The following is a 461,373-nucleotide window of genomic DNA, read 5'->3' as shown; positions in this document are numbered from 1 at the left end:
ATGGCGCAGGCCGTCGACGAAGATCGCGCGATACGCCGCCTTGTCGCGTGTCGCCGGGGCCGGCAGGTAGACCAGCCGCTCGATGCCCGCCGGCAGCCCGTGCAGGCTGGCCGGATCGGTCAGGTCGCCGCGCAGCCAGTGCATGCCCTGTCTGCCGCGCGCCGGCGGCTGACGCCGCAGTGCCCAGACCTCGTCGCCGCGCGCACGCAGGCGTTGCGCCGCGCGTTCCCCCAGATCGCCGCATCCGGCCAACAGGATACGTTCGCCCACTACCATCCTCCCGTTGCTCTGCCCAGGCGCATCTGCCCTGCTAGCATCTGGCCATGAACCCATCGTCCAACCTGTTTCTCATCGGCCCCACCGGTGCCGGCAAGACCTCGATCGGCCGACGGCTTGCTGCGCATTATGGCCTGAGCTTCGTCGATCTCGACCAGGAGATCGAGCAGCACTGCGGCGTGGACGTGAACACGGTGTTCGAGATCGAGGGCGAGGCCGGCTTCCGCCAGCGCGAAAGCGCGCTGCTGGACGAATGCAGCCGGCGCTCCGACGTGCTGCTGGCCACCGGCGCCGGCGCGGTGCTGGCCGAAGCCAACCGCAGGCAGCTGGGCGAGCGCGGTTACGTGGTGTGGCTGCAGGCCACCATCGAGCAGCAACTGGAGCGGCTGGAGCGCGACCAACGCCGCCCGCTGCTGGCCGTGCCCGATCGTCACGCACGGCTGCAGGCGATGGCGCAGGCGCGCGAACCGCTCTACCGCGAACTGGCCGATCTTGCGGTGCCCGGCGAACGCGGCAGCGTCGCCGCCGCCAGCGAGCGCTGCATCGCGCTGATCGACCTCCATTGGCAGCGCTCCGGCGCGCGGCCCAGGCAGACCGCATGAACGTTCCCGCAGCGCAGACCATCACCGTCGCCCTCGGCCAGCGCAGCTATCCGGTGTGGATCGGCGCCGGCCTGCTCGCCGACCACGCGCGCTGGCGCGCCATGCTGCGCGGCCGGCACGCATTGGTGGTCAGCAACACCACGGTGGCGCCGCTGTACCTGCCGCGCATCGAGAGGGGGTTGGCCGGACTGCACTGGTCGTCGTTCCTGCTCGACGACGGCGAGGCGCACAAGACCTTCGCCAACGTCGGCCGCGCGCTGGAGGCACTGGGCCAGCTCGGCGCCACCCGCGACGCCTGCGTGATCGCGCTGGGCGGCGGCGTGGTCGGCGACCTGGCCGGTTTCAGCGCGGCATGCTGGATGCGCGGCATCGACTTCATCCAGATGCCGACCACGCTGCTGGCGATGGTCGACTCCTCGGTCGGCGGCAAGACCGGGGTCAACCTGCCGGTCGGCAAGAACCTCGCCGGCGCGTTCCACCAGCCGCGCGCGGTGCTCGCCGACATCGACACCCTGGCCAGCTTGCCCGGGCGCGAATACCGCGCCGGCCTGGCCGAGGTGATCAAGGGCGCGGCGATCGGCGACGAACCTTTCTTTGCCTGGCTGGAACGACACGCCGACGCGCTGGCCGTGCGCGACCCTGCCGCCGTGCTCGAAGCGATTGCGCGCAAGGTTCAGTACAAGGCCGGCGTGGTCGCCCGCGACGAAACCGAGCAGGGCGAACGCGCCCTGCTCAACTTCGGCCATACGTTCGGCCATGCGCTGGAGACCGCCGGCCACTACACCACCCTGCTGCACGGCGAAGGCGTGGCGGTCGGGATGCTGCTCGCTGCACGGTTGTCCGAACGCCTGGACATGAGCGAAGCGGCCGCTACCGCCCGCCTGCAGCGCCTGCTGGAAGCCGTCGGCCTGCCCGTGGCGATCCCGTCCGGCATGGATCCGCAGCAGCTGTTGGCGCTGATGCGGCTGGACAAGAAGAACGCCGCCGGCATGCTGCGGCTGATCCTGTGGCGCGGCATCGGGCGGGCCGAGATCGTCGGCGGGGTGGACGAGGCCGCCGTGCTGGCCGTGCTGCAAGCCGCGGGATGAACCATCGGGTGTGACGACATGGCCCAGACCGCGCCGCGGGTGTACCTGCGCAAATCCTATAAACTGTGTCGTCCGGCTACGCGCCCGTTCGTGCTGTACCCCTGGAACCCATGCGCCTCTATCTGCAAACCGTGCCCGGCAGTACCGACGCACCCCGCTACGTCCAGATCACGCTGGAGCAGGACCTGCTCGGCGGCTGGACGCTGTACCGTGAATCCGGTACCCAGGGCGGCCGCGCCACGATGAAGCGCGAGCAGTTCCTGGAACGCGACGAGGCGGTCGCCGCCTTCGAGAAAGCCCGCGACGCCCAGCTCAAGCGCGGTTTCCGCCTGATGTTTGCCCAGGGGCTGGAAGGCCCGTACGGACGCTGATTGAAATGACCGAAGTGCTGAAGAACGACCGCTTCCTGCGCGCACTGCGCCGCGAGCCCACCGACACCACGCCGATCTGGGTGATGCGCCAGGCCGGCCGCTACCTGCCCGAATATCGCGCCACCCGCGCACGCGCCGGCAGCTTCATGGGCCTGGCGCAGAACCCCGAGTTCGCCTGCGAAGTGACCCTGCAGCCGCTGGAGCGCTTCGAGTTGGACGCGGCGATCCTGTTCTCCGACATCCTCACCATCCCCGACGCGATGGGCCTTGGCCTGTCGTTCGCCCACGGCGAGGGCCCGCAGTTCGCGCGCCCCGTGCGCAATGCCGCTGACGTCGCGAAACTCGCCGTGCCCGACATGGACGGCGAACTGCGCTACGTGATGGACGCGGTGCGGCTGATCCGCAAGGAACTGCACGGCCGCGTGCCGCTGATCGGTTTCTCCGGCAGCCCGTGGACGCTGGCCTGCTACATGGTCGAAGGCCGCGGCTCGCGCGATTTCGCCACACTGAAGTCGATGTGCTGGAACGACCCGCAGCTCGCCCACCAGTTGCTCGACACGCTGGCGCAGTCCGTCGCCGCCTACCTGATCGCCCAGGCCGCCGCCGGCGCGCAGGCGCTGATGATCTTCGACACCTGGGGCGGCCTGCTCGGCCCTGCCCCGTTCCGCGAATTCTCGCTGCGCTACATGGCGCAAATCGTCGCCGCACTGAAGGCCGACATGCACGCACGCGAGCTGCCGGTGATCCTGTTCTCCAAGGGTGCCGGCGCGCACCTGGCCGAGATGGCCGACACCGGCTGCGCCGCCCTCGGCGTCGACTGGACCATGGACCTGGCTGACGCCCGCCGCGCGGTCGCCGGCAAGGTCGCCCTGCAGGGCAACCTTGATCCGGCCGTAATGCGCGCCAACCCCGAGGTGATCCGCCGCGAGGCCCGCGCCGTGCTCGACAGTTACGGCAACCACCCCGGCCACGTGTTCAATCTCGGCCACGGCATCACCCCGGAAGTCGACCCGGAAAACGTGAAGGCCCTGGTGGATGAAGTGCACGCTTACGGACGCATGCTGCGCGGCGCCTGACAAGAGCGCGTCGCGCGCACGTTGTACCGGGAAATGGCCGCTGCAGGGCCGCCATCGGCGTCGACAGCGTGCCCGCAGGCACGCCCGGGTCAATCAGTCAGCTGATTCCACAGAAAGGTGTACGCCAACGCATTCATGTAAGCGGCCTGCCGGTTGTTGGCCGAGCCGCCGTGGCCGCCCTCGGTGTTCTCGTAGTAGCGCACGTTTTTTCCGGCGGCCAGCATTCTGGCCATCATCTTTCGCGCGTGGGCGGGATGGACGCGGTCGTCGCGGGTGGAGGTGGTGAACAGGGTCGGCGGGTAGTCCTTGCCCGGGTCGAACAGGTGATAAGGGGAGAAGGTCTTGATGTAGTCCCATTCCGCCGGCTGGTCCGGGTCACCGTACTCGGCCATCCACGACGCGCCGGCCAGCAGCTTGTGGTAGCGCCGCATGTCCAGCAGGGGCACCTGCACCACCACCGCGCCGAACAGCTGCGGGTACTGGGTCAGCATGTTGCCCATCAGCAGGCCGCCGTTGCTGCCGCCCTGGATGCCGAGATGCCTGGGCGAGGTGATCCTGCGCGCCACCAGATCCTGCGCGACGGCGGCGAAATCTTCGTATGCCTTGTGCCGGTTGGCCTTCAATGCGGCCTGGTGCCAGCGCGGGCCGTACTCGCCGCCACCGCGGATATTGGCCATCACGTAGGCGCCGCCTTTCTCCAGCCAGCCTCTGCCGACGGCGCCGGAGTACCTGGGCAGGCGCGAGACGCCGAAGCCGCCGTAGCCGGTCATCAGCGTCGGGGTGCTGCCATCGAACGCCAGATCCTTCGCGCGAACCACGAAGTACGGCACCTGGGTGCCGTCTTTCGAGGTGGCGAAATGCTGCTCGACGATGGCCCTGGTATCGTCAAAGAATGCCGGCGTGGCCTTGAGCACTTCCGGCGGGCGACCGACCTCGACCAGCGACAGGGTCGTGGGTGTCAGGAAACCGGTGGTGGTCATCCACACTGCCGTGCTGTCGGTGCTGTCCACCGCCTCGACGGAAACATGGTCCATCGCCGGCGCCCCGGCAAACGCGGTCTCGGTCCAGCCATCCTTGCCGGGGGTGAGCACGCTGAGCCGGCTCCTGACGTCTTCGAGCACGTTGAGGATCAGTTGCGAGCGGGTCCAGGTGATCTCGCTCAGGGAAGCGCGGTCGGTCGGCTCGAACAACACGTCGAACTGGCGTTTGCCGGCCATGAAGTCGTCGAACTTCGTGGCGAGCAGCGTGCCGGCGGCATGGGTCTTGCCATCCACCTGCCACGGTTCGCGCAGCTGGATGGTCAGCCATTCGCGATGCACCAGCTTGGTGGCCGTATCGGGGGCGTCGACCTTGCGCAAGGCATCACCTTGGCGCAGGTACAGTGCCGTGTCGCGGCTGGTGAGGTAGTGCAGGATGAAATCGCGCACGAAACCCGGGGTATGGTCGCGCCGGGCATACAGGCCATAGCCGATGTTGTCGGCCGGACCTTCGAACACGGTGGTGGCCGACGCCATCGGCGTGCCGCGCTTCCACTGCTTGACGAAGCGCGAATAGCCGGCCTTGTTGGACGAGCCCGGGCCGAAGTCGGTGATCACGTAGACCGTGTCGATGTCGATCCAGCTCAGCCTTCCCTTGGCCTGCGGACGGAAGAAACCGTCCTGCACGAAGGTCTTGCTGGTCAGATCGAACTCGCGCGTGACCTCGGCATCGGAACCGCCCGGTGAAAGGCCGATCAGGCAGCGGCGGTATTCCGGCGCCAGGCACTCCACCCGCTTCCACACCCACGCCGTGCCTTCGGCCTTGTTCAAGGCATCCAGGTCGAGCACGGTTTCCCACTGCGGCTTGTCCTTGCGGAACTCCTCCAGCGTGGTGCGACGCCACAGGCCGCGCACGTGTTGCGCGTCCTTCCAGAAATTGTAGTAATGCCCGCCGATCTTGCTGACGGTCGGAATCTTCACGTCCGAATCCAGCACGGCGAGGATCTGCGCCTGCAACTGCTCGAACGCCGGCGTGGAAGCCAGCTCGGCCTGCGTGGCGGCATTGCGGGCCTTGACCCATGCCAGCGCCTGCTCGCCCTCGACACTTTCCAGCCACGCATGGGGATCAGCTGCGTCGACCGGCTGCCGCGCATGCACGGCGCCCGTCGCGATGGCGATGCCGCCGACGGCACCGAGGATGACGGCTCGAACGGACCTGGAAACAGAGCGCATGAAGCCTCCCGCGTGTGAATTCCGACAAACTCGAAGATGGCACATCCGCGCAAGGCGCGGCTCGAACCCGTTCCGGTGAACGGACAGTCACCCGCCGTGACGGGCGGCTGTCCGAGCATGTTCAAAATCACGCTCCTGCCGACCCGTGCCGCATTCCCGTCCGGGTAACGCGGCGCGGGCTCGGCACCGGAGCGGATCAGAACTTCTGGGTGTAACGCACGTACAGGAAACGCCCCTGGTCGAAGCCGCCGTAGTACGGCGAGCCCGAGGAGGGGAACGAGTACATGATCGGGCCCTGCTTCTTGAAGACGTTGTTGACGCCGGCCGTGACCCGCGCGTTCCACGGCGTCTCGTAGCGCAGCTGCACGTCGTGGAACGTGGTGGCGCCCACCTTGCGGCGACGGGAGAGCTGGCTTTCCGGAGTACCGTCGGCCCGCAGCACGCCGGTCGGCGCCCACACGATCTCGTTGCACTCCAGGTGCGGTTCGGTGACCGGCGGCACGCCGACCGGGCTCGGAGTGAAGAACACGCAGTTCTCGCGCATCGAGGAGAAGTAGCGGGTCGTGAAGGTGGCGCCGAAGCGGCCCTTCTCCCAACCGACATTGAGGTTGGAGCGCAGGCGGAAGTCCGCACCCCAGCCAATACGCGACAGCGGCAGCTGCGGCTGGTTCGAACTGGTATTCAGGTCGTGCACCACGTAGGTCGAGCTGGACTGGACGCGGAAATCGCCCAGGTTGCCGGCGTTGTAACGGTAGGACAGATCCAGGTCGTAGCCTTCCACGTCGCGGAAGCCGGCGTTGGTGCCGCCGAAGTACATGCTGGTCACCGTGCCGGTGGCCGGATCACGGGCGAAACCGTTGCCCGGGCGCATGCCGCAGCGATCAGCCAGTCCGAGCACGTAGCAGTCCTCGAGCATGGCCTTGGGCGTGTCGCCGACGATGATGTCGGTGATGCGGATGTTCCACTTGTCCACCGCCACGTTGAAGCCCTCCAGGAAGGACGGGCTCCACACCACACCCAGCGTTCTGGAGCGCGAGGACTCCGGATCCAACGACGGATTGGAGCCGGAGTAGAACGGCGTGGGCGCGTTGGAGTTGGGTGAAGTGACCGGCAGGCCCGCCGAGTTGAGCTGACGGAAGGTGTCCGCCGCCGCGCCCAGGTCGCGACGGCAGTTAGCGCGCGTGGTGGCGTTGGTCGCCGAACTGCCGTACACGACATCGCAAGGGTCGGTGAACACCGAGGCGGTTTCCGAGGTGCCGGCGAACATGTCCGAGATCGTCGGCGCACGGAAGCCGTCGGCGAAGGTGGCGCGCAACAGCAGCGTGTCGAGCGGCTTCCACTTCACGCCGAACTTGTGGTTGCTGGTGCTGCCGAAGGTGTCGTAGTCCGAGTAGCGCGTGGCCAGGTTGAGCGTCAACTCCCTGGCAAACGGCAGATCGGCCAGCACCGGGACCTGGAATTCGGCGTAGAGCTCTCTTACCGAGTATTCGCCGCGGGTCGGATTGTCGCCCTGGTTGGTGGACAACCCGGACACCGACATCGCATCGGGAATGAACGACCCGCGTTCCTTGCGTTGCTCGGCACCGACCGCAAAGCCCAGCTCACCGGCGGGCAGCCGCAGCACGCTGCCGGACAGGTTGGCAGCCAGCACCGAAGTGGCGGTCATGCCGCGATCCTGCTCGACGTGGAACAGATAGTCCTGCAGCGGCTTGTTGCCGGTCAGCCCGCCCTCGGCGACGGTGCCGTAGGGGACGAACGGGCTCCACGGCACGCAGCCGGCGATCGGCTTGGCCGCGGTACCGCAGACCAGCTTGCCGCTGGCGTCGCGGAACGACGGACCGACGGCGGCGGCGATACGGTCCAGACCCATGTCCGAACCGCTGGACATGTCGAGGTTGTTCTTGTTGTAGACGTAGGACACGTCCCAGTCGAACCAGCGCTCGCCGACCTCGAAATGGCCTTCCAGAGCGGTGGCGAAACGCAGGGTGCTCAGATCGTTGCGCGTCTCGCGCGGCACTTCCTGGGTACGGCGCCACCAGTTGGTGATGTCCGCGCCGGTGGGATTGAAGTAGCTGTCTTTCGATACCGCGATGCCGTAGGTGTTGCCCTGCAGCGGACGCCCGGCCGTGATGCGCGTGCTGGAGCGCCTGGTGTACAGCAGGTTGGTCGACAGGCTCAGGTTCTCGCTGAGGTTCAGGCGGCCATCGGCGTACATCGAGTGCCAGTCGCGCGGGATCAGCGTGTCGGCCAGTTCCTGCGAGTTGTGCTTGCCGGCGGTCGAGCCCGGCGTACAGGTGCCCGGGCCCGGGTTGGCCAACGAGGCCGGCGTGCAGCGGCCGGTGTCTGTGTTCTGGTTGATGTAGTCGGCGCGATTGCGCGGGTCGCCGCCCGGACGCAGCATCACGCGGGTATTGCCGGCGTAGACGACGTTCGGCAGCGCATCGGCCGGGCGACTGACGAAACCACCCTGGTCGCTGTTGGTGCTCCAGTCGCGCTCCGGATGCAGGTACGAGCGCGGGTAGCGGCTCCACGGGCGATCGGCGGCGGCGACGCGGTCCTCCTGCGCCAGCTCGGCAGCCAGGGTCAGCGAGCCGCGCTCGCTCTTGAAACCGGTAACGAACTCGACTTTCTTGACCGCGCCGTCGCCTTCGTCGTACTGGCCGTAATAGGCGCTGATGGAACTGCCGTCGAAATTGCTGCGGGTGATGATGTTGACGACGCCGGCGATCGCGTCGGAGCCGTAGGTCGACGAGGCGCCGTCCTTGAGCACTTCGATGCTTTCCACCGCCGCAGCGGGAATCAGCGACAGGTCGGCGCGGCCGTTGATGCCCACGCCCATGCGCTTGCCGTTGATCAGGACCAGGGTGCGCTCGGCGCCCAGGTCGCGCAGGCTGATGTAGGTGCCGCCGGCGTTCGGGCCGGAGCTGCTGGGGCTGGCGCGGCTGAGCGGCGGATTGCCGGTGGCGGTGATGTTCTGGAGGATGTCGCCGATGCTCTGGAAACCCTGCTTCTCGATGTCGTTGCGGGTGATGATCTGGATCGGCTGCGCGGTCTCGATGTCCGCCTGGCGGATACGTGAGCCGGTGACCTGGACGCCATCCAGGTAGGTCACGTCCGACTTGGCGGCTTGCGCTGGAGCCGCGCTCTGCGCCTGCGGGCCTGCCAGGGCGACGGATGGCACCCCCGCACCAATGATCAGCGCAACGGAAATGGCTTCGAACAGCTTCGTGGTCTTGCGTCGCATACTCCCCTCCAGTTGTGTTTTCAATGACTTGCAGGGCCTTGGTGGCGATGCCACAGAGGCGGGGATTCGTCGTCCCGAGCAAATGTATACAATTATACAAGGTAAATGTATACAAGTATTCCGAACGAAGGGCTTCGTGGAGAAGCGACTTCGCGGGGTGTTTCGTCAAGCGGGGTGACGTGGGTTCTCCGCGGGTCCTGCCAGACCGATGTCTCGGGCGAGCTCGACACCGGGACGCCAAGGGCACTCCGGTGGTGACGAGGCCGCCCTGCCGCCGCCCTCGTCACTTCATGCGTCGAACGCCTCGCGTGCGCCCGTCACGCTTCCCCGGGCACACTCAGCTCGCTGGCTGCCCCACCACGGCGCGCACGTCCACGACGTACAGCTGACGCTGGTGCTCGTGCACCGAATCGATGCAGACCTTCGTGCCGCATCGGCTCCAGCGCGGATGCAGGTCGCAACGGTTGATCTTGCCCAGCGCCGGGTCGGTGTAGAAACGGCCGATGTCGATACGCTGCCCGGTCTGCGTGTCGAACAGGATCAGCAGGCGGTGGTCCTCATCGTCCGGGTAGGTGTCGGACAGGATCCAGCGCTTGTCCGGCGAGTAGGTCATGTGCCCGTTCTCGGTGAGCACGCCGCGCCCGACCACCTCGACCTGCCCGCTGCGTTCGTCGTAGAGGTGGTAGTTGGCTTGGGCCTGATGCGGACCCCAGACCATCACGTGGCCATCGTCGCGCCAGGTCGGGTGCGACAACTGCCAGATCGCCTTCTCGTAGTCGAAGATGCCGCTCGGCGGTGCGCCCAGCGGCGGCAGCGGATGGTCGCCGCATTCCAGCAAGCGCAGGTCGCTGCCGTCGGCATTGACGGTGAACAGCCGGTGCAGCCAGCGCGTCTCGTCGTCGACGCACTCGGTCCAGCGATGCAGGAACAGGAAGCGTGCCGAGCCCGGCGCGATCTCCAGGTGCGTCACCCAATGGAATGCCCGCTCCATCGATGCGACCGGCTGCAGCTGGCGCAGCTGTGCCATCGTCACGATGAGCGAGTGCTTGCCGGTAGCCAGGTCCATGCGGCGAATGCCCTCGTCGGCCGGGGCCAGCGGCAACGGCTGGCGCGGCGTGTGAGGGAAGTAGCCGATGGTCGGATGCGCCAGTTGCAGGCGGTCATAGTCGATGCACAGCGCGTACTCGCCGCTGGGCGCGACCACGTACACGGGCAGCGGCAGCGTGCGCGTGGCGCCGGTATCCAGATCCACGATGGTCGAACCGAAATCCGCGTAAGTGTCCTTGGCGGCGAAGCTGCGGGTGTTGAAAATCACGCTGGATGGCGTGTTCTCAAGCCACTGCAACTGGCAGCCCATCTGGAAGTTCCAGGTGGTGGTTTCGCCGATGGCGTGGAAACGTTCGCCATCGGCCATGTCGAAATAGCCGACCTGCGCGGCGAAGTGCGGGCCCAGCTCGCCCTGCATGACGTTCACGCGATTGGCCAGCATGCGGCGGCCGTCGGCGCTCCATACCGGCTTGTTGTAGTAGCCGAAGAAGTGATGCGCGCTGCCGTCGCCGACCCGCGATACCGGGCATGTCACCGTGCGCGCGGATTCCGCCGTTACCGGCATGGTGTTGTCGTGTTGCAATGCTCTTGCTCCGTTGATGCCGTCGTTGATCAGGGTGGCGGTTGCCCAGGGTGGCCGGCTGGCGGATCGCCGGCGATGTCCTTCAGCAGGACGTCCCAGAAGTCGAGTTCACGCGCGAAGGAATCGAGCCGGACGCGCTCGTCGATGCCGTGGGCCCGGTCATCGTCCGGACGCACCTGCACCAGGCTGCCCACGCCGTAGGTGGGAATGCCGGCAAGGCGGAAATAGCGGCCGTCGGTGCCGCCCGATGACATCTGCGGCGTGAGCGTGGCTCCGCGATAGTTCGCGTCGACCGCCTTGCGGACCGCAGCGAACAAGCCGGGGTGGATCGGCGACGCCGGGCTGGAGGCGCGCGCCGCGTCGATGCTGACCCGTGCATTTGCCGGGGCGACCGCCGCGGCCAGCGTGTCGCGCACCGACTCCGGCGACACGCCGGGAAAGATCCGGCAATGCACCGTGAGGCTGACGTTCTGCGGCAGCGCGTTGCGTGCATTGCCGCCCTCCACCATCGTCGGCACGCAAGTCGTCCACAGCACATGGGCGTCCTCCGGCGACTGCTCCACGACCGCGCGCGCCGCGGCGTCCCCGGGATGGTCGAGCAAGGTCTGGAACGCCTTGCCCAACGCGCCGCCGCGCTTGGCCGCCAATTCGGCCACCATCGCCCGGTTGATGTCGTTGAACTGCACCGGAAAGCGCAGCTCGCGCAGCGCCTGGAGCGCGGCGGCCATGTCGTAGAGCGCATTGTCCGGGCGCGGCACCGAGCTGTGGCCGCCGCTGTTGCGCGTCTCCACCTTGTAGCTCACGGAGGTCTTTTCCGCCGCCTGGATGAAGAAGGCCTTGTTCGAGCCATCCGCACTCATGTCGCCCGTGCCCGAATCCGCGTTCAGCGCAAACTCGGCGCCTTTGATCCAGGGGTGCCGCGTCAGCAGCTGCGTGGTCCGGCTGCCCGATTCCTCGTCACCGGAAAGCGCCAGCACCAGATCCCGCGAAGGCTTCCAGCCGGCGCGCTTGAGGCGGATGAAGCTGGTCGTGACCAAGGCGACCTGGGCCTTGTTGTCGACGCTGCCGCGGCCGTACAGGTAGCCGTCCTTCTCGACCGGCACGAACGGATCGACGCTCCAGTTGGACGCCACCGCGCCAACCACGTCCATGTGGCCGAGTATCGCCACCGGCAAGCGGGGAGAGCCCGCTGGGCCGCGATAGCGCACGACCAGCGCGGCGGTGGTGTCGCCATCGCTTTGCGATGGGATGATCTGGATATCGTCAGCGGCAAAGCCGGCGTCGCGGAAGCGCTGCGCCAGCGCAGCCGCGAGCACCGGCACCTGGCCGTTGCCCTTGACCGTGGGGATGCGGATCAACTGCTCGATCACCTCACGCGCCAGGGCACGATCGGCCTCCGTCGGCGCGCCGACCGGTGGAGCTGCGGACGACGCCCATGCGGCGGGCATGACGGCGGCCAGTGCCGTGGCCAGCGCCCACCGTTTCACGCGACGGGGCGCGAGGGCGCGGATCATCTTGCCGCTGCCTCGTCGGCCAATCGCATCGCGATCATGGCGCGCGCGCGCTCGAGCACGGTGTCGGTCGCACCGAACCAGTCGGTCGGCGCCGGCTCGACGACGATGTCGGGGCGGATGCCGGCGGTGTCGTAACGCTCACCGGTTTTCTGGAACGAGGCCATGGTCGAGAGATTCACGCCGAGCTTGCTGTGCGGCAGCGGAAACACCACGCTCTGCCCGCTGCGGCCCATCGTCGGCGTGCCCAGCGTGATGACGTTGCGCCAGCCCTTGAACGCCGAAGCGAAGATATCGCCGGCGCTGCCCATGCCCCAGTCGACCAGCATGTACACCGGCTTGCCATAGTACGGCTTGTCCGCACGCGGACGCTGGGTCATGAAGTACCAGTCGGTGAACTTGTCCGCCGGCGGATTCCAGACCGGGCGGAAGGTCTTGGCAAACTCGCGGTAAGCCTCGGCCTCGTTCGCCGGATTGGCCGGGTTGGGCGCGTACAGGAAACGCTTGGCGTCGTCATCGAACACCGCCAACGGGCCGAAGTCGGGGTCGTTCTCGGGCAGGCGCAGCTTGACCACATTGAAGATGTACGGCTTGTCGTCGGCCTTCATCAGGTACGGGAACAGCGAATTGAGCACGCGACGCGCACCGCCGCCGCTCATGCGCGCGTCGATGATCAGCGCGTCGGTGTTGCGGAATTCGGCCATGGTCTGGTCGACTGTGGCGATGAACCGCTTGGCCTTGTCGCCCATGTGCGCGGGTACGCGCAGGTAGCCGACATTGCCTTCCAGCAGGCGGCTTTCGTCGGGCAGACGGAACGTGCTCAGCTCGCGCTTCACCGGTGCCGCGGAGACGGGAACCGTCATGCGGGTGGACTCGCGCCCATTCTCCGACACCATTTCCAGCACGGCGTCGGGTTTGATCGGCAGGCCCATTTCGCCACGCAGGTAGTCGACGAAGGGCAGCAGGCCATAGCCCTTCGACTCGCGCGCGGCGGTCGAACTGTAAGGCCCCTGGGCGATGTCGCCGGCCACCCGCACCCATTCGTCGATCAGCACACCGTCGATCGAGCGCACGTACGGGAAATCCTTGTTGACGAAGCCAGCCGGAGCCAGGGTGAAAATGAAATAGCGCGTGTCGGACTTGCCGAACTGGAACGGCAGGCTGCCCTGCGGAATGCGCTTGGTCCAGTCGACCACCTGCGCATGATCGTCGCCGAACAGGCGCACGAACTTGTTGACCTGGGTCGACAGACCGTTGACCGAAACCTTTGCCGGCAACCGCGTCTTGATCTGCTCGATCATGTCGCGATAGGGAAAGGTGGTCGACCAGATATAGGAACTGTTGCCCGCGATGGCATCGCCCAAGGCATCCAGATCCTCCATCGCCTGCTTGCGGGTGATGAAGGTGTCGCCGGTCCTGGCGCCCAGGTCATTGCGGCTCAGGTCGTGCATCTTGAACTGCGACACCACCATCGGGCTGTGCGCCGCCAGCGCCGTACCGGCAGTGGCGACAGCCAGCAAGGTGGCCGTCAGCACCCCCAGCGAGCCCCGGGTGATCCTCCGCAGCATGGAACAACTCATCGCGTCAACTCCTCCTGGGCACGGCCAGGAACGTGGCGGACTGCCCGCCGGATCAAAACAAACCATGCTTCGCCAGCTGTGCGCGATACGACTCGCGCGCGTTGGCGACGTGTTCCCGGGCCGCCCTGGCGGCGCCCGCCGAATCGCCGGCGCGGATCGCATCGATGATCTGGCCGTGTTCGTGGACGATGTGGCCGGAGCGGTCGTCCAGTGCGCGGATGCACTGGCGATACCGCTCCAGCCGCAACATCAATTGCTGCAGCAAGCCCGCCGCCACCTCGTTGCCGGAGTTCTCCCGCATGTACTCGTGGAAATCCAGGCCTGCCCCAAGCAGTACGCCGGTATCACCGATCGTGGCCAGCGCGCTCATGCGCTGGTTGAGCTTCTCCAGTCCGTCGATGGACACCTCGCCGGCGGCTATGCGTTCGGACACCTGGAAGGTGATCAGGCCTTCCAGTTCTTCGCGCGTGCGCGAGAGCTGAAACATGTCGGCGCCCGACAACGGCGGAATCTCGATCGAGCGGCTGCGTTGGCGTCGGATCAGGCCGATCGCGCTGGCGAAGTTGAGTGCCTCGCGAAGCGGCGTGCGGCTGACACCGAAGATCGCGGCCAATTCGTTTTCCGTGATCGAGACGCCGTGCACCTGCTCCGGCTGTGCGATCCAGCTCGACAGCCGCGACACCAGTGAAACGGACTGATCCTTGGGACCTTTGTCGAGCATGGTGAACCCTCCTTCGTTCAATGACTGATGATTTTCGAGAGAAAGCGCTGTGCGCGCTCCGAGCATTGCGCAGTGCCACCGAAGAACGTGTCGCGGTGGCAGTCGTCGACGATGCGGCCTTCGTCCATGAAGATGACCCGGTCGGCCACCTTGCTGGCAAAACCCATTTCGTGCGTGACGCACACCATGGTCATCCCTTCGGCGGCCAGTTCGGTCATCACTTCAAGCACTTCGTTGACCATTTCCGGGTCGAGCGCCGAGGTCGGCTCGTCGAAAAGCATGCACGCCGGGTCCATGCACAGCGCTCGCGCGATCGCCACCCGCTGCTGCTGGCCGCCCGACAACTGGCCCGGATGCTTCGCCTCGAAACTGGCCAGGCCGACGCGCTTCAGGTAGCCCACCGCGCGCGCGTGCGCCTCCTCGCGCGAGCGCTTGAGCACCTTGACCTGGGCGAACACGAGGTTCTGCAGCACGGTCATGTGCGGAAACAACTCGAAGTGCTGGAACACCATGCCCACGCGGGCGCGGATCGCGCTCAGCTTCGAGGCGGGCGCCGGTATCACGTCGTCGCCGATGACGATGCGGCCCTTCTGGATCGGCTCCAGCGCGTTGATGCACTTGACGAGGGTGGACTTGCCCGAGCCCGACGGCCCGCACACCACCACCACTTCACCGGCCGCGATGCGGGTGCTGCAGTCGTGCAGGACCTGCGTCTGACCGTACCACTTGGACACGTTCTCGATGCTGATCATGTCGCCACTTTCCTGTGCGTCCGGGCCTCGACGAATTTCGATGCGGCGAAGCAGAGGATGAAATAGACCGCGCCGGCGAACAGGTACAGCTCGATCAGGCGGCTGTCACGCTGCCCTATCCTGGTTGCCGCGCCGAGGAAGTCGCTGACGCTGATCACGTAGACCAGCGAGGTGTCCTGGAAAATGATGATCGACTTGGTCAGGATCAGCGGCATCATCGTGCGCACTGCCTGCGGCAGGATGACGTAGCGCATGGTCTGCGCGCGGGTCAGGCCCAGCGCCAGCGATGCGCTGGTCTGGTCCCGCCGAACGCTGAGGATGCCGGCACGGATCACCTCGCAGAAGTACGCCGCCTCGAACAGCACATATGCGATGAACGCCGAGTACATCGGGCCGATCGGCGTATGCACGCCGCGCACCGCCTCGACGACCATCGGCACCAGCAGGTAGCACCAGAAGATCGCCAGGACCAGCGGAATCGAGCGGAAGATGCTGACGTAGGCCGCAGCGAACGACGACACCAGCACGTTCGAGGAAAGGCGCATCAGCGCCAGTCCCGTTCCCAGCACCAGTCCGCCGAGCAGCGACACCGCCAGCAGCGCGATCGAGAAACCCATGCCCTGCAACAGGAACGGAAGTGCCGCGGGCAGGACGCTCCAGTCCAGCGAGAGGTTCATCGGCCACCTCCGGATTCGCCAGGAATCGTCAGGCGCCGCTCCAGCCGGCCCATCAGGCGCGACACGGTCTGCGCGACAAGGAAATACAGCAGTGTCGCGACGATGAAGGCCTCGAAGATGTGCCCGGTGAACTCGCCCACCTGGCGACTCTGCGCCGTGAGCTCGAGCAGGCCGATGGTCAGCACGACCGCCGTGTTCTTGAACACATTGAGAAACTCGGAGGTGAGCGGCGGGATGATCACGCGCAACGCCATCGGCAGGATCACGTAGCGGTAGACCTGATGCCGCTTCAGCCCCAGCGCCAAGGCCGCGCTGAACTGATCCTTCGGCTGCGCCTCGATGCCGGCGCGGACCTGTTCGCAGACCCGGGCGGCGGTGAACAGGCCCAGACAGAGCACGGCCGTCATCGTCTGCACGAGCACCGGATGGGCCGCATTGATTGCGTTCTGCAGCGACAGCGGCAGGAACGCCGGCACGATGTAGTACCAGAAGAAAAGCTGCACCAACAGCGGGATGTTGCGGAATACCTCGACGTAGATGCCGACGGCGGTGCGCGCCGGGCGGAACGGCACGGTGCGTGCGATGCCGAGCAGGACGCCCAGCGCCAGGGCGAGCACCCACGCCAGCATGGCAATCAGCACGGTCAGCGCCAGTCCCGAAAGCAGCCATTCCCAATAGCGGTCCACGGTGTTGATCGTGAGCTGCCTGAATACGCTCCAGTCCCAGTGGTAGTTCATGACGCCACCTCTGCCTGGGCACGGGCGGGCATCGTTGCGGAGAGGCCGTTCATTGCAGCGGGAGATCGTTGGGGTGGGCGAACAGCGCGCTCAACTTGGGGTCGAGCGGCACCTGCAGGTTCACTTCGCGCGGCGGGATCGGCGCCTGGAACCAGCGCGCGTAGAGCCTGCGCATGTCGCCGTCGCGCATCATCCGCTGGATGGCGCGATCGGCCACCGCCTTGAACTCGGCGTCCCCTTTGCGCATGGCGCAGGCATAGACCTCCTCGGTCATCGGCGTGCCGACGACGTGCCAGTCATCGGGCCGCTTCGCCTTGGAGATCTCGCCATACAGGATGGCCGCGTCGCTCATGAAGGCCATCGCCTTGCCGAATTCCAGCGCCACGAAGGCATCACCGTGGTCGCGCGCCGCGATGATGCGTATGCCGAGCTTGCGCTGTGCATTGATCCTGCGAAGAACGATTTCCGACGTCGTGCCCGCCGACACCACGACATTGCGCCCCGCCAGATCGTCGAGGTCGTGGATGCCGCTGCCCTTGCGAGTCAGGAAACGCGTGCCGGAGATGAAATAGTTCGTGGAGAATCCCACCTGGCGCCCACGCACCTGGTTGTTCGTGGTGGTGCCGCACTCCAGGTCGATGGTGTTGTTGATCAGCAGGGGAATGCGGGTCTGCGATGTGACCGGGACCAGCTTCAAGGTGAGGCCGGACATGCCGAGCTCCCGCTGCACTTCGCGCGCGATCGCCACCGAGATGTCGTGGGCGTAGCCCACCACCTGCTGCTGGTCGTCAAAATAGGAAAACGGAATGCTGTTTTCGCGATGCCCCAGCGTGATGACCCCGCTTCGCTGGATCTTTTCCAGCGTGGTCCGGCGGCCAGCGCTGTCGTCCGGCTTGGCGCTGCCAAAGCGCAGGGTGGCCACGGCAATGACCAAGACCAGTGCCCCCAGCAAGGCCAGCCTCACGCCCGGTCGACTCATCCCGCGCACTCCGTGTCCATGGCGGCAGCCCCGGCCCCGGCGCCGTCAACGCAGATCGCGGAACGGCGAATTCCTTTGCTGGCGTTGTTATGGGGCAAGGACTATCGTCTCCTCAAGGCGGACAGCCAGTCGCGCAGACAGCACTCCGGGTCAGTTCGCTCACCGCAGTCATCGTATTGTATACAATAATACTGGCATACAATACGCCGCTTAGCTACCCGGTTCATCCGGCGCCGACCGATCCAGGACGTCCGTTGCGAGGAAAGCCATCTCGCGCCAAGATGCGCGGTCGAGGCATGCGCCTTCCCACCCCGTCAAGCCTTGCGCCCATGTAGCCGGCTTCGACTGCGTAGGGATCAGCCCACAGAGGCTTCGCGCACTGCCTGGCCAGAGATCCCGCGAGGTCCATCCCGCCGGCTCACAGCAAGTCGACGCTGGCCACATGACTCCGGCCATCCGGCATACGCCGCGCACGCGTCACGCCGCAGTCCCGGCCCGCGCCCACATCGTCGCACCCGGCTCCGCTCCATTGCCGCCGCAGTGACCGCGCTTTTGGCGCCCCTCTCCGCTCCCGTACAATGGCGGTCTTGCCCATTCTGAACCGCGCGCCCGTTGCGCGTGATCGAGCGTATCCGATGGAAAAAAGTTTCGAGCCTGCCCAGATCGAATCGACGTGGTACGAGCGCTGGGAAGCCAGCGGCGCGTTCAAGCCGTCGGGTCAGGGCGAGCCGTATTGCATCCTGCTGCCGCCGCCGAACGTCACCGGCACGCTGCACATGGGGCATGCGTTCCAGCAGACGGTGATGGACATGCTGGTGCGTTACCAGCGCATGCGCGGCATGAATACGCTGTGGCAGGTCGGCACCGACCACGCCGGTATCGCCACGCAGAAGATCGTGGAGAACCAGCTGGCGGCCGAGCAGAAGAGCCGGCACGATCTGGGCCGCGACGCCTTCGTCGAACGCGTATGGAAATGGAAGGAAGAGTCCGGCTCCACCATCACCAACCAGATGCGCCGCATCGGCGCCGCCGCGGACTGGTCGCGCGAACGCTTCACCATGGACGAGGGTCTCTCGGCCGCGGTGCGCAAGGTGTTCATCGACTGGTATCGTGCCGGGCTGATCTATCGCGGCAACCGGCTGGTGAACTGGGACCCGCTGCTGGGCACTGCGGTGTCCGATCTGGAAGTGAACAACGTCGAGCGCGACGGCCACCTGTGGTCGATCCGCTACCCGGTCATCGGCAGCGACGAGAGCGTGGTCGTGGCTACCACCCGTCCGGAGACGATGCTGGGCGACGTTGCTGTGGCGGTGCATCCGGAAGACGGGCGCTACGCGCATCTGGTCGGCAACACGCTGAAGCTGCCGTTGACCGGTCGTGAGATTCCGGTGATCGCCGACGACTACGTCGACAAGGACTTCGGCACCGGTTGCGTGAAGATCACCCCGGCGCACGACTTCAACGACTACGCGATCGGCCAGCGGCACAACCTGGCGCCGATCAACATCTTCACGCTCGACGCCAAGGTCAACGAGAACGCGCCGGAAAGATACCGCGGCATGGACCGCTACGAGGCGCGCAAGGCCGTGCTGGCCGATCTCGAGGCGCTTGGCCTTCTGGTCGAGACGAAGTCGCACAAGCTGCAGGTGCCGGTGAGCCAGCGCTCGGACGCGGTGATCGAGCCGATGCTGACCGATCAGTGGTTCGTCGACCTGACCTCGGACGTCCAGAAGGATGGACGTCCCGGCGGCCGCAAGGCGATCACCGAGCCGGCACTCGATGCCGTGCGCTCCGGCGAGATCAAGTTCGTGCCGGAGAACTGGAGCACCACCTACACGCAGTGGCTGGACAACATCCAGGACTGGTGCATCAGCCGCCAGCTGTGGTGGGGCCATCGCATTCCGGCGTGGTACGACGAGGCGGGCAACATCTTCGTCGGCGAGGACGAGGCCGACGCGCGCGCCCACGCCAGTGTCGCGCCGGTGGGCGCGTTGCGCCAGGACGAGGACGTGCTCGACACCTGGTTCTCCTCGGCACTGTGGCCGTTCTCCACGCTGGGCTGGCCGGCCGACGGCCCGGTGAAGAACGAGCGCGGCGAAGTCGTGGCGAACTGGGAGCACGACCAGGTCTTCCTGCCCAGCGCGGTGCTGGTCACCGGTTTCGACATCATCTTCTTCTGGGTCGCGCGCATGGTGATGGCGACCAAGTACTTCACCGGCCGCGCGCCGTTCCGCGAGGTGTACATCAACGCCATCGTGCGCGACGCCGAAGGCCAGAAAATGTCCAAGTCCAAGGGCAACACGCTGGACCCGCTGGACCTGATCGACGGCATCGAACTGGAGCCGCTGGTGGAAAAATCCACCCGCTCGCTGTTGATCCCGCAGGTACGCGAGAAGGTGGAAAAGCGCATCCGCAAGGAATACCCCGAAGGTATCAAGGCGATCGGCACCGACGCACTGCGCTTCACCTTCGCCGCACTGGCCAGCTACAGCCGCACCATCAACTTCGACCTGAAGCGCGCCGAGGGCTACAAGGCGTTCTGCAACAAGCTGTGGAACGCGGCACGCTTCGTGCTGATGAACCTGCCCGAGAGCGAGATCGCCGCGCCGGCCGGCGCGCCGGCGACCGAAGCCGAGCGCTGGATCCTCACCCGCCTCAAGCAGACACTGGGCGAAGTGGAGCAGCATTTCGTCAGCTACCGCTTCGACCTGCTGGCGCAGGCGTTGTACGAATTTGTCTGGAACGAATATTGCGACTGGTTCCTGGAGCTGGCCAAACCGGCCTTGAACGGTGACGACGCCGCAGCCGCCGCTTCGACCCGGCACACCTTGCTGGTGGTGCTGGAGTCGGTGCTGCGCGCGCTGCATCCGATCATCCCGTTCATCACCGAGGAAATCTGGCAGTCGGTGGCGCCGAAACTTGGCCTGACCGAAGACAGCCTGATGCAGCGGCCTTGGCCGCGTGCCGACCAGACCGTTGCCGACGATGCGGCCACGGCCGAGATCGAGTGGTTCAAGCACGTGCTCTCCGGCATCCGCCGGATCCGCTCGGAGATGAACATCTCGCCCGGCAAGACGATACCGCTGCTGCTGGCCGACGGTGACACCGTCGACCGTGACCGGGTGGCGAAGTTCGCTGCCCAGATCGCCTTCCTCGCCCACACCGAGACACCGCAATGGATCGCGGCCGGCGCCGACGAACCGGCGGCGGCCGCCGCCGTGGTCGGCACGCTGCGCGTGCTGATCCCGCTCGCCGGGCTGATCGACCTCGACGCCGAGAAGGCACGCCTGGCCAAGGAGATCGCCCGCATCGAGAGCGAGATCAGGAAGTGCGAAGGCAAGCTCGGCAACGCCAGCTTCGTGGCGAACGCGCCGGCCGAGGTGGTGGCGCAGGAACGCCAGCGCGTCGTGGACTGGAACACCACGCTGGGCGCACTGCGCGAACAGGCGGGCAAGCTACCGCAGTGAACCGCGGGGCGGGATGAGGTTCTTCGAAGAGCCAGAGCCCTTGCCTACTTCTCGATATGGCCTTCGGCCATATCGAGCGCCATCACGATCGCATCCTCGCGACCGTGGCGTGCGGGGTAATAGCGCGGGCGGCGGCCGATCTCGCGAAAACCCATCGACTCGTACAGCGTCCTGGCCAGCGGATTCGACGGACGCACCTCGAGGAACACCCGTTCGGCACCGTTCCAGCGCGCGACGTCCAGCAGGCGGCCCAGCAGGTGCCGGCCCAGCCCGCGGCCGCGCCAGTCCGGGCCGATGCACAGGTTCAGCACGTGCGCTTCGCCGGCGCCCGTCGACAGGATGCCGTAGCCGGCGACCGCCTCGCCCACGCACAGCACCCAGCACGGGTGCCCGGCTTTCAGGCAGTCGCCGAAAATGCCCGGCGACCACGGGAACTCGTAGGAGGCGTTTTCCAGCGCGCTGACCATATCCAGGTCCTCGACGCGCATGCTGCGCACCTGGATCGCCGGCTTGATCACCGCGACCATGGCGCTCAGCCGTCCGCGGCTGCCAGTGCGCGGCGCACGCTGCGCAGCGCGTTCCACAGCCGCCGCTTGGCACCGGCACTGGTCAGCACCAGCGCCGGCTCGTCGGCCAGCACGATCTGCGCCCGGTGCACTACCGCTGCCGGCAGCGCGCGGCCCAACGCATGCGCCTGCGCTTCGCCGAACACCAGGTAGGCCCGCGCCTCGGGCACGCCAGCGGCCAGCTGACCACCATCCACCGTGACCCGCGCGGCGCGCGCCAGCGAGGCGCCGCACGCAGCCAGGGCGCGGCCGATCAGGTCGAGCTCACGCGCACTGCAGCCCTGCGGCAGCACCACCACGCAGGCCGCGTCCGCCGCCTCGGCAGCGAATGCGGCGGGTTCCGGCTCGGCTGCCTTCGCGGGCACGGCCGGCGCCACCCGGCGCTGCCACGGCGTCACGCCCAGCGCGCGCAACACGCGGGCGCGATGCCCGGCGTCGACAAACTGGCGCGCCGGAGCGTTCATGCCGCATTGCGCCGCGCCCGGCGCCGATGCGTGGCCAGGCCCCAGATCGTCCACACCGGGCCAGACAACAGGTAGATCGTGAAGCCGGCGAACAGCACGCGCGGCGTGTCCAGGATCAGCAGGGCCAGCAGCAGCACCGCGACCACCATCCACACGAACGGCACCCGCTGGCGGTCGCCCATCGGCAGCGACTTGAAACTGAAATAGCGGAAACGGCTGACCATCAGCAGGCCGACCACCACCGCCAGCACGGCCGTGACGAAACTGAAGTCGCTGCCGGCCAGGCCGAACTTGTCCACGCTCCACACGAACGACATGCACACCGCCGCCGCGGCCGGGCTGGCCAGCCCCTGGAAATAACGCTTGTCGGCCACGCCGACCTGGGTGTTGAAGCGCGCCAGCCGCAACGCGGCGCAGGCGGCGTAGATGAAGGCGGCGGCCCAGCCCAGCTTGCCCCACAGCGGGCCGAAATCGCGCAGCGTCGACAGCGACCACGTATACATCACCAGCGCCGGCGCCAGACCGAAGCTGACCAGGTCGGACAACGAGTCGTACTGCACGCCGAATTCGCTCTGGGTACCGGTCATGCGCGCCACGCGGCCGTCCATGCCGTCCAGCAGCGCGGCGATGAACACCGCGACCGCCGCCTCGGTGTAGCGACCGCCGATGCTGGCGATGATCGCGTAGAAACCCGCGAACATCGCCCCCGTGGTGAACAGGTTCGGCAGCAGGTAGATGCCCCGGTGACGGGGCCGGCGGACGGGCAATGGCTCGCTCATGGATCAATCCGTGACGGGATGCGCGCAGTGTAAACCATCGGCTGCTTGAGTCCGGCACGTCGGAGTGTTAACAAGGTGAACCGAAATCTTCCTGCGGAATGGAGAACACCATGCACCGTTCGCTGATCGCCGTGGCGCTGCTGTTGCTGGCCCCGCTGGCCGCCGCCCAGGTCTACAAGTGGACGGATGCCGGCGGCACCGTGCACTACTCCGAAGCGCCGCCGGCACAGGGCACGAAGTACGTGAAGGTGACCACCACCGGCAGGGTGGAGCCGCTGGTCGCGCCGGCGCCCAGCGTAGCGGCGGAAAACCGCGAAACCGCGGCGGCCGAACCGGCCCAACCGATGGCCGACACGCCCGAAAACCGCGGCAAGCTGTGCGAGTCGCTGAAGTCCAACCTCGCCGCCCTGCAGGGCAGCGGCCCGGTGGTGATGCAGCAGAACGGCAAGGCCGTCGCGCTCGACGACGCCCAGCGCAAGCAGCAGGTTGCCTCGGCACAGGCGCAATACGACCAGTTCTGCCAGCAAGGCCGGTAAGCCGTCGCGATAGCGCAGGCATGCGCCGGATGATGCCGGCCATGCTCGGCGACGACGCCGGCAGGCCGCTACACTAGGCGTCTTTACCACGCCGGAACCACCCGCATGCGCCTCAGCCAATTCCACCTGGCCACCGTCAAGGAAGTGCCCGCCGACGCCGAGATCGCCAGCCACCGCCTGATGCTGCGCGCCGGCATGATCCGCAAGCTCGCCGCCGGTCTGTACACCTGGAGCCCGCTGGGGCTGCGCGTGCTGCGCAAGGTGGAAAACGTGGTGCGCCAGGAAATGGATCGCGCCGGCGCGATCGAAATGCTGATGCCCACGATCCAGCCCCGGGAACTGTGGGAGGAAACCGGCCGCTGGGAGAAATTCGGCGGCCAGCTGCTGAAAATCCGGGACCGCAAGGAACAGGAATTCTGTTACGCGCCCACCGCGGAGGAAGTGATTACCGACTACGCGCGCAACGAGCTGAACAGCTACAAGCAGCTGCCGGTGAATTTCTACCAGATCCAGACCAAGTTCCGCGACGAGATCCGTCCGCGCTTCGGCGTGATGCGCGCGCGCGAATTCCTGATGAAGGACGCTTATTCCTTCCACCTCGGCCAGGAGTCGCTGGCACAAACCTACCAGGCGATGTACGACGCCTATGCGCGCATTTTCACCCGGCTCGGCCTGAAGTTCCGCGCAGTGCAGGCCGACACCGGCGCCATCGGCGGCAATGCCAGCCACGAATTCCAGGTGCTGGCCGATTCGGGCGAGGACGCCATCGCGTTTTCCGACGCTTCCGATTACGCGGCCAATGTCGAAAAAGCCGAAGCGCTGGCGCCGACGGCTGCCCGTCCTGTCCCGGCCGCCACCTTGCAGCGCGTGGACACGCCGCGACAGAAAACCATCGCCGAGGTCAGCGCCTTCCTCAAGGTATCGCCTGCGCAATGCGTGAAGACCCTCATGGTGCGCGGCAAGGACGGCCTGGTGGCGCTGTGCCTGCGCGGCGACCATGAACTCAACGAGGTCAAGGCCGGCAAGCTGGCCGAACTGCCGGATGAATTCGCGCTCGCCGGCGAAGCGGACATCCTCGCCGCCACCGGTGCCCGTCCGGGCTCCATCGGGCCGGTCGGCCTGCCCGCCTCGATCCCGCTGATCGTGGACCGCAGCGCCGCGGTGCTGGCCGACTTCGTCTGCGGCGGCAACCAGGACGACACCCACTACACCGGCGCCAACTGGGAGCGCGACGCGCGCATCACCCGCGTCGAGGACCTGCGCCAGGTGGTCGAGGGCGACCCCTCGCCGGACGGCAAGGGCACGCTGCACCTGGCCCGCGGCATCGAGGTGGGCCACGTGTTCCAGCTCGGTGGAAAATACGCCGAGGCGCTGGGTGCCACCGTGCTCGACGATCAGGGCAAGGCCCAGGTGATGCTGATGGGCTGTTACGGCATCGGCATCAGCCGCATCGTGGCGGCCGCCATCGAACAGTGCCACGACGAGGCCGGCATCCTGTGGCCTGAGGCGATGGCGCCATGGCGGGTGGCCGTGTGCGTGATCAACCCGAAGCACTCGCCCGAGGTCGCCGCGGCCGGCGAAGCGCTGTACCAGGCGTTGCTGCAGCGCGGCGTCGAGGCGGTGCTGGACGACCGCGGCCTGCGCGCCGGCAGCATGTTCGCCGACATGGAGCTGATCGGCATTCCGCACCGTGTGGTGGTCAGCGAACGCGGCCTGGCCGCCGGCACGCTGGAATACCGGGCCCGCGGGGACAGCGAAAACCGCTCGCTGAACGAGGACGAATTGTTTGCCTTGCTCGACTGAGCCGGCCAAATCCGCATTAACCGAAACGGCCGCCGAGTGCGGCCGTTTTTTTTCGCATGCCGTACCGAAATCGCCGACCGGAGCTAATTCGGAGTACCGCGCCATTAATCATTCTTAATGTGAAACCATCGTTCACGCGCGGCGTCGCGCTTTACAGGAATTCTGCATATCGGCGAGAATGTGCATCACGACAACCGCCATCGCGTCCGGCGTTGTCGCCGATAATCGCCAGACCATCGCCAGAACCTTTTAATTGCCGATACATACCGGGAGTCCATCATGGCCGTCGACATCAAGAACTTGAATCACAATCAGCTCACCGATCTGATCAGCAAGGCCCAGATGCGCCAGAACGAGCTGCGCAAGGAAAAGGTCGTCAAGCTGCGCGAGAAGGTGCATGCGATGATCAAGGCCGAGGGCTATACCTTCGAGGACGTCTTCGGCAGCACGCGCGGCAAGGCCAAGCGCGGCACCGGCACGGTGGCACCGAAATACCGCAATCCGGCCAATCCCGCCCAGACCTGGTCCGGGCGGGGCAAGCGCCCGCACTGGTTCAACGACGCGTTGAAAGCCGGCAAGAAGGAAAAGGACCTGGCGATCTGATTGCCACCTGTTCCGCCGACCCAATGAAAAACGCCGGCCCTGTGCCGGCGTTTTTTTGTCGATTCCAAGGCAATGTCGCGTTCATTCGAGCGGGCAGGCGCACGCTTGATTCCTCCCCCTGCAACGCAGGGGAAAGCCAGGAGGGGGTGGCTTTTGATCTTGCCTTGGCCAAAAGCAACCCTCACCTGCTTTGCAGGGAAGGGGCAAACGTGCCGGGCGGGTTCGTCGTCTTGATGGACAAGAGGACGGGAAGAATACGTCTTCGGCTATTTTTGCTTTACAGGGAGCGGCGGGGCGAAACCATCAGGTCGCCGAACATCAGCCCTGCCACCAGCGACACCAGCAGGGTCAGCAGCAGCAGGCCGGTGTCCAGGCCCAGCGTCGTATCGCGCTCGAGCAGGAACGACACGCTGCGGAAACCCACGCTGCCCGGCACCAGCAGCAGGATGCCCGGCTCGCGGATAACCGCGCCCGGCCGGTGTGCGAAGCGCGCGTAGACGTTGGCCAGCGCGCCCAGCAGCAGTCCGCCGAGGAACACGCCCACGGGGGCGCCCGACAACGAGCCGAAGATCGCACCGCCCCAGCGCGTGGCGAGGTAGCCCACCACTACTGCCATGATCACCACCGGCCAGTCGCGCCGGGCCGCGCGGAACAGGATGGCGAACGCCGCCGCCGCGATCAGCAGGGCCGGGTAATCGGTCCAGGCCGGCAGCGCCGGCAGCGCGAAGTCGCGCGCCGTGATGCCCAGCGCGGCGCACAACTGAGTCGCCGCGAGGGTGCCGAAGGTGAGCTTGAGCAGGGTCGACATCGCACCGCCCATGCGCGCCATGCCGGACACCAGGTGCCCGCTGGAAATCTCGCGCACGGCGTTGGTCAGCGACATGCCCGGCACCAGGATGATCAGGCCGGCCAGCACCACCGACTTGATCGCCAGCGGCACCACGAACGCGCTCACCCCGATCGCCACCGTGGTCGCCACCAGCGCACAGATCGCATCGCTGGCCACTGCCAGTCGCGGCCGGCTGGCCGACAGCAGGGTGATCCAGCCGATCATCACGCCGACTGCCCCGGCCACCACCAGATCCACCCAGGAACTGTGCAGGAACAGCGCCGCGATGCTGGCCGCGGACAGCCCGTAGCTGGCGATCGAGCCGAGCTGCTCGCGCCGCGTGTCGGGCCGACCCAGCTCGCGCAGCCGGCGGAAACCGTCGCGCAGGCCCAGCTCGCCGGCGATCGCGCGATCGGCGATGTCGTCGGCCTGGCACAGCCGCTCCAGATTCACCTCGCCCGGCGCCAGCCGCATCACCTGGGTGATCGGCGCCACGCCTTCCTCGTTCTGGGCCAGGTCGACGAAGGAAATGATGATCGCGGTGGGGCTGGACCAGACATCGGCACCCAGCCCCAACCGCTGCGCCGCGCCGGCGATCGCCATCTCCAGCCGCGGCGCCGAGGTGCCGTACTGATGCAGCCTTCGCGCCAGCTCCAGCACGAAGGCGATGCGCGTGGTCAGCGCGGTGGCGGCGAATTGCTGCTGGCTGATGGCGTCGCCCGCACTCATGCCGCGGCGCGCACCTGCAGCGTGGTGCCTTCCACCGCGACCACCTCCACCGTGGCACCCAGCGGCAGGTCCGGCCCGCTGACCAGCCACTGGCTGTCGCCCACGCGGGCCTTGCCGCGACCGTTGACGATCGGCTCGACCAACTCGTAGCGCTGGCCGATCATCTGCTCGGCGCGCCGGTTCAGCCGCTCGTCGCCGGGTGCGCGGCGCTCCAGCCGCGGCCGCAGCCAGCGTGCGTAGCCGACGCACGAGGCGAACGCGAGCAGACCGAACAGGATCGCCTGCGCCAGCAGGCCCAGCCCCGGATCGAGCCACAGCACCACGCCCATCGCCGCGGCGGCCAGGCCGATCCACAACAGGAAATACCCCGGCAGCAGCAGCTCCCCGGCGATCAGCAGCAGCGCCAGGATCCACCACAGGTAATGCGTCGAAAGCTCTCCCATCATGGCGCCCTCAACGCAGCTGCGGCGGCTGGCTTGCGGCGGCCTTCTGCTGCTGGCCGAGCGATTCCTTCGCCAGTTCGCCGATGCCGGCCAGCGCGCCGATCACGCCGGTGGCCTCGATCGGCAGCAGCAGCATCTTCTGGTTCGGCGAGGCGGCCATCGCCTTCAGCGCCTCGACGTAGTTGTTGGCGACGAAGTAGTTCAGCGCGTTGACGTTGCCGCTGGCGATCGCGTCGGACACCATGGTGGTGGCCTTGGCCTCGGCCTCGGCCGAACGCTCGCGCGCCTCGGCCGTACGGAACGCGGCTTCCTTCTCGCCCTCGGCGGCCAGGATCACCGACTGCTTCTCGCCCTCCGCCTTGAGGATCGCCGCCTGGCGGAAGCCTTCGGCGTCGAGGATGTTGGCGCGCTTCTCGCGTTCGGCCTTCATCTGCCGCGCCATCGCGTCGACCAGGTCGCGCGGCGGCGAGATGTCCTTGATCTCGATGCGGTTGACCTTGACGCCCCACGGGTGGGTGGCCTCGTCCACCACGCGCAGCAGCTTGGCGTTGATCGCGTCGCGCTGGCTCAAGGATTCGTCCAGGTCCAGCGAGCCGAGCACGGTGCGGATGTTGGTCATCACCAGCGCCAGCGCGGCCTGCTCCAGTTGAGCCACCTCATAGGCCGCCTTGGCCGCATCCAGCACCTGGTAGAACATCACGCCGTCCACGCGCACCACCGCGTTGTCCTTGGTGATCACGTCCTGCGAAGGCACGTCGAGCACCTGTTCCATCATGTTCATCTTGCGCCCGACCGCCTGGTAGATCGGGATCAGGAAATGCAGACCCGGGGTCAGCGTGCGGGTGTACTTGCCGAACGTCTCCACCGTCCACTCGTAACCCTGCGGCACGATGCGCACCAGCTTGACCACGCCGATGACGACGACGGCCACGATCACCAACGCAAGAAGCTGTCCCATTGCCTGCCCCCATTTCCTGAAGAAGGCCTTGAGTATAGGCGAGGCCGTGCCGCTGCGAATGTCAGCGCACCGCCGCCTGCGGCAGGCGCAGGCTCACCCGCAGGCCGCCGCCTTCGCGGTTGGCCAGCAGCACGCGGCCGCCGTGCGCCTCGGTAATCTCGCGCGCCAGTGCCAGGCCCAGCCCGGTGCCGGAACGCTTGGTCGAATAGAACGGCAGCAGCGCCTGGGCCAGCACCGTCTCGCTCATGCCGGGGCCGCGATCGGCCACCTCGATGCGCAGTTCGTTGCCGACATCCAGGATCGACAACGTGACCTCGTCGTCCGGCCCGCCCGACTCGTGCGCGTTCTTGATCAGGTTGATCAGCACCTGCTCGATCTGCACCGCATCGAAATGCCCCGGCCGATCCGGCATCGGCGTGGCCAGACGGTACTGGCAATGCAGCGCCAGCCCGTCGAGGAACGGCTTCCACGCGATGTCCGCCGGCTGCGGTGCAGGCAGCTTGGCGAAGCTGGCGTAGCCGGCGATGAAGCGGTGCAGGTGCAGCGCGCGCTCGCCGATGGTGGCGAACACGCCGGGCAGCCGATCGAGCTGGCCACGGCGGGCCAGCTCCGCGCCGGAGTGCGCCAGCGAGGTGATTGGCGCCAGCGAATTGTTGAGCTCGTGGCTGATCACCCGGATCACCCGCTTCCAGGTCGCCACTTCCTGCCGCGACAGCTCGCGCGTCATGCGCCGGAACAAGTGCAGCCGGTGCGGCCGACCCTGCAGGCGGAACGCGCGCTGCGACAGGTGGAAGGTTTCCTCGCTGCCGTCCATCTCCACGCTGAGCAGGGCGTCCTCGCCGCTTTCCACCGCCTTGCGCAGCGCCTCGGGCGCTTCGGCCAGCAATTCGGCGAAGTCCAGCCCGACCGGGTTGCGGCCTTCGTTGAACAGGTGCCGCGAGGCGATGTTGGCGTAGGCCACCCGGCCGGCCGCATCGGTCAGCACCAGCGCCACCGGGGTGTTCTGCACCACCGTGTCGAGCAGCAGCTCGCGCTGCACCAGGTGCTGGCGCTGCTCGCGCAGGGTCTGGCCCAACGCGTTGTGCATGCGAATCAACTCGCCGAGTTCGTCGCGCCGGCTGATCGCGATCGAGAAGCTGAAGTCGCCATCGCGGTAGCTGGCCACCGCACCCTCCAGCGCGCGCAGCAGCCGGCTCACCGGCGCCATCACCCGGCCGGCCAGCCAGAACGCGAGCGGCAGCAGCACGACCACGCTGGCCAGCAGGCCGCCGTAGATGCCCAGTTGCATCGGCGCGCGGATCGACAGCGCCAGGTCCTTGCGCAGCCACAGCAGCAGTTGCGGCAGCGGCCACTGGGTGACGCCGGCATAGATCAGCGCGCCGGCCAGACCGGCCACGGCCAGCAAGAGGGTCAGGCGCCCCTGCAGCGAATTCAGGCGACGCCACATCGGCTGTTCTCCTCGGCGGGAAAAAGTCGATTCAATGGCACCTGGCGTCGAGCGGGGTGATCGCGCAATCCAGCGGTGGCCGCCCGCCCACCCAGGCGCGCTCGGTGCCCAGCACCGCAGCCCGGTCCATCGGCCGCGGCGGCGGCTTGTTCAGCACGTCGCCCTCGCGGCCGTCGCTGAACCGGAACGGGCTGCGCTGCGCTTTGGCCAGTACCGCGGGCGGGCCAAGCCGGTATTCGACCGCGCCGGCCAGCGCGGGACGCAGCGTCCAGTTGCCGCCGGAATCCGACGGGGCCTGCGCCAACGCCGGCCCGGCACTCAGCCAGGCGGCGACAAGCATGATCCGGCGATATCGCATGGCACTCCCCCTGCTGGATGCATGCGGTCATCTTTCTACGCCTTCGGGGTCGAGGACAAGCATCGCCGTCACAGATCGCTCAAGCCGTGCTCGCCAGGCCGTAGCGCTCCATCCGCCGGTACAGCGCCTGGCGCGACAGGCCCAGGCTCTGCGCGGCGCGGCTGACCACGCCGTCGGCCTTGTGCAAGGCACTCTCCACCGCCTCGCGGCTGGGCTCGTCGAGATTGCGCGCCGCCGACGCGGTCGGCGCATGCTGCGGCAGGTTCAGCAGCTCGGGCGTGACCGGCTGGCCGCCGGCCAGCAGTGCAGCGCGTTCGATCGCGTTCTTCAGCTCGCGCACGTTGCCCGGCCACGAATAACTCAGCAGGGCATCGCGCGCGGCGTCGCCCAGCTCGGCGCGACCGCCCAGGAAGAACTCGGCCAGCGGCAGGATGTCGTCGCTGCGTTCGCTCAGCGGCGGCAGGTTCACCTCGATCACGTTGAGCCGGTAATACAGGTCCTCGCGGAACGTGCCGGCCTGGATCATCGCCTTCAAGTCGGCGTTCGTCGCCGACAGCACGCGCACTTTTGCGTGCCGTGTCTTGCCGGAACCCAGCCGCTCGAACTGGCCGGTCTCGAGCACGCGCAGCAGCTTCATCTGGCCGGGCAGCGGCAGGTTGCCGATCTCGTCCAGGAACAGCGTGCCGCCGTCGGCCAGCTCGAAGCGGCCTTCGCGCGCCTTGTTCGCGCCGGTATACGCGCCGGCCTCGGCGCCGAACAGCTCGGCCTCGATCAGTTCGCCCGGCAGCGCGCCGCAGTTCACCGCCACGAACGGGCCGCGCTTCACCGCCGAGTTCGCGTGCATGATCGCGGCGATGCGTTCCTTGCCGCTGCCGTTCGGGCCGGTGATCAGCACCGAGACATCCGAACGCGCCACCTGGCAGGCCAGGTTGAGCGTGCGCCCCATCGCTTCGGAGGCGAACACCAGCCCGTCCAGATCGTATTTGCTCTGCAGCAGGTCGCGGCGCTGGCGCCGCTCGCGCCGGCTGCGGGTGAGCTCGCGGGTGGACTCGGACAACTCCAGCAGGTTTTCCACCGTGGCCAGCAGCTTGTTGTCGTCCCACGGCTTGGCCAGGTAGTCGGCGGCGCCGGCCTTGACCAGCTCCACCGCGGTCTCCAGGTGCGTCCACGCGGTCAGCAGGATCACCGGCAGGTCCGGATGGCGCTCGCGGATCGCCCGGAACAGCGCCACGCCCTCCTCGCCCGAGGTAGTGTCGGCGGTGAAGTTCATGTCCTGGATCACCACGTCCACCGCCTCGCGCTGCAGCAACGCCAGGCCCTCGTCGGGGGTCAGCGCGGTGAGCGGGCGGATCTCGTTGAGCGAAAGCGCCAGCGACAGTGCCTCGCCCACGGCCGGGTTGTCGTCGATGATCAGGACGGTACGCATCTTTCTTCTGCACATGCGGACATGGATGCCGCTCGAACCACAAAGGTTGCCATGACTATCGTCACGCGTATACCACCGGACGCCCTGCTCACGCCGACCGCGTCGCCACCACCGGCGGCACCGCCGCGGCGCGCAGCGCCGGCCCCAGCACGGCCAGTTGGCCCAGCACCCACAGCGCCAACGCGCCCACCGGCAGGTAGTAACCCGGCAGGCGGCCCAGCTCGTAATGCCGCATCAGCAGCAGGTTGAGGCCGTAGGCCAGCACCATGCCGAGCACGATGCCCAGCGTGGCGATCAGGAAGTTCTCGGTCTGGAAGTAGCGCAGGATGTCGCCGCGGGTGGCGCCGATGGCACGGCGGATGCCGATCTGCCGGCGCCGCTGCGCCACCCAGAAGCTGGTCAGGCCCACGATGCCCACCGCGGTGACCACGAGCAGCAACAGGCACACGCCCACCAGCATCCACGCCATGGCGCGGTCGTTGCGGTAGTACTTGGCGCGCTGCGACTCCAGCGTGAAGGCATACTTCGGCGAGATCAGTCGCGGCAGGCCGTCGGCTTTCAGCGCGCGCAATGCGGCCTGGATCACCGCGTCCCGCTGCGATGCGTCCTTGACCCGGATCACGTAGGCGCCTTCCGTGTACGGCAGGTTCACCGGGAGCAGCATGGCGTAGCCGTAGTGCTCCGCAGGACCGTAGTCGCGCGGCTGCACCAGCCGATCCAGCACTCCCACCACGCGATTGGTGCCGAAGGCATGGATGGTCTTGCCGACCGCCGACTGGCCCGGAAAGAAATGGTCCGCCAGTGCCCTGCTGATGATGACGGGCAGACCGGAGCTGCCATTTTCGAGCTGCGCCTTGGTGATGAACTCGTCCGGCTTGAACCATTGGCCATCCACCAGCTTCAGGCCCAGCGTGTCGGCCAGTTGCGCATCGCCCATGTACTGCGTGACCGGGGTGCTCGGCGCCTCCGCCTCGTCGCTGAGGCTGACGCCACTGGAACTGAACGAGTTGCCGAACAGCGTCTGGTTGACGACGGATACGTTGGCGACCCCGGGGATGGCCCGCAGTGCGGCGAGATCGGTGCGCGTCTGCGCCATGACCGCGCCCGCCGTGCCGGGCGTGACGCTGCCGATGAACATCTCGACCACGTGCGCCTCGTCCACGCCGGTGGGCCGCTGCATGCGCTCCAGCCGCTCGCCGATCAGGAACAACGCATTGCAGACCACCGCACAGGAAAAGGCGATCTCCAGCACGAGCAGGCCAACGGCGATCCGGTGGCGTCCCAGGGCGCTAAGGATGTGACGGAAATGCATCGGGAATGTCCTCTCGCCTGACGGCCTAGTTCGACTTGAGCGCCACGGCGGGCGCCACATGCATGGCCCGCCACGCCGGCAGCAGGCCGGCCAGCAGGCTGCTCGTCAGGGCCAGCACGAAGGTGGCCAGCAGCATGCGCAGATCCATGTGGATGTACGCGGCGTAGTCGGTCGGCTGGTGCCGCACCAGTACCAGACCCAGGGCCGCCAGCGCCAGGCCGAGCACGCCGCCGGCCAGCCCCACCACGCCGGCCTCGACCAGGCACTGCAGGAAGATCGCGCGACGCGAGGCGCCCAGCGCGCGGCGCACGCCGATCTCGCCGCTGCGGCGCAGGAACTTCGCCAGCAGCAGGCCCACGGTGTTGAGCAGGCAGATGCCCAGGAAGCCCAGTGCCAGCCACGTCTGCAGGCGCACGTCGGAAGGCACCACGCCCTTGGCGTCCAGCCATTGCATCACGTCCAGCAGTTCGAGTTGGCCGGCATGGGTGAAGCGCCCGGCCTGCTGCTGCAGGGCGACGTAGTTCTGCAGGTACTGCCGGTAGGCGGCGGCCTTCGCCGGCGTGTCCAGTTCCGCCCAGTACTGCAGCCATATGCAAGGCGCATCGGCGGCGCGGGAGTCGGGCGCACTGCCCCAGCAACTCGTCGAGCCGCTGGTGGACAGCTTCAGGTCCAGCGCCGTGGACAGGGGCACGAACATCTGCTCGCTGTCGCCGAACTGGCCGTTGCTGAGATCGTAGAAGCGCGGATTCATGCTCCAGTCGCCCAGCACGCCGACGATGCGCAGGGACTGGTCGCCCACCTGCAGCGTCTTGCCCACGCTGTCCACGCCGCCGAAGAGCTGTTCGTTCAGCACCCCCGAAATCACCGCGACGCGCGCACGGCCGGCGTCGTCCTCCCGGCGCCAGGCCTGGCCGTAGCGCATCGGCACGTCGAACATGGAGAAGAAGTCCGCGCCGGTGTAACGCGTCGCCACGCGCAGCGGCTCGCCCTGCGCAGACACGACCACCGTCGCGCCTGCCGACATCGCCGCCTGGCGGTCCGCACGCGCATCGCGCAGCAGCGCCTCGGCATCGCGCCGGGTCAGGTTGTCCGGGACCTTGTCGCCCGGCCGGAAACTGTCGTCCGCAATCACGTTCATGCGCACGCGGAACAACTGCGCGCTCTTTTGCGGAATCGGATCGCCGGACAGCACATGCATCACCGTCAAGGTGGTCATGCTGGTACCGATGCCCAGCGCGATCGCCAGCACCATCAGCGCGGTGAGCACCTTGTGGCGCCCAAGGCTGCGCAGCGCCAGATCCAGGTAGTAACCGAACATCCCGTTTCTCCCCACTCTCCACTCGCGAAGGGTGTCATCTCCATATCCTTCCCTGCATGCAGGGAAGGAGCCAAGCCGTCACACGCTCCTCGTCGCCACCACCGGTGGCACCGCCGCCGCGCGCAGCGCCGGCCCCAGCACGGCCAGTTGGCCCAGCGCCCACAGCGCCAACGCACCCACCGGCAGGTAGTACAGCGGCAACCGCGGCAGCTCGTAGTGCTGCATCAGCAGCAGGTTCAGCGCGTAGGCCAGCACCATGCCCAGCGCGATGCCGAAGCTGACGATCAGGAAGTTTTCGGTCTGGAAGTAATGCAGGATGTCGGCACGAGTGGCGCCGATCGCGCGGCGGATGCCGATCTGCCGGCGCCGCTGCGCCACCCAGAAACTGGCCAGGCCGACGATGCCCAGCGCGGTGACGCCGAGCAGCGCCACGATCACGCCCACCAGCATGCCGGCCATCGCGCGGTCGGTCTGGAAGTACGTGCTGCGCAGATCGCCCAGGGTCTGGCTGTTCTCGTGGTCGAGCACCACGTCCGGGGCGATCTTCGCGACCGCCGCCTTCGCGTCGCGCAGCACGCGCGGCAGGTCCTTCGGATCGGCGCGCAACAGGTACGTGCCGGAAAGGAACCTGCCGGGCTGCGCCGGTGCAAACACCGACCACTGCGCTGCATTCGCGCCACGACTCGCAGGACGGGCCCGCGCCAGATGCTCGACCACGCCGATCACGCGGAAGTGGAGCTTGTCGCACCAGAACTCCCTGCCCAGCGGATCGACGCCCGGCCACAAGTGCTCGGCCAACGAACGGGTGATCAGCACGCGCGCATCCGTCGGGAAGTCGCCTTGCAACGCCTGGTAATCGTCGGCCTGCGGCCATTGCCCGGCCACCAGCTGCAGGCCCAGCGCCTGCGTGCTGCCGGGGCCGCCGTTGTAGATGTCCACCACGGCGCCGTAGTGCTGGCCGGCCGCATCCGTGGTGATGCCTACCGTACCGGCCTGCTGGCCGAACGGCACCGTGTTGATCACGCTGACCGATTGCATGCCATGGATCGCACGCAGGCCGGCGAGCATGCGCGCGTTGACGTCGACATCCGCGCTGCCGTCGTAGCCGGTGAGACTGAGCACGGCGAGCGAGGATTCGTCCACGCCGCTGTGGATCTTCATCATGCCGAGCCGGTTGGCGATCAGGAAACAGGCGTTGCACAGCACCGCGCAAGCCAGCGCGATCTCCAGCGCGATCAGCAAGGTGGCGAGGCGATGCTTGCGCAGCGCGGAGAGGACGGGGCGTATCTGCATGACGGGCATCCTCACAATGTCTTCAGTTGCAGCGCGGGCGCGATGCGGCTTGCGCGCAGGGCGGGCAGCGCGCCGGCGAGCAGGCTTACCGCGATCGCCAGCGCGAAGGTGATCAGGAACATCGGGGCGTCCAGATGCACCAGGTCCGCGTACGCCGTGGGCTGCCGCCGCACCAGCCACAGGCCGACCAGCGTCAGCAGCCAGCCGCCGACGCCGCCCAGCAAGCCGATCAGGCCCGCCTCGACCAGGCATTGCGCGAATACCGTCGCACGGCTCGCACCGAGCGCGCGGCGTACGCCGATCTCGCCGCCGCGGCGCAGGAACTTCGCCAGCAACAGGCCCACCGTGTTGAACAGGCAGATCGCAAGGAAGGCGAATGCCAGCCAGGTCTGCAGGCGCACGTCTCCGGGCACTACGCCGTTGAAGTCCAGCCACTGCATCAGGTTGCGCAAGCGCGTGTTGTCGGCATGGATGAAGCGGCCCAGTGCCTTCTGCTGCGCGGCATAGCCGGCCAGGAAGTCACGGTAACCGGCCACCTTCGCCGCACTGCCCAGCTCCACCCACAGACCGATCCAGACACACGGCGCGTTCACCAGGTAGCCGGGCTTGTCGGGGATACGCCAGCAATTGAACTGGCGAAAGTTGCCGTCGTTGATTTCGAGGCCGCTGGTGAACGGCACGAACACGTCCTCCGGCTTGGCGTAATAGTCCGCGGTGTTGCCGTGCGAGAAACGGCCGCCGGCCACCGTGTAGAACTGCGGCGATGGCCGCCACGGCTTCAGCACGCCGACGATGCGCACCTCGGTGTCGCGCAGGCGCAGCGTGCGGCCCACGCTGTCGGCGCCGCCGAACAGCTTGTCGTTGAGATCGGCCGAGATCACCGCCACGCGCGCGTGCTTCGCGTCATCGTCCGCGCTCCAGCCGTTGCCGTAGCGGAACGGGACCTCGAACATCGGGAAGAAATCCGCCGTGGTCGACAGCATCGTTTTCATCTGCGGCGGCAGGTCCACGCCGGGCGCGTGCACTTTCAGCTGGCTGTCCACGATCAGCGCCTGCCGGTCCGCACGCTGTGCGCTCCACAGATCCATCGCTGACCGGTAGTCCAGCATGTCCTGCGGTTCGGCGTGGTTGTAGCTGGTGTCCGGGACGGCATCCACCTGTGCGTAGAACAGCCTGCCGCTCTTGCCCGGCAGCGGATCGCCCGACAGCAGGTGCATCACCGTCAGCGTGGTCATGCTGGCGCCGATGCCGACCGCGATGGCCAGCACCATCAGCGCGGTGAGCACCTTGTTGCGCTTGAGGCTGCGCAGCGCCAAGTCGAGGTAGTAGCCGAACATCGCATCACTCCATGGTCATGTCTCCCTCTGCCAGGCAGAGGGAGGGCGGGAGGGGGCGCTTTTCCTCCAGGGGCAAGAGCACCCCGCCCCAACCCTCCCCTGCCAAGCAGGGGAGGGAGCAAAAGTGCGTTTCACACTGCCCGCGTCGCCACTACCGGCGGCACGTTGGACGCGCGCCGCGCCGGCACGAACACTGCCGCCTGGCCGATCGCCAGCATCGCCAGCACGCCGGCCAGCACGTATGGCAGCGGGATGCGGGTCATCTCGTAGTGGCTCATCAGCCACAGGTTCAGGCCCACCGCCAGCAGCACGCCGATCACCACGCCGGTGCCGGCGATCAGCAGGTTCTCGATCTGGAAGTAGCGCAGGATGTCCACCTTGCGCGCGCCCAGCGCGCGGCGCACGCCGATCTGCCGGTGACGCTGGCCGACCCAGAAGCTGGTCAGCCCGACAATGCCGGCGGCGGTGACGCAGAGCAGGATCAGGCATACCACGCCCATCAGGATCGCCATGCCGCGGTCGGCTCGATAGGCCTTGTCGCGGATCTCGGCGAACGAACGCACGCTGTCGTCGTCGAGCACGCGCATCGGATTGACCTTGTACAGCGCCGGCGTCACCGCACGCATCGCGGCATCCAGTCGACCGGGCTTGGCACGCACCACGTAGCGCGAGAAGTTGGCGTTCAGCCGGGTCGGCACCAGGGTGGCGTTCCAGGTGAAGCTGTTGACCCAACTGCCGGTGGACGGCACCTGCAGGCGTTCCACCACGCCCACGATGGCGGTGGGCGAGCTGCTGCCGTCGATGTACACCGTTTTGCCCACCGCACCGCCCTGCGGGAACAGTTTGTCGGCGAGTTCCCTGGTCACGATCACGATGGCCGGGCTGGTCGTGTCGCGGAAGCCACGGTGCTGCACGTCGCCGGCGTTGAAGCCGCGGCCGGCCACCAGACGCAGCCCCAGCGTGGACAGCATCTGCTCGTCGCCGAAGTAATAGGTCGTGCGCGCCTGGCCCTGCCGCAGCTCCTGCCCGGGCTGCAGCGCCATCGAGCCATTCCAGGACGAATTGAGCAGCGGCAACGTGTTGATCGGCGCCACCGAGGCCACGTCGGGCAGGTTGCGCAACGCGGCGAGATCTTCCAGCTGCATGGTGTCGAGCTTGTCCACGCCGCCCGGCTCGTCGCCGCTGGGTGCGCCCACCCATTGCTGGGTCACCAGGAACAGGTCGTTCTCGACCAGACCGGTCGGCCGGTTCACCCGTTCGATGCGCTGGCCGATGATGAACACGGCGTTGCAGACGATCGCCAGGGTCAGCGCGATCTGCAGCGCGATCAGCACCACGCCTGCCTTGTGCTTGCGCAATGCCGCGAGGATGGGATGCAGGGTCATGGACATAATCCTCAATTGCTCTTCAATTGCCACGCGGGCTGCACGCGCGAGGCCCGGAAGGTGGGGTAGATGCCGGCCAGCACGGTGGCCAGCACGGCCACCAGCAGGGTGATGACGAGCAGGGACAGGTCGAGCCGCGCCAGGTCGGAAATGCTCTTCGGCAGCACCAGGCCCACGCTGGCCACGCCGACGCCGGTCAGCAGCAGGCCCATCACGCCGCCGGCCAGGCCGACCATGCCGGCCTCGGTGAGGAACTGCAGGTAGATCGCCTTGCGCGGCGCGCCCAGCGCGCGACGCACGCCGATCTCGCTGCTGCGGCGCAGGAACTTCGCCAGCAACAGGCCCACCGTGTTCACCAGGCACACCATCAGCAGGCCGAGCGCCACCAGCAACGACACCTTGGTATCGCTGGGCACCACTTCCTCGTGGTCGAGAAAGGCCGGCAGGTCGCGCAGGCGGTTGTTCGGCGCCCAGTTGAAGCGGCCGGCCTTCTGCTGGTCGCTTGCGTAACCATCCAGGTACTGGCGATAGGCGGTGACCGCGGCGGCGTCTTCCAGCAAGGCCATGTAGGCGATCCAGACGCAACTGGAATGTTGCAGGCCGACGAAACCCGACTCCTTCGGGGTCTCGTTGCAATTGGTGTTGCCGTCGTTGGGAATGCCCGAGGCGATCGCACGCTCGAATGGCAGGAACACGTCCTCCACCCCTTCGCTGAAACCGCCCGTGTTGACCACGTCGTAGAAGCGCGGCTGCGGGTTCCAGTCGCCCAACACGCCGACCACGCGGTAATCGCTGCCCTCGATGTTCACCGTCTTGCCCACGCTGTTGCCGCCGCCGAACAGCTTCTCGTTGAGCTTGGTGCTGATCACCGCCACCGCGGCGCGCTGCGCGTCGTCGTCGGCGCTCCAACCGCTGCCGTAGCGGAACGGCACGTCGAGCATCGGGAAGAACTCGCTGTACACCGCATGGCCGCTGACGTTGAGCGGGTGCTTGCCGGCCTGCGCCGGCACCACCGACGGCGAGATCTGGTACATCGCCGACTGCAGCTTCGCGCGCCGGTCGCGCATCAGCGCCATCGCATCGGTGTAGTTCAGCGCGTCCGACGGTTCGTTGCGGCCGTCGTTGCTGCGCCCGCTCGGCCCCCAGGCGTCGATCTGCGGCACGAACAGCTTCGACGACTTCCACGGGATCGGATCGCCCGACACCGCGCGAAACACCGACCAGGAGGTCATCGACGCGGCCACGCCGAAGCCGATCGCCAGCACCATCAGCGCGGTGAGACCGGGACTGCGCTTGAGGCTGCGCAAGGCCAATTCGAGGTAGTAGCTGAACATTCCGAGTGCTCCATGGAGTTGGACCCCTCCCCCTGCAAAGCAGGGGGAGGTCGGGAGGGGGTAAAGCTTTTGACGTCTAGATCAAAAGCACCCCTCCCCAGCCCTCCCCTGTGACCAAAGGGAATCCCTTTGGGACGAGCAGGGGAGGGAGAAAAACGTCACACCGAACGTGTCGCCTCCACCGGCGACACGCGTGAAGCGCGCAGCGCCGGCGCGAGCACCGCGCCTTGGCCGAGCAACAGCAGCACCACTACGCCAATGCCCACGTAGGCCATCGACATGTGGCTCATCTCGAAACGGGTCACCGTCCACAGATTGAAGGCGATCGCCAGCACGGCGCCCAGCACCACGCCCGTCGTGCTGATCAGCAAATTCTCGGTGAGGAAATAGGCGAGGATGTCGCGCTGCCGCGCGCCCAATGCGCGGCGCACGCCGATCTGCTTGCGCCGCTGGCCAACCCAGAAGCTGGTGAGTCCCACGATGCCCGCGGCGGTGATGGCCAACAGCACGGTGCAGATGATGCCCATCAGGATCGCCATGCCGCGGTCGCGGTCGTACACCTTGTGGCGGATCGTGGCGTAGTCCTGGACGCCGTCTTTCGGATCGATGATGCGCAGGCGGCTTTGCGCAAACAGGGCCTTGGGCGCCTCGCGCATCGCGTCGGCCAGCTGGCCGGGCCTGGCGCGCACGACGTAGTAGATGCCGCGCGAATCATCTGCCCGCATCGGCCAGATCAGCGCCTGCCCGGCATAGGTGTTGCTCCATTGATCCACGCCCTGGCGGTGCAGCGGATCGACGATGCCGACAATCGTGCTCGGCGTGGCGCCCATCGCGTAGAAGCTCTTGCCCAGCGCGTTGCCGTCGGGGAACAACCGGTCGGCCAGCGCCCTGCTCACGATCGCCGTCGGCGGGGTGATGGCCTGCTGGGTGCCCATCACCATCACCTCGTCGGGACGGAAATTGCGCCCCGCGACGAGCTTCAGACCCAGCGCATCGATGAAATGTTCGTCGCCGGTGTACACCGCCGCGTCGGTGGTCGGCGTGGTCTGGTCGGGCGTCATGGTGACGAAGTTGTCCCAGCCGCCGCCCCTCAGCGGATAGCCGCTGGCCGGCGTGGCCTCGCGCACGGCGGGCAGCTGCCGCAGCGCGAGCAGGTCGGCGCGCACCTGCGCATCGATCTGCTCGGTCGACTGGCCGAGGTCGGCCCACATGTTGGCGATGACGAACACATTGGCCTCGTCCACGCCGCTGGCAGCGGACAGGTTGGCCAGTCGCTGCTGGATGATGAACAGCGCGTTGCACACGATGGCCAGCGTCAACGCGATCTGCAGCGCGATCAGCAAGGTGCCCGCCTTGTGCCGGCGCAGTGCGGAGAGGATGGGCCTGATCTGGATATGCATGGCGTTCTCCTCAGCTCGACTTCAACTGCCAGGCCGGCTGCACGTGTGCCGCGCGCCACGCCGGGTAGAACGCCGCCAGCACGGTGGCGATGATCGCGACGACGAGCGTCAGGCCCACCAGCGAGACATCGAGCTGCGCCAGCTTGGCGATCTCCGGCTGGAACAGGATGCCCACGCCGGACACGCCCAGCGCAGTGAGCAGCAGGCCCAGCACGCCGCCCGCGAGGCCCACCGTGCCGGCCTCGACCAGGTATTGCGTGTAGATCTCGCCCCGCGTCGCGCCCAGCGCACGGCGCACGCCGATCTCGCCGGCGCGGCGCATGAACTTCGCCAGCAGCAGGCCGATAGTGTTGACCAGGCAGATCAGGAAGAAGCCCAGCGCCACCACCAGCGAGATGCGGCTTTCCGGCGGCACCACGTGCTCGTAATCGAGCCACTGCGTCACGTCGCGCAGGCGCACGTTGGCGGCCCAGCCGAAGCGACCCGCGCGCTGCTGGTCGGCGGCGTAGTTGGCGAGGAAGCGGCGGTAGCCGGCGACTTCGGTGGGGCTGTCCAGTTCCACCCAGGGCGTGACCCATACGCAGTTGCTTTGCAGATAGCCTTGCCAGGTCGTGTAGGCGAGCGACCCGCGGCAACTGTTGCGGCCGCCCGTGCGCATCCGCAAATCCAGCGCACGGTTGAACACCATGTAGATATCCGGCTCGTCGGCAAAGCCGCTGGTGCTGAACAGGTCGTAGAAACGCGGCCGCGGGTTCCACTGGCTGGCGACGCCCACCACGCGGTAATCATGACCGCCGAGGCTGAGCGCGCGCCCCACACTGTCGGCGCCGCCGAACAGCTTCTGGTTGAGCTCGCTGCTGATGACCACGTCGCTGGCTCGCGCGTCATCGTCCTGCGCGCCCCAGCCGCTGCCGTAGCGGAACGGCACTTCGAACATGGTGAAGAAATCGGCGGTGACGGCGTAGCCATTGGCATTCAAGGGGAGATCGCGATTGCCGCCCGGCATCACCGACAGCTGCACCGGATACAGCAGGGTCTGGCGCTTCGCCGCGCGCGCGCGCATCAGTGCCATCGCGTCGGTGTAACCCAGCGCTTCGGCCGGCTCGCCCTTCAGGTTCTGCTGCGGCCCCCAGCCGTCGATCTGCGGCGTGAACAGCCGCGCGGACTTGTCCGGTATCGGGTTGCCCGACACGGCCCGGAACACGGAATACGTGATCATCGACGCGGCCACGCCGAAGCCGATCGCCATCACCATCAACGCGGTGAGCGCCGGGTTGCGGCGCAAGCTGAGCAGACCAAGCTGGAAGTAATGACCAAACATCCTCAAGTCCCGTCGGTTGTCTCCCCGCTGGCGGGGAGCCTCGTTCATTCGCCTGCCTGCCTGCCGGGGAGGCCGGCGAAGCGCCATTCCTGCGACCGGCGCTCCGTTCCCGTCCTCTCCTGCCACCGCTGGTGGCAGCAACGGCGGCCGGCCTGGCGTCAGCCGTGCGCCTCGTCCGCCTTGACCGCGTGCAGGGTGTGGAAGCGCGGATCCTCGCTGAGGTCCACCACCTGGCCGTCGATGATGTGCACGTTGCGCTGGGCGCGCGCAGCCAGTTCCGGGTCGTGCGTGACCATCACGATGGTGGCGCCTTCGCGGTGGATGTCCTCCAGCAGCTCCATCACGCCGCGCGCCATCTGGGTGTCCAGGTTGCCGGTCGGTTCGTCCGCCAGCAGCAGGCGCGGCGAGCCGGCCAGCGCGCGGGCGATCGCCACGCGCTGCTGCTGGCCGCCGGAGAGTTCGGCCGGGTAGTGCTTGGCGCGCGAGGCCAGGCCGACGCGCTCCAGCGAGTCCATGATGCGCTGCTTGCGCTCGGCCGCCTTCATGCCGCGGTAGCGCAGCGGCACCTCGATGTTGTCGAACACGTTGAGGTCGGGGATCAGGTTGAATGCCTGGAAGATGAAGCCGATCTTCTCGTTGCGGATCTTCGAGCGCGCGTTGTCGTTGAGGTTGCTCACCTCGATGCCGTCCAGGTGGTACTCGCCGCCCGAGAAGGTCTCCAGCAGGCCGGCGATGGTCAGGAAGGTGGTCTTGCCCGAACCGGACGGGCCGGTGACGGCGACGAACTCGCCCTCCTTCACGTCGATGTTGAAATCGCGCAGCGCGTAGGTCTCCACCACTTCGGTGCGGTAGACCTTGGACAGGTGGGTCATCTTCAGCATGGTTGTTCCTCGGTGGTGGTGATGGCTTTTGCTCCTCCCCCTGCGTGCAGGGGGAGGCTGGGAGGGGGTGACGCTTTTGATCTTGCGTAACGAAGAGCTACCCCACCCCAGCCCTCCCCTGCGCGCAGGGGAGGGAGAAAATCGTCAGTTGCTGATCGCGACCGTGGCCGCGCCCTTGAAGCTGTCGGTACCGGAGATCACGATGCGGTCGCCTTCCTTCAGGCCGTCGAGGATCTCCACCTTGTCGATGCTGGAGGCGCCGACGCGGATCGGGGTTTTCTTGGCGATGCCGTCCTTCACCAGGTAGGCATAGCTGCCGCCGGATTCGTCCACGAACGAGCCGCGCTGCACGGTCAGCACGTTGTCGCGCTTGTCCAGCAGCACGCGCACCGACAGGCGCTGGTTCTGCCGCAGCTGCTTCGGCGTGTCGCCGTCGAAGCGCAGCCGCGCGGCGACCTGGCCGTTGACCACTTCCGGCGAGATCGCGCTGACCAGGCCCTTCCAGGTGTGGCCGTTGCCGCTGATCTCGCCGGCCATGCCGATGCCGAGGTCGCGCGCGAAGCTTTCCGGCACCTGCATCTCCACCTGCAGCGCGGACAGGTCGATCACGCTGAGCAGCTGCGCGTCCTTGGCCACGGTGGCGCGCTCGGCGATGAACAGCTGGCCGACCTGGCCGTCCACCGGCGATTTCACGTTAAGGTCGTCGACTTGGCGCTGCAAGTCCTTGACCAGCAGCAGCTGGCGCTCGTGCGCGAGCTTCTTCGACTGGATGTCGAAATTGAGGCTGTCGTTGTCGAGGCCGAGATTGGCCTTGGCATGCGCGGTGGCGATCTTCGCCTTGTCCAGCGCGTCCTTGGCCTTGTCCACGTCCATGTTGGACACCGCGCCCTTGGCATACGCCTTCTGGTAGCGATCGAGGTTGCGCTCGGCGGTGGTCTGGTCGATGACGGCGTTGTCGTAGGTTTCCTGCAGCGCGGAACGCTGCTTGCGCGCGTCGATCTGCGCGCGCCGGTAATCCACTTCCATCGCATCGGCGTTGCTCTGCTCCTGCGCCAGCTTGTTGCGCAGCTCGGGGCTGTCGATGGTGGCCAGCACCTGGCCCACCTTCACCGCGTCGCCGGCATGCACCTTCAGCGTCACCGCGCCGCCGGAAGTGGCGTACAGGGTGGGGCTGACCGCGGCCACCACCTTGCCCTCGGCGGCGATGTCGCGCACGAACGGGCCACGCTCGACGGTGCCGAAGGCCAGCCGCGAACTGCTGACTGACTCGGACGCCGAGAACAGCCGGCCCACGCCCGGTGCCAGCCAGGCCAGCAGCGCCAGCACGAGCACGCCGGCGCCCAGCAGGATCAGTCGGCGCTTGTGGTTGGGTTTGACCTCGACCAGTCGGTCTTGTGCGGAAGTGTCGCGGATCATCAATGCCGTTCCTGACCGCGTACAGCGCGGTTGCACGGCAGTCTTTGCAATCCGCATGCCACTCGGCAGCGACGTTATAACCCAGTGCCTTTCAATGACTTGGCGCGCACGAGCGCCATCGGCAAAGTGTCCGCGGACACCGCTCGGACAACCGGACGAACACGCCGCAGCCAGTCGCGGCGGCCTCCCCCGGAACGCCAAAGGCCCCGGTTCGCACCGGGGCCTTTGGCAGCCTCCATGTCGGACAGGCGAGCGATTCTTCTGCCTAGAACTCCTGCTTGAAACGGATGCCGAACGTGCGCGGCTGACTGAAGCCGGTGTAGACCTGCCCGTTCGGATACTGCGCAGCGACACCGTGCGCTGCACAGACATCGACGCCGCACTCGGTATATTTGTACTGTGCCGCGCGTTTATCGAACGCATTGGTGACGTAGACGTCGGCCGACCAGCTGCCCTTTTGCACGCCGGCAGACAGATCAAGCGAGTTGTAGGCAGGAAGGTTGCCGAGCAGTGCACGCTCGCTCAACCGCAAGTCGGTCGTGCGACTGCCGACATGGACAAGCGCCGCCTGGACGAAGGCGTCGTTGCCGCCAAGGCTGAAGGTGTAGCGCGCAATGAGGTTGCCCTTGAACTTGGGCGTGATCGGCAGCTGCGTACCCTTCGGAGCGAGCGGCCCGGCCACGACACTGCCGTCCTGCGGGTTGATCGAGCCGGCCGGGCAATCCGTGATCGGACGACCGTTGGCGTCGGTGAACCCGCAGTAGTTGGCGGTCAGTCGGGCGCGATACGCCGCGATCCCCGCCGTCAGCTGCAGGTTGTACGTGGCCTGCCAGTTCAGTTGCGACTCGAGACCGTCGATGCGGGCGGAGTTCGCGTTCTTGATTTCGGTGAGGCCGTTCGCACCGAGGATCGGGAACTGGAAGTCGTTCCATGTCTCACGGAACACCGCGCCGTTGAACGACACCCGATTGTCCAACCACGAAGTCTTCCAGCCCAGCTCTTCGTTGATCAGGAAATCGGCCTGGTACGGCAACAAGGTGCCGCGCCGATTGACACCACCAGGGCGGAAGCCCTCGGACCGGGTGGCATAGATCATCTTGGTGTCGTTGATGTTCCAGGTCAGGTTGTACTTGGTGAGATTGCCGCTTTCCTTCACGCCCTTGTTGAAGTCGGAGCATGGCGCATCCAGGAACGGCTCGGGCGACACGCAGGCAGCCTCGCCCTGGCTCGATGAAAAACCTGCGGCGTAGCCGAAGTAACCGTACAGTCGATTGCTGGTGCGGTAATAGCGCTCGCCAACCGTGCCGGTGAGCACGTCGGGAATGAAGTCCCAGGACAGTTCGCCGAACACGGCCTTGTCGCGGTCGTAGCGCATTTGCCGGGTCAGCCAGATCGTGTCTTTCCAGCCCGTGACGGACAGCGCGTCGGCCAGGCCATCGACCTGGTAATCCTGCATGATGTCGTGCTTCTGTTTCTGCCAGAACAGGCCCGCGACGAGGCGCAGCCGTTCGTCGGCAGGCGAGACAAGACGCAGTTCGTGACTGTTCTTGGTGTAGCGATCCCGGTCGCTGATGTGCTGCGAGGGATTGATCAGTGCGCCGTTGTTGTCATAGAAGGATGCCCCGGAGCCGTACAAGGAGTCGTACCAGAACCCGTAATCGCTGTAATCGGTCTGCTCTTCCTGATTGCGCTTGAGATGCGCATAGGCATAGGTCAAGTCGAAATTGCCGATCTTGCCTTGTACGGTCAGCGCGCCTTGCCACCAGCGGTCATTGACGCGCTCGGGATAGAAGTGGGTAACGGCCAGATCGCCAACGACTGGATCGCTGGCAAAGTTGCCATGCGAGATCGTCTGCTGCCCCATCAGCATCGGGCTGATTGACCAGTTGTCGTTGAGGTCGACTTTCAGCGCCGCCCGTGCACCGCTGGTATTGGCATCGTTGTAATTGTCCCTGGCATGTCCAACGCACTGGAACGCCGAGGACGGCGAGGTTCCGCTCGGCGAGCAATTCGGTGCATTGCTGATGGTGATGCCCGAAGTGGGGAACGTGCGCGAGCCGGCCTTGTTGTCGATGTAGCCGGCATCGTGCTCGCGCCAGCCGACGATGCGTACCGCCGCATTCTTGCCGATCGGGATATTGAGCATGCCTTCGGCCGTATAGCCGATGCCGCCGTGCGCGACCGAGTCGATGCCGGCACTGTAACTGGCGGCGAAACCGCTGGCATCGGGCTTGTTGGTGATGATGCGCAAGGCGCCGGCTTGGGCGCTGGCGCCATACAACGTGCCCTGCGGCCCGGCCAGCACCTCGATGCGGGCGATGTCGTACATGTGGATGTCGAGCGGGCCCTGGATCGTGGTGACCGGCTGGTCGTCCAGGTAGACACCCACGCTCGGTTGCGAACCGGAGTGGTTGGTGTTGCCGCCGCTGGCCACGCCGCGCATGTAGATGGTGGCGAAGCCGGGGCCGGTGGCGATGCCGCCACCGCCCTGCTGGAAAGTGACGCTGGGCAGATACTTCACGTAGTCGTTGAAGTTCTGCACGTGCAGCGCCTCGAGCTGGTCGGTCTCCAGCACGCCGATGCTGATCGGCACCTTCTGCAGGTTCTCGACGCGCTTCTGCGCGGTCACGTTCACCACGCTCAGCGTCGTGGTCTTCGGCTTTGCCGCCGGTGTCGCGGTCGACGCCTCGGCCTGCCCCGCATCCTGGGCGAAGGCCGGCGTGGCCATGGCCAGACAGATCGCCGCCGCGAGCGGCAACCTGACCAGCCTGGCCCGTTGCACCCCCGTGATCTGTTTGAATCTACTCGTGTGCATAAGCTCTCCCCTCGCAAAGTCCACGACAATCCCTCGGATTCAAGCCATTACTCCATTACCGGTACTTCCGGATAACTCCCCAGCAGCGGCCCCAGCGCCGAAGCGAGCGGCCCCAGCCATGCCGCGTAGTGCCGCCAGTGATCCACCCCCTCGCGGTAGATCGGCTGGCGTACCTGTTCCGAACTGGCCGTGCGCACCGGCCGCGGGTTCTGGAAGAACTGCAGGCACGACGCCTCGAACGGCAGGCCGCAATAATCCAGCAGGCGACGGACTTCGCCCTCGGTGTCCTCGACCATGCGCTCGTACACGACGCGGTGGATGCGTCCGGGCAGTACGGCGTCGAAATGCGCCATCAGTGCGACGTAGTCGCGGTAGTAGCGCCCCACGTCCTCAAGGTCGTAGCTGAAGCCCTGCCCGCGTGCGAAGTGCTGCTTGAAGGCCGAGAAGCAGCAAGCCAGCGGATGCCTGCGCGCATCGATGATCTTCGCGTTCGGCAGCATCAGGTGGATCAGGCCGATGTGCATGAAGTTGTTCGGCATCTTGTCGATGAACAGCGGTGCCGATGTCTTGCGCTGGATCCGGGTCTGCGCAAGGTAGCGCTCGCCGAGCGCACGCAAGGCGTCGGCATCGAGTGCCGCCAATGCACCGTGGTAGGGCATCGCGCCGTCAGCGTCGCCCTGCATGCGCAGCAGGCGCGTGATCGAGATAATCTCGGGCAGCTCCATCGTGCCTTCGACCTGGCTGTGGCTGGACAGGATCTGCTCGATCAGGGTGGAACCGGCCCGCGGCAGGCCGACCACGAAGATCGGATCGGGCGCCGCGCTGCCGGCACCTGCGCGCGCGGCGAAGAAGTCGCGCGTGTAGTGCTCGCGGATGTAGCGCACCCGCGCACTGATGTCGTCGGCGCTGTAGTGCAGCTGCGTGCGGCGAATCGCATTGCCCTGCGCATAATGCCGGAAGGACGACTCGTACTCGCCGGCGTCCTCCAGCGCCTTGCCCACGGCGAACTCCAGGTGCAGGCGATCGTCCTCGGCGAGATCCGTGCGCGCCAGCTGCCGGCGCATCGCAGCCAGTTCGTCGGCGCTGAAACGGAAAGTCTTCAGGTTGGCCAGGCTCCACCAGACCTCGCCGAAGGACGGTTCGAGCTCCAGGCTGCGACGATACGCGGCGATGGCGCGTTCCGTATGGCCGGCGGTTTTCAGCGCATGGCCGTAGCTCACCCATACCTTCGCATGGCGCGGGTAGTGTTCCAGCAGGTCGGCATAGATGCGGATGGCCGGCTCGTAGTCGCCGATCCGGCACAGCACCACCGCCTTCAGATTGCGATTTCCGAGATGCTCCGGGTCGGCCGCCAGCAGGTGCTCGAGCTGAGCCAGCGCCTGCTCCGGCTGGTTGCTGCGATGCAGGACCAACGCGTAGTTCTGGCGCGCTTCCTGGAAGCTGGGAGCCAGCTCCAGACAGCGCTCGAGCAAGTTCAGTGCGTCTTCGTTGCGACCCAGCCGGGCAGCGACTTCGGCGAACATGCGGATCGCCGCCACGTCGGTCGGCGCCTGCTTCAGGTGCTCGCGCAGCAGGGCCTCGGCCTCGGGAATGCGGTTCTCGACCAGGGCGACGGCGGCCGTCAGCAGGCGCGGATCATTGGTGGAATGACGCACGTGGCTGGCGTACGCCGCGTCGGCGGCATCCTGCTCGCCCGCCGCCATCAGATGGTCGCCAAGCGCGCGCCAGGCCTGCGGCAGATCCGGCTTCAGCGCCACCGCACGGCGCAACGCCTGGATCGCTTCCTGTCCGCGCCCGCAGCGGCCCAGGGCCAGCCCCAGGTCGACATGGACCGCGGCCCAGTTCGGCTGGGCTTGCGCCAGGGGAAGCAGGATGTCGAGCGCACCCTGCAGGTCTCCCTGCAGCGAGCGCGCGGCGGCCAGCAACTGCAGCGCGACCGGATGATCCGCAGCCACCTGCAGAATCTCGTCAAGCTGCTCGATTGCCAGCGCCGGGTCCCGCTCCAGCAGGCGTGCCGCGTGGGCCAACGCCTGTTCCAGCGTACCTGTGGCCGGCGCACCCGTCACGGCCGACCCCGCCGTGACGATGCACCCTGCCCGCGCGGGTCGAGTCTCGAGCGGCGACACAGCCGGGGTACGGCGCATTGCATGGACGGCAGCGGCTCCTCGCGGGTATCGCCGCAATCTACAACCGAACCCGGCCGGGAGATAGTAGGCGCCGACGAACACGCCAGGCGCCGGCATCCCCTGCCGGGGCAAGCCGGAACCGGTTGCCCCCGGTTCGACGGAGGCGCTAGGCTGGATCGGACAAACATCACGGCGGGCGCGGGACGGCATGCGGGGCATGGAAAACCCGGAAGACGGCTGCCCGCCGCGCCCATCCACCGGGGGACCAAACCTGCTCATGCCTGCCGATACCATGGTCGAGGAACTCAACCGCGCGCACGCGCTGCCCGCCCGCTACTACGCCGGCGACGCGATGCTGGCGATGGAACAGCGCGCGGTATTCGCGCGCAGCTGGCAGTTGGTGGCCCATCAGGGGCAACTGGCCGAAGCGGGCGACCATGCCGTCGGGCAGATCGCCGGGGTGCCCATCCTGCTGGTCCGCGGCGCGGACGGCGTACTGCGTGCCTTTCCCAACGTGTGTCGCCACCGTGCGGGGCCGCTGGCGCTGTGCGACGGCAAGGGCGCCAAGGCACTGCACTGCAAGTACCACGGCTGGACCTACACGCTCGAAGGCCAGCTGCGCAGTGCGCCGGAGATGCAGGACGCCTGCGATTTCAAGGTCGAGGACATCCGCCTGCCGCCGCTGCGCGTGCACGAATGGCAGGGCCTGGTGTTCGTCGCACTGAGCGACGACGTGCCGGCGTTCGCCGAAGTCTACGGCGGCATCGCCGAGCGCATCGCGCCGATCGACCTGTCGGCAATGCGTTACCTGCGCCGCGACAACTACGACATCGACTGCAACTGGAAGGTCTACGTCGACAACTTCCTCGAGGGCTACCACCTGCCGCACGTGCATCCGGGTCTGTCCCGCGTGCTCGACTACCGCGTTTACGACACCGAGTTGTTCCCGTGGCATTCGCTGCAATCCTCGCCGCTGCGCAACAGCGCCGACATCTACGGCGACGGCCAGGCGTTCTACTACTTCATCTACCCCAACGTGATGCTCAACATCATGCCCGGACGGCTGCAGACCAACCGCATCCTGCCGCTGGGACCGGACCGCTGCCGCATCGTGTTCGACTACTACTACGCGCAGGACGCCGGCGCCCAGGCACGCATCGCCGCCGACCAGGCCTTCAGCGACGAAGTGCAGAACGAGGACATCGCGATCTGCGAAGCGGTGCAGCAGGGACTCGCATCCGGGTTCTACCTCCCCGGCCGGCTGAACCCGAAACGCGAGAGTGGTGTCTGGCATTTCCAGAACCTGCTGCGCGCAGCCTATGCCGGCCCCGCCGGGGAGTCCGCATGAGCGTGCCCCGACCCGGCCGCTCCCTCTCCGAACCGAAACCCGCGGAAGCCGACATGCACGACGGCAACAAGATCGGCTTCTGGACCTGCACCGCGCTGGTCGTGGGCAACGTCATCGGCATGGGCATCTTCGTGCTGCCGGCGTCGCTGGCACCGTTCGGATTCAATGCGCTGATCGGCTGGGTCATCGTGCTGGCCGGCTGCCTGGTGCTGGCCCGCGTGTTCTCGCACCTGGCCCACGCGCTGCCCGACGCCGGCGGGCCGTACGGCTACATCCGCCAGACCCTGGGCGAGCCGCTGGCGTACCTGGCGCTGTGGGCGTACTGGGTGTCGCTGTGGCTCACCAACGCCGCGCTGGCGACCGGCGTGGTCGGCTACATGACGGTGGTGTTCCCGCCGCTGGGCGCGATCCAGCCGGCGCTGTTCGCGCTGGGCCTGTTGTGGGCGGTGGTGGTGATCAACCTGTTCGGCGTGCGCACCGGCGGCGGCGTGCAGGTCGTCACCACCGCCCTGAAACTGTTGCCGATGCTGGCGATCGCGTTGCTCGGCGGTTGGCTGCTGCTGACCTCGCCGGCGAGCTACGCCGCGCACCCGCCGACGACGCCGGTCACCCTGGGCGGCGTGATGGCGGCCTCGACCATCGCCCTGTTCGCGATGCTCGGCATCGAGTCGGCCAGCGTGCCGGCGGCGCGGGTCGACGACCCGGGGCGCACCATCCCGCGCTCGACGATGACCGGCACCGTGCTGACCGTGATCATCTACATCATCGTCTCCACCGTGCCGCTGCTGCTGATCCGGCAGCAGGAACTGGCCGAGGCAAGCGCACCGTTCGCCCTGCTGATGGAGCGCTTCGCCGCCGCCGGTTCCGGGCGCTGGCTGGCGCTGTTCGTGGTGATCAGCGGGCTGGGGGCGCTCAACGGCTGGACCCTGCTGGCCGGCGAACTGACCCGCACGATGGCCGGCAACGGCGTGCTGCCGGCGGTGCTGGCGCGCGACAACCGACACGGTGCGCCGGCGATGGCGCTGCTGGTGATCGGCATACTCGGCTCGGCGATGGTGGGGATGAGTTACAGCGATTCGCTGGTGGCGGCGTTCACCTTCCTCACCCGCGTGGTGACCGCCGCCACCCTGCCGCTCTACCTGTGCTGCGCACTCGCGCTGATCGTGCTGTGGTGGCGGAACCACGCAATGCGCGCCTCGCGCAGGGTGCTGCTGGTCGCCGTCACCTGCGTACTGTTCGTGGTGTTCGCCTTTGTCGGCATCGGCCGCGAGCCGTTCCTGTACGCGCTGGGGCTGGGCGCGGCGGGCCTGCCGCTGTATGTGTTCATGCGCCTGCGCCGCAGGAGCGCCCCCACCGTCCAGGTCATTCGGGAATGAGAGATCCGCGCTACGACATCCTGTTCACCCCGCTCAAGATCGGCCCGGTCACGGCGAAGAACCGCTTCTTCCAGGTGCCGCACTGCAACGGCATGGGCCACGCGATGCCGCTGGCGCACGCGGCCATGCGCGAGATGAAGGCCGAGGGTGGCTGGGCGGTGGTGTCCACCGAGGAATGCGAGATCCACCCCAGCGGCGACCTCACGCCCTACGTCGAGGCGCGGCTGTGGGACGACCGCGACATCCCCGCGCTGGCGCTGATGTGCGACCAGGTGCACGCGCACGGCGCGCTGGCGGCGCTGGAGCTGTCGCACAACGGTCCGACCGCCTCCAACCTGTATTCGCGCGAGGTGCTGATCGCGCCGTCGGCGCAGCCGACCAAGTACGGCTACCCGCACCAGGCGCGGGCGATGACGAAGCACGACATCCGCGAGTACCGGCGCTGGCACCGCGAGGCGGCAGTCCGCGGCAAGCGCGCCGGCATGGACATCATCTACGTCTACGCCGCGCACGACCTGTCGCTGGCGATGCACTTCCTGCAGCGCCGGCGCAACCAGCGCAGCGACGAATACGGCGGCTCGCTGGAGAACCGCGTGCGGTTGCTGCGCGAGGTGCTGCAGGACACGAAGGAGGCGGTCGGCGACACCTGCGCGGTGGCACTGCGCTTTGCGGTCGAGGAAGGGCTCGGCCCCGGCGGCGTGGAGCTGGCCGAGGCGCAGGACATCGTCGGCATGCTGGCCGAGCTGCCGGATCTGTGGGACGTGAACCTCGCCGCCTGGTACAACGACTCGGTGCCCTCGCGTTTCGCCCGCGAAGGCGCGCAGGAACCGTTCATCGACTTCGTCAAGAAATCCACCAGCAAGCCGGTGGTGGGCGTGGGCCGCTTCACCTCGCCGGACACGATGGTGTCGCAGCTCAAGCGCGGCGTGCTGGACATGATCGGCTGCGCACGCCCGTCGATCGCCGACCCGTTCCTGCCGAAGAAGATCGAGGAAGGTCGCATCGACGACATCCGCGAATGCATCGGCTGCAACATCTGCGTCTCCGGCGACATGACCATCTCGCCGATCCGCTGCACGCAGAACCCGACCATGGGCGAGGAGTGGCGCAAGGGCTGGCACCCGGAACGCATACAACCGAAGCGCTCGGCCAGCCGCGTGCTGGTGGTCGGCGGCGGGCCGGCCGGGCTGGAGGCCGCCCGCGCGCTGGGTCAGCGCGGTTACGAAGTGAGCCTGGCGGAGGCGCGCAAGGAGCTCGGCGGCCGCGTCACCCGCGAGTCGCGCCTGCCCGGCCTGGCTGAATGGGCGCGCGTGCGCGACTGGCGCGTCGGCCAGATCAATAAGCTATCGAATATAGCCGTCTATCTCGACTCGGCCCTGACCGCGCAAGACGTGCTCGACTTCGGCGCCGAACACGTGGTGCTGGCCACCGGCTGCCACTGGCGCCACGACGGCTGCGGCCGCAGCCACGGCTTTGCCCTGCCCGGCTTCGCGGGCAACCCGCGCGTGTTCACCGTGGACGACCTGATCGACGGCCGCCTGCCGGAAGGCAAGGTGGTGGTGTACGACGACGACGGCTACTACCACGCCAGCGTCGCCGCCGAGCTGCTGCGCCGGCGCGGCTGCGAGGTGATCCATCTCACGCCCGAGGACAGTCTCGCGCCGTGGACGCTGAACACGCTGGACTACCGGCATGTGCGCAAGCGGATGGCCGAGCTCGGCATCGAGGCAGTGGTGTCGCACGACATCGTCGGCTACCACGGCGACACGCTCACCATCGAGGACGTGTGGACCCATCGCCAGCGCGAGCTGGCCTGCGACGCCGTGGTCACCGTCACCGCGCGCCTGCCCGACGATGCGCTGTACCAGGAACTGCAGCAGCGCGAGGCAGCATGGACGGATGCCGGCATCCGCAGCGTGCGCTGCATCGGCGACGCCGAGGCGCCGGGCCTGATCGCCCACGCCGTCTACGCCGGCCACCGCTACGCGCGCGAGCTGGAGGAGCCGGTTTCCGGCGAGGTCGCGTTCCAGCGGCACTTCCACACGGCGCAGGCCGACGACCTGTTGCGCGAGACGCCGACACGGGAAGCCCCGTGAAGATCGACGGCTAGCGGAGCTGCCGCTCGCGTTGCCCGGTGTGCGCGCGGGCGATCTGCCCAGCCAGTTGCCGACCCAGCGGCGACAGCGCGCCGACCGCTTCGCCGCAGAGCACGTCGAGGCCGGCCAGCCGGCGCCGACGGAAACGTAGCGGATAGGCATCGAGTGCCGGCAAGTGCGGGGTATCCGGCATCGCCGGCGCCGGCGCGCCACCGGCCAGCAGCCGGTCCCAGCCCAGGTAGTCGGTGTCCGGCAGCAGATGCAGGCGCAAGCAGGGGCGGCCGGCTCGATCCAGGCCATCGACCCATTCGCGCGGCCCGTCCGGCGCGATCACGCTGACCGCCATCAACCAGCGCACCCGCAGCAACACGGCCAGCGGCGGCGTTTCCACCAGCAGGCCGCGCGGCAGCGCCGGCGGCTCCGGCCCGCACGCAGTCAGCGGCATGTACAGCACGCTGTCGAGCGACGGCAGCGCCACCAGAAACGATGCCGGCGCGATCCGCCGCCAGCGCCGGGACAGGCCGCTGTCGGCAGCCTGCCGACAGCACGCCTGCCGTTGTCGCCACCATGGAGTGAACATCGCCTGCCTCCAGCGACACGCACGAGGGCCATCGGCCCGACGAAGGCACATGGGCCGCCGCCCGCCGCGCCACGAAGAAGCGTCGTCGCTACTTGGTCAGGATCAGCTTGCCGTTGCGGGTCAGACGCAGGTGGTACTCGCTGCCCTGATGCTGGATCACCAGCTCGCGCTCACCGGCCAGCAGCGCATGACTGGAGACATGCCGGGCCGGGGTCGGCATCGGCGGCGGCGGGGCCGGCCGCGGGATCGAACGGGGCGACAGCGGTTGGTGCAGGGACAGGACAGGCATCGGGACATCCAGCGGAAGCGGTGACATCTTTGATGATAATGATTCTCATTTGACTGTCAACCGCCGCCGGCTCAACCCGCCTCGACGACCCGCCGGATCCGTTGCGCCACGGATGCATCCAGCCGCGGCAACAGCTCCAGCGCGTCCAGGTTCTGCGCCAGCTGCTCGCGCTTGCTGGCGCCGAGCATCACGGTGGAAACGTGCGGGTTGAGCAGGCACCAGGCGATCGCCAGCTGCGCCAGGCTGGTGCCCAGCTCGGCGGCGATCGGCTGCAAGGCGCGCACCTTGCCGAGGCGTTCGTCGCCGTGGCCCAGCACGCTCTCGCGCAGCCACTCGTAGCCGGGCTGGGCCAGCCGCGAATCGGCCGGCACACCGTCGTTGTACTTGCCGCTGAGCAACCCGGACGCCAGCGGCGACCAGATCGTGGTGCCCATGCCATAGGCCTCGTACAGCGGCGCGTACTCCACCTCCACCCGTTCGCGGTGCAGCAGGTTGTACTGCGGCTGCTCCATCACCGGTGCGTAAAGATGATTCTCGCGGGCGACCCGGTGCGCCTCGTGGATCGCCTCGGCCGGCCATTCGCTGGTGCCCCAGTACAGCACCTTGCCCTGGCGCACCAGCGTATCCATCGCCGCCACGGTTTCGGCGATCGGCGCATCCGGATCGGGGCGATGGCAGAAGTAGAGATCGAGGTAGTCCACGCGCAGGCGCTGCAGCGCCTGGTGGCAGGCTTCCATCACGTGCTTGCGCGACAGTCCGCGCTGGGTCGGCAGCGGCTTGTCGACGGCGCCGAAGAACACCTTGCTGGACACGCAATAACTGTCGCGCGGAAAGCGCAGGTCGGCCAGCACGTCGCCCATCAGCTGCTCGGCCACGCCGTTGTTGTAGGTCTCGGCGTTGTCGAAGAAGTTGACCCCGCGGTCGTGCGCCAGCGCCAGCAGGTCGCGCGCCTCGCCGCGCCCGACCTGGCGGCCGAAGGTGACCCAGGCGCCGAACGACAGCGCGGAAAGTTGCAGGCCGGAGGTGCCGAGGCGGCGGTAAAGCATGGGGATGCTCCTGTGACGGGAAAGATCGCCAGCATGGCCAATCCACGCACGCGACACAACGGCGTAATCTTGGGTCTTCCCCACCCACTACAGGAGTTCGCCATGTCCTCGATCACGGGCTGGGCCGCCAGCACGGCCGGTCAACCGCTGAAGCTGACCACGTTCGACGTGGGCGAACTGGGCGCCGACGAAGTCGAGGTGGCGGTCGACTACTGCGGCATCTGCCATTCCGACCTGTCGATGATCAACAACGAATGGAGCAATGCGCGCTACCCGTTCATTCCCGGGCACGAAGTGGTCGGCCGGGTCGTCGCGCTGGGCGCGCAGGCGAAGGGTTTGTCGATCGGCCAGCGCGTGGGCATCGGCTGGACCGCGGAAAGCTGCATGCACTGCCGTCAGTGCCTGTCCGGCGATCACAACCTGTGCGCGCAATCGGTGGCGACCATCGGCGGCCATCACGGCGGCTTCGCCGACAGGGTGCGCGCGCACTGGGCCTGGGCGATTCCGCTGCCCGAGGGCATCGACCTGGCCAGCGCCGGCCCGCTGCTGTGCGGCGGCATCACCGTGCTGAAGCCGTTTCTCGCCTACGACATCAAGCCCACCGCACGCGTCGGCGTGGTCGGCATCGGCGGGCTCGGCCACATGGCGGTGAAATTCGCCGCGGCATGGGGCTGCGAGGTCACCGCGTTCACCTCCACCGCGGCCAAGGCCGACGAGGCGCGCAGCTTCGGCTCCCATCATGTGGTCGCCAGCCGCGACGGCGCCGCGATCAAGGCGGTCGCCGGCTCGCTCGACCTGCTGTTGGTCACCGTCAACGTGGCGATGGACTGGAACGCGCTGCTCGGCACGCTCGCGCCGAAAGGCCGCATGCACGTGGTCGGCGCGGTGCTGGAGCCGATCCCGGTGCCGGCGTTCAGCCTGATCGGCAGGCAGCGCGACGTCTCCGGCTCGCCCACCGGATCGCCGGTCGACATTGCCCGCATGCTGGACTTCGCCGCCCGCCACGACATCCGCCCGCAGGTGGAGATGTTCCCGCTGGCGCAGGTCAACGAGGCACTGCAACACCTCGCCGACGGCAAGGCACGCTACCGCATCGTGCTGAAGGCGTAGCCGGTCGCCCCCTTCCCGCGACGAGCGGCGCCCGCCGATCGTCGGTGGCCACGCGTTCCTGCAGGAAAAGCGCAACCATCGCGGATTATCCTTCGTGCCCGGGGCACTCATGCCGGGTCACTTTCAAGGAGCACGCGATGAACACGGCACGCAAGGCCCTGGTACTGGGCGCCACCGGCGGTGCCGGCGGCGAGATCGCGGCGGCGCTGCTACGCCGCGGCTGGCAGGTGCGCGCCCTGGTCCGCGACGCGTCCCGGCCGGGGCTGCCGGTGGAGATCGAATGGCACGCCGGCGACGCCATGCACGCTGCCGACGTGGCGCAGGCGGCGCATGGCGTCGAGGTGATCGTCCACGCGGTCAACCCGCCGGGCTACCGCAACTGGCACAAGCTGTCCCTGCCGATGCTCGAGCACACCCTCGCTGCCGCACGCGCCGCCGGTGCGCGCATCGTGCTGCCCGGCAACGTCTACAACTTCGGGCCGGACGCACTGCCGCTGCTGCACGAGGATTCGCCGCAGCAGCCGCTGACCCGCAAGGGCGCGATCCGGGTGGCGATGGAACGCCGCCTGCAGCAGGCGGCAGCCGAGGCCGTGCGCACGCTGATTCTGCGCTGCGGCGATTTCTTCGGCCCCCGCGCCAGCAGCAACTGGTTCGCGGCAATGGTGAAACCGGGACGGCCGGTGCGTGCGGTGAATTATCCGGGCGAACGCGAGCTGCGCCATGCCTGGGCCTACCTGCCCGATGTCGGCGAGACCGTGGCGCGCCTGCTGGAACGGGAGAACGAACTGGCCGCGTTCGAGTGCTTCCATTTCGGCGGCCACTGGGTCGACGGCCATGCCATGGCCGACGCGATCCGGCGTGCGACCGGCCATCCGGAGCTGCCGTTGCGGGCTTTCCCGTGGTGGCTGGTCACGCTGGCCGCACCGTTTGTCGCACTGTTCCGCGAGCTGCGCGAGATGCGTTATCTGTGGCAACTGCCGCTGCAATTGGACAACCGCAAGCTGGTGGCGCTGCTCGGAACGGAACCCCATACGGACCTGGACCAGGCGGTCGAGGCGACGCTGCGCGGACTGGGTTGCCTGGACCCAGCCGCAGCCAGGCCGCCCCGCCCTGGACACTGACGCGACCGTCAGCGCTGCAAGTACAGCCCCAGCGCCAGCACGATCGCGGCGAACGCGCCGGCTACCACGTCGTCGACCATCACGCCCATGCCGCCCTTCACGCGCCGGTCCAGCCAGCGGATCGGCCACGGCTTCCACACGTCGAACAGGCGGAACAGCGCGAAACCGGCGGCGATCGTCCACCACGGCGCGGGCAGCACCAGCAGCGGCAGCAGGGCGATCCACTGGCCGATGAATTCGTCCCACACGAGGCTGCGGTGGTCGGCCACGCCGAGTGCTCGACTGGCCACGTTGCACGCCCACACGCCCGCGCCAAAACCGAGCAGCAACAGCGCCAGGTAGATCGGCAACGACAACTCGCGCAGCAGCAGCCATGGCAGCAGCGCGGCCAGCGAACCGAACGTGCCCTGCGCTACCGGCGCCAAGCCCGAGCCGAAGCCGCAGGCCAGCCAGCCGGCCGGCGTGGCCAGCAACGCGCGTCGCTGCTCTGCGCTCAAGCTCTTCTTTGCGCTCACGCGAAGTGCTCCCAGCCGGGCCGGTCCGTCGCCAGCGATGCGCCGTCGGCGACACGCACGCGCACGCCGTCGCCTTCCACGATGCGGCCGATCTTGGTGGCGCCGCCGCCGAGCCGGGCCAGGCCGGCCTGCAGCTCGGCCACGCGCGCGGCCGGCACGGTGAAGCACAATTCGTAGTCGTCGCCGCCGCTCAGCGCGAAGTGCAGCGCGGTGGTGTCGTCGTGCAGTTCCAGCAGCGCCGACGAGCGTGGCAGCCAGGCCGCCTCGATCTCCGCGCCGACACCGCTGGCGGTGCAGATGTGGCCGAGATCGGCGAGCAGGCCGTCGGAGACGTCGACGCAGGCCGTGGCCTGCGCGCGCAGCGCCGTACCGACCGCCAGTCGCGGCGTCGGCCGGTTGAGCCGCTCGATCAGGAAGCCGCGCAGACCGGTGCGGCCGTCGTCGTCGCGCGGCGGATGCTGCAAGGCATGCAGGCCGGCGGCCGCATCGCCCAGCGTGCCGGTCACCAGCACCACATCGCCGACCCGTGCGCCGGCGCGGGTGAGCGCCTGGCCCGGCGGCACGAAGCCGTGCACGGCCACGCTGATCGTCAACGGCCCGCGCGTGGTGTCGCCGCCGACCAGCGCCAGCCGGTGCTGCTGTGCCAGCCGGGCGAAACCTTCGGCGAAACCATCGACGAAAGCTGCGTCCGCGCCGGGCATGGTCAGCGCCAGCAGTGCCCAGGCTGGGCTGGCGCCCATCGCCGCGAGGTCGGAGAGATTCACCGCCAGCGCCTTCCAGCCGAGGTCGGCCGGCGCGGTGCCGCGCGGGAAATGCACACCTTCGACCAGGGTGTCGATCGCCACCGCCAGCTCTTGCCCTGGCGGCGGCGCCAGCACCGCGGCGTCGTCGCCGATGCCCAGGCGCACGTCGTCGCGCGCCTGGGCGGTAAGTTCGCGAATGCGTTCGATCAGGCGGAATTCCATCGGCTGCGACCGCCGTCAGCGGCCGTGCTGCTTCTCGACCGCGCGCAGCTCGCCGGCCAGCTTGTCCAGCACGCCGTTGACGTAGCTGTGGCCGTGGTCGGCGCCGAAGCGCTTGGTCACTTCGATCGCCTCGTTGATCACCACGCGGTACGGCACGTCCGGGCGGAACTTCAGCTCATACGCCGCCAGCCGCAGCGCGGCACGTTCGATCGGGTCGACCTGCGCCACCTCGCGGTCGAGGTGCGGGCGCAGCGCGGCGTCCAGCGCATCGAGGTTCTTTTCCACGCCGTGCAGCAGGTCTTCGAAGTAGTCGAGGTCAGCGACCTCCATGTCCTGCTCGTGGCGGAACTGCTCGATCACCGCGTTCATGTGACTGCCGGAGAGCTGCCACGCGTACAGCGCCTGCAGCGCACGGCGGCGCGCGCGAGAGCGTGCGGCCAGGTCGATCCCTTCGGGACGCGGGTGCATCACAGCTTCCCGTACAGGTTGACCATCTCGAGCGCGGCCATGGCGGCGTCGGCGCCCTTGTTGCCGGCCTTGGTGCCGGCACGCTCGATCGCCTGCTCGATGCTGTCGGTGGTCAGCACGCCGAACGCCACCGGCACGCCGGAGTCCAGCGCCGCCTTGGCCAGACCCTTGGCGCATTCGCCGGCGACGAAATCGAAGTGCGGGGTGGCGCCGCGGATCACCGCGCCCAGCGCGATCACCGCGGCGTACTTGCCGGAGCCGGCCAGCTTGTGCGCGGCCAGCGCGATCTCCCACGCGCCCGGCACGCGCACCAGCTCGATCGCGTCGTCCTTCACGCCGTGGCGCATCAGCGCGTCGCGCGCACCGGCCACCAGCGGCTCGACGACGAAGCCGTTGAAGCGGCCGGCAACGATGGCGAAACGGCCTTTCGGGGTGGCGAAATCGCCTTCGATGGTCTTCATTGCGGGTTTCCTTGGGTGGACGCGCGGCCCATGCGAAGCGGCCATTTTACGGGTTTGACCAGATTCCTGCCCGCCCGAGCCCCCTCCCCTGCTGGTAGGGGAGGGTTGGGGTGGGGTCGCTCTTGATCTTCGGCAAGAGCATTACCCCCTCCCAACCTCCCCCTGCGCGCAGGGGGAGGAGCAGCACTCAGACGACTGGCGGCAAATGCGGATAGCCACTGAAAGACAGTTGCGCCTTGCCACCGGCGACCTGCAGCCGCGCCGGCGCGCCGAACGGCAGGGTGCACTTGTCCGGCTCGTGGCCGATCGGCAGGCCGCCGAGCACCGGCACGCCACTGGCGCGGCGGATCTGCGCGAAGCTGTCGGCCAGGTCGTAACCGTTGTCGTAGGCGCTGGGCCGGCACTGGCTGAAATCGCCCAGCAGCAGCGCACGCTGGCGCCCCAGCACGCCGGAAAGATGCAGCTGGTACAGCAGCCGCTCGATCCGGAACGGCGGCTCGCCGACATCCTCGACGAACAGGATGCCGCCGTCGATCGCCGGAAAATACGGGGTACCGATCAGACTGCACAGCACCGCCAGGTTGCCGCCCCACAGCGGCCCTTTGACATCGAGTTCGAGCTCGGGCGCGGTAGTCCACTCGACTTGCGTCGAGGGGGAACGCACGGTGTCCCAGAAATGCCGCCAGGTGAATTCGCTGAGCGCTTCGGCGCCGAAGTCGGCACCCAGCATCGGGCCGCTGAATGTGCACAGACCGCTCTGCGCGTGCAGCGCCAGTTGCAGGGCGGTGAAGTCGCTGTGGCCGACCAGAACGGTGCTGCTGCCGTCCAGCCGTTCGCGCAAGGCGTCGTAATGCAGTTGCGCCAGCAGGCGCGTGGCGCCGTAGCCGCCGCGGATCGCCAGCACGATGTCCGGCAGCTCGTCCGCCATGGCCAGCGCGTTGAGGTCGGCGGCCCGCTCCGCGTCGCTGCCGGCGTAGCGCTGCTCGCTGCGCTCGAGCACCTCCAGGCCGCTCAACGTGCACCCGGCCTCGCGCAGTCGTGCCACGCCGCGCGCCATCGCGGCGCGGTCGTGCGGGTAGCCCGAAGGGGCAATCAGGCGGATGGCGGTATCGGACATGCGCGTCGTGATCGGGAAAGCTCAAGTATGGTTTGCAGGACATGGCGGCGGCATGGCGCGTTCATGTCCTGCGCGAGATTACACGTACTCCACCACTTCCAGTCCGAAGCCGCCCAGGCCGACCATCTTGCGCGGCGTGCCCAGCACGCGCAGGCGGTGCACGCCCAGATCGGCCAGGATCTGCGCGCCGAGACCGAGCTGGCGCCACTCCTGCTGCTGCGCCTCTTCCGGCGCCTGCTTGCCGGGTTGGCGGTTGAGCCGGGCCAGCAGCGCCTCGGGAGTGTCCTCGCCGGACAGCACCAGCAGCACGCCGCGATCCTCGTCGGCGATCCGGCGCAGCGCCGCGGTGACGGTGAGGCCGAGGTCGTCGCGCTTCAGGTGCAGCACGTCGGACAGCGTGTTGCGCACGTGCACGCGGGTGAGCACCGGCGCACCGTCGTTGACCTTGCCGCGCACCAGCGCGTAATGCAGGCCGCGGCGGATCGCGTCGCGGTAGGCGACCAGTCGGAACGGGCCGAACTCGGTGTCCACGTCTTCCTCGTGCGCGCGCTGCACGGTCTTCTCGGTTTCCAGACGGTAGCGGATCAGGTCGGCGATGGTGCCGATCTTCAGACCGTGCTTCTGCGCGAAGATCTCCAGTTCCGGCCGGCGCGCCATCGAGCCGTCCTCGTGCAGGATCTCGATCAGCACCGCCGACGGCTCCAGCCCGGCCAGTGCGGCCAGGTCGCAGCCGGCCTCGGTGTGCCCGGCGCGGGTCAGCACGCCGCCAGGTTGCGCGGTGAGCGGGAAGATGTGGCCCGGCTGCGACAGGTCCTGCGGTTTCGCGTCGGACTTCACCGCCACCTGGATCGTGCGTGCGCGGTCGTGTGCCGAGATGCCGGTGGTGACGCCTTCGGCCGCCTCGATCGAGACGGTGAAGTTGGTGTGGTAGGCCGAAGTGTTGTCGCTGACCATCGGGCGCAGGCCGAGCTGGCGCGTGCGCTGCTCGGTGAGCGTGAGGCACAGCAGGCCGCGCGCCTCGCGCACCATGAAGTTGACGTCTTCCGGCCGCACCATCTGCGCGGCCATGATCAGGTCGCCTTCGTTCTCGCGGTCCTCGTCGTCGAGGATGACGACCATGCGGCCGGCGCGGATGTCGTCGAGGATTTCGGGAATGGTGTTGAAGGCCATGGAGGTTCCTTGGGTGGGCGGTTCTCCCTCCCCTGCTTGCAGGGGAGGGTTGGGGTGGGGTCCCCCTCCCAGCCTCCCCCTGCTTCGCAGGGGGAGGGGCAAAGGGTCAGGCGAAGCCGTGCTGTTTCAGGAACGCCTCGTCCAGCCGCGGCGTCTCGCCGCTGGACAGCAGCCGCTCGATGTAGCGCGCCACCACATCCACCTCGATGTTCACCGCGTCACCCACGCGGCGCGCGCGGAACGCGGTGTGTTCGACCGTGTGCGGGATCAGGTTGACGCCGAAGCGGTTGCCGGCGACTTCATTGACGGTGAGGCTGGTGCCGTCGATGCAGACCGAGCCTTTCGCCGCGATGTAGCGCGCCAGATTCGCCGGCACCTCGAAGGTCCAGCGCTGCGAGCGCCCGTCCGGCACGATCGAGACCACCTTGCCGAGGCCGTCGACGTGGCCGGAGACCAGATGGCCGCCCAAGCGGTCGGCCAGGCGCAGCGCCTTCTCCAGGTTCACCGGGTCGCCGGCCTTCAGCTGTCCCAGCGAGGTCAGCGACAGCGTCTCGTTGGAGACGTCGGCACTGAAACCGCGCGGCTCCAGCGTGATCGCGGTGAGGCACACGCCGGACACGGCGATCGAGTCGCCCAACTGTACGTCGGCAAGGTCGAGGTCGGCAGTATCGACATGCAGGCGCACGTCGCCGCCGCGCGGTTCGAGCCGCACGACGCGGCCCACGGACTGGATGATGCCGGTGAACATCAGCGCACCTCCGGCCGGAGGGCGAGCAACTGCATGGATGCCATGGATTTCATGAAACGTATCCCGCGTGTGGTGAGCGAGTACGCCTCAAGGCATGAGGCCCGGCGCACGCCGCGAAGCGCCCGCCTGCCGTCTTCTCTTCATCCGGACTGTGAGGAAGCGGTCGCCCGCTGCCAACCGTCGGCTCCGGCATTCGACCGGATCTGCTGACCTTCCGGCCTGGCCGGAAGCGCTCGCGGGCTCGCCTCGAAAGGCCTACCGCCGGTGGGGAATTTCGCCCCGCCCTGAAGACGCTATGTGGTATCCGCCGGCACAGCCGGCTGGCGAAGTCTAGCACCGCCGCCAAGCCGGCTCGCTACCGCCATGGCGAATGCAGCGTTCGCCGGGGCGCACGCCAAACCGGTCATGCCGGGCGCAATTGCAGCCGCCAGTCGGCGCCGAGCATGCGCTGGTCGACCACCTGCAGCTGCCAGCGCCGCGCCATCTCGCCGAGCGTGGGCAGTTGCAGCAGCGGGCGCGCGCCGTCGCCCAGCAGCAACGGCGCCACGTAGAGCAGCAGCTCGTCGACCAGGCCGGCGGCGAACAAGGCGCCGCACAGGGTCGGGCCGGCCTCTACATGGATTTCATTGCAGCCACGCCCGGCCAGCAAGGCCAGGGCGGCGCGCAGGTCGAGCGTGCCGCCTGGTGTAGCCAACGCAATCCGCTCGACCCGCGCGAAGCGCTCATCGCTGCAGGAGGCCACTGCCCCGTGCAGCAGCAGGGTCGGCACCGAACCGTCCAGCACGTGGCTGCCAGCCGGCGTACGCAGCTGGCGGTCGAGGATCACCCGCAGCGGCGGCATGAACTCCTCGCCTTCGGGCAGGCGTACGGTCAGCCGCGGGTCGTCGGCCAGCACCGTGCCGCTGCCGCTGAGGATCGCCGAGCTGCGCGCGCGCCAGCGCTGCACGTCGGCGCGTGCGGCCGCGCCGGTGATCCATTTCGATTCGCCGTTGGCCAGCGCGGTGCGGCCGTCCAGGCTCATCGCCAGCTTCACCCGCACGAACGGGCGGCCGCGTTCGATCCGACTGAAGAAACCGCAGTTCAGCGCGCGTGCCGCCTCGCACATCAGGCCCGATTCGACCGTGATACCGGCGGCGCGCAGCTTGCCGATGCCGCGGCCGTCGACCTGCGGGAACGGGTCCTCGGCTGCGACGACCACCCGCCCGACGCCGGCGGTGACCAGCGCATCGGCGCACGGCGGCGTACGGCCGTGGTGCGCGCACGGCTCCAGCGTCACGTAGGCGGTGGCGCCGCGCGCCCGTTCGCCCGCCTCGCGCAGCGCGTATACCTCGGCATGCGGTTCGCCGGCACGCCGGTGGAAACCCGTGCCGACCACCGCGTCGCCGTGCGCGATCACGCAACCCACCCGCGGGTTCGGCTGCGTGGTGTACAGGCCGCACTCGGCCAGGCGCAGCGCGTGCGCCATGTGAGTGTGATCAACAGCCGAGAAAGATTCGGTCACGACGTCGCGCCTTTGTAGGAGCGCACCTTGTGCGCGAAAAACTTGCGATGCGGTGACATCATTCGCGCACAGGGTGCGCTCCTACGGTGAGCTCACTTGCCTTCACGCTTGCCGCCGCCGAGCAGCGGCAACTGCAGGTCGGCAAGCCCAGGCAGGTCGCGCTCCAGCTTCTCGATCTCCTCGCGAAACGCCTGCACGTCCTCGAACTTGCGGTAGACCGAGGCGAAGCGCACGTAGGCGACCTGGTCGAGGTTCTTCAACTCGCGCATCACCAGTTCGCCGAGCTGGCGCGAGGGCACCTCGCGCTCGCCGCTGCGGCGCAGGTCGTTGACGATCGCGCGCACCGCCGTATCCACCGCGTCGCTGGCCACCGGGCGCTTCTGCAGCGCCCGTTCGAAACTCACCCGCAATTTGCGCTCGTCGAACATCTCGCGCCGCTCGCCGCTCTTCACGATCGCCGGCAGCTTCAAATCGGCCGTCTCGAACGTGTTGAAGCGCTCGCCGCACTGTTCGCATTCACGCCGACGGCGCACACTGGCACCGTCCTCGGTCAGTCGCGAGTCGATCACGCGGGTGTCTTCGTGCTGGCAGAAGGGGCAATGCATGGGTCAATTCACTGCCTTGTCGTTTTCACGCAACCCAAGACCGGGCCTTTCGCGTCTACCGGATCGCCCCAGAATACCCAAGGCATCTGTTGGGGCGACTTTGTATAACGCGGATAAACTTGCCCTTCGGCACTCCTCCAGGCAGTTCCGGCCGCCCGCACCACTTCGAGTAACTGCGCATCGACCACTGTATCGCCCGTGGACGTCAGTAGACGCGCCTTGGCGGGATCTTCGTCGCTAACCTCCACGCTGGCGCATATCCGGGCAATGCCATGCGCGTGCATCCATGACCTTACGTTTCCAGCTACCCCCGATGGTGCCAATGCCCCACAGATCGCCGGCGAGGCCATGAATGCCACCAGGCAAGCCGCCATTGACATGCGCCAGGGCAAAAGCACGCTCAGCCGTACACCGGAAACTTCTTGCACTGCGCCGTCACCGCCTCACGCACGCGGGCGATCACCGCCTCGTCGCCTGGCGCGTCCAGCACGTCGCAGATCCAGTTGGTCAGTTCGGTCACGTCCGCCTCCTTGTAGCCGCGGGTGGTGACGGCCGGAGTGCCGACGCGCAGGCCGGAGGTGACGAAGGGTTTGCGCGGGTCGTTCGGCACGGCATTCTTGTTGACCGTGATGTGCGCCTTGCCCAACGCTTCCTCGGCGGCCTTGCCGGTGACCTCGCGGCCGATCAGGTCGACCAGCATCAGGTGGTTTTCGGTGCCGCCGGAGACGATCTTGTAGCCGCGCGCGATGAAAGTCTTCGCCATGGCCTTGGCGTTCTTCACCACCTGGGCCTGATACTCCTTGAACGCCGGCTCCAGCGCTTCCTTGAAGGCCACCGCCTTGGCCGCGATCACGTGCATCAGCGGGCCGCCCTGGATGCCGGGGAACACTATCGACTGCAGCTTCTTCTCGATCTCCTCGCCGGCCCCCTTCGCGACGATGATGCCGCCGCGCGGGCCGCGCAGGGTCTTGTGGGTGGTGGAGGTGACCACGTGCGCGTGCGGCAGCGGGCTCGGGTACACGCCGGCGGCGACCAGGCCGGCGACGTGGGCCATGTCCACGAACAGGTAGGCGCCGACCTTGTCGGCGATGGCGCGGAAGCGCGCCCAGTCCATCACCTGCGAATAGGCGGAAAAACCGGCCACGATCATCTTCGGCTGGTGCTCGACGGCGAGGCGCTCGACCTCGTCGTAGTCGACCAGGCCGTTCTCGTCCACGCCGTACTGCACCGCGTCGAGGATCTTGCCGGAAAGGTTGACCTTGGCACCATGGGTGAGATGGCCGCCGTGGGCCAGGCTCATGCCGAGGATCTTGTCGCCCGGCTGCAGCAGCGCGAAGTACACCGCCTGGTTCGCCTGCGAGCCGGAGTGCGGCTGCACGTTGGCGTAGTCGCAGTCGAACAGCTGCTTCAGGCGCTCGATCGCCAGCTTCTCGGCGACGTCCACGTACTCGCAGCCGCCGTAATAGCGTTTGCCCGGATAACCCTCGGCGTACTTGTTGGTGAGCTTGGAACCCTGCGCTTCCATCACCCGCGGGCTGGCGTAGTTCTCCGAGGCGATCAGCTCGACGTGATCTTCCTGGCGCCGGCCTTCGTCGGCGATGGCCCTGGCCAGTTCGTCGTCGTAACCGGCAATCGTGCAGTCCTTGGGGAACATTCTGGCCTCGGCAGGTGGTAGCGGGATTAGCCGGAAAGTGTAGCGCTGCCGGGCGTTTGCAGCCACCTGTCGGGCGGGTCCGGGCGGCAGCATCGGCGCGACGCCACAAGCGGCTATACTGTGCGGTTTGACGAATTCCCTTTCCGTGCCGCCCCAAAAGCAGGCGGTGCGGCGCACGCCTTCGGAGGTTGCATGAGCTCGCAGTACATCTACACCATGAACGGGGTCAGCAAGATCGTCCCGCCGAAGCGCCAGATCATCAAGGACATCTCGCTGTCGTTTTTCCCGGGTGCCAAGATCGGCCTGCTCGGCGTCAACGGCGCGGGCAAGTCCACGGTGCTGAAGATCATGGCCGGCGTGGATACGGACTTCCAGGGCGAGGCGCGCGCACAGCCGGGCACCAAGATCGGCTATCTGGCGCAGGAGCCGAACCTGGACCCGCAAAAGACCGTGCGCGAAGTGGTCGAGGAAGGCGTCAGCGAAATCCTCGACGCGCAGAAGCGGCTGGAGGAGGTGTACGCCGCCTACGCCGAGGAGGGCGCCGACTTCGACGCCCTGGCCAAGGAACAGGAAAAGCTGGAAAACATCCTGGCCGCGAACGACGCGCACGCGCTGGAGCGCCAGCTGGAAGTGGCCGCCGACGCGCTGCGCCTGCCGCCGTGGGACGCGCTCATCGGCCCGCTGTCCGGCGGCGAGAAGCGTCGCGTGGCGCTGTGCCGCCTGCTGCTGTCCAAGCCGGACATGCTGCTGCTGGACGAACCCACCAACCATCTGGACGCCGAATCGGTGGACTGGCTGGAGAAGTTCCTGCACGACTATCCCGGCACCGTGGTGGCGGTCACCCATGACCGCTACTTCCTCGACAACGCCGCCGAGTGGATCCTCGAACTGGACCGCGGCCGCGGCATCCCGTGGAAGGGCAACTACACCGAATGGCTGGAGCAGAAGGACGCCCGCCTGAAGCAGGAAGCGAACCAGGAGAAGTCGCGCCAGAAGGCGATCGCGAAAGAGCTGGAATGGGTTCGTTCGGCCGCCAAGGGCCGCCAGTCCAAGGGCAAGGCCCGCCTGGCCCGCTTCGAGGAGCTGAACTCGGTCGACTACCAGCGCCGCAACGAGACCAACGAGATCTTCATCCCGCCAGGCGAGCGCCTGGGCCAGGAGGTGATCGAGTTCAAGAACGTCACCAAGTCGTTCGGCGACCGCGTGCTGATCGAGGACCTGTCGTTCAAGGTGCCGCCGGGCGCGATCATCGGCGTGATCGGCCCGAACGGCGCCGGCAAGTCCACCCTGATGAAGATGATCATGGGCAAGGAGACGCCGGACTCGGGCGAAGTGAAGCTGGGCCACACCACCAAGCTCGCCTATGTCGACCAGTCGCGCGACGCGCTCGATCCGAAGAACAACGTGTGGCAGGAAGTGTCCGGCGGTTCGGACATCCTCACCATCGGCAACTTCGAGATCCAGTCGCGCGCCTACATCGGTCGCTTCAACTTCAAGGGCACCGACCAGCAGAAGATCGTCGGCAGCCTGTCCGGCGGCGAGCGCGGCCGCCTGCACATGGCCAAGACCCTGCTGCAGGGCGGCAACGTGCTGCTGCTCGACGAGCCGTCCAACGACCTCGACGTGGAAACCCTGCGCGCGCTGGAAGATGCGCTGCTGGAATTCCCCGGCTCGGCGATCGTGATCTCGCATGACCGCTGGTTCCTCGACCGCATCGCCACCCACATCATCGCGTTCGAGGGCGACTCGCACGTGGAGTTCTTCCCCGGCAACTACAACGAGTACGAGGCCGACAAGAAGCGCCGCCTCGGCGACGAAGGCGCGCGGCCGCACCGGGTGAAGTACAAGAAACTCGCCTGACGCCCTGCTCCCTCCCCTGCTTGCCCCAAAGGGACTTCCTTCGGTCGCAGGGGGGGCTGGGGTGGGGGCCTGCTCCCTCCCCTGCTTGCAGGGGAGGGCTGGGGTGGGGTCCTACTCCCTCCCCTGCTTGCAGGGGAGGGTTGGGGTGGGGTCAAGCTCTTCGTCACGCTAGATCAAAAGCTTCACCCCCTCCCGACCTCCCCCTGCGCGCAGGGGGAGGAGCAAAGCTACGGAGATCCCGATGCACTTCATGCAGTCCCTGCAGCAGGCTTGGAAAGACCACGACTCGCTGGTCTGCGTCGGCCTCGACCCGGAGCCGGCGAAGTTCCCCGCACACCTGCGTGATGCGCCGGACGCGGTGTTCGCGTTCTGCCGCGACATCGTCGACGCCACCGCCGACCTGGTCTGCGCGTTCAAGCCGCAGATCGCGCACTTCGCCGCGCTGCGTGCCGAAGACACGCTGGAGCGACTGATCGCGCACATCCACGCAAAACATGCCGGCGTGCCGGTGATCCTCGACGCGAAGCGCGGCGACATCGGCAGCACGGCGCAGCACTACGCCAGCGAGGCGTTCGAGCGCTACCGCGCCGACGCGGTGACGCTGAACCCGTACCTCGGCCGCGACTCGATCCAGCCGTTCCTCGATCATGCCGACAAGGGCGTGATCCTGCTCTGCCGCACCTCCAACCCCGGCGGCGCGGATTTCCAGGCGCTGGACTGCGGCGGCATGCCGCTCTACCTGCGCGTGGCCGAAACCGTCGCCCGCGACTGGAATACGAACGGCAACTGCGCGCTGGTCACCGGTGCCACCTGGCCGGAAGAACTGGGCAAGGTGCGTGCTGCGGTCGGCGAGATGCCGCTGCTGGTACCCGGTATCGGCGCCCAGGGCGGCGACGTGGAAGCGGTGCTGCGCCACGGCCGCAATGCCGACGGCACCGGCCTGCTGATCAGCTCGTCGCGCGCGATCCTGTACGCCGGCCACGGCGAGGATTTCGCCGCGGCTGCGCGTGCCGCCGCCAGCGAACTGCGCGACACCATCAACCGCTGCCGGCGCGGCTGAGCGGGTCGCTCGCCGGCGCCACGGTCAGCCCGTCGCCGTCTTCGCTGCCTGCAACGCCTTCGTCTTCAGGTCCAACGTATCGGCCGCGTCCAGCAGTGCGCGTGCAAAGCTGCGCACCTCGGCCGGACGCAAGGCATACCAGTTGCCATTCTTGCCGGCCTCGTCCACCTTGCGCCCCGCACGGGACACGCAGTGCGGCCGGAAGATCACCATGCCGGTCAACGCTTCCGAGCTGATGTCCGCCGAGACGATCTGCAGGCGCGTTTCATCTTCTTTCTTCACCGAAGTTCTCCCGGGCAGGAATCCGCCCCATCGCAGCTTACGCTACGGGGAGTTCAGCGGGTGTTGCCGCGCGGCACCGACCGGCTTCGACAGGCGCCGTCGCAGCCGGCGCTCGCACGGTTGGAAACAGGGGGCAGCGTGCACTTTTCCGCAACTGGCTTTCCTGAAAGTCGACTCTGCCCCCTGTTTCTCCGCTCGAAGATGATACTGCGCGCCACGTCGCCGCTGCTCCGGTACAGCGTCGCCAGGTTGAACAGCGCGCCGACGTGGGTCGGGTCGAGTGCCAGCGCTTTCAGGTACCAGAGAACTCTGCCATCGCCCATCTACCGTCGCCCCAACCAAGGCAACCTGGGTGGGCAGCAGAGCTAGTCGGCGAGCCGGCTCCACAAGAACTGGTACGCCAGCGCATCCATGTAGGCCGCTTGACGGTTGTCAGCCGCGCCACCATGACCGCCCTCGATGTTCTCGTAGTAGCGCACATGCTTACCAGCGTCATGCATCTTGGCGAACATTTTGCGAGCGTGCCCCGGATGCACGCGGTCGTCGCGAGTTGACGTCAACAGCAGAGTCGGCGGGTAGTCCTTTTTCGGATTGAACAGATGGTAAGGCGAGAACTTACGAATAAATGCCCACTCCTCGGGGATATCCGGATTTCCGTACTCGGCCATCCATGACGCCCCAGCCAGCAGCTTGTTGTAGCGCTTCATGTCCAGCAGCGGCACCTGGCTGATCACCGCGCCGAACAAGTCGGGGTATTGCACAAGCATGTTGCCCGTCAGCAGGCCACCGTTGCTGATACCCCGGATACCCAAGTGCTTTGGCGACGTGATTTTCTGTTCAAACAGGTCCTGCGCAACGGCGCTGAAGTCCTCATAAGCCTTGTGCCGGTTCTGCTTCAATGCTGCGCGATGCCAGCTTGGACCATACTCGCCGCCGCCACGAATGTTGGCGAGCACGTAGACGCCGCCGTCCTCAAGCCAGGCCTTGCCCATGCTTCCGTCGTAAAACGGATAACTGGAGATCTGGAATCCGCCGTAGCCGGAGAGCAAGGTCGGGGCCTTTCCGTCGTACGCAAGCGAAATTGGCCGAACAAGGAAGTATGGAACCCGGGTCCCGTCCCCCGACGTCGCGAACCGCTGCTCGACCACGTGCTTGGAAGCGTCGAACATGGCCGGCTCTCCCCTTATCCGTGTGGGCGTCTTAGCCGGGGCACTCGCATCTGCCAGCAACAAGGTCTTGGGCGTGAGGAGGCCCTCGACGCTCACCCAGATCAGGTCGGACTCGTCTGGCTCGTCGGCGTTCGCGAAGGCTATGCCGTTCTCGGGCACACCCTGCAGCATCGTGTGCTTCCATCCATCGGGCTCATGCGTCAGCACCTCGATCCGCGACTTGACGTCGTCCAGGAGGGTCAGCACCAGGTGGTTGCGCGTTAGCGTCGCGGTCAGCAGCGAACGGCTTTGCGTCGGCTCGAACAGCACATCGAATTCGCGCTTGCCGGCCATGTAGTCGTCGAACTTCGCGGCGAGGTACGCACCCGCCGGGTAAGTCCGTCCGCCAACCTGCCACGGCTCGCGTGGGGTCAAGAAGATCCATTCGCGCTGCACGTTTGCCCCGACGAAGCCGGGCACATCAATTTCGGTCAGCCGACCGTCGGCGCGAAGGTAGAGCTTGGAGGTGAAAAAATCGACACTGCGAACGATGAAATGCCGCTCGAATCCGGTGGTGAGAGAGCGCATCGCGGAAACCCGAGTATCTTTTGGCTCTCCCTCGAACACCACCGCTGCCGACTCCAGTGGCGTGCCGCGCTTCCATTCCTTGACAATGCGCGGGTACCCGGACTCGGTCAACGAACCTTCACCGAAGTCGGTGGTCGCGTACACGGTGTCCCGATCGATCCAGGTGAGTTCCCCCTTGGCTTCCGGCAGCGAGAAACCGCCCTTCACCCATTCCTTGCGCTCGATATCGAACTCCCGGGTCACGGTGGCGTCACTGCCACCGCGGGACAGCTGCACCAGGCAGCGCCGGTATTCGGGCTTGAGGCACTCAGTCCGGTGATGCCACACCCAATTTTCGCCCTCGGCTTCGTTCAACGCGTCGAGATCGATCAGCTTCTGCCATGCCGGCTCTGCCTTGCGGTACTCGGCCAGTGTCGTGCGCCGCCATATCCCGCGAGGGTGCTGCTTGTCCGTCCAGAAGTTGTAGTACCAATCACCTTGCCTGAAGGCGGTCGGAATGCGCTGGTCGGAGCCGAGGACATCCAGCAAGTCAGTTTCAAGTTTCTGGAACCGCGGCGATGAAGCAAGCTCGGACGTGGTGGCCGCATTGTGCTTACGGACCCACTCCAAGGCCCTCGGTGCCTCCACTTCCTCCAGCCAGAGGTAGCTGTCGGTATCTGACTGGCCACCGGCGACCTCGGCCTGTGGTTTGGCCGAGTCGCAGCCAGCCAAGGACATCGCTCCGAGCAACGCGAGCGCGAAGCACGTCATTTTCATAATCATTTGTTGGATCCCAAGGATGAATAGGTTGCCGAACACCACTGCTTTCGACGTGCAGCGGATGGGCAGCGTGTAATCGCGGATCGTGCGTTGCGGCTCGCCGGGTAGTCGCCCCCGCACGCGGGGGGCGGATCAGGCTTAACGGGCGAGGTGCGAATCGAACCATTCCAGGCGCGCGCGGATGTTGTGTTCCTGATTCGCCGGACTGCTCATCGCATGTCCTTCCGCCCAATAGAAGAGATATCTGGCTTCCTTGCCCCTCCGCCACAGGGCCGTGTAGAGATTCTCGAAGCCCACGGGGGAGAAGCCGTCCATCTCTCCAATCCACATCAGAAGTGGCGTATGAATGCGGTCGGCTGCAAAGGCAGGGTCGGCGGCGACATATCTATCAGTCTGGTCCATCGGCGTCCCGCCGAGCCAGGTGGGGTAGTAGGTCGGCTCAAACCTCGAGAACGCGCCGTACACCCCACTGCCCAGATACTCCACAGGGTAGGCGCCGCTCCAGAGATGGCGATAGTCGTTGTCGAAGCCGCCGACCGCGGCGGCCCGGTACCCGCGCCGGTCTTTCAGGGCGGCCAGTGCCGTGATCGTGGCCTGGCTGTACCCGTCGACAAAGATGTTCTCCATGTCGATCGGAACGGCAGCGGACACCTGCTTAAGTATCTCGTCGTAGGTGGCGGCGAGGTCGAGCGCCTTGTCCGTTTTGGGGTCACGGAAAACATAAGGCACCGCCCCATAGATGTAGGCGTAGCCCTTGGAGACGAACACGTCTTCATCCGCCCATGTCGCCAACGCTTGCCCGTTCCGTCTCGGGCAACCGAAGCGCGTGCCACCGGTGGGATACGTCCAGATGATCGCCGGAACCTTGCCGTTGGACAGCAACCTGGGAGCATTCTTCGGCGGCAACACCACGCAGACGCTTCCCGACCATCCGTCCGGGGACGTGAACGCCACATCCATCGTGTCGGGCACCACCACATCCGCAAGCCCGGCATTGATCCGCATGACCGCTCCGGCATCCGACGCGGTAGCGTAGTAAAGCGAAGTGTCCTGCGCCTCGCTCGAGGCCAGCCCCAGGATGCGGTGATTCACTGCCGACAGCACATTTGCGACCTTTCCAGCCGGGACCTGCGCAGTTCCAGCGATCCGGCGGTTGCGCACGTCGAACCAGTGCAGGCTGGTTCCATTCTTGCCGGGTACATCGAGGCGCACATACGGATTGCGGCGCCAGCCAGCCTGCGTCGGTGCGCCTTCGCCCACCACGTCTTCCGCGAAGGGCAACAGCATCGCGCCTGCGGGACAGGCAGCTCCACACCATGCGGCGAATGTTTTCGCCTTGTTCGTCTTCAGATCGACGATCCACGGCTGCGCGGGCGAACCGACCATGAGTTTGCCTTCCGCGGCATGGAGGTATCCCCTCTCCTCATTGATGCCAGCGGTCAGATTGACAGCGCGGTGCTTCGCCAGTCGGTACCAGTCCCATCTTTCTCCCGGACCCTCCTGGCGTGCGTAAATGAACGGTGTACCGTCATGCACCACGATCGGCGAGGTGTAGTTATGGTCGAGGGTGTTGTCGAGGTCGAACGCAATCAGGCCACGCAACCGATAGTCCTGCTGCGTTTGCTTGTCGAGGTCATGGACGACAACCGTGGCAGCATCCGGATTGGAGCGGCCGTTGTGCTCGAAGTACGCAACGAAGCGACCGTCGCCCGAAAGATGCAGGGGCCGACTCGCGCCGAGCCGCGGCGTGCATTGCTCGCACAGGAACCGGAAAGGTTCCGCACCGTCGTCCAGATCCAGCAACGCCGGCAGGCTGCGCACCCGCAGCGAGCGGGAGCCGAACTCGGCCCCCAGGGGGACCTTGCCGCACTCGACATAGCCCACCAGACGCCGCGATCCGGGAACTACCTGGAGTCCGTCGACGGCATAATCCGTAAGCTGCCGCGAGTCCTTGCGCAAGACGTTGTATGCATGTACGGAAGACGAGCGATCGCACGATTCGGTCCCGCCAGCCGGCTTGCCTGTCGATTCCATCACGGTGACTGACGCTTCTCGTCCCGAGATCGCGCGCGTCCACTTGCGGTCGTACGCGCGGATGTAGGTCTGCGCGAGCTGCGTGTTCGGATTACCGTCCCAAACCAAATCCCTGCCGTTTTCAACCGAATAGACGATGGTGTCGTCGTCGATCCATTTTGCATCGATGGCCGTTCGCCCCGATGCCTCGATCCAGCTCAACTGGCGCGTACCGACGTCGTAGATTCCGATACGGTTCTCCGAAGGATTTTCGCCAGCGTGGGCGTAGTGGAACGCCAGCCGCTTGCCCGATGGCGAGAAGCCGATCGGACCGGCGACATCGTCGGGGCCTTGTCCCGGAACCACCTCTCTTACACGCGATCCTTCAGGCGCTTCTGCAGAGAACAGCAGCAGCTGCGCCTTCGGTGCTTCGGCCGGCGTCCGGTTCGCCAGACGGAACGGTCCCGAATGAACGAAGGCGATGAGCTCCCGGTCCGGCGACACCACCGTGTTCTTGATGCTTTCCAGGTCCAGCAGGTCCTCGACCTGAAGCAACCGGCCGTCGCGCCCGGGACGGTGCTCGTTCGCGGCGATGGCCTGACCAAAAAACCATGCCCCGCACGTGACTGCTACGAGCAGCGCCCAGCGCCGGCCGCCGCCGGCGCCGTGTTTGTCGTTACGCATGTTGGATCTCCTAAAGGCTGTTTCGACCGCGCCTGCCGTTGGCGGCGCGGAAGCTATTGATGACGCCGTCCCGCGTCACCATTTCTTGGTGAAGGTCAGCAGCAGGCTGCGTCCGTCCGGATCAGCGTTGGCACTGTCGTATTGCACGCTGGCGCTGCCGACCGCCACAGCCGCCAGTCGCGGCGGATCGCGATCCAGCAGGTTCCGGACCGCCACATTCACCGATGCCCCTTCCAGCAAGCCGGACCAACGCCCGCTGTCGAACCGGTATCCGAAGAAGGCGTTCCAGGTGAGCCAGGCTCCCACCCTTGTGCTGGCGCCAAGCGAACGATCGTCAACCACGGAAGACACGTAGTTCGACGAGATACCCCAAGTCGCCGCGCTCCCAGCCCAGGAAAGCCCCACATTTCCCTTCACCCGTGCCGGCTGAGCCACGCGGCCTACCACGCGGCTCCCTCCGATGCCGGCCGCGAACTGGTCGTAGGCCTTGTCGATGTAAGCGGCGTCCAGGGACACCTGCAGCTGCGACGCATTCAGCGGGATTGCGTACTTCACGGCCAGGTCCAGACCCGTGCGCCTGGACTGGGCGGTATTCATCGCGATGCCCCTGAGCAGCATCGTGACATCTGCCAGCGAGGACTGAGAGCCGGTCGGAAAGTAGGTGGTGTAGTTGAAAAAGCTGTCAGCCCGATCGTAGTAGCTCATGATCGTGGCCGGATCGCGGATGATCTCGCCGTTGTAGCTGTGAAATGCGAAGGTCTCCGGATCGATCAGCGCATACGGTTCGGCGATGCGCGAGCCGTAGTCGATATCGAACCAGGTCAGGCGCGTTGACAGGTTCGGGATGCCGGCTGGCACCAGGTCGATGCCGACGGTCCAGCTCGTCGATTCCTCCGGCTGCAGCGTGGGCTCGGTACCTAGCGCATATCCGGCGGCCGAGCTGCCGCCGGGCGCTTCCGAATCGACGTAATCGACGATCCAGAAGCCGGTGATGTGATCGACCATCTGCTGCAGGCGCGGTGCGCGATACGACGTGCCCCAGGTTCCGCGGAGCGTCACGCCAGGGGCAGGCGACCAGGCCAGGCCGAGCTTCGGGTTGAAGGTGCTGCCGAAATCGCTGTATCGCTCGTAGCGCGCGGCCAGGCTCAGGTCCAGGGATTGAGCAAACGCGGTGGCGTTGCCGTCACCGATCAACGGGAAATAGATTTCGCTGTACAGGGCCTGGACGTGACGGGAGTTCACCCCGTCGAACTGCTTGCCGTCGATCAAGCCGCCCGGCAAGTAGTAGGCCTGATAGCCATCGTGCTTCTCTTCCCGATATTGCCCGCCGAAGACCGCGCGCGCCTGGCCCGCCGAGGTTGTCAGCAACGGCCCTTCGAACTTCGCTTCCGCGCCCCGGATCGCGTCGCGGCTGCGAAACAACATCGACATGGCGTCCGGGCTCAAGTATCCGTACGCGGTACGGCCGTCGAAGCGGTTGTCCGATTGGAACAGGCTCGCTTCGGCCACCCACTCCGCGCCGACGTCTTGTATCAAGCCGATCGCAGCGGACGTCGAAGTGACATCCGTGATGTTCTCCATCAGCAAGCCGCTGTTGGTGATATGCGATGCCTGGCGGTCGGAATAGGTCAGGTCCGCGAACAGTTCGAGCCGCTCGTTGACGTTGAACCCTCCCGTCAGCAATGCGGAACGCTTTTCCGTCTCGGGCAGCAAGTAGGCGACATCGCCGAGGCCTGTCGCAAAGCGGCGGTCACGCGCGTAGAGCGGGTTCTCTCTGCTGTAATCGACCGCGATCAGCGCGTGGGTGCGCTCACTGGATAAGCCCAAAGTATGTCCGGCACTGTAGCTTCCCGCATCGCCATCCTTGCTGCCGTATTGAAGGCGCGATTGGGAGCCGACATAGTCCCGGTCCAGGATGATGTTCACCACTCCCGCGATGGCATCCGACCCGTAAACCGCCGACGCACCATCCGTCAGGACCTCGACCCGATCCAATGCCGCGCCAGAGATGGAAGAAAGATCGACGAAATCCCCCGTCGTCCCAGAGGGTGCTATACGACGGCCGTTGAGAAGAACCAGAGACGCTTCGGCCCCGGTATTCCTGAGGTTGATCGCTGCACCACCTGCCCCGCTTCCGCCGGTACCTGCGCGGTCAGGCGACACGGTGCCGCCGAAGTTCTGCGGCAATTGCTGGATGTACTCGACGATGGTCGGGAAACCCTGTTGATCCAACTGTTCCCGAGTGACGCTCGTTATCGGCGAGAACTTCTGTGGAATATTGCGCAGGTTGCTGCCCGTAGCTGTGACAATGACTTTCTGCAATTCCACTGGATCAGCGTCATTCCCCCTTTGGGACGACGTCGGTTGATCTTCTCGTTTCCCGGTTTGTTGCGTACGCGGCGGCAGCGCTTTCAGCACAAATGTTTTGCCATTCGCGCGTTCCAAACCAATGCCCGAGCCTTCCAGCAATCGCGCCAGCGCTGCCGACGGGGCGAGTGCGCCGCTGAGCGTACGCACTTGCTTCCCTGCCACCAGTTCCTGCCGATACAGCACCTGCACACCGCTTTGCGTGCTGAACTTCTCCAGCGCGGCGCCCAGATCGCCCGCTGCAATATTGAAATTGACGACGGTTTCGCTCGATGTCTCTGCTTCTGCGGCGACGGCGTAGACCGGCAGACAGGCCGCGATGGCAACGGCCAGTGCCAGGGCTTTGCAGGAACTGCGGCTGACACTTGCAGCGCGCTTGTGACGGTAAAGCATGAAGGTTTCTCCCCATAGGGTGCGGGCGCCATGCCCGCACTCTCCCCTATGGAAAGTTGATGCCGGGAAACCCAAACCCCCTACCTGCTTGTACGAAACTCGTGCTGCGGCAGAGTCACTTCGGCTGCAACACCAGCTCGTCGCCGCTGCGAGCCACGCGCACCGGCAGGATCAAGCTTGCCGCATCTGCGATCGAAGCACTGTCCCCGGCACGGAAGGTACCGCTGAGTTGCACATTGGCGAGGCGCGGGTCGCCCAGGCGCAGCTTTCTGGGCGAATAACGATTGGCTTCGGCGATGACTTCGGCCAGCGGCGTGCCACGGAACCGCAGCCAGCCATCGAGCCAGGCCTCGGCCGACGCGGGATCGATCGACGCGATGGCGACACCGGTGCGGCTCGAGATCACCGCCCGTTCGTCCGGCCGCAGGCGGTAGCGCTCGTCACCGTGCGCGATTTCCACGCTGCCTTGCAGCAGCGTGACGCTGGTGCTGTCCCGTTCGCGGCGCACCTGGAAACGCGTACCCAGCGCGGTCACCGTGTCGTGGCCAACGCTGACCACGAACGGCCTTGCGGCATCGTGCGCCACCTCGAACTGGGCCTCGCCCCGGCGAAGCGCCACCGCCCGGCGATGATTCGAGTAGCTGACCTGCACGACGGAGTCCGTATTGAGCACGATTTCCGTGCCGTCGGCCATGGTTTCCGTGCGCTGCTCTCCCAGCGCCGTCGCATACGCCACCGGCGGCGGCGTCACCACGAGCCGGCTGAAGAAAAATCCCGCGCCGACCAGTGCCACCAGCGACGCGGCTAGGGCCATCAGCCGTCGCGGCGGCAACCAGCGTCGACGATTCAGTGCCGCGAGATCCGCCGTCTTCAGCGCCTGCAGTTCGGGATCGTCAGCCAGGTCACCGGCACGGTCCCACAGACGCTGCTGATCGGCATAGGCCCGGGCATGACCGGGATCGGCATCGAGCCAGGCATTGCGGCTGCGGCGCTCGGCCAGCGACGCAACGTGCCGCCTGACGAAATACTCGGCAGCCTGTTCCGCGATGGGGTTTCTGTTCTTGTCCATATGCGTATCGATGCCTAGAAATCCCTGTCCCCTACCGCGGCGCGGCAGGCAACCAACGCTTTCGTGATGTGCTTCTCCACCATCTTCACCGAGATATCCATCTGCGCCGCGATCTGGGCGTAGTTCAGTCCGTCGAACCGGCTCAGCATGAAGGCCAGCCGGCATCTGGGCGGGAGTTCGACGAGGGTGCGCTTGAGCAGCCTGTCGATCGCCTGGCGGGCATCCACCGTGACCTCGACCGGAGGTTCCGGCGCCCGCAAGTGCATGGTGTCTTCCAGCGACACGTGATGGTTTGCGTGGTGTCGCCGGCGGACGCGGTGGTGCTCGAAAATCAGGTTGTTGGCGATGCGGAACAGCATCGACTTGCGGTCTTCGATGTCCTCGGCGTCCCGATAATGCATCATCCGGGTCAACGTCTCCTGCGCCAGGTCCGCAGCCGCCTCGCCGTCGCGCAACCGCCTGCGCAGGTACTGCAGGAGTTCGTCACGATGTTCGGCCACAGCGGCATCGAAAGCGTCCCGGGCACTCGCAGCGCCCGGGGTCGGCTGCTGGTCGACGGCGGTGTCAGACTGGCTCATTCGCGCTCGGGCTCGCTCGCTGAAAGACGCAACGCCCACATCCCGGGTGAGCGCGTCGGGCGGACAGAGAACAGGAACGGTCCCAGCATTCACCACGCACCCCCTTCCGTGCAAGCGTAAAAAGGGCATGCGTGCGCGGTACTTCGATTGGCTTCGCCATTTGCCAAGACCGTCTCCGCCCAGGGAACCGGGGCCACCGACGCGGTACCCCTGAACTGTCTGATGACAAGCGGGGGAAACCCCCTACCTCCGATATCTCGCGTCGATCCCGGTATCCGGCTGGCCGGATCCGCGCCTTCCGGCGCGCTTCAGCCCGGCCGGCAGGCCGCTTCCGCTGCGCCGGGCGCCGTGTGCAGCCAGCGCCGGCGCAGCCAGCGCTCGCAGGGGAGCGACAGCCAGCGTGCGACGAGCGCACCCAATCCCCAGCTCAGCACGAACGCCGGCAAGTACCAGAGAAAGGCGCTGCGCGGCTCGGCGCCGCTGAAGCGGTACAGCCCCACGATGGCGAACACCACGAACATGTGGCTCAGGTAGATCTCGTAGCTCAGCCGACCCCAGCTGCACAGCCAGCGCGCTGCGCGCGGGACCCGCGGCGGCGCGCTGCGCAGCGCAACCAACAGCGCCAGCGTGGAACCGGTCAGCAGCAGCATCACGCCCTGGTGCAGCAGCGGCCACAGCCAGTGGCCGCCGAGCGTGGCAGCGAGCAGGCCGAACGTGCCGCCCCAGCGCAACGCACGGCATGCGCGCGGTGTCGGCCGTGGTCGGTGCCCCAGCCACAGCGCGCCGAGGATGCCGGTGGCGATCGCCGCCATGCCGGGCAGATAGGCCTTCTCCTGCCAGATCTCGTTGCCTTCCAGCGCGGCACGCGTCCACGGCAGCGACAGCGCGAGCACCAGCAGCAGCGGCGCCAGCACCCGCGTGCGCCGGGTCAGCAGGCAGGCCAGCGGAAAGCCGAGGTAGAACACTTCCTCGATGGACAGCGACCACAGCACGTCCCAGTTGCCCGGCAGGTAGCCGGTCCGGCCTTCGTACCAGTTCAGGTGCAGGCCCAGCGCGGCCAGCGTCGCCCCGCCCAGCGACTGGCCGGGCCGATCGATGACGTAGCCCTCCATGCCCAGTCCATGCAGCACGGCCAGCACCACGACCAGCGCGAGCAGGCAGGGCACGATGCGGGCGAAGCGGCGCGCATAGAAGGCGCGCAGATCGATCTGCGCCAGCGTGCCCCAGCGCTCCAGCGCGTTGCCGGCGATCAGGAAGCCGGAGATCACGAAGAACACGAACACCGCTTCGTAGCCGTTGTAGTTGAGCGCCTGCAGCAGGCGCACCGGCAGCACGTCCGCCAGGGCCGAGGCCTTCAGCGGCATGCGCATCGGCAGGCCCAGGTGGTTGAGCAGCACGAACACGATCGCCAGGCCGCGCAGCAGATCGATGCCGGGGTTGCGGGCCAGCGCGTCGTCGCGCGCACCCGATCGGGTTGGTTCCGCTGGCAGCATCCGGGTCACTCGCGTCAGGGGTGCCGCATCATCCGCGATGCACTACGCCATGGACAAGCGATCGCGGCAGCCGGTGCGCGTCACTCGTCCTGCACGTCCATCCCCGGAAACAGCACGTCGGTGTAGCCGAACTTGCCGAAGTCGGTGATGCGCGACGGATACAGCCGGCCGATCAGGTGGTCGCATTCGTGCTGTACCACGCGTGCATGGAAGCCTTCGGCGCGGCGGTCGATCGGCGCGCCCTGCGGATCGATGCCCTGATAGCGGATCAGCGTGTAGCGGTTCACCGCACCGCGCAGGCCGGGCACCGACAGGCAGCCTTCCCAGCCTTCCTCCATGTCCTGCGACAACGGCGTGATCGCCGGATTGAGCAGGATCGTGCGCGGCACTTCCGGAGCATCGGGATAGCGCTCGGAATGCTCGAAGCCGAAGATCACCAGCTGCAGATCGACACCGATCTGCGGTGCGGCCAGGCCGACCCCGCCGGCGGCCTGCATGGTCTCGAACATGTCGGCGACCAGCGCGTCGAGTTCGGCGCTGCCGACCATCGCATCGGGCACCGGCGGCGCGATGCGCAGCAGGCGCGGGTCGCCCATCTTCAGGATTTCACGGATCATGCGCCGCCTCGTCGTCGGTCCGGGATCTTGAGGGTTGAGGGTGTCACCGCGCGAATGAACGCCGGCCATGTCAGCGGCCGCCGAACACCTTCTTCAACAGGTCGGTGGTGCGCGCGGCGGGGTTCTGGCGGATCGACTGCTCCTGCTCGGCGATGGTGGCGAACAGGCCGTCCAGCGTCTTCGCGGTCACGTAGTCGTCGAGGTCCAGCGGGCTGCCGCCCTTGCTCGACTTGCCCGACTTACCGCCGAGCGCATCCAGCGCACTGCCCAGTTCACCGCCCATGCCGCCGGCGGTGAACGCCTTGTACTTCTGGGTGACGCCCACGCTGTCGGTGGCCTTGGCCACGATCGGACGGATGCGCGCGGTCAGCGCATCGCCGGCCACGCGGCGGAAGAAATCGGTGGCCGCGTGGTCGCCGCCGGTGAGGATGCCGCGCGCGTCATCGAGCGTCATCTGGCGGATCGCGTCGCCGAAGATGCCGGCCACCTGCGGCACCGCCTTCTCCGCGGCGCGGTTCATGCTCAGCTCGAACGCGTCGACCTTGGCGCCCTGCCCCAGCTGGCGCGCCAGCTTGCCGGCCTGCTCGAGCTTGCCCGGCAGCGGGATGCGCACCTTGCTGTTGTTCCAGAAGCCGCCGTCGCGGCCCAGGCTGTTGATCGCGTTGGTGGTGCTCTTGGCCAGCGCCTCCTTCAGCCCGGCGGCGATGTCGCTGGTCGGCAGGTTGCTGCCCGGTTGTGACGGATTCGATGCGTGCGTCGACTGCTTGACCTTGTTCAGCAGGTCCTTGAACTGGCCCGAGCCGACAGCCGCAACCGGCAGGGCGGCGACAGCGAGAACGATGCCCGGCAAGGCGCGGCGGATCGCAATGCGCATGACGAATTCCTTGTGGTCGGCGGGCGGCCAGTGTAGCGCCGCCGCCTCGTCACGGCGTGACGACGCCGGCCGCGCTATTCGACCAATGGCTAATGCCGCCCGACCGATTTTGGGATTGACCGCCGCCGCCGGCGGGATGACTCTTGCGGCATCGTCGAGGAGGGTCCGCCCATGCAAGCCGCCGTCATGCCCCAACCCAGCCCGGCCAGCAAGATATTGTGGGTCGCCATCGCCATCGTCGGCGCGTTTTGCCTGGGCGTGGTCGCCCTGCGCCGCGGCGAGCCGATCAACGCGATCTGGCTGGTCGCCGCTGCGATCGCGATCTTCGTGATCGGCTACCGCTTCTACGGCAAGTTCGTCGAACACTCCGTGCTGAAACTGGATCCCACCCGCGCGCCGCCCTCGGTGCTGCGCAACGACGGCCTCGACTACGTGCCGACCGACAAGTGGGTGGTGTTCGGCCACCACTTCGCCGCGATCGCTGGCGCCGGCCCGCTGGTGGGCCCGGTGCTGGCCGCGCAGATGGGCTACCTGCCCGGCACGCTGTGGATCCTGTTCGGCGTGGTGTTCGCCGGCGCGGTGCAGGACTTCATGATCCTCGGCCTCTCGCTGCGCCGCGACGCCCGTTCGCTCGGCCACATGCTGCGCGAGGAGCTGGGCCCGCTGCCCGGCATCGTGGCGATGATCGGCGTGCTGGTGCTGATGATGATCGTGCTGGCCGTGCTGGCGCTGGTGGTGGTCAAGGCGCTCACGCACAGTCCGTGGGGCACCTTCACCGTGGCCGCCACCATCCCGATCGCGCTGCTGATGGGCGGCTACATGCGCTGGTTCCGGCCGGGGCGGATCCTGGAGGTGTCGCTGATCGGCCTGGTGCTGCTGCTGGCCTCGATCTGGGCCGGCAAGCACGTGGCCGACTCCGCCACGCTGGCGCCGCTGTTCGACTTCGACGCCAAGGCGCTGGCCTGGCTGCTGATCGCCTATGGCTCCTGCGCCTCGGTGCTGCCGGTGTGGCTGCTGCTGGCACCGCGCGATTACCTCAGCACCTTCCTCAAGATCGGCACCATCGCGCTGCTGGCGCTGGCGATCTTCCTGGCCGCGCCGATGCTGCAGCTGCCGGCGGTGACCAAGTTCATCGACGGCACCGGCCCGGTGTTCGCCGGCAACCTGTTCCCGTTCCTGTTCATCACCATCGCCTGCGGTGCGGTATCGGGCTGGCATTCGATCATCGCCTCCGGCACCACGCCCAAACTGCTGGCCAACGAGGGCCAGGCGCGCATGGTCGGCTACGGCGGCATGCTGATGGAGGCGTTCGTGGCGATCATGGCGCTGGTCGCCGCGGCCTCGCTGCACCCGGGCGTGTACTTCGCGATGAACTCGCCGGGCGCGATCGTCGGCACCACCGTGCAGGAAGCGGCCACCGCGATCAGCCAGTGGGGCTTCGTGGTGACCCCGGACGAACTGCTGCAGACCGCGAAGGACATCGGCGAAAGCAGCATCCTCGGCCGTGCCGGCGGCGCGCCGACGCTGGCGGTGGGCATGGCCCAGCTGCTGCACAACATCATCCCCGGCGAAGGCATGGTGGCGTTCTGGTACCACTACGCGATCCTGTTCGAGGCGCTGTTCATCCTTACCACCGTGGACGCCGGCACCCGCGTGGGCCGCTTCATGATCCAGGAGATCGCCGGCCTGATCCACAAGCCGCTGCAGGAAACCGAATCGTGGACCGGCAATCTGCTGGCCACTGCAGTCTGCGTGGCGCTGTGGGGCTACTTCCTGTACCAGGGTGCGGTCGACCCGCTGGGCGGCATCAACACCCTGTGGCCGCTGTTCGGCATCGCCAACCAGATGCTGGCCGCGATCGCGCTGATGCTGGCCACCGTGGTGGTGGTGAAGCTCAAGCGCGAGCGCTACGTGTGGGTGCCGGGCATTCCTGCGCTGTGGCTGATCGTCTGCACGCTCACCGCCGGCTACGAGAAGCTGGTCGGCCCGATCAGCTTCACCGCCGCCGCCAACAAGTACGCGGCTGCGATGCAGCAGGGCCAGCTGCTGGCGCCGGCCAAGTCGGCGGCGGAGATGCAGCGGATCGTCACCAACAACTACGTGGACATGGTGATGACCGGCCTGTTCATGGCGCTGGTGGTGGCGATGGTGATCTTCTGCCTGCGCGTGCTGGTCAAGGCCTGGCAGACCAACCATCCGACCGCGCACGAGGAACCGTACGTGGCGCTGAGCAGCGTAGCCGGCTGAGGGCAACGCCATGAACGCGAGCTTCCAATCGGTGCGCAAGTGGGCGGTGCAAACCGCCCGCCTGTGCTGCGGCGTGCCCGACTACGACGTCTACGTGAAGCACCTGCGCGAGCACCACCCCGAGCGTCAGGTGCCCAGCTACGCGGAGTTCTTCCGCGAACGCCAGGAAGCGCGCTACAAGGGCGGCGGCGGGCGCTGCTGCTGAAAGACCGCCGCGACGTTGCACGAACCTGCCGGCAGGCCATGCTCTCGACGGCCACCGATCCCCGTCAAGGAGCATCGCCCGCCGGCAGGTTCCTGCGCCCGCGCGCTTGCGGCGACCGTGCCGGTGCGCACTGGTCAACCGCGCGCAAGTGAGGACAATGGACGGCTTGCCCGTCCCTGTCCCGTCATGCCCGAGAACACGAACCCCCCACTTTCCCCGCACGAGGCTGGTCCGGTGCCGCATCACCCCGGCCTGCGCGTCATCGCGGTCTACGAGATCATCAAGACTGCCTGCCTGGTGCTGGTGGCGATGGCGGCGTTCCATCTCGATCGCCAGCAGAGCTTCGAGCAGCTGGTGCACTGGCTGGAACACCTTTCGCTGAGCGACAGCAATGGCCTGCGCTGGAAGCTGGTCGGCCTGCTGCAGGATTTCGGGCCCAGCCGCTTCGTGGCGGTCGGCGCCGTCGCGCTCGGCTACGCCGTGCTGTTCGGCATCGAAGGCGTCGGCCTGTGGCTGGGCAAGTACTGGGCCGAATGGTTCACCGTGATCGCCACCGGCTCGCTGGTCCCACTGGAGTTGTACGAGACGCTGCACCGCTTTGGCTGGCTCAAGCTGGCCACGCTGACCGGCAACGCCGCAATCGTGGTGTATCTGGTGCGCATCGCCCTGCAGACGCGGACCATGCGGCAAGCGCTGAGGCATCACACCCCGTGATGCACGACCTCGGCGGATAGCGTTGCCCGCCGCGGCATCAGCTCGACCAGATACATCGCGGCCAGGATCAGACCGCCGCCGAGTACCATGCGCCAACTCAGTACGTCGCTGCCGAGCAGCACCGCGAATGCGGCGGCGAACACCGGCTCGGTGGTCATCACGATCGCCGCGCGGGCAGCCGGCAGGTGCGACTGCGCCCAGGTCTGCATCAGCATAGCGCCGGCGCCGGCGATCAGCGCCATGTACAGCACGGCGAACCAGGCGCTGCGGTCGGGCGGCAGCACCGGCCCGTGCGGCGCGGTGGCAAGCAGGCAGACCGCGGCGATCGCCACCATCTGCACCGCCGACAGGCCGAACGCCTCGCCTTGCCGCGACCACTGGCCGAGCAGCACGATGTGCAACGCATACAGCGCGGCCGAGGCCAGGGTCAGCCACACGCCCAGGTCGACCGAGACGCCGTTGAGCGAGAGCAGCGCCAGCCCGGCGGTGGACAGCGCCACCGCCAGCCACACCACGCCGGCCATGTGCTGACCGAGCAGCAGCAGCGCCAGGATCGGCGTGAACACCACATACATGCCTGTGGCGAAGCCGCTGACGCTGGGCGCGATCAAGGACAGCCCCCAGGTCTGCAGCAACTGGCCGGTGCCGTAGATCACGCCGAGCACCAAGCCATGCAGCACCTGCTGGCGGCCGAGCCGCCACACCGGCCGCGCGAACAGCACCAGCATCGCCACGGCGGCGATCATGAAGCGCACGGCCAGGAAATCCGCCACCGGCATGCGCCCGACCACGTCCTTGATCAGCACGAAGGTGGAGCCCCATACGGCGGTCATCGCCAACAGACCGAGGGTGGCGAGGGTGGTGACGGTGCGGGAATTCATCAAAGAAGAGCGGAGCGCGAGAAAAGGCCAGTGTGCCGCAACCCCGACGGCGGGTACATGCGTGAATCGTGGTCAACGAAGTACGGGACGAGACGCACCCGCCCCTCGCCGATCACCCGGTGTCCGCTTTTTTCACCCGCAACAACCGCCACAACTGGCCCGGAATCTGCAGCAGGAAATGCCCCCAGATGCCCAGCCACACCACGCCGGCGGTCAGCGGATTGCGCGCGGCCGGATCGTGCTTGCGGAACCAGCGCCACATGCCGCGGTGCTTGTGGCGGCTGACGAACACCGGGCGGTGCCGGCTGGAACTGCCCTTGCCGTGCTGCACGCGCACGTCGCCGGCCAGCAGCACCTGGTAGCCGAGATTGCGCACGCGGCGGCACAGGTCCAGGTCTTCGCAATGCAGGAAGTAGTCTTCGTCGAAACCGCCCAGGCGCTGGAACATCGCGCGCGGCATCAGCATCACCGCGCCCGACACCGCCTCGGCCTCGACCACTTCGGCCGGGATCTCCCGCTCGATGTTGATCTTCTCGCCGGGGCGGTCGAACAGGCTGTTGAGCGAACGCCGCAGCAGCGGGTCGCGGCGCCACGACGCGGGGTCAGGGCGGCCGTCGGCATCGCACACCACCGCGCCGATCAGGCCGGCCTCGGGCTGCTCGGAGAGCAGGTCCAGCAGGCGCTGCAGATCGTCCTGTCGCAACAGGCAGTCGGGGTTGAGGATCAGCAATGCCTGGCCCTGCGCCTGCTTCGCGGCGAGATTCGCCGCCGGGCCGAAGCCGAGGTTGCGGTAGTTGTAGATCACCTTGAGCCGCGTGTCGTGCGCATGCGCACGTTCGATCGCCTCGGGAATGCCGTCGTGCGAATCGTTGTCGACCAGGATCAGTTCCAGCGGCAGCGTGCTGGCCAGCACGCTGCGCACGCACTCGCGCAGCGTCGGGCCACTGTCGGCAGACACCACGACCACGCTGAGTGCGAGCGTGAACGGCGAGCGGTGGGAAGCAGGTATATCCACGCGGCAAGTATGCGCGGAGACGCGCGAGGGGAGAACTGTCCGCGACATCATGACCCGGAATTCATGGCTCGCCGCGGCTTCACGTTCCTTCCACCTCGTCCTCGCCGAGCACCGCCGACAACGCCAGCGGCATGTCGTCGTCGCGGCGGGCCAGCCACGGCTCCCCGCGATACCAGCCGCCCAGTTGCCAGCCGCGCAGGCGATGTTGCCGCTGGCGCTGGCGGTCCCACAGCAGCACGCCGCGGTCGCCGCCGAGGCGAGCGGCGAACCAGCGTCCGCAGGGGCTGAAGGCAGCCTGCGCGTCGACGCCATCGATGCGCGGGCCCGCTTCGAAGGAGTACCCGCCACCGTGGTAGACCACGCGACCGTCAAGCGGGTCGGCCAGTTCGCCTGCGACGATCCATGCCGGCGGTTGCAGTTCGATGATTTCCGCCGCCGGACCGATCGGCGCCATCGCCAGCTCGGGCCACTCGGCGGACGGCACCGCCGGTGCGCGGCGCAGCTCGCGGTCGAGCCACGCGTCCAGGCCGGCCAGCAGCGTGTAGCCGGCCAGCGCGCCCAGCAGGGCCGCGCCCCAGGCAAGCACGTCGCCGCCCAGTGCCCGTTGCAGCGCGAACAGCACCCCGGGCAGGCCCCAGCGCAAGGCGCGCCGGATCAAGGCAGCCTGTTCCCCGGCAAGCCGGTACTGCAGCAGGGTCACCGCGGCCGCCAGCGACAGCAGCAACGGCAGGCCCAGCCACCACGGCAGCAGCGCCAGCAGGATCGGCCAGGCCGCCAGCGACAGCACGGCGCGCCATGCCGGCCGGCGCCAGGCCATCTTCAGTGCCTCGCGGCGCGGCGGGCGATCAGCCGCACCACACGCGGGCATTGCGGAACATGCGCATCCATGGCGAATCCTCGCCCCACGATTCCGGATGCCAGCTCAGCTGCACGCTGCGGAACACGCGCTCGGGGTGCGGCATCATGATCGTCACGCGGCCGTCGGCGGCGGTGAAGCCAGCCAGGCCACCGGGCGAGCCGTTGGTGTTGAGCGGGAAGCTCTCGGTCGGCTTGCCGCGGTTGTCGACGAAGCGCACCGCACCGTTCGACTTCGACGGACTGCAGGCGTGCGGGAAACTTACCCGGCCTTCGCCGTGCGCCACCGCCACCGGAATCCGCGAGCCGGCCATGCCCTTGAAGAAGATGCTCGACGTGTCGAGGATCTCCAGCGTGGCCAGGCGCGCCTCGTACTGTTCGGACGCGTTGCGCAGGAACTTCGGCCAGTGCTGCGCGCCGGGAATGATCTCCTTCAGCTGCGCCAGCATCTGGCAGCCGTTGCACACGCCCAGTGCGAACTTCGTCGGATCGGCGAAGAACGCGGCAAACTGCGCGCGCAGCATGTCGTTGTACAGGATCGAGGTGGCCCAGCCGCGGCCGGCACCGAGCACGTCGCCGTAGGAGAAGCCGCCGCAGGCCGCAAAGCCGCGGAAGTCCGCCAGCCTGATCCGGCCGCTGGCCAGATCGGACATGTGCACGTCGACCGCGTCGAAACCGGCGCGGGTGAACGCGGCGGACATCTCGACCTGGCCGTTGACACCCTGCTCGCGCAAAATCGCGATGCGCGGGCGCTCGCCCTTGCCGAGGAACGGTGCGGCAACGTCCTGCGCCGGATCGAAGGTGAGCTTCGGGCTGATGCCCGGATCGGCGTCGTCGAGCCGCCACTCCGACTCCGCGTCGGCGGTGAGCGGGTTGTCGCGCAGGCGCTGCATCGCGTGGCTGGTCTCGTTCCACGCCTTGAACAGCGTGCTCCAGTGCCACTTGAACAAGGTCTCGTCGCCGAGGAACAGCTTGATCCCCAGCTTCTCCTTCGGGCGGCCGATGCGGTGGCTGATGCCGGCCAGCTCGTACTTGATCAACAGCGCTTCGAACGCCTCGCGGTTGGCTTCGGCCACCTGCACCACCGCGCCGAGTTCCTCGTTGAACAGCGCGCGCAAGGTCGCCTCGGCCCAGCCGTCCAGATGGATTTCCAGGCCGCAGTGGCCGGCGAACGCCATCTCCAGCAAGGTGGTGATGACGCCGCCGTCGGAGCGGTCGTGATAGGCCAGCAGCAGGCCGCCCGCGTTCGCTTCCTGGATCAGCTGGAACATCGCCTTCAGCCGCTTCGCGTCGTCCAGGTTCGGCGGCACGCCACCGGAACGGTTGAACACCTGGGTCAGCGCGGAACAGCCGAGGCGGTCGCGTCCGGCGCCCAGGTCGATCAGCCACAACGCGGAGTCGCCCCGATCGAGCTTGAGCTGCGGCGTGAGCGTGCGGCGCACGTCGGCCACCCGGGCGAAACCGGTAACCACCAGCGACACCGGCGATACCGTGCGCTGCGCGGTGCCGCCGTCCTGCCACACGGTCTGCATCGACAGCGAGTCCTTGCCGACCGGGATCGAGATCTCCAGTTCGGGGCACAGCTCCATGCCGATCGCCTTGACCGCATCGAACAGCGCGGCGTCCTCGCCAGGATGATTCACCGCGGCCATCCAGTTCGCCGACAGGCGGATCTCGCCCAGGGACCCGATCGGCGCCGCGGCCAGGTTGGTGATCGCCTCGCCGACCGTCAGCCGCGCCGCGTCGGCACTGGAGAGCAGGGCCACCGGCGCACGTTCGGCCATCGCCATCGCCTCGCCGGCGTAGCCGTCGAAGTCGGCGAGGGTCACCGCGCAATCGGCCACCGGCACCTGCCACGGGCCGACCATCGGGTCGCGCGCGTTCAGGCCGCCGACGGTGCGGTCGCCGATGGTGATCAGGAAACTCTTGCTGCCCACGGTGGGCAGACGCAACACGCGCAGCAGCGCCTCGTCCATGCCGATGCCGGTGAGGTCAGGCACCAGGTTGACGCGCGGCTTGCCGCGCTGCGCGTCGCGATGCATCCGCGGCGGCTTGCCGAACAGCACGTCCATCGGCAGGTCGATCACGGTCAACTCGCGGCGCGGGTCAGTCAGCAGCAGCCGGCGCTCCGCCGTGGCGTCGCCGACCACCGCGTACGGGCAGCGTTCGCGGACGCACATCGCCTCGAACTCGACCAGGTTTTCCGGCGCGATCGCCAGCACGTAGCGCTCCTGCGATTCGTTGCTCCACACCTGCATCGGCGACAGCGAGGGATCGTCGCAGGGAATCTTCGACAGGTCGATCACGCCGCCGACGCCGGCGTCGTTGAGCAGTTCGGGAATCGCGTTGGACAGGCCGCCGGCGCCGACGTCGTGCACGCTGACGATCGGGTTGTGCTCGCCGCGCGCCCAGCAGGCGTCGATCACTTCCTGGCAGCGCCGCTCCATCTCGGCGTTGTCGCGCTGCACCGAGGCGAAATCCAGTTCCGCGCTCGACGCACCGCCGGCGACCGACGAGGCCGCGCCGCCGCCCAGCCCGATCAGCATCGCCGGGCCGCCCAGCACGATCACCTTGTGGCCCGGCTGCACCGCATGCTTCAGCACGTGGCCGGGGCGCAGGTTGGCCAGCCCGCCGGCGAGCATGATCGGCTTGTCGTAGCCGCGGCGCAGGCCGGGTTCGGCGGTCTCGTGCTCGTAGCTGCGGAAATAGCCGCCCAGGCAGGCGCGGCCGAATTCGTTGTTGAACGCGGCGGCGCCGAGCGGGCCGTCGCGCATGATCTCGAACGCGCTGGCCATGCGCGGCGGCAGCGGGCGATCCACTTCCCACGGCCGCGGCAGGCCGGGAATGCGCAGGTCGGACACCGAGAAACCGGTGAGTCCGGCCTTCGGCTTGCCGCCGCGGCCGGTCGCGCCCTCATCGCGGATCTCGCCGCCGGCGCCGGTGGCGGCGCCCGGCCACGGCGCGATCGCGGTGGGATGGTTGTGCGTCTCCACCTTGATCGCGTAGTCGATGCGTTCCTCGTGGCCGCGCCACACGCCGTCGGCCGGGTCGGCGAAGAAGCGCTTGCCTGCGCTGCCTTCGATCACGGCCGCGTTGTCCGAGTACGCGGACAAGGTATGCGCGGGCGACTGCTGGTGAGTGTGCTTGATCATGCCGAACAGGCTCTTGTCCTGCTCCGCGCCGTCGACCGTCCAACTGGCGTTGAACACCTTGTGCCGGCAATGCTCGGAATTCGCCTGGGCGAACATGAAAAGCTCGGCATCGGTGGGATCGCGGCCGAGTTCGGCGTAGCGATCGGCCAGGTAGTCGATCTCGTCGTCGGCCAGCGCCAGGCCCAGCCGTACGTTTGCCGCGGCCAGCGCGGCCTGCGGCTCGGCGCCGAGCGCCACGTGCACCAGGTCGCCGGGCGAGCCGGCCAGGAACAGGCCTTGCGCATCCTCGATCCGCTGCAGCACCGACTGCGTCATCGCATCGTGCAGCACCGCCATGATCGCGGCATGGTCCGGCGCCTCGGCCGGCGGCAGGCCGGCCACCTGCCAGGCCAGCCCGCGCTCGACTCGGCGTACGTCGAAACCGGCGCCATGCAGGATGTCGGTGGCCTTGCTCGACCACGGCGAGATCGTGCCCAGCCGCGGCACCACCCACAATGTGGCCGGCTCCGGTGCGGCGTCCTTCGCCTCCAGCACGGCCAGCAGGCGCTGGCGCAGCTCGCCCGCGGGCTCCACCGCGGCGTCGATGAAGTAGACGAACCACGTGGCCTGCACCCGCACACCCCGGTGCAGCGCGTCGAGGCGGGCGTTGAGGCGTTCGAGTCGGAACGGCGAAAGGGCGCTCTGCCCGTCGAGGACGATCATGCGGGGAACGGGACCGTGGCGAGAGAAACGCCCATTCTACCCTATGCTGCAATACGGCATGGCTTCCCGTACGCTCGACTGCGGCCGCGGCTTTTACCCCTCCCGCTGCTTGCAGGGGGAGGCCGGGAGGGGGTAAGGCCTTTGACTTTTCGCTGTGGCAAGACCGAAGAGCACCCCACCCCAGCCCTCCCCTGCCTTGCAGGGGAGGGAGCAAGACGCGCAGCTTCGAGACCGGTCCCTCCCCCTGCGCAGCAGGGGGAGGTCAGGAGGGGGTGCGCTTATGATCTTGGCTTGACCGAAGAGCGACCCCACCCCAGCCCTCCCCTGCTACACAGGGGAGGGAGGCAGCAGGCCTCAGCCGCCCTGCTTCAGCGCTTGCAACAGCTGCTCCGGCGTGACGTAGCCGCCCAGCACGCGCCCATCCGGGCCGTAGATCGCCGGGGTGCCGTTGACGCCGAGCTTCACGCCCAGCTCGAACTGGTCCTTGACCGGGTTGGCGCAGGTCGCCGGCGCCGGGGCACGGCCTTCCTTCGCCGCGGTGAACGCGGCCTTGCGATCCTTCGCGCACCACACCGAGACCATCTCGGTATAGGTCGGCGTGGGCCGCCCGGCGGTGGTCACCAGCCCTTCGCGCGGCCACGCCAGGTATTCCACCGCGATGCCTTCCTTGTTGAACGCGGCGATGTGCTCGTGCAGCGCGCGGCAGAAGCCGCAGTTGACGTCGGTGAACACGCTGATCGTGTACTTCGGGTTCGGCGGCGCGAACACGATGCGCTCGGACGCCGGCACCTTGGCCAGTTCGGCCTTGCGGAAGCGCGCCCAGGCGGCGTCGCCGAGGTTGCGCTTGCTCTGCAGGTCGAGCAGGTCGCCGTGCATCACGTAGCGGCCGTCGCTGCTGACGTACAGCATCTGGCCCGCCGCGATCACCTGGTAAAACCCCGGCATCGGCGCCGGCTCGATCGAATCGACCTGCACGTTCGCCGCCAGGCTCCTGATCGCCTGCCGCACCACCTGCTGCGCCGCCGGCGTCACCGCCGCCGGGCTGGCTGCCGGCGCGACATCGTTTTCGGCCGCACAGGCGGCCAGGGGGAGTCCGCCGATGCACAGCGCCAGCAACAGTTTCTTCAGCATCACCATCAACCTCATTCGATCCGGGCCACGCGGGGGAGCGGCGGCAGCAGCGCATTCTCGCACAGGCAGCTGAACGCCCCTCACCCCCGCGGGTGATGCTGCGCATGCAGCCGCTTCAGCCCTTCCTTCGCCACCAGCGTGTAGATCTGCGTGGTGCTGAGCGAGCTGTGGCCGAGCAGCATCTGCAGCGCGCGCAGGTCGGCGCCGTGGTTGAGCAGGTGGGTGGCGAAGGAGTGGCGCAGCACGTGCGGCGAGATGCGTTTCGGGTTGATGCCGACCTTCAGCGCGTAGCGCTTCACCAGGGTCCAGAACATCTGCCGGGTCATGCCTTCGCCGCGCTTGCTCAGGAACAGCGCCGCCGGCTGGCGGCCCTTCGCCAGCGCCGGCCGCGCGTCGGCCAGGTAGGCGCCGATGCGCGCCAGCGCTTCCTCGCCGACCGGCACCAACCGGTCCTTGCCGCCCTTGCCGGTGACGCGCAGCACGCCCTGGCGCGGGTTCAGCGCAGCCAGCGGCAGCTCCACCAGCTCGGACACGCGCAGGCCGGAGGCGTACATCAGCTCCAGCATCGCGCGATCGCGCAGGCCCAGCGTGGTGGTGGTATCAGGCGCATTGAGCAGGCCCTCGATCTCGCGTTCGGCCAGCGCCTTGGGCAGGCTGCGCGGCAGCTTCGGGCGTTCGATCAGCAGGGTCGGGTCGGCAAAACCGGGCTCGTTGCGGGCAAGGAACGCGTAGTAGCGGCGGAACGCCGACTGCCGCCGCGCGATCGAGCGCACCGCTGCCGGCCGCGCGCCGTGGTAGGCGGAAATATCCTCGCGCCGCGCCGTGCGCAGCTCGCGGCCGCGCGCGGCGAGCCAGAGCGCCAGCGCTTCGAGGTCGCGCCGATACGCCTCCAGCGTGCGGTCGGCCAAGCCGTCCTCCGACCACACCCGCTCCACGAACATGCTTATGCTCAGCCGGTCGGCTTCGGCGATACTGGCGCGGCTTTCTTCCTTCTTCATGCGTCCGCATGCTGGGCATTGCGCGCGCACTACGCAAGCGATCGACCCCATGCCGCCAAGTCTCGCCGCCACCGACATTCCCTGCCCGCCGTGGCGCCGCCTGCTGGCGCTGGTCTACGACCTCCTGATCGTGCTGGCGATCGTGATGGTGGTGGGCCTGCTGTGCCAGCTGGTTACCGGCGGCCAGCTGATCCGCACCGGTGCGGCGGTGGTCGTGCCGGCCTGGTACCAGGCGCTGCAGGGCGCGGTGGTGGCGGCGTACTTCATCGGCTCGTGGCGACGCGGCGGGCAGACGCTGGGCATGCGGCCGTGGCGCATCCAGGTCACCCGCGACGACGGCGGCGCACCGACGCTGCAGCAGGCGTTGATTCGTGTGCTGGTGGCGGCCGCGCCGCTGGTGTTGCTGCTGCTGGAACCGGTGATCGGATTGCGTGCGACGCTGTGGACGCTGCTGGCGGTGTGGGCCGGCTGGTTCGCCGTGGCCTTGTTCGATCCGCGCCGGCGCGCGCTGCACGACATCGCCGCCGGCACCGAGATCCGTCGGCTGGACTGAACTTCACGCTTCGCTCAGCGCCCGCGCGATTCAATCCGCCGATGCCCGCGCCGCGCCCCGCCGAAAGCCACAGCCACACCGCACTGATCCGTACCAACCGCGGCTTCTACGAAATGCTGTGGGCCGAGGCGAAGCTGATCGGGCCGGAGCGCTTCAACACCTGGCCGCTGCTGCGCGAGCTGGCCGACGCTGCGCCGCGGCGGCTGGAGGTGGCGCCGGGCCTGCGCCCGCGCCTGCCGCTGCACGGCACCTGCTTCGTCGACCTCAGCCATGCCGCACTGCGCCGGCTGCGCGCCGCCGGCGCCCACGCGGTGCACGGGATGATCGACGCGCTGCCCTGCCACGAGGCCAGCTTCGATCTGGTCTGCGCGCTCGACATCCTCGAACACGTCGCCGACGACGCCGGCGCGCTGACCGAACTGGCGCGCGTGGCCGCACCCGGCGCCAGTGTGCTGCTGTCGGTGCCACTGCACCCAGCGGCGTGGACGGCGTTCGACGACTTCGTCGGCCACTGCCGTCGCTACGAGCCGGAACGGATCGTGGCGCTGCTCGGGCGGCACGGCTTCACCATCGAATACAGCGCGGTGTACGGCATGCAGCCGAAGTCCCCGCGCCTGCTCGACCTCGGCCGGTGGTACCTCAGCCACCGGCGAGAGCGCGCGATGTGGTGGTACAACCGGGTGCTCATGCCGCTAGGCCTGCACTTCCAGAAGCCGCTGCACTGGCGCAGCGGACTCGTCGACACCGGCGGCGTCGACGAGCTGCTGCTGCGCTGCCGCTACCACCCGGACCCTGCGCCAACCTGCTGATTGGATTGGAAGTCACGTCTGCGGCGTCGCAACACACGCAGGGGAAACGGCGCTAAGATGATTGTTTTAGCCTGCAGTCGACCCACTCCGATGCTCTACCAGATCCACGAATGGCAACGTGCGTTCCTCGGCCCACTGAGCCATTTCGCCCAGGCCGGCGCGCACATGCTCAACGACACGGGCAGCCCGTTCGCGCAGCTGCCCATCGTGCAGCGGATGGCCGCCGGCTACGAGCTGTTCCATCGCCTGGGCAAGGATTACGAGAAGCCCGAGTTCGGCATCCACACCGCCACCGCGCACGAGCACGAGATCGCGGTGATCGAACGCGTCGCGCTGGACAAGCCGTTCTGCCGGCTGAAGCGCTTCAAGCGCTTCAGCGACGACCCGGCCACCATCGAGAAGATGAAGAACGATCCGATCGTGCTGGTGGTGGCACCGCTGTCCGGCCATCACGCCACGCTGCTGCGCGATACCGTGCGCACGCTGCTGCGCGACCACAAGGTCTACATCACCGACTGGGTCGACGCGCGCATGGTGCCGGCCGCGGCCGGCCCGTTCGGGCTGGACGACTATGTCGCCTACGTCGAGGACTTCATCCGCCACATCGGCGCGTCCACGCTGCACGTGATCTCGGTCTGCCAGCCGACCGTGCCGGTGCTGGCGGCGGTGTCGCTGATGGCCGCGCGCGGCGAGGAAACGCCGCGCAGCCTGACCATGATGGGCGGCCCGATCGACCCGCGGCGCAGCCCCACCAGCGTCGACAACCTGGCCACCCACCAGCCGCTGTCGTGGTTCAGGGGCAACGTGATCCACACCGTGCCGCCGAACTACCCCGGCCGCGGCCGCGAGGTCTATCCGGGCTTCCTGCAGCACGCCGGCTTCATCGCGATGAACCCCGGCCGCCACCTCGGCTCGCACTGGGATTTCTACCAGGACCTGCTGCGCGGCGACCTCGACGACGCCGAGGCGCACCGCAAGTTCTACGACGAATACAACGCGGTGCTCGACATGCCGGCCGAGTTCTACCTCGACACGATCGACAAGGTGTTCCAGCAATTCCTGCTGCCGCGCGGGCTGTGGGACGTGGCCGGCGAACGGGTCGATCCCGCTGCGATCACGCGCAGCGCCCTGCTCACCATCGAGGGCGAACTGGACGACATCTCCGGCCTGGGCCAGACCGAGGCCGCGCACGACCTGTGCAGCAGCATCCCGGCCAGGCGCCGCGCGCACAAGGTGATCGAGGGCGCCGGCCACTACGGCATCTTCAGCGGCCGCCGCTGGCGCGAGACGGTCTACCCGCAGGTGCGCGACTTCATCCGCAAGTTCGACCAGGCCGGCAAGTAGCCGCCCGCCCTACTCCCGTCCGCAGGCGGTCCCGGCGCAACTCAGCGTGTTGAAGTCGTACAGGGTCGAGTGGCCCATTGGGCCAGTGGGGCGCGGCACACCCTTGGGCACGAAGAAGGTGGCCGAGTTCGCGCCGTACAGGCCGGCCGGCAAGGTGTAGGCCTTCAGCACCACGTAGGCGCGGAACATCGAGGGCATCCGCGGCGGCGGCGTGCCGCCAGCGATGGGTGGAGCGTCCCCCCGCGCAGCGGGCCGGGCCTGCCTGGCCGCGACCCACGCCGCGCCGTCGGACGCATCCGCCTCGCGCAGGAAACCGTCGCGCACCGCCTGCTCCAGGCCGGCCGGACCCGCCAGTTGCGAGTTCGGCAGGCGGAAGGCCGACGGTGCCTTGGCGGCGCCGTCGGTGACCAGTGCGGTACCGGTGGCCAGCGGCATGCCGATGGCCACCTTGCCGTCGCGGGCGGGGTAGAGCATGTCGACCGGGCGCCCGAACACCCGCCGCGCGATCGGATTGAGCGTGCCGGCCTTTTCCGGCGTGACGTAGAAATAACCGCAGCCGCCGCGGTTCTCGTATGTGCTCACCTGCACCGGCACGCTGGCCGGCAAGCCGGTGACCACCTGGTGGTGATAGCCGCCGACCAGCACCGCCAGGATGCGCGTGCCCGGCGCCCAGCCGATGTTCCACACCGTGGGCTCGTAGTTACCCAGCATCAGCACCACCGGCACGTCCGGCTGGTTGACCGCCACGTCCATCCGGGTCGCTTCGTGTCCGCTCTGGTCGATCTGGAAATCCTGCCGGCTGCCACCGTAGGCACCGGCCGCATAGACCCTGGCCGAAGGCGGCAGCTGCAGCCCGTCGAATCCGCAGGCCATCGTTGCCGATGCCGCTTCGGCGGCAAACGCAAACGGCTTGGTCGGCGCCGATCCCGGCGTGGCCGGCGCTGGAGCCGGAGCCGGTTCGATCGGCGCGGGCATGACCGGCACCCCGGTGGACACGGCGGTGACCGGAGCATCCGACTGCGCAGGCGGCGGCGCCGGCTCGCAGCCGGCCAGGGCAAGACAGGCCAGCGTCGGCAGCCAGGGAGAAATTTTCGTCATCACGGAAGTCCTTGTGGTGGGTTGTCCATGCCGGCCATGCGGGCGATGGCCCGTGCCGACGCTCAGTGCCTGCGGAAAAACGCGGCGAAAGCGGCCGCCGTGCGCTCGATGCCGGCGTCGTCGACGTCCAGGTGCGTCACCAGGCGCAGCGTGGGCAGGTAGCCGATGCTGATGCGGATGCCGGCCTCGCGCAGATGGACGTCCAATTCGCGCAGGCGCTCGGCCGGCACGTCGATGAACACCATGTTGGTGAACTGCCCGAGCAGGTCGACGCCGGCGATCTCGCGCAGGCGACCGGCCAGGTAGGCCGCGCGACGGTGATCGTCGGCCAGCCGCGCCACATGGTGATCCAACGCATGCATCCCCGCCGCGGCAAGGATGCCGGCCTGGCGCCAGCCGCCGCCAGCGACCTTGCGCCAGCGCCGCGCCTTGTCGATCAGCGCGTGCGAGCCCAGCAGCACCGAGCCGACCGGCGCGCCGAGCCCCTTGGACAGGCACACCGACACCGTGTCGAAATGCCGCGCGATCTCGCGCGCCGGCACGCCACCGGCGACCGCGGCGTTGAACAGGCGCGCGCCGTCCAGATGCAGGCCAAGTCCGTGCGCGCGCGCCACGTCGTGGGCAGCCTGGAGGTAGTCCAGCGGCAGCACGCGGCCGTGCCAGGTGTTCTCCAGCGCCAGCACGCGGGTGCGCGCGAAGTGCGGGTCGACCGGCTTGATCGCCGCCTCGATGCGCTCCAGCGGCAGCGTGCCGTCGGCCGCCTGCACGATCGGCTGCGGCTGGATCGAGCCGAGCACCGCGGCGCCGCCGCCTTCGAACTTGTAGGTGTGCGCGTCCGCGCCGACCAGGTATTCGTCGCCGCGCTCGCAATGGCTCATCAGCGCCAGCAGGTTGGACTGGGTGCCACTGGGCACGAACAGCCCGGCGTCGAAGCCGAGTTCGTCGGCCAGCCGCTGCTGCAACGCGTTGACCGTGGGGTCCTCGCCATAGACGTCGTCGCCGACCTCAGCCGCCAGCATCGCCTCGCGCATCGCAGCCGTGGGGCGCGTCACCGTATCGCTGCGCAGGTCAACCCATTCCACTGTCGTTCTCGCTCGCCGGAAAACACGCAGCTTGAACGCAAGAAGGCCGGGCTGCAAGGCGATCCGGTCGCTGCCTCACCGGGCGGCTTTTCCCCGGGCGGTTCCGGCCTGGCGAACGGCCTGCGCGTCGCGCATCGCTCTCCAATGCGCGTACTGCTCGGCCTTCTGCGGGTCGGGATCCTCGACGCGCTGAAGCCAGTAGCGGAACCAGTCGACGTTGCGCTCGTACACCGCCAGCTTGTGCCTCGGCTGGAACTTGATGTGGGCCTCCTCCGGGAAGGCGTAGATATCCGCCTGCTGCCTGCGCACCAGCGGTAACGCGTAGTCCAGGGCCATCCGGTATTCCTGCTCGGGCACCTGGAACAGGATCGGCGCCTTGATCGCATCGAGGTGATACACGGGCGAGATCTCCCTCCAGCGCTCGGGCGTTTCCTCCGGCGCGCCAAGCTGCCACAGCTGCCGCAGGTTGGCGCGGAAGGCATCGCGCAGGCTGTTGAACAGGTAGTAGGTCGGCGTCGGCGAGATGCTGCTGACGGAAGCGGCGCTCACCACGTCCGAGTGCATCAGCGTCCACAGCGTCGCCTCGCTGCCGTAGCTGAGCCCGCCCATCCCGACGTGGCTCCGGTCGACGCGTCCTTCGCCGGACAGCAGCTCGACGACGCTCTCGACGGCCGCGCGTGCCTGGTCGTGGCGGGCGACGTAATCGACGCTGTATCCCGGCGCCGTGTTGATGCACAGCGCCGAGATGCCCTGCCCGGCCAGCGAGCCAAGCGGCCACTCGTCGCCCATGCCGCCGCGCAGGAATCCGTAGCAGTTGTAGAACGTCACGAACAACGGCGGCGGCTTGCCTGCGCCCGCTGCGCGCGCCCCGAAGAACTGGCCGGTGAACTCCCGCCCCTGCTCGTCCTGCCAGCGGAGCAGCTCTGCCGGCGCCGTGGCCGCGATATCCGCCTCCAAGCCCTGGTTCGGCTCGAACAGGATCCGTCGCCGCCCGCTGGCCACGTCGATGGCTTCGAGGCGTGGCGGGCGATCGGCCTCGGCCGCCACGCACACCAGCGTGGCGGAAGACAGCGCGCAGGGAATGTCCCAGTGGCGCTGGCTTCCGCTGACCAGCCCGTCGGAGAGCACGACCGGCCGCACCGCGCCGGTCGCGACGTTCCATGCGTGGATCGACTGCGCGCGCCCCTTGGCGTACTCGGTGACCGTGAACAGCACTTCGTCGCTGCCGGGCCGCCACTGGATGTCGCTGATGGGCTCGTGGCGGCACGGGTCCGCCGTGCAGCGGATCGGGCGCGAAGCGCGCGGGTCCGGCAGCATCGCCAGTTCGACGTTGAGGCTCTGCAACTGGCCCTTGTCCTTGTTTTCCTCGGGCATCAGCAGCGCGATGCGTCCATCGCCCGGATGCCGGGCAAGCTTGGCCGGCTCCGGCAGGCCGGGGGCGAGATCGACCTTCGCCGCCGGGCGTGCCGGCGGTAACGAGGTGGGCAGGTCCCGAGTCGTCATCGCGGCCAGGTCGACGGCTTTCCAGCGATCCGGCGCTTTCGCCAGCAACGGCCCGGTCGAGAACCAGTCGCCCAGGAACCGCTGCGTGGCCGGCCGGCCGCCGAGCCTGTTCGACCGGAACAGCCCGGCGGCGATCACCACGCTGTCGTCGATGCGCACGCCGCGATCGTATTCGGACGTTTCCGCGGCGGCGACCTCTTCCCGCGTGGCGCCGACGCTGTACTGCAGCGTCCGGCCATCGTCGCTCAGCACGAAGTCCCGCACGTCCGCCGCATCCGACGTCACCTCGCGGGCGCCGGCGCCGTCCGCGGCCGCGCGCCAGACGGAAACACGGTCGTCGTGCCTGGCGCGGTAATAGATCCACTTTCCGTCGGACGACCAGAGGGCCGGCGAGGGCAGCACGATTCCGGTGACGTACTCGCGCAGAGGCACGCCGCCGTCCGCTATGCGGAGCGGCGGGGATGACCCGTCCAGGGCCTGCACGTACCACGTGGTGTCGTAGGTGTTGCGTTCGATCGACGCCTGCTCGGCGCGGAACGCCACATACCGCCCGTCGGGCGAAATCGCCGGGTTGCCCAGGTCGGTCACCTCCAGCAGGCGCCGCGGCGAGACCGTCTCCGCGCGCGACGGCGCGCCGACAGCCACGCCCAGCGCCACGACCGCAAGCGCCGGAGCCCAGCGCACGCGGCGCTTCACCGCCGGGAAATCCGCACACCTGCGCGCCGCTGCCATCGTCCGCAGGAGCCATGAATGAAAGAACTTCACGGCCCTCTCCTACCAGCGCTTGGAAACCGAGACGCTGACGAAGCGTCCGATCGCCGAGTAGTTGGTGGCATCGTAGGGCACATACGTCGCCGCAGCCGCGGTATAGAGCGGAGGCGCGCGATCCAGCAGGTTCTGCACCGACAACCCGAACGCCAACCGCGAGAAAGCGCCGGCGCGCTCACCGACGTCGTAGTTGATCGTGGTGTCCAGCGTGGTGAACGACGCGGTCTTCTCCGGCACCGGCGCGAAGCGGTTGAGCACGCCGCTGGTGTAGTTGACGAAGCCCGACGCGCTGAAGCCGCCCGAGGTCCACACCGCACCGGCGCGGCCGTTCAGCCTGGCCGGATTGAAGACGGTGCCGGCAAGTGTCTGCCTGGGCTGGGCGGCGCTGGTCTTCTGCGTACTGTCGAGCCAACTGGTCGATCCGCGCAGCGTCAGCTGGCTACCGCCGAGATCGATGCGGTACGAGCCCGACAGGTCGAGACCCTTGATCCGCTGCCGCGCCGCGTTCACGTACTGGTCGCGGATGATCGCCACCACCTTGCCGGGGTCGTAAGGGGCGCCGGACAGGTTGTAGAAGGCGTTGTTGTAGACCGCAAGCAGGCGCTGGATCTGCTCGGGCGTCGGCGACCGGTCCACGAACTCCGCGTAGGCCGGGTTGCTCAGCGCCTGCTGGTAGTTGACCGGTTCGACCACCCGATCGGTGTAGTCGATGTCGAACCAGGTCAGCTCGGCGTCGAGTCCCGGCAGCGCTTCCGGATGCAGGGCCAGCGAGGCCGTCCAGGTGCGCGCCCGCTCGGCACGCAGGTCGGTGTTGCCGCCATAGGACATCAGGGCGGTGGCGCCGGCGGGGCTGCCGCTGGCGCCTACCGCAGCGGCGCTCCACAGGTAGGCATCCCCGCTCAGGTAGCGTTGCACCAGCGTCGGCGCCTTGAACGATTTCCCCCAGGAAGCCTTCAGCGTAACGTCAGCGCCGGGGTCGTAGATCACGCCGAACTTCGGTGTGGTCACCTGGCCGAAGCTGGCGTAGTCCTCGGTGCGCATCGCGGCGCTGAATTCCAGGCGATGGACGCCCGGGATGCCCGAGGAAGGCGAGACGAACGGCAAGCCCAGTTCGGCGTAGGCGAAGCGCGCGCGCTCGCCGCCCCCGTAGGGGTTGCCGGAAACCTCCGGCCGGTACAGGAACACGTCCTTTCGCGTGCCGGCGCCGACCGCCAGGCGCGCGTCTCCACCCCCGATCGCGAACAGCGGCCCCTCGGCGCCGATCTCGTAGGAGCGGCTCTCGTTGCAATAGCAGTTGCGAATGATCAAGCGGCTCCCTGCCGCCGACACCAGGTGGCGCACGTGGATGTTCTCGTCCTCGCCATGCGCTCCGCCCAGGGTGAGGGACCAGTCGCCGGGAAGGTAGAACGCCATGCTGGGCGACACCAGCGTGATCGAGGTCTCCGGGCTGTAGTGGTAGTAGGAGCCCGGCTGGGTGGCGACGTAGCTCACCATGTCGCGCTTGATCTTCAGTGCGTCGAGCTTCAGTTCGGCCACGTCGCCCATCGACTGGTGGAGGCTGACCAGGCCATTGCGCGAATCGCTGCCGCCGTAGATCGTGTACGGCTCCACCAGGTAGTTGGCGTAGCTGCGCTGGCGCGCATAGATGGGATCGGCATCGACGTTCTTGAACGTGGCGATCAAGCCGCCGCCCGCCCAGGTGGCGCCGGCGGTCGCGGTGTACTCCCGCGTCGTCAACCCGCCGTCCGTCGCGCTGCCGTAGCGCGCCCCGAGGGCCACGCCGTCGAAGTCGGACTTCAGGATCACGTTCGCCACGCCGCCCACCGCATCCGATCCGTAGATGGCCGAGGCGCCGTCCGGGATGATTTCCAGGCGCTCGACCGCCTCCACCGGGATGGCGCTGATGTCCACCGCCTGGGAAAACCCGTCGTAGGCCAGGCGGCGTCCGTTGAGCAGAGTCAACGATGCGTCCGCGCCCAGACCGCGCAGGTTCAAGGCGGAGCCGCCGGTCAGGTTCTGGTTGCCGACGCCGCTGGCGGCGCCGATCACGCCCGGGTTCTGCCCTCCGTTGAAGTTCTGCGGGATGCTGCGGATGACCTCGCCCAGGTCGACAAACCCTTCTTCACGAATCTGCACCGCGCTGAGCGCGATCACCGGCGAAGGCGTGGTGCCACCCCGAAGGCGGGTGCCGGTGACCGAAACGGTCTCCAGGATCGTCGGTGCGGGTTCGCTGTCCTCGGTACTGGCCACCGGCTTCCTCGCCGGCTTGCTTCCGGCAGCCTGCGGCTCGGTCGGCGCATAGATCGTCACCGTCTTCGCATTGAGAAACCGGTACTCCAGCCCGGTGCCTTCCAGCAGCGCCTGCAGCGTCTTCTCCGCAGACAGGCCGGCCGGTGCGCCGCGGGTGCGCACGCCATCGGCGATCTTCGAGACGTAGACCAGCTGCAGGTGCTCGCGCTGCGCGAAGGCGTCGAGCGCCCGGTTCAACGGCATCGGCGCAATGGCCGCCTCGGATCCGGACTGCTGGAACGGCGCCGCCGTGGATGGACCTGCCAGGCCGACGCCGGACAACGAGACCAGGCAACACATGGCCAGAACGCGCATACGCATGAATCGATTCCCCCGATGGATGTGGCGATGGTGCGCATGCCGCAGTCTCCGACTGCATCGATGCATGCGCTTCCCTGGTTACGAGGTGCCGCACCGGAAATCGGGTACCGCTTTTTGTCTCCCGCCGTTCCCTCCGCTTGCGCGAAGTGTGGCTTGCGCAGGCAAACGGAGCCGAAGCGCCTGAGGCGACGAAACCCCTCGACTTCGGCGCTGCGCGCCTGCGCGCAGGACGAACGATGGGAAAGCGGATCAGGGTCCAGCGCCGAACCAGGTTTCTGTTTGGCCGTCCATTCGTGTTCGCCAGATACTACCTGCGTCGCGGCCGCGCGGCTGCAACGACCCGGACGCGACTGCGGCTGGCTTCCACGCGCACGCCCGGCAGGCTTTCGAGGAAGGCCACGAAGGCGGGCACGTCGTGGGCGTCGAAGGTGCCGCTGATCGGCAGCGCGCCGATGCGCGGGTCTTCCACGCTGACCTGCTGGTTGTTGTAGCGGTTGAACTCGGCCGCCACGGCGGCAATGGGCTGGTTCTCGAAAGCGATGTTGCCCTCGATCCATGCCGTGGCCCGCTGCACGTCGGCCGCACCTTGCGACTCCACGGCGCCGGAAGCGGCGATGCGCGCCTGGCGGCCGGCCGCCAGATCGAGGATGGGCGTGCGGCCCGCGGGCGTCGGCAGGCGGCGATCCAGGCCGAACCAGCGGCGGGGCGAGGGCGGCGCGCGCCACACCTGCACGCTGCCTTCCGCCACGGTGACGGTGGTGTCGGCGCCCTGCCGGTAGACGTCGAACTCGGTGCCGATGTCCTTGATGAGCAGGCCGCCGACCTGCACGCCAAAGGCTCGCGCCGGGTCCTTCGCCACCTTGAAGTAGGCCTGGCCCCGGGTGACTTCGACGCGCCGCTGGCGCCGGTCGAAACTGACCGCGATGGCGGAATCCGAATTGAGGTGCACGATGGTGTCGTCGCGCAGTTGCAGGCTGCGCTGTTCGCCATGCCGGGTGGCGTAGCTTTGAATCTGCGGCCCGGAGGCGAACCGCCACAGACTGCCGGCCAGGACGACCGCCAGTAGAGCCGATGCAGCCAGACCCACGCCCCAGCGGGCCCGCGACCGGCGTGAAGCACGGCGCTCGCGGGCAACCCGGCCCCGGGAGCCTTTCGGCACCGGCAGGCCGGACGCGTGCGCGGCGCCCTCGAACGGCACCACGCGATCCGGCAAGCCAGCCTCGCGCAGCAACGGCTGCAGCGGCGTGACGTCCTGCCGTGCGGCGTCGCCGACGTCCCTGGCAACGCCGGCGACGGACAGGTACTCGGCCACATGCACGGGCGAGGCACGCAGCCAGCGCATGAAGGCCTGCTGCTGCGCCGGGGCCAGCGCGCCATCCCGCTGCGCCACGTACCATTCGGCGGCCTGTTCGGTGATGAGCGCGTGCAGTCGGTCGTCGGTACGCATGGCGGCTACTCGTACCGCGCCAGGCCGCGACGGCACAACGCCAGCGCCTTGACGACGTATTTCTTGACCATGTGCGTGGACACTCCCAACTGCCCGGCGATCTCTTCGTAGCTCATGCCGTCGCGGTACTGCATCAGCATCACCGCCTTGCAGCGGGGCGGCAGGCGGTCGAGCATGGCGGCCAGCCGCTGCCGGCGGAAATCGCGCTCGGCCTCGTCCTCGGCCGATCCTTGCGGGGCTTCCAGCTCGGGCAGCAGCTGCGCGATGTCCACGCCCAGCGCATGCCGGCGCTGCAGCACGGCATGCTCCTTGGCGAGGTTGGAGGCGACGGTGAACAGGTAGGCCTCGGGGTTGGCTATGTGGCTCCCCTCACCGCCATCGGCACGCAGCAGCCGCAGGTAGACCTCCTGGGCCAGATCCTGCGCATCCCAGGCATGCGCCGCGCGGCGCCGGAAGAAACCGGCGAGCGCGGCCTGGTGCGTGACGAACATCCGCGCCCAGAATGTACGTTTGTCGGGCCTCACGTCCCCTCTCAGATCGGCAGCCGTACAGCGACGCCTACTCTAGACAAAGAGGGTCGGGACGGAACATCGGGTACCGTTATTTCAGCGCCAGGCTCTCACGACTTCAGATGCGCCTCCTGAAATACAGCCAGGCTGCCGCCACCAGGATCAGCGCCGGCAGCAGGTTCGCCAGCAGCGGCGGCATGCCGTACACGGTGCCGAAATTCACCATCGCCTGCTGCAGGAAGTACCAGCCCAGCGCGAGCAGGATGCCGATGAACATGCGCTTGCCCAGGCCGCCGGAGCGCAGCGAACCGAACGCGAACGGCATCGCGCACAACACCAGCACCAGCACGTTGAGCGGATACAGCGCACGCCCCCAGAACGCCACCGCATAGGTGCCGGGACTCTGCCCGTTGCCTTCCAGGTAGTCCATGTTGCGGCGCAGGTCGCGCATGGAGAGGTATTGCGGTTGGATCACCGACTGCGCCAGCACCTGCGGGTCGAGGCTGGACTGCCACGGCAGCGCGGCCACGGTGCTGGCATGGGTGCCCTGCGCATCCAGCGTGGTGATGCGCGCGTCGTGCAGCATCCACTGACGGCCGTTGTGCTCGGCGGTCGCGGCCCACACGAAGCGGCTGAGCTTGCCGTCCGCGGTGAAGGTGAACACGCGCACGTCGCTGAGCTGCACCGTGCCGACGCCGTCACGTCGCTTCAGCGAGGTGCCGCGGGCGTTGATCACGTCGGCGCCGTCGCGCGCCCACAGCCCGCTGCTGGTCGTCATGCCGAGGTTGCCGGATTTCATCCTCGCCTGCATCGCCTGCGCCTGCTGGTCGCCCCACGGCGCCAGCGTCTCGCCCATGACCACCACGCCGACGATCAGCACCGCCACCACGCCGACCGCCGAGCCGGCGATGCGCAGCCGCGACATGCCGGCCGCGCGCAGCGCGGTGAGCTCGCCGGTACCGGCCAGCCCGCCCAGACCGAGCAGGCCGCCGATCAGCGCGGCATTGCCGAACATCTCGTAGGCACGGCGCGGGAACGTCACCAGCACGTAGGCCACCGCGTTGCTCAGCGTGTAACCGTGCTTGCCGACGTTGCCGAGCTGGCGCAGCAGCTGGGTCACCGCGTCGAAGCCGGTCAGCACCAGCCAGACCATCAGCATCGAGCCGAGCACGCTCAGCGCGACCAGCCGGTCGACCCGCTTGATGTTGAAGGCCATCATGTCGGCACGCCCGACTGCGATGCGCGCAGCTTGCGCGGGGCGTACTGCTTCCACAGCATCCAGCCGGCCAGCGCCAGCACCAGCGCGTGCAGCGCCCACAGCGGCGCCTCGCTGTGCCAGTGGCCCTTGCCGATCTGCGCACGGCCCAGCGCCAACAGCGTGTAGTAGAGATAGAACGTGAGCACCGCCAGCAGCAGCCGGCCGTACTTCGGCTCGCGCGGGCTCTGCCGCGACAGCGGCAACGCCAGCAACAGCAGCACCAGGGTCAGCGGCGGCGCGTTGGCGCGCCAGGCGAACTCGGCGCGGTCGTCCGGATCGTCCGACTGGAACAGCGCCCAGCTGCCCTTCGAATGTGCCGGATCGTTGTCCTCGTCGGCCTGCACGTTGGACAGCGAGGTGTCGTTGCGTCGGTACTGCATCTGCCGCCAGTTGTTCGTGCCCAGCGGGATGTCGTACTGCCAGCCGTCCTTGAACGCGATGAAGCGGCCATCGCCGTTGCTCTCCTGGTACAGCTCGCCGCTGGCCGCGCTGACCACCTTCAGGTGCGGCGGACCGTCCTTGCCCTCGCTCTGGGTCGCCACGAAGGTGCGCCCCAGCCGACTGCCGTCGCGACTCAGGCTGTCGACGAAAATGATGCCGCCCTTGCCCGGCAGCTCGGTGAAGCGCCCCGCATCAAGACCCGCCGCGATCACCGAACGGTTCGCCGCCGCCACCAGCGCGTCGCTGGTGCGCACTGCCCACGGCCCCAGCCACAGCGAGACCAGCGCGGTGAGCGCCACCAGCGCCGCAGCGAGCACTGCCACCGGTCGCAGCAGCCCGCGCGGCCCCATGCCGGAGGAGGACAGCACGTGCATCTCGCTCTCGCGGTACATCCGCCCCAGCCCCAGCAGCACGCCGACGAAGCTGGCCAGCGGCAGCATGTTGGTGAGGCCGTCGAGCGTGCGCAGGCCCAGCACCTGGAACATCACGCTGGCCGGGAAGCTGCCGTTGGCGACCTGCTGCAGCACCTTGGCGAACGCGCTGCCGGCCACGATCACCAGCAGCACCACCACGGTGGCGGCCACGGTCTGCGCCAGCTCGCGCAGGAAGTAGCGGTCGAGGATGCTCAGCATGCGATAGACTGGTCCGCTTTAACGGCCCGGCCCGATCGGCCGGCAAACCTCAAGTCTAGCTTGTCCGGCCCCGCGCCGGACCCACGCAGGAACCACCCCGATGACGCTCCAGTTCAGCCTCGGCACCGCCGCACCCGCCACCGTCGACAGCGCCTGCGTGCTGGTCGGCGTGTACGAACAGGGCGTGCTGACCAGCGCCGCCGCCCAGCTGGACAGTGCCGCCGGCGGCGCGATCAAGCGCCAGGTGGAGAGCGGCGACATCAGCGGCAAGGCCGGCTCCGTCACCGTGCTGTTCGCGCCGGCCGGCGTCACCGCGCAACGCGTGCTGGTGGTCGGCCTGGGCGCACAGAAATCGTTCGACACCGCGCGCTACCAGAAGGTGAACATCGAGGCGGCGCGCGCGCTCGGCCGCCTGCCGGTGGCGAACGCGGTGTCCTACCTCACCGAGGTGGACGTACCCGGCCGCGACAGCGCCTGGCGCGTGCGCATCGCCGCGCTGGCCAGCGACTACGCCGCCTATCGCTACACCGCCACGTTCAAGCCGCGCGACAAGAACAAGCAGACCGAGCTGGCCGCGCTCACCTTCGCCGCCGGCGCCGATGCGCAGGGCGGGCTCGACCAGGCCGTGGCGATCGCCGAGGGCGTGCGCTTCGCCCGCGAGCTGGCCAACCTGCCGCCGAACATCTGCAACCCGGCCTACATCGCCGCGCAGGCGCAGGCCTTCGCCGACGCGCAGGACAAGGTCGGCTGCACCGTGCTCGACGAAGCCGGCATGGCGAAGCTCGGCTTCGGCTCGCTGCTGGCGGTGGCGCGCGGCTCGGTCAACAAGCCGCGCCTGATCGCACTCGAATACAAGGGCGGCAACGACGGCGACAAGCCGTATGCGTTCGTCGGCAAGGGCGTCACCTTCGACTCCGGCGGCATCAGCCTGAAGCCCGGCGCCGGCATGGAAGAGATGAAGTTCGACATGGGCGGCGCCGCCGGCGTGCTCGGCGCGTTCGTCGCCGCGGTGAAGATGGGTCTGAAGCTCAACCTGGTCTGCGTGGTGCCGGCGGTGGAAAACATGCCCGACGGCGACAGCTACCGTCCCAGCGACGTGCTGACCAGCCTGTCCGGGCTCACCATCGAAGTGCTCAACACCGACGCCGAAGGCCGGCTGATCCTTTGCGACGCGCTGACGTACACCGCGCAGACGTACCAGCCGCAGGCGCTGATCGACGCCGCCACGCTCACCGGCGCCTGCGTGATCGCGCTGGGCAAGCACGCCAGCGGCCTGATGAGCAAGCACGACGACCTCGCCGCCGAGCTGCTCGCCGCCGGCGAGGAAACCCTCGACCGCGCCTGGCGCCTGCCGCTGTGGGACGACTACCAGACACAGCTTGAATCGGGCTTCGCCGACGTCGCCAACATCGGCGGCAAGAGCGCCGGCGCGATCACTGCCGCCTGCTTCCTGTCGCGCTTCACCGACGGCCAGCGCTGGGCCCACCTGGACATCGCCGGCACCGCCTGGGAGGAAGGCCGCAAGGGCCTCGCCACCGGCCGCCCGGTGGCGCTGCTGGCGCAATGGCTGCTGGATCGCGCTGGCTGAGCACACCCCGGAGCCGACCCGCCATGCCCCGCGCCGACTTCTACCTGATCGACAAGCCGCGCTTTCGCGAACAGCCGCTGCTGCTGGTCTGCGAGCTGGCGAAGAAGGCGTTTGCGGGACAGCAGCCGACGCTGATCCTGACCCGCGACCACGACCAGGCGCATGCGCTGGACGAACTGCTGTGGGCGTTCGACGACGACGCGATGATCCCGCACCAGCTGGCCGGCGACGATGACGACGACGAGGTCGCGGTGCTGATCGTGCCGCCCGGCGTCGACAGCGCCGACCGCCCGCTGCTGATCAACCTGCGCGAGACCTGCCCCGCCGGCCGCTACCAGCGCGTGCTGGAAGTGGTGGCCGCCGATCCGGCCGAGCGCGACGGCTCGCGCACGCGCTGGCGCGAATACCAGCGGCTGGGTTTCGAGCTGCACAAATACGACATGTGAGCAGGCGCCGGCTCAGCCCCGGGTATCCCCGCGCTCCTCACGCCGGAGCGACCGCGCCATCCACCACCTGCGCCAGCGCGCCGGCCAGCTGTTCGCCGCTGAGCGGCTTGCGCAGGAAGCCGTCCATGCCTGCCGCGCGCGCCTTCGCCTCGCTCTCGCTGCCCTGGCGCGCGGTCACCGCCACGATCGGCAGGTGCTGCCCCGCATGCTCGCGCTGGCGGATCAGCCGCGCCACCTGGAAGCCGTCCACGCCCGGCAGGTCCAGGTCCAGCAGCACCGCGTCGAAGTCCGCCTGCGCCAGCTCCGCCAGCGCCGCCAGCCCGTTCACCACGTGCACCACCACGTGCCCCTCGCGCTCCAGCAGGCCGCGGATCACCGCCGCCACGATGGTATCGTCCTCCACCAGCAGCAGCCGCCAGTGGCGCCCGCTCGGGATTTCCATCGGCGGCACCACCACCGGCGCGGCCAGCGGCAAGCGCACCTGGAACGTGCTGCCGTAACCCAGCCGCGACTCCAGCTCGATGCTGCCGCCCATCATGTCCACCAGCTCGCGGCAGATCGCCAGACCCAGCCCGCTGCCGGCACGCCGCTGCGGGCTGTCGGCCTGCTCGAAGCGCTGGAACAGCCGCGCCTGGCTGGCCTCGGGAATGCCCGGCCCGGTGTCGCTGATGCTGAACAGCACCCCGTCCGCCACCGGCTGCGCACGCAGCGTGACACTGCCGCGCTCGGTGAACTTCAACGCGTTGTTCGCCAGGTTCAGCAGGATCTGCTTGATCCGCAGCGCATCGCCCAGCAGCTGCGCCGGCAGCTCGTCGGCCACCTCCAGCACGAAGCGGATGCCCTTCGCGTGCGCCAGGCCCTGCTCCAGCTGCGCCACGTCGTCGAGCAGCTGACGCGGCTCGAACGGCGCCGGCTCCAGCTCCAGCTTGCCCGCCTCGATCCGCGCCAGGTCCAGCGCATCGTTGAGCAGCTTCAGCAGCATCCCGCCGGAGCGCTGCATCGCCTGCGTGTAGTCGTGCTGCTGCGGGTTCAGCGGCGTGCTCAGCAGCAGCTCGGCCATGCCCATCACGCCGGTCATCGGCGTGCGGATCTCGTGGCTCAGCGTGGCCAGGAACTGCGTCTTCGCCGCGCTCGCCGCCTCCGCCAGCTGCCGCTGCTGCTCCACCAGCTGCATGCGGTGGCGTTGCGCCAGGCGGCGGCGCCAGCCGCGCAGGATCAGGCCGACCGCCGCGGCCAGCAGCAGCACGTAGATCGCCCAGGCCCACCAGCGCAGCCACGGCGGCGCCTGCACGTGGATGAGCAGCGGCGTGGCCAGGTGCACCCACTGCCCGCCCGCGCCCGCCGCCATCACTTCGAGCGTGTAGTCGCCGGCGCCCAGCCCGCTGAAGTCGCGCTCGCCGTGGCTGCCGGTGTCGACCCAGTCGCCGTCGAAACCGCGCAGGCGGAAGCGATAGCGGTTGGCGGAGGGGGCGATGTAGGAGAACACCCGCGCCTCGATCGCGAGCTGGCTGTCGCGCCAGTCGATCTGCAACGGCTGCGTGCCGATCGCCAGCTCCCGGGTGGCGCCGTGGCGGCGAACCCGGGCCTGGGTGAGCGCCATTTGCGGCACGCTGGTCTGCTGCTGGCTCCGATCCGGGTTGAACGCCACCACGCCGCCCAGGGTGGCGGCGTAGATGTAGCCGCTCGGCATCCGCGCGTAGCCACGGAAGAATTCGCCGTTGGTCAGGCCGTCCTGCAGGCCGAACGAACGGAACGTGCCGGCGGCCGGGTCGAACCGCCACAGGCCGTCGTGGCCGAACACCCAGACCCGGCCCGCAGCATCGACGCGCAAGTCGGTGACGCTGACCGACGGCCAGCCATGCGCCGCGTCGACCCGGCGGTCGGCCACGATGCCGCCCTCGCGCCGGCGATAGTGGGTCAGCCCGTCGGCATTGGCCATCCACAGCCCGTCGGCGGTGAAGTCGAAGGCGTCGACGGCGTGCCCGGCCGGCCCGCCCGGCACCATCACGAAACGGTCCCGTGCCGCGTCCAGCCACATCATGCCGCCGTCGCTGGCGTACCAGAAGATGCCGTCGTGCAGGGTCATCTGGCTGCCCCAGCGCACCATGTCGTTGAAGCCGTCCATTGGCACCGGATGGAGCGCCAGTGTCTCCGGGTCGATGCGGAACACGCCCTGGCCGAAAGTGCGCGCGTACATCTGGCCGTCCGGGCCGGGCTCCACCTCCAGCGGGCGCTGCATCATCGTGCCGGTCGGATCGGCACGGTCGAGCCGGCCGGCGGTGTCGCGATACAGCGCACCCTGCACCACCACCCACAGGCGCTGTTTCGCGTCCTCGGTCAGGCCGACCACGTCGCCGCGCAACCCCGACAGCGCATGCTCGACCGCACCGGTCACCGGATCGAGCCGATCGACCTGGCCGCCGCGCTGGCCCACCCACACGTGACGGCCGTCCCTGCCGCGCGCCATGGTGGTGGCGATCGCGTCGCGCAGGCTGGACGGATCGTCCGGCGTGTGGGTGAAGCGGCTGAAGCGATTCCAGCCCGGCCCCAGGTACGCCACGCCGCCGTCGTACAGCGCCACCCACAGGCCGCCTTCGCGATCGGTCATCAGCTGCCACACCCAGGTGCCCGGCAGGTTGCCGTAGAGCACCGGCTGGTTGGTCACCGCCGTCACCGGGCCGCCGCCCCGCGCCTGCAGGAACAGCCCTTTCTGCGTGCCGACCCACAGGCGGCCTTCGCGATCGCGCACGCTGCCCATCACGTTGGTGTCGGGAATCACGCCGACGCCGAAACGGCGCGCCACGCCGTCCGCGCCGACGATCCACAGGCCGTCGGTGGCGGCGATGCGTACCTCGTCGCCGCTGCCGTCGATCCGCCACGCGTCGATGGTCCGCTGCGGTTCGGCCGACGGCACGCGGCGGATGGTGCCGTCGGCCTCGCGCACGAACACGCCGTGGCTGCTGCCGATCCACAGTCGCCCGTGCCCATCCGCGTACAGAGCGGCCACGGTGCCGACCGCGGCCGGCGTCGCGCCGAGCACCGGATCGGCCACGTGCTCGAAGCCGCTTTCGTCCGCACGCATCCGGTCGAGCCCGTCGGTGCTGCCCACCCACAGCGTACCGTCGGCGGTCTGCGCGATTGTCCAGACCCGGTCGCTGGCCACGCTGTCGGGCCGCTTCGGGTCATGCCTCCAGTGCCGGAACGTCCCGCTGGCTTCGTCATAGCGGTTCAAGCCCGCGTTCAGGCCGGCGGCCCACAGACGCCCCTGCCGGTCGACCATCAGCGTGGCGATGCTGTTGCCGGGCAGCGAACCGGGGTCATTCTCGGCATGCCGGAACACCTTGAAGCCGACACCGTCGAAGCGTGCCAGGCCGCCCTTGGTGCCGAACCAGATCGCGCCGTCGCGATCCTGCGCCACGGCGTAGACATTGGTGCTGGGCAGCCCGTCCGCGGTGTTGTAGCGGCGGAACTGCGGGGTCGGCAGTGGCTCGGCCTGAAGCGCGGCAGCCGGGACCGCCGGCGCGCTCGGCACGGGCGCGGCCAGGCCCAGGGCCATGGCCAGCAAGACTGCTGAAAGCATAAGGCTGTCCCCTTTGGGCTTCCCATCCCGCCTGCGCCATGCCGTGCACGAACCTGTCGTTCGCGAACGAGGCGCCGTGCCGGCTCCTGTCCCGTGCCGCCATGATGCCAAAACCCTCATACCGGCGCGAGCACGCGCCGACAGGCGCACGCGCTTCAGACGGACGTGTCGGCCAGCGGCGCGGCGAGCACCACCTGCGCCAGCGCGCCGGCCAGCTGTTCGCCGCTGAGCGGCTTGCGCAGGAAGCCGTCCATGCCTGCCGCGCGCGCCTTCGCCTCGCTCTCGCTGCCCTGGCGCGCGGTCACCGCCACGATCGGCAGGTGCTGCCCCGCATGCTCGCGCTGGCGGATCAGCCGCGCCACCTGGAAGCCGTCCACGCCCGGCAGGTCCAGGTCCAGCAGCACCGCGTCGAAGTCCGCCTGCGCCAGCTCCGCCAGCGCCGCCAGCCCGTTCACCACGTGCACCACCACGTGCCCCTCGCGCTCCAGCAGGCCGCGGATCACCGCCGCCACGATGGTGTCGTCCTCCACCAGCAGCAGCCGCCAGTGGCGCCCGCTCGGAATTTCCATCGGCGGCACCACCACCGGCGCGGCCAGCGGCAAGCGCACCTGGAACGTGCTGCCGTAACCCAGTCGCGACTCCAGCTCGATGCTGCCGCCCATCATGTCCACCAGCTCGCGGCAGATCGCCAGACCCAGCCCGCTGCCGGCACGCCGCTGCGGGCTGTCGGCCTGCTCGAAGCGCTGGAACAGCCGCGCCTGGCTGGCCTCGGGAATGCCCGGCCCGGTGTCGCTGATGCTGAACAGCACCCCGTCCGCCACCGGCTGCGCACGCAGCGTGACGCTGCCGCGCTCGGTGAACTTCAACGCGTTGTTCGCCAGGTTCAGCAGGATCTGCTTGATCCGCAGCGCATCGCCCAGCAGCTGCGCCGGCAGCTCGTCGGCCACCTCCAGCACGAAGCGGATGCCCTTCGCGTGCGCCAGGCCCTGCTCCAGCTGCGCCACATCGTCGAGCAGTTGGCGCGGCTCGAACGGCGCCGGCTCCAGCTCCAACTTGCCCGCCTCGATCCGCGCCAGGTCCAGCGCGTCGTTGAGCAGCTTCAGCAGCATCCCGCCGGAGCGCTGCATCGCCTGCGTGTAGTCGTGCTGCTGCGGGTTCAGCGGCGTGCTCAGCAGCAGCTCGGCCATGCCCATCACGCCGGTCATCGGCGTGCGGATCTCGTGGCTCAGCGTGGCCAGGAACTGCGTCTTCGCCGCGCTCGCCGCCTCCGCCAGCTGCCGCTGCTGCTCCACCAGCTGCATGCGGTGGCGTTGCGCCAGGCGGCGGCGCCAGCCGCGCAGGATCAGGCCGACCGCCGCGGCCAGCAGCAGCACGTAGATCGCCCAGGCCCACCAGCGCAGCCACGGCGGCGCCTGCACGTGGATGAGCAGCGGCGTGGCCAAGTGCACCCACTGCCCGCCCGCGCCCGCCGCCATCACTTCGAGCGTGTAGTCGCCGGCGCCCAGCCCGCTGAAGTCGCGCTCGCCGTGGCTGCCAACATTCACCCAGTCGTTGTCGAAACCGCGCAGGCGGAAGCGGTAGCGGTTGGCAGACGGGTCGACGAACGACGCCACCCGGGCCTCGACGTGCAGGTCACGGTCACGCCAGTTCAGTCGCATCGGCCGATCCGGCGCCAGCGGCTGGATGTGGTTGTCGCGCCGCACCGTGATCCCGGTCAGGGTCAACCTTGGCGGCGCGCCGTGCGGCACCGGTTGCGCCAGCCGTTCCGGCCGGAACGCCACCACGCCGCCGCTGCTGGCGGCCAGCAACATGCCGTCCACCGCCGTCTCGACCGAGCCGTTGGTGAACTCGCTGCCGGTCAGTCCCTGCGATGGGCCGAATGCGGTGAACTGCCTCGTCTTCGGCTCGAATCGCCACAACCCCGGATTGGCGAACAGCCACAACCGGCCCTGACGGTCGACCTGCATGGCCATCAGATCGGCGGCGAACGGCATACGGCTGATGTCGACGCTGGCATTGCGTTCGGCGTGACCATCGACCTGGCGGTAGTGCTCGAGCGCCTGCTCGGTGGCGGTCCAGAAACCGTCGGCATCGAACGCGAAGGCGAGGATTTCCCGGCGCGGCACGCCGGGCACGAAGGCCAGCCGCTGTTCCGGCCCGTCGCCGCGCAGCAGGCCGCCGGCGCTGGCATACCACAAATGGCCCGCGTGGAAGCTCAGCTGGTCGTGGAAGCGGGTTTCTCCCGGTGCATCCGCCGGCATCACCGAGGTCGCAAGCATGCGGTCGGGATCGATCGCGAACACGCCCTCGCCCCACGAAGACGCGTAGACGCGCCCGTCGTCGCCGGCGACCAGCGCAGTGGGCCGGCTGATGCGGCTGCGCGCCGCTTCGAGAGCGGTCAGCCTGCCTTGGTCATAGCGGTAGATCCTGCCCGGTGCGGTGATCCACAGCCGACCACGGGTGTCTTCCGCCAGCGAGGCGAGGTTGCCGCGCAGGCCCTTCACCACGTGCTCGACTTCGCCGGTGACCGGATCCAGCTTGTCGACCCAGCCGTTGAAGCCGCCGACCCACAGCTGGTTGTCGCGGCTGCGGCGCACCGACAAGGCGGCAATGTTCGACAGGCTGGATGCATCGTCAGGCACGTGGGTAAAGCGGGTGAAGCCATTCCAGCCCGGCGGCAGGTAGGCGACGCTGGACTGGTCGAAGGTGAACCAGAGCCCGCCCTCGCGATCGCGCAACAGCTGCCACAGGCGGTCGCCCGGCAGGCCGCCGGGCAGCAGCGGCTGGCCGACGATGTGCTGCAGGCGGCCACTGCCGTCATCCAGCCACACGCCGTTCAGGCTGCCTATCCACAGGCGGCCCTGCGCATCGCGGGCGCTGCTGAGGATGCGCAGCGACGACAACTGCCGGTGCGCCAGTGGACGCGCCACCCCGTCGGGGCCGATCACCAGCAGGCCGCCTTCCAGCGCCACCCGCACCTCATCTCCACCGCCGTCGATGTGCCAGACCTTGCCGATCTCGCCGCGGAAGGCCGGGTCGACCGGCACGCGCCGGATCGTGCCGTCGCTCTGGCGCAGGTACAGGCCGCTGTGCGCGCCGATCCACAAGCGCCCGTCGGCCTCCGCCAGCAGGGCACGGGCGGCGCCGGACGGCCCGGCCCCGCTGCCGTCGACGTCCAGCGGCACGTGATCGAAGCCGCTGCCATCCGCGCGCAGGCAGTCCAGCCCGTCCTGGGTGGCGACCCAGATCCGGCCGTCGGCCGTCTGCGCGATGCTCCACACTTCGTTGCTGGCGAGGCTGTCCGGCTTGCCGTCGTCGTGCGCCCAGTGCCGGAAGCGGCCGCTGTCCTGGTCGTAGACGGCGAGCCCGGTGGAGACGCCGCCAGCCCAGACCCGGTTGTCGCGATCGACGAACAGCGAATAGGTCTGGTTCGCCGGCAGCGACTGCGGATCGCCCACCACGTGCCGGAACACCGTGAAATCGACACCGTCGAAACGCACCAGGCCGCCGGCCGAACCGAACCACATCAGGCCGTTGCGATCTTGCGCCACGGCGTAGACCGCGCCGCTGGGCAGGCCATTGGCCGTCTCGTAGCGCCGAAACTGCGGCGTCGGCAACGGGCCCGCCGCGGACGCGCCCGGAGCCTCGGGTTCCGCCGGAACCGCAGGCATCGATGCCAGCGCACCCAAGACCGTGCCCAGCAGCCAAGCGGACAACCTCGATCCCTTCCTCATCCGTCCCCCGCGAAGCGGTGTCGCGAAACCCGCATCGGCTTCGATCGCAACGTGCCCCTAAAGATGCCCTGACCCACGATAGTGCCAAAACCCCATCCCCGGAGCGAGCCGGGCCGACCGCGCGAAGCTGGCTAGAATGCGCGGATGTCCCGACGCCTGCGACTGCTGTTCTCCGCGCTGGCCATCGCCGCGCTGCTGTGGCTGCTGTTCGCCGCCGCCGAACGCGCACTGGCGCTGGCGCAGCGTTTCCTGGACTTGCCGGCATGGCTGCAGTGGACGCTCGGCGGCGTGCTGCTGATCTTCGCCGCGGCCGGGCTCGCCGTGCTGTGGTGGTTGCTGCGCCCACGCCGCCGGCAGCGGCCGCTGCCGGTACCCGATCGCGGCAGCCTGGAGCAGCGCATCGGCCAGTTGCGCGAACGCGGCGCCGATACCGGCGCGCTGGCGGCCGAACTCGGCGAGCTCGATCGCCGCCGCGCCAGTTCGCGCATCTACGTGGCGCTGTTCGGCGAAATCTCCACCGGCAAGTCCAGCCTGATCCGCGCGCTGGCGCCGCAGGCGCAGGTCGCCAGCGACGTGCGCGGCGGCACCACCCGCGGCGTCGGCCACTACGACGGCAAGCTGCCGGACGGCCGCACGCTGGTGCTGGCCGACGTGCCCGGCAGTCGCGAGGCCGGCGGCGAAGCGCACGAAGCGCTGGCGCGCGAGGAAGCGCTGCGCGCGCACGCGGTGATCTACCTGTGCGCCGGCGACCTCAACCGCAGCCAGGCCGACGAACTGCGTTGGCTGGCCGACTTCGGCAAGCCGCTGCTGCTGGTGCTGAACAAGGCCGACCAATGGCGCAGCGACGAACTCGATCAGCTGCTGGCGCGCCTGCGCCGGCACGCGCGCGGCCTCGCCGGCGCGGTGCTGGCGATCAGCGCCGGCGGCAGCGAGCGCTACCGGCGCGAGCTGGCCGACGGCAGCAGCGAGTCGGTCGAGCGCCAACGCAAGCCGGCGATCGAGCCGCTGCTGCAGGCGCTCGCGCGGCTCACCGCCAACGGCCCCGAAGACCTCGAACCGCAACGCGAGAACGCCGTGCTGGCCGCCCTGCACCAGCGCACCGGCGCACTGGAAGCGCAGACCCGCGCCGAGGAAGCCGAGCGCATCGTGCGCAGGTACGCGCGTCGCGCGATCGTCGGCGCGCTGGCCGCAGTGGCGCCGGGCAGCGACCTGGTGATCCAGGGCGTGCTCGCCACCGGCCTCACCCGCGCGCTGGCCGAACTGTATGGCGTGAAGGTCAGCGAGGTGCAGGTCGAGGATTTCGTGCAGCAGGCCAAGCTCACCCTGCGCACCGGCAGCTCGATCGTGCTGGCCGTCGCCGGCAACGCGCTGAAGGCGTTCCCCGGCCTCGGCACGCTGGGCGGCGGCGTGCTGCACGCGTTCGCCTACGCGCTGATCTTCGACTCGATGGGCCGCGCGCTGGCCGCCTCGCTGGCCGAACGCCGCACACTCGACCAGCGCGACGCCGGCGAGCGCCTGCAGCAACTGCTCGCCGACACCGGCGGCAACCGCCTGCGCCAGCTGGCCGCGCTGACCATGGACGCGGTGCGCGAGGACAACGACGGCGACTGATCAACTGCAACCCAGGGACGGCCCATGCCCAGACCACTTCCGCCGGAAATGGCCCATGTTTTCCATGCTTACCAGATTGCCCTGGACACCGACCGGCTGCCTGTCTGGGTGATGCTTGTCATCGGCGTCGCCACCATAGGCTCAGGCCTGGCCCTCGAATGGGGCCGCTACCGGCGAATGCGCAAGGTGATGGTCGGCTTTCGCAGCGGCGCCCTGATGGGGTTGCTCGCCTCATCGCTGACCGCCAGTTTGTTGGCATACGTGTCATACCGAACGTTGACGTGCGGTGCCGTGAAATGCATGGGGAGGCGCTGTCACGGCTACGACTTCACCGATCTCCTCGACCACAGGCACTTCAGCTCCCAGCATTTTGTCTCCATGACGTTCCAACCGGTCGCTTTCTGGATCAACTACGCCTATATCGCCCTGTTCACCGTTGTCTCGCTCTACGTGCTGTTCGGTTGTATCCGCTCCGTGGCGCACTGGCGCGAACTGGATTGATCCAGCAGCAGCGTCATGCGCGCTGGCGCGCGTCACGCTTCTTCTCGACCGACGTCGCCGCGAAATGCCGCCACTTGCGCGGCGCCACGAGGCCGGGGTCGCCGAAAGCGGTCAGCAGACGAAGCACCGCCTTGGGTTGTTTGGCGTCGTGCGCGAGTAAAAGCCGTTGTAGGCCAGATCGAAGGCCTTGCGATCCGACGTCATGTCGTCGGCCGCGAAGGTGGCGCGCGCCGCGCTGTGCACGTGCGCAACGGGAACCCGCAGGCCGGACTTGTCGGGCTCCATCCTCGCCGCTCCCGCCGAGACGACGTCGGTGCAGGCGCCGAACCATCCCGGCAGAACCGGTGCCACCCATCACGAATGAATGAGGTAACGGGAGGCGGGCCTGCTGTTGGCAAAGTTCGGGCGCATCGCCAGGCGGGCGCTCTCGAAGGCGTGCCACTGTCCGTCATCCGGCAACGAGGGGAGGGCTACCGGTTCTTGTCGGTCGAAACCGGCCAAAGCCGCATCCACCAGATCGCCGACTTCCATCAGGCCGTCGAGCCTGCTCACGTCATGACCCGAGTGGCGCCAGATGTCGGTGCGGGTAGCGCCCGGCAGCACCGCCTGCACGTAGATCCCGGACGGCCCGAACTCATGGGCGAGGGATTGGGAAAAAGTCAGCAGGTAGGCCTTGGTCGCGCCATAGATGCCCGGAACGAGCTCGGTGGCCAGGCCGACCACCGAACCGATATTCACGATCGCACCCGCGCCGCGCGCCGCCATGCCGGCCACGGCGGCGTGGGCCAGGAGCGTGGGGGCGGTCATGTTCAGCCCGATCAATCCCTCCAGTTCCGCATCGGCGGCGTCGGCGAAGCCGGAGGCGGTATTCGTGCCGGCGTTGTTGATCAGGATATCGATGGGCGTGCCCGTGCGGATGCGGTCCGCCACGCCACGAACCTGGGCGGGATCGGAGAGATCCGCGGTGATCGTTTCGGCCTGGATGCCGTATCGGGTGCGCAGGTCGTGCGCGAGTGCATCGAGCTTGCCGGTGCTGCGCGCGACAAGGACGAGGTGGTGGCCGCGGGCGGCAAGGCGGTCGGCGTAGACGGCGCCGATGCCGCCGGAGGCGCCGGTAATGAGAGCAGTCGACATCAGGGTTCTCCTTGGGGGTGGGTGCGATTGGGGAATTAAATGGATGATAGTTGACATCCATTTAGAGTACGACTATCATCAATTCAACCCGTCAAGCCAGGAGCACGAACCCATGCGAAACAGCCAGGCCGTGAAGGAAGAAAACCGTCGCCGCATCCTGCAGGCTGCCGCGCCGCTTTTCCGCGAGCGCGGGGTACAGGGCGTGTCTGTGGCCGATGTCATGCAAGAGGCGGGCATGACACATGGCGGCTTCTACCGGCACTTCGCCGACAAGGATCAGCTCGTTGCCGAAGCTTTGGCCAGCAGCGCGGAACAGCGCGCACACCAGCGGAAGGAAACCGGGCTCGACCAGCTTGCCGCCTACGCCGAGGCCTATCTCTCGCCGGCGCACCGCGAACGGCGGGCCGAGGGCTGCATGTTCGCCGCGCTGGGTTCGGAGATCGTGCGGGGCTCGGACGGCGCGCGGCACGCCATGACCGAGGCGATGCGCAAGCTGGTCGACGCCCTTTCCGAAACGGCGGCCGGGCGCAGTGCACAGGAGCGTCGCCGGGCCGCGCTGGCCAGCTGGTCGGCCATGGTCGGCGCGCTGACCCTGTCGCGGCTCAGCGACGATCCCGAGCTTGCCGACGAGATCCTCGACGCCACGCTCCAGTCGATCCTCACCCGCCAGGTCCGCAAGGCACCGCCGACCGGTTCGGCGGCTGCCCATGCCTCGTCACCGACACCGGCGAACTCGCCGCGCTGACGCTCACGCGCCCGGTCTCGGCTCTCCTTCCAAGAGGCCTCCAGGATGAATACCTCTGCATTGTTCCGCCCCTTCCGCCGCGGCTCACTCCAACTGCCGAACCGGATCGTCATGGCACCGATGACACGTCGCTCCAGCCCGGGCGGGATTCCGAACGAGGCCGTGGCGGATTACTACCGCCGCCGGGCGGAGGGTGGCGTCGGACTGATCATCAGCGAAGGCGCCACGATCGACAGCCCCGCGGCTTCGAACAACACCAGCATTCCCAACTTCCATGCCGCGGAGAGCCTCGCCGGCTGGGCCCGCGTACTGGCCGGCGTCCACGCCGCCGGCGCCCGAATGGCGCCGCAACTCTGGCATCAAGGCCTGTCCCGGGCAGAAGGAACCGGGCCCTGCCCCAACGCGCCATCCGAAGGCCCTTCCCCGATCGACGGGCGCGGCCATGCGATGAGCGACACCGACATCGCCAGGGCGATCGACGCCTACGCGAGCGCAGCCGGGGCCGCGCAACGACTGGGCTTCGACGCGGTGGAACTGCACGGGGCCCACGGCTATCTCATCGACCAGTTCCTGTGGGGACAGACCAATCGGCGATCCGACCGCTACGGCGGCGACGCCGACGAACGCACCCGCTTTGCGGTGGAGGTCATCCAGGCCGTGCGGCGCGCCGTGGGCCCGGATTTCCCGGTGATCTTCCGCTTCTCGCAATGGAAGACCCAGGACTACACCGCGCGTCTTGCCGGAACCCCCGAGGAACTCGAGCACATCCTCACTCCGCTGGCTGACGCCGGCGTCGACATCTTCCACGCCTCGACCCGCCGCTTCTGGCAGCCGGAATTCGAAGGCTCCCACCTCACCCTCGCCGGATGGAGCCGCAAGTTGACCGGGCGCCCGACGATCTGCGTCGGGTCGGTGGGGCTCGCCGGACCGGACTTCATGGAAGCCCTCACCGGGCGTTCCTCCGCTGCCGGCGTGGGCAGCATCGACGAGCTTCTCGAGCGGATGGCGGCTGATGAATTCGACCTCGTTGCGGTGGGCCGCGCGCTGATCAGCAATCCCGATTGGCCGTCCAAAGTGCACGAGGCGCGCTTTGCCGAACTGAAGTCTTTCGATAAAGCGCAGCTTGCCACCCTGGCCTGAGGCGTCGAACACCCCGCCACGATTTGCCGGGCGTTCCCGATCCGGCCTGCACCTCAAGACCCGTCATGCGAGCGCACGACGGCAGCCGATCCAACCCATCCCCGACAGTCCGCGCGGTGCGGAGCGACTGCCGGACCACCACGGAGTCGCTTGCATGAAAACCTACCTGATCAACCATCTTCGCATTCCGGGCGATGTGCCCAATCTTTCGGCCCTCGATTACCTGGACCAGGTCGAGGCCACGGTGGCGCCCTACGGCGGCAAGTGGCTGGCGATGGGCCCGGCCACGGTCACCGAAGGCAGCTGGCCGGGCGCGGTCGTGTTGATGGAGTTCCCCAGCCGGGAACAGGCCGACAACTGGTACGCGTCGGACGCCTACCGGAAGATCCTTCCGCTGCGCACCAACAACGCCATCTCCGACATCGTGCTGATCGACGCGTTGCCTGAGGGCTTCACCGTCAAGGCCTGGGCGGCGGATGTCCGGCGCCAGGTCACCGCTGGCTGAGCGGCAGAAAACCGCTTCCGATGCCAATCGGCGGGGTGCGTTCGAGGCGGCCCACCTGACCCCGGCTTTCCAACCCAGGAATGGCCTCTGCGCGGAGCGTTGCAGCACCGCCGCGTGAAGCGAAGAGGCGGCCGGACAACAGCGGAGTGTCGCGAGGCATCCGGCCGTCCAGATCAGCGCCTGCCACGCGCGACAACATCGAAGTGGCCATCGTGTCGTTCGTATCCCGCGTCCGGTCAACCGGCGCTTCCTCATCCTCATTGGAGAAAGATCATGAAAAGTTCATCCAGGCGTTTTGTCCCCACACTCATCAGTGGCCTGGTGGCGAGCGTGCTCGCACTGGCCATGCCGCTGGCGGCCTCGGCGCAGACCTCCGCGCCGACGAAACCCACGGTGGTGCTGGTTCACGGCGCCTTCGCCGATTCGTCGAGCTGGAACGGCGTCATCGAACGCCTGCAGGCCAAGGGTTACACCGTCGTGGCGGCACCCAACGAGCTGCGCAGTGTCGCCAGCGATGCGGCCACGGTTCACAGCCTGGTCCAGAGCATCCACGGTCCGGTGGTACTGGCGGGCCATTCGTACGGTGGTTCGGTGATCAGCACAGCAGCCAGCGGGCTCGACAACGTGAAAGCCCTGGTCTACGTCGCCGCTTTTGCTCCCGACGTGGGCGAGAGTGCCGGTGAACTTGCCGGACGCTTCCCGGGCGGCACGCTAGGTCCGGCGCTGGCACCTGCAGTGCCGCTTGCCGATGGCGGCAAGGATCTGTACATCCAGCAGGACAAGTTCCGTGCGCAGTTCGCCGCCGACGTGCCGGCAGCGCAAGCGGCCCTGATGGCGGCCGGCCAGCGCCCGATCACCGAAGCGGCGCTCAACGAAGCGAGTACTTCGGCCGCCTGGAAAAACATTCCATCCTGGTTCGTCTATGGCAAGGCCGATCTCAACATTCCGGCCGCAGCGCAGGCGTTCATGGCCGAACGCGCCCATTCGCGCAAGACCGTGGTGATCAATGGCGCATCGCACGTCGTGATGGTGTCCCATCCCGCGGCGGTGGCGAAGCTGATCGAAGAAGCCGCCGACAGCACGCAACAGTAGGTTCGCAGCGGAATGGTCGGGCAAGAGAGGGGGTAATTGGATGCAGCCAATTACCCCTCTCGTTGCAACAGGCACCTGTTCCGCCAAGCCAAGGTCAGGCGGCCATCCGCTTCATGCGGAAACGCCCGCCACTTGCACGAAACTAGGCATTCCCCAGCAACTCCACCAGCCGTTCCTCGCACGCCGACAGATCATGCCCCCGCCGTCGTGAGATCACGAAGGTGAGCGGCCCCATATGCCACGCACGGCGCTCGAGTTCGACGAGCTGCCCATTGGCCAGATCCTCCGCGACGAGGTGCCGGGGCAGATGGCCCCAACCCAGGCCGGCCTTGAGCAAATCACGCTTGGCACCGAGGTCGTTGACCAGCCATTGCCGCTTGCCGGCGACGCCCTGCTGGGTTTTTTCCGCACCGGGCTGGTTGTCGGTGACGACGATCTGGGTGTGGCGGCCGAACTCGTCCACGGGGATGGGTTGGGGTGTCGAAGCGAGCGGATGGGACGGCGCGCATACCGTCACCATGGCTTCCTCGCGCAGCCAGTGGCGTTCGATGGCGTCCGGGTTCACCTCCGGCACGTTCTCGATGGTGACGGCCAAGGCGCAGACCTTTTCCAGCACGAGCTTCTCGCCGCCCTGCATGGTCGTGATGCGCAGGTTGATCGCGGCGGTCGGGAACTCCTGCTGCAGCGTGCGCAGGCAGTCGATCAGGTGGGTGCGCGGAAAGTAGGCATCGACCGCCACTGACACCTGCGGCACGCCGGCCTTGGCGATCGCGCCGGCGCGGTTCTTCATTTCCTCGGTGCGCGAGATCACTGCCCGCGCATCCGGCAGCAGGCTGCGGCCCGCCGCGGTCAGCTGCGCCTTGCGCGTGTTGCGCTCGAACAGCTCGACGTCGAACGCACTTTCCAGCGCCTTGATCGCGTGGCTGATGGCCGACTGCGCGCGCGCGAGTTTCCGCGCCGCACCCGAGAAGCTGCCCTGGTCGCACACCGCAACGAACGCACGCAGCTGGTTGATGGTGACGTTGTCGAGCAAGGTCATCCAGAAAATAGATCGTATTGAGCAATTTTTCGTCAATTGTGTTGATGCGTCAAGCAACCCAAATGGGATGGGCAACCGGCTCGAATGGGGCCGGCCCGCTCTATCCCCCGCATTGAAAAGGATCATCTCCATGAGCTACGCCATCATCGGTTTCGGCGCCATCGGGCAGGCCCTCGCCCGCGCTTTCGCCCGCAACAACATCGAAGTCTCCGTCGCCAGCCGGCGCGCGCCCGAAACCCTGCAACCGCAGGCGCAGGCGATCGGACCCACGGTCGTTCCGCGGACGCTGCAGGAAGCACTCAAGGCGGACGTGATTTTCCTGGCCGTGCTCTTCGAGGGTCATCGCGAGGTCGCCAAGGCGCTGTCGAGCTGGAAAGGCAAGACAGTGGTTGACGCGATGAACAGCTTCGAGGGCCTGTCGAGCGACGACGTCGCCAAGGCTTTCCCCGGCGCGCGCTTCGTGAAGGGCTTCAATCACCTTCCCGCGCGGACGCTGGCCGCCGACCCGAACGTCAATGGCAGCCGCCGTGTGGTGTTCCTGTCGAGCGACGACGAGGCCGCCGCCACGCAGGTGGCGGAACTCGCCAACCGGCTGGGCTTCGCCCCCGTGAATCTCGGCAAGCTCGCTGAAGGTGGTGAGCTGGTGCAGGTGCGCGACAAGAGCTGGGCACCGCTGATCTTCCAGGACCTGTTCAAGAGCGAGGCCGCGTGACCGCGCCGCAGCGCAATCATTTGTTTGCGCCACCACCAAGGATCAAAGACATGAGCAGATTGAATGGAAAAACCGCCGTGATCACCGGCGGCGCCACCGGCATCGGCCGCGCGGCGGCAAAACGCTTCATCGAGGAAGGCGCGTTCGTCTTCATCTTCGGCCGCCGGCAGGACGTGCTCGACACCGCGGTAGCCGAGCTCGGCCCCAACGCTCGCGCGGTGAGGGGCTCGGTTTCCGACCTGGCCGACCTGGACCGTCTCTACGCGGCGGTGAAGACCGAGCGCGGCACCCTCGACATCGTCTTCGCCAATGCCGGGACGGGAAGCCTGCTTGCGCTCGGCGAGATCACCGCCGAGCACATCGACGAAACCTTCGACACCAACGTGAAGGGCACGATCTTCACGGTGCAGAAGGCGCTGCCGCTGATGGGTGCGGGCGGCTCGATCATCCTCACCGGGTCGAGCGCCGGCAGCACCGGGGCCCCGGCATTCGGCATCTACAGCGCGAGCAAGGCGGCGGTGCGCAACCTCGCGCGGACCTGGGCGGAGGACCTGAAAGGCACCGGCATCCGGGTCAACGTGCTGTCGCCCGGCCCGACGGCGACCGAACTGGCGAAGGCCGCGGTGGGCGAGGAAGGCATGAAGGTGTTCGCCTCGATGAATCCGCTGCAGCGCATGGCCGAGCCGGCGGAAATCGGCGCGGCGGCGGCATTCCTCGCGTCGTCGGACAGCAGCTTCATGACCGCCAGCGAGCTCGCCGTCGACGGCGGACTGGCGCAGATCTGACGCGCCACACCCGGCAGTCGAATGACTGCTGCGGAACCATCAATCCTCTACGTAGGAACATCCCATGTCCAACAAAGCCGATCTCTCGAAAGAACTCAGCGGCCGCCGTGCCCTGATCACCGGAGGCACGCGCGGTATCGGCGCGGCCGTCGCGCAGCGCCTGCTCGACGCCGGCGCCAAGGTCGTGGTCGCTGCGCGCAAGCCTGACGACGCCATGCCCGCCGGGGCAACCTTCGTCGCCGGCGACGTCGCCAGGAGCGAAGGCGTGCAGGCCATCGCGACACAGGCGCTCGCGGCGCTCGGCGGCCTCGACATCCTGGTGAACAACGCTGGCGGTGCGCGCGCGTTCCTGGAAGGGGCCTCGACGATTCCCGACGAGGCATGGCACGACAGCTTCGCGCTCAACCTCTTCGCCGCGATCCGCCTCACCAACACGGTCCTTCCCGCGCTGCGGGCCTCGAAGGCCGCAGCCGTGGTGAACATTTCTTCGGCAGCGGCGACGATGCCGTTCGGCCCCTTCGCGCACTACGGCGCCGCCAAGGCGGCGCTCGAGTACTACTCGCGCACGCTCGCACTGGAAGTCGCGCCGGGCATCCGCGTGAACGTCGTGTCGCCCGGCGTCATCGCGACGCCCGGTTCCGACGAGTTCGCCCGGACCACGCCGGGATTCTCGACCGAGGCCTGGCTTCAGCACCTGCCGCTGGGCCGCATCGGCGCCACCGAAGACATCGCCGAGGTCGTCGCACTGCTCGTGTCCGATCGCGGCAAGTTCCTCACCGGCGCGAACTACCGCGTCGATGGCGGCATGACGGCGCGCTGACGCATGGGATGAGGGAACGTGCCCGAGTAGCACTCACCCAAGTCGTCATCCCCGCGAGACGCTTTTCAACAGCCGCATGGCTGGTCAAGCGGGGATCCCGTGTCTCTCGCACGGCCAACAACCTTGAAGGCAGCGGACCCCAAAGGTGACACCATTGTTCACGCAGCTGCGTCAGCTGGCCACGCTGGCCATGGAAGCGGCACGCAACGTGCGGACTGATCCGTGTGCACCGATTCTCGCGAACAGGGCCGTCGCCCGCGTATCGCTATGGCGTGCCGGCGAACGCCGCACGCAGCCAGTCGTGCATCAGGCGGTAACTGCGGGCGGCGGCACGCTCGTCGTAGCGGCAACCGGGCGAGTTCTCGCCAACTTCGGTGAAGCAGTGCACCGCGTGGCCGATCACCACGAACTGCCAGTCGGCGGGGCTCATGCGCATCTCGTCCATGAACTTGTCCGCGTCCGGCATGGTGCCTTTGTCGTCGGCGCCGTTCATCGCCAGCACGCGCGCCTTGATGTGTTTCGCCAGCATCGGGTCATCGGTGTCGAGGCCGCCGTGGAACGACACCACCGCGGCCACGTCGGCGCCGCTGCGGGCCAGGTCGAGCACGGCCGAGCCGCCGAAGCAGAAGCCGATCGCCGCCAGCTTCGTCGCGTCGAGCGGCGCGTTCGCGGCCTGCGCCTTCAGCTGCGCCAGCGCCGCGTTGATCCGCTTGCGCATCAGCGCGCGGTTACCGTACAGCGGCTTCACCGCCGCCTGCGCCTGGTCGGCATGGCCCGGCTGCGGGCGCACGTCGGCGCCGTACATGTCGGTGAGCAGGATCACGTAGTCCTTGCCGGCGATCGTCTCGGCCTTCTTCACGGCCCCGTCGTTGATGCCGTACCAGTTCGGCACCATCACCAGGCCTGGGCGCTTCGCGGTCGAGGCGTCGTCGTAGACCAGCACGCTGTGGAAACGGGTGCCGTCCTGGGTCCATTCGACCGGGCGATGCACCATCTTCGCCTGGGCGGCAAGGCTTGAACCGGCAAGCAACAGCAGACAGCAGAGTCGGGCGATGCGCATGGTCGATCCTCCGTCAGGGGTGACTCCCCTCCCCTGCTTGCAGGGGAGGGTTGGGGTGGGGTTGCTCTCGATCTTCAAGCCAGAAGCTTCACCTCCTCCCGGCCTCCCCCTGCGACCGAAGGAGGTTCCTTCGGGACAAGCAGGGGGAGGAGCAAAGATCACAGTCCAGCCGCGTGCTCCGACAGCCGCCGCTTAAGCGGCGCGAGGCGATCGAGCAGACGCACCCCGACGCCGCGTACGGCCACCAGCGCCGGCGCCTGCCACGCATAGATGCGCGCCAGCGCGTCGAAGCCCAGTGCATCCAGCGTGTCGGCGCTGCGCCGGCGCCGCGCATAGCGACGCAGCACGTGCGCGGCGCCGATGTCGCGGCCGGCGGCGCGGGCGTCGAGCAGGGTGTCGCGCAACTCGGCCACGTCGCGCAGGCCCAGGTTGACGCCCTGCCCGGCCAGCGGATGCACCGCATGCGCGGCGTCGCCCAGCAGCACGAAACGATCGGTCTGGTAGCGCTCGGCCAGCTGCAGTTTCAGCGGGAAGGCGGCGCGCCGGGTGGTGGAGAGGATACGTCCCAGGCGGAAGTCGCTGGCCACGCCCAGCTCGTCGAGGAAGGCGCGATCATCCAGCGCCAGCACGCGTTGCGCCTCGGCTTCGGGCAGCGACCACACGATCGAGCTGCGCCCGTCGGCCAGCGGCAGCAGCGCCAGCGGGCCGCCTGGCAGGAAGCGCTGCCACGCGGTGCCTGCGTGCGGGCGTTCGGTGGCGACGTGCGCCACCACCGCGCGCTGCGCGTAGTCGCGCCCGCGCGTGCCGATGCCGGCCAGCGCGCGCAGCGGCGAGGCGGCGCCGTCGGCGGCCACCAGCAGGCTGGCAGCCAGCGTCTCGCCGCCGGCCAGCTCCAGCTGGATGCGATCCTCGCGCGCCTCGAACGCCTTCACCTCGGCGGGACACAGCACGTGCACGCCGGCCGTCTGCAGCGCCTGCCACAGCGTCCACTGCACCAGGCTGTTTTCGACGATGTAGCCGAGTCGGTCGCGTCCCTCGCTGGCGGCGTCGAAGTCGATCGCCGCGCCGCTTTCGGCGTCCCACACATGCATGTGCGTGTACGATCCGGCGCGGGCTGCGCGAATGGACGTCCAGACACCTACTTCATCGAGCAAGGCGATCGACGACGGCGCCAGGCCGACCACGCGCAGGTCCACTTCGGCGTTCGCATCCCACGCCACGGGCGCGCGGGCTTCCAGCAAGGCGACGTTGAAGCCGGACCGCGCCAGCGCCAGCGCCGCGGCGGCGCCGACCATGCCGCCGCCGACCACCGCCACGTCCAGCGCGGGCGCGCGGCGGCGCGAAGGGGCGTCCTGTGCCGATGTGTTCATGGCAGGCGCTCCAGCACCGCCAGCGGCGGCTCGCCGCGGAAACCCATGCCGCGCCGTGCCAGCGCGCGCTGCAGCGGCGGCAACCGCTCGCAGGCGAGCAGGGCCAGCGAGCGCAGCGGCGCCAGCAGCGGTTGCGGCAGGCAGGCCAGTTGCACCAGACCGTGGCTCATCGCCATGGTGCCTTCGCGATCCGGTGCGCGGCGCGCGGCGTAACGCGCCAGCAGCTCGGCTGCGCCCGGGTCGGGCGCGGCGGCGACCAGTTCGGCCAGGGTCAGCGCGTCGCGCAGGCCGAGGTTGAAACCCTGCGCGCCGATCGGGTGCACGGTCTGCGCGGCATTGCCCACCAGCACCGCGCGCGGCGCGGTCAGCTGCATCGCGGCGACGCGATGGATCGCATACGGATGCCGCCTGCCCGGGCGACTCAGCCGGCCCAGCCGCCAGCCGAAGCGGCGCTGCGCCAGCTCGATGAAACCGGCGTCGTCCAGCGCGGCGACCGCATCGGCCACGTCGGCGGCCACGGTGAGCACCAGCCCGCAACGCCGTTCGGCCAGCGGCAGCAGCGCGACCGGGCCGTCGTCGGAAAAACGCTCCCATGCGCGGTTGGCGTGGTCGCGCTCCGGGGTGACCGTGCACACGAACAAGGTCTGCCGGTAGTCGTGCTTCTCGACGTCGATGCCCAGCTGCGCGCGCACGAATGACGGCGTGCCGTCGGCGCCGACCAGCAGCGGGGTATCGAGCCGGCACGCGCCGTCGGCGGTCTCGACCTGGGCGCACCAGCCGTCAGGCAACGGTTGCAGTGCGCGCAGCGTTGCCGGCGCCAGCCGGGTCAGCCGAGTGCATTCGTCCAGCCGGCACAGCAGCGCCGCGCCGAGTTCGCGCGCCGGCAGGGTCCAGCCCAGTGCCTCGACACCCTGCTGCTGCGCGTCGAGGCGCGCGCTGCCGAACTCGCCGGCGCGGCTGACGTGGATGTGCCGGATCGGCGTGGCGCGCGCGGCCGCGTGGCGCCACACGCCGATCGCGTCCAGGCCGTTGACGGTGGCGCGGGCCAGCGCCAGGTTGCGCTCGTCGTAGCTGGGCTGCGCGTCGGCGCGCGGCGCGGCGGACTCGACCAGGGTGGCGGCGATACCGGCCGCGTCCAGCGCGATGGCGAGGCTGGCGCCGACCAGGCCGCCGCCGACGATCAGCACGCCGGTCTTGTCGCTGCGGGAGGAGCGGGAAGCATTCATGCGCCGATGATACGCGCTGGCGCTGTCGGCGTTGCAGCCCGTTGGGCTAGACTAGCGGTCTGTCCAGTCGCCCGCACGGAGTACTCCACATGGCCAAGTCGCAGACCCAACGCATCGGCATCTTCCTGCTGTTGGCCCTGATGATGGCGGCGACCCGCCTGCATCATTTCGGCGCCCTGCCGGATGCCTCGTGGGGCGTGTTCTTCCTCGCCGGCTTCTGGCTGCGCGGCTCCGCACGCTGGGCGTTCCCGCTACTGATCGCCGAGGCGGTGCTGGTCGATTTCTTCGCGATCACGGCCGCCGGGCTCGACTTCTGGAGCCACTACTGCGTCTCGCCGGCGTACTGGACGATGCCGGTGTACTTCGGCGCGCTGTGGTTCGGCGGCAGCTGGCTGGCCCGTCACCAGTCCGGCCTGCGCCTGCCCACGCTGGGCCTGGCCGCAGTGGCCCTGGTGGTCAGCGAGGCGGTCTGCTACCTGATCTCCAACGGCAGTTTCTATTGGCTCGGCGCCAGTGTGCCGCTGCCGCGCAGCACGGCCAACTGGTTCGCCAACCTGGGCGACTGGTACCTGCCGTTCCTGGGCACCACCGCGCTGTACGTGGGCATCGGCGCCGTGCTGCACGTGGGCGTGACGCTGCTGACGCGGGCCTTGCGCGGCGCGGGCCAACCCGGCCTGAACCACTAAGCCGGCACGATGGGCAACCGCCTCTCGAAGATCTACACGCGCACCGGCGACGACGGCAGCACCGGCCTCGGCGACGGCTCGCGGGTGGGCAAGGATTCGCCGCGGGTCAACGCCTACGGCACGGTGGACGAGCTCAACAGCACGATCGGCATGCTGCTGGCCGCCGACGGCGTCGGCGACGAGATACGCGAGGCGTTGACCCAGGTGCAACACGATCTTTTCGACCTCGGCGGCGAGTTGTGCATTCCCGGCATGGCGATGGTCGAGGACGCCGACATCGAACGGCTGGAACACATCCTCGACACGCTCAACGAACCGCTGCCGCCACTGAAGGAATTCATCCTGCCCGGCGGCGGCATGGCCGCGGCTTGCGGCCACCTGGCGCGCACCGTGTGCCGCCGCGCCGAGCGCGAGGTGATCGCGCTGGCGCGGGTGGAGCAGATCCGCAGCCAGCCGCAGCGCTATCTCAACCGCCTCTCCGACCTGCTGTTCGTGATCTCGCGCGTGCTGGCGCGCGCCAGCGGCCACGGCGAGGTGCTGTGGCAGCACGAGCGCCGGCGCAAGCCCAAGCCTTCCGCCTGAGCGACGCCGTCGTGTTGCGGCTGTACACCCATCCCGCCTGCCTGCAGCACGATCCCGGCCCGGGCCACGTCGAGCGTCCGGCGCGGCTGCACGCGGTGCTGCGGGCGCTGGACCACGACCGTTTCGCCGCACTGGACCGCATCGAGGCGCCGCCGGCCACCCGCGACCAGCTGCTGCGGGTGCACGGCGAGGCCCATGTCAGGGAGGTCCTGCTCGGCGCGCCTCCCGGCGACGTGCTTGCGCTGGATCCGGACACCGTGATGGGCCCCGGCTCGACCGAGGCTGCACTGCGTGCGGCCGGTGCCGCGGCGGCCGCGGTCGACGCGGTGCTCGGCGGCAGCGCTCGGCGCGCCTTCTGCGCAGTACGCCCGCCCGGCCACCACGCCACGCGCGAACAGGCGATGGGCTTTTGCCTGCTCAACAACGTCGCCGTGGCGGCCGCCCATGCGCTGGCCGCGCACGGGCTGAAGCGGGTGGCGATCGCCGACTTCGACGTGCACCACGGCAACGGCACCCAGGACATCTTCGAGCGCGAACCGCGCGTGCTGTTCGTCTCCAGCCACCAGTCGCCGCTGTACCCGGACAGCGGCGGCGAGGACGAACGCGGCTGCGGCAACGTCGTCAACGGCGTGCTGTCGCCCGGCGCCGGCTCGCACGAGTTCCGCGAACTGTGGGACGCCGTGCTGCTGCCGCGATTGCACGCCTTCAAGCCGCAACTGCTGCTGATCTCGGCCGGCTTCGACGCCCACCGCAACGACCCGCTGGCCGACATCCGGCTGGGCAACGAAGACTACGCGTGGATCACCCAGCGCCTGGTGGCGCTGGCCGACACGCATGCCAACGGGCGGCTGGTCTCCACCCTGGAAGGCGGTTACGACCTGGCCGCGCTGGCCGCCAGCGTCAGCGCGCACGTCGGCGCCCTCCTGGAATAACTCCCGCGCGTGGCGCATGCCCGCGCTGAATCCCGGCGTGCGGCGGGAAACGTTCATCTGCCGTCCGGGGGGTCTTTCTGCTAGCTTAACGAGCCTTCGAAGCCGGCAGATTCCCCGTGACACCCAAGCTACCCCCACGCCGCCTGCTGGCGGTCGCTGCCGCCCTCGCCTTGATCGGTGGCCAAGCCGACGCCAGCAACGCCCAGTCCTCCCCCACAAGCCCCGTGACCCCGGTCGACCAAGCCTGCCCGCTGGGTTCGTTCCACTGCGCGCCGCGCCCGCTCAACTACGCGATGTGCCGGCCCAATGCCTTGCTGGAGTTCTACGATCCCAGCCTGGGCAAGGACGCCAGCCTGCGCGAGACCAGTCCGACCCTGGTGCAAGCTCAGCACGTGGACAGCTCCAACCAGTCCGTCTACCACCTGTCCGGCGATGTGAAGCTGCAACGTGCCGACCAGCAGTTACAGGCCGACCGCATTGACTACAACGACGAAAGCACCGACTACGATGCCCGCGGCAACGTGCGCTACCAGGAGGCCGGCCAGCTGCTGGCTGCCTCGAGCATGCGCGGCAACACCGAGGCCAGTCGCGGCATCGCCAACGATGTGCGTTACCAGATGCTCGACGCGCGCGGCAACGGTACGGCCGGCCAGGGCCAGATGCTGGACGCGCAGCACACACGCTACTCGCAAGCCACCTACTCCACTTGCGACGTCGGCCACCACCTGTGGGAGTTCCGCGCCAAGTCGATCACCATCGACAAGGAAACCGGCGTCGGCGTGGCGCGCAACGCCACCATGCGCCTCGGCAATGTGCCGTTCCTGTATCTGCCGTATTTCAGTTTCCCGGTCGACGACCGCCGCAAGAGCGGCTTCCTCTACCCGACCGTCGGCCACACCGGCCGCTCGGGCTACGAGATCAGCACGCCGTACTACCTGAACCTGGCGCCGAACTACGACGCTACGCTGGACCCGCGCATCTACAGTGAGCGCGGCGCGATGCTGGCCGGCGAATTCCGTTACCTGACACCGGGCAGCAACGGCCAGCTCAACGTCGAATATGTGCCGAATGACCACGGCAAGAGCGACGGCCTCGCCGACACCCAGGGCGATTCCCGCTACCTGGTCCAGTTCTCCGATCGCACGCAGTTGTGGAAAGGCTGGCAGTTCGTAGGTTCGTACAACCATGCCTCGGACAGCAGCTACCTGTACGACTATGGCGACGCCCTGTCCCACGCGGCGGTCTACACGCTGGGCTCGAATGCCGCGATCGTGGGCGGCGGCAAGTGGTGGAATGCCTCCTTCGGCGGCACCATCTACCAGAACGTGAACCCGTTCGTGACCGACAGCGGACTGCCGTACAAGCAGCTGCCCTACGCGAAGTTCAGCATGAACGTGCCGCTGTCGCGCTGGCTGGAATTCGGCATGGACACCTCGGCCGTGGCGTTCCGCAAGACCAGCTTCGTCGATGGCCATCGCGAGGATCTCTACCCCTATCTGGCCGCCGATTTCGGCACCTCCGCCTGGTTCGTGCGGCCGCGGCTGGCCTACCGTTACACCGCCTACCAACTGGGCAGCGACTATCAGAATTACGGCTATTACGGGCTGCTCGGCAGCGGCGCGACCACGCCGTTCAACCGGAAGTCGCCGAGTCGCTCGCTGCCGATCGTCAGCCTCGACAGCGGGCTGGTGTTCGATCGCAGCACCACGCTGTTCGGCAACAGCTACACGCAGACCCTGGAGCCGCGGCTGTACTACCTGTACGTGCCGTACCGCAACCAGAACAACCTGCCGCTGTTCGACACCAACGTGATGTCGTTCGACTACTGGCAACTGTTCTCGACCAACCGGTTCTCCGGCGCCGACCGCCAGATGGACGCGAACAACCTCACCGCGGCGCTCACCACCCGCCTGCTCGATGACGGCGGCGTCGAGCGGGTGTCGGCCAGCATCGGCCAGATCCACTATTTCAGCCCGCAGAAAGTGCTGGCCACCGACTGGGTCCGTTCGGCCTACGTGGCCCAGCTCGACGTGCAGCTCAGCGACCGCTGGCGCCTGAACAGCGCCTACCAGTGGAGCCCGAACACCCGCCTCACCGACATGGCCGCAGTGCAGCTGCAGCGGCGCCTGCGCACCGACGGCGTCTTCAACTTCTCCTACCGCTATCGCCGCGGCCTGCTGGAACAATACAGCGCCTCCGTGGTCTACCCGGTGTCCGAGCGCTGGCGGCTGGTGGGCGCGTGGACCTATTCGGTCAAGGATCGCGAGAGCGTCGATGCGCTGGCCGGCGTGGAATACGACAGTTGTTGCGTGTCGCTGCGGCTGGTCGGGCGCAGCTACGTGAACCAGAGTTACTACGGCATCGGCCCGGCGCCGGTCGGCAGCAACCTCAACCATCGCGACAACGCCGTCATGTTCGAGGTGGTTTTCAAGGGGCTCGGTTCCACCGGCGGTCAAATCGATCCACTGCTGCGCCGTGATATTCTCGGCTATCAATAAACGCATTCGCCCCGGCGAAATCAGGCTTTTCATCGATGAAGCGATCCCTTGCATCCCTCCTGCTCGCGCTTGCGGCCGCGCTCCCCGTCCACGCCCAGCTGCTGACGCCGACCGCGCCGGCCGACCAGCCGCTGGACCGCATCGTGGCGGTGGTCAATGACGACGTGATCCTGCAGAGCGAACTGAACGATGCCGTGCTCTCGGTGCAACAGCAGTACGCCGGCCACGCCGACCAGTTGCCGCCGATGAACGTGCTGCAGCAGCAGGTGCTCAACCGGCTGGTGCTGATGCGCCTGCAGATCCAGAAGGCGCAGGACCAGGGCATCCACGTGTCCGACGCCGACGTCGACCAGGCGATCCAGGGCGTGGCCCAGCAGAACAAGCTCAGCCCCGAGCAGCTGCGCGCCGAGGTGGAACGCAGCGGCTCCAGCTTCGCCGCGTTCCGCGAGCAGATCGCCGACCAGATCACCGTGCAGCGGCTGCACCAGAGCGTGGTGCAGGACTCGGTTTCGGTCACCGACAGCGAGATCGACAACCTGCTCAGCAGTCCGACCTACAAGGCTGGCGAAGTGCACCTGGCGCATATCCAGATCAGCATTCCCGGCGGTGCCGACGCCGCCGCGATCCAGGCCAGCCAGGCCAAGGCCGCGCAGGCGCTGGCCGCGATCAAGGGCGGCATGGATTTCAACGCCGCCGCGATCCGCTACTCCGATGCTCCCGATGCGCTCGACGGCGGCGACCTCGGCTGGCGCCGGCTGGACGAGATTCCGCCCGCCTTCGCCGACACCATCGCCTCGATGAAGCCCGGCGACGTCAGCGCGGCGCTGCGCGGCCCGACCGGTTTCCACATCCTCAAGCTGGTCGACCAGCGCCAGAGCAGCCGCAAGCTGGTCACCGAGGTGCATGCGCGGCAGATCCTGATCAAGCCGAGCGAGCTGGTCACGCCGGCCCAGGCCGAGCAGAAGGCGCGGGACCTGTATCACCGCATCGTCGACAAGCACGAGGACTTCGCCACCCTGGCCAAGGAAAATTCCAAGGACGACACCACCGCGAACCTCGGCGGCGACATGGGCTGGTTCCCGCCGCAGGCATGGGGCCAGGCGATCGCCGTGCAACTGGGTCAGCTGAAGGACAACCAGGTGTCGCAGCCGTTCCAGAGCGCCGCCGGCTGGCACATCCTGCAGCGCCTCGGCGAACGCCAGAGCGACCAGACCGTGCAGATCGAGCGTGACCAGGCGCGCCAGGCCATTGGCACGCGCAAGTCCGAGCAGGCTTACGACGACTACCTGCGCGACCTGCGCTCCAACGCCTACATCGACATCCTGGTACCCGGGCTGCGCGAAGCGGACAGCCAGGCTGCCGCCAACTCGCCGTAAGGGCGGTTGGACGCCATGCCACTGCCCCGGCTCGCGCTGACCGCGGGCGAGCCGGCGGGCGTCGGCCCCGAACTGCTGATCCGGCTGGCCGCCACGCCGCTGGCGGCCAGCCTGGTGGCGGTCGCCGATCGCGACCTGCTGCAGCGCGCCGCCTCGCGCTGTGGCCTGAACATCGAACTGGCCGATGACGACGGCGACCGCGAAGCGGTGCGTCGCCCCGGCACGCTGCGCGTGCACCACCTTCCACTGACCGTCGACGAAGTCCCCGGCCGGCCCGATCCGCGCAACGCCCGGCACGTGCTGGATACGCTGGCCGAGGCCGCCGACGGCTGCATGGCCTGCCGCTACGACGCGGTGGTCACCGCGCCGCTGCAGAAATCCTCGATCAACGACGCCGGCATCCGTTTCAGCGGGCACACCGAATTCTTCGCCGAACGCGCGCACGCCGAGGTGGTGATGATGCTGGCCAGCCCGGAACTGCGGGTGGCGCTGGCCACCACCCACCTGCCGCTGGCGGCGGTGCCGGCGGCGATCACGCCGGCGGCGCTGGGCCGCACGCTGCGCATCGTGCACGCCGAACTGCGACGCAAGTTCGGCATCGCCGAGCCGCGCATCGCGGTGCTCGGCCTCAACCCGCACGCCGGCGAAGGTGGCCACCTTGGCCACGAGGAGATCGACACGCTGATCCCGGTACTCGACGCCTTGCGTGGCGAAGGCATGCACCTGCTCGGCCCGCTGCCCGCCGACACCGCGTTCGTGCCGGCGCAGCGCGCACGCTACGACGCGGTGCTGGCGATGTACCACGACCAGGCCCTTCCGGTGCTGAAGAGCGAGGCGTTTGACCGCACCGTGAACCTCACCCTCGGCCTGCCGTTCATCCGCACCTCGGTCGACCATGGCACCGCACTGGACCTCGCCGGTACCGGTGCCGCCGATCCGGCCAGCCTGATCGCCGCGGCGAACATGGCGCTCGCGCTGGTGCAGCGCAGAAACGAGCGCAGGGGAGTGAGCCATGATTGAAGGCAAGGCTGCCCTGCTCGTTTTCCACTCCCCTCCACTCGCTCCTGCCTCATGAACGCGCGCCCCAAGAAAAGCTTCGGCCAGCACTTCCTGCACGACCGGCGCTACATCGACCGCATCGTCAGCGCGATCGCGCCGCGGGCGGAGGACTTCGTGGTCGAAATCGGCCCCGGCGAAGGTGCGCTGACCCTCCCGCTGCTGGCGGCGGCGCGCAGGCTCACCGCCATCGAGCTGGACACCGACCTGATCCCCGGCCTGCAGGCGCGCGCCGCTGCCGCGGGCGAACTGCATGTCATCCATGCCGACGTGCTGAAGGTGGACTTCACCGCTCTGGCGCACAGCCATGGCGTGCCGAAGCTGCGCATCGCCGGCAACCTGCCGTACTACATCTCCAGCCCGATCCTGTTCCACTGCGTCGAGCATGCTGCAGCGATCCAGGACATGCACTTCATGCTGCAGAAGGAGGTGGTCGAACGCATGGCCGCCGAACCCGGCAGCAAGGTATACGGCCGACTGTCGGTGATGCTGCAGCTGGCGTGTCGGGTCGAGCCGTTGTTCGAGGTTCCGCCCGAAGCGTTCCGCCCGCCGCCGAAGGTGGAGTCCGCAGTGGTGCGGCTGCTGCCGTTGCCGGCCCACGAACTGCACGACGCGCAGCCCGAACACGTCTACGCCGTGGTCAAGGCCGCGTTCGGGCAACGCCGCAAGACGCTGGCCAATGCGCTGCGGCAATGGCTCGACGCCGACGCGATCCGCCGCGCCGACGTCGACCCGAAGGCGCGCGCCGAAACCCTCGCCCCGGCCGATTTCGTGCGCCTGGCCAGGATCTACGGCGAGTCCTGACGCCGGAAACGGCCTCCCGGTCGCGGCCGCCGCCCCATTCGCGGCGACAGGCCTTACAATCCGGGCATGACTGAAAAATCCTCCTACACGATCGACGTGCAGGTCGAAACCCGCTTCGTCCCCGACCAATCGAAGCCCGGCGACAATCGCTATGTTTTCGCCTACACCGTTACCCTGCGCAACGCCGGCAAGATGCCCGCGCGCCTGCTCGCCCGCCGCTGGATGATCACCGACGCCAACGGCAAGGTCGAGGAAGTGACCGGCGAAGGCGTGGTCGGCGAACAACCGTGGATGCGGCCCGGCGACGATTTCGAATACACCTCCGGCGCGGTGCTGGAAACTCCGGTCGGCATCATGGGCGGCAGCTACCGGATGCTGGCCGACGACGGCACGGAGTTCGAGGCCCCCATCCCGACCTTCACCCTGTCCATTCCGCGTACGCTGCACTGATGGCCCTGCGCTGACATGGCTACGTACGCGATCGGCGACGTGCAGGGCTGCTATCCCGAACTGCAACGCCTGCTCGACAAGCTGCGCTTCGACCCGACGCAGGACCGGCTGTGGTTCTGCGGCGACCTGGTGAACCGCGGCGGCCAGTCGCTGGCCACGTTGCGACTGATCCACGGCCTGCGCGAACTCAGCGTGGTTACCCTGGGCAACCATGACCTCAGCCTGCTGGCGATCGCCCAGCGCCGGCCCGATGCGCAGGCACGGGTAAACCCCGAGCTGCGCGAGGTGCTGTTCGCCGACGACGCACCGGTGCTGTTCGAGTGGCTGCGCTCGCAGAAGCTGCTGCACCACGACGAGCAGCTCAACTGGACCATGGTGCACGCCGGCCTGGCGCCGATGTGGACGTTGCGCCAGGCGCAGCGCGCCGCACAGGACGTAGAGCGCGAGCTGTCCAGCCCGCGCCATCCGCGATTGCTGCACAACCTGTTCGGCAACCGGCCGGCGATGTGGTCGAGCCGGCTGCAGGGACTGGACCGCCAGCGCGCCACCATCAACACGATGACCCGGATGCGCTACTGCGACGTCAACGGCCGCATCGACTTCGAGGCGAAAGGCATCCCCGGCACGCAGAAAGCCGGATTGTATCCGTGGTTCGAGGTCCCCGGCATGCGCCGGCGCGACACCCGCATCGTCTGCGGCCATTGGTCGGCGCTGGGCCGCTTCGCCGGCCTCGGCGTGCACGCGATCGACACCGGCTGCGTCTGGGGCGGCCAACTCACCGCCCTGCAACTGGACGGGGAGGAGCCGCGCTATTTCACCGTCAATGCCGAGCCGCACCGCAAGCGGCCGCCGGGCGGCGAGGACTGAAGCGCGGAGAACGCGTGAAAAGATGCAGGCGGAGAAAGCAGGCCGAGCGGCTTTTTCCCGCTCCCCGCTCCCCCTCACTCACTCCTTAGGGCTTTCCGCTCAGGTCAGCTGGCCGTGGCAATGCTTGTACTTCTTGCCCGAGCCGCACGGGCACGGATCGTTGCGGCCGACCTTGGGGCCGGCATGCTGCGCCGGCTGGGCCAGGCGCACGCCGGCGCCGGCGGCGGGCTGCGCCTCGCCGCCGAACGCGCCTTCCGCCGGCGCGCCGCCGCCGCTGGCCAGCATCTGCTTCTGCAGGCGATCGGCCAGGCGCCGCTGCTCGGCCTCCATCGCGGCGACTTCCTCCTCGCTGCGGATGCGGATCCGCGCCAGCATCTGTATCACTTCGGCCTTGATCCGCTCGAGCATGCCGGAAAACAGCTTGAACGACTCGCGCTTGAACGCCTGTTTCGGGTCCTGCTGCGCGTAGCCGACCAGGTAGATACCCTGGCGCAGGTAATCCATGCTGGCCAGGTGATCCTTCCAGGCGTTGTCGACCACGGTCAACATGATGTGCTTTTCCAGCTGGCGCATGGTTTCGGCGCCGATCTGCGCCTCCTTCGCCTGGAACAGCTCGTCCACCGCGCCGCGCACGTGCTCGAGGATCATCTTCGCGTCGATCTCCTGCTGCTGCTCGACCCAGTGCTTGAGGTCGAGCGACAGGCCAAGCTCGCTTTCCAGCTCGCGGTCGAGGCCGGGCAGATCCCACTGCTCGTCGATGCTGTCGTCCGGCACATACGCGCGCACCATGCTCTGCACCACATCGTCGCGGATGTCGGCGACAGTGGCCTGCACATCGTCGCCATCGAGCAGCTCGTCGCGCTGGCGATAGATCACCTTGCGCTGGTCGTTGGCGACGTTGTCGAACTCCAGCAGGTGCTTGCGGATGTCGAAGTTGTGCTGCTCGACCTTGCGCTGCGCCTTCTCGATCTGCCGGCTGATCATGCGGTCTTCCAGCGCGTCGTCGTCCTTCATGCCGAAGCGCTTCATCCAGCGCACCAGGCCCTCGCCGCCGAAGATGCGCAGCAGGTTGTCTTCCAGCGACAGGTAGAAGCGCGAGGAACCCGGGTCGCCCTGGCGGCCGGAACGGCCGCGCAACTGGTTGTCGATGCGCCGCGACTCGTGCCGCTCGGTGCCGATGATGTGCAGGCCGCCGGCGGCGACCACCTGGTCGTGCAATTTCTTCCACTCGGCCTTGACGCGGGCGCGGTCGACCTCGCTGGCATCCGCCGGCAGCGCCGCCAGCGCCGCCTCCAGGCTGCCGCCGAGCACGATGTCGGTGCCGCGGCCGGCCATGTTGGTGGCGATGGTGACCTGGCCGGGCGCACCGGCCTGGGCCACGATGTGCGCCTCGCGCTCATGCTGCTTGGCGTTCAGCACCTCATGCGCCACGCCGGCCTTCTTCAGCAGACCGGACAGCAGTTCGGACACCTCGATCGAGGTGGTGCCCACCAGCACCGGCTGGCCGCGCTTGTGGCAATCTTTGATGTCCTCGATCACCGAGTTGTACTTCGGCGTCTGCGACAGGAAGATCATGTCCGGGTTGTCCTTGCGGATCATCGGCTTGTGGGTGGGGATCACCACCACCTCCAGGCCGTAGATGCTCTGGAACTCGAACGCCTCGGTGTCGGCCGTGCCGGTCATGCCGGCCAGCTTCTTGTACATGCGGAACAGGTTCTGGAACGTCACCGTGGCCAGCGTCTGGTTCTCGCGCTGGATCGGCACGCCCTCCTTCGCCTCCACCGCCTGATGCAGGCCGTCCGACCAGCGGCGGCCCGGCAGCGTGCGGCCGGTGAACTCGTCGACGATGATCACCTCGCCGTCGCGCACGATGTAGTCCACGTCGCGCTGGTAGATGCCGTTGGCGCGCAGCGCGGCGTTGAGGTGATGCACCACCGCCAGGTTCTTGGAGTCGTACAGGCCGCTGTCCGCGTCGATCACGCCGGCCTCGCGCAGCAGCTCGTCGGCGTGCTGCATGCCCGCCTCGGACAGGTGCACCTGCTTCTGCTTCTCGTCGACCCAGTAGTCGCCCTCGCCGTTCTCCTCGGCCTGGCGCAGCATGTGCGGCACGATCTTGTTCACCGCGATGTACAGCTGCGGGGAATCCTCGGCCGGGCCGGAGATGATCAGCGGCGTGCGTGCCTCGTCGATCAGGATCGAGTCGACTTCGTCGACGATCGCGTAGTGCAGGCCGCGCTGGTAGCGCTGCTCCTTGCTGAGCGCCATGTTGTCGCGCAGGTAGTCGAAGCCGAATTCGTTGTTGGTGCCGTAGGTGATGTCGGCGGCGTAGGCGGCGTGCTTGTCGGCGTGGTCCATGCCCGGATACACCACGCCCACGCTCAGGCCGAGGAAGTTGTACAGCTTGCCCATCTGGGCCGAGTCGCGCCGCGCCAGGTAGTCGTTCACGGTGACCACGTGCACGCCCTTGCCGGCCAGCGCATTCAGGTAGACCGGCAGCGTGCCGACCAGGGTCTTGCCCTCGCCGGTGCGCATCTCGGCGATCTTGCCTTGATGCAGCACCATGCCGCCGATCATCTGCACGTCGTAATGGCGCATGCCCAGGGTGCGCTTGGCCGCCTCGCGCACCACCGCGAATGCCTCCGGCAGCAGCTTGTCCAGCGATTCGCCGGCGGCGACACGCTGCTTGAACGCATCGGTCTTGCCGCGCAGTTCGTCATCGCTCAGCTTTTCGAATTCGGGCTCCAGCGCATTGATGCGGTTGACACTCTTGGAAAGCTGGCGCAATACGCGTTCGTTGCGGCTGCCAAACAGGCTCGTCAGGGCACGATTGAACATCGATTTTCCGGGTTGGGAGTGAAATGCCTGCGGCGGACGCGGGCCAATCGGGCATGTTACTACATGCCAACCGGGCGCCGCCCGCGGGCCGGTTACGCCGCGCGCGGTTGGCCGGTCAAGCCGCAGCGCCACTCTGAATGGCGCCGGCCGGGGCGGGATTCAAGGGATGGCAAGGCGGGGGAGGCGGCGTCAACGGTGATTGCGCACGAACGCCAGCGGATTGACCACGCGCCCGCCGTACCAGACCTCGAAATGCACGTGCGACCCGGTGGAACGGCCGGTGGAGCCGGCCCGGGCCACCACGTCGCCCACCTGCACATGCTGGCCGGGGCGCGCCACCAGCGCGCTGTTGTGCGCGTAGCGGGTCATGTAGCCGTTGCCGTGGTCGATCTCGACCACGTTGCCATAGCCCTTGCGCACGCCGGCGAAGGTCACCATGCCTTCGGCCACGGTGTGCACTGCCGTGCCGTAGGGGGTCGAGATATCGATGCCGGTGTGCCGCGCCGAGCGACCGTCGAACGGATCCGCGCGCACGCCGAAATAGGAAGAGATATAGCCAGCCACCGGCATCCCGGTCGGCTTCAGGTTGGACTCGATCCGGGCATCCAGCAGCAGGCTCTGCAACGCCGACAGCTGCGCCTGCTGCCGATCGAACTGGCTGGCCAGCTGGTTGATGCTGTCATCCAGCGCAGGCGGCAGGGCATAGGCGCTGCTGCCGGCGTCCTCGGCGCCGCCGACCGCCGGCTGCTGGTCGAAATCGAATTCGCCGTCGTCGAGCTTGCCCACCTCGGCCAGACGTTCACCAAGCGCGTTCAGGCGGGTCGACTGGGCTTGCAGCTGACCCAGCTTCACGGCCAACGCATCGAGCCCGCGCTGGGCCTCCTGGCGTACACCGGTCAAATCGGCGTCCTGCTGCCGGATCTGCCGCTGCAGGTCGCGGATCTCGGCCAGCGCCCGGTCACGCGGACTGGCCACCAGCACGGCCAGCGCCACACCCATTCCCATGCACCCGAGTACCGCCAGCGCGGCTGCCGAGAACAGCTTCCAGCGCAGGCGACGGTCCGCCAGGTCGAGAGTCTTCGGCAGTTTGCGGGCGCGCGATACGAGTATGATCTGCATGTCTTTCCAGGGTCGAATTCCGGCATGCAACGCGCCACCCCGGCCACTTCCCGCCGCATCGGCAACGGACCGAAGCCCCTCGCCGACTGCGGCTCCTTCGCGACGCTGGCCCGAAAGGCCGACGCGCTGGAAGCGCTGGACCGCGCACTGCGCCAGACGTTGCCATCGCCGTTGCGCGAGCAGGTGAGATTCGCCAACCTGCGCAACGACCGCCTCGTCTTCCTGGCTTCCTCACCGGGCTGGGCATCGCGCCTGCGCTTGATGCAGACGCAAATCCTTGCCGCCGCACATGCCATCGGCACCTGCGCCAGTTCAGTCACCGTGAAAGTGGTCCCCCCACCGCCGGCAGTTGAAGCGCCGGACCGGTCGAAACCGCTTTCGCCTGCTGCCGCCGCCCACCTCAGGGCCGCCGCCGCGTCATTCACAGACCCCGAATTGCGGGCGCTGTTCGTTGAGCTGGCGTCCTTCGCCGAAACCGCTGATTCCCCCTCGCCCGGCACGGACTGAACGGTGCGCCCTGCATGCCGGTGGCGGTTTTATAGCATGCAATTTGTTAAGAAATGATCCGGCATGTCATGGAGGCGTGAACCGCGACGCGACCGAAACGCGGTTGCCATCACAAAAAAAGGCCGTGTCGCGCGACACGGCCTTTTTTTGTGATGGCTTTGTGGAAAAGCGGCTTCTTCAGATCGCCTGCGCCGGGTGGGCGTAGGAGATCGGCGAGGTGGCCGGGTCGTCCTGGTAGCTGACCTCTTCCCACGCCGAGGCGTCGGCCATAAGCGTGCGCAGCAGCTTGTTGTTCAGCTCGTGGCCGGACTTGTGCGCGTGGTACGCGCCGATCAGGCTGTGGCCGAGCAGGTACAGATCACCGATCGCGTCGAGGATCTTGTGCTTGACGAACTCGTCCTCGTAACGCAGGCCGTCTTCGTTCAGCACGCGGTAGTCGTCGAGCACCACCGCGTTGTCCATCGAGCCGCCCAGCGCCAGGTTGTGTTCGCGCAGCATCTCGATGTCGCGCATGAAGCCGAAGGTGCGGGCGCGGCTAACTTCCTTCACGAAGGAAGTGGTGGAGAAGTCGATCTCGGCGCGTGAGGTGCGCTGGCTGATGATCGGATGGTTGAAGTCGATCGAGAAGCCGACCTTGAAGCCCTCGAACGGCTCGAAACTGGCCCACTTGTCGCCTTCCTGCACTTTCACCGACTTCTTGATCCGGATGAAGCGCTTGGCCACGTTCTGCTCTTCGATGCCGGCGGACTGCAGCAGGAACACGAACGGGCCGGCGCTGCCGTCCATGATCGGCACTTCCGGCGCGGAGAGGTCGACATAGGCGTTGTCGATGCCCAGGCCTGCCATCGCCGAGAGCAGATGCTCGACCGTGGAGACGCGCACGTCGCCGTCGACCAGCGTGGTCGACAACCGGGTATCGCCGACGTTGTCCTGGCGGGCGCGAATATCGACCGGCGGATCGAGGTCGGTGCGGCGGAACACGATGCCGGTATTTGGCGCGGCGGGGCGCAAGGTCATGTACACCTTGTCACCCGTGTGCAAGCCGACGCCGGTCGCCCGGATAATGTTCTTGAGCGTACGCTGCTTGATCATTGTAGTTGGTACCCGTGTAGGCAGCAGCCAATCAGGAGCGGATGCTAACACAGTTTTAACCTGCGATAAAAGCAAACCGTACCGTACAGTCTGATTAAGCCTTCATGTTTCTTTCATCCTTGAAAGCTGGCGCGCGTCCACCGTGGTTTCCCGATGAAGCGACGGTTCGACACGACGCCCCGTGCCTGGGACGGGAATCCGGCACGGGGCATCGGACCGGCCGCGACGGCAAGCCGCGGCGACTGGCCGTGCGCCATCCAGACGCACAGTCTTTGTTGCTGCATGGCCGCGAACGGCCGGCCTGTCGGCCAATCCCGACCTGCCCCGCATGCCGCGCGATCCGGCCAATGGCCGCCGGTGCGGCACGATGGGAGTAGTGACCTGCCCAACGGGCGTTCGTTCAATACTTTCGCATCTCCTTAACCAGTGCAAGCTGCCGGAAGGCTACCTGCGGTCAATCGGCTTGGCGGCGCAGGAAGGCCGGGATATCCAGGTAGTCGAAGCCAGGCTCGGTACTCTTCGCCGGCGCCGCAGGTTCCGCACGACCGTGGCCCACCGCCATCTCCGGCTGTGCATAATCGACCACCTCGTTGCCGGTGCCGGTACGCAGCACCACCGGCCGCGGCCGCATCTGCACCTGCTGGGTCTCGACCATGCGGATCGGCGGCTGCTGGCGCGAGGCCATGGCCCGGTTGAGGCCGGTGGCGACCACGGTGACGCGCACGTCGTCCTTCATTTCCGGGTCGAGCGAGGTGCCCATCACCACGGTGGCGTCCTCGCTGGCGAAGTCGTGGATGATCCGCCCGATTTCGTCAAATTCGCGCATGGTCAGGTTCGGGCCGGCGGTGACGTTGACCAGGATGCCGCAGGCGCCGTTGAGGTTGACGTCCTCCAGCAGCGGGTTCTTGATCGCCGCCTCGGCCGCCGCCTGGGCGCGGTCGTCACCGCGGGCGGTGCCCGAGCCCATCATGGCCAGGCCCATTTCCGACATCACGGTGCGCACGTCGGCGAAGTCGACGTTGATCAGGCCGGGCGCGGTGATCAGGTCGGCGATGCCCTGCACGGCGCCCTGCAGCACGTCGTTGGCGGCCTTGAACGCGTTGAGCAGGGTCACTTCACGGCCGAGCACGCTGAGCAGCTTCTCGTTGGGCACGGTGATCAGCGAATCGACGTGCTGGGACAGATCCTCGATGCCCTTCAGCGCGACCTGCATGCGCCGGCGGCCCTCGAACGGGAACGGCTTGGTCACCACCGCCACGGTGAGGATGCCCTTCTCCTTGGCCAGCTGCGCCACCACCGGCGCCGCGCCGGTACCGGTGCCGCCGCCCATGCCGGCGGTGATGAACACCATGTCGGCACCTTCGAGCATCGCCTCGATCCGTTCGCGATCCTCCAGCGCGGCCTGGCGGCCGACCTCGGGGTTCGCGCCGGCGCCGAGACCCTTGGTCACGTTCGCACCCAGCTGCAGGTGGGTACGCGAACCACAGTTGGACATCGCCTGCGCGTCGGTGTTGGCGACGACGAATTCCACGCCTTCGATGTTGGCATTGAGCATGTGCGCCACGGCATTGCCGCCGCCGCCGCCCACGCCGATCACCTTGATGACTGCATTGGGTGCGAGTTTATCGATCAGTTCAAACATTTCCCGTCCTCCGTAGAGTTGTTGTCGTTTTAACCATGGATGGCGACTCCTGTCGGTCCATGGTGGTGGGCGGATCTCCCTCCGCCCGTGGCGACGCCTCCTGCGTCGCCGGAATCGTGTTGCTCAGAAATTTCTGGTGAGCCAGCCGCGCAACTTGCCGACCAGGCCGCCGACGCTGCCGCCGCCCGCGCCGCCCACGCGCATGCCGCCGGCGCGCGCGCCATGCAGCAGCAGGCCCACGCCGGTGGCGTGCAGCGGGCTGGACACCACTTCGCCGAGGCCCTCGATCTGCTGCGGCACGCCGATGCGCACCATCTTGTGGAAGATCTCCTCGGCCAGCTCGAGCGCGCCTTCCATCTTCGAGGCGCCGCCGGTCAGCACCACGCCGGCGGCCACCATGCTTTCGTAGCCGGAGCGGCGCAGTTCGTTCTGCACCATCTCGAAGATTTCCTCGTAGCGCGCCTGCACGCTCTGCGCCAGCGACTGCCGGGCGAGCCGGCGCGGCGGGCGGTCGCCCACGCTCGGTACCTGGATGGTTTCCTCGGCATGCGCCAACCCGGTCTGCGCGCAGGCGTACTTGATCTTGATTTCCTCCGCGTGCGCGGTCGGTGTGTGCACGCCGTAGGCGATGTCGCTGGTGACCTGGTCGCCGCCGACCGGCAGCGAGACGGTGTAGCGGATCGAACCCTGGGTGTAGATCGCGATGTCGGTCGTGCCGGCGCCGATGTCGACCAGGCACACGCCCAGCTCGCGCTCGTCGTCGGTCAGCACTGCCTTGGCGCTGGCCACCGCCGACGGCACCAGCTCGTCCACGGTGAGGCCGCAGCGCTGGATGCACTTGGTGACGTTCTGCACCGCCGCCGCCGCGCCGGTGACCAGGTGCACGTTCGCCTCCAGCCGCACGCCGCTCATGCCGATCGGCGCGCGGATGCCGTCCTGGCCGTCGATGCGGTATTCCTGCGACTCCTTGTAGAGCACCTTGCGGTCGGCCGGGATCGCCACCGCGCTGGCCGCCTCCAGCACCTGCTCCAGGTCGCTGGCGGTGACTTCGCGGTCGCGGATCGCTGCGTTGCCGTGCGAGTTGCGGGTTTCCAGGTGGCTGCCGGAGATCGAGGCGTAGACCGAGCGGATGTCGCAGCCGGCCATCAGTTCGGCCTCTTCCACCGCGCGCTGGATCGAGTGCACGGTCGATTCGATGTCGACCACCGAACCGCGCTTCATGCCGCGCGACACGTGGGTGCCGATGCCGATCACGGTGATCGGTTCGCCCGGCTCGTACTCGCCGACGATCGCCACCACCTTCGAGGTGCCGATGTCGAGCCCGACTACCAGTTGCTTGTCGTTGCGCGGCTTCATGAGCGGGGCGAACCTCCTGCGTTGACGGCGGCCGTCTGCGGCCAGCGCACGGCGAATCCATTGGTGTAGCGAAGATCGGCGTAGACGAAGCCGTCGCTGCGGCCGGCGATCAGCTGCGGGTAGACGTCGAGGAAGCGGCGCAGCCGGCGCCCGGCGTACTCGCGGTCGCCGATCACGATCTGCGCGCCGTCCGCCATGCTCACGCTCCAGCTGCCGCGTTCGGTCAGCGCCACGCCGGTGATCTGCAGGTGGGTGCCGGCAAACGCCTTGCGGGTTTCCGCATAGAAGCTGACCACTTCGGCCAGCCGCGCATCCGGGCCATGCAGGCTCGGCAGCGCGCCGACGTCGTCCATGCCCGGCGCCTCGAACACCAGACCCTGCCGACTGATCAGCTGCCTGTCGTTCCAGCGGGCGAACGGCTGGCGCTCGTAGATGCGCAACTGCAGAGTGTCCGGCCAGCGCTTGCGCGCCTCGACCGATTCCACCCACGGCAACGCGGCCACCGCCTTCTGCACTGCGTCGAGATCCAGCGCGAAGAAGCCCTTGCCCAGCCGCGGCCGCACCGCGGCGCGGATGTCGTCCGCGCTGACATGCTTGAACTCGGCCTGCACGGTCAGCTGGGTCACCGGCCAGCGCCCGGCGGCGAACCATCCGCGCAGCACGCCGACGATCGGCAGCGCGACCAGCGCAATGGCCAGACACCAGGCGACGAGGCGGACGGTTCCCTTCACGTGCCCTCCCGGAAACTGGTTTCCAGCACGCGCCAGCACAGTTCCTGGTAGTCGACGCCGGCGGCCCTGGCGGCCTTCGGCACCAGCGAGTGCGAGGTCATGCCCGGCGCGGTGTTCACTTCCAGCAGCCAGTTGCGGCCGCTGCGGTCGCGCATCACGTCGACGCGGCCCCAGCCGTCACAACCCAGTGCATCGAACGCGGCCAGCGCCAGCGCGCGCAGCTCCGCCTCGGCGGCGCCTTCGAGGCCGGGGCACAGGTACTGCGTGTCCTCGGCGATGTACTTCGCGTTGTAGTCGTAGAAAGCGCCCTTCGGCACGATGTGGATGGACGGCAGTACCTGGCGGCCGAGGATGGCGACGGTCAGCTCGCCGCCTTCGATCAGGGCTTCCATCAGCAGGTCGCCGGGATACTTCGCGGCCAGTTCGACCGCCTGGTCCAGCTGCGCTTCCTCGAACACGCGGGTGACGCCCACGCTGGAGCCTTCGCAGGCCGGTTTCACGATCAGCGGAAAGCCCACCTGCTTCGCCGCCGCGTGCACCGCCTGCGCATCGGCGCCGCGCGGCAGCGCCACGAATTCCGGCGTCGGCAGGCCGAGCGACTGCCACACGCGCTTCGAACGCGGCTTGTCCATCGACAGCGCCGAGCCGAGCACGCCCGAGCCGGTGTACGGCACGCCCAGCGCCTCCAGCGCACCCTGCAGCACGCCGTCCTCGCCACCGCCGTGCTGGCCGTGCAGGATGTTGAACACGCGCGCGAAGCCGCCGCTGCGCAGCGCGTCGAGCAGCGCGGGGATGCCGTCGACCGCATGCGCGTCCACGCCGCGTGCCCTGAGCGCTTCCAGCACGTTGCGGCCGGAGTCCAGCGAGACTTCACGCTCGGCCGAGCTGCCGCCCATCACCACGGCGACGCGACCGAACCGGGCAGGGTCTGTCACCTTCATGCTCACTTGTGCGTCCTCAAGTTGCCGAGCTGGGCCAGCTCCACCGCCGCCGCGCCGATATCGCCGGCGCCGAGCAGCAGCAACAGGTCGCCGTCACGCAGCAGCGACGGCAGGGTTTCCTTCAGGTCGCGCGGATGCTCGACCAGCACCGGATCGACCTTGCCGCGCGCGCGCACCGCCCGCGCCAGCGCGCGGCCATCGGCGCCGGCGATCGGCGCCTCGCCGGCCGGGTAGACGTCGGTCAGCACCAGCACGTCGACCTCCGCCAGCACCTTGGCGAAGTCGTCGAGCAGGTCGCGGGTACGGCTGTAGCGGTGCGGCTGGAAACCGACCACCAGGCGGCGCCCGGGCCAACCGCCGCGGGCGGCGGCGAACACCGCGGCCAGCTCGCGCGGATGATGGCCGTAGTCGTCGACCAGCAGCACGCTGCCCTGGTCCAGCGCGATCTCGCCGCGGCGGTGGAAGCGCCGGCCGACGCCCTGGAAGTTCGCCAGCGCACGCGCCAGCGCCTCGGCTTCGACGCCGAGCTGCCAGCCGATTGCGGCCGCCGCCAGCGCGTTCAGCACGTTGTGCCGGCCCGGCAGGTTCAGCTTCACCGGCAGCGCCTCGTCCCGGCCCGGCAGCAGCAATTCGAAATGCATCTCGAAGCCGTGCTGGCTGACGTTGCGCGCGCGCACGTCGGCATCGATGGTGTCGATGCCATAGGTCATCACGCGGCGCGTGGTGGACTTCGCCAGCACGGCCACTTCAGGGTCGTCCACGCACAGCACGGCCAGGCCGTAGAACGGCAGCCGATGCAGGAAATCGGCGAACGCCTTCTTCACCTCGGCGAAATCGCCGTGGTAGTTCTCCAGATGGTCCGCGTCGATGTTGGTGACCGCGGCGATCACCGGCGACAGCAGCAGGAACGAGCCGTCGGATTCGTCGGCTTCGGCGACCAGGTACTGGCCGGTGCCGAGCCGTGCATTCGCGCCGGCCGCATTGAGCTGGCCGCCGATCACGAAAGTCGGGTCGTAGCCGGCCTCGGCCAGCACGCTGGCGGTGAGGCTGGTGGTGGTGGTCTTGCCGTGGGTACCGGCGATCGCCACGCCGCGACGGAAGCGCATCAGCTCGCCCAGCATTTCCGCGCGCGGGATCACCGGAATGCGCGCCTCGCGGGCGGCAACCAGTTCCGGGTTGTCCGGCCTGATCGCGCTGGAGGTCACCACCACGTCGGCGTGATCGATGTTTTCCACGGCATGGCCGACGTGCACCTCGATGCCCAGCTGACGCAGCCGCTGCGCGGTCGGCGAGTTGGCGCGGTCGGAGCCGGACACCGCGTAGCCGAGGTTGTGCAGCACCTCGGCGATGCCGCTCATGCCGACGCCACCGATGCCGATGAAGTGCACCCGGCGGAAGGTGCTCATCGGGTCTTCGTGCGCATGCAGTCGACGCGGCGTCATGCAGCCACCTCCAGGCAGGCGCGCGCGATGGCCTGCGCCGCGTCGGGCTTGGCCAGCGTGCGCGCGGCTTCGGCCATCGCCAGCAGGCGGCTGCGATCGCCCAGCAACGACTCCAGTCGCTGCGCCAGAATCTGTACGTCCAGTTCGCTCTCCTGCATCAGTTCGGCGGCTCCCGCCGCCATCAGTACTTCGCCGTTGCGGGTCTGGTGGTCGTCCACCGCATGCGGGAACGGCACCAGCACCGCACCCAGCCCGGCCGCGGCCAGCTCGGCCAGGGTCAGCGCACCGGCGCGGCAGACGGCCAAATCGGCCCAGCCATAGCTGCCGGCCATGTCGTCGATGAAAGCCACCACCTGCGCCTCGACGCCGGCCTTCGCATACGCCTCGCGCGCCTCGTCGAGACCACGGCTGCCGCACTGGTGCAGCACCTCGGGGCGCTGCGCCGGCGCCAATTGCGCCAACGCCTGCGGCAGCGCCAGGTTCAGCGCGCGGGCGCCGAGGCTGCCGCCGAGCACCAGCAGGCGCGGCTTGCCGTCGCGCCCGGCCATGCGCTCGGCCGGCGGCGGCAACGCCGCGATCGCCTCGCGCACCGGGTTGCCGACCCACTCGGCCCGCGGCAACGCGCCGGCGAAACCGGCCAGCACACGTCTGGCCAGCCCGGCCAGCCGGCGGTTGGTGAAGCCGGCCACGCGGTTCTGCTCGTGCACCAGCAGCGGCCGGCGCAACAGCCATGCGGCGAGGCCGCCTGGGCCGGCCACGTAGCCGCCCATCGACAGCACGCTGCGCGGGCGCACCCGGCGCAGCACCGCCAGCGAGGCGAACAGCGCGCGCAGCAGCATCAGCGGCGCCAGCAGGCGGGTCCTGATGCCCTTGCCGCGCAGGCCGCCGACCGCGACCGTGTGCAGCTCGATCCGCTGCGCCGGCACTACCTTCGTCTCCATCCCGCCGACCGCGCCCAGCCACACCACCGGCACGCCCTGCGCACGCAGGCGTTCGGCCACCGCCAGGCCGGGGAAGATGTGCCCGCCGGTACCGCCGGCCATGATCAGCACGGGTGCCTGCGCGTTCATGCGGTCACCGCCTCGCGCGGCTTCACCGCCACGTTCGCATCAGGCGCGGCCACCGCCGCCGGCATCCGCGTGGCCATCTGCCGCGCGTCCAGCGCGCGGTTGATCTCGAAGGTGGCGCGCAGCAGCACGCCGGCCATCGCGCAGGTCAGCACCATCGACGAGCCGCCGTAGCTGATCAGCGGCAAGGTCAGGCCCTTGGTCGGCAGTGCGCCCAGGTTCACGCCGACCGACACGAACGCCTGCATCGCCAGCATCAGCGAGACGCCGAACGCGACGTAGCCGGCGAAGCGCTGGCCCACCTCGACGCCCTTCAGCCCCAGGTACAGGCCGCGCCCCACTGCCAGGCCGAACAGGCCGATCACCAGCAGCACGCCGGCCAGACCCAGCTCCTCGCCGATCACCGCGAAGATGAAGTCGGTATGCGCCTCGGGCAGGTAGGACAGCTTCAGCACGCTGGAACCCAGGCCCACTCCGGTCCACTCGCCGCGGCCGATCGCCATCAGCGACTGGGTCAGCTGGAAGCCGTCGTTGAACGGGTCCTTCCACGGATCCATGAACGACGTCAGCCGCTTCATGCGGTAGCTCTCGCCGGTGGCCGCCACGTACAGCAGCGGCATCAGCGGCAAGCCCATCAGGAACAGGAAGATCGGCCGCGCGCCGCCCAGCCAGACCATCGCGATGGTCACCGCGATCACCAGCGTGGCCGAACCGAAGTCCGGCTGCGCCAGCAGCAGCAGCACGATCATGCCGGCCACCAGCAGCGGCTTGAACAGGCCGAGGAATTTCGTCTCCACGTTCTCGCGGTGGCGCACCAGGTAGCTGGCCACGTAGACCACCAGGATGAGTTTTACCGCCTCCACCGGCTGGAACGTGGTAACCAGCAGGTTCAGCCAGCGCCGCGCGCCGTTGATGCGCATGCCGAAGTGCGGCACGAACACCGCCAGCAGCATCAGGAAGGCCAGCGCCAGCAGCGGGAACGCGAACTTCTCCAGCAGCTTCAGCTCGGTGCGCATCGCCATGCCGGCCGCGAACAGGCCCAGGCCGAGGAACAGCAGGTGCCTCTTCAGGAAGTAGAACGCGCCGAGGTGCTGGCTGTCGGCCACCGCGATCGAGCTGGACGTCACCATCACCACGCCTACGCTGGCCAGCCCGACCAGCGCGACCAGCAGCCACAGGTCGAAGCTGCCGCGCGGTCCGCTGCGGCGTTTGGCCTGGGTGGTGGCGTCAAAGATCGGCATCAGCGCACCTTCAACGTGGCCAGACCGACCAGCACCAGCACCACGGAGATGATCCAGAAGCGCACGATCACCCGCGGCTCGGGCCAGCCCTTCAATTCGAAGTGGTGGTGGATCGGTGCCATGCGGAACACGCGCTTGCCGGTGAGCTTGAAGCTCGCCACCTGGATCATCACCGAGGCGGTTTCCATCACGAACACGCCGCCCATCACCAGCAGCACGACCTCCTGGCGCACGATCACCGCCACGCAGCCGAGCGCCGCGCCCATCGCCAGCGCGCCGACGTCGCCCATGAACACCTGCGCCGGATACGTGTTGAACCACAGGAAGCCGAGCCCCGCACCGGCCAGCGCGCCGGTGAAAATCGCCAGCTCGCCCGCACCGGGAATCGAGGGGATGCCCAGGTACTCGGAGAAAACCTTGTTGCCGGCGAGATACGCGAACACGCCGAGCGCACCGGAGACCAGCACGGTGGGCATGATCGCCAGGCCGTCGAGCCCGTCGGTGAGGTTCACCGCGTTGGAGAAACCCACGATCATGAAATAGGTCACCACCACGAAGAACAGCCCCAGCGGCAGCACCACGTGCTTGAACAACGGCACGTACAGCGCGGTCTCCGCCACCGGCAGGCCGGTGACGCCGGCGTGTGGCGCGCTGTAGTACAGGAACAGCGCCGCGCCGAGGCCGAACACCGACTGCCAGAAGTACTTCCAGCGGCTGGCCAGGCCGCGGCTGTCCCTCAGCACCAGCTTGCGGTAGTCGTCGTAGAAGCCGATCGCGCCGAAGCTCAGCAGCACCGCCAGCACCACCCACACGTAGCGGTTGTGCAGGTCGGCCCACAGCAAGGTGGCGACGGTCACCGAGAGCAGGATCATCACGCCGCCCATGGTCGGCGTGCCGGCCTTGACCAGGTGCGTCTGCGGGCCGTCGCTGCGCACTACCTGGCCGGCCTTCAGCGCGGCCAGCCGGTTGATCAGCCACGGCCCGCACAGCAGCGACATGGCCAGCGCGGTCAGCGCGGCCATGATGGTGCGGAAGGTGATGTACTGGAACAGGTGCAGCGCGGTGAAGTGCCGTGCCATCCAGTCGGCCAGTTCAAGCAGCATCGGAGGCACCCCCTTCATTCTTGTCCGCCGCGCCCGGATGACCGCCGAGCGCCGCCACCACCTGCTCCATGCCGGCCGAACGCGAGCCCTTCACCAGGCAGGTGACGCCGGCGTGCAGCTGTGCCTGCAGCGCCGCGATCAGCGCGGACTTGTCGTCGAAATGCATGCCGCCCGGGCCGAACGCCTCGACCGTGGCCGCGCCGAGCGGGCCGACCGCGAACAGCCGGTCGACCCCGCGCTCGCGCGCTCGCGTGCCGATACCGGCATGCAACGCACGCGCATCCGCGCCCAGTTCGGCCATGTCGCCCAGCACCAGCCAGCGCTCGCCGCCGGCCAGCAGCAGGGTGTCGATCGCCGCCGCCATCGAGCTGGGGTTCGCGTTGTAGCTGTCGTCGATCAGGGTCCAGCCGCCGGCCATCGTTTCACGGCGCAGCCGGCCGGCCACGCCGGACACCTGCTCCAGCCCGGCCACGATGGTGGCCAGCGGCACCTCGAGCGCCAGCGCCACCGCCGTCGCGGCCAGCGCGTTGGCGATGTTGTGGCGGCCGGGCAGCGGCAGCGCCACTTCGGCGTCGCCTTGCGGCGTGCTCAGCACGAAGCGCGAACCATCCACACGCTGCTCGATGACGTCGGCGCCGACGTCGGCTGGCTGGTCCAGGCCGAAGCGCAGCACCTTGCGCGCGCCGGCCAGCCCGGCAAAGAAGCTGGCGAACGCGTCGTCGGCGTTGATGATCGCGATGCCGTCGGCCGGCAAGGCCTGGTACAGCGCGCCCTTGGTCTCCGCCACGCCCTCGATGCTGCCCATGCGCTCAAGGTGCGCCGGCGCGATGAGCGTGATGAGGCCGATATCGGGCCGCGCGATGGCGGCGAGGTAGGCGATGTCGCCCGGCTTGCCCGCCCCCATCTCGAACACCGCGTACTCGGTGTCCGGCGGCATCGAGAGCACGCTCAGCGGCAGGCCCAGCTCGTTGTTGAAGTTGCCCGCGCTGACGTGGGTGCGGCCGTGGCGCGACAGGATCGAGGCGATCAGCGTCTTCGCCGTGGTCTTGCCGTTGGAGCCGGTGATGCCGACCACGCGCACGTTGCGCTGCGCGCGCACCGCGCTGGCCAGGTCGCCCAGCGCCAGCGCGGCGTCGTTCACCAGCACCTGCGACAGCGCGCTGTCGACCTTGCGCGTGACCAGTGCGGCGACCGCACCGCGTGCGGCGGCCTCGGCCAGGTAGTCGTGGCCGTCCGCGCGTTCGCCCTTGATCGCCACGAACAGGTCGCCGGGCTTGAGCCTGCGCGTGTCGATGGCGACGCCGGTGACCTCGACGTCGCCGTCGAGCAGGCGGCCATGGGTCCACACGGCGATGGCGCTCAGCGGCATCATGCGCGCGACTCCCGGCTGATCCGTTCCAGTGCGGCACGCGCCACCGCCAGGTCGTCGAACGGACGCTTGCCGGTGGCGCCGTCCTGGTAGGTCTCGTGGCCCTTGCCGGCAATCAGCACCGCATCGCCGGCGCGCGCCAGCTGCAGCGCGTCGGCGATCGCCACCGCGCGATCGCGCTCGACCGCCATCGCGCGCGCCGCCGCCATGCCGGCCACGATCTGCGCCACGATCGCGTCGCCGTCCTCGCCGCGCGGGTTGTCGTCGGTGACGATCGCCACGTCGGCCAGCCGCGCGGCGATCTCGCCCATCAACGGACGCTTGCCGGCGTCGCGCTCGCCGCCGCAGCCGAACACGCAGATCAGCCTGCCGGCGCAATGCGCGCGCACCGCGGTCAGCGCCTGTTCCAGCGCGTCCGGCGTGTGCGCGTAGTCGACCACCACCAGCGGCTGGCCATGCAGGCCGCCGAGCCGGCTCATTCGCCCGTTGACCGGCCGCAACTGCTCGACCACCTCGACGATGCGCGCGAACGGCTCGTCAAGCGCGCCAAGGCAGGCCACCACGGCCAGCAGGTTGGCCACGTTGAAGCGGCCGATCAGCTGGCTGCGCAGCGCCCGCGTGCCCCACGGCGTGCGCAGCAGGAACGCCAGCCCCTCGGCCGAGGTGGCGATCGCGCTGGCGGCGACTTCCGCCACGCCGTCGCCGGCCATGCTGAAGCGCAGGCGCTGTACGCCGTCGGGCAGCCGCCCGGCCAGTTCGCGGCCGAACGCGTCGTCCACGTTGATCGCCGCGCTGCGCAGGCCCGGCCAGGCGAACAGCTTCGCCTTCGCCGCGCCGTAGGCCTCCATGCTGCCGTGGTAATCCAGATGGTCGCGGGTGAGGTTGGTGAACGCCGCCACCTCGAAATCCACCGCCGCCACGCGGCCCTGCTCCAGTGCATGCGACGAGACTTCCATCGCCACGTGGCTGGCGCCGGCATCGCGGAACTCCGCCAGCAGACCCTGCACCGTCACCGCGTCGGGCGTGGTGCGCTCGCCTTCGTGCAGATCGCCGTGCACGCCGGCGCCGAGCGTGCCGATCGAGGCCGCGCGGTGGCCGAGCAGGGTCAGCGCCTGCGCCAGCAGCTGCACGCACGAGGTCTTGCCGTTGGTGCCGGTGACGCCGACCATGCGCAGCGATTCGCTGGGGCGCTCGTAGAAGCGCGCGGCGATCTCGCTGACCTGGTCGTGCAGGCCGTCGATCCACAGCACGGGAGCCTCCAGCGGCTCGACCTTGTCCGGCGCGGGCGCTTCGGCCAGCACCACCCGGGCACCGCGCTGCACGGCGCCGGCAGCAAACGTGATGCCATGGGCCTGGCTGCCGCGCAGGGCGAAGAACGCATCGCCGCGCTGCACGTGGCGCGAATCGAGGGTCAGGCCGGAGACCACGATGCGGCCGACGTCCGGCGCCGCGGCGATCGGCGCGTCGGCGATACCCAGCAGCAATTGGTCGAGGTGGCCGGTGCTCATGGCGTGTCCTCGTCGACCGGGGCGTCGTCGATCGGCGCATCGACCGGCGGCTTGCTGCCGACCAGGCCGTCGACGTTCTGCAACGGGCCACCGACATACCAGCGGCCGATGTTGTCCGGCGGCACGTCGAGCAGGCGCAGCGCGCCCTCCATCACCTTCGCGAACACCGGCCCGGACACGGTGCCGCCGTAGTAGCTGCCCCGCTGCGGGTTGTCGACCACCACCACTGCGGCCAGGCGCGGGTTCGACGCCGGCACGATGCCGGCGAATGCCGACGTGTAGTTGCTCTTGGCGTAGCCGCCGACGCTGGCCTTGTGCGCGGTGCCGGTCTTGCCGGCCACGCTGTAATTGGCGATGCGCGCCAACGTGCCGGTGCTGCCGGGTCCGGTCACTGTTTCCATCATGCGCAGCAACTGGCCCGCCACTTCCGGCGAGATGATCTGCTTGGAGATGGTGTCGCCGCCCTTGATGAAGCTCGGGCTGTGCATCACGCCACCATCGGCGATGGTGGCGTAGGCGTTGGCCAGCTGCAGCACGGTGACGTTGAGGCCGTAGCCGTAACCGAGGATGGCCTTCTCCAGCGGGCGCCAGCTGCGGCCGATGCGCAGCGAGCCGGCGGCCTCGCCGGGGAAGCCGCTCTCGGTGCTGTTGCCGAAGCCGAACGCGCGGTAGGTGTCGTACATCAGCGTGGTGTCGAGCGCCATCGCGATGCGCGCCGCGCCCACGTTGCTCGACTTGGTGATCACGCCGGTCGGCGTGAGCAGCCCGTAGTTGTGCGTGTCGTGGATGTCGTGACCCTGGAAGTACCAGTGCCCGCCGGTGGTATCGATGATCGGGCTGGTCGGCGTGTACTTGCCGCTGGACAGCGCCGCCGCCATCAGGATCGGCTTGATCGTGGAGCCCGGTTCGAGCACGTCGGTCATCGCCCGGTTGCGTCGCTGACCCGGCTTGCTGCCGCCGAGCGCGTTCGGGTTGTAGGTCGGCAGGTTGGCCATCGCCAGCACTTCGCCGGTCTTCACGTCGAGCACCACGATCGAGCCGGAGTCGGCCTGCGACTTCTCCAGCGCGTTCTTCAGCTCGCTGTAGGCGAGGAACTGGATGCGCCGGTCGATGCTGAGCGTGAGGTTCTGCCCCGGCTTGGGCGCGCGCACCTGCTCGATGTCCTCGACCACGTGACCCATGCGGTCGCGGATCACGCGCTTGGCACCGGGCTTGCCGGCCAGCCAGTCGTCGTAGGCCAGCTCCAGGCCTTCCTGGCCGCGGTCGTCGATGTTGGTGAAGCCGAGCACGTGCGCGGTCACTTCGCCGGACGGGTAGTAGCGCTTGAACTCGCGCTGGCCGTTGATGCCGGGAATGCCCAGGTCCAGCACGGCCTGCGCCGCAGCCGGTGCCATCTGCCGGCGCAGATAGACGAACTCACGGTCGGAACGCTGCGCCAGCTGCGCCTTCAGGCCGTCCGCATCCACGCCCAGCGCCTGCGCCAGCGCGGGAATGCGCTCGTCATTGTCCAGCACCTCGGACGGATTCGCCCAGATCGACATCATCGGGGTCGACACCGCCAGCGGCTCGCCGTTGCGGTCGAAGATGGTGCCGCGCGACACCGGGATCGGCATCTCGCGCAGGAAGCGCGCATCGCCCTGGCGCTGGTAGAACTGCTTGCGCACCACTTGCAGGTCGAATGCGCGCGCCACCAGTCCGACCGAGACCAGACCGAGCAGGCCGACCACCACCACCATGCGCCGACGCGCGCTGGGCCCGGCGCCACGGCGGCGGCCGGGCTGGGCGGGCGCGATGTGGTTGCGCCAGCTCATCGCAGCAACCGGATGTCTTGCGGGCGCGGCGCGACCATGCCCAGCTTCTGCCGGGCCTCGTCGTCGATGCGCCGCGGTTCGGCGTAGGTGGCCTGCTCCAGTTCGAGCTTGCCGTATTCGATGTTCAGCTCGTCGCGCTGGTTCTGCAGTGCGGTCAGCTTGACGAACAGCACGCGGCTCTCGTGGCGCGTCCACACCACGCCGAGCGCGCTGGCCAGCACCGCCACCAGCAGCATCAACAGGCACAGGGCGCCGATCGCCTTCATGACAGCTTCTCCGCCACGCGCAGCACCGCCGAACGCGAACGCGGGTTCGCCGCCTGCTCGGCGTCGGACGGGAACTGCGCCTTGCCGACTGCCGCCAACCGCGCCGGCGCGGCCTGCACCGGTGGCCCGCGGCGGCTGTTCTGCACGCGACCGGAGTGGTCGCGGATGAACAGCTTCACCGCGCGGTCTTCCAGCGAATGGAAGCTGATCACCGCCAGCCGGCCGCCGGGCTTGAGCCGCTCCAGCGCTGCATCGAGCCCGCGCTGCAGCGCATCCAGTTCGCCGTTCACGCGGATGCGCAGCGCCTGGAAGCTGCGTGTGGCCGGGTGTTTGCCCGGCTCGCGCCGCCCGACCACGCGTTCGATCAGCGCGGCCAGCTGGCCGGTGCGGACGAACGGCGTGGCATCGCGGTCGGCCACGATGGCGCGGGCGATGCGCCGGCTGTGGCGCTCCTCGCCGTAGTGCCACAGCACGTCGGCGATCTCGCGCTCGTCGGCATGGGCGAGGAAATCCGCGGCGCTCTCGCCCTGGCTGGGGTCCATGCGCATGTCCAGCGGCGCATCGGCCATGAAGCTGAAGCCGCGCGCGGCTTCGTCCAGCTGCGGCGAGGACACGCCGAGGTCGAGCAGCACGCCGTCGAGACCGGCGGCGGTCTCGCCCCACTCGGCCAAGCTGGAGAAGTTCGCGTGACGGATGGACACGCGCGGGTCGCCGGCGAATTCGGCGCGGGCGGCGGCGATCGCGGCGGGGTCGCGGTCCATCAGCAGCAGGCGGCCGTCGGGGCCGAGGCGCGACAACACCGCGCGGGCGTGTCCGCCGCGACCGAAGGTCCCATCGAGATAACGCCCGCCTGCCTGCACGGCGAGTCCCTCCACTGCTTCACCCAGCATCACCGGGATGTGCCGCAACTGCTGCTCGGCCATGCCGCACTCCCGCTCCCGTCCCACGTGTATCGCCGCGCCCGCTTACAGGCGCAGTTCGGCCATTTCGTCAGTGATGTCGTCTTCGCCGATGGTCTGGCGGATCTTGGCCAGGTGGGCCTGTTCGCTCCACAGCTCGAACTTGTTGCCCATGCCCAGCAGCACCGCCCTCTTCTCGATGCCCGTGGTGGCACGCTGGCTCGCCGGCAGCAGGATGCGTGCCGCGCCATCGGGCTCGACCACAGCCGCCGCGCCGACCAGCTTCATCTGCATGTCGCGATGGGCCATCTTGACCTTGGACATCCCGTTCACCTGGTCACGCACCTTTTCCCACTCCGCATGCGGAAACAGCCACAGGCAGCCCGGCTCGAACGGGTTGTAGGTGACCACCAGACGATTGGCGCACTCGCCCGCCACCTGCTCCCGATAGGCGGTCGGGATGGTCAGGCGACCTTTGTCGTCGATGGTGATGGCGGTTTCGCCCTGGAACACGGCCAATAGACTCCACGAAAACCCACGATTTCACACTGGAGCCCACGATAATCTCGCCTCGTGAGACTGTCAAGGGAATTTCGCTTGTGAATCAAGGAGTAAAGGCAGAATGCTGACCATACATCCAGCATATTCTGAGGAACACCGGCAAGGTGTTTGAAAGCAGGGATTTTTTTATAAATCCCGATAGCCTCGATTTGGACCGAACCGAAACGGATCGGCACCTCTCGGGCCAAGTCGCAGATGAATCGACATTCACCCACGTGACCGCCCCGGCGCGGACGCTGCCGCGCCGGGGTGGAACGTGTCGAAGGAGGTGGAGTCGGCCTGTAAGCCGGGTTCTGTACGCCTCGCGGCGCGACAGTCATTCCTCTCGGCCAGGCGTCGCCACCTGGCTCCAGCAACCTACCCGGGGACGACGCGGGCCGCGCCAATGTCCCCCTATTTGGTCTTGCTCCGAGTGGGGTTTACCGTGCCGTACGGCGTTGGCCCCGTACGCGGTGCGCTCTTGCCGCACCCTTTCACCCTTGCCTGATCCCCGAAGGGCCATCGGCGGTCTGCTCTCTGTTGCACTGGCCGTCAGCTCGCGCTGCCCAGGCGTTACCTGGCACTCTGCCCTGTGGAGCCCGGACTTTCCTCGACGCGCTCGCGCGCGACGCGACTGTCCGGCCGACTCCACCCGCAAGTCTAGTAGGAGCGCACCCTGCGCGCGATGCTTTTCGTCACGTTACGCAAGAGCATCGCGCACAGGGTGCGCTCCTACCCTTCGTACAAGGTCTTGCGCGGCGCGCCACTGATCGCCGCCGCCAGCTTCGCCGCCTTCGCCGGCGGCAGTTCCTCGCGCAGGATGGCGAACACGCGCCGGCCCTCGGCCAGCTTCGCATCGGCTTCCTCGCCGCGGCCGGCGACCAGGATCACGCACTCGCCGCGCTGCTGGTCGGGGTCGCTCGCCACGCGTTCGGCCAATGCCGCCAGCGGCTCGCCGAGCACCGTCTCGAACAGCTTGGTGAGTTCGCGCGCCAGCACCGCCTCGCGCCCGGCGCCGAACACGTCGCGCATGTCGGCCAGACTCTCGACGATCCGGTGCGACGACTCGTAGAAGATGAGCGTGCGCGCGTCGCTCGCCAGCTCCTGCAGCCGGCTGCGCCGCGCCGCCGCCTTCGGCGGCAGGAAACCCTCGAACACGAAGCGGTCGCTGGGCAGGCCGGCCACCGACAGCGCCGCGATCGCCGCACAGGCGCCCGGCACCGGGATGCAGCGGATGCCGGCGGCACGCGCGGCGCGCACCAGCCGGAAGCCCGGGTCGCTGATCAGCGGCGTGCCTGCATCGGAGATCAGCGCCACCGCCTCGCCCCCCAGCAGCCGGCGCACGATCGCCTCCACCGCGTCGCGTTCGTTGTGTTCGTGCAGCGCGAGCAGCGGCGTGTCGATCTTGTGATGCAGCAGCAGCGGCCGGCTGTGGCGAGTGTCCTCGGCGGCGATCACCGACACCGCGCGCAAGGTTCCGATCGCGCGCGCGGACAGGTCGTCGCGGTGGCCGATCGGCGTGGCGACCACCCACAGGCAGCCTAATGGTGCTGACATTTGCAAACTCCTGCGCCGTAAGCCGGCAAGTCGATCCGCTATGATCGCGCATTGACGACCCTGACGAACAAGGGATTTCCCATGCGCTTCATGCGCCTCCCGCGCATCGCCGCGATCACTCTGCTGCTTTCTCTGCTGCTGGCCGCCTGCGTACCGGCGAACACGCCACGCTCGCCGGCCGAAATCGCCGCTGCACAAAACGCCGAGGCGCTGTCCCGGCAGGGCCAGTTCGACCAGGCCGCCCAGGCCTGGCTGGCGCTCGCCGCGCAATCGCGCGGTCACGCCGACAGCTACCGCCTGCTGGCCGCCGAGGCGTGGCGCGAGGAAGGCCAGCTGGGACGTGCCGCCCCGGTACTGGCCGGCATCAAGCGCCAACACCTGAGCGGGGACGAGCCGCTGCGCTTCGACCTGCTGCTGGCCGAACTGGCGCTCGACCGGCACGACGCCGCTACCGCGCTGCGGCTCACCACCCAGCCGAACGCCGCCGTGCCGCCTGCGCTGCAACTGCGTCTGCTGGAATGGCGGGCCCGTGCGATGGCCGCCAGCGGCGACCGCTGGGGCGCCGCGCGCACCCGCGTGCAGATGGACCGCCAGCTGAGCGGCTACGACCACAGTCAGAACCGCCAGCAGATCCTCGACCTGCTCGGCCAGGTCGGTGTCGACTCGCTCAAGCAGCGCGCGGCCGCGATGCAGCGCGGCGACCGCATGCTGCCGTGGGTGAACGAGGCGCTGAGCCAGCTCGGCGTGACCGTGGCGCAGCCGCCGCCGGACCTGCAGCAGCCGGTCGGCACCCTGCTGCCCGGCGCCGACGCCAACGTGCGCGAAGGCTACAAGGTGCCCAGCCAGGTCGCCCTGCTGCTGCCCAACGACGGCAGTTACGCGGCGGCCAGCACGGCCATCCGCGAAGGCTTCTTCGCGGCCTACCTCGACGCCGGCCGCAACCACGCACCGCGCCCATCAGTGCGCGTCTACGACAGCCAGGGCACCGCCGACGGCGCGGTCAAGGCGTACCAGCAGGCGGTCGGCGACGGCGCCCGGCTGGTGGTCGGCCCGTTGACCCGCGGTGAAGTCGCCGCCGTGTTCAGCCAGGCGCAACTGCCGGTGCCGGTGCTGGCGCTGAACCATCCCGACGACAAGCAACTGCCCGCCGGCGACGCCAGCGAATTCGGCCTGCTGCCGGAAACCGAGGGCGCCCAGGCCGCCGACCGCATGGTCGAGCGTGGCCTGCGCCGGGTCTATGTGCTGGTCTCCACCGACGACTTCGCGCAGCGCGCGGCCGACGCCTTCAAGGCCGAACTGGCGGCGCGCGGCGGCGAACTGGCCGGCATGATCACCCTGCCGCCGGGCGTCACCAGCTACGCCAGCCTCATCGCCGGACTGAAGTTTCCCGCCGCGCCGGCCGTTGCCGCCCCCGCTGCCGGCGGCAGCGCCGCCGTGGCCGAAGGCGCCGCGACGGGCGACGCCGGCATCTTCATCAGCATGCGCCCGGAGCAGGCGCGCCTGCTGATGCCGCAGTTGCGCATCGCACAGGTGAACCTGCCGGTGTTCGCCACCTCGCACGTCTACGAAGGCAGCGACGACGTCGCCGCGAACCGCGACCTGGACGGCGTGGAGTTCTGCGATGCGCCGTGGCTGTTCGACGCCCAGCCGGGCCTGCCGAGCCGCGACGGCATCGCCGCACGCCTGCCGGCGGCCCGCGGCGGTGCGGCGCGGCTGTTCGCGTTCGGCATGGACGCATGGAACCTGGTGCCCTACCTGGAATGGCTGCGCGCCCACCCGGGCAGCTACGTGCCCGGCGCCAGCGGCCAGCTTGCCGCCGACCAGTTCGGGCGGGTGCGCCGCGTGCTGATCTGGGCGCAGTTCCAGAACGGCCTGGCCCGCCCGCTGGGCGGCAGCCTGCAGCTGGACGACGTGCCCTCGAACACGCCGCCGACCACGCCCGGGACTGCGCCGACCGGCACCGCGTCGGGCGGACTCTTCCAGCCTGCGGCGAATTGATGCGCACCGCCGGCGACGACTTCGAGCAGCGCGCCTGCACCGAACTGCAACGCGCCGGCCTGAAACTGCTGGCGCGCAACTACAGCACCCGCCATGGCGAGCTGGACCTGGTGATGGGCGACGGCGACAGCGTGGTGTTCGTCGAAGTGCGCTACCGCAGGAGCGCCAGCCACGGCGACGCCGCCGCCTCGGTCACCGCGGCCAAGCAGGCGAAACTGATCCTCGCCGCGCAGCACTGGCTGGCCGCGCATCCGCAACACGCGCGACGCAGCTGTCGCTTCGACGTGGTCAGCTACGACGGCCCACCCGACGCGATCCGCTGCGCATGGCTGCGCGGCGCGTTCGAGGCCGGCTGATGCGGCCCGGCTGATCTGGCGCTGCAACTTCTTCCCGTGAGTGGATTACGCTTCGCCGATGCCCCTGCCCGACGCACTGCTCGCCCGCCTGCGCGAGATCTTCCCCGGCGACGCACTCGTCACCGACGAGGCCGAGCGTCGCGCGTTCGCGCGCGACAACTCCCGCCACGAACAGCTGCCCGCGGCGGTAGCGTTCCCCACCACGCATGAACAAGTGGAAGCGCTGGTGCGCGCCTGCCGCGAGCACGCGGTGCCGATCACCGCACGCGGCGGCGGTACCAGTTCCACCGGCGCCGCGGTGCCGGCGGCGGGCGGCGTGGTGGCGTGTTTCGCGCGGATGAACCGCATCCTGCGCATCGCACCCGGCGATCGCCTCGCGGTGGTCGAGCCCGGCGTGACCAACGAAATGCTGCAACAGGCGCTGGCCCCGCACGGCTTCTTCTGGGCGCCCGACCCGGGCTCGGCAGCGTGGTGCGCAGTGGGCGGCAACCTCGCCTGCAACGCCGGCGGGCCGCGCGCGGTGAAGTACGGCGCCACCCGCGACAACGTGCTCGGCCTGCGCGCCGTGGCCGGCACCGGCGCGGGCTTCCGCGCCGGTACGCACACCACCAAGGATTCGACCGGCTACGACCTCACCCGCCTGCTGATCGGCTCGGAGGGCACGCTGGCGCTGATCACCGAAGCCACGCTCAAGCTCACGCCCCGGCCTGGCGCGGTACGCACGCTGCGCGCCAGCTATGCCGACACGGGCGCGGCAGCGCAGGCGGTGGCGCGGATCATGGCGCAGCCGGTGACGCCCTCGGCGCTGGAGTTCATGGACGCGCTGGCGCTGAAACTGGCGCGCGACTTCCACCCCGAAGCCGGCGTGCCCGAAGCCGGCGCGCTGCTGATGATCGAAGTGGACGGCGAACCGGAAACGCTGGACGTCGCGGCAGCGGCGGTGGCGCGCGCGGCACGCGGCGCCGGTCTGGTGGAACTCGCGGTGGCCACCGACGCGCAGGAAACCGCCGCGCTGTGGGCGGCGCGCAAGGCGCTCTCGCTGGCGCAGCGCGCGGTGACGCAACACAAGATCAACGAGGACGTGGTGGTGCCGGTCTCGCGCCTGCCCGCACTGGTGGACGGCGTACGCGTCCTGGCGGACAGGCACGCCGTGCCGATCGTGAGTTTCGGCCATGCCGGCAACGGCAACCTGCACGTGAACCTGCTGCCGCGCGACGTGGACGAGATCGAGCGCGCCTACGCGGCGCTGCCCGAGCTGTTCGCGCTGGTGCTGGCGCTGGGCGGCACGCTGTCGGGCGAACACGGCATCGGCCTGGTCAAGCGCGACTACCTGCCGCTGGCCCTTGGCGCGGAAACCGTCACGCTGATGCGCGCGGTGAAGGCGGCGTTCGACCCGGACGGCATCCTGAATCCGGGCAAGTTGCTGCCTTGAACAGGAGTCGGGATCCGCTCATGGGAAATCGGAAAGGTGCAGGAGCCACGCGGGCATCGCGGGCGGTGGACCAGTTGCTGAGCGAAATCCGCGCCTGCCGCCTGTGCGAGAAGCACCTGCCGCTGGGGCCGCGACCGGTGCTGCAGGCGTCGGCGACGTCGCGGCTGCTGATCGTCAGCCAGGCACCGGGGCGCAAGGTGCACGAGACCGGCATTCCGTTCAACGACCCCAGCGGCGACCGCCTGCGCGACTGGCTGGGGATCGACAAGCCCACCTTCTACGACGCCGGCCGCGTGGCGATCGTGCCGATGGGTTTCTGCTTTCCCGGTACCGGCAAGGGCGGTGACCTGCCGCCGCGGCCCGAATGCGCCCCGGCCTGGCACCCGCGCCTGCTGCCGCTGCTGAAGCAGGTGCAACTGACCCTGGTGATCGGCCAGTACGCGCAGGCCGGCCTGCTCGGCGTGGCGCGCGGCACGCGCCTCACCGACACCGTGCAGGCCTGGCGCGACCATCTCGCCCACGGCCGCCTGCCGCTGCCGCACCCCAGCCCGCGCAACCGGCTGTGGCTCAAGCGCAACCCGTGGTTCGAGACCGAACTGCTGCCGATGCTGCGCGAACGCGTGGCCGCGGCGCTGCACGCAGCCGACTGAGCGCACGCCGCGGCGCGCCTTGCCGCCCGCCCGCCGATTCATCTAACCTGCCCGGGCTTCATGGCCACGGGGCTTTCCCTCGGCCTTTCCCGGGGAACCCGATATGCCGGATACCGCTCGATGAGCATCAAGCTCCGCCTCGTGGCAATGAATTTTCTGCAGTTTTTCGTCTGGGGCGCGTGGCTGATCACCATCGGCGCGTACTGGTTCCAATACCGGCACTGGTCCGGCGCACAGTTCGGCGCGATCTTCTCGACCATGGGCATTGCCTCGCTGTTCATGCCCTCGCTGATGGGCGTGATCGCCGACAAGTGGCTCAACGCGGAGAAGCTCTACGGCCTGCTGCACATCGGTGGCGCGATCGTGCTGTTCATCGTGCCCTCGATCGACAACCCGAACACGCTGTTCTGGGTGATGCTGCTCAACATGATGTGCTACATGCCGACGATCTCGCTGGCGATCGCGGTGGCCTACAACGCGCTGAAGACCGACGGCGCGGACGTGGTGCTGGTGTTCCCGCCGATCCGCGTGTGGGGCACGGTGGGTTTCATCGCCGCGATGTGGACGGTGAGCCTGCTGCACCTGGAAACCTCCGGCGGCCAGTTCTATGTCGCCTCCGGCGCGGCGCTGCTGCTTGGCCTGTACGCGTTCACCCTGCCGAAGTGCCCGCCACGCCTGCGCGGCCAGGCGCACACCTCGTGGCTGGACACGCTGGGGCTGACCTCGTTCGCGCTGTTCAGGAACAGCAAGATGGCGATCTTCTTCATCTTCGCGATGCTGCTGGGCGCGGCGCTGCAGCTGACCAACGCCTACGGCGACACCTTCCTGCACGACTTCGCCAAGGTCGACGCGTACAAGGGCATGCTGGCCGTGCGTTACCCGGCGATCATCATGTCGATCTCGCAGGTTTCCGAAACGCTGTTCATCCTGGCCATCCCGTTCTTCTTCAAGCGCTTCGGCATCAAGACGGTAATGCTGATCAGCATGGTCGCCTGGGTGTTGCGCTTCGGCCTGTTCGCCTACGGCGACCCGGGCCCGGGGCTGTGGATGATCGTGCTGTCGTGCATCGTCTACGGCATGGCGTTCGACTTCTTCAACATCTCCGGTTCGCTGTTCGTCGAAGAGCAGAGCGACCCGGCGATCCGCGCCAGCGCACAGGGCCTGTTCATGCTGATGACCAACGGCATCGGCGCGATCCTCGGCAGTTCGATCAGCGGCGTGATCATCGACGCCTGGTTCACCCACGCCGACGGCAGCAAGGACTGGCACGGCATCTGGATCAGCTTTGCGGCCTACTCGCTGGTAGTGGCGGTGCTGTTCGCGGTGCTGTTCCGGCACAAGCACGTGCGCGGCGCGATGACGGTGCCGCTGCACGCGTGAGCTGCGGCAATCCGGCCGGGCGGCAGGATTGTTATTGCGAATCATTTTCATCTAACATGCGCCTCCTCAAACAGGAGGCCCCATGTCGTTCCACGCCCGCCCGCTCGTTCTCGCCGTTGCGCTCGCCCTCGGCGGCGTCGCCCATGCCGCCGACCAGAAGGATGCTGTCGCCCTCGGCCGCATCGAGGTTTCCGAAAGCACCCTGCGCATGCCGCAGAGCCAGGGCGCGCTGCCGACCACGATCACCGTGATCACCGCCGAGGACCTGCGCCAGCAGCTGGCGATCAACCCGGACCTCTCCGACGCCATCGGCAACCTGCTGCCCTCGTTCGCGCCCTCGACGCAGAAGCTCAGCTCGCGCGGGCAGACCCTGCGCGGGCGCAACCCGCTGTACATGATCGACGGCGTGCCGCAATCCAGCCCGCTGCGCAACGGCTCGCGCGACGCCTACACGATCGACCCGGCGATGATCGAGCGCATCGAGATCGTCGAAGGCTCCAACGCGATGCAGGGCCTCGGCGCCGCCGGCGGCATCATCAACATCATCACCAGGCAGGCGCCGAAGCAGGACGGCGTGCGCCAGGAAGTCAGCGCCAATGCCAGCGCACCGACCCGCGGCAGCGACGGTCCGGGCTACGGCGCCTCCTACCTGCTCGCCGCGCGAAGCGGCGCGTTCGACCTGGTCGCCGGCATCGCGGGACGTGCGCGCGGCATGTACTCCGACGCGAAAGGCCGCTTGATCGGCGTCGACGGTACCCAGGGCGACCTGATGGATTCACGCAGCACCGACGGCTTTCTCAAGCTCGGCTACGACTTCGCCGGCGCGCGCCATCTGCGGCTCACCGTCAACCGCTTCGACCTGCAAGGCAACGGCGACTACACCGCGGTCAGCGGCAATCGCGCCAGCGACCTGCCGACCACCTCGGTGCGCGGCAAGCAGCCCGGCGACGCGCCGCGCAACCGCGTGCTGACCAGCAGCCTCGACTACCGCGACCCGCAACTGGCCGGCGGCGAACTGCGCGCGCAGCTGTACCACCAGAAGAACCGCGAGCTGTTCGGCGGCGGCACCTTCGGCACCTTCCAGGATCCCGCCTACGGCGCGGGCCTGCTGTTCGACCAGTCGCAGAACGTGTCGACCAAGGACGGCGCGCGATTGTCGTGGGCGCGGCACGGCCTGCTCGACGACACGCTCACCGTGCTGGCCGGCGCCGACGGCTACCGCGACCGCACTTTCCAGGAGCTGACCCACACCGGCCGCCACTGGGTACCGGACAGCACCTACACCGGCTGGGCACCGTTCCTGCAGGCCGAGTACTGGCCGCTGCAGTCGCTGTCGCTGTCCGGCGGCCTGCGCCGCGAGCACGGCACGCTGGAGGTGCCGACCTTCCGCACCCTGGCCGCCTACAACGGCGTCACCGTGCAGGGCGGCTCGCCCAGCTTCAGCAAGACCCTGCCGAACCTGGGCGCGGTCTGGTACCTCGGTGACCGGCTCAACCTGTTCGCCAGCTACGCCGAGGGCTACACCCTGCCGGACGTGGGCCGCGTGCTGCGTGCGATCAACCGGCCCGGCCAGAGCGTGGCCGACTTCCTCGACCTGAAGCCGGTGGTCTCGGACAACCGCGAGGCGGGCGCCGAGTACGCCGGCGAGCGCGTCGGCGCGCGGGTGAGCTACTACGTCTCGCGCTCGCGGCTGGGTTCGGTGCTGGTGTTCGACGCGCCCAACCAGGTCTACAACGTGATGCGCCAGCGCGTGGCGATCAGCGGCTGGGAAGCGCGCGCGCACTGGCAGCCGCTGGAGGGCAGCCGCCTCGACGCCTCCTTCGCGATCAACCGCGGCCGTTCCGACCGCAACGGCGACGGCAAGCTCGACTCCGATCTCGACGGCGCCAACATCGCGCCGAACCGGCTCAACCTGTCGTGGACGCAGCGCTGGAACGACGCCTGGTCGAGCTACCTGCAGCTTAGCCGCCTGTACAGCCGCGACTTCGCCACCCTGGGGCGGCGCACGGCGCACTTCGACGGCTACGCCACCGCCGATGCCTACGTGAAATGGCACGGCGGCCGCGCCGGCGACTGGACCCTGGGCGTGCAGAACCTCGCCAACGAGCAGTACATCAACTACGTCTCGCAGACCGTCGGCGACAACGACTCGTACTTCGCCGGCCGCGGCCGCGTGGTCTCGCTGACCTGGCAGCAGGCCTTCTGAGATGGCGGTATCCACGACCGCGACCGGCGCGACCGCCCGCCGCACCGGCGCCATGCGGCACTGGCTCAAGCGCCTGCACCTGTGGGTCGGCCTCAGCGTGGGGCTGGCCTACGCCCTGATCGCGCTCAGCGGCAGCGTGCTGGTGCTGCAAGGTCCGCTGCTGCGCCTGATGCATCCGTCATTGGCCGCCCATGCGCTGCCCGACGCTACCGCGCGCGCGGCGGTGCTGGCGCGCCTCGCGCGCGAATGGTCGCCCGAGGGGCTGCGCAGCGCCGACCTGCCGACCGCCGAGCTGCCGGTATGGCAGCTGTACTTTCCCGGCGGCACGCGACGTTATCTCGATCCGTCCGATGGCAGCCTGCTGCTGACCCGCACGCCCGGCAGCGACCCGCTGCTGACCCTGCGCGAATGGCACACCCACCTGCTGGCCGGGAAAACCGGCGAGGCCGTGCTGGGCGTACTCGGCTGGCTCACGCTGGGACTGCTGCTTTCCGGCGTGTGGCTGTGGTGGCCGGGCCGACGCAACCTGCGCAACAGCCTGCGTATCCACGCACAGCCGCCGGCGCGGCGTTGGTTCAGCTGGCACCGCAGCATGGGCGTGCTCAGCCTGCCGTTGCTGCTGCTGGTGACCTTGACCGGCACGCTGATGGTCTACGGCGCCGGCGCCCGGCACGCCCTGCAGGTACTGTTCGCGGATGCGCCGGCGCCGACGCCGGACCGCATCGCGCCGCGCCCGCAGCCGATCGACTGGGCGGCGGTGCTCGGCGCCGCGCAACGTGCGCTGCCGGGCGCCGAACTGCGTCGCATCGCACTGCCTTCGCTCGACGACGGGCGGGTGGTGATCCGTGCGCGGGCACCGGGCGAATGGCATCCGGTCGGGCGCAGCCAAGTATGGATCGACCCTCGCGGCGCCCAGGTGCTGGGCGCCGTCGACGCCACCTCCGAGGGTACCGGCACGCGCGTCAGCAACGCGATCTATCCGCTGCACGCCGGCAGCGTGGGCGGCTTGGCCGGAAAACTGCTGGTGCTGTTGAGCGGCCTGCTGCCGCCGTTCTTCCTGGTGACCGGATTCCTGTCCTGGCGGGCACGCCAACGGCGCAGGCACCCCTGAGCGCAGCGCCCGCCGATCCGTTCACCAAGCCACGGCAATGTCCCCGCATATACCGGCGCCGTACCGGGCGAGGCCCGGTGCCGGCACGTCGTATTTTCTTTCGGCGCGGAACCCTTTTGCGTACGGCTTTGCTTTCGATTTGTGCAATGGCTAGGATGCCCATATCGCAAGAAATTACGGTTTTGAACACGATTTTTTAACGCGGAGCCCGGATGGCACCACAGGCGCCCGTGGCACATCAGGGGTCGCAAGTCAAAACGTAGGGGTACGGGTACGGTGCCACATCGCTGGGGAGCGACGCCACCGTGCACCACGATCCACCACGGGGGGAGAAAACCATGCATAACCGCAGTCACCGCCAGCAAAAACTGGCGTTCTCGATCATTGCCATACTCGCCGCCCAGCTGCCCCTGGCGCACGCACAAGACACCGCGGCACCTGCCAGCACCAAGCAGGAGGCCGACAAGCAGGTCACCACGCTCAGCCAGATCACGGTACACGCACAAAAGCGCGAGGAACTGTTGCAGGACGTACCGATCACCATGGTGACGCTGCCTGAACAGCTGCTGCAGGACACCGGCGTACGCGACATCAAGGACCTGCAGACCCTGGTGCCGACCCTGTTCGTCACCAGTACCACCTCGGAGACGCAAACCACCGCGCGCATCCGCGGCGTTGGCACGGTCGGCGACAACCCCGGCCTGGAATCCTCGGTCGGCATCGTGATCGACGGCGTGCCGCGCGCACGCAACGGCGTGGCGTTCGGCGATCTCGGCGAACTGGAACAAGTGGAAGTGCTGAAGGGCCCGCAGGGCACCGTGTTCGGCAAGAACACCTCGGCCGGCCTGATCAACGTGACCACCAAGCGGCCCAGCTTCAAGGAAGAAGGCAATCTCGAATTCACCGCGGGCAATTACGGCGCGGCGGGCGTGTCCGGCTCGTACAACAACAAGCTGAGCGACTACGCCGCGTTCCGCGTCTACGCAGCGAACCGCAAGCGCGACGGCTTCAATGACGTGAACACCGGCGTGGGTCCGCGCACGCTCAAGAGCGACGGCGACCAGGACTTCCATTCGGTGCGCGCGCAACTGCTGCTCACGCCGAGCGACAGTCTGGCCATCAACATCATTGGCGACTACACCCAGCGCAATGAAAACTGCTGTGTCGGCGTTACCGTGGTGAGCGGCCCCACCGCGGCGATCGTCAATGCGCTGGCCGGCGGCAATGGCCTGATCCCGGCCGTGGACATCGACAAGCGGCTCGCCTACAGCAACCGTGACACCACGCAGAACATCACCGACAAGGGCCTGTCGACCGAGGTGAACTGGAACACCTCGTGGTTCGGCAACGCCACGCTCACCTCGATCACCGCGCTGCGCAAGTGGGATGCCATCGTCGGCACCGACCTCGACTTCAGCGGCGCCGACATCTGGTACCGCCCGTATGGCGCCAACGACAACTCGGTGCGCTTCAAGACCCTCAGCCAGGAACTGCGCCTGTCCGGCAACACGGACCGCGTCGACTGGATGGTCGGCCTGTACTACGACAACGAGAATCTGCAGCGCCACGATGCAGTCACCCTGGGCACAGCGTACGAACCCTATCTGTCCACCGCCTTGCTGAACGACATCGCCAAGTCGTTCCCGGCCGGCATGGTCAACACCGCCGGGGCCGCCACGTTCCTGTCTCAGGCCACCGGCAGGGCTTACGGCACCTCGTTCGTCGGCGCCGCATCGCACGACCGCTGGAACCAGGATGCGAAGAGCACGGCTGCGTTCGGCAACGTCACCTTCCATGCGACCGACAAGCTGGCCCTGACCCTGGGCCTGCGCTACACCCACGAGAACAAGTCGGTCGACTCGTACTACACCAACCCGAATGGCAGCCTGGGTTGCGCCGCCGGGCTGGCCAGCCCGGCGCAGGTCGGCGGTGCGCTGGCCGCGCGGGGCGTGCCGGCGCCGTATATCGCGGCGATCGTGCCCACGGTGATCGGCTACATGTGCCTGCCCTGGGCCAACCCGATGTTCAACGGCCGCGCCACATCACAGGACTTCACCGCGAATGAGTGGTCAGGCACGCTGAAGGCCGCGTACCGCTGGGACGACAACGTGATGACCTATGCCTCGGCTGCGCGCGGCTACAAGGCCGGCGGCTTCAATCTGGATCGGGTGCAATCGAGCAACGGGCGCAGCGACGGCCCGCAGGGCATCGTTCCGGTCACCGACACCTCGTTCCCGGGCGAGTTCGTGGACAGCTACGAGCTGGGCACCAAGACCAGCTGGCGGGACGGCAACCTGTTGCTGAACGCCGCGCTGTTCCATTCGAAGTACACCGATTTCCAGCTCAACAGCTTCCTCGGTACCAGCTATGTGGTGCGCTCGGTGCCCGAACTGACCACCAAGGGCCTGGACGCCGACATGCTGTGGCAGACCCGGATTCCGGGACTGTCGTTGCAGGCCGGCGCCACCTACACCGATGCGAAGTACGGCAACGATCCGCTGCCCGACCCCGCCCTGGTGCTGGTGCCCGGCAACACCGCGGGGTTCGCACCGAAGTGGGCGCTCACCGGCGGAGTCACCTACCAGTGGAACTTCAGTGACTCCCTGATGGGGCGCTTCAACGTCGGTGCCAAGCACATGACCGAGTACAACACCGGGTCCGACCTGAACCCGGCCAAGCTGCAGCTCGCCTACACGCTGCTGAATGCCCGCCTGATCGTCGGCGCCGTCAGCAAACGCTGGCAGGTCGAGCTGTGGGGCAACAACCTGACGGACCGCACCTACAAGCAGGTGGGCTTCGACGCGCCGATCCAGCCCGGCTCGTACAACGCCTTCCTCGGTGCCCCCCGCACGTTCGGCCTGACCGTGCGCGGCTCGCTGTAACCGCAATCGCGGAAACCGCCGGCACGGCGGTTTCCGCGATTCACTACAATGGCCGGATGCAAATCGGCCCCTACCTCATCGACCCGCCGCTGGTGCTCGCCCCGATGGCGGGCGTCACCGACAAGCCGTTCCGCCTGCTGTGCAAGCGGCTGGGCGCAGGGCTGGCCGTGTCGGAGATGACCACTGCCGACCCGAGCCTGTGGCACACGCGCAAATCGTTGCGGCGGATGGACCACGCCGGCGAACCCGAGCCGGTCAGCGTGCAGATCGCCGGCTACGACCCGGCGATGCTGGCCGAGGCGGCGCGCTTCAACGTCGCCAACGGCGCGCAGATCATCGACATCAACATGGGCTGCCCGGCGAAGAAGGTGTGCAACGTGTGGTCCGGCTCCGCACTGCTGCAGGACGAGCCACTGGTGGCGCGCATCGTCAAGGCGGTGGTGGACGCGGTGGAGGTGCCGGTGACGCTGAAGATCCGCACCGGCTGGGACCGCCAGCACCGCAACGCGCTGAACATCGCGCGCATCGCCGAGGACGCCGGCATCGCCGCACTGGCCGTGCACGGCCGCACCCGCGCCGACAAGTACGAGGGCGAGGCCGAGTACGCCACCATCGCCGCGGTGAAGGCCGCCGTGCGCATCCCGGTGCTGGCCAACGGCGACGTGTGCACGCCGCGGCAGGCGAAGCACGTGCTCGCCGTCACCGGTGCCGACGCGCTGATGATCGGCCGTGGCGCGCAGGGCCGACCGTGGATCTTCCGCGAGATCGCCCACTACCTCGCCACCGGCGAACTGCTGCCCGAGCCGGCACCGGCCGAGGTCGCCGCGATCCTGCTCGGCCACCTGGAGCACCTGCACGCGTTCTACGGCGAGCCGGCCGGCGTGCGCATCGCGCGCAAGCACCTGGGCTGGTACGCGAAGGACCGCCCGGAGAATGCCGCGTTCCGGCAAGTGGTCAACCGTGCGGAAACCGCCGGCGAGCAGCTGCGCCTGACCCGCGACTACTTTGCCGCGCTGCAGGACGAGGCACGCCTGGCCGCCTGAGCGCACGCTCCGCAGAAAAGCATCGGTCGCACGCTCCGGCATCATGACGGAGGAGTACCGTGGGCAGGCAGGGGCGGTTCCCACGAATCCCCAGCCACGACCATGAACAGCACCACCACGGGCGAATTTCCCTATATCCACGGATTTTCCGCGGCGGAGCAATCACGGCTGGTGCGGCAGGCGCGCATGTTCGAAACCAGCCTGTTCAACCACATCGACTACAGCGACGCGACCCGCCTGCTGGAGGTCGGCTGCGGCGTCGGCGCACAGACCGAGATCCTGTTGCGACGGTTTCCGCAACTGCACGTCACCGGCATCGACCGCTCCGCGGCGCAACTGGCCGCCGCCGAACGCAAGCTGGCCGAAACCACCTGGTGCGCCACGCGCTACACCCTGCAGCAGGCCGACGCCACGGACCTTCCCTTCGCCGAGCGCAGCTTCGACGCCGCCTACCTGTGCTGGGTGCTGGAGCACATGCCCAGCCCGGCGCGCGTGCTCAGCGAGGTACGCCGCGTGCTCAGCCCCGGCGCCGTCGTCTACGTCACCGAGGTGCTCAACTCCTCCTTCTTCCTCGATCCCTACTCGCCAAACCTGCTGCGCTACTGGATGGCCTTCAACGATTACCAGTACGACACCGGCGGCGATCCGTTCATCGGCGCCAAGCTGGGCAACCTGCTGCTGGCCGGTGGCTACCGCGACGTGCAGACGGAAGTGAAAAGCGTCCATCTGGACAACCGCCAGCCGGCGCGGCGCAAGCGCATGATCGAATTCTGGGAAGAACTGCTGCTGTCGGCAGCCGAGCAGCTGGTGCTGGCCGGAAAGGTCGATGCCGTCACGGTCGAGGGCATGCGTACGGAGCTGCAGGCGGTCCGCAACGACCCCGATGCGGTGTTCTTCTTCGCGTTCGTGCAGGCACGCGCCAGCCCCTACTGAGCCGCGCGCGAGCCGCCCCGCCACGAGTCACGCCCGACCGAGGCCGTCGCGGCAGGCCGTAAAGCCGTCCAAACGACTGAACACGCGTCTAACCCCGCAACCACCAGAATCGTCCCGGGCTGCAAAACGGGGGGCGGCGATGTATCATGCGCGACCTCTTTTATCTTTCTATCCGCACGAAGGGATATAAACCGCGATGTCCAACTACCTGTTCACTTCCGAATCGGTCTCCGAAGGCCATCCGGACAAGGTCGCCGACCAGATCTCCGACGCCGTGCTGGACGCGATCGTCGCGCAGGACCCGCGTGCCCGCGTGGCCTGCGAAACCATGGTCAAGACCGGCGTGGCGATCGTCGCCGGCGAAATCACCACCAATGCGTGGATCGACCTCGAGGCGATCACCCGCAAGGTGATCCTCGACATCGGCTACGACTCCAGCGACGTCGGCTTCGACGGCGCCACCTGCGGCGTGATCAACCTGATCGGCAAACAGTCGCCGGACATCAACCAGGGCGTGGACCGCAAGAAGCCGGAAGAACAGGGCGCCGGCGACCAGGGCCTGATGTTCGGCTACGCGACGAACGAGACGAAGGACTTCATGCCGGCGGCGATCTACTACTCGCACCGGCTGGTCGAGCAGCAGGCGAAAGTCCGCAAGCGGAAGAACTCGCCGCTGCCGTGGCTGCGCCCGGACGCCAAGAGCCAGGTCACCCTGCGCTACGAGAACGGCGTGGCCACCGCGATCGACGCCGTGGTGCTGTCCACCCAGCACGACCCCTCGGTCAAGCACAAGGACCTGGTCGAGGCCGTGCGCGAACACATCCTCAAGCCGGTGCTGCCGGCCAAGCTGCTGCACAAGGCCACCAAGATCCACATCAACCCGACCGGCAAGTTCGTCATCGGTGGCCCAGTGGGCGACTGCGGCCTGACCGGCCGCAAGATCATCGTCGACACCTACGGCGGCTGGGCCCGCCACGGTGGCGGCGCGTTCTCCGGCAAGGACCCGTCCAAGGTCGACCGTTCGGCCGCCTACGCCGCGCGCTACGTGGCCAAGAACATCGTGGCCGCCGGCATCGCCGACCGCTGCGAGGTGCAGGTCAGCTACGCGATCGGCGTGGCGCATCCCACCTCGATCTCGGTCACCACCTTCGGCACCGGCAAGATCAGCGACGAGAAGATCGAGAAGCTGATCCGCCAGCACTTCGACCTGCGCCCGTACGGCATTCTGCAGATGCTCGACCTGATTCACCCGATGTACCAGCAGACCGCCAGCTACGGCCACTTCGGCCGCACCCCGCACCAGATGAAGGGCCCGGACGGCAAGGCCTTCACCGCGTTCTCGTGGGAAAAGACCGACCGCGCCGAGGCGCTGCGCAAGGATGCCAAGCTGAAGTAAGCCGCCGGCGCATTCGCTGCACGACAAGAACCCCGTGGCCCGCCGCGGGGTTTTTTCTTGATGCCCCTCCTTTTCGCCTCATTGCGCTGCGCCGTGAGGAAGAGTCGCCTTCGCGTCCCGGTACAATGGCGGAATGTCTCTTATCCAACTGCAACGCGTCGACTTCAGCATCGGCGGTCCGCTCCTGCTCGAACACGTCGATCTGTCGATCGAGGCGAACGAGCGGGTGTGCATCGTCGGCCGCAATGGCGAAGGCAAGTCCACCCTGATGAAGCTGATCGCCGGCGAACTGCAGGCCGACGACGGCGAGGTGCGCATCCAGAACGGCATCGTGGTGGCGCGGATGGCGCAGGAGGTGCCGCAGGGCACCGCCGGCAGCGTGTTCGACGTGGTCGCCGAAGGGTTGGGCGACCTGGGCCGGCTGCTGGCGCGTTATCACCACCTGCTCGACCAGGGCGACTTCGACGCGCTCGGCGACGTGCAGCAGCAGATCGAGGCGCAGCATGGGTGGGACCTGGACCGCCGGGTCAGCGACGTGCTGACCCAGCTCGAATTGCCCGGCGAGACCGACTTCGCCGCGCTGTCCGGCGGCATGAAGCGCCGCGTGCTGCTGGCCCAGGCGCTGGTGCGCAAGCCCGACGTGCTGCTGCTGGACGAGCCGACCAACCACCTCGACATCGAGGCGATCGGCTGGCTGGAAAGCTTCCTCAGGCAGTTCGCCGGCAGCATCGTGTTCGTCACCCATGACCGCGCCTTCCTGCGCGCGCTGGCCACGCGCATCGTCGAGATCGACCGCGGACAGCTCACCGACTGGCCCGGCGACTACGACAACTACCTGCGCCGTCGCGAGGAACGCCTGCACGCCGAGGCGCAGGCCAACGCGCTGTTCGACAAGAAACTGGCGCAGGAAGAAGTGTGGATCCGCCAGGGCATCAAGGCCCGGCGCACCCGCAACGAGGGCCGCGTGCGCGCGCTGAAGGCGCTGCGTGCGGAGCGCGCGCAACGTCGCGAGCTGGGCGGCAACGTGAAGATGACCGCGGCCAACGCGCAGGCCTCGGGCAAGAAGGTGATCGACCTCGAGCACGTGCACCAGGCCTACGACGGCCGCGTGCTGATCGACGACCTCACCACCACGGTGATGCGCGGCGACCGCATCGGCATCATCGGCCCGAACGGCGCCGGCAAGAGCACCCTGCTGAAGATCATGCTGGGCGAGCTGAAGCCGCAACGCGGCAGCGCGGAGTTGGGCACCGGCATCCAAATTGCCTACTTCGACCAGCACCGGCTGCAGCTCAACGACCAGCTCAACGCACTGGACAATGTGGCCGAAGGCCGCGAGTACATCGAACTCAACGGCCAACGCAAGCACATCATCGGCTACCTGCAGGACTTCCTGTTCTCGCCCGAACGCGCCCGCGCGCCGATCACCCGCCTGTCCGGCGGCGAGCGGAACCGCCTGCTGCTGGCGAAACTCTTCGCGCAGCCGTCCAACCTGTTGGTGATGGACGAGCCGACCAACGACCTCGACGTCGAGACGCTGGAACTGCTCGAAGAACTGCTGACCGACTATCAGGGCACCCTGCTGCTGGTCTCGCACGACCGCGCCTTCCTCGACAACGTCGTGTCCAGCACCCTGGTGCTGGAAGGCGACGGCCGGGTCGGCGAATACGTGGGCGGCTACAGCGACTGGCTGCGCCAGCGGCCGGTGCCGCGCAGCACGGCCGCCAGCAGCAAGACGACCGCCGTTGCGCCGCCGGCAGCACCGTCCGTGCCGGCAGCACCGAAACGCAAGCGCAGCTTCAAGGAACAGCACGAGCTGGAACAGTTGCCGCAGCGCATCGAGCAACTGGAAGGCGACATCGCCGCACGCACTGCCGCGATGAACGACCCGGCCTTCTTCCAGCAGGACAGCGCCGCCATCGTCAAGGCGAACGAGGCGCTGGTGACGCTGCAGGCGGAGCTGGACGCGGCGTATGCGCGCTGGAGCGAACTGGACGGCTGAGTGCGTGAACGCGGCGGCGTATCATTCATGGATTGCCACGCACGGATGATCACCATGTACACGCTCTACTACGCCCCCGGTTCCGCCAACCTCGTCGTCCATCTCGCGCTGCTGGAGATCGGCGCGCCGCACGAACTCAGGCGCGTCGACCTCGAGAAGGGCGAGCAGCGCAGCGCCGAGTACCTGGCGATCAACCCGAACGGCGTGGTGCCGACCCTGCTGGTCGATGGCGTACCGCACGGCGAAGCCGCGGCGCTGGCGATACTGCTGGCCGAACGGCATCCGGAAGCCGCGCTGGCGCCCAGCCCCGGCAGCGCGCAGCGTGCGGACTTCCTGCAGTGGATGCTGTACCTGGCCAACAACCTGCAGCCGCTGTTCCGCCAGTGGTTCTACCCCGGCGACCACCTGCCCGAGGGCACCGACACGGTCAAGCAGGCGGCCCGCGCCGGCATCGAGAAATGCTGGTCGAAGATCGACGCGCACCTCGCCGCGCACGGCCCGTACATGCTCGGCGACGAGTTCAGCCTGGTCGACCTGTACGCGCTGATGCTGATGCGCTGGTCGCGCAACATGCCGCGCCCGGCGACGGCCTGGCCGCAGCTGGCCGCGCTGGCCACGCGCCTGAAGGCGCGGCCGTCGTGGAAGCAGGTGTGCGAGGCCGAGGGCCTGGTCGAGTGGGCCTGAGCGCATGAGCGACGGCGCCGACGCCTGGGCCGTCTACCTGCTCGAATGCGCCGACGGCCGCGTCTATACCGGCATCGCGCGCGACCCCGAACAACGCTACGCCAAGCACCTCGCCGGCAAGGGCGCGCGTTTCACCCGTTCCAACCCGCCGCAGCGGTTGCTGGGCTGGGTGTGGGTTGCCAGCCGCAGCGAGGCGCTCAGACTGGAGATCGCGTGGAAGCGCTTGCCGCGCGAGGCCCGCATCGCCGCCCTGCTCGAAAGCAAGCATTCCACGACACCTCCGTAGGGTGGGCACTGCCTGCCCTGCGCGGCCGGATCAGCTGGGTAGGGCGGGCACTGCCCGCCGGCTCCGCGTTGAGCCGTGGCCGGAAGCGGCGGGCCGTGCCCGCCCTACGAAATGCCGCAGTCAGCCGGTGTTCTGCAGTCCCTGCGCCACGCCGTTGACGCAGGCGACCAGCGCCTGCAGTACGGCGTCGTCCTGGCGGTCGCTCTCGCGCCAACGCTGCAGCAGGTCGACCTGCAGCAGGCTCATCGGATCGACGTACGGATTGCGCAGATGGATCGAGGCGGCCAGACGCGGCTCGTCGCGCAGCAGTGCGTCGCTGCCCTTGAGCCGCAACAACCAGTGGCGGGTGCGCGCGAACTCGTCGCGGATCAGGCCGAAGAATTCGTCGTGCAGCGGGCCGGACAGTTTCGAGAACGCTTCGGCGATGTCCAGGTCGCACTTGGCCAGCACCATCTCCACGTCGTCCAGCAGGTTGCAGAAGAACGGCCAGTCGCGCGCCATCTCGGCCAGCGCGGCCTCGCCGAACTGCAGCGCACCCTGCTCCAGCGCGCTGCCCAGGCCGTACCAGCCGGGCAGGATCGAGCGGCACTGGGTCCAGGCGAACACCCACGGGATCGCGCGCAAATCCTGCACGCCGCGCATGCTGCGGCGGCTGGCCGGACGCGAGCCCAGGGTCATCCGCTCGATCACGTCGACCGGCGTGGCGCTGCGGAAATAGTCCACGAAGTGTTCGCGTTCGACGAAGGCGCGATAGTGCCTCCGGCTGATCGCCGACAGCGCGTCCATCCGCTCGCTCCAGCGTTCCACGCGCGGCTCGCTCCCGGGCGGGCGCAGCGACGCGCGCAGCACCGCGCCCACGGTCTGCTCCAGGTTGCGCAGCGCCAGTGCGCGGATGCCGTACTTGCGATGGATCACCTCGCCCTGCTCGGTCACCCGCAGCACGCCGGCCACCGCGCCGCGCGGCGAGGACATCAGCGCGGGCGTGATGCGTGCGCCGCCACGGCTGGCCGAGCCGCCGCGACCGTGGAAGAACGCCAGATGGATGTTGGCGGCGTTCGCCATTTCCAGCAACTCCGCCTGGGCGCGCTGCAGGCCCCAGCGCGAGGCCAACGTGCCGCCATCCTTGCCGCTGTCGGAGTAGCCCAGCATCACCCACTGCTGGTCGCCGCGCGCGGCAAGGTGGCGGCGGTAGACCGGGTCGTCGAGCAGCGCGCGCAAGGTGGCCGGCGCGTTCTTCAGGTCGTCGACGGTCTCGAACAGCGGCGCGATGTTGAGCGGCACGTCGTTCGACGCATCGACCAACCCGCCACGTCGCGCCAGCGCCAGCACCGCCAGCACGTCGGCGGCCGAGCGCGCCATGCTGATGATGTACAGGCCGGTGGCGTCGTGGCCATGGCTGCGGCGGCTGTCGCGCAAGGTGGTGAACACCGCCTGCAGGGATTCGGCATCCGTGTCGTCGCACGGCGCGAACGCGGCTTCGCCGCTGGCATAGGGGCGCAGCCGGTCGGCGCGCGCGACGCCGTCGCGACCGGCCCAGTCCGGATCGGCCAGCAGTGCGGCCAGCGCGTCGTCGTGCACGCGCGAATCCTGCCGCACGTCGAGCCGCGCCAGGTGGAAGCCGAAGCTGCGCACGCGGCACAGTAGCCGTTCCACCGCGTAGGCGCCGGCGTGCACGCCGCGGTGCTGGAACAGGCTGTCGGCGATCAGCTGCAGGTCGTCGAGCAGTTCGGCGCTGGACGGATAACCATCCGCGGCGGTGTCGGCGGTCAGCGCCAGCCGCGCGTCGACCAGCTGCAGCAGGCAGCGGTACGGCATGTCGGCGTGGCGTGGGCGGATCCGCGCCGCGGCCGCGGGAAAGCGCGCGCGGTAGTCGGCCAGCCGCGCGCGCAACGCGTCGGACACCGCCACGCGGCCCTCGGTCTGGCTGAGCAGGCGCGCCAGCGCGGCGACGTCCTCGCGGTAGCGCTCCAGCACCAGCGCGCGCTGTGAGGCCAGGCAGTCGGCGATGGTGTCGGCGCCCACATTGGGGTTGCCGTCCATGTCGCCGCCGACCCAGCTGGCGAAGCGCAGCAGCCGCGGCAGCCGGATCGCCACGCCGTAGGTCTGCTGCAGCGCCTGCGCCAGCGCCTCGTACAGCGCCGGCACGATCCGGTACAGCGGGTTGGCCAGGTAGAAATCCACGTGCTCGCGCTCGTCCTGCACGCTGGGCCGCACCGGCGAGGCCTCGGCGGTCTGCCAGCCGGCGGACAGCGCCATGTAGATGCGGTCGTCGTCCTCCCGGCGCTCCTGCGGCGTGCGTTCGCGATCGAAACCGTCGATCAGCGAGCGCACGATCGCCTGTTCCTTCTCCAGCAGCGAACGGCGCATCGCCTCGGTCGGGTGCGCGGTGAACACCGGTTCGATCCACAGCCGGTCGAGCCAGCCGACCAGTTCGTCGGCGCCCACGCCGGCGGCCTTCAGCCGACCCAGCACGTCGAGCAGCGATTCGGGCTGCGGCGCGCTGCCCTCGCGCTGGTAGTCGCGGCGACGGCGGATACGGTGCACCCGCTCGGCCGTGTTGACCGCCTGGAAGTAGGTGGCGAACGCGCGCGCCAGCGCCTCGGCGTCGCGCGCATCGAGGCCGGCCAGCGAAGCGGCCAGCTCGCCCACCGCGGCGCCTTCGCGGCGGCGGCGGATGGCGGCGAGGCGCACCTGCTCGACCCGCGCGTAGAACGCGTCGCCGCCCTGCTCGGCCAGCATCCGCCCCACCATCGCGCCGAGCCGGCCGACGTCCTCGCGCAACGGGCCGTCGGGGGGCAGGAACTCGGGCTCGCGATTTGCTTCCACGCCGTGCTCCAGGTTGCGACCAGGCGTCCAGCCTACCGAATCGGCGCGGCCGCGGCACCACGCCGGCAGGCACAAGCTTATGCCGCTACAATGGCGTGCTTGCACTGCCCGCCGAGGGGCGCTGCGACCGTTGGCGTGAATGCGGTTCCATCCGCATGGTCCCGCACTTCCCTGTGCGGACCCTTCACAAAATCGGCCAGGCTCGGCGCGGCACGTTCCACAACGGCGCCCGGTTGTTTGTACGCGAGTCCCTTCGCGAAGCAAGACCGGCCATCCACGGCCGGACGCTTCACGGGAGCCTCGCACTAACCGGAGATTACCGATGAACGCCGCACTCAAAGAAAACACCCACGACTACAAGATCCGCGACATCAGCCTGGCCGACTTCGGCCGCAAGGAGCTGGACATCGCCGAGCACGAGATGCCGGGCCTGATGTCGATCCGCCGCAAGTACGCGCCGCAGCAGCCGCTGAAGGGCGTGCGCGTGACCGGTTCCCTGCACATGACGATCCAGACCGCGGTGCTGATCGAGACGCTGAAGGACATCGGCGCCGACGTGCGCTGGGCCTCGTGCAACATCTTCTCGACCCAGGACCACGCCGCCGCCGCGATCGCCAAGAGCGGCACGCCGGTGTTCGCCTGGAAGGGCGAGACGCTGGAGGAATACTGGGACTGCACGCTGGACGCGCTGTCCTTCCCCGACGGCAAGGGCGGCTTCCTTGGGCCCCAGCTGGTGGTCGACGACGGCGGCGACGTCACGTTGCTGATCCACAAGGGCTACGAGCTGGAGAAGGGCTCGAACTGGGTCAACGAGAAGGCCTCCTCGCACGAGGAACAGGTAATCAAGAACCTGCTCAAGCGCGTGCACGCCGAGCGCCCGGGCTACTGGCACACCGTGGTGAAGGACTGGAAGGGCGTCTCCGAAGAGACCACCACCGGCGTGCACCGGCTGTACCAGCTGGCCGAGGCGAAGTCGCTGCTGGTGCCGGCGATCAACGTCAACGACTCGGTCACCAAGAGCAAGTTCGACAACCTGTACGGCTGCCGCGAGTCGCTGGCCGACGGCCTGAAGCGCGCGATGGACGTGATGCTGGCCGGCAAGCTGGCCGTGGTCTGCGGCTACGGCGACGTCGGCAAGGGCTGCGCGCACTCGCTGCGTGCCTACGGCGCGCGCGTGGTGGTCACCGAGATCGACCCGATCAACGCGCTGCAGGCGGCGATGGAAGGCTTCGAGGTCAACACCGTCGAGAGCACGCTGGGCCGCGGCGACATCTACGTCACCACCACCGGCAACAAGGACGTGATCCGCCTGGAGCACATGCAGGCGATGAAGGACCAGGCCATCGTCTGCAACATCGGCCACTTCGACAATGAGATCCAGGTCGACGCACTGAACGCCGTGCCCGGCGTGAGCAAGCTCAACATCAAGCCGCAGGTGGACAAGTACACCTTCAAGGACGGCCGCGCGATCTTCCTGCTTGCCGAGGGCCGCCTGGTGAACCTGGGCTGCGCCACCGGCCACCCGAGCTTTGTGATGAGCAACAGCTTCTCCAACCAGACGCTGGCGCAGATCGACCTGTGGGCGCACAAGGACAGCTACGAGGCCAAGGTCTACATCCTGCCGAAGAAGCTCGACGAGGAAGTCGCGCGCCTGCATCTGGAAAAGATCGGCGTGAAGCTCACCACGCTCAGCGCCGAACAGGCCGCCTACCTCGGCGTGCCAGTGGAAGGCCCGTACAAGCCGGATCACTACCGCTACTGAGCGGGGCTCCGCTGCATGCATGAAACGGGCGCCTCACGGCGCCCGTTTCATTTAGGCGGAGTCATCTCGCCACGCCCGGATGGGTCACGGCCGCCAGTTCGCGTTGGCCTCCCAGAACGCCACGCTGCGCCGGTAGGCCTCGCGGTCCAGCGACACGCCGGAGCCGCCTTCGTCCACGCCCAGCGCGTTGCGCATCATGGTGATCGGCGCCATCGGGATTTCCTCCGGCTCCAGGGTGTACAGGCAGCCCACGATGCCCCATTCGGCGGCTATGGGCTCGCCTTCCTTCGCCAGCTGCTCGCGGCTGTAGAGGATGGCGATGAGGTAATTCGCCACCGGCGGCTCCATGCCCTCGAACCAGCGCACCAGTACCGGCAGTTCGGCCTTGGTGCGCGCCTCGTAGGCCGAGCGCAGCAGGTGGCGGTTGGCCTCGGTGACCGGCACGGTGAGGCAACGCGTGGAGGTCCAGTTACGGTGCACGTGCAGCTTGCAGAACGGCGCGTAACCGTCCAGCACGCGCAGCGGCGGCTCGTCGTTCAGGCGACGCTCGAAGGCCTCGGGCGTGCAGTCTCGGATCGTGTTTCCACGCGCCTCGCGGGGAAACAGGCGGGCGCGGGCGAAGGGGGTGAGGACGATGGACATGGCATGGCCGGCAGGGAAAGGCGCCCAGCCTAGCGCATGGGCCGGCGAGCCCTCGCCGCCCGGTACGCAGCTCGTCTCCGGCATCTATCCTTTCATCGCGATGAATGTATAGAATTACCGGGAACCACCGCCAGGGACGTCCATGCCTGCCATCAGCTTCGAATTCTTCCCGCCCAAGACCGACGAGCAGCGCGCCCAGCTGGATCGCGCAGCGCAATTGCTGAAGGCCTGGCAGCCGGAGTACGCCTCGGTGACCTTCGGCGCCGGCGGCTCCACACTCAGCTACACCGGCGACACGGTGGCGCGACTGCATGCGCAGCACGGCCTTCCCGTGGCGCCGCACCTGTCGTGCATGGGTGGCACCCGGACCGAGATCGCCGCACTGCTGGATGGCTACCGCGCCGCCGGCTACCGGCGCATCGTGGCGCTGCGCGGCGACATGCCCTCGGGCATGGCCAGCGCCGGCGACTTCCGCTACGCCGCCGAGCTGGTGCGCTTCATCCGCGAACACTGCGGCGACCATTTCCACATCGAGGTGGCGGCCTACCCGGAAACCCACCCGCAGGCCGACGACGCACTGCGCGACCTGCAGCACTTCAAGGCGAAGATCGACGCCGGCGCGAACGGCGCGATCACCCAGTACTTCTTCAACCCCGACGCCTATTTCCGTTTCGTCGACGACGTGCGCCGGCTCGGCGTCGAGGTGCCGATCGTGCCCGGCATCATGCCGATCGCCAACTTCAGCCAGCTGAAGCGCTTCTCCGACCTGTGCGGCGCCGAGATCCCGCGCTGGATCGCCAAGCGCATGCAGGCGCACGGCGACGACGCCGACGCGATCCGCGCGCTCGGCGCCGAGGTGGTGGCGCAGCTGTGCCGGCGCCTGCTCGAGGGCGGCGCGCCGGGATTGCATTTCTACACGCTGAACCGGGCGAAGGCGACGCAAGCAGTACTGCAGCAACTTTCCTGATCCGCGGGAAGGCTATGCTGGCGCGATGCACCGCCTGACCGCCCCGCTCCTGCTGACCGTACTGGCCTGCGCCGTACCGGCCGCGGCGCAGACGCCGATCCATCGCTGCATCGGCGCGAACGGCGGCGCGGTATTCACCGACCAGCCCTGTACCGCGCTGCAGGCCATACCGGTCAGCCCGAACGTGTCGTCCGCGCAAGCCACGCCGCTGGCCGCGCCGCCGCCGGTCCTGTGCGCCACGAGCCCCGGCGAGCTGCGCCGGAGCGTGATCGACGCGTTTGCCAGCCGCGACGCCAACCGCCTGGCCGGCCTGATGCTGTGGGACGGCTACGGCCGCGGCGCAGTGATCGCGGACATCCGTTCGCTGGCCGAGCTGATGAAGCAGCCGCTGCTGGACGCGGACCTCCCGGGCGACAGCCCGCCACCCGCAGCCGCCGGCACTGCCCCCGCGGCGCCATCGCCCGGCCAGCGGTTGCTGCTGCAGGTCGCCGGCAACGACGGCAGCGGCACCCCGCGCGAGCTGCATTTCGACATCGTGCGCCAGGCCGGCTGCCTGTGGCTGCGCAGCGCGGATTGACGCCGTCCCGACGGCCAACCGCTATCATGGGCGGTCCCCAATGGAGAACCGACATGGCCCAGCAATACCCCGAGTGGATCTGGCAGAACGGCCGCATCAAGCCTTGGGCCGAGGCAACCACCCACGTGATGTCGCATGCGCTGCACTACGGCTCGTCGGTGTTCGAGGGCATCCGCAGCTACGCCACGCCCGACGGCGCGGCGATCTTCCGTCTCACCGACCACCTGAACCGGCTGTACATGTCCGCCAAGATCTACGACATGGCGCTGCCGTACACGGCCGACGAACTGGCCGCGGCCTGCCGTGAAGTGATCCGCCGCAACGGCCTGGGCGCTTCCTACCTGCGTCCGGTGGCATGGCGTGGCCTGGGCGGCTTCGGCCTGTCCGCCGAGACCCCGGTCGACATGGCCGTGGCCGCGTGGCCAATGGGCCCGTACCTCGGACCGGAGGCGCTGCAGAACGGCATCGACGCCTGCGTGTCGAGCTGGCAGCGCTTCGCGCCGAACACCATCCCGGCCGGCGCCAAGGCCGGCGGTAATTATCTGTCCGGCCAGCTGATCGCGCGCGAGGCGCGCCGGCTCGGCTTCGGCGAGGGCATCGCGCTGGCCTCCACCGGCCTGCTCAGCGAAGGCGCCGGCGAGAACCTGTTCCTGGTCTTCGACGGCGTGCTGCACACGCCGCCGGCCAGCGCCTCGCTGCTCACCGGCATCACCCGCAACACGCTGATGACGCTGGCGCGCGAAGACGGCATCGAAGTGGTCGAGCGCGACATCCCGCGCGAATACCTCTACCTCGCCGACGAACTGCTGATGTGCGGCACCGCCGCCGAGATCACCCCGATCCGCTCGGTCGACGGCAAGCAGGTCGGCGCCGGCAAGGCCGGCCGCGTCACGTTGCGCCTGCAGGAACTGTTCTTCGGCTTGTTCGACGGCCGCACCCACGACAAGTGGGGCTGGCTGGAACAGGTCTGAGACCCGACTCCCTCCCCTGCTTTGCATGGGAGGGAGCAGAGCGTGCGGCTTCGGGCCCGGTCCCTCCCCCTGCGCAGCAGGGGGAGGTCAGGAGGGGGTGCGCTTTTGATCTTGGCGCGAGAGCAAAGAGCGACCCCAACCTCCCAAAAGGGATTCCCTTCGGTCACGGCCCTCCCCTGCTTTGCAGGGGAGGGAGCAGAGCGTGCAGCCCCGGGCTAGGTCCCTCCCCCTGCGCAGCAGGGGGAGGTCAGGAGGGGGTGCGCTCTTGATCCTGGCGCGAGAGGCGAAGAGCGACCCCACCCCAGCCCTCCCCTGCTTTGCAGGGGAGGGAGCAGAGCGTGCAGCCCCGGGCTAGGTCCCTCCCCCTGCGCAGCAGGGGGAGGTCAGGAGGGGGTGCGCTTTTGATCCTGGCTCTAGAGCGAAGAGCGACCCCACCCTCCCAAAAGGGATTCCCTTCGGTCACGGCCCTGCCCTGCTTTGCAGGGGAGGGAGCAGAGCGTGCGGCCCCGGGCTAGGTCCCTCCCCCTGCGCAGCAGGGGGAGGTCAGGAGGGGGTGCGCTTTTGATCTTGGCGCGAGAGCAAAGAGCGACCCCACCCTCCCAAAAGGGATTCCCTTCGGTCACGGCCCTCCCCTGCTTTGCACGGGAGGGAGCAGAGCGTGCGGCTTCGGGGCGGTCCCTCCTTGCGCACCAGGATGGGCTTGCTCAGTTGAACTTGATGCTGGCGATCGCGCCGTTGGCGTCGCTGCGCGGACGCATCGAGACGTCCCAACCGTAGAGTTCGCACAGGCGACGCACGATGGCCAGGCCGAGGCCGGCGCCGCTGCCGCCGGCGCCCTCGCCGCGCACGCCGCGCTGGAACAATCGCTCGGCGTCCTCCGGCTTGATCCCGGGGCCGGTGTCGATCACCTCGATGCGGCCGTCGCCCACTTCGACGCGCACGCTGCCCTCCAGCGTGTACTTGATCGCGTTGCCGACCAGGTTGGTCAGCGCCACCGACAGCACCGAGGCCGGCGCGTTGACACTGACCGGCGCGTTGACGGCCAGCTCGATGGTCAGCGGCTTGCCGCGCATCTGCGGGCGCTGGCTCTCGATCACGTCGGCGGCGACCTTGCCGACCTCGGTGGTCTCGCCGCGGGTGGGCCCGCGCCGTTCGGCGCGCGACAGCAGCAGCAGCGCCTCGATCAGCTCGGTGGCCTGGCGCGAGGCGCGCTCGATGCGCTTGAGCCGTTCGGCGAGCTTGGGCGTGAGATCGGGCGAGCCCTGCAGCAGCTCGGTGGTGGAGGCGATCACCGCCAGCGGCGTGCGCAGCTCGTGGCTGACGTCGGAATTGAACTCGCGGTCGCGCTCGACCATCGCGGTGAGCCGCGCCGAATATTCGTCCAGCGCGTGCGCCAGCTCGCCCACCTCGTCGTCGGCGAAATGCGGCGCCAGCGGTTCGGCCTTGCCGGCCTTGCGGAAGTCGCGCAGGCGATTGGCCAGCTCGCTGACCGGCTTGAGCACCTTGCGCGACAGCCACAAGCCCAGTGCCAGCGACAGCAGGCCGAACAGGAATACCGCACCGACCACGCTGATCAGCAACTGCTGCTTGCCGAGATCGTCGCGACTGACGTCGTACTTGACGAAGGCAATCAGGCCGTACTTGCGGCTGACCGCCAGTTTGTAGTGCCGCGCATGACCGTCCTCGCCGGTCTCGTAGATGTCGTGCACGCCCGTGGGCAATTGCTGCCAGGACAGCGGTGCCTTGTAGAGGGTGCGGTCGCTCCAGCCCCAGCCGGTCATCAGCTTGGAATAGAACGGTTGCCCCGGCGACTCGTGCATCTGTTGCACGTAGCTGTCTGCGTCCTGCTGCAGCGAGGACACCACCAGTTGGTCCTCCACCTTGGCGCGCACGTACAGCGCGGCCACGGCGAACAGCGCGCTGAGGCCGAAGCCGAACAGCGCGAACGAGACGATCAGGCGGAACCGCAGCTTACGCCTGGACCGCATCCGGCTCGACCATCCGATAGCCAATGCCGTGCCGCGTGTGGATCAGCGGCTTGTCGAAGGGCTTGTCGATCGCCGCGCGCAGGCCGTGGATGTGCACGCGCAGGCTGTCGCTGTCCGGCAGTTCCTCGCCCCACACGCGCTGCTCCAGGTCCTGCCGGGTGACCACCGAGGGGCTCGCTTCCATCAGCGCCTGCAGCAGCTTCAGGCCGATCGGGTTCAGCTGGATCGACTTGCCCTCGCGGTTCACCGTCAGCGTGTCCAGGTTGAAGGTGAGGTCGGCCACTTTCAGCACGCGGCTCTGCGGACCCTTGCCGCGGCGCGCCAGCACTTCCAGTCGCGCGGACAGTTCCTGCAGCGCGAACGGCTTGGTCATGTAGTCGTCGGCGCCGGATTCGAAACCGGTCAGCTTCTGCTCCAGCGCGTCGCGCGCGGTCAGCATCAGGATCGGGGTCTGCTTGTGCGCCTCGTGGCGCAGCTTGCGCGCGACTTCCAGACCGTCCATGCCGGGCAGGGTGAGGTCGAGCACGATCACGTCGAAATCGTGCACCACCGCCAGGTGCAGGCCGGTCACGCCGTCGCCGGCGAAATCCACCACGTGGCCGCGGTCTTCCAGATAATCGCCGATGTTGGTCGCGATATCGCTGTTGTCTTCGATTACCAGTACGCGCATGGGTCACTCCTGCACAGCCGGCGCACGGGCAGGCTGGGGTTGCAAGCTTAACAATCTTGGGTGAAGCCGGCGCGCCGGCCGCGCCATGAAACTGAATGGGGTGCCGCGCAGACAAGAAAAAGGCCCAGATGCGCGACTCGCCGTCGCCCATCTGGGCCGAAGCTACTGCCCCGATACCATCGTCTGCTGCCGCCGGGCCGTTCAGGCCACCGTGCCGCAAAAAACAGTGAGTGCTTTATAGGGGGTTTGTGGTTACGGTGCGGTTAACCCGTTCTCATCCGATCGTGACGCCGCGCCGCGCGAAGGCTGCCTGCCCCCAGCACGGGCAGCGCCGTTCAGGCCTTGACCGGCTTGCGAGGCGGGCGGGTTTCGGCCGGCACGTCGCGGGCCTGCGCTTCCAGCAGGTCCATGATCGCGCCGGCCACGTCGACGCCGGTGGCGGCCTCGATGCCCTCCAGCCCGGGCGAGGCATTCACTTCCAGCAGCAGCGGGCCACGGTTGGAGCGCAGCAGGTCGACGCCGGCGATGCCCAGCCCCAGCGCACCGGCCGCGCGCACGGCGATGCGTTTCTCTTCGGCGCTCAGCGTGGCCGCCAGCGCAGTGCCGCCGCGATGCAGGTTGGCGCGGAAATCGCCGGGGCTGGAGTCGCGCTGCATCGCCGCCACCACTTTCTTGCCGACCACGAAGCAGCGCAGGTCGCTGCCCTTCGCCTCGGCCACGAACTCCTGCACCAGGAAGTTCGCGTACAGCCCGCGGAACGCCTCGATCACGCTCTGCGAGGCAGCGCGCTTCTCGGCCAGCACCACGCCGGTGCCCTGGCTGCCCTCGTTGAGCTTGATCACGTGCGGCGGGTCGCCGAGCAGGGCCAGCACGTCGTCGGCGTCGTCCGGGTTGTCGCCGAACACGGTCACCGGCATGTCGATGCCCTGCGCGGCGAGGATCTGCAGGCAGCGCAGCTTGTCGCGCGCGCGCAGCACCGCGTCGGACGAGTTGGGCGTGTACACGCCCGCCATCTCCAGCTGGCGCAACACCGCGGTGCCGTAGAAGGTGCTGGTGGTGCCGATGCGCGGGATCACCGCGTCGATGTCGCGCACCTCCCTGCCCTTGTAGCGGATCGACGAGGCTCCCGGCGCCACGCGCACGTAGCAGCGCAGCGGATCGAACACGCGCACCACGTGGCCGCGCACGCGTGCGGCCTCGACCAGGCGTTTGGTCGAATAGAGTCGGGTATTGCGCGACAGGATCGCGATCTTCATGGGTCGGCCGTCATCGAAGGCCCGTGGCCGCGGTCAGCGGCCGCGGCTGGGTATAGGAGCGCGCCGGGTCCACCGCAAAGCGCCCGTCCAGCGCACTGCGGCCCAGCAGCATCGGAAACAGCATATGCCGGCGATCGGTCAGGTTGATGTCGACGCTGAACCGTTGCCCGGCCAGTTGCACATCGCTGCGGATGAACCAGCGTTCGGTACGCCGACCGCCGGTATCGGTCACCGCGCGGCGATCCAGCACCGGCGCCTCGCAGCGGATCTCCACCGGCTGGCGCCGCCCGGCATGGATGGTGAAACGCAGCCAGGTCGCGCCGTCGCGCCGAAAGGTCTCGAGGGTGTCCACATGTAGCGAGCTGCTGCGCGCGCCGGTGTCGAGCTTGGCCTTGAGCACGTCGATACCCAGCTGCGGCAACGCCAACCGCTCCCGCCAGCCGAGTGTGATCAGATCCGCCATGAGGATTCGGGGGCTGTTCGGGAGACCGGGGAGTGGAGCGGGTGAAGGGAATCGAACCCTCGTCAGTAGCTTGGGAAGCTACAGCTCTACCATTGAGCTACACCCGCCTGCGCCGGCGGATGGTAACCCGGGATTCGCGTGATTGAAAAGCTCGCCCCCGCCAGTTCCCGCTGACGACGCTTGAGCGAAGAGCGACCCCACCCCGACCCTCCCCTGCTTTGCAGGGGAGGGAGCAGAGCGTGCGGCTTCGGGCTTGGTCCCTCCCCCTGCGCAGCAGGGAGAGGTCAGGAGGGCTGCAGAGCCGCGGCGACCCAACGCGTGCTGAACAAGCGCCTGCGCATACTCTGGCGGCGGTCATCGCCAGCCTGACAATGCACGTTGAGGCGAGGGTATCGAACGAAAGCTTCCCGCTGCCTGCAGCGCGCACTCCCGAGGAGAGCAGCATGTCCAGCTTTGCCGAGTTGTCCACCCGGTGCCGCCGCTGGCGGGCGTTGGCCATCATGCTGTTGTGCATGGCGGCGGGATTGGCCCAGGCACAAACCGACGCCGACGACAGCGCCGATCCGCCGAGCCGGGTGGCGCGGCTGTCGTACATCGCCGGCGACCTCGGCTTCCTGCCATCCGGCGCGAAGGACTGGAGCGACGCCAACATCAACCGCCCGCTGACCCGCGGCGACAAGCTGTCCACCGCCGCCGGCGCGCGCGCCGAACTGGAATTCGGCGGCGGCACGCTGCGCATCGACGGGCGCACCGACCTCGGTCTGCTCGACCTCGACGACACGCTGGCCCAGATCGAGCTGACCCAGGGCACGCTCAGCCTCACCGTGCGCCGACTCGACGACGGCCAGAGCTACGAGATCGACACCCCGGCGGTGGCGCTGGTGGTCGACCAGCCCGGCACGTTCCGCGTCGACGTCGACGACCGCGACGGCAGCACCCGCGTCACCGCCTTCGACGGCGGCGCCACCGTGTTCGGCGAGAACAGCGCACAGCGCACGATCAACCCCGGCCGCAGCTACCGCTTCACCGACGCCAGCCTGGCCATGGTGACGATCACCGACATCGACGGCGGCGACGCATTCGACGACTGGGCCAGCCAGCGCGACCGCCGCTACGCGCAGTCCGACAGCGTCCGCTATGTCTCCGACGAGGTGGTCGGCTACCAGGACCTGGACCAGTACGGCGTCTGGCAGGACACCAGCGAGTACGGCGCGGTGTGGTTCCCGCGCGACGTCGGCCCCGGTTGGGCGCCGTACCGCACCGGCCATTGGGCCTACATCGCACCATGGGGCTGGACCTGGGTGGATGACGCGCCATGGGGCTTCGCGCCGTACCACTACGGCCGCTGGGCATACGTGCGCGGTGGCTGGGGCTGGATCCCGGGGCCACGCGGCGTGCGTCCGATCTATGCGCCGGCGCTGGTCGCCTTCGTCGGTGGCGGCGGCTGGTCGGTCGGCATCGGCAGCGCGCCGGTGGGCTGGTTCCCGCTCGGCCCGGGCGAGTTCTACAACCCGTGGTACCGCTGCGGCCGCAGCTATTACGCCAACGTCAACATCCGCAATATCCGCGGTCGCCACGGCTACGATCCGCGCCGCGACATCGACGACCACTACAACCGCTACCGCCGCGGCGAGCCCGGCCGCGGCGACCGCTACGCCAACCGCAACGCGCCGCGCGGCTTCACCGCCGTGCCCGGCCGCAGCTTCGCCAGCGGCGGCCGCGTGCAGCGCGACCTGCTCAAGGTCGACCCGCGCAAGCTGGCCAGCGCGCCGGTGCCGGCACGCGGCATCGACCGGCTGCGCCCGGACCGCGACGCCAGCCGACCGCCGCGCAGCACCCACGCGCGCAACCTGCCGGCCGGCGGCTTCGAGCGCCAGGTAGTGGCGCGCCGCACGCCGCCCGTGGTCCGTGACGACGCCCTGCCCGGCCGCTTCACCGCCACGCCGCGCAGCAACGTGCGCGTGCTCGACGACCAGGGCCGCCCCGACCGCAGCCGGCGCCCGGTCACGGCAGAGCGCAACGATGCCGCCCCGCGCCGGCCGGCCGCCGCAACCGGGCAGCTGCCCGCCGTTCCGCGCATCACCCCGGCCACGCCCGGCCGGCCGAACATGGCGCGCGACGACGGCGAGCTGCGTTCGGCCCGCTTCGCCCACCCGCGCGGCCGCGACGACGCGAACCGTCGCGAGGCGACGCCGCGCCCAGGCGTCAGCTACATCGCTCCGGCTGCCGAAGACCGGGCACGGGAACGCGCGCGCTCCGACAGCCGCCCGCTGCCCACGGAGATGCCACCACTCGAGCAGCGCACCGACACCCGCCGCCTGCCGGCCAGCGACAACCGCTTCCAGCGCTACCAGGCCGATCGCACCATGCCGCGGGAACAGCCGCCGCCGACCGCGCCGATGCGCGAGCCGGCCCCAGCGCGTTTCCATCGGCCCGAACCCGCACCGCGCGCCTACGTACGCGAGCAGCCGCCGCGTCCGATGCCCAGCCAGGGTCGCAGCGAACCGGCGCCACAGCGCTACCAGCCAGCGCCCCGCTCGATGCCGGCGCCACGCGCCGCGCCGCCGCGCGCCGAAACACCGCGGCCGCAACGCAGCGAAGCACAGCCGTCCAACCGCAAGCGGCAGGTGCGCGAAGACCAGGCGCAGCACTGAAGCAAGAGCCTGACCCCACCCTCCCAAAAGGGATGCCCTTCGGTCACGGCCCTCCCCTGCTTTGCAGGGGAGGGAGCAGAGCGCGCAGCTCCGGGATCGGTCCCTCCCCCTGCACAGCAGGGGGAGGTCAGGAGGGGGTGCGCTTTTGATCCTGGCTTGAGCGAAGAGCGACCCCACCCCGGCCCTCCCCTGCTTCGCAGGGGAGGGAGCAGAGCGCGCAGCTCCGGGATCGGTCCCTCCCCCTGCGCAGCAGGGGGAGGTCAGGTGGGGGTGCGCTCTTGATCTTGGCGCGAGAGCGAAGAGCGACCCCACCCCGGCCCTCCCCTGCTTCGCAGGGGAGGGAGCAGAGCGTGCAGCTGCGGGCTCGGTCCCTCCCCCTGCGCAGCAGGGGGAGGTCAGGTGGGGGTGCGCTTTTGATCTTGGCTCTAGAGCGAAGAGCGACCCCACCCCGGCCCTCCCCTGCTTCGCAGGGGAGGGAGCAGAGCGTGCAGCCTTCGGGCCCGGTCCCTCCCCCTGCGCAGCAGGGGGAGGTCAGGAGGGGGTGCGCTTTTGATCGTGGCTCTAGAGCGAAGAGCGACCCCACCCCGGCCCTCCCCTGCTTCGCAGGGGAGGGAGCAGGGCGTGCAACTGCGGGCTCGGTCCCTCCCCCTGCGCAGCAGGGGGAGGTCAGGAGGGGGTCCGCTTTTGATCCTGGCTTGAGCGAAGAGCGACCCCACCCCGGCCCTCCCCTGCTTCGCAGGGGAGGGAGCAGAGCGCGCAGCTCCGGGATCGGTCCCTCCCCCTGCGCAGCAGGGGGAGGTCAGGAGGGGGTGCGCTCTTGATCTTGGCGCGAGAGCGAAGAGCGACCCCACCCCGGCCCTCCCCTGCTTCGCAGGGGAGGGAGCAGGGCACGAGGCGACCGGCCGCTCTCCCTCCACTGCTTGCCGGGGAGGGCCGTGACCGAAGGGCATCCCTCTTGGGAGGGTGGGGTAAAGCTCTACAATGTGCGGATGCCCACGACCGACGCCACCACCCCCGACCACCTGCGCCGCATCCGCAGCTTCGTGCTGCGCGAAGGGCGCATGACGCCGGCGCAGCAGCGCGCGTTCGACACGCTGTGGTCGCGCTTCGGCATCGACTACCAGGGCAGCGTGCACGACTTCGCCGCCAGCTTCGGCCGCAGCGCGCCACTGGTGCTGGAGATCGGCTTCGGCAACGGCGAGGCGCTGGCCTGGGCCAGCGAGCATGACCTGGCGCGCGATTTCATCGGGGTGGAGGTGCATGGTCCCGGCGTGGGCCGACTGATGAACGCGCTGGCCGCGCGCGACGCACGCAACGTGCGGCTGTACAAGCACGATGCGGTGGAAGTGCTGCAGCACGAGATCGCACCGGGCACGCTGGCCGAGGCACGCATCTGGTTTCCCGACCCGTGGCACAAGAAGCGCCACCACAAGCGCCGCCTGATCCAGCCCGAGTTCGTCGCCCTGCTCGCCACGCGCATGGCTCCGAACGGCTTGTTGCACCTGGCCACCGATTGGCAGCCTTACGCCGAGCACATGCTGGAGGTGATGGAAGCCGCGCCCGCGTGGCGCAACGCGGTCGGCCCGGGGCAGCACGCCGAGAAGCCGGAGTGGCGCATCGAGACGCACTTCGAGCGGCGCGGGCTGAAGCTTGGGCATGGGGTGTGGGATCTGCTTTATCGCAGGGTCTGAGCGAAGAGCCTTACCCCCTCCCGGCCTCCCCCTGCAAGCAGGGGGAGGAGAAAAGCGTCGTGTGCAAGCAGCGAACGAACAAGGCGCACCCCAGGCCCTCCCCTGCGATTCAGGGGAGAGGGCAAAGCGGCTTCGCTCCCTCCCCTACGGAGTAGGGGAGGGCTGGGGTGGGGTCGCTTTTGACCTTTCCTCCAGCACCTGAAAAACCTCCGCCAGCACAGCCTCCGTGCGCAGCAGCACGTCGTGATTCCAGAATCGCAGCACGCGGTAGCCTTCGCGTTCGAGCATCGCCGTGCGTCGCTCGTCGTACGCCAGTGCATCGAGGTGCTGTCCGCCGTCCAGCTCGACCACCAGCCGCGCCGGCACGCAGACGAAATCGACGATGTAGCCGGCCAGCGGATACTGGCGACGGAATTTGTGGCCGGCCAGCTGCTGGTGGCGCAGGAAGTGCCACAGGTGGCGCTCGGCGTCGGTGCTGTCGTTGCGCAGGCGGCGGGCGCGGATCCATTTGAGATGCATGGCGAATCCTTTCGCTGGGCTTGAGCGAAGAGCGTAACCCCCTCCCGGCCTCCCCCTGCAAGCAGGGGGAGGAGCAATGCGCTGTGCGGCTTTCCCTGCAAACAAGGGGGAGGAGCAATGCACTGTGCGGCTTTTCCTGCAAGCAGGGGGAGGAGCAGAAACAAGCACTCCTGCTCCAGCACTCCGTACTCCCTCCCCTGCGTCGCAGGAGAGAGCTGTGACCGAAGGGAATCCCTTTGGGGAGAGTGGGGTCGCTCCTGGCCCTTGGTTCACCAGCAACCGCGCCGCCCCGCTTATACTCGTGCTCATCCACCCAGGGACGAATCGTCGCAGCGTGAAGCTTCCACTGCCCCGCCGTATCCACCGTAATTGGCTGCCCCGCAGGGACGTCGGCTAGTGGCACTCTCGCTCACCCCCGAAATGATCCTGGTGCTCGGGCTGGTGGGCTTCACCATGCTGATGCTGGTGCTGGAGTGGATCCGCGCCGACATGGTGGCGCTGCTGGTGGTGGTGGTGATCGGGCTGACCGGGCTGATCCCGTCCGACCGCGTGTTCAACGGCTTCGCCGGCAACGCGGTGATCGCGATCATCGCGATCATGATCATGGGCGAGGGGCTGGACCGCGCCGGCGTGCTCAACCTCACCGCGAACTTCGTGATGCGCATGGCGCGCGGCATGGAATCGCGGCTGGGCGTGGTGATCAACCTGGTGGCCAGCCTGTTCAGCGCGGTGATCCCCAGCCAGGCGCTGGCGGCGCTGATGATCCCGGTGTCGAGCCGGCTGGCCGCGCGCACCGGCGTGCCGTTGTCGCGGCTGCTGCTGCCGATGGCGTTCTGCATCCTCACCGCCACCAACACCACGCTGATCGCCAACTCGCCGCTGATCGTGCTGAACGACCTGATCGCCAGTGCCAACGTGAACCTGCCGCCGGGCGCGCACACCATCCCGAAGTTCGGCCTGTTCAGCGTCACCCCGGTCGGCCTGACCCTGGCGCTGCTGGGCGTGGCGTATTTCTACTTCTTCGGCCGCAAGCTGCTGCCCGGGCACGAGGACGAGCGGCTGAAGGTGACGCCCGGGCGCACCGAGAGCTACTTCGCCGAGACCTACGGCATCGTCGGCGAGACCGCCGAGCTCACCGTCACCGCGGAGAGCCCGCTGGTCGGCATGAGCATCGGCGAGGTCGAGCAGCTGTATGGCGCGCCGCTGATCCTGGCGATCAAGAGCGGCAACGACGCCCGCATGGCGCCGCCGGCCGACCACGTGATCTGGGTCGGCTCGGTGCTCGGCGTGCTCGGCCCACGCGAGCAGCTCAACCAGTTCGCCAACAACCAGCTGTGCCGGCTGTCCACCCGCATGCGCCAGTTGGGCGAGCTGTTCAATCCCACCCGCGCCGGTATTTCCGAGGTGGTGATCCCGCCGGTGTCGCGCTTCATCAAGCACACCATCGGCGAGCTGCGCCTGCGCAAGCGCTTCGGCATCTCGGTGCTGGCGGTGAACCGCGGCGACCAGGTGCTGCGCGACGACGTGCGCTCGATCAGCCTGCGTGCCGGCGACACCGTGGTGCTGCACAGCAACTGGCGCGATCTCTCGCTCGCCGCGGAAGAGCGCGACCTGGTGGTGGTCACCGACATCCCGAAGGAACAGCAGCGCCCGGGCAAGATCTGGCAGGCGGTGGGCTTCTTCGTGCTGGCCAAGTGCCTGGCGCTGTTCACCAACCTCGACCTGTCGGTGGCGATGATGACCGGCGCGATCGGCATGCTGCTGTCTGGTGTGCTGAACATGGACGAGGCGTACAAGGCGATCAACTGGAAGACCATCTTCGTCACCGCCTGCCTGATCCCGCTGGGCTGGTCGATGGACGCCACCGGCACCGCCTCGTGGATCGCCCAGGTGGTGCTGGACCACCTCGGCAGCGCCTCGCCGTGGCTGCTGCAGCTGTGCCTGGCCATCCTCACCCTGCTGTTCTCGCAGGTGATGTCCAACGTGGGCGCCACCGTGATGATGGTGCCGATCGCGATCAGCGTGGCAGTGGCCACCGGCGGCAACCCGTCGGCCTACGCGCTGATCGTGGCGGTGTCCTCCTCCAACACCTTCCTGCTCAGCTCCGGTCACCCCGCGCTGATGATGGTCACCGGCCCCGGCGGCTACAAGGGCAAGGATTTCCTGCGCGTGGGCCTGCCACTGACCTTCCTGGTGCTGATCGTCACCCTGCTGGCGATCAACCTGCTGTTCCATTGAGCGGGCAGCCACCCCGCATCCGGCAACCTCCTCGATCACCCGGCTCTCTCCTGCCACGCAGGAAGGCAGCGACGCGCAGCTCCGGGATCGATCCCTCCCCCTGCGCAGCAGGGGGAGGTCAGGAGGGGGTGCGCTTTTGATCTTGGCTCGAAAGCGAAGAGCGACCCCACCCCGGCCCTCCCCTGCTTCGCAGAGGAGGGAGCAGAGCCGTGCGGCTTCGGGCTTGATCCCTCCCCCTGCGCAGCAGGGGGAGGTCAGGAGGGGGTGCGCTTTTGATCTTGGCTCGAAAGCGAAGAGCGACCCCACCCCTGCCCTCCCCTGCTTCGCAGGGGAGGGAGCAGAGCGTGCAGCTTCGGGCTCGGTCCCTCCCCCTGCGCAGCAGGGGGAGGTCAGGAGGGGGTGCGCTTTTGATCTTGGCTCTAGAGCGAAGAGCAACCCCACCCCGGCCCTCCCCTGCTTCGCAGGGGAGGGAGCAGAAGCGTGCAGCTTCGGGCTCGGTCCCTCCCCCTGCGCAGCAGGGGGAGGTCAGGAGGGGGTGCGCTTTTGATCTTGGCTCGAAAGCGAAGAGCGACCCCACCCCAACCCTCCCCTGCTTCGCAGGGGAGGGAGCAGAAGCATGCGGCCGCGGGCTCGGTCCCTCCCCCTGCGCAGCAGGGGGAGGTCAGGAGGGGGTGCGCTTTTGATCTTGGCTCTAGAGCGAAGAGCGACCCCACCCCGGCCCTCCCCTGCTTCGCAGGGGAGGGAGCAGGGCGCGCAGCTCCGGGATCGGTCCCTCCCCCTGCGCAGCAGGGGGAGGTCAGGTGGGGGTGCTTTTGATCCTGGCTTATCATTCACGGTTCAGCGTACAAACCAGGACCGTCCGATGCCCCCACTTCCCTGCTTCAAGGCCTACGACATCCGCGGCCGCGTGCCCGATGAACTCAACGAGGAGCTGGCGCGCAGGATCGGGCTGGCGACGGCGGCGCAACTGGGGCCGGGACCGGTGGTGCTGGGCCGCGACGTGCGCCTGAGCAGCCCATCGCTGCAGGCTGCACTGGCCGACGGCTTCCACGCAGCCGGGCGCGAGGTGATCGACATCGGCGTGGGCGGTACCGAAGAGGTCTACTTCCAGACCGACCACCTCGGTGCGGCCGGCGGAGTGATGGTCACGGCCAGCCACAACCCGATGGACTACAACGGCATGAAGCTGGTGCGCGAAGGCTCGCGGCCGATCAGCGGCGACAGCGGGCTGTTCGCGATCCGCGACTTCGCCGCCGGCCATCGCGCACCGATTCCCGCCGGCACCGCCACGCCGCGCGCAATGACCGACAAGTCCGCCTACGTCGAGCACCTGCTCGGCTACATCTGGCGCGACCGGCTGAAGCCGCTGAAGATCGTGGTCAACGCCGGCAACGGCGGCGCCGGCCTGGTGGTCGACCAGCTCGCGCCGCGACTGCCGTTCGACTTCATCCGCATCCAGCACGAGCCGGACGGCCGCTTCCCCAACGGCATCCCCAACCCGCTGCTGCCCGAATGCCGCGATGCCACCGCCCATGCGGTGCGCGCGCACGGCGCCGACTTCGGCGTGGCCTGGGACGGCGACTTCGACCGCTGCTTCTTCTTCGACGCCGACGGCCGCTTCATCGAGGGCTACTACCTGGTCGGCCTGCTGGCCAAGGCGCTGCTGGCGCGCCACCCCGGCGGCAGGATCATCCACGACCCGCGACTCACCTGGAACACCATCGAGATGGTGCACGCCGCCGGCGGCATCCCGGTACAGAGCAAGACCGGCCACGCCTTCATCAAGGAACGCATGCGCGCCGAGAACGCCGTCTACGGCGGCGAGATGAGCGCCCACCACTACTTCCGCGACTTCGCCTACTGCGACTCCGGCATGATCCCGTGGCTGCTGATCGCCGAGCTGGTCAGCACCAGCGGCCTGTCGCTGGCCGAACTGGTGGAAGACCGCATGCGCGCCTTCCCGTGCAGCGGCGAAATCAACTTCAAGGTCGCCGACGCAGCCGCCGCCACCGCGCGGGTAATGGCGCACTTCGCCAGCCACGCTCCCGCGCTCGACCACACCGACGGCATCGGCGCCGATTTCGGCCAGTGGCGCTTCAACCTGCGCAGTTCCAACACCGAACCGCTGCTGCGGCTCAACGTGGAGTCGCGCGGCGACGAGGCACTGATGCGGGAGCGCACGGCCGAGATCGCGGCGCTGATCGACGGCTGAGGGGAGCGAAGAGCGACCCCACCCCCGCCCTCCCCTGCTTTGCAGGGGAGGGAGCAGAGCGTGCGGCTTCTGGTTCGGTCCCTCCCCCTGCGCAGCAGGGGGAGGTCAGGAGGGGGTGCGCTTTTGATCCTGGCTCGAAAGCGAAGAGCAACCCCACCCCGGCCCTCCCCTGCTTCGCAGGGGAGGGAGCAAGGCGTGCAGCCTCGGGTTCGATCCCTCCCCCTGCGCAGCAGGGGGAGGGAGTAGAGCGTGCGGCTCCGGGGGCGGTCACTTCCCTGTCCGACGGAAAAGAGCGCGAGAGCAAGCACGCTGTATGCAAGCGGCGCCGGCCCATTAAACTGGCGACTGCCCGCGGGAAGTCAGACAGGCTCATGCAGATCCCAACATTGCCCTCCGCCCGGATCGCCATCGTCGGCCTCGGCTACGTCGGCCTGCCGTTGGCGGTGGAATTCGGCAGGCAGTTCGACACCGTCGGTTTCGACATCAGCAGCGACCGGGTCGACGCATTGCGCACGGGGCGCGACCACACGCTCGAAACCTCCGCCGAGGAACTCGCCGCGGCCACCCGCCTGCGCTTCACCACCGACGTCGGCGAGCTCGCCAGCTGCAACGTGTTCATCGTCACCGTGCCCACTCCGGTCGACGAGGCGAACCGGCCGGACATGCGGCCGCTGGAAAGCGCCAGCGCCAGCGTCGGCAGCGTGCTCAAGCGCGGCGACGTGGTGATCTACGAATCCACCGTCTACCCCGGCACCACCGAGGAGATCTGCGTGCCGGTGCTGGAGCGGGTCTCCGGGCTGCGCTTCAACCACGACTTCAGCTGCGGCTACAGCCCGGAGCGAATCAACCCCGGCGACAAGCTGCACCGGCTGCCCACGATCACCAAGATCACCTCCGGCTCCACCGCGGAAACCGCCGACTTCGTCGACGCGCTGTACCGGCGCATCATCGCCGCCGGCACGCACAAGGCGGCCAGCATCAAGGTGGCCGAGGCAGCCAAGGTGATCGAGAACACCCAGCGCGACGTCAACATCGCGCTGGTCAACGAGCTGGCGATGATCTTCAACGCCATGGGCATCGACACCCAGGCCGTGCTGGACGCCGCCGGCACCAAGTGGAACTTCCTGCCGTTCAAGCCCGGCCTGGTCGGCGGCCACTGCATCGGCGTGGACCCGTACTACCTCACGCACAAGGCCACCATCCTCGGCTACCACCCCGAACTGATCCTCGCCGCGCGGCGCATCAACAGCCGCATGGGGCTGTACGTGGCGCACCAGGTGATGCGCCTGCTGGCGAACAAGCGCATCCACGTAGTCGACTCGCGCATCCTGGTGCTGGGCCTGACCTTCAAGGAAAACTGCCCCGACCTGCGCAATACCCGCGTGGTGGAGATCGTGCGCGAGCTCGAAGCCACGCACGCACAGGTGGACGTGCACGACCCGTGGGCCGATCCCGCCGAAGCCGAGGAAAAACTCGGCATCCGCCCGATCGCCGCGCCTGCCGAAGGCAGCTACGACGCGATCGTGCTGGCCGTCGCCCACCAGGCCTTCCTCGACGACGGCAGCACCGGCATCCGCCGCTACGGCCGCGAGAACTGCGCCGTGTTCGACATCAAGAGCCTGCTGCCGGCAGATGCCGTAGACGGGCGACTGTAGAACAGGCAGCGCCGGGCTCGGTCCCTCCCCCTGCGCAGCAGGGGGAGGTCAGGAGGGGGTGCGCTTTTGATCTTGGCCCGAGAGCGAAGAGCGACCCCACCCCAACCCTCCCCTGCTTTGCAGGGGAGGGAGCAGAGCGTGCGGCTTCGGGTTCGGTCCCTCCCCCTGCGATGCAGAGGAGGGAGCACAGCGTGCAGCCGCGGGCCCGGTCCCTCCCCCTGCGCAGCAGGGGGAGGTCAGGAGGGGGTGTGCTCTTGATCCTGGCCCGAGAGCAAAGAGCGACCCCACCCCGGCCCTCCCCTGCTTTGCAGGGGAGGGGGCAGAGCGTGCGGCTGCGGGTTCGGTCCCTCCCCCTGCGATGCAGAGGAGGGAGCAGAGCGTGCAGCCCCGGGCTCGGTCCCTCCCCCTGCGCAGCAGGGGGAGGTCAGGAGGGGGTGCGCTCTTGATCTTGGCGCGAGAGGCGAAGAGCGACCCCACCCCAACCCTCCCCTGCTTTGCAGGGGAGGGAGCAGAGCGTGCGGCTGCGGGTTCGGTCCCTCCCCCTGCGATGCAGAGGAGGGAGCAGAGCGTGCGGCTTCGGGTTCGGTCCCTCCCCCTGCGCAGCAGGGGGAGGTCAGGAGGGGGTGCGCTTTTGATCTTGGCGCGAGAGGCGAAGAGCGACCCCACCCCAGCCCTCCCCTGCTTTGCAGGGGAGGGGCAGAGCGTGCGGCTTCGGGTTCGGTCCCTCCCCCTGCGCAGCAGGGGGAGGTCAGGAGGGGGTGCGCTCTTGATCTTGGCGCGAGAGGCGAAGAGCGACCCCACCCCGGCCCTCCCCTGCTTTGCAGGGGAGGGAGCAAGGCGTGCCCCCGGGATCGGTCCCTCCCCCTGCGATGCACGGGAGGGAGCAGAGCGTGCGGCTGCGGGCTCGGTCCCTCCCCCTGCGCAGCAGGGGGAGGTCAGGAGGGGGTGCGCTCTTGATCTTGGCCGGCCGTCAGCGCCCATGCAGTTCTTGCCGCACGTGCAGCGGCCCATCCGCCATATGCCGGGCGGCCGTCACCAGCAGGTCCTGCGTGGGAAAGTGGCGGCCGTAGACGAAGGGCAGCACCAGCAGCAGCGGCAGCAAGGCGAAAAACGCAGGCCAGGCCAGCCGCCACTCGTGCCCGTGCCGCCACAGCAGCGCCAGTGCGAACGCCGCGCCCAGCGCACAGCCCAGCACCACTTCGGACACCGAGTGCGCATGCAAGGCCACGCGCGAGCACGCCACCGCGACGGCCAGCAGCGCACCCAGCAGGGCGCCGCACAGGCGCCATGCCCCGCCGCCCCGCCCCGCCAGCAGCGCGAGCAAGGCCGGCCACACCAGGGCGGACATCGCGGCGTGCCCGCTCAGGCCGGTGAAATCCAGCCCGGGCAAGCTCAGCCCCCACACCATGAAAGCCAGCTTGCTGGCGGTTACCACGGCCGCCACGCCGGCCACCGGCAGCAGCCAGCGCCAGGCCAGCCCGCGCGTCGGTGCCGCCCATGCCAGCCACAGCGCGATCAAGCCGATGCACGGCAGCGTCACCGCGCTGTCGCCCAGCGCGGTGACGTGCATCCACACCTGACGATCGAACTGCATCAGCACGGCAAGCCTGCCGCGCAGCGGCCTTCACCATCCGACCAGTGCATCAGAAGCGCGGCTTGCAGTGCCATCGCCATGCGCTCTCGATGATGGACGCCAGCTCGGTGTACTTCGGCTGCCAGCCCAACCCGGCACGCGCCCTGTCGCTGGACGCGACCAGTACCGCCGGATCGCCCGCACGACGCGACGCGATCTCGTGCGCAACAACCCTGCCACTGACCTGCTCCGCCGCGCCGATCACCTCGCGCACCGAGAAACCGCGGCCATTGCCCAGGTTGAACGCGTGTGCTCCGTCATGGCTGTCCATGTACGCCAGCGCCAGCAGGTGCGCCTGCGCCAGGTCGTCCACGTGCACGTAGTCGCGCACGCAGGTGCCGTCCGCCGTGGGGTAGTCGTCGCCGAACACCTTGAGCGCGGGGCCGCTGCCCAGGGCCGCGCGCAACACGTTGGGAACCAGGTGCGTCTCCGGCGTGTGCGCTTCGCCGATGTCGCCGTCCGGGCTGGCGCCGGCGGCGTTGAAATAGCGCAGCGCGACCGAGCGCAGGCCATGGGCCGCATGCGCATCGGCCAGCATGCGCTCCACCATCAGCTTGCTGGCGCCGTAGGGGTTGATCGGCGCCTTCGGATGATCCTCGTCGATGCGCTCGCCGAGCGGCTGGCCGAACACCGCCGCCGTCGAGGAAAACACCAGCCGCTCCACCCCGTGCCGCTGCATCGCCTGCAGCAGGTTCAGGGTGCCGCCGACGTTGTTCGCGTAGTAGTCGTACGGCCGGGTCATCGACTCGCCCACCAGCGAACGCGCGCAGAAATGCATCACCGCGTCGAAGCGGCGCCCGGCGAACGCGCGCTCCAGCGACGCCGGGTCCAGCAGGTCCGCCTGCACCAGCTCGCCCCACTGCACCGCCTCGCGATGCCCGGTGGAAAGGTTGTCCAGCACCGTCACCGCCACGCCGCGCGCGGCCAGCCATTTCGCCATGTGGCTGCCGATGTAATGGCGCCACCGCAAACCAGCACCTTCATGCACAGGCCTCCAAATGCCCTGAGCCCACCATCATCCATCCGCTCGACCCTGCCGGCAGCATGCGTTCCACCCACCTGATGCAGCGCATCGACTTGCACAAGCCGGTCAGCAGCAACTGCCAAATCCGGCACATCTTAGCGACCGCGGCCATTATCATGGGCGGTCTGCTGCCGTTGCTCTCGCCTTGTGAAGGATTACTCATGCATCTCAACGCCCGCATCTTCGTCGCCGGTCACCGTGGCCTGGTCGGCAGCGCCATCGTCAGGCGCCTGCAGGCCGAGGGCTACGACAACCTGCTGCTGGCCGGGCGTGACACGCTGGACCTGCGCGACCGCGAGTCGGTCGAGGCGTTCTTCGCCGCGCACAAGCCCGAGTACGTGTTCCTGGCCGCCGCCAAGGTCGGCGGCATCCACGCCAACGAAACCTACCCAGCCGAGTTCCTGCTGCAGAACCTGCAGATCCAGAACAACGTGATCGACGCGGCCTACCGCCACGGCGCCAGCAAGCTCACCTTCCTCGGCTCGTCGTGCATCTATCCCAAGCTGGCGCCGCAGCCGCTCAAGGAGGAGTACCTGCTGACCGGCCCGCTGGAGCCCACCAACGAGTGGTACGCCATCGCCAAGATCGCCGGCATCAAGCTGTGCCAGGCCTACCGCCGGCAGTACGGTTTCAATGCGATCAGCCTGATGCCGACCAACCTGTACGGCCCCGGCGACAACTTCGACCTGGCCAACTCGCACGTGCTGCCCGCGCTGATCCGCAAGTTCCACGAAGCGAAGCTCAACGGCAATCAGCAGGTGGTGATGTGGGGCACCGGCACCCCGCGCCGCGAGTTCCTGCACGTGGACGACCTGGCCGATGCCTGCGTGCAGCTGACCAGGACCTACGAGGGCGAAGAAATCATCAACGTCGGCGTGGGCGAGGACATCAGCATCCGCGAGCTGGCCGAACTGGTGAAGGAGATCACCGGCTACCAGGGCGAGATCGTCAACGACACCAGCAAACCCGACGGCACGCCGCGCAAGCTGCTGGACGTGAGCCGGCTGCATGCGCTTGGGTGGCAGGCCACCATCTCGCTGAGTGACGGTGTAGAGCAGACCTACCGCTGGTTCGTCGACAACCAGGCCCAAGTGCGCGCAGCGTAAGTTTGACGGCACACGCATTCCCTGCGCCAACGAACCGAGCCTGAGCCGCATTCAATGAACCCGACCACTTTTTGAGGGCAGCGCATCGAATTCCGTGCGGCACTGTAATCTCAGTCTCCGATCCTCGTGTCAGGTCGCCCAAACAAAAAGTCCGCCTGCACCGCTCGACCTTGGTCGTCGTAGACCATGTGATACACACCGCGCAATGCGAACCCGCGCTGGCGCAGCCAATCGATGATCTCGTCGGCAAAGGCCTGTCCGGCGTACAACTCTACGAAGGAGCACTCGGCATAGACCCAGGCGAATTCCTCGAGAAGATCCTCACACCCGATCAGCGCCTGCAATTCGAAGCCCTGCACGTCGAGCTTCAACAACGCTGGTGCCGCGATTGTCCCGACCTGGACATGCTCGGTCAGGCGCTCAACCCGAATGGTTGTCGTGCCGACCTCGGCCGTACCTGAAAACAGTGCGTTTTGCGCAGCGGTGATCGACAGCAGCGAAGACGAATCGTCGCGGGCCGACAGATGAATCATTGCCTCACCAGACTGTGGGCCAAGCGCTGCCTCTACGAGCGTCGTGCGCGCGTCGCCGGCGAACACCGCTCGATATACCGCCGCCGGCCCGGCGAGCGGCTCGAAGGAAACGATTTTTGCCTGGGGAAAGAAATGCCGCGCCGCCAGCGCGAACTGGCCACGGTTGGCGCCCACGTCCACCACCATGCGCAGCGCGCCTAGGTGGCGTAACACGCCGGCGTGTTCTACGCCCGCGGCCACGTGCTGGCGCAATAACGCCCGGCGCCAAGAGGGCACGGGCAGGATGCCGGCAAGCTTGCCGACCTTGGCGATCAGATGCTTCATTGGGCTGCCTTGGAAGCAATGGGAAGCGGCCGACCGGGTTTAGACGCGCCGCGCTGCCGGTCAATCACGGTCCGATATTCCTGCGACAACGCTTCCACGATAGCGGGCCACGTATAGCGATCCCGCACGAGTCGCCGCCCGCCCTCACCCATGGAGCGACGACGCTCGGGGTCGCGCAGCAGCATCTCAAGCGCACCGGCCACCTCGTCAGTGTCGCAACGCGTCACGAGGCCCGCGCCGGCGCCGGTCACCGCATCGTGAATATTCACCTGATCGGAGATCACGACTGGCAGCGCGCAGGCCATGGCCTCGGCGACCGTCATGCCGAAGTTCTCGGTGTAGGACGGCAGCGCGAACACGTCAGCGTCCACGTAGGCCTGTACTACGTCGGCGCCATGTAGCGACCCAACGAAATGGACCGCCGCCTCCAGCCCGCGCTCGTGCACCCATGTGCGCACCTTTTGTCCGTAGTCGTCGTTCTCGGGACCGGCTATCACCAGTTGCGCGCGTGGCACGCGGCGCAGTAGCGCTTCGAAAGCAGGGATCAACAGGTCAAGGCCCTTCTTGAAATGCAGGCGGCCCAGAAACAAGACCATAGGCTCTTCGCCAAGACCCCAGCGCGCCCGAAGTGCCCCGCGTCCCGGAAGCGTGTGGTAGCGCGCCCAGTCCAAGCCGTTGGGCACGACAAAAGATGGCGCCTTGATGCCAAGAAATGCCGCGCGCTCGCGCTCCTCCGCGGCGGTGTAATGTATGGCGCCAGCCGCATGCAGGTTAGGCAAGTCGAACCAACGCTCGTAGAGGCGCTTGAGGCGGGCGCTGCCTACGGAGCTCTTGTCGTACAGGTAAGGGTCGATGGAGCCGTGCGGCCGAATGACGTAGGGTACGCCTTGCCTGCGCGCCTGCCAGGCGGCGTAGGTGGGAGGGAAGCGATAGAGCCCGTGGACGTGGACAATGTCGTAACTGATGATGTGCTGATCGATATAACGTTTGAAATCGAGCGAGAAAAGGAGAGGCCTGAACTCGACCGAACAATGCCGTAATCGGGCGCCATGGTAATCGATGAACCGGTTTGGCACGACGGGCAACAAACCGCGCGGTGCATCAACGTTCGTCGACACCACGTCCACCTCAAATCCAGCCTCACATTGAGCGGCTATAAGATCATGCAGAACGGCTTGCGGGCCACCGAAGTTGCGCGAAAGCGCTTGCAAAACATGCAGTACCCTCATAGCCTCACCGCATCCACTTGTAAACGGGTCGCGCGATACCATTCGAGGCTCTTCGCTATTCCCTCCTCCAGTGATACAAACTCCTCTGCCTCCTGGGGCACAATCAGTTCTTCGGGTACGCTCTCGTTGACGGTCAGCCGGAAAAGGCGATCCCCATTCACGGGAAAGCCCAGTCCCAGCCATTCGAGAAAATCACCGATCAATGCCCCGACCCGCCATAAAGGCAACGGTACGCGCCGAACCGGCTTTCCGCTCAAACCAATCGAAAACCCGTTCATCCACTCGGCGTTGTCTATGGCGCCATCCGTAATATACCAAACCTTTCCGTTGACGTCGGCCGGGTGCTCGGCCAAGGCGACGTACAGGATTTGCCTCACTGCATTTTCAACGTAGCCGTAATATTTGCGGACGGGCTTGAGCCCCGGATGCACGTAGTACCTGAGTTCAAGATATCGCCATAGCTCATAAGGAAAGAACGCGTGCCGCGGGCCCCATATATTAGTGGGACGTATAATTGACCAAGGCCGCTTGCAATCGGACCGAACCGTACGCTCGGCGACTGCCTTGCTTTCACCATAAGCGGTGTAAGGTTCGAGATAACTGGCGTCAGGCGGCCGAACGCCAGGCATTACGACATACTGGGTCGACGTGTTGACGAACAGCTCCACACTGCTGGCAGCATTCACGCATCGAACGACGTTTTCGGTGCCTAGCGTATTGTCTGGAAAGTCGGCGACTGTATTGCCATTGAGGTTCGCTTTAGCTGCCAGATGGATGACACGCGTCGGGCGGAAATCATTGAATGCGGCGGTTAGTGCCTGTGCATTCTTGATGTCACACGGAGCCCACTGCTCTTTCTGCGCCGCGGCTGAGGGGGCCTTAATATCTAGGTTCACTACCGCATGGCCGCGAGCTGAAATTGCAGCCATCAGATGCGAGCCGATGAAGCCCGAACCGCCAGTCACTAAGACTCGCTCTGTCATACATATCTACCTGTATTTCGTGTCATCAGTTTTTACGAAACCATGGCTGTATCCACCAGCTAACCAAATAAGTCGCGTTCACGCCTCATCCTCAAAAACTGGTTGAGTCGCGGCGACGGTTTGTCCGGCGTGCCGGTACAATTTCAAGTAGCCCTTTAACATCGCAGACATCGAAAACCGTACCGCGTTTTCTAGCCCTTTCCTGCGCCAGCGCTCGCACTCGGCGAGATCCGATGCGATCTTGCCTGCTGCATCCACTGGGTTGGCCGGGTCGATGTATATGGCGGCGGGCCCGCCGACGTCATTCATCGGTGGGCGGTTGGTGGTTACGACTGGACAGCCACATGCCTGTGCCTCGACTACAGGCCAACCAAAACCTTCCTGCAACGATGGGAATAACAATGCCTCGGCGCTGGAATAAAGCGCGCGCAGTTGTTCGTTGGACACTTCCACCCGTTCAACCACGCGGCCGTCCAGCTTCAGGCTGGCGACGAGCAAGCGCATTTCTTCGGTCCAAGGCTTTCCAGCCATTACCAGGCGGTGGCTTCGGTAGGCAGGATGCTGCACTAACTCAGCGAACAGACGCAGCACGCCGGGGCGATTTTTGTACCACTGGTTGCCGCCGACGTGGAGGAAGAACGCTTGGTTCGGCTCCAGCCCGAGCGCGTCCAGATACGGCTTGACCTCGGCTGCGGGCATCGACCGGTACGGGTAGTTAAGCGCGTTTGGGACGACCGTAAGCCGATCCTCTGACAAGCCGGCCACGCGCTGCAGTTCCTTGGCCGTCTGCATCGAGACACAGGCCACCGCCTGCGCCTTGCGCAGGCTACGCAGGATCCAGCGTTGGTAGATCCGTCCTGACCACCCTGTTGGCGACTCCGGAATTTCACCCAGCGCGGCGCGGATGGCGAGCATGTCGTGGCAAGTCACCACGTGCGGCTTGCCACCCAGGTGCGGGACGTATACCGCGTTGGCGTGGTCGCAGATGTGCACCACGTCGGCCCAGTGCAGCTGCCGGCGCAGTAGCGGCGGGTAGAGCAGGAAGCGGTCCAGGTAGCCGATCCACTTGGCAAGACCCATCTCACCACGCCGCAGACGGCCCAGCCATACCGGCGGACGCACCAGTCGCACTTGGTGACCGGCCGCCGCCAGGCCGTCCCGCAGCATCACGGCGAAGCGCTGCATGCTCTGCTGGCGGAGGTTTTCGTAGTTGCCGATCAGCAGCACTTTCATCTGGCGGACCTCATTTGGTCGCGACCGCGAGTAGATTCCGCGAGAAGATGTGCGCCTTGCTCGTATCGCCCGTTTCGGCCGCGTTATAGAGGCGTAACACGCCGCGGAAGCTTCTCCAGAGCAGCCAGCGCAGCGCGCTCTTGGCGCCGCGCACCACTGGAGCGTCTTCAAAGCAGCGCACTTCGCCGAACCCCGAGGACAACAGGAGTTGGTTAAGCGAGGTGCGGGTGAAGGCCAACTCGTGCGTCAGGTCGCCGTAACGGACGGCACCAAAGAAAGGCGATTCGCCGTTGGGGACGTGGATGATCCAGCGTCCGCCGGGCTTGAGTGCGCGCCGCACTTGGTCCACAAAGGGCAGGAGCTCATCGCGGGTGAAGTGTTCGATCACGTCGAAGGCCACGACAATATCTAGCGAGGCGTCGGCCTGTGCCGCGAGTGTCTCGCGCAGATCGCCCTCCTCCACGCCTTCTATGCCAAGCTGCTTCGCTGCCACAACTTGCTCTGGCGAACCATCGACGCCACGCAGATTGGTGTAGCCCGCCTCGCGGGCGAAGTGCAGCAGCGCGCCGTGGCCGCAGCCCACGTCCAACACGGCGGCGTGACGGTCGGCTGGAAAATGTGCTGCCACCAATCGCCGTAAGGACGGCGCTCGCGGCGCCAGCTCGGCCAACGTGGGCGGCGCGAGCGACTGCGCACGGGCCTGGACGTAACGATTGTAAATACGGGTGCGATAGGTATCGGCGGTCACAAATCGTGCTTTCCATGTTGAATCCCAGGGGCCTGCAGGCCCTTGGGTGGATGTAATACAGCCTGCCGGAGGTCGCGCCTTCGCAGTCGGATTTGATAGCTCTTGCCGATCGACCAAAACACTACTGCAAACGCCGGAAATCCGCGGAGAGCAGCACCGGCGTATTGGCCAAAGTCACCTTGGCCTACGTAAACGACCACAAAGTTACAAAAGAAAAAAATGGCGTAGATATTGCGATGAAGCTGCCAACCCAGCTTCTTCATCACCAGCAGAACCCCCAGGAAGGTGATGAATGGAATCGTCAGCAGGCCCGAGACGCCGTAACCGGCATAGGCCTGCCCAGCCAGCGGTAGCGTTGGGAATTTGCCGCCTTCAGGATCGACCAACCCATAGTGGACCAGCGTGTTGTAGGCCTCAGTGTACTCGGGCTTGTTGGGGTAGATGAAGCTCGGCACCAGCCGCGCAAATGCGGGCCAGATGGCATCCCCGCCCCACGGATGAGAGCCATTGACCACGGCAATGACGGGGTCGACTTGTTGCACCGAAACATAGCGGCCGAGCAGCATTTGACCGGTGCCACTTTTGCCGAAATAGTTGTAATAGCCGCCAGCAAATTGGCCGGCTGCCAGCCGCTCAAAGCGATCGAACTGTTTCGGATCGTCCAGCAGCGCCGTGAAGTTGGACTCTACAAATCCAATTCGTTCGCTAAGGCTCATTTTCTGTTGACCCATAGCTCGTAGCGCATGGACCATCGGCGCGATGACTGCACCAAAAAGCAACACGCCGGCGGCCAGGACAATTATCGAGCGGAGAGGAAGTCCGCGCCGGTAAAATAGCACCGTGACGAAATGACTTAAAACAGCCAGCGCCGCCAGTGTTTTGGAATTGTCGATCAAACCCAGAAAGGCCGCGGCTGCGATAATGGATGCTAACCGACCATCGAACGCACGGCGGTTCCCGCTTTTCTCCAGCAAGGCCCCGGTGCGCGCAATTACTGCCATGAACAGCAGGTCGCGAAACAGCGCCACTCCTCCAAACCCGCTGCCCTCTGGATCCTGGAAAAGGCTGTTCAGAAACCAAAACAGCACGCCTAGAGCAAAGCAAGCCCAAGAAAAGTAAGCAAGGAAATGTGGATCTCGCACCGGCTTGAAGATAGGCCGACCCACGCCGAGCCGTCGGACCAGCAGTAGCGCAGCGAACAGTGCGCCACTCGTTGTCGCCAGCGCAAGGAAGGAATCTAGCGGCGAGTAAAGGTTGCTGTCGAGCGGCTGGCCCAGAAGGGTCTTTGCGTAAAGCGCGATCAGCACGTTGCCAAGGGCGTAAAGCAGGCCGACCCAGGAGCCGAGGTTGTAGGCGCCCAGCACCGCAAAGCCCAACAGCCCGAACAAGGCTGCAAGAAGAGCAAATGTCACAACTGCCAAGGAGGCGCCGAGCACCAGTTGCGCCAGCGCCGCAGTGACCGCGGCTAGCCCCAGATAGCATGCTAAGCGCCCTCCCTTCAGCGAAAGCAGCGGTCCTCTCCCGGCATGCGCGCTGCGCGGATGAATCATCACGAAGTACCACTCGCATTGCCGATGTAGGCGATACGTAAGGCACGCGACTGCTGGCTATTCGGCCTGTTTGAATTAAGGTCGGAGGGAGGCGTTCCGGAGATGGAACATCCCGCCTTCGATTCGTCAGCGAACAAGGGCTTTGCCTCTAATAAGATTCAACAAAGGAAGAGGATTGGCGGCCGAAGCAACGCTGGCCAGCGGGCGTGCTTGGAGCAGGGGTGCGGTTGCGCCCAAGGTGAATAGAACCATGATTGTGTCCATCGCCAGCAGCGCCATGCCGGCGCCGGCGAGGGAGCCGGTTCCGTGGAGCAGCATCGCCGCCAGTCCCACGGCGGCGGCGGAAGCAAACACATAGATCGACGCCGCCCGCAGGTGACGATTGGCGGCTTTGAGCACGATAAGCGCGCCATACCAGAGCACGCTGGCAAGGGCGGACCCGAGCAGGCAGGCAAACAGTGCGGGGTGCATCGAAACGTTGCCATGGGTCCAGACGTCAAGAATGACTCCTCCAAATACTGCCAAACCGATGGCGGTTGCCAAGGCCAACCACAGCGCGCCGCGCAGTGCCTGCACAAATAGGTCCCGCATCAGGACGTGGTTGCCCACTCCGTAGGCGACCGCCAGCTCGGGCTCCGCCGCGTTCGCCACCGCCAATACGAGTTGCAAAGCGAGTCGTGTCAGCGTGCGCAAGGTCGAAAAGACCACTACTGCCAGCGGGCCCAAGACGGCACCAACCACTAGAACCATGCCTTGAACATTCAGTGCTTGGGCTAGTGGAATAGCCATGTTGGCCAGGGCTGGCCGCGCGAGACGTTGCAGTTCGGCGCGCCGCGCGTGGATCATTCCGAAGTGCAGCCAACGGTGTCGCTGAACTAACAGCAGGGCAAAGGCTACTCCGGCGATGGCGCGTACCACAAAAAAGGCGGTTGCCGCAGCCACTGGGCCGCCTCCGCCCAAGGCTACGATCCAAATGCTACTGTATTGGAACAGGCGCATTGTGCTGTTCAGACCCATATGAAGCGCATAGTCACCACAGGCACGAAAGCCGGCGTGGTTCACCCCATCTGGCAATGCAACGAATACTTGGGCACATAGCAACCACAACACCCAATGCGCGGCTTGCGCGTTCATCGCCTCAAAATGGAGACCGGCCAGCGGCAGGCGCCAGACCAGCACAGCGCTCAGCACCAGCCCAACTCCGGCGATCGCGTAGACCGCCACGCCCAAGCTTTGGAACACCGCCAGCGCGCCCGCGCGGTCGCCGCGGGCAACCCGGGCACTCATGTCGTTGCCGGCGGACTGCGAAAAGCCCAGGTCGGTCATCGACAGGTAGGCTGGGATAGCGAACAAGATCAGCCATTCACCATAGAGCTGTGTGCCCCAGGCATGCAGCAAGATGGGCACGCCGACCAGTTGCACGATGACTGTGACGAGCTGGCCGTAAGCATTGGCGCCCAGCCCATGCAGCAGGCGACGGGCTACCGTGGCATCCATGCGGAGCGTCTGGACGGCGGCCGCGCCGATCGACAAACCCGGTGGTTTTTCTTTAATCACGTGAAACGAACTCGCGGCGGAGTGACCGCCAGTCATGGTTTTGAAGAACAGGGGTGCATTCGCAAGGCGGATCGTAAGGCGGGTTACATCACACAATGCGTTCCTAGGTCAACAACCGAATGCTTCATGTCATTCATGTGCGAAAGCTCCGTTGAAACCCAAGGCAGTCAAGGCCAACGTTCGCTCGCCACGGGGGTTGTATAGCCATTGGTTTTCATGAATGCATGCCGCCCTGCTACCTCCAGATCATTGCCAATCATCTCCTCAATCATCTCCTGCAGCGCAATCTGCGGCACCCAGCCCATATCCGCCTTCGCCTTTGACGGATCTCCCAGCAGTGTCTCCACCTCCGCCGGGCGGAAATACCGCGGATCCACCGCCACGATCACGTCGCCCACCTTCACCGCGGGCGCCTTGTCCCCGTTTACGGACTGAACTATTGCCCTCTCTTCGACACCTTCGCCCTCGAACGCCAAGGTGATCCCCAGTTCCTTCGCCGCCATGTCGATGAACTGACGCACGCTGTACTGCACGCCAGTAGCAATCACGTAATCCTTGGCCACATCCTGCTGCAGCATCATCCACTGCATACGTACGTAGTCCTTCGCGTGGCCCCAGTCGCGCAGCGCATCCAGGTTGCCCATGTACAGGCACTTCTCCAGCCCCTGGGCGATATTGGCCAGGCCACGGGTGATCTTGCGGGTCACGAAAGTCTCGCCGCGGCGCGGGCTCTCGTGGTTGAACAGGATGCCGTTGCAGGCGTACATGCCGTAGCTCTCGCGGTAGTTCACGGTGATCCAGTACGCGTACAGCTTAGCCACGCCGTAGGGGCTGCGTGGATGGAACGGGGTGGTTTCCTTCTGCGGCACTTCCTGCACCAGCCCATACAACTCGGAGGTGCTGGCCTGGTAGAAGCGGGTCTTGTCGGTGAGCTTCAGGAAACGGATCGCCTCGAGCAGGCGCAAGGTGCCCAGGCCGTCGACGTCGGCGGTGTATTCCGGCATTTCGAAACTCACAGCCACGTGGCTCTGCGCGCCCAGGTTGTAGACCTCGTCCGGCTGCACTTCGGCCATGATGCGGGTGAGGTTGCTGCTGTCGGTGAGGTCGCCGTAATGCAGGAAGAAACGGCTGTCGGCCTCATGCGGGTCCCGGTACAGGTGGTCCACGCGCTGGGTGTTGAGCGAGGAGGCGCGGCGCTTGATGCCGTGCACTTCGTAGCCCTTCTCCAGCAGCAGCTCGGCCAGATAGGAACCATCCTGGCCGGTGATGCCGGTGATGAGTGCGCGTTTGGTCATGGGTCGTTCCGCAAGTCAGAAGATGAGTGGTGCTTGCCGGGCTCGGCGCATGCCGTACCCAGCAACAGCTGCAGTTGGTGTTCGAATGCGCCCAGTACCGCATCACGCGACAAGGTGGACAATGCCTGTTGGCGAGCCGCCCGGCCGAGGTTCGTGCGCAGGTCGGTATCCGTGGCCAACCGGCGCAGCGCGTCGACAAACGCGTCCACTTTACGCGGTGGCGTGACGAGTCCACACGATGCCACGGCCTGCGCCACGCCGGTGCCCGGCAAGGCAGTGGCCAGGATGGCGCGGCCGCTGGCGAGCATGCCGGTGAGCTTGGACGGCATCACCAGGTCGGCCACGTCGGCGCGCTGCGGCAGCAGGTGGATGTCGGCCAGCCCCAGCCAGTCGCGCAGGCGTTCGGTGGGCTGCAGATCGAGGAAGCGCACGTTGGGCAGGCCGCTGCAGGCTTGTTCAAGCATGGCGCGGGCCGGGCCTTCGCCGCCGAAGACGAAGTAGAGGCTGGGGGTGGAGCAAGAGCTCACCCCATCCGCCCTGCGGGCACCTTCCCCTGCAAGCAGGGGAAGGGAGGAGAGACGCTTGGCACCTTCTCCTGCAAGCAGGGGAAGGGAGGACAGTGCCTGGGCGGCTTCGCCGAGCAGTTCCAGGCCCTGCTTGAGGCCCATGTTGCCGGAGTACAGCGCCACCACGGCATCGGCGGGAATGCCGAGTTCGGCCCGGTACGGGCTGGGCTCGGTCAAGGGGCGGATGGCATCGGTGTCGACCCAGTTCGGGAAGAACACCCGGCGCTCCGGCGGCACGCCCTTGCTGGCGAGCCTGTCGAGCATGCGGCTGGAGATGGTGGAGACCCGGTCGAACCGGCGCAGCAGCCAGCGTTCCGCCGCGAGGGCGAAACGGCGCAGCCGGCCGGCGTGGACGATGCCCATGTCCATCGCCGCGTCCACTTCGAAATCCTGGATGTGCAGCCAGCATTTCGCGCGCACCAGACGCGCCAGTGCCCAGGCGCCCGGAGCACTGGCCAGGGTGGGCGCGATATTGATCACCAGTTGCGGCCGCCACGCCAGCGAATACGCCATCGCCAGCAACGAAGTGAATGCGAAGCTCGCGAGGTGGAGCATGCGGGTAAGACCTCGCGGCTGGGCGGGTACCCAGATCGGGCAGCGGATTACTTCGACATTGGCCACGCGTTCGCGACGGAACCAGCGTGTGCGATGCCCCGGCCATACCTTCCACGCCGGGTAATACGGTGGCGTCGAAATTACCCTCACGTGATGGCCACGCGCGGCCAGCCACTCGGCGAATTCGCCCGTGTACTTGCCGGTGCCGATGTTCTCCGGGGCGTAGTTGATGCCCATGAGGACGATGCGGCTCACGCGAACACCGCAGATCGGGAATCGCCCATCCTGGCCAGGCGAGCGCCTGCAGCCGGTTCCACGCAACCAGCGCCTGAAATCATGCCTTTCAAAACTGCAAATACCCTGAAAATACTTCTGCCGCGCCAGTAAGCCGCGAAGCACCGGCCCGGATCATTCCGCACGCCGCAGCCCAGTCGCCCAGCCCCTTCATATCACTCAGTAGGCGTTGGTGCGTTTCAACAATACCCGCGGTGTGCGCAGGATGATCTTGAGATCAAGCCAGATCGACCAGCTTTTGATGTACTCGATGTCGCATTCGACCCGCCTCGCCATCTTCTCGATGGTATCGGTTTCGCCACGGAAGCCGCTGATCTGGGCCAACCCGGTCAGGCCCGGTTTGACGCCATACCTCTGCATGTAGCCATCAAGGCGTTCGCGGAAGTAGTGGTTGTGCGCAACGGCGTGGGGCCGCGGCCCCACGATCGACATCTGCCCCTGCAGCACGTTGATGAATTGCGGCAACTCGTCGAGGCTGCTGGCGCGCAGGAAGCGGCCAAACCGCGTGACCCGCGGGTCGTTGGCCGTGGCCTGGGTTACCTGGCCGCCGGGCTCGACATGCATGCGCATGGAGCGGAATTTCCAGACGTCGATCTCCTTGCCGCCCAGGCCGTTGCGCTTCTGGCGATAGAGCACGGGGCCGGGCGAACTCAGCTTCACGCCGATCGCGATCAGTACCATCAGCGGAGCCAGCAATAGAAGGATCACCAGCGCGAGCAGGCGGTCCTCGACGGCCTTGGCGATCCGGGCGTGGCCCTCGACCCTGGTGCCACGCAGCGTGATCACCGGCACCCCGGCGATCATGGAGGCCTGATGGTTGAGCAGCTCGTAGCCGAACAGGTCCGGCACCAGCCGGATCGTGGTGGGCAGCTCGCTGGTCGCATCCAGCAGGCGCTTGATTTCGGCCTCGGCGCGCATCGGCAGCGCCACCCAGACCTGGTCCGGCGCGTCCTGCTGCAGGCTGGCAATGAAGGCATCGAGATCGCCGGCGCACGGAACATCCGCGATGGTCTGCTGGTCGTATGGGGTCTGCACGTAACCGATCACGTCCAGGCCCATCCAGGGGCTTTGGCGTGCGGCGGCCACGATCCGGCGGCCGGCGTGGGTGGCGCCCACCAGCACCACCTTGCGCGCGTCGATGCCGCGGGCGCGGATGCTGCCCAGCAGGCGGCGGCCCACCCAGCGGTGCAGGCCCAGCAGGGCCAGGGCCGCCACGAACCAGGTGCCCAGCCACAGCCGCGAATAGTCCTCTACGCTCTTGACCGCCCATTCCGACAGCAGCAGGGTCACCATGACGGTGCTCCACGCCAGCGCCATGCGCGCCACTTCCCCGCCCAGGCTCTCGCCACGCCAGCTGCGGTAGAGGCCGAACAGCGGGAATACCAGCAGGGTCAGCAGCAGCACGCGAAGCACCGCGGAATTGCTGGGTGCGGCCGGCAACAGGCTGTCGAACCGGGCCCAATGGGCCAGGCAGGCGGTGAGCACCACGATCGCCACGTCACCCATCCGCACCAGGATGTGCAAAAGCGCGGCGTACTTCGAAAAGAACATCGTCTCCGAACTGCGGGTTCGGAAATCCCCTGAGGTCAGCAGCAACATCACACGTCCTTGATAGCTCGTTACGCGGTCCGACAACACATGCAACAACGTCAAGCAACTACCGGGCCACCCATCCCTGTATCCGCAGGGACTGCGTCGCCACCGGTTCCGGTCGAATATCACACGGTTCGCGTGGACCAAGCCAGGCCCCGCGTTTGTGATCAACGTCACATTGTGCACCGAATGCCGACAAAAATCGTCACCCGCCCCGCTCAGGACGCTGCACCGCGATATTCGTAGTAACCATAGGAGTAGTAGCCCGCCGCGCGCCGCTCCACCGCGTTGAAGATGGCGCCCTTGACCTCCACGCCGTTCTGCTGGAAGCGCTGCCGGGCCAGTGCGATCTCGCGCGCCTGGTTGAGGCCGAAGCGCACCACCAGCAGGCTGGTGCCGGCCTGCTGGCCGATCACGGCGGCATCGGTCACCGCCAGGATCGGTGGGGTGTCGAGGATGATCAGGTCGTACAGCGGCATCAGCTTGTGCAGCAGGGCCGTGAAGTTGGCATGCATCAGCAGTTCGGACGGGTTTGGCGGCACCTTGCCGCGGGCGATGAAGTGCATGCCCTCGACGCTCTCCACCTTGCGGATGGCCGCGGCGGTGTCGATCTGCCCGGCGATGAGTTCGGACAGGCCACCCTCGGCCTTGCCGCCCAGCACCTTGTGCTGCCCGCCCTTGCGCATGTCGGCGTCGATCAGCAGCACGCGCTGGCCGGCCTGGGCGATCACCGCGCCCAGGTTGGACGAGACGAAGGTCTTGCCGGCGCCGGGGCTGGAACCGGAGATCATCAGCAGGTTGTTCTTCGCCTCCAGCCGGGCGAAGTGCAGGCTGGTGCGCAGGCTGCGCAGCGCCTCGGTGGCCAGGTCGGCCGGCGAGGTCACCGCCAGCAGGTGCTGCCGGCCGTCGCCACGGCGGCGGGTTTCCCGCAACGAGATGCTGCGCTCCTGCTCGCTCAGCGGGATCGAGGCGTATACCGGCAGCCCCAGCTGCTCGATGGCGGCGGGGTCTTCCACGCCACGGCTCAGCATCTGGCGCAGGAAGACGAAGGCCACCGCCAGGAAGCCGCCGAGGAAGCTGCCGCCCAGCACCACGACGGCCTTCTTCGGCTTCACCGGCTGGGTGACGTCTACCGCGGCCTTGTCGATGACGCGCACGTTGCCGACGGTGCCGGCACGGGCGATATCCAGCTGCTGCGCCTGGTTGAGCAGGCTGGTATAGGTTTCGTTGCTGACCTGCACGTCGCGGGTCAGCCGCAGCAGTTCCTGCTGGGTGTCGGGCAAGGTGCCGACCTGCTTTTCCATCGCCTCCTTCTGCGCCTGCAGCTGGCCGATCTGCTGCATCAGCGCCTTGTACGCCGGGTGCTCGGGGGTGAAGCGGCGCTCGATGTCGGCCTGCTGCATGCGCAGCTGCTGGATGCTGGTTTCGATGGCGACGGTCTGGTCCAGCAGGCCCTTGGTCTGCATGGTGATGTCGACCGAGTGCGCGCGGGTCTGGAACGCGTTCAGCGCGGCGGTGGCCTTTTCCAGGTCGCGGCGCACGTTGGGCAGCTGTTCCTTGACGAACTTCAGGCTGTTGGCGGCTTCGGCGGAGTTGCGCTCCACGTTCTGGCGCACGTAGAGCTCGCTGACCTGGTCGAGCAGGTCGGTGGCCAGCACCGGGTCGGCGTTGTCGTAGGTCAGCGCGATGATGCCGGAGTCCTTGCCCTGCTCGCTGGCGCTGATGTCCTGCTGCAGTTGGGTGATCACGGCCAGGTCGCGGTGGCGGATCAGCTCGAAGCGGGTGCCGGGGTTGGCGGCCAGCGCCTTCACCTGGATGGTCACGCCGTGGCCGCTGGCCGGCTGCCCGACCTGGCCGGCGAACAGGGTGTCGCCGTCGTCGTCGCGCAGGGTGTAGGCGCCATGCCGGCCGGCCACCAGGGTCAGCGACTTGTCCAGCAGGCGGGCCGGCACGTCGAGCTGGAAAACGTCCAGTGCGGCGCCGCCCCAGTCGTAGCTGTTCATGCCCAGCAGCGGCGGAGCCACCGTGCCGGCCTGGTCCGCCGTGTAGCGGCGGGCGATGAAAGCGCCGACCAGCGGGAAGTGCCGCGGCTTGACTTCGATGGCGAGCTTGAGGTTGTCGGCGGCCGCGCCGACCACGGTGCGCGAGGTGATCAGCGCGATCTCGGTGGTGGCCTGCGAGGTGGAGGAGCCCAGCGTGCTGGCGATGTCGCTGAGGCCCGGCAGGCTGGGCACCTTCTGCTCGACCTGCACGACCGCGTTGGCCCGGTAGATCGGCGTGGCCAGCAGGGCATAGGCCACGCTGATCACGAAGAACGCGCCGGTGACCAGGATGATCAGCCACTTGTGGTCGACCAGGGTGCCGAGCAGCTCGCCCAGGTCGATTTCGTCGTCGGCTGGCGCCGGGGTTTGCGTAACGGTCATGCGGGATCGTCTCTGGAAAGGGGAATGCGGGCTACAGGTAGCGCAACCAGCTTTCTACGCCCTGCTCGATCAGGCCGTAGACGTGCTCGAACGCGGGGCGCTGCTGGCGGTACGGGTCGGGGATGTCGCGCCCCTGCAACCACTTGTCGAATACGAAGATCTTGCCGCTGGCTTCCGGGGCCATGCGGATCATCGCGTCCGCGTGGCTTTTTTCCATGCCCAGCACCAGGTCGGCCTCGCGCAGCATGCCGACGTCGAGCTGGCGCGCGCAGTGGGCCGTGCCGTCGATGCCGTGTTCGGCCAGCAGCTGCAGTGCGGTGGCGTCCATCGGGTGCCCCGTCATCGCGCCCAGCCCGGCGCTGGCCACCCGGATATCGCGGGACGCCAGCCGCGCGCGCAACAGGTATTCGGCCGTCGGGCTGCGACAGATGTTGCCGATGCAGACGGTCAAGATCCGTTTGAACACGGTGCTGGATCACTCCTCGAATACGGGGCGGGGACGGATCGGGCCATCCGGCGCTCGCCACGACACGCCCTCGCTCCCCGCGGAAGGACCGCGGCAACAGGCGTCCTGTTCTTCTACCTTCCCCGCTGGCGTTTCATGCCGGCGGGCCGGGCTGGCGGGGCGTCCACGGCGGACGCACCGGCTCCGGCAAGCTCGGCATGATAGCCGAAGCCGCCCATTCGGCGACCGCCCGCCGCGCGTACCCCCACCGGTCCGAATGTGGCTATACTCGGCGGTGACGTGCCTGCCCTCCATGGTCGGAGGGGGCCAACCGGGGGATCATCCATGAAGAATCTGATCGTTGCACTGCTGGCCACGGGCCTGATGGGTTCAGCGCTGGCCCAGTCCGCCCCGCCGGCCGACCAGCCGCAGCCGCAGGCTGCGCCGGCGCCGTCCGTGCCGGGTGCGAAGGGCGCCACCGCGCAGTCGCTGGGCGAGATGACCCCGTTCTACGTGATCGGCGGCGTGGCCGTACTCGGCGCCGTGATCGCCGCTGGCGGTGGCGGCAACGACCACAAGACCAGCACGCCGCCCCCGACCGGCACCACCGGTACGAACTGAGCGGTTGCGTTGGTTCGAAAAGCCGCGCCGGGCTCGCTTGCCCGGCGCGGCTTTTTTGTGGGCGAAGATCAAGAGCGACCCCACCCCAGCCCTCCCCTGCTTTGCAGGGGAGGGAGCAAGGCCGCTTTTCGCTCCTTCCTCCTGCTTGCAGAGGAGGGACAACGCCGCTTTCGCTCCTCCCCCTGCTTGGCAGGGGGAGGTTGGGAGGGGGTGGCTCCGGGTGGCGGGAAGATCAAGAGCGACCCCACCCCGGCCCTCCCCTGCTTTGCAGGGGAGGGAGCAAGGCCGCTTTTCGCTCCTTCCTCCTGCTTGCAGAGAAGGGACAGCGCCGCTTTTCGCTCCTCCCCCTGCTTGGCAGGGGGAGGCTGGGAGGGGGTGGCTCCGGGTGGCGGGGAAGATCAAGAGCGACCCCACCCCGGCCCTCCCCTGCTTTGCAGGGGAGGGAGCAAGGCCGCTTTTCGCTCCTTCCTCCTGCTTGCAGAGAAGGGACAGCGCCGCTTTTCGCTCCTCCCCCTGCTTGGCAGGGGGAGGTTGGGAGGGGGTGGCTCCGGGTGGCGGGGAAGATCAAGAGCGACCCCACCCCAGCCCTCCCCTGCAAGCAGGGGAGGGAGCAAAAGCTGCTAGCTCGGCGCCTACTGGGCAGAGGAGTGGCAAGGCCGCTTTCGCTCCTGCCCCGGCGCAAGCCGCCCGAACGGCGCTTGCGGAAACCAGCCCATCGCCCGGCATGCCTAGCGCCCATCCTTCGACAGGCTCAAGACGAACGGGAGGTGGGGTGGCTCAGCTTCGCAGGGCAGCGCGACACATGGTGCTTTCATCGGTGGCAGCTATACTTTTCAGCCGCATGCTTCCCGGATCCCGGTACTACGGTACCCACAGCTTCCGCGACCCGCATAGATCACAACGTGCCGAGCCCGCCCGGCGTTTCAGCGTGTCCATCGTTTTCCCACGAACCCATGGGGCCCTTTGATCGTGAAAATACTCCCTGCCCTGACCCTGATGGCCTGCGCAGCCCTGTTGCATGGCTGCGCGCTGGCACCGGGGCAGCACCTGTCCACCAGCAGCCTGTCTCGTGGTGATTCGGCGGACAACAGCCAGGTCGAACTGATCCCGATCACCCCGAAACTGCTGGCGATGGATCGCGCCAGCGCGCAGGCCGCGGCGGTGCCGCCGGCGCTGCTGGCGTACCAGCCGGAACCGTACCGGATCGGTGCCGGCGACACGCTGTACATCACGGTGTGGGAACACCCGGAGCTGACCTCGCCGGCCGGCCCGCAGCAGCAGACGCTGGCCAACGGCCGCCTGGTGCGCTCGGACGGCACGCTGTTCTATCCGTACGTGGGCACGCTGAAAGTCGCCGGCATGACCATCGAGCAACTGCGCGAGGCGATCAGCGACAAGCTGGCCGCCTACGTCGAGAAGCCGCAGGTCGACGTCAGCGTGATCGGCTACCAGAGCCAGCGCGTACTGCTGCAGGGCGCGTTCGTGAAAACCGATCCGCAGCCGATCACCGCGGTGCCGCTGACCTTGGCTCAGGCGCTGGGCACGGCCACCATCAATACCGCTCAGGCGAACCTGTCCAGCCTGGTGCTGAGCCGCGACGGCCATGACTACCGCCTGGACCTGGATGCGCTGAACGATGGCGAGAACGTGGCGCAGGACATCTACCTGAAGCCGGGCGACCGCCTGTTCCTGCCGTACAACGACCGCCAGGAAGCCTACGTGGTGGGTGAGGTGATCAGGCCGCTGGCGATCAGCTTCAAGACTTCCGACCTCACCCTGACCCAGGCGCTGGGCCGCGCCGGCGGGCTCAACCCGCTCAGCGCCAAGGGCAAGGCGGTGTACGTGATCCGTGGCGTGAAGGACCTCGAGCAGGCGCCGGCACAGGTGTTCCAGCTGGACGCCAAGTCGCCGGCCGCGTTTGCGCTGGCCGACCAGTTCAAGGTGAAGCCGGGCGACGTGGTGTTCGTGGGCGCGGCCGGCATCACCCGCTGGAACCGCTTCGTCAGCCAGCTGTTGCCGTTCTCCGGCCTGATCAGCAACGCGGCCAACGTGAACAAGGATCTCTGAACGCTGTTGCCGGAGCCGCGCGCCCATCCCGTAGGGCGGGCACTGCCCGCCACAAGTGCGCAGCCCATGGGAATTTGTCGAAAAGACGGCGGGCCGTGCCCGCCCTACGAAGTTACGCTGTACCCGATTTCAAGAAAGGGGAACCAGGCTTGCCACCGGATCAGCTGACCCACACCGTGCGCACCACGGCGCCGAAGGCATGTTCGGCTGCCGGACGCACGATGCCGGCCTGGCGCCGCCTGCTGTTCGCGTGGCCGCTGTTGCTGCTGGGCGTGCACGGCTGCAGCGACCTGTCGCGTTCGTCGATCAGCACCATGAAGCTGGCCATGCACGGCCGACCGCAGGTGCAGCCCGGCGCCGCCGAGGTCGCGGCCAGGCCGTACTACCAGTTGCTGGCGACCAGTCCGCAGGGCAGCGCAGTGCTGATCCTGGGCAACCTGGATGGACGACGCCAGGCCTGGTACGGCAGCCATGGCGTGGTGGTGTTCCTCGAACACGGCCGCGTGGTGCAGACCGGCGGCCTCGGCCAGAACCTCGACGGCCTGCAGCTGCCCGCGGACGATCCGTTCGCGCGCGGCCTGCACACGCTCACCGCACCGGTGACGTACCGCGTGGACACGGACTGGTCGCCTGGCTACCGCTACGGCGTGCCGGTGGACGCCACGCTGACCCCGGCCGGCCACGAACGGATCAGCATCCTCGGCACCACCCGCGACGTGCTGCGCGTGGACGAACAACTCAGCGCACCGGCCCTGCATTACCGCACCCGCAATCATTACTGGGTGGATCCGCGCGACGGCTTCATCTGGAAGAGCGAGCAGCAGGTGGCGCCGGGACTGACCCTGCAACTGGTGCAATTGCGCCCGTACCGGGAGCCGTCGCCGTGAACCGCGTACTGTGCGTACTGCTGATGCTGGCCTGCCCGGGCATCGCCGCCACCGTGCAGGTGCAGGCCGGCGGCGCGGTGGCGCATGCCGGTCGCCTCGAACTGGCCGACGGCGCCCGGCTCAGCGACGCGGCGCTCGCCGCCCGCCCGCTGCCACAGGCCTACCTGCTGGGCGCGGCATGGCTGCGGCCAGGCCTGCTGGCCGCGCAGCAGCGGCTGAAGGCCGGCGTGCTGTTCGACCTTGCCAGCCTGCAGCGGCAGGCACGTGCCGATGGCCGGCAGGAACTGGCCGCGACCGCCGGCGCGATGGCGGGCTGGATCGATTCCCTGCCGGTCACTGGCCGCCAGGCGCCCGCCCTGCTCGACCCGCGCGTGGTGGAAGTGAATGCTGCGGAGAATCGCCCGCTCGCCAGCGGCGACCGGCTGTACTACCCGCGGCGCCCCGCCACCGTCCGCGTGGTCGGCGCCGTGCGGCAGCCGTGCACGCTGCCGCTGGTGCCGTTGCAGGATGCGCGGCTGTACCTCGCTTCGTGCAAGGTCGGCGACGACGCGGACGCAGACAGCCTCTACGTGATCGAACCGGACGGCCGGGTGTTCGTGCAGGGGATCGCGCTGTGGAATCGCAGTGCGCCGCTGGCGCTGGCGCCGGGCGCGGTCATCTACGTGCCTTTGCGCGAGCGCGCGGCGGGCAAGGTCGACGCGAGGTTGAATGACGACATCGCGGCTTTCCTCGCCACGCAGGTGTTGCCGGGGGCGGGCGCGGAATGATGGTGGGTCGCGAAGAGCGTCACCCCCTCCCGGCCTCCCCCTGCACGCAGGGGGAGGAGCAGAGCCGCTCCCTCCCTCAGAGTCGCTCCCTCCCTCAGAGCCACTCCCTCCCTCAGAGCCGCTCCCTCCCTCAGAACCACTCCCTCCCCTGCGCAGCAGGGGAGGGCCGGGGTGGGGTCGCTCTTGATGTCTTCGCCCGCTCCGCGCAACGACAGCACGGGAATCCGCACCGTTGAACACCCTCCAGCACCTCCGCCGCCACTGCACCTGCCTGCTGCCACTGGCCGGGTGGCTGGTGACGTGCGCGGTGCATGCGCAAAGCGCACCGACGCAGAGCGACTTCGGCGGCGCCGGCTTGTTGCAGACGCCGACCGCGCGGATGGCCGACGAGGGCGAGGTGGCGTTCACCGCCAGCCGCACCTCGCCGTACACGCGCTACAACTTCACGCTGCAGCCGCTGCCGTGGCTGGAAGGCAGCTTCCGCTACATCAGCATCGGCAATCGCCTGTATGGCCGCATCGCGGGCAACCAGAGCTACAAGGACAAGTCGATCGACGCCAAGGTCCGGCTGTGGCGCGAGAGCCATTGGCTGCCGGCGCTGTCGGTGGGCGTGCGCGATCTTGGCGGGACGGGCCTGTTCTCCGGCGAGTACGTGGTGGCCAGCAAGCGCTTCGGGCCGATCGACGCCAGTCTCGGGTTGGCGTGGGGTTACCTGGGCAACCGCGGCGACATCCGCAACCCGCTGTCGCTCATCAGCGACCGGTTCGATACGCGGCCGGGACGAACGAGCGGGGAAGTCGTCGGCAACCTCAACAGTCACGACTATTTCCGCGGGCGCGCCGCGTTCTTCGGCGGCATCAGTTACCAGACGCCGTGGCAGCCGCTGCTGCTGAAGCTGGAGTACGAGGGCAACGACTACCGGCACGAACCGCAGGGCAACAACCAGCCGCAGCGCACGCCGATCAATCTGGGCGCGGTGTACCGGCTCAACCGCAACGTCGACCTGAGCCTGGCGCTGGAGCGCGGCCGCGTGGCGGCGTTCGGCTTCACCCTGCACACCAATCTGGCGCAAAGTGCCGGGCCGGCCAAGCTGCTCGACCCGCCGCCGCCGGCACGCGCGGCCAAGCCGCCCACGCAGTCGCCGCAACAGGTCGACTGGCCGTCAGTGAGCAAACAGTTGCGCGACAACGCCGGCATCGAGGTCGCGGCGATCACCCGCCGCGGCAGCGAAGTGCGGGTGACCGGCGAGCAGCAGCGCTATTTCTACCCGGCCAAGGCGCTGGGACGCACCGCCCGCATACTGGACAACCAGCTGGCGCCGGGCACCGACTGGTACACCGTGGTAGCCACCGGTGCGGGCATGCCGGTCGTGGCCACCAGCGTGCACCGGCAACGCTTCGACGAACTGCTCGACCACCGCATCGACCTGCCGGCGTTCCGCCGCAGCGTCGAGCAGGGCGTGCCGCTGCCGCAACGCGAGGAAGTGCTGTACCGGGCCACCCCGAAGAAATTCGACGGCAATCTCTCGCTGGGTTACGCGCAGTCGCTGGGCGGTCCGGACGCGTTCATCCTGTACCAGATCTATGCGAACTACGACGCGAACTTCCACTTCACCCCCAACCTGTGGTGGAGCGGCAGCTTCAACGCGAACCTGCTGAACAACTACGACCGCTTCAAGTACGACGCGCCAAGCAACCTGCCGCGCGTGCGCACCTACGTGCGCGAGTACCTGACCGGCGCGCGCGTCACCATGCCGGTGTTCCAGCTCACCGCCAGCCGTCGCTTGGGCGCCGACCTGTACGGCCTGCTCTACGGCGGCATGCTGGAAAGCATGTACGGCGGCGTGGGCGGCGAGGTGCTGTACCGCCCGCTGGGCGAGCGCTGGGCGATCGGCGCCGACGCGAACTGGGTGAGGCAGCGCGGCTTCGACCAGGACTTCTCGTTCCGCCGCTACCACGTCGCCACCGGCCACGTGACCGGCTATTTCGACCTCGGCTACAAGGACGTGACCCTGGCGCTCAGCTACGGCCGCTACCTGGCCGGCGACTGGGGCAGCACCATCGACGTCTCGCGCAGCTTCCGCAACGGCGTGCGGATGGGCGCCTACGCCACCTTCACCGACGTCTCGTCCCGGCAATTCGGCGAAGGCAGTTTCGACAAGGGCATCTACCTCTCGATCCCGTTCGACCTGATGCTGCCCCGCTCGCACGCCGGCAGCGCCAACATCCTGTGGCAACCGCTGCTTCGCGACGGCGGCGCCCGCCTGGGCAAGCGCTACAACCTGTACGACCTGACCAGCGAGCGCGCCGGCGACCTGCTCGAGGACAACCTGCAGAAGATCACCGAATAGCAAGGCCCTGCTCTCTCCCCCTGCTGCGCAGGGGGAGGGACCGGGCCCGCAGCTGCGCGCCCTGCTCCCTCCCCTGCATCGCAGGGGAGGGCCGGGGTGGGGTCGCTCTTCGCCCGAGCCAGGATCAAAAGCGCACCCCCTCCTGACCTCCCCCTGCTGCGCAGGGGGAGGGACCGGGCCCGCAGCCGCACGCTCTGCTCCCTCCCCTGCATCGCAGGGGAGGGCCGGGGTGGGGTCGCTCTTCGCCCTGGCCAGCTCTCAGCCCAACCGCACCTCGCCTGCTTCCACCTGCACCGCCACCGCGCGCAGATGCTCGCCGCGGCAGGGGCCGGCGATGCACAGGCCGTCGCCCTGGTTGAAGGTGGCGCCGTGCACGGCGCAGGTCAGGGTGTCGTTTTTCAGCAGGAACTTGCCGGGGGCGTAGTCGAGGCGGCGGCCGGCATGGGGGCAGACGTTGAGGTAACCGCGCACTTCGCCGCCCCGGCGCAGCAGGATCAGGCTTTCCTCGCCGTCGGGCAGGTGGGCGTCGACGGCGGTGGCGCCGCCGTCGGGGATCTCGTCCAACCGGCACAGCGCCTGCCGGTCCAGCGATTCGATGGGAGTGAATGTATCCATCGGCACTTGCCTCGCGGGGCGGATGGCCCCATGGTTGCACGCATAAGTCGTTGATTTTACCACACGGATTTTTAACACATGTACTTCGCCCTGCCTTCCCTGCGTCGCCCCCGTCATCCGCTGGCCCGTGCCCTGTCGCTGCTGCTCGGCGTGGCGGTGCTGGGCGTGCTGCTGGTGTTCGGCCTGGTAGTGGCCGGCGTGTTGCTGGTCGGCGGTGTCGTGCTGCTGGCCGTGCGCCAGTGGAAGCAGGGCCGCGCGCCGGCGAAGCCGGTGGCGTCCAACGCACAGCCGGCCGTGCTGGAAGGCGAGTTCGTGGTGGTTCGGCAGGGTCGCCCCGTCGCGCATTGAGCAGTCCGCGCGGATAATGCGCGATCCCCACACGATCCGCCCCCATGTCCGATACCCCTGCCTCCGTCGCGGCCGAAACGCCGCGCAGCCTGACTGATCCCCGCATCCTGATTCCGCTGGCGCTGCTCGCGCTGTACGTGATCTGGGGCTCGACCTACCTGGGTATCCGTTTCGCGCTGGAAAGCTGGCCGCCGTTCCTGCTCGCCGGCGTGCGCTTCCTGGGCGCCGGCGTGGCGCTGTACGGCTTCCTGCGCTGGCGCGGCATGCCCCCGCCGACGCGTGAGCAGTGGCGCAACGCGGCGGTCACCGGCCTGCTGCTGCTCGGCCTGGGCAACGGTTTGGTGTGTTTCGCCGAGCAGCGGGTGAGCTCGGGGATCGCCGCCGTGGCGGTGGCCAGCATGCCGCTGTTCGCTGCGCTGTTTTCCGGCCTGTACGGCGAGTGGCCGCGCCGGCGCGAGAGTATCGGCCTGGCGATCGGATTCGCCGGCGTGATCGTGCTGAACCTGGGCAGCAGCCTGGCCGGTTCGACGATCGGCGCGGCGGCCCTGCTGGTGGCCGCGGCGGCGTGGGCGTTCGGCTCGGTGTGGAGCCGGCGCAAGGTGATGCCGCCGGGCCCGATGAACACTGCCGCGCAGATGATCTGCGGCAGCGTCGCGCTGCTCGGCTTCGCTCTGCTCAGCGGCGAACGGCTGCCGGTGCATCCGAGCCTGCGCTCCACCCTGGCGATCGCCTACCTGGCGGTGTTCGGCTCGATCGTCGCGTTCAGCGCCTACCTGTACGTGCTCAAGCACGCGCGCCCGGCGCTGGCCACCAGCTACGCCTACGTGAACCCGCCGGTGGCGGTGCTGTTCGGCGTGCTGCTGGCCGGCGAGCACGTGGGGCCGTTCGACCTGACCGGCATGGCGATCATCCTGGCCGGCGTGGCAGTGATCACGCTGGCAAAGCAGAAGCGGTAGATCAGGGGCGCACCCCCTCCTGACCTCCCCCTGCTGCGCAGGGGGAGGGACCGATCCCGAAGCTGCACGCCCTGCTCCCTCCCCTGCTTCGCAGGGGGAGGGACCGAGCCCGCGGCCGCATGCTTCTGCTCCCTCCCCTGCGAAGCAGGGGAGGGTCGGGGTGGGGTGGCTCTTCGCTCTAGAGCCAAGATCAAAAGCGCACCCCCTCCTGACCTCCCCCTGCTGCGCAGGGGGAGGGACCGAGCCCGGAGCTGCGCGCCCTGCTCCCTCCCCTGCTGCGCAGGGGAGGGGCCGAGCCCGAGGCTGCATGCTTCTGCTCCCTCCCCTGCGAAGCAGGGGAGGGTCGGGGTGGGGTGGCTCTTCGCCGGGAGCGTTGCCCCCTTCCAACTTCCCCCTGCCTTGCAGGGGGAAGGGCGAACGAGGCGTCGCCGGTGGCGACGCCGCTTTGCTTCATTGAAGCGGGGGGTGACCATCGTCGGCTTGCCTGCCCATCCGCAGCGGCGCGACGATGGCGCGATTCACCGGCGGAGAACGGCATGAACACATCACAGGACGGCTGGATGGCGCGCGCGGCATTGCGCAGCGCGGCGTGGGCGGAGCGCTGGTTTCCCGACGCGTGGGTGTTCGCCGCGCTGGGCGTGCTGGTGGTGGCGCTGGCGGCATTCGCCTTCGGCGCCACGCCGATGGCGACGGTCACCGCGTTCGGCGACGGTTTCTGGAGCCTGATCCCATTCACCATGCAGATGGCCTTCGTGGTGATCGGTGGCTACGTGCTGGCCACCGCGCCGGTGGTGGCGCGCTTCATCGACGTGCTGGCGCGGGCGCCACGCAGCGGGCGCGGGGCGATCGTGTACATCGCGCTGGTCAGCATGCTGGCCTCGCTGCTCTCCTGGGGTTTCTCGCTGGTGTTCGGCGGGTTGCTGGTACGCGCGCTGGCGCGGCGCAACGACCTGCGCATGGATTACCGTGCGGCCGGCGCGGCCGCGTATCTCGGCCTGGGCGCGATCTGGGCGATGGGCCTGTCCTCCTCGGCCGCGCAGCTGCAGGCGAATCCGGCCAGCATGCCCCCGGGGCTGCTGGCGATCACCGGCGTGCTGCCGTTCAGCCAGACCATCTTCCTGTGGCAGTCGATCGTGCTGACCGCGGTGCTCATCGTGGTGTCGCTGCTGATCTGCTGGACTACGGCGCCGTCGGATGCGAACGCGCGCACTTCGAAAGATTTCGACGTGGGCGAAACCTCGACCCCGATGCTGCCGCCGCGCACGCGCCCGGGCGAGTGGCTGGAATACAGCCCGCTGCTGTCGCTGGCGATCGGTTTGCTGGGGCTGGGCTGGCTCGGCCACGAGTTCGCCAGCAAGCCGGCGGTCACCGCGATCGCGAACCTCAACACCTACAACTTCCTGTTCCTCACCCTGGGCATCCTGCTGCACTGGCGTCCGCGCAGCTTTCTCGACGCGGTGAGCCGCGCGGTGCCGAGCACGTCCGGCGTGCTGATCCAGTTCCCGCTGTACGGCGGCATCGCCGCGCTGCTCACCCACGTGCCCGGCGCCGATGGCGCCACCCTGGCGCATCGGTTGTCGCACCTGTTCGTGCAGGTGGCCGGCCAGGAGAGCTTTCCGGCGGTGATGGGCGCGTACTCGGCGGTGCTGGGTTTCTTCGTGCCCTCCGGTGGCGGCAAGTGGCTGGTCGAGGCGCCGTACGTGATGCAGGCAGCGAACGACCTGCACGTGCACCTGGGCTGGGCCGTGCAGGTGTACAACGCCGCCGAGGCGCTGCCGAACCTGATCAACCCGTTCTGGATGCTGCCGCTGCTCGGCGTGCTGGGGCTGAAGGCGCGCGACGTGGTCGGCTACACCTTCGTGCAACTGGTCGTGCACGTGCCGCTGGTGCTGGGCTTGCTGTGGCTGCTGGGCTTGACGCTGAGCTACGTGCCGCCGGTGATGCCCTAGAACAGACGTAGGGCGGGCAATGCCCGCCAGCTTCTGCATCCCATTGATGAAGAGCGGCGGGCGGTGCCCGCCCTACGAAGCCGGACGCCCCGAACCACCTCGCCGCCGGCGTTACGACTCACGCAGCGCGGTGGTCACCGGCAGTCGCGCGGCGCGCACGGCGGGAAACAGGCCGCCGACGAAGCCGATCGCCATAGCCCACTTGATGCCCAGCCACAGCAGTTCCGGCGAGACCTTGAACTGGAACACCACCTGGCTGAAGTTCGCGCCGAGGGTGGACGCGGTGTAGCCGTTGAAGATCAGCCAGCTGACCAGCCCGCCGAGCACGCCGCCGAGCAGCGCCAGCAGCATGGTCTCGATCAACACCGAGACCACCACCGGCAGACCGCGGAAACCGATCGCGCGCAAGGTAGCGATCTCGCGGGCGCGCGCGGCGATCGCGGCGAACATGGTGTTGAGTGCGCCGAAGATCGCGCCGATCGCCATGATCACGCCTACGGTGATGCCGACGACGCGGATCACCTTGGTCAGGTTTTCGGACTGCTTGCTGAAGTACTCGCGGGTGGTGCTGACGTCGACCTTCAGGCGCGGGTCGCTGGACAGCGCGGCCTTGAATGCATCGAACGCCTGCGGCGAGGTCAGCCGCACGGTCACGGATTGCACGCTGCTGCCGCGGCGATAGGCCGAGGCCACCGTCTGCGCATCGCCCCACAGTTCCGAGTCGTGCGAATCGCCGGAAACGAACTCGCCCACGATGGACCATTCCTGCCCGGCCAGGCGCAGTTTCCGGCCCACGTCCAGTCCGGCGAACTGCTGCATCGCGCCCTGTCCCACCACCAGCTCACGCAGGCCGGGCTGGAAGCGGCGACCCTGCACGATCTTCACGTTCGGCCGCAAGGTCCACGCCTCGTCGCCGACACCGCGGATCGGCACGTTCGCCTCCACGCTGGGATCGTTGCGCTTGGGCAGGTTGGCGACCACCGACTGTTCGGCCGAGGCCACCGGCTTGCCGTCGGCACTACGCGCCACGCCGGGCGCCTGGATGACCACGTTGACGCTGTCGCGATCGAGCACCGAGTTGAGCTCGGCGTTGGAGCCGCCGCGCAGCACGATCGCGGTGTCGTCCGAGCCGGTCTGCTGCAGGGTGCTCTGGAAGCCCTCGCCCATCGCCAGCATCGCCACCAGCACGCCGACCACGCCGGCAATGCCGACCACCACCACCAGCGAGGCGCCGATGCGCTGGCGCAATGTGCTGATGCCCACGCTGGTGATCGAGAGCGTCTGCCGGCCACGCCGGGTCAGTACCAGCCACAGCGCCAGCAGCAGCACCAGCAGCAGCACGGCGGGCCACGGCAACCGGGACCAGATCCACAGGCCCGCGATCACGATCGCGACCAGGCCGAGGCCGCGCAGGAATGACTTGAATTTGCGCATGTCCGATTCTCCTCAGCGGCCAGCCAGCGCATCGACGATGTTCAGCCGCATCGCCCGCCACGCCGGCAACGCGCCCACCACCAGGCCGATCAGCATCATCAGACCGACGCCCATCGCCCAGCTGCCGGCGCCCACCGGCGGCAGGTTGATCATGCCGCCGCTGCCCTTGCCGATGGCCGGCGCCAGCACGGCGGCCAGGCCCAGTCCGACCACGCCACCGATCAGCAGCAACAGCACCGATTCGGCCAACACCAGTCCCAGTACGCTGGTGCTGGAGAAACCGATCGTCTTGAGTACCGCCAGCTCGCCGGTGCGTTCGCGCACCGCCTGCGCCATGGTGTTGGCGGTCAGCAGGATCAGGGTGAAGAACACCGCGCCCATGATCGAGCCGACGATCAGGCCGATGTCGCCCAGCTGCTTGGCGAACGAGGCGCCAAAGGCCTGCTCGGTCTGGGTCTTGGTTTCATGGTCGGAGTTGGCCGACAGCGCGTCGATCGCCTGCGCCACGCGATCGCCCAGTGCCGGGTCGGTCAGCCGGTCGACGTACCAGCCGACCGTGCCGTTGCCGAACGCATTGGCCTCGTCGAAATATTTCCAGTGCAGCAGGAACAGCTGGTCGAGCCCGTTGGCGGCGCCCTTCTCGACGGTGAAGATGCCCTCGATGTCGAACGTCCAGGTCTTGGAGCCGTTCTTCTGCGGGAAGATGGTCGACTGCAGCGGAACCTTGTCGCCGACCTTCCAGCCGTACTTCTGCGCCAGCTTGTCGCCGATCACCGCGCCGGTACGGTTGTCGTCGAAGGCCTTGCGCTGCCCGGCCGGCAGGTGGATTTCCGGGTACAGGTCGAGGTAGTTCGGGCTTACCGCATAGCTGAACACGAAGTTCTTCGGGTCCTGGTAGATGCCGCCGAACCAGTTCGCGTGGCCGACGTCGCGCACGCCGGGGATCGCGGCGATGCGCAAGCCCAGTGATTCCGGCAGCGGCTGGATGATCGAGTAGCGCGACGAGGTGATCAGCCGGTTCACGCCGGCGATGCTCTGGCTGCCGGAGTCGAACGCGGTGCGCACCGCGTCGAGCATGCCGAACAACAGGAACGCGGCGACGATCGACACCAGGGTGAGGAAGGTGCGCGTCTTGCGCCGGAACAGCGCGGCCCAGATCAGGTGGAGGTATTTCATGACGGAATCCTCTGGGGATTACGGTGCTTCGGCGCAAAATCAAAAGCTTGACCCCCTCCCGACCTCCCCCTGCGCTGCAGGGGGAGGAGCAAAGCCGCGGTGCCCCCTCCCCTGCTTGCAGGGGAGGGCTGTGACCGAAGGGAATCCCCTGCGGAGGGTGGGGTCGCTCTTCGCCGTGCGCCGATCACGCCAGCGCCTGCTCGACGAGGGTGCCCTTGTCCAGGTGCAGCGTATGGCGGGCGTACTCGGCGGCCTTGGGGTCATGCGTGACCATTACGATGGTCTTGCCCTGTTCGCGGTTGAGCTCCTGCAGCAGGCCAAGCACATCCTCGGCGGACTGGCGGTCGAGGTCGCCGGTGGGTTCGTCGCAGACCAGCAGCGCGGGGTCGGAGACGATCGCGCGGGCGATCGCCACGCGCTGCTGCTGGCCGCCGGACAGTTCGCCCGGCTTGTGGCTGGCACGGTCGGCCAGGCCCACCAGCTGCAGCGCGATGGCTGCGTTCTTCTTGCGCTGCGCTGCCGACAATTTGGTCAGCAGCAGCGGCAATTCCACGTTGCGCTGCGCGGAGAGCATCGGCATCAGGTTGTAGAACTGGAAGATGAAGCCCACGTTCGACGCGCGCCACTTCGCCAGCGCGCCGCCACCAAGCTGGTCGATGCGCTGGCCGCCCACGCTGATGCTGCCGGCACTGGGCGTATCGAGGCCGCCAATCAGGTTGAGCAAGGTGGTCTTGCCCGAGCCGGACGGTCCCATCAGCGCCAGGAAATCGCCTTCGGCGATGTCCAGGTTGACGTGGTGCAGCACTTCGACTTTCTGCTTGCCGCGCTCGTAGGTCTTGGCAAGGTCCCTGATTTCGATCAGCGTGGACATGCGTGGTTCTCCGAAGAACATGGATTCCGTAGGAGCCAGCTCGCGGGCGATGCCCTGCTTTCGCGAGCCCCGGCTCCAAAAGCATCGCCCGCGAGCGGGCTCCTACACGGGGTGGAGCGAACTACGGTTGCCTGATCTGGACGTCCGAACCATCTTCCAGCCCGGCCGGCGGCGACACCACCACGCTGTCGCCCGGCTGCACTCCGGCCGGCAGCAGGCGCAAGTCGCCGTAGGCCTGCTCGGCCGGCGTCACTGCGCGCTGGCGCACGCGCTTGCCGTCGAGCACGAACACCACGCTGCGGCCGTCGCGCTGCACGATCGCCGCGGCCGGCACCAGCACGCCTTGCGGCACGCTGGCGGTCGCCTTCGGCTTTTCTTCGAGGAACGACACCCGCGCGCCCATGTCCGGCACCACGCGGGCGTCCTTCTTTTCCAGCGCCACGCGCACCTTGATGGTGGCCTTGCCGCGGTCGGCGGTCGGCACGATGGCGACCACGTGGGCAGGGATCTTCCAGTCCGGGTAGGCGTCCAGCACCGCCTCGGCCGGCATGTCGGGCTTGATCCGGCCGATGTAGGCCTCGTTGACGTCGACGTCGATTTCCAGCGAATCCATGTCGACGATGGTGCCCACGCCGGTGCGGGTGAAGCCGCCGCCGGCGGACAGCGGCGAGATGATCTCGCCGACCTGGGCGTCCTTGGTGGTGACCACGCCGCTGAACGGCGCGCGCACCACGCAATAATCGAAATTGACCTGCGCCACCGTGGCCTGGGCGTCGGCGGCCCTGGCCTGCTGCTGCTGCGCGTCGAGCTGCGCGCGCAGGCTGTCGACCTGGGTGCGCGCCTGCTCGGCGGCCTGCTTCGATACCAGTCCGCGGGCGGCCAGCGACTCCAGCCGCGTGGCGTCGTGCATGCCCTGCGTCAATTGCGCCCGGGTCTGCGCCACCTGCGCATGCGCCGCGTCGGCTTGCGCCCTCGCCGCGGCCAGGCTGGCCTTGAAGCCGCTGTCGTCCAGCCGCGCCAGCACCTGGCCCTTGGTGACGCGGTCGCCCTCCTCGATCAGCACCGCGGTCAGCGTGCCGGTGATCTGCGCCGACACCGTGGCCTGCCGCCGCGCGGTGATGTATCCGGTCGCCTGCAGCACCGCGCCCGCCTCGCTGCCGGCGCCGGGCGCCACCGCGGTGGCGGTCTGCACGGTCACCGCGCGATGGCCGAAGAACAACTGCGCGGCGCCACCGAGCAGCAACAGCAGCACGACGGCCGCGCCGCCGATCCACAGCCAGCGCCCCGGGTTGCGCCCCTGGTCGTCGCGCTGGTGGCGCTCGATGCGCAGTTCCTTCAACAGTTCGGCGTTGTCCACATCCACTCCTGCTCAAACGGTCATGTTCCAGCCGACGGGGTGCATCATGGCCGCCAGACCGGGGTGCTGCCAGAGCATGGCATCAACCGTCGGCGGTGACAGCTGTCATCCGCGCCACGCCGCCTGGTGGACGACGAACGGGAAGGCGCGGGGTCGACACGCCGCGGCAACCGCCTGCTTGCGGCCATGCCCGGCCAAGCTTTGCTACGCTTGCGGACATGAACTATGCCATCGCCCCGCCCGCCATCCCCAGCCTGCCGATCGTCGGCTCCGACCGGCGCTTCCCGGTCCGCCGGGTGTTCTGCATCGGCCGCAACTATGCCGAACATGCGCGTGAAATGGGCGCCACGGTGGACAAGTCCGCGCCGATGTTCTTCTGCAAGCCGGCCGACGCGGTGGTCGCCGACGGCGCCGACGTGCCGTACCCGCAGGCCACGGCCGAGCTGCACCACGAAGTGGAGATGGTGGTGGCACTGGGCGCCGGCGGCCGCGACCTGGCCCCGGACCAGGCCGCCGGCCTGGTCTGGGGCTACGGCGTGGGGCTGGACCTGACCCGCCGCGACCTGCAGGCGCAGGCCAAGGCCAAGGGCCACCCGTGGGATGTGGCCAAGGGCTTCGACCACTCCGCACCGGTGTCCGCGCTGCGTCCGGTCGGCGCGGCGACGGTGGACGCGCAGACCGTGCTGCGGCTCGACGTGAACGGCGAGCCGCGCCAGCGGGCCACGCTGGGCGAGATGGTGCACGACGTGCCGCACATCCTGGCCGCGCTGTCCACGCTGTTCGAGCTGAAGGCCGGCGACCTGGTCTTCACCGGCACCCCCGCCGGGGTCGCCGCACTGCAGCGCGGCGACCGCTTCCATGCCGAACTGGTCGGCGTGGCGGAGCTGCAGGGCCGGATGGTCTGAGCTTCCACGAAGCCTTCATCTGTTCGCGCATACCTTGCCTCGTCGCGCTACATTCGGCGTGCCATACGGCACATCCAAGGGGAGTACCAGCAGCATGAGCATGCTCAGCGAATTCAAGGCCTTCGCCATGCGCGGCAATGTCATCGACCTGGCGGTCGGTGTAGTCATTGGCGGTGCCTTCGGCAAGATCGTCACTTCCCTGGTCGACCAGATCATCATGCCGCCGATCGGCTGGCTCACCGGCGGCATCGACTTCTCCGCCCTGAAGTGGGTGCTCAAGCCCGGCGACGACAGCGACCCGAAACACAAGGTCGCCGAGGTGGCGATCCAGTACGGCGCCTTCATCAACACGCTGATCCAGTTCCTGATCATCGCGTTCGCGATCTTCATGGTGATCAAGGCGATCAACAAGCTCAGCCGCAAGCAGGAAGAGGCGCCCGCCGCCCCGCCGGCCGACGTGGCCCTGCTCACCGAAATCCGCGACTTGCTGAAGAACAAGCCGTAATCCCTGCAGGATGCATGCGGCCACCCGTGACTTCTGGCCTAAGCGGCGCCGGCTCGTGACGCCATAATCGGGGTTTCCTCCGCGGAGTCCCCCGATGCGCCGTCTTCCCCTCACCCTGCTCGTCGCCGGCCTGCTGGCCAGCGGCATCGCCAGCGCCGCCACCACCACGATTCCCGCCGCGGCCGTAAAGACGGCCGAACAGCTGCGCGACCAGGCGCTGCACGACGACACCGCGTACCAGGTCACCGCCTCGCTGACCACCGAGGTCGGCGCGCGCCTGGCCGGCAGCGAAGCCGACCGCCGTGCGGTCGATTGGGCCGTGGCGAAGTTCAAGGAACTGGGTTACGACAAGGTCTATACCGAGCCGGTCACCTACCCGCAGTGGGTGCGCCGCAGCGAACACGCCGCCATCGTGGCGCCGTTCCCGCAGCCGCTGGCGGTCACCGCGCTGGGCTATTCGGCCGGCACGCCGAAGGGCGGGCTGAGTGCCGAGGTGGTGAGGTTCGACAGCCTCGACGCGCTGAAAGCGGCCGACCCGGCCGGCATCAAGGGCAGGATCGTCTACGTCGACTACCGCATGGAGCGCGCGAAGGACGGCCACGGCTACGGCATGGGCTCGGCGGTACGCGTGGCCGGCCCGGTGATCGCCGCGGAAAAGGGCGCCGCCGGCTACCTGCTGCGTTCGGCCGGCACTGACGCGCACGAGCGCGCGCCGCACACCGGCGTCACCGGCTTCCGCGACCCGGCCATGGCGATTCCCGCCGCCGCGCTGTCCAACCCCGACGCCGACCAGCTCACCCGCGTGCTCGCCTACGGCAAGCCGGTCACGCTGAAGCTCGACCTCGACTGCGGCGTGGTCGGCGAATACACCGGCGCCAACGTGATCGGCGAGATCACCGGTCGCAGGCACCCGGACCAGGTCGTCGCCATCGGCGGCCACCTCGACTCGTGGGACCTGGGCACCGGCGCGATCGACGACGCGGCCGGCGTGGCCATCGCGATGGCCGCCGGCAAGCTGATCCGCGAGCTGCCGCGGCGCCCCGACCGCACCATCCGCGTGATCGCCTTCGCCAACGAGGAGATGGGCCTGTGGGGCGGCCGCGCCTACGCCGAGAAGCACGCGAAGGACGTGGCCAAGTTCCAGCTCGGCACCGAGTCGGACTTCGGCGCCGGCCCGATCTGGCGCATGAGCGCCAGCGTGAAGCCCGAGGCGCGCGCGGCGATCGGCCAGATCGCCAAGGTGCTGGAACCGCTCGGCGTGGCCTACGACGCCACCCGCCCCGGCGGCGGCGGCTCGGACCTGTCGCAGATGCACGCCAAGGGCATGGCCGCGCTGTCGCTGACCCAGGACGGCACCAAGTACTTCGACTGGCACCACACCCCGAACGACACGCTGGACAAGATCGACCCGAAGGAGCTGGCGCAGAACGTGGCGGTGTACGCGGCGTTCTCCTACATGGCCGCCCAGGCCAAGGGCGACTTCGGCTCCGCGCCGGGTGCTTTCGCCCAGGACAGCGCCGGCGAGTAAGTCGGAACTTGCTCCCTCCCCTGCCTGCAGGGGAGGGCTGTGACCGAAGGGAATCCCTCTTGGGAGGGTGGGGTCGCTCTTAGCCGCAAGTCAAAAGCGAACCCCCTCCTGCCTCCCCCTGCAAGCAGGGGGAGGAGCAAACTCTCCTCACCTCGCGTAGTACGACCCCGACGCCACCAGCGGTTCGGGCACGCAGAACGTCTTCGGCCGCACGGTGATCGCGATCGGCACCAGCACCTGCTTCTCGACGCCGCCCACGCCGGCGCAGGAAGTGTCCGGCGGCAGCCGGTAGTGGATGATGCGCACGGTGTACTGCGGGCAGACGTCCGAACAGGGGTGATCGGCCACCACCGGCACGCCGCGGTAGCGGCCCACTTCCACTGTGGTATGCATCACGCTGGCCTTGTCCCAGGGCCTGGCGGCCCAGGCCTGCAGCGCGGCGGCGTCCATCGGCGCGGGTGTGCCGGCATGGGCGCAGGCGGCCACGCCGGCGATGGCGAATACGGTGGCGATCGCGGTCAGGCGGCGCATGTCCGCTCCTGCTATGACGGAGCGGCCAGCCTAGCCGCCGGCCGCCCGGCGCCGCAAGCTACTGCGCCGGCAACGCCTTGCCCGGGCGCTGGAAGCGCCGTTGCAACTCATCCATCCACAGGTAGATCACCGGCGTCAGGTACAGCGTGAGCACCTGCGAGAAGAGCAGGCCGCCGACCACGGCAAGGCCCAGCGAGCGGCGCACCTCGGCGCCGGCGCCGATGCCGAGCGCGATCGGCAAGGTGCCGGCCATCGCCGCCATGGTGGTCATCATGATCGGGCGGAAGCGCACGCGGCAGGCCTCGAAGATGGCCTGCGCCGGCACCATGCCTTCCTCGCGCTGCCGTTCCAGCGCGAAGTCGATCAGCATGATCGCGTTCTTCTTGACGATGCCGATCAGCATCACGATGCCGACGAAGGCGAACAGGTCCAGCGAGGCGTGGAAGATCACCAGGGTCAGCAGTGCGCCCACCGCCGCGGCCGGCAGGCCGGACAGGATGGTCAGTGGGTGGATGAAGCTCTCGTACAGGATGCCCAGCACCAGGTAGATCACGAACACCGCCAGCAGCAACAGCATGCCCATGCCCTGCAGGGATTCCTGGAACGCCTGCGCGGTGCCCTGCACACTGCCGCTGATGGTCGCCGGCAGGCCGAGCTTGCCCATCGCGCCGTCGATGCTGGCCACCGCGTCGCTGAGTGACACGCCGGGCGCCAGGTTGAACGACACCGTCACCGCCGGCAGCTGGCCCTGGTGGTTCACGGTCAGCGCCTGCGGCTCGCGGCTGAAGCTGGCTACCGCGCTGAGCGGCACCAGGTTGCCGTTGCTCGAGGTGACGTACAGCCGCGACAGCACCGCCGGGTCGTCCTGCAGCTTGCGCTCGACCTGCAGGATCACCCAGTACTGGGTGGCCGCACCGTAGATGGTGGAGACCTGGTTCTGGCCGAAGCCGATGCCCAGCGCAGTCTGCACCTGCGCCATGGTCAAGCCCAGCGGCGCCAGCCTGGCGCGGTCGACCTTGACCACGATCGAGGGACTGTTGAGGTCGAGGTCGTTGGTGACGTCCTCGAAGCCCGGCAGCGCGGCGAACGCGCGGGTCACCTTGCCGCTCCACTCGTACAGCTGGTCGAGGTTCACCGACTGCAGCGTGTACTGGTACTGCGCCTTGGACTGCCGCCCGCCGATCTGGATCGCCGGCGCGTTCTGGATATAGCTGCGGATGCCGGCCACCGTCGCCAGCTTCGGCCGCAGCTCCTGGATGATGCCGTCCGGACCGAGCTTGCGCTCGTGCGCCGGCTTCAGCAGCAGCAGGATCGAGCCGTTGTTGATGGTGGAGCGCGGGCCGCCGGCGCCCACGGTGGACATGTAGCCGGCGATGTTCGGGTCCTTCGCCACGATGTCGACCAGCTGCTGCTGGCGCGCCAGCATGCCCTCGAACGACACGTCCTCCGGCCCTTCCGTGTTGACGCGCAACTGGCCGTTGTCGCCGGCCGGGATGAAATCCTTCGGCGTCACGTAGAACAGCAGTGCGGTAGCCAGCAGGCTCGCGCCGAAGGCGGCCAGCACCAGCCGCGGGCGCTGCATGCACCAGCGCAGGCTGTCCGCGTAGCCGCGCTGCACGGCGGCGAAGCCGCGGTCGAAGCCGGCGACCAGCCAGTTCTTTCTCTGGTGGTCGTGCGCCTTGACGAAACGGCTGCACAGCATCGGCGTCAGCGTGATCGCGACGATGCCGGAGATCAGGATCGCCACGCTGATCACCACCGCGAACTCGTGGAACAGCCGGCCCACGATGCCGCCCATGAACATCACCGGGATGAACACCGCGATCAGCGACAGCGTCATCGAGAAGATGGTGAAGCCGACCTCGCCGGCGCCCTTCAGCGCCGCCTCGTACGGCGGCACGCCCGCTTCCATGTGGCGCACGATGTTCTCCAGCATCACGATCGCGTCGTCCACCACGAAGCCGACCGCCAGGGTCAGCGCCAGCAGCGAGAGGTTGTCCAGGCTGTAACCCAGCGCGTACATCACGCCGAACGTGCCCAGCACCGAGATCGGCAGCGCCACCGCCGGGATCAGCGTGGCGGACAGGTTGCCGAGGAACAGGTAGATCACGAACACCACCAGCGCGCCGGCCAGCAGCAGGGTGAATTGCACGTCGTCGACCGAATCGCGGATCGACTGCGAGCGGTCGTACAACGTGTCCAGCGTGATCGACGGCGGCAGTCCGGCGCGGAAGCCGGGCAGTACCGCCTTGATCCGGTCCACCGTGGCCACCGTGTTCGCGCCCGGCTGGCGCTGGATCGCCAGCACGATCGCCTGCTTGCCGTTGTACGAGCTGACGCGCTGGTCGTCCTGCACGCTGTCGCGCGCCTGGCCGATGTCGCCCACGTGCACCGGCGCGCCATTGCGGTACGCCACCACCACGTCGTTGTAGGCGGCCGCGCGCAGCAGCTGGCCATCGCTGCGGATCGGCAGCTGCTGGCGCCTGCCGTAGAGCGAGCCGGTGGACTGGTTGACGTTGGCATCGGCGATCGCGTTCTGCACCTGGTCGATGCCGATGCCGGCGGCGGCCAGCCGGTCCGGGTCCACGCTGATCCGCACCGCGTACTTCTGCGAGCCGTACACGTTCACCTGCGCCACGCCGTCGATCATCGACAGCTGCTGCGCCAGTTCGGTTTCCGCATACTCGCTGACCTGGGTCAGCGGCAGCGTGCTCGAGCCCATCGCCAGGAAAAGGATCGGCGCGTCGGCCGGGTTGACCTTGCGGAACGTGGGCGGCGTGGTCATTTCCCTCGGCAACTGGCGCAGCGCCGAGGAAATCGCCGACTGCACGTCCTGCGCCGCCGCGTCGATGTTGCGATCCAGTCCGAAGGTGAGCGTGATCGAGGTGGAGCCGAGCGCGCTGGTCGAGCTCATCGAGCTGATCCCGGCGATGGTCGACAGCCGGCCTTCCAGCGGTGTGGCCACCGCCGAGGCCATCGTCTCCGGCGAGGCGCCGGGCAGGCTGGCGCTGATGCTGATGGTGGGGAAGTCGACGTTCGGCAACTCGTTCACCGGCAGCCGCGGATAGGCGACGATGCCGAACACCAGCAACGCCGTCATCAGCAGCGTGGTCATCACCGGGCGGCGGATGCAGAGCTCGGGGATGTTCATGCGGTCAGCGCCTGACCGTGACGGCGCTGCCGTCGACCAGCAGCATCTGGCCTTCGGTGACCACCTGCTCGCCGGCCGCAAGGCCCTTGTCGATCACCGTGCGCCCGCTGCTGGTCGGACCGGGCGTGACATAGCGCTGGCGCACCTTGCCGTCGGCACCGAGCACGAACACGAAACTGCCGCTGCTGGAACTCTGCAGCGCCTGCACCGGCACGCTGACCACGCCGGCCAGGCGCGTGGTGGGCAGCGTCACCTGCACGAACTGGCCGGGGGTGAGCCGATGCTCGGCATTGTCGAAGCGCGCCTTCAGCACGATGGTGCCGGTGGCGGCGTCGACCGCGTTGTCGATGAATTCCAGCGTGCCGGACAGCGGCGCCGCCTGGTCGCCGGCGACGATCACCTGCACGGCGAGCGCGCCATGCTTCTGCGCATCGCGCACGGCCGGCAGGCTGTCCTCGGGAATGTTGAACGCCACGCGCACCGGCTCGACCTGGTTGAGCACCACGATGTCGGTACTGTCGGCGCTGATCTGCGCGCCCGGCCACACCAGCGGCGCGCCGGCGATGCCGTCGAACGGGGCGACGATGCGTGCGTAGTCGAGCTGGGTCTGCGCCAGTTCCTGCGCGGCCCGGTCGCTCTGCAGGGTGGCGCGGGCCACCGCCAGGTTGGCCTGGTACAGGTCGTAGTCCGCCTTGGAGACGAAGCCCCTGGCCAGCATGTCGGCGTAGCGGCGCTGGTCGGCCTGCGCCTTCTGCAGCAGCGCCTGATCACGTGCCACGTTGCCGCGCGCCTGGTCCAGCTGTGCCTGCAGCAGGCGCGGGTCGAGCTGCGCCAGCACGCTGCCCTTGCGCACCAGCGCGCCGGGCGTGAACGACAGCGACTGCAGCTGGCCGGAGACCCGCGCGCGCAGGCTCACCGTCGACCACGCCTCGACCCGGCCGACCAGCTTCAATGAAAGTTCGACGTCGCCGCGGGTGGCACTGGCCACCTCGACCGGCACCGCTGCCGGCGCCCTGGCGGCCTTGCTGTTGTCGCCGCTGCCGCGTCCGAAGTGCATGGCCAGGGCAATCGCCAGCAGGACGGCCAGCACAAGGACGATTTTTTTCCAGGACATGCGCGGGGGCTTCTCGATCTTCGCGCCACGCGTGGTGGCGGGGCAGGTTGTGCGCGGCCGGGGAAGCGCAAGGCCGATGACTATGCACCAAGCTTGTGACAACGCATGCGCGGACTTCAGGTTGACCCGCCCATGCCACGCCGGATTCACACTATGCCGCGGATCGCGCCGCGGATAGCCCCGACCAATGGCACTGGCCGGCGCCGCGGACGCGCATCAGGGCGTGCCGCCGTCGCCCTGCTCCAGCGCCTGCAGGTTGTCCTTGATCCGGCCGATCACCGCCAGCGCCTGCTGCAGCTCGTCGTGGTCGATGCCGCGGGTGGCATCCTTGCGCAGTTCGCGCGCGATGATCTCCATGTCACCCACGATCACCCGCGCCTGGTCGGTGACGTACAGCCGCCAGGCGCGGCGGTCCTTCGGATCGGCCCGGCGCTCGACGAAGCCGGCCGCCTGCAGCCGGTCGATCACCCGGCCCACCGCGATCGGCTCCATTTCCAGGAACTCGGCCAGCTCGGTTTGCCGCAGCCCCTCGCGGTGGTACAACACCTTGGTCGCACGCCATTGCGCGCGGGTCAGGCCGAATTTCACCGCGCGCCGGTCGAAGTGCTTGCGGAACAGCAAGGTCACGTCGCTGAGCAGATAGCCGAAGGAAATGTCTTCCGTTTTCGCCATGATCCGTTGCCACCCCGCCGCGCCCGAATGCCTGTCCGAAGCATAAGGTAAGCCGCCGACCCATGCCCATCCAGGTCATCAGCGCCGACATCACCCGCCTGACGGTGGACGCCATCGTCAACGCGGCCAACCCCGGCCTGCTCGGCGGCGGCGGGGTGGACGGCGCGATCCACCGCGCCGCCGGGCCGAGCCTGTTGCGAGCCTGCCGCGCGCTGCCGGAAACCGCCCCCGGCGTGCGCTGCCCCACCGGCGAAGCGCGTATCACGCCCGGCTTCGCGCTGCCCGCACGCTGGGTGATCCACACGGTGGGGCCGGTGTGGCATGGCGGCGACGACGGCGAAGCCGAACTGCTGGCGCGCTGCCATCGCAACGCGCTGCGCCTGCTGCGCGAGCAGGAACTGCACACGATCGCATTCCCGGCGATCAGCTGCGGCGTCTACGGCTACCCGGCCGCACAGGCCGCCGCGGTGGCGGTGGCCACGCTGCGCGACATGCTGGCCGACGCGGACGACATCGAGGTGACGCTGTGCTGTTTCAGCGACGCCATGCGCGCGGTGTTCCAGCAGGCACTGGTGGCGTAGGGCGGGCACGGCCCGCCGTCCCCGATCGCGCCGGAAACAAGCCGGCGGGCATTGCCCGCCCTACAGCGTGAGCCGCTCAGTGCAGCTTGAACGGATACAGCGGCGCCAGCCCGGAATTTTCATCAGCCGCATCCGCGGCACGCCAGGCGAAGCCGCGCTTGAACGCTTCGGCCAGGTTCGCGCCGGCATCGTGTGACGGCGCGGCCGCGTAGTGGCGTTGCTGCAGGACGTCGATCGCCGCGCGCTGCGCCGCGTCGTCCAGCGCCGCCGACAGCTCGCCCAGGTGCTGGATCGTCGGCCGCTCCGCGCGCGCCCAGGCCAGCAAGGTGCGCACCTGCGCGGCCGGATCGCTGCCGCGCGCCGCCGCCAGAAAGGCCAGTTGGCTGCTGCGCGCCGAGGTGCGCGCCGCGGCCGGCGGCGTCACCGACGACGCGCGCCGGCGCCGTTGCCACAGCCACCAGGCCAGCACGCTGAGCAGCCACAGGCCGAGGCTGGCCAGCGCGATCCAGCGCCACGGCACGACCGACCGTGCGACGGCCGCCCCCCCCGGCGCGGCAGCCTCGCCCGGCGCAGCCGCCGTTGCGGCGGGCGGTGGCGCGGTCGCAGCACCGATCGCCGGCAGCACGGTGACGCTGTGCGCGGGGATCTGCGCCACTTCCATGCTGTCGGTCAGCACGTTCCACCACTTCAGCGTGGTGGCGGGAAGGGTCAGCGTGCCGGCGCGCTCAGGCACGATCGCGAACGACTGCTGGCGCCGGCCGATGATCCACTGGCCGTCCTGGCGGTTGCCGGTGACCGGCTTGTCCGGGTACACCGTGGCGCCGTCCAGCGGCGGCAGGCTCAGCGCCGGCAGCGCCTCGTACGAGAGGCCGCTGGCCTGCAGGTTCATGGTCAGGTTGAGCGGCTGGCCGACCCGCGGCGGCGTGTCCTGCGCAGTGGGCCAGCCGTCCAGGCTCAGGCTCAGCTGGCGCGCCGGCAGCCACGCGCTGCCGCCCCAGTCGGCAGGCGCCGGCTTCACCTCGATGCTCTGCGCCGGCGCGCTGGCGCTGACCGGCACGGTGGCGCCGAAGAAGCTGTTGGGGTCGCGCGGGTCGGCCGCCTCGCCCTGGAAATCCACCGGAGGGATCTCGATCCGGCCGGCGTGCTGCGGGATCAGCGCGTAACGCTGCTCCAGCACGTGGTAGGTGCGGCCGCCGCGTTCGGCGTCGTAGTTCAGGCCCTTGCCCAACGCACTGATTTCCGCGCCGTCGACCTGCGGCGGCGGCGGCGCGTCGCCGCCGATGCGGTTGGCGTAGTACAGGCGCACCACGTAGGTCAGCTGCTGGCCGACGTAGCCATGTGCGGGTTCGACCTGCGATTCCATGAAGACGTCGCGCTGGGTGGCGGCGGCCGCGGCCGGGTCCGGTGCGGTTACGGTGAGCTGCAGCGGCGCGGTGCGGCCTCCGGCCACGCTCAGCGCGGGGATCTGCAGCACACCGACATGGCGCGGCCGCAACGCCACGCCAAAGGTCAGCTCGGAACTGGCCTGGCCGTTGACCACGCTGAGGCTGCTGTTCTGCGAGGTGCCGAGCAACTGGAAATCCTGGTTCAGCGCGCGCAGGTCGGGCGCCGCGACGCCGCCGGTGCTGTCTGCCACGCGCACGTTGAGCGTCACCGTTTCGCCCAGTTGCACGTGGTCGCGGTCCAGCGTGGCGGTCACCTCGGCGGCGCCGGCCAGCGCCGGCACCAGCGCCAGCATCAGCAAACACCTGCTCATGACATGTCGGAACATCACGGCTGTTGCTCCTCGCTCGGCGCGCCGCCGTGGCGCTGCTGGTATTCCAGTGCGAACTTGCGCCGCAGCAGCGCGCCGGGATCGTCCGGCACGCGCTGCAGGGCGTGGCGCAGGTCGGCCGGCAGTTTCGCCTGCGGGTCGTCCTTGCCCAGCGTGCCGAGCTGGTGCTCGGCCTGGCGATCACCCGGTTTGGCCAGCGCCGCGTCCATCTGCTGCTTCAGTGCCTGTTGCGCCTGCGCGGCCTGCTCCTTCTGTTCGGCTTGCTGCTGCGCGGTTTGCGGCTGGGACTGGTCGGCACCGCCCTGCTCGGACTTGCCTTGCGGCGACTCGTTTTTGCCGGATGGCTCCTGCGCCTGCGACTTGCCATCCCGGCCCTGCTGGCCGGATGGCTTGGCGTCGTCCGCCGCGGACGACTGATCCTTCGCCTCCTGCCTGCCGCTCTTGCCCTGCTCGCCCTGCGACGACTGGTTCTGTTTGCCGCCGTGGCCCTCGTGTTCCTTCTGGTCCGACGGCTGCTGTTGCTGCCGGCGCAACCAGTCCTCCACCGCCTGGCGGTTCGCCTTCGCGTCGGCGTTGGCCGGGTCGAGTTGCAGTGCACGATCGTAGGCCGCGAGCGCCTGCTGGTATTCGCCCTGCTTCGCCAGCGCGTTGCCGAGGTTGTACGCCGCTTCGCCGCCGGGCGCCTGCTGCAAGGCCTGCGCCGCGGCCGCGTAGTCGCCGGCGCGATACGCCGCGGCGCCACGCCAGGCCGGATCGCGCGCGAGCTGCTGCGCCTGCTTCGCGTCGCCCGCCTGCAAGGCCTGCGCGGCCTGCTGGTCGCGACGCTGCCACAGGTCCTGCCACGTCGTCGCCGCGACCGTGCCCGGCCACAGCGGCAACACGACCAGCGGCAGCAACAGCAGCCAGCCGCGGCGGAACGCCAGTGCCACGATCGGCAGCAGCGGCAGCAGCAGCCACGCACCGCGATCCTGCCAGGCGTCGCCGCGCTCCCCGTCGGCCAGCGTGGCCTTCGTGCGGCGCAGTTGCGCATGCAGCGCCTCGACGTCGCGCTGGTCCGCGCTCATCGCCACGTAGCGGCCACCGCCGGCCGCGGCCAGCGCCGCCAGCGCGGCGTCGTCGCGACGGGCCAGCAGCATGTCGCCTTGCGCATCGCGCAGGAAGCCGCCGTCGGGCAACGGTACCGGACCGCCCTGCGGCGTGCCCACGCCAAGCACCGAGACATGCACGCCGTCGGCGTCAGCCTTGCGCGCGGCGGCCTCGGCGGCCGCGTCGACCTGGTCGGTGATCAGCACCAGCGAACCGCCGCCGGCCTTGCCGCCCTGGATCAGCGCCACGCCGCGCTCGATCGCCGCCGCCGCGTTGTCGCCGTCGACCGGCATGGTGTCCGGCGCCATCGCCGCGAGCAGGTCGTCGAGGCTGTGCGCATCGGAAGTCAGCGGCGCCACCACGAACGCCTCGCCGGCGTAGCCGATCAGCGCGTTGAGGCCGTCCTGGTTGGCGTGCAGCAGGTCGCGCGCCTTGTAGCGCGCGCGGTCGAGCCGGCTCGGCGCCACGTCGCGCGCCAGCATGCGCTGCGACAGCGAGATCGCCACCACCTGCGCCGCGCGGCTGGCGTACAACGGCTGCTCGACCCGGCTCCAGGTCGGCCCGGCCAGGGCCAGCGCGCACAGCGTCCAGCCCAGCGCGAACAGCCACAGCGGCAGGCGGCGATGGCCGGCGCGCCCGTGCAGCAGGTGCGGCAGCAGTTCGGCGTCGACCAGCCGCGACAGTTCGACCTGCGCGAGATCGCGGCGCGCGCCCAGCCAGCCCAGCAACGGCAGCCCCAGCAGGGCCAGCAGCCACCACGGCCGCAGGAAATGGAATTGCTGCAGCAGCTCGCTCATGCCGGCAGCTCCCGCCTGCGCGCGAAGCGGCGCGGCACGATCACCAGCAACAGCAGCGCGATCGCGGCCAGCAACGGCCAGCGGAACAGTTCGTGCCGCGGCCGCAGGCTGGGGCCGCGTTGCGGCATCGGTTCGAGTGCATCGATCGCGCGATACGCGTCGGCCAGCTCGCCGCTGTCGGTGGCGCGGAAGAAGCGCCCGCCGGTCTCGCTGGCGATGTCGGTGAGCATGTCCGCATCGAGGTCGGCCGAGGGATTGACCAGCTGGCTGCCGAAGAAACCGGGGATGCGCATGCGTGTGGCGCCGATGCCGATGGTGTAGATGCGCACGCCGGCCGCCTTCGCCGCGCGCGCCGCGTCGCGCGGCGCGATGCTGCCGGCGTTGTTGACGCCGTCGGTGAGCAGCACCAGCACGCGCGCCTGCTCGGGCAGCGCGGCCAGCCGCTTCACCGCCACCGCGATGGCGTCGCCGATCGCCGTCTCGGTGCCGGCCAGGCCCACCACGGCGCCCCGCAGTTGCGCGCGCACCGCGCTCAGGTCGTAGGTCAGCGGCGTCACCAGGAAGGCCTGGCTGCCGAACAGGATCAGCCCCATCTCGTCGCCGCTGCGGCGGCTGATGAAGTCGCCGGCGATCGCCTCGACCGCGCCGAAACGGCTGACGTCCCGGCCGGCCAGCTGCATGTCGTCGGTGCGCATGCTGCCGGACAGGTCCACCGCCAGCATCAGCGCGCGTCCGCTGCGCTGCTGCGCCTGCGGTGGCCCGACCCACTGCGGTCGCGCCGCCGCCGCCAGCAGGCACAGCCAGGCCAGCGCCAGCAGCCACGACGTGGCGCCGCGAGCGCGGGTGCCGGCGACGGTGGCCAGCCGCACACCCGGCTGCGGCAAATGCAGCGCCTGCCCTGGCGCAGCCGGACGCAGCCAGCGGCGCAGCAGCCACGGCAGCGGCAGCAGCACGATCACCCACGGCCAGGCGAATTCAGGCATCGGCGTGCTCCGTCGCTACCGACTTCCAGCTTGCCGGCTTCAGCGCCAACTGCAGCCAGCAGCGCACGGCGGCGACCGCGGCGGCGTGATCGAGCGCAGCGGGCGGGCGGTAGATCTGCTGCTCCAGCGCCAGCAGCTGTTCCAGCGTGGCGGCATCGACCGGCATTCGCGCCAGTGTCTGCCGCCAGGCGTCGCCGCGCTGCCGCACGGCCGCCGCATCGTGCCGACGCGCCACCCGGCGCAGCAACTGGTGCAGCGCGCTCGCCAACGCAACTCCATTGCCGTCGTGCTGATGCTGCCGTGCGAGCCGATCGAGTTCGCCGAGCACCAGTCGGCGTTGGTGGAGCGCGCGGCGATGCCGTCGCCACCACCAGATGCCGGCCAGCACTGCCGCCAACAGCAGCACGGCGAGCAGCCACCAGCCCGGCGCCGGCGGCCACCAGGACGGCTCGGGCGGCAAGTGTATGTCGCGCAGCTGCGGGCCGGGCGACGGCGCGGGCCGAGCAGACATCATCGCGCCGACCTCCGTGCGCCGAGCAGGCCGCTGACCGCATCGAACGCATCGGCGGCGGTGTCGATGCTGTTCCAGCGCAGGCCGAGCGACTGCGCCAGCTCGCCCAGCCGGGCCGGACCGGCACCCAGCGCACGCTGAAAATCGCTGCGCTGGCGCTCGGACTGCAGCAGCACTTCGCAGCGTTCGCCGGCATGCTCAAGCGGATAGCGGCCCGGCGGCGCCGGCGCCAGTTCCAGCGCATCGGCCACGACCAGCACGCTGATCCCGGCATGCCTGCCGAGGTCGAGCAAGCGCTGTCGCGCCGCGGCGTCGCAGCTGAAGCCGTCGCTGACCAGCAGCACGCGGCTGGCGCCGTGCAGCACGCGGCCGGCGCGGACCAGCGCGTCGGACAGCGGCTCGATCCGGTCGGATACCGGTTGTGCATCCCATTCGGCCAGCGCGCCGCACACCGCCAGCGCGCCGCGCGGGCCGGCCTGCGGCCGCAGCAGCTGCTCGGCTTGGCCGAACGCCATCACCCCGACCCGCTCGCCGGCCCGCACGGCATACCACGCGGCGGCGGCAGCAGCACGCGCCGCCTGCACCGACTTGAAGCGCACGCGAGTGCCGAAACGCATGCTGGCGTGCGTGTCGAGCAGGATCAGCAGGCAGCCTTCGCGATCTTCCTGGAACAGCTTGGTGTGCAGCTTGCCGCTGCGCGCGGTGAGCCGCCAGTCGAGCCGGCGCACGTCATCGCCGGCCTGGTACACGCGCGACTCGGCGTAATCCATGCCGCGGCCGTATAGACGGCTGGACTGCTGGCCGCTGCGTGCGGCACGGCTGAGCAGCGGCGCCAGGCGCACGCGACCGACCCGCGCGCGCAGCGCGATCAGCTCGGCCAGCGCGACCCGGCTGCGGCCGTCGCCGTCGGCGCGAAATGACACGGCGGCGTTCACGGCAGCGGCACGAGATCCAGCAGGCGGTCGATCACCTGGTCGGGCCGCACGCCCTCGGCTTCCGCCTCGTAGCTGAGCAGCACGCGGTGGCGCAGCACTTCGTGGGCGATCGCGTGCACGTCTTCCGGCAACACGTAATCGCGGCCGGCCAGCCACGCCTGCGCGCGCGAGCAGCGGTCCAGCGCGATGGTGGCGCGCGGACTGCCGCCCCAGGCGATCCAGCGTTTCAGCTCGGCTCCATAGCGACCGGCGTCGCGGGTGGCCAGCACCAGCTGGGTCAGGTATTCCTCCAGCGCCGGCGCCATGTGCACCGCCATCGCCGCATCGCGCGCGGCGAACACGTCGGCCTGGCTGAGCAAGGCCGGCGATGTCGCGACCGGATGCGCGCGGCGGCTGGCCTGTTCGCGCGCCAGCTTGAGGATCGCCAGCTCGGCGGCGGCGTCCGGATAGCCGATCGTCACGTGCATCAGGAAGCGGTCGAGCTGGGCCTCCGGCAGGGTGAAGGTGCCTTCCTGCTCGATCGGGTTCTGCGTCGCCATCACCATGAACAGCTCGGGCAGCGGCCAGGTGCGGCGGCCGACGGTGATCTGCTGCTCGGCCATCGCCTCCAGCAGCGCGGACTGCACCTTGGCCGGCGCGCGGTTGATCTCGTCGGCCAGGACGATGTTGTGGAACAGCGGGCCACGCTCGAACTCGAAACTGCCCGACTGCGGGCGGAACACGTCGGTGCCGGTGAGGTCGGCCGGCAGCAGGTCGGGGGTGAACTGCACGCGGTGGAAGTCCGCCTCGATGCGCGCCGCCAGCGCCTTCACCGCGGTGGTCTTGGCCAGGCCGGGCGCGCCCTCGACCAGCAGGTGGCCATCGGCGAGCAGGGCCACCAGCAGGCAGTCGATCAGGTGCGGCTGGCCGATGATGCACTGCTGCAGGTCGCCGCGCAGTTGCGCGAAGGATTGCTGCAGGCGGCTCGGTGACGCGGTTTCGGGCATGTCCATGGGCGGGTTCCGTTCTTGGCGTGACAGCGGCGCGACCCGGGCGCAACAGGGCCGGATGGCGTGCTTCAGACCATCGACGGCCCGGGAAGTTTAATCGGCTGCGGCAGCTTGCCGGCATCCATGAAAAAAGAGGCGGCCGAAGCCGCCTCTTTCATCTTGCCGTCAGTCGCGATTACTGCAACGTATCACTGAGGATGCGCGGCGTCACGAAGATCAGCAGCTCGGCCTTGGTGTTGACCCGCGAGTTGCTGCGGAACAACGCGCCGATGCCGGGGATGTCGCCCAGGCCGGGCACCTTGGTCATGGTGTTGGACTTGTTGATCTCGTAGATGCCGCCCAGCACCACGGTCTGCCCGTTGTCGACCAGCACCGAGGTGTTGATCTCGCGGGTGTCGATGGTCGGGATCTTGCCGCTTCCCGGCGCATCCACGTAACCGGCCAGCGCGTCCTTCTTGACGTTGATCATCAGGTAGACGCGGTTGTCGGCGGTGATCGTCGGAGTCACCTTCAGTTCCAGCACGGCGTCCTTGAACTGCACCGTGGCGGTACCGCTGCCGGCACCGCTGCCGGCGCTGTTCTGGAACGTGACGTAGCCGATTTCCTGGCCCTGGCGGATCACCGCTTCCTGCTGGTTCGCGGTGATCACGCGCGGACTGGAGATCACCTCGCCACGGCCTTCGGTCTGCGCGGCGGACAGTTCCAGGTCGATCGCGTAGTTGGCGCCGAGGATGGCCAGGCCGAAGCTGCCACCCTTCAAGGTCGTGGGCAGGTTCACGTTGAGACCGCCGGAGCCCACGGTCGAGGGTGCCGTGTTGCTGCCGATGGTGTTGCCCAATGCACCGCCAAGCTGCAGCACCTGTCCGCTGGGATTGGTCTGCTTGCCGCTGACGCCGAACTTCGCGCCCAGCTCGCGGGTGAAGTCGTCGGTGGCAACCACGATGCGCGACTCGATCAGCACCTGCTGCACCGGCTTGTCCAGCACCGCGATCAGGTCGCGCAGTTGCCTGATCTTCTCCGGCGTGTCGTTGAGCAGCAGCGTGTTGGTGCGCTCGTCGAACGACACGCTGCCGCGCGGCGACAGGAAGCCGCGCTGCTGGTTGGCACCGCCGCTGCCGCCGCCGCCCTGCATGCTGCCGGTGGTCAGCAGCTTGGCGATGTCGGACGCCTTGCCGTAGCTGATCGGCACGTAGTCGGTGACCAGCTCGGCGGTGTCCTGCGCCTTCAGCTTGGCATCGGCGAGGTCCTGTTCGTACTTGGCCAGCTCGGCCTGCGGCGCCACCCACACCACGTTGCCGTTGCGGCGCTTGTCCAAGCTCTTCGCGCGCAGGATCACGTCCAGCGCCTGATCCCACGGCACGTTGACCAGGCGCAGAGTGACGCTGCCGCCGACGCTGTCGGAGGCGACCAGGTTGAGGCCGGAAATGTCGGCGATCAGCTGCAGCGCCGAGCGCACCGGAATGTCCTGGAAGTTGAAGGTGACGCGCTTGCCGTTGTAGCTCGGTTCCTGGCCCAGCCTGGCCAGCTTGGCGTCCCTGGTGGCGTCGGCCTTCTTCGGCGCAACCTCGACCACGTACTGGTCGGCGGTCTGGTAGGCCGAGGTCTCGACGTCGCCCTTGACCGCGATTTCCATGCGCGCACCGCCGCCGTTGCCGGCACGGGTGACGATGGACTGCACCGGCGTGGCGAAGTCCAGCGTATCCAGGCGCTGGGCGAGGTTGGCCGGCAGGTTCGCGTGATCGATGGTGACCAGCACCTTGTCGCCCTTGCGGGTCATCTCGGCGTTCGCGCCGCTGCCGCTGAAGTTGATCAGCACGCGGCCTTCGCCGTTCGGACCGCGGCGGAAGTCGATGTTGGAGATGGCCGGGCCGTTCGACGACGACGGCAGCGCCTTGGTCGGGTCGATCGTGGCCGCGGTGGTCACCGACTGGTCCGTGCTGCCGTTGTTGACGGTCAGCACCAGGCTGTTGCCCTCGACGCGCGAGCGGTAGCTCGACTCGCGCATCAGCTCGACCACCACGCGGGTGCGGCCGCCGGCCGATACCGCGGACACGCCGGAGGTCGAACCCTTGCCGACGTCCAGGTGGCGCGGAGCCGCGTTGGCGGTATCGGCGAAGTCGACCGCGATGCGCGGCGGGTTGCCGGTGGTGAAGATCTTCGGCTGCGGCACCGGACCGTCGCCGAAGTCCATGTGCAGCTCGACGCTGCCGCCGGGCAAGGCGTCGTAGCTGATGTTCTTCAGCGTGGTGGTGGCCGCCATCGCGGCGCTGGCCCAGGCGGTACCGGCGATCAGCAGGCCCATCAGCATGTAACGGCTCGCATGGCGCATGACACGGCCCCGGACGGATTGGATTTGGTTGGTCATTGCATCAGCCCCTGTATTTCCTATTTCGCATCGAGCGCGATGCTGGCGGGACGTTCCATCCAGCCACCATTACCGTTGGACACCAGCTCGACCAGGTCGATGTGGTCCTCGCTGATGGCGGTGACATGCCCGTAGTTCTGTCCCATGTACTCGTTGACATGGACGCGATGGATCACGCCGCCCGGGTCCTTGACCAGCACTTCCATGCCCGCACCGGTACCGACCGTGCCGACCATCTTCAGGCTGTCCAGCGCAAACAGCTCCAGCGGCTGCTTGGCGCGGTTGGCGTCCGGCCGCGGACCGCTGGTGGCGGCGCTGTTCTCCAGCTCGGCCGTGCTCGGGCTGAACGGATCGCGCCGGTCCTGGTCGTCGTACTTGAATGTCTCGAACGTCTTGATCACCGGCAGCGGCTGGATCGGCGCGCCCTTCTTGGCCTTCTCCTGGGCAACCCAGGTGCGCAGGTCGGACATGCCGCGGGTGCAGCCGGCCAGCACCAGCGCGGCGGCGAGTATCAGCAGCAGGCGCATCACATGGGCCGGCCTGGTGGCAGTCAGCTTGTTCATCATTTTGCTCCCCCCGCCTTCTTGCCGGCGCCAGTGGCGGAGCTCTCTTCGTCGTCAAGGTAACGGTAGGTCTTCACCGTGCCCTGCAGCACCAGCTGGCCATTGGCGGGACCGTCCTTGCCCGCCGCCTTCGGCGTCAGCGAGACGTCGTGCAGGGTCAGGATGACGACTCGCGGCAACGAGGCCACGCCGCTGATGAAGGTGCCGAACTGGTGGTAGGTGCCGGTGAAGCGCAACGCGATCGGCTTTTCCGCGTAGAAGTCCTTGGGCGTTTCCGGGCCGGGCTGGAACAGGTCGCTCTCCAGGCCGGCCGCCTGCGCGGTCTGCGAGATGTCGACCAGCAGCTCGGGCATCTCGGTCTTGCTGGGCAGCTGGCGCAGCAGCTGGCGCAGCATGTCCTGCATCTCGTCGAGCTGCTGTTGCAGCGCTTCCAGGTTGACCGACTTGGCCTGCTTCTGGGAGAACTCCTGCTTGAGCTGGTTCTCCTTGCCGGCCAGCGTGTTCAGGCTGTCCTGCTGGTCGCTGACGAAGAAGTACCAGCCGAACAGCAACACGAAGCCGAACAGCAGCACGGTGAAGAAGATCTTGACCGTCTGCGGCCAGCCGCCGACGTTGTTGCGGTCGAGGTTCTGGAGGTCGTTGAAGAAGCTCATGATCCGACGCCTCCCTTGGCAGCTGGCGCACTCGCCGGCTTGGCTTCCACGGCGGCTGCCGCCGCAGGCGGGGTGGCCACCGCCTGGGCTGCCGTACCGGGTGCCGCCGGAACCGCCGCGGCAGGAGCGGCGCTGGAGCCGGCGGCGGACGGCAGTACCGGCGTCTTGCCGTCGACCTCGTCCGTCTTCGGCTTGCTCAGCAGCACGTTCAAGCCGAACTGGTAGGGCATGCGGGTGGCGTTATGGGTGTTCTCGGTCTTGCGCAGGTCGGCATGCCCCATCCACGGCGAGCGCTCGATGTTGCGCATGTACTCGGCGACGCTGGCGTTGGACTGCGCCACGCCGTCGAGCGACATCGACTGGCCGCCCTGCTTCAGCGCGGTCAGTCGCGCGCTGGTGGGAATCGTCTTCACCAGTTCGTCGAACAGATGCACCATCTGCGAACGATCGGCCTGCAACTGCTCGATGATCTGCTTGCGTGCCAGCAGGTGCTCGCGCACCTTCTCCAGGTCCTTGATCTTGGCGATGCGCACGTCGAGCTGCTTGATCTCGGTCTGCAGGTAGGCGTTGCGCTCGTTCTGGTTGTCGATGCGCTGGTCCATCCAGAACACCCACAGCAGCAATACGCCCAACCCCGCCACGAAGGCGGCGACGAGCTGCATGTAGAACTCGCGCTCGCGTTGCTTGCGCCGTTCGGCGCGCCACGGAAGTAGGTTGACGTGTGCCATCAGTCGAAGCTCCTCAGGGCGAGGCCGACCGCAATCATCAACGCGGGGGCGTCCTGCGCCAGCGACTGTGCCTGCACCCGCGGCGACAACGCCATGCGGGCCAGCGGATTGGCGATGACGCACGGCACGCCGAGCTGCTCCTCCAGCATCGGACCGAGCCCCTCGATCGAGGCGCAGCCGCCGGCCAGCACCACCTGGTCGACCTTGCTGTATTCGCTGCCGGCAAAGAAGAACTGCAGCAAGCGGCTGATCTGCTGGATCAGCGACTCCTTGAACGGCTCCAGCGCCTCGGTCTCGTAGGATTCGGGCAGGCCGCCCTTGCGCTTGGCGCGGCCGGCTTCCTCGTAGGAAAGCCCGAAGCGGCGCATGATCTCGTCGGTGAGCTGCTTGCCGCCGAAGACCTGCTCGCGCGAGTAGATCGTGCGCTGGTTGCGCAGCACCGACAGCGTGGTCATGGTGGCACCGATGTCGACCACCGCCACCAGCGCGTCGCGGCTCACGTTGAGCTGGTCGGCGATCATCGCGAAGGCGTTTTCCATGGCGAACGCCTCGACGTCGATCACCGCAGCGGTGAGCCCGCCGAGGTCCAGCGCGGCCACGCGCATGTCGACGTTCTCGGTGCGCGACGCGGCGAGCAGCACGTTGTTCATGTCGGGGTTGTCGCGCACCGGGCCGAGCACCTCGTAGTCGAGGCTGACTTCGTCGATCGGATACGGGATGTACTGGTTCGCCTCGACCTGGATCTGGCCTTCCAGGTCGTCATCGGAAAGATCGGCGTTCATCGGAATGATGCGCGTGATCACGGCCGACCCGGCCACCGCGGCGGCGGCGTGCTTGAGCTTGGAGCCCGAGCGCGCCAGCGCGCGACGGATCGCGTCACCCACCGCCTCGACCTCGACGATGTTCTTTTCGACCACGGCGTTCGGCGGCAACGGCTCGACCGCGTAATGTTCCACGCGATAACGCCCGCCCGCCTGACTGAGCTGCAGCAGCTTGACGGCAGTCGAACTGATGTCGACACCAATCAGCGCCGGCTTCTTCGGTGTAAAGAGCCCCACGGTGTTTCCCCCTTGCCGCTGACGCCCGTAGCCAGAATCCTGGCGGGGTACGCGATGGCATTAAATCGAAAAAATAACGCAATGGCAACGGTCTACGGGAACTTTCTCAAGTAATTGGCGTGATGCCCACCACATTTATTACGGAAACCCCATTGGCCTGACCCTTGCTTTGCGGGCCGGCTTTTGCATTCGGTCGACCGCTCCTCATGTCAGGAATACTCCTACATCTATACTCTGTCATGTTTTGACTCAGGTCTCGCTATCCCCCCACCATGCAAATTTTCAAACGCTTGCTGCGCTGGGCGCTGGTCCTGGCCTTTTCCGGTTTGCTCCTGGCAGTTGTCGCGGTGGGTGTGGCGTACTGGCTGATCGCCCCGAGACTTCCCTCGGTGGCCGAACTGAAGAACTATCCGATGCAGGTGCCGCTGCGCGTGCTGAGCGCCGACGGCAAGCTGATCGCGAGTTTCGGCGAGACCCGGCGCATCCCGGTGGACATCGGGAGAGTGCCGGACCGGCTCAAGCATGCCGTGCTGTCGGCCGAGGATGCGGACTTCTACCACCACCCCGGGGTGGACTGGCACGGCATCGCGCGCGCCGGCTGGCATGTGCTGGTGACCGGCGGCGACAAGGGCCCGGGCGGCTCCACCATCACCCAGCAGGTGGCCCGCAACTTCTTCCTCAGCCCCGAGAAGCTCTATTCGCGCAAGCTCACCGAGATCTTCATCGCGCTGCGCATCGAGCACGAACTGACCAAGGACCAGATCCTCGAGCTTTACCTCAACAAGATGTTCCTCGGCCACCGCTCGTACGGCGTGGCTGCGGCCGCCGAGTACTACTACGGCAAGACGCTGGACCAGCTGACCGTGGCCGAATGCGCGCTGATCGCCTCCACCTTCCAGCTGCCGTCGGTAGTCAACCCGATCAACGGGCAGAAACGCGCGATCGCCCGGCGCAACTGGGTGCTGGGCGAGATGCTGCGGCACGGCTACATCAACAAGGCCGTGTACGAGCAGGCGATCGCCGAGCCGAACCGGGCCTACCCGCACGAGCAGCCGATCGAGGTGGACGCACCCTACCTGGCCGAGATGGTGCGCCGGCAGGTGCTCGACCGCTTCGGCAACGACGCGCTGACCGAGGGCTACGTGGTCAGGACCACGCTGCAGAGCAGCCGCCAGCAGGCCGCCGTGGAAGCGCTGCGCGACGGGCTGGTCGCCTATGACCGCCGGCATGGCTGGCGCGGACCGGAAGCGCACCAGGACCTGCCGGCCAACGCCGGCGACGCGGACCTCGATGCCCTGCTGTCCGCCTACACCAGCGTTTCCGGCATGCAACCGGGCGTCGTCACCGCCAGCAACGCAACGCAGGCCACGGTCTACCTGTCCAGCCGCGAAAGCGTGATCCTCGATCTGGCCGCGGTCAGCTGGGCGCGCCCGCACATCAACGACGACCGTGTCGGCGCGGCGCCGACCCGCGTCGACGGCGTGCTCAAGCGCGGCGACATCATCCGGCTGGCACGCGACGACAAGGGCGAGTGGCAGCTGGCACAGATCCCTGCCGCGCAGGCCGCACTGGCCTCGATCGCGCCGGAGGACGGCTCGATCCAGGCGCTGGTCGGTGGCTTCAACTTCGTGCGCAGCAAGTTCAACCGGGCCGTGATGGCGGCGCGCCAGCCCGGCTCCGCCTTCAAGCCGTATCTGTATTCGGCAGCGTTCGAGCGCGGCTTCACCCCGGCCTCGATCATCAACGACGCGCCGCTCGCCCTGCCCGATCCGTCGCGTCCGAACGGCATCTGGACGCCCTCCAACGACGATGACAAGTTCGCCGGGCCGATGCGCCTGCGCGAAGCGCTGGTGCAGTCGAAGAACCTGGTCTCGGTGCGCCTGCTGGACGCCATCGGCGTGCGCTACATGCGCGAATACGCCACCCGCTTCGGCTTCTCGCAGGATGCGATCCCGGCCAACCTGTCGATGGCACTGGGCACCGCCTCGGTGTCGCCGATGGGCATGGCCCGCGGCTTCGCGGTGTTCGCCAACGGCGGCTACCTGGTCACGCCGTACTTCATCCACGAGATCGACGACCGCAACGGCAAGCCGGTGTACGTGGCCAACCCCGCGCGCGCCTGCCGCAACTGCCAGGAGCGCCTGCTCGACACGCGGCCGCCCGGGCCGCCGCCGCCCGAGATGAACCCTGCGCCCGCCAACCGCCTGGCCGGCGCCTCGTCCAGCGCACCCGCCGAACCCAGCAGCGTCGACGGTATCGGCGACGCGGTGCTGCCGGCCGACGCGCACGGCGAAGGCACGCACCCGCCGGTACTCGCGCCGCGCGTGATCGAGGCGCGCAACGACTATCTGGTGACCTCGCTGATGAAGGACGTGATCCTGCGCGGCACCGGCTCGGCCGCGCGAGCCCTCGGGCGTGACGACCTGGCCGGCAAGACCGGCTCCACCAACGACCACCGCGACGCCTGGTTCGCCGGCTTCGACGGCGAGCTGTCGACCGCCGTGTGGGTGGGCTTCGACGACTACAGCTCGCTCGGCCGCGGCGAGTTCGGCGCCAAGGCCGCGCTGCCGATCTGGATGTCCTACATGGGCAGCGCGCTGAAGGGCCAGCCGTCGAGCACGTTGCCGATGCCGCCGGGAATCAGTACGGTATGGATCGACCGCAACAGCGGCCTGCCCGCGTCGTCTGACGACCCGGACGGCATCAACGAGATATTGAAGGTGGAAGACGTCGACCGGCTGCGCAGCCAGGCCGCCCAGCAGAAGGAGCAGGACCAGCAGCACGCCTACGACATCTTCTGAGGTGCTGCCGGCTACCGATCGTTGAGGAGCGTGCCATGTCCCGAGGCGAACACCACCGCATCCATGCGCACGACCGCCTGCGGCGCAACCGCCTGCGGGTTGCCCAGGAAGCCGCGCGGCTGATGAGCGAGCACGGCATCCGCGATTTCCATCATGCCAAGCTGAAGGCGGCCGAACGGCTCGGCATCCTCGACACGCAGGCGCTGCCGCGCAACCTGGAGATCGAGCAGGCCCTGCGCGAGCACCAGCGCCTGTTCCTCGCCGACAGTCAGCCGCAGCTGCTGCGCCAGCGGCGCGAGGCGGCGGTCGAAGCGATGCGTTTCCTCGCTCCGTTCGAGCCGCGCCTGGTCGGCGCCGTGCTCGAAGGCACCGCCGATACGCACTCGGCGGTGTGCCTGCACGTCTACTGCGACGACCCGGAAGCGGTCATGTTGTACCTGCGCGAGCGCGGCGTGCCGATCGAGACGCAGGTGCGCCGGCTGCGCTACGGTCGCGACGAACAGCCCGAGTACCCGGTGCTGCTGTTCGCCGCCGACGAGTTGCCGTTCGACCTCACCGTGCTGCCGCGCGACGCGCTGCGCCGGGCCCCGCTGGACCGCACCGACGACCGGCCGATGCGCCGTGCTCCGCTGGCCCAGGTGGAAATGCTGCTCGACGAGGGCGACGACGAAACCTTCGAGCAGCGGCTGGGCGCGGCGTTGCGCTGAGCCCGGCTCATCCAGCCGCATAAAAAGAAGCCCCGGCCTCGGCCGGGGCTTTTTCGCCCATGCGATGCGGCGATCAGCGCTTCGCGGTCGGCACGTAGTCACGCATGTCGGCGCCGGTATAGACCTGGCGCGGACGGCCGATGCGCGATCCGGGCGTTTCGTGCTGCTCGATCCAGTGCGCGATCCAGCCGGCGGTGCGCGCGATGGCGAACATCACGGTGAACATCTCGGTGGGGATGCCCAGCGCCTTGTAGATGATGCCGGAGTAGAAGTCGACGTTCGGGTACAGCTTGCGCTCGACGAAGTACTCGTCCTTCAGCGCCGCCTCTTCCAGCTTCATCGCCACGTCCAGCAGCGGGTCGTTGACGCCCAGCTCGGCCAGCACCTTGTGGCACATCTCGCGGATGATCTTCGCGCGCGGGTCGAAATTCTTGTAGACGCGATGGCCGAAGCCCATCAGCCGGAAGCTGTCGTTCTTGTCCTTCGCGCGCAGCACCGCTGACTCGACGTTGTCCGGCGTGCCGATTTCCTGCAGCTGCTTGAGCACCGCCTCGTTGGCGCCACCATGCGCGGGGCCCCACAGCGCGGTGATGCCGGCAGCGATCGACGCGTACGGATTGGCGCCGGTGGAACCGACCAGGCGCACGGTCGAGGTGGACGCGTTCTGCTCGTGGTCGGCGTGCAGGATGAACAGCAGGTCGAGCGCCTTGGCCGCCACCGGGTTCATCTGCAGCGGCTCGCTCGGCACCTCGAACATCATGTGCAGGAAGCGGTCGACATACTCCAGGTTGTTGCGCGGATAGCGCATCGGCCAGCCGATCGAATAGCGGTAGCAGGCGGCGGCGATGGTCGGCATCTTGGCGATCAGGCGGATCGCGGCAAGCTTGCGGTCGGCCGGATCGTCGACGTTGAGGTCGTCGTGGTAGAACGCCGACAGCGAGGCCACCGCGGCGGCCAGCATCGCCATCGGATGGGCATCGTGGTGGAAGCCCTGGAAGAAGTTCTTCAGCGACTCGTGCAGCATCGTGTGGTGCGCGACGTCGTGCTCGAAGGTGGCGAATTCGGCCGGCTTCGGCAGCTCGCCGTTGAGCAGCAGGTAGGCCACCTCCAGGAAGCTGGAGTGCTCCGCCAGCTGCTCGATCGGGTAGCCACGGTACAGCAGCACGCCCTGATCGCCGTCGATGTAGGTGATCGCGCTCTTGGTGCTGGCGGTCGAGCCATAGCCGGGGTCGTAGGTGAAGTGACCGGTGTCCTTGTACAGCGTGGCGATGTCGATGCACGCCGGGCCGAGCGTGCCGCTGACCAGCGGCAGTTCGCTGCTGCGCTTGCTCGATTCATCCACCAGCTTGACGGTCTTGGGATCGGACACGGAAACCTCCTTACATGTGGGTCGTCGCCGTCGGCGACCGCGGGGCGGCCGGCCGGCGAGGGAATGCGGCACCACGCGCCGGGGAAAGCGCGCGGCGCTACGGACGCAATGGCGTCAGCGCACCGGCCATTATCGCACAAGCTTCTGCCTGCATTCGATGGCGAATGGTCGAATGGCGGACGCAAAAAGACACGGGGCAGGCCTGTGGCCTGCCCCGTGCCCTGAACCGGATTCGTGCGGTCGGCGCCAGGCGCCGGCCCGCCGCGTCGCTTATTCCTTGACGGCACCCGCATAGCGGCGACGGAACTTGTCGACGCGACCGCCGACGTCCAGCGTCTTCTGCTTGCCGGTGTAGAACGGGTGCGAATGGCTGGAGATATCCACCTTGATCAGCGGGTACTCGTTGCCGTCCTCCCACTTGATGGTTTCCTTGCTGGACATGGTCGACTTGGTCAGGAACGCGAAGTCGGACGACAGGTCCTGGAACACCACCGGGACGTAGTTCGGATGGATGTCAGGCTTCATGGCTGGCTCTAAAGCGGTGGTGAAAAGAGCGGCATTGTAACGGGGAGGCGGCACCGGCCGCAAGTCCGCTCAGCCCGGCGCACCCAGCGCGCGCCGCACCATCGCGGCAAAGCGGGCCTGATCCACCTCGAGCACGATGCGGGCCTGGGCCGGGCGGCCCAGCCGTCCCTTCCAGTCCACCACGGTGGCGCCGCGGGTCAGGCGGCCGTCCAGCTCCACCGCCACGGCACGGGTTTCGCTGCGGGTGACGATGCCGGAGTCCAGCGCCACCGCCATTGCGAGTGCGTCGGCGGCGACCAGGCCGTGGCGGTCGTGCTTCGCGTTGTAGCGGCGGGCGGTGGCCACGATGCGGCTGAAGAAGTCCGCGCGCCGGTCGCCGGCGGCCAGCCAGGCGTCGAATTCGGCATCGTCGAAGGCATGCCGCAAGGTGGCTTCCCAGTCGACCAGGTCGAATGCAGGGAACGCCTCGAACACCACGTGGGCCGCCTCCGGGTCGAAGCCGATGTTGAACTCGGCGGGTACCTTGCCGGTGTTGCCGTGCCCGGTCACCGCGCCGCCCATCACCACCAGCCGCTTCACCCGCGCGGGCAGCGTGGGGTCGAGCCGCAACGCCAGCGCCAGGTTGGTCAACGGACCCAGCGCCACCAGGGTCAGCTCGCCCGAGCGCTCTCGGGTCAGCCGCAGCAGCGCCAGCGCGGCCGGTTCGTCGGCCAGCGCGGCCACGGGCTCGGGGAAGCCGACGTCGCCGAAGCCGTCCTGGCCATGCACGAACGCGGCGTCCTCCTCCGGCGCGCGTACCAGCGGCACCGCGCAACCGGCGAACACCGGGATAGCCGTGCCGGCCAGGTCGACCAGGGTACGCGCGTTGCGCACGGTATGACCAAGGCCCACGTTGCCGGCGGCGATGCTGAGGCCGGCGATGTCGGCGTGCGCGCAGGCCATCAGGATGGCCAGCGCGTCGTCCACGCCGGGGTCGGTGTCGATCAGGAGTTGCGGCTTGCTCATGGGCGGATGACTTGAAGAATTGAAAAGTGCGGCGAGGGATGATCGCAAAAATCACGCATGCGCGTAGCGCGCGGCACCACCGACCCAGCGTTCGATCAGCCGGGTGGTCTGCTGCGGGTGTTCGGCCAGCATGTGTTCGCCGACCTGCTGCACGGCCGGCAACAGGTGCGCATCGCGGGTAAGGTCGGCGATGCGGAAACTGAGCTGACCGGTCTGGCGGGTGCCCAGCACCTCGCCCGGGCCGCGCAGTTCCAGATCCTTTTCGGCGATGCGGAAGCCGTCGTTGGTGTCGCGCATCACCTGCAGCCGTTCGCGCGCCAGCTGGCCCAGCGGCGGCTGGTACAGCAGCACGCAATTGGAGGCCACCGCGCCGCGGCCGACCCGGCCGCGCAACTGGTGCAGCTGGGCCAGTCCCAGCCGCTCGCTGTTCTCGATCACCATCAGGCTGGCGTTGGGCACGTCCACGCCAACCTCGATCACCGTGGTCGCCACCAGCACGGCCAGCGCGCCGGACTTGAACGCGTCCATCACCGCCTGTTTTTCCTTCGGCTTCATGCGGCCGTGGATCAGGCCGACCTTGAATTCGGCCAAGGCCACGGAGAGTTCGGCGTGTGCCACTTCGGCCGCCTGCGCGCGCAGTTGCTCGGACTCCTCGATCAGGGTGCATACCCAGTACACCTGGCGCCCCTCGCCGCAGGCGGCGTGGATGCGCTCGATCACCTCGCTCCGTCGTGCGTTCGAGATCGCGATGGTCTGCACCGGGGTGCGCCCGGGCGGCAGTTCGTCGATGGAGGAAACGTCGAGGTCGGCATAGGCGCTCATCGCCAGCGTGCGCGGGATCGGCGTGGCGGTCAGCACCAGCTGGTGCGGCACCAGCTCGCCATCCTTGCCCTTGTCGCGCAGGGCCAGCCGCTGCTGCACGCCGAAGCGGTGCTGCTCATCGACGATCACCAGGCCGAGCCGCGCGAACGCCACGCCTTCCTGCATCAGCGCATGCGTGCCGACCACCACCGGCGCGCCTGCCGCGACCCGCGCCAGCGCACGCTGGCGCGCCTTGCCGGCCACCTTGCCGGCCAGCCACTCCACCTCGATGCCGAGCGGCTGCAGCCAGTGGCGGAAGTTGCGCAGGTGCTGTTCGGCCAGCAGCTCGGTCGGCGCCATCAGCGCGACCTGGTGGCCCGACTCCACCGCCGCCAACGCCGCCAGCGCCGCGACCACGGTCTTGCCGCTGCCGACGTCGCCCTGCACCAGCCGCAGCATCGGCCGCGGCCGAGCCAGGTCGCTCGCCACCTCCTTGCCGACGCGCTGCTGCGCCGCGGTCAGGCGGAACGGCAACGCAGCCAGCAGTTGTCGACGCAATTCGCCTGCGCCACCCAGCTTCGGCGCACGCCGCTGCCGCACCGCCGCGCGCAGGCGCTTCAGGCTGAGATGCTGGGTCAGCAGTTCTTCGAACGCCAGCCGCTGCTGCGCCGGATGCCGGCCGAGCAGCAACTGGTCCAGGCGCGCGTCCGGCGGCGGCCGGTGCACGTACAGCAGCGCATCGCGCAATGAAGTGAGGCCGTGCCTGGCGCACAGCTCCGGCGGGATCAGCTCCAGTTGCGCGGCCGGCGGCAGCAGCGCCAGTGCCTTGCCGATCACTCCGGCCAGCCGTTTCGGACCGAGTCCCTCGGTGGTCGGGTAGACCGGGCTGAGCAACTCGTCGACCGTGGCCGCCGCTTCCCCGCTCAGGCGCTGGTAGTTCGGGTGCACCATCTCCAGACCCTGCGCGCCATGGCGCACCTCGCCGTAGCAGAGTAGCCGCGTGCCCGGCTGCAACTGCTCGGCCTGCGCGCGGTTGAAATGGAAGAATCGCAGCAGCAGCGTCTGCCGGCTGTCGTCGCCGATCGCCACCTTCATTTGCGGGCGATAGCGGAAGCCGCGCTCGACCGCCTCGACCACACCCTCGACCTGCGCCCGCTCGCCCACCCGCAAGTCGGCGATCGCGGTGATCCGGGTCTTGTCCTCGTAGCGCAGCGGCAGGTGGAACCACAGGTCCTGCACCCGCTCCAGCCCGAGTTTGTGCAGCGACGCGGCCAGCGCCGGGCCCACGCCCGGCAGCGCGCCGACCGGGGTGAGGCCGGGGTCGGCGTCGGTGGCGGCAGCGGAGCGGACAGTGCGGGCAGGCATGGCCCGGCAAGCCTAACCGAGCACCGCCTCCTGTCGTAAGCCGGACGCCGACAGTCGGTGTCGGCGCGCGGCGCCGGCGACACTCAGTCCAGCACCATCACCGCGTCGACTTCGACCTGCGCCGCCTTCGGCAGGCCGGACACCTCGATGGTGGAGCGCGCCGGGTACGGCTGCTGGAAGTACTCGGCCATCACCGCGTTGACTGCGGCGAAGTTCGCCAGGTCGGTGACGTAGATGCCCACGCGCACGATCTGCGCCAGCGAGCCGCCGGCCGCTGCGGCCACCGCGGTGAGGTTGTCGAACACCCGCCGCGTCTGCGCGGTGATGTCGCCGTCGACCAGCGCGCCGGTGGCCGGGTCCAGCGGAATCTGGCCGGAGAAGTACACCGTATTGCCGGCACGCACGGCCTGCGAGTACGGGCCGATCGCGGCGGGGGCTTTCTCGGTGGAGATGATGCTGCGGGACATGGCTTGCCTCGGGTGGTGAGGAGTGGGAAAGCCATGGATGTTAGCAGCACTCGTTTCCGGCTCCCTCGCCCTCTCCTACAGGGGGTAGCGATAGGCGCCGCTGACCACGCCGGTGCGGCGCACGCGGCGGATCACGTCGGCCAGGTGCTTGCGGTTCTTCACTTCCAGCGCGAACAGCAGCGTCGCGGCAGCGGCATCGCGTTCGACGTACTCCACGTTCTCGATGTTCGAGTCGGCGGCGGCGATCGCGGCGGCCACGGTGGCCAGCACGCCAGGACGGTTGATCACCTCGATGCGCAGCTCGGCGCGGTAGTCGCCCTGCACGTCGCGGTCCCATTCGATCGCCACGCAGCGCTCCGGCGACTTGCGCAGCTCGACCACGTTCGGGCATTCCTCGCGGTGCACCACGATGCCCTTGCCCGAGGACAGGTAACCGATGATGTCGTCGCCCGGCAGCGGGTGGCAGCAGTTGGCGAAACTGAGCACGCCGCGTTCGGCGCCGGTGATGCGGATCTTCTCGCGTGCATGCGCCGGCGACGGCGGCTTGCCGGCCTTCTTGCCGCGCGAGGCGAGCAGCTGGCTGGCGACCACGTCGGGCATGCGGTTGCCCAGCGCGATGTCGGACAGCAGCTCCTCCAGCCGCTTCAGCTTGGAAGTTTCCAGGAAGCGGTCCAGTACCGCCGGCGGGATGCCGTCCAGGCTGCTGCCCTGCGCGTCCAGCGCGCGGTCGAGCATGCGATGGCCGAAGTCCACCGCGTCCTCGTGCTGCAGGTGTTTCAGGTACTGGCGGATTGCGGTGCGCGCCTTGCCGGTGACCACCACTTCCAGCCAGGCCGGGTTCGGCACCGCCGACGGCGCGGTGATGATCTCCACCAGCTGGCCCGATTCCAGCTTCGTGCGCAGCGGCAGCAGCTTCTTGTCGACCCGCGCGGCCACCGCGTGGTCGCCCACGTCGGTGTGCACCGCATAGGCGAAGTCCAGCGCGGTGGCGTTGCGCGGCAGCGACAGGATGTCGCCGCGCGGGGTGAACAGGTAGACCTCGTCGGGGAACAGGTCGATCTTGACGTTCTCGATGAACTCCGACGACGACACCGTATTCGCCGAGCTGTCGACCAGCGACGACAACCACTCGCGCGCGCGAACCTGTGCGCTGTTGGCCGGGCCCGAGTCGGTCTTGTAGGCCCAGTGCGCGGCGACGCCGCGCTCGGCGACCGAATCCATCTCGGCGGTGCGGATCTGCACCTCGATCGGCGCACCGAACGGACCCAGCAGCACGGTGTGCAACGACTGGTAGCCGTTCGCCTTGGGAATCGCGATGAAGTCCTTGAAGCGGCGATCGACCGGCTTGTACAGCGCGTGCACCACGCCGAGCGCCATGTAGCAGCTCATCGCGCTGTCGACCACCACGCGGAAACCGTAGACGTCCATCAGCTGGGCGAAGCTCTTGTGGTCCCCGCGCATCTTCGAATAGATGCTCCACGGCGACTTGATCCGGCCCACCACGCGCGCCGGCAGATGATCGGCGGCCAGCCGCGCGGACAGCGCCGCCTCGATCTTGCCCATCGCCTCGCGGCGGTTGCCCAGCGCCGCGCGGATGCGCTCGCTGATCACCCGGTAGCGGTCGGGATACAACGCGCGGAAGCCCAGGTCCTGCAGCTCCGCCTTGAACTTGTTCATGCCCAGGCGCTGCGCGATCGGCGCATAGATCTCCAGCGTCTCGCGCGCGATGCGGCGGCGCGAGGGCGCATCCTTGGCGCCGAGCGTGCGCATGTTGTGCAGGCGGTCGGCCAGCTTGATCAGGATCACGCGGATGTCGCGCGCCATCGCCAGCAGCATCTTGCGGAAGCTTTCCGCGTCCGCCTCCTGGCGGCTGCCGAAGCGCATCTTGTCCAGCTTGGTGACGCCATCGACCAGCTCGGCCACCACTTCGCCGAACTCGGCGGCCAGCGCCTCGCGGCCGAGTTCGGTGTCTTCCAGGGTGTCGTGCAGGATCGCCGCGATGATCGTCTCGGCGTCCAGCCCCAACTCGGCCAGGATGCCGGCCACCGCCACCGGGTGGGTGATGTACGGCTCGCCGCTCATGCGCTCCTGACCGGCATGCGCCTGCGCGCCGACCTGGAACGCGCGCAACACGCGACCGATCTGCGCCTCGGGCAGGTAGGCAATGCGTTCTTTCAGCGCCAGCGCATACGGCGGCAGCGCGGACAGGTCGACCGTAGCGGAGTGGGTGGCCGCAGTCATCGGTGCCGACGCCTGCTCAGGCGCCCACCCTGCGGCGGGAACAGACAGCAGCTGCCGGACGCACGCGGACCGCCACACCGGCCGTGCCGGTGCAGCGGAGACGCGTACTACAGCAGCCGCCGTCCATCAGTCGTCGCCGCCCTTGGACAGGTCGTCGTCGACCTCGGCGGCAGCCCATTCCAGCGCCTCGCGCTCGGCGCGCTCGCGCTCGGCCTTGTCGATCTGGTCGATGGTGGCCTGGTCGATGCGGCGGGCGGCGATCTCGCGCAGCGCCAGTACGGTCGGCTTGTCGTGATCGGGGTTGACCGCCGGCTCGGCGCCCTTTTCCAGCTGGCGTGCGCGCTTGGTCGCCATCAATACCAGCTCGAAACGGTTGTCGACCACCTCGAGGCAGTCTTCCACGGTAATGCGTGCCATGCGAATTCCTTGGGGAATAGTGACTTATATGGTCTGTCAGTGTAGATGAGCGGGGGCTTTGCTGGCAATGCGCACGACGCGTATCATGGCGGGCTGGCCACGGACCGGCGGCTCGGCCGGTGGAAGCAAGCCGAAAGCCGTGCGTGATACAAAACCAGACAGTACACTTACTGTCTCCCCCGACGCGAGCCCCCGCATTGATGCCCCCATCGCCTCGATTTTCCCTGCTGCGCCGCTGGTTGCCCGTGCTCGCGATCGCGTTGCTGGCCGGTTGCACCATCGCCAAGCCACGCACCGACGATCCGCTGGAGAAATACAACCGCGGCACCTACAAATTCAATGACGCGGTGGACAAGGCCGTGATCCGCCCGGTCGCATTGGGCTACCGCAAGGTGACCAACCCGCCGGTACGCCGCTCGTTCAGCGACTTCTTCACCAACATCCGGATGCCGATCACGGTTGCCAACGACCTGCTGCAGGCGCGCCCGAAGCAGGCGTTGCAGAGCACCGGCCGATTCCTGGTGAACCTGACCCTGGGCGTCGGCGGCTTCTTCGACCCGGCCAGCCAACTCGGCCTGCCGCTGGAAGACAACGATTTCGGCATCACCCTGGCGCGCTGGGGCACGCCGGAAGGCGACTACCTGGTGTTGCCGCTGCTGGGCCCGAGCACCGCGCGCGACATCTGGCAGCGGCCGGTGGACAGCTACTTCTTCGACCCGCTGACGCTGTACGCCGGCAACCATCACTACAACGGGCTGCAGTACCTGCCGACGGCGATGTACCTGGTGACGATCCGCGCGCGCGCGATCGACGCCGAAGGCTTCCTGCAGTCCGCCTACGACCCTTACGTGTTCATGCGCGATGCGTACCGGCAGCAGCGCCTGTACAAGATCTACGACGGCAACCCGCCGCTGGAGATCATCCAGCAGATGCAGGGTCTGGACGATCAGAACTTCGACCCCGAGGAACTGCTGGAGCAGCAGCACCAGTGGGAAAAGCAGCACCCGGGCCAGGGCGCACCGTCGGAACCGGAATCGCCCTAGAGACATCCGCAGAATCGAAAAGGGGCCGCACGGCCCCTTTTCGTTTCCCGCCTCGCCGGGTGCTCAGCCGATCAGGCCATCGACCTCGCAGACCTGGGCCAGGGCACGCATCCCGGCCGGCAGGTTGACGACCTGCAGGGCCTGCCCACGCCGCGCCGCGTCGGCCGCCACCGCCAGCACGCAGGCAAGACCGGCGCTGTCGCTGCGTTGCACGCCAGCCAGGTCCAGCCGCGCCACCGCACCACCCGCCAGCGCGGACCGGATCACCTGCCACGCCGCGGTCGCCGTGTCGAAGCTCAATTCGCCATGCACGCCCAGTACGGCCGGCGTATCGGTGTCGAGCCGGAAGGCGGCCATGGAGGACTGCCCGCTCACGACGCGTCCTTGTTGTCCTTGGCCATCGTCTCCAGCGCCTTGGAGCCCTGGGTCTCGAGGTTGGTGATCAGCTTATCGAGGCCGACCTTGCGGATCTCCGCGTCGACCTGGTTGCGGTAGTTGGTGACGTAGGAGATGCCCTCGATAATCACGTCGTAGGCCTTCCAGCCGCCGTCACGGCCCTTGCGGAACGCGTAATCGATCGACACCAGCTTGCCGTCGTCCAGCACGACCTGGGTGCGCACCACGGTGCGCTTGTCGTTGAGGTCGCCCTTGAACGGCAGCACCTTGACCCGGCCGCGGGTGTAATTGAGCAGGCCCTCGGCGTAACGGTGGGTGATCGAGTTGTAGAACGCCCGGGCGAAGCGCTCGCGCTGCACCGGGCTGGCTTCGCGGGCGTGCTGGCCGAGCACCAGGATCGAGGCGTAGTCGATGTCGAAGTGCGGCAGGAAGACGTCGTCGATGACGCCGATCAGCTTCTCCTGGTTCTTCTTCAACTCGTCCTGATGGCCCTCGATCGCCGTGGCCAGTTGGTCGGCAATGGTCTGCACGACCTCCACTGGAGCCTGCTGGGTGGCGACCGTGGCGGTCGCCTGGGCGGACACGGGGGCGGAAGCGGTGGCGACGACGCCGAACGCGATGGCGGTGGCAAGGGCCAGTCTGCGCAACATGGATAACTCCTTCAGCGAAACCGGCGCGCGGGCCGGCGTGGAATGGCGGGCTTACTTGCTGCCGTTGCCGGCGTCCTTCTTGTCGCCGGGCGAACCGTTGACCAGGAACTTGCCGATCAGGTCCTCCAGCTGCAACGCGGACTGGGTCAGGATCATCTCGTCGCCGTCCTTGAGCACCTCGGGGGAGCCGCCGGGCTGGATCGCAACATACTGGCTGCCGATCAAACCGCTGGTGAACACCGCAGCGGACGAATCGTCGGGAATCGCGTCGTAGCGCTTGTCGATCGACAGCACCACCTCGGCGTTCAGCTTGACCGGATCGGCGCGCACCGACTGCACGCTGCCGATCACCACGCCGGCCATCTTCACCGGCGCACCGGCCGAAAGCGTACCGACGTTGGTGAAACTGGCCTTCACCGCATAGCTGCCGCCGACGTTGTCGACCACGCCACCGGCGCCGAAGAACTTGCCGAGCATCTCTTCCAGCGGTTGGGTCGACTTGGTCCGTGCCAGCGTGCCGCCAGCGGCCACCGCCTGCTTCGAGCTGCCGTATTCGATGCCCACGTACTGGTCGCCGAGCAGGCCGCTGGTGAAGATCGTCGCCACCGAATCGAGCGGAATACGGTCGTAGTTCTTGTCGATCGACAGCTTCACGTCGGCCACGTCGTGGCCTGCCTTGAGCGTGACCGACTGCACCTGGCCGACCCGCACGCCGGCGATCTTCACCGGCGCGCGCTCCTTCAGCTGGCCGATGTTGGTGAACTGCGTGTCGATGGTGTAGCTGTCGCCCTGGCGCACGTTCGCCACCGAACTGGTCTGGGTGGCCAGGTAGGCCAGCGCGGCGAAGCCCAGCACGATGAACAGGCCGGTGCCGACGGCATAGGAACTTCTCGGTTGGCTCACGGCAGAATCCTCGGAAAACGATAGGTCATGGCAGTCACATCAGGAAGGCGGTGAGGACAAAGTCCAGCGCGAGGATCGCGATCGACGAGGCGACCACGGTGCGGGTGGTGGCGTAGGCCACGCCCTCGCTGGTCGGCGGCGTGGTGAAGCCCTGGAACACCGCGATCAGCGAGACCACCGCGCCGAATGCCAGGCTCTTCAGCAGCACGCCGTTGACGATGTCGGTGTGCACGTCGACCTGGGCGGTCATGTTCGACCAGAACGTGCCGTTGTCGATGCCGAGCCAGGTCACGCCGACCAGGTGGCCGCCGAAGATGGCCATGGCGCAGAACACGCAGCACAGCAGCGGCATCGCGATCAGCCCGGCGAGGAAACGCGGCGTGGCCACGTAGGCGACCGGGTCGACCGCCATCATCTCCATCGCCGAGATCTGGTCGGTGGCACGCATCAGGCCGATCTCGGCGGTGACCGCGGTGCCGGCGCGACCGGCGAACAGCAGCGCGGTGACCACCGGGCCCAGCTCGCGGTACACCGACAGCGCGACCACCATGCCGCTGGCCGAGGTGCCGCCGAAGATCGATAGCACGTGGTACAGCTGCAGCATCAGCACCATGCCGACGAACAGGCCGCAGACCATGATGATGGTCAGGCTCATCGCGCCGACGAACCACAGCTGGCGGACCGTTTCGCGCAGGTAGCGGAAGCTGCGCGGGATCGCCCCCAGCAGGGTCAGCAGGAACAGGCCGCACAGGCCGATCTGCGCCAGCGACTGGGTCACCACGTTGTTGGGCCGAGGAGCGCGCGCGTTCATTTCGTCGCTCCGGCAAAGCCCAGCTCGGTGGCGTAGTCGCCGGCCGGGTAGCGGAACGGAATCGGGCCGTCCGCCTCGCCGCCGAAGAACTGCCGCGTCCATGGTGAGCCGTCGTCGGCGATGGTTTTCGGGTCGCCTTGCGCCACCACCTTGCCCTTGGCCAGCAGCACCACATGGTCGGCGATCTGCTGCACCGCGGCCAGTTCGTGCGAGACCAGCACGCTGGTGATGCCGAGCGTCTGGTTCAGGGTCAGGATCAGCTTCAGCACCTGGTTCAGCGCCACCGGGTCGAGCCCCACGAACGGCTCGTCGTAGAGGATCAGCTGCGGGTCGAACACGATCGCCCGCGCCAGCGCCACCCGCCGCGCCATGCCGCCGGACAGTTCGTTCGGCATCAGCCGCGCGGCACCGCGCAGGCCCACCGCCTGCAGCTTCATCAGCACCAGGTTGCGGATCAGCGCCTCGGGCAGCTTCGTATGCTGGCGCAGCGGGAACGCCACGTTCTCGAACACGTCGAAATCGGTCAGCAGAGCGGAATTCTGGAACAGATAGCCCACGCCTTCGCGCAGCTTGTACAGCTCCTCGCGCGACAGCTCGGCCACGTTGCGGCCATCCACGTGGATGCTGCCTTCGTCGGCGTGCATCTGCCCGGTGATGTGCTTGAGCAGGGTGGTCTTGCCGGTGCCGCTGGGGCCCATGATCGAGGTGATCCTGCCGCGCGGGATGTCCAGGTCCAGCGCGTCGAAGATGGTCTTGCCATTGAGCACCGTGGTCAGCCCGCGGATGCGCACCAGGGTGGCGTCGTCGGGCGGCGATCGGACAGGTTGAGTCATGAAGGCTGCGACCACAAAAGAAAACAAAGGTAATGGAACCACATCCGCAACGCCACGCGACACCCGCCCCCGCAGGAGCCCGCCGGCGGGCGATGCCTTTGCGCCGTGACTCTGGATTCGGACAGGGCATCGCCCGCCGGCGGCCGCTCAGGGAGCCAGCAGCTCGGCGATCAGCGCCTCGTGCCGCTGCCACTGCAGCGCGTTGCGCAGGCGCACAGCACGCACGATCGCCTGCAGGTCGGCCAGCGCCTCGTCGAATACGTCGTTGACCAGGATGTAGTCGAACTCGTGCGCGTGGGCGATCTCGCCGCGCGAATTGCGCAAGCGGCGTTCGATCACCTCGGGCGCGTCCGAGCCACGACCACGCAGGCGCCGCTCGAGTTCCGCCCGCGACGGCGGCAGGATGAACACGCTGACGCAGTCGGGCTTGCTCGCGCGGATCTGCCGGGCGCCCTGCCAGTCGATCTCCAGCAGCACGTCGCGCCCCTGTCCGAGCAGTTCCTGCACCATGGCGCGCGAGGTGCCGTACAGGTTGCCGTGCACCTCGGCGTGCTCGAGGAAGATGCCCTCGGCGATCTCGCGCTCGAACTCGGCCCGCTCGACGAAGTAATAATGCCGCCCGTACTGCTCGCCCGGCCGCGGCGGCCGCGTGGTGTGCGACACCGACAGCGAGATCGCGCTGTCGCGCTCCAGCAGCGCGTTGACCAGGGTGGACTTGCCGGCGCCCGAGGGCGCGGCGATCACGAACAGGGTGCCTTCGAGCGGGGCGTTCATTCGATGTTCTGTACCTGCTCGCGCATCTGCTCGATCAGCACCTTCAGCTCCACCGCGGCGTTGGTGCTGCGCGCGTCGACCGACTTGGAGCCGAGCGTGTTCGCCTCGCGGTTGAATTCCTGCATCAGGAAGTCCAGGCGCCGGCCGACCGGCTCGGCCAGGCCCAGCACACGACGTGTCTCGGCGATGTGGGTGTCGAGCCGGTCCAGTTCCTCGTCCACGTCGCTGCGGGTGATCTGCAGCACCAGTTCCTGTTCCAGCCGCCCCGGCTCGACCGGCTGCTTCAGGTCGGCCAGGCGCGTTTCCAGGCGGGTGCGCAGCGCGGCACGGATCTCCGGCATCCAGCCGCGCACGTCGGCGACCACGCGCTCGATCGCATCGAGCTTGTCGCGCAGGACCTGGCCCAGCTTCGCGCCCTCGCGCTCGCGGGTGGCGGCGAGCGCGTCCAGCGCGCGGTCGAGCACGTCGAACAGCGCCGCCTGCTGCACCTCGGGATCGGCCTCGGCCTGCTGCAGCACGCCGGGGAAACGCAACAGCTCGGTGAGCTGCACCTGCAGGCCGGGAAACAGCGCGGCCAGGTCAAGGTTCAGTTCGGACAGGCGCGACAGCAGTGCCCGATCGACCTGCAGCGAGCCGTTGCGCGCCTCGCTGGCACGGCGCACGGTGAGGTCGAGCTTGCCGCGCGAAAGCTTCGCCGCGACGCGCTCGCGCAGCTGCGACTCGAAACCGCGCAGGTCGTCCGGCAGGCGCGGGCTCAGCTCCAGGTAACGGTGGTTGACCGTGCGCAGTTCGCAACTGAGCGTACCGGCAGGGCCGGTGGCTTCGGCGCTGGCGTAGGCCGTCATGCTGCGGATCATCGGCGCCTTCCGGGCGGAGGGAAAGGACGCAATGGTAAACTCTATGGTCCCGCCTTGCCCAATCCGGCCAAGCGTCCCCAGGATCCGCCCCATGAATTCCGCCACCCGCCCCAGTGGTCGCACCAGCGACCAGTTGCGCCCGGTCCGCCTTGAACGCCATTACACCCGCTACGCCGAAGGCTCGGTGCTGGTGAGCTTCGGCGACACCCGCGTGCTGTGCACCGCCAGCATCGAGGATCGCGCACCGGCCTGGCTGCGCGGCAAGGGCGAGGGCTGGATCACCGCCGAATACGGCATGCTGCCGCGCGCCACCAATACGCGCACCCAGCGCGAAGCGGCGCGCGGCGGCCAGGGCGGCCGCACCATGGAGATCCAGCGGCTGATCGGCCGCAGCCTGCGCGCCTGCGTCAACCGGCAGGCACTGGGCGAGCGCGTGATCACGCTGGACTGCGACGTGCTGCAGGCCGACGGCGGCACCCGCACCGCCGCAATCACCGGCGCCTACGTGGCCCTGGTCGACGCGGTGAACCTGCTGATGAAGCGCGAGAACCTCAAGCGCAACCCGATCGTGGGTGCGGTCGCCGCCGTCTCGGTGGGCATCTACAAGGGCGTGCCGGTGCTCGACCTCGACTACGCCGAGGACTCCGACTGCGACACCGACATGAACGTGGTGATGAACGACGGCGGCGGCTTCATCGAAGTGCAGGGCACCGCCGAGGGCCACGCGTTCCGCCGCGGGGAAATGGACGCGATGCTGGCCCTGGCCGAGAAAGGCATCGGCGAGCTGGTCGCGGCGCAGCGCGCGGCGCTGGCGCCGTAAGCCGGGAATCGGCAGATGACGCAACGAGTGGTCCTGGCCAGCAGCAACCGCGGCAAGCTCGCGGAGTTCAACGCGCTGCTCGCCGACAGCGGTTTCGAGGTGGTGGCGCAATCGAGCCTGGGCATCGCGGACGCCGAGGAAACCGGGCTCAGTTTCGTCGAGAACGCGCTGCTCAAGGCGCGCCATGCCGCCCGCGCCAGCGGTCTGCCGGCGCTGGCCGACGACTCCGGCCTGTGCGTGGCGCACCTGCGTGGCGCCCCCGGCCTGTACTCGGCGCGTTACGCCGGCGGCCACGGCGACAGTGCGACGAACAACGCCAAGCTGCTGCGCGCGCTGGACGGCGTGGCGGCGGCGCAGCGCGGCGCGTTCTTCATCTGCGCGCTGGCGTTGCTGGCCGACGCCGACGACCCCGCTCCGCTGATCGCCGAAGGCCGCTGGCACGGCCGCGTGCTCGACGCCCCGCGCGGCGAGCAGGGCTTCGGCTACGACCCGCTGTTCCTGCCGCACGGCCAGGCGCTCAGCGCCGCCGAACTCGATCCCGCGCTGAAGAACACGCTCAGCCACCGCGGCCAGGCGCTGGCGCAGTTGCGCGCGAGGCTGGCCGAGCGGCACGCATGAGCCTGACCGCGCCACCGCTGTCGCTGTACGTGCACATGCCGTGGTGCGTGAAGAAGTGCCCGTACTGCGACTTCAACTCGCACGGCCTGCGCAGCGAGCCGCCGCCGTACGCCGACTACATCGGCCACCTGCTGGCCGATCTCGACGCCGACCGCGCCGACTTCGCCACCGCACTCGAAGGCCGTCCCGTCATCAGCATCTTCTTCGGCGGCGGCACGCCCAGCCTGTTCGCGCCGGAACTGATCGCACGCCTGCTCGACGGCGTGCGCGAGCGGCTGGCGCTGGCCGACGACGCCGAGATCACTCTGGAAACCAACCCCGGCACGGTCGAGCACGGTCGCTTCGACGGCTACCTGGCCGCCGGCGTCAACCGCATCTCGTTCGGCGTGCAGAGCTTCGACGACGACAAGCTGAAACGGCTCGGTCGCATCCACTCGGCGGCCGAGGCGGAAGCCGCGGTGAAATCCGCACAGGACGCGGGCTACGAAAACATCAACCTCGACCTGATGTACGCGCTGCCGCAGCAGACGCTGGACGGCGCACTGGCCGACGTCGAGCACGCGGTCGCGTTGGCGCCCACCCACGTCTCGCACTACCAGCTCACCCTGGAACCGAACACGGTGTTCGCCGCCAACCCGCCGCCGCTGCCCGACGACGACCACGCCTGGGCCATGCAGGAGGCCTGCGAGGCGCGCCTCGCCGCCGCCGGTTACGGCCAGTACGAAATCTCCGCCTACGCCCGGCCCGGCCGCCGTTGCGCGCACAACCTCAACTACTGGCAATTCGGCGACTACCTCGGCATCGGTGCCGGCGCCCACGGCAAGCTCAGCGACGCGCATGCCGGCCAGGTGCACCGGCGCTGGAAGACCCGCGGCCCGCGCGCCTACATGGACGCCGCCGGCGGCCCGGGCCGGATCGGCGGCGACGGCGCGGTCGCCCCCCGCGAGCTGCCGTTCGAGTACATGCTCAACGCGCTGCGCCTGGTCGACGGCGTGCCGATGGCCGCCTTCGCCGAGCGCACCGGCCTGCCGCCGGAGCACATCGCCGCCGCGCTGGCTGCGGCGCGTCGTCGCGGCTGGCTGCGCGACGACCCGCAGCGGCTGCAGACCACCGCGCTGGGCCAGCGCTTCCTCAACGACGTGATCGGCAGCTTCCTCGACTGTGCGTGCCTGGCCACCGGGCGCTCCCCGGATGGCATCGCCGCCACGACCGGCATAGACTGGCCGCCCTAGGGGAATCAACGGGTTCATGCATGGATGTCGGGCACGATCGACGTCACTCGTCCGCGTCACACCACGGCGGCCGCATCGGCGGCGCACGCTGGCCGGTGCGCGCGCAACGCCTGCTGGAAACCAGCCACACGCTGTGCGTGGAAGGGCTGCAGGAACCCCTGCGTCGTTGCCTGAGCGAATTCGAGAAGCAGCTTTTCGCGCTGGCCGAGCGCGCGCACCACGCCGGCGAGCAGCAGGACTGCTTCGCCAGCCGGCAACGCGTGCTGCAGGGCCGCACCGCCTTCACCCGGCGTTTCACGGAGCAGCTCGGCCACGCGTTCGACGGGATCGACGAGGCCGACAGGACCGCGCCGGCCGTGGCCGATGCCAAGCCGTGGCAGACGCTGGCACTGGTCGACCCCGGCGAGCAGGAAGTGTCGATGGCCCTGGAGCAGTTGGGTGCCCGCGGCGAAGTCCGCCACAGCAGCGTGTTGCACGAACTGGGCTATCGGCTGGCGGTGCTGGTCGGTGCCCCGCCGCTGGAAGGCCAGGCGCTGCCGCTGGGCCCCTACGCCATGGCCAGGGCGTGCCATGAGGCCAGCGCCGAGCTGGAATTGCCGCTGAAGCACCAGTTGTTGCTGCTGCAGCACTTCGACCAGTGGGTGATCCAGGCGCTGGCGCCGTTGTACGACATCGTCAACGCCCACCTGCAGGGCGACGGCATCCTGCCGCAGTTGCGCAGCATCCCGATCCCGCGGCACATCGGCAAACGATCGCGCCCCGCCACCAGCGGCAATTCCGCGGCGGCCGGCGAACCGGCCACTGCCGAAGCCGGCACCGAGCACGCCGCGGGCTCCGGCCATGGCGGCGGCAGCGGCGAGCCCATCGAAGTGCTGGAATCCCTGCGCGATCTGTTGGCGCGGCAGCGTGCCGGCCGGGGCGGCGGCAGCGACCAGCCGGTCGGCCGCGCCGCCAGCGAACAGGAGCTGCAATCCGCGCTGGGCGCGCTGCAACAGCACCTGGCCCAGGTGACCGACCGCGCCGGCCGCGAGCTGCGCAGCGCGGCACGCCTGCGCGAGGAGCTGCTGGCCCAGCTCAACTTCGGCAAGCCCGCCGACGCACCGCGCACCCAGCTCACCGACGAACAGGGCGACACGGTGGAACTGGTCGCACGGCTGTTCGAACAGCTCGGCCAGCAACTGCAGCGCGGCGGCAACGCCAGCAACCTGCTCAGCAGCCTGCAACTGCCGGTGCTGCGCATGGCGGTGGCCGACCACGGTTTCTTCGAGAAGCGCGAGCACCCGGCGCGCCGGCTGCTCGACACCGTGACCGCCACGGCCAACGACTGGCTCGACGGCAGCGACGATGAAAGCAACCGCCCGCTGGCGGCCAAGCTCGAACAACTGGTCAACCGCGCCAGCCAGGAGCCGCCCAGCGCCGGCCTGTACACCACGCTGCTGGCCGACATCGAACACCACCTGGCCCTGCTCACGCGCAAGGCGCAGGCCGCCGAGCGCCGTCACGTGGAAGCGGCACAGGGCCGCGAACGGCTGGACCAGGCCCGCCACCGCGCCGGCGAGCTGATGGCCGAACGCTTTGCGCAATCGCCGCCGCGCGGCCTGCTGCGCGCCCTGCTCGACCGCGCCTGGTCCGACGTGCTGGCGCTGACCCTGCTGCGCCACGGCGAGGACAGCGAGACGTTCCGCGCGCAACTGGCGATCACCGACCAGTTGCTCGGCCGCCTGCCGGTGGACGACCGGCTGCAGTTGCAGGTAGAGGTGGAGTCCGGCCTGCAGCAGATCGGCATGCACGTCGAGGAAGCGGTGCAGGTGGCGCAGCGCCTGCTTGGCGCGGGCAAGCCCGACCCTGCCGTGGAACTGCCCAGCGCCACCGACCTCGCCCTGCGCCTGAAACAGCACCAACGCCTGGGTGAACAGCACGGCGGCGCGCAGGAAGCCGGCGCCGCGCCGAACGCTCCCTCGGTCCGGCAAGCGGCGACGGCGCCCGAGCCCAGCCCGCGCGAGCGGCGCATCGAGGAACACCTGCGCAACCTGCCGTTCGGCAGCTGGTTCGAGTTCGTCGACCCGGCCACCGGGCAGATCGCCCGGCGCAAGCTGGCCTGGTACTCGCCGATGTCCGGACGCTGCCTGCTGGTCAGCCGCCGCGGCCAGCGCGGCGAGGAGATGAGCCTGCTGCAGCTGGCCCGCGAAGTGGCCAGCGGCCGCGCCTGCGAGGTGCTGGTGCAGCCGGAGAGCCTGCTCGACCGCGCCTGGCGCAGCCTTACCGGCAGCCTGCGCCAGACGGCCGGCGTGCGCCGCCCGCCCTCCACGCCGGAGCCTCCGCGCCCATGAACACCCCCAACCAGCGTCGTGCCCAGCGCAAGCGTGCACCCGTCAACGCCATCGTCACGGACGTCATCACCAACCTGCCGATCGGGCACCTGGGCAACCTCTCCAGCACCGGCATGATGCTGATCTGCGCGCAAGCGCCGCGCAGCGAGGCGATCTATCAGGTCAGCCTTACCCTGCCCGGCACGGGCCGGATGCTGGCCCAGTCGCAGCCGATCGAGATCGGCATCCAGGAGCAATGGCACGAACCTGCCGCCAGTTCGGGGCAGATCTGGGCCGGTTATCGCATCGTGGCAGTCAGCGACGCCGACGCTGCCCGGATCGGGAGCTGGCTGGCGCAGGACTGAGCCCGCCGCGCACGGCCCAACGCGACTGGCGGTCGCAGCGTGCAGGCGTCATCATGACGCCCTGCCTTCCCTTCCCCCAGTTCAGGCACGGGCCGCGCCGGCCCTGCGCGCCGCCGCGGCAGGCGCAAGCGATCCGGTCGCCGCACGCTCCGCTGCCGAGGAGTCACCATGCACGACCCGCTCGCCTCGCTGTATCCGCACCACCTGGCCACCGTGTGCGAACGCGCCGACAAGGCGCTCGCGCTGGGCGGCTTCGACCATCTGCTGGTCGCCGCCGGCACGCCGCTGCGCAAGTTCCTCGACGACCAGGACTATCCGTTCGTCGCCAACCCGCACTTCAGGCACTGGCTGCCGCTGGATGGCGCGCCGGGCAGCTGGATCGCGTACACCCCTGGAGCGAAGCCGAAACTGGTGTTCGTGCAGCCGCGCGATTACTGGCACGTGGTGCCGGAGGCGCCGCGCGGCTACTGGGTCGAGCACTTCGACATCGTCATCGTGCGCAGCGCGGCGGAAGCCATCGCGCAATTGCCGGCGGGCAAGCGCGCGGTGATCGCAGCGGCCTGCCCCGGCATCGACGGCGTGGAGGTCAACAACCCGCAGCCGGTGCTCGACTGCCTGCACTGGCACCGCTCGTACAAGACCCCGTACGAGTTGGCGCTGATGCGCGAAGCCAGCCGCATCGGCACGCGCGCGCACCGCGCTGCCGAGGCCGCCTTCCGCGCCGGGCGCAGCGAGTTCGGCATCCACCTGACCTACCTTGCCGCCGCGCGCCAGACCGATGCCGAGCTGCCCTACGCGAGCATCGTCGGCCTCAACGAGCACGGCGCGGTGCTGCACTACACGCACTTCGACCGCCTGCCGCCGCGCGAAAGCCGTTCGTTCCTGATCGACGCCGGCGCCAGCGCCGCCGGCTACGCCAGCGACATCACGCGCACCTACGCCGCGCCGCAGGCGGGCGAGTTCCAGGCGCTGATCGACAGCGTCGACGCCGCCCAGCAGGGCTTCGTGGCGAAAGTGCGCGCCGGGCAAAGCTACCCGGAGCTGCACATCCACGCCCACCACGTCATCGCCGGCGTGCTGCGCGAGCACGGCTTCATCCGCATGAGCGCGGAGAGCGCCGTCGAGTCCGGCGTCAGCAGCGCGTTTTTCCCGCACGGCCTGGGCCACCCGATCGGCCTGCAGGTGCACGACGTCGCCGGCTTCCAGGCCAGCGAACGCGGCGGCAGCATCCCGCGTCCGGAAGGCCACCCGTACCTGCGCATGACCCGCGTGCTGGAACCCGGGATGGTGGTGACGATCGAGCCGGGCCTGTACTTCATCGACATGCTGCTGGCCGAACTGCGCGACAAGCCGGTCGCCGGCGACGTCGACTGGGCGAAGGTGGACCATTTCCGCCAGTACGGCGGCATCCGCATCGAGGACGACGTGGCCTGCACCGACGGCGCCCCGGAAAATCTCACCCGCGACGCGTTCGCCACGCCGGCGTAGCAGGTCGCCATGCCTCCGCCCGGCCTGCCGACCCGGTCCCCGCCCCGCAACGGCCTGCCCGCCTGGGCCTGGCTGCTGATCAGCGGCATGCTGGCCCTGGTGCTGGCCGTCGGCAGCCTGGTCGTGTGGGGTTGGTCGATTTTTGTCGGCCAGGCACGCACGGCCCTCGCGGAGCACCCTGCCGTCATCGAACACATCGGCCGCATCGACGGCATCTCCGCCGACTTCGTCGCCATGGGCGCCATCGACGACGACGACACCTTCGTGTTCCGCCTGCGCGGCAGCCGCGGCAACGGCACCGCGGTGGCCCGCTTCGTCTCGACCAACGCCGACCAGGAGCGCATCGCCGGCGGCACGCTGCGCCTGCCCGACGGCTCCAGCGTGCCGCTGGACCCGCCGCCGGCCGCTGACGACGACGAGCTCGACTGACGGCCCGCCGGGTCCGCTGCGACATTCGTCCACACCGGGACGACATCCGCGCGGCGTATGCTGCTCGCCAGGCAATGCACGAATCCGTCGCATGTCCAGTCCAACCGCCACCGATGCCCCGCCCGAAGGCTTCAGTCCGCTGCGCCGATTGACGCTGGAGCTGTTCGTCGTCGTCGCGCTGAAGATCGCGGCGCTCGCGCTGATCTGGTGGGTGGCGTTCGCGCCACAACCGAAACCCGATGCCAGCCCGGGCGCCGTCGCGCAGCGGCTGGCCCCTGCCGCCGCGCCGCCGGAAGCCAAACCATGATCCTGATCGACGCCGATGTCGTCACGCTGTCGCGCCTGCAGTTCGCGCTGACCGCGCTGTACCACTTCCTGTTCGTGCCGCTGACGCTGGGGCTGGTGTGGATGCTGGCGATCATGGAGAGCGTCTACGTGATGACCGGGCGCGAGGTGTGGAAGCGCATGGTGCAGTTCTGGGGCGTGCTGTTCGGCATCAACTTCGCGATGGGCGTGGCCACCGGGGTGACCATGGAGTTCCAGTTCGGCATGAACTGGGCGTACTACTCGCATTACGTCGGCGACATCTTCGGCGCGCCGCTGGCGATCGAGGGGCTGATGGCGTTCTTCCTCGAAGCCACCCTGGTCGGCGTGTTCTTCATGGGCTGGGAGCGCATCTCGCCGATCAAGCACCTGCTGGTGACCTGGTTCCTGGCGCTGGGCACCAGCCTGTCGGCGCTGTGGATCCTGATCGCGAATGCGTGGATGCAGCATCCGGTGGGCTCCGCCTTCAACGCCGAGACGATGCGGATGGAAGTGACTTCGTTTTCCGAGGTGTTCTTCAACCCGGTGGCGCAGGAGAAATTCGTGCACACGGTGAGTGCCGGCTACGTGCTGGGCGCGATGTTCGTGCTGTCGATCAGCGCGTGGTACCTGCTGCGTGGGCGCAATGTGGATTTCGCCAAGCGCTCGATGACGGTGGCGGCCAGCTTCGGGCTGGCGGCGGCGCTGTCGGTGGTGGTGCTGGGTGACGCGTCCGGCTACACCGTGTCGCTCAACCAGAAGATGAAGATGGCCGCGATCGAGGCGATGTGGCATACCGAGCCGGCGCCAGCCGCGTTCACCCTGTTCGGCCTGCCCGACATGCAGCAGCGCACCACGCATTACGCGGTACGGATTCCGTGGGTGATGGGCCTGATCGGCACCCGCTCGCTCGACGAAACGATGCCCGGCATCGCCGAACTGGTGGACGCCGCCAAGGGCCGCATCGACAACGGCATCCAGGCCTACGACGCGATGCTGATGCTGCGCCAGGACCGGGACAACGCGCAGGCGAAGGCCACGCTGGCCGCGCATGACAAGGACCTGGGCTACGCGCTGCTGCTGAAGAAATACGTCGACGATCCGCGCCGGGCCACGCCGGCGGACATCCAGAAAGCCGCCGATTCGACCATCCCGAACGTGCCGGTGCTGTTCTGGGCGTTCCGCATCATGGTCGCCTGCGGCTTCTATTTCATCGCGCTGTTCGCGCTCTCGTTCTGGAAGGCCAGCAAGCGCACGCTGGACCGTCAGCGCTGGTACCTGCGCCTGGCGCTGTGGAGCCTGCCGCTGCCGTGGCTTGCTGCCGAGCTGGGCTGGGTCGTGGCCGAGTACGGCCGCCAGCCGTGGGCGATCGAGGGCGTGCTACCCACCGCGCTGGGCGTGTCGTCGGTCAGCGCAGGCCAGGTGCTGACTTCGCTGGGCGGCTTCGTGTTGTTCTACACCGCGCTGGCCATCGTCGACGTGTTCCTGATGCTGAAGTTCGTGCGCAAGGGGCCGGACGGCCTGGGCATCTGGCCGCGGGGAGAGCGCCATGTTTGATTACGCCACGCTGCGGGTGATCTGGTGGGCCCTGTTGGGCACGCTGCTGATCGGTTTCGCGATCATGGACGGCTTCGACTTCGGCGTCGCCGGCCTGCTGAAGGTGCTGGGCCGCGACAACGAGGAACGGCAAGTGCTGCTGGAGGGCATCGAACCGACCTGGGAAGGCAACCAGGTGTGGTTCATCCTGGCCGGCGGCGCCGCCTTCGCGGCGTGGCCGATGCTCTACGCAGTGTCGTTCTCCGGCATGTATTTCGCCATCGCACTGGTGCTGCTGGCGCTGATCCTGCGCCCGGTCGGCTTCAATTTCCGCGGCAAGATCCGCGACCCGCGCTGGGCCTCGCTGTGGGACTGGGTGCTGACCGTCTCGGGCCTGGTGGTGATGCTGGTGGCCGGCGTCGCCTTCGGCAACCTGTTCCTCGGCCTGCCGTTCCGTTTCGACGGCGACCTGCGCATGAGCTGGCATGGCGGCTTCTTCGACCTGCTGCACCCGTTCGCGCTGCTGTGCGGGCTGGTCTCGCTGGGCATGCTGCTGGCGCACGGTGCCTGTTTCGCCGCATTGAAAGCCGATCATGCGATCGCCGCGCGCGCGGTGACGATCGCGCGCTGGACCACGCTGTGCTTCGCCGCACTGTACGTGCTGGCCGGCGCGTGGCTAGCCTATGGCATCCCCGGCTACGCGGTCGTCGGCCCGGCCGCGACCGCGGGCGTTTCCAACCCGCTGCTCAAGCAGGTCGCGACCGGCGGCAGCTGGTTCGCCGGCTACCTGCAGTACCCGTGGTTCTGGGCCGCGCCGCTGCTGGCGCTGGCCGCGGCGGTCGGCGTGCAGGTGCTGGTCGGGCGGCGCAACGTGGCCGGCTTCGTCGCCAGCAGCCTGATGGTGGGCGGCACGATCGCCTCGGCCGGCTTCGCGCTGTTCCCGTTCCTGCTGCCCTCCAGCCTCGACCCGCATTCCAGCCTCACCGTGTGGGATGCCTCGTCGAGCCGCGGCACGCTGCAGCTGATGCTGCTGGCCACCCTGGTGCTGCTGCCGGTGGTGATCCTCTACACCGGCTGGGTGTACCGGGTGATGCGCGGGCGGGTCACGCTGGAGCAGGTGCGCCGTGCGCACGGCGGCTATTGAAGGGAGGACGGAACGATGTGGTATTTCGCGTGGATCCTCGGGCTGGGCCTGGCCTGCGCCTTCGCCATCCTCAACGCCATGTGGTACGAAGTGCATGCCACCGACGAGGCGCATCGCCTGCAGGAAGACTCGCAGATGCCGGACGAGCTGACCTGACGACGCTCTGACCCCGCTCGTCCCGGGCGCAGTGCAGCGGAGTCGAGGCGCCATCGGTCCGTGCGGAGCACCGCATGTCGAGGCAATGCACTTCGACTTCGATCCTGCCGGTGCGCGCTCAGGACGAACGGGACAAGGCAACCCGCGCGGCCAGCAACGCCTCGATCGCCTCGGCCTCTTTCGGCACCGCGGCGGTCAGTACTTCGTTGCCGTCGCGGGTCACCGCCACGTCGTCCTCGATGCGGATGCCGATGCCGCGCCAGCGCTCGGCCACCGAGTGGTCGTCCGGCGGCACGTACAGGCCCGGTTCCACCGTCAGCACCATGTCCGCTTCGAGCAGGCGCGACTCGCCGCCGACCCGGTAGTCGCCGACGTCGTGCACGTCCAGCCCCAGCCAGTGGCCGGTCCTGGCGGGGAAGTAGCGCCGGTAGCTGCCGTCGGCAATCACCGCGTCGGCAGCGCCCCTGAGCAGGCCCAGCTCGCACAGGCCCTCGGCCAGCACGCGCACTGCCGTCGTGTGCGCGGCGCCGAACGGCCGCCCCGGGCGCACCTCGTCGATCGCCGCCAGCTGCGCGGCCAGCACCACTTCGTACAGCGCGCGCTGCTCGCGGCTGTAGCGGCCGCCGACCGGGAACGTGCGGCTGATGTCGGATGCGTAGCAGTCCAGCTCCGCGCCAGCGTCGATCAGCAGCAGCTCGCCATCGCGCAACGCCGCGCGGTTGCTCTGGTAGTGCATCACGCAGGCGTTCGCGCCGCCGGCGACGATCGGCGGGAACGCCGGCACCGCGCCGCGGCTGCGCATCACGCGCAGCAATTCGGCTTCCACCTCGTACTCGTGGCGCCCCGGCGCGGCGACCTGCATCGCGGCCAGGTGTGCCTCCACCGCGATCGCGGCGGAGGCACGCATCAGCTTCAACTCGGCGCGCGACTTGTACAGGCGCAGGTCGTGCAGCAGGTGGCCGAGCGCCACGAACTCCTTCGGCACCACGCCGCCGCCGCGCAGCTGGCGCAGGCGGCGCATCCAGCCGAGCAGTTGCGCATCGAACGCCGGCTCGCGGCCGAAATGGCAGTACACGCGGCCGCGGCCCTCGATCATGCCGGGCAGGATGTCGTCGATGTCCTCGATCGGGAAGGCGTCGTCCATGCCGTAATCGGCCACTGCCCGTTCGGTGCCGATCGACTGGCCATGCCAGCGCTCGCGCGCCGGATCGTGCTCGCGGCAGAACAGCACCGCCTCGCCGTGCCGGCGCCCCGGCAGCAGCGCCAGCACCGCATCGGACTCGGGGAAGCCGGCCAGGTAATGGAAGTCCGAATCCTGCCGGTACGGCCACGCCGCATCGGCGTTGCGCATGCGTTCGGGCGCGGCGGCCACCAGCAGCACCGCGTCCTCGCCGGCCATTTGCATCAGCTGGCGCCGGCGGCGCGCGAATTCGTCCGGGCCGATCGCCAACGCGGCCAGTGTCGGGGCGCTCGGAATCAATGCACGCTGCCGCTGGCGGACGGACCGGGCGCGGCGCACTCGGCAAACAGCAGCATCGCGGCGACGCGCACGAACTCCTGCACTTCCACCAGCGCGTCCTCGTCCTCGTCTTCATCGCTGAAATCGAACGACGAAGCGGCGATCGTGCCGAGATCGCGCAACACTTCCTGCGCCTCGTCCGACAATTGCGCGTGCGCCGCCGCGCCGGCCAGGCCGAAACCGCCGAGGAAACCGCGGCACCAGTCGACCGTCGCCTCGGCGCGCTCTTCCAGCGGGCGGTCATCCTCAGGCAGCAACGGCTCGAAGCCGAGCTCGGGATCGGCCAGCTCGGCTTCGCTCTGCCGGGCCAAGCGGTCGAGCAGGGCCAGGTCGTCCGCGGTGACGTCGGTCGCCTCGCCGTCAAGCTGCAGCGCGGCCAGCACCGGGGTGCCGCGCAACGAGCCGCCGCCGGCCAGGTAGCCGCACAGCGAGCCATGCAATTCGCTGGCTTCAGTGCCAAGGCGCAGGCGCACGATCAGCGCGTCGATGTCGTCATGGCCTACCAGCCCGGGTGCCGTCATGGCGATGCTCCTTCGAGGGAATGGCCGCCAGTTTAATGCAGCCGCCGCGCCCGCCATCGCTCCTGCCGCCAGGCGGGCTGACTTCCGCCGGGGTCCTGTTATAGTTTCGTGCATGAGCACGCCTGAGCCCCTTCAGCCCGATCCGGTCCATCAGGAGTTGGCCGCGCTGACCCAGCAGCTTGACCGGCTGCTCGACACAGTGCGCCGGCTCGCCGAGGAAAACCGCAGCCTGCGCCAGAGCCAGGAGCAACTGTCCGGCGAGCGCGCGGGCCTGCTGGCGCGCAACGAGCAGGCCCGCAGCCGCGTCGAGGCGATGATCCAGCGGCTCAAATCGCTTGAAAGCAACGGTTGACAGAACCCATGTCCAGCAGTGAACCGGTCGCGCTGCGACTGATCGATCGCGAATTCCTGATCGCCTGCGCGCCGGAAGAGCGCGAGGGCCTGCTCGAGGCCGCCGGCTTCCTCGACCGCAAGATGCGCGAACTGCGCGCCAACGCGAAGGCGCCCAGCTTCGAACGGCTGGCGGTGCTGACCGCGATCAGCGTGGCGCACGAATTCCTCAGCCTGCGCAAGCAGCACGACAACCAGGAGCAGCGCCTCAGCGACGGTCTTGCCGCGCTGCGAAGCAAGCTCAATGCCGTCCTCGACAGCGAGTCGCTCAGGCGCTGATCCGGCAGCGCGCGAGCTGCGGCCGACCATTCCCGGCAGTGGCACATTCCCGGGCAAGCGCCTAGAATCGTTCGTGGCGTTTTCTGCGATGTGCGCCAGCACACTGTTACATTTGCCTTGTTCCTACATACGGCCCCGGGTCGGCTTCACATCGGCTGTTGTGCATGTCCGCCACGTGCGGAAAGCCTTGAGGCCATGTAGCTCTCCCACCTGATCCATCGTGGATCAAGGTCGTTCGGTGGGCAGCGGCATCGCGGTTGACGCCACTCATTCCCCCACCCCGTCCGTCCCGCGACGAACGGGGCGAACTACGACGGAGCTGCGCGAAACGTGGACGCCCTCGCCCGACGACGCGAACTTCGCCAACGCCTCGCCGAACAACGTCGCGCCCTGTCGCCGACCGAGCGTATCGCCGCCGCGCAGGGCCTGCGCCGCAGCCTCGAACGGCTGCCCGAATACCTCACCGACGCGCGCGTGGCCGGCTACTGGGCCAGCCACGGCGAGCTGCCGTTGAACCTGGCGATCGCGCCGCTGGCCGGCCGCGGCCAGCAGTTCCTGCTGCCGGTGATCGACCACGGCAAGCAGCTGCGTTTCGCACCATGGCAGGCCGGCGACGCGGTGCGGCCGAACCGCTACGGCATTCCCGAACCCGTCGCGCCGACCGGGCTGCTGGAACCGTTCCAGCTCGATCTGGTGTTCGTGCCGCTGCTCGGCTTCGACCGTCGCGGCCACCGCCTCGGCCACGGCGGCGGCTACTACGACCGCAGCTTCGCCTTCCTCAACGAGCAGGTACGCCCGACCGAGCCGCTGCTGGTCGGCATCGCCTACTCCTTCCAGGAATTGCCCGCGATCGACGAGGAAGACTGGGACGTCCCGCTCGATTTCGTCGCCACCGAGCGTGAACTGATCGACTGCCACACGCCTGCCCCAGCACCGGAGACCGCCGCGTGAACCACTGGCTGATGAAGTCCGAGCCCGAGGCATTCTCGATCGACGACCTCAAGCGCAAGAAGCGCGAGGCATGGGACGGCGTGCGCAACTACCAGGCGCGCAACTACATGCGCGACGGCATGCGCGTGGGCGACAAGGTATTTTTTTACCACTCCAACTGCGCCGAGCCCGGCATCGTCGGCGTCGCCGAAGTCGCTACCGATGCCTACCCCGACCCCAGCCAGTTCGACCCGAAGAGCAAGTACTTCGACCCCGGCAGTTCGCGCGACAACCCGCGCTGGATGCTGGTCGACGTGAAGTTCGTGAAGAAGCTCAAGCGCACGATCACGCTCAAGGAGCTGCAAGCCGACCCCGCGCTGGACGGCATGGTGCTGCTGCGCAAGGGCAGCCGGCTGTCGGTGCAACCGGTGGAGGCGGCGCACTGGAACCACATACTGACGCTGGAATGAGCGCCATCCGATTTCTCTTCACCGGAACCCATCCATGAGCAACGCCAACGAAAAACGTCAGGCCGGCGAGGCCGCGATCCGCTATGTCGAGGACGGCGCCATCGTCGGCGTCGGCACCGGCTCCACCGTGGCGTTCTTCATCGACGCGCTGGCCGACCTGAAGGATCGCATCCAGGGCGCGGTGTCCAGCTCGGAACAGTCCACCGCGCAGTTGAAGAAGCTGGGCATTCCGGTGCTCGACCTCAACGCCACCGGCCCGTTGACGCTCTACGTCGACGGCGCCGACGAGTGCGACCCGTACAAGCGGCTGATCAAGGGCGGCGGCGCCGCGTTGACCCGCGAGAAGATAGTGGCGGCGGCCAGCGAGAAATTCGTCTGCATCATCGACTCCAGCAAGCGGGTCGAGCTGCTCGGCAAGTTCCCGGTGCCGATCGAGGTGATCCCGATGGCGCGCAGCCTGATCGGCCGCGAGATCGTCAAGCGCGGCGGCCAGCCGGTATGGCGCGACGGCGTCATCACCGACAACGGCAACTGGATCATCGACGTGCACGGCTGGCAGATCGTCGATCCGGCGGCACTGGAGAGCGAGCTGAACCAGCTGCCCGGCATCGTCACCGTCGGTCTGTTCGCGCGGCGGCCGGCTGACGTGGTGCTGATCGGCGACCACGAGATGTAAGGCGCTGGCGGCCCGGCGCAGCGGGCCGCCCACACTGGCTCCCTCAGGGCTTCTTCGAGCCGCGGGCGTGCCCGTAACCTTCCATCAGGTCGCCGGCGGCCGGGCGCGGCTTCAGGCCGTCGCGGAAACGCAAGTGGCGCGAGGATTCGCGCGCCTCGCGCAGGCGCCGCGCATGGGCAGCGAGGATGTCGCCGCGGGTGAGGATGCCCACCAGCCGGCGCGAGTCGCCCTTGCCCACCACGATCAGCCGCCCGACCTTCTCCGCCACCATGTGGTCGGCCGCCTCGCGCAGCGAGTGGCTTTCGGTCACCGCGATGGGCTGGCGCGTCACCAGTTCGCCGAGGGTCTGGGTGTAGTGCCACTGCGGATCGAGCAGGGTGCGCCGGGTCAGCACGCCGTACACCCGGCCGCTCCCGTCCACCACCGGGAAACCCTGGTGGCGCGTCTCCGGCGCGCCGTCGTTGAGCCAGGGGCGCACCTCGGCCAGGGTCTGGCTGGCCCGGAGCGTCACCACCTCGCGCGAACACACGTCGCCCACCGCCACCTGTTCGAGGTAGTCCGCCGCGTACTCGGAGGGCACGCGCACGCCGCGGCGGGCGATCTTCTCGGTCATGATGGTGTTGCGCATGAGCAGCGCCGAGATCAGGTAGGCCGCGGTGCAGCCGCCCAGCAGCGGCAGCAGCGCCGCCGGCTGGCGCGTGGTCTCGAAGGCGAACACCACCGCCGTCAGCAGCGCCCGGGACGAGCCGGCGAAGATCGCCGCCATGCCCACCAGCGCGGCAATGCGCAGGTCGATGTGGAAGCCGGGCAGCACGTGGTTGAGGCCGATGGCCAGCACCGCCCCCAGCGAACCGCCGATCATGAACAGCGGCGCCAGCGTGCCGCCGGAGGTGCCGCTGCCCAGCGAGATCACCCAGGAGACGAATTTCAGCGCGCCGAAGCTGAGCAGCACGGCGAGGCCGAAATGCCCCTGCACCAACGCGTCGATGTTGTCGTAGCCCACGCCCAGGGTGCGCGGGTCGATCCAGCCCACGAAGCCGGCGACCAGCGCCCCGATGACGGGCCACCACATCCAGTGGATCGGCAGTTTCTCGAACAGATCCTCGACGCCGTACACCGCGCGGGTCACCCAGATCGAGGCGTAGCCGACCAGGCCGCCGATCAGTACGAAACCGGCCAGCGCCAGGCTGCCGGGCTCGGGCACCTCAGGCATCGGGAACACCGGCCCCGCGCCGTAGCTGGCGTAGCGCACGCCCACCGCGGTCACCGTGGCCAACGCCACCGGAATCAGCGATCGCGGGCGCAGTTCGAACAACAGCAGTTCCACCGCCAGCACCAGCGAGGCCACCGGCGCGCCGAACACCGCCGCCATGCCCGCCGCCGCGCCGGCCGCCAGCAGCACCTTGCGCTCGTTGGCGGTCACCCGCAGCAGCTGGCCGATCAGCGAACCCAGCGCGCCGCCGGTGGAGATGATCGGGCCTTCGGCACCGAACGGGCCGCCGGTGCCGATGGCGAAGGCGGAGGACACCGGCTTGAGCCAGGTCATCCGCGCGGGGATGTTCGATTCGTTGGTGAGGATCTGCTCCATCGCCTCGGGAATGCCATGGCCCTGGATCGCGCGCGAGCCCCAACGCGCCATGATGCCGGCGGCCAGGCCGCCGATGGCCGGCATCAGGATCACCCAGGCGCCGATGGAGGTGCCAGCCGGCGACAGCACGAACGAACCCGGTTTCGCATTCGGTCCGATCACATCCGAGATGCGGCCGTAGTAGCACAGGTCGGTGATGAGGTTGATCAGCAGCATCAGCAGCTGGGCGACATAGGCCGCCGCCACGCCCAGGATCACCGCCAGCACGCTGATCAGAAGGATCCGGTGGGTGACCAGGGTGGATTTGCGCGGCATGCGCGCCGCATCCAGCGACAACCCCAGCGCGGGGGCAACCGGCAGGGCGTCGGTGCTGCCGGTGGTGCGCACGTCGGCATGGCCGGTGGGGGCGTCAGAGCTGGGCGTCATCCGGGTTTCGCTGCGTAAAACGGAAATTTTACGCTGCTGCGGTGCAGAAAAGAAGAAGGAAAATCGCGCAATTGTGCGTAATTTCCTGCGATTTCTCGCATTTACCGCGAACGTGACCACCCCTCCGCCCCACCGTCAGCGCGCGGCCAGACGCGGTACCGCCCACACGAAAATGCCCGCCGGAGGGCGGGCATTCGGCCGGGTCGTCACGCATCGCTGCGTGCGCCGGCATCTGGATTTGGCAGCCCCGGATGGATTCGAACCACCGAATGCCTGAGTCAGAGTCAGGTGCCTTACCGCTTGGCGACGGGGCTGTGGAGCTAGTTTAGCGCTTCGAGAACTGCGTGGCGCGACGTGCCTTGTGCAGACCGACCTTCTTGCGCTCGACCTCGCGGGCGTCGCGGGTCACGAAGCCGGCCTTGCGCAGCGGCGACTTCAGGCTTTCGTCGTACTCGATCAGCGCGCGGGCGATACCCAGGCGGATCGCGCCGGCCTGGCCGGTGATGCCGCCGCCGGCAACCGTCACCTTGATGTCGAACTTGTCGGTGTTCTGGGTCAGTTCGAGCGGCTGGCGCACGATCATGCACGAAGTCTCGCGGCCGAAGAACTGCTCGAGCGACTTGCCGTTGACCTCGATCGCGCCCTTGCCCTTGCGCAGGAACACGCGGGCGGCGGAGGTCTTGCGGCGACCGGTGCCGTAATTCTGCTGGGTTGCCATGCTCATTTCCTTAAATCTCCAGCGCCTGCGGCTGCTGTGCGGTATGCGGGTGCTCGGCACCGCCGTAGACCTTGAGCTTGCGGTACATCTCGCGGCCCAGCGGGTTCTTCGGCAGCATGCCCTTGACGGCGATCTCGATCACGCGCTCCGGGTAGGTCGCCAGCAGATCCTTCAGGCTGATGGTCTTCAGGTTGCCGACGTAACCGGTGAAGCGGTGGTACATCTTGTCGTCCAGCTTGGCGCCGGTGACCGCCACCTTCTGCGCGTTGATCACCACGATATAATCGCCGGTGTCGCAGTGCGGGGTGTATTCCGGCTTGTGCTTGCCGCGCAGACGACGGGCAATTTCGGTCGACAGGCGACCGAGCGTCTTGTTCGTGGCATCGACCACGAACCAGTCGCGCTTGACGTTGTCGGCATTGGCGCTAAACGTTTTCATTTCAGAATACCTGTCTGCCGCCGTGAGGCGGTACGCATGATTCAGGAAAGCATGCTTCGGTGGAACAAAGGCGCGAGATGATAACGGAGCCGTCATCTACGGCGCAAGCCCACCGGCCGGCGAGCTGTGAGCTGGCGATGATAGCATGGGCACCGGGCCGCTTGAAAAGCCCCCGGCGCGACGCGGACGGCAAGGTCGCACCTGAAGCGCTGCGGTAGACCCCTTTCCCCGCAGCCCTGCCGGCCGAACAACTGCAACGGGAATCCCATGAACGTGCGTACGCTGAGCCCCCTCGACCGCCTGCTCGCCGGCTGCGAGCGCGCACTGGAAGCGATTGCCGGCACGCCCGCGGCGCACCGCCGCTCGCCCGCCGCCGGGCTGGACGAGGCCACGCTGGACGAGGCCGAGCGGCGGCACGCCGCCGGCCTGATGCGCGTCAACCATACCGGCGAGGTCTGCGCGCAGGCGCTGTACTTCGGCCAGGCCGCGCTGGCGCGCCATACCGACAACCGCCTGCACCTGCTGCATGCCGCCACCGAGGAAACCGACCACCTGGCCTGGTGCGCCGAGCGCCTGCGCGAGCTGGACAGCCGCCCCAGCCTGCTCAATCCGTTGTGGTACGCCGGCAGCTACGCGATCGGCGCCGCTGTGGCACTGGCCGGCGACCCGCTCAGCCTGGGCTTCGTGGTGGAAACCGAGCATCAGGTGGAGGCCCACCTGGCCGAGCACCTGGAAAAACTGCCCGCACAGGACGAACGCTCGCGCGCCGTGCTGGCGCAGATGCAGGCCGATGAAATCCGTCATGCGCAAAACGCGCAGGCGCGCGGCGGCATCGAGCTGCCGTTTCCGCTGCCACAGTTGATGCACCTGAGCTCGATGGTGATGAAGACGGTGGCGTATCGCGTGTAGGGGCCCGCTCGCGGGCTCCTACCCAGCCAGGGAAAGAAAACCCGCCTTTCGGCGGGTTTTTCGTCACATCAGATTGCGGCCGTGGAACAGCTCCTCGATCTCGCGGCGCAGCAGCGACTCGATGCGCTGGCGCTCCTTGAACGAAAGGTCGTCGGCGTGCGACTCAAACAGGTAGGTATCGAGGTCGAAGTCCTTGATGTGCATCTTCGTGTGGAACATGTTCTCCTGGTACACGTTGACGTCGAACATCTCGTACTTCTGGCGGATGTGCTTGGCCAGGTAGTCCTGCACCGAATTGATCTTGTGGTCGATGAAGTGCTTCTTGCCCTTCACGTCGCGGGTGAAGCCGCGCACGCGGTAATCACACACCACGATGTCGGACTCGAAGCTGTCGATCAGGTAGTTCAGGGCCTTCAGCGGCGAGATCACCCCGCAGGTGGCCACGTCGATGTCCGCGCGGAACGTCGCGATGCCGTTGTGCGGATGCGTTTCCGGGTAGGTATGGACGGTGATGTGGCTCTTGTCCATGTGCGCCACCACGGCGCCGGCGATCGCATCGCGGCCCAGCTTCTCCACCACCGGCTCCTCGGAGATCAGAATGGTCACCGAGGCACCCTGCGGGTCGTAGTCCTGGCGGGCCACGTTGAGGATGTTCGCGCCGATGATCTCGGCCACGTCGGTGAGGATCTGGGTCAGGCGGTCGGCGTCGTACTGCTCGTCGATGTACTCGATGTAGCGGCGGCGCTGGTCCTCGGACACCGCGTAGCAGATGTCGTAGATGTTGAAACTCAGCGCCTTGGTCAGGTTGTTGAAACCCTGCAGACGCAGACGAGGAAGTGGCTTGACCACGGGCGGCTCTCCATGACCGGATGTCCGGCCAGCAGCAGAGGCGGGTTAGCGACAAGGGTCCCCGCGGTATGGTGTGAAGCGCTGGCGATGGCCCGCGCGACCCTTGTGAACCGCATGCGGCAACCTCGCCGCATCCGGAAGACCGCGAAGTATGAGGCAAAAAGAAAAGAAATTGAACCTGCGACTGGCGCCCAGGTTTGCCATAATGCCAAGCTTGCAGGGAAGATCCATCGGCACGAACGTCGTGCGGCAACGGTTGCCACTGTTTAATGACAACCTTCGGTAGGGGATGATCGTGGCGCAACTCAAGTACCAGCTCCAACAGGCTTTTGAACGCTCACAGGCACCGCTCGGCTTCGCGCCGGACCCGGCTGCGATGGAGCGCTTCCTGGCCCTTTGCCACCGCCGGCGCTACCCGGGCAAGACCGCCATCATCCGCCCCGGCGATCCGGCCAACACCCTGTACTACGTGGTCGAAGGCTCGCTGGCGGTATGCACCGAAGACGAGCAGGGGCGTGAACTGATCCTCGCCTACATCAGCCGCGGCCAGTTCATCGGCGAGATGGGCCTGTTCGTGGAGCAGGCGCAGCGCGAATCCATGGTGCGCACGCGCACCCCGTGCGAAATGGCCGAAGTCAGCTACGAGCGCCTGTTCCAGCTGATGGAAGGACCGCTGCGCGAGGAATGCCCGAAGATCCTGTTCGCGATCGGCTCGCAGCTGACCAACCGCCTGCTGCGTACCTCGCGCCAGGTCAGCCGGATGGCGTTCATGGACGTCACCAACCGCATCTCGCGCACCCTGCTCGACCTGTGCCAGGAGCCGGATGCAATGACCCATCCCGACGGCACCCAGATCCGCATCTCGCGCCAGGAAGTGAGCCGCATCGTCGGCTGCTCGCGCGAGATGGTCGGCCGCGTGCTCAAGCAGTTGGAGGAACAGCGCATGATCGACGTCTCCGGCAAGACCATCGTGGTGCGCGGCACGCGCTGATCCCTCACGGGATCCGCCACGCCTGCCGTCCGAACCGTTTTTTTACGGAAACCGGTCGAGGATGGCGCTCCGCCACCGGTTGCGAGACAGCGCTTGGATTACGGACAGTTCTTCGTCTTTGCCGGTGTCGGCCTGCTCGCCCAGATCGTCGACGGAGCCTTGGGCATGGCCTATGGCCTGGTGTCCAACTCGATCCTGCTGGCGCTGGGCCTGCCACCGGCGGTAGCCAGCGCCACCGTGCACACCGCCGAGGTGTTCACCACCGGCGTCTCCGGCGCCTCGCACGCCTGGTTCGGCAACGTGCGCTGGAAACTGTTCTGGCAACTGGCCATTCCCGGCGCGATCGGCGGCATCCTGGGCGCGACCTTCCTGGCCAACGTACCGGGCGAGGCAATCCGGCCCTGGGTCAACGCCTACCTGCTGATCCTCGGCACGATGGTGCTGCTGCGTGCGTTCGGCCGGCGGCTGAGCCGCCATCGGGTGCAGCACAGCGGCACGCTGGGCTTCTTCGCCGGCCTGCTCGACGCGATCGGCGGCGGCGGCTGGGGTCCGCTGGCCACCAGCACCCTGATCGCGCGCGGCGGCGGCGTGCGCAGCACGATCGGTTCGGTCAACGCCGCCGAGTTCGTGGTGACGATCTGCATCTCCGCCACGCTGGTCTGGCACGTCGGTGCCGGCCACTGGCCGATCGTGCTGGGCCTGCTCACCGGCGGCGTGATCGCCGCGCCGTTCGCGGCGTGGCTGGTGCGGCACCTGCCCGAGCGCGCCGTGATGGCGGCGGTGGGCAGCCTGATCGTGCTGATCAGCCTGGGCCAGCTGGCGCGGCTGGCCGTCGCCTGACGCGCCTCAGAACCACTCGACGCGGCCGATGGTGCGGCCGAGCGCCTTCTCCATCTTCTTGCACAGCGCGGGCGTGCCGTTGACCAGCACGGCCTCGGCGGCCTGCTTCAGCATCGCCGCGTCGTACATCGAATCGCCATAGGCGACCTGCCAGGCATCGATGCCGTGCTCGGCCAGCGACTGCACCTTGCGCCGGCCCACGTTGTGCCGCCGCAGCCGCATGCCGAACCAACCGGGCCGCAGCTGCGAGGCAAGCACCTCCAGGCCGTCCAGGCCCAGCTGCTGCAGGATGCCGCAGGCCAGGGTCTGCTCGCAGCCGGTGACCACGATCACGCGGTCGCCCGCCAACTGGTGCCGGCGCAGCGCCTGCAGGCCACCGCGGCAGAACTGCCGCGGTCGCCGCGCCAAGACGGCGGCGAACGCGGTCGCGGCGGTCTGGTAACGCCGCTCGCCCAGCCCGAGCAGGCCGATGCCCGCCAGCACGCGCAGCGGCCAGCGGCGCGAGAACGGCCGCAGCAACAGCAGCAGCGGCGCGGCCAGCAGCGCCAGCACGTAGCGCCACGGCGCACGGCGATAGCGCTCGCGCACAAACAGGTAGAACGAATCGCCGTGGATCAGCACGCCGTCGAAATCGAACAGCACCACCCGCGGCGCTGCCACCGCCATCTCCCCCTGCGGCATGGCGGTCACGGCAGCGCGAACAGTCGCTTCAGCTCGCTGCCCGGATCCTCCGCGCGCATGAACGCCTCGCCGACCAGGAACGCCTGGATGCCGCCTTCGCGCAGGCGTTTCACGTCTTCCGGGGTGTGGATGCCGGATTCGGCCACCAGCACGCGGTCGTACTCGATCATCGCCTGCAGCGTCAGCGAGGTCTCCAGCGAGGTCTCGAACGTGCGCAGGTTGCGGTTGTTCACGCCGATCAGCGGCACCGGCAACGCCATCGCGCGCTCCAGTTCCTCCTCGTCGTGCACCTCGCACAGCACGTCCAGGTCGAGCTCCGCCGCCAGCAGCGACAGCTGCAGCAGCACGTCGTCGTCCAGCGCCGAGACGATCAGCAGCACGCAGTCGGCACCGATCGCGCGGGCCTCGTACACCTGGTACGCGTCGATGATGAAGTCCTTGCGCAGCACCGGCAGCGAGCATGCCGCGCGCGCCTGCTGCAGGAACGCCTCGCTGCCCTGGAAGAAGTCGCTGTCGGTCAGCACCGACAGGCAGGCCGCGCCGGCGGCCGCGTAGCTCCTGGCGATCGCGGCCGGGTCGAAATCCGTGCGGATCAGCCCCTTGCTCGGGCTGGCCTTCTTCACCTCGGCGATCACCGCCGGCAGGCCGGCGTCGATCTTCGCCTCGATGGCCGCGGCAAAACCGCGGGTGCCGGGCAGCTCCGCGATGCGCGCGGCCAGTTCGGTTTCCGGCAGCCGGGCCCGGCGTTCGGCGACCTCTTCCGCCTTGCGGGCAAGAATGCGATTGAGGATGTCAGTCATGGCATCTCACTGATGGTGTGGGAGCGCATCCCGTGCGCGACAGGAACCCCGGCGCAGCGGGCAACTGCAGCTTCGCACACCGCGGTTGTCCTAGCGTGAACCGGCAAGCCGCCGGGTGGCCGCCACGAAGGCCTGCATTCTCGCATGCGCGGCGCCGCTGGCAATCGTGGCGCGGGCCAGCTCGATGCCTTCGCCGATCGAAGCGGCCACGTCGGCGGTGTACAGCGCCGCGCCGGCGTTCAGGCAGACGATGTCATGCGCCACGCCGTGGCGACCCTGCAGCACGTCCAGCAGCATCGTCTTCGACTCGTCCGCATTCTCCACGCGCAGGTTGCGGCTGGACGCCATCGCCAGGCCGAAATCCTCCGGTTCCACCTCGTACTCGCGCACCACGCCGTCGCGCAATTCGCCGACCAGGGTCGCCGCGCCCAGCGAGATCTCGTCCAGCCCGTCGCGGCCCCACACCACCAGCGCGTGCTGCGCGCCGAGCTGCTGCAGCGCGCGCACCTGGATGCCGACCAGGTCGGGATGGAACACGCCCATCAGGATGTTCGGCGCACCGGCCGGGTTGGTCAGCGGCCCCAGGATGTTGAACAGCGTGCGCACGCCCATTTCCTTGCGCACCGGCGCCACCACCTTCATCGCCGGATGATGGTTCGGCGCGAACATGAAGCCGATGTCGGTCTCGGCCATGCACGCGGCCACCTGCGCCGGCGCCAGCTCGATCGCCGCGCCCAGCGCTTCCAGCACGTCGGCACTGCCGGACTTCGACGACACGCTGCGCCCGCCGTGCTTGGCGATGCGCGCGCCGGCCGCCGCCGCCACGAACATCGCCGTGGTGGAAATGTTGAAGCTGGAAGCGCCGTCGCCGCCGGTGCCGACGATGTCGACGAAGTGCTCGTGCGGCGGCGCCTCCACCTTCGCCGACAGCTCGCGCATCACCCGCGCAGCGCCGGTGATCTCGCCCACGGTTTCCTTCTTCACGCGCAGGCCGGTGATGATCGCCGCGGTCATCAGCGGGCTCACCTCGCCGTTCATGATCTGGCGCATCAGCGCGATCATCTCGTCGTGGAAGATCTCGCGATGCTCGATGGTGCGCTGCAGGGCCTCCTGCGGCGTGATGGTGATGGCGCGCAGATGGTCGTTCATGCCGCCGCCCTCAGCGGCTGGCCCAGAAAATTGCGCAGCAGGTCATGGCCGTGCTGGGTCAGGATCGATTCGGGATGGAACTGCACGCCCTCGACCGCCAGCGTCCTGTGGCGCAGGCCCATGATCTCGTCGATCGAGCCGTCCGGGTTTTCCGTCCACGCGGTGACTTCCAGGCAATCGGGCAGCGACGACTGCTCCACCACCAGCGAGTGGTAGCGCGTGGCCTCGAACGGATTCGGCAGGCCGGCAAACACGCCCTGCCCGCGATGGATCACCGGCGAGGTCTTGCCATGCATGATCTGCCTGGCGCGGATCACCTTGCCGCCGAACACCTGGCCGATCGCCTGGTGGCCCAGGCACACGCCGAACACCGGGATCTCGCCGGCCAGTTCGCGCAGCACGTCCAGCGACACGCCCGAATCGTCCGGCGTGCCCGGCCCCGGCGAAATCATGATGTGCGAGGGCTTCAGCGCGCGGATGCCGGCCACGTCCAGCGCATCGTTGCGCACCACCTTGACCGCCTGCCCCAACTCGCCCAGGTACTGCACGAGGTTGTAGGTGAAGCTGTCGTAGTTGTCGATCATCAGCAGCATGGCGCGCCTTGCGGGACATGGCGGCGCAGCGCGCCGGGCACGGCATTATAGCCGTGCCGTCCGCTCCGGTTCCGCCAGCGGCGCAAGCCGCACCCGCCAGGCCTCCGCTCAGGCGGTATCGCGCCGTGACTGCCGCGCCACCACGCTGGTGGCGGTGAGGTCACCGGTGACGTTGCCCAGCGTGGCCAGCGCGTCGGGAATGGTGTCGACTGCCAGCATCAGGCCGAGCGGGCTGAGCGGCAGGCCCATTGCCTGCGCCACCGGCAGGTTGGTGGCGATGAAGGTGACCTGGCCCGGCAGGCCCACCGAACCCAGGCTGATCACCACCGCCAGCAGCGCGCCGGCCAGCAACTGCGCGGTGGTCAGGTCGATGCCGTAGGCCCAGGCGATGAACACCGCGGAAGTGACGTACTGCACCGGGCTGGTCAGGCGGAACAGGCTCACCGCCATCGGCAGCACCAGCGCGGCCACCTGCTGCGGGTAGCCGAGCCGGCGGTCGGCGCTTTCCAGCATCGCCGGCAACGAGGCCAGCGAGGACTGCGTGCTGATCGCCACCGCCTGCGCCGGCACCAGCGCCAGCGCGAAACGGCGCAGCTTCTCGCCGCCGAAGGCCACCGCCAGCGGCAGCATCATCGCGGTGACCGCGAGGTACAGCAGGCACTCGACCAGCACGTACACGCCCAGCGCGCTGAGCATGCCCAGGCCGGAGCGGGCGCACACCGACAGGATCAGCGCGAACACGCCCAGCGGCGCGATCCACAGCACCCAGCGCACGATCACGATCATCGCGTCGCTGATCGCCTGGAAGAACTCCATCAACATCGCGCGCCGCGCCGGCGCGATGCGGGTCAGCGCGAAGCCGAGGAACAGCGCGAACACCACCAGCGGCAGCATCGCGCTCTGCGCGGCGGCCATGATCGCGTTGTTCGGCACGATCGCCACCAGCGTGTCGATCCAGTTCGGCGCCGCCTGCGCGGCCGCCGGCACGCTGGCGTGGTCGAGCGCCGTGATCAGCGCCGGGTTGTGCGGGAACAGCGAGAACACCAGCGGCGCGGCCAGCGCCGCGAACAGCGCGCCGCCGGTCAGTACCACGATGAACACCACGATCGCGCGGCGCGCGATGCGGCCCGAGGCGGCCGCGTCGGTGGCGGTGTTGACGCCCACGACCACCAGCGCCAGCACCAGCGGCACCACGGTCATCTGCAGCGCGTTCAGCCACAGCTTGCCGATCGGCTGCGCCACGCTGGCCACCTGCAACGCCACGGTTTCGTTCCAGCCGGCCAGCAGCAGGCCGATCAGCGCGCCGGTGGCCAGTCCCACCAGGACCCGGGTGGTCGCGCTCATTGCGCAGCACCCGCGGTGGCCAGCGCCGGCAGATGCCAGTCGGCGCGCAAGCGCTGGTACTCGGCCTGCGGCAGCAGCACGAAGACCGGATGCTGCTGCGGCTTCAGCCAGGCCAGCAGCGATTCCATCACCGCCGGCGTCATCGCGGTGCAGCCCGCGGTGGCGTCGTCAGGCGACTTCCACAGGTGCGCGAAGATGCAGCTGCCGCCCTGCGGCGCCGCCTGCGCGTTGTGCTCGATCACGAAGCCGAGCCGGTAGCGCTGGTCGCCGTTCACGTGCAGGTCGCGCCGCATCGGTTCGCTGGAACCCTTCACCGCGTCGGCACCGACCACGTTCGCGTCGACGATGCGGTTGTACTGCGCGGTGCCGCTGACATCCATGCACCAGTCGGTGGCGGTGAGCGCGCGATACGGCAGCGCGGTGGCCGCGTGCGCGGCGTAGCCGAACGCTTCGCCGATGCGGAATACCCCGGCCGGGCTGCGGTTGTCGCCTTCGCGCTTCACCGGGCCGCCGGTCTGCGGCGCGTTCAGGCCCAGGCCCCAGCCGGCACCGTTCTTGCCGATGGTCACCGGCGCAGGCGCAGCCACCTCCCGCCAGGCATCGCCATGGCGCTCGAAGGTGCGCAACTCGCCGTGATTGGTGTTCCAGTCGGCGGTGGTGACCACGATCATCTGGCGGGCGTTCTGCCAGGGCGCGTCCGCGGCGGCGGAATGCGCGGTGCCGACAAACACGATGGCAAACGCCAGCAAGGCAAGGGGGCGGCGGCAAACAGTCATCAGCTTTTCATCCGGCTATTCATCATCAAGCGAGGTGACAGACGCAGGAGCCCGCTTGCCGGCGATGCTTCCCGCACATCCCGAACCACGGCTCAAAAGCATCGCCCGCAAGCGGGCTCCTACGATTTCCTATTTCCTATTTCCTAATTCCCGGCCCTCACGGCTCCAGCATCTGCTGTATCCGCTCCAGGTTTGCCAGCAGCTGCGCATGGAGGTCGTCGTGACCTTCGCACAGCTGCACGAACACGCCGTCGAGCAGGTGTTGCAGCGCCGACTGGTACAGCAGCGGCTGGATGTACGGCAGCTCGTCGTGCGCCGACACCACCAGGCAGAGGTCGGCCAGTGCGCGCAGCGGGTTGGCGGTGTGCCGCGTCACCGTGATCACTTGGCCGCGGCGCTCGCGGAAGTAGCGGGCGATCTTGCACAGCGCCGGGTGGTTGCCGTGCTCGGAGAACACCAGCAGCACGTCGCCGGCGCTGGCCGCGGAGACGTTCGCGGTCATCCGCGCGGTGTCGAAGTTGTGCACGGTGAGGATGCCCAGCAGCGACAGCCGCAGCGCGAAGCCGCGCGCGTGGATGTCGTCCTCGCCCAGCCCGATGATGAACACCTTGCCGGTGCGGCCGGCCTGTTCGATCGCGTCGGCCACGGCGTGGAGGGCGTCCGGCGGATTGATCAGCTGGGTCGCCTCCTCGGCCTCGGACTTGCGCCGCCACAGGTTGCCGGCGGACGCGCCGCCGCCTTCGCCGTCGCTCGCCGCCGCGACCTGCGGCGTGTCGCCGTTGTCGGCGCGGGCGATCGCCTCGCCGACCGAATACTTCAGGTCCGGATAGCCCTTGAAGCCCAGCTTCTGGGTGAACTTGACCACGCTGGACTGGCTGATCCCCAGCGCATTGGCCAGTTGCTGCGAGGAGTAGTCGCGCAAGAGTTGCGCGTTCTCCAGGATGAAGTCGGCGATGCGCCGCTCCACTGCCGACATCTGGTCGCGTTCCGAACGGATTTTGACCAGCGGCGACATCATCAATTCCCCAACCTCTCCAGGCCGCGGATCTCGCGAATGCCCAGTCCGGGGGCGTCCGTCACCGAGATTTCCGACTCGTTGAAGATTACCCCACCGTCGACCGGGTTGAACGCGCACAGCGAGGGGCCGTCCAGGTCGACCTTGGTGATCACGTTCGACTTCGCCACCGCCACGTGCACCGCGGCGGCCACGCTGATGCTGGTTTCCAGCATGCAGCCGATCATGCATTCGATGCCGTGCATGCCGGCGATGTCGGCGATGCGGACCGCATTGGAGATGCCGCCGGTCTTCATCAGCTTGATGTTGATGATGTCGGCCGCACGCAGGCGGATCAGCTCGATCACCTCCATCGGCCCGAACACGCTCTCGTCGGCCATCACCGGGGTATGCACGCGCTCGGTGACGTAGCGCATGCCGGCCAGGTCGCGCGCCTTCACCGGCTGTTCGATCAGCTCCAGCTTGATGCCGGCCTCCTCCAGCGTCTGCAGCGCGTACACTGCCTGCTTGGCGGTCCAGCCCTGGTTCGCGTCCAGCCGCAGCAGTGCGCGCCCCTCGACCGCGGCGTAGATCGCCTTGACCCGCTCGATGTCGACCCCGATGTCCTTGCCCACCTTGATCTTCAGCGACTCGAAGCCGCGTTCCACCGCGGAAACCGAGTCGGCCACCATCTTGTCGATGTAGTCGACGCTGATGGTGATGTCGGTGGTGATCACCGGGTCGCCGCCGCCAAGCAGCTTGTACAGCGGCGCGCCGTAGAGCTGCCCCCACAGGTCGTACACCGCGATCTCCACCGCCGCCTTGGCGCTGGTGTTCTTCTCCATCGAGGACTGGATCAGCTGGGTGAGGTGGTTGAGGTTGGCGATGTCCTGGCCGATCAGCCTTGGAGAGATGTAGTGGCGGATCGCGTCGATGATCGAACCGTGGGTGTCGCCGGTGATCACCGCGGTGGCCGGCGCCTCGCCGTAGCCGACCTGACCCGTGTCGGTGTGCACCATCACCACGATGTCCTCCACCGTGTTGACGGTGCGCAACGCGGTCTTGAACGGGGTCTTCAGCGGCACTCGCAGCATGCCGAACTGGATGTCGGTGATTTTCATGGGAAAGCCTTCATGGAATCCGTGTCCTGTTTTTTTCTTGGCGTCGACGCGTTCAATGGCGAATGCGCACGATGCTGGTCATGCGGTCGACATAGCTCTGCCTGTCGTTGTAGAGCATCGGCAGCAACGGCGTCACCGACACCGAATTGAGCTTGATCCGCGCCTTGCCGCCGTCGGCCTTGCGGTAGCTCATGCCGCCCGCGTCGTGGATCACGTACGGCTGGCCGTGCCAGTGGCCGATCACCATCATCACGTGGCCGGGGATGTAGACCAGGTCGCCGACCTCGAGCGCCTGCGCGGCCTTGAGGCGCGCCTCGTGGCTGTCCTTGTCGGTGAACGTGCGATGCTCCAGCGCCGGGCTGATGGCCTGCCGGCTGGTGTTGCGCGGCATCTGCACGCCCATGCTGCGGTACACGTCGGAGACGAAGCCCGAACAGTCGCGGCCGTCGTACGCGTGACCCCAGCCATAGCGCTCGCCGAGGAACTTGAACGCCTGGCGGATGATGTTGGCGCGGGTCAGCGGCAGGTAGCCGTCGGCGGTGTCGGTGTTCTTCTGCAGCAGCGCCGGGCTGAAGCCCAGCGTGCCGTCGGCCTTGCGCAGCGGCAGTTCGAGCACGTGCGCGGCGTACGGCGTCTGGCCGTTGACCGGCTGGTCCGGCGGCAGGCCGGTCTGCAGCGGCACGCGCGTGCCCATGTCAAGCTGCAGCTGCGACACCGCCGGCTGCTCGCGGGTGAACACGGTGCGTTCAGTGGCACCGGTGATCACCCGATACGGGGTCTTGTCGGCATAACCGAACACCTCGGCCGCGCTGCCTTCGGCGACATCATTCTTGTCGATCCACGCCGCATAGCGCGGACTGACCACGAACAGCCACTGGCCGTCGGCACTGGCATGCACGATCGCCACCGGCGTGCCGGGGAACTCGGCGGTTTCCTGGAAGCGGTCGATGTCGGTGTCGCCCTTCTCGCTGAACACGCGCAGCGTGGTGGGGAACGTGCGCAGCGCGGCGCGGCGCACCACCAGGCCGTAGCGCGTCTTCTGTTGCGCAGGGATCGCAGCGAGCGCGAGGTTGCCGACCACGGCATCCAGCGTGGCGGCCGGCACCGGCCGGCCGTCGACGTCGAACAACGGACGCTCCGGTCGCTGCGACAGCGCCTCGATCCAGCCGGCGACCTGCGCGCGATCCAGGCTCTTCGGCAAAGCGCGCAGGTCGTGCATCGACGGATCGAGCCGCAGCAGCTTCGCGTTCTGCGCCTCGATCGCTGCGCGGTCGAGGATCACCCGATCGGGCTCGGCCTGCAGGCCGATCCAGAATGCTGGAGTGAGCTGCGCCTCGCCGACGCCGAGCACACCGGACGGCGGCACCGTCAAGGCATCGTTGGCCTCGCGCGCCTGCAGCGGAGCGCCGGCAAAGGCGAGCGCGAGCGCGGTGGCGGCAACAAGCTGGGAAAATCGCATGGTCTTGGTCCTTGGTTGATACCGCGTCACGGGCCGGCCAGCCCCGACAGCACTGTCGCCACCACCAGCCCGAAACCGGTACCCAGGATGTAGCCGAGCAGCGCCAGCAGGATGCCGACCGGCACCAGCGCCGCGGAGTAACTGGCCGCCAGGATCGGCGTGGCCGCCACGCCGCCAATATGCGCCAGCGAGGAGATCCCGCACAGGTACAGGTCGAAGCGGAACAGCTTGGCGAAGCCGACCAGCAGCACCGCGTGGATCGCGATGACGGTGACGCCGCACAAGAGATACAGCGGCGCCGCGGCGATGCCCTGGAAGTTGCTCTGCGAGGCCAGCACCGCCACCACGCAGATCAGCATGGCGCTGGAAATCGTGCTGGCGCCAGGGAACTGCGCCAGTGGCGTATGCGCCACCAGCAGGCCGAAACCGGTGGCCAGCAGGATGGTCCAGGTGGTGGCGCTGACCATGCCCGATACCGGCAGCCAGCCGGCCAGCCAGCCCGCCAGCGCCGCTGCCGCCAGCGCCATGCCCAGCCACAGCAGCACGCTGTCGTAGGTGGTGGGCGCCCTGGTCTTCGCCGGCGCCAGCGGGATGTCGCCGCTGGACACCGCCCGGGTCCAGCGGTTGAAGGCCGGCGCCAGCCGTGCCACCGAGAACAGCACCACCACCCACATCGAGTAGCCCAGCGCGTCGGTCAGCAGCGACATCGCCAGGTAGGTGTCGGACATGCCGATCGCCTGCTTCACCGCAATCATGTTCGCGCTGCCGCCGACCCAGCTGCCGGACAGCGCGGCCAGCGGCTGCCAGTCGTTGCCGGGCAGCCAGTGGCGATAGAGCAGGAAGGTGCCGATGAAGGCCACGAACAGGCTGAGCGAAGTGCAGGCGAACACGCCGAGCACGCGCGGGCCGAGCCGCCAGATCGCGCGCAGGTCGCAGTTGATCATCAGCAGGAACAGCAACGCCGGCACCAGGTGCGAGACCAGCATCGACTGCGCCGCCTTGATCTCCGCGTTGACCTGCCACAGCCCGGACACCGCCAGCGCGGTGACGAACAGATAGGTCAGCACGATCGGCGGCAGCACCGAGAACACCTTCCAGCCGAAGCGGCGCTCCAGCGCCGGAAACAGGCCGGCGACCAGCAGCATCAGCGCCATGTAAGGCCAGACCGTGTGGATCACATGCATCCCCTCGTGGATCGTTCGCGGGCATTCGCAGGCTGGCTGGTTTCGGCCACCAAGGAATAGCTGATTCTTTTCGGATTTGATTGAAGCATAAATTATTGACCGGCATTTGCAAGCGTGTTACACAGCGGTTTCAGGGGACTCGATGTGGGGACGTTCGCCGATGGATACGTTGCTGCCTGTCGCGCCGGGAATACGCCGCCAAGCATGTGGCCTGCGCGTGGCTGCGTTCCCGCTCGTCCTGCTGTTCGTCCTGCTGTCCGCCGCCCCGCTTGCCTTCGCCGGCAACGGCGCCGATGGCAAGGCGCTCGCCCCCATCATCGCCCAGATCGACGCCGGCCACTTCCAGTCCGCCGAAGCGGCGATCTCCACCGCACTGGCGCAGCCCGACCTGAGCACCGACGCGCGCGACGCGCTCGCCTTCCAGCGCGAACGCATGCGCCGCATCCTGCTCGACTTCACCCTCGACGCCGACGACGTCAAGGCGCGCGTGCGCAAGCAGATCCCCGACCTCGGCGACGCCGAGTTCGCCAGGTGGAACGCGGCCGGCCTGTTCGAGCACCAGGTCATCGACGGCAGGATGCTGTACTTCAAGCGTGCGCCCGGCAACCTGTTCCGGCTCAGCCCCGAAGCGGTGGCGCGGCGCGCGGTGCAGACGCCGATCAGCGATGGCCCGATGGAAGCGCTGAACGACCAGCAGCGCGCGATCTACCGGGCCGCGCTGGCCGAACACGAAAGCAGCGTGCTGCCGCAGCGCCTGCGCATGACGCAGACCCTGACCGTGGCCGCCGATGCGGTACCCGCCGGCGAGACCGTGCGCGCGTGGATTCCGTACCCGCGCGCGGTGCCGGGCCAGCAGGAAGACATCCGCTACGTCGCCAGCGTGCCGGCGCAGCACCAGATCGCGCCCGAGTCGGCCATGCAGCGCACGGTGTACCTGGAAAAGCCCGCGGTGGCCGGGCAGAAGACCGTGTTCTCGGTCACCTACGAGCTGACCTTGTACGCGCAGTACCACGCGATCGACCCGGACCAGGTCCAGCCCGCAGCGATCACTCCCGAGCTGGCCCCGTTCGTGGCCGAGCGCGCGCCGCACATCGTGTTCACCGACGCCATGCGTGCGTTCTCGCGCAAGGTGGTCGGCGAGGAGAAGAACCCGTACCGCATCGCGCAGAAGCTGTTCGCCGCGGTGGATCAGATCCCGTGGGCCGGCGCGCGCGAGTACTCCACCATCAGCAACATCAGCGACTACGCGCTGCACGCCGGCCACGCCGACTGCGGCCAGCAGACCCTGCTGCTGATGACCCTGCTGCGCCTCAACGGCATCCCCGCGCGCTGGCAGTCCGGCATGGTGTATTCCGCCGACGGCAGCGGCTACAGCAACATCCACGACTGGGGCTACCTGTACCTGGCGCCGTACGGCTGGGTGCCGATGGACGTCACCACCGGCCGCCTGCACCCGGCGCCGGGCGACGACCAGGCGCTGGAGTGGTTCTACCTCGGCGGCCTCGACCACTGGCGCATCGCCTTCAACGACGACTACGGCCGCCGCTTCCAGCCGGCCAAGCAGCATTTCCGTTCCGACGACGTGGACTCGCAGCGCGGCGAGGCCGAGTGGCGCGGCGGCAACCTCTATTTCGACCAACTGGGTTACGACTTCGACTGGCAGGTTCTGCCAGCGGTGCAGGGACGCAGCAGCAAATGACCAACCAGCAGCTTTTCATAAACACGGCATCGACGGCGTCGATGGGGAGATGGGGAAAATGAGCAACACCCGGACATTGCGCAGGACTGTACTCGGCACGGCGCTCGGACTGGCACTCGCCGCCTTCGGCGCGCCGCAGGCGCACGCGGCCAACAACGACGGCGCGGTAGCCGGTCGCACCCAGGCTGGCGCCACCGTGGTCGTGACCAATCCGGCCACCGGCCTGACCCGCACCATCATCGCCGACAATAACGGCAGCTACCGCTTTCCGTTCCTGCCGGTGGGCCAGTACACCATCAGCGCAAGCAGCAGCGGCCAACAAGTGGGGCCGACGCGCAACGTCACGGTAGCGCTGGGTACCACCACCACGGTGGACCTGGGCGCGGCAGACGCGACCAGTCTGGCCGCGGTCAACGTCACCGGCGCGGTGTTGCCGGTGATCGACGTGAGTTCCACCGAGTCGGCCACCATCGTCTCGCGCGACGAACTGGTACGCCTGCCGGTCGACCAGAACGTCACCTCGGTGGCCCTTCTCGCGCCGGGTGTGGTCAAGGGTAACGCCAGCTTCGGCGGCATCTCCTTCGGCGGCTCCTCGATCGCCGAGAACGCGATCTACGTCAATGGCCTCAACGTCACCGACTTCTACAACCGCAACGGCTTCTCCGAGGCGCCGTTCGCCTTCTACGACCAGTTCCAGGTCAAAACCGGCGGCTACTCGGTAGAGTTCGGCCGCACCACCGGCGGCGTGATCAACGCGGTGGCGCGCTCGGGCACCAATGAACTGAAAGGCGGTGTGGAGATCACCCTGGAGCCTGGCAACTGGCACTCGCGGGCCGACGACCACTACGACGCCGATGGCCATCGCTACCTCACCGCCAGCCGCGACCAGGACTCGCTGGTGAAGACGAACGTCTGGGCCTCCGGCCCGATCGTCAAGGACAAGCTGTTCATGTTCGCCATGTACGAGGCCCGCGGCAGCAGCCCGCGCAATACCAACAACGCCGGCACCACGCTGACCTCCAACAACGCGGATACCGGCTTTTGGGGCACCACCATCGACTGGAACATCACCGATAGCAACGTGCTGCAGCTGATGGCGTTCTCCGACAAGAACAAGAACATCGGCGACGTCTACAGCTACGACTACGACACCGACACCATCGGCACCCGCACCAACAAGGTCTTCACCGACACCGGCGGCAAGAACTGGGCGCTGACCTGGACCAGCTACCTCACCAACGACCTGTCGATGAAGCTGATGTACGGCCGCAACGAGCGTGAGGCGTTCACCCGTTCGCAGCTGGACATCGACTGCAACTACGTCTCGGCCAACAACGCGTTCCGGGCGATCCACGACCCGGGCGTGCAGCTGGGCTGCACCAGCAGCTCCACCGTGTACGAGCGCAACGACACCCGCAAGCAGGCGCGCGCCGACTTCGAATGGACGCTGGGCGACCACCTGCTTCGCTTCGGCTACGACCACGAGAACGACACCTCCGACTACAACCGTCACTACGCCGGGCCGGGCGCGTACTACTACAACCTGTACGCCGCCAGCGCCGGCTCCACCATCTCCAACGGCGGCGTGGTGCCGGCCGGCTACGACGCCTACATCCGCGCGCGCCGCTACGAGATCTCCGGCACCTTCACCACCAAGAACGCCGCCTACTACATCGAGGACAACTGGCAGGTCACGCCCAACCTGGTGCTCAACGCCGGCGTGCGCAACGACAGCTTCGACAACCAGGACGCCGAAGGCCGCAGCTACATCAAGATGAGCCGGCAGATCGCGCCGCGGCTGGGCTTCTCCTGGGACATGAAGGGCGACGGCAGCAGCAAGCTGTTCGGCAACCTCGGCCGCTACTACCTGCCGGTGGCCAACGTGATCAACATCAAGCAGGCCGGCGGCCTGCTCGACGAGCGCACCTACTACGCATTCGACGGCTGGGACATCCAGACCCTCAACGGCGTGCAGTACGCCATCCCGAAACTGGGGCCGCAGATCGGTGCGGTCGACAACTCGCAGGGCGACGGCACCGTCGGCGACCTGCGTTCCGAGGTCGACAAGAACATGGATCCGGTCTACCAGGACGAGGCGATCCTGGGCTTCCAGCAGCTGATCACGTCGCAGTGGTCGTGGGGCGTCAGCGCCACCTACCGGCGTCTGCACAACGCGATCGACGACATGGAGATCAGCGCCACCGCGCAGTGCGGCGATAACGGCTACATCGGCTGGGTGATGGCCAACCCGGGCAAGAAGGTCACCGTGTGGGGCGATACCAACTGCGACGGCACCGCCGACGGCTACCTCACCGTGGATACCTCGAAGGAAGGCTGGGCGATGTACGACGCCGACGGCAACTACCTGGGCCAGCGCGGCTGGGTGAAGCCCAAGCGCACCTACGCCGCCGTCGAGCTGCAGCTGAACCGCGCGTGGGACGAGAAGTGGGCGATGAACGCCTCCTACACGATGTCGTGGAACCGCGGCAACGCGGAAGGCCCGGTCAACTCGGACACCGATTTCGACGACACCGGCCGCACCGAGAACTTCGACGACCCGTGGGTGAACCTGGGCGGCGACGGCTACCTGCCGAACGACCGTCGCCACCAGTTCAAGCTGCGCGGCACCTACGCGCTCACCCCGCACTGGCAACTCGGCGCCGACCTGAACGCGGCTTCCGGCGGCCCGATCACCGGCTTCGGCGTGGGCAACCCCTACGACGCCACCAACTACCACAGCTACTTCATCTGTGTGCAGAACTGCGACTCGCCGGTGTCCGAGGACCGCGTCTACGAACGCTCGCCGCGCGGCAAGTACGGCCGCCTGCCGTGGACCTTCAACTTCAACGCCGGCATCAGCTACATCCAGCCGTTCGACGGCGGCGAATTCCGGGTCAAGCTGGCCGTCTACAACCTGCTCAACCAGAAGCGCACCACGGCGGTGGACCAGGACCTGCAGACGTCCATTTCCAACTCCACCAGCGACACCTTCCGCCAACCGCTGGGCTTCCAGTCGCCGCGCTTCACCCAGCTGACCATGTCCGTCACGTTCTGATCGGCCTCCCCCGATTGCGGCCCGCCCGGCGGGCCGCTCTTTTTTCCAGCACCCCTGCACCAGCAACGACATCCAGCCCATGCCAACGCAAACGAGCAGCCGCCCGGCAGCACCGCAGCCTGTCCCACAGGCGAACGGCACAAGCCATTACTTCGACGGGGTCGACCTGCCGGCGCTGGCGCAACGGATCGGTACGCCCCTGCATGCCTATTCCGCCAGCGCCATCCGCCAGCGCATCAGCGAGCTGCAGAGCGCGCTGGCCGGCCTCGACGCCACCATCTGCTTCGCGGTCAAGGCCAATTCCAACCTCGCCATCCTGCAATTGATGGCGCAGGCCAGCGTCGGCGCCGACATCGTCTCGGTCGGCGAACTGCGCCGCGCCCTGAACGCCGGCATCCCGGCCGAGCGCATCGTGTTCTCCGGTGTCGGCAAGAGTGCCGACGAGATCGCCGGCGCGCTGAACGTCGGCATCATGCGTTTCAACGTCGAGTCGCTGGACGAGCTGCACACCCTGCAACGCGTCGCGAAGGCGCAGGATGTGACTGCACGCGCCGCCGTGCGCATCAACCCCGACGTGGACGCGCAGACCCACGCGAAGATCTCCACCGGCAAGTCGGAAAACAAGTTCGGCGTCAGCATCGATGAGGCGCGCCGCTGGTTCGCCGAGCGCAAACGGCTCGGCCACGTGCAACTCGACGGCCTGCACGTGCACATCGGCTCGCAGATCCTCAGCCTCGATCCGTTCCGCCTTGCGCTGCAGCGGGTCGCCGCGTTCTGGCGCGAACTCGAACAGGCCGGCCACCCGATCAACAGCATCGACGTGGGCGGCGGGCTTGGCGTGTGCTACCGCGCCGGCACGGATCACCCGGTGGCCGCCGCCGATTACGTGAACGTGATCCGCGACGCGCTGGCCGACTACCGTGGCAAGCTGCTGCTGGAGCCGGGCCGCTACCTGGTCGCCGAGGCCGGCGTGCTGCTGACCCGGGTGCTGCGCGTCAAGCCGGGCGTCGAACGCACGTTCCTGGTGCTGGACGCGGCCATGAACGACCTGCAGCGGCCCAGCCTGTACGACGCCTGGCACGACATCGTGCCGGTCGCGGACGCGCCGCGCCCGCTGGTCACCTACGACATCGTCGGCCCGGTCTGCGAAACCGGCGATACTTTCGCCCGTGCGCGCGAGCTGCCCGAGTGCGCGGCCGGCGACCTGTTGCTGATCAAGGCCACCGGCGCGTACGGTGCGTCGATGGCCTCCACCTACAATTCGCGGCCGCTGGCGGCCGAGGTGCTGCTGAACCAGGGCCGCTACGCCGTGGTGCGCCGTCGCCAGCACTTCGAGGAAATGATCGCCGGCGAGCAGCCGGCGCGAAACTGGGAAACGACATGAGCCTGAGTACGCGCCTCGCCCTCCTCGCCACCCTGGCCCTGCCCGTCGCCCTGCACGCGCAGGCCGCGCAGGATCCACCGGTCACCATCGATACCCACGTCGACATCCCGTTCACTTACATGGCCGAGCCGCGTTTCGACGTCGGCAAGGACACCCGTCTGCTGGTCGACCTGGGCAAGATGGAGCGCGGCGGCCTCAACGCGGCGTTCTTCGTGATCTGGGTGCCGCAGCACCAGCTCGACGCCGCCGGCTACGCCAAGGCCGTGCAGCAGGCCAGCCAGAAATACGACGGCATCGGCCGCATGCTGATGATGTACCCCGACCGCATCCGCCTGGCCACCACGCCCGAACAGCTGCTGGCCAACCGCAAGGCCGGCCTGCTCTCGGCGACCATCGCGATCGAGAACGCCTACTCGCTCGGCCACGACATCCGCCGCCTCGACGCCGCGTTCGACCGCGGCGCGCGTTCGGTCGGCCTGGTCCACGTCGGCAACAACGACCTGTGCAGCAGCTCGCTTCCCGACACCAAGCACGGCGAGCCGGCGATGAACAGCGCCGGCGACAAGGGCATGAGCGATTTCGGCCGCGCCGTGGTGAAACGCGCCAACCAGCTCGGCATGCTGGTCGATATCTCGCATGCCTCGGACCGCTGCGTGCGCGATGCGCTGGAGGTGTCCAGCACGCCGCTGATCGCCTCGCACTCCGGCGCCCGCGCCGTGCTCGACCACCCGCGCAACCTGCCCGACGACCTGTTGCGCGCGATCGCCGCCAAGGGCGGTGTGATCCAGGCGGTGGCGTACAAGGAATTCCTCAAGCACGATCCCGGCCGCGAAGCCGCCGAGAAGGCGTTGCAGGAACGCGTGGCGAAACAGGCCGGCGAGAAGGAGTACGACAGCGACAACGACGACTACCGGCCCGCGATGGAAGCAGGCATGGCCGAGATCCAGAAGAAGTATCCGCTGGCCACGCTGGACGACTACGTCAAGCAGATCCGCCACATGGTAAAGGTGGCCGGCATCGACCACGTCGGCCTCGCTTCGGACTTCGACGGCGGCGGCGGCATCACCGGCTGGAAAGACGCCAGCGAAACCCGCAACGTCACCGCCGCGCTGCGCAAGGCCGGCTTCAGCGACGCCGACATCGCCAAGCTGTGGGGCGGCAACCTGCTGCGCGTGTGGAGCGAGGTCGCGCGCCATGCACAACATTGACCCGGCCCGCGCACTGCGCCTTCCCCTGCGACCGAAGGAAGTCCCCGCTGGGCAACGCCGGGGAGGATCGGGGTGGAGCGCTGCTCTCCCGCACTCCCGAGCTACCCCCTCCCAACCTCCCCCTGCCAGCAGGGGGAGGAGCCAAGAGGAGCGCGACGCCGAAGCTTCGCTCCCTCCCCTGCCACGCAGGGGAAGGCTGGGGTGGGGTGCTGCTCTCCCGCACTCCCGAGCTACCCCCTCCCAACCTCCCCCTGCCAGCAGGGGGAGGAGCCAGGAGCGCGGCGCCGAAGCTTCGCCCCCTCCCCTGCAACGCAGGGGAGGGCTGGGGTGGGGCGCTGCTCTCCCGCATTCCCGAGCTACCCCCTCCCAACCTCCCCCTGCCAGCAGGGGGTGGAGCCAGGAGCGCGGCGCCGAAGCTTCGCTCCCTCCCCTGCCACGCAGGGGAGGGCTGGGGTGGGGTGCTCTTGCCCTTGCGTTCCTGCTCGCACCGCTTGGCGCCACCGCCCAATCCGCCAACCCCACCTACGACAAGATCGTCGACGCCGTAATCGCCCGCTACCAGCTCCCCGGTATTGCCGTCGGCGTGATCGAGCATGGGCAAGTCGTCTACGTGCGTACCGCCGGCGAAACCGTCGCCGGCTCCGGCCAGCCGGTCACCCCGCGCACGCTGTTCAAGATCGCCTCCAACAGCAAGGCCATGACCACCACCCTGCTCGGCCGGCTGGTCGACCAGGGCAAGCTGCGCTGGGACGACCCGGTGACGAAATACCTGCCGCAGTTCCGCATGAACGATCCATGGGTCACCGCGAACATGCGCGTGGGCGACCTGCTCACCCACGCCAGCGGCCTGCCCGAGGGCGGCGGTGACCTGATGCTGTGGCCGGAGCCGAACGCGTTCACCCGCGCCGACATCATCCACGGCCTGCGCTTCATCAAGCCCGCCTACAGCTTCCGTTCGCAATACCAGTACGACAACCTGCTCTACGTGGTCGCCGGCGAAGTGGCCGCCGCGGCTGGCGGCGCGTCCTACGAGACGCTGATGCAGCGCGAAGTGTTCGAGCCGCTGGGCCTGGACCGCTGCCAGGTCGGCGCGTGGAACCGCGACACCGTGGGCGACGTGGCCACGCCGCATCGCCGCGACAACGGCCGCAATGTGGCGATGCCCGAAGACGCCGCGATTCCCGCGATCACCTCGGCCGCCGCCGGCGGCATCCGCTGCGATCTCACCGACATGCTGACGTGGGCGCGCAACTGGCTGGCGCCCACGTCGGCACAGCTGAAGTGGCTGTCGCCGGTGCAGCGCGACGTGCTGCAGGCCCCGCACATGCTGATCCCGGTGTCCGCGCAACGCCGCGCGTGGGACAACACCCACGTGATGGCCTACGGCTATGGCTGGCGCATGGCCGACGTCGACGGGCAGTGGAGCGTGTGGCACACCGGCACGCTGAACGGCATGTACTCGATGCTGGCGCTGCTGCCGGACCGCCAGAGCGGCTTCGTGCTCATGATCAACGGCGAGGCGGACGATGCGCGCACCGTGCTCGGCGAAGTGCTGATGAAACATTTCACCGCGCCCGGCGACAGCCGCGACGTGCGCTGGTACGCCGACGCACTGGAGCAGCAAGCGAAGCAGCGTCCGGCCAACCTGACCGCCCCGGACACCGCTGCGCAACGACCGGCCGCCGCGAGGGAGTTGGCCGCGTGGGCCGGCAAGTACCGCGACCCCTGGTTCGGCGACATCTCGTTGTGCCCGCGCGACGGCCAGCTGCGTTTCACGGCGGCGAAATCGCCCACGCTGACCGGCACGGTGATGCGCCTGGGCGACCGCTACCTGGTGCATTGGGATCACGGCGATCTGGACGCGTGGCTGGACTTCCAGCCGGCTGCGGGTGACCAGCCGGCTTCCCTGCGCATGGCCAAGCTCGACCCCCAGGGCGACTTCAGCTACGACTACGAAGATCTCGAGCTCCGGCACGCAGGAAGCTGCCGCTGATGCGTCGCCCGCTTGCCGCGCTGGTGCTGCTCGCCGCCATCGGCGCCTGCGCCGACAGCCGCGCCGAACAGCCGCCGGCACTGTCGCCGGCGAAGACCGCCGCCGCGGCGAACCTGGTCGACATCCGCACGCTGGTGCCGGACATCGCCGAGGACATCAAGTACGCCGGCCACGACAACTTCGTGGGCGCGCCGGTGGATGGCTACCTGGCGCCGAAGTGCCTGCTGCTGCGCCCGGTCGCCGAGGCGCTGGCGCGGGTCGAGCACGAGCTGCGCACGCAACACCTGCGCCTGAGGATCTGGGACTGCTACCGCCCCGCCCGTGCGGTGGCGCACTTCGTGCGCTGGGCGCACGACCTCGCCGACCAGCGCACCAAGGCGCAGCACTACCCCACGCTGGACAAGTCGCAACTGCTCGGCGACTACATCGCGCCGGTCTCCGGCCACAGCCGCGGCGCCACCATCGACCTCACCCTTGAGCACTGCGCCGCCGACGGCAAGCGCTGCGAAGCGCTGGACATGGGCACCGACTTCGACTTCTTCGACGTGCGCGCCCACACCGACGCGCCCGGCATCAGCGCCGCGCAACACGCGAATCGCCTGCTGCTGCGCGACGCGATGGCGCGCGAGGGCTTTCGCAACTATCCGCTGGAATGGTGGCACTACACCCTCGTGCCGGAACCGACGCCACACACACTCTACGACGTGCCGGTGCAATGACGCACCGCGAATGACCGCAGGGGAACCGCCATGCCGAAACTGTTCGCCGGCCTCGCCGCCATCATCCTGCTCGGCGGCTGTACCGCCGGCACCAAATCGCCCGACCCGACCGACGCGCTGATGCAGCGCTATGCCGGCGACGTGCCCGGCGCCTCGCTGCTGGTGCTCAAGGACGGCAAGCCGGTCGTGCGCCGCGGCTACGGCCTGGCCAATCTCGAAGACGGCGAGCGCGCCACGCCGGCCACCAACTACCGGCTCGCCTCGGTGAGCAAGCAGTTCACCGCCGCGGCGATCCTGCTGCTGGCCGAGAACGGCCGACTCGACCTGGACGACCCGGTGCGCCGCTGGCTGCCTTCGCTGCCGGAGACGACCGCCGCGGTCACTCTGCGCCAATTGCTCGACCACACCGGCGGTCTGGTCGACTACGAGGAGCTGATCCCGCCCGGCACCACCGAACAGCTCAGCGACAACGACGTGCTGCGCATGCTGTCCGCCACGCCGAAGACCTACTTCGCACCGGGCAGTGCGTACCGCTACAGCAACACCGGCTACGTGCTGCTCGGCCTGGTGGTGGAGCGCGCCTCCGGCATCAGCCTGCCGCTGTACCTGCAGCAGCGCATTTTCCGTCCGCTGCACATGGACCACACCCTGATGTACGTGCGCGGCGGCCCGGAAGTGGACAACCGTGCCTATGGCTACAGCGAACAGGACGGCGGCTGGACGCGCACCGACCAGAGCGTCACCAGCGCCACCCTCGGCGATGGCGGCATCTATTCCTCGATCGATGACCTGGCGAAGTGGGACGCCGCGTTGTACGACGACCGCCTGCTCAGCGCGGCCTCGCGCGAACTGGCCTTCGGCGCGCACGTGAAAGTCACCGACGAGCCCTACGAAGCCAGCTACGGCTACGGCTGGCGCATCACCGGCGACACGCTGTGGCACTCCGGCGAAAGCATCGGCTTCCGCAACGTGATCGTGCGCTGGCCGAAGCAGCGCCTCACCGTGATCCTGCTCAGCAACCGCAACGATCCGGAGCCATACCGCACCGCGCTGGCGATCGCCCAACCCTACCTGCAGTGATCCCGATGCGCCGACTGCCTGCCTCGTCCCGTCTGCTGTGCCGCGTCGCGCTGCTGGCGCTGCTCGCGTTGCTCGCCGCCTGCGCGCCGCTGCCGCCGCGCAACCCGCTGGCGACCTGGGTGCCCTCGCCCAACCACGACGTGCGCCGGCCGGTGCTGATCGTGCTGCACTACACCCAGCAGCAGTCGGTGCGGCAGAGCCTGGAAACCCTGCGCACGGCCAACAGCGGCGGCCCGGTCAGCGCGCACTACCTGGTCGGCGCCGACGGCCACATCTACCAGTTGGTGCCCGACCAGTGGCGCGCGTGGCAGGCCGGCCCGGGACGCTGGGGCACCATCACCGACCTCAACTCCGCCTCGATCGGCATCGAGCTGGACAACGACGGCGCCACGCCGTTCGCCCAGCCGCAGATCGACAGCCTGTTGCGCCTGCTGGCCGATCTCACCGATCGCCTGCGCATCCCGCGCACCCAGATCATCGGCCACGAGGACCTCGCTCCCGGCCGCAAGGACGACCCCGGCCCGCTGTTCCCATGGCCGCAACTGGCCGCCGCCGGCTTCGGCCTGTGGCCGCAGGGCGAACTGGTCGATCCACCGGCCGGCTTCGATCCGTGGATGGCGCTGGGCCTGGTCGGCTACCCGCTGGACGACCGCGCCGCCGCCGTGCGCTCCTTCCACCACCACTACCGCAGCATGCAGGGCGACACGCTGGACGAGGTGGACCTGCGCATCCTGTACAACCTGGCGCAGCAGATCGTGGGCAGCGGCGGCTGAGCCGCCGGCCTCACACCTCCAGCCGATCGCCCGGCCGCGCCACGATCGCGTACAGCGCCGGCATCAGGAACACGCTGATCAGCAGGCGGGTGAACAGGCCGCTGACGATGACCAGCGCGAACGGGCGCTGGGTGTCGGTACCCACGCCGGTGGCCAATGCGGCCGGCAGCAGGCCCAGCGCCGCCACCAGCGCGGTCATCATGATCGGCCGCAGGCGCAGGATCGCGCCTTCGCGGATCGCCTCGGCCACGCCGACGCCGTTGCGGCGCAGCTCGTTGACGTAGGAGATGTACACCACCGCGGTCTGCACCGAGACGCCGAACAGCGCGAGGAAACCGATCCCGGACGACACCGAGAACGGCGTCCCGGTCAGCCACAGCGCGATGATCCCGCCGGCCGGCGCCGACAGCACCACGCCGAGCACGGTGATGAAGGGAAACTTGAAGTTGCTGTACAGCGCGAACAGCAGCAGGAAGATCAGGCCCGCGGTAAGCGGCACGATCAGGTTCAGCTGCGCGCGCGAGGCGGTGTATTCCTTGTATTCACCGCCCCAGTCCAGCCGGTAGCCCCGCGCCAGCTTCACCTTCGCGTTGACCTGGGCGATCGCGTCCTCCACCGCGCCGGCGAGGTCGCGCCCTTCCACCGAGAACTGCACGCCGATGTAGCGCGAGTTGTCCTGGCGGTAGATGAAGGAGGCACCGTTGGTCACCCGGATATCGGCGAACTCCTTCAGCGGCAGTTGCTGGCCACCCGGCGTGGCCACCAGGATGTTGCCGATTTCCTCGGCGTTGTCGCGGTACTGGCGATCCAGGCGCACGACCAGGTCGAACTGCTTTTCGCCCTGGATCACTTCGGTCGCCACGTCGCCGCCGATCGCGGTCTGGATCAGGCCGTTGATGTCGTCCACGTTCAAGCCGTAACGCGCGATCGCCGCGCGATTGATCGTGATGCTCAGGCTGGGCTGGCCGAGCTCCTGTACCAGGGTCACGTCACGGATACCGCGCACCTGCTCCAGCACGTGCTTGATCGCCTTGCCCTTCGCCTGCAGCGTGTTGAGGTCCGCACCGAACACCTTCACCGCCAGCGCGCTCTTCAGGCCGGTTTCGGCCTCGTCCACCGCGTCCTCGGCCGGCTGGGTGTAGTTGAAGCTGATGCCGGGAAACGCCTGCAGCTTCTGGTTGATCGCCGCGATCAGCCCGGCCTTGGTGCGGTACGCACCGGTCCACTGCGCATACGGTTTCAGGCCGACATAGAACTCGACATTGAAGAAGCCGGTCGAGTCGGTGCCGTCGTCGGGCCGGCCCAGTTCCGAGGCCACCGTGGTGACCTCGGGGAACGAACGCAGGATGGCGCGAATCTGCGGCGCGATCTTCGCCGACTCGTCGAACGAGATGGTGTACGGCATCGTCGCGCGCACCCACAGTGCGCCCTCGTCCAGGTGCGGCATGAACTCCGCACCGATGCGCGGAATCAGCAGCAGCGACAGCCCCAGCAGCAGCGCCGAGGCAATCGTGGTCAGCCATACGCGGGCCAGGCAGAAATCCAGGCCCTTGATGTAGACCGCCTTGATCGCTTCGAATGCGTGGTTGCGCCGCTCGCGTACGCCCTTGCGCATGAACCACGAACACAGCACCGGCAACAGCGTGAGGGTGATCGCCAGCGAGCCGACCAGCGCGAACACCATGGTGTCCGCCATCGGCTTGAACAGCGTGCCGGCCGGCCCGGACAGCACATAGATCGGCAGGAAGCTGACCACGATCACCGCCACCGCATAGAACAGCGGACGGTCGACCTCCGCGGCGGCATCGCGGATCACCTCGATGAGGTTGAACTTCGTTCCCGCGCGATCGGCGAGCTGGCGGTAAATGTTCTCCACCATCACCACCGCCGCGTCGACCAGGATGCCGAAATCGATCGCGCCGATCGACAGCAGATTGGCCGAGGCGCCCTGCAGATCCAGCCCGATGAAGGCGACCAGCAGCGACAGCGGGATGGTGACCGCCACGATCAGCCCGGCGCGCACGTCGTACAGGAAGAAAATCAGCACCACCACCACCAGCAGCATGCCACGCAGCAGGTTGTCCCTGACCACCCGGGTGGTCACCGCGACAAGGTCGCTGCGGTCGTAGAACGGGTGGACCTTGATGTCCTGGGGCAGGATCTGCTCGTTGAGTTCCTTCGTCTTTGCCTCGACCCGCTGCAGCACGTCCTGGGTCTTCTCGCCGGTGCGCAGCGAGATCACCCCCTCGACCGCGTCGTCCTGCTTCTCGAAACCGAACTGGCCCAGCCGCGGCGCGATGCCGATCACCACGCGACCGACATCCTTGACCAGCACCGGGTTGCCGTCGTGCACCGCCAGCACCACGTTGCCGATGCCCTCCAGCGTCTGCAGGCGGCCGACGCCGCGCACGTAATAGAACTGCCCGCCCTGCGCGTAGAAGCCGCCACCGGCATTGCCGTTGTTGGCGGCCAGCGCGGCCTGCACCTGCTGCGCGGTCAGCCCGACCCCGGCGATCTTCGCCGGGTCGAGCAGCACCTGGTACTGCATCGTGCCGCCGCCGAAGCCGGAGTCGTCGGCCACGCCGGCCACGGTGCGGTACTGCGGCTCGACCACCCAGTCCTCGAAGGTCTTCAGCTCCATCGGCGAGCGATCGGAGCTTTGCAGCACGTAGCGGTAGATCAGTCCCGACGGCGACGACAGCGGCGACACCGACGGCTTCACCCCGTCGGGCAGGCTCAGGTCGCCGAGCCGGTTGAACACCTGCTGGCGCGCGAAATAGTTATCGGTGCCGTTGTCGAAGGTGAGCGTGACCACCGACAGCCCGTACAGCGAAATCGAGCGCACGTTGTCGGTCTTCGGAATGCCGGTCATGCCCTGTTCGGCCGGCACCGTGATCAGCCGCTCCACTTCCTCGGCGGTGTGCCCCGGCCACTGCGTGACGATCTCCACGCTGGGCGGCGACAGGTCCGGATAGGCGTCCACCGGCAAGCGGTGCAATGCATGCACGCCGGCGCCGATCAGCACCAGCACCAGCAGCGCGACCAGGAAGCGCTGCGCCAGCGAGGCACCGACGAGCCGGTTCATCAGCGACGCCGCGCGCGGCGGCATGGGCGGCAGATGGTCGCTCATTGGTTCTGCATGAATTGCACGAAGAGGCCGCCATCGACCACGACCCGCTCGCCGGGCTTGAGCCCGTCGCTGACTTCGTACTGATCGCCGATGCGCGGACCCAGCGTCACGTGTCGCCGCGCGAAGCTGCCGTCGTGCTGCACGACATACGCGAACGGCAGGTTCTCGTCGTCGCGCAGCAGCGCCGATACCGGCATCAGCAGACCCTGGTCGGCCCGGCGCGACTGGATCCTCACGCGCACGTACATCTGCTTGCGCAGCACGCCACCGGGATTCGCCGCCACGATGCGCGCGGCAACCGCGCGGGTATCCGGGTTCACCACCGCGGCGATATGGTCCACCGTGCCCGGCAACGCGACGCCCGGCGTGCCGCTGTCGACCTGCGCCGGATCACCCACGCGAATCGTCGCCAGCTCGGCAGCCGACACCTGCGCCATCACCCACACTTTCGACAGATCCGCCACGGTGAAACATGGCGTGGTCCCCGCCTGCAGCAGCTGCCCCGGCGTGATCAGCTTTTCCACCACGGTGCCGGCGATCGGCGCGCGAATGATGCCCTGCGCGCGCGCCACCGTGCGGCCCGCCTGGATCGCCTTGATCGTGCCGGCATCGACATCCAGCGCCACCAGCGCCTGCAGCGCGGCATCCCGATCGGCCTCGGCACTGGCGGCATCGGTCAGCGCCTGCTCGGCCTCGCGCCGCGACACGCCCTCGTGCTGCAGCAGGTCCTGGTCGGTGTCGGCCAGCTTGCGGGCGTTGCGCGCGGCGGCCAGCGCCTTGCGATACGCGCCGATCGCGGCAGCGAAGTCCGGCGAATCCACCAGCGCCAGCGGCTGGCCCTGGCGCACCTGCTCGCCCGGCGCCACCAGCACGCGCAATACCGGTCCGGAGAACGGCGCCAGCGCGCCGGTCGCCCGGTCGTTGTCGAAATCCACCACGCCGGTGGTCTCGACCGCGCGGTGAAAACTGGCCGGCGCGACGGTGAGCAGGCGAATGCGCTGGCGCTGCGCCGGCGTCAGCGTCACGTTCTGCGGCGTGTCGGAGGCGGCCGCTTTCGGCGGGTCGGATGGCGACGAGCAGGCGGTCATGCCGATCAGTGCCGCCAGCGCCAGCACAGGCGCCAAACGGCCGGGCGACAGGCGTCGCGCCGCCAGGGAAGTTCGGTTCTTCATGGCCGCTCCGATGGATGGTTCGCCTGCCCGCTTGCCACATCGCCGTCATGCCACCAGCCGCCGCCCAGCGCCAGGAACAGCGCCGCGGTATCGGCGTAGCGGCTGGCCTGCGCCTGCACCCGCGCGATGCGCGCCTGCTGGTAGCCCTGCTCGGCGCCCAGCAGCGACAGGTAGCTCGCGTAGCCGTCCCGGTACTGGCGCTGCGCCAGATCCAGGCTGAGCTTCGCCGCCTGCTCCGCACGGGCGGACGCCTGCAGGCCTTCGGCATCGTGCTGCAGCGCGGCCAGCGTGTCGGCCACGTCCTGGAACGCGGTCAGCACCGTGCTGCGGTACTGCTCGGCTGCCTGCACGTAGGCGGCCTTGGCGGCGCGCTCCTGGTGCCGCAGGCTGCCGCCCTGGAAGATCGGCGCGGCCAGGTCCACGCCCAGGCTCCAGAAGCCGGTGCCGGATTTGAACAGCTGGTTGATCGCCAGCGCCGTGCTGCCCGCGTTCGCGCTCAGCGAAATGTTCGGCAGCCGGTTGGCGATGGCCACGCCGACCTGCGCGCTGGCCGCATGCAGGTTCGCCTCGGCCTGGCGCACGTCCGGGCGCTGCGCCACCAGCGCCGAAGGCAGGCTCAGCGGCAATGGCTGCGGCAGTTGCAGCTGGTCCAGCTCGAACGACGCGGCCGTGGCCTGGCCCGGCAACTGCCCGGCCAGCACGGCCAGCAGGTCGTTCTGCCGATCCAGCTGGGTCAGCAGCGGCGGCAGGCCAGCCTCGACCTGGGCCAGCTGCGCCTGCTGCGCCGCCAGCTCGAGCCGGCCGGCATAACCCTTGCGCAGCTGGTAGGCGAGGACGTCCACCATGTGGCGGTTGATCCCGGCCAGCTCGCGAGTCGCGGCGATCTGCGCGCGCAGCGAAGCCTGCTGCACCGCTGCGGCCACCACGTTGGCGCTCAGCGCCATGCGCGTGGCGATCGCCTGGAAGCGCATCGCCTGCTGCTGCGCCGCGAGCGATTCCACCGTACGCCGGTTCAGGCCGAACACGTCGGGCACGTACGACACGCCGACCTGCGGCGTGAACAGGCTGTACAGCGACGCGTTGTTGCTCGGCACCGGCGCCAGCGCGCCGGGCGGATCCTGCTGGCGCCGCGCCGACATGCCGGCGCCGACACTCGGGTAATAGGCCCCGCGCCCGGCCAAGGCGCTTTCCCGTGCCACCGCCAGCGCGGCCTGCGCCGCCTTGAGGTCGGGGTTGTGCGCCAGCGCCTGTTCGACCAGCGCATTCAGCGCCGGCGAATGGAACAGCGTCCACCACTGCGCAGGAAGGTCGGCGCCGGGAACGAAGTGCTGGGCCTGACCGCCCGCGACCTGCGCGCTCGCGGTGGCGGCCGGCAACGGAGCGCCTGCCACGCTCGCCACGCTTGGCGCCGCCGGCCGCTGAAAATCCGGCCCCACCGCGCACCCGCCGATCATCAGCATCGCGACGGCAGCCAGCAGCGGCCGCACCGACGCACACATCCGCCCGCTCATCGCCACCGTCCTGTCGACGGTGCCGGCAAGCACTCGAACCATGGGTTGCTCATGCGGATGCGTCTTGGCGGGAAGGCCGAAAACGCAACGATATAACGTACCAAGTGACCGCGAAACCCTGCAAGAAATTGCGTCCGCTGGCCATGCAGAGGCGTGCAGGCCGCAGGCCGGCGCAAGCCGCTCGGTCGGTCGACGAGGCTCGCGGGGCTACAGCCCCTTCGCCGCCTGCGCCACCGCGCGGAACAGCGCGCGGCCCTTGTTCATGGTCTCCTCCCACTCGGCGGCCGGATCGGAGTCGAACACGATGCCGGCGCCGGCCTGCACGTGCAGGCGGCCGCCGTGGATCACCGCGGTGCGGATCGCGATGGCGGTGTCGGCGTCGCCCCACCAGCCGATCCAGCCGATCGCGCCGCCGTAGATGTTGCGCTTGGCCGGCTCCAGCTCCTGGATGATCTCCAGCGCGCGCACCTTCGGCGCGCCCGACAGCGTGCCCGCCGGGAAGGTGGCCTTGAGCACGTCCATGTAGCTGAGCCCTTCGCGCACCGTGCCCTGCACCTGCGAGACGATGTGCATCACGTGCGAGTAGCGCTCGACCACGAACGAGTCACTCACCTCCACGCTGCCGGTCTCGCTGATGCGACCGAGATCATTGCGGCCGAGGTCGATCAGCATCACGTGCTCGGCGCGCTCCTTCGGGTCGGCCAGCAGTTCGGCCTCCAGCGCGCGGTCTTCCTCCTCCGTGGCGCCGCGCTTGCGCGTGCCGGCCAGCGGGCGCACCACCACCTTGCCGTCCTTCAGCCGCGCCAGGATTTCCGGCGAAGAGCCGACGATCTGCGTCTCGCCGAGGTCGACGAAGTACATGTACGGCGAGGGATTCAACGCGCGCAGCGCGCGGTACACGTCCACCGGGCGCGCGTTGAAGCCCACGCTGAGCCGCTGCGACGGCACCACCTGGAAGATGTCGCCGGCGCGGATGTACTCCTTCGCGCGCTCCACCATCGCCTCGAACTCGGGCCGGGTGAAGGTGGATTTGAAGTCGCCTTCGTCCAGCGCGATCGACTGGGTCAGTTGCGGATACGCCGCGCCGCCCTGGCGCAGCCGATGCACCAGCGCATCGAGCCGGCGCTGCGCCTGCGCGTAGGCCTGCGGCTGCGCCGGATCGGCGTGCACGATCAGGTAAAGCCGCCCCTTGAGGTTGTCGAATACCGCCACTTCCTCGGCCAGCATGAGCAGCACGTCGGGCGTGCCCAGCTCGTCGGCGCGGTCCCACTGCGCCAGCCGCGGTTCGATGTAGCCGATCGTCTCGAAGCCGAAGTAGCCGACCAGGCCACCGGAGAACGCCGGCAGCTGCGGCAGCCGCGGCACGTCGTACTGCGCGCGCAGCTTTTCGATTTCCGCCAGCGGGTCGTCGAGGTGGCGACGTTCGGTAACCTCGCCCGCATCCTCTACCTCCAGCTCGTGCCCGCGCAGGCGATACACCCGCTTCGCCGGCAGGCCGATGATCGAGTAGCGCCCCCAGGTGGCGCCGCCCTCGACCGATTCGAACAGGAAGGTGTACGGGCCGTCGGCCAGCTTCAGGTACACCGACAGCGGCGTGTCGAGATCGGAGAACACCTCGCGCACCAGCGGGATGCGCGTATGCCCCTGGGCAGCCAGCGCGTCGAATTCGTCTCGGGAGATCACGTGGGAAAATCCGGATGGCCAAACGAGGGAGCGGCCATTGTAGGCGATGCGCCGCTTCAACCACTCAGCCGCTGTCGCGGCATGCCGTGCAGGCGCAGCGAGAACGCCACGCCGCTGCCGTCGTCGAGGTTGCGCGCGCGGGCTTCGCCGCCATGGCGCTCGGCCACCAGCCGCACCACGTACAGGCCCAGTCCCAGGTGCGGGGCGCCGCCGGGGGTGGCCTTGTCGCGCAGGCTGACCAGCGAATCGAACAACCGGCCCTGCATCGCCGCAGGCAGCGGCGGGCCCTGGTTGGCCAGCTCGATCTCGGCGCCGTCCGGCACGCTGCGCAGGGTCAGCCGCAGCCAGCCGCCCTCCGGAGTGAACGACAGCGCGTTGTCGAGCAGCTTGTCCAGCGCCTGCGCGACCAGCTCGGGCGCACCGTGCAGGTACAGCGGCGCGTCGGGCAGCACGCAGTCGAGCCGGCGCGCGCCGACCAGCGGGCGGTAGGCGTCGGCGCAGCCGCGCACCACCTCGCGCAGGTCGACGTCCTCGGGCTCGGCCGCGGCGATCGCGCGCTCCATCCGGCTCGACTCGCTCATCGCGCGCACCAGCGCACCCAGCCGCGCCACACCGTCGCGGGCGCGGGCCAGGTACGGCTGCGCTTCGGCCGGCAACGCGGCATGCTCCAGGTTGTCCAGCGAGGATTTCACGATCGCCAGTGGCGTGTTCAGTTCGTGCGAGAGTTTCGAGGCCAGCGTGCGCAGGTAGTCGGTGTAGCTGCCGACCACCTCGAACAGCTGCTCGAAGCTGCGCGCCAGGTCGCCGATCTCGTCCGGCGCGTCGGTCATCGGGAACTTGCCGCGTTCGAACAGGCCGTCCAGGCGTCCGTCGTTGAGCTGCGCGCGCTCGGCCGCATTGCGCAGGCGGCCCAGCCGCAGGCTGAGCCGGGTGGCGAACAGCAGCAGGATGCCACCGGCCACCAGCAGCACGCCGAAGCTGGTCAGCAGCAGGCCGAACAGCGCGCGGTTGGCCAGCAGCGGCACGCTGCGGCTGGCCTGCTCCAGCAGCAGCACGCCGTCGATCTGGCCGGCACGTTCGATCGGCACCGCGGCGGCCAGCACCACGCTGCCACGCTCCTCGCCGCTGCGCCATACCAATACGGGTTGACCGGCGGCCGCCTCGGCCACTTCGCGGGTATCCAGCCGCGGCACGTCCTGCGCCCACAGATTTGCGTCCTCCAGCCGCGTCGCCAGCAGCGAGCGGTAGACCAGCGCGGCGAACCAGCCCGACTGGCCGTCGCTGCCGAGCAGCGTGTTCAGGCGACCGCTGCGCGCCAGCAGCCAGCCCTGCGGCGCCAGCACGCGTGCCTGCACGCTGCCGGGCACCAGCTGCGCCAGTTCGCCGGCGAGCTTGTCCGAGTAGCCGAGCAGCGGCCGCGTATCGGCGGCCAGCCGATCGCCGCCCGCGCTCGCGTCGTACACGCCGACGCCCAGCGCACGCAGCGGCAGCTGGCGCGGCAAGCGCAACTCGACCCGGTAGCCGCTGCCGTCCTCCTGCCATTGCGCGGCGATCGTCTCCGGCAGGCCGTCCACCGGAGGATCGAGCGGGCGCGCGGTGAGCGGGCCGGGTGCCGCGCTGGCCAGCAGGTAGCGGCGCTGGCCGTCCGCGCCGGCCAGCGCGAGGATCAGGTGATCGGCAGCCAGCGCATCCGCGTCGTCGGCGTCGGCGCGCGTGCGCCGGGTGTCGCGCACGTCGGCGTACAGGTACAGCCCATCGCCGTCAGCGGCCAGCAGCAGCTTGCCGTGCGTGCCCAGTGGCTGGCTCCACGGCGTCAGCGGCGCCCAGTCGTCGCCGTAGCCGTCCACGGTGATCGGGTTGGGCGCCTGCTGCACGTACCAGCCGCGGCCCGACGCTGGCGCCACCGCGCCGGTCACCACCAGGCTGCGCGCCACCGCATTGGCCGATGCCAGCAGCGCCTGCGCCTGGCCTTCGCGCAGCAGCGTTTCCATCTGCCGCACGTACAGCCAGCCGGCGATCGGCAGCGCCAGCGTGCACAACGCGACCAACAGCAGCTTGCGGCGCAGCGTCATCGGCGCCGGCGGTCAGCGGCCATGCGCGGGCGCCGCGTCCTTCGCCCAGCGCGTGGCCACTGCCACGCGCATGAAGTCGTCGAGCAGCGCGCGGCGCGACGGGTCGGCGTCGTCGAACGCCATCGACCAGCTCAGCCGCACGCCGCTGGCCGCGCCGGGATCGCAGAACACCAGCACGTCGTCGATGCGGTCGCTGCCCTGGTAGACCGAGGCCTCGCACGGCATGACCGGATGACGCACGGCGAAGCCGGACACCTTGCCGGCCGGGTCGTGCTGCAGGTAGCGCTGGCGGTCGGCCTGCAGCTCGTCGGCCAGCGTGGCCAGCTGGCGCGGCCACACGTTGAGCACCATCACCCGCTGCGGCTTGCCGCTCCACTCGCCCTGGTACAGCACGGCACTCACGCCGATCGCGCGCGCGTAGGTGCAGCAGTCGCGCGTCCAGCCGGGTGGCGTGGTCGCGCTGATCGCCCAGGCCGGCGCGGCGCCGTCGCGGGCGCCGCGTGCCAGCACGCCGTCGTCCTTGCCGGTGGCCTGCGCCAGCGCGGCGAACGCGCACAGCGCCAGCGCCGCCGCGACGCGTCGACTCACGGCTTCCACCGGTAGCCGACGCCGTGCACGGTCTCGATCGCGTCGAATTCCGGTGCCACCGCGATGAACTTCTTGCGGATACGCTTGATGTGCGAGGTGATGGTGGCGTCGTCCACCACCAGCTCGGCCTCGCGCATCAGCTGGTCGCGGTTCTTCACGTGGCCGGGGAAGCGGATCAGCGTGTGCACCATCCAGAACTCGGTGACGGTGAGCGGCACCTCCTCGCCATTCCAGGTGATGCGCATGCGCTCGGATTCCAGCTTCAGCGGCCCGTGCTCGATTACCGTCTCGCTGGAAGTCGGCACCTTCAGCGACTCGATCCGGCGGAACAGCGCGGCGATGCGCGCGGCCAGCTGGTGCAGGCTGGTGTCCTTGCTGAGGTAATCGTCGGCACCCAGGCGCAGGCCGGAGATCACGTCGAAATCCGAGTCGCGCGCGGTGAGGAAGATGATCGGCAGCGTGGCCGACTTCGCGCGCAGCTCGCGGCACAGGTCGAAGCCGCCCTCGGGCTCGTCGCCCAGGCCGATGTCGATGATCACCAGTTCGGGCAGGCGCATCGCGAACGCGTCGGAGGCTTCCCGCCGCGAACCGTAGCCGCGCGTGTCGTAGCCGAAGCGGTTCAGCGCCTCGACGTAGTTGGCACGGATCAGCGGTTCGTCTTCGACGATGGCAATGCTGCGGCCCATGGCGCGCTCCCTCTGGTGGTGCGCGCAGCGTGCTATGCGGGCCGCGCGTACGCAAGCCGTGCGACATGCTTGCCCGGGTTTTGCCCCGGAAAGACCACGGCAGCAGCTGATTCGGCGGCTATCTGGACGAGGCTGGCACTGCCTGAAGGTCTCCTACGGAGACATGCCCCTTCCAGCCATCGAACAATTGTTCCGCGTAGGAGTTCAACCGGTCCGCCACGAAGACGGCCGCGACATCCGAACCGCCGCAAGCCGAAGTGTTGTCCTCGAACCCCTTCATCACGGGCAGCGGCTCGATCTTTCCCGTGGTCAACCCGGCAATGCAGGTCCGCTGACCGTTGGTCTGCCGCCTGGCGAGCAACGCGTCGCGTTCGTGCCTGAAACGCAATTCCGCCCGGCGTGCAGCCCGCTGGTCGCCATAAACCGGCAACATCGACCGCCATAATTGCTCGGCGTCTGCCTGCTCCCGTGGCGTGGCCTGCTTCCACGCAGAGGCGAATACCGCCAAGTAAGTCGGATCCTTCCGCTCCGATGCGAGCTTCAGCCACGCAAGTCCGCGAGCGCGATCCCTCGGCTGCAGGTCGCCCTTGTAGTAGCCCACGCCCAGCAGAAACTGGGCCGGCTTGCTGCCCCAGCCGGCCGCGATCTGGAGCATCGATCTGGCTCGATCATTCTTCCCGCGTGCCACGTCGCGAACGCCGACGCAGTGGTAATACACCCCGGGAAGAAAGCGTTCGACGCCCGGCAGGCAATCGAGCTGGGCGAGCTCTTCGACACTTCGGTGAACCCTGAGCCCAGGCGCTGCCGCACCCGTTGTCGCCGGCGATCCAGCCGGTGGAACCTGCTGGCGGGCAACACTGCCCTGGCTGACCGCTGCCAGGCCAAGGGCCACGGCAGAAGCCAGCATCCATTTGCCCCATCCGGGGAAAGTCATGCGATTCATGCGGAAATCCCTCTCCCGTCGACACCAGCCTCGAGTCTATGCCCGTTGCCACTGACCCGCCAACAGACGATCGGGCAAGCCGCCGCCTCGAAATCGACATGTACTGCCTCCTGCGTGCCCGATCCGGGACAGCAGCATCGCCTCCCACGCCATTTCAATGGCTCCACGTTCAGAGCTGGAGCAGTCTTCATGCGCAAACCCGATCAGACAGGCATGCATCCCAATGCCGAACTGCACGGCTTCGAGCCGCTGCGCACCGCGCTGGCGATCGGCGCGCTGCTGCTCGGGCTGCTGCTCGGCCTTTGAGGCGAGCGTCATGGACCAGTCCTGGCTCGACCCGTACTCGTCCGATCCCTTCTCCGTGGAAGGCAGCGGTGCATCCGGCGCGAAGGGAGTCGCGCCGGATGCGGGGCAGGCGCAGCCCGCTCCCGACTGGCAGCCCCTGTAGCCGCTCCACGACGCGCATCCCGTCAGCATGGTGGCTGCTTTTCCCCTCCTTGCGAGGGGATTTTTTCGGGAAGAAAGCCGACAGCGGCGCGGCCTGCGCCCGTTCATGATGCGGCCGGGAACCAAACCCGGTCGCCCCGGTCAGTAGTACTGATTGGTACCGTTCCTCTTGCCGTGGAACGTGCCGGCACGACGCCTACCCTCCCCATGAAGTCGTGCCGGCACACCAATCAATGGTGTTTCCTCACACGTCTGCGATGACGTTTGTCCCGGCGCGGCACCCGCCCCGCCGGGATTTTTATGCGTGCGATCCGGCGACGGCACGACGCATGGCGGCAGGAAGGCTCAGGCGATCGCCTTGCGCATGGCGGCGGACACGCTCAGGCGATCGCCTTGCGCATGGCGGCGGACACGCTCAGGCGATCGCCTTGCGCATGGCGGCGATCTCGGCCGCGTAATCCGGCGCGTGGAAGATCGCCGAGCCGGCCACGAAGGTGTCGGCGCCGGCGGCGGCGATCGCGCCGATGTTCTGCGCGGTGACGCCGCCGTCGATTTCCAGCCGGATCGCGCGGCCGCTGGCGTCGATGCGCTGCCGCGCCTGACGCAGCTTGTCCAGCGCACCGGGGATGAACTTCTGGCCGCCGAAGCCGGGATTCACCGACATGATCAGGATCAGGTCGAGCTTGTCCATCGCGTAGTCGAGGTAATCCAGCGGCGTGGCCGGGTTGAACACCAGCCCGGCCTGGCAACCGCAGTCCTTGATCAGCCCCAGCGTGCGGTCGATGTGTTCGCTCGCCTCCGGATGGAAGCTGATCAGGCTGGCGCCGGCCTTGGCGAAATCCGGCACGATGCGGTCGACCGGCTTCACCATCAAGTGCACGTCGACCGGTGCGGTGATGCCGTACTTGCGCAGCGACTGCAGCACCATCGGCCCGATCGTGAGGTTCGGCACATAGTGGTTGTCCATCACGTCGAAGTGCACCCAGTCGGCACCGGCGGCCAGCGCCGCGGCAGTGTCCTCGCCGAGCCGCGCGAAATCGGCGGCGAGGATGGAGGGGGCAATGACGGGGGATTGTTTGGTCATGTTGGCTGCCGGGATGGGAGGCGAAAGCTGAAGTCTGCCACGACGTTGCCGTCTGGCTCCTCCTCCTGCAAGCAGGGGGAGCTCGGGAGGCGGGTGCTTTTGACTCGAAGATCAAGAGCGACCCCACCCCAACCCTCCCCTGCTGCGCAGGGGAGGGAGGACATCTCGTCTACTTGAACCCGCGCGCTTCCTTGATCCGGTCGTAGGCGGCGTTGATCTCGCTGGCGCGCGCCTCGGCACGCCTGCGCATGTCTTCGGGCAGGTCGCCGAGACGGTCGGGATGGTGCTCGGAGATCAGCTTGCGGTAGGCGCGCTTGATCGCGCGATCGTCGGCGTTGCGGTCGATGCCGAGCACCGCGTACGGGTCCGGTCCCTGCGGCGCACGCTGCGGCGGCACGTAGCCGCCGCCGTGGGCCTGGCCGCGGCCGCGTGGCCCGCCGGCGCCGGCGTTCCAGGCATAGCCCTTCATCGCCATCAGCGCCATCAGCTCCATGTCGCTGATGCGCAGCGCGAACGCCAGCTGACGCAGGATCGACATCTTCTCCGGCGGCGGGTTGCCCTCGGCCAGCACCGTCTCGATCACCACGTCGAGCACCGGGAAAGCGTGGTCGCGACGCAGGCCGACCCAGCTGCGCAGCTCGGCAATGGTCCGGGTGACGTCGAACTCCGGTTGCTTGCCGGCATTGAAACTGGCCACCGCCTGCTTGCGCTGTTCGGCGGTCAGGCCCATCCGCGTCATCAGCCGTTCGGCGATCGCGATTTCCTGCTCCGACACGCGGCCGTCTGACTTCGCCACCGCGCCGAGCAGGGTGAACAGCGGGCCGACGAAGCCGCCGGCTTCCGGCGTGGCGTGCTTGCGCTGGCTGTAGCGCAGGTTGTCGAACACGAAACCGATCACCGCACCGGTGATGGCGCCGGGCAGATGGCCGATCAGCAGGCCGAAGAAGGCGAACCACAGCGTGTAGGTGTAGCTCATGGACTCCCCTGCGGCTGCGGCGACTGCGCGCTGTACCAGCGCGCCAGCGCGTCGAGTTCGGCGTCGCTGACCGGGCCGATCGCGGCGCGCATCACTGGCACGTTGCGGCGGCCGTCGCGGTACTGCTTCAGCGCGTCGCGCAGGTAGTCCAGCCGCTGCCCGGCCAGATGCGGCACGCCGGGCATGCTGGCGTGGCCATTGGCGCCGTGGCAGGCCGCGCACAGGCCCAGCCGGGTCGGCGGCACCGTCTGCGCGCAGAGGGGGAAGGCGGCGAGCAGGCACAGCGCCGCAGGCAACAGGATTCGCATCGGCAACCCATGGGGGCCAAAGGTCGCCAATTCTAGCAGCGCGCCCGGATTTCCTGCGGCGGCGTTTCCGGCGCCCCGGCCGCAGCGGCTAGAATGGGCGCTTCCCCGCCACGTGGAACCCGCCGCCGTGCCCACCACCCTGCCGCAATCGAACCTGCCCGGCCTCGAGCTGATCCACCGCGGCAAGGTGCGCGACGTCTACGCGGTGCCTGGCGACCGGCTGCTGATGGTCGCCACGGACCGGCTGTCGGCGTTCGACGTGGTCATGCCCAACCCGATCCCCGGCAAGGGCGAGATGCTCACCCAGATCTCCAATTTCTGGTTCGGCAAGACCGCGCACCTGGTGCCGAACCACCTGCTCGACGTGCCGCTGGCCGAGGTGCTGCCGCCCGGCACCGACCTGAAACTGTACGAAAAGCGCGCGGTGGTGACGCGGCGGCTGCAACCGGTGCCGGTGGAGGCGATCGCGCGCGGCTACCTGATCGGCTCCGGCTGGAAGGACTACCAGGCCACCGGCGCGCTGTGCGGCATCGCGCTGCCGGCCGGCCTGAAGCAGGCGCAGCAGTTGCCCGAACCGATCTTCACCCCCTCGACCAAGGCCGCGGTGGGCGACCACGACCAGAACGTCAGCTTCGACACGATGGTCGACAAGGTCGGCCGCGAGCTGGCGGAAAAGGTGCGCGACGCCACCCTGGCGATCTACCGCTGGGCAGCCGCCTATGCGGCCGAACGCGGCATCATCATCGCCGACACCAAGTTCGAATTCGGCACCGACGCCAGCGGCAAGCTCTACGTGATGGACGAGATGCTGACGCCGGATTCCTCGCGCTTCTGGCCCGCCGACCAATACCAGGTCGGCATCAGCCCGCCCAGCTACGACAAGCAGTTCGTGCGCGACTGGCTGGAGACGCAGCACTGGAACAAGACCGCACCCGGTCCGGTGATTCCGGACGAGGTGATCGCCCGCACCGCCGCCAAGTACGCCGAGGCCCTGCAGCGGCTGGCCGGTATCCGGCTCGACTGAAGTTTCCAACCGGGGGGGAACGCCCATGCGCACCATGCAGGACTGGCTCGACAGCTACAGCGGCGACCATCAGAACCCGACCAACCAGATATTCCACTGGTTCTGCGTGCCGCCGATCGTGTGGTCGGTGATCGCGCTGCTGTGGGCGATGCCGGTGCCGGCCACGTTCGCCCGCCCCGGCGCGTGGGCGGTGCTGGTGATGGTGCTGGCGTTCTACTGGTACTGGAAGCGCTCGCACCGGCTGGCGGTCGGCCTGCTGATCGCGTTCGCCCTGCTCGGCCTGCTCACCAACTACCTGTACTGGCGACTCGGCGCCGCGCAGCTCTGCTACCTGGCGATCGGCGTGTTCGTGGTCGCCTGGATCGGCCAGTTCATCGGGCACAAGTTCGAAGGGCGCAAGCCGAGCTTCCTCACCGATCTTTCCTACCTGCTGATCGGCCCGGCCTGGCTGATGGCCAAGCTGCTGCGCAAACTGGGGTTCAAGCAAGTCACATGACCACCTTGCTCACCGTGATCAGCAGCCTGCTCTGGTGGGTGCTGTACAGCAGCATGGCCGCGCTGGCGTTTGCCCTGGTCGGCTGGTGCGTGCTGCGCTGGGCCGAGCGCTGCGCGGTGGTGTTCAACCGCGTGTATCTGGCCTGTCTGCTGTGGACCCTGGCCGGCCTGCTGCTGGTGGTCGGCGTGGCCGCCTACGAAGGCCGGCTGCATCCGCCCTATGCCGCGCTGCTGGAGTCCGGCATGCTGCGCGGCGCGCTGGTGCTGGACATGCTGATCGGCAGCGTGCTGCTGTGGCGGCTGGTGCCGCGCATCGACGCCCGCCGCATCCGCCCCGGCAGCGCCTGCATGGCGGTGGCGGCGATCATGGCGATCGGCTTCGGCGTGGCCACCAGCCTGGCCTGAAATCCGCTTCGAGATGCGAAAGGCGGATCGCTCCGCCTCTCGCACAAGCTCACGCGTGGGCCAGCATGCCGCCGAAGAACACCGCCGCCAACGCAGCGAAGATCAACGCCAGCACGAGGAAGATCACCAGGTAGATCACCTGCACCACGCAGGCCTTGCCGAAACCGATCTGGCTGCCGTTCTGCGACAGCAGCAGGTAGTTCACCACGGCAGCGCCGACCAGGAATTGCACGGCCAGCGACAGGAACCCGCCAGCGCCACCGGAACTGACCATGCCGATGACGACCATCGCCACGGCGCCCGCGATCCAGGTCAGCACCACCGCCCCCAGCGCACGCAGGTAGGACGGCATGTAGCCGACCGCCAGCCGGAACGCCACGCTCAGCACCAGCGCCGCCAGCGCGATACCCACCACGATCATCACCACGATCGCGAACAAGCCCATGCCGGCCAGCGCGGCCAACGTCGAAGTACCCATACAACCCCCTGTCAGTGGAAGGAAAACCGCCCGGACGGCACCCCGGCCACCCGCTCTCCCCGGCGGTGGCGCCAGCCTAACCGATGATCCGCGCCGGCGTCTCCCGCGGCGAGATCCGCCCGCGCCATACCATCGGCTCCAAGAGATGTGCCATGAGCCTGCGCAGCCTGTTCGTCGACTTCAACAGCTACTTCGCCTCGGTCGAGCAGCACGAGGACCCGAGCCTGCGCGGGCGTCCGGTCGGCGTGGCGCCGGTAGCCGCCGAGACCACCAGCCTGATCGCCGCCAGCTACGAGGCGAAGGCGTGCGGCGTGGGCACCGGCACCCTGGTGCGCGAGGCGCGCCGGCTGTGCCCCGGCATCGCCATCCGCGTGGCGCGGCCGGAACGCTACGTGCACTGGCACCACCGGCTGATGCAGGCGATCGACCGCGCGATCCCGGTCGGTCGCGTCGGCTCGATCGACGAGGTCGCCTGCGAACTGGTCGGCCGCCGGCGCCGGCGCGAGGTCGCCGAGCAGATCGCGCGACAGGTGAAAGACGAGATCGCGCTGGCCGCGCCCGGCGGCGCGATCCGCTGCTCGATCGGCATCGCGCCGAACGACTTCCTGGCCAAGACCGCCTCGGACATGCAGAAGCCCGACGGCCTCACCGTGATCGAGCTGGCCGACCTGCCGCACGCACTGCATGGACTGAAGCTGCGCGACCTGTGCGGCATCGGCCCGTCGATGGAAGCGCGCCTGCACGAAGCCGGCATCACCAGCGTGGCCCAGCTCACCGCCGCCTCGAAACTGCTGCTGCGCCGCGTCTGGGGCGGCATCGAGGGCGAGCGCATGTGGAGCCTGCTGCGCGGAGCCTGGCTGCCCGCCGCGCCGACCGTGCGCGGCTCGATCGGCCACTCGCACGTGCTCGGCCCGGAACTGCGCACGCCGATGGGCGCCCGCGCGGTGCTGAAGAAGCTGCTGGTGAAGGCCGCCATGCGCATGCGCCGCGAGGAAATGCTCAGCGGCGCCATGGCCGTGCGCATCCGCTTCCTCGGCCACGACCAGCGCTGGGAACGCGACCTCGCCTTCGACCCCACCGACGACAGCCGCGCGCTGCTGCACCTGCTGAGCGGCATGCTCGACAGCGGCAACCGGCCATTACCACTGGGCATGGATGCCCGAGTGCCGCGAGCGCAGGACGCGCAGGAGTGGCCCGGTCCAGCCGACGCCACGCCGCTGTCGGTCAGCGTGACCCTGATGCGCCTGGTGCCGCGCACGCAAAGCAGCGGCTCGCTGTTCGTCCCCGCGCACGGCGACGATCGCGTCGACGCCGTGCTCGACCGCATCAACGCGAAGTTCGGCTACAACAAACTCTACTTCGGCAGCATGCAGCTGGCACTCGAACACGACGCCGCTCCCATGCGCATCCCGTTCAACCGCGTACCCGACGCCAAGAGCGAGAACGAGGCCAGTCACGACCCGCTCTGGCTGCAGTCGCTGAACCGGTTCAAGGCAATGGCCGAGGGCGAGCATCGGCGGCGGGAACGCAGAAACGAGATCTGGCGACGCGATTGACTCTTGCCAAGGAGCTCAGGCGCGGGTGTAGGCTGCTCCGACGATATCGGAGTAACGCCAAGGGGAAGGGATATGGGCGATCGTAGGGGAAGATGGTTCAACCGCCAGTGGATGGGCAGTTTATTGATTCTGCTTTTCTCTGGCTTGTCACACGCCGGCACGCACCACTACTACTACACCGATCCGCAGGGCACGGTGCTGGCCAAGACCGATGCCAGCGGCAACATCATTGCCACATACGACTACGCGCCGTATGGCACGACAGTAGCGGGCATGAGTCCGGCACCGGACGGACCGGGTTACACCGGGCATGTGAACGATCCGGATACCGGACTCGTGTATATGCAGGCGCGCTATTACGATTCAGGAACGGGAAGGTTTCTGAGCCTCGACCCTGTCCCTCCGAGCGCAGGCAACGCTTTTAACTTCAGTCGCTACGCTTATGCCAATAACAACCCTGTCGTCAACATCGACCCTGATGGCCGTGAAGCCGGTTGTGTTCTACAAAAGAGCCACTGCATTGGTAATAATCCATCCGCAAAAGCAGCCGCCAAAGATGTGAATGAGGTATCAATTGGCATCGGCAAAGCAATCGCGAATGGCCTCGGTGATCTGCGCGATTCACTAGTATCGTCTGAAGGTGAGCCGTTGGCGGCTTCGAACGATCAGCAAGCTGCGGGCATGATGATCGGTGCCGTTATCGTTGGGGCAGCAAAAGCGCTGGCTACTGACGATAGGTCGGTTGTGGCCAATCCGATTCCTGGAACTCTGGCGAGAGTTGTGCCTGCTGGACTGAAGACATCTACTCTTGGAGCGCCGGCAGCGGCTGACGTTTTTGTAACAAATGCCGCCCAGATAAGAGGATTATCAGCACAGCAGATTTCGCAAAAGCTCACGATCCCTATGAGCTCTACGGGTTACAGCGTCATCGAGTTTCCATCATCAGGTCTAAGCGGCATAGCGTCACCAGTGAATCGTTCGAACCCCGGCTTCGTTGGAAAGGGTAGAACCCTGGGTGGTGCCTCCGAGTTTGTAATTCCCAATGGCCCGGTGCCTTCTACCGCTGTGACGAGGACCGTCCAATGACTGCGTACACTTCATTGAAGTCGTCCGAAACTCGCCTTGAGGGTCAATGGGGCTTCCGAGAAGATGGATGTTTAATTCCTGATGAGACTTGCAGTCGCATTGAATACTTGACACAAAATGTGCTGAAAAAGCTAGCAACAGACATTACTGGGTGGCAGATCCTATACCAAGACCCCGTTGATTATCGCTACTGGGAGTTGACCTATCCGCATAGCGATTGGCAAGGGGGGGGACCACCGCTCCTGCAGCATATAGACATCGAAACTGCAAATGTGCGCTACACGCACAAAAAAAGTTGAGGCAATAAATCCAGCGACCACCCCAACTCAACTCCCTCCAGCTCCATAGCGCGTCGTACCATCTCATTCACTCGAATGGGCAGCCTTCACATTCATCCCTCGCACCGCCTCGACAAACCCGTCAAACGGAATATCCGTGATCCCCACCAGCCCGATATGGCTGTTCTCGCCGTCGAGCAGGCGGCCGGTGACCGGTTGGTCGGTGTACTGGAACCAGTGCGCACCAACGATATCCGGATCGCCAGCCGCGGCAGCGATGAACCTCGCATAGGCTTCACCGCGTTGCTGCTCGTTCCACACCGACACCACGCCCTTGCCGAACGGGCCGCGGTCGTCGGAGCCGAAATGGAATTCGCTGATCAGCACGGGTTTGTCCAATGCATGCATCGCAGCGGCGTCGAGGCCGTGCTGCGGCAGGTCGGCGTAGACGTTGAAGCTGAGCACGTCGCAGTACGCGGCGCAGGCGGCGACGGCTTCGGGAGTGTGCACTGCGAAGCGGCCGCCGAGGAACAGGTGGTGCGGGTCGTGGCGACGGATCGCCTGCGCCACGCTGCGGAAGTACTGGTCGGCGTAGCGGCGCAGCCACGCTCTGTAGTCGCGCTCGATCGCCGGATGCGCCTCGCTCGGCGCGGGCGCGGCGAAGCCGGTGGCGTCGAGCGCCTGCCATGAGGCGAGCGCAATGCCCCACGCCGCGGCCAACTGCCCCGGCGTGCGGTACTTCGCCTTGAGGTCGGCGATGAAGGCCCGCTTGGCGGGGCTGTTCGCCTCGCCGGCCAGCGTGCCCAGCGCCAGCCCCCAGCGGCCCTGCGGACCCGCGCCGGCCCAGGCCAGTTCGTTGTCGGCGAAGTAGCCGAGCAACCAGGGATCGTCGCGCACGCCTTCGCTGGCCTTGGCCACCGCGCGCTCGGCGGCTTGCACGAAGCGCGGGTCGAACGGGTCGGGCATGCGGCCCCAGTAGTCGTAGCCGCTGGAAACGTTGGCGTAGTCGCCGGCGATCTCGATCGAGCGCGTGTACGGCAGCCGGTGCGCCTGGCCCAGCGCATCGTCGCTCCAGTTGCCGAGGGTGTTGAAACCCCAGGCCTGCAACCGGTCCAGCGCGCGCGTGCGCCATGCGGCCAGCCAGTCGCGGCCATCGACGCGATACAGGTTCGCCGCGTAGAAATCGAACCAGCGGCCGTGGTTGTAGCCGATGCCCCGGCTGGCGCCCTGGTCTTCGCTGCGGTCGTCGCCGCTGCCGTAGAAAGCGGCCCACGCGCCGCGGTCCGGCGGCAGGTCGCGGAACATGAACTCGCGGCCCTCGACATAGCTGCGCCCGCCGTCGGTGATCACTGCGTTGACGCCGAGCGAGAAGAATGCGTGGCCGTCGGGCGTCACCAGGTGCCAGCGGCCGTCGCGCTTGTGCGTATGGAACCAGCCGGTCCGGTCCAGGCTTTGGACGTCCAGACGTCCGCCGTAGCGATCGAGGCCGGCCGGCCTCGATCCGGCCGGGGCCACCCGCACGGCGGCGCGCAGCGCGTCGTCGGAGTCGACTTTCTCCGGCCAGCGCCCGCGCACGTATTGTCCGTAGCGGTCGACGATGCCGGTGTAGGCGTCGCGCAGCGCGGTCCCGCCCGGCACGACGTCGATCGTGCCAAGCAGCAGGGTTTGCGCGGCCTGCGGCGCCGGGATGCCGAACCGCAGCGCGCGCACCGTACGCGGATCGAGGCCGCCTTCCACCGTGGTGGCAAGCAGGATGGCGCGGCCGTGGTCGTCGAACGGCATCGGCGGCGCGGCCTGCATGCCCATGGCGCGCGGGCTGGTCGCGTGCAGGGGGATCACCAGCGTCTGTGCCGGCCCGGCCGGCAGGCCGATCTGCGTGTGCAGGCGCCGCTCCTGGTTCGCCCCGTCGATGTCGATGGTCAGCGTGACCGCCCACGGCATCGCGTTCTGCACCGGTATGCGCAGTTCGCTGCCGCCGGGCCAGTCCCAGCCATCGCCTGCGCCGGACACGACCACCTGCGGCCGTGCGCCTGGCTGGAACACGTAGCGCTGCAGACGAGCCTCGCCCTTGCTACGCGCTGCGCCTTCGTGCCGTACCTGGTCGAAAGCGACCAACGCGGCGGATCCTGGCTGTGCCAGGTCGATCACGGCCACCGGCGCATCGTTCCGGCAACCGCCGAGGGCGAGCACCATCCAGCCAGCGATGAAAGCCATCGATTTCATGAGCCCGCAACCTGCGACGAAAAGCGAAGTATCGCGCGGCCTGGCTGAAGCCGGTCGCCACCACGTCGCGATATCGCCCGCAAGCTGCCGCAGGCGCTCGGCCGGCGGCGTGAAGCGGATGGTTGCCTCACGTGTTCCGGAGCGGGTCGCCTGCGCGCACAGCGTGCCGTGAGCGCTGCCGTCCGCCGGCACCACCGAATGAAAGCCGGCGGGGGCTGGAAGCACGCGGCAATCTGGCCGATGCTTCATCGCGATGTACGCGCGGTAACGCAGGAAACCCGACCATCACCATCCCGGAGGGAGTGACGATGAACCCGATCCACTGGCCGCGCCTGCTGCTCGGCCTTGCCTTGCCTGCCATGCTCGCCAGCACGCCTCTGTGCGCCGGCGAACGTGTCGACCCCGCGCAGATGCAGCGCGCGACCGCGGTGCCCAATCCCGGCCCCGTCGACCCGCGCATCGTGGGCGACTGGGAGATCTGGATACCGGGTGCGGTGCAGTACCGCACCGACGGCCGATCGATCCACCAGGAATACCAGCCGGGGGCAGCGATGAACCGGGTGGAGATTGCCCGCGACGGACGCTATCGCTGGGGCGACCGCCAGGGTCGTCTCGAGGAAGTGCAGCCATGGCACCACCAGGCCGGGCGCCGCTACTACCGCATCGTGCATCCGGCAGGTGGCGAATACGAGTTCTACCATTCCGACGGCGACCGCCTCGTGGTGCTGTTCGGCGGTGTCGGCGGCCACGCCGCCACCGGCACGCGCATCGGCGGCGCACCGGCGGGCTCATCGGCATCCGCGCCGCCGCTGCGTTCCGGCGACGCCGTGCAGGTGGAGTGGAAAGGACGCTGGTTCGGCGCGCGTATCCTGCAGGCCAACGCCGGGCGGTACCTGGTCCGCTACGATGGCTATGACAGCTCGTGGGATGAGTGGGTCACTCCCGCGCGCATCAAGATGCCGACCGGCCAGCCGCGCCCGCAGCGCACATCCGCTCCACCCGCATCGCAGGTGCCGGCATCCAATCCGCTCGGGGTCGAATGGCAGGGGGGCGCTTCGGCGTCCTCCCCGCGCACGCCGTCGGCGGGACTGGACGTCGGCTGGCAAGGCGGCCAGGTGACGCCGCCGCCAGCTCGTTCGCCCGCAGGCGGCCTGGAGGTGGAATGGCGGGAAAACCGCACGGCCGCATCCGCACCCGCCGCCGGGGCCAATCCCCTGGGAGTCGAGTGGGCGGGCGGCAGCGGCGGCACCGCCGTACCAGCGCATCCTCAGCCTGCCCGCCCATCGCCACCGGCCACGACGGTGCAGCCGGCACCGCCGGTCGAACCATCCGAGCCGCCACGCCCGGCACCGCCCGCGACGCCGCTGGCACCGCCCGCGCCGCATGAGCCGCCCGCGGCCATCGCATCCATCGTCGACACGTGGCTTTACCAGGCAGTGGCGTTCGCGGACGGCAGCGGAGTGCAAAGCGAGCACCGCGACGTCAGCGGACGACTGGTGTTCAAGCCGGACGGCAGCTACGACCAGACACTGACCATCGGCGGCATCCTCAACGCGACCAAGGGCACGTGGCAGCAGAACGGCAGCGTCATCACCACGTCCTACACGTGGCGCGGCCCGGCATCGGACACGCTGAAGATGGCGCTGGGCCAGGGCGGCAACACGCTCACCCTGGTGCGGCGCGGCTCGCCTACCGTCTACTACACGCTCAGGCGCGCCAAGTAGCCGGCGTTGCGCGGGCCGGGGCCACTACCGCCCGCGAGAACACCACTCAGCATTCCAGCCAGCGCCAGCCGTAGTACACCGGCATGCCGGACGCGGCGATCACGAAGATCAGCGGCAGCAGCGGGTAGAACGGACCTGATACGGCGCCGGCTGGTCGATGAAATGCTTGCGGTACCAGAACAGCGCGCCGATGCCGAACACGTGGCCCAGCCACTCGCCCACCGTGGTGTAGTTGGACAGCGGGTTGAAGCTGCCGGACAGGGTCAGCACCACCGCCCAAGCGCCGAGCAGAGCCAGCGCGATCTGCGGCACGAGCGTCCACGGATTTTCCGCAACGCGCGCGCCGGTGCCGTGCGGTCAGCGCTGCGCCAGCAATGCGGCTGCCCGCTCGCCCGCGCCCATGGCGAGCGTCCAGCCCAGCATGCCGTGGCCGACGTTGAACACGATGCCGCCCTGCACCCGGCGCATGATCGGCATCGACGACGGCGTCATCGGACGCAAGCCGGCCCAGCGGCTTTCGATGGCGTCATAGTCCGCGGCGGCGGGCAGCGATGCGCGCGCCAGGGCCACCAGCAGATCGCTGCGCTCGGGGTCCACCGCCGCGTCGCGCACGCCCAGTTCGGCCAGGCCAGCCACCCGCAGGTGATCGCCGAGGCGGCAGAACACCAGCTTGCGCGTGGTGTCGGTGATGCTGGTGACCGGCGTGTGCGGACCGCAGCGGGTGGTGAAGGAGTACCCCTTCATCGGCATCAGCGGCATGCGGATGCCGAGCCTGCGCGCCAGCTGCGCCGACTCCACCCCCGCGCATACCACCAGCTGCCGCGAGCGCAGGCGCCGGCCGTCGCGGGTCGTCAGCGTGATCGCATCCGGCTCGCGCAGCAGATCATCGACATCGGTTTCGAAGCACGCCTGCACGCCGTATTGCCCGCGCAGCACGCGCAGCAGCTCGACGCAGAAGCGATGCGGGTCGCCCACTTCCTCCTGCGGCGAATGCAGCACGCCGACCAGGCCCGCGACGCCTTCCAGCGCCGGCTCGATCGCCGCTGCCTCGCGCGGCGACAGCACCTGCTGCATCACGCCGTGCCGCTGCTTGATGGCGGCCACCGCCTGCGCCCGGCGCAGCGCGCCGGCGTCGTGGTACAGGTGCATCTTGCCGGGCGCCGAATGGTTGAACTCGATCCGATGCCGCTGCAGCAGCGCATCCATCGCCGACTTCGATTCCATCGCCAGCTCAAGCACCGCCAGGGTGTTCTCGCGAAACCGCGATGCCGTCGTGTTGCGCAGAAAGGCCAGGCCCCACTTCAGCGAATCCGGATCGAACAGCCAGTGCATGCGGAACACCGGATCCAGACCCAGCAGAAGCTGCGGCAGATGTTTCCACAGCACCGGGCTGCCCAGCGCGTCGGTATAGACGTAACTCAGCTGGGCACCGTTGGCGAACGAGGTACCCCGTGCAGGGCCGGTCGCGCGATCGACCAGGCGTACCGACAGGCCGCGGCGCGCCGCCGCATAGGCGGTGGCCATGCCGACCACGCCTGCACCCAGCACGGCGACGTCCACCGTGCCCTCGTCGGCCGGCGCATACGCACCGGCCAGGGGCGCCGCTGACTCTGGATCGATCGTCGTCATGGAAGGCCCCGCGGGTTCGAGTGGCGTTTGCACGGTCATCGATCCGGCAGACGCCCGTCGCTTCCGCGTCCCGGACCGGCAGTCATCCGGTCCCGCTTCGGCATCGGCACCGGCCGGCAAAACGCACGGCGCGGACAGCGAATGTGGGCGTTGTCGAACATGCGCCTAGCCTAGCGGGCAAGCCATCCGTTGCCTCATCGCTTTATATCGGCATGGACTAACCTGCGGTTATGGTCGACCGCTCAGCGCCAGAAATTCAGGAACCCGGTGATGATCAGCGCATTGGTGAAGTCGATGAAGAACGCGCCGACCAGCGGCGCCACCAGGAACGCCCGCGGCGCCACGCCGTAGCGCTCCACCAGCGTGCGCATCACCGCCATCGCATTGGCGGTGGTGCCCAGCATGAAGCCGATGAACCCCCCGCCCATCACCGCCGCATCGTAGTCGCGGCCCATCAGGCGAAATACCGGGATGCAGAACAGCACCACCAGCACGACCTGCAGCGCGAGATTGACCATCAGCGGCAGCGCCAGCCCCGAGAGCTCCCACAGGTGCAGGTTCATCAGCGCCACCGCAAGGAACATCGCCAGGGCGACGTTGCCGATCACGTCGGTGCTGCGCACGGACAAGCCGATCCATCCGGTGTAGTCGTCGATGTTGCGGATCAGCGCGCCCACCAGCATCGCGCCGATGTACGCCGGCAGGGTCAACCCCAGTGCCGCGAAACCCTGCCCGACCCAGCCGCCTGCCCACATCGCGATCAGGATGATCACGATGCTCTTGAGCGCGGCAAACTCGCGTCCGGCGTCATCCTGCGGTTCATCGACCTGCAACGTGGCCGCCCCGCCACCACCGGGCACGCCGGCAACACCACTGTCGGGGCGAAGCCTGAAGCGCCGGATCAGCAGGGTGATCACCGGACCGCCGATCACGCCGCCGCAGATGATGCCGGCCATCGCCGAACTGATCGCGATCGACTCGGCGCCCCCCACGCCGGCCTGCTCGAACAGCGGCGCAAACGCCAGCCCGGTCGCCGGGCCGCCGGTCAGCGTGGTGGAACCGGCCAGCACGCCGAACAGCGGATGCAGGCCGAACGCGGTCGCGACGCTGATGCCCAACAGGTTCTGCAGCACCGCGAACACGCTGGCCAGCGCCAGCAGCACCATCACCTGGCGACCGCTGACGCGCAACAGCGACAGGCTGGCATTGACGCCCACGGTGGTGAAGAACGCCACCATCAGCGGCTGCTGCAAACTGGTGTCGAATGCGACCAGGGTGGTATCGAAGCGATACGCCACCAGTGCGACCAAGGCCATCACCAGGCCGCCGACCACCGGCTCGGGAATGTTGTAGCGGCCCAGCACGGGGATCAGCCGGCACAGGGCGTAACCGGCGAACAGCACCACGCCGCCGAAGGCCAGGGTCTGCACGGCATCCAGCTGGATCATGTGACGATTTCCTTCAGCGGGTGATTGCCCCGCCACGGCTGCGGCGGCTTCACGGAGAGATGCCGATGCCGGACTCGCGCCGCTGCCTGCGGCTGCGGGCGCCGATCATCGGCCGGCGCCGGACGAGCAGCGCCCGGCACTGGATGGATCGGGAGTTGCCATCGGCAGGCAGTCATGGTGGGCATGGTGTGTCCCCCGGCTGTCGTGATTGCGCGTGCTGCGGCAAGGGCCGCCGTCGCAATGCATGGATGAAAAACAGGAAGCGCGCGTCCACCGTATCGGTTGCCCCGGTGACATGCCACTGCAAATAGATGCAGGTTCCACAACCACAGGCTATGTGCGGCGGCGGGCGACCAGGCAGTCCCGCCGCCCTTCAGACGATATCGTTCAGGCCGCCCTGCGGCCTTCCAGCCGGCGCCAGCCGTAGTACACCGGCACGCCGAGCGCGATGATCAGCAGGCTCATGCCGGCGTCGCCCGGCGCGTGGATCGCGCTGGCCACGATCACGCCGAACACGGTAATCACGAACACCAGCGGCAGCAGCGGGTAGAACGGCACCCGGTACGGCGCCGGCTGGTCGATGAAGTGCTTGCGGTACCAGAACAGCGTGCCGATGCCGAACACGTGGCCCAGCCACTCGCCCACCGTGGTGTAGTTGAGCAGTTGGCTGAAGCTGCCGGACAGAGTCAGCACCACCGCCCAACCGCCGAGCAGGGCCAGCGCGATCTGCGGCGCGCGCGTGCGCAGGTCGACGCGGCCGGCGGCGCGGAAGAACACGCCGTCCGCCCCCATCGTCTGCAGCACGCGCGCGCCGCCGGCGATCGCGATGGCGCAGTAGCCGAAAGTGGAGCAGGCGATGCCCACCGCGATCACGGTGGCGCCATGCTCGCCGAACAGCCGGCGCATCAGGTCCGCCGCCGGCGCCTGGCTGGCGGCGAGGCCGGCGTGGCCCAGGCCCGCCAGGTAGGCGAAATTGGCCAGCACGTAGCAGAGCACCACGCCGGCCATGCCCAGGCCCAGCGCGCGCGGCAGCGTGCGCTGCGGGTTGCGCACTTCGCCGGCGAGGTCGTTGAGGTAGTGGAACCCGCCGTAGGTGAACAGCACCGGCAGCAACGCACCAACGAACGACCACGGCGACGCCGGGCGCGTGGCGTCCGGCACCAGGGTCAGGCCCAGCCGGCCGTGCGCCAGTACCAGCCCGGCGACCACCAGCAGCGCGATCGCCGCCAGCTTCAGCACGGTGAACACGTTCTGCATCCACGCGCCAGCGCGGATGCCGAACAGGTTCACGCCCACGATGAACACGATCGCGCCCACCGCCACCGGCTTCACGTGCAGCGGCGGCAGGCCGATCGCCGCGCAGAAATACTCGGCGAACATGGTCGCCACCGCGGCCACGCTGCCGGGGTAGTTGATCAGCGCCATGGTCCAGCCGAACAGGAACGCCGGCAGCAGACCGAACGCCTCGCGCAGGTAGACATAGATGCCGCCCGCCTGCGGCCGCCGCGCACCCAGCTCGGCGTAGCACAGCACGCCGGCCAGGGTCAGCAGGCCGCCGACCGCCCACAACATCAGTACCTCGGTACCTGACGAGGTGTTGCGCGCCACCGTGGACGGGGTGAGGAAGATGCCTGCCCCGATCACGCCGCCGATGACGATCATCGCGGCGTCCCAGGTGTTCAGGCGGCGGGCATAGGCATTGGCAGGTTCGGTCAGCATCCGGCTACCTTGCCATTGCGGCGGGGGTTTCCACCAGTACCGCATGCCATGCTGTGGCACATGCACCGCCAGCGAGGCCGCGCATGCGATATCGTCGCAGGCCAGCCTTGCCACGTCCGCCGAAACCCATGCCCAGCCGCCGGCTCGCCATCGCCACCTCCGCCGAATACCCGTCGGTCCAGCCGGACGACGCGCACCTGGCCGCCTCGCTGGAGCGCCTCGGCCTGCCGCCGGCGGTCCGCGTCTGGAACGACCCGGCGGTGGACTGGTCGGCGTTCGACGCGGTGCTGATCCGCACCATCTGGGACTACTTCAGGCACCACGCGGCGTTCCTCGACTGGCTGGACCGGCTCGATGCGCTGGGCGTGCGCACCATCAACGACAGCGCGCTGCTGCGCTGGAACAGCGACAAGCGCTACCTGCTCGACCTGGCGCAGCACGGCGTGGACATCATCCCCACCCGGCTGGCCGACGCGGCCGCGCTGCCGGACACGCTGGCGGCGCTGGCCGGACAGGCGGTGGTGATCAAGCCCAGCGTCAGTGGCAGCGCCTGGCACACGCTGCGCGGCACCGCCGGCGACGCGGCGCTCGCCGCCGCGGTGGCGCAGCTGCCGCGCGGGCGCGACTACCTGGTGCAGCCGTTCGTGCCGGAAGTGGTCAGCCACGGCGAATGGTCGCTGCTGTACTTCGCCGGCGCCTTCAGCCACGCGGTGCTCAAGCGACCGGCCGCCGGCGACTACCGCGTGCAGGGCGAGTACGGCGGCAGCGCCGAGCCGGCGCAACCCGACGCCGCCATCCTCGCCGCGGCCGGGCGCGCCCTCGCGGCGCTGGCCGCACTCGGCCACGGCGACCACGCCTACCTGCGCGTGGACGGCGTGGTCAGCGGCGGGCGCTTCCTGGTGATGGAACTGGAGCTGATCGAACCGTTCCTGCACCTGGCCGCGCAGCCGGCCGCCGCCGAACGGCTGGCGCAGGACGTGGCCGCGCGCCTGGCGCCGACCACGCTGGCGGGCCTGCGCTGAGCATGGCGAACGTTCTGCCCGGACCGTCCGCGCACTGGCCACGCCTGCTGTCGGGGCTGGGTTCGCTGGCAGCGTTCGGGCTGGCACTGTGGCTGCTGCAGCGCTACCTCACCCATCTCGCCTGGCGCGACGTGGCCGCGGCCTGGGCGCAGCTGCCGGGCTGGCGCATCGCCTGCTCGGCCGCGGCGGCGCTGCTCAGCCTGGCGATGCTGGCGCTGTTCGACGTGCTGGCCGCGCGCACCGTGGTGCGCGAGCGCATCACGGCGAAGCTGGCCGCGTTCGCCGGCGCGGTCACCCAGGGCATTTCCAACACGCTGGGCTTCCACGCGATCACCGGCAGCGCGCTGCGCTACCGCATCTATGCCACGGCCGGACTCGGCGCCGGCGACATCGCGCGCATCGTGGCGCTGGCCGGGCTCGGCGTGGGGCTGGGCTTCGCGGTGGTGATCACCGGCGCGCTGTGCTGGGAGCCGGCGATCACCGATGGCTGGGGTCGTTGGCCTGGCGCGGTGCTGTTGCTGGCGCTGGCCACGCTGCTCGCCTGGCTGGCCCGCCCGCGCACGCTCGCGCTGGGACGCCTGACACTGACGTTGCCGAGCGCACGCATCGCCGCCACGCAGATGCTGGTCGGCGGGGTGGAGATGCTGGCCGCGCTCACGGCGCTTTACGTGCTGCTGCCGGCGACATCCGCGCCGCCGTTCGTGGACTTCCTGCCGATCTACGTGGCGGCCGTGCTGGCCGGCATCGTCAGCCACGCGCCGGGCGGACTGGGCGTGTTCGAGACGATCATGCTGGCCTCGTTTCCGCCGGAAGCACGCGCCGACCTGCTCGCCGCGATACTGTGCTACCGGCTGACCTACACCGCGCTGCCGTTCGTGCTGGCCGGCGCGGCGCTGGCGGTGTTCGAGTGGCGCCTGCGGCGTTCGGCGGTGCCTCCCTGCTGACACCTCTCGGCGAGGCGCGCCTCTAGAATCGGCGTATCCCCCGCTACGGCTGCCTGCGTGTCATCCCTTCCGCGCAAGATTCTCCACGTCGACATGGACGCGTTCTACGCGTCGGTGGAGCAGCGCGACGACCCGTCGCTGCGCGGCAAGCCGGTGGCGGTGGCCTGGCGCGGCGCGCGCTCGGTGGTGTGCGCGGCCAGCTACGAGGCGCGCGTGTTCGGCGTGCGCTCGGCGATGCCGGCGGTCCGCGCCGAGCGATTGTGCCCGCAGCTGGTGTTCGTGCCGCCGGATTTCGCGCGCTACAAGGCAGTGTCGCGGCAGGTGCACGGGATCTTCGCGCGGCACACCGAACTGATCGAGCCGCTGTCGCTGGACGAGGCCTACCTCGACGTCACCATGACGAAAAGCGGCCTGGGTTCGGCCACCGCCACCGCCGAGGCGATCCGCGCGGCGATCCGCGAGGAGACGCAACTGACCGCCTCGGCCGGGGTGGCGCCGAACAAGTTCCTGGCCAAGATCGCCTCGGATTTCCGCAAGCCCGACGGCCTGTTCGTGGTGCGCCCGCGCGAGGTGCTGGACTTCCTCACGCCGCTGCCGGTGGGTCGCCTGCCCGGCGTAGGCAAGGTGATGGAGGCGAAGCTGGCCGTGCTCGGCATCGCCACCGTGGGCGAACTGCGCGCATTCGCCCAGGCCGAACTGGAGCAGCGCTTCGGTCGCTGGGGCCGGCGCCTGCACGAACTCGCGCGCGGCATCGACGAGCGCCCGGTCGAACCCGAGCGCCCCACCCTGCAGGTCTCTGCCGAGGACACCTTCGAGCACGACCTCAAGCTCGACGAGCTCGAACCGCACATCCGCCGCCTCGCCGAAAAGGCCTGGGCCGGCCACCAGCGCGAGCGCGGCCGGGTGGCACGCACCGTGGTGCTGAAGCTGAAGACCGCCGATTTCCACACGCTGACGCGCAGCCTCACCCCGGCGCAACGGCCGCTGTCGGCGCACGAACTGGCCGACATCGCCTGCGCCTTGCGCGAGCGCGTCGGGCGCCCCGCCGACAGCCTGTACCGCTTGGTCGGCGTGGGCCTGGCCGGCTTCGTCGACGCCGACAGCTACCAGGCGCAGAGCGACCTGTTCGACTGATGACGGCGTGGCATGTCACGCCTCGCGGTCGCGGCCGAAGCGCGGCAGGTTCCAGTGTAAGTACAGCGACAGGACGCGCAGCCCGAAACAGAACAGGATCGGCAGCCAGGTCGCCCACACCGCCGGCCAGTGGTAATACTCGCCGATCACCGTCAGTGCGGCGCCGGCGAACGCGGCCAGCGCATAGATTTCCTGCTGCAGCACGATCGACACGCGCGCCAGCAGCATGTCGCGCGCCATGCCGCCGCCGATCGCGGTGACCATGCCCAGCAGGATCGCCACCTCGGCGTTGTGGCCGAACGCCAGCGCCTTGTTTGCGCCGTACACCGCAAACAGGCCCAGCCCCATCGCGTCGAACAGGCGCACCGGGTAGGACAGCCGCTCCACCCAGCGGTACGCCACGATCGTGAGCAGGGCCGCCACCACCGCGGTGAGCAGGTAACGCCAGTCGGACAGGCCGGCCGGCGGGATCGCGCCGATGCACAGGTCGCGCACGACGCCGCCGCCGCAGGCGGTGATGAAGGCGGTCGCCAGGATGCCGAACAGGTCGAGGTTGCAGCGCCGCGCCGCGGTCGCGCCGCTGATCGCGAACGCGAACGTGCCGGCCAGGTCCACCAGGTTGAACATCAGTCGTTCGTTCATCCAGCCGGCCCACGCGGGCATGCCGACGGTGCGGCGTTGCCCGCCATTGAACCAGCTTTCGGGCCTGCCCAGTACCTCCGCACGGCCCGCGTCACGCGAAGCCGTTGAACAGGCTTTCAGCCCAGCTTGCGCGAGATCGCGAAGAACGCCAGGTTGCCCAGGCCGGTCGCGCCGGCCAGCACGGCAACCAGGCCGGGCGTGACGTCCTGCCAGCCGAACCACTGGATCAGGCCGAAGCCGAGCGCCAGCGCGACCAGCACGATGCCCCAGCGCAGCGAGGAATGGCGACGGCGCAACTCCTCGTCGCGCAGCAACGAATTGACCAGTTCCTCCGAGCCGCCGGCGTTGACCATTTGACGGCGCACCCTCGCGTCCACCACGACCTTGATGGCGTAGGCGATGCATGCGAACAGCGAAATCGGGATCAGGACAGCGAAATCCATGGGGTTCTCCAGGCAAATCCGGGTGGGATGGGGTGACCTTCGTGACCATGGATACAGGCAGCCCGCAAACGGTTGCAGCAAAGTGCTTGCAACCGTTTCCCGCCTGCGCGTATCCCTTGCCCCATGGATGACACCCGCAGCAGCCCCGACCGCGAACTGGTCGACGCCGTGCTGGCCAACCGGCCGGGCGCGTTCGAACGCCTCGTGCGCGAGCACCAGGGGCTGTGCTGGCACATCATCCAGCGCATGGTGCGCAACCCGGAGGACGCGCGCGAACTGTGCCAGGACACCTTCCTGCGCGTGCACCAGTGCCTGCACCAGTACCGCGGCGAGAGCGCGCTGAAATCCTGGATCGGCCGCGTGGCCTACACCATCGCGCTGCGCCACCTGCAGCACAAGCGCATCGCGCTGGTCGAACCGGCCGGCGCCGACGAGGACTACTCGCTGGTGGACAACATCGGCGACGGCTTCGACCTGGAGGCAGCCTGCGCGGACGAGGAAACGGCGCGCCACCTGCACGCGGCGATCGAGGCCCTGCCGCCTTTGCAGCGCACGCTGCTGACGCTGTATTACCTTGAGGAAACCTCCATTCCGGAGATCGCGCGGATCACCGGGCTGGCCAGCGGCACCATCAAGAGCCACTTGTTCCGCTCACGCCTGCGCCTGCGCGGCGCACTCGAAGCGCGCACCGGAGTTGCAGCATGAACCAGCACACCGACGACCACCTTCCTGCTTTCGACAACGCCGCCCAGGAGCGCGAATGGCTGGCGCAGGAACGCGCGATGCGGCGCGAACGCCTGCAGCTCGACCCCGCCGGCGACGATGCGCGCAGCCGACGCTACCGGCTGCTCGCACGGGCGCTGCGCGAACCGCTGCCGGACGCGTTGCCGGCGGACTTCGCGCAGCAGCTGGCCGCGCGGGTCGCGGCCATCCCGGCTCGGCGGGCGCCCGCCGGCCGCTCGGTCGAATCCATGCTGACGCTGGCGCTGGCGATTGCCCTGGCCATGGCCGCAGGTGCCGTGGTGACGATCTACGGCAGCACATGGCTGCCGTCGTTCGTCACGCTGCTGCCGTCCCCGCACGCACCGGCCATCCGCTGGCTGCTGGCACTGGCCGGCTGCCTCGGCGCGTCCTGGCTGCTGGGTCAGTGGCAACGGCACGCTCAAGGGAATACGGAGGACTGAGCCAGCTGCCTCTTGCGCACGGCATGCAGGCCCGGCCACGTAGGGCGGACACTGTCCGCCGGCTTTTCAAGAGTGCGACCAAGAGCGGCGGGCAGTGCCCGCCCTACAGGACCACCCGCAGGAGCGGTGCGCGCTACAACTCCAGCACCGCATCCAGCCCGCGGTGCAGGCCGAGCAGGCCGGGCACCTTGCGGATCGCCAGCAACGCACCGTCCACGTAGGGCTTGGCGCTGCTGCCGGCGTTGTGGCGGATCGTCAGGGTCTGGTCCGGCATGCCGAAGATCGCCTCGGCGCCGATCACGAAACCGGGCAGGCGCAGCGCGTGTACCTGGCTGCCGGCCAGCGTGCCGCCGCGCGTCTCGCGCAGGCCGCGGGTTTTCTCCAGCGGCACCTCCAGTTGCGGCTGGCGCACCTTGCCCATGCGGGTGGCCAGCTCGCGCACAGTGCCGCTGGGCGCATCCGGCTTGCCGGCGCTGGCGTAGTCGACGAGTTCCCACTGCGGGATCAGCTTCGCCGCCATCTCGGCGAACTTGATCAGCAGCACCGCGGTCAGCGCGAAGTTGCCGCAGGCCAGCACGCCACGCCGCCGCTCGCGCGCCAGCGCGTCGATCTGCGCATAGTCCGTATCGGTGAGGCCCGAGGTGCCGACCACCACGTGCGCGCCATGCTCCAGCGCAGCGAGGATGTTCGCTTTCGCGCGGTCCGGATGGGTGTACTCGACGAACACGTCACAGGCCTGCGTCAGCGCCTCGACGGCACTGCCGAAGATCGTTGCATCCAGGCCGTCTTCGCCCAGCACGTCGCCGAGTTTCTGCCCGGCATGCCGGCGCGCCACGGCGCTGACCAGTGCAAGATCATCGGCGGCGGCAATACCGCGCGCCAGCTCCGACCCAGCCCAGCCGGTGGCGCCGGCAAGACATACCTTCAGCGACATGGACACCTCGCGGGTCAGGCGCACGCCGCGCCGGAGCGCGGCGCGACGCTCACTTCTTCTTCGGCAGGTACAGATCGGTGATGGTGCCTTCGTACACTTCCGCCGCCATGCCGACCGATTCGCCCAGGGTCGGGTGCGGGTGGATGGTCAGCGCGATGTCGGCCGCCTCGCTGCCCATCTCGATCGCCAGCGCCAGTTCGGAAATCAGGTCGCCCGCGTGCACGCCGACGATACCGGCACCGACGATGCGGTGGGTGTCCTCGTCAAAGATCAGCTTGGTGAAGCCCTCGGTGCGGTCGATGCCGATGGCGCGGCCCGAGGCGGCCCACGGGAACTTGCCCACGCCGACCTTCAGGCCCTTTTCCTTCGCCTCGCGCTCGGTTACGCCGACCCAGGCGATTTCCGGGTCGGTGTAGGCGACCGACGGAATCACCCGTGCGTCGAAGTGACTCTTCAGCCCCGCCACCGCTTCGGCCGCCACGTGCGCCTCGTGGGTGGCCTTGTGCGCCAGCATCGGCTGGCCGACCAGGTCGCCGATGGCGTAGATGTGCGGCACGTTGGTGCGCATCTGCGTGTCGACGTTGATGAAGCCGCGCTCGCTCACCGCCACGCCGGCCTTGTCCGCGCCGATCATGTTGCCGTTCGGCGAGCGGCCCACCGCCACCAGCACGCGGTCGAACAGCGTGGTTTCGGGAATGCTGTCGCCTTCGTAGCCGACCTCGATGCCTTTCTTCGTGGCTTTCGCGCTGACCACCTTGGTCTTCAGGTGCACGCCCTTGAGCCGGCCGGCCAGGCGCTTGGCCAGCGGCCGGATCAGGTCGGCGTCGGCGCCGGGGATCAGCTGGTCCATGAACTCGACCACGGTCACCGCGCTGCCCAGCGCCGAGTACACCGTGGCCATCTCCAGCCCGATGATGCCGCCGCCGACGACCAGCAGGTTCTTCGGCACGTCCTTGAGTTCCAGCGCGCCGGTGGAATCCATCACGCGCTCGTCGTCCCACGGGAACGCCGGCAGCTTCACCGACTGCGAACCGGCGGCGATGATCGCGTGCTCGAAGCGCAGCAGCTTCACGCCTTCGGCCGTCTGGACTTCCATCTCGTGCGGCGACACGAACATGCCGGTGCCCACCAGCGTGCGCACCTTGCGCTGCTTCGCCATCGTGGCGAGGCCGCCGGTGAGCTGGCCGACCACCTTGCTCTTGAAGCCGCGCAGCTTGTCGAGGTCGATGTTCGGCGCGCCGAAGCTGATGCCGTGCGCGGCCATCGCCGCCGCTTCGTCGATCACCGCGGCGGCATGCAGCAGCGCCTTGGACGGGATGCAGCCCACGTTGAGGCAGACGCCGCCGAGCGTGCCGTAGCGCTCCACCAGCACGGTATCGACGCCGAGGTCGGCGGCGCGGAACGCGGCCGAGTAGCCGCCGGGGCCGGAGCCGAGCACGACCAGTTGGCATTCGATGTCGGCCTGGCGGCCGGACGCTGCCGCGGCCTTCGCTGCCGATTCGCTCCCTCCCCTGCTCGCAGGGGAGGGCTGGGGAGGGGTAGCCGCCGGAACGGCGGCCGGCGCCGGTGCAGCGGCCTTGGGTGCTTCCGCTTTCGCCACCGGTGCTGCAGCAGCCTCGCCGGCCACCTCCAGCACGGCGATCACCGCGCCTTCGGAAACCTCGTCGCCCACCTTCAGTTTCACTTCCTTGACCACCCCGGCGGCACTGGAGGGAACTTCCATGGTCGCCTTGTCCGACTCCAGGGTGATCAGGCTCTGCTCCTTCGCCACCGTGTCGCCGGCTTTGACCAGCACCTCGATCACCGGCACGTTGTCGTGGCCGCCGATGTCGGGGACCTTGATCTCGATCGTGTTCGCCATCGTCATCGCCTCCGGTCAGAGCAGCAGCCGGCGGATGTCGCCGAGCTGGTTGGCCAGGAAGCTGGCGAAGCGCGCGGCGAGCGCGCCGTCGATCACCCGGTGGTCATAGCTGAGCGACAGCGGCAGGATCAGCCGCGGCGCGAATTCCCTGCCGTTCCACACCGGCTTGGTCACCGACCTGGAGACGCCAAGGATGGCCACTTCCGGCGCGTTGACGATCGGCGTGAAGTAGGTGCCGCCGATGCCGCCGAGCGAGCTGATCGAGAAGCAGCCGCCGGACATCTCGGCCGGGCCGAGCTTCTTCTCGCGCGCCTTCTTCGAGATCTCGGCCAGGTCGCGGGCCAGGTCGAGCAGGCCCTTCTTGTCGCAGTCGCGGATCACCGGCACCACCAGGCCGTCGGGCGTGTCCACCGCGATGCCGATGTGGAAATACTTCTTCAGGATCAGCTTCTCGCCGGTCTCGTCGAGCGAGGCGTTGAACTGCGGGAATTGCTTCAGCGCCGCCACCACCGCCTTGATCTGGAACACCAGCGGGCTGATCTTCAGGTCCTTGTTCTCGGCGCCGAGCTGCTTGCGGAACGCCTCCATCTCGGTGATGTCGGCATCCTCGTGCTGGGTGACGTGCGGGATCATCGCCCAGTTGCGCGCCAGGTTCGCACCGGAAATCTTCTGGATGCGGGTCAGCGGCTTCTCCTCGATCTCGCCGAACTTGGCGAAGTCGACCTTCGGCCACGGCAGCAGGCTGAGGCCGCCCAGCGTGGCGGCGCCGCCCACCGGCCGCGCGCCCGAGGCGAGTGCATGTTTCACGTACGTGCTGACGTCCTCGCGCTGGATGCGGCCGCCGCGGCCGCTGCCCTTGACCTGCTGGATGTCCACGCCCAGCTCGCGCGCGAACGCGCGCACCGCCGGGCTGGCGTACGGCGCGTCGCCGGGCATCACGATGTTGGCGTCGAACGGCGGGCGCGCCTGCGGCGATACGTCGCCCTCGGGCGCGTTGTGCGCGCCCTGGACGACGGCCGGCGCGGGTTTCGCTGCGGCGGGCGCGGGAGCGGGCGCGGGAGCCGGGGCGGGTGGCTTCACCGCTTCGGGCGCACCCTCACCCCTGCCCTCTGCCGGAGCGGGAGAAGGGGAGGCGGAGACGGCTGCGCCGTCGGTTTCTATAACCGCGATCAGCGCACCTTCGGAGACTTCGTCGCCCACCTTCAGCTTCACTTCCTTCACCGTGCCGGCAAACGGCGCAGGCACTTCCATGGTGGCCTTGTCCGACTCCAGCGTGATCAGGCCCTGTTCCTTCTCCACCCGGTCGCCGGCCTTGACCAGCACTTCGATGACGGGAACGTCCGCGTGGCCGATATCGGGGACGCGGGCTTCTTTGAGGTCGGCCATGGTGACTCCTGCAGGCGATGGCGCGCCGCCCGGGGATGGCGGCCGCATAGAACTCAATCATAGCGAAGGCACACCCGATCCGTATGCCCGGGGGCGTTGGCTTCGCCGATTTCCCGGTCACCATGCGCACGCGTATGCATGACCTTGAGCGCACGCACGCCCGCGCTCCATCCCGTAGTCTGGCCCGCATCACCCTGCCGCACGAGCGGCGCAGGAAAACGCTCCATGCTGACGATTCGCGACCTGTCGAAGACCTATGCCAACGGCGTCAAGGCGCTGCGCGGCGTGTCGCTGGACGTCCCCAGCGGCATGTTCGGCCTGCTCGGCCCGAACGGCGCCGGCAAGTCGTCGCTGATGCGCACCATCGCCACGCTGCAGGACCCGGACGAGGGCAGCATCAGGCTCGACGACATGGACCTGCTCGCCGACAAGCAGGCCACCCGCCGCCTGCTCGGCTACCTGCCGCAGGAGTTCGGCGTGTACCCGAAGGTCTCGGCCGAGGCGATGCTGGAGCACTTCGCCGTGCTCAAGGGCGTCACCGTCAAGGCCGAGCGGCGCGAGCTGGTCGAATCGCTGCTGCGCCAGGTGAACCTGTGGGACGTGCGCAAGCGCAAGCTCGGCACCTACTCCGGCGGCATGCGCCAGCGCTTCGGCATCGCCCAGGCGCTGATCGGCGACCCGCGGCTGGTGATCGTCGACGAGCCCACCGCCGGGCTCGACCCGGAAGAACGCAACCGCTTCCTCAACCTGCTGGCCGAGATCGGCGAGCGCGTGGTGGTGATCCTGTCTACGCACATCGTGGAGGACGTCACCGACCTGTGCCAACGCATGGCGATCATCGGCCAGGGCCAGGTGCTGCTCAGCGGCGAGCCGGCCGAGGCGATCCGCTCGCTGGACGGCCGCGTCTGGCGGCGCACCATCGACAAGTCCGAGCTGGACGGCTACCGCGCCCGCATGAACATCCTGTCCACCCGCCTCGCCGGCGGCCGCACCCTGCTGCACGTGCTGGCCGACGCACTGCCGGAGGAAGGCTTCGAGCCGGTCGTGCCGGATCTGGAAGACGTCTATTTCGGCCGCCTGCGCGCACAGGCCGTCGCCCGCGCCGCCTGACGCCCCTACGCATTCTGTAGGAGCGCGCCCTGTGCGCGAACGGCTACCCGCAAGGCATTCGCGCACAGGGTGCGCTCCTACACCACGCAGGATCACCGATGTTCTTCGAAATACTCGGGTTTGAGCTGCGCCAGCAACTGAAGGCGCCGCTGTTCTGGATCGTCGCGGCGGTGTTCGGCGCGTTGGCCTTTGCGCTGGCCAGCACCGACGCGGTGATCGTCGGCGGCGCCAGCGGCAACGTGCTGCGCAACGCGCCGCTGGTGATCGCACGGCTGCTCGGCGTGCTCACCGTGCTCAGCACGTTCCTGGTGACGGTGTTCGTGGCCGGCGCGGCGCTGCGCGATTTCGAGCAGCGCACCGCGGAGCTGTTCTTCGCCACACCGATCAGCCGCGGCGCCTACCTCGGCGGCCGCTTCGCCGCCGGCTACCTCGCCGCGCTGGCGGTCATGCTGGTCTGCGCGCTGGGCCTGGCCATCGGCGGCCTGATGCCATGGATCGACGCGGCGCGGCTGGGCCCGGCCAGCTGGCGCGGCTACGTGTGGGCGTTCGGCGTGATGGTGGTGCCGGACATGCTGTTCATCGCCGCGCTGCTGTTCCTGCTCGCCACCACCACGCGTTCGTTGCTGGCCACCTACATCGGCCTGATCGCCTACTTCGTGCTGAACTCCGTCGTGGGCCTGCTGACCCGCGACGTCAACAACCACTTCATTGCCGCCATGCTCGATCCGTTCGGCGGCCGCACCCTGGCCCTGGTCACGCGCTACTGGTCGACCGACCAGGCCAACCACGAGCTGCCCACGCTGAGCGGCGTGCTGCTGTTCAACCGGCTGCTGTGGAGCGCGGTGGGCGTGGCCATGCTGGGTGCCGCCATGGCGCTGTTCCGGCCAAACCGCGAAGGCCTGCAGCTGCCGCGGCGCAAGCCGCGGGCGGAGCCGCCGCTGCTGCGCCCGCAGGCCGGCGCTACCACACTGGTCCTGCCGAAGGTACGGCTGGCCGACGACCTGCACGCGCATCTGCTGCAACTGCGCACGCAGTTCGTGTTCGACACCGTGGGGGTGCTGCGCGGGGCGCCGTTCCTGATCATGCTGGCACTCGGGCTGCTGAACCTGATCTTCGCGCTGGCGCTGTCCAGCCAGATCTACGGCACCGCCACCTGGCCGGTGACGCACCAGGTGCTGGAGAACGTGCGCGGCAGCTTCCAGTGGCTGCTGTACATCATCGTCACGTTCTACGCCGGCGAGCTGGTGTGGCGTGAACGCAGCCAGCGCTCGGCCGAGGTCAGCGACGCGTCCCCGGTGCCGGACTGGGTGCCGCTGACCGCCAAGCTGGGCGCCTTGCTGGCGGTGACTGCTGCGTTCCTGCTGATCGGCGCAGTCGTCGGCATGCTCTGGCAGCTGGGCCACGGCTACACCCACCTGGAACCCGGGTTGTACCTGGCCACGCTGGCGTTGAACGCAGTGCCGTTCGTGCTGCTGGCAGTGCTGGCGCTGTTCCTGCAGGTGCTGTCGAACAACAAGTTCCTCGGCTACCTGCTGACCATCGTGTGGCTGGTGCTGAGCACGATCGGCTTCAGCCTGCTGCACTGGGAACAGAACCTGTACAACTACGGCAACGCGCCGGACGTGCCGTATTCGGACATGAACGGCTTCGGGCATTTCCTCGGCGCCGCGCTGTGGTTCGACTTCTACTGGGCCTGCGCCGCGGCGGCGCTGCTGGTGCTGGCGGCGCTGTTCTGGGTGCGCGGCACCGGGCAGTCGTGGCGCGAACGCCTGCGCGAGGCGCGCGCGCGGCTGCATGCGCCGGCGAAGTTCGCGCTGGCGGCGGCGCTGCTCGCCTTCGTCGGCAGCGGCGTGTGGATCTACTACAACACCAACGTGCTGAACCACTTCCGGAACAGCACGGCGAAGACAATCCAGCGCGCCGACTACGAGAAGAAATACGCGAAGTACAAGGACCTGCCGCAGCCGCGCATCACCGCGGTGAAGGCCGACGTCGACATCTTCCCGTACCGGCGCCGGCTGGCCATCCGCGGCCACTACACCCTGGTGAACAAGACTGCCGCGCCGATCGACGAGCTGCACGTGAACTTCAACGACGAGTTCACCGTGGAATCGCTCAACTTCGCGCCGCACGACACGGTCAGCGCGGACAAGGACCTCGGCTACACCATCTACCGGCTGAACACGCCGCTGGCGCCGGGCGCGTCGATGAGCTTCGACTTTGAGCTGGAATATGCGCCGAAGGGCTTCACCAACAGCCCGGAAGGCCAGTTCCTCGCGCACAACGGCAGCTTCTTCAACAACACCGTGATGCCGCAGTTCGGCTACCAGACCCAGGCGCAGCTCACCGACCGCAACGACCGCCGCAAGTACGGGCTTTCCGCCGAGGTGCCGCGGATGCCGAAGCTGGGCGACGAGAAGGCCCGCGCGAACACCTACATCAGCAACGACGCGGACTGGATCAGCTTCGACACCACCGTCTCCACCGCGCCCGACCAGATCGCGGTGGCGCCGGGTTATCTGCAGAAGGAATGGACCGCCAACGGCCGGCGCTATTTCCATTACACGATGACGCAGGACGGCAAGGACCAGCCGATGCTGCCGTTCTTCTCGTACCTGTCGGCACGCTACGCGGTGAAGCACGAGGCCTGGAAGGGCGTGGACATCGCGGTGTACTACAACCCCGCGCATGCCTGGAACGTGGAGCGCATGATCCAGGGCGCGAAGGACGCACTGGACTACTACGACGCCAACTTCACGCCCTACCAGTTCAGGCAGCTGCGCATCCTGGAGTTCCCGAACTACGCCAGCTTCGCGCAGTCATTCGCCAACACCATTCCGTACTCCGAGTCGCTCGGCTTCATCGCCGACCTGCGCGACACGAGCAAGATCGACTATGTCTACTACGTCACCGCGCACGAAGTGGCGCACCAGTGGTGGGCACACCGGGTGATCGGCGCCAACATGCAGGGCTCGACCATGCTCAGCGAATCGCTGTCGCAGTACTCCGCGCTGATGGTGATGAAGCACAAGTACGGCGCCGACCAGATGCACAAGTTCCTGAAATACGAGCTGGACGGCTACCTGTCCGGCCGCGCCACCGAGAAGCTCGCCGAGGAACCGCTGGCAAAGGTGGAGAACCAGCAGTACATCCACTACCGCAAGGGTTCGCTGGTGTTCTACGCGCTGCAGGATTACCTCGGCGAAGGCAAGCTCGATGCGATGCTGAAGCAGTTCCTGCTCGACAAGGGTTTCCAGCAGCCGCCGTACACCACCTCACAGGAATTCATGGACGCCTTGGGCAAGGCCGTCGACCCGCAGTGGCAGCCGCTGCTGGATGACCTGTTCTGGAAGATCACCCTGTTCGACAACCGCATCACCGAGGCCCGCGCGAAGAAACTGCCGGGCGGCCGCTACGAAGTGACCCTGAAGGTGCACGCCAGCAAAGTCTACGTGGACGGTACCGGCCGGGAAACCGCGGCGAAGCCGGATATCCCGATCGAGGTCGGCGTGTTCGCCGCATCCACCGGCGACGGCAGGGACGGCAAGCCGCTGTACCTGCAAAAGCGCCTGCTGCCCGACGGCGACAGCACGCTCACCGTCACCGTCGATGGCAAGCCCGCCGTGGCCGGCGTTGATCCGTTCAACGAGTTGATCGACCGCGTATCGGGCGACAACCGCCGCGCCGTGACGATTCAATAGGCACCGCAGGGGATTGAAGCCCGCCTGCGGTGCCCTGGCGGTGAACGATCCATCGAAAGGTCACCGTCAACCCGGGCCACCCGGCCCGGGCACAGCGATGAGCCACCATCGCCCGCATGCCGGCACGCGCTACCCCTGTCGCGCCGGCGGCTGCGCGCTGTCCGCAGCGGCCCGCTTCCAGGCATCACGCATGCCTTGCCAGTGAAGGTTTCTGTCCGCATGGGCCGGATCGGAATTCATCTCACCCTTGAGCCAGAACCGCATCCAGTCCACCGCCAGCTGCATCGACGCCTGCCGGTGCGCCGGCTGGGTGTGGATGTGGGCGCCGCCATTGAAGGCGACCGCCTCGACCGGACGGCCGAGATTGCGCAGTGCGGCGTAAGGCTCGAGCATGGTCAACAAGCCCCCCACGTACGGGCCGTAGTGATGCTGGATCAGCAACGGCGACTGCATCTTGTCCATCATGAAACCCGGTGCGTCCATCCACGCCTGCTTGTCCTCCCAGAACGTACCCGGGCCGTCGGTGTACATCTGGGAATAGCCCAGCGAGCGCAACTCGCCGAGGGTGGCATCCTTCACGTAGGCCACGTAGCTGGCGTCGAACGCGTCCTGCACGATCGCCGCCGCCGGCACGAAGCCGCGGTGATGGGTCGAGAGGTAAAGCGTGCCCCAGCCCATCCTCGAGTACCCCATCACGCCAACCCGCGAGGGATCGATCAGTCCCTGCCGGGCGAGCGTGGCCACGGCGGCATCGGCGCCCGCCACCAGGGTGGGTCCTTCGCGAGTACCGGTCGCCGTCGCGAATACCGGATTGCGTGCATTCAAGGTCAACTGCACCATGCCACGGGCGGCCATTTCCTGGGCGGCATTGCCCGGCGCAAAGGCATAGCCGTCGGGCATGAAATGCTTCGGGTAGGTTTCATGCGCGAGCACCACGACCAACGGGTAACCGCCCTGCGGCTTTGGCCCCGACGGCACGACCAGGTGCCCGTCCCAGCGCCTTCCTTCCGCGTCCGTCCAGTGGACCAATTCGATCGGCTGCAGATGCCGGGTGGCCAGCCAGGGATTGGGATCCCACAACACCATGTCCCTGCCATCGCGCGAAGCAATCAGCTGCGGCGACTCGTTCAGCCCCTGGCGGATCGCGACCTGCAAGCCGGACGGGAAGGTGGGCTCGGGCTTCATGGCCTTGACCTCCGCGGCGGGCGCATCACGTACCACCCAGCGGCCACCCTTTCTCGAATACAGGATCGCGGTTTCGGCAGGCGTCTTGGCGAACTTTTCCAACGCGAAAGACTTGCCCGGCACGACCCATCGATAGGTGAACACGTCCGGAAATTCGCCCGCCACCTGGGATGGCCGCATGGTCCCTATTTCACGGGACTCGAAGGTGCCCGGGCGAAACTCGAAGATGCCGGGCACCGGCAAACCGTCAGCCGGCCGCTTGCTGGCCGGCAAGATCGCGTTGACGATGACCACGCTGGCCGAATCGGGGTTCCATAGCGGCGGACCGAAGCTGCCATTATTCACCGCCCAGCCGGAAAGCCCGAGGAAGCGCTCGGCCTGCTCCGGTGCATGCAGGTCCTTGAGATAGAAATACTGCAGCATGGTAGGCAGCACCCCCCCGGCCAACGCTATCTTCCTGGCCCAGTCGGGAATGTTCTCCAGGGGCAAGCCCTGCTTCTTGACGATCGCCCAGCGCCCGTCCGGCGACGGATACGCCTCGGGGGCCAGCCCACGTGTTTCGGTCGATGCCTGCACGCTTGTGCCGTCGCCGTGGCGCACGAAGGTCGCATAGGTGCCGATAGTGAACTGCAGCGCGCTGAACCACTCCTTGTCACGCACGTAGCTGAAAGGATGCTTGATGACATCCGACACATCGCCGCGGCGCGTCGTCATCATCGCGTCGTGGACCAGCATGTCCCCGACCACGGTGAAATGGGACACGCCATGGGGCGCGGCGGTAAGAGTGCGCACCTCGCCACTGCGCGTATCCAGACGCCTGACCTGCGCGGGCTTGTCCACGCCGTACTCCAGGAACGTCAACGAGGAGGCATCCGGTGCCCACAGCAGGTGCTTGATGCCCGGATCCATCGAACCGGAAATCCGCGAACGCGCCACGTGGCTCGCCCGCGGGGACGGCGGCGACGACCGCGCGAACGCCGCCTGCACATCCGCCACCGCGTACACGCGCAACTCGGTCAGGTTGACGTTCTGCTCCAGGTCTCCCCGCTCTGCCACGACATAGAACATCGTACCGTCGGGCGACAGGACCGGCTTGGCATGTTGGACCGCAATCATCGACACGTTCACGTCGTTCGGCAGCATGAAGTAGGCCAGCTCGACCGAGTCCTTGATGGTCCACGGCGTTTTTTTCTCCTCGGCCATGAGTGGGGCCGAAACCACGGCCAGGGCGACCAGCGCGCCCGCTATCCATCGTTTCATCGTTACAGTCTCCGATGTGGGTGAGGGCTTCCCGGTTTTCGGGAATGTGTTGCGCCCGCGTTCCAGCCTCATCGCGCCGGTTGCGAGCCCGATCGAACGACCGCCAGGCCGTCCATCAAAGGGCGAGGCACATGTCGCCCGGCAATTGCCGGACGGCATGTGTTTCTCGTTTGGGTTGGGTGTCAAAAAAGGCCAGCGCGCGCTGCCAGGAATCGCGCAGCGTGTCGGTAAGCAGCGGCGCATGTGCTTCACCCACGTACTTGACCAGCACCACCTCTTGGCCAAGCTCGTTCAGCGCCACGCGCCCGGCTACCCGCTACCAGTCGACCTTGACCTGGGCGCTGACAACGCGCCCCACGGCATCGGCGTTCGTCGGGTCGTAATTGATGTTGTAGTAGTTTTCGGCGAATGGCGGCTTGCGGTCGAGAACGTTGGTGGCGCTCAGCTGCAACTGGAGTCCGTCGAGCCGTTGCAGGCTCAGCAGTCGGCGCAGGTCGTACTGGAACGAGAGATCCAGCATCGTGAAAGACGCCACATGGGTAGCGCGATCCGGCGACACGTAGGGGCGGTAGTACGTGTCGCGATAGCCATCCGTGTAATTGATCGTCGCCTGCGACGACCAGCCATCACCAGCCAGTCCCGCGCTGCCGCGCAACCTGAGATCGGCCGGATAGAACACCTGATCGAGCTGCCCCACCGGGCTGGCGCCGGGCACGAAAGTCTTGGTGGACCTGAGCATCCTGGTGCCCGAAAGCGCGAAGTGCCATTGCCCCACGCGACTGTCGTGGCTGTACTGCGCCGAGAAGTCGACCAGGCGCTGACGCACGCCGGCGAGGTTTCGCGTGCGTGTATCGACGATGTAGTTGACCGACCCGGCATTCGCCGAGCTGTCGCAAGCAAGAAAATCCTCTCCCCGCTCCTCCCAACACGAGTCGGATCCGCCGCCCAGGAGTCCCCGGACCTCGTCCACGCCAGGGTTCCGCGTCACCACGAAGCCGTAGGTCGGATCCATGATGGAACCAAATGGGTTGTAGCCGCTCGGGAACGGCGAGCCGATGCGCCGCCGGAAACTGATGCCGTAGTAGGTCGCCGACAGCGACAGATCGGAGATCCATGCCGGCTGGTAGTCGACCCCGAGCGACCAGTTCTTCGAGGTCTCGGGCTTCAGATTTTCCGCCACGCCGTAAACACTGAGGATATTGGTGGGCCCGTCCGCATCCGAAAACACCCCCAGATACATGTAGGAATCGCGCTGCGCGACCATCTGCGAAAGCGTGGGGGCCTTGAACGACGTACCGGTCGAACCGCGGAACGTGAGCCCTTCGCGTGGCGTCCAGGCCAGGCCGACCTTCGGATTGAACGTGCTGCCGAAGTCGCTGTAACGCTCGAACCTCCCGGCCAGCGAAAGTTCGAGCGACTTCGCCGCAGCCACACTGTTGCCCTCGCCGATCAGCGGCACATTGAGCTCCGCAAAAGCGGCCCGCACGCGCCGCTGCGGCCGGTAAATCAGCGGAGCCCATGAAGTACTGTGCGCATCGTGATCGAAGCGCTCATGGCGATCCTCGGCGCCTACCGCCAGCAACACGCCGCCGCCCGGGAGATCGAACAGCCGGCCGTCGGCCACGCCGCCCAGCGAGCGGACGGCGGTGGCCATGGTGTTGTCGTAGTTCTGCACCAGGGCGTCGATGGTTGGCCCGTTCCACTGCCAGTACTCGGCATGGTTCCTGTCGTAGCCGGCGTTGGCACGCAGTTGCCAGTCGTTCGACAGGTCCACCGTCAGGCCGGTGCCGATGCCGACATTCCTGCTTTGCGTCTCCACCCGGGTGACCCCGCCGTACCCGCCGTAGTCGAAGGCATAACTGGCAGGCGTGTCGCGCTTGCCGAAGGTGACTTCGGCATCGACGCGCACGGCACTGGAAAGGTCCTGCTCCAGATACGCGATGGCGCCGGTACGCTTCGACTCCTGGATCAAGGCTGTGTCACGGCTGGCAAACCGGACATCGGCGAAGCGTTCATGGACATACAGCGGCGTTTCCCGGTTGTACTCGATGCCCGCCATCAATTGCCCGCTTCCCCAGGAGCGGCCGACCAGTTGCGACGCCTGACCCTGGCTGTAGGAGCCCCTGGCGGTGCCGTAGCGCAGCCGCGTTTCCGCGCCATTGAAGTTGCTGCGGGTGATCACGTTGATCACCCCACCCACGGCGTCGGACCCGTACAGCGCCGACGCCCCGTCGGTCAGCACTTCCACCCGCTCGACCGCACTCAACGGAATCAGGGTCAGATCGGCGTGCGTATCCATGCCCGCGCGGGCGATGCGCCGCCCGTTCAGCAGGACCAGCGTCGAATCCGGGCCAAGGCCACGCAAGTCTGCGCCGGCGCTGTACTTGCTCTGCGCATCGGTGGGTCCGCCGACGGACACCAGGTGTTCCTGGATGCGCTCGCTGACCGAGTTGAAGTTCTGCGGCAAGGCTCGGACAACTTCCTGGACGCTCGCATGACCGGAGCGTTCGATTTCCGCGCGATCGATGATCGTCACCGGCGAGGACGGGTTGCGCGCTCCACGCAGATGCGAGCCCGTCACCACCACCGTCTGCAGATTGACCGGCTCGGGCTGGGCAACCTCCGCACCTTGATCACGTGCCGCCGGCTTCAGTCGGGTTTCGTCACCGGATTTCACCGCGGAGGTCGAGCGCTTGAGGACTACCGAGCCATCTTCCAGGCGCTCGAACTCCAGCCCGGTCCCGACGAGCATGAGGCGCAACGCCTCATCCGCGGACTGCCCGGCGGCAACCGCCTTGCTGCGCAACCCGGCAACCGCGTCCGCGTAATAGACCACCTCGACGCCGGTTTGCTCGCTGTAGGCCTTGATCGCCGACTTCAGCGATTGGGCCGGAATATCCACCCGTACCTTGCGATCCGTGGCCGAAGCCTGTGCCATCGCCAGACTCATGCTACAGAGCAGCGCCAACGTGGTTGCACGCAGTTTGATCTTCATTGTTCCCCCGATTCCCGACATAGGGCGAGCAGTTCGCCGTCACGGGAATGACGAGATCAGCGGCGGATTTTTTTACCGTCTGTCGAAACCGGTACCACTTCACTGTCCCCATTCGGGTTCACGTGCACCACGACATCGCCGTGCATGGCCAGGAACCGCAGCAACTGTTGCGGCCGATTCGGATCGAAGTTGCCGCTTATCCGCCGCGAAGCCAGCGTCGAACTTTTCAGCCTGATCTGCCTGGAGTTGTAACGGTTGAGCTCCGCCACGATCGCATCGAGACGTTCGTCATCGAAATGCAAGCGGCCATGGCGCCACCCCACCCACCGTGCCAGGTCCGCATGGGTCACGGCACCGGCATCGATCGACTTCGAGCGCAGGTCCACGCTCAGGCGCTGCCCGCTCGAAACGAGGGCCACTTCGCCCGGGGCGCCATCGCCGCCCGCGCCAGGGAGCATCACATGCAAGTCCTCCGCGAGCCGCTGCCAGTTGGTGGATGCTGTTTCCACCGGCTCAACCTCCACCCGGCCCTCGGTTACCGTCACTTCCAGGCGCCGGTTGTCGCGCCGGACGTTGAACGCGGTGCCGACGGCCCGCGCGCCGACACCTTCGGCCATCACGCGGAACGGTCGCCGCGGGTCCTTGGCGACGTCCACAAAGGCTTCGCCTCGCAAGAGCACTATGTCGCGATAACCGCGCTGATAGCGCACCTGCACTGCCGAGTCGGTGTTGAGCTCCACCGTGCTGCCGTCCTGCAACGAAATGCGGCGGGTTTCGCCGACAGCCGTGGCATAGACCTGCCCGTCCACCGGTTGCATCAGCCAGCGCCCTCCCGCAGCCAGCAGGACGACGGCCGCAACGGTTGCCGCACGAGCCGCCCACTTGCGCCCGCGACCGCGCCACCCGTGCCGGGCGCCATTGCCCGGCCTGATGGTGCCGCTGCGCGACGCGATCTGCACGCCTCCTCCGCGTTCCGCCATCGCCGCCAGAAGGTCGACCACCTTGCCGGCCGACGCGTCGGGCTGGCGGCTCAAGGCGTCCACATCCGCGGTGTCTCGCACTGCCGCCTGCAGCATGATTTGCCAGGCCGCTTCGGCTTTCAGGTATTCGCGCACATGCAGCGGCGAACGGCGCAGCCACTGCACGAACTCTTCCCGCTCGGACGCCTGCAAAGGCCCATCGAGGCGCACAACCCACTCTTGCGCGTCCATGCGAATGGCCGAGGTCGCGTGATCAATGCGATGGCTCATTTTTCTGCTTGCTCCTTCGGCGTGGCCGTTGCATGGATGGCAACGCCAGTCACGCCCTTGCTTTCCAGCTGTTGCTGGCAGGCGGCCAGGCCCAGGCGAAGATGCTTGTAGACCATCGAAATGGACAGGTCCATCGCCTCGGCGATTTCGGCGTAGCTGAGCCCGTCGCGCAGGCGCATCAACACGGCGGCACGGCGTGCGGGAGAAAGTTGGCTCAATGCGTCAGTCATGTGTCCCAGCTGCTGATCCAGCTCGACATGTGCTTCCGGCGAAGGGTCCGGGGCAGCCTTGGCATCGAGTACATCCAATTCCAGGTGGGGGCGCCGATGGCGCGCCAGGCGCCCCCACTCGACGGCAACGTTCCTGGCGACACGGATGGCATAGCGGCGCGGATCCCGAGCAAGCCGGGAGGACTCGGCGCGCAACAGGCGCAGGTAGACCTCCTGGGCCAGGTCATCCTCGTCGGTGCCGTCGCGCAACTGCGCCGCCAGCCGGCGCAGGAAGCGCCGCCCCATGGCATCGAACAGCGGTAGCTCGAACGAGCTGGCTTCGTAGTCCTCGGCCACGCTTCCTCCGCAAAAAAGACTGCCTGCTAGAGACTGACGAGGTCAGAGCGCATTTCGCACACCCGAATCTACCCGGACCGGCAGACGCCAGGCCACCGCGGGCAATTTTGGCGGCCAGCTCGATGGCGGAAGCGACGCCACCGAGCCCATGCTGTGCAGCGTAGGTGCAGGCGAATCGGGCGACTCCGGCCGATTCCAGCGGCCGGTACCAAGCTATCGAGAGCTCACGGCTGGGCACCCCTGACCGGCACCAGCGTCATCTGCCGCTGCGGCGCGGCGATCCGGATGCCGGCTTGGGCGAACGTTTCCTTGATGGAACGCAGCAGGTCGGTCTGTGCACCCCAGAGGTCATCGCAGCGTGCCCAGCCGCGCACGATCAGGCTGACCGTGCCGTCGCCGAGATGACCGGTCACCACGCTCGGCGGCGGCTGCTTGAGGATGCGCGGATCGGCCGCAAGCAACGTGCCGATTCCGGTCATGGCCTTGCCGATGTCGTCGTCCATGCCGATCGGGATGGTCAGCTCGAAGCGGCGCGTGCCGCGGCGATTGAAATTGATGATGGCGTCGCCGCCGACCTTCGCGTTGGGCAGGATCGCCTCGCGGTTGTCGGGCATGACCAGTTGGGTGTGCATCAGGTTGATGCTCTGCACGGTGCCCTCGGTACCACCGGCGCTGACGTAGTCGCCGACCCGGAACGGCCGGAACAGCACCAGCAGCACGCCCCACGCCAGGTTGCTGAGCGAGCCCTGCAGGGCCAGCCCGATCGCCAGCCCGGCGGTGCCGAGCGCGGCGACCAGCGGCGCCGACGGCACGCCCAGCACGCCCAGTGCAGTGACCACCAGCAGCACCACCAGCACGCCGTAGATCAGGTTGCGCAGGAAGCCGCTGAGTGTGGAATCCAGGTTGGCCCGGCCCAGCGCCGCCTGCGCGAAACCGGCCAGCCGACGCGCCACCCACATACCGAGCAGCAGCACCAGCAACGCACCGAGCAGTCGCAAACCGAGCTGCACCGCCTGGTCGGAGTAAGTGGACACCGCGCGGGCCGCCGCCGGCGCAATCGATACGTCGAACATGATCTGCCTTCCGCGAAAAACCGCAGGCAAGCCTAGCAGGAGACTCGCGGCGTTCGCGCCGCCGGCGACGCGAACGCCGCCGCGAACGGCTAGAGCCGGTGATCCTCGATCTCGCTGACCCGGCCGTCGACGATCGTCACTACGGTGACGTGATCGCCGCGGCGATAGCGCCACTGCTCGCCGCCCTGGTGGTTGTCCACCACGCGCACGCCGCCGCGGCGGCTGCCGTGGCTGCGCGGCTTGTGCGCATGCGACTTCGAGGTGGGCTTGCCCAGCAGCTCGACCACACGTTCGCGGCTGTCGCCGGCGGTGAGCACCTGGCTGCCCACGCGCAAGGTGCTGGATGCCTGCACGGCGGCACTGAACGCGAACAATGCAACGACGAGACGAATGCGCATGACCTGCTCCCTGGTCTGGTTGGAATGATCTGGCTGGAATGCGGAACCCGTCGATCGCCCCGTGCTTCAGAAACCGGCACCTGGCTGGGCCAGGTAAAGCGTTTCCTGCGGTGTGCTGGCGCGACCGAGCGTGGCGTTGCGATGAGGGAAGCGGCCGAAGCGCGCGATCACCTCACGGTGGCGCCGAGCATAGTCCAGATAGTTTTCGAATTGCCGGCGCTGTTCCGCCGCCGCATCCGCCAGCAAGGCCTCGAACAATTCCACCGAACGCCGCTGCAGCGCGATGTCCTCGGCATGTTCCAGCGGCAGGTAGGCGAACACGCGCTGCACGGCAGGCAGTTGCCGGTCATCACCGCGAGCCAGGCCCGACAGCGCCACGCGCTGTGCGCTGGCGTCCGCCGCCCAGGCGCGCGGATCGCCGCGATACAGGTTGCGCGGAAACTGGTCGAGCAGGATCAGCAACGCCAGCCAGCCAGGCGGGGTGGCCGCCCAGTCGTCCAGCCGGCCGTCGGCGGCCGCCTTCGCTGCGTCGCCGAAACGCTCGCGGATCTGTGCATCGAACCCGGCGTCGGCGGCAAACCAGTGGGCGGCGCTCGCCTCGGCAAACCAGAAATCGAGGACATCCTGTGCGGTCGCGGACATCGCCACCCTCGTTCAATAGCGTGCGGTACCGGCCAGACTGTGCATGTCCAGGTGGATGCCGCGCAAGCGCGGCAATTGCCGGCGCAGGACCAGCGCCGACTCGACAGGGGCGGCGACGACGGCCTGCTCGAAGCGACGCAGCAAGGCGCTCTCGGCGTGCGCCAGCACGCGGATCCAGGCGCTGTCGCGGCGCGCGGCGGTACGCGTCAGCCAGCCGGCAAGATGCCGATGGGCGGCGCCGCGCCAGCTGCCGTATTCGCACGGCCTGCCGCCGCGGGCGCGCAACTGGGCCTGCAGGTCGGCGATCAGCAGATCCAGCGTGTGCGCGTTGTCGTTCAGCACCATGCGCAGGCCCGGTTCGCACGCCGTCGCGGCGTGGCGATAGAGCCGGCACAGGTCGATGCTGCGCCGGATCAGGGCATTGCAGGCGGATACGGGCAGGTGCTGCGGCATGCTGGTCGGCGGTCGACGGCGGTGCGCCATGCTCGCTCTGGCCCACTTAGCGGGAGATTAACCCCGCGCGACGCGCCACCCGCCAGTCAGCCGGCGGCCAGCCTCGCTCACGGCTGCACCTGCAGCAGGTCCAGCGGCTGTCCGTTGCTGCCGCGCACGCCTTGCTGCAAGGCTGCGAGTTGCCGGATCGACGGGCACAGCGCCTCGATCTGCGGACGCAGCGCCTGCAGGCGCGAGCGCAGGCGCGGCTGCAGCGCAGTGGCGAGGTCGGCGGCGCGGTCGCGCAGGCTGGCGGCCGCCTGCAGGTCGCCGGCCAGCGCCGCGTTGATCGCCTGCTGGCCCAGGTCGGTCGCCAGCAGCGGCAGCAGGTCGCCGGCGATCTGGTTCATCGCCTGGTTGGCGGCATCGCCCTGCCAGTCGTGCGTGCTCTGGCTGACCGAGATGCGCCGCTTCAACTCGGCCGCATGCGCGTCCAGCCGGCGGTTGAATTCGGCGCGGGTATCGGCGCCCAGGCCCATGCCGCCGGCCTCCTCGCGCAGCGCCTGCGCGGCGATGTCCACGCCGTTGCGTGCCACCGTGCGCACCCGCGGCGCCAGCGCGCGCAGGTCGCGCTCGAACACGGCCAGCCGGTCCTCGTCTTCCGCGTTCAACTTCACCGCGGCGCCATCGGTGCGCAGCGCACCCTGCTGCAGCTCGATCTGGAACGGCGCGGGCACCGGCCGGTCGAACAGCAGGCTGCCGGGTTTCAGGGTGACGTCGTAGCTGCTGCTGGCGCGGCAGGTCGCCGCCAGGTCCTGGGCATGCAGCCATGGCGCGGCGGGCAGAAGGACGAGCAGGCACAGCAGTCGCGGCAGATGCATAAGTGATTCCCGGGAAATGGATTCGCCCAGCGATAGCCGACGTCGCCGCAACCGTCGCTGAACTGGTCCGCTCAACGCGGACGCGAGCGGAACTGCGCACGCACCGCCGGCCTGCCGAGTTGCCAGGCCAGCCACAGCAGCAGCGGGATCGCGGCGGTCTTGAGCGCCAGGCCGACCTGCCAGGTGCGTTCGGCCCGCGCGATCATCCACAGCGCGACATCACCCAACTGCGGCTGTGCCAGCGCATGCTGCCTGGCAGTGTCGAAATCGCCCCATTGCTGCAGCATCAGCACGCCCGTCGCCAGCGACCATGCGGCCAGCAGCACCGCCAGCACCTGCAGCGCCGGGCGCGCCCATGCCTGGCGCAGGATGCAGCCCGCGCACACCACGACGACCAGCAAGGCGGCGGCAAGATAGACGTATTCGGCATGCCGCAGGTACTGCACGAAGCCCAGCGCGGCAAACAGCAGCAGCACCCACGGGCCGACCGCCCACGCCGCGAAGCGCCGCGCCGGCGCGGGTTCGGCGCGCACCGCCGGCGGCATCAGGGCGCCACCTTGCCCGGCAGGTCGATCGGGAAGGCGGCATGCCTGGCGCCATGCATGCCCATGCACGAGGTCGACACGAGCAGGCGGGAAAAACGGCGCATGACGGCAACTCCGGTTCGGGAATGGAAAACTCCGGGAACAAGCTTCGCAGTTTACGCGCCACACGAAGAAGGGCGCCATCCGGCGCCCTTCTTCGTCGCACGCTCGCGGAGCATCAGCGCTTGCTGATGGTAAACTTGCCTACCGAGACGCCCAGGTTGACGCCTTCGCCGGTGCCGGACAGCGCCAGCGAGGTGGTGCCCTTGGTCAGCACCTGCGCGCTGCCGCTCTTCACCACGCCGGCCTCGGCGCCGGCCTGCGCGTAGTCGCCGTACACGTCGGCGATGTCGTGCACCTTGCTGATCTCGCCCTTGCCGTTGTCGATGTGGTATTTGCCGGCGGTGAGGCCGCCGCCGACCACGGCGATCTTCACGTTCGCGCGCTGGCCGTTGTCGCAGGTGATCGTGCCGCTGCCTTCGGCATGCTTGTAGATCAGCGACCAGCCGGACAGGTTGTACACCAGATCGCACTTCACCGACGCCTCGGCGGCCCGTGCGCTGCCGGCCGGCAGTGCGGTCATGGCGCCCGCACAGGCGATTACCAGGGCAGCCATTCCAAATGTACGCTTGATCATCGTCGTCTCCTTCTGCTTTCTGCGGGTGGGGTTCGTCCTGCGCTGCGGATGCATCGCGGCGGAGTGAGATCAGGTTGTGCAGGGCAGCGTGACAGTCGCGTGCAGAAGCATGACTGTCCGTTCAGGTTTTCGCCGTTGATGCGGCGGTAACGGGGCGCCGCGCAGACTGCCATGGGCGTGCTGGCAGCGGCCTCGCGATGGTGGCGCGGCGGGCGCCCTGCGGACCCGGCAGGATGCCGCTGCCGGCAAAGCGAAGGAGCAGCATGGTCAAGTATTCACTGGTCGGTTACGACGGCTCGGAGGCTTCGCGCCGCGCATTCCAGTTCGCGGTCGAACTGGCCCGCTGCAGCCATGGCCGGGTGCGCGTGGTGTCGGTGCTGCAGGTCACCGAGGGCGGCGCCGATGCCTGCGCCCTGATGATGACCGACACCGGCACCGAACGCGTGCAGGAGCTGCTGCAGGAACTGACTGCGATCGTGCCCGACGCCGCCGGGCTGATCGACGTCGAACTGACCCTGGGCAGCCCCGGCGACGTGCTGCTCAGCCAGATCGAGCAGCACGGCGTCGACCACATCGTGATCGGCCATACCGAACGCGGCGCGCTGGCGCGCTGGCTGCTCGGCTCGGTGTCCGGCAACGTGCTGGCACGTGCGCACGTGCCGGTGACGGTGGTGCGCTGACGAGGGGCGGCGGACGGCGAGTCGGTCGGCGTTAACCCGTTGCCGCGGCCAGGCCGTATCCTGTGTCATCTTGCTGTCACCTGAAACAGGCTACCGGCTGTCGAGGCCATCGCCGCACGGAAACCCGCTTTGAACCCATCCACTGCCCTGCCCTGGACCCTGGAGAGCATCGATCTCGATCGCATCGAGGTCGCCCGCGTACGCCACGACGAGGATCTGTTCTTCCTGCTGTGCAGTTCGTCCTTCGTCGAGAGCGGTTCGGACCTGTATACGCGGAACCTGATCGACCACTTCGCCGGCGACGAGGAACTGGGTGGCTGGCTCAGCCAGCATTGGGAACAGGAGGAGCTGCAGCACGGCCGCGCGCTGGCCGCCTACGTCAGGAAGGTCTGGCCGGAGTTCGACTGGGACAAGGGTTTCGCCGCGTTCTGGAACGAATACGGCGCGGTGTGCACCGCCGAGCAGCTGGAATCCTGCCGCGGGCTGGAGCTGGCCGCACGCTGTGTGGTGGAAACCGGCACCGCCAGCCTGTACCGCGCGCTCAACGGGATCACCGACGAACCGGTACTGAAGCTGCTGACCAACCACATCAAGAGCGACGAGGTCCGCCACTTCAAGTACTTCTACCAGCACTACCGGCGGTACCGCGAGCGCGAGGGCTTCGGCCGCTACCAGGTGTTCCGCGCGATCCTGCGCCGGGTCAACGAGATCAAGAGCGAGGACAGCGACATCGCGCTGCGCCACGTGTTCAACCAGTGCTATCCGCAGCACCAGGGCAACGAGGCCGAATTCCGCCGCATCAGCGATCGCGCGCAGGGCCTGCTGCGCCGGAACATCCCGGCGGCGATGACGGTGAAGATGCTGCTCAAGCCGCTGGACCTGCCGCCGCGCCTGCAGAGTGCGCTGGAAAAGCCGCTGGCGAAGATCACCGAGAAGCTGTTCCTGCACTGACGCCTCATTGTGCGGCTGCCGGCTCGGCTGCGCTGCGCGCCGCGCTCTCGATCTGCCGCTGCTTCTGCTGCGCGAGCTTCAGGCTTTTCACGTCGATCGGGCGAATCTGCGTGATGGTGCAGGGGACGTTATGCCGTCCGGTGAGCACCTTGTCGAAGCCCACCATCACCTGGTTGAGGTTGGAGGTGAGCCCGATGCTGTTGACGAACAGCAACTCCTGGCAGCCGCCGAGATCCAGCAGCCACGCCTTGTTCGGCTGCGTGTAGACGGCCAGCTCGGTATCGCTCAGCGGCTCCCACGAGTACAGGCTGAAGAAGTTGAAGCTGCGCACCGGCGCGCCGGCCGCCGCGGCGTAGGCGGCCTGGCGCTCGCTGACGCGTTGCGCGTACGGCACGCTGGAACAAGCGGCGCAGGACAGGGCAAGCAGCAGTGCGCCGGCGGGAATCAGCAACGATCGGAACATGACGGGCTCCTCCGCGAGGTCTCCAGCATCCAGACGCATGACCGCCGCTCTGGTTGACGCGGCATGGCGCCGGCGGGCTACTTGCGGCCGCCCTTGCCCACGGCAACCCATTTCGTCGGGTCGAAGCCGCCCACCTCGTAGACCAGGGTCTGCTTCTTCTCGCCGTCGACCAGGGTGACGTCCATGCTGATCTTCTTCGCCTTGCGCAACTGGGCGATGAAGGCGTTGTCGTCGCGGATCATCAATGCCGGCTCGCCGGTGGACGGCGCGAACGCCTTGACCGGCACGCTCTTGTCGTCGAAGCGGGTGGTGATGGTGCAGTTGCCGCGGCAGACGAAGCCGGGCTTGCTGCCGTACAGGAACACGCTCTGGCCCCAGCTGGTGTGCCGACGCAGCACCAGTCGCACGCGCTCGCTGCCGGTCGGCTGGCTGTTCTCGATGGTGGCGGTGGACTGCGTGCCACCGGCCATCGGCGCCACCTGGTACAGCCACAGGCCAGCCAAGCGACGCTTCTCGCTGGCTTCGGTGTAGCGCTGCTCTATCGCCGGCAGGGTCTTCTGCACTTCCTTCGCGGCGTCGCTGTCGGGGAAGCGCTTGACGATGTCCTTGCCCATCGACACCGCCATCTCGTCGTTGCCGATGCGCAGCAGCTGGCGATAGGTGTCGAGGTTGCGCGCCGCGTCGTTCGCCTGCGCCTGGGCCTGCTGCTGCCCGGCCGTCGGCGCGCTTCCCTGTTGCGAACAGCCGGCAAGCATCCAGGCGGCGCAGAAAGCCATCACGGCATAACGGGGAAAAGCGCGATTCATCGGCGGCCTACCTGGCGGGAACAGGCCGCTAGCTTGGAACGATCCGCGGTCGCCATGCAACCGCGCCGGCTCAATCCGGTTGGCCGAAACGCTCGCGCAACGCCGCGCGGTAACGCCGGCTGCAGGGGATCTTCGCGCCGTCGCGCATCTGCAATCGTGCATCGCCGCTTTCCAGCGGCTCGATCTCGGCGAGGTAATCGAGGTTGACGAAATGGCTGCGGTGCACCCGCACGAAGCGGGCCGGGTCCAGCCGCTCCTCGATCCCGGCCATGGTGGCGCGCAGCGGATAGTCGCGCCCGCGCACGTGCAGGTTCACGTAATTGCCGGACGCCTGCAGCCATTCGATCTCGCTGGCATTGAGCAGGAACTCCTTGCCCAGCTTGCGCACCAGGAAACGCTCCGGTCGGTCGACCGGTTCCACCGGCGCGCCTTCGTCCGGCGCGGCCAGCAGTTTCGCCTCGCCCTGCTGGCGCAGCCGCCACAGCCGGTACAGCACCAGCGTGCCGACGATCACGAAATAGGTGCGCACGTCCTTGAGGTATTCGTAGCCGAAGTTGATCCACCACGAGGCGCCGAAAGCGTCGTAGGGCCTGCCCGCGGCGAGGTAGCCGAGCTTCCGCAGCAGATGCATCGCGCTCACGTGGATCAGGCTGAACGGGACGCTGAACAACAGGTGCAGCGGCAGGTTGCGGCGCCAGTTGTCGAAGCGGATCGGCCAGCGCCGTTCGAGCGCAATCACCCCAGGCAGCAAGGCCAGCAGCACCAGCAGGCTGCTCCACTCCCACAACCAGGGCTCCCATGCCGCCGCGCCGGCGTGGTCGAGGCGCGAGTTGATGCTGTTGAAGATCCCGTTCAGCACGAAGAACGCCACCCAGGCGCCGACCTCGAAGGGCCGCCGCCAGCGCTGGTAGATGTCGAAACCGGGAGTCGTGCCCATCCGCCGGAGTTTACCCAACTCGTCCCGCCGCTCGTCCCTGCACGCCGCGATTCGTCACAACAGCCCGGCGAACGGTCACTTCGGGCAGGACAGGCTCCGCCCGGCAACCCAGGCTGGAGCCACTTTCACGCACGGGAACGCCGCCATGAACCGCCGCCACGATATCGACGCGCTGCGCGTCCTCGCCTTCGGCCTGCTGATCCTGTACCACGCCGCCATGCTGTACGTGGCCGGCGAAGGCTGGGATTTCCACCTCAAGAGCAGCCACACCACCGAATGGCTGCAGTACCCGATGCTGTTCCTCAACCGCTGGCGGATGGAGCTGCTGTTCCTGGTTTCCGGGCTGGCGGTGAACTTCATGCGCCGGCGCGGCAGCATCGGCCGGCTGGCCGGCAAGCGCAGCCTGCGCCTGCTGCTGCCGCTGGTCTTCGGCGTGCTGGTGGTGGTGCCGATCCAGCCCTACGTGCAGGGCCTTTCGAACCACCTGGTCGAGCCGGGCTTCGGCCACTTCCTGCTGCGCTACTGGAGCGGCGGCCCGTGGCCGGCCGGCGCATTCACCGGCTGGCAGTACGGCTTCACCTGGAATCACCTGTGGTATCTGCCCTATCTGTGGGTCTACACGATGCTGTTGCTGGCCCTGCTGCCGCTGCTGGAATCGCGCCCGGGCCAGCGCCTGCGCGGGGCCTGCCTGAGTCTGCGCGGCGCGCGCCTGCTGCTGTTGCCCGCGCTGCCGTTGCTGCTGTGGGCTTCTTTGCTGGCCAGCCACTATCCGGTGACCGGGGCGCTGTGGGGCGACTGGTACGCGCATGCGATCTACGCCACGGTGTTCCTGTACGGCTACCTGCTCGGTACCGACGCCGGCCTCTGGGCGGAACTGGCACGCTTGCGCCGGGCCTCGCTGCTGACGGCGCTCGGCTGCTTCGCGGGCTACCTGCTCGGCATCCAGACCCTGCCGGACGATGCGGCGCTGCCGCTGGTGCTGACGGTGCGTGCGCTGCATTACCTCTATCTGTGGAGCGCGATCGTCGCCGTGCTCGGCTGGGGCCACGCGTATCTGGATCGCCCGTTCGGCTGGCTGCCGTATGCACGCGAGGCGGTGTATCCGTGGTACGTGCTGCACCAGAGCCTGCTGTTGCTGTTCGCCTGGCGGCTGATGCCGCTGGGGCTGGGGCCGGTCGTCGAGCCGCTGCTGATCGTGCTGGCCACGGTGGCTGGCTGCGCGCTGCTGCACGAGTGCGTGATCCGCCGCGTGCGCTGGCTGCGGCCGCTGTTCGGACTCGACGCGGCGCCTTCGCGCACCCCGCGGATCGCCGCCAGGATGCCGCAACCGGCCGACGATCTGGCCTGAACTTCAGGTTTCGCTGGCCATGCACGAGTCCAGGTGTTCGACCCGCAGGATTTGATCGAGCCAGACCTGCCGGCTCCACTCCGGCACGTCGGGCCGTTCCAGTTGTACGGTGGCGTTGACGCCTTCACGCTCGTTTGCACGCGGAAGCCGCTGCACGGGAAGGACCGGCAGCGAATATCCTCCCAAAGTCAGCCGACACAACGGAACCATCCCATGATCACCACCTCGCCCACCGACTTCCTCGAAGCCTACGCCGCGCTGGCGCCGCTGCCGGAAGCCGCGGCGACCGCGCGGGCGGCGTTCCTGGTCGCGCCTGCCGAATTCGCCCTGGCAGAGGAATCGGCACGCGACAACCGCTACATGGACATGAACCTCGCGGTCAATCCGCTCAAGGCCCTGGCCCAGCACACCGCGCTGGCGCAGGCGCTGCGTGCGGATCTGCCGGTGATCACCTTCCCGGGCGACCCGGCGACGCCCGACGCGGTGTTTCCGAACAACGTGTTCGCCACCGCGCCGGGGCGGCTGATCGTCGGCCGCATGCGCCACGCGGTACGCCAGCGCGAGGCCGCGCGTGCCGACATCCGCGGATTCTTCCGCAACATGCTGGGCTACACCGAGATCGACCTGTCCGGCCGCACCGATCTAGTCGCCGAGTTGACCGGCTCGCTGGTCATCGACCGCGCCCGCGGCATCGGCTACTGCGGCCTCAGCGAACGCTGCGACCGGGCTGGCGCCGAGGCGATGCACCAGGCGTTCGGGCTGCGTCTGACGTTCTGCTTCGAACTGGCCGCGACCGAGTACCACACCAACGTGGTGTTGGCGCTGCTGGCCAGCCGCGCCGCGATCATTGCCGCCGATGGCTTCCGTGACCCGGCCGCGGCGCAGGCGATCGCGCGCGCTTGCGGCGGTCGTGCGATCTGGCTGAGCCCGGCGCAGAAGCAGGCCTTCGCCGGCAACGCGATCACCCTGTCCGACGAACGCGTGTGGATGAGCGCCGGCGCCGCCGCCGCGCTCGCCGACGAGCAGCGCGAGACGCTGGCCGGCTGCGGTTTCGCGATCGGCACGGTGGAGCTGGGCGAAATCGAGAAGGCCGGCGGCAGCCTGCGTTGCTGCGTGGGCGAGATCTACTGAGCCTTCCCGCACCGGTCTTCTTCCGGGCAGGAATCTGCTGCGGCGTGACGGCAAGTATCGGTTCGGCTGACCGGCGCCGCACGCGGGCTGCCGCTGTTTACGCCCCGCTCACGACGCCGCTGGCAACCTGCAAGGCCAGCCGCGAAGGAGAACCCCCATGCGCAAACACGACGTCGAACGTCAGCTCCACGACACCGCCGAACGTGCCGCCGAACGTGCGCGCTACTACGCCGACGGCGCCAGCAGCAGTGCCAGGGACCTGCTCGAGCGCGGCCGCCGCCGCATCCACGAGCGTTTCGGCAGGCGTGCCGCCTACGGCGAACAGCTGAGCCGGGCCGCCGAGGACCTTGCCGACGAGGCGAACTACCACTACCGCCGGCTGCGCCGCCAGGTGAACCGTCATCCGGCCGCCACGCTGGCGATCGTCGCCGGTACGATCGGCGCGTTCTGGCTGCTGCGCCGCGTATTCCGCAGCGACGACGACTGACCTGGCCCGGGCGACAAGCGGCGCCGGCAACCAACAAGACCCGCCACCGGCGGGTTTTTGTTCGGCCGTCCAGACGTCCCGCGGCATGGTCGCGCCATGGCCACCGCCGGCCGTTCCCTCATGTATCGAGTGACTGTCGGGCATCGCCCCGCGGTGGCGGGTGTCGCCGAAGTCTGCGCCGGGTGCAGCAGAGGTGAAGAAAACCGCTCACGCGCATGAAAAACCCCGCCGAAGCGGGGTTCTCGTTGCACTGGCCAACCGGCTCACTGGCCAAGCGGGTTGGGCCGATCCGGATCGAGCTTGTATTCCTTGATCGCGCGACTGACGTCCTTCGCGTTCACCTTGCCGTCCTTCGCCAGGGCGGCCAGCGCCGCATGCGCAATCCAGTAGCGGTCCACCTCGAAGAAGTCACGCAGGTGCGCACGCGTGTCCGAACGACCGAAACCGTCGGTGCCGAGCACGGTGTAGCGCATGCCGTCGGGCAGGAATGCGCGGATCTGGTCGGCGTATTCGCGCACGTAGTCGGTGGCGGCGACCGCCGGGCCCTGGCGCCCCTCCAGCAGACCGGTGACGTACGGCACGCGCGGTTCCGCTTCCGGGTGCAGGCGGTTCCAGCGTTCGGCATCGAAGCCGTCGCGGCGCAGCTCGATGAAGCTGGGGCAGGACCAGATGTCGGACTTCACACCGAAGTCCTTCTCCAGCAGTTCGGCCGCCGCGATCACCTCGCGCAGGATCGTGCCGGAACCGAGCAGCTGCACGCGCGGCTCGCCCTTCTTCGGCTTGCCGCCGTCCTTGAACAGATACATGCCCCTGATGACGCCTTCCTCGCAACCCTTCGGCATGTCCGGGTGCGGGTAGTTCTCGTTCATCACGGTGACGTAGTAGTAGATGTCCTCCTGCTCCTGCAGCATCCGGCGCACGCCGTCCTGCAGGATCACCGCCACTTCGTAGGAGAAGGTGGGGTCGTACGACTTCACGTTCGGGATCGCGCCGGCCATCAGGTGCGAGTGGCCGTCCTCGTGCTGCAGGCCCTCGCCGTTCAGCGTGGTGCGGCCCGAGGTGCCGCCGACCAGGAAGCCGCGCGAGCGCATGTCGCCCGCGGCCCAGCACAGGTCGCCGATGCGCTGGAAGCCGAACATCGAGTAGTAGATGAAGAACGGCAGCATCGCCTGGTTGCTGACCGAGTAGCTGGTCGCCGCCGCCATCCACGACGCCATGCCGCCGGCTTCGCTGATGCCCTGCTGCAGTACCTGGCCCTTCTGGTCCTCGCGGTAGTACAAGAGCTGGTCGGAATCCTGCGGCTTGTACTTCTGGCCGAACGGCGCGTAGATGCCGATCTGGCGGAACATGCCTTCCATGCCGAAGGTGCGCGCCTCGTCGGCCACGATCGGCACCACGCGCTCGCCCAGCTGCTTGTCGCGCAGCAGCAGGTTGATGCCGCGCACCAGCGCCATGGTGGTGGAGATCTCGCGCTCGCCGGTGCCCTTGGTGATCTGCTCGAACGCGGCCAGCTCCGGCGCCTTCAGCTTGGCGTCCGCCTTGCGGCGGCGCTGCGGCAGGAAGCCGCCCAGCGCGCGGCGGCGCTCCAGCATGTATTCCACTTCCGGCGAATCCTTGCCCGGGTGGTAGTACGGCACCTCTTCCAGCTTGTCGTCGGGGATCGGCACCTGGAAGCGGTCGCGGAAGTGGCGTACCGCTTCGTGTTCCATCTTCTTCTGCTGGTGCGTGGGGTTCTGCGACTCGCCGCTGCCGATGCCCATGCCGTAGCCCTTGACCGTCTTGGCCAGGATCACGGTGGGCATGCCCTTGGTGTTCACCGCTGCGTGGTAAGCCGCGTAGACCTTGTGCGGGTCATGGCCGCCGCGGTTGAGGCGCCAGATGTCGTCGTCGCTGAGGTTGGCGACCATCTCGCGCGTCTGCGGGTACTTGCCGAAGAAATGCTCGCGCGTGTACGCGCCACCGAAGGCCTTGCAGGCCTGGTACTCGCCGTCGACGGTCTCCATCATCAGCTTGCGCAGCACGCCGTCCTTGTCGCGCGCCAGCAGCGGATCCCAGTAGGAACCCCAGACCACCTTGATCGCATTCCAGCCGGCGCCGCGGAACACGCCCTCCAGCTCCTGGATGATCTTGCCGTTGCCGCGCACCGGGCCGTCCAGCCGCTGCAGGTTGCAGTTGATCACGAAGATCAGGTTGTCCAGACCCTCGCGGCCGGCCAGCGCGATGGCGCCGAGCGACTCCGGCTCGTCGCACTCGCCGTCGCCCAAGAAGCACCACACCTTGCGGTCGGACTTCGGCACCAGTCCGCGATTCTCCAGATATTTGAAGAACTGCGCCTGGTAGATCGCCTGGATCGGACCCAGGCCCATCGACACCGTGGGCACCTGCCAGTAGTCCGGCATCAGCCACGGGTGCGGGTAGGAAGTCAGCGAACGGCCATGGCCGATCACGTCGGAACGGAAGAGGTCGAGCTGGTCCTCGGTAAAGCGGCCTTCGAGGAACGAGCGCGCGTAGATGCCGGGGCTGGAATGGCCCTGGTGGAACACCAGGTCGCCAGGATGGTCGGCACCGGGCGCGCGCCAGAAGTGGTTGAAGCCGACGTCGTACAGCGTGGCGCTGGAGGCGAAGCTGGCGATGTGCCCGCCCAATTCGCCCGGCTTGCGGTTCGCGCGCACCACCATCGCCATCGCGTTCCAGCGGATCAGCGAGCGGATGCGCCATTCCATCGCCGCGTCGCCGGGGCTCTTCGCTTCCTGGCTGGGCGGGATCGTGTTGACGTACTCGGTAGTCGGGTTGAACGGCAGGTAGCCGCCCGAGCGGCGGGTGGTGTCGACCATCCGCTCCAGCAGGTAATGCGCACGCTCGGTGCCGTCGTGGCTGATGACCGCATTGAGCGAATCGATCCATTCGCGGGTTTCGGTGGGATCGAGATCCTGGTTGAGGACGTCGTCGAGCTGGTCCATGGGGGGATTCTCCGCAATGCCGGCAGTGCGCCGGCCTGGATGGCAGACCCGCCGGGGGACGCGACGGGTGAACGCCTGAGTTTAGCCGCGGCGCGGCATGGGCGCCAAATGGCCGGCCATGCGTCGGCGCATGGCTGGGCCTTGCCTCAGCCGCGCCGCTCGCCCTGCGCGGCGCGGATCTGCGCATCCACCACCGCCACCGCGCTCATGTTGACCACGCGGCGCACGCTGGACGCCGTGGTGAGGATGTGGGCCGGCTTGTCCACGCCCATCAGGATCGGCCCGATCGCCACGCCGTCGGTCATCACCCGCACCATGTTGTAGACGATGTTGGCGGCGTCCAGGTTGGGCATCACGAACAGGTTGGCGCGGCCGCCCAGCGTGGTCTCCGGGTAGATGCGCCGGCGCAACGGCTCGTCCCACGCGGTGTCGGCCTGCATCTCGCCGTCCATCTCCAGCTTCGGCGCGCGTGCCTTGAGGATCTCGCGCACCCTGCGCATCTTCGCCGCGCTGGCGTTGTCGTGGCTGCCGAAGTTGGAGTGCGACAGCAGCGCCACCTTCGGCTCCACGCCGAACAACTTGAGCCGGTACGAGGCCTGCAGCGTGGCCTCGGCGATCTGCTCGGCGCTGGGGTCGAGCTGCACGTGGGTGTCGAGGAAGAACCAGGCGCCCTTGTCATTGATCACCCCGGTCATCGCCGAGGTGCATTGCACGCCGGGGTCCAGCCCGAACACGCTGCGCAGGTAGCCCAGCTTCTTGTGGTAGCGGCCGACCAGGCCGCAGATCATCGCGTCGGCCTCGCCGCGCTTGACCATCATCGCGGCGATCAGGGTGGGCCGCGAGCGCATCAGGTTCTTCGCCGCGTCCGGCGTCACGCCGCGACGACCGGTCATCGCGTGGTACTGCTGCCAGTACTCGTGGAAGCGCGGGTCGTCGTTGATGTTGGTCAGCTCGAAGTCGACGCCGGGGCGCATGCGCAGGCCCAGCCGATGGATGCGCATGTCGATCACGTCGGGCCGGCCGATCAGGATCGGCCGGGCGAGCTTGTAGTCGACCACCGTCTGCACCGCGCGCAGCACGGTTTCTTCCTCGCCCTCGGCGTAGACCACGCGCTTGGGATTGGCGCGGGCGCGGTCGTACACCGGCTTCATGATCAGACCGGTGCGGTAGATGAACTGGCCGAGCTTCTCCTTGTACGCCTCCATGTCGACGATCGGCCGGGTGGCCACGCCCGAGTCCATCGCCGCCTGCGCCACCGCCGGCGCCAGCATCACCAGCAGGCGCGGGTCGAACGGGCGCGGGATCAGGTAGTCGGGGCCGAACGAGGGCACCTCGCCGCCGTAGGCGCTGCCGAGGTCGGAGGCTTCCATCCGCGCCAGCGCGGCGATCGCGCGCACGCAGGCGGTCTTCATCGCCTCGTTGATCACGGTGGCGCCCACATCCAGCGCGCCGCGGAAGATGTACGGGAAGCACAGCGCATTGTTGACCTGGTTCGGATAATCCGAACGGCCGGTGGCGACGATGCAGTCGGGCCGCACCTTCTTGGCGTCTTCCGGCAGGATCTCCGGGTTGGGGTTGGCGAGCGCGAGGATGATCGGCCGCTCGGCCATGGTGGCCACCATCGCCGGCTTCAGGATGTCGCCGGCGGAAAGGCCGAGGAACACGTCGGCGCCGGCCACGATCCCGGCCAGCGTGCGCTGCTCGGTGTCGCGGGCGTAGCGCGCCTTGTCCGGGTCGAGGTGGTCGCGGCCCCGGTAGATCACGCCCTCGCGGTCGAAGGCGAGGATGTGCTCGGGCTTCGCGCCCAGCGCCACCAGCATGTCCAGGCAGGCGATGCCGGCCGCGCCGGCGCCGGTGGTGGCGATGCGCACGTCCTCGATCTTCTTGCCCACCACTTCCAGCGCGTTGACGATGGCGGCGCCCACGATGATCGCGGTGCCGTGCTGGTCGTCGTGGAACACCGGGATCTTCATCCGCTCGCGCAGCTTGCGCTCGACGATGAAGCACTCCGGCGCCTTGATGTCTTCCAGGTTGATGCCGCCGAAGGTGGGCTCCAGGCTGGCGATGATGTCGACCAGCTTGTCCGGGTCGTTCTCGGCCACCTCGATGTCGAACACGTCGATGCCGGCGAACTTCTGGAACAGCACGCCCTTGCCTTCCATCACCGGCTTGGCCGCCAGCGGCCCGATGTTGCCCAGGCCGAGCACCGCGGTGCCGTTGCTGATCACCGCGACCAGGTTGGAGCGTGCGGTGTACTCCGCCGCCGTGGTCGGGTCCTCGACGATCGCGTCGCAGGCCGCGGCGACACCGGGCGAGTAGGCCAGCGACAGGTCGCGCTGGGTCAGCAGCGAGGTGGTCGGGGTGACCTTGATCTTGCCGGGGCGCGGCAGGCGGTGGTACTCGAGGGCGGCGAGGCGCAGTTCTTCGGGAAGGCTCATGGATGCTTCGTGTGTGGGTGAACGGGGCGGCAGACACCCCGACGGAGGATGGCCTGTGATGTTAGCACCGGGGCGCCTGCCCGACCGGCGCCGGCGGGGCGGCGTCAGACGCTCTGCAGCAGTTCGTCACCCTGCACCCGGTTCAAGTGGATGCCGTTGATGAAAACCGAGAACGCCAGCTTGCCGGCCAGCCCGTGCACGCGCTGCATCCACGGCGGCAGCCAGCGCGGCGGCGCAATCGCGCCGGACTCGAAGTGCGGCTGCAGCGCGACCACGTCGTGCAGGGTCAGCTTGCCGGCGAACAGGTGGCGCAGCAGATCCATCCGCCGCCGCTTCAGGGCGAGGCGGAAGAACGTGTGCACGCTGAGCAGACCACTGAGGTAGACGTTGTCCTTGGCGAACGCCGCGCCGCCGCCCGGCGGCACCCCGCGGAACACGCGCTGGGCCGAATGGAAGCTGTCCGCCGGGCTCTGGCCGCAGGCGCTGAAATACCTGTAGACCTCGACGAAGTCGGCGCCGCCCAGCGCCATGTCGATCGCCAGGATGCGCAGGCTGATGCGCTTGAGCCGGGCGATGTCGATCGCGCCGGACATCAGCTCGGCGAACACCGCCAACCCTTCCTGGGTCGCGGTGACCCGCGGCGAGGTGCGCCCCAGCGAGGCCAGCAGCGGTTGCCGGCGGCCGTTCAGCGCGGTCAGCGAATGCACGAAGGCCTCGTGCGCCAGCAGCTGGTGGCGGTCGTATTCGCTGAAGCTGGCGCCGCCGCGCAGGCGGATGCGGGTGGCGCCGGCAGCGGCCTTGGCGGTCAGTTCGGGATCGACCTCGACGCTGATCGTGCCGGCGCCGAAGAATGCGTCCAGGGTGGCAGCCAGGTCGCCGCGCAGCTCGTCGGCCGGCACGTCCACGCAGCTGTCGTCGGCCAGCAGGTCCGCGCCCAGCTCATCGGACAACTCGACGAAGTAGCGTGCCGCATCGAGGTTGCTGCGCTGGCTGCCGGGGATGATGTCGTCCGGGCGTCCATACAGCGCGATCGACGGCGCAGTGACGCCGGCGGTCCCGACCGACTCCAGCATCTCGGCGGCGATGCGCCAGGACTCGGCGGTACGGCGCAGGTAGTCGCCCAGCGGGTCGATCTGCGCCACCTCGGCCGCGGCGGCCTCGATCGCCGCCAGCTCGGCGCGCGCCGCGGACAGGTCCGGCCGCGTGTAGCTCACCTGCGGCAAGGCGAAGCGGCCCCGGGCGTAGTCCGCGATCATGCGGTCCTCCAGCGACGCCGGCCACGCCACCGTGGGCAGGATGTGGATGCCGCGCACGGCCGCCAGCAGGCGCTGGTCGAGCGCGGCGTAGCGCTGCAGTTCCGGCGCGACGGAGGCGCCCGACGCGTTCAACTCACCACTCCGCCGCACGGGCCGGCGCGACCGTGCCGCCCGGGTATGGGGAAGACATCCGACGCATGCCCGCGCTCCGCCACGACGATGCCGCGATACTAGATGCTTTGGCGCGTGCCGTCCGCAAGCCGGCCGCGCCGCGGTTCACTCCCGCTCGCGCTGGCCGCGATGGCCGTGCGGCCGCTCGATCGGCCGGCCGCCGCGCTGGCGGCGCAGGCGCGCCTCCAGCGTCGCCGCCTGCTCCTCGCGCTCGTCATGCAGCTTGAGGTAGTTGCGCCAGCGCCCGGGCGCCAGCTCGCCGCTGTCCAGCGCCGCCTGCACCGCACAGCCCGGTTCGCTGCCGTGGCCGCAATCGGCGAAGCGGCATTGCTCGGCCAGCGCCTCGATGTCGGCGAACAGGTCGAGGTTCTCCTCGCCGGTCAGCTTCAGCTCGCGCATGCCGGGGGTATCGATCAGGCAGCCGCCCGAGGGCAGCTGCAGCAGGGCGCGATAAGTGGTGGTGTGGCGGCCGCGGCTGTCGTGGCTGCGCACCGCGGCGGTGGCCATGCGTGCCGTGCCGAGCAGGGTGTTGGTAAGGGTCGACTTGCCGGCGCCGGAGGAGCCGACCAGCACCGCGCTGTCGCCCGGCTGCAGGTACGCCGCCAGCGGCGCCACGCTGGCCGGGTCCTTGCCGTTCAGCGCATGGATCGGCGTGCCCGCGGGCAGCCGCGCGCGCAGCGCATCGACCTGCGCCGCGGCGTCTTCGTGCACATCCAGCTTGCTCAGCAGCACCACCGGCTGCGCGCCGGAGCCCTCGGTCAACGACAGGTAGCGCTCGATCCGCGCCGGGTTGAAGTCGCCGTCCAGCCCGGTCAGCACCAGCACGTAGTCGATGTTGGCGGCGATCAGCTGGCGCTCGTAGCGCTCGCCGGCCGCGGCGCGCGACAGCGCCGTGCGCCGCGCCAGCACCTTGACGATGTGCGGCGGCCGGCCCGGCTCGACCTCGACGAAATCGCCGACCACCGGCCGCTCGGCCGGGTCGAGGCCGCGCTTGAGGAAACGCCCGTCCGGCTGCGCGCCGAACAGGCTTTCGCCGTCGTGCAGCTCGTAGCCGGCGCGATGCTGGGCCACCACCCGCGCCAGGCCCACGCCGGCGGCAGGCAGCGCATCGCCGCGCCAGCCGATGCGGCGCAGGCGGTCGATCGTTTCGGCATCGCTCATTGGAGGAACCGGTCGGCTTGGTGTGGCGATTATGCCCTGCCTGAAGATTGCCCGACGATGAACCGCAAACCGGCCCAAACAGCCCTCGCGCTGCACTGCACCACGCTGCTAGCATCGGGCCGCCTCTCGACATCATCCCAAGCATGCAAAGGACCCCGGCGTTGGCCCCGATCACACCCAGTGCGCAATTGGCGGACGTGCGCTACGAAATCCGCGGTGCGCTGACCCGGCGCGCGCGCGAACTGGAGGCCGCCGGCCTCGACATCATCAAGCTCAACATCGGCAACCCCGGACGCTACGGCTTCGAGGCGCCGGCGCACCTGCGCGAGACAATCGCCAGCCACCTGCGCGACAGCGAGGCCTACGGCCACGAGCAGGGCCTGGAAGCGGCCCGCGAGGCGATCGCCGCGCAGCAGCGCGCGCGCGGCGCACAGGGCGTGGCGCCGGAACGCATCTTCGTCGGCAACGGTGTCAGCGAGCTGATCGACCTCAGCCTGCGCGCACTGCTGCAGCCGGGCGACGAAGTGCTGCTGCCCAGTCCCGACTACCCACTGTGGAGCGCCGCCACCATCCTCAACGGCGGCCGCCCGCGCTACTACCGCTGCCAGGCCGAGCACGGCCATCTGCCCGATCCGGACGAAGTCGAGGCGCTGGTCACCCCGCGCACCCGCGCGCTGGTGCTGATCAACCCGAACAACCCCACCGGCGCGGTGTACCCGCGCGCGCTGCTGCAGCGGCTGGCGCAGGTCGCGGCACGCCACCGGTTGCTGCTGCTGGTCGACGAGATCTACGACGAGATCCTGTACGACGACGCCGTGTTCCAGCCGCTGGCCGAGGTGGCCGGCGAACTGCCCTGCCTCAGCTTCGGCGGCCTGTCCAAGGTGCATCGCGCCTGCGGTTACCGGGTCGGCTGGATGAGCCTGTCCGGCGATCCCGCACGCAGCGCCGCCTACCGCGACGCGCTGCAGCTGCTTGCCGCGCTGCGCCTGTGCGCCAACGTCACCGCACAATGGGCGGTACCGCCGGCACTGCAGGACGCTCCCACGATCGGTGCGCTGACCGCCCCGGGCGGCCGCCTGCACGAGGCGCGCCGGCAAGTGCTGGCGGGCGTCGCTGCCAGCGACTACCTGGAACTGGCCGCGCCGCAGGGCGCGCTGTACGCGTTCCCGCAGGTGTGCGCCGAGCACTTCCCCGTGTTCGACGACGAGACGTTCGCGCTGCGCCTGCTGGAGGAGGAATCGGTGCTGGTGGTGCCCGGCAGCAGCTTCAACGTGCCTGGCAGCCGCCACTTCCGGCTGACCCTGCTGCCGCCGCCGGCACAGCTCGGCGAGGTGTTCGTACGGATCGAACGGGTGCTGGCGCGGATGGTGCGCGAGCAGGCGCCGCTCTCGGCCGCGCTGGCCTGAGTGGCGCGATGGCACGCTTCCTCGCCCTCGGCGACTCCTACACCATCGGTGAGGCCGTGGCCGCACACGAACGCTGGCCGGCAGTGCTGGCGCGGCATCTGCGCCGGACCGGCACGCCGCTCGACGAGCCACAGGTGGTTGCCGTCACCGGCTGGACCACCGACGAGCTGTGGCGGGGCATGGACGTAGCCGCGCTGGCGCCACCGTACGACCTGGTCAGCCTGCAGATCGGCGTGAACAACCAATACCGCGGCCGCCCGGCCGACGACTATCGCGACCAGTTCGCCGGCCTGTTGGCACGTGCCGTGGCGCTGGCCGGCAACCGCGTCGCGCACGTACTGGTGGCATCGATCCCCGACTGGGGCATCACCCCGTTTGCCCGCGAACAGGGCCGCGACGCCGCGCGCATCGCGGCCGAACTGGACGCCTACAACGCGATCGCCCGCGCCGCGACCGAGAGCGCCGGCGCCCGCTTCGTCGACATCACCGGCATCTCGCGCGCCCATCCTGCCCTGCTCGCCGACGACGGCCTGCACCCGTCGGCTGCGCAGTACGCACTATGGGCGCAGGCGATCGCGCCGGCGGCCCGCGCCGCGCTGGCCACGTAGCCGCCGCAACCGCGCTGCAACCTGCCCGCCATCGCGCGGTGACACGGCCGGCGCACGCTGCCGCCCCGGGCCACCAGCGGGGACGTGCCATGACCGGCTTCCATTGTCGCAGCGCCTTCATCTCCGACGTACATCTGGGCACGCCCGACTGCAAGGCCGCCTACCTGCTCCACTTCCTGCGCCGGCTGCGCTGCGAGAAGCTCTACCTGGTCGGCGACATCATCGACGTGGAGGCGCTGTCGCGACGGCGCTGGTGGCATCCCTCGCATAGCGCGGTGATCGCCCAGGTGCTGGCGCTGGCGCGTCGCGGGGTCGAGGTGGTGTACATCCCCGGCAACCACGACGCGCCGCTGCGCGGCCTGCACGGACAGTGCGTCGGCGGCGTGCGGATCGCGCTGGACGCGGTGCATGTGGCCGCCGACGGCCGCCGCTACCGGGTCAGCCACGGCGACGAGTTCGACCCCGCGCGGATTGGCCGCCGCTGGATGCTGCTGGGCGAGGCGATGCACCGGCTGGTGTGCTGGAGCAACCGCCGGCTGCACGCGTGGCGGCAGCGGCTGGCGCTGCCGTACCTGCCGCTGTCGATCATCCTGAAGTCGCGCATCGGCAAGGCGCTGGCGTACATCCGCGCCTACGAGCAGCGCGTGGCCGACGACGCGCGCGAGCGCGGCTTCGACGGCCATATCTGCGGGCACATCCACTTCGGCCACGTGCGCGAGCTGGGCGGCGTGCTCTACCTCAACGACGGCGACTGGGTCGAGCATTGCACTGTGCTGGTCGAGGACGGCGCCGGCGCGATGGAACTGCTGCACTGGAGCGAGCACGCCACCGCACTGGGTCGCGCCAGCCGCGAACGGGTCTGGCCCTCGCCCGCCGCGGTGCTGCCGCTGGCGCCGCTGGGTGCGGCCCACCGCCGCGGCGAGGCGGACGCATTGCACCGGACGGCTTGAACGCCAGGCCGGGGCACCGCATGTCGGAGCGGCGTATCATGTCGTCTTCCCCGCCGGAGGTCCCCCGATGTCCCTCGACAGCAACACCCGCGAACGTATCGAAACCCTGCTCAAGGACCACCGCGTGGTGCTGTTCATGAAGGGCAACCGCAGCCAGCCGATGTGCGGCTTCTCCGCCGCTGCCAGCAACACGCTGAACGAGCTGTTGGCGGATTACCACACGGTCAACGTGCTGGACGACCCGGAGATCCGCGAGGGCATCAAGGCCTACGGCGACTGGCCGACCATCCCGCAGCTGTACGTGGAGGGCGAACTGGTCGGCGGCGCCGACATCATCCGCCAGATGTACGGCAGCGGCGAGCTGCACCAGCTGTTCGGCGTCGCCGCGCCGGACCGCACCCCGCCGGAAATCACCATTACCGACGCCGCCGCGGAGGCGATCCGCCAGGGCACCGCGAACGCGCAGGGCATGGCGCTGCACCTGGAGATCGGCCCCGACCACAGCGCCGGCTTCCAGCTGGCGCCAGCCGGCGAGCACGACATCGTGGCGCACGCCAACGGCCTGGAGATCCACTTCGACCCGGCCAGCGCGCAGCGCGCCAAAGGCATCGTGATCGACTGGGTCTCCACCGTGCAGGGCGAGGGCCTCAGCCTGAAGTTCCCGGGCGCACAGGAGATCAAGTCGCTGAGCGTGCAGCAGCTGCAGCAGCGCCTGGCCGCCGGCGACCTCGTGCTGATCGACGTGCGCCCCGCCGCCGGCCGCGCCATGGCCGCGCCGCTGGCGCAGGCGCGGGTGCTGGAGGAAGAAGGCTACGAGGCGCTGGCCAGCCTGCCCAAGGACACCGCGCTGGCCTTCATCTGCCACCACGGCATGTCCAGCCGCGCCATGGCCGAACGCTTCGCCGCCCACGGCTTCAGCAACCTCTATAACGTGGAAGGCGGCATGGACGCGTGGGCCAGCGAAGTGGATCCGGGCGTGCCCCGCTACTGATTTTCCTCTCGCCATGCGACACGCCGGAACGCCCGCCTTGCGGGCGTTTTTTATGCCCGGCGGGCAGCGTCCATTCATGCAGCGTTAATGCTGAAATCCGCAAGCCGCAATTACTTGCGATTAATAGAATCTCATTACGAGATTTCTTGACGTCAATTCTTGCATTCCACAAGTATTTGCGTGATTGCATCGTGCATGCCGCCATTGTTTTCGATATCCGTCATTTATTACGACTTAGCATGAAATATGCCAGCTATTGCATAGCTGTTTTATTACTGAATTCATAACTATTGCGTAACGTTTTTGTGCGTCGTAACTTGTCCGCACGAAGGTGATCGTGATCCATCCGTGACGTCACTGGGCCAGCAATTCAAGCGGGCACGCCGGCACGCTGCATTCGAGTGCGGTGCTGTCCATGGCCACGGTTCCGGGACAACGGATGCCTTCGGAAACAACTAATAAGTCGAATCTGTTTGCAGCCTTTTCATTCGCTGCGTAATTGGGGAAGCGCCGCACCAGCTGCGCCAAACCGCTCAACGGAGGGTGAGTTAATGAAGTCCACTTTGCACAAGCCTGCATCCAACAAGGCGCTGGGGCGTCGTACCGCGGTAGCGCTCGCCATTGCCGTTGGATTCGGCATGACCGGGGCGGTCTATGCCCAAGCCACGACCGGCAGCATCTTCGGTCAGGCTCAGGCAGGCGATTCGGTACTGATCAAGAGTTCGTCCGGTGTCACCCGGCAGGTCGATGTGGATTCGACCGGCCACTACACCGTAGGTTCACTGCCGCTGGGCAACTACACGGTGACCCTGCAGCGCAATGGCCAGGCCGTCGATTCGCGCTCCAACGTCACGCTGCGCGTGGGCGCGGGCACCGAGGTTTCCTTCGGCGCCCAGAACGCCCAGAACCTGTCGGCGGTGACGGTGCAGGCCAACGCCCTGCCCAGCATCGACGTCAGCGGCGTCGACTCCCGTACGGTCATCACCGCCGAGCAGCTGGCCCGCCTGCCGCTGGCGCGCAGCGCCGAGGCGATCGCCCTGCTGGCCCCGGGCGTGGTCCAGGGCAGCGGCCTGTTCAACAACGTCCTCGGCGGCTCGGTAGTGTCGTTCGGCGGCTCCTCGGTGACCGAGAACGCGTACTACATCAACGGCTTCAACACCACCGATCCGCTCAGCGGCTTCGGCGGCATCACCCTGCCGTACGGCGCCATCGACCAGCAGGAAATCATGAGCGGCGGCTACGGCGCGGCCTACGGCCGTTCCGACGGCGGCGTGATCAGCCAGGTCGGCAAGCGCGGCACCAACGAGTGGCACTTCGGCGGCCAGATCCAGTGGACCCCGACGGACCTGAGCGCCGACCCGAAGAACTGGTACTACGTCAACAAGGACGGCTCGCAGGGCAAGCTGCGCCAGTACCGCAAGAACAACAAGTCGTGGACCACCACGGTGGACGCCTACGTCGGCGGTCCGCTGATCCAGGACAAGTTGTTCATGTTCGCCGCCGTCGAGGCCGAGCGCCAGCAGGGCGAGTCGACCGGCTCCAACGTGGCGCCGTTCGTCGACCATTACCGCTACGACAACCCGAAGTGGTACGGCAAGCTGGACTGGAACATCACCGACAGCAACATCCTCGAACTGACCGGTGCGTCGAACAAGTCGTCCTACCAGGGCAAGTTCAACGACTTCAGCTACGCCACCCTGACCGAAGGCGGCTTCAACAGCAACGACACCCACACCAAGAACGGTGCGGACGTCTATTCGGCGAAGTTCACCAGCTACATCACCGATGACCTGACCGTCAGCGCGCTGTACGGCAAGATGAAGGGCACCTGGTACAGCAGCGTCGCCGACTACGATCCGACCTATCCGTACCTGTTCACGCCGAACGAGCAGAACCCTGCCCTCAACGGCGGCTCGCCGATCACCAACAGCCAGACGGTGTCGACGATCAACCTGCCGGGTCACCGTTCGACCAACACCAACCTGCGCATCGACGTGAGCTACAAGCTCGGCGACCACACGCTGACCGCCGGTATCGACAACCAGGACCAGAAGAACGTCGACGGCGGCACCAAGTTCCCTGATGCCGGCCTCGGCTACGCCTGGGAATACGACCACATGGACGATCCGAACACCTATATCGTGGGTGGCCCGGGCACGGCCCAGCCGGGTGCCGACTGGCAGAACTCGCCGTGGGTGGCCAACACCGGCTCCCAGCCGGGTGGCGCGGACGGCTACTACGTGGCCCAGTACAAGTACCACGACAATGCCTCGGTGCGCGTGGCGCAGCGTGCGCAGTACGTCGAGGACAGCTGGCAGGTCAACGACCGCTGGCTGGTCAAGCTCGGCCTGCGCAACGACCAGTTCACCAACTACAACGCCGTCGGTCAGCCCTACCTGCGCCTGACCAGCCCGCAGTGGGCACCGCGCGTGGGCTTCAGCTGGGACGTGAACGGCGACTCCAGCTTCAAGGTCTACGGCAACGCCGGTCGCTACTACCTCGCGCTGCCGACCAGCGTGGCGCTGCGCTCCGCCGGCACCTCGCTGTACACCCGCACCTACTACACCTACACCGGTATCGACGCCAACGGCATCCCGACCGGCCTGACTCCGATCGACACCTACCTGGGCGCCGGTGCGCCCGTGTCGGCCAACGGCGAGTACGGCCAGGCGCGTGACCCGAAGACCTCGGCCTCGACCAACCTGAAGTCGGAGTACCAGGACGAGTACATCCTCGGCTTCGACAAGAAGCTGGGCGATTCGTGGGTGTACGGTGCCAAGGCGACCTACCGCAACCTGCGCAACGCCATCGACGACGTCGGCGACAACATCTCGATCATCGCCAAGATGAACGCGATGGGCATCGATCCGAACAGCTACGATGCCACCCAGGTGCCGGCGAGCATCCTGATCAACCCGGGCAGCACCTCCTACTTCAACATTCCGAAGCTGGGCGGCGGCTACTACACCGTGCAGATGGACTGGAAGAACGACTTCCACTTCAACACCACGATGAAGCGCAAGTACTACGGCCTGGACCTGTACCTGGAGCATCCGTTCGACGGCAAGTGGTACGGCAAGGTCGACTACCTGTTCTCGCGCAGCTACGGCAACAGCGAAGGCCAGGTGCGCACCGACATCGGCCAGACCGACGTATCCGCGACGGTGGATTGGGATTACGCCCAGGTCATGGACTATGCCAACGGTGCCCTGGCCAACGACCGTCGCCACCAGCTCAAGGCATACGGCTCGTACCAGATCGCGCCGGAATGGATGGTGTCGGGCAACCTGGCGATCCTGTCCGGTGCACCGCGCACCTGCCTGGGCTACTACGGGGCAGACCAGACCAACCCGGGCCTCGGCTACGGTCCGTACTACCACTTCTGCAACGGTAAGCCGTCGTCGCCGGGTGCCACGCGCAACCCGTGGACCTACACGCTCAGCCTGAGCGCGGAGTACCGGCCGGAGTGGGCGGGCAAGAAGCTGGCCTTCAACGTGATGGTCAACAACGTGTTCGACAGCCAGAAGGTCACTCAGACCTACGCGATCTCGACGAGCACGAGCTACCTGCGCCCGTACAGCATGCAGACGCCGCGTTACGTCCGTTTCGGCGTGTCGTACGACTTCTGATGAGCTGAAGCAACACGCATGTGGTAGTTGCAAGAAGGCCGCCAGGGAGACCTGGCGGCCTTCTTCACGTCAGGCGGAGCCCTCCTTGCGCTCAATCCGCCTCGATCTCCTCCTCGAAGCGCAGGTGCTTCACGCTGCGACCGTTGCGGCGCACCAGCTTGAGCGCCTCGATGCCGATCCTGATGTGCGCCTCGACGAACCGCGAGGTGATGTTGCGATCGCTGGCCTCGGTCTTCACGCCTTCCGGGATCATCGGCTGGTCGGACACCAGCAACAGTGCGCCGCAGGGGATCCGGTTGGCGAAGCCGGCGGCGAAGATCGTGGCGGTTTCCATGTCCACCGCCATGCAGCGGGTGCGCCGCAGGTAGGCCTTGAAGGTATCGTCGTGTTCCCACACGCGGCGGTTGGTGGTGTAGACGGTACCGGTCCAGTAGTCGTGGCCGAGGTCGCGGATCATCGTCGACACCGCGCGCTGCAGCTGGAACGCCGGCAGCGCCGGCACTTCCGGCGGCAGGTAGTCGTTGCTGGTGCCTTCGCCGCGGATCGCCGCGATCGGCAGCACCAGGTCGCCAAGCTGGTTCTTCTTCTTGACGCCGCCGCACTTGCCCAGGAACAGCGCGGCCTTCGGCCCGATCGCACCGAGCAGGTCCATCATGGTGGCCGCGTTCGGGCTGCCCATGCCGAAGTTGATCAGGGTGATGCCGTCGGCGGTGGCGTTCGGCATCGGCCGGTCGCGCCCCTGCACCTCCACCCCGTGCCACTGCGCGAACAATTCCACGTAATGGCCGAAGTTGGTCAGCAGGATGTGCTCGCCGAACTGGTCGAGCGGCGTGCCGGTGTAGCGCGGCAGCCAGTTGGAAACGATCTCGCTTTTGCTTTTCATGGATGGAGTCTTGCCCACTGAGGTTGCCGGCGACGCCACGCCGGCACGATGCCAGTTGTGAAGAGCGCCATTCTAGGGGCCGCCGGCGACGCGGTCTGCAGCCGCGGCCGCCGAACCGGTACTTTTTCCAGTCTTGCCGGTCACTTGTGGCGTGTTATGGTCTGCCTGCCATTGATGACCGGGGGGCATGTGATGCGGATGGGTCTGGCAATCGATGCGGCCTGCGACCTGTCGCAGGCGTTCCTGCAACAGCACGACATCGCGGTGATGCCGATCACCGTGCGGGTGGACAGCGAAGTGTTCATGGACGACCGCAAGCCGGCCGAGATCCAGCGCTTCATCGACCGCCGCCTCGGCAGTCGCAGCCATTCGGCGGAAACCGAGCCCTGCCCGGTGGACGAGGTGCAGAAGCTGTTCCTCGGAAAACTGGTGCTGGAGCAGGACTGCGTGTTCTGCCTGACCATCACCGCCACCCGCAGCCCGATCAACGAACACGTCAACAAGGCCAGCTTCGGCATCCTCAAGAATTACCGCCAGGTACGCGAGCAGGCCGGCGTGCCCGGTCCGTTCATGATGCGCGTGATCGATACCCGCAACATCTTCGCCGGCGCCGCGCCACTGGTCTACGAAGCGGCCCGCCTGATCGCCGCCAACGAAACGCCGGCCACGATCCGCGAGCGGCTCGCCCACCTCGCCAACTACACCTACGGCTACATGCTGCCGCGCGACCTGTATTACCTGCGCGCCCGCGCCAAGAAGAAGAACGACCGCAGCGTCAGTCTGGTCAGCGCAATGCTGGGCTCGGCGCTGGACATCAAGCCGATCCTGCGCTGTTTCCGCGGCGAGACCGGCCCGGTCGGCAAGGCACGCGGCTTCGAGCAGGGCGCGGAAGCGCTGTTCAACTACGCCGCGCAGCGGGTGCGCGCCGGCCTGCTGGTGCCGATGGTGTGCGCCAGCTACGGCGGCGACCTGGCCGTGCTGTCGCATCTGCCCGGCTATGCCGGGTTGCGTGCGGCCTGCGAGGAGTGCGGCGTCGAGTTGATGGAGGCACCGATGAGCATCACCGGCATGGTCAACGTGGGTGAAGGCGCAGTGACCATCGGCTTCGCCGCCGAGGAGCACGAAGCGGAGTTCTGAGGCCCGCCGCTCAGAAGCCGTAGTTGAGGAACCCGCCGTCCACCGCCAGCACCTGGCCGGTGACGTAGCTGGCCGCTGGCAGGCACAGGAAGGCGATTGCCGCGGCCACCTCCTCCGGCTCGCCGATGCGCCTGAGCGGCGTACGCTCGAGCACCTCGTCCAGGTAGTCGGCGTCGGCCAGCGCCGGGCCGGTGCGCTGGGTGCGGATGTACCACGGCGCCACCGCGTTGACGCGGATGCCGTCCACCGCCCATTCGGCCGCCAGGTTGCGGGTGAGCTGGTGCAGCGCCGCCTTGCTCATGCCGTAGGGCGCGCCGGTGCGCACGTGGGTGACGCCGGACACCGAACCCACGTTGACGATCGCCGCGTTCGCGTGCTGCACCAGCTGCGGATGCGCCAGCCGGCACATCTCGAAGGCGGAGAACAGGTTCTGCTCGAAGATCGCGCGATAGTCCTCCTCGCGATAATCCAGCGTGGCGCCGGGCTGGTTGCCACCGGCGTTGTTGACCAGCAGCGACACCGGCGCGCCGAGGTCGGCGATCCAGTCGAACACGGCCAGCCGGTCCTCGGCGTCGGCCAGGTCGGCGCCGAACGCCAACACGTCGATGCCGGCAAACTCGTCGGCCAGTTCCACGCGCACCTGTTCGAGATAGTCCTCGTCGCGCGCCACCAGCAGCAGGTTGGCGCCAAGGCCGGCCAGTTCACGCGCGGTGGCGTAGCCGATGCCCTTGCTGGCGCCGGTGACCAGGGCGGTATGGCCGTACAGTTGCCAGGCATCGAGGCGGCTGTTCATGGGCCCAGCTTAAAGCAAACGGCGGCCGCGTTGCCGCGCCAAGCCTTGCCCGACCCCCTGCATGGCGGGACACTCGGCACTTCGCCCCCACATGGGAACCGCCATGAAACCGCTGCCGATCCTGCTCTGTGCCGTCGCCCTCGCCGCCTGCTCCGGCAAGCCGCCGGAGCCCCAGGCCAAACCGGCGGCAGCCGACACCGCCACGCCGTTCGACGCACTGAAGGCGGACGAGCAGCGCGCGAAGGACGTGCAGAAGGCCGTCGACAAACAGGCCGAGGAGCAACGCAAGCAGATCGAGGCGCAGGAACAGTAGCCGCGCCCAGGCTACGGCCGGCCCGCGCGACATTCACGGCCCTTCGGCGCGACCTGCCCGCGCAGTCCGCCGCGGGCACGATCCGCCGGCGGTGCCTGCCGCCCGGCGGCGACTGCTCAACGCGGACGGCACAGGCAATCGGCGTAGATGTTCGGCGTACCGGCCTTCGCGTTGCGCAGCAGCTGCAGCTCCGGCGCCCATGCCGGCAACTGGGCGAACCAGTTCGGCAGGCGCACGCCCCACGACTGCAGCAGGCGTACGCTGGCCCCCTGGCTGAAGCCGGCCAGGAAACGTTCGAAACCGCTCTGCGGTGCCTCCACGTAGCGCACCGGATAGCCCTTGCCGAGCCTGGCCAGGTTCGCCGCATCGGCGACGGCGGCCTGCAGTCCGCCAAGCTGGTCGACCAGGCCGCGCTCGAGCGCCTGCCGGCCGGTCCACACCCGGCCCTGCGCGATCGCGTCGACCGCCTCGTAGCTCTTGCCGCGCGCCTTCGCCACGTTGCCGACGAAGTCGCGGTAGCCCTTGTCGATGATCGCCTGGATCACCGCGCCGACCTTCGGGTCGAGCGGCCGGCTGATGTCGAACGCACCGGCCATCGGCCCGGTGGCCACGCCGTCGCTCTTGACGCCGAGCTTGGCCAGCGTGTTCGGCACCGTGTAGTACATGCCGAAGATGCCGATCGAACCGGTGATGGTGTTCGGCTCGGCGAAGATGCGGTTCGCGTTCATCGCGATCCAGTAGCCGCCGCTGGCCGCCACGTCGCCCATCGACACCACCACGGGAATGCCCGCGCTGCGGGTCAGCTCGATCTCGCGGCGGATCTGCTCGGCCGCATACACTTCGCCGCCGGGCGAGTTGACCCGCAAGACCAGGGCCTTGGTCTTGCGATCCTCGCGTGCGCTGCGGATCAGCGCCGCGGTGGATTCGCCGCCGATCGAGCCGGCCGCGCGCTTGCCGCCGGCGATCTCGCCCTCGGCCACCACGATCGCCACGCCCGGCGCGAACGCGTCGCCGTCGTGCGGCACACTGGCCGCGTAACGGCTCAGTTCGACCTGGCGGAAACTGTGGCCTTTCCGGTCGGCCGGCACGCCTTCCTTGCGCATCATCGCGATCAGCTCGGCGCGGGTGGCCAGGCCGTCGACCAGGTGCTGATCCAGCGCCAGCTGGGCCAGGTTGCCCTGGGTGCCGGCGATATGCCGCGGCAGGTCGTCGATGTCGTCGCGCAGCGTCGCCGGATCCAGCCTGCGCATGGCCGCCACTTCCGCGAGGTAGCCGTCCCACAGGCCGCCCATCCAGTAACTGTCGGCCTGTTTCGCCTCGGCCGAGGCGTGGTCGAGGATGTACGGCTCGGCCGCGCTCTTGAACTCGCCGACACGGAACAGGTGCACGTCGACGCCGAGCTTGTCCAGCAGGTCCTTGTAGAACAGGCGGTAGTTGGCCAGCCCGGTGATCAGCACGCCGCCCTGCGGGTCGACCAGCAGGCGGTCGGCATGCGCGGCCAGGTAGTACTGGCCCTGGTCCAGGTTCACCGCCCACGCGACCACCGGCTTGCCCGCCGCGCGGAAGCGCTCCAGCGCCGCGCCGACCTCGCGCAACGCGGCAAAACCGCCGTCATGCAGCTCGTCCGGCAGCAGCAGGATGCGGCTGATCCGCGGGTCCTTCGCCGCCGCGTCGATCGCGCCGACCAGGTCGCGCACCTGCACCTGCTTCGGTTCGTCGCCGGCCAGTCCCGCCAGCGCGCGCTGCAGCGGATCGATGCTGTACTGCTCGACCAACTGGCCCTGCGGCTTGATCACCAGCACGCTGCCATCCTGCACCGTGCGGTCCGCACCGGCGGCCAATACCAGCAGCAGCACGAACAGCAGACCGAAGAACACCAGGTTGATGATCACCAGCCGGAAGCCGTTGATCAGGCGCCCCAGTGCACGCAGGAAGGCCCAGAAACCGTTGCGGCGCGGCGGTGGCGGTGGTGGGAACGTCATATAGGCAAGTATCCGGAAGCGTCGGGGCAAGCGTAGCCGTTCAGGCCGGCGCGGTCATCGGCAGGTGGCGGCGCCAGCGCTGCTTCCAGGCACTGCGCCAGAAGCGGGTGAACAGCATCGCCGCCGCCACGGACAAGCCGGCGATCAGGCCGATCCACATGCCGCGCGCGCCCATGCCGTGGTGGAAGGCCAGCCACCAGCCCACCGGCATGCCCACCATCCAGTACGAGAACAGCGTGATCGCCATCGGCACGCGGGTGTCCTTGAGGCCGCGCAGGGCGCCGTTTGCCGCAACCTGGATGCCGTCGGAGAACTGGAACAGCCCGGCCAGCATGATCAACTGCGCGGCCAGCGCGATCACCTTCGGCTCGTGCGTGTACAGCGCGGCGATGAAGTGCGGCAGGCCCAGCATCAGCCCGGCCGAGAACACCTGCGTGACCAGGGTAAGGCCGATCCCGCACAAGCCCGCATAGCGCACGCCGCGCTCGTCGCCGCGGCCCACCGCGTTGCCCACCCGCACGGTGATCGCCATGGCCAGGCCGAGCGGGATCATGAAGAACAGCGAGGCGATGTTGATCGCCACCTGATGGCTGGCGATCACGTCCTCGCCCAGCGTGGCGATAATCAGCGCGGTGGCCACGAACAACCCGGCCTCGGCCAGCAGGGTCACCGCCATCGGCGCTCCGATGTGCAGCAGTTGGCCGATCCGGCGCAGGTCCGGCCACTCGAAACGGTCGAACAGGCCCAGCCCGCGATAGTTGCGCCGGAAGATCACATAGACGCCGAACGCCAGCATCTCCAGCCACAGCACGATCGCGGTAGCCACGCCGCAACCGTGCGCGCCCTGCGGCGGGATGCCCAGCTTGCCGAACATCAGCACGTAGCCCAGCGGGATCAGCAGCACCAGCCCGCCGAGGCTGAAGTACATCGACGGCCGGGTCAGCGACAGGCCCTCGGACAGCCCGCGCAGCGCGAAGTAGCAGGTCAGCGCGGGCGCGCCCCAGCTGATCGCCAGCAGGAAGCGCTGCACGTCGTGGCGCAGGCTCGCGGTCACCCCGATCAGCTCGATCAGCGGCTCCGCGTGGCGCACCGCGAACCACAGCACCACGCCCATGCCCAGCGCCAGCCATAGCGCCTGGCGGAACACCGCACCGACCTCGTGGCGCCGGCCGGCGCCGTCGAGCTGCGCCACCGACGGCGGCACCGCCATCATCATGCCGATGCCGCTGACGATCGCCAGCGACCAGATGCTGGCACCCACCGCCACCGCACCCAGCACGTGCGCGCTGACATGCCCGGCCAGCACCGCGTCGATCACGTTGCTGCCGACCGCCGCCAGCTGGGCGGCGATCAACGGCAGCGCGAGACGCACGGTGGCGCGCACCTCGTGCAGTAGATGGGCGCGTTCGGGACGGAAAGCCATCATCGGTCAAGCAGACTCCAGGGCCGGCCATTCTACCTGAGCCAAAGGTCACGCCCGGCCGGCCGCCGCGCTGTGCGAAGATTTCCCGCTGCAGCGGACGGAGCCCCCGATGAAGCAGCTGACCAGCCACGAAGGACTGCACTGCGCCAATTGCGGCGCCAGCATGCAGGGCGAGTTCTGCCACGAATGCGGGCAGTCGATCCACAGCGTGCTCAAGCCGATGCACCACATGCTCGAGGAAACCGTCGAGACGGTGCTGCACATCGACGGCCGCATCGTGCACACGCTGCCGCCGCTGCTGCTCAAGCCGGGCTTCCTCACCCTGGAATATTTCGCCGGCCGGCGCGTGCGCTACATCGCGCCGTTCCGGCTGATGTTCGTGCTGTGCCTGCTGTCGTTCTTCGTGTTCCACCTGGCGGTCGACCAGTTCACCGGCAAGATGCCCGCGAACGGCCAGCCGCTGGTGAGCGTGGACAGCCGGGCGATCGAGGCGGCCTCAAGTCCGGCCGAAGTGCGCAAGGCACTGCAGGACGAACTGGACGGCCTGCAGAGCGCCCGAGACACTGGCCTGCTGCCGCCGAACGTACTCGAGCAGACCCATACGGCAGCACGGGAATTACGTCGGAAAGCCAATCAGCGCCTCGTCGCGCTCGACGCGGCGCCCATGTCGGCCGCCTCGCTCGCCGCACCGCCGGTAGCCGCAACGGAGAACGTCACCGGCGACACGAAACCGCGAGACGCGTTGCCCAAGGCGACCGAGGGCGAGTCGAAACCCGTGCAGATCGCCTGGCTGCCGGACCTGGTCAATGCGCGCCTGACCGCGCTGGGCCAGCAGATGCACCGGAATTGGCGAGCCGTCAAGCACGGCGACCCGGCGGCCAGCGCCGAAGCGAAGCAGCGGATGATCAACGGGGTTTTCGGCGTTCTGCCGCCGACCATGTTCGTGATGATTCCGATATTCGCCGTCCTGCTGAAGCTGTTCTATGTTTTTCGCCGACGGCTGTACATGGAGCATCTGATCGTGGCCCTGCACAGCCACGCCTTCATGTTCCTCTCCCTGCTGCTGATCACCGTGGTCGGCATGCTCTCGACCTGGCTGCGCCCCCATGCCGCCTGGACCGGCTACGTGCTGGGTTGGATACAGGCACTCCTGATGCTGTGGGTGCCCACTTACCTGCTGATCATGCAAAAACATGTCTACCACCAGGGCTGGCCGATGACCCTGCTGAAATTCTGGTTCATCGGGTGGTGCTACTTCTGGCTGCTGATGTTCGCCCTGATGGTCGCCGCAGCGCTTGGCATGGCCCACTGAGGCCGCTTTTCCGAGCCGCGGCGCGGCGGGTTTTGCACAGCGTCATGAGCCTGTCAAGGCAACCGGGGGCGGCTTGTCAATTGTGTGAACTGCAGCTGGATGCCATTTGCAGGCTATTGAAATAAAAGTCTTTTTTTACGTGACCAAAACCTCGTCAGGCCGTCGTGAAAGGCGCTGCGACGCGCTTTGAGGCGCCCCCTCCCCGCTGCATCCACAGACTTATCCACAGCTGCTGTGGATAAGCGCAAAAACCTCTCGGCTATAGCTACTTACCTGCAACTCCTCGATAACCGGGCAGCAAGTTTGCGCAACCTGCTCGACGTGGTTTACCAGACATCGCAGCTATCGAAACATGAGGCCTCGCGTACGCCACGGTTACACTGGCCCGCCACGAGGTAACCCATGCCCGCCGTTCTCCGCGTCGCCCTGCCGGTACCCCTGCCAACCCTGTTCGACTACCTGCCGCCGGCGGCGGGCGAGGCCAGTGCGGGCAGCCGGATATTGGTGCCGTTCGGCCGCCACGAGCTGGTCGGCGTGGTGGTGGCGATCGAGGTGGAGGCGACGGTGGAGCGTGCGCGGCTGAAGCCGGCACTGCGCCTGCTCGACGACGAGCCGCTGCTCGATGCCGAACTGATGCAGACCCTGGCCTGGGCCGCCGACTACTGGATCGGCGCGCCGGGCGAGGCCTACGCCAACGCCTTGCCGCTGGCCCTGCGCGAGGCGAAGCCGCTGCCGCCGATCGGCGACGAGTACTGGTCGCTCACCGGCGCCGGCCGCAGCGCACACGATGCCGGCAGCCGGCGCGGCGGCAGCAAGGCCTTGCTGGCCCTGCTGGCTGCCGGCGCCTTGAGCGCGCAGGAATTGAGCGAACGCCAGAGCGGCTGGCGCGACGCGGCGCGCCGGCTGGCCGCCGCCGGCCTGCTCGAGCGCAGCGAACGACCGCCGCTCGACCGCCCGTCGCCAGCCTCGCCGGCACCGCAACTCAGCGACGAGCAGCAGCAGGCGGTGGCCGCGGTCGGCGCCAGCCTCGGCCGCTACCAGCCGTTCCTGCTCGATGGCGTCACCGGCAGCGGCAAGACCGAGGTCTACCTGGCGCTGATCGAACAGGTGCTGGCGCAAGGCAGGCAGGCGCTGCTGCTGGTGCCGGAGATCGGCCTCGCCCCGCAAACCATGCGGCGCCTGCGCGAACGGCTCGGCGTGCTCGTCGAGGTGCTGCACTCGAACCTGTCCGAAGGCGACCGCGCGCGCGCCTGGCTGCGCGCCCGCGCCGGCAGCGCACGGGTGATCCTGGGCACCCGCTCGGCGGTGTTCACGCCGCTGCCGCAGGCCGGCCTGATCATCGTCGACGAGGAACACGACAGCGCCTACAAGCAGCAGGAAGGCTTCCGCTACCACGCCCGCGACCTGGCCCTGGTGCGCGCCCGCGCGCTCGGCGTGCCGGTGTTGCTGGGCTCGGGCACGCCGTCGCTGGAATCGCTGGCGAATGCCGAGGCCGGCCGCTACCGCAGCTTGCATCTGCGCGCCCGTCCCGGCGCGATCCGGCCGCCGCAGGTGCAGATCATCGACATGCGCGCGCAGCGTCTGGAGCACGGCATGTCGCCGGCGCTGCTCGGCGCCGTGGCCGAGACGGTGGCGCGCGGCGAGCAGGCGCTGGTGTTTCGCAACCGCCGTGGCTACGCGCCGGTGCTGCTGTGTCACGCCTGCGGCTGGCATGCCGGCTGCCCGCGCTGCGACCGCCCGCTGACCCTGCACGCAGGCCGGCGCCAGCTGATCTGCCATCACTGCGACTATCGCCAGCGCATGCCTGCCGTGTGCCCGGCTTGCGGTGCCGGCGAGCTGAAGCCGCAGGGCCAGGGCACCGAGCGGCTGGAGGAGGCCCTGGTCGCGCGGTTCCCCCAGGTGCCGGTCGTGCGCGTGGACCGCGAGACCACCCGTCGCCGCGACGCGTTCGAGCAGTTGCTGGCCACGCTCAACGACGACCAGCCGGCGATCCTGGTCGGCACCCAGATGCTGGCCAAGGGCCACGACCTGCCCAACCTCACCCTGGTCGCGATCGTGGGCGTGGACGAGGGCCTGCACAGCGTGGATTTCCGCGCCGGCGAGCGGCTGGCGCAGCTGGTGGTGCAGGTGGCCGGCCGCGCCGGCCGCGCGCGCAAGCCCGGCCGCGTGCTGCTGCAGACGCACCAGCCGGAACACCCGCTGCTGCGCAACCTGCTGGCACACGGTTATGCTGCCGCGGCGCGCGAGCTGCTGGCCGAGCGCCGGCTGATCCGGCTGCCACCATACAGCCACCAGGTGCTGCTGCGCGCCGAGGCGCCGCAGCGCGAACAGGTCGGGGCGTTCCTCGCCGCGGCACATGCCGCGCTGCCGATCAACGATCAGTTGCAGGTCGCCGGGCCGATGCCCGCACCGATGCCGTTGCGGGCAGGACGCCACCGCGGCCAGCTGCTGCTGGAAGCGGCCAGCCGACAGGTGCTGCACGCGATGCTGCGACCATGGCAACTGGCGCTCGGCGCATTGCCGACGGGACGCAAGGTGCGCTGGTCGCTGGACGTCGATCCGATCGACCTGTACTGAACGCCCGCAGCGGACCGGGCTCAGCCCGCGTCGGGTTTCAACGCGCCCGGTTTCACCAGCCAGCGCACCGCCAGCACGCCCAGCTCGTAGAGCAGGCACATCGGCACTGCCAGCATGATCATCGAGGTGATGTCGGGCGGGGTGATGAAGGCGGCGATGGCGAACGCGCCGACGATGGCGTAACGCCGGCTGCTGCGCAGCTTGTCCACGTCGACGATGCCCATCGCGGCGAGCACCACCACCGCCACCGGCACCTCGAAGCACAGCCCGAACGCGAAGAACATCAGCATCACGAAATCGAGGTAGTGGGTGATGTCGGTCATCATCTCCACCCCCTGCGGCGTGATCGCGGTGAGGAAGCGGAACGCCGCCGGCAGCACCAGGAAATAGGCGAACGCGCAGCCGACGTAGAACAGCACCAGCGCCGCGGCGAGAAGCGGCCGGGCGAGCCGTTTCTCGTGCTTGTACAGGCCCGGACTGACGAACGCCCACAGCTGGTACAGGATCATCGGCATGCTGATGAACAGCGCCGCGTAGAAGGCCAGCTTCAGCGGCGTGACGAACGGGCTGGCGACCTCGGTGGCGATCAGGTGCGAACCCTCGGGCAGCCGCGCCACCAGCGGCGCGGCCAGTTCCGTGTACAGACGGTTGGCGAACGGCACCAGCGCCAGCAGCACCACCAGCACGGTGGCGCAGGCCTTGAGCAGGCGCGTGCGCAGTTCGAGCAGGTGCGAGAACAGCCCCTGCTGCAGGTCGACGTCGGCGTCAGGCGCGGCCATGCGGAGCCTCCCTGTTCGTCGGCGCGGCGGTGTCGGCGAACAGGTCGCCGGTCGCGTGTTCCGGCTCGTCTGCGGCGGCGGCCTCCGGCACGGTGGTGCTGGCGGCTGCAGCCGGCTCGTCCGTCACGCTGCTGCCCGACGATACGGCGCCCGGCATGTCGCGCACCTGCGCCAGCGTGGCGTCCAGCTCGCCCTGTGCCGCTTCCGCCCGTGCCGCGGCTTCGCGTGCGGCACGCTTGATTTCCTCGATCTGCAGTTCGCGCTCCACCTCGGCCCGCACGTCGTCCCAGCCGCTGCGCATGCGGCGCAGCAGGGCGCCGGCGGTGCGCGCGGCGCCCGGCAGCTTCTCCGGGCCGAGCACGATCAGCGCGATGAGCGCGAGCAGCACCAGCTTGCCGAAGCTGATCTCGATCATCGCCGCAACCCGCCCGCCGCCCGCGACTTACTTCGGGTCGCTGGAGTCGCGCTGGCCCTGCGTCGCCTTGTCGGCGGGGCTGGCCGGCGGATCGGCGCGCAGGCGATCGGCTTCTTCCTTGCGCTTGGCCTCGTCCTCGTCGCCGTTGAGGCCTTTCTTGAAGTCGCGCATGGCGTTGCCGAGGTCGGAACCGATGTTGCGCAGCTTGCCGGTGCCGAAGACCACCACCACCACGACCAGCAGGATTACCAGATGCCAGATGCTCATGTATTACCTCGAAAACGGAGGGAGCCGGAAACCCATCGCGCAGCGCGCGCCGGCCTTTCCGTATCAGCGTGAAGTGTACTCTTCGAGCCGGTCGCGAAAGTCGACCACGGGCGCCGGCACGTTGCTGACGCCGCCCTCGAAGATGCGCCGCGGCGTGATCCCGGCGCCATACACCGCGGCGTTCGCATCATAGTCGATGCGCAGCGCCGAACCGTCCAGCGCCACGCCGGCGAACAGGCCGCGGCTGCGCGAGTAGGAGTAGATCTCGGCCTTCATCTGCGCGTCGGTGGAGGCGCTGGCGGTGCGCCCGACCGGGCCGGCCGCGGCGGAGGCGTCGGCGCCGAGGGTGAACTTGCCGTTGACGATGGAATCGACCCCGCGCTGGGTGCGGAACACCAGGATCACGTCGGTCGAGGACACGCCGGCCTGGAAGCCCACGCTGCCGCCGGTCATGGTGATGAAACTGGGGTTGGACCAGGTACCGTCCGGGCTCTTCACCGAGATCAGGCCCTCGCCGCGGCGACCGCCGAAGATGAAGCCGGCCTTGATCATGTCCGGGATCACCGCGATCGCCCGGGCGTTCTGCAGCAGATCCTTCGGGATCGCCTTGTCCGGCGCCTGCATGATGTCGTTCAGCACGCGCACGGCGTTGCTGGCGCGCACCAGCGGCGGGTCCTCGGCATGCGCGGCCATGGCCGGCAGCAACAGGACCAGGGCGGCCAGCAGCAGGCGTTGCAGCGATGTCTTCAACATGGGGCAGCTCCACTCGGGTTCGGGGGAAGGCACGGCGCCACGTGGTGCGCCGGGCTTGTGGCAGACTGCACGATCCCAGCCGCCACGACTGTCACGATGCCACGCAGCAACCACTATACCGGCGTTGCCGACGATTCCGGCGCGCCGATCGCTCCGCCCGTTCAGGCAGCCGTGCTGCTGGTCAACCTGGGGACGCCGACCGCGCCGACCGCCGCCGCGGTGCGGCCGTACCTGGCCGAATTCCTCGGCGATCCGCGGGTGATCGACTACCCACGCTGGCTGTGGTGGCTGATCCTGCACGGGGTGATCCTGCGCGTGCGGCCGAAACGCTCGGCACACGCCTACGCGCGGATCTGGGATGAACGCGGCTCGCCGCTGCGCTACGGCAGCGAGGCGCTGGCGGCCGGCCTGCAGACCGAGCTGGACCGGCAGCAGCCCGCTACGCTGCGGGTGGCGCTGGCGATGCGCTACGGCGAACCGTCGGTGGCACAGACGATCGAACGGCTGCAGCGCGACGGCGTGCGCCGGCTGCTGGTGCTGCCGCTGTATCCGCAGTACTCGGCCACCTCCACCGGCTCGGTGATCGACGCGGTGGCCGACGCCTTCAAGCAACTGCGCTGGCCGCCGGAGCTGCGCTTCGTCAACGACTACCACGACGACCCCGGCCACATCGAGGCGCTGGCCACCGGCATCGAGCGCTGGTGGGCGGCGAACGGCCGCGGCGAGAAGCTGCTGCTGTCGTTCCACGGCATACCCGAGCGTTACGTACGGCTCGGCGATCCCTACGCGGAACAATGCCAACGCACCGCGAAGCTGCTGCGCGAGCGACTGCAGTTGGGCGAGGGCGAGCTGATCGTCAGCTTCCAGTCGCGGGTGGGCCGCGAGCGCTGGCTGCAGCCCTACACCGATGCCAGCGTGCGCCAGTTGGCCGCCGACGGCGTACGCAAGCTCGACGTCGCCTGCCCCGGCTTCGCGGTGGACTGCCTGGAGACGCTGGAGGAGATCGCGATGCAGAACCGCGACTTCTTCACCGCCGCCGGTGGCGAAACGCTGCGCTACATCCCCGCACTGAACGACAGCGCCGAGCAGGTGGCCAGCCTCGCCGCGCTGGTGCGCCGGCACCTGGGCGGCTGGCCGGAAGCCGCCGCGTGACGACACCCGTCGAGTGCCGCATCACCCTGCCGCACCTGGGCCTGGCCGCCGAAATATGGGGCGACGAAGCGCTGCCGCCGCTGCTGGCCTTGCACGGCTGGCTCGACAACGCCGGCAGCTTCGCCCGGCTGGCGCCGCGGCTGGTCACCCGCTATCGGGTGATCGCGCTGGACCTGCCCGGTCACGGCCACTCCGATCATCTGGTCGCCGGCGCCAGCTACCACTACCTCGACTACGTGCAGGTCGTGCTGGCCGCGGCCGACGCGCTGCGGCTGGATCGCTACAGCCTGCTCGGCCACTCGCTGGGCGCCGGCATCGCCGCACTGGTCGCGGCCGCCTCGCCCGAGCGGATCGAGCGGCTGCTGCTGATCGAGGGTCTCGGCCCGCTCGGCGATGACGGCGCGCACACGCTGCAGCGCTTCCGCGATGCGCTGGCACCGCGTGGCGACAACGCCAAGCCGTTGCGAATATTCCGCGACGTCGCCCAAGCGGTCGCCGCCCGCAGCAAGGCCAGTGGCCTGCCCGTCGAGCTGGCGCGGCCGATCGTCGAACGCGGCCTGGTCGAAGCCGATGGCGGCTGGCGCTGGCGCAGCGACCCGCGGCTGACCCGCCCCAGCGCGGTGCGCCTGGCCGAAGCGCAGGTGCACGCGCTGCTGCGCGGGATCGCCGCACCCACCGCCCTGCTGCTGGCGCAACCGGCCACCTCCTACCTGCCCAGCGCCCCGATGCAGGCCCGCGCCGATTGCGTCGCGAACATCCGTGTCAGCCATCTGGCCGGCGGCCACCACCTGCATCTCGAACATCCGGCCGAAGTCGCCGCGTGGATCGACGCGGCGACGTGACGCAAGCGCCTCAGGGCTTCTTCAACCCCAGCACGTCCAGCCCCTGCTCGAAGCGGATGTCGACCGGAATGTGCGCCTGGTCCAGTCGCTTGAGGTCGCCGGCCAGTTCGGCATCGACGGCACCCATCTGGTCGGTGAGTTGCTTGGCGGCTTCGTAGTCGCCGTCGCCCTGGATGGTCAGCAGCTTGGCCGACAGCGCGTTCATCGCCGCAGTCATCTTGTCGAAGTCGACGCGGTAGCGGCCGCTGTTTTCGTCGCGGCTGAACGCACCCTGCTGCTTGAAGAAGTTGAAGCGCACCATGTTCGCCTTGGCGTGCGCGTCGCTGGCGCCGAAGCGCACCGAGCGCAGGATGCCGGCGAGGAAGGTGACGTAGTTGTCCATCAGCTTCGCCTTGTCCAGCTCGCCCTTGTCGGCCAGCTTGCTGACCATGTACAGGCCGAGGATGTCGGCCTTGCCTTCCTCGAAGCTGGACGCCTGGTCCTTCAGCGCCTTGCGCACGGTGCCCTTGCCGTCCAAGGTGTTCTTGATGCCGAGGCCGTGCGCCACCTCGTGGAACATGGTGTTCTGGAAGAACGCGTCGAAGCTGAGATTGCGCTGCTGGTCCTCGGCGATCAGCTCCTTCGCGATCGGCAGCATGATCTGGTCGAACTTCGCCTGCATCACGTTTTCCAGCTGCAAGCGGCGCGTGCCCTTCTTCAGCTGCACCTGCTCGTCGTTCGGCAGGTTGATCGCGATGGTCTTGGCGCCGACGTTGGCGTCGCCAGCGTAGTAGACCGCGAAGTAGGCGTTGAGGTCGGCGTCGGAGCCGGGCTTTTCCGCCTTGTAACGGTCGGGCACCGGCAGGCCGCGCTGCAGTTCGGGCAGGTACTTGGCGAAGCGCGCCAGTTTCGCGCTCCAGGCCTGGTCCTTGATCAGCACATAGGATTCGTAGCTGGCCTTGTAGCCGTACAGCTGGTCCTCGTAGGTCTCGATGGGGCCGATCACGATGTCGACCGGGTTCTTCTTCATGTCCATCCAGGCGAAGTCGCTGGCCTGGTAGTCGTCGCTGAGCAGCGCGTCGGCGCGCAGCGTGAGGTATTTCCTGAAACCGGCGTCCTTCGCCAGCTTCGCCGCCTGGCGCAGCAGGCCGGCGGTCTTTTCCAGCTCGGCCTTGTACGCCTCGTGGTAGGGCACGCTGATCAGCTGACCCTGCGCGTCGCGGCGCAGCAGGGTGTACAGCGAGGTCTTGTCCTTCAGCGTGGACTTCTCGAACTCGGCCTTGTCCATGTCGACCGGATAGAACTGCGCGCCGGCCGGACGTGCGCCGACGCCGTCGACGAACGGCTTGTCGTTGTCCAGCCGGTTCCACGGACCGTAATTGATCTCGGCGAATTCCCGCGTGGCCGGGTCGCTTATCTTCTGTAGCAGCGCATCCTTGTCGCCCCACGCCTGCTGCCAGTACAGCGCGTTCATGCTGTCGGCCGCCTCGACCAGCAGCGCGATCATCTTCTTCTGCCGCGCGTCGAACTTCGACAGGTCGGCGGTGAGTTTCACCGTGGCGTAATCGGCCAGCTTGCGCTGGATCGCCGCGTCGGTTTCCGCACCTGCCGGCGCCATCGTGGCACTGGTCGGCGGCGCAGGGGCCAGTTCTTCCTTCGACACCGGCGCCGGGGCGTCCTGGTGGGAGGAGCAGGCGGCCAGCGCCAGCAGCAGACAGAAGGGAAGCAGACGTCGGACCATGATCATGCCCTGGCAGGAGAATGCTTCATGGTATCGCGGCCGCACTGACGCGATACCGACCGGATGCACATGCCGCACACCCGTCCTTCGGTTATCGTCGCATTCCCCTCGCTTCGCCACGCCCATGGACCTGTCGTCGACCCCCGCCGCACCACGCCATCGGGCCGCGCTGGCTTTCATCTACGTCACCGTGCTGCTGGACATGCTGTCGTACGGCGTCATCATCCCGGTGCTGCCGCACCTGGTGGAACAGCTGGCCGGCGGCGGCATCGCGAACGCGGCATGGTGGGTGGGCATTTTCAGCACCGTGTTCGCGATCGTGCAGTTCGTGTTCTCGCCGGTGCTGGGCGCGCTGTCGGACCGTTTCGGCCGGCGGCCGGTGATCCTGATCTCCAACCTCGGCCTCGCCGTGGATTTCGTGATGCTGGCCCTCGCGCCGACGCTGTGGCTGCTGTTTGTCGCGCGCGTCCTGCTGGGCATGACCGCGGCCAGTTTCAGCACCGCCAATGCCTACATCGCCGACATCACGCCGAAGGAAAAGCGCGCGGCGGCGTTCGGCCTGCTGGGCAGCGCCTTCGGCGTGGGCTTCATCGTCGGCCCCGGTCTCGGCGGCTTCCTCGGCGGCATCCACCTGCGCCTGCCATTCTGGGTCGCCGCCGCGCTGGCGTTGTGCAATTTCCTGTACGGGCTGCTGGTGCTGCCCGAGTCGCTGCACAAGAAACACCGTACGAAGCGCCTCGAACTGCACAGCGCCCATCCGTTCGGTTCACTGAAACTGCTGCGCCAATACCCGCAGGTGTTTCAACTGGCGATCGTGATGTTCCTGGTCTATCTCGCCCACTACGTGCTGCAGACGGTGTTCGTGCTGTATGCGGATTACCGCTACGGCTGGGGACCGCAGGCCGTCGGCTACGTGCTGATGCTGGTCGGCGCCTGCGACGGCTTCGTGCAGGCCGTGCTCACCGGCCGGATGACGCCGCGTTTCGGCGAACGCCGCGTGCTGCTGGCCGGCATGCTGTTCGGCGTCGGCGCCTTCCTGGTGATGGGCGTGGCCGACACCGGCTGGGTGTTCCTGCTCGGCGTGCCGCTGCTGGCCCTGTGGGGGCTGTCCGGGCCGCCGCTGCAATCGATCATGACGCAGCAGGTCGAGCCGTCCGAACAGGGCCGCCTGCAAGGCGCCATCACCAGCCTGGGCAGCTTCGCCGGCATCTTCGGGCCGTACCTGTTCGCGCAGGTCTTTGCGCTGTCGATCGCCCCGGCTTCGTCCATTGACGTGCCGGGTGTAGCCTTCGTGCTCGCCGCAATCCTGATGCTGGCCGGCGCGCTGATCGCCGCACGGGCCACCCGGCGCACTCCCGGCGGCGGCAAGCCGAACATCGAGGCGGCCATCCCGGTGGCATGCCCCGACGACCTGCCGCCGATCACCAACGCCCACCCATCCGTCTACCCTCATCCACCACAGGAAGATCACCCATGACCATTTCGATGTACCAGGTCGCCGTTCCCGTTTTCGTTCGCGCACTGGGCAATCTCGCCCACGTGCTGAAGAAGGGCGAGCAGCATGCGAAGTCGAAGAACGTCAGCGACGAAGTGTTGCTGCAGACCCGGCTGATCCCGGACATGTTGCCGCTGATCAAGCAGATCCAGATCGCCTGCGACATGGCCACCCGCGGCGCCGCCCGCCTGGCCGGCGTGGAGCCGCAGAGTTTCGAGGACAACGAGACCACGCTGGAACAGGCCTACAGCCGCATCGAGCGCTCGATCGCGTACGTCAAGAACTTCACGCCGGAGCAGATCGACGGCAGCGAAACCCGCCCGATCCACCTGAAGATGCGCAACGGCGAGTTGCATTTCGAAGGCCAGACCTACCTGCTGCACTTCCTGATCCCGAACCTGTTCTTCCACTGCACCACCGCCTACGACATCCTGCGCGAGATCGGCACCGATATCGGCAAATCCGACTTCATCGGCAACGCCTGAACCGGCATGGCGGCGGCCCGGAAACGGGTCGTCGCCGACCAAAGTTCCGAAGTGTGATGGGCACCACATTCCACCATCGGCCCATGGCCTGCCTCCTGCTTGCCTGGAGATGACTCCTCCCCCAGTCCCCTCCCTACCGAGCAAGCATCATGGAACAGATCAAGTGCATCATCGTCGGCGGCCCGCAGCACGGCCTGGTGCTCCGACGCCCGTGGGACCGGCGCCGCCCGGCCCCGTTGTACGTGATCGCCGACGACGGCGAGCCGTGCGTTGCGGCCGTCCGCCGGCACGACAAAAGCATGGGTACGCGTTACCTGCTGCTGCATCCGCGTGCCACCGGCGAACAGATTCTGACCATGCTGGCGGCTTGAACTGACGCATCGCGTCACCCGGGAGCCGCGCCGCGGAAACATCGGCACTAGCTGGCGGAACAGGGCATGATGTCGCAGCCCTTCGGCGCCTTGCCGGGCACGCGCCGGCGCATCGACAATAGCTGACCGGGCCGACGCCCGCCCTCCAGCTCCCCGGCCCCATGCTGCGACTGACCGACCTCAAGCTGCCGCTCGACCACGGCGAGGCCGCGCTCGGCGCCGCGATCCTCCGGCGGCTGGACATCGACGCCGCCGCGCTCACCGGCTACACCATCGCCCGGCGCGGCTACGACGCGCGCAAGCGCGGCGCGATCGTGCTGATCTACGCGCTGGACATCGACACCCCGCGCGAGGCGGAACTGCTGCGACGCTTCGCCGACGATCCGCACGTGCAACCCACGCCGGACACCGGCTACCACTTCGTCGCCAAGGCGCCGCCGCGGATCGAACACCGCCCGCTGGTGATCGGCTTCGGCCCCTGCGGCCTGTTTGCCGGGCTGATCCTGGCGCAGATGGGTTTCCGCCCGATCATCCTGGACCGCGGCAAGCAGGTGCGCGAGCGCACGAAAGACACCTGGGACCTGTGGCGCAAGCGCCAGCTGCACCCGGAGTCGAACGTGCAGTTCGGCGAAGGCGGCGCCGGCACGTTTTCCGACGGCAAGCTGCACAGTCAGATCCGCGACCCGCAGCACCATGGCCGCAAGGTACTCGCCGAATTCGTCAAGGCCGGCGCACCGGAGGAAATCCTCTACGTCAGCAAGCCGCACATCGGCACGTTCCGGCTGGTGACTATGGTGGAGAACATGCGCGCCACGATCGAATCGCTGGGCGGCGAGATCCGCTTCGGCCGGCGCGTCGACGATCTGTTGCTGGAACCGTGCACGGATGGCCAGCGGCAGATCCGTGGCGTGACCCTGGCCAGCGGCGGGCAGATCCGTGCCGATCACGTGGTGCTGGCGCTGGGCCACAGCGCGCGCGACACCTTCGCCATGCTGCATGAGCGCGGCGTGCATCTGGAAGCGAAACCCTTTTCGATCGGCTTCCGCATCGAGCATCCGCAGTCGCTGATCGACCGCGCCCGCTTCGGCCCGCAGGCCGGCCACCCGATCCTCGGCGCGGCCGACTACAAGCTGGTGCACCACGGCCGCGGCGGGCGCTCGGTGTACAGCTTCTGCATGTGCCCGGGCGGCACCGTGGTGGCCGCCACCAGCGAACCCGGCCGTGTGGTCACCAACGGCATGAGCCAGTACTCGCGCAACGAGCGCAACGCCAATGCGGCCATCGTCGTCGGCATCGACCCGGCCGACTTCGCGCCCTACGACGACAGTGGCAGTCCGCTGGCCGGCATCGCGCTGCAGCGTGCGCTGGAAAGCCACGCCTACGTACTGGGCGGAGAGAACTACAACGCTCCCGCGCAACTGATCGGCGACTTCCTCGCTGGCCGCGTCTCGCGCGACTTCGGCGAGGTGCAGCCGTCCTACCAGCCGGGCGTGACCCTGGGCAGCCTCGACAGCGCGCTGCCCGACTACGCGATCGCCGCGATCCGCGAGGCATTGCCGGCGTTCGAACGGCAGATCAGGGGCTACGCGATGCACGACGCGATCCTCACCGGCGTGGAGACGCGCACCTCCTCGCCGGTGCGGATCAGCCGCGACGACAGCCTGCAGAGCCTCAACACCCGCGGCCTCTACCCCGCCGGCGAAGGCGCCGGCTATGCCGGCGGCATCCTCTCGGCCGCGGTGGACGGCATCAAGGTGGCCGAGGCGGTGGCGCTGAGCATCGCTGGAAGCTGAGACTCCGGTCGGCTGTTGATTCGCCGCGTCGCGGCCATATTTCAAGCGGATCTGCAGCATCCGCGCCGCCCGCCTCTCGATGAAGGTATCCCGATGACCACCTCCGCCCCGCTCCGCATCGACTTCGTCTCCGACGTCTCCTGCCCGTGGTGCGCGGTCGGGCTGGCTTCGCTGCAGCAGGCGCTGGCGCGGCTCGACGGCGAGGTGTCCGCCGAGATCCACTTCCAGCCGTTCGAGCTGAACCCGCAGATGGCGGCGGAGGGCGAGGATGCGGTCGAGCATCTGGTGCACAAGTACGGCAGTACGGCCGCGCAGATCGAGGCGAACCAGGAGATGATCCGCGAGCGCGGCGCGGCGCTGGGTTTCACCTTCGACATGGCGCGGCGCAAGCGCGTCTACAACACCTTCGACGCGCACCGGCTGCTGCACTGGGCCGGGCTGGAAGGGCGCCAGCTGGCGCTGAAGCAGATCCTGCTGCGCGCGTACTTCACCGACGGCGAGGATGTCAGCGCACACGCCACGCTGCTGCGGCTCGCCGCCGAAGCGGGGCTGGACGCCGAGCGTGCGCGGCAGATCCTGGCCGGCGACGAATATGCAAACGAAGTGCGCGCGCAGGAGCAGTTCTTCCAGAGCCGCGGCATCCACTCGGTGCCGGCGACCATCGTCAACGGCCGACACCTGATTTCCGGCGGACAGCCGCCGGAAGCGTTCGAGCAGGCGTTGCGGCAGATCGCCGCGAACGCGTAGGCCCGCTCACATATCGATGGCGCGCGGCTCCCGCCAGAGCGCGATCGGCGCCGGGCGGCCGAGCAGGTAGCCCTGCCCCAGCTCGCAACCCATCGCCATCAGCGCGTCGCGCTGGGCCGCCGTCTCGATGCCTTCTGCAATCACCTGGATGTTCAGCGCGCGGGCCAGCGCCAGGATCGCCGCCACCACCGTGGTGCTGGAGGTGTTGGTGCCCTTGTCCAGCTCGCTCACGAAGGCGCGGTCGATCTTCAGGATGCGCAGCGGCAGCGAGTGCAGGTAGCTCAGCGAGGAATAGCCGGTGCCGAAATCGTCCAGCGCGGCACCGACGCCGATCGCGCGCAGGCGCTCCAGCGTGGCGCGTACGTGCTCGGGGTTGTCCAGCAGCGCACCCTCGGTGACTTCCACCACCAGCCGCGACGGCGGCAGCCCGATGCGCTCCAGCAACTGGATCAGGCGCCGGTCGAAATGCGCGTGACGCAGGTGCAGCGCCGACACGTTCACCGTCATGAAGCTGTCGTTGCGCCCGTGCTGCAGCAGCAGCCGGCAACTCAGCTCGAACATGTGCCAGTCGATCGCTTCGATCAGCCCGCTGTCCTCGGCGATCTTCAGGAAGTCGCCCGGCCGCAGCACGCCGCGTTGCGGATGGTTCCAGCGCAGCAGTGCCTCGTAGCCGAGCGTGCGGTTGCTGCCGTCGAGCGCGCAGATCGGCTGGAAGTACGGCTCGAACTGGCCGTGCAGCAGCGCCTGGCGCAGCTCGCCTTCCAGCGCGAGCACGTCGACCACGGTCTGCGCCAGCCGCTCATCGAACAGCTCGTAGCGCTTGCGCCCCAGTTCCTTGGCCCGGTACAGCGCGATGTCGGCGTCGCGCAGCACCTCGTCGGCCGCCGCGTAGTGGCCGTCGCCGATCGCGATGCCCACGCTGGCGGTCACCTGCAGTTCCTTGCCGGCGACCGGCATCGGCGCGTCCAGCATGTCCAGCACGCGCTGCGCCACGGCGGTAGCCGCCGACGGCAGCTCGTCCTGTTCCAGCAGTATCGCGAATTCGTCGCCGGACAGCCGCGCCACCAGGTCCGGATGGCGCACGCAGCCGGCCAGGCGCCGCGCCACTTCCTTCAGCACCTCGTCGCCGGCCAGGTGGCCCAGGCTGTCGTTGATGATCTTGAACCGGTCCACATCCAGGTACAGCAGTGCGCAGCGCTGCTGCGGTTCGCGCCGCATCGCGGCCAGTGCGCGCTCGATGCGGTCGCGCAGGTAGCCGCGATTCGGCAGCCCGGTGAGCGCGTCGTGCATGACCTGGTGGCGCAGCTGGTCCTGCATGCGCTCGCGCTCGCCGATCTCCTTGCGCAGGGCCAGCGTGCGCTCCTCCACCCGCTGCTCCAGCTGTTCGTAGGCGCGCCGCAGCGACTCGGCTGAACGGCGCCGGGTCAGGCTGTTGGCGATCTGCGAGGCGACGAAGCTGAGCAGTTCCTGGTCGGCTGCACCGTAGACCACGTCGGGCCGGTAGCTCTGCACGGCGACCAGGCCGATCACCTCGTCGCCCACGATCAGCGGCACGCCCAGCCAGTACATCGCCGGGGAATTCATGCGCCCCGGCGCGATCTCGCCGCGCCGCTCCAGTTCCTCGATGTCCGCGTTGTCCACCCGCAGCGCCCGGCCCAGGCGCAGCACGTATTCGCTCAGGCCACGCCCCAGCATGCGTTCGGCCGGCGGCGCCAGCACCGCGTCCACCGAATAGGGAAAGATCAGCTTGAGCCGGTCGTCGGAAAGCAGCCCGATGAAGAAATTCTCCGCGTTCAGCAGTTCGCCCACCACCGCATGCACGCGCCGGTAGAACGCGTCCTGATCGATGTCCGCGGTGGCCAGCTCGGCGATCTGGAACAGCGCGGCCTGCAGGTGCTCGGCGCGCTGCCGCTCGACGATCTCCTGCTGCAGCCCGCGGTTCGCCTCGGCCAGCTGCAACGTGCGCAACTGCACGCGCTGCTCCAGTTCTTCCTTGCCCTGCTTGCGCTCCAGCGCGGTGAGGATGTGGCTGCCGACGAACTGCAGCAGGGCGAGGTCTTCCTCGGTGAAGCCGACGTCCAGGCGATAACTCTGCACCACCAGCACGCCGCACGGCTGGCCGCCGCGCAGCATCGGCACGCCGAGCCAGTCGCGGCTGTCCGGACCGATCAGGGCCACCGGCCCCGCCACCTGGCTGCGCAATTCCTCGGCATCGCCCATGCGCGCCTTGCCATCGCGCATCACGTACCAGGTCAGCGTGTGCTCGATCGCGCCCAGCGGCATGTCCTGGCCGCCACCAGGCGGGACCGGCTCCAGCTCGTCGACGTAGTAAAGGAAACGGATCGTGTCGCGCACGGCGTCGTGCAGCACGATGAAGAAATTCTCCGCGTACATCAGCGTGCTGACGATCGCGTGGATGCCGCGCAGCATGTCCGGCATGTCGCGCTCGGAGCCGGCCAGATCGGAGATCGCGAACAGCGCGCGCTGCAGGTTTTCCGAGCGCTCCAGCTGCTCGTGCGAATCCTTCAGTTCGGCCCACTCCAGTGCCCGCCGCAGGTGCTGACCGGCCAGCTGCAGCGGCGCTTCCAGTTCTGCAAAGAAGCCGTCGCCGGCATGGCCCGGCTGCAGCTGCAGCAGCAACACCGCCGGCTCGGGCTGCGCGCACAGGCGGATCGCCACGTGCCGCCCGTCCGGGTGCCAGTGCGGCCCGTCCGCGTGGCCGACCGCCGCCAGCCACGCCGCGTCGACCGTCGCAGGCGGCACCATTCGATCGCCAGCCGCATGATCCGGCCCCCACTGCACGCTGGCTGCGATGCAACCTGGCCGGGCCTGCACCAGGGCGGCGATCGCCGCGGCCACTGCTTCGGGCGCGTGCGCGACGATCAGCTGGGCCAACCAGCTCAGCGGCAGCGATCCGTCATGCGACGGCGCCTCCACAGCATCGGCACGCTTCATCAGATGGAGCTCTCCCCAAGCCCGGGTCCGCCAACGCCAATGAACCGGCCCCATCGGACCCCTGCGGAACACCGGTATCGGCTCGTGCCGAGCCTGCCTCCATGCGCGCCAACACGCAATACCGATAAACTGACTCTTTGCGTCCGGCCGACCGCGCCACTCGTCAGCCGCCGCGTTTTCGCGTCATCCGCCGTGCAGGTCCCCGCTCCGTCCATGCTTGCCGACACCACCAAGGACGCCATCCGCGCCGCCTATGCACGACTGAAGGACGGCCTGCCCGGCTTCCGCGCGCGCGCCTCGCAGGGGCGCATGATCGCCGAGACGGCCAAGGCGTTCGGCCGCGCCGGCGGCGTGGCGGCGATCGAGGCGCCCACCGGTACCGGCAAGTCGATGGCCTACCTGATCGCCGGCCACGAAGTGGCGCGCTTCCAGAAGAAGAAACTGCTGATCGCCACCGCCACCGTGGCGCTGCAGGAACAACTGGTGCAGCGCGACATCCCGCTCTACCTCAGGCTCAACGGCATCGAGGCGAAGGTGGCGCTGGCCAAGGGCCGCGGCCGCTACCTGTGCCCGCGCAACCTGCTGATGGCGGCCAACAGCGTGCATGACGCGCAGCTGGGCCTGGCCGGCTTCGAGGCGGACCTGATGCTGTGGAGCAAGCCGCCGCAGCCGCGCGACAAGCAGGCGCTGGCGAAGCTGCGCGAGGCGTTCGACCGCCGCGAGTGGGACGGCGACATGGACAGCGCGCCGGCGCCGGTCAGCGACCTGCTGCGGCCGATGATCACCACCAGCGCCGGCGGCTGCACCAACCGCAAGTGCGGCCAGTTCATGGTCTGCCCGTTCTTCGCTGCGCGCCGCGCGGTGGACGACGCCGAGATCATCGTGGCGAACCAGGACCTGGTGCTGGCCGACCTCACCATGCCCGGCGAGGGCGGCGGCGCCGATCCGGCCTGGGGCGGGGTGATCCTGCCGCGCCCGGACGAGACGCTGTACGTGTTCGACGAGGCCCACCACCTGCCGGGCAAGGCGCTCGACCGCGGCGCCGCCGAGGTCTACATGACCGCCAGCATGCGCCAGCTGAGCCGGCTCGGCCGCCAGGTGCACGCGGCCTATTCGCTGACCGACAAGGAAACCCTGGGCCGGCTCACGCTGGACGCCGGCGACGCCAAGCTGCAGGAGCTCAGCGACGCGCTGGATGAACTGGAAAAAACCATCCGCCTCGGCTGGCTGCCCGATCCGGCCGAGACCGAACCGATGTACCGCGGCTCGCTGGGCCAGCTGCCCGAACCGTGGGTGGAACACGCGCGGATGCTCGGCCTGTTCACCGGTGAGGTGCAGCGCTGGCTCGGCGCGGTGCGCCGCGCGGTGGTGGAGATGACCGACGGCGGCCCGACCCAGGAGGCGCTGTCGCGCGAGTTGGGCATCGCGCTGGAACGCATCGGACGGCAGGTGGCCTGCTGGCGCGCCTGGTCAGCCGACGACGCGGACGAGGCGCCGCCGTTGGCGCGCTGGGTCACGCTGGGCGCCGACCAGCAGCTGGTCTGCCACGCCTCGGCGGTGTCTGCCGCCGGCCTGCTGCGCGAGGTGCTGTGGGGCAATGCCAGCGGCGTGCTGCTGACTTCGGCCACGCTGAGCGCCGGCGGCAACTTCCGCCACTTCGCCGACGCCGTGGGCCTGCCCGACGACGCGCTGACGCTGAGCCTGCCCTCGCCGTTCGACCTGGCCGCGCAGGCGCGGCTGGAAGTGCCCTCGATGCGCACGCTGCCCGACGCGCGCGAGGCGCATGCCGAGGAGATCAGCGAGTGGCTGGCGGAGAATCTCGACTGGGACGCCGGCAACCTGGTGCTGTTCACCTCACGCGCCAAGCTCGACCGCGTGCTGCAGAAGTTGCCGATCGCACAAGTGCGCAAGGTGCGCGCGCAAGGTTCGCTGGGCAAGTCGCAGCTGGTCGCCGAGCACTGCGCCGACGTCGAGGCCGGCAAGGGCAGCACGCTGTTCGGACTGGCCTCGTTCGGCGAAGGCCTGGACCTGCCCGGCAAGCTGTGCGAGACGGTGGTGATCACCCAACTGCCGTTCGCCGTGCCGACCGACCCGGTCGGCGCCACGTATGCCGAATGGCTGGAATCGCGCGGGCGCAACCCGTTCATCGAGGTCAGCGTACCCGAGGCCACGCGCCTGCTCACCCAGTACTGCGGCCGCCTGATCCGCAACGAGGGCGACCGCGGCCGCATCGTGCTGCTGGACCGCCGCGTGGTCACCAAGCGCTACGGCGCCGGCATGCTGAAGGCGCTGCCGCCGTTCCAGCGCGTGATCGAGAGAAGCGCATGATCATCCGCCTCGCCGATCGCCCCTCACAGCCGTGGAAGAACGGCCTGGGTCGCACTCGCGAAATAGCCGTCGAACCGCCGGACGCGGGCATCGACGACTTCCTGTGGCGGGTCAGCGTGGCCGAGGTCGACAGCGCTGCGCCGTTCTCCGCCTTTCCCGGCATCGACCGGCAGATCGCGCTGCTCGACGGCGCCGGCTTCAGCATGACGCTGGACGATGGCCGCACGCACGCGCTGACCACGCCGTTCGCCCCGTTCGCGTTCCCCGGCGAGGCAAGGGTGGACGTGACGCTGGCTGGCGGCCCCACCCGCGACTTCAACCTGATGCTGCGCCGCGGCCGCGTGCGCGGCGGGATCGAGGCATGGCGGGAGGTGGGCGCGGGCACCGTCGACGACGCCACCGTGCTGGTGTACTGCGCCCGCGGCACGATCGACAGCGCCGACGGCACGCTGCAGGCGGGCGACGCCTGGCGGCGGTCGTCGACCGCGCCCGCAGCGCTGGCCTTGCAGCCGGGTGCGCTGGCGCTGGTCGTGCGGGTCGAGGCCGTCGCCTGACGACTGTCACTATGGCGGCGGGCAACACGCTCTACGCTTGTCACTCACCGTTCCCTGGAGTTTCGACCATGCCCGTGCTGATCCTCGGTCTCGTGTTGTTCCTCGGCGTGCATTCACTGCGCCTCTTCGCCGACGGCTGGCGCAGCCGGCAACGGGCGCGACTGGGCGAGCTGCGCTGGAAAGGCGTGTACGCGCTGGTCTCGCTGGTCGGCTTTGCGCTGATCTGCTGGGGCTTCGGCCTGGCGCGCCAGCATGCCGTGCTGCTGTACGTGCCGCCGCTGGCCTTGCGACACGCCAACGCGCTGTTCACCCTGATCGCTTTCGTGCTGCTGGCTGCCGCCTACGTTCCGCGCAACCATCTCAAGGCGGTCTTCGGCCACCCGATGCTGCTCGGCGTAATGGTGTGGGCGTCCGGCCATCTGCTGGCCACCGGCATGCTGCACGACGTGCTGCTGTTCGGCGCGTTCCTGCTGTGGGCGGTGGCGTTGTTCATCGCATCGCGCCGACGCGACCACCGCGAGGGCACGCTGTATCCGGCCGGCACGCTGCGCGGCAGCGCGCTCACCGTGGTGATCGGCGCGGTGGCCTGGGCGCTGTTCGCGCGCTGGCTGCACCTGTGGCTGATCGGCATGAGCCCGATCGGCTGAACAGCGGCCGCCGGGGGTGCCGGGAGTCACCCGCGCGGCGACGCCGGCCTGCGCTACAGTGGGCGTCGTCCCACCCTTCGCGAGGATCGCCGCATGGCTGCCTTCCTGCTCTGGCTGTTGCTGCTGGTGTTCTGCTGGCCGCTGGCGCTGCTGGCGCTGGTGCTGTACCCGGTCGTGTGGCTGCTGTTGCTGCCGCTGCGGCTGGTCGGCATCACCGTGAGCGCAGTGTTCGCCTTTCTCGGCGCACTGCTGATGCTGCCGGCGCGCGTGCTGCGCGGGCGCCCGGTCTGAAACCGGACCTGGCGTGGAAAAGCCGCACTCGCCCTCGTGCGAGCGCAACCGCGAACCGATCCTTGGCGTGCTGCGCGAGCATTTCGCCGATCGCCGGCGCGCGCTGGAGATCGGCAGCGGCACGGGCCAGCACGCGGTGCACATCGCCGCGGCGCTGCCGCAGCTGAGCTGGCAAAGCTCCGACCGCGCTGAACACCTGCCCGGTATCCGCGCCTGGCTGGACGAGGCGGCGCTGCCGAACACCCCGCCGCCGCTGGAGCTGGACGTCGGCGGCGCGTGGCCGTCCGGCCCGTTCGACGCGGTGTTCAGCGCCAACACCCTGCATATCATGGCGTGGCCCGAGGTGCAGCAGCTGTTTGCGCACCTGCCCGGGGTCACCACTGGCGATGCCGTGCTGGCGATCTACGGACCGTTCAATGAGCACGGTCGCTACAGCAGCGACAGCAATGCCGCATTCGACGCCTGGCTGAAGGCGCGCGGCGCACACATGGGCATCCGTGATGCCGAGGCGGTGGACGCATTGGCTGCGGTCGCCGGCTTCGCGCTGGTTGATGACGTCGCGATGCCGGCGAACAACCGCTGCCGCGTGTGGCGCCGCACCCGCGACTGACGCGCCGCCCGCACATACGCCTGCACAACCGCGCCGAACCGGGTACAAAGGCGGCATGAAGGCGATCGACACGCTGACCCCCTGCCCCTGCGGCAACCCGGCCGGTTACAGCCAGTGCTGCGGGCCCCTGCACGACGGCGCCATCGCCGCCACGGCCGAACAACTGATGCGTTCGCGCTACAGCGCCTACGTGCTCAGGCGCGAGGACTACCTGCTCGCCAGCTGGCATCCCGACACGCGGCCGGCCTCGCTGCGGCTGGCCGCGCAGCAGCCGCCGCCGACCTGGCTGGGGCTGGAAGTGCGCCGCCAGCAACGCGTCGACGACGACCACGCCATCGTGGAGTTCGTCGCCCGCTATCGCCTCGGCGGCGGCCGCGCGCAACGCCAGCATGAGACCAGCCGTTTTGTGCGCGAGGGCGGCCGCTGGTACTACCACGACGGCGAACTCAAGAGCTGAAGCGTCCGCGAGCAAGCGCACGCTCATGTGCCGCCCGGCCGCGCTCAGAAACCCCTCACGCCGGCGGCGCGCAGACGCGCGGCTTGCGCGCGCACCTCGGGGCAGCCGAAGAACGCCACCAGCTGGTTCGCGCGGGCTGTGCCGATGCCCTCCAGCGCCTGCCAGTCATCCGCCTCGCGTGCGCTCAACGCGGCCCAGTCGGGCACCCTGGTCGCCACGCCGGAGGGCACGCCCAGCGCCTGCAGCCAGCGCGCGAATGGACGCTGGCGCGCCGCGGCGAAGCTGCGCGCCAGCAACGCCGCGCGGCTGGCGCCCAGGCCCGGCACGCTCGCCAGCTGCTGCGGCGTCAGACGCATCCAGTCGAGCAGGTCGTGCACCAGCCCGGCGTCGATCAGCGCCTGCCAGGTATCCGCGCCCAGTCCCTCCAGCTGCAGGCCTTGTCGGCCGCCCAGCCACACCAGCCGTGCGCGGAACTGCTGCCTGCATTGCGGCGTGGCCTGCCAGCAAGTCAGCGGGCCGTGCTGCGCCGGATCGGGCGGCGTCACCGGCGCCCGCTGCTGCGCGCGCCACGCCACCGACTGCAGGCGCGGGATGGTCAACCCCGCCAGCACCACTTCGACCTGGTCGCCGGGGCGGATGTCGAGCTCGCGCCAGCGCTGGAGCGAGCCCACGCTGACCCGCTGCACGCGATGGTCGTCCAGCTGCACCGGCGCCAGCTCCAGCACCGGCGTGATGCGGCCGCTGCGGCCCACGGTGAAATCCACCGCGCGCACCTCGGCCAGCGCCGAGGCGGCCGGGTACTTCCACGCCACCGCCCAGTCCGGCGGCACCGCCTGCCAGCTCGCAGCCGGCGGCCGATGCCCCTGGCGCAACACCGTGCCGTCAGCGGCGAACGGCATCGCATGGCGATACCACTGCTCGCGCCAGCGCTTCACTTCATCCAGCGTGGCGACTGGTCGGGTGTACGCCACGCTGTCGGCCAGTCCCATCGCTGCAAGGCCGGCCAGCCGCGACGGCATGTCGGCCGGTCCGCTGGGCCAGTCCCACACGAACAGGCCGATCCGTGCGGCGCTGGCGGCATCCAGCGCATCGCGCGCCAGCGCGCCGGCCACCGCCGAACGCGCGTTGGCGCCGCCGTCGTCGGCTTGCACATGGCCGGGCAGGCGCCAGTACAGCTCTCCCTGCAACACCACGCGCGCCGGCGCATGGGGCAGGCGTTTGGGAATCGCCTCGATCGCCTGCGCCAGCGGCGTCCAGTCCGAGCCATGCAGGCCGTCGCCGCGGCTGGTTGCCTGGCGCAAGCGGCCCTCCAGGTACAGCAAGGTGACCGCCACGCCGTCGGCCTTCGGCTGCACCCACAGGTCACGGTCGCCGTGCGCGTGCATCCAGGCGCCGATCGCGGCGGCATCCGGCAGCTTGGCCAGGCCAGTCTGCGCCACCGGCGAACGCACCCGGCCACCGGCGTCGGCGAGGTGCGCCAGCGGCGCCGGTGCCTGTGCGGGGAAGCAGCGCCGCCATGCGGCGAGGCGCTGCATGGCCTGGTCGTAGACCGCGTCGCTCACCGGCGAACGGCCCTCGACGCGATACGCATGGTTCCAGCGGTCGAGCCGCTCGTGCAGCGCGGCCAGCTCCTGCCGCGCCCGCGCCGGCGGCCAATCCGGGCAATCGGTCGCGTGCGCCGCACCGGCCAACGCGGCGAGCAGGATCAGCAACCGGCAAGTCGTGCGCATGCGACGCTCCTTCCGTGGATGGCGTCGGCGAGGCTAGCCGCCGCGGCGCAGGACGGCCAGGCGGCGGCGGGCGCGCCGGCATGTAGGCGCGAGGCGTCAGCCGACGGCGGTCGAGCGCTCGCCGAAGCGCAGCAGGGTCTGGCCGTGATAGCGGCCGTTCGGCCCGAAGCGGCGCTCCACGATCACGCCGCGGCCGCCGTGGTCGATCGCCACCACGGTGCTGGCGCGGGTGCCGTACTGTTCGCCGCGGATGAATGCCGGCGACAGCAGGCGCTCACGCTCCAGCCCCACGCCGGTGTCGGGCAACTGCGTATCGGGTGCCTGGCGTTCATCGGCAAGCGCCTCGAACAACGGTGCGAAATCCGTGTCGTCGCCGGCGTCGATCCACTGTTGCAGCCGCTGCATCAGCGTGCGGGTCTTCGGCCATGGCGTGTTGAAGTCGGCGTTGGACAGGCCATGCACGCCCGGCGTCACCGCCTGTGCGCGCGGCTCGGGGCGGTTGCCGAGATAGAACGCCGCGTGCGCATCGAAGGTGAGCAGATTGAACGGCCGGTAGTCGGCGGCCGCGCGCAGCAGCTGTTGCGCATGGGTGGCGGCATCGGCGTCGCCGCGCAGGTAGTCGCTGGCCAGCAGCCCGCGCGAGGCACCGAGTTGTGGATCGCGTGGGTCGCGCACGTTGGTCACCACGCAGCAACGTCCGCCCTCGGCAACGCCCAGCCAGGTACCGCCGGCCTCGAGGTCGCGGCCGCCGACGATCGGCGCGTCGTCCCAGCGCGCCAGCGCCGCGCTGGGGCGCGCGTGGAATTCGTCGCGGTTGCCCGCCAGCAGCAGGCGCCAGCGCGGATGCGCATTCCAGGCGAAGGCGATCAGGCACATGCGTGAAACTTACGCCACGCAGTCCATCGCTTCCAGCGGAAGCTTGCCGAGCATCTGCGCGATCGACGCAGCCGCCTCGCGTCCGTCGTGCACCGCGCGCACCACCAGGTCGGCGCCGCGCATGTTGTCGCCGCCGGCGAAGATCTTCGGGTGACCGGTCTGGAACGGCAGCGCGCCCGCGTCACCGACGCGGATGCGACCGCCGGCATCCAGTTCGATACCGTATTCGGCGCACCACGCCGGCGGACTGGGGCGGAAACCAAATGCCTGGATCACCACGTCGGCACGCAATTCGGTTTCGCTGCCGTCGACGTGCTGCAGCCGCGCGCGGCCGTCCGCGTCGCGGCCCACCTCGGTACGCACCAGGCGCACGCCGCGCACCCGGCCCTGCTCGCCGAGCAGGGCCAGCGGCTGGCGGTGGAACAGGAACTCCACGCCTTCCTCGCGACTGTAGGCCACCTCGCGGCGCGAGCCCGGCATGCTGGCTTCGCCGCGGCGGTACACGCAAGTGACCGAGGCGGCGCCCAGGCGCACCGAGGTGCGGTTGCAGTCCATGCCGGTGTCGCCGCCGCCGAGCACCACCACGTGCTTGCCGTTGAGGTCGAGCGCCGGCGGCACCGGCCGGTCGTCGAGCAGGCGCTCGGCATTGGCGACCAGGAACGGCAGCGCGTCGTGCACGCCGTCGAGTTCGCGCCCCGGCAGCTCGCCGTCGACGAAGGTGTAGGCGCCGGTGCCGAGGAACACTGCGTCGTAGTCGGCCAGCAGTTGTTCGAACGCGATGTCGCGGCCGATCTCCACGTCGAGGTGGAAACGCACGCCCATGCCCTCGAGCACCGCGCGGCGGGTGTGGATGACCGTCTTGTCCAGCTTGAACGGCGGGATGCCGAAGGTGAGCAGGCCGCCGATCTCGCGCTGGCGATCGAACACGTCCGCCGCGATGCCGGCGCGGCGCAGCCGGTCGGCGCAGGACAGCCCGGCCGGGCCGGCGCCGACCACCGCCACGCGGCGACCGGTTTCGACCACGCCGGACAGGTCCGGCCGCCAGCCCTGGCGGAACGCCTCGTCGGTGATCGAGCGCTCGATGCTGCCGATCGTCACCGCGCCGAAGCCGCCCTGCTCCAGCGTGCAGGCGCCCTCGCACAGGCGGTCCTGCGGGCACACGCGGCCGCAGATTTCCGGCAGCGGGTTGGTCTCGTGCATCAGCGTGGCTGCCTCGAACAGGCGCCCGTCCTGCACCAGCTTCAGCCAGTCCGGGATGTAGTTGTGCACCGGGCAGGCGTGCTCGCAGTACGGGTTGCCGCAGTCCAGGCAGCGCTCGGCCTGGCCCACGGCCGCGGGCGGCGTGAAGTCGCCGCTGATCTCGCCGTAGCCGAGCACGCGGATCGCCACCGGCACCGCCTTGGGCGGCTGGCGCGGGACGTTGAGGAAGCGGAACAGTTTGTCGCTCATGGACAGCTCCATGGCCCGGCTTCTGCTCCCTCCCCTGCTGGCCCGCAAGGGACTCCCTTCGGTCGCAGGGGAGGGTTGGGGAGGGGTTCGCTCTTGATCTCCTCGCCAGCCGGAGCAACCCCCTCCCAGCCTCCCCCTGCGACCGAAGGGAGTCCCTTGCGGGCGAGCAGGGGGAGGAGCAGAGCTGACGCAGCGGGATTCTTCATGCCGCCCTCCGCAACTCGTCGGCCAGCGCAGCGAGGCTCGCCGCCTTCGGCTTGACCAGCCAGAAACGCTGCAGCAGGCCGCGGAAATCGCCCAGCAGGCGCTGCGCCCAGGCGCTGGCGGTGAGCTCGGCGTGGCGCGCGATCAGACTGCGCAGGTGCTGCATGTGGTGTTCCATGCCTTCCGGCGTGATGCGCACGATGTCGACCAGCTCGTGGTTGTAGCAGTCGACGAAGTTGCGTTCGAGGTCGAGCACGTAGGCGAAGCCGCCGGTCATGCCGGCGCCGAAGTTGAGCCCGCAGGCGCCGAGCACCGCGACCACGCCGCCGGTCATGTACTCGCAGCAGTGGTCGCCGGCGCCCTCGATCACCGCCAGCGCGCCGGAGTTGCGCACGCCGAAGCGCTCGCCGGCGCGGCCCGCGGCGAACAGTTCGCCGCCGGTGGCGCCGTACAGGCAGGTGTTGCCGAGGATCGCCGCGTCCTGGCTGGCGAACGGCGACTCGGGCGGCGGCCGCACGAGGATGCGCCCGCCGGCCATGCCCTTGCCGACGCCGTCGTTGGCCTCGCCGGTGAGCTCGATCTGCACGCCACCGACGTTCCACGCGCCAAGGCTTTGCCCGGCGCTGCCCTCCAGTTGCAGGGTGATCGGCTCGGGCATGCCGTGGTCGCCCCAGCGGCGCGCGACGTCGCCGGACAGCCGTGCGCCGATCGCGCGGTCGGTATTCGCGATGGCGTAGCGAAAGGTGCCGCCCGCACCCAGCTCGACCAGTGGCGCGGCATCGTGCGCGATGCGCGTGGCCAGCGCCGCCTCGTCGCGCAGCGGGTTGCGTGGCAGCGTGCAGGCGCTGTCCACGCCCGCGCCGAGGCCGTCGGCGGCGATCAGCCGCGACAGGTCGAGCTGCCGCTGCACCGGCGTGCTGCCTTCGGCCTGGCGCAGCAGCTCGCTGCGGCCGACCAGCTCGCCGAGGCTGCGCACGCCGAGCCGGGCCAGATGGCCGCGCACGTCCTCGGCGAGCAGGCGGAAGTAGTTCATCACCATCTCGGGCAGGCCGGTGAAGTGATCCTGGCGCAGCGTCTCGTTCTGCGTGGCGATGCCGGTGGCGCAGTTGTTGAGATGGCAGATGCGCAGATACTTGCAGCCCAGCGCCGCCATCGGGCCGGTGCCGAAGCCGAAACTCTCGGCGCCGAGCAGCGCCGCCTTGATGACGTCGAGGCCGGTCTTCAGGCCGCCGTCGGTCTGCAGCCGCACGCGGCCGCGCAGGCCGTTGCGGCGCAGCGTCTGCTGCGCCTCGGCCACGCCCAGTTCCCACGGCGTGCCGGCGTACTTGATCGAGGTGAGCGGGCTGGCGCCGGTGCCGCCGTCGTGGCCGGAGATGGTGATCAGGTCGGCGCCGGCCTTGACCACGCCGGCGGCGACCGTACCCACGCCGGCGTGCGAGACCAGCTTCACCGAGATCAGCGCCGCCGGATTCACCTCTTTCAGGTCGTGGATCAACTGGGCCAGGTCCTCGATCGAGTAGATGTCGTGGTGCGGCGGCGGCGAGATCAGGCCGATGCCGGGCTTGGCGTAGCGCAACCGCGCGATCAGCTCGTTGACCTTGTGCCCGGGCAGCTGGCCGCCCTCGCCGGGCTTGGCGCCCTGCGCGATCTTGATCTGCAGCACCTCGGCGTTGACCAGATACTCGGCGGTAACGCCGAAGCGGCCGGAGGAGACCTGCTTGATCTTCGAACTCTTCTCGGTGCGGTAGCGTGCCGGGTCCTCGCCGCCCTCGCCGGAGTTGCTGCGCGCGCCGAGCCGGTTCATCGCGATCGCCAGCGCCTCGTGCGCTTCCGGCGACAGTGCGCCGAGCGACATGCCGGCCGAGTCGAAGCGCTTGAGGATCGCCTCGACCGGCTCGACCTCGTCCAGCGGAACCGGCGCGCCGGCCGGCTGCGGCAGCAGCAGGTCGCGCAGTGCGGACGGCGGGCGCGCGTCGACGTGCTGCGCGTAGCGGCGGTAGTCGGCCATTGCGCCGCTGCGCACGGCGGCCTGCAGCGTGTCGATCACGTCGGGGTTGTACATGTGGTACTCGCCGCCGTGCACGTACTTGTAGATGCCGCCGGCGCGCAGCGGCTGCGCTTCGTTCCACGCTTCGGCGGCGAGCAGGCGCGCGTCGTGCTCGAGATCGGCAAAGCCGGCGCCGCCGATGCGCGACGGCGTGCCGGCGAAGCACAGCGCGACCACTTCCGGCGCCAGGCCGACGATCTCGAACAACTGCGCGCCGCGATAGCCGGCGATGGTGGAGATGCCCATCTTCGACAGGATCTTCAGCAGCCCCTTGCGGATGCCGCGGCGGTAGCTGCGGCCGATCTCGCGCGGCGTACCGTCGCCACGCCTGATGTGGCCGTCGCGGCCCAGCTCGAACAGGCTCTGGTAGGCCAGCCACGGGTAGATTGCGGTGGCGCCGAAACCGATCAGGCAGGCGAACTGGTGTGCGTCGCGCGCGGTGGCGGTTTCCACCAGCAGGTTGCACTGGCAGCGCAGGCCGCGCTCGACCAGATGCGCATGGATCGCGCCGACGGCCAGCAACGCGTGCGCCGGCAGCGTGTCCCTGCGGGGGTAGCGGTCGGTGATGAAGACCATGCCGGCGCCGCCGCGCACGCCCTGCTCGGCCTCGCGGCAGAAGCGGCGCAGCGCCGCCTCCAGCCCCTCGCCGGCGGGATAGCACAGGTCGATCTGCACGGTGGCGTGGGCGAACTGCGGCAGCGCCAGCAACTGGCGCAGCTTGCGCTGCGAACAGACTGGCGAGTTCAGCAGGATCTGCTTCGCGTTGTCCGCCGACAGCTCGAACAGGTTGCCCTCGCGGCCGAACTGGGTGACCAGCGACATCACCAGCCGCTCGCGCAGCGGATCGATCGGCGGGTTGGTGACTTGGGCGAAGCCCTCGCGGAAGCGATCGAACAGCGGCCGTACCTGGCGCGACAGCGCTGCCACCGGGGTGTCGTCGCCCATCGCGCCAGTGGCCTCGGCCTCGGTCTCGGCCAGCACCTTCAGCACGCTCTCGCGTTCCTCGCGGCTGAGCCCGTACAGCTTCTGGTAGCAGCGCAGCTCGGCCGCCGGCAGCGGCTCGGCGGCGAGGCTGGGGTCGATCAGGTCCGATTCGAGGTAGCTCACGCCGGCGCGCAGCCAATCGCGGAACGGCGCGCGACCCTGGTTGATCGCATCGATGTCGGCGTCGTGCAGCAGGCGCTTGCCGGCGAAATCCACCGCCAGCATCTGGCCCGGACCGAGCCGACCCTTGGCCACCACGCGCGAGGCCGGCACGTCCCACAGGCCGGCCTCGGAAGCGACGATCAGCAGGTTGTCGTCGGACAGTGCCCAGCGCGCCGGGCGCAGGCCGTTGCGGTCGAGCGTGCACGCCGCGTAGTGGCCGTCGCACATCACCAGCCCGGCCGGGCCGTCCCACGGCTCGCTGTGCAGCGCGTAGTACTCGTAGAAGCCGCTGAGGTCCTCGTCCAGATCCTCGCGCGCGGCGTACGCCGGCGGCACCAGCACGCGCATCGCGGTGAGCATGTCCAGGCCGCCGGCCAGCAGCACTTCCAGCGCGTTGTCGAGGCTTTCCGAATCCGAACCGTCCTGGCGTACCAGCGGGCCGATGTCGGTGAGGTCGATCTGCGGCGAACGCAGCACCGCCTCGCGCGCCTGCATCCAGCGGCGGTTGCCGCGGATGGTGTTGATCTCGCCGTTGTGCGCGAGCAGGCGAAAGGGCTGGGCCAGCCGCCATTGCGGCGTGGTGTTGGTGGAGAAGCGCTGGTGGAACACCACCGCGTCGCTGGCCAACGCCGTATGCGACAGGTCGGCGAACACTTCGCGCAACCGGCCCGGCGCAGCCATCGCCTTGTAGCCGATGACGTGGGCGGACAGGCTCACCACGTAGAACTGCGGATCGTCCCGCAGCGCCTGCTCGGCACGGCGGCGCGCGCGGAACAACGCGCGCTCGAACGCATCGTCGTCCATCCCGGGCGCGGCATTCACGAACACCTGGCGCACACGCGGGCGGGTGGCGCAGGCCAGCGGTCCGCAGGCCTGCGGGTCGATCGCCACCTCACGCCAACCGGCCAGGGTCAGCCCGGCCTCGGTCAGGTGTCGCTCGAATTCGATCGCCGTCGTCTCGCCGCCAGCCGGATCAAGGAACACCAGCCCCGCCGCAAAGCGCTCGCCCGGCGCGATGCCGTCGGCCGCCGCCAACGCACGCAGCCAGTCCGCCGGACGATGCACCAGCACGCCGCAGCCGTCGCCACTGACGCCGTCGGCGTTGACGCCGCCGCGGTGGGAGAGTTTCGCCAGCGCGGCGAACGCGGTATCGACCAGCGCGGCGCTGGCGCGCCCGTCGACCTGCGCCACCAGGCCAAAACCGCAGCTGTCGTGCTCGAAAGCCGGGTCGTACAACGTCGCCGTGCCGCTTGCCGCCATCTCACCCCTCCGGGCTGCGCAGACTGCCGCGATGCCGGCGGCACCGATCGTTTTGCGCAGGAGCGGTTCCGACTAAACCACAATTGCTGCGATGCGTCAAAATATTTGTTTGGACGGCTAGACTTCCATCCGCCGACCGCCGCCAGGCCATGGCCCGCCTGGCGGCACAAACGAAGGCGGCGCCCCGGTTTCCCGGAGCGCCGCCTCGAACCGCGGCTTTCCGCCACACGGCGGAGCGGATCGCCGGTTACAGCTTGACCTTCACGCCCAGGTTGTAGAAGCGCCCCACGACATTGGCCTGCGACCAGGTCGGGTTGTAGTTGGAGCCTGCGCCGGCGTAGTTCGACGGATCGAACGGCGGCTTCCTGTCGAACGCGTTCATGATCGAGCCGGTGATGCTGACGTGGTCGTTGATCGCGTAGCTGCCGGTCAGGTCGAAGTCGTAGGTCGGACCCACTCGGCAACTCGCCGGGAAGTTCAAACCATTATCCGGCCGGGTCGAGAGGCAATCGCCGTCGAACAGGCCCAGCACGCCCACGTCCGCCGCGATGTTCTTGTAGCTGCTGGTGAAGTACAGCGTACCGGTGACCGTCAACGGCCCGTACATCAGCGTATTCGCCCACGAAGCGCGGCTGCGCGGCGTGCCGGCACCCGACGACAGGTTGTAGGGGCCCTGGGTGCCCACGTAGCTCTGGTCCGTGCCGTCAGGGAACCTGACCTTCCACTGAAAGATCTGGGTGCCGGTCAGCTCGCTGATGTAGTGCAGGTTGTCGCTGAAGTCGAAATGCGCCTGCACATCCAGGTCGACGCCGGTGGTCTTCAGCGACTGCGCGTTGAGGTACGAGCCGATCAGCTCGGACGGACGCGGCTGGGCGTTCGGATGATCCGGGTCAGGCAGGTCGGGAATCACCGTCACCCCTGGCGCCTGCGGCGTGCCGGCGTAGTAGTTGGCCAATGCCGCCGAGGTATCGGCCTGCACGATCAGGTTGGACTTCTTGATGTTGTAGTAGTCGAGCGAGACGTTCAGCCAGCTGGTCGGCTGCAGCACCACGCCGAACGTGAAGCTCTTGGACTTCTCCGGCTTGATGTTCTTGTTGGCCAGGGTGAATTCCGACAGACCGTACGGAATGGTCACGTACGGACTGCCACCGTGCAGCGCCTGGAACGCCGATGGCGGCGTATAGGTGATGAAGCCCTGCGCGGAACTCGAGCCGTTCTCGGCGAAGGACGGCGCGCGGAAGCCCTTGGACCAGGTGCCGCGCAAGGCGATCCAGTCGAACGGCTTGTACTTGATGCCGAGCTTCGGCGAGAAATTGTTGCCGGCGTCGGTGTAGTGGTCGTAGCGACCCGAAACGTCGGCCTCCAGCGACTGCAGCAGCGGAAGGTAGAGCTCGGCATACGCGCCGCTCACATCGCGGCTGCCCTTGGTCTGCGCGTTGCCCAGCCCCTGGAACTGGAAGTTCGGATTGAGCGTGGGGTCGTTCTGCGCCTCGTGACGGAACTGGGCGCCCACGGCCAGGCCCAGCGAGCCTCCCGGCAGATCCCACAGCGAGCGGCTGGCACTCAGGTCCAGCGAGTCCATGTCGGTGGTCGAGGTCTTGTCGTAGCCCGGCGCCAGCGAGGCGCGCACGGCGGCGGAGTTGGCCGACGGGTTGACGAAGTTGTAGGTGCCGTTGGCCACCGCATCGAGCAGGGGCTGATAACTGAGGAAGCCGTACTGCGTGGTACTCAGCCAGGCATGGTTGAGCACCAGGGCGGCATTCCAGTTCCACTCGGCGAGCTGGCCGCTGACATTACCCACGATGCGGGCGCTGTGGTTGTTGAAGTTGAAGCCCGATGGGATGTCGCCGAAGCTGTAGCTGATCAGCGCCGGCACCGCGAACGGATTCGACGGATTGCCCACCGGAAGGGTGATCCCGCTCAGGTTGTGCGGCGTGCTGTTCTGGATCGTACGCGGTCCACCAGGGGCCCAGGTCTTCGCCTCCATGTAGCTGGCGTCCAGGTAGGCAGTGGTGGTGTCGTCCAGCTTGATGGTGAAGCGGCCGGATATGCCACCCTGTTCCATCGCCGGCTGGATTTGGCCATACAGATTGACGGGGTCAAAACGGCAGTAGCTGCCGGTGGCGTCGGTGACCAGCGGGCCCGAGGTGCAGGCGCTCAGCGGCTGCCAAAGACCACTGCCATCGTTCGGCTTGATGGCGCCATTGATGCCGCCCGCGCGGGCCGCCGGACCACCCAGACCCGGGCCTCCCAGCGAGGTCAGGTCGGCCGTGTTGAACGGGAAGCCGCGCTGATTGGTGCGGATCACGTTGTCCTTCTGGTATTGCACGCTCAGGTAGCCGTTGTAGCGATCCTTGTCCAGGTCGCCGCCGCCGGCCAGCAACGTGGCCTTGCGGGTGAAGCCGCCGCCGTGCTGCGAAGTGCCCACGCTGGCGGTGGCTTCCACGCCCTTGAAACTCGGTCGCATGATGACGTTGACCACGCCGGCGATCGCGTCGGCGCCGTACAGCGACGAGGCGCCGTCCTTCAGCACCTCGATGCGCTCGACCGCAGCGAGCGGGATGGTGTTCAGGTCGACGAAGGTACGTTGGCCGTCATCGGCCGCCGGATAGTTGGTGACGCGATGGCCGTCGATCAGCACCAGGGTGGAGTTCACGGTGAGGCCGCGCAGGGCGACGCCCGACGCACCGGCCGCGAAACCGTTGGCGAACGCATTCGGGATCGAGCCGCTGTTGTCGGCCGAAACCGCCCGCACCACGTCGGACAGCGTGGTGAGGCCGCTGCGCTGGATCTGCGCGGCGGTGATCGTGGTCACCGGCGAGGGCGTCTCCAGATCAATGCGCGGAATCGCCGAACCGGTCACCGTGATGGTCTGCAGGTTCTGCACGTTCTGTCCGCTCGGCGGCGGGTTTTGCGTATTGGCCGGGGTCTGCGGCGTGCTCTGCGCCGGTGGCGTCTCGGTGGTCTGCGTGGTCTGCGCGAGGGCGGCGGCGATCGGGGTCAGGGCCAGACCCGCCAGCGAAATGACAAGCGTGCGTTTCATGAACATACCCTCCACTAGCGGAGCAATCACGATGCGCTCGGTCCGGATCGGGCCATGAAGAAGCAGGCAACTGGGGTGGGGGGCCGGCTTCGACAGCCTGCGAAAGGCCACGAGCGGGGGAAGGCCTCTTCGCCAGCGCGGTTTATCACCCGCATAACATCTGCACAAGTCACTAATTAATCGTAAGTTTTTACATATTCAGGCTAATGCATGATCTTGCGCTCGACGGTCCGCGCCAGCGGTGGCCAAAGCGCATCGGACCGGGCATTTCACCCGATCCGGCATTCGCGGACCGTCGCAAGCAAACACCGCATTCAAAGCGCCGGACGCACCGCCGGAAGCGGAACTTCCCTGTCTCGCCCCCGCCACCCCGCTCGGGGATAATCGACCGCATGCCCAAGCCCGCACGCTTTCTTCATCTTTCCTTTCGCCAACTGGTCAGCATCGTGTTCCTGGGTGCCCTGCTGACCGCCCCGGCATTGGCCCGCCAGGACAACAGGAGCAGGAGCGAACAGGCCGAGGCAAAACAGAAACTGGCCGACCTGCGCCACAAGATGGAAACGCTCGCGAAAGAGCAGGCCGACACCGCCGCCCGCCGCGACAGCGTCAACGCCGAACTGGCCAGGCAAGCCAATGCGCTGGCCGATGCGGCACGCGCGGTACGCCTGACCGATGCCGAGCTGGCGGCCAAGCAGCAGCAACTGGACCAGTTGCAGCAGCAGCGCAGCACCCTGAAGCAGGCGCTGGACAGCCAGCGCGCCGCGATCGCCGACCTGCTGCGCGCCACCTACGCGCTCGGCCACGGTTCGGACCTGCGCCTGCTGCTGGGCGACGAGGACGTGGCGCGCATCGCCCGCGCGCTGGCGTACTCGAAATACTTCCAGCAGGACCGCGTGCAGCGGGTGCAACGCCTGATGGCCGACCTGGCCAGGCTGCAGGAACTGGAGGCTACGATCACTGCCGAGCAGCAGGCGTTGCAGGCGACCAGGGTCCAGCGCGAGCAGCAGGCCGCGGTGCTGGCCCGGCAGCGGGCCGCACAGCAGCAGCTGGCCGCTGAAACCGACGCCCGGTACAAGGACCAGGCGCAGCGGCTGGCCGCGCTGAAACAGAACGCGCAGGCACTCAACAGTCTGCTCGAAAAGCTGCAGAAAGCCATCGACGAAGCCGCCGCGCGCGCCGCCGCCGAGCGTGCCGCGGCAGCCAGGAAACGCCCGGGTCACAAGCCGCCGCCGCTCGAAGTCGGCAGCGCCGGCACCGACATCCGCGGCAACCTGCCGTGGCCAGCCAGCGGCGTGGTCAACAGCTACGGCAACGGCGTGCTGATCAAGGCAGCGGGCGGCAGCGAGATCCACGCCGTGGCGCGCGGCCGGGTGATCTACGCCGGCTTCCTGCGCGGTTACGGCATGCTGCTGATCCTCAACCACGGCGACGGCTGGATGAGCATGTACGGCAACAACGAGACGCTGCTGTACGGCGTCGGCGACCAGGTCGAGGCCGGCCAGGCGATCGGCACCGCCAGTCCGCCCACCGGCGTCAACACGGGCGCCTATTTCGAGCTGCGCCGGAACAACCAACCGGTCGATCCACGCCGCTGGCTGAGCCAGCGGCGTTGACCCGGCCATGGCCGCACCGCGGGAACAGGTTCACACTGAATTACTCCGGCGTCCGGTTGTCTCACACCCGACCCTTTCCCCGTCGCCGCGCCCCGGCGCGGCGATGCCTGCTGTACGGAGTCACACGCATGCGCCTTTCCACCTGTAGTCCGACGATCGGCATGGCGGTCCTGCTGTTCGCCGTTCCATTCCTGCTGGCCACGCCGGATGCCTGCGCGCAGAGCGCCCCGGCCAACGCCGCCAGCGTGGCGCCGCCGGTCGAGCTGCCGGCCGCCAGCAGCAACGCCGACGCGCCAGCCGCCGCCAGCTCCCCCGGCCAGGTGGACCTGGACGATATCCGCAACTTCAGCCGTGTCTACGAAGTGGTGCGCCAGGCCTATGTGGAGAAGGTGGACGACAAGACCCTGATGAAGGCGGCCATCACCGGCATGCTCAGCGGCCTCGATCCGCACAGCGAGTACCTGGACAAGGACGGCCTGGTCCAGCTCAACGAGGACACCACCGGCGAGTACAGCGGCCTCGGCATCGAGGTGCTGCAGGTCGACGGCGGCCTGCGCATCGTCTCGCCGATCGACGACACCCCGGCGGCGCGTGCCGGCATCAGGCCGGGCGACAGCATCGTCAAGATCAACGGCACCCTGATCGACGCGCAGAACGTGGACGAGATGTTCAAGCAGCTGCGCGGCAAACCGGGCAGCAAGGTCGACCTGACCATCGTGCACCCGAACAGCGACAAGCTGATCGACCTGCATCTGGTGCGCGAGAACATCACCGTCAGCAGCGTCAAGGTGCGCGAACTGGAACCGGGCTACGTCTACGTGCGCATCAGCCAGTTCCAGGACGACACCGCCGCCGACCTGGAGAAGAAACTGGGCCAGCTGATCGCGAAGAACGGGGCACCAAAGGGCGCCGTGCTCGACCTGCGCAACAACCCCGGCGGCCTGCTCACCGCGGCCGTGGGCGTCAGCGACGACTTCCTCGACGCGGGCACCATCGTCACCACCCGCGGCCGGCTGCAGGACGCGAACATGAGTTTCAAGGCGCATCCCGGCGACCAGCTCGCCGGCGCGCCGATGATCGTGCTCACCAACAACGGCACTGCCTCCGCCGCCGAGATCGTCTCCGGCGCGCTGAAGGACAACCATCGCGCACTGATCATGGGCCAGCGCACGTTCGGCAAGGGCGTGGTGCAGACGGTGCTGCCGCTGGACGCCGACCACGCGGTGAAGATCACCACCGCGCGCTACTACACGCCGAATGGCACCTCGATCCAGGCCGAAGGCATCAAGCCCGACATCGCCCTGGCCGACCTCACCGTGAACGAATCCGACCGTGGACCGGTGCTGATCAGCTCCGAGGCCGACCTGCCCAACCACCTGGCCAACGAGAAAGCCAAGGCCGCTGTCGACATCGACGACAATGGCAGCGCCGCCGACGCCAAGCTGGCGACCAGCGACTACGCGCTGTCGCAGGCCTTGAACGTGCTCAAGGGCATCGCGCTGCGCCAGCCCGCCGGCGTGCGGCGCTGATGTCGGTGCGTTGAACGGCGCAGAAACGCAAACGGCCCCTCGCGGGGCCGTTTGTCCATGCGGTCCGCCGAACCGCGACGCGCCGGCTCAGGCCACCGCCGCGAACAGGCCGCGCATCTTCTTCATTGCGTTCGCCTCGATCTGGCGAATGCGTTCGGCGGACACGCCGTACTCGTCGGCCAGGTCCTGCAGCGTGGCCTTGTTGCCGTCGTCCAGCCAGCGGCGCTGGATGATGTCGCGCGAGCGCGGATCCAGCTGGTCCAGCGCGTCGCTCAGCGTCTCCATCTGGTTGTCGGCGTAATCCTCGTCGGCCACGTTCTCGTACGGGTCGGCGCCGTCGTCGACCAGGAACGCCGCCGGCGCCGGCTTGGCGTCGTCGTCGGCATCGACCGGAGCCTCGAAACCGATGTCGCGGCCGGACAGGCGCGACTCCATCTCGCGCACGGTCGCCTCGGGCACGCCCAGGTCCTTCGCCACGACGCTCACCTCGGCCGCGTTCATCCAGCCCAGGCGCTTCTTGCTCCTGCGCAGGTTGAAGAACAGCTTGCGCTGCGCCTTGGTGGTGGCGACCTTCACGATGCGCCAGTTCTTCAGGATGAACTCGTGCATCTCGGCACGGATCCAGTGCACCGCGAAGCTGACCAGGCGCACGCCCTGGTCGGGGTCGAAGCGCTTGACCGCCTTCATCAGGCCGATGTTGCCTTCCTGGATCAGGTCGGCCAGCTGCAGGCCGTAGCCGGAATAGCCGCGCGCCACGTGCACCACGAAGCGCAGGTGCGACATCACCAGCTTCTTGGCCGCTTCCAGATTGGATTCCTCGAGGTAGTCGCGCGACAGCGATTGCTCCTCTTCCTGGCTCAGCACCGGAATGCGATGGACCGCGGAAATGTACGCATCCAGGCTGCCGACGACGCTGGGCAGCGGGAAGTTGGCGGTCACCAAGGCTTGGGACATGGATGGAACCTCCTGCATGACATCGAAGTTTAGCACTCGACTGGTTGGAGTGCTAAAGCACGGCTTTGGTTCCGCGCTTTAATGTACTCAATAGTACACATTTGTGCCGGACTTGTCCAGTGCGGCAGGCGACCCGACGTACGGCCGGCCCGACGGGCCTCAAGCCGGCACGAAACCGCCCTGCAATGCGGCTCGCGACGGCAGCGACCAGTCGATCGGCGCCTGGTCGTGGGCCTCGAGGTAGCGATTGGTCGCGGAGAAGTGGCCGCAGCCGAGGAAACCGCGGTGGGCAGACAGCGGCGACGGGTGCACGCTCTTCAGCACGCAGTGCCTGCGGGTGTCGATCAGTTGGCCCTTGCGCTGGGCATAACTGCCCCACAGCAGGAACACCAGGCCGTCGCGCTCGCGGTTCAGCGCGTCGATCGCCGCGTCGGTGAAACCCTCCCAGCCCTTGCCCTGGTGCGAGCCCGCGCGGCCTTCCTCCACTGTCAGCACGCTGTTGAGCAGCAGCACGCCGCGGTCGGCCCACGGCGTGAGGCAGCCGTGATCGGGCGGCGGGATGCCAAGGTCGCGCTGGATCTCCTTGAAGATGTTCACCAGCGAGGGCGGCGCCGGCACGCCGGGGCGCACCGAGAAGCACAGGCCATGCGCCTGGCCGGGACCGTGGTACGGGTCCTGGCCCAGGATCACCACCCGCACCGCGTCGAACGGCGTGTGCGCGAACGCGGCGAAGATCTCCGGCCCGGGCGGGTAGATGCGCTTGCCGGCTTGCTTCTCCGCACGCAGGAACGCCGCCAGCGCCTGCATCTCCGGGCGCAGCAGGTAATCGCCGATGCGCTCTTTCCACGAGGGTTCCAGCCTGATCCGCGCCGCGTCGCTCATGCCTCGGCCGCGTGCCCGCGCAGGTGCTTCGCCACGCGCAGCTGGAACAGCAGCTTGGTCACCAGCAATTTCTCCTCGACCGGCTTCTCGACCAGATCGTTGGCACCGGCCTTGATCAGCGCGGCCTGGTTGGCCGGGTTTTCGTCGCCGGTCATCACCAGCACCGGCAGCCGGCCCTTGCCGTAGCCGAACTCGCCACGGATGTGCTCGAGCAGATCGCCACCGGTGAGCTCGCCCTTCAGGCTGACGTCGGTGAGCACCACGTCGGCGCCCACCTCGCCCTGCGCCTTCGAGGTTTCCAGCAAGGCCAGCGCATCCTCCACGCTGACCACGTGGCGCACGGTGAGGCCGATCTTCTCCAGCATGCGGCGGGTTGCCAGCGCCACCACGCGACTGTCCTCGACGTACAGCACCACGCCCTCGGCGGTGTTCTCGGGCCGTACATAGCCGCGGATGAACTCGGCCAGCGCCTGGAAGCCCAGCGCCTTGTCGAAGTAGTCGGTGACGTGCTCGCCCAGCGAGCGGCGGTGCAGCCGGTCGTCCACGTCACCGGAAACCACCACGATCGGCACGTAGGCCTGCGGCGCCGACTCGCGCACGAAGCGCGCCAGCTCCAACCCATCCATGTCGGGCAGGCGCAGCGCGATGGTGATGAAGTCGAATACGCCGTCGCCGAGCACCTGCTGCGCCTCGGCGCCGCTGCCGCAACCGACCACCTCGACGCCGGGCAGCTCGGCCTGCAGCACGCGGCTGATCAACTGGCGCACCACGCGCGAGCCGTCGACCACCAGCACCCGTGGCGCCTCGGTCAGCAGACGGCTGCTGATATTCGTACTCATTCCTTAGCTCACCTACCCGATCCGCGGCGATCCCTTGCCGATGAACCTGCGGACACGCCCCCTGCAGCCGCTGCAACCGGGAATAGTGCACCGGATACGGTTCGAGCGCTGCGATTCACGTCACCACGCCACAAGACTGTCACGCCGCCTTGCGCAATTGCCACGCGCTGACCAGTCGCGCGCCGAGCCAGCCCAGCGCCGCGGCGGCCAGCGGCACCGCCAGCAGCAACCACGGCGGCAGGCCGCCGACCTGCAGCTTGCCATCATAAGCCTGGCTCAGCCGCGCCACCGGCGCGGCCAGCGCCAGCTCGATCAGTACCGCCAGCAAGGCCGCCAGGATGCCGCTGAACAGGCCGTACCAGATTCCCGCGTAGAGATAGGGCCGGCGCACGAACGCACCGCTGGCACCGACCAGCAGCAGCACGCCGATCTCCTCGCTGCGGCTGGCGATGTCCACCCGGATCGTATTGCCGACCACCAGCAGCGCCGCCAGCGCCAGCAGCGAAGCGAGCACCAGCACCACGCGGTTGCCCACGCCGAGCAGGGCGTCCAGCCGCTGCCGCCAGTTGCCGCTGTCCTGCACCAGCTCCACGCTGCGCAGCGCGCGCACGTCGGCCACCAGCTGCTCCAGCGCGTGCGCGCTCGCGCCGGCGCGCGGCTGCAGCTGCAGCACGTACGGCAATGGGTTGTCGTCCAGCGTCTGCAAGGCGCCGGAGAAACCCTGCATCTGCGCCAGTTCGTCCATGCCCTGCTGCGGCGTCTTCACCGTCACTGCGGCCACTTCGGGGCGGTCGCCCAGTTGCTTGGCGAGCAGTTGTGCCTGCGGCGCGGCCTGACCCGGCTGCAGGAACACGCTGATCGCCTGGCTCTGGCCGAGCGCCTGGCCAAGCTGCTGCACATTGCCCAGCAGCAGGTAGAACGCCAGCGGCAGGGCCAGTGCCAGCCCCATCACCGCGATCGTGAGCAGGCTGCCGAGCGGGCGCGAGGCGAGCCGGCGCAGGCTGGACGCCGCGCTCCAGCGGTGATGTTCCTGCCAGCTGGCAAAGCGGTTGCCGCGGCTGTGGCCATTGCGCTGCGGCGCATCCGCCGACACGTGCAGAGTCTCCGTCGACGTGTTCACAGCACCTCCTGCGCGGCCAGGTCGGCCACCAGGCGGCCGTGGTCCAGCACGATCACGCGCCGCTTCATGCGCTTGATCAGCGGCAGGTCGTGGCTGGCGACCAGCACGGTGGTGCCGATCTGCTGGAATTCGCCGAACAGGCCCATGATCTCCACCGCCAGTTGCGGATCGAGGTTGCCGGTGGGCTCGTCGGCGATCAGCAGCGCGGGACGCGCCACGATCGCACGGGCGATGCCCACGCGCTGCTGCTCGCCGGCGGACAATGTCACCGGCAATTGCCGCTCGTAGGCGAGCAGGCCGACCTTCTCCAGCGCCGCGCGCACCCGCCGCGCGCGCTCGGCGCGGGCGACGCCGCCGATCGCCAGCGGCAACTCGACGTTGGCGAACACGCTGCGATCCATCAGCAGGCGATGGTCCTGGAACACCATGCCGACCTGCCGGCGCCACTTCGGGATGCCGCTGTGGCGGATCTTCGTCAGGCTCCTGCCGTCCACGCTGATCGTGCCGTGCGAGGGTCGCTCGATCAGTCCCAGCAGCTTGAGCAGGGTGCTCTTGCCGGCACCGGAATGCCCGGTGACGAAGGCCATCTCGCCGGTCGGCACCTCGAACGAAAGCTGCGAGAGCGCCTCGTGGCCGCCCTCGTAGCGCTTGCTGACTTGATCGAACTGGATCACCGCGCGTCCCCGGACCTGCGTGTCGTCGTATCGACGGCAAGGATAAGGGAAGCGGGCATCAAGATGCGGACTTCCGGTCGCCGCGAACCCGCATCACGGCGACCGGCAGACTCAGCGCCCGGTAAACAGCCGGGTCAGCCGGCGGAACAGGCCTGGCTTCTTCGGATGGGCATGCTCGACAGCCTTGCCCGAGGTCACTGCGACCTGCCGCGACGGCCGGTTGTGGACGACAGAGGCGGCCTCGTTGGCCACGGCCGCCACGCGCTCGCGCGGCGGGCGGCGCTCGCCGCGCGGCAAGCGATTGCCCTCGGCGACCGCGGGCTGGCGACCGGTCGTCGCCACGCCATCGGTAGGCGTGCCTTCGCGGCGGCGGTTGCGCCCGCCACGGCGACGACGCGGCTTGTGCGGGCCTTCGGCGGCCTCGCTACCGTCGGCCGCTGGGGGCGCGCCGGTCTTGTGCGCGGCCACGGCGACCGTTGCGGCAGCAGTTTCGCCGCCGCCAACCGCCGGCCGGCGCTCGCGCGGCGGGCGCGCGATGCCGCCGCTGTTTCCACCGTGCTCGTTGCCACGCCCCGGACCACCCCGGCGGCGCGGCTTCTCGCCCGGCCGCGGCGCCACCACATCGCCGAACGCGGCGCTGTCGGCGGCGGCATTGGCGGCGAACTCGGGGTCGATCGCGTGCGGCTTGGGCATCACCAGCAGCTCCGGCTCCATCGCGGCGACCGGGATGCTCTGGCCGATGTAGGTCTCGATGTCCGGCAGGCTCATCGCGTACAGGTCGCAGGCGAAGCTGATCGCGTCGCCCTCGGCGCCGAGCCGCGCGGTGCGGCCGATGCGGTGCACGTAGTCCTCGGCCTCGTGCGGCAGGTCGTAGTTGAACACGTGGCTGACGTGCGGAATGTGCAGGCCGCGCGCGGCCACGTCGGTGGCCACCAGGATGTCGAGCTGGCCATCCTGGAAACGCTGCAGCAGCTTCTGCCGCTTCAGCTGCGGCACGTCGCCGGAGATCGCGCCGACGCGGCAGCCGTGGCGCCTGACCCGCTCGGTGACGCGCTCGGCGGCGGCCCTGGTGTTGACGAAGATGATGCTGCGGCTCGGCTGGTGGCGGTCGATCAGGTTCAGCAGCAGCGGCATCTTCTCTTCCTTGGCCGGGAAGTAGACCAGCTGGCGCACCTTGTCGGCGGTGACGTGGTCGCTTTCCACCACCAGCTTCTCGGCCTCGTGCATATGCTCGTAGGCCAGCTCCAGCACGCGGTGGCTGAGCGTGGCGGAAAACAGCAGCACCTGGCGCTGCTCGCGCGGCGGCAGCTTGCGGAAGATGAAGCGCACGTCCTTGATGAAGCCGAGGTCGAACATGCGGTCAGCCTCGTCGATCACCATCACCTCGACGCTGTTGAGGCTGAAGACCCCTTGCTTGTGGTAATCGAGCAGGCGGCCGGGTGTGGCGATGATGATGTCGCAGCCGTCCTTCAGCTGCTGGCGCTGCTTGTCGTAGTCGACGCCGCCGTAGATCAACGCGGTCTTCAGGCCGGTGTGGCGGCCGATGTTGCGCGCGTCCTTGTCGATCTGGATGGCCAGTTCGCGGGTGGGCGCGATCACCAGTGCGCGCGGGTCGCTGTCCTTGCGCTCGGCCACCGCCGGGGTGGTGAGCAGGCGGTTCATCAGCGCGACCAGGAAGGCGCAGGTCTTGCCGGTGCCGGTCTGCGCCTGGCCGGCGACGTCGCGCCCGGCCAGCGCCGGTGGCAGGGTCATTTCCTGGATCGGCGTGCAGCGGGTGAAGCCGCTGTCGTCCAGGCCCTGCTGCAGCAGCGGATGAAGATCGAAGTTGGCGAAGAAGGTGTCGGTAAGTACGGTTTGTGACATATGCGGATGGTTGACCTTGCCTGACGGCGGCGGGATGCGCTGCACTCGGTTCCGGGTGCCGGACTTCGGCACGGGGCGGTGCAGGACGGATGCGCAATGCGCAGCGAAGCGGCTCAATGTCAGGGTCAACAAGGTCGCGCCGCGGCGTGCGACGCCGTATTTGCCGGCGGTCTGACGGGCGGCGGTGCAAGCCGCCCTTGAATCGTGCCCGGAGTTGCGCTGGAATGAAAATCCGCCGCCATGGCAAGACCTGTTCCGGCCCAACCCGCGCTTCGTGGGCGCCTGAGTGTAGCCGATGACGGCCCTGCCCGTCGTCACTCCTTGTTTTCCGGCCCCGGCCACCCCATTGTTTTCCACCTGCCAATTCTGGCCCCAGCCACGGAGATCCCGGTGAGCGACCTGATTACCCATGTGAACGACGACGCCTTCGAACAGCAGGTGCTCAAATCCGAAACTCCCGTCCTGCTGGACTTCTGGGCGGAATGGTGCGGCCCGTGCAAGGCCATCGCGCCGATGCTGGACGAGCTGGCCCAGCAGTACGAAGGCAAGCTGCGCGTGGTGAAGGTGAACATCGACCAGAACCAGCAGACCCCGCGTGCCTACGGTGTGCGCGGCATCCCGACCCTGATGGTGTTCAAGAACGGCAAGGTCGAGGCGACCCAGATCGGCGCCGTCAGCAAGGGCCAGCTGACCCAGATGATCGACAAGGCCATCTGACCCCCTCGTTGCGCCCGCGTTGCCCGCTGCCTGCCCGGCCCCGCCCGGCAGGCTCGCGGCGCTTTACGCCGGCACGCAGCGGGTGCTAGATTCACCGCGTCCGTCGGGACAGTCCTGTCCCCTTGCGCCTGCCGCGCGACGCACACCCTCCCTCCTGCAATTCAACGGCGCCCCGCGAGGATTGCCCGTGTCCGATACCGAAAACAGAACCCCGAACGACGCCCCGGGCGTCGACGCCGGCCCCGTTGCCGAAAACAAGCCCGAGCCACGCCCCCGCGCGCCGCGCCGTACGGCTGCCGCGACTGCGGCGGCGAACGCCGAAAAGGCGGCCGTTGCCGACAAGCCTGCCGCACCGACGCCCGCTCCGGCCGCCGCGGCACCTGCGCCGGCACCGGCCAGCCTGCCGCCAGCGTCAGCTGAACCATCGGCCGCACGCCTCGCCTCGGAGCCGCGTGACTTCGCGCCCCAGGTCGGCCAGGGTCCGGACCAGCCGAGCGGCCAGAACCCGGCGCCGGCGCAGAACCCGAGCCAGAATCAGAACCAGGGCGGCGGCCAGAACAACGGCGGCCGCGAGGGTCGCGAAGGCCGCGGCCGGCGCCGGCGCAACGAACGCGGCGGCAACCCGAACCAGCAGCAGGGCCGCCAGCAGCACCCGCGCCCGAACCCGAACGGCCTGCCGGTGGACGACGACAACGCCGACCCGGGCAGCAACGACCGGGTGATCAACCTCACCGAACTGAAGCGCATGAAGGCGCCGCAGCTGCTGGAGTTCGCCGAGTCGCTGGGCGTGCACGAAGGCGTCGCCCGCGCGCGCAAGCAGGACGTGATCTTCAACGTGCTCAAGGCGCACGCCCGCTCCGGCGGCGGCATCTGGGCCGAGGGCGTGCTGGAGATCCTGCAGGACGGCTTCGGCTTCCTGCGCTCGGCCGACGAGAGCTACCTGGCCGGTCCCGACGACATCTACGTGTCGCCCAGCCAGATCCGCCGCTTCAACCTGCGCACCGGCGACTACATCACCGGCCGCGTGCGCCACCCGAAGGAAGGCGAGCGCTACTTCGCCATGCTGCGCGTCGACGACATCAACGGCGATCCGCCGGAAGCGTCGAAGAACAAGATGCTGTTCGAGAACCTCACCCCGCTGTTCCCGCGCAAGGCGTACAAGCTGGAGCGCGGCAACGGGTCGAGCGAGGACATCACCGGCCGCATCCTCGATCTGATCGCGCCGATCGGCAAGGGCCAGCGCGGCCTGATCGTCTCCCAGCCGAAATCCGGCAAGACGATGATGCTGCAGAACGTGGCCCAGGCGATCACCTACAACCACCCCGAAGCGCACCTGATCATGCTGCTGATCGACGAGCGCCCGGAGGAAGTGACCGAGATCGCCCGCACCGTGCGCGCCGAGGTGATTTCCTCGACCTTCGACGAGCCGGCGGTGCGCCACGTGCAGGTGGCCGAGATGGTGATCGAGCGGGCCAAGCGCCTGGTCGAGCACAAGAAGGACGTGGTGATCCTGCTCGACTCGATCACCCGCCTCGCCCGCGCCTACAACACCGTGGTGCCCAGCTCCGGCAAGGTACTTACCGGCGGCGTCGACGCCAACGCGTTGCAGCGCCCGAAGCGCTTCTTCGGCGCCGCCCGCAACGTCGAGGAAGGCGGCTCGCTCACCATCATCGCCACCGCGCTGACCGACACCGGCAGCAAGATGGACGAGGTGATCTACGAGGAGTTCAAGGGCACCGGCAACATGGAAGTGCACCTGTCCCGCCGCATCTCCGAGAAGCGCGTCTACCCGGCGATCGACATCAACCGCTCCGGCACCCGCCGCGAGGACCTGCTGATCGACCCGGACCTGCTGGCCAAGATCTGGATCCTGCGCAAACTGCTGCACCCGATGGACGAGCTGGCCGCGATGGAGTTCATGCTCGACAAGATGAAGAACACCAAGTCCAACGACGAGTTCTTCAACTCGATGAAGCGCTGAGCCGCAAGGCTGCGGATCGCGGTACCCGGCGATCCCGCCCTGTCACGAAACGGCGACCGTGGGTCGCCGTTTTTCTGCGCGTGGCAGCCTGATCCAGCTCAAGGCGGCACCCGGGCGATGTTGCTCCAATGGAACTCCGACCCCGCATGCCACGACACCCCTTTTCGTCGCCTTGCGCCGCCCCCATAGTGTCGGCTCCTCCAGCGAGGCTTCGCCCGTGTCCATACCCAGTGCCGTCAAGAGCACCCCGATCCGGGGTCGTCAGCAGCTTGCCGACTACCTCGCCGCCGGCGAGAAGCCGCGCGAGGCCTGGCGCATCGGCACCGAGCACGAGAAGTTCGGCTTCCGCACCGATGACCTGATGCCGCCGCCGTTCGAGGGCGAGCGCGGCATCCGCGCATTGCTCGAAGGCATCGCCACGCGTTACGGCTGGGACATCGCGCGCGAGGGCGAGATTCCGGTGGCGCTGTCGCGCGACAAGGCCAACATCACGCTGGAGCCGGCCGGACAACTGGAACTGTCCGGCGCGCCGCTGGAGACGATCCACCAGACTTGCTGCGAGGTGAATCAGCACCTGGAAGAAGTACGCTCGGTCGCCGACGGCATGGGGCTGGGCTTCCTCGGCATGGGCTTCCAGCCGAAATGGCGCCGCGACGAGATGCCGTGGATGCCCAAGGGCCGCTACAAGATCATGCGCGAGTACATGCCCAGGGTCGGCCAGCTCGGCCTGGACATGATGACGCGCACCTGCACGGTGCAGGTGAACCTGGACTTCTCGTCCGAAGCGGACATGGTGAAGAAATTCCGCACCAGCCTGGCGCTGCAGCCGGTCGCCACCGCGCTGTTCGCCGATTCGCCGTTCACCGAGGGACGTCCAAACGGCTATCTGTCGTACCGCTCGCAGATCTGGACCGACACCGACCCCGACCGCACCGGCATGCTCGACTTCGTCTTCGCCGACGGCTTCGGCTACGAGCGCTACGTCGACTACATCCTCGACGTGCCGATGTACTTCAGCTACCAGGACGGCCGCTACATCGACTTGGCCGGGCAGGACTTCAAGCGTTTTCTGGCCGGCGAGCTGCCCACGCTGCCCGGCGTCCACGCCACCATGAAGGACTTCGCCGACCACCTCACCACCGCCTTCCCCGAGGTGCGCCTGAAGCAATACCTGGAGATGCGCGGCGCCGACGGCGGCCCGTGGAACCGGTTGTGCGCGCTGCCGGCGTTCTGGGTCGGCCTGTTGTATGACGACGAGGCGCTGGATGCCGCCTGGGATCTGGTCAAGGACTTCAACCGCGTGGAACGCCATGCCTTGCGCGACGGCGTACCGAAGCATGCGCTGAAATTGCCGTTCCGCGGCGGCACGCTACGCGACCTGGCCGAAGAAGCGCTGAAGATCGCCGGTCATGGCCTCAAACGCCGCGCGCGCCTCAACCGACACGGCGCCGACGAAAGCATCTTCCTCGAACCGCTGGTCGAGATCGTGCAGGCCAACCAGACCCCGGCCGAGCGCAAGCTGGAGCTGTTCCATGGCCCGTGGCGCGGCAGCGTCGACCCGGTGTTCCGCGAGTTTGCGTACTGAGGACGTTCAGGGCGTGGTCGTTTCCAGCAACGACCACGCTACCGACTCGCCGGCGCGCATCGGCGTGCAGGTGGATCCGGCCAGCGGGTATTCGTCCGGCACGGTCCACGACGTGCGTTCGAGCACGATGCGATCCTGATTGCGCGGCAGGCGGTAGAAATCCGGGCCGTGGAAACTGGCAAACGCTTCCAGCCGATCCAGTCGGCCCGCCTGCTCGAACGCCTCGGCATACAGCTCCAACGCCGCGTGGGCCGTGTACAGGCCTGCACACCCGCAGGCTGTCTCCTTCGCCTCGCGCGGATGCGGCGCGCTGTCCGTGCCGAGGAAGAAGTGCGGATCGCCGCTGGTGGCCGCCTGCAACAACGCAGCGCGGTGCGTCTCGCGCTTGAGGATCGGTGCGCAGTAGTGGTGCGGGCGGATGCCGCCCTCGAACAGCGCGTTGCGGTTGAACAGCAGGTGATGCGCGGTGATGGTGGCCGCCACGTTGGCTGGCGCGCCGCGGACGAAGTCGACCGCATCGCGGGTGGTGATGTGTTCCAGCACCATGCGCAGCGCAGGGAACCGCTCGCGCAGCGGCAGCAGGTGGCGCTCGATGAAGACGCGTTCGCGGTCGAAGATGTCGGTGGCCGGATCGGTGACCTCGCCATGCAGCAGCAAGGGCAGTTCATGCTTCTGCATCGCTTCGATCACGGCATACACGCGCGACAGCTCGCGCACACCCGAGTCGGAATTGGTGGTGGCACCGGCCGGGTAGTACTTCACGGCAAACACGCTGTCGCTTGCCTTGGCGCGGGCGATTTCCTCGACCGGCGTGTTCTCGGTGAGGTACAGCGTCATCAGCGGCTGGAAGCGCGAACCTGCCGGCAAGCTCGCCAGAATCCGCCGGCGATAGTCCTCGGCCTGCGCCACCGTGGTCACCGGCGGCTTCAGGTTCGGCATCACGATCGCGCGCGCGAAGCGCTGCGCGGTATGGCCGATCACCGAGGCCAACGCATCGCCATCCCGAAGGTGCAGGTGCCAGTCGTCGGGGCGGGTGATTTCAAGGCGCGTGGGGGACATGGGTGGCGAACTCGGGCTTGCGGTCGGAGATGACTATGGTATCGCGCGAGCGTGATCCGGACCCGCATCCGAGCGCTCGACATGCGAGCAAGGGCCTTCACCCTTCACGCGGAAACTGGCCCTACCCCCTATATACCAGAGCGTCAAACTTACTTCGCTAACCTACTCCATTGCAGAAAATTGAAAGTGTCTTGTGAGTTGTCATGTCGTAAGAGAAATTGACGATGGAACATCCACCGTCAAAAATCTTCGGACTCTTCTCTGGTGTCACAATGTACGCTCCTGGCTTCGTCTCACCTTTTACAAACACACCTATCAGCTGCCGGTGGCCGTGTTCAAATCGACCCGAGTAATAGCGGCTGTAGTCAGTAAGCGTCGTTCCAGCCGGCATTGTAATTTGGGCTTCAATTTCTTTGACTTGCTCGGCTGTCGGCAGCCACGTTGCAATCCTTACTGCCTGATGCGCAAACGCACTACAACAAAATATCGAGGCCAGCACTGATGCACATCGAGACATGAATGTCTTCATCGAAAACCTCAGTGAACGGGTGGCTTCGGTGGAGGTGGAGGCGGTGGCGGTTTGGGGTCGTTGTAAGCCGGCCGAATCGGGATATTGTGCTCTCGACGAACCATGTTTTCGTTCGCCATTGAGTGGATTTCGCTTGGCGGCGTTGTACCAGGAGCACCATTTCCTTTGTCGTAGCTTTGAACGCCTTGGTCAATGGCGCGACCATGACCGAATTCATGGCTGACACCGACGAATTCCGGCCGTGTCTTGTTACCCGTTGAATCCATACCACCCGTCGTCTGGGTCGTATCGATCTTGATTGTGGAGCCAGTGCCTTTCCCGTTTGCGGAAATGCCCGACGGATCGGCTTGGGTGCTATTTCCCGCACCCGGTGCTGCCGGCACGATATAGATGATGTTAGGCGTATTCCGCATCTTTTCGATCAAGACATGGCCACCCGGTCCTTGGTCAATCATCGCAATGTCGTTATTCATCTTGGCGGTGAATGCGGGGTCGCCCGCAATCTGGATGATTTTCCCAGTAGGATCAATGTTTACCACGGGGTTGTTGTTGACGTATTCAAACCGATTGAAGTTGAAGACGTTACCTTCCTTCGGTGCATCGGGGTCAACACTCAGGAAGCGGCCAATTGCCGGATCGTAGTAACGGGCTTGCATGTAGACTAGGCCAGTCTCCGGATCATTCACATGCCCTGTGTAACCTGGCCCGTTTGGCGCACCACTCATGTTCGGAGCAGGCGTTCCGTATGGTGCATAGTCATACGTCGCCGTGATGTTCCCGCTTTCATCGGCCTCCGCCAGCGGCGTGCCTTGCGGGTCAGTGTAAATGTAGGTCACTTTGTGTTGTTGCGCGTGACAAGCTCCTGATGCCATCACTGCAACACCGATAGCGAGCAATTCCTTCTTCATGACATCCCCTTGTCGTGTCCGACCCTGAATCTTCCGCCTGTACCGATACAGCTCGCAAGATCAGCTCGTTCTTACTCAGGGTTGGCAACGGATATTGTATAGCTGCCTGGCTCCGCCTACTCCCTCCGCAACCACTTAGCCGCATCCACCGCGTAGTAAGTCAGAATCGCATCCGCCCCTGCGCGCTTGAACGCGGTGAGCGACTCCAGCACCACCGCCTTCTCGTCCAGCCAGCCGTTCTGCGACGCCGCCTTCAGCATCGCGTACTCGCCGCTGACCTGGTAGACGAAGGTGGGCGCGCCGAAGGCGTCCTTCACCCGGCGCAGCACGTCGAGGTACGGCAGGCCGGGTTTCACCATCACCATGTCGGCGCCTTCGAGCAGGTCCAGTTCGACCTCGCGCAGCGCCTCGTCGCTGTTGGCCACGTCCATCTGGTAGGTGTGCTTGTTGCCCTTGCCGAGGTTGGCCGACGAACCCACCGCATCGCGGAACGGGCCGTAGAACGCGGAGGCGTATTTCGCCGAGTAGGCGAGGATGCGCGTGTGGATGTGGCCGGCTTCCTCCAGCGCGTCGCGGATGGAACCGATGCGGCCGTCCATCATGTCCGACGGCGCCACGATATCCATGCCGGCCTCGGCCTGCGCCAGCGACATCTTTATCAGCGCATCGACGGTGGGTTCGTTCATCACGTAGCCGGCGTCGTCGATCAGGCCGTCCTGGCCGTGGGTGGTGTACGGGTCGAGCGCCACGTCGCCGATCAGGCCCAGCCCGGGGTACTTCGCCTTCAGCGCACGGGTGGCGCGGTGCATCAGGTTGTCCGGGTTCCACGCTTCGGCGGCATCCAGCGACTTCACCTCGGCACCGGGCGAGGGGAACAGCGCCAGTGCCGGGATGCCCAAGCGCACGCATTCGCCGGCCAGCTTCAGCAGCTCGTCGATCGACAGGCGATCCACGCCGGGCATCGACGGCACCGCTTCGCGCCGGCCTTCGCCCTCGATCACGAAGGCGACCATGATCAGGTCGCTGGGCAGCAGGGTGTGCTCGCGCATCAGCGCGCGGGAGAAGGCATCGCGGCGCATGCGGCGCATGCGGACGGCAGGAAAGTTCATGACGGGTCCTGGCAGGTCGATCCTGTGCATTTTACGCCGTGCTGCGGCGTGCCCGCCGCTGGCGGCCATTTTGCCGCACGGCGCGCCATTCCGCGCCGCAGGACGGCAAAAAACGCTGGACTAAGCGCCACCGCCCCGGCAGGCTTGTCGCTTCACGTCGTCAGGAAGTTTCATGAGTCCGTCCAGCAGTACCCCCACCCTGCTCGTCGATCTCGGTGGCACCAACGTCCGCTTCGGCGTGGCCGATCCGGCGAGCGACCGCCCGCTGCTCACCGACAGCATCCGGCGCTACCGGGTGGCCGAGCACGAGTCGCTGGTCGCGACCGCGAAGCAGTACCTCGCCGACACCGGCCTGCTGGCGCACCGCGCCATCGTGGCCGCCGCCGGGCGCATCGTCGACGGCGAGACGGTGAAGGTCACCAACAACCCGTGGGCGATCTCGGCACAGCAGACCGCCAGCGCGCTGGGCCTGGAATACGTGCATCTGGTCAACGACTTCGCCGCACAGAGCATGGCGGTGACCCTGCTGCAGGGTGACGACCTGGTCGAGGTAGGCCCATTGCCGCGCCCGGTGGTGGGCGCGCAGAACGAACAGACCTTCGCCGTGGTGGGCCCGGGCACTGGCCTGGGCGTGGGCGGTCTGCTGGTGCGCGGCGGCCACTGCAGCGTGCTGCAGACCGAAGGCGGCCACGCCGGCTTCGCCGCGCACACGCCGGAAGACATCGCCATCCTCGACTACCTCAACCACAAGTACGGCCGCGTCTCCAACGAGCGGCTGATCTGCGGCCAGGGCCTGGTGAACCTGTACGACGCGATCTGCCACATGGTCGGCGCGCAGCCCGAGGCGCTGAAGCCCGAGGACATCACCGCCCGCGCGAAGGACGGCAGCTGCGCGTTGTGCACGCGCACGGTGGAAACCTTCGCCGGCATCTTCGGCAGCGTCGCCGGCGACCTTGTGCTCACGCTCGGCGCGTGGGACGGCGTCTACCTCACCGGCGGGCTGATCCCGGTGTTGCTGCCGTGGCTGGAACGCGGCCGCTTCCGCGAACGCTTCGAAGCCAAGGGGCGTTTCCGCGACATCATGGAGAAGGTGCCGACCCAGGCGATCATGAATCCCGAGCCGGGCCTGCTCGGCACTGCGGCGCTGGCGGTGCTGGAATCGGGGCGCACGCTGCTGCCGTCGCGTTAGCCCGCTGCGACACCACGGATCGACGCGTATCCTTCCCACGGAATGCGAGGAATGCGTATGCCCTGCACCACCATCGCCCGCCTGTTGTGCCTGCTGCTGCCGGCGCTGCCGTTGGCCGCGCTGGCGGCGGAGCCGCCGAGTGCCGGCACCACCCGCCACCCGGCGCCGGCCATTCCGGCCAAGCCGATCACCTCGCGCGCGGCGCTGGATGCCTACCTGCGCGACACGCCGCCGGCGAACTCGCCGCTGGACTGGCTCACGCCCGGCGCCCGGCGCCGCTTCCTCGACAGCCTGGTCTACCGCGAACGCGGCCTGGGCGG

General features: G+C 68.3%; 386 protein-coding genes, 2 tRNA genes, 2 other RNA genes, 2 pseudogenes and 2 riboswitches (2 of these 394 only partly in view). Of the genes and pseudogenes, 156 read left to right on the top strand and 236 right to left on the bottom strand.

The window, feature by feature from the left end; genetic code table 11:
• Positions 1–270, bottom strand: partial view of an SDR family oxidoreductase gene (locus R5H19_RS03195; RefSeq protein WP_318157524.1) — the 5' end (the start) only. Its footprint begins 564 nt before the window's first position; 270 of the gene's 834 nt are visible here — the first part of the coding sequence; it begins with the start codon at positions 268–270; its stop codon lies beyond the left edge, outside the window.
• Between the two features lie 53 nt (positions 271–323).
• On the opposite strand from R5H19_RS03195, the gene R5H19_RS03190 reads away from it, so the two are divergent.
• The 4 genes from R5H19_RS03190 to hemE all read left to right on the top strand — a co-directional run bounded on the left by R5H19_RS03190 (position 324) and on the right by hemE (position 3,413).
• Positions 324–878, top strand: a complete 555-nt coding sequence (locus tag R5H19_RS03190) for a shikimate kinase (RefSeq protein WP_318157523.1) — start codon at positions 324–326, stop codon at positions 876–878.
• Positions 875–1,966, top strand: a complete 1,092-nt coding sequence (aroB, locus tag R5H19_RS03185) for a 3-dehydroquinate synthase (RefSeq protein WP_318157522.1) — start codon at positions 875–877, stop codon at positions 1,964–1,966. The genes R5H19_RS03190 and aroB overlap by 4 nt, the downstream gene beginning before the upstream one ends.
• A 110-nt stretch (positions 1,967–2,076) precedes the next feature.
• Complete coding sequence (locus R5H19_RS03180; RefSeq protein ID WP_056387319.1) at positions 2,077–2,337, top strand: WGR domain-containing protein; 261 nt, start codon at positions 2,077–2,079, stop codon at positions 2,335–2,337.
• Positions 2,338–2,342: 5 nt separating this feature from the next.
• Positions 2,343–3,413 (top strand): uroporphyrinogen decarboxylase, encoded by a 1,071-nt coding sequence (gene hemE / locus R5H19_RS03175; protein ID WP_318157521.1) that lies wholly within the window; start codon positions 2,343–2,345, stop codon positions 3,411–3,413.
• An 89-nt stretch (positions 3,414–3,502) separates the two neighbouring features.
• Here hemE and R5H19_RS03170 read toward each other — a convergent pair whose 3' ends face one another.
• From R5H19_RS03170 to R5H19_RS03125, 10 genes are all read right to left on the bottom strand, one after another.
• Complete coding sequence (locus R5H19_RS03170; RefSeq protein ID WP_318157520.1) at positions 3,503–5,623, bottom strand: prolyl oligopeptidase family serine peptidase; 2,121 nt, start codon at positions 5,621–5,623, stop codon at positions 3,503–3,505.
• Between the two features lie 196 nt (positions 5,624–5,819).
• Positions 5,820–8,867: a TonB-dependent receptor gene (locus R5H19_RS03165; protein ID WP_318157519.1), complete on the bottom strand. Its 3,048-nt coding sequence runs from the start codon at positions 8,865–8,867 to the stop codon at positions 5,820–5,822.
• 337 nt (positions 8,868–9,204) lie between these two features.
• Positions 9,205–10,497: a hypothetical protein gene (locus R5H19_RS03160; RefSeq protein ID WP_318157518.1), complete on the bottom strand. Its 1,293-nt coding sequence runs from the start codon at positions 10,495–10,497 to the stop codon at positions 9,205–9,207.
• Between the two features lie 29 nt (positions 10,498–10,526).
• The gene (locus R5H19_RS03155) at positions 10,527–12,011 is read right to left on the bottom strand and encodes a M20/M25/M40 family metallo-hydrolase (protein ID WP_318157517.1); all 1,485 of its coding nucleotides are present in this window, start codon (positions 12,009–12,011) and stop codon (positions 10,527–10,529) included.
• The gene (locus R5H19_RS03150; protein WP_318157516.1) at positions 12,008–13,588 is read right to left on the bottom strand and encodes a S41 family peptidase; all 1,581 of its coding nucleotides are present in this window, start codon (positions 13,586–13,588) and stop codon (positions 12,008–12,010) included. The genes R5H19_RS03155 and R5H19_RS03150 overlap by 4 nt, the downstream gene beginning before the upstream one ends.
• A gap of 52 nt (positions 13,589–13,640) precedes the next feature.
• Positions 13,641–14,375: a GntR family transcriptional regulator gene (locus tag R5H19_RS03145; protein ID WP_318157515.1), complete on the bottom strand. Its 735-nt coding sequence runs from the start codon at positions 14,373–14,375 to the stop codon at positions 13,641–13,643.
• Complete coding sequence (locus tag R5H19_RS03140) at positions 14,327–15,061, bottom strand: amino acid ABC transporter ATP-binding protein (RefSeq protein ID WP_318157514.1); 735 nt, start codon at positions 15,059–15,061, stop codon at positions 14,327–14,329. Before R5H19_RS03140 ends, R5H19_RS03145 begins: the two co-directional genes overlap by 49 nt.
• Positions 15,058–15,738: an ABC transporter permease subunit gene (locus R5H19_RS03135; protein WP_318157513.1), complete on the bottom strand. Its 681-nt coding sequence runs from the start codon at positions 15,736–15,738 to the stop codon at positions 15,058–15,060. The genes R5H19_RS03140 and R5H19_RS03135 overlap by 4 nt, the downstream gene beginning before the upstream one ends.
• Positions 15,735–16,475 (bottom strand): amino acid ABC transporter permease, encoded by a 741-nt coding sequence (locus tag R5H19_RS03130; protein ID WP_318157512.1) that lies wholly within the window; start codon positions 16,473–16,475, stop codon positions 15,735–15,737. Before R5H19_RS03130 ends, R5H19_RS03135 begins: the two co-directional genes overlap by 4 nt.
• 49 nt (positions 16,476–16,524) lie before the next feature.
• The gene (locus R5H19_RS03125; protein WP_318157511.1) at positions 16,525–17,454 is read right to left on the bottom strand and encodes a transporter substrate-binding domain-containing protein; all 930 of its coding nucleotides are present in this window, start codon (positions 17,452–17,454) and stop codon (positions 16,525–16,527) included.
• A gap of 635 nt (positions 17,455–18,089) precedes the next feature.
• Between R5H19_RS03125 and R5H19_RS03120 the strand changes: the two genes are divergently transcribed.
• Entirely contained in the window at positions 18,090–20,921 is a 2,832-nt protein-coding gene (locus R5H19_RS03120; RefSeq protein WP_318157510.1) for a valine--tRNA ligase, read from the top strand.
• Between the two features lie 44 nt (positions 20,922–20,965).
• On the opposite strand, the gene rimI is transcribed toward R5H19_RS03120, so the two are convergent.
• Genes rimI through R5H19_RS03105 form a run of 3 tightly spaced genes read right to left on the bottom strand, consistent with a single transcriptional unit; the run spans position 20,966 to position 22,730 of the window.
• Positions 20,966–21,448: a ribosomal protein S18-alanine N-acetyltransferase gene (rimI, locus tag R5H19_RS03115; protein ID WP_318157509.1), complete on the bottom strand. Its 483-nt coding sequence runs from the start codon at positions 21,446–21,448 to the stop codon at positions 20,966–20,968.
• Positions 21,449–21,453: 5 nt separating this feature from the next.
• Entirely contained in the window at positions 21,454–21,951 is a 498-nt protein-coding gene (locus R5H19_RS03110; RefSeq protein ID WP_318157508.1) for a hypothetical protein, read from the bottom strand.
• Positions 21,948–22,730, bottom strand: coding sequence for a phosphatidylcholine/phosphatidylserine synthase (locus R5H19_RS03105; RefSeq protein WP_318157507.1), 783 nt, complete (start codon positions 22,728–22,730; stop codon positions 21,948–21,950). Before R5H19_RS03105 ends, R5H19_RS03110 begins: the two co-directional genes overlap by 4 nt.
• A 110-nt stretch (positions 22,731–22,840) precedes the next feature.
• Here R5H19_RS03105 and R5H19_RS03100 point away from each other — a divergent pair, with 110 nt between their 5' ends.
• The 3 genes from R5H19_RS03100 to R5H19_RS03090 all read left to right on the top strand — a co-directional run bounded on the left by R5H19_RS03100 (position 22,841) and on the right by R5H19_RS03090 (position 25,672).
• Positions 22,841–23,266, top strand: coding sequence for a DUF4124 domain-containing protein (locus R5H19_RS03100; RefSeq protein ID WP_318157506.1), 426 nt, complete (start codon positions 22,841–22,843; stop codon positions 23,264–23,266).
• A gap of 105 nt (positions 23,267–23,371) precedes the next feature.
• Positions 23,372–25,069 (top strand): proline--tRNA ligase, encoded by a 1,698-nt coding sequence (locus R5H19_RS03095; protein ID WP_318157505.1) that lies wholly within the window; start codon positions 23,372–23,374, stop codon positions 25,067–25,069.
• A gap of 279 nt (positions 25,070–25,348) precedes the next feature.
• Positions 25,349–25,672, top strand: coding sequence for an H-NS histone family protein (locus tag R5H19_RS03090; RefSeq protein ID WP_318157504.1), 324 nt, complete (start codon positions 25,349–25,351; stop codon positions 25,670–25,672).
• Positions 25,673–25,949: 277 nt separating this feature from the next.
• Here the strand turns inward: R5H19_RS03090 and R5H19_RS03085 are convergent, their stop codons facing one another.
• The 18 genes from R5H19_RS03085 to R5H19_RS03000 all read right to left on the bottom strand — a co-directional run bounded on the left by R5H19_RS03085 (position 25,950) and on the right by R5H19_RS03000 (position 49,740).
• Positions 25,950–27,230 carry a threonine/serine exporter family protein gene (locus tag R5H19_RS03085; RefSeq protein ID WP_318157503.1) on the bottom strand — a complete coding sequence of 427 codons (1,281 nt, stop codon included), beginning with the start codon at positions 27,228–27,230 and terminating at the stop codon, positions 25,950–25,952.
• Positions 27,227–27,673, bottom strand: coding sequence for an NfeD family protein (locus R5H19_RS03080; protein ID WP_318158143.1), 447 nt, complete (start codon positions 27,671–27,673; stop codon positions 27,227–27,229). The genes R5H19_RS03085 and R5H19_RS03080 overlap by 4 nt, the downstream gene beginning before the upstream one ends.
• Positions 27,674–27,683: 10 nt before the next feature.
• Positions 27,684–28,631: an SPFH domain-containing protein gene (locus R5H19_RS03075; protein ID WP_318157502.1), complete on the bottom strand. Its 948-nt coding sequence runs from the start codon at positions 28,629–28,631 to the stop codon at positions 27,684–27,686.
• Positions 28,632–28,692: 61 nt separating this feature from the next.
• Entirely contained in the window at positions 28,693–30,078 is a 1,386-nt protein-coding gene (locus R5H19_RS03070) for an ATP-binding protein (protein ID WP_318157501.1), read from the bottom strand.
• Positions 30,079–30,109: 31 nt separating this feature from the next.
• Entirely contained in the window at positions 30,110–30,436 is a 327-nt protein-coding gene (locus tag R5H19_RS03065) for a hypothetical protein (RefSeq protein ID WP_318157500.1), read from the bottom strand.
• Between the two features lie 79 nt (positions 30,437–30,515).
• The gene (locus tag R5H19_RS03060; protein WP_318157498.1) at positions 30,516–31,862 is read right to left on the bottom strand and encodes a sigma-54 dependent transcriptional regulator; all 1,347 of its coding nucleotides are present in this window, start codon (positions 31,860–31,862) and stop codon (positions 30,516–30,518) included.
• Positions 31,863–31,950: 88 nt separating this feature from the next.
• Positions 31,951–33,174, bottom strand: coding sequence for an FtsX-like permease family protein (locus R5H19_RS03055; protein WP_318157497.1), 1,224 nt, complete (start codon positions 33,172–33,174; stop codon positions 31,951–31,953).
• A gap of 25 nt (positions 33,175–33,199) precedes the next feature.
• Complete coding sequence (locus tag R5H19_RS03050) at positions 33,200–34,492, bottom strand: ABC transporter permease (RefSeq protein WP_318157496.1); 1,293 nt, start codon at positions 34,490–34,492, stop codon at positions 33,200–33,202.
• 78 nt (positions 34,493–34,570) lie between these two features.
• Positions 34,571–35,785, bottom strand: a complete 1,215-nt coding sequence (locus R5H19_RS03045) for an FtsX-like permease family protein (RefSeq protein WP_318157495.1) — start codon at positions 35,783–35,785, stop codon at positions 34,571–34,573.
• Between the two features lie 11 nt (positions 35,786–35,796).
• Positions 35,797–37,122: an ABC transporter permease gene (locus R5H19_RS03040; RefSeq protein ID WP_318157494.1), complete on the bottom strand. Its 1,326-nt coding sequence runs from the start codon at positions 37,120–37,122 to the stop codon at positions 35,797–35,799.
• Positions 37,123–37,253: 131 nt separating this feature from the next.
• Complete coding sequence (locus R5H19_RS03035; protein WP_318157493.1) at positions 37,254–38,507, bottom strand: ABC transporter permease; 1,254 nt, start codon at positions 38,505–38,507, stop codon at positions 37,254–37,256.
• 11 nt (positions 38,508–38,518) lie between these two features.
• Positions 38,519–39,841, bottom strand: coding sequence for an ABC transporter permease (locus R5H19_RS03030; protein ID WP_318157492.1), 1,323 nt, complete (start codon positions 39,839–39,841; stop codon positions 38,519–38,521).
• Between the two features lie 158 nt (positions 39,842–39,999).
• Positions 40,000–41,241 carry an FtsX-like permease family protein gene (locus R5H19_RS03025; RefSeq protein ID WP_318157491.1) on the bottom strand — a complete coding sequence of 414 codons (1,242 nt, stop codon included), beginning with the start codon at positions 41,239–41,241 and terminating at the stop codon, positions 40,000–40,002.
• A 10-nt stretch (positions 41,242–41,251) separates the two neighbouring features.
• The gene (locus R5H19_RS03020; protein WP_318157490.1) at positions 41,252–42,562 is read right to left on the bottom strand and encodes an ABC transporter permease; all 1,311 of its coding nucleotides are present in this window, start codon (positions 42,560–42,562) and stop codon (positions 41,252–41,254) included.
• Between the two features lie 158 nt (positions 42,563–42,720).
• Complete coding sequence (locus R5H19_RS03015; protein ID WP_318157489.1) at positions 42,721–43,443, bottom strand: ABC transporter ATP-binding protein; 723 nt, start codon at positions 43,441–43,443, stop codon at positions 42,721–42,723.
• A gap of 144 nt (positions 43,444–43,587) precedes the next feature.
• The gene (locus tag R5H19_RS03010; RefSeq protein WP_318157488.1) at positions 43,588–44,859 is read right to left on the bottom strand and encodes an efflux RND transporter periplasmic adaptor subunit; all 1,272 of its coding nucleotides are present in this window, start codon (positions 44,857–44,859) and stop codon (positions 43,588–43,590) included.
• Positions 44,860–45,124: 265 nt separating this feature from the next.
• A complete protein-coding gene (locus tag R5H19_RS03005) occupies positions 45,125–47,674 on the bottom strand; it encodes a TonB-dependent receptor (protein ID WP_318157487.1) in 2,550 nt (849 codons plus the stop codon).
• Between the two features lie 47 nt (positions 47,675–47,721).
• Positions 47,722–49,740 carry a sulfotransferase gene (locus R5H19_RS03000; protein WP_318157486.1) on the bottom strand — a complete coding sequence of 673 codons (2,019 nt, stop codon included), beginning with the start codon at positions 49,738–49,740 and terminating at the stop codon, positions 47,722–47,724.
• A gap of 337 nt (positions 49,741–50,077) precedes the next feature.
• Here R5H19_RS03000 and R5H19_RS02995 point away from each other — a divergent pair, with 337 nt between their 5' ends.
• The 3 genes from R5H19_RS02995 to R5H19_RS02985 are packed head-to-tail and all read left to right on the top strand — an operon-like array spanning position 50,078 to position 54,620.
• Positions 50,078–51,148 (top strand): aromatic ring-hydroxylating dioxygenase subunit alpha, encoded by a 1,071-nt coding sequence (locus tag R5H19_RS02995; RefSeq protein WP_318157485.1) that lies wholly within the window; start codon positions 50,078–50,080, stop codon positions 51,146–51,148.
• A complete protein-coding gene (locus R5H19_RS02990; protein ID WP_318157484.1) occupies positions 51,145–52,524 on the top strand; it encodes an amino acid permease in 1,380 nt (459 codons plus the stop codon). Before R5H19_RS02995 ends, R5H19_RS02990 begins: the two co-directional genes overlap by 4 nt.
• Positions 52,521–54,620 (top strand): FAD-dependent oxidoreductase, encoded by a 2,100-nt coding sequence (locus R5H19_RS02985; RefSeq protein WP_318157483.1) that lies wholly within the window; start codon positions 52,521–52,523, stop codon positions 54,618–54,620. The genes R5H19_RS02990 and R5H19_RS02985 overlap by 4 nt, the downstream gene beginning before the upstream one ends.
• A 10-nt stretch (positions 54,621–54,630) precedes the next feature.
• Here R5H19_RS02985 and R5H19_RS02980 read toward each other — a convergent pair whose 3' ends face one another.
• The 3 genes from R5H19_RS02980 to R5H19_RS02970 form a co-directional block, all read right to left on the bottom strand.
• Positions 54,631–55,200, bottom strand: a complete 570-nt coding sequence (locus R5H19_RS02980; RefSeq protein ID WP_318157482.1) for a hypothetical protein — start codon at positions 55,198–55,200, stop codon at positions 54,631–54,633.
• Positions 55,201–55,288: 88 nt separating this feature from the next.
• Positions 55,289–55,489 carry a hemin uptake protein HemP gene (locus tag R5H19_RS02975; protein WP_318157481.1) on the bottom strand — a complete coding sequence of 67 codons (201 nt, stop codon included), beginning with the start codon at positions 55,487–55,489 and terminating at the stop codon, positions 55,289–55,291.
• A 71-nt stretch (positions 55,490–55,560) separates the two neighbouring features.
• A complete protein-coding gene (locus R5H19_RS02970) occupies positions 55,561–56,535 on the bottom strand; it encodes an aldo/keto reductase (protein WP_318157480.1) in 975 nt (324 codons plus the stop codon).
• 102 nt (positions 56,536–56,637) lie between these two features.
• Between R5H19_RS02970 and R5H19_RS02965 the strand changes: the two genes are divergently transcribed.
• Positions 56,638–57,645 carry an NAD(P)-dependent alcohol dehydrogenase gene (locus tag R5H19_RS02965; protein ID WP_318157479.1) on the top strand — a complete coding sequence of 336 codons (1,008 nt, stop codon included), beginning with the start codon at positions 56,638–56,640 and terminating at the stop codon, positions 57,643–57,645.
• A 137-nt stretch (positions 57,646–57,782) separates the two neighbouring features.
• Complete coding sequence (locus tag R5H19_RS02960; RefSeq protein ID WP_318157478.1) at positions 57,783–58,766, top strand: NAD-dependent epimerase/dehydratase family protein; 984 nt, start codon at positions 57,783–57,785, stop codon at positions 58,764–58,766.
• A gap of 8 nt (positions 58,767–58,774) precedes the next feature.
• Here the strand turns inward: R5H19_RS02960 and R5H19_RS02955 are convergent, their stop codons facing one another.
• The 10 genes from R5H19_RS02955 to glyA form a co-directional block, all read right to left on the bottom strand.
• Complete coding sequence (locus R5H19_RS02955; protein ID WP_318157477.1) at positions 58,775–59,281, bottom strand: phosphatidylglycerophosphatase A; 507 nt, start codon at positions 59,279–59,281, stop codon at positions 58,775–58,777.
• A complete protein-coding gene (gene thiL, locus R5H19_RS02950; protein ID WP_318157476.1) occupies positions 59,278–60,246 on the bottom strand; it encodes a thiamine-phosphate kinase in 969 nt (322 codons plus the stop codon). The genes R5H19_RS02955 and thiL overlap by 4 nt, the downstream gene beginning before the upstream one ends.
• 15 nt (positions 60,247–60,261) lie before the next feature.
• Positions 60,262–60,714, bottom strand: coding sequence for a transcription antitermination factor NusB (gene nusB, locus R5H19_RS02945; RefSeq protein WP_318157475.1), 453 nt, complete (start codon positions 60,712–60,714; stop codon positions 60,262–60,264).
• On the bottom strand, positions 60,714–61,175 hold the full coding sequence (ribE, locus tag R5H19_RS02940; protein WP_318157474.1) for a 6,7-dimethyl-8-ribityllumazine synthase: 462 nt from the start codon (positions 61,173–61,175) through the stop codon (positions 60,714–60,716). Before ribE ends, nusB begins: the two co-directional genes overlap by 1 nt.
• 187 nt (positions 61,176–61,362) lie before the next feature.
• On the bottom strand, positions 61,363–62,292 hold the full coding sequence (gene ldcA / locus R5H19_RS02935) for a muramoyltetrapeptide carboxypeptidase (protein WP_318157473.1): 930 nt from the start codon (positions 62,290–62,292) through the stop codon (positions 61,363–61,365).
• Between the two features lie 78 nt (positions 62,293–62,370).
• The gene (gene ribBA, locus R5H19_RS02930) at positions 62,371–63,462 is read right to left on the bottom strand and encodes a bifunctional 3,4-dihydroxy-2-butanone-4-phosphate synthase/GTP cyclohydrolase II (RefSeq protein ID WP_318157472.1); all 1,092 of its coding nucleotides are present in this window, start codon (positions 63,460–63,462) and stop codon (positions 62,371–62,373) included.
• A gap of 106 nt (positions 63,463–63,568) precedes the next feature.
• Positions 63,569–64,210, bottom strand: a complete 642-nt coding sequence (locus R5H19_RS02925) for a riboflavin synthase (protein ID WP_318157471.1) — start codon at positions 64,208–64,210, stop codon at positions 63,569–63,571.
• 127 nt (positions 64,211–64,337) lie between these two features.
• Positions 64,338–64,506, bottom strand: a riboswitch (FMN riboswitch).
• Between the two features lie 107 nt (positions 64,507–64,613).
• Positions 64,614–65,675, bottom strand: a complete 1,062-nt coding sequence (gene ribD, locus R5H19_RS02920; protein ID WP_318157470.1) for a bifunctional diaminohydroxyphosphoribosylaminopyrimidine deaminase/5-amino-6-(5-phosphoribosylamino)uracil reductase RibD — start codon at positions 65,673–65,675, stop codon at positions 64,614–64,616.
• Positions 65,676–65,803: 128 nt separating this feature from the next.
• Complete coding sequence (gene nrdR / locus R5H19_RS02915; protein WP_318157469.1) at positions 65,804–66,316, bottom strand: transcriptional regulator NrdR; 513 nt, start codon at positions 66,314–66,316, stop codon at positions 65,804–65,806.
• A 400-nt stretch (positions 66,317–66,716) separates the two neighbouring features.
• Positions 66,717–67,970: a serine hydroxymethyltransferase gene (gene glyA / locus R5H19_RS02910; RefSeq protein WP_318157468.1), complete on the bottom strand. Its 1,254-nt coding sequence runs from the start codon at positions 67,968–67,970 to the stop codon at positions 66,717–66,719.
• A 192-nt stretch (positions 67,971–68,162) separates the two neighbouring features.
• Here glyA and ettA point away from each other — a divergent pair, with 192 nt between their 5' ends.
• Complete coding sequence (gene ettA, locus R5H19_RS02905; RefSeq protein ID WP_318157467.1) at positions 68,163–69,830, top strand: energy-dependent translational throttle protein EttA; 1,668 nt, start codon at positions 68,163–68,165, stop codon at positions 69,828–69,830.
• A 241-nt stretch (positions 69,831–70,071) separates the two neighbouring features.
• Positions 70,072–70,890, top strand: coding sequence for an orotidine-5'-phosphate decarboxylase (gene pyrF / locus R5H19_RS02900; RefSeq protein ID WP_318157466.1), 819 nt, complete (start codon positions 70,072–70,074; stop codon positions 70,888–70,890).
• A 24-nt stretch (positions 70,891–70,914) separates the two neighbouring features.
• On the opposite strand, the gene R5H19_RS02895 is transcribed toward pyrF, so the two are convergent.
• The 10 genes from R5H19_RS02895 to R5H19_RS02850 form a co-directional block, all read right to left on the bottom strand.
• The gene (locus R5H19_RS02895) at positions 70,915–71,172 is read right to left on the bottom strand and encodes a hypothetical protein (RefSeq protein WP_318157465.1); all 258 of its coding nucleotides are present in this window, start codon (positions 71,170–71,172) and stop codon (positions 70,915–70,917) included.
• Positions 71,173–71,225: 53 nt separating this feature from the next.
• Complete coding sequence (locus R5H19_RS02890; protein ID WP_318157464.1) at positions 71,226–71,495, bottom strand: tetratricopeptide repeat protein; 270 nt, start codon at positions 71,493–71,495, stop codon at positions 71,226–71,228.
• A 42-nt stretch (positions 71,496–71,537) separates the two neighbouring features.
• The gene (locus tag R5H19_RS02885) at positions 71,538–73,625 is read right to left on the bottom strand and encodes a prolyl oligopeptidase family serine peptidase (protein WP_318158142.1); all 2,088 of its coding nucleotides are present in this window, start codon (positions 73,623–73,625) and stop codon (positions 71,538–71,540) included.
• A 180-nt stretch (positions 73,626–73,805) separates the two neighbouring features.
• Positions 73,806–76,364, bottom strand: coding sequence for a prolyl oligopeptidase family serine peptidase (locus R5H19_RS02880; RefSeq protein ID WP_318157463.1), 2,559 nt, complete (start codon positions 76,362–76,364; stop codon positions 73,806–73,808).
• Between the two features lie 75 nt (positions 76,365–76,439).
• Entirely contained in the window at positions 76,440–79,124 is a 2,685-nt protein-coding gene (locus R5H19_RS02875) for a TonB-dependent receptor (protein WP_318157462.1), read from the bottom strand.
• A 115-nt stretch (positions 79,125–79,239) separates the two neighbouring features.
• On the bottom strand, positions 79,240–80,193 hold the full coding sequence (locus R5H19_RS02870; RefSeq protein WP_318157461.1) for a FecR domain-containing protein: 954 nt from the start codon (positions 80,191–80,193) through the stop codon (positions 79,240–79,242).
• A 14-nt stretch (positions 80,194–80,207) separates the two neighbouring features.
• The gene (locus R5H19_RS02865; protein ID WP_318157460.1) at positions 80,208–80,771 is read right to left on the bottom strand and encodes a sigma-70 family RNA polymerase sigma factor; all 564 of its coding nucleotides are present in this window, start codon (positions 80,769–80,771) and stop codon (positions 80,208–80,210) included.
• Between the two features lie 308 nt (positions 80,772–81,079).
• On the bottom strand, positions 81,080–82,264 hold the full coding sequence (locus tag R5H19_RS02860) for an acyltransferase (RefSeq protein WP_318157459.1): 1,185 nt from the start codon (positions 82,262–82,264) through the stop codon (positions 81,080–81,082).
• Positions 82,265–82,344: 80 nt separating this feature from the next.
• Entirely contained in the window at positions 82,345–82,881 is a 537-nt protein-coding gene (gene def, locus R5H19_RS02855; protein ID WP_318157458.1) for a peptide deformylase, read from the bottom strand.
• A gap of 70 nt (positions 82,882–82,951) precedes the next feature.
• Complete coding sequence (locus R5H19_RS02850) at positions 82,952–83,755, bottom strand: DUF4197 domain-containing protein (protein WP_318157457.1); 804 nt, start codon at positions 83,753–83,755, stop codon at positions 82,952–82,954.
• A gap of 171 nt (positions 83,756–83,926) precedes the next feature.
• Between R5H19_RS02850 and R5H19_RS02845 the strand changes: the two genes are divergently transcribed.
• The 3 genes from R5H19_RS02845 (at position 83,927) to R5H19_RS02835 (ending at position 86,921) form a co-directional block, all read left to right on the top strand.
• Positions 83,927–86,002, top strand: a complete 2,076-nt coding sequence (locus R5H19_RS02845) for a carbon starvation CstA family protein (protein WP_318157456.1) — start codon at positions 83,927–83,929, stop codon at positions 86,000–86,002.
• Between the two features lie 10 nt (positions 86,003–86,012).
• Positions 86,013–86,207, top strand: coding sequence for a YbdD/YjiX family protein (locus R5H19_RS02840; RefSeq protein WP_318157455.1), 195 nt, complete (start codon positions 86,013–86,015; stop codon positions 86,205–86,207).
• A 186-nt stretch (positions 86,208–86,393) separates the two neighbouring features.
• The gene (locus tag R5H19_RS02835; RefSeq protein ID WP_318157454.1) at positions 86,394–86,921 is read left to right on the top strand and encodes a DUF2127 domain-containing protein; all 528 of its coding nucleotides are present in this window, start codon (positions 86,394–86,396) and stop codon (positions 86,919–86,921) included.
• On the opposite strand, the gene R5H19_RS02830 is transcribed toward R5H19_RS02835, so the two are convergent.
• The 6 genes from R5H19_RS02830 to xerD all read right to left on the bottom strand — a co-directional run bounded on the left by R5H19_RS02830 (position 86,909) and on the right by xerD (position 95,655).
• Positions 86,909–87,802 (bottom strand): DMT family transporter, encoded by an 894-nt coding sequence (locus tag R5H19_RS02830; protein ID WP_318157453.1) that lies wholly within the window; start codon positions 87,800–87,802, stop codon positions 86,909–86,911. The two genes, R5H19_RS02835 and R5H19_RS02830, sit on opposite strands and share 13 nt — an antisense overlap.
• 112 nt (positions 87,803–87,914) lie before the next feature.
• Entirely contained in the window at positions 87,915–88,811 is an 897-nt protein-coding gene (locus R5H19_RS02825; protein WP_318158141.1) for a glycosyltransferase family 2 protein, read from the bottom strand.
• Between the two features lie 85 nt (positions 88,812–88,896).
• Positions 88,897–89,634 (bottom strand): hypothetical protein, encoded by a 738-nt coding sequence (locus R5H19_RS02820; RefSeq protein WP_318157452.1) that lies wholly within the window; start codon positions 89,632–89,634, stop codon positions 88,897–88,899.
• A 28-nt stretch (positions 89,635–89,662) separates the two neighbouring features.
• Positions 89,663–93,526, bottom strand: a complete 3,864-nt coding sequence (gene purL / locus R5H19_RS02815) for a phosphoribosylformylglycinamidine synthase (protein ID WP_318157451.1) — start codon at positions 93,524–93,526, stop codon at positions 89,663–89,665.
• A gap of 354 nt (positions 93,527–93,880) precedes the next feature.
• The gene (locus R5H19_RS02810; RefSeq protein ID WP_318157450.1) at positions 93,881–94,657 is read right to left on the bottom strand and encodes a DsbC family protein; all 777 of its coding nucleotides are present in this window, start codon (positions 94,655–94,657) and stop codon (positions 93,881–93,883) included.
• Between the two features lie 80 nt (positions 94,658–94,737).
• The gene (gene xerD / locus R5H19_RS02805) at positions 94,738–95,655 is read right to left on the bottom strand and encodes a site-specific tyrosine recombinase XerD (RefSeq protein WP_318157449.1); all 918 of its coding nucleotides are present in this window, start codon (positions 95,653–95,655) and stop codon (positions 94,738–94,740) included.
• Positions 95,656–95,704: 49 nt separating this feature from the next.
• Here xerD and R5H19_RS02800 point away from each other — a divergent pair, with 49 nt between their 5' ends.
• The 3 genes from R5H19_RS02800 to phaZ all read left to right on the top strand — a co-directional run bounded on the left by R5H19_RS02800 (position 95,705) and on the right by phaZ (position 98,361).
• Complete coding sequence (locus R5H19_RS02800; RefSeq protein WP_318157448.1) at positions 95,705–96,208, top strand: RDD family protein; 504 nt, start codon at positions 95,705–95,707, stop codon at positions 96,206–96,208.
• Positions 96,209–96,249: 41 nt separating this feature from the next.
• Entirely contained in the window at positions 96,250–97,017 is a 768-nt protein-coding gene (locus R5H19_RS02795) for a methyltransferase domain-containing protein (RefSeq protein ID WP_318157447.1), read from the top strand.
• Between the two features lie 90 nt (positions 97,018–97,107).
• Positions 97,108–98,361 carry a polyhydroxyalkanoate depolymerase gene (gene phaZ, locus R5H19_RS02790; RefSeq protein ID WP_318157446.1) on the top strand — a complete coding sequence of 418 codons (1,254 nt, stop codon included), beginning with the start codon at positions 97,108–97,110 and terminating at the stop codon, positions 98,359–98,361.
• 9 nt (positions 98,362–98,370) lie between these two features.
• On the opposite strand, the gene R5H19_RS02785 is transcribed toward phaZ, so the two are convergent.
• The 8 genes from R5H19_RS02785 to lptF all read right to left on the bottom strand — a co-directional run bounded on the left by R5H19_RS02785 (position 98,371) and on the right by lptF (position 109,709).
• Positions 98,371–99,459 carry a hypothetical protein gene (locus R5H19_RS02785; RefSeq protein WP_318157445.1) on the bottom strand — a complete coding sequence of 363 codons (1,089 nt, stop codon included), beginning with the start codon at positions 99,457–99,459 and terminating at the stop codon, positions 98,371–98,373.
• 62 nt (positions 99,460–99,521) lie between these two features.
• A complete protein-coding gene (gene ltaE / locus R5H19_RS02780; protein ID WP_318157444.1) occupies positions 99,522–100,541 on the bottom strand; it encodes a low-specificity L-threonine aldolase in 1,020 nt (339 codons plus the stop codon).
• Between the two features lie 75 nt (positions 100,542–100,616).
• The gene (locus R5H19_RS02775; RefSeq protein ID WP_318157443.1) at positions 100,617–102,809 is read right to left on the bottom strand and encodes an Atxe2 family lasso peptide isopeptidase; all 2,193 of its coding nucleotides are present in this window, start codon (positions 102,807–102,809) and stop codon (positions 100,617–100,619) included.
• A gap of 9 nt (positions 102,810–102,818) precedes the next feature.
• Positions 102,819–105,422, bottom strand: a complete 2,604-nt coding sequence (locus R5H19_RS02770) for a TonB-dependent receptor (RefSeq protein WP_318157442.1) — start codon at positions 105,420–105,422, stop codon at positions 102,819–102,821.
• Between the two features lie 307 nt (positions 105,423–105,729).
• Complete coding sequence (locus R5H19_RS02765; protein WP_318157441.1) at positions 105,730–106,869, bottom strand: FecR domain-containing protein; 1,140 nt, start codon at positions 106,867–106,869, stop codon at positions 105,730–105,732.
• A gap of 5 nt (positions 106,870–106,874) precedes the next feature.
• Positions 106,875–107,360, bottom strand: a complete 486-nt coding sequence (locus R5H19_RS02760) for a sigma-70 family RNA polymerase sigma factor (RefSeq protein ID WP_318158140.1) — start codon at positions 107,358–107,360, stop codon at positions 106,875–106,877.
• A gap of 136 nt (positions 107,361–107,496) precedes the next feature.
• Positions 107,497–108,597 carry an LPS export ABC transporter permease LptG gene (gene lptG, locus R5H19_RS02755; RefSeq protein WP_318157440.1) on the bottom strand — a complete coding sequence of 367 codons (1,101 nt, stop codon included), beginning with the start codon at positions 108,595–108,597 and terminating at the stop codon, positions 107,497–107,499.
• Entirely contained in the window at positions 108,594–109,709 is a 1,116-nt protein-coding gene (gene lptF / locus R5H19_RS02750; protein WP_318157439.1) for an LPS export ABC transporter permease LptF, read from the bottom strand. The genes lptG and lptF overlap by 4 nt, the downstream gene beginning before the upstream one ends.
• Positions 109,710–109,809: 100 nt before the next feature.
• Here lptF and R5H19_RS02745 point away from each other — a divergent pair, with 100 nt between their 5' ends.
• On the top strand, positions 109,810–111,297 hold the full coding sequence (locus R5H19_RS02745) for a leucyl aminopeptidase (protein WP_318157438.1): 1,488 nt from the start codon (positions 109,810–109,812) through the stop codon (positions 111,295–111,297).
• Positions 111,298–111,320: 23 nt separating this feature from the next.
• Positions 111,321–111,743: a DNA polymerase III subunit chi gene (locus R5H19_RS02740; RefSeq protein WP_318157437.1), complete on the top strand. Its 423-nt coding sequence runs from the start codon at positions 111,321–111,323 to the stop codon at positions 111,741–111,743.
• 37 nt (positions 111,744–111,780) lie between these two features.
• Here the strand turns inward: R5H19_RS02740 and R5H19_RS02735 are convergent, their stop codons facing one another.
• Together R5H19_RS02735 and R5H19_RS02730 are read right to left on the bottom strand one after the other, a co-directional pair.
• Positions 111,781–115,323, bottom strand: a complete 3,543-nt coding sequence (locus tag R5H19_RS02735; protein WP_318157436.1) for a two-component regulator propeller domain-containing protein — start codon at positions 115,321–115,323, stop codon at positions 111,781–111,783.
• Positions 115,324–115,478: 155 nt separating this feature from the next.
• Entirely contained in the window at positions 115,479–118,940 is a 3,462-nt protein-coding gene (locus R5H19_RS02730; RefSeq protein WP_318157435.1) for a two-component regulator propeller domain-containing protein, read from the bottom strand.
• A gap of 261 nt (positions 118,941–119,201) precedes the next feature.
• Between R5H19_RS02730 and R5H19_RS02725 the strand changes: the two genes are divergently transcribed.
• Both R5H19_RS02725 and R5H19_RS02720 read left to right on the top strand, forming a co-directional pair.
• The gene (locus R5H19_RS02725) at positions 119,202–120,668 is read left to right on the top strand and encodes a GTPase (RefSeq protein WP_318157434.1); all 1,467 of its coding nucleotides are present in this window, start codon (positions 119,202–119,204) and stop codon (positions 120,666–120,668) included.
• Between the two features lie 24 nt (positions 120,669–120,692).
• Positions 120,693–121,169 (top strand): hypothetical protein, encoded by a 477-nt coding sequence (locus R5H19_RS02720; protein ID WP_318157433.1) that lies wholly within the window; start codon positions 120,693–120,695, stop codon positions 121,167–121,169.
• Between the two features lie 111 nt (positions 121,170–121,280).
• On the opposite strand, the gene R5H19_RS02715 is transcribed toward R5H19_RS02720, so the two are convergent.
• Both R5H19_RS02715 and R5H19_RS02710 read right to left on the bottom strand, forming a co-directional pair.
• Complete coding sequence (locus R5H19_RS02715) at positions 121,281–121,454, bottom strand: hypothetical protein (RefSeq protein WP_318157432.1); 174 nt, start codon at positions 121,452–121,454, stop codon at positions 121,281–121,283.
• 69 nt (positions 121,455–121,523) lie between these two features.
• Positions 121,524–122,303 (bottom strand): SDR family oxidoreductase, encoded by a 780-nt coding sequence (locus R5H19_RS02710; RefSeq protein WP_318157431.1) that lies wholly within the window; start codon positions 122,301–122,303, stop codon positions 121,524–121,526.
• Between the two features lie 43 nt (positions 122,304–122,346).
• Between R5H19_RS02710 and R5H19_RS02705 the strand changes: the two genes are divergently transcribed.
• The 4 genes from R5H19_RS02705 (at position 122,347) to R5H19_RS02690 (ending at position 125,785) form a co-directional block, all read left to right on the top strand.
• Entirely contained in the window at positions 122,347–123,048 is a 702-nt protein-coding gene (locus R5H19_RS02705; protein WP_318157430.1) for a TetR/AcrR family transcriptional regulator, read from the top strand.
• 45 nt (positions 123,049–123,093) lie between these two features.
• The gene (locus R5H19_RS02700; protein ID WP_318157429.1) at positions 123,094–124,188 is read left to right on the top strand and encodes an NADH:flavin oxidoreductase; all 1,095 of its coding nucleotides are present in this window, start codon (positions 123,094–123,096) and stop codon (positions 124,186–124,188) included.
• Between the two features lie 154 nt (positions 124,189–124,342).
• Positions 124,343–124,693, top strand: coding sequence for a DUF1330 domain-containing protein (locus tag R5H19_RS02695; protein ID WP_318157428.1), 351 nt, complete (start codon positions 124,343–124,345; stop codon positions 124,691–124,693).
• Positions 124,694–124,966: 273 nt separating this feature from the next.
• Positions 124,967–125,785: an alpha/beta hydrolase gene (locus R5H19_RS02690; RefSeq protein WP_318157427.1), complete on the top strand. Its 819-nt coding sequence runs from the start codon at positions 124,967–124,969 to the stop codon at positions 125,783–125,785.
• 142 nt (positions 125,786–125,927) lie between these two features.
• Here the strand turns inward: R5H19_RS02690 and R5H19_RS02685 are convergent, their stop codons facing one another.
• Positions 125,928–126,824 (bottom strand): LysR family transcriptional regulator, encoded by an 897-nt coding sequence (locus tag R5H19_RS02685; RefSeq protein ID WP_318158139.1) that lies wholly within the window; start codon positions 126,822–126,824, stop codon positions 125,928–125,930.
• 130 nt (positions 126,825–126,954) lie between these two features.
• On the opposite strand from R5H19_RS02685, the gene R5H19_RS02680 reads away from it, so the two are divergent.
• From R5H19_RS02680 to R5H19_RS02670, 3 genes are all read left to right on the top strand, one after another.
• Positions 126,955–127,536 carry an NADPH-dependent F420 reductase gene (locus R5H19_RS02680; RefSeq protein WP_318157426.1) on the top strand — a complete coding sequence of 194 codons (582 nt, stop codon included), beginning with the start codon at positions 126,955–126,957 and terminating at the stop codon, positions 127,534–127,536.
• Between the two features lie 50 nt (positions 127,537–127,586).
• Positions 127,587–128,321, top strand: coding sequence for an SDR family oxidoreductase (locus R5H19_RS02675; RefSeq protein ID WP_318157425.1), 735 nt, complete (start codon positions 127,587–127,589; stop codon positions 128,319–128,321).
• Positions 128,322–128,385: 64 nt separating this feature from the next.
• Positions 128,386–129,141: an oxidoreductase gene (locus R5H19_RS02670; RefSeq protein WP_318157424.1), complete on the top strand. Its 756-nt coding sequence runs from the start codon at positions 128,386–128,388 to the stop codon at positions 129,139–129,141.
• A gap of 265 nt (positions 129,142–129,406) precedes the next feature.
• On the opposite strand, the gene R5H19_RS02665 is transcribed toward R5H19_RS02670, so the two are convergent.
• The 3 genes from R5H19_RS02665 to ubiH all read right to left on the bottom strand — a co-directional run bounded on the left by R5H19_RS02665 (position 129,407) and on the right by ubiH (position 132,797).
• Positions 129,407–130,201 (bottom strand): dienelactone hydrolase family protein, encoded by a 795-nt coding sequence (locus R5H19_RS02665; RefSeq protein ID WP_318157423.1) that lies wholly within the window; start codon positions 130,199–130,201, stop codon positions 129,407–129,409.
• A gap of 158 nt (positions 130,202–130,359) precedes the next feature.
• Complete coding sequence (locus R5H19_RS02660) at positions 130,360–131,571, bottom strand: UbiH/UbiF/VisC/COQ6 family ubiquinone biosynthesis hydroxylase (protein ID WP_318157422.1); 1,212 nt, start codon at positions 131,569–131,571, stop codon at positions 130,360–130,362.
• Positions 131,568–132,797 (bottom strand): 2-octaprenyl-6-methoxyphenyl hydroxylase, encoded by a 1,230-nt coding sequence (gene ubiH / locus R5H19_RS02655; RefSeq protein ID WP_318157421.1) that lies wholly within the window; start codon positions 132,795–132,797, stop codon positions 131,568–131,570. Before ubiH ends, R5H19_RS02660 begins: the two co-directional genes overlap by 4 nt.
• Before the next feature lie 89 nt (positions 132,798–132,886).
• Between ubiH and R5H19_RS02650 the strand changes: the two genes are divergently transcribed.
• The 9 genes from R5H19_RS02650 to R5H19_RS02610 all read left to right on the top strand — a co-directional run bounded on the left by R5H19_RS02650 (position 132,887) and on the right by R5H19_RS02610 (position 142,048).
• Positions 132,887–133,483 (top strand): hypothetical protein, encoded by a 597-nt coding sequence (locus R5H19_RS02650; protein ID WP_318157420.1) that lies wholly within the window; start codon positions 132,887–132,889, stop codon positions 133,481–133,483.
• 9 nt (positions 133,484–133,492) lie between these two features.
• Positions 133,493–134,065: a cob(I)yrinic acid a,c-diamide adenosyltransferase gene (locus tag R5H19_RS02645; RefSeq protein WP_318157419.1), complete on the top strand. Its 573-nt coding sequence runs from the start codon at positions 133,493–133,495 to the stop codon at positions 134,063–134,065.
• An 11-nt stretch (positions 134,066–134,076) separates the two neighbouring features.
• The gene (locus R5H19_RS02640; RefSeq protein ID WP_318157418.1) at positions 134,077–134,997 is read left to right on the top strand and encodes a histone deacetylase family protein; all 921 of its coding nucleotides are present in this window, start codon (positions 134,077–134,079) and stop codon (positions 134,995–134,997) included.
• 116 nt (positions 134,998–135,113) lie between these two features.
• On the top strand, positions 135,114–137,495 hold the full coding sequence (lptD, locus tag R5H19_RS02635) for an LPS assembly protein LptD (protein ID WP_318157417.1): 2,382 nt from the start codon (positions 135,114–135,116) through the stop codon (positions 137,493–137,495).
• Between the two features lie 35 nt (positions 137,496–137,530).
• Entirely contained in the window at positions 137,531–138,871 is a 1,341-nt protein-coding gene (locus tag R5H19_RS02630) for a peptidylprolyl isomerase (protein WP_318157416.1), read from the top strand.
• 15 nt (positions 138,872–138,886) lie between these two features.
• Positions 138,887–139,891, top strand: a complete 1,005-nt coding sequence (gene pdxA, locus R5H19_RS02625) for a 4-hydroxythreonine-4-phosphate dehydrogenase PdxA (protein WP_318157415.1) — start codon at positions 138,887–138,889, stop codon at positions 139,889–139,891.
• A gap of 51 nt (positions 139,892–139,942) precedes the next feature.
• The gene (gene rsmA / locus R5H19_RS02620) at positions 139,943–140,731 is read left to right on the top strand and encodes a 16S rRNA (adenine(1518)-N(6)/adenine(1519)-N(6))-dimethyltransferase RsmA (protein WP_318157414.1); all 789 of its coding nucleotides are present in this window, start codon (positions 139,943–139,945) and stop codon (positions 140,729–140,731) included.
• 66 nt (positions 140,732–140,797) lie between these two features.
• Positions 140,798–141,181, top strand: coding sequence for a Co2+/Mg2+ efflux protein ApaG (gene apaG, locus R5H19_RS02615; protein WP_318157413.1), 384 nt, complete (start codon positions 140,798–140,800; stop codon positions 141,179–141,181).
• A 15-nt stretch (positions 141,182–141,196) separates the two neighbouring features.
• Positions 141,197–142,048, top strand: coding sequence for a symmetrical bis(5'-nucleosyl)-tetraphosphatase (locus R5H19_RS02610; RefSeq protein ID WP_318157412.1), 852 nt, complete (start codon positions 141,197–141,199; stop codon positions 142,046–142,048).
• 99 nt (positions 142,049–142,147) lie between these two features.
• Here R5H19_RS02610 and secA read toward each other — a convergent pair whose 3' ends face one another.
• Entirely contained in the window at positions 142,148–144,883 is a 2,736-nt protein-coding gene (gene secA / locus R5H19_RS02605) for a preprotein translocase subunit SecA (RefSeq protein ID WP_318157411.1), read from the bottom strand.
• A 189-nt stretch (positions 144,884–145,072) separates the two neighbouring features.
• Entirely contained in the window at positions 145,073–146,002 is a 930-nt protein-coding gene (locus R5H19_RS02600; protein WP_318157410.1) for a peptidoglycan DD-metalloendopeptidase family protein, read from the bottom strand.
• A 24-nt stretch (positions 146,003–146,026) separates the two neighbouring features.
• Between R5H19_RS02600 and R5H19_RS02595 the strand changes: the two genes are divergently transcribed.
• A complete protein-coding gene (locus tag R5H19_RS02595; RefSeq protein ID WP_318157409.1) occupies positions 146,027–146,509 on the top strand; it encodes a DUF721 domain-containing protein in 483 nt (160 codons plus the stop codon).
• Positions 146,510–146,686: 177 nt separating this feature from the next.
• Here R5H19_RS02595 and lpxC read toward each other — a convergent pair whose 3' ends face one another.
• From lpxC to rsmI, 17 genes are all read right to left on the bottom strand, one after another.
• On the bottom strand, positions 146,687–147,601 hold the full coding sequence (lpxC, locus tag R5H19_RS02590; protein WP_318157408.1) for a UDP-3-O-acyl-N-acetylglucosamine deacetylase: 915 nt from the start codon (positions 147,599–147,601) through the stop codon (positions 146,687–146,689).
• A gap of 454 nt (positions 147,602–148,055) precedes the next feature.
• Positions 148,056–149,243: a cell division protein FtsZ gene (gene ftsZ, locus R5H19_RS02585; RefSeq protein ID WP_318157407.1), complete on the bottom strand. Its 1,188-nt coding sequence runs from the start codon at positions 149,241–149,243 to the stop codon at positions 148,056–148,058.
• A 123-nt stretch (positions 149,244–149,366) separates the two neighbouring features.
• Complete coding sequence (gene ftsA, locus R5H19_RS02580) at positions 149,367–150,599, bottom strand: cell division protein FtsA (RefSeq protein ID WP_318157406.1); 1,233 nt, start codon at positions 150,597–150,599, stop codon at positions 149,367–149,369.
• Positions 150,596–151,330, bottom strand: coding sequence for a cell division protein FtsQ/DivIB (locus tag R5H19_RS02575; protein WP_318157405.1), 735 nt, complete (start codon positions 151,328–151,330; stop codon positions 150,596–150,598). The genes ftsA and R5H19_RS02575 overlap by 4 nt, the downstream gene beginning before the upstream one ends.
• Positions 151,327–152,271: a D-alanine--D-alanine ligase gene (locus R5H19_RS02570; protein ID WP_318157404.1), complete on the bottom strand. Its 945-nt coding sequence runs from the start codon at positions 152,269–152,271 to the stop codon at positions 151,327–151,329. Before R5H19_RS02570 ends, R5H19_RS02575 begins: the two co-directional genes overlap by 4 nt.
• Positions 152,272–152,273: 2 nt before the next feature.
• Complete coding sequence (gene murC, locus R5H19_RS02565; protein ID WP_318157403.1) at positions 152,274–153,713, bottom strand: UDP-N-acetylmuramate--L-alanine ligase; 1,440 nt, start codon at positions 153,711–153,713, stop codon at positions 152,274–152,276.
• Positions 153,710–154,783 (bottom strand): undecaprenyldiphospho-muramoylpentapeptide beta-N-acetylglucosaminyltransferase, encoded by a 1,074-nt coding sequence (gene murG, locus R5H19_RS02560; protein WP_318157402.1) that lies wholly within the window; start codon positions 154,781–154,783, stop codon positions 153,710–153,712. The genes murC and murG overlap by 4 nt, the downstream gene beginning before the upstream one ends.
• Positions 154,780–156,021, bottom strand: a complete 1,242-nt coding sequence (gene ftsW, locus R5H19_RS02555; protein ID WP_318157401.1) for a putative lipid II flippase FtsW — start codon at positions 156,019–156,021, stop codon at positions 154,780–154,782. The genes murG and ftsW overlap by 4 nt, the downstream gene beginning before the upstream one ends.
• On the bottom strand, positions 156,021–157,124 hold the full coding sequence (gene mraY, locus R5H19_RS02550; protein ID WP_318157400.1) for a phospho-N-acetylmuramoyl-pentapeptide-transferase: 1,104 nt from the start codon (positions 157,122–157,124) through the stop codon (positions 156,021–156,023). The genes ftsW and mraY overlap by 1 nt, the downstream gene beginning before the upstream one ends.
• A complete protein-coding gene (gene murF, locus R5H19_RS02545; RefSeq protein WP_318157399.1) occupies positions 157,114–158,496 on the bottom strand; it encodes a UDP-N-acetylmuramoyl-tripeptide--D-alanyl-D-alanine ligase in 1,383 nt (460 codons plus the stop codon). The genes mraY and murF overlap by 11 nt, the downstream gene beginning before the upstream one ends.
• Positions 158,493–160,001: a UDP-N-acetylmuramoyl-L-alanyl-D-glutamate--2,6-diaminopimelate ligase gene (locus R5H19_RS02540; RefSeq protein WP_318157397.1), complete on the bottom strand. Its 1,509-nt coding sequence runs from the start codon at positions 159,999–160,001 to the stop codon at positions 158,493–158,495. Before R5H19_RS02540 ends, murF begins: the two co-directional genes overlap by 4 nt.
• Positions 159,998–161,812: a penicillin-binding protein 2 gene (locus R5H19_RS02535; protein ID WP_318157396.1), complete on the bottom strand. Its 1,815-nt coding sequence runs from the start codon at positions 161,810–161,812 to the stop codon at positions 159,998–160,000. The genes R5H19_RS02540 and R5H19_RS02535 overlap by 4 nt, the downstream gene beginning before the upstream one ends.
• Entirely contained in the window at positions 161,809–162,069 is a 261-nt protein-coding gene (gene ftsL / locus R5H19_RS02530; protein ID WP_318158138.1) for a cell division protein FtsL, read from the bottom strand. Before ftsL ends, R5H19_RS02535 begins: the two co-directional genes overlap by 4 nt.
• 5 nt (positions 162,070–162,074) lie before the next feature.
• Positions 162,075–163,001 (bottom strand): 16S rRNA (cytosine(1402)-N(4))-methyltransferase RsmH, encoded by a 927-nt coding sequence (rsmH, locus tag R5H19_RS02525; RefSeq protein ID WP_318157395.1) that lies wholly within the window; start codon positions 162,999–163,001, stop codon positions 162,075–162,077.
• 42 nt (positions 163,002–163,043) lie between these two features.
• Positions 163,044–163,490, bottom strand: a complete 447-nt coding sequence (mraZ, locus tag R5H19_RS02520; RefSeq protein WP_318157394.1) for a division/cell wall cluster transcriptional repressor MraZ — start codon at positions 163,488–163,490, stop codon at positions 163,044–163,046.
• Positions 163,491–163,804: 314 nt separating this feature from the next.
• Positions 163,805–164,167, bottom strand: an RNA gene (gene rnpB / locus R5H19_RS02515) — RNase P RNA component class A.
• An 82-nt stretch (positions 164,168–164,249) separates the two neighbouring features.
• The gene (rsmI, locus tag R5H19_RS02510) at positions 164,250–165,074 is read right to left on the bottom strand and encodes a 16S rRNA (cytidine(1402)-2'-O)-methyltransferase (RefSeq protein ID WP_318157393.1); all 825 of its coding nucleotides are present in this window, start codon (positions 165,072–165,074) and stop codon (positions 164,250–164,252) included.
• A gap of 81 nt (positions 165,075–165,155) precedes the next feature.
• On the opposite strand from rsmI, the gene R5H19_RS02505 reads away from it, so the two are divergent.
• The 14 genes from R5H19_RS02505 to R5H19_RS02440 all read left to right on the top strand — a co-directional run bounded on the left by R5H19_RS02505 (position 165,156) and on the right by R5H19_RS02440 (position 183,433).
• The gene (locus R5H19_RS02505) at positions 165,156–167,072 is read left to right on the top strand and encodes a penicillin-binding protein activator (protein ID WP_318157392.1); all 1,917 of its coding nucleotides are present in this window, start codon (positions 165,156–165,158) and stop codon (positions 167,070–167,072) included.
• A complete protein-coding gene (locus tag R5H19_RS02500; protein ID WP_318157391.1) occupies positions 167,072–167,428 on the top strand; it encodes a YraN family protein in 357 nt (118 codons plus the stop codon). Before R5H19_RS02505 ends, R5H19_RS02500 begins: the two co-directional genes overlap by 1 nt.
• A 58-nt stretch (positions 167,429–167,486) precedes the next feature.
• The gene (locus R5H19_RS02495) at positions 167,487–168,860 is read left to right on the top strand and encodes an FAD-linked oxidase C-terminal domain-containing protein (protein ID WP_318157390.1); all 1,374 of its coding nucleotides are present in this window, start codon (positions 167,487–167,489) and stop codon (positions 168,858–168,860) included.
• A 20-nt stretch (positions 168,861–168,880) separates the two neighbouring features.
• Positions 168,881–169,510, top strand: a complete 630-nt coding sequence (locus R5H19_RS02490) for a uracil-DNA glycosylase family protein (protein ID WP_318157389.1) — start codon at positions 168,881–168,883, stop codon at positions 169,508–169,510.
• Positions 169,511–169,630: 120 nt separating this feature from the next.
• Positions 169,631–170,890: a nucleoside permease gene (locus R5H19_RS02485; protein ID WP_318157388.1), complete on the top strand. Its 1,260-nt coding sequence runs from the start codon at positions 169,631–169,633 to the stop codon at positions 170,888–170,890.
• Positions 170,891–170,972: 82 nt separating this feature from the next.
• Positions 170,973–173,096, top strand: a complete 2,124-nt coding sequence (locus R5H19_RS02480; RefSeq protein ID WP_318157387.1) for a TonB-dependent receptor — start codon at positions 170,973–170,975, stop codon at positions 173,094–173,096.
• 1 nt (position 173,097) lies between these two features.
• Positions 173,098–174,207, top strand: coding sequence for a PepSY-associated TM helix domain-containing protein (locus R5H19_RS02475; RefSeq protein ID WP_318157386.1), 1,110 nt, complete (start codon positions 173,098–173,100; stop codon positions 174,205–174,207).
• Between the two features lie 338 nt (positions 174,208–174,545).
• A complete protein-coding gene (locus R5H19_RS02470) occupies positions 174,546–177,089 on the top strand; it encodes a TonB-dependent receptor (RefSeq protein ID WP_318157385.1) in 2,544 nt (847 codons plus the stop codon).
• A gap of 56 nt (positions 177,090–177,145) precedes the next feature.
• A complete protein-coding gene (gene dusB / locus R5H19_RS02465; RefSeq protein ID WP_318157384.1) occupies positions 177,146–178,132 on the top strand; it encodes a tRNA dihydrouridine synthase DusB in 987 nt (328 codons plus the stop codon).
• A 102-nt stretch (positions 178,133–178,234) separates the two neighbouring features.
• A complete protein-coding gene (locus tag R5H19_RS02460) occupies positions 178,235–179,065 on the top strand; it encodes a methyltransferase domain-containing protein (protein ID WP_318157383.1) in 831 nt (276 codons plus the stop codon).
• A 196-nt stretch (positions 179,066–179,261) separates the two neighbouring features.
• On the top strand, positions 179,262–180,461 hold the full coding sequence (metK, locus tag R5H19_RS02455) for a methionine adenosyltransferase (protein ID WP_318157382.1): 1,200 nt from the start codon (positions 179,262–179,264) through the stop codon (positions 180,459–180,461).
• A gap of 133 nt (positions 180,462–180,594) precedes the next feature.
• Positions 180,595–182,463, top strand: a complete 1,869-nt coding sequence (locus tag R5H19_RS02450; protein ID WP_318157381.1) for an ATP-binding cassette domain-containing protein — start codon at positions 180,595–180,597, stop codon at positions 182,461–182,463.
• Between the two features lie 54 nt (positions 182,464–182,517).
• On the top strand, positions 182,518–183,147 hold the full coding sequence (locus R5H19_RS02445) for a glutathione S-transferase family protein (protein ID WP_318157380.1): 630 nt from the start codon (positions 182,518–182,520) through the stop codon (positions 183,145–183,147).
• 4 nt (positions 183,148–183,151) lie between these two features.
• Positions 183,152–183,433 carry a GIY-YIG nuclease family protein gene (locus tag R5H19_RS02440; protein WP_318157379.1) on the top strand — a complete coding sequence of 94 codons (282 nt, stop codon included), beginning with the start codon at positions 183,152–183,154 and terminating at the stop codon, positions 183,431–183,433.
• A gap of 120 nt (positions 183,434–183,553) precedes the next feature.
• Here R5H19_RS02440 and ppc read toward each other — a convergent pair whose 3' ends face one another.
• Positions 183,554–186,259: a phosphoenolpyruvate carboxylase gene (gene ppc, locus R5H19_RS02435; protein ID WP_318157378.1), complete on the bottom strand. Its 2,706-nt coding sequence runs from the start codon at positions 186,257–186,259 to the stop codon at positions 183,554–183,556.
• A gap of 107 nt (positions 186,260–186,366) precedes the next feature.
• Positions 186,367–186,497: riboswitch (S-adenosyl-L-homocysteine riboswitch) on the top strand.
• 84 nt (positions 186,498–186,581) lie between these two features.
• On the opposite strand from ppc, the gene ahcY reads away from it, so the two are divergent.
• Positions 186,582–188,021 carry an adenosylhomocysteinase gene (gene ahcY, locus R5H19_RS02430; protein ID WP_318157377.1) on the top strand — a complete coding sequence of 480 codons (1,440 nt, stop codon included), beginning with the start codon at positions 186,582–186,584 and terminating at the stop codon, positions 188,019–188,021.
• A gap of 84 nt (positions 188,022–188,105) precedes the next feature.
• On the opposite strand, the gene R5H19_RS02425 is transcribed toward ahcY, so the two are convergent.
• Positions 188,106–188,663 (bottom strand): DUF3228 family protein, encoded by a 558-nt coding sequence (locus R5H19_RS02425; protein WP_318157376.1) that lies wholly within the window; start codon positions 188,661–188,663, stop codon positions 188,106–188,108.
• 142 nt (positions 188,664–188,805) lie between these two features.
• Here R5H19_RS02425 and metF point away from each other — a divergent pair, with 142 nt between their 5' ends.
• From metF to R5H19_RS02410, 3 genes are read left to right on the top strand one after another with little or no spacing between them, the layout of a single operon-like run.
• Positions 188,806–189,630, top strand: a complete 825-nt coding sequence (gene metF / locus R5H19_RS02420; RefSeq protein ID WP_318157375.1) for a methylenetetrahydrofolate reductase [NAD(P)H] — start codon at positions 188,806–188,808, stop codon at positions 189,628–189,630.
• Positions 189,631–189,655: 25 nt separating this feature from the next.
• The gene (locus R5H19_RS02415; RefSeq protein ID WP_318157374.1) at positions 189,656–190,207 is read left to right on the top strand and encodes a DUF4124 domain-containing protein; all 552 of its coding nucleotides are present in this window, start codon (positions 189,656–189,658) and stop codon (positions 190,205–190,207) included.
• A gap of 53 nt (positions 190,208–190,260) precedes the next feature.
• Positions 190,261–191,178, top strand: coding sequence for a branched-chain amino acid transaminase (locus R5H19_RS02410; protein ID WP_318157373.1), 918 nt, complete (start codon positions 190,261–190,263; stop codon positions 191,176–191,178).
• A gap of 704 nt (positions 191,179–191,882) precedes the next feature.
• Here R5H19_RS02410 and R5H19_RS02405 read toward each other — a convergent pair.
• The 5 genes from R5H19_RS02405 to R5H19_RS02385 all read right to left on the bottom strand — a co-directional run bounded on the left by R5H19_RS02405 (position 191,883) and on the right by R5H19_RS02385 (position 195,662).
• Complete coding sequence (locus R5H19_RS02405; protein WP_318157372.1) at positions 191,883–193,166, bottom strand: HAMP domain-containing sensor histidine kinase; 1,284 nt, start codon at positions 193,164–193,166, stop codon at positions 191,883–191,885.
• The gene (locus tag R5H19_RS02400) at positions 193,150–193,836 is read right to left on the bottom strand and encodes a response regulator transcription factor (RefSeq protein WP_318157371.1); all 687 of its coding nucleotides are present in this window, start codon (positions 193,834–193,836) and stop codon (positions 193,150–193,152) included. The genes R5H19_RS02405 and R5H19_RS02400 overlap by 17 nt, the downstream gene beginning before the upstream one ends.
• A gap of 335 nt (positions 193,837–194,171) precedes the next feature.
• Positions 194,172–195,092, bottom strand: a complete 921-nt coding sequence (gene rimK / locus R5H19_RS02395) for a 30S ribosomal protein S6--L-glutamate ligase (protein WP_318157370.1) — start codon at positions 195,090–195,092, stop codon at positions 194,172–194,174.
• 10 nt (positions 195,093–195,102) lie between these two features.
• Positions 195,103–195,555 carry a RimK/LysX family protein gene (locus tag R5H19_RS02390; protein ID WP_318157369.1) on the bottom strand — a complete coding sequence of 151 codons (453 nt, stop codon included), beginning with the start codon at positions 195,553–195,555 and terminating at the stop codon, positions 195,103–195,105.
• Positions 195,556–195,588: 33 nt separating this feature from the next.
• Positions 195,589–195,662 (bottom strand) — tRNA-Gly (locus R5H19_RS02385).
• Positions 195,663–195,998: 336 nt separating this feature from the next.
• Here R5H19_RS02385 and R5H19_RS02380 point away from each other — a divergent pair.
• Complete coding sequence (locus tag R5H19_RS02380; protein WP_318157368.1) at positions 195,999–198,209, top strand: DUF6600 domain-containing protein; 2,211 nt, start codon at positions 195,999–196,001, stop codon at positions 198,207–198,209.
• A gap of 989 nt (positions 198,210–199,198) precedes the next feature.
• Positions 199,199–199,900, top strand: coding sequence for a tRNA (guanosine(46)-N7)-methyltransferase TrmB (gene trmB, locus R5H19_RS02375; protein ID WP_318157367.1), 702 nt, complete (start codon positions 199,199–199,201; stop codon positions 199,898–199,900).
• 144 nt (positions 199,901–200,044) lie between these two features.
• Here the strand turns inward: trmB and R5H19_RS02370 are convergent, their stop codons facing one another.
• Entirely contained in the window at positions 200,045–200,419 is a 375-nt protein-coding gene (locus R5H19_RS02370) for a DUF559 domain-containing protein (protein WP_318157366.1), read from the bottom strand.
• Positions 200,420–200,839: 420 nt separating this feature from the next.
• Here R5H19_RS02370 and R5H19_RS02365 point away from each other — a divergent pair, with 420 nt between their 5' ends.
• From R5H19_RS02365 to R5H19_RS02355, 3 genes are all read left to right on the top strand, one after another.
• Entirely contained in the window at positions 200,840–202,657 is a 1,818-nt protein-coding gene (locus R5H19_RS02365) for an SLC13 family permease (RefSeq protein WP_318158137.1), read from the top strand.
• Between the two features lie 862 nt (positions 202,658–203,519).
• Entirely contained in the window at positions 203,520–204,869 is a 1,350-nt protein-coding gene (locus R5H19_RS02360; protein ID WP_318157365.1) for a phosphomannomutase, read from the top strand.
• 371 nt (positions 204,870–205,240) lie between these two features.
• Positions 205,241–206,524, top strand: a complete 1,284-nt coding sequence (locus tag R5H19_RS02355; RefSeq protein WP_318157364.1) for a nucleotide sugar dehydrogenase — start codon at positions 205,241–205,243, stop codon at positions 206,522–206,524.
• A gap of 970 nt (positions 206,525–207,494) precedes the next feature.
• Here the strand turns inward: R5H19_RS02355 and R5H19_RS02350 are convergent.
• Positions 207,495–208,118 (bottom strand): phosphatase PAP2 family protein, encoded by a 624-nt coding sequence (locus tag R5H19_RS02350; RefSeq protein ID WP_318157363.1) that lies wholly within the window; start codon positions 208,116–208,118, stop codon positions 207,495–207,497.
• A gap of 49 nt (positions 208,119–208,167) precedes the next feature.
• Positions 208,168–209,141: pseudogene (galE, locus tag R5H19_RS02345) on the bottom strand (UDP-glucose 4-epimerase GalE).
• Positions 209,142–209,342: 201 nt separating this feature from the next.
• On the opposite strand from galE, the gene R5H19_RS02340 reads away from it, so the two are divergent.
• Positions 209,343–210,287 carry a GDP-L-fucose synthase gene (locus R5H19_RS02340; RefSeq protein WP_318157361.1) on the top strand — a complete coding sequence of 315 codons (945 nt, stop codon included), beginning with the start codon at positions 209,343–209,345 and terminating at the stop codon, positions 210,285–210,287.
• 110 nt (positions 210,288–210,397) lie between these two features.
• Here the strand turns inward: R5H19_RS02340 and R5H19_RS02335 are convergent, their stop codons facing one another.
• The 12 genes from R5H19_RS02335 to R5H19_RS02280 all read right to left on the bottom strand — a co-directional run bounded on the left by R5H19_RS02335 (position 210,398) and on the right by R5H19_RS02280 (position 225,636).
• Positions 210,398–211,144, bottom strand: a complete 747-nt coding sequence (locus tag R5H19_RS02335; RefSeq protein WP_318157360.1) for an FkbM family methyltransferase — start codon at positions 211,142–211,144, stop codon at positions 210,398–210,400.
• The gene (locus tag R5H19_RS02330; protein ID WP_318157359.1) at positions 211,141–212,373 is read right to left on the bottom strand and encodes a glycosyltransferase; all 1,233 of its coding nucleotides are present in this window, start codon (positions 212,371–212,373) and stop codon (positions 211,141–211,143) included. Before R5H19_RS02330 ends, R5H19_RS02335 begins: the two co-directional genes overlap by 4 nt.
• Positions 212,370–213,356, bottom strand: coding sequence for an NAD(P)-dependent oxidoreductase (locus tag R5H19_RS02325; protein WP_318157358.1), 987 nt, complete (start codon positions 213,354–213,356; stop codon positions 212,370–212,372). The genes R5H19_RS02330 and R5H19_RS02325 overlap by 4 nt, the downstream gene beginning before the upstream one ends.
• A gap of 78 nt (positions 213,357–213,434) precedes the next feature.
• Positions 213,435–214,589 carry a glycosyltransferase family 1 protein gene (locus R5H19_RS02320; protein ID WP_318157357.1) on the bottom strand — a complete coding sequence of 385 codons (1,155 nt, stop codon included), beginning with the start codon at positions 214,587–214,589 and terminating at the stop codon, positions 213,435–213,437.
• Positions 214,590–214,599: 10 nt separating this feature from the next.
• Positions 214,600–215,337 carry a class I SAM-dependent methyltransferase gene (locus R5H19_RS02315; RefSeq protein ID WP_318157356.1) on the bottom strand — a complete coding sequence of 246 codons (738 nt, stop codon included), beginning with the start codon at positions 215,335–215,337 and terminating at the stop codon, positions 214,600–214,602.
• Positions 215,334–216,887, bottom strand: a complete 1,554-nt coding sequence (locus R5H19_RS02310; RefSeq protein ID WP_318157355.1) for a hypothetical protein — start codon at positions 216,885–216,887, stop codon at positions 215,334–215,336. The genes R5H19_RS02315 and R5H19_RS02310 overlap by 4 nt, the downstream gene beginning before the upstream one ends.
• A 126-nt stretch (positions 216,888–217,013) precedes the next feature.
• On the bottom strand, positions 217,014–218,540 hold the full coding sequence (locus R5H19_RS02305) for a hypothetical protein (RefSeq protein ID WP_318157354.1): 1,527 nt from the start codon (positions 218,538–218,540) through the stop codon (positions 217,014–217,016).
• A 71-nt stretch (positions 218,541–218,611) separates the two neighbouring features.
• A complete protein-coding gene (gmd, locus tag R5H19_RS02300) occupies positions 218,612–219,739 on the bottom strand; it encodes a GDP-mannose 4,6-dehydratase (protein WP_318157353.1) in 1,128 nt (375 codons plus the stop codon).
• Positions 219,736–221,115, bottom strand: a complete 1,380-nt coding sequence (locus R5H19_RS02295) for a glycosyltransferase WbuB (RefSeq protein ID WP_318157352.1) — start codon at positions 221,113–221,115, stop codon at positions 219,736–219,738. Before R5H19_RS02295 ends, gmd begins: the two co-directional genes overlap by 4 nt.
• A gap of 198 nt (positions 221,116–221,313) precedes the next feature.
• The gene (locus tag R5H19_RS02290; protein ID WP_318157351.1) at positions 221,314–222,705 is read right to left on the bottom strand and encodes an undecaprenyl-phosphate glucose phosphotransferase; all 1,392 of its coding nucleotides are present in this window, start codon (positions 222,703–222,705) and stop codon (positions 221,314–221,316) included.
• Between the two features lie 260 nt (positions 222,706–222,965).
• Positions 222,966–225,170 carry a polysaccharide biosynthesis tyrosine autokinase gene (locus R5H19_RS02285; protein ID WP_318157350.1) on the bottom strand — a complete coding sequence of 735 codons (2,205 nt, stop codon included), beginning with the start codon at positions 225,168–225,170 and terminating at the stop codon, positions 222,966–222,968.
• 31 nt (positions 225,171–225,201) lie between these two features.
• Positions 225,202–225,636, bottom strand: coding sequence for a low molecular weight protein-tyrosine-phosphatase (locus R5H19_RS02280; RefSeq protein WP_318157349.1), 435 nt, complete (start codon positions 225,634–225,636; stop codon positions 225,202–225,204).
• A gap of 324 nt (positions 225,637–225,960) precedes the next feature.
• Here R5H19_RS02280 and R5H19_RS02275 point away from each other — a divergent pair, with 324 nt between their 5' ends.
• From R5H19_RS02275 to R5H19_RS02255, 5 genes are all read left to right on the top strand, one after another.
• Complete coding sequence (locus R5H19_RS02275) at positions 225,961–226,236, top strand: hypothetical protein (RefSeq protein WP_318157348.1); 276 nt, start codon at positions 225,961–225,963, stop codon at positions 226,234–226,236.
• Positions 226,237–227,283: 1,047 nt separating this feature from the next.
• Positions 227,284–228,303 (top strand): polysaccharide biosynthesis/export family protein, encoded by a 1,020-nt coding sequence (locus R5H19_RS02270; RefSeq protein ID WP_318158136.1) that lies wholly within the window; start codon positions 227,284–227,286, stop codon positions 228,301–228,303.
• A gap of 149 nt (positions 228,304–228,452) precedes the next feature.
• Positions 228,453–229,190: a YjbF family lipoprotein gene (locus tag R5H19_RS02265; RefSeq protein ID WP_318157347.1), complete on the top strand. Its 738-nt coding sequence runs from the start codon at positions 228,453–228,455 to the stop codon at positions 229,188–229,190.
• The gene (locus tag R5H19_RS02260) at positions 229,187–229,957 is read left to right on the top strand and encodes a capsule biosynthesis GfcC family protein (protein WP_318157346.1); all 771 of its coding nucleotides are present in this window, start codon (positions 229,187–229,189) and stop codon (positions 229,955–229,957) included. Before R5H19_RS02265 ends, R5H19_RS02260 begins: the two co-directional genes overlap by 4 nt.
• Before the next feature lie 232 nt (positions 229,958–230,189).
• Positions 230,190–232,307 carry a YjbH domain-containing protein gene (locus tag R5H19_RS02255; protein WP_318157345.1) on the top strand — a complete coding sequence of 706 codons (2,118 nt, stop codon included), beginning with the start codon at positions 230,190–230,192 and terminating at the stop codon, positions 232,305–232,307.
• 258 nt (positions 232,308–232,565) lie between these two features.
• Here the strand turns inward: R5H19_RS02255 and R5H19_RS02250 are convergent, their stop codons facing one another.
• Positions 232,566–232,922, bottom strand: coding sequence for a Rieske 2Fe-2S domain-containing protein (locus tag R5H19_RS02250; protein ID WP_318157344.1), 357 nt, complete (start codon positions 232,920–232,922; stop codon positions 232,566–232,568).
• Positions 232,923–233,000: 78 nt separating this feature from the next.
• On the opposite strand from R5H19_RS02250, the gene R5H19_RS02245 reads away from it, so the two are divergent.
• The 3 genes from R5H19_RS02245 to R5H19_RS02235 all read left to right on the top strand — a co-directional run bounded on the left by R5H19_RS02245 (position 233,001) and on the right by R5H19_RS02235 (position 236,175).
• Positions 233,001–233,270: a hypothetical protein gene (locus tag R5H19_RS02245; RefSeq protein ID WP_318157343.1), complete on the top strand. Its 270-nt coding sequence runs from the start codon at positions 233,001–233,003 to the stop codon at positions 233,268–233,270.
• 44 nt (positions 233,271–233,314) lie between these two features.
• On the top strand, positions 233,315–234,226 hold the full coding sequence (yedA, locus tag R5H19_RS02240; RefSeq protein WP_318157342.1) for a drug/metabolite exporter YedA: 912 nt from the start codon (positions 233,315–233,317) through the stop codon (positions 234,224–234,226).
• 536 nt (positions 234,227–234,762) lie between these two features.
• A complete protein-coding gene (locus R5H19_RS02235) occupies positions 234,763–236,175 on the top strand; it encodes a TIGR00366 family protein (protein ID WP_318157341.1) in 1,413 nt (470 codons plus the stop codon).
• Between the two features lie 111 nt (positions 236,176–236,286).
• On the opposite strand, the gene R5H19_RS02230 is transcribed toward R5H19_RS02235, so the two are convergent.
• From R5H19_RS02230 to R5H19_RS02215, 4 genes are all read right to left on the bottom strand, one after another.
• A complete protein-coding gene (locus tag R5H19_RS02230) occupies positions 236,287–237,609 on the bottom strand; it encodes an ABC transporter permease (RefSeq protein WP_318157340.1) in 1,323 nt (440 codons plus the stop codon).
• 12 nt (positions 237,610–237,621) lie between these two features.
• Positions 237,622–238,785, bottom strand: a complete 1,164-nt coding sequence (locus tag R5H19_RS02225) for an FtsX-like permease family protein (protein WP_318157339.1) — start codon at positions 238,783–238,785, stop codon at positions 237,622–237,624.
• A gap of 184 nt (positions 238,786–238,969) precedes the next feature.
• Positions 238,970–239,656, bottom strand: coding sequence for an ABC transporter ATP-binding protein (locus R5H19_RS02220; protein WP_318157338.1), 687 nt, complete (start codon positions 239,654–239,656; stop codon positions 238,970–238,972).
• 121 nt (positions 239,657–239,777) lie between these two features.
• Positions 239,778–241,019, bottom strand: coding sequence for an efflux RND transporter periplasmic adaptor subunit (locus R5H19_RS02215; RefSeq protein WP_318157337.1), 1,242 nt, complete (start codon positions 241,017–241,019; stop codon positions 239,778–239,780).
• 212 nt (positions 241,020–241,231) lie between these two features.
• On the opposite strand from R5H19_RS02215, the gene R5H19_RS02210 reads away from it, so the two are divergent.
• The 3 genes from R5H19_RS02210 to R5H19_RS02200 all read left to right on the top strand — a co-directional run bounded on the left by R5H19_RS02210 (position 241,232) and on the right by R5H19_RS02200 (position 243,951).
• On the top strand, positions 241,232–241,918 hold the full coding sequence (locus R5H19_RS02210; protein ID WP_318157336.1) for a fumarylacetoacetate hydrolase family protein: 687 nt from the start codon (positions 241,232–241,234) through the stop codon (positions 241,916–241,918).
• 94 nt (positions 241,919–242,012) lie between these two features.
• A complete protein-coding gene (mscL, locus tag R5H19_RS02205) occupies positions 242,013–242,423 on the top strand; it encodes a large-conductance mechanosensitive channel protein MscL (protein ID WP_318157335.1) in 411 nt (136 codons plus the stop codon).
• A gap of 94 nt (positions 242,424–242,517) precedes the next feature.
• The gene (locus R5H19_RS02200) at positions 242,518–243,951 is read left to right on the top strand and encodes a M20/M25/M40 family metallo-hydrolase (RefSeq protein ID WP_318157334.1); all 1,434 of its coding nucleotides are present in this window, start codon (positions 242,518–242,520) and stop codon (positions 243,949–243,951) included.
• A 147-nt stretch (positions 243,952–244,098) separates the two neighbouring features.
• Here R5H19_RS02200 and R5H19_RS02195 read toward each other — a convergent pair whose 3' ends face one another.
• The 4 genes from R5H19_RS02195 to R5H19_RS02180 all read right to left on the bottom strand — a co-directional run bounded on the left by R5H19_RS02195 (position 244,099) and on the right by R5H19_RS02180 (position 249,419).
• Positions 244,099–244,482 carry a hypothetical protein gene (locus tag R5H19_RS02195; RefSeq protein WP_318157333.1) on the bottom strand — a complete coding sequence of 128 codons (384 nt, stop codon included), beginning with the start codon at positions 244,480–244,482 and terminating at the stop codon, positions 244,099–244,101.
• Positions 244,483–244,540: 58 nt separating this feature from the next.
• Positions 244,541–247,633, bottom strand: coding sequence for an efflux RND transporter permease subunit (locus tag R5H19_RS02190; RefSeq protein WP_318157332.1), 3,093 nt, complete (start codon positions 247,631–247,633; stop codon positions 244,541–244,543).
• 4 nt (positions 247,634–247,637) lie between these two features.
• Entirely contained in the window at positions 247,638–248,747 is a 1,110-nt protein-coding gene (locus R5H19_RS02185; protein WP_318157331.1) for an efflux RND transporter periplasmic adaptor subunit, read from the bottom strand.
• A 216-nt stretch (positions 248,748–248,963) separates the two neighbouring features.
• The gene (locus R5H19_RS02180) at positions 248,964–249,419 is read right to left on the bottom strand and encodes a MarR family transcriptional regulator (protein WP_318157330.1); all 456 of its coding nucleotides are present in this window, start codon (positions 249,417–249,419) and stop codon (positions 248,964–248,966) included.
• 62 nt (positions 249,420–249,481) lie between these two features.
• Here R5H19_RS02180 and R5H19_RS02175 point away from each other — a divergent pair, with 62 nt between their 5' ends.
• Positions 249,482–250,000: an O-acetyl-ADP-ribose deacetylase gene (locus tag R5H19_RS02175; RefSeq protein WP_318157329.1), complete on the top strand. Its 519-nt coding sequence runs from the start codon at positions 249,482–249,484 to the stop codon at positions 249,998–250,000.
• Positions 250,001–250,076: 76 nt separating this feature from the next.
• On the opposite strand, the gene R5H19_RS02170 is transcribed toward R5H19_RS02175, so the two are convergent.
• The 11 genes from R5H19_RS02170 to R5H19_RS02120 all read right to left on the bottom strand — a co-directional run bounded on the left by R5H19_RS02170 (position 250,077) and on the right by R5H19_RS02120 (position 262,442).
• Positions 250,077–251,738, bottom strand: a complete 1,662-nt coding sequence (locus tag R5H19_RS02170; protein ID WP_318158134.1) for a BatD family protein — start codon at positions 251,736–251,738, stop codon at positions 250,077–250,079.
• Between the two features lie 32 nt (positions 251,739–251,770).
• Entirely contained in the window at positions 251,771–253,657 is a 1,887-nt protein-coding gene (locus tag R5H19_RS02165) for a tetratricopeptide repeat protein (RefSeq protein WP_318157328.1), read from the bottom strand.
• Positions 253,654–254,640: a VWA domain-containing protein gene (locus R5H19_RS02160; RefSeq protein ID WP_318157327.1), complete on the bottom strand. Its 987-nt coding sequence runs from the start codon at positions 254,638–254,640 to the stop codon at positions 253,654–253,656. Before R5H19_RS02160 ends, R5H19_RS02165 begins: the two co-directional genes overlap by 4 nt.
• Positions 254,633–255,154, bottom strand: coding sequence for a DUF4381 domain-containing protein (locus tag R5H19_RS02155; RefSeq protein ID WP_318157326.1), 522 nt, complete (start codon positions 255,152–255,154; stop codon positions 254,633–254,635). The genes R5H19_RS02160 and R5H19_RS02155 overlap by 8 nt, the downstream gene beginning before the upstream one ends.
• Positions 255,151–256,086, bottom strand: a complete 936-nt coding sequence (locus tag R5H19_RS02150) for a DUF58 domain-containing protein (protein WP_318157325.1) — start codon at positions 256,084–256,086, stop codon at positions 255,151–255,153. Before R5H19_RS02150 ends, R5H19_RS02155 begins: the two co-directional genes overlap by 4 nt.
• Positions 256,083–257,078 (bottom strand): MoxR family ATPase, encoded by a 996-nt coding sequence (locus tag R5H19_RS02145; protein ID WP_318157324.1) that lies wholly within the window; start codon positions 257,076–257,078, stop codon positions 256,083–256,085. Before R5H19_RS02145 ends, R5H19_RS02150 begins: the two co-directional genes overlap by 4 nt.
• 172 nt (positions 257,079–257,250) lie before the next feature.
• Complete coding sequence (locus tag R5H19_RS02140) at positions 257,251–259,404, bottom strand: type IV pilus secretin PilQ (RefSeq protein WP_318157323.1); 2,154 nt, start codon at positions 259,402–259,404, stop codon at positions 257,251–257,253.
• 56 nt (positions 259,405–259,460) lie between these two features.
• Entirely contained in the window at positions 259,461–260,003 is a 543-nt protein-coding gene (locus tag R5H19_RS02135) for a pilus assembly protein PilP (protein ID WP_318157322.1), read from the bottom strand.
• Positions 260,003–260,656 (bottom strand): type 4a pilus biogenesis protein PilO, encoded by a 654-nt coding sequence (pilO, locus tag R5H19_RS02130; RefSeq protein ID WP_318157321.1) that lies wholly within the window; start codon positions 260,654–260,656, stop codon positions 260,003–260,005. Before pilO ends, R5H19_RS02135 begins: the two co-directional genes overlap by 1 nt.
• A complete protein-coding gene (locus R5H19_RS02125) occupies positions 260,653–261,384 on the bottom strand; it encodes a PilN domain-containing protein (protein ID WP_318157320.1) in 732 nt (243 codons plus the stop codon). Before R5H19_RS02125 ends, pilO begins: the two co-directional genes overlap by 4 nt.
• Positions 261,384–262,442, bottom strand: coding sequence for a pilus assembly protein PilM (locus R5H19_RS02120; protein ID WP_318157319.1), 1,059 nt, complete (start codon positions 262,440–262,442; stop codon positions 261,384–261,386). Before R5H19_RS02120 ends, R5H19_RS02125 begins: the two co-directional genes overlap by 1 nt.
• A 272-nt stretch (positions 262,443–262,714) precedes the next feature.
• Here R5H19_RS02120 and R5H19_RS02115 point away from each other — a divergent pair, with 272 nt between their 5' ends.
• Positions 262,715–265,243: a penicillin-binding protein 1A gene (locus tag R5H19_RS02115; RefSeq protein WP_318157318.1), complete on the top strand. Its 2,529-nt coding sequence runs from the start codon at positions 262,715–262,717 to the stop codon at positions 265,241–265,243.
• A gap of 35 nt (positions 265,244–265,278) precedes the next feature.
• A complete protein-coding gene (locus R5H19_RS02110) occupies positions 265,279–265,950 on the top strand; it encodes a hypothetical protein (protein WP_318157317.1) in 672 nt (223 codons plus the stop codon).
• 73 nt (positions 265,951–266,023) lie between these two features.
• Here the strand turns inward: R5H19_RS02110 and R5H19_RS02105 are convergent, their stop codons facing one another.
• The 7 genes from R5H19_RS02105 to rpoZ all read right to left on the bottom strand — a co-directional run bounded on the left by R5H19_RS02105 (position 266,024) and on the right by rpoZ (position 274,140).
• Positions 266,024–267,319 carry a citrate synthase gene (locus R5H19_RS02105; RefSeq protein WP_318157316.1) on the bottom strand — a complete coding sequence of 432 codons (1,296 nt, stop codon included), beginning with the start codon at positions 267,317–267,319 and terminating at the stop codon, positions 266,024–266,026.
• Between the two features lie 270 nt (positions 267,320–267,589).
• Positions 267,590–267,844: a type B 50S ribosomal protein L31 gene (locus tag R5H19_RS02100; RefSeq protein WP_318157315.1), complete on the bottom strand. Its 255-nt coding sequence runs from the start codon at positions 267,842–267,844 to the stop codon at positions 267,590–267,592.
• Positions 267,845–267,913: 69 nt separating this feature from the next.
• The gene (locus R5H19_RS02095; protein ID WP_318157314.1) at positions 267,914–268,849 is read right to left on the bottom strand and encodes a nucleoside hydrolase; all 936 of its coding nucleotides are present in this window, start codon (positions 268,847–268,849) and stop codon (positions 267,914–267,916) included.
• 51 nt (positions 268,850–268,900) lie between these two features.
• Positions 268,901–271,015: an ATP-dependent DNA helicase RecG gene (recG, locus tag R5H19_RS02090; RefSeq protein ID WP_318157313.1), complete on the bottom strand. Its 2,115-nt coding sequence runs from the start codon at positions 271,013–271,015 to the stop codon at positions 268,901–268,903.
• Positions 271,016–271,098: 83 nt separating this feature from the next.
• Entirely contained in the window at positions 271,099–271,482 is a 384-nt protein-coding gene (locus R5H19_RS02085; RefSeq protein ID WP_318157312.1) for a RidA family protein, read from the bottom strand.
• Between the two features lie 75 nt (positions 271,483–271,557).
• Positions 271,558–273,723 carry a bifunctional (p)ppGpp synthetase/guanosine-3',5'-bis(diphosphate) 3'-pyrophosphohydrolase gene (locus tag R5H19_RS02080; protein WP_318157311.1) on the bottom strand — a complete coding sequence of 722 codons (2,166 nt, stop codon included), beginning with the start codon at positions 273,721–273,723 and terminating at the stop codon, positions 271,558–271,560.
• Positions 273,724–273,849: 126 nt separating this feature from the next.
• Positions 273,850–274,140, bottom strand: a complete 291-nt coding sequence (rpoZ, locus tag R5H19_RS02075; protein WP_007509529.1) for a DNA-directed RNA polymerase subunit omega — start codon at positions 274,138–274,140, stop codon at positions 273,850–273,852.
• A gap of 200 nt (positions 274,141–274,340) precedes the next feature.
• Between rpoZ and R5H19_RS02070 the strand changes: the two genes are divergently transcribed.
• Positions 274,341–275,183, top strand: coding sequence for a VacJ family lipoprotein (locus R5H19_RS02070; RefSeq protein WP_318157310.1), 843 nt, complete (start codon positions 274,341–274,343; stop codon positions 275,181–275,183).
• 63 nt (positions 275,184–275,246) lie between these two features.
• On the opposite strand, the gene R5H19_RS02065 is transcribed toward R5H19_RS02070, so the two are convergent.
• The 7 genes from R5H19_RS02065 to R5H19_RS02035 all read right to left on the bottom strand — a co-directional run bounded on the left by R5H19_RS02065 (position 275,247) and on the right by R5H19_RS02035 (position 280,407).
• On the bottom strand, positions 275,247–275,558 hold the full coding sequence (locus tag R5H19_RS02065) for an STAS domain-containing protein (RefSeq protein ID WP_318157309.1): 312 nt from the start codon (positions 275,556–275,558) through the stop codon (positions 275,247–275,249).
• Positions 275,555–276,229 (bottom strand): ABC transporter substrate-binding protein, encoded by a 675-nt coding sequence (locus R5H19_RS02060; RefSeq protein ID WP_318157308.1) that lies wholly within the window; start codon positions 276,227–276,229, stop codon positions 275,555–275,557. Before R5H19_RS02060 ends, R5H19_RS02065 begins: the two co-directional genes overlap by 4 nt.
• A gap of 51 nt (positions 276,230–276,280) precedes the next feature.
• Positions 276,281–277,132, bottom strand: coding sequence for an outer membrane lipid asymmetry maintenance protein MlaD (mlaD, locus tag R5H19_RS02055; protein WP_318157307.1), 852 nt, complete (start codon positions 277,130–277,132; stop codon positions 276,281–276,283).
• A gap of 34 nt (positions 277,133–277,166) precedes the next feature.
• Positions 277,167–277,943, bottom strand: coding sequence for a lipid asymmetry maintenance ABC transporter permease subunit MlaE (mlaE, locus tag R5H19_RS02050; RefSeq protein WP_318157306.1), 777 nt, complete (start codon positions 277,941–277,943; stop codon positions 277,167–277,169).
• Positions 277,940–278,776, bottom strand: coding sequence for an ABC transporter ATP-binding protein (locus R5H19_RS02045; RefSeq protein ID WP_318157305.1), 837 nt, complete (start codon positions 278,774–278,776; stop codon positions 277,940–277,942). The genes mlaE and R5H19_RS02045 overlap by 4 nt, the downstream gene beginning before the upstream one ends.
• A gap of 147 nt (positions 278,777–278,923) precedes the next feature.
• Entirely contained in the window at positions 278,924–279,550 is a 627-nt protein-coding gene (gmk, locus tag R5H19_RS02040; protein ID WP_318157304.1) for a guanylate kinase, read from the bottom strand.
• Entirely contained in the window at positions 279,547–280,407 is an 861-nt protein-coding gene (locus R5H19_RS02035) for a YicC/YloC family endoribonuclease (protein ID WP_318157303.1), read from the bottom strand. The genes gmk and R5H19_RS02035 overlap by 4 nt, the downstream gene beginning before the upstream one ends.
• 91 nt (positions 280,408–280,498) lie before the next feature.
• Between R5H19_RS02035 and rph the strand changes: the two genes are divergently transcribed.
• From rph to cydX, 11 genes are all read left to right on the top strand, one after another.
• Positions 280,499–281,227 carry a ribonuclease PH gene (gene rph, locus R5H19_RS02030; protein ID WP_318157302.1) on the top strand — a complete coding sequence of 243 codons (729 nt, stop codon included), beginning with the start codon at positions 280,499–280,501 and terminating at the stop codon, positions 281,225–281,227.
• 15 nt (positions 281,228–281,242) lie between these two features.
• A complete protein-coding gene (gene rdgB, locus R5H19_RS02025; RefSeq protein WP_318157301.1) occupies positions 281,243–281,845 on the top strand; it encodes an RdgB/HAM1 family non-canonical purine NTP pyrophosphatase in 603 nt (200 codons plus the stop codon).
• Positions 281,842–283,077: a radical SAM family heme chaperone HemW gene (gene hemW, locus R5H19_RS02020; protein ID WP_318157300.1), complete on the top strand. Its 1,236-nt coding sequence runs from the start codon at positions 281,842–281,844 to the stop codon at positions 283,075–283,077. The genes rdgB and hemW overlap by 4 nt, the downstream gene beginning before the upstream one ends.
• Positions 283,078–283,097: 20 nt before the next feature.
• Positions 283,098–285,407 (top strand): DUF1631 family protein, encoded by a 2,310-nt coding sequence (locus tag R5H19_RS02015; protein ID WP_318157299.1) that lies wholly within the window; start codon positions 283,098–283,100, stop codon positions 285,405–285,407.
• Entirely contained in the window at positions 285,404–285,751 is a 348-nt protein-coding gene (locus tag R5H19_RS02010) for a PilZ domain-containing protein (protein WP_318157298.1), read from the top strand. The genes R5H19_RS02015 and R5H19_RS02010 overlap by 4 nt, the downstream gene beginning before the upstream one ends.
• 168 nt (positions 285,752–285,919) lie before the next feature.
• Positions 285,920–287,239, top strand: a complete 1,320-nt coding sequence (gene pepQ / locus R5H19_RS02005) for a Xaa-Pro dipeptidase (protein ID WP_318157297.1) — start codon at positions 285,920–285,922, stop codon at positions 287,237–287,239.
• 9 nt (positions 287,240–287,248) lie between these two features.
• A complete protein-coding gene (locus R5H19_RS02000; protein ID WP_318157296.1) occupies positions 287,249–287,668 on the top strand; it encodes a hypothetical protein in 420 nt (139 codons plus the stop codon).
• Between the two features lie 91 nt (positions 287,669–287,759).
• Positions 287,760–287,975, top strand: a complete 216-nt coding sequence (gene cydP, locus R5H19_RS01995; RefSeq protein WP_318157295.1) for a cytochrome oxidase putative small subunit CydP — start codon at positions 287,760–287,762, stop codon at positions 287,973–287,975.
• Positions 287,972–289,528 carry a cytochrome ubiquinol oxidase subunit I gene (locus R5H19_RS01990; protein WP_318157294.1) on the top strand — a complete coding sequence of 519 codons (1,557 nt, stop codon included), beginning with the start codon at positions 287,972–287,974 and terminating at the stop codon, positions 289,526–289,528. Before cydP ends, R5H19_RS01990 begins: the two co-directional genes overlap by 4 nt.
• Positions 289,521–290,651 carry a cytochrome d ubiquinol oxidase subunit II gene (gene cydB, locus R5H19_RS01985; RefSeq protein WP_318157293.1) on the top strand — a complete coding sequence of 377 codons (1,131 nt, stop codon included), beginning with the start codon at positions 289,521–289,523 and terminating at the stop codon, positions 290,649–290,651. Before R5H19_RS01990 ends, cydB begins: the two co-directional genes overlap by 8 nt.
• 15 nt (positions 290,652–290,666) lie before the next feature.
• Positions 290,667–290,807 carry a cytochrome bd-I oxidase subunit CydX gene (gene cydX, locus R5H19_RS01980; RefSeq protein ID WP_318157292.1) on the top strand — a complete coding sequence of 47 codons (141 nt, stop codon included), beginning with the start codon at positions 290,667–290,669 and terminating at the stop codon, positions 290,805–290,807.
• Positions 290,808–290,925: 118 nt separating this feature from the next.
• Here cydX and R5H19_RS01975 read toward each other — a convergent pair whose 3' ends face one another.
• A complete protein-coding gene (locus tag R5H19_RS01975; protein ID WP_318157291.1) occupies positions 290,926–292,287 on the bottom strand; it encodes an aminopeptidase P N-terminal domain-containing protein in 1,362 nt (453 codons plus the stop codon).
• Positions 292,284–292,847, bottom strand: coding sequence for a UPF0149 family protein (locus R5H19_RS01970; protein ID WP_318157290.1), 564 nt, complete (start codon positions 292,845–292,847; stop codon positions 292,284–292,286). Before R5H19_RS01970 ends, R5H19_RS01975 begins: the two co-directional genes overlap by 4 nt.
• A 112-nt stretch (positions 292,848–292,959) precedes the next feature.
• Here R5H19_RS01970 and R5H19_RS01965 point away from each other — a divergent pair, with 112 nt between their 5' ends.
• The 6 genes from R5H19_RS01965 (at position 292,960) to rpiA (ending at position 295,592) form a co-directional block, all read left to right on the top strand.
• Entirely contained in the window at positions 292,960–293,199 is a 240-nt protein-coding gene (locus R5H19_RS01965; protein WP_318158133.1) for a TIGR02449 family protein, read from the top strand.
• 8 nt (positions 293,200–293,207) lie between these two features.
• A complete protein-coding gene (locus tag R5H19_RS01960; protein WP_318157289.1) occupies positions 293,208–293,516 on the top strand; it encodes a cell division protein ZapA in 309 nt (102 codons plus the stop codon).
• A gap of 77 nt (positions 293,517–293,593) precedes the next feature.
• A non-coding RNA gene (gene ssrS, locus R5H19_RS01955) (6S RNA) lies at positions 293,594–293,780 on the top strand.
• A gap of 66 nt (positions 293,781–293,846) precedes the next feature.
• Entirely contained in the window at positions 293,847–294,467 is a 621-nt protein-coding gene (locus R5H19_RS01950; RefSeq protein WP_318157288.1) for a 5-formyltetrahydrofolate cyclo-ligase, read from the top strand.
• Positions 294,468–294,478: 11 nt separating this feature from the next.
• On the top strand, positions 294,479–294,916 hold the full coding sequence (locus R5H19_RS01945; protein WP_318158132.1) for an EVE domain-containing protein: 438 nt from the start codon (positions 294,479–294,481) through the stop codon (positions 294,914–294,916).
• Between the two features lie 34 nt (positions 294,917–294,950).
• Positions 294,951–295,592: a ribose-5-phosphate isomerase RpiA gene (gene rpiA / locus R5H19_RS01940; RefSeq protein WP_318157287.1), complete on the top strand. Its 642-nt coding sequence runs from the start codon at positions 294,951–294,953 to the stop codon at positions 295,590–295,592.
• A 43-nt stretch (positions 295,593–295,635) separates the two neighbouring features.
• Here rpiA and R5H19_RS01935 read toward each other — a convergent pair whose 3' ends face one another.
• From R5H19_RS01935 to rplM, 4 genes are all read right to left on the bottom strand, one after another.
• A complete protein-coding gene (locus tag R5H19_RS01935; protein WP_318157286.1) occupies positions 295,636–297,606 on the bottom strand; it encodes a chloride channel protein in 1,971 nt (656 codons plus the stop codon).
• A 239-nt stretch (positions 297,607–297,845) separates the two neighbouring features.
• Positions 297,846–297,920: transfer RNA gene (locus R5H19_RS01930), tRNA-Gln, on the bottom strand.
• Between the two features lie 11 nt (positions 297,921–297,931).
• Positions 297,932–298,324 carry a 30S ribosomal protein S9 gene (gene rpsI / locus R5H19_RS01925; RefSeq protein ID WP_007509587.1) on the bottom strand — a complete coding sequence of 131 codons (393 nt, stop codon included), beginning with the start codon at positions 298,322–298,324 and terminating at the stop codon, positions 297,932–297,934.
• A gap of 10 nt (positions 298,325–298,334) precedes the next feature.
• Positions 298,335–298,763 carry a 50S ribosomal protein L13 gene (gene rplM, locus R5H19_RS01920; protein WP_318157284.1) on the bottom strand — a complete coding sequence of 143 codons (429 nt, stop codon included), beginning with the start codon at positions 298,761–298,763 and terminating at the stop codon, positions 298,335–298,337.
• A 267-nt stretch (positions 298,764–299,030) separates the two neighbouring features.
• Here rplM and coq7 point away from each other — a divergent pair, with 267 nt between their 5' ends.
• A complete protein-coding gene (gene coq7, locus R5H19_RS01915) occupies positions 299,031–299,672 on the top strand; it encodes a 2-polyprenyl-3-methyl-6-methoxy-1,4-benzoquinone monooxygenase (protein WP_318157283.1) in 642 nt (213 codons plus the stop codon).
• 63 nt (positions 299,673–299,735) lie between these two features.
• Here the strand turns inward: coq7 and speD are convergent, their stop codons facing one another.
• On the bottom strand, positions 299,736–300,521 hold the full coding sequence (gene speD, locus R5H19_RS01910; protein WP_318157282.1) for an adenosylmethionine decarboxylase: 786 nt from the start codon (positions 300,519–300,521) through the stop codon (positions 299,736–299,738).
• 289 nt (positions 300,522–300,810) lie between these two features.
• On the opposite strand from speD, the gene crp reads away from it, so the two are divergent.
• Together crp and R5H19_RS01900 are read left to right on the top strand one after the other, a co-directional pair.
• On the top strand, positions 300,811–301,512 hold the full coding sequence (gene crp, locus R5H19_RS01905; protein ID WP_318157281.1) for a cAMP-activated global transcriptional regulator CRP: 702 nt from the start codon (positions 300,811–300,813) through the stop codon (positions 301,510–301,512).
• A gap of 93 nt (positions 301,513–301,605) precedes the next feature.
• Complete coding sequence (locus R5H19_RS01900) at positions 301,606–302,352, top strand: sulfite exporter TauE/SafE family protein (RefSeq protein WP_318157280.1); 747 nt, start codon at positions 301,606–301,608, stop codon at positions 302,350–302,352.
• 6 nt (positions 302,353–302,358) lie between these two features.
• Here the strand turns inward: R5H19_RS01900 and R5H19_RS01895 are convergent, their stop codons facing one another.
• The 10 genes from R5H19_RS01895 to R5H19_RS01850 form a co-directional block, all read right to left on the bottom strand.
• Entirely contained in the window at positions 302,359–303,018 is a 660-nt protein-coding gene (locus R5H19_RS01895; RefSeq protein WP_318157279.1) for an HAD family hydrolase, read from the bottom strand.
• Between the two features lie 20 nt (positions 303,019–303,038).
• Positions 303,039–303,833, bottom strand: coding sequence for an indole-3-glycerol phosphate synthase TrpC (gene trpC / locus R5H19_RS01890; RefSeq protein ID WP_318157278.1), 795 nt, complete (start codon positions 303,831–303,833; stop codon positions 303,039–303,041).
• 90 nt (positions 303,834–303,923) lie between these two features.
• Positions 303,924–304,982 (bottom strand): anthranilate phosphoribosyltransferase, encoded by a 1,059-nt coding sequence (trpD, locus tag R5H19_RS01885; RefSeq protein WP_318157277.1) that lies wholly within the window; start codon positions 304,980–304,982, stop codon positions 303,924–303,926.
• Positions 304,979–305,575 (bottom strand): aminodeoxychorismate/anthranilate synthase component II, encoded by a 597-nt coding sequence (locus R5H19_RS01880; RefSeq protein WP_318157276.1) that lies wholly within the window; start codon positions 305,573–305,575, stop codon positions 304,979–304,981. Before R5H19_RS01880 ends, trpD begins: the two co-directional genes overlap by 4 nt.
• Before the next feature lie 108 nt (positions 305,576–305,683).
• Positions 305,684–306,919 carry a cation:dicarboxylase symporter family transporter gene (locus R5H19_RS01875; protein WP_318157275.1) on the bottom strand — a complete coding sequence of 412 codons (1,236 nt, stop codon included), beginning with the start codon at positions 306,917–306,919 and terminating at the stop codon, positions 305,684–305,686.
• Complete coding sequence (locus tag R5H19_RS01870) at positions 306,916–307,695, bottom strand: L,D-transpeptidase family protein (RefSeq protein ID WP_318157274.1); 780 nt, start codon at positions 307,693–307,695, stop codon at positions 306,916–306,918. Before R5H19_RS01870 ends, R5H19_RS01875 begins: the two co-directional genes overlap by 4 nt.
• 157 nt (positions 307,696–307,852) lie before the next feature.
• Positions 307,853–308,710 (bottom strand): MurR/RpiR family transcriptional regulator, encoded by an 858-nt coding sequence (locus tag R5H19_RS01865; RefSeq protein WP_318157273.1) that lies wholly within the window; start codon positions 308,708–308,710, stop codon positions 307,853–307,855.
• A gap of 2 nt (positions 308,711–308,712) precedes the next feature.
• Complete coding sequence (locus tag R5H19_RS01860) at positions 308,713–309,810, bottom strand: dipeptide epimerase (protein WP_318157272.1); 1,098 nt, start codon at positions 309,808–309,810, stop codon at positions 308,713–308,715.
• A gap of 52 nt (positions 309,811–309,862) precedes the next feature.
• Positions 309,863–311,269 carry an SH3 domain-containing protein gene (locus R5H19_RS01855; protein WP_318157271.1) on the bottom strand — a complete coding sequence of 469 codons (1,407 nt, stop codon included), beginning with the start codon at positions 311,267–311,269 and terminating at the stop codon, positions 309,863–309,865.
• Positions 311,270–311,295: 26 nt separating this feature from the next.
• Positions 311,296–312,453, bottom strand: coding sequence for a DUF819 family protein (locus tag R5H19_RS01850; protein WP_318157270.1), 1,158 nt, complete (start codon positions 312,451–312,453; stop codon positions 311,296–311,298).
• Between the two features lie 160 nt (positions 312,454–312,613).
• Between R5H19_RS01850 and R5H19_RS01845 the strand changes: the two genes are divergently transcribed.
• From R5H19_RS01845 to R5H19_RS01810, 8 genes are all read left to right on the top strand, one after another.
• Positions 312,614–314,152: a transglutaminase domain-containing protein gene (locus R5H19_RS01845; RefSeq protein ID WP_318157269.1), complete on the top strand. Its 1,539-nt coding sequence runs from the start codon at positions 312,614–312,616 to the stop codon at positions 314,150–314,152.
• 58 nt (positions 314,153–314,210) lie between these two features.
• Positions 314,211–317,207 carry a TonB-dependent receptor gene (locus R5H19_RS01840; protein ID WP_318157268.1) on the top strand — a complete coding sequence of 999 codons (2,997 nt, stop codon included), beginning with the start codon at positions 314,211–314,213 and terminating at the stop codon, positions 317,205–317,207.
• Positions 317,208–317,286: 79 nt separating this feature from the next.
• Entirely contained in the window at positions 317,287–318,591 is a 1,305-nt protein-coding gene (gene lysA / locus R5H19_RS01835) for a diaminopimelate decarboxylase (RefSeq protein ID WP_318157267.1), read from the top strand.
• Positions 318,588–319,799 (top strand): dipeptidase, encoded by a 1,212-nt coding sequence (locus R5H19_RS01830; protein ID WP_318157266.1) that lies wholly within the window; start codon positions 318,588–318,590, stop codon positions 319,797–319,799. The genes lysA and R5H19_RS01830 overlap by 4 nt, the downstream gene beginning before the upstream one ends.
• A 430-nt stretch (positions 319,800–320,229) precedes the next feature.
• Positions 320,230–321,792, top strand: a complete 1,563-nt coding sequence (locus R5H19_RS01825) for a serine hydrolase (RefSeq protein ID WP_318158131.1) — start codon at positions 320,230–320,232, stop codon at positions 321,790–321,792.
• Positions 321,792–322,511: a M15 family metallopeptidase gene (locus R5H19_RS01820; RefSeq protein ID WP_318157265.1), complete on the top strand. Its 720-nt coding sequence runs from the start codon at positions 321,792–321,794 to the stop codon at positions 322,509–322,511. Before R5H19_RS01825 ends, R5H19_RS01820 begins: the two co-directional genes overlap by 1 nt.
• A gap of 30 nt (positions 322,512–322,541) precedes the next feature.
• A complete protein-coding gene (locus R5H19_RS01815; protein WP_318157264.1) occupies positions 322,542–323,591 on the top strand; it encodes a serine hydrolase domain-containing protein in 1,050 nt (349 codons plus the stop codon).
• 5 nt (positions 323,592–323,596) lie between these two features.
• Positions 323,597–324,364, top strand: coding sequence for an N-acetylmuramoyl-L-alanine amidase (locus R5H19_RS01810; protein ID WP_318157263.1), 768 nt, complete (start codon positions 323,597–323,599; stop codon positions 324,362–324,364).
• A 10-nt stretch (positions 324,365–324,374) separates the two neighbouring features.
• Here R5H19_RS01810 and R5H19_RS01805 read toward each other — a convergent pair whose 3' ends face one another.
• The 11 genes from R5H19_RS01805 to R5H19_RS01755 all read right to left on the bottom strand — a co-directional run bounded on the left by R5H19_RS01805 (position 324,375) and on the right by R5H19_RS01755 (position 338,964).
• On the bottom strand, positions 324,375–327,494 hold the full coding sequence (locus R5H19_RS01805) for a CusA/CzcA family heavy metal efflux RND transporter (protein WP_318157262.1): 3,120 nt from the start codon (positions 327,492–327,494) through the stop codon (positions 324,375–324,377).
• Positions 327,491–328,666: an efflux RND transporter periplasmic adaptor subunit gene (locus R5H19_RS01800; protein WP_318157261.1), complete on the bottom strand. Its 1,176-nt coding sequence runs from the start codon at positions 328,664–328,666 to the stop codon at positions 327,491–327,493. Before R5H19_RS01800 ends, R5H19_RS01805 begins: the two co-directional genes overlap by 4 nt.
• On the bottom strand, positions 328,663–330,165 hold the full coding sequence (locus R5H19_RS01795) for an efflux transporter outer membrane subunit (RefSeq protein WP_318158130.1): 1,503 nt from the start codon (positions 330,163–330,165) through the stop codon (positions 328,663–328,665). The genes R5H19_RS01800 and R5H19_RS01795 overlap by 4 nt, the downstream gene beginning before the upstream one ends.
• 219 nt (positions 330,166–330,384) lie before the next feature.
• A complete protein-coding gene (trpE, locus tag R5H19_RS01790) occupies positions 330,385–331,860 on the bottom strand; it encodes an anthranilate synthase component I (RefSeq protein ID WP_318157260.1) in 1,476 nt (491 codons plus the stop codon).
• 56 nt (positions 331,861–331,916) lie between these two features.
• The gene (locus R5H19_RS01785; protein ID WP_318157259.1) at positions 331,917–333,932 is read right to left on the bottom strand and encodes an ATP-binding protein; all 2,016 of its coding nucleotides are present in this window, start codon (positions 333,930–333,932) and stop codon (positions 331,917–331,919) included.
• Between the two features lie 12 nt (positions 333,933–333,944).
• Positions 333,945–334,520, bottom strand: a complete 576-nt coding sequence (locus tag R5H19_RS01780) for a hypothetical protein (RefSeq protein WP_318157258.1) — start codon at positions 334,518–334,520, stop codon at positions 333,945–333,947.
• Positions 334,517–335,206: a proteobacterial dedicated sortase system response regulator gene (pdsR, locus tag R5H19_RS01775; RefSeq protein ID WP_318157257.1), complete on the bottom strand. Its 690-nt coding sequence runs from the start codon at positions 335,204–335,206 to the stop codon at positions 334,517–334,519. The genes R5H19_RS01780 and pdsR overlap by 4 nt, the downstream gene beginning before the upstream one ends.
• Positions 335,207–335,324: 118 nt before the next feature.
• The gene (locus tag R5H19_RS01770) at positions 335,325–336,149 is read right to left on the bottom strand and encodes a hypothetical protein (protein ID WP_318157256.1); all 825 of its coding nucleotides are present in this window, start codon (positions 336,147–336,149) and stop codon (positions 335,325–335,327) included.
• A gap of 862 nt (positions 336,150–337,011) precedes the next feature.
• Positions 337,012–337,680, bottom strand: coding sequence for a ribulose-phosphate 3-epimerase (gene rpe / locus R5H19_RS01765; RefSeq protein ID WP_318157255.1), 669 nt, complete (start codon positions 337,678–337,680; stop codon positions 337,012–337,014).
• Positions 337,681–337,849: 169 nt separating this feature from the next.
• Positions 337,850–338,656, bottom strand: a complete 807-nt coding sequence (gene djlA, locus R5H19_RS01760) for a co-chaperone DjlA (RefSeq protein WP_318157254.1) — start codon at positions 338,654–338,656, stop codon at positions 337,850–337,852.
• Entirely contained in the window at positions 338,653–338,964 is a 312-nt protein-coding gene (locus R5H19_RS01755) for a c-type cytochrome (RefSeq protein WP_318157253.1), read from the bottom strand. The genes djlA and R5H19_RS01755 overlap by 4 nt, the downstream gene beginning before the upstream one ends.
• A gap of 127 nt (positions 338,965–339,091) precedes the next feature.
• Between R5H19_RS01755 and R5H19_RS01750 the strand changes: the two genes are divergently transcribed.
• From R5H19_RS01750 to R5H19_RS01740, 3 genes are read left to right on the top strand one after another with little or no spacing between them, the layout of a single operon-like run.
• A complete protein-coding gene (locus R5H19_RS01750) occupies positions 339,092–339,988 on the top strand; it encodes a phosphoribosylaminoimidazolesuccinocarboxamide synthase (protein WP_318157252.1) in 897 nt (298 codons plus the stop codon).
• A gap of 25 nt (positions 339,989–340,013) precedes the next feature.
• Positions 340,014–340,484 carry an Mpo1-like protein gene (locus tag R5H19_RS01745; protein WP_318157251.1) on the top strand — a complete coding sequence of 157 codons (471 nt, stop codon included), beginning with the start codon at positions 340,014–340,016 and terminating at the stop codon, positions 340,482–340,484.
• Positions 340,481–340,888: a hypothetical protein gene (locus R5H19_RS01740; RefSeq protein ID WP_318157250.1), complete on the top strand. Its 408-nt coding sequence runs from the start codon at positions 340,481–340,483 to the stop codon at positions 340,886–340,888. The genes R5H19_RS01745 and R5H19_RS01740 overlap by 4 nt, the downstream gene beginning before the upstream one ends.
• Positions 340,889–340,937: 49 nt before the next feature.
• Here R5H19_RS01740 and R5H19_RS01735 read toward each other — a convergent pair whose 3' ends face one another.
• Complete coding sequence (locus tag R5H19_RS01735; RefSeq protein WP_318157249.1) at positions 340,938–341,366, bottom strand: hypothetical protein; 429 nt, start codon at positions 341,364–341,366, stop codon at positions 340,938–340,940.
• Between the two features lie 152 nt (positions 341,367–341,518).
• Here R5H19_RS01735 and R5H19_RS01730 point away from each other — a divergent pair, with 152 nt between their 5' ends.
• Both R5H19_RS01730 and R5H19_RS01725 read left to right on the top strand, forming a co-directional pair.
• Positions 341,519–342,922 (top strand): hypothetical protein, encoded by a 1,404-nt coding sequence (locus tag R5H19_RS01730; RefSeq protein ID WP_318157248.1) that lies wholly within the window; start codon positions 341,519–341,521, stop codon positions 342,920–342,922.
• Between the two features lie 72 nt (positions 342,923–342,994).
• The gene (locus R5H19_RS01725; RefSeq protein WP_318157247.1) at positions 342,995–344,008 is read left to right on the top strand and encodes a polymorphic toxin type 10 domain-containing protein; all 1,014 of its coding nucleotides are present in this window, start codon (positions 342,995–342,997) and stop codon (positions 344,006–344,008) included.
• 362 nt (positions 344,009–344,370) lie between these two features.
• On the opposite strand, the gene R5H19_RS01720 is transcribed toward R5H19_RS01725, so the two are convergent.
• Positions 344,371–346,509 carry a beta-agarase gene (locus R5H19_RS01720; RefSeq protein WP_318157246.1) on the bottom strand — a complete coding sequence of 713 codons (2,139 nt, stop codon included), beginning with the start codon at positions 346,507–346,509 and terminating at the stop codon, positions 344,371–344,373.
• Between the two features lie 308 nt (positions 346,510–346,817).
• Here R5H19_RS01720 and R5H19_RS01715 point away from each other — a divergent pair, with 308 nt between their 5' ends.
• Entirely contained in the window at positions 346,818–348,233 is a 1,416-nt protein-coding gene (locus tag R5H19_RS01715) for a Tudor-knot domain-containing protein (protein ID WP_318157245.1), read from the top strand.
• Positions 348,234–348,279: 46 nt separating this feature from the next.
• Here R5H19_RS01715 and R5H19_RS01710 read toward each other — a convergent pair.
• The 4 genes and pseudogenes from R5H19_RS01710 to R5H19_RS01695 all read right to left on the bottom strand — a co-directional run.
• Positions 348,280–348,542: pseudogene (locus tag R5H19_RS01710) on the bottom strand (amino acid permease); the annotation flags it as partial.
• Positions 348,543–348,590: 48 nt separating this feature from the next.
• Positions 348,591–349,862 (bottom strand): FAD-dependent oxidoreductase, encoded by a 1,272-nt coding sequence (locus tag R5H19_RS01705; protein WP_318157244.1) that lies wholly within the window; start codon positions 349,860–349,862, stop codon positions 348,591–348,593.
• Positions 349,863–350,104: 242 nt separating this feature from the next.
• A complete protein-coding gene (gene gltS, locus R5H19_RS01700) occupies positions 350,105–351,310 on the bottom strand; it encodes a sodium/glutamate symporter (protein WP_318157243.1) in 1,206 nt (401 codons plus the stop codon).
• Between the two features lie 387 nt (positions 351,311–351,697).
• Entirely contained in the window at positions 351,698–353,029 is a 1,332-nt protein-coding gene (locus R5H19_RS01695; RefSeq protein ID WP_318157242.1) for an amino acid permease, read from the bottom strand.
• A gap of 128 nt (positions 353,030–353,157) precedes the next feature.
• Between R5H19_RS01695 and R5H19_RS01690 the strand changes: the two genes are divergently transcribed.
• From R5H19_RS01690 to dinB, 3 genes are read left to right on the top strand one after another with little or no spacing between them, the layout of a single operon-like run.
• Positions 353,158–354,051, top strand: coding sequence for a hypothetical protein (locus tag R5H19_RS01690; protein ID WP_318157241.1), 894 nt, complete (start codon positions 353,158–353,160; stop codon positions 354,049–354,051).
• A 2-nt stretch (positions 354,052–354,053) separates the two neighbouring features.
• A complete protein-coding gene (locus R5H19_RS01685; protein ID WP_318157240.1) occupies positions 354,054–354,995 on the top strand; it encodes a UPF0104 family protein in 942 nt (313 codons plus the stop codon).
• A 57-nt stretch (positions 354,996–355,052) separates the two neighbouring features.
• The gene (gene dinB, locus R5H19_RS01680; protein WP_318157239.1) at positions 355,053–356,129 is read left to right on the top strand and encodes a DNA polymerase IV; all 1,077 of its coding nucleotides are present in this window, start codon (positions 355,053–355,055) and stop codon (positions 356,127–356,129) included.
• Positions 356,130–356,144: 15 nt separating this feature from the next.
• Here dinB and R5H19_RS01675 read toward each other — a convergent pair whose 3' ends face one another.
• Positions 356,145–356,771 carry a trimeric intracellular cation channel family protein gene (locus R5H19_RS01675; protein ID WP_318157238.1) on the bottom strand — a complete coding sequence of 209 codons (627 nt, stop codon included), beginning with the start codon at positions 356,769–356,771 and terminating at the stop codon, positions 356,145–356,147.
• 116 nt (positions 356,772–356,887) lie between these two features.
• Positions 356,888–357,214 (bottom strand): DUF6249 domain-containing protein, encoded by a 327-nt coding sequence (locus R5H19_RS01670; protein ID WP_318157237.1) that lies wholly within the window; start codon positions 357,212–357,214, stop codon positions 356,888–356,890.
• Positions 357,215–357,337: 123 nt separating this feature from the next.
• On the opposite strand from R5H19_RS01670, the gene R5H19_RS01665 reads away from it, so the two are divergent.
• Together R5H19_RS01665 and R5H19_RS01660 are read left to right on the top strand one after the other, a co-directional pair.
• Complete coding sequence (locus tag R5H19_RS01665) at positions 357,338–357,919, top strand: sigma-70 family RNA polymerase sigma factor (RefSeq protein WP_318157236.1); 582 nt, start codon at positions 357,338–357,340, stop codon at positions 357,917–357,919.
• A complete protein-coding gene (locus R5H19_RS01660) occupies positions 357,916–358,398 on the top strand; it encodes a hypothetical protein (protein WP_318157235.1) in 483 nt (160 codons plus the stop codon). The genes R5H19_RS01665 and R5H19_RS01660 overlap by 4 nt, the downstream gene beginning before the upstream one ends.
• A gap of 133 nt (positions 358,399–358,531) precedes the next feature.
• On the opposite strand, the gene dapB is transcribed toward R5H19_RS01660, so the two are convergent.
• The 3 genes from dapB to aceF are packed head-to-tail and all read right to left on the bottom strand — an operon-like array spanning position 358,532 to position 362,627.
• Complete coding sequence (gene dapB / locus R5H19_RS01655; protein ID WP_318157234.1) at positions 358,532–359,332, bottom strand: 4-hydroxy-tetrahydrodipicolinate reductase; 801 nt, start codon at positions 359,330–359,332, stop codon at positions 358,532–358,534.
• Positions 359,333–359,381: 49 nt separating this feature from the next.
• Positions 359,382–361,193 (bottom strand): dihydrolipoyl dehydrogenase, encoded by a 1,812-nt coding sequence (gene lpdA / locus R5H19_RS01650; RefSeq protein WP_318157233.1) that lies wholly within the window; start codon positions 361,191–361,193, stop codon positions 359,382–359,384.
• 15 nt (positions 361,194–361,208) lie between these two features.
• A complete protein-coding gene (gene aceF, locus R5H19_RS01645; RefSeq protein ID WP_318157232.1) occupies positions 361,209–362,627 on the bottom strand; it encodes a dihydrolipoyllysine-residue acetyltransferase in 1,419 nt (472 codons plus the stop codon).
• Positions 362,628–362,804: 177 nt separating this feature from the next.
• On the opposite strand from aceF, the gene R5H19_RS01640 reads away from it, so the two are divergent.
• Positions 362,805–363,689, top strand: coding sequence for an ABC transporter ATP-binding protein (locus R5H19_RS01640; RefSeq protein WP_318157231.1), 885 nt, complete (start codon positions 362,805–362,807; stop codon positions 363,687–363,689).
• Between the two features lie 98 nt (positions 363,690–363,787).
• Positions 363,788–367,390, top strand: a complete 3,603-nt coding sequence (locus R5H19_RS01635) for a M1 family aminopeptidase (protein WP_318157230.1) — start codon at positions 363,788–363,790, stop codon at positions 367,388–367,390.
• A 129-nt stretch (positions 367,391–367,519) separates the two neighbouring features.
• Here the strand turns inward: R5H19_RS01635 and R5H19_RS01630 are convergent, their stop codons facing one another.
• The 12 genes from R5H19_RS01630 to R5H19_RS01575 form a co-directional block, all read right to left on the bottom strand.
• A complete protein-coding gene (locus R5H19_RS01630) occupies positions 367,520–369,835 on the bottom strand; it encodes a prolyl oligopeptidase family serine peptidase (RefSeq protein ID WP_318157229.1) in 2,316 nt (771 codons plus the stop codon).
• A 115-nt stretch (positions 369,836–369,950) separates the two neighbouring features.
• On the bottom strand, positions 369,951–370,136 hold the full coding sequence (locus tag R5H19_RS01625; RefSeq protein ID WP_318157228.1) for a hypothetical protein: 186 nt from the start codon (positions 370,134–370,136) through the stop codon (positions 369,951–369,953).
• Positions 370,137–370,151: 15 nt separating this feature from the next.
• Entirely contained in the window at positions 370,152–372,830 is a 2,679-nt protein-coding gene (locus R5H19_RS01620; RefSeq protein WP_318157227.1) for a TonB-dependent receptor, read from the bottom strand.
• 56 nt (positions 372,831–372,886) lie between these two features.
• Positions 372,887–374,080, bottom strand: a complete 1,194-nt coding sequence (locus R5H19_RS01615; RefSeq protein ID WP_318157226.1) for a FecR domain-containing protein — start codon at positions 374,078–374,080, stop codon at positions 372,887–372,889.
• Complete coding sequence (locus R5H19_RS01610) at positions 374,077–374,646, bottom strand: RNA polymerase sigma factor (RefSeq protein WP_318157225.1); 570 nt, start codon at positions 374,644–374,646, stop codon at positions 374,077–374,079. Before R5H19_RS01610 ends, R5H19_RS01615 begins: the two co-directional genes overlap by 4 nt.
• Before the next feature lie 224 nt (positions 374,647–374,870).
• Positions 374,871–375,719 carry a mechanosensitive ion channel domain-containing protein gene (locus R5H19_RS01605; RefSeq protein WP_318157224.1) on the bottom strand — a complete coding sequence of 283 codons (849 nt, stop codon included), beginning with the start codon at positions 375,717–375,719 and terminating at the stop codon, positions 374,871–374,873.
• A gap of 89 nt (positions 375,720–375,808) precedes the next feature.
• Positions 375,809–376,117 (bottom strand): DUF2845 domain-containing protein, encoded by a 309-nt coding sequence (locus R5H19_RS01600; RefSeq protein ID WP_318157223.1) that lies wholly within the window; start codon positions 376,115–376,117, stop codon positions 375,809–375,811.
• A 66-nt stretch (positions 376,118–376,183) separates the two neighbouring features.
• Entirely contained in the window at positions 376,184–376,759 is a 576-nt protein-coding gene (locus R5H19_RS01595; protein ID WP_318157222.1) for a DUF924 family protein, read from the bottom strand.
• Between the two features lie 12 nt (positions 376,760–376,771).
• The gene (locus R5H19_RS01590) at positions 376,772–377,242 is read right to left on the bottom strand and encodes a DUF2383 domain-containing protein (protein ID WP_318157221.1); all 471 of its coding nucleotides are present in this window, start codon (positions 377,240–377,242) and stop codon (positions 376,772–376,774) included.
• Between the two features lie 77 nt (positions 377,243–377,319).
• Complete coding sequence (locus R5H19_RS01585; protein ID WP_318157220.1) at positions 377,320–378,072, bottom strand: DUF2884 family protein; 753 nt, start codon at positions 378,070–378,072, stop codon at positions 377,320–377,322.
• Positions 378,073–378,143: 71 nt separating this feature from the next.
• The gene (locus tag R5H19_RS01580; protein ID WP_318157219.1) at positions 378,144–378,617 is read right to left on the bottom strand and encodes a hypothetical protein; all 474 of its coding nucleotides are present in this window, start codon (positions 378,615–378,617) and stop codon (positions 378,144–378,146) included.
• 217 nt (positions 378,618–378,834) lie between these two features.
• Entirely contained in the window at positions 378,835–379,293 is a 459-nt protein-coding gene (locus tag R5H19_RS01575) for a hypothetical protein (protein ID WP_318157218.1), read from the bottom strand.
• 263 nt (positions 379,294–379,556) lie between these two features.
• Here R5H19_RS01575 and R5H19_RS01570 point away from each other — a divergent pair, with 263 nt between their 5' ends.
• Entirely contained in the window at positions 379,557–379,973 is a 417-nt protein-coding gene (locus R5H19_RS01570; protein ID WP_318157217.1) for a universal stress protein, read from the top strand.
• A 129-nt stretch (positions 379,974–380,102) separates the two neighbouring features.
• The gene (locus tag R5H19_RS01565; RefSeq protein WP_318157216.1) at positions 380,103–380,924 is read left to right on the top strand and encodes a ferritin-like domain-containing protein; all 822 of its coding nucleotides are present in this window, start codon (positions 380,103–380,105) and stop codon (positions 380,922–380,924) included.
• 4 nt (positions 380,925–380,928) lie between these two features.
• Here the strand turns inward: R5H19_RS01565 and R5H19_RS01560 are convergent, their stop codons facing one another.
• The 3 genes from R5H19_RS01560 to R5H19_RS01550 all read right to left on the bottom strand — a co-directional run bounded on the left by R5H19_RS01560 (position 380,929) and on the right by R5H19_RS01550 (position 383,130).
• Positions 380,929–381,387, bottom strand: a complete 459-nt coding sequence (locus tag R5H19_RS01560; RefSeq protein WP_318157215.1) for a DUF6491 family protein — start codon at positions 381,385–381,387, stop codon at positions 380,929–380,931.
• Between the two features lie 77 nt (positions 381,388–381,464).
• The gene (locus R5H19_RS01555; RefSeq protein WP_318157214.1) at positions 381,465–382,193 is read right to left on the bottom strand and encodes a hypothetical protein; all 729 of its coding nucleotides are present in this window, start codon (positions 382,191–382,193) and stop codon (positions 381,465–381,467) included.
• Between the two features lie 70 nt (positions 382,194–382,263).
• Positions 382,264–383,130, bottom strand: coding sequence for a LytTR family DNA-binding domain-containing protein (locus R5H19_RS01550; RefSeq protein ID WP_318157213.1), 867 nt, complete (start codon positions 383,128–383,130; stop codon positions 382,264–382,266).
• 145 nt (positions 383,131–383,275) lie between these two features.
• On the opposite strand from R5H19_RS01550, the gene R5H19_RS01545 reads away from it, so the two are divergent.
• A complete protein-coding gene (locus R5H19_RS01545; RefSeq protein ID WP_318157212.1) occupies positions 383,276–384,478 on the top strand; it encodes an acyltransferase family protein in 1,203 nt (400 codons plus the stop codon).
• A 3-nt stretch (positions 384,479–384,481) separates the two neighbouring features.
• On the opposite strand, the gene R5H19_RS01540 is transcribed toward R5H19_RS01545, so the two are convergent.
• Entirely contained in the window at positions 384,482–384,634 is a 153-nt protein-coding gene (locus R5H19_RS01540; protein ID WP_318157211.1) for a hypothetical protein, read from the bottom strand.
• A gap of 57 nt (positions 384,635–384,691) precedes the next feature.
• Here R5H19_RS01540 and R5H19_RS01535 point away from each other — a divergent pair, with 57 nt between their 5' ends.
• On the top strand, positions 384,692–385,609 hold the full coding sequence (locus tag R5H19_RS01535; protein WP_318157210.1) for an arginine deiminase-related protein: 918 nt from the start codon (positions 384,692–384,694) through the stop codon (positions 385,607–385,609).
• 157 nt (positions 385,610–385,766) lie between these two features.
• Positions 385,767–386,096 (top strand): hypothetical protein, encoded by a 330-nt coding sequence (locus R5H19_RS01530; protein WP_318157209.1) that lies wholly within the window; start codon positions 385,767–385,769, stop codon positions 386,094–386,096.
• 263 nt (positions 386,097–386,359) lie between these two features.
• Here R5H19_RS01530 and aceE read toward each other — a convergent pair whose 3' ends face one another.
• From aceE to rsgA, 4 genes are all read right to left on the bottom strand, one after another.
• Complete coding sequence (gene aceE / locus R5H19_RS01525) at positions 386,360–389,056, bottom strand: pyruvate dehydrogenase (acetyl-transferring), homodimeric type (RefSeq protein WP_318157208.1); 2,697 nt, start codon at positions 389,054–389,056, stop codon at positions 386,360–386,362.
• Positions 389,057–389,202: 146 nt separating this feature from the next.
• Positions 389,203–391,494: an NADP-dependent malic enzyme gene (locus tag R5H19_RS01520; RefSeq protein ID WP_318157207.1), complete on the bottom strand. Its 2,292-nt coding sequence runs from the start codon at positions 391,492–391,494 to the stop codon at positions 389,203–389,205.
• A 104-nt stretch (positions 391,495–391,598) separates the two neighbouring features.
• Positions 391,599–392,882 carry a flavohemoglobin expression-modulating QEGLA motif protein gene (locus tag R5H19_RS01515; protein ID WP_318157206.1) on the bottom strand — a complete coding sequence of 428 codons (1,284 nt, stop codon included), beginning with the start codon at positions 392,880–392,882 and terminating at the stop codon, positions 391,599–391,601.
• Between the two features lie 144 nt (positions 392,883–393,026).
• Entirely contained in the window at positions 393,027–394,082 is a 1,056-nt protein-coding gene (rsgA, locus tag R5H19_RS01510) for a ribosome small subunit-dependent GTPase A (RefSeq protein ID WP_318157205.1), read from the bottom strand.
• Between the two features lie 161 nt (positions 394,083–394,243).
• Between rsgA and R5H19_RS01505 the strand changes: the two genes are divergently transcribed.
• The 5 genes from R5H19_RS01505 to R5H19_RS01485 all read left to right on the top strand — a co-directional run bounded on the left by R5H19_RS01505 (position 394,244) and on the right by R5H19_RS01485 (position 401,666).
• Positions 394,244–395,488 (top strand): aminotransferase class I/II-fold pyridoxal phosphate-dependent enzyme, encoded by a 1,245-nt coding sequence (locus R5H19_RS01505; protein WP_318157204.1) that lies wholly within the window; start codon positions 394,244–394,246, stop codon positions 395,486–395,488.
• An 8-nt stretch (positions 395,489–395,496) separates the two neighbouring features.
• Positions 395,497–396,096 (top strand): SGNH/GDSL hydrolase family protein, encoded by a 600-nt coding sequence (locus R5H19_RS01500; protein WP_318157203.1) that lies wholly within the window; start codon positions 395,497–395,499, stop codon positions 396,094–396,096.
• An 89-nt stretch (positions 396,097–396,185) separates the two neighbouring features.
• Positions 396,186–397,046: a UDP-2,3-diacylglucosamine diphosphatase gene (locus tag R5H19_RS01495; RefSeq protein ID WP_318157202.1), complete on the top strand. Its 861-nt coding sequence runs from the start codon at positions 396,186–396,188 to the stop codon at positions 397,044–397,046.
• A 67-nt stretch (positions 397,047–397,113) separates the two neighbouring features.
• Entirely contained in the window at positions 397,114–398,037 is a 924-nt protein-coding gene (gene grxD / locus R5H19_RS01490; protein ID WP_318157201.1) for a Grx4 family monothiol glutaredoxin, read from the top strand.
• Between the two features lie 551 nt (positions 398,038–398,588).
• Positions 398,589–401,666 carry a TonB-dependent receptor gene (locus R5H19_RS01485; protein WP_318157200.1) on the top strand — a complete coding sequence of 1,026 codons (3,078 nt, stop codon included), beginning with the start codon at positions 398,589–398,591 and terminating at the stop codon, positions 401,664–401,666.
• 91 nt (positions 401,667–401,757) lie between these two features.
• Here R5H19_RS01485 and R5H19_RS01480 read toward each other — a convergent pair whose 3' ends face one another.
• Positions 401,758–402,549: an AMP nucleosidase gene (locus R5H19_RS01480; protein ID WP_318157199.1), complete on the bottom strand. Its 792-nt coding sequence runs from the start codon at positions 402,547–402,549 to the stop codon at positions 401,758–401,760.
• A 192-nt stretch (positions 402,550–402,741) separates the two neighbouring features.
• Between R5H19_RS01480 and R5H19_RS01475 the strand changes: the two genes are divergently transcribed.
• Positions 402,742–403,686, top strand: a complete 945-nt coding sequence (locus R5H19_RS01475; RefSeq protein ID WP_318157198.1) for a DegV family protein — start codon at positions 402,742–402,744, stop codon at positions 403,684–403,686.
• Between the two features lie 10 nt (positions 403,687–403,696).
• On the opposite strand, the gene R5H19_RS01470 is transcribed toward R5H19_RS01475, so the two are convergent.
• Complete coding sequence (locus tag R5H19_RS01470; RefSeq protein WP_318157197.1) at positions 403,697–404,479, bottom strand: SDR family oxidoreductase; 783 nt, start codon at positions 404,477–404,479, stop codon at positions 403,697–403,699.
• A 103-nt stretch (positions 404,480–404,582) separates the two neighbouring features.
• Here R5H19_RS01470 and R5H19_RS01465 point away from each other — a divergent pair, with 103 nt between their 5' ends.
• Positions 404,583–404,792 carry a hypothetical protein gene (locus R5H19_RS01465; RefSeq protein WP_318157196.1) on the top strand — a complete coding sequence of 70 codons (210 nt, stop codon included), beginning with the start codon at positions 404,583–404,585 and terminating at the stop codon, positions 404,790–404,792.
• A gap of 116 nt (positions 404,793–404,908) precedes the next feature.
• Here R5H19_RS01465 and sppA read toward each other — a convergent pair whose 3' ends face one another.
• A complete protein-coding gene (gene sppA, locus R5H19_RS01460; RefSeq protein WP_318157195.1) occupies positions 404,909–406,774 on the bottom strand; it encodes a signal peptide peptidase SppA in 1,866 nt (621 codons plus the stop codon).
• Between the two features lie 40 nt (positions 406,775–406,814).
• Positions 406,815–408,200 (bottom strand): MATE family efflux transporter, encoded by a 1,386-nt coding sequence (locus tag R5H19_RS01455; RefSeq protein ID WP_318157194.1) that lies wholly within the window; start codon positions 408,198–408,200, stop codon positions 406,815–406,817.
• Positions 408,201–408,306: 106 nt separating this feature from the next.
• Between R5H19_RS01455 and R5H19_RS01450 the strand changes: the two genes are divergently transcribed.
• Entirely contained in the window at positions 408,307–409,509 is a 1,203-nt protein-coding gene (locus tag R5H19_RS01450) for a DUF3667 domain-containing protein (RefSeq protein WP_318157193.1), read from the top strand.
• A gap of 402 nt (positions 409,510–409,911) precedes the next feature.
• Complete coding sequence (locus R5H19_RS01445; RefSeq protein WP_318157192.1) at positions 409,912–412,086, top strand: primosomal protein N'; 2,175 nt, start codon at positions 409,912–409,914, stop codon at positions 412,084–412,086.
• Between the two features lie 20 nt (positions 412,087–412,106).
• On the opposite strand, the gene tatC is transcribed toward R5H19_RS01445, so the two are convergent.
• From tatC to R5H19_RS01425, 4 genes are all read right to left on the bottom strand, one after another.
• Positions 412,107–412,865: a twin-arginine translocase subunit TatC gene (gene tatC / locus R5H19_RS01440; RefSeq protein WP_318157191.1), complete on the bottom strand. Its 759-nt coding sequence runs from the start codon at positions 412,863–412,865 to the stop codon at positions 412,107–412,109.
• The gene (gene tatB, locus R5H19_RS01435) at positions 412,852–413,280 is read right to left on the bottom strand and encodes a Sec-independent protein translocase protein TatB (protein WP_318157190.1); all 429 of its coding nucleotides are present in this window, start codon (positions 413,278–413,280) and stop codon (positions 412,852–412,854) included. The genes tatC and tatB overlap by 14 nt, the downstream gene beginning before the upstream one ends.
• Positions 413,281–413,307: 27 nt before the next feature.
• Entirely contained in the window at positions 413,308–413,547 is a 240-nt protein-coding gene (tatA, locus tag R5H19_RS01430; RefSeq protein WP_318157189.1) for a twin-arginine translocase TatA/TatE family subunit, read from the bottom strand.
• A 63-nt stretch (positions 413,548–413,610) separates the two neighbouring features.
• Positions 413,611–414,300, bottom strand: coding sequence for a lipid-binding SYLF domain-containing protein (locus tag R5H19_RS01425; protein WP_318157188.1), 690 nt, complete (start codon positions 414,298–414,300; stop codon positions 413,611–413,613).
• A gap of 96 nt (positions 414,301–414,396) precedes the next feature.
• Here R5H19_RS01425 and hemH point away from each other — a divergent pair, with 96 nt between their 5' ends.
• Together hemH and R5H19_RS01415 are read left to right on the top strand one after the other, a co-directional pair.
• Complete coding sequence (gene hemH / locus R5H19_RS01420) at positions 414,397–415,452, top strand: ferrochelatase (protein ID WP_318157187.1); 1,056 nt, start codon at positions 414,397–414,399, stop codon at positions 415,450–415,452.
• Positions 415,449–416,294 (top strand): alpha/beta hydrolase, encoded by an 846-nt coding sequence (locus tag R5H19_RS01415; protein ID WP_318157186.1) that lies wholly within the window; start codon positions 415,449–415,451, stop codon positions 416,292–416,294. The genes hemH and R5H19_RS01415 overlap by 4 nt, the downstream gene beginning before the upstream one ends.
• A 10-nt stretch (positions 416,295–416,304) precedes the next feature.
• Here R5H19_RS01415 and R5H19_RS01410 read toward each other — a convergent pair whose 3' ends face one another.
• A complete protein-coding gene (locus R5H19_RS01410; RefSeq protein WP_318157185.1) occupies positions 416,305–418,014 on the bottom strand; it encodes a Zn-dependent hydrolase in 1,710 nt (569 codons plus the stop codon).
• Between the two features lie 124 nt (positions 418,015–418,138).
• Between R5H19_RS01410 and R5H19_RS01405 the strand changes: the two genes are divergently transcribed.
• The 5 genes from R5H19_RS01405 (at position 418,139) to R5H19_RS01385 (ending at position 422,905) form a co-directional block, all read left to right on the top strand.
• A complete protein-coding gene (locus R5H19_RS01405; RefSeq protein WP_318157184.1) occupies positions 418,139–419,491 on the top strand; it encodes a TCR/Tet family MFS transporter in 1,353 nt (450 codons plus the stop codon).
• The gene (locus R5H19_RS01400; RefSeq protein WP_318157183.1) at positions 419,488–419,994 is read left to right on the top strand and encodes a DUF1993 domain-containing protein; all 507 of its coding nucleotides are present in this window, start codon (positions 419,488–419,490) and stop codon (positions 419,992–419,994) included. Before R5H19_RS01405 ends, R5H19_RS01400 begins: the two co-directional genes overlap by 4 nt.
• A 149-nt stretch (positions 419,995–420,143) precedes the next feature.
• The gene (locus R5H19_RS01395; protein WP_318157182.1) at positions 420,144–420,365 is read left to right on the top strand and encodes a hypothetical protein; all 222 of its coding nucleotides are present in this window, start codon (positions 420,144–420,146) and stop codon (positions 420,363–420,365) included.
• Positions 420,366–420,526: 161 nt separating this feature from the next.
• Positions 420,527–422,158: an NAD(P)/FAD-dependent oxidoreductase gene (locus R5H19_RS01390; RefSeq protein WP_318157181.1), complete on the top strand. Its 1,632-nt coding sequence runs from the start codon at positions 420,527–420,529 to the stop codon at positions 422,156–422,158.
• 93 nt (positions 422,159–422,251) lie between these two features.
• Complete coding sequence (locus R5H19_RS01385; protein WP_318157180.1) at positions 422,252–422,905, top strand: DsbA family oxidoreductase; 654 nt, start codon at positions 422,252–422,254, stop codon at positions 422,903–422,905.
• Positions 422,906–422,911: 6 nt separating this feature from the next.
• On the opposite strand, the gene R5H19_RS01380 is transcribed toward R5H19_RS01385, so the two are convergent.
• On the bottom strand, positions 422,912–425,860 hold the full coding sequence (locus R5H19_RS01380) for an EAL domain-containing protein (RefSeq protein ID WP_318157179.1): 2,949 nt from the start codon (positions 425,858–425,860) through the stop codon (positions 422,912–422,914).
• Positions 425,861–426,073: 213 nt separating this feature from the next.
• On the opposite strand from R5H19_RS01380, the gene dinG reads away from it, so the two are divergent.
• The 6 genes from dinG to R5H19_RS01350 all read left to right on the top strand — a co-directional run bounded on the left by dinG (position 426,074) and on the right by R5H19_RS01350 (position 430,747).
• Positions 426,074–428,188 (top strand): ATP-dependent DNA helicase DinG, encoded by a 2,115-nt coding sequence (gene dinG, locus R5H19_RS01375; RefSeq protein WP_318157178.1) that lies wholly within the window; start codon positions 426,074–426,076, stop codon positions 428,186–428,188.
• A complete protein-coding gene (locus R5H19_RS01370; protein ID WP_318157177.1) occupies positions 428,185–428,742 on the top strand; it encodes a HutD family protein in 558 nt (185 codons plus the stop codon). The genes dinG and R5H19_RS01370 overlap by 4 nt, the downstream gene beginning before the upstream one ends.
• Before the next feature lie 68 nt (positions 428,743–428,810).
• A complete protein-coding gene (locus tag R5H19_RS01365) occupies positions 428,811–429,389 on the top strand; it encodes an NnrU family protein (protein ID WP_318157176.1) in 579 nt (192 codons plus the stop codon).
• A 93-nt stretch (positions 429,390–429,482) separates the two neighbouring features.
• Positions 429,483–429,680: a hypothetical protein gene (locus R5H19_RS01360; RefSeq protein WP_318157175.1), complete on the top strand. Its 198-nt coding sequence runs from the start codon at positions 429,483–429,485 to the stop codon at positions 429,678–429,680.
• A 13-nt stretch (positions 429,681–429,693) separates the two neighbouring features.
• Positions 429,694–430,290, top strand: a complete 597-nt coding sequence (locus R5H19_RS01355; RefSeq protein ID WP_318157174.1) for a DUF938 domain-containing protein — start codon at positions 429,694–429,696, stop codon at positions 430,288–430,290.
• Between the two features lie 55 nt (positions 430,291–430,345).
• Positions 430,346–430,747, top strand: coding sequence for a YchJ family metal-binding protein (locus tag R5H19_RS01350; RefSeq protein WP_318157173.1), 402 nt, complete (start codon positions 430,346–430,348; stop codon positions 430,745–430,747).
• A 44-nt stretch (positions 430,748–430,791) separates the two neighbouring features.
• On the opposite strand, the gene ligB is transcribed toward R5H19_RS01350, so the two are convergent.
• The 5 genes from ligB to R5H19_RS01325 form a co-directional block, all read right to left on the bottom strand.
• A complete protein-coding gene (gene ligB, locus R5H19_RS01345; RefSeq protein WP_318157172.1) occupies positions 430,792–432,477 on the bottom strand; it encodes an NAD-dependent DNA ligase LigB in 1,686 nt (561 codons plus the stop codon).
• Positions 432,478–432,573: 96 nt separating this feature from the next.
• Positions 432,574–433,353 carry an NRDE family protein gene (locus tag R5H19_RS01340; RefSeq protein WP_318157171.1) on the bottom strand — a complete coding sequence of 260 codons (780 nt, stop codon included), beginning with the start codon at positions 433,351–433,353 and terminating at the stop codon, positions 432,574–432,576.
• A 9-nt stretch (positions 433,354–433,362) separates the two neighbouring features.
• The gene (locus R5H19_RS01335; protein WP_318157170.1) at positions 433,363–434,802 is read right to left on the bottom strand and encodes an FAD-dependent oxidoreductase; all 1,440 of its coding nucleotides are present in this window, start codon (positions 434,800–434,802) and stop codon (positions 433,363–433,365) included.
• Positions 434,803–435,004: 202 nt separating this feature from the next.
• Positions 435,005–439,459 carry a glutamate synthase large subunit gene (gene gltB, locus R5H19_RS01330; protein WP_318157169.1) on the bottom strand — a complete coding sequence of 1,485 codons (4,455 nt, stop codon included), beginning with the start codon at positions 439,457–439,459 and terminating at the stop codon, positions 435,005–435,007.
• Between the two features lie 247 nt (positions 439,460–439,706).
• Positions 439,707–442,502 carry a TonB-dependent receptor gene (locus R5H19_RS01325; RefSeq protein WP_318157168.1) on the bottom strand — a complete coding sequence of 932 codons (2,796 nt, stop codon included), beginning with the start codon at positions 442,500–442,502 and terminating at the stop codon, positions 439,707–439,709.
• A 392-nt stretch (positions 442,503–442,894) separates the two neighbouring features.
• Between R5H19_RS01325 and R5H19_RS01320 the strand changes: the two genes are divergently transcribed.
• Both R5H19_RS01320 and R5H19_RS01315 read left to right on the top strand, forming a co-directional pair.
• Positions 442,895–444,115: a peptidoglycan DD-metalloendopeptidase family protein gene (locus tag R5H19_RS01320; protein ID WP_318157167.1), complete on the top strand. Its 1,221-nt coding sequence runs from the start codon at positions 442,895–442,897 to the stop codon at positions 444,113–444,115.
• Positions 444,116–444,243: 128 nt separating this feature from the next.
• Positions 444,244–445,644, top strand: a complete 1,401-nt coding sequence (locus R5H19_RS01315) for a S41 family peptidase (protein ID WP_318157166.1) — start codon at positions 444,244–444,246, stop codon at positions 445,642–445,644.
• A gap of 87 nt (positions 445,645–445,731) precedes the next feature.
• Here R5H19_RS01315 and rpoH read toward each other — a convergent pair whose 3' ends face one another.
• The 6 genes from rpoH to R5H19_RS01285 form a co-directional block, all read right to left on the bottom strand.
• A complete protein-coding gene (gene rpoH, locus R5H19_RS01310) occupies positions 445,732–446,598 on the bottom strand; it encodes an RNA polymerase sigma factor RpoH (protein ID WP_318157165.1) in 867 nt (288 codons plus the stop codon).
• A gap of 159 nt (positions 446,599–446,757) precedes the next feature.
• Positions 446,758–447,480 carry a uracil-DNA glycosylase gene (gene ung / locus R5H19_RS01305; protein ID WP_318157164.1) on the bottom strand — a complete coding sequence of 241 codons (723 nt, stop codon included), beginning with the start codon at positions 447,478–447,480 and terminating at the stop codon, positions 446,758–446,760.
• Positions 447,477–448,319 (bottom strand): response regulator, encoded by an 843-nt coding sequence (locus tag R5H19_RS01300; protein ID WP_318157163.1) that lies wholly within the window; start codon positions 448,317–448,319, stop codon positions 447,477–447,479. The genes ung and R5H19_RS01300 overlap by 4 nt, the downstream gene beginning before the upstream one ends.
• A 139-nt stretch (positions 448,320–448,458) precedes the next feature.
• Positions 448,459–449,439 (bottom strand): permease-like cell division protein FtsX, encoded by a 981-nt coding sequence (ftsX, locus tag R5H19_RS01295; protein WP_318157162.1) that lies wholly within the window; start codon positions 449,437–449,439, stop codon positions 448,459–448,461.
• Positions 449,436–450,113: a cell division ATP-binding protein FtsE gene (gene ftsE / locus R5H19_RS01290; RefSeq protein WP_318157161.1), complete on the bottom strand. Its 678-nt coding sequence runs from the start codon at positions 450,111–450,113 to the stop codon at positions 449,436–449,438. Before ftsE ends, ftsX begins: the two co-directional genes overlap by 4 nt.
• 111 nt (positions 450,114–450,224) lie before the next feature.
• Positions 450,225–451,976, bottom strand: a complete 1,752-nt coding sequence (locus tag R5H19_RS01285) for a DEAD/DEAH box helicase (RefSeq protein ID WP_318157160.1) — start codon at positions 451,974–451,976, stop codon at positions 450,225–450,227.
• Between the two features lie 240 nt (positions 451,977–452,216).
• Here R5H19_RS01285 and trxA point away from each other — a divergent pair, with 240 nt between their 5' ends.
• From trxA to R5H19_RS01270, 3 genes are all read left to right on the top strand, one after another.
• The gene (gene trxA / locus R5H19_RS01280; protein WP_318157159.1) at positions 452,217–452,693 is read left to right on the top strand and encodes a thioredoxin TrxA; all 477 of its coding nucleotides are present in this window, start codon (positions 452,217–452,219) and stop codon (positions 452,691–452,693) included.
• A gap of 187 nt (positions 452,694–452,880) precedes the next feature.
• Positions 452,881–454,674: a transcription termination factor Rho gene (gene rho, locus R5H19_RS01275; protein ID WP_318157158.1), complete on the top strand. Its 1,794-nt coding sequence runs from the start codon at positions 452,881–452,883 to the stop codon at positions 454,672–454,674.
• 217 nt (positions 454,675–454,891) lie between these two features.
• Entirely contained in the window at positions 454,892–456,259 is a 1,368-nt protein-coding gene (locus R5H19_RS01270) for a glutamate--cysteine ligase (protein ID WP_318157157.1), read from the top strand.
• A gap of 6 nt (positions 456,260–456,265) precedes the next feature.
• Here the strand turns inward: R5H19_RS01270 and pyrC are convergent, their stop codons facing one another.
• From pyrC to hemB, 4 genes are all read right to left on the bottom strand, one after another.
• The gene (gene pyrC / locus R5H19_RS01265; protein ID WP_318157156.1) at positions 456,266–457,318 is read right to left on the bottom strand and encodes a dihydroorotase; all 1,053 of its coding nucleotides are present in this window, start codon (positions 457,316–457,318) and stop codon (positions 456,266–456,268) included.
• Between the two features lie 157 nt (positions 457,319–457,475).
• Positions 457,476–457,847: a hypothetical protein gene (locus tag R5H19_RS01260; protein WP_318157155.1), complete on the bottom strand. Its 372-nt coding sequence runs from the start codon at positions 457,845–457,847 to the stop codon at positions 457,476–457,478.
• 8 nt (positions 457,848–457,855) lie between these two features.
• Entirely contained in the window at positions 457,856–458,755 is a 900-nt protein-coding gene (locus R5H19_RS01255) for an RHS repeat-associated core domain-containing protein (protein ID WP_318157154.1), read from the bottom strand.
• Between the two features lie 116 nt (positions 458,756–458,871).
• Positions 458,872–459,864, bottom strand: coding sequence for a porphobilinogen synthase (gene hemB / locus R5H19_RS01250; protein ID WP_318157153.1), 993 nt, complete (start codon positions 459,862–459,864; stop codon positions 458,872–458,874).
• 172 nt (positions 459,865–460,036) lie between these two features.
• Between hemB and glk the strand changes: the two genes are divergently transcribed.
• The gene (gene glk, locus R5H19_RS01245) at positions 460,037–461,053 is read left to right on the top strand and encodes a glucokinase (protein WP_318157152.1); all 1,017 of its coding nucleotides are present in this window, start codon (positions 460,037–460,039) and stop codon (positions 461,051–461,053) included.
• Positions 461,054–461,104: 51 nt separating this feature from the next.
• Positions 461,105–461,373, top strand: partial view of a hypothetical protein gene (locus R5H19_RS01240; RefSeq protein ID WP_318157151.1) — the 5' end (the start) only. The gene runs 976 nt beyond the window's last position; only the first 269 of its 1,245 coding nucleotides appear in the window; the start codon lies at positions 461,105–461,107; the stop codon falls past the right edge of the window.

It is taken from the genome of Rhodanobacter sp. KK11, assembly GCF_033345435.1.
Lineage (GTDB): Bacteria > Pseudomonadota > Gammaproteobacteria > Xanthomonadales > Rhodanobacteraceae > Rhodanobacter.
Note: the sequence above shows the minus strand (reverse complement) of the source record. Positions and strands in the feature narration are given on the sequence as shown.

Bases quoted from the DNA above. Each gene is read 5' to 3' on its own strand.
- R5H19_RS02500 (WP_318157391.1), top strand. From the start codon at position 167,072: ATGCGCACCGCCGGCGACGACTTCGAGCAGCGCGCCTGCACCGAACTG.
- R5H19_RS02695 (WP_318157428.1), top strand. From the start codon at position 124,343: ATGAAAACCTACCTGATCAACCATCTTCGCATTCCGGGCGATGTGCCC.
- R5H19_RS02185 (WP_318157331.1), bottom strand. From the start codon at position 248,747: ATGTCCTGGAAAAAAATCGTCCTTGTGCTGGCCGTCCTGCTGGCGATT.
- tatC (WP_318157191.1), bottom strand. From the start codon at position 412,865: ATGGCCGCGCCTGACGCCGACGTCGACCTGCAGCAGGGGCTGTTCTCG.
- ung (WP_318157164.1), bottom strand. From the start codon at position 447,480: ATGAGCGACGCGGCGCGGATCAGGCTGGAACCCTCGTGGAAAGAGCGC.
- R5H19_RS03035 (WP_318157493.1), bottom strand. From the start codon at position 38,507: ATGACCCTGCATCCCATCCTCGCGGCATTGCGCAAGCACAAGGCAGGC.
- R5H19_RS02460 (WP_318157383.1), top strand. From the start codon at position 178,235: ATGAACAGCACCACCACGGGCGAATTTCCCTATATCCACGGATTTTCC.
- aroB (WP_318157522.1), top strand. From the start codon at position 875: ATGAACGTTCCCGCAGCGCAGACCATCACCGTCGCCCTCGGCCAGCGC.
- R5H19_RS01405 (WP_318157184.1), top strand. From the start codon at position 418,139: ATGGACCTGTCGTCGACCCCCGCCGCACCACGCCATCGGGCCGCGCTG.
- R5H19_RS01865 (WP_318157273.1), bottom strand. From the start codon at position 308,710: ATGTCGCCGCTGGTCAAAATCCGTTCGGAACGCGACCAGATGTCGGCA.
- R5H19_RS01445 (WP_318157192.1), top strand. From the start codon at position 409,912: ATGCCCGCCGTTCTCCGCGTCGCCCTGCCGGTACCCCTGCCAACCCTG.
- R5H19_RS02865 (WP_318157460.1), bottom strand. From the start codon at position 80,771: ATGAGCCAGTCTGACACCGCCGTCGACCAGCAGCCGACCCCGGGCGCT.
- rpoZ (WP_007509529.1), bottom strand. From the start codon at position 274,140: ATGGCACGCATTACCGTGGAAGACTGCCTCGAGGTGGTCGACAACCGT.
- R5H19_RS02715 (WP_318157432.1), bottom strand. From the start codon at position 121,454: ATGGAGCCCGACAAGTCCGGCCTGCGGGTTCCCGTTGCGCACGTGCAC.
- R5H19_RS03170 (WP_318157520.1), bottom strand. From the start codon at position 5,623: ATGCGCTCTGTTTCCAGGTCCGTTCGAGCCGTCATCCTCGGTGCCGTC.
- R5H19_RS02320 (WP_318157357.1), bottom strand. From the start codon at position 214,589: ATGAAAGTGCTGCTGATCGGCAACTACGAAAACCTCCGCCAGCAGAGC.
- apaG (WP_318157413.1), top strand. From the start codon at position 140,798: ATGACTGAAAAATCCTCCTACACGATCGACGTGCAGGTCGAAACCCGC.
- R5H19_RS03085 (WP_318157503.1), bottom strand. From the start codon at position 27,230: ATGAGTGCGGGCGACGCCATCAGCCAGCAGCAATTCGCCGCCACCGCG.
- R5H19_RS01395 (WP_318157182.1), top strand. From the start codon at position 420,144: ATGGAACAGATCAAGTGCATCATCGTCGGCGGCCCGCAGCACGGCCTG.
- R5H19_RS01340 (WP_318157171.1), bottom strand. From the start codon at position 433,353: ATGTGCCTGATCGCCTTCGCCTGGAATGCGCATCCGCGCTGGCGCCTG.
- R5H19_RS01335 (WP_318157170.1), bottom strand. From the start codon at position 434,802: ATGAGCGACAAACTGTTCCGCTTCCTCAACGTCCCGCGCCAGCCGCCC.
- R5H19_RS02595 (WP_318157409.1), top strand. From the start codon at position 146,027: ATGCAACGCGCCACCCCGGCCACTTCCCGCCGCATCGGCAACGGACCG.
- R5H19_RS02870 (WP_318157461.1), bottom strand. From the start codon at position 80,193: ATGGACAAGAACAGAAACCCCATCGCGGAACAGGCTGCCGAGTATTTC.
- R5H19_RS02060 (WP_318157308.1), bottom strand. From the start codon at position 276,229: ATGTTGCGCAGACTGGCCCTTGCCACCGCCATCGCGTTCGGCGTCGTC.
- R5H19_RS02125 (WP_318157320.1), bottom strand. From the start codon at position 261,384: ATGGCACACGTCAACCTACTTCCGTGGCGCGCCGAACGGCGCAAGCAA.
- trpC (WP_318157278.1), bottom strand. From the start codon at position 303,833: ATGACTGACATCCTCAATCGCATTCTTGCCCGCAAGGCGGAAGAGGTC.
- R5H19_RS01935 (WP_318157286.1), bottom strand. From the start codon at position 297,606: ATGACGCCCAGCTCTGACGCCCCCACCGGCCATGCCGACGTGCGCACC.
- R5H19_RS02650 (WP_318157420.1), top strand. From the start codon at position 132,887: ATGGCCAAGTCGCAGACCCAACGCATCGGCATCTTCCTGCTGTTGGCC.
- R5H19_RS02880 (WP_318157463.1), bottom strand. From the start codon at position 76,364: ATGCGTAACGACAAACACGGCGCCGGCGGCGGCCGGCGCTGGGCGCTG.
- R5H19_RS02835 (WP_318157454.1), top strand. From the start codon at position 86,394: ATGCCCGAGAACACGAACCCCCCACTTTCCCCGCACGAGGCTGGTCCG.
- R5H19_RS01480 (WP_318157199.1), bottom strand. From the start codon at position 402,549: ATGAAAAGCAAAAGCGAGATCGTTTCCAACTGGCTGCCGCGCTACACC.
- R5H19_RS01530 (WP_318157209.1), top strand. From the start codon at position 385,767: ATGCGCAAACACGACGTCGAACGTCAGCTCCACGACACCGCCGAACGT.
- R5H19_RS03095 (WP_318157505.1), top strand. From the start codon at position 23,372: ATGCGCCTCAGCCAATTCCACCTGGCCACCGTCAAGGAAGTGCCCGCC.
- mscL (WP_318157335.1), top strand. From the start codon at position 242,013: ATGAGCATGCTCAGCGAATTCAAGGCCTTCGCCATGCGCGGCAATGTC.
- ftsW (WP_318157401.1), bottom strand. From the start codon at position 156,021: ATGCCGATCTTTGACGCCACCACCCAGGCCAAACGCCGCAGCGGACCG.
- R5H19_RS02170 (WP_318158134.1), bottom strand. From the start codon at position 251,738: ATGCTGGCGCTGGTGCCGGCGCTGGCCGGCGCCGCCGAGGTGACCGCC.
- R5H19_RS02335 (WP_318157360.1), bottom strand. From the start codon at position 211,144: ATGAAGCATCTGATCGCCAAGGTCGGCAAGCTTGCCGGCATCCTGCCC.
- R5H19_RS01870 (WP_318157274.1), bottom strand. From the start codon at position 307,695: ATGACTGTTTGCCGCCGCCCCCTTGCCTTGCTGGCGTTTGCCATCGTG.
- gmk (WP_318157304.1), bottom strand. From the start codon at position 279,550: ATGAACGCCCCGCTCGAAGGCACCCTGTTCGTGATCGCCGCGCCCTCG.
- R5H19_RS01600 (WP_318157223.1), bottom strand. From the start codon at position 376,117: ATGCGCATTCGTCTCGTCGTTGCATTGTTCGCGTTCAGTGCCGCCGTG.
- R5H19_RS01285 (WP_318157160.1), bottom strand. From the start codon at position 451,976: ATGTCACAAACCGTACTTACCGACACCTTCTTCGCCAACTTCGATCTT.
- R5H19_RS02400 (WP_318157371.1), bottom strand. From the start codon at position 193,836: ATGCGCGTACTGGTAATCGAAGACAACAGCGATATCGCGACCAACATC.
- ettA (WP_318157467.1), top strand. From the start codon at position 68,163: ATGAGCTCGCAGTACATCTACACCATGAACGGGGTCAGCAAGATCGTC.
- R5H19_RS02985 (WP_318157483.1), top strand. From the start codon at position 52,521: ATGAGAGATCCGCGCTACGACATCCTGTTCACCCCGCTCAAGATCGGC.
- R5H19_RS01520 (WP_318157207.1), bottom strand. From the start codon at position 391,494: ATGAGCCTTCCCGAAGAACTGCGCCTCGCCGCCCTCGAGTACCACCGC.
- R5H19_RS01880 (WP_318157276.1), bottom strand. From the start codon at position 305,575: ATGCTGCTGATGATCGACAACTACGACAGCTTCACCTACAACCTCGTG.
- lpdA (WP_318157233.1), bottom strand. From the start codon at position 361,193: ATGGCGAACACGATCGAGATCAAGGTCCCCGACATCGGCGGCCACGAC.
- R5H19_RS02760 (WP_318158140.1), bottom strand. From the start codon at position 107,360: ATGTTCGTCACGCACCAGGCCGCGCTCGCCGGTTTCTTCCGGCGCCGC.
- R5H19_RS02745 (WP_318157438.1), top strand. From the start codon at position 109,810: ATGACGCTCCAGTTCAGCCTCGGCACCGCCGCACCCGCCACCGTCGAC.
- R5H19_RS03080 (WP_318158143.1), bottom strand. From the start codon at position 27,673: ATGGGAGAGCTTTCGACGCATTACCTGTGGTGGATCCTGGCGCTGCTG.
- ftsZ (WP_318157407.1), bottom strand. From the start codon at position 149,243: ATGTTTGAACTGATCGATAAACTCGCACCCAATGCAGTCATCAAGGTG.
- R5H19_RS01365 (WP_318157176.1), top strand. From the start codon at position 428,811: ATGCCCGTGCTGATCCTCGGTCTCGTGTTGTTCCTCGGCGTGCATTCA.
- R5H19_RS01690 (WP_318157241.1), top strand. From the start codon at position 353,158: ATGCCCAGCCGCCGGCTCGCCATCGCCACCTCCGCCGAATACCCGTCG.
- R5H19_RS03100 (WP_318157506.1), top strand. From the start codon at position 22,841: ATGCACCGTTCGCTGATCGCCGTGGCGCTGCTGTTGCTGGCCCCGCTG.
- R5H19_RS02850 (WP_318157457.1), bottom strand. From the start codon at position 83,755: ATGCGCATTGCGATCCGCCGCGCCTTGCCGGGCATCGTTCTCGCTGTC.
- crp (WP_318157281.1), top strand. From the start codon at position 300,811: ATGATCGTGGCGCAACTCAAGTACCAGCTCCAACAGGCTTTTGAACGC.
- R5H19_RS01845 (WP_318157269.1), top strand. From the start codon at position 312,614: ATGGATACGTTGCTGCCTGTCGCGCCGGGAATACGCCGCCAAGCATGT.
- pyrC (WP_318157156.1), bottom strand. From the start codon at position 457,318: ATGTCCCCCACGCGCCTTGAAATCACCCGCCCCGACGACTGGCACCTG.
- R5H19_RS01300 (WP_318157163.1), bottom strand. From the start codon at position 448,319: ATGAGTACGAATATCAGCAGCCGTCTGCTGACCGAGGCGCCACGGGTG.
- R5H19_RS01745 (WP_318157251.1), top strand. From the start codon at position 340,014: ATGCGCACCATGCAGGACTGGCTCGACAGCTACAGCGGCGACCATCAG.
- R5H19_RS02570 (WP_318157404.1), bottom strand. From the start codon at position 152,271: ATGAAGGTGACAGACCCTGCCCGGTTCGGTCGCGTCGCCGTGGTGATG.
- R5H19_RS03030 (WP_318157492.1), bottom strand. From the start codon at position 39,841: ATGTTCAGCTACTACCTCGAATTGGCCTTGCGCAGCCTCAAGCGCAGT.
- tatB (WP_318157190.1), bottom strand. From the start codon at position 413,280: ATGATCGAGATCAGCTTCGGCAAGCTGGTGCTGCTCGCGCTCATCGCG.
- R5H19_RS01720 (WP_318157246.1), bottom strand. From the start codon at position 346,509: ATGAAATCGATGGCTTTCATCGCTGGCTGGATGGTGCTCGCCCTCGGC.
- R5H19_RS02630 (WP_318157416.1), top strand. From the start codon at position 137,531: ATGAAGCGATCCCTTGCATCCCTCCTGCTCGCGCTTGCGGCCGCGCTC.
- R5H19_RS03140 (WP_318157514.1), bottom strand. From the start codon at position 15,061: ATGATCAGCATCGAGAACGTGTCCAAGTGGTACGGTCAGACGCAGGTC.
- R5H19_RS01260 (WP_318157155.1), bottom strand. From the start codon at position 457,847: ATGAAGACATTCATGTCTCGATGTGCATCAGTGCTGGCCTCGATATTT.
- R5H19_RS02010 (WP_318157298.1), top strand. From the start codon at position 285,404: ATGAACACCCCCAACCAGCGTCGTGCCCAGCGCAAGCGTGCACCCGTC.
- lpxC (WP_318157408.1), bottom strand. From the start codon at position 147,601: ATGATCAAGCAGCGTACGCTCAAGAACATTATCCGGGCGACCGGCGTC.
- R5H19_RS01470 (WP_318157197.1), bottom strand. From the start codon at position 404,479: ATGAACAGCCGCCTCGATGCCTGGCAACTGTACGGCCATACCGCCCTG.
- R5H19_RS02425 (WP_318157376.1), bottom strand. From the start codon at position 188,663: ATGTCCATCGTCCTCACCCCCTTCGCCCGCGCCCGCCTGTTTCCCCGC.
- gmd (WP_318157353.1), bottom strand. From the start codon at position 219,739: ATGACCAAACGCGCACTCATCACCGGCATCACCGGCCAGGATGGTTCC.
- ribE (WP_318157474.1), bottom strand. From the start codon at position 61,175: ATGAAGACCATCGAAGGCGATTTCGCCACCCCGAAAGGCCGTTTCGCC.
- R5H19_RS03025 (WP_318157491.1), bottom strand. From the start codon at position 41,241: ATGCATATCCAGATCAGGCCCATCCTCTCCGCACTGCGCCGGCACAAG.
- R5H19_RS01675 (WP_318157238.1), bottom strand. From the start codon at position 356,771: ATGAACGAACGACTGATGTTCAACCTGGTGGACCTGGCCGGCACGTTC.
- R5H19_RS01785 (WP_318157259.1), bottom strand. From the start codon at position 333,932: ATGACGCTGCGCCGCAAGCTGCTGTTGGTCGCGTTGTGCACGCTGGCG.
- R5H19_RS01560 (WP_318157215.1), bottom strand. From the start codon at position 381,387: ATGTTCCGATCGTTGCTGATTCCCGCCGGCGCACTGCTGCTTGCCCTG.
- lptF (WP_318157439.1), bottom strand. From the start codon at position 109,709: ATGCTGAGCATCCTCGACCGCTACTTCCTGCGCGAGCTGGCGCAGACC.
- R5H19_RS02685 (WP_318158139.1), bottom strand. From the start codon at position 126,824: ATGACCTTGCTCGACAACGTCACCATCAACCAGCTGCGTGCGTTCGTT.
- R5H19_RS01815 (WP_318157264.1), top strand. From the start codon at position 322,542: ATGCCGAAACTGTTCGCCGGCCTCGCCGCCATCATCCTGCTCGGCGGC.
- R5H19_RS02600 (WP_318157410.1), bottom strand. From the start codon at position 146,002: ATGCAGATCATACTCGTATCGCGCGCCCGCAAACTGCCGAAGACTCTC.
- purL (WP_318157451.1), bottom strand. From the start codon at position 93,526: ATGATCGTCCTCGACGGGCAGAGCGCCCTTTCGCCGTTCCGACTCGAA.
- R5H19_RS02145 (WP_318157324.1), bottom strand. From the start codon at position 257,078: ATGGACATGCCCGAAACCGCGTCACCGAGCCGCCTGCAGCAATCCTTC.
- R5H19_RS02735 (WP_318157436.1), bottom strand. From the start codon at position 115,323: ATGCTTTCAGCAGTCTTGCTGGCCATGGCCCTGGGCCTGGCCGCGCCC.
- R5H19_RS03165 (WP_318157519.1), bottom strand. From the start codon at position 8,867: ATGCGACGCAAGACCACGAAGCTGTTCGAAGCCATTTCCGTTGCGCTG.
- R5H19_RS01960 (WP_318157289.1), top strand. From the start codon at position 293,208: ATGTCCAGCAGTGAACCGGTCGCGCTGCGACTGATCGATCGCGAATTC.
- R5H19_RS02160 (WP_318157327.1), bottom strand. From the start codon at position 254,640: ATGCCTGAATTCGCCTGGCCGTGGGTGATCGTGCTGCTGCCGCTGCCG.
- R5H19_RS03020 (WP_318157490.1), bottom strand. From the start codon at position 42,562: ATGTTTGGTCATTACTTCCAGCTTGGTCTGCTCAGCTTGCGCCGCAAC.
- R5H19_RS02665 (WP_318157423.1), bottom strand. From the start codon at position 130,201: ATGCGCATCGCCCGACTCTGCTGTCTGCTGTTGCTTGCCGGTTCAAGC.
- R5H19_RS02960 (WP_318157478.1), top strand. From the start codon at position 57,783: ATGAACACGGCACGCAAGGCCCTGGTACTGGGCGCCACCGGCGGTGCC.
- R5H19_RS01670 (WP_318157237.1), bottom strand. From the start codon at position 357,214: ATGGATTTCGCTGTCCTGATCCCGATTTCGCTGTTCGCATGCATCGCC.
- mlaE (WP_318157306.1), bottom strand. From the start codon at position 277,943: ATGAACGCGCGCGCTCCTCGGCCCAACAACGTGGTGACCCAGTCGCTG.
- R5H19_RS02165 (WP_318157328.1), bottom strand. From the start codon at position 253,657: ATGAGCGAGCTGCTGCAGCAATTCCATTTCCTGCGGCCGTGGTGGCTG.
- R5H19_RS01570 (WP_318157217.1), top strand. From the start codon at position 379,557: ATGGTCAAGTATTCACTGGTCGGTTACGACGGCTCGGAGGCTTCGCGC.
- pdxA (WP_318157415.1), top strand. From the start codon at position 138,887: ATGCCACTGCCCCGGCTCGCGCTGACCGCGGGCGAGCCGGCGGGCGTC.
- phaZ (WP_318157446.1), top strand. From the start codon at position 97,108: ATGCTCTACCAGATCCACGAATGGCAACGTGCGTTCCTCGGCCCACTG.
- R5H19_RS03055 (WP_318157497.1), bottom strand. From the start codon at position 33,174: ATGCATTTCCGTCACATCCTTAGCGCCCTGGGACGCCACCGGATCGCC.
- R5H19_RS02245 (WP_318157343.1), top strand. From the start codon at position 233,001: ATGTACTTCGCCCTGCCTTCCCTGCGTCGCCCCCGTCATCCGCTGGCC.
- R5H19_RS01350 (WP_318157173.1), top strand. From the start codon at position 430,346: ATGAAGGCGATCGACACGCTGACCCCCTGCCCCTGCGGCAACCCGGCC.
- R5H19_RS02845 (WP_318157456.1), top strand. From the start codon at position 83,927: ATGCAAGCCGCCGTCATGCCCCAACCCAGCCCGGCCAGCAAGATATTG.
- R5H19_RS02975 (WP_318157481.1), bottom strand. From the start codon at position 55,489: ATGCCTGTCCTGTCCCTGCACCAACCGCTGTCGCCCCGTTCGATCCCG.
- R5H19_RS02535 (WP_318157396.1), bottom strand. From the start codon at position 161,812: ATGAGCTGGCGCAACCACATCGCGCCCGCCCAGCCCGGCCGCCGCCGT.
- grxD (WP_318157201.1), top strand. From the start codon at position 397,114: ATGTCCCTCGACAGCAACACCCGCGAACGTATCGAAACCCTGCTCAAG.
- R5H19_RS01575 (WP_318157218.1), bottom strand. From the start codon at position 379,293: ATGATCAAGCGTACATTTGGAATGGCTGCCCTGGTAATCGCCTGTGCG.
- pdsR (WP_318157257.1), bottom strand. From the start codon at position 335,206: ATGGGCCGCAGCATTGCCATCGTCGAAGACGAACCGCTGATCCGTGCC.
- R5H19_RS01695 (WP_318157242.1), bottom strand. From the start codon at position 353,029: ATGCTGACCGAACCTGCCAATGCCTATGCCCGCCGCCTGAACACCTGG.
- R5H19_RS01410 (WP_318157185.1), bottom strand. From the start codon at position 418,014: ATGGTCCGACGTCTGCTTCCCTTCTGTCTGCTGCTGGCGCTGGCCGCC.
- R5H19_RS03155 (WP_318157517.1), bottom strand. From the start codon at position 12,011: ATGATCCGCGCCCTCGCGCCCCGTCGCGTGAAACGGTGGGCGCTGGCC.
- R5H19_RS02200 (WP_318157334.1), top strand. From the start codon at position 242,518: ATGCGCCGTCTTCCCCTCACCCTGCTCGTCGCCGGCCTGCTGGCCAGC.
- metF (WP_318157375.1), top strand. From the start codon at position 188,806: ATGCCTGCCATCAGCTTCGAATTCTTCCCGCCCAAGACCGACGAGCAG.
- R5H19_RS03010 (WP_318157488.1), bottom strand. From the start codon at position 44,859: ATGATCCGCGACACTTCCGCACAAGACCGACTGGTCGAGGTCAAACCC.
- R5H19_RS01380 (WP_318157179.1), bottom strand. From the start codon at position 425,860: ATGAAGCGTGCCGATGCTGTGGAGGCGCCGTCGCATGACGGATCGCTG.
- gltS (WP_318157243.1), bottom strand. From the start codon at position 351,310: ATGATCCAGCTGGATGCCGTGCAGACCCTGGCCTTCGGCGGCGTGGTG.
- R5H19_RS01800 (WP_318157261.1), bottom strand. From the start codon at position 328,666: ATGAAGAACCGAACTTCCCTGGCGGCGCGACGCCTGTCGCCCGGCCGT.
- R5H19_RS02490 (WP_318157389.1), top strand. From the start codon at position 168,881: ATGGGAAATCGGAAAGGTGCAGGAGCCACGCGGGCATCGCGGGCGGTG.
- trmB (WP_318157367.1), top strand. From the start codon at position 199,199: ATGCCCACGACCGACGCCACCACCCCCGACCACCTGCGCCGCATCCGC.
- R5H19_RS02000 (WP_318157296.1), top strand. From the start codon at position 287,249: ATGCCTCCGCCCGGCCTGCCGACCCGGTCCCCGCCCCGCAACGGCCTG.
- rimK (WP_318157370.1), bottom strand. From the start codon at position 195,092: ATGAAGATCGCGATCCTGTCGCGCAATACCCGACTCTATTCGACCAAA.
- R5H19_RS02995 (WP_318157485.1), top strand. From the start codon at position 50,078: ATGCCTGCCGATACCATGGTCGAGGAACTCAACCGCGCGCACGCGCTG.
- R5H19_RS02415 (WP_318157374.1), top strand. From the start codon at position 189,656: ATGCACCGCCTGACCGCCCCGCTCCTGCTGACCGTACTGGCCTGCGCC.
- rdgB (WP_318157301.1), top strand. From the start codon at position 281,243: ATGACGCAACGAGTGGTCCTGGCCAGCAGCAACCGCGGCAAGCTCGCG.
- R5H19_RS02980 (WP_318157482.1), bottom strand. From the start codon at position 55,200: ATGTTCACTCCATGGTGGCGACAACGGCAGGCGTGCTGTCGGCAGGCT.
- R5H19_RS03060 (WP_318157498.1), bottom strand. From the start codon at position 31,862: ATGCGTACCGTCCTGATCATCGACGACAACCCGGCCGTGGGCGAGGCA.
- R5H19_RS02675 (WP_318157425.1), top strand. From the start codon at position 127,587: ATGAGCAGATTGAATGGAAAAACCGCCGTGATCACCGGCGGCGCCACC.
- R5H19_RS01360 (WP_318157175.1), top strand. From the start codon at position 429,483: ATGGCTGCCTTCCTGCTCTGGCTGTTGCTGCTGGTGTTCTGCTGGCCG.
- R5H19_RS02380 (WP_318157368.1), top strand. From the start codon at position 195,999: ATGTCCAGCTTTGCCGAGTTGTCCACCCGGTGCCGCCGCTGGCGGGCG.
- R5H19_RS02175 (WP_318157329.1), top strand. From the start codon at position 249,482: ATGCCCATCCAGGTCATCAGCGCCGACATCACCCGCCTGACGGTGGAC.
- R5H19_RS01605 (WP_318157224.1), bottom strand. From the start codon at position 375,719: ATGTTCGACGTATCGATTGCGCCGGCGGCGGCCCGCGCGGTGTCCACT.
- R5H19_RS01315 (WP_318157166.1), top strand. From the start codon at position 444,244: ATGCGCCTTTCCACCTGTAGTCCGACGATCGGCATGGCGGTCCTGCTG.
- R5H19_RS01390 (WP_318157181.1), top strand. From the start codon at position 420,527: ATGCTGCGACTGACCGACCTCAAGCTGCCGCTCGACCACGGCGAGGCC.
- dinG (WP_318157178.1), top strand. From the start codon at position 426,074: ATGCTTGCCGACACCACCAAGGACGCCATCCGCGCCGCCTATGCACGA.
- glyA (WP_318157468.1), bottom strand. From the start codon at position 67,970: ATGTTCCCCAAGGACTGCACGATTGCCGGTTACGACGACGAACTGGCC.
- R5H19_RS02965 (WP_318157479.1), top strand. From the start codon at position 56,638: ATGTCCTCGATCACGGGCTGGGCCGCCAGCACGGCCGGTCAACCGCTG.
- R5H19_RS02405 (WP_318157372.1), bottom strand. From the start codon at position 193,166: ATGCGGTCCAGGCGTAAGCTGCGGTTCCGCCTGATCGTCTCGTTCGCG.
- R5H19_RS01595 (WP_318157222.1), bottom strand. From the start codon at position 376,759: ATGTCCGCGACCGCACAGGATGTCCTCGATTTCTGGTTTGCCGAGGCG.
- R5H19_RS01770 (WP_318157256.1), bottom strand. From the start codon at position 336,149: ATGAATCGCATGACTTTCCCCGGATGGGGCAAATGGATGCTGGCTTCT.
- R5H19_RS01840 (WP_318157268.1), top strand. From the start codon at position 314,211: ATGAGCAACACCCGGACATTGCGCAGGACTGTACTCGGCACGGCGCTC.
- R5H19_RS02360 (WP_318157365.1), top strand. From the start codon at position 203,520: ATGCCCCCACTTCCCTGCTTCAAGGCCTACGACATCCGCGGCCGCGTG.
- R5H19_RS02990 (WP_318157484.1), top strand. From the start codon at position 51,145: ATGAGCGTGCCCCGACCCGGCCGCTCCCTCTCCGAACCGAAACCCGCG.
- R5H19_RS02710 (WP_318157431.1), bottom strand. From the start codon at position 122,303: ATGTCGACTGCTCTCATTACCGGCGCCTCCGGCGGCATCGGCGCCGTC.
- def (WP_318157458.1), bottom strand. From the start codon at position 82,881: ATGATCCGTGAAATCCTGAAGATGGGCGACCCGCGCCTGCTGCGCATC.
- xerD (WP_318157449.1), bottom strand. From the start codon at position 95,655: ATGAAGAAGGAAGAAAGCCGCGCCAGTATCGCCGAAGCCGACCGGCTG.
- R5H19_RS02370 (WP_318157366.1), bottom strand. From the start codon at position 200,419: ATGCATCTCAAATGGATCCGCGCCCGCCGCCTGCGCAACGACAGCACC.
- cydP (WP_318157295.1), top strand. From the start codon at position 287,760: ATGTCCAGTCCAACCGCCACCGATGCCCCGCCCGAAGGCTTCAGTCCG.
- dapB (WP_318157234.1), bottom strand. From the start codon at position 359,332: ATGTCGCTGAAGGTATGTCTTGCCGGCGCCACCGGCTGGGCTGGGTCG.
- R5H19_RS02190 (WP_318157332.1), bottom strand. From the start codon at position 247,633: ATGAACATCCCCGAGCTCTGCATCCGCCGCCCGGTGATGACCACGCTG.
- R5H19_RS02070 (WP_318157310.1), top strand. From the start codon at position 274,341: ATGCCCCCATCGCCTCGATTTTCCCTGCTGCGCCGCTGGTTGCCCGTG.
- R5H19_RS01715 (WP_318157245.1), top strand. From the start codon at position 346,818: ATGAACCCGATCCACTGGCCGCGCCTGCTGCTCGGCCTTGCCTTGCCT.
- ubiH (WP_318157421.1), bottom strand. From the start codon at position 132,797: ATGAATGCTTCCCGCTCCTCCCGCAGCGACAAGACCGGCGTGCTGATC.
- R5H19_RS01425 (WP_318157188.1), bottom strand. From the start codon at position 414,300: ATGTTGAAGACATCGCTGCAACGCCTGCTGCTGGCCGCCCTGGTCCTG.
- R5H19_RS02180 (WP_318157330.1), bottom strand. From the start codon at position 249,419: ATGGCGAAAACGGAAGACATTTCCTTCGGCTATCTGCTCAGCGACGTG.
- R5H19_RS01545 (WP_318157212.1), top strand. From the start codon at position 383,276: ATGAACCGCCGCCACGATATCGACGCGCTGCGCGTCCTCGCCTTCGGC.
- R5H19_RS02340 (WP_318157361.1), top strand. From the start codon at position 209,343: ATGCATCTCAACGCCCGCATCTTCGTCGCCGGTCACCGTGGCCTGGTC.
- R5H19_RS01685 (WP_318157240.1), top strand. From the start codon at position 354,054: ATGGCGAACGTTCTGCCCGGACCGTCCGCGCACTGGCCACGCCTGCTG.
- R5H19_RS01705 (WP_318157244.1), bottom strand. From the start codon at position 349,862: ATGACGACGATCGATCCAGAGTCAGCGGCGCCCCTGGCCGGTGCGTAT.
- R5H19_RS03090 (WP_318157504.1), top strand. From the start codon at position 25,349: ATGGCCGTCGACATCAAGAACTTGAATCACAATCAGCTCACCGATCTG.
- R5H19_RS02155 (WP_318157326.1), bottom strand. From the start codon at position 255,154: ATGATGTCTGCTCGGCCCGCGCCGTCGCCCGGCCCGCAGCTGCGCGAC.
- lysA (WP_318157267.1), top strand. From the start codon at position 317,287: ATGCCAACGCAAACGAGCAGCCGCCCGGCAGCACCGCAGCCTGTCCCA.
- R5H19_RS02740 (WP_318157437.1), top strand. From the start codon at position 111,321: ATGCCCCGCGCCGACTTCTACCTGATCGACAAGCCGCGCTTTCGCGAA.
- R5H19_RS02410 (WP_318157373.1), top strand. From the start codon at position 190,261: ATGGCCCAGCAATACCCCGAGTGGATCTGGCAGAACGGCCGCATCAAG.
- R5H19_RS01855 (WP_318157271.1), bottom strand. From the start codon at position 311,269: ATGCGATTTTCCCAGCTTGTTGCCGCCACCGCGCTCGCGCTCGCCTTT.
- R5H19_RS02390 (WP_318157369.1), bottom strand. From the start codon at position 195,555: ATGGCGGATCTGATCACACTCGGCTGGCGGGAGCGGTTGGCGTTGCCG.
- yedA (WP_318157342.1), top strand. From the start codon at position 233,315: ATGTCCGATACCCCTGCCTCCGTCGCGGCCGAAACGCCGCGCAGCCTG.
- R5H19_RS02540 (WP_318157397.1), bottom strand. From the start codon at position 160,001: ATGAGCACCGGCCACCTCGACCAATTGCTGCTGGGTATCGCCGACGCG.
- R5H19_RS02115 (WP_318157318.1), top strand. From the start codon at position 262,715: ATGCAAATTTTCAAACGCTTGCTGCGCTGGGCGCTGGTCCTGGCCTTT.
- R5H19_RS02670 (WP_318157424.1), top strand. From the start codon at position 128,386: ATGTCCAACAAAGCCGATCTCTCGAAAGAACTCAGCGGCCGCCGTGCC.
- cydX (WP_318157292.1), top strand. From the start codon at position 290,667: ATGTGGTATTTCGCGTGGATCCTCGGGCTGGGCCTGGCCTGCGCCTTC.
- R5H19_RS03015 (WP_318157489.1), bottom strand. From the start codon at position 43,443: ATGCTGAAGATGACCCACCTGTCCAAGGTCTACCGCACCGAAGTGGTG.
- aceF (WP_318157232.1), bottom strand. From the start codon at position 362,627: ATGCGGCCGCCATCCCCGGGCGGCGCGCCATCGCCTGCAGGAGTCACC.
- sppA (WP_318157195.1), bottom strand. From the start codon at position 406,774: ATGACGTTCCCACCACCGCCACCGCCGCGCCGCAACGGTTTCTGGGCC.
- R5H19_RS01465 (WP_318157196.1), top strand. From the start codon at position 404,583: ATGAAACCGCTGCCGATCCTGCTCTGTGCCGTCGCCCTCGCCGCCTGC.
- R5H19_RS02700 (WP_318157429.1), top strand. From the start codon at position 123,094: ATGAATACCTCTGCATTGTTCCGCCCCTTCCGCCGCGGCTCACTCCAA.
- R5H19_RS02330 (WP_318157359.1), bottom strand. From the start codon at position 212,373: ATGAGGGTACTGCATGTTTTGCAAGCGCTTTCGCGCAACTTCGGTGGC.
- rpe (WP_318157255.1), bottom strand. From the start codon at position 337,680: ATGACCAAACAATCCCCCGTCATTGCCCCCTCCATCCTCGCCGCCGAT.
- R5H19_RS03145 (WP_318157515.1), bottom strand. From the start codon at position 14,375: ATGCTCGGAGCGCGCACAGCGCTTTCTCTCGAAAATCATCAGTCATTG.
- R5H19_RS01850 (WP_318157270.1), bottom strand. From the start codon at position 312,453: ATGCATGTGATCCACACGGTCTGGCCTTACATGGCGCTGATGCTGCTG.
- murC (WP_318157403.1), bottom strand. From the start codon at position 153,713: ATGACGCCGCGTCGACTGCATGCGCACGAAGACCCGATGAGCACCTTC.
- trxA (WP_318157159.1), top strand. From the start codon at position 452,217: ATGGCAAGACCTGTTCCGGCCCAACCCGCGCTTCGTGGGCGCCTGAGT.
- hemB (WP_318157153.1), bottom strand. From the start codon at position 459,864: ATGAACTTTCCTGCCGTCCGCATGCGCCGCATGCGCCGCGATGCCTTC.
- R5H19_RS02235 (WP_318157341.1), top strand. From the start codon at position 234,763: ATGAACACATCACAGGACGGCTGGATGGCGCGCGCGGCATTGCGCAGC.
- pyrF (WP_318157466.1), top strand. From the start codon at position 70,072: ATGCACTTCATGCAGTCCCTGCAGCAGGCTTGGAAAGACCACGACTCG.
- R5H19_RS02220 (WP_318157338.1), bottom strand. From the start codon at position 239,656: ATGTCCACGCTGATCGAAATCAGGGACCTTGCCAAGACCTACGAGCGC.
- R5H19_RS01535 (WP_318157210.1), top strand. From the start codon at position 384,692: ATGATCACCACCTCGCCCACCGACTTCCTCGAAGCCTACGCCGCGCTG.
- R5H19_RS02445 (WP_318157380.1), top strand. From the start codon at position 182,518: ATGTACACGCTCTACTACGCCCCCGGTTCCGCCAACCTCGTCGTCCAT.
- R5H19_RS01945 (WP_318158132.1), top strand. From the start codon at position 294,479: ATGAAGTCCGAGCCCGAGGCATTCTCGATCGACGACCTCAAGCGCAAG.
- metK (WP_318157382.1), top strand. From the start codon at position 179,262: ATGTCCAACTACCTGTTCACTTCCGAATCGGTCTCCGAAGGCCATCCG.
- cydB (WP_318157293.1), top strand. From the start codon at position 289,521: ATGTTTGATTACGCCACGCTGCGGGTGATCTGGTGGGCCCTGTTGGGC.
- R5H19_RS01970 (WP_318157290.1), bottom strand. From the start codon at position 292,847: ATGACGGCACCCGGGCTGGTAGGCCATGACGACATCGACGCGCTGATC.
- R5H19_RS02470 (WP_318157385.1), top strand. From the start codon at position 174,546: ATGCATAACCGCAGTCACCGCCAGCAAAAACTGGCGTTCTCGATCATT.
- R5H19_RS01615 (WP_318157226.1), bottom strand. From the start codon at position 374,080: ATGAGCCATCGCATTGATCACGCGACCTCGGCCATTCGCATGGACGCG.
- R5H19_RS02645 (WP_318157419.1), top strand. From the start codon at position 133,493: ATGGGCAACCGCCTCTCGAAGATCTACACGCGCACCGGCGACGACGGC.
- R5H19_RS02250 (WP_318157344.1), bottom strand. From the start codon at position 232,922: ATGGATACATTCACTCCCATCGAATCGCTGGACCGGCAGGCGCTGTGC.
- R5H19_RS02085 (WP_318157312.1), bottom strand. From the start codon at position 271,482: ATGTCCCGCAGCATCATCTCCACCGAGAAAGCCCCCGCCGCGATCGGC.
- R5H19_RS02100 (WP_318157315.1), bottom strand. From the start codon at position 267,844: ATGAAGCCTGACATCCATCCGAACTACGTCCCGGTGGTGTTCCAGGAC.
- R5H19_RS01755 (WP_318157253.1), bottom strand. From the start codon at position 338,964: ATGCGAATCCTGTTGCCTGCGGCGCTGTGCCTGCTCGCCGCCTTCCCC.
- R5H19_RS02785 (WP_318157445.1), bottom strand. From the start codon at position 99,459: ATGACGAAAATTTCTCCCTGGCTGCCGACGCTGGCCTGTCTTGCCCTG.
- lptG (WP_318157440.1), bottom strand. From the start codon at position 108,597: ATGATGGCCTTCAACATCAAGCGGGTCGACCGGCTGGTCGCGCTGAGC.
- hemH (WP_318157187.1), top strand. From the start codon at position 414,397: ATGCCACGCAGCAACCACTATACCGGCGTTGCCGACGATTCCGGCGCG.
- rsmA (WP_318157414.1), top strand. From the start codon at position 139,943: ATGAACGCGCGCCCCAAGAAAAGCTTCGGCCAGCACTTCCTGCACGAC.
- R5H19_RS01860 (WP_318157272.1), bottom strand. From the start codon at position 309,810: ATGAAAATCACCGACATCCAGTTCGGCATGCTGCGAGTGCCGCTGAAG.
- R5H19_RS03190 (WP_318157523.1), top strand. From the start codon at position 324: ATGAACCCATCGTCCAACCTGTTTCTCATCGGCCCCACCGGTGCCGGC.
- R5H19_RS02680 (WP_318157426.1), top strand. From the start codon at position 126,955: ATGAGCTACGCCATCATCGGTTTCGGCGCCATCGGGCAGGCCCTCGCC.
- rpoH (WP_318157165.1), bottom strand. From the start codon at position 446,598: ATGTCCCAAGCCTTGGTGACCGCCAACTTCCCGCTGCCCAGCGTCGTC.
- R5H19_RS01895 (WP_318157279.1), bottom strand. From the start codon at position 303,018: ATGGCGGTGGCAGCGCCGCGGGTGGTGCTGTTCGATTTCGACGGCGTG.
- R5H19_RS01640 (WP_318157231.1), top strand. From the start codon at position 362,805: ATGCTGACGATTCGCGACCTGTCGAAGACCTATGCCAACGGCGTCAAG.
- R5H19_RS03120 (WP_318157510.1), top strand. From the start codon at position 18,090: ATGGAAAAAAGTTTCGAGCCTGCCCAGATCGAATCGACGTGGTACGAG.
- R5H19_RS02230 (WP_318157340.1), bottom strand. From the start codon at position 237,609: ATGCGCAAATTCAAGTCATTCCTGCGCGGCCTCGGCCTGGTCGCGATC.
- R5H19_RS02720 (WP_318157433.1), top strand. From the start codon at position 120,693: ATGCCCAGACCACTTCCGCCGGAAATGGCCCATGTTTTCCATGCTTAC.
- R5H19_RS02875 (WP_318157462.1), bottom strand. From the start codon at position 79,124: ATGCTTTACCGTCACAAGCGCGCTGCAAGTGTCAGCCGCAGTTCCTGC.
- R5H19_RS03005 (WP_318157487.1), bottom strand. From the start codon at position 47,674: ATGCACACGAGTAGATTCAAACAGATCACGGGGGTGCAACGGGCCAGG.
- R5H19_RS01580 (WP_318157219.1), bottom strand. From the start codon at position 378,617: ATGCCGCCGGCGGTGCGCGCCGAACCCGCGCCGGCGCGGCGCTTCGCG.
- R5H19_RS02210 (WP_318157336.1), top strand. From the start codon at position 241,232: ATGAACTATGCCATCGCCCCGCCCGCCATCCCCAGCCTGCCGATCGTC.
- pepQ (WP_318157297.1), top strand. From the start codon at position 285,920: ATGCACGACCCGCTCGCCTCGCTGTATCCGCACCACCTGGCCACCGTG.
- R5H19_RS02080 (WP_318157311.1), bottom strand. From the start codon at position 273,723: ATGACTGCGGCCACCCACTCCGCTACGGTCGACCTGTCCGCGCTGCCG.
- R5H19_RS02970 (WP_318157480.1), bottom strand. From the start codon at position 56,535: ATGCTTTACCGCCGCCTCGGCACCTCCGGCCTGCAACTTTCCGCGCTG.
- secA (WP_318157411.1), bottom strand. From the start codon at position 144,883: ATGTTCAATCGTGCCCTGACGAGCCTGTTTGGCAGCCGCAACGAACGC.
- R5H19_RS01810 (WP_318157263.1), top strand. From the start codon at position 323,597: ATGCGCCGACTGCCTGCCTCGTCCCGTCTGCTGTGCCGCGTCGCGCTG.
- R5H19_RS02485 (WP_318157388.1), top strand. From the start codon at position 169,631: ATGAGCATCAAGCTCCGCCTCGTGGCAATGAATTTTCTGCAGTTTTTC.
- R5H19_RS02860 (WP_318157459.1), bottom strand. From the start codon at position 82,264: ATGCTGCCAGCGGAACCAACCCGATCGGGTGCGCGCGACGACGCGCTG.
- R5H19_RS02765 (WP_318157441.1), bottom strand. From the start codon at position 106,869: ATGCGTACCGACGACCGACTGCACGCGCTCATCACCGAACAGGCCGCC.
- ribBA (WP_318157472.1), bottom strand. From the start codon at position 63,462: ATGGCCTTCAACACCATTCCCGAAATCCTCGACGACATCCGCGCCGGC.
- R5H19_RS01820 (WP_318157265.1), top strand. From the start codon at position 321,792: ATGCGTCGCCCGCTTGCCGCGCTGGTGCTGCTCGCCGCCATCGGCGCC.
- R5H19_RS01740 (WP_318157250.1), top strand. From the start codon at position 340,481: ATGACCACCTTGCTCACCGTGATCAGCAGCCTGCTCTGGTGGGTGCTG.
- R5H19_RS01255 (WP_318157154.1), bottom strand. From the start codon at position 458,755: ATGAAGAAGGAATTGCTCGCTATCGGTGTTGCAGTGATGGCATCAGGA.
- aceE (WP_318157208.1), bottom strand. From the start codon at position 389,056: ATGGACCAGCTCGACGACGTCCTCAACCAGGATCTCGATCCCACCGAA.
- R5H19_RS01805 (WP_318157262.1), bottom strand. From the start codon at position 327,494: ATGAGCGACCATCTGCCGCCCATGCCGCCGCGCGCGGCGTCGCTGATG.
- R5H19_RS02795 (WP_318157447.1), top strand. From the start codon at position 96,250: ATGCCCGCGCCGCGCCCCGCCGAAAGCCACAGCCACACCGCACTGATC.
- R5H19_RS03065 (WP_318157500.1), bottom strand. From the start codon at position 30,436: ATGCGATATCGCCGGATCATGCTTGTCGCCGCCTGGCTGAGTGCCGGG.
- hemW (WP_318157300.1), top strand. From the start codon at position 281,842: ATGAGCCTGACCGCGCCACCGCTGTCGCTGTACGTGCACATGCCGTGG.
- R5H19_RS01730 (WP_318157248.1), top strand. From the start codon at position 341,519: ATGAGCCTGCGCAGCCTGTTCGTCGACTTCAACAGCTACTTCGCCTCG.
- R5H19_RS01630 (WP_318157229.1), bottom strand. From the start codon at position 369,835: ATGAAACGATGGATAGCGGGCGCGCTGGTCGCCCTGGCCGTGGTTTCG.
- tatA (WP_318157189.1), bottom strand. From the start codon at position 413,547: ATGAGCATCTGGCATCTGGTAATCCTGCTGGTCGTGGTGGTGGTGGTC.
- R5H19_RS02705 (WP_318157430.1), top strand. From the start codon at position 122,347: ATGATAGTTGACATCCATTTAGAGTACGACTATCATCAATTCAACCCG.
- rimI (WP_318157509.1), bottom strand. From the start codon at position 21,448: ATGGTCGCGGTGATCAAGCCGGCGATCCAGGTGCGCAGCATGCGCGTC.
- R5H19_RS01485 (WP_318157200.1), top strand. From the start codon at position 398,589: ATGAAGTCCACTTTGCACAAGCCTGCATCCAACAAGGCGCTGGGGCGT.
- ribD (WP_318157470.1), bottom strand. From the start codon at position 65,675: ATGGCGCACGCGCTGCGCCTGGCCGAGTGCGGCCTGTACACCACGCAG.
- dusB (WP_318157384.1), top strand. From the start codon at position 177,146: ATGCAAATCGGCCCCTACCTCATCGACCCGCCGCTGGTGCTCGCCCCG.
- R5H19_RS02290 (WP_318157351.1), bottom strand. From the start codon at position 222,705: ATGTTCTTTTCGAAGTACGCCGCGCTTTTGCACATCCTGGTGCGGATG.
- R5H19_RS01875 (WP_318157275.1), bottom strand. From the start codon at position 306,919: ATGAGCGCGACCACCCGGGTCCTGGTGGGACTGGCCACCGGCGCGCTG.
- R5H19_RS03110 (WP_318157508.1), bottom strand. From the start codon at position 21,951: ATGAACGCTCCGGCGCGCCAGTTTGTCGACGCCGGGCATCGCGCCCGC.
- R5H19_RS01795 (WP_318158130.1), bottom strand. From the start codon at position 330,165: ATGTGTGCGTCGGTGCGGCCGCTGCTGGCTGCCGTCGCGATGCTGATG.
- recG (WP_318157313.1), bottom strand. From the start codon at position 271,015: ATGCCTGCCCGCACTGTCCGCTCCGCTGCCGCCACCGACGCCGACCCC.
- ahcY (WP_318157377.1), top strand. From the start codon at position 186,582: ATGAACGCCGCACTCAAAGAAAACACCCACGACTACAAGATCCGCGAC.
- R5H19_RS01555 (WP_318157214.1), bottom strand. From the start codon at position 382,193: ATGAATCGCGCTTTTCCCCGTTATGCCGTGATGGCTTTCTGCGCCGCC.
- glk (WP_318157152.1), top strand. From the start codon at position 460,037: ATGAGTCCGTCCAGCAGTACCCCCACCCTGCTCGTCGATCTCGGTGGC.
- djlA (WP_318157254.1), bottom strand. From the start codon at position 338,656: ATGAGCTACACCTACACGCTGTGGTTCGCCTTCTTCGGCCTGCTGATC.
- R5H19_RS02045 (WP_318157305.1), bottom strand. From the start codon at position 278,776: ATGACTCAACCTGTCCGATCGCCGCCCGACGACGCCACCCTGGTGCGC.
- R5H19_RS01500 (WP_318157203.1), top strand. From the start codon at position 395,497: ATGGCACGCTTCCTCGCCCTCGGCGACTCCTACACCATCGGTGAGGCC.
- mraY (WP_318157400.1), bottom strand. From the start codon at position 157,124: ATGCTGCTTGAACTGGCCGACTGGATGGCACGGCACTTCACCGCGCTG.
- R5H19_RS01735 (WP_318157249.1), bottom strand. From the start codon at position 341,366: ATGGGTACTTCGACGTTGGCCGCGCTGGCCGGCATGGGCTTGTTCGCG.
- gltB (WP_318157169.1), bottom strand. From the start codon at position 439,459: ATGGCGGCAAGCGGCACGGCGACGTTGTACGACCCGGCTTTCGAGCAC.
- R5H19_RS01830 (WP_318157266.1), top strand. From the start codon at position 318,588: ATGAGCCTGAGTACGCGCCTCGCCCTCCTCGCCACCCTGGCCCTGCCC.
- R5H19_RS01325 (WP_318157168.1), bottom strand. From the start codon at position 442,502: ATGAAACGCACGCTTGTCATTTCGCTGGCGGGTCTGGCCCTGACCCCG.
- rpsI (WP_007509587.1), bottom strand. From the start codon at position 298,324: ATGGCAACCCAGCAGAATTACGGCACCGGTCGCCGCAAGACCTCCGCC.
- pilO (WP_318157321.1), bottom strand. From the start codon at position 260,656: ATGAGCTTCTTCAACGACCTCCAGAACCTCGACCGCAACAACGTCGGC.
- R5H19_RS01585 (WP_318157220.1), bottom strand. From the start codon at position 378,072: ATGCATCTGCCGCGACTGCTGTGCCTGCTCGTCCTTCTGCCCGCCGCG.
- R5H19_RS01475 (WP_318157198.1), top strand. From the start codon at position 402,742: ATGCGGATGGGTCTGGCAATCGATGCGGCCTGCGACCTGTCGCAGGCG.
- R5H19_RS02325 (WP_318157358.1), bottom strand. From the start codon at position 213,356: ATGACAGAGCGAGTCTTAGTGACTGGCGGTTCGGGCTTCATCGGCTCG.
- R5H19_RS02350 (WP_318157363.1), bottom strand. From the start codon at position 208,118: ATGCAGTTCGATCGTCAGGTGTGGATGCACGTCACCGCGCTGGGCGAC.
- ldcA (WP_318157473.1), bottom strand. From the start codon at position 62,292: ATGTCCGATACCGCCATCCGCCTGATTGCCCCTTCGGGCTACCCGCAC.
- R5H19_RS01385 (WP_318157180.1), top strand. From the start codon at position 422,252: ATGACCACCTCCGCCCCGCTCCGCATCGACTTCGTCTCCGACGTCTCC.
- R5H19_RS01370 (WP_318157177.1), top strand. From the start codon at position 428,185: ATGATCATCCGCCTCGCCGATCGCCCCTCACAGCCGTGGAAGAACGGC.
- R5H19_RS01725 (WP_318157247.1), top strand. From the start codon at position 342,995: ATGGGCGATCGTAGGGGAAGATGGTTCAACCGCCAGTGGATGGGCAGT.
- R5H19_RS02830 (WP_318157453.1), bottom strand. From the start codon at position 87,802: ATGAATTCCCGCACCGTCACCACCCTCGCCACCCTCGGTCTGTTGGCG.
- R5H19_RS03135 (WP_318157513.1), bottom strand. From the start codon at position 15,738: ATGAACCTCTCGCTGGACTGGAGCGTCCTGCCCGCGGCACTTCCGTTC.
- R5H19_RS02285 (WP_318157350.1), bottom strand. From the start codon at position 225,170: ATGACCGTTACGCAAACCCCGGCGCCAGCCGACGACGAAATCGACCTG.
- R5H19_RS02310 (WP_318157355.1), bottom strand. From the start codon at position 216,887: ATGATTCATCCGCGCAGCGCGCATGCCGGGAGAGGACCGCTGCTTTCG.
- R5H19_RS02440 (WP_318157379.1), top strand. From the start codon at position 183,152: ATGAGCGACGGCGCCGACGCCTGGGCCGTCTACCTGCTCGAATGCGCC.
- R5H19_RS02495 (WP_318157390.1), top strand. From the start codon at position 167,487: ATGCCCCTGCCCGACGCACTGCTCGCCCGCCTGCGCGAGATCTTCCCC.
- R5H19_RS02225 (WP_318157339.1), bottom strand. From the start codon at position 238,785: ATGAAATACCTCCACCTGATCTGGGCCGCGCTGTTCCGGCGCAAGACG.
- R5H19_RS01320 (WP_318157167.1), top strand. From the start codon at position 442,895: ATGCCCAAGCCCGCACGCTTTCTTCATCTTTCCTTTCGCCAACTGGTC.
- R5H19_RS02810 (WP_318157450.1), bottom strand. From the start codon at position 94,657: ATGCTGAAGAAACTGTTGCTGGCGCTGTGCATCGGCGGACTCCCCCTG.
- R5H19_RS03040 (WP_318157494.1), bottom strand. From the start codon at position 37,122: ATGTTCGGCTACTACCTCGACTTGGCGCTGCGCAGCCTCAAGCGCAAC.
- R5H19_RS01990 (WP_318157294.1), top strand. From the start codon at position 287,972: ATGATCCTGATCGACGCCGATGTCGTCACGCTGTCGCGCCTGCAGTTC.
- ligB (WP_318157172.1), bottom strand. From the start codon at position 432,477: ATGCGCACGACTTGCCGGTTGCTGATCCTGCTCGCCGCGTTGGCCGGT.
- R5H19_RS02690 (WP_318157427.1), top strand. From the start codon at position 124,967: ATGAAAAGTTCATCCAGGCGTTTTGTCCCCACACTCATCAGTGGCCTG.
- R5H19_RS02925 (WP_318157471.1), bottom strand. From the start codon at position 64,210: ATGTTCACCGGCATCATCCAGTCCGTGGGCCGCGTCGTGCGGCTCGAA.
- R5H19_RS02505 (WP_318157392.1), top strand. From the start codon at position 165,156: ATGCGCTTCATGCGCCTCCCGCGCATCGCCGCGATCACTCTGCTGCTT.
- rph (WP_318157302.1), top strand. From the start codon at position 280,499: ATGAATTCCGCCACCCGCCCCAGTGGTCGCACCAGCGACCAGTTGCGC.
- R5H19_RS02840 (WP_318157455.1), top strand. From the start codon at position 86,013: ATGAACGCGAGCTTCCAATCGGTGCGCAAGTGGGCGGTGCAAACCGCC.
- rplM (WP_318157284.1), bottom strand. From the start codon at position 298,763: ATGAAAACGTTTAGCGCCAATGCCGACAACGTCAAGCGCGACTGGTTC.
- murF (WP_318157399.1), bottom strand. From the start codon at position 158,496: ATGATGCCGCTGAGCGCCATCGCCGTGTGGACCCATGGCCGCCTGCTC.
- R5H19_RS02800 (WP_318157448.1), top strand. From the start codon at position 95,705: ATGCCGCCAAGTCTCGCCGCCACCGACATTCCCTGCCCGCCGTGGCGC.
- R5H19_RS02275 (WP_318157348.1), top strand. From the start codon at position 225,961: ATGAAGAATCTGATCGTTGCACTGCTGGCCACGGGCCTGATGGGTTCA.
- R5H19_RS02095 (WP_318157314.1), bottom strand. From the start codon at position 268,849: ATGAGCAAGCCGCAACTCCTGATCGACACCGACCCCGGCGTGGACGAC.
- R5H19_RS02885 (WP_318158142.1), bottom strand. From the start codon at position 73,625: ATGTCCTTGGCTGGCTGCGACTCGGCCAAACCACAGGCCGAGGTCGCC.
- nusB (WP_318157475.1), bottom strand. From the start codon at position 60,714: ATGCACCCGCGTCCCGAAGGGATCGACCTGGCCGCACGCTCTCGCGCG.
- R5H19_RS02770 (WP_318157442.1), bottom strand. From the start codon at position 105,422: ATGCGTATGCGCGTTCTGGCCATGTGTTGCCTGGTCTCGTTGTCCGGC.
- rpiA (WP_318157287.1), top strand. From the start codon at position 294,951: ATGAGCAACGCCAACGAAAAACGTCAGGCCGGCGAGGCCGCGATCCGC.
- R5H19_RS02610 (WP_318157412.1), top strand. From the start codon at position 141,197: ATGGCTACGTACGCGATCGGCGACGTGCAGGGCTGCTATCCCGAACTG.
- R5H19_RS01550 (WP_318157213.1), bottom strand. From the start codon at position 383,130: ATGGGCACGACTCCCGGTTTCGACATCTACCAGCGCTGGCGGCGGCCC.
- ftsA (WP_318157406.1), bottom strand. From the start codon at position 150,599: ATGAAGCCGCGCAACGACAAGCAACTGGTAGTCGGGCTCGACATCGGC.
- R5H19_RS02660 (WP_318157422.1), bottom strand. From the start codon at position 131,571: ATGAACACATCGGCACAGGACGCCCCTTCGCGCCGCCGCGCGCCCGCG.
- coq7 (WP_318157283.1), top strand. From the start codon at position 299,031: ATGAACGTGCGTACGCTGAGCCCCCTCGACCGCCTGCTCGCCGGCTGC.
- nrdR (WP_318157469.1), bottom strand. From the start codon at position 66,316: ATGCATTGCCCCTTCTGCCAGCACGAAGACACCCGCGTGATCGACTCG.
- R5H19_RS03125 (WP_318157511.1), bottom strand. From the start codon at position 17,454: ATGAGTCGACCGGGCGTGAGGCTGGCCTTGCTGGGGGCACTGGTCTTG.
- rsgA (WP_318157205.1), bottom strand. From the start codon at position 394,082: ATGAGCGATGCCGAAACGATCGACCGCCTGCGCCGCATCGGCTGGCGC.
- R5H19_RS03150 (WP_318157516.1), bottom strand. From the start codon at position 13,588: ATGAGTTGTTCCATGCTGCGGAGGATCACCCGGGGCTCGCTGGGGGTG.
- R5H19_RS02110 (WP_318157317.1), top strand. From the start codon at position 265,279: ATGTCCCGAGGCGAACACCACCGCATCCATGCGCACGACCGCCTGCGG.
- R5H19_RS02035 (WP_318157303.1), bottom strand. From the start codon at position 280,407: ATGATCCGCAGCATGACGGCCTACGCCAGCGCCGAAGCCACCGGCCCT.
- R5H19_RS01400 (WP_318157183.1), top strand. From the start codon at position 419,488: ATGACCATTTCGATGTACCAGGTCGCCGTTCCCGTTTTCGTTCGCGCA.
- R5H19_RS02195 (WP_318157333.1), bottom strand. From the start codon at position 244,482: ATGCGCCGCCTGACCGCGATCGCCACCGTATTCGCCATCGCCGGCGTG.
- R5H19_RS02725 (WP_318157434.1), top strand. From the start codon at position 119,202: ATGTCCCGACGCCTGCGACTGCTGTTCTCCGCGCTGGCCATCGCCGCG.
- R5H19_RS01455 (WP_318157194.1), bottom strand. From the start codon at position 408,200: ATGATGGCTTTCCGTCCCGAACGCGCCCATCTACTGCACGAGGTGCGC.
- rsmH (WP_318157395.1), bottom strand. From the start codon at position 163,001: ATGGCCGAGCAGCAGTTGCGGCACATCCCGGTGATGCTGGGTGAAGCA.
- R5H19_RS02820 (WP_318157452.1), bottom strand. From the start codon at position 89,634: ATGGCCTGGCGCCGGCCGGCATGGCGCGCCGTGCTGTCGCTGGCGGCC.
- R5H19_RS03050 (WP_318157496.1), bottom strand. From the start codon at position 34,492: ATGTTCGGTTACTACCTGGATCTGGCGCTGCGCAGCCTTGGGCGCCAC.
- R5H19_RS03130 (WP_318157512.1), bottom strand. From the start codon at position 16,475: ATGAACTACCACTGGGACTGGAGCGTATTCAGGCAGCTCACGATCAAC.
- R5H19_RS02140 (WP_318157323.1), bottom strand. From the start codon at position 259,404: ATGCGCCATGCGAGCCGTTACATGCTGATGGGCCTGCTGATCGCCGGT.
- murG (WP_318157402.1), bottom strand. From the start codon at position 154,783: ATGAACGCGCAGGCACCCGTGCTGATCATGGCCGGCGGTACCGGCGGG.
- R5H19_RS01635 (WP_318157230.1), top strand. From the start codon at position 363,788: ATGTTCTTCGAAATACTCGGGTTTGAGCTGCGCCAGCAACTGAAGGCG.
- R5H19_RS02475 (WP_318157386.1), top strand. From the start codon at position 173,098: ATGGCGGTATCCACGACCGCGACCGGCGCGACCGCCCGCCGCACCGGC.
- R5H19_RS03075 (WP_318157502.1), bottom strand. From the start codon at position 28,631: ATGGGACAGCTTCTTGCGTTGGTGATCGTGGCCGTCGTCGTCATCGGC.
- R5H19_RS01450 (WP_318157193.1), top strand. From the start codon at position 408,307: ATGAAGCAGCTGACCAGCCACGAAGGACTGCACTGCGCCAATTGCGGC.
- rsmI (WP_318157393.1), bottom strand. From the start codon at position 165,074: ATGTCAGCACCATTAGGCTGCCTGTGGGTGGTCGCCACGCCGATCGGC.
- R5H19_RS02365 (WP_318158137.1), top strand. From the start codon at position 200,840: ATGATCCTGGTGCTCGGGCTGGTGGGCTTCACCATGCTGATGCTGGTG.
- R5H19_RS02480 (WP_318157387.1), top strand. From the start codon at position 170,973: ATGTCGTTCCACGCCCGCCCGCTCGTTCTCGCCGTTGCGCTCGCCCTC.
- R5H19_RS02015 (WP_318157299.1), top strand. From the start codon at position 283,098: ATGGATGTCGGGCACGATCGACGTCACTCGTCCGCGTCACACCACGGC.
- R5H19_RS03105 (WP_318157507.1), bottom strand. From the start codon at position 22,730: ATGAGCGAGCCATTGCCCGTCCGCCGGCCCCGTCACCGGGGCATCTAC.
- trpD (WP_318157277.1), bottom strand. From the start codon at position 304,982: ATGAACGACCATCTGCGCGCCATCACCATCACGCCGCAGGAGGCCCTG.
- R5H19_RS01590 (WP_318157221.1), bottom strand. From the start codon at position 377,242: ATGGCGCACCGCCGTCGACCGCCGACCAGCATGCCGCAGCACCTGCCC.
- R5H19_RS02890 (WP_318157464.1), bottom strand. From the start codon at position 71,495: ATGGGCGATGGCAGAGTTCTCTGGTACCTGAAAGCGCTGGCACTCGAC.
- R5H19_RS01965 (WP_318158133.1), top strand. From the start codon at position 292,960: ATGAGCACGCCTGAGCCCCTTCAGCCCGATCCGGTCCATCAGGAGTTG.
- R5H19_RS03045 (WP_318157495.1), bottom strand. From the start codon at position 35,785: ATGCAGATACGCCCCGTCCTCTCCGCGCTGCGCAAGCATCGCCTCGCC.
- R5H19_RS02135 (WP_318157322.1), bottom strand. From the start codon at position 260,003: ATGAACAAGCTGACTGCCACCAGGCCGGCCCATGTGATGCGCCTGCTG.
- R5H19_RS01495 (WP_318157202.1), top strand. From the start codon at position 396,186: ATGACCGGCTTCCATTGTCGCAGCGCCTTCATCTCCGACGTACATCTG.
- hemE (WP_318157521.1), top strand. From the start codon at position 2,343: ATGACCGAAGTGCTGAAGAACGACCGCTTCCTGCGCGCACTGCGCCGC.
- R5H19_RS03070 (WP_318157501.1), bottom strand. From the start codon at position 30,078: ATGTGGCGTCGCCTGAATTCGCTGCAGGGGCGCCTGACCCTCTTGCTG.
- R5H19_RS02450 (WP_318157381.1), top strand. From the start codon at position 180,595: ATGTCTCTTATCCAACTGCAACGCGTCGACTTCAGCATCGGCGGTCCG.
- thiL (WP_318157476.1), bottom strand. From the start codon at position 60,246: ATGGAATTCCGCCTGATCGAACGCATTCGCGAACTTACCGCCCAGGCG.
- R5H19_RS03180 (WP_056387319.1), top strand. From the start codon at position 2,077: ATGCGCCTCTATCTGCAAACCGTGCCCGGCAGTACCGACGCACCCCGC.
- R5H19_RS02355 (WP_318157364.1), top strand. From the start codon at position 205,241: ATGCAGATCCCAACATTGCCCTCCGCCCGGATCGCCATCGTCGGCCTC.
- R5H19_RS01620 (WP_318157227.1), bottom strand. From the start codon at position 372,830: ATGAAGATCAAACTGCGTGCAACCACGTTGGCGCTGCTCTGTAGCATG.
- R5H19_RS01665 (WP_318157236.1), top strand. From the start codon at position 357,338: ATGGATGACACCCGCAGCAGCCCCGACCGCGAACTGGTCGACGCCGTG.
- R5H19_RS01660 (WP_318157235.1), top strand. From the start codon at position 357,916: ATGAACCAGCACACCGACGACCACCTTCCTGCTTTCGACAACGCCGCC.